This is a genomic window from Pedobacter sp. BS3 (assembly GCF_008274585.1).
Lineage (GTDB): Bacteria > Bacteroidota > Bacteroidia > Sphingobacteriales > Sphingobacteriaceae > Hufsiella_A.
Map to the genome: position 1 here is coordinate 113,845 of NZ_VTRT01000002.1, position 461,373 is coordinate 575,217.

A 461,373-nucleotide genomic window follows, 5' to 3' on the forward strand; every position below is an offset into this window, starting at 1 on the left:
TTTCTCCTCAAAGATTGAAGGAGAGAGCATAGAACTTGACTCTTTTATCAAACATAAGCGGTTTGGTGTAAAGTATCGGCCGGATTATACCCGGAAAATTGACGATCTGTACAATGCCTATGTATTCGCACAGCAAAACAAACTTACACCTGCTACCCTCGCAAAAGCTCATGCCCTGCTTACCCTGCATATTTTACAAAAATCGCAACAGGGAAAATTCAGACAGGGAAATATGTTTGTTGCTACTGACGATGGAAAAATTGAATACATAGCCCCTCCTCCGGAACTGGTAAATACCGAAATGCAAAAACTTTATACAGATATATCTACACTTCTTTTAAACGATTTGACTTTTGAAGAAGTGCTGTTTTTTGCTTCATTACTACATCTGGTATTTGTAAAAATACATCCTTTTGAAGATGGTAACGGCAGAATGGCAAGATTGCTGGAAAAATGGTTTATTACCCAAAAATCAGGTGAAAACGCGTGGTTTATCCAATCCGAAAAATATTATTATGATCAGCATGCCGCTTATTATGCTAATATCCGCCGTCTGGGTATTGAATACAATGAATTAAATTACGGGGAAGCATTACCATTTTTAAACATGCTGCCTGACAGCCTGTTATCAAAATAAAAGCTAAAAATGAAGTCTCAGCTTTCCGCACACAGCAAATTCATTAAAGAAAAAGCCAACGAATTAGGCTTCTTTTTTTGTGGCATTGCCAAGGCTGATTTCCTGGAAACCGAAGCTCCGCGACTTGAGAACTGGCTTAAGAACGACTATCATGGCGAAATGAGCTATATGGAAAACCATTTTGATAAACGCCTTGATCCGCGGAAACTGGTAGAGGGCGCAAAATCGGTTATTTCGCTGGCGCTGAATTATTATCCCGGCGAGCAACAGCTGTCAGATTTGAAAATATCCAAGTACGCCTATGGTGAAGATTATCATTTTGTCATAAAAGATAAATTGTTTCAATTGCTTACCGCGATACAGGAAGAGATCGGCGAAGTGCATGGCCGGGCTTTTGTAGACTCTGCGCCTGTTTTAGACAGGGCCTGGGCGCAAAAGGCCGGTTTTGGCTGGATAGGAAAAAATGCTAACCTGATCAGCAAACAGGCAGGCTCATTTTTTTTCCTGGCCGAACTGATCGTGGATATAGTGCTGGAGTACGATAATCCGACGGTAAAGGATTATTGCGGAAGCTGCACCCGCTGCATGGATGCCTGTCCTACCGATGCCATTGTTGCACCTTATGTTGTCGATGGCAGCCGCTGTATATCCTACCTTACTATCGAACTAAAAAATGAGATCCCTGCGGAGTTCCAGGGAAAAATGGATAACTGGATATTTGGTTGCGATATCTGCCAGGACGTTTGCCCGTGGAACCGTTTTTCGTCTCCCCACCAGGAAGAGCGTTTTTTACCCCATACCGGTATCCTGAACTTAACCGACTGGGAAGAGCTGACGGAAGATACGTTTAAGAAAATCTTTAAAAATTCACCTGTTAAGCGCACAAAATATACAGGCATCAAACGGAATGTAGCGTTTGTAAAAAGAACGGATAGGATCTGACGGCCTAAAAAGATATTACACAATATCTGGATTTATTAATTGCTATTTTTTTGAAAAGCAAGGTTTGGTAACTATCGGCTCCGATAGCCCGGCTTTACGCTTATACGCCTGCAGCCTGCCCCCGATACCTCTTGGGGGCCTAACCGCACAAGGCCGGTGTCCGCTCCAATCCGGTTTAGCTAACCCAAGACAATGCAAAAATATAAGCAAGTTTTTTATACCGGAGTTCCAGTACCTTCTAAATCTTACAGTAACCTTTTTTACTTTTTAATTTTGACTTTTTACTTAACCTACGTTTTCAGCAGCCGCTGTATCTCGTCTAATTTCATCAGCGCTTCCACCGGCGTAAGCGTATTAACATCCAGGTTATTCAACAAATCCCGGATTTTCACCAGAACAGGGTCATCAATAGAGAACATCTGCAACTGGTAAGCCTGCTGCTGCACTTTTTTAATGCTGTCCTTGATATTTTCGCCGCCGGTACGTTCCTGCTCAAGCCGTTTCAATATTTCGGTTGCCCGGTTTATCAGCTTCGGAGGCATTCCGGCCATCTTAGCAACATGGATACCAAAGCTATGCTCGCTGCCTCCCGGAACCAGCTTACGCAGAAAGATAACTTTATTACCAACTTCTTTTACCGATACATTGTAATTTTTAATCCGTGGAAACGATGTTGACAGTTCATTGAGCTCGTGATAATGTGTAGCAAACAAGGTCTTAGCCCGTGCCGATGGTTGATTATGGAGAAATTCTGCAATAGCCCAGGCAATGGAAATACCGTCGTAAGTAGATGTTCCGCGACCAATTTCATCCAGCAAAATGAGACTTTTATCCGAAAGGTTGTTCAGGATGCTGGCAGTCTCGTTCATCTCTACCATGAAGGTAGATTCGCCCGAAGACAGGTTATCCGATGCGCCTACCCGGGTAAATATTTTATCGACCAGCCCAATCTGCGCCTCTTTTGCCGGAACAAAGCATCCCATTTGTGCCATCAGCACAATCAACCCGGTTTGGCGTAACAAAGCCGATTTACCGGCCATATTTGGCCCTGTGATGATGATGATCTGCTGATTTTCGGCATCCAGGTAAACATCGTTGGTAATATAATCTTCACCTACCGGCAGATTTCTTTCAATAACCGGATGCCGGCCACCTTTTATATCCAGCACATTACTATCTTCAATAACCGGCCTTACATAGTAATTTTTCAGGGCAACAACCGCAAAACAAAGCAGCACATCGAGCTGAGCTATTAACTGGGCATTCAGTTGGATAGGCTTAATATATTCAGCCAGATCGGCAATCAATGCGTTGTACAACTGGGTTTCAAGGGCCAGTATTTTTTCTTCGGCACCCAATATCTGCTCCTCGTACTCCTTTAATTCGGGCGTAATGTAACGCTCGGCATTCACTAGTGTTTGCTTCCGTATCCAGTCGGTGGGAACCTTATCCTTGTGTGTATGGGTTACTTCCAGGTAATAACCGAAAACATTATTAAATGCCACCTTTAAGGATGGAATGCCGGTAGCTTCGGCTTCACGCTTCTGTATCTCAACCAGGTAATCTTTCCCGCCAAAGGCGATCTTCCGTAGCCTGTCCAACTCTTCATTTACGCCATCGGCAATAACGCTGCCTTTAGCAAGAAGCGCCGGAGGTTCCGCCTGCAACTCTTTTTCTATCCGGTTACGGATTAACGAGCAGGGATTCAACTGTTCGGCGATAGTGCGCAACGCATCATTGCTGGCCTGCTCACAAAGCTGCTTGATACTCTCAATAGCATGCAATGCACGTTTTAGCTGGCAAACCTCACGGGGATTGGCCCGCTGTAATCCTATTTTTGAGATCAGGCGCTCTAAATCACCAATCTGCCGGATCTCATGCTCCAACTTTTCACGTAGTTCGCTCTCATTTACCAGGAACTCAACCACCTGTAAGCGTGCCTCAATAGGCTTTTTCTCCTTTAACGGCATCACTATCCAACGTCTCAGCAGCCTTGCACCCATGGGCGAGCAGGTTTGATCAAGCACATCAACCAGCGTTTGAGCATTCTCGTTAGGTGAGTGAACCAGCTCCAGGTTGCGGATGGTAAACCGATCAAGCCACATATACCGGTCTTCCTCAATGCGTGAAATAGCCGAAATATGCTGCAAATTGCGATGCTCCGTTTCATTGAGGTAATGCAACGCAACACCGGCCGCCGTTATGGCCGTATTTAACCGCTCGATACCAAAGCCTTTCAGCGATTTAACATCAAAATGTTTCAGCAGCGTTTCGGTAGCGTAATCGCCGCTATAGGGCCATTCATCCAGCGTATAAGTATAGAACCGGTCGCCAAATTGTTCAATAAAATCGCGGTAGCGGCTTTTCTGGAAGATTACTTCTCCGGGCTTAAAGCCCTGCAACAACTTATCAATATAATCGCGGTTTCCCTGCGCTACCAGAAATTCGCCGGTAGAAATATCAAGAAAGGAAATACCAATGGTACTTTTTTCAAAGAACAGTGAAGCCAGGTAATTATTAGACTTCTGCTGAACAATATTATCGCTATAAGCCACACCGGGCGTAACCAGCTCGGTAACACCACGTTTAACAATGGTTTTTACCGTTTTGGGATCTTCCAGCTGATCGCAGATAGCCACCCGCTGCCCTGCCCTGACTAATTTCGGGAGATAAGTTTCCAGTGAATGATGCGGAAATCCGGCCAGCTCAATGTGCGATGCCGAGCCATTAGCCCGCTTGGTTAACACAATACCCAGAATCCCCGCTGCCTTCACGGCATCATCTCCAAATGTTTCATAAAAATCGCCCACGCGGAACAACAGCAAGGCGCCGGGATACTTTGCCTTAATGGTGTTGTACTGCTGCATTAAAGGCGTTTCTTTAGATGCACTTTTAGCCAAAACTATCTTTATTTTAAGCCTGCTAAGTTAATTTTTTAGCGCTCATTAACGGCAACTTGTGGAAAAATGGATGGTTGTTGGTTTTTAGACAGTGGACAATGGATAGTGGATAGTGAATAGTGGATAGTGGATAGTGGATAGTAGCTAACGGCTAACAGCTAACGGCTAACGGCTAATGGCTAACGGCTAACAGCTAATGGCTAACGGCTAATGGCTAATGGCTAACAGCTAATGGCTAACAGCTAACAGCCAGTAGCTAATAACTAACAAACAATCCCAAAAGGATCGGACGGGATTTCACTCGCTCAACAACGAAAGACAAAAGACGAATAACTACAAAAAATAATTCAGATTCTCCCTGACCACAATGTCCAGGGGAAGGTATCTCAATGCCGGAACTTCTTTTTTAAACACCAGGTAATCGGTAAGATAAGAAATGCCCCAATACCCCTGTCCTTTCGGGTTCTGATTGATCAGGAAATTAATTGCTCCTTTATTCAGGTAGTCAATATTTTTCGGCACAAGGTCATAACCGGTTATTTTAATGTGTTTAATATTCCGTTGCTCCAGGTAAGCAGCAATTTCAAAGGCCTTGGAAGTGGTGACATAAATATGCTTCAAATCCGGATTTTTTGCGATAATATCATCGAGCTGCTGGTTAAATGCCTTCAGGTCCGGGCGACTTAACTCAGCCCGCAATATTGTATAGAACAAGTTGTTGTTCTGGAAGTAATCTTTAAAGCCTTGCTCTTTTTTTACCAGGTGGGCCGAATTGCTGAGATCTTCGTCAATGTGCGCAATAAGCACATGACATGGCTCTGGACTACCCTGGTGCACAAGCCTGCCGGCCACCTGTCCGCTCTGATAAGAATCCTGCCCGATGTAACTCAGCGGGTTAAACTCGGTTACCTGCGTATTGAAAATAGCAAAGGGTATCCGCATCTGCTTCCATTTTTCAAAAAATGCCAGCGTCTCCCTGTAAAAGATCGGCGAAAGCAGGATACCATCAGGCTTACCGGCCGTGATCTCAGCAGCTTTTTCCAGAAATATGTTTACATCATGCGGATCAAACCTATATAACCGGACGCTGATGCCATATCCACGCAGGTCTTTTTCAGCGTTTTCAATACCTAAACGGGCATCATCCCAATAGGGGTCTAATGTATAATCGGGTATTAAAGCCGCAATCCGGTAGGTTTTATTGCTTCCCAATGCACGGGCCATCAGGTTCGGCTCATAATTCAGCTCGTTGATGATCTTCAACACTTTTTCTCTCGCTTCCTCCGAAACCCGCCCACGTTTGTGTAACACTCTATCTACCGTTCCTGTTGACACTCCGGCTTTGAGCGCAATATCTTTGATACGTACCGATCTACTCATACTACGCAAATGTATTAATTACTTTAAAAACAGGGGCGATAATCTGTAAGAACAGGAATAAATCAGCATTATATTTTTACCTGCCTGCCAATAAACCTATATTTGGCTCAACATAACCAATCAATTATCCAATGAAGAAATACGTACTCCTTGCCTTTTGCCTGATTGCAGCCAACCAGTTGCTGGCACAAAAAGCGCCCAACATTATTTTAATTATGGCTGATGACTTAGGCTATGGCGATTTAAGCTGCTATGGAGCCACAAAGATCAGCACACCCAATGTGGATAAGCTGGCCAGCCAGGGTATCAGGTTTACCAACGGACATGCCACTTCCGCTACCTGTACCCCATCGCGTTATGCCCTGATGACCGGCAGTTATCCCTGGCGGAAATCCGGTACCGCTATATTACCCGGCGACGCAGCATTGATCATCCCTACAGATAAAACCACACTTCCATCCATGCTGAAAAAAGCAGGATATACCACCGCCATTGTAGGGAAATGGCACTTGGGTCTCGGCTCGCAGGTTGAAAAAGACTGGAACGGAGATATTGCTCCGGGGCCGAATGAAACAGGCTTTGACTATTCGTTCATTTTTCCGGCTACAGCCGACAGGGTGCCAACCGTTTTCCTCGAAAATCACCGAGTGCTGGCAACCGATCCGGCCGATCCCATCCGTGTGGATTATAAACAACCCGTAGGCAATGATCCGACAGGGAAGGAACATCCCGAGCTGTTAAAGATGCATTCATCTCCCGGGCAGGGACATGATCAAACCATTGTGAACGGTATTGGCCGCATTGGTTATATGAGCGGCGGAAAAAAAGCCCGGTGGGTAGATGAAGAAGTATCCAGCACCTTTCTTTCTAAAGCAAAAGGCTTTATCGAAGAGCATAAAGCCAAACCCTTCTTTTTGTGCATGACATTGACCGAGCCGCATGTTCCGCGTATGCCTGCTACCGTTTTTAAAGGGAAAAGCCAGTTAGGTTATCGTGGTGATGCCATTTTACAGCTCGACTGGACGGTGGGGGAAATTATGAAGCAGCTGGAATACCTGGGTATTTCTAAAAATACGCTGGTTGTTTTCAGCAGCGATAACGGCCCCGTATTAGACGATGGCTACCAGGATGGTGCGGTAACCCAGCAAAACGGCCATCAGCCGGCCGGCCCTTTTCGGGGTGGAAAATACAGCGCTTTTGAAGGCGGAACCCGTGTGCCTTTTATCGCAGCGTGGCCCGGCACTATCAAACCGGCAACTTCAGATGCGCTGATCTGCCAGGTAGATCTGCTGGCCTCATTAGCTAAGCTTGTGGGGCAGCCGTTGCCGGCAAACGATGCACCCGATAGCTTTAATATGCTAAATACCTTGCTTGGAAAAACCCAAACCGGCAGAAACGTACTGATTGAACAAGGCGGCGCTTTATGCGTTGTTAAAGGCAACTGGAAATACATTGAGCCGCACAAAGGTCCGGCGGTATTCAAATTGACCAATATTGAATCGGGTAATTCGCCCGAACCGCAACTATATGATCTGAGCAAGGATAAAGGCGAACAGCATAATGTTGCCGGCCAGCATCCGGAAATAGTAAAAGAGCTGGCAGCGCTGTTAGAACAAACAAAAACAGCAGGCAAAAGCCGGCCTTAGCTTACAAAAAAGCTGTTTAAAAAATGGCTTAGCGTTATCCGGCGCCGATCCATTGATAGAAAGCGCCATAAACGTATGCATTTATTACTTTTGCAGGCATGAACACCGACGAACGCTACATGCAACGTTGTATTGAGCTGGCCCGGTTGGGAATGGGCAGCGTCAGTCCTAACCCGATGGTAGGTGCTGTAGTGGTTCACCGGGATCGCATTATCGGCGAGGGCTGGCACCGGCAATTCGGCCAGGCCCATGCCGAGGTAAACGCGATAACCCACGTTTTTGAGCAGCACGATAATGGTGAAGAGCTGCTCCGGGCATCTACCCTGTATGTCTGTCTTGAGCCTTGCGCCCATTTCGGGAAAACGCCTCCCTGTTCCGACCTGATCATCCGGCACAACATTCCAAAGGTGGTGATCGGCTGCCGCGATCCGTTTGATGCAGTAGACGGCAAAGGCATTGAAAAACTGCGAAATGCGGGCGTTGAAGTTGTTCAGGATGTGCTAAAAACCGAATGCGAAGCGCTTAACAAACGCTTTTTTACCCGTATCTGCAAGCAACGGCCGTATATTATTTTAAAATGGGCGCAAACTGCTAACGGGTATTTCGCCCCGGCAGATAAAACGCAGCAATGGATAAGCGGCACCGAAGCAAAAACGCTGGTACACAAATGGCGCAGCGAGGAGGATGCAGTTCTGATCGGGAAAAATACAGCATTAGCCGATAATCCGCAGCTAACCACACGATTGTGGCCAGGCAAAAATCCCATCCGCATTGTGATTGACCGTAACCTGCAATTACCCGCAACACTCCACGTTTTTGACAATTCGGCAGATACCATTGTTTTTAATGCCCTAAAAACGGAACATCAGGATCATCTTCGCTACATTGAGGTAGAAGATTTTAACCATTATCTGCCGCAATATATTGCTTACCAGCTTTACCTCATGGATGTACAGTCTGTGATCATCGAGGGTGGCGCACAAACGCTCAATCTCTTTATAAAAAGCGGTTTGTGGGATGAGGCCAGGATGTTCGTATCGCCTGTAAGCTGGCAATCAGGTATCCCGGCGCCGCAAATTAACGGGCAACTTACCGCACAGGAAACCATCGGTCAGGATCTTTTACAAACGTTTATTCCCCTTGTGCAATGATCTATATCGCGTTAAGCATCTGTTGCAGCATTATTGTTTCGGTTATGCTTAAGCTGGCCAAACGCTATGAGATTGATGTAAACCAGGCCATTACCTGGAACTATTTCATGGCCATTATCCTGGGTCTGATCTTTCTGAAACCTGATTTCAGGAGCTTAAGCCCCGAACCTTTCCCGCTTTATACTGCCCTGGGAATATTACTGCCTGTTATATTCATTGTCATCGCGGCAGCCGTGAGGCAGGCAGGCATTATCCGTACCGATATTGCACAACGCCTGTCCTTATTTCTACCGCTTGGCGCATCATTTTTTCTTTTTAACGAACAGGTTTCCACCTATAAGGTTACCGGGATATTGCTGGGCCTTACGGCGATAGTATGCACCATTCCCCGGCGTACAACTGATCACCCTAACCATAGAAATACCGGCTGGTGGCTGCTATTGCTCACCTTCGCGGGCATGGGTTGTATTGATATCCTGTTTAAGGAAGTGGCGTTATATCGCACAGTGCCCTACACCACATCGCTCTGCGTTATTTACATCCTGGCAGCTATCGTCTCGTCTGCTATTTCCATCGGGCTGATCCTGACGGGAAGATCGCGGCTGTCGTGGATAACCATCGGATGCGGCTGGCTGCTGGGCATCTTCAATTTTGGCAATATTCTGTTCTACCTGAAAGCTCACCAGGCACTGGCACAAAAGCCCTCTGTGGTGTTTACCAGCATGAATATTGGCGTTATTATATTGGGCACACTGGTTGGTTACTTTGTCTTTAAAGAAAAGCTCACCCTCGTTAATAAAATCGGGATTATATTAGCTGTAGCAGCCATTATTATCATAGCCAGCCAGCAATAACCATGTTCGACAATAGTTATAAAACCATAGCGAAACCTTCTGAAGGATTATTTAAGGATAAAGGCAGCAAGTTTATCGCTTATGCGTTCCCGGTAGCTACAGAGCAGGAGGCCCGCCAAAAACTCGATGCCGTAAAAGCCGAACATCCTAAAGCCCGCCATCATTGCTGGGCATACCGTCTTACTCCCGACCGTTCTGTTTTCCGTATAAACGATGACGGCGAACCTTCCGGAACCGCCGGCCGGCCCATATTGAACACGCTGTTATCGGCTGATGTAACGAATATCATGCTGATCGTAGTGCGTTATTTTGGCGGAACCTTGCTGGGCGTTCCCGGGCTGATCAATGCGTATAAAACGGCTGCTGCCGATGCCCTGAAACAGGCTCAGATCATAGAGAAACCGATAACCGATATTTACCGGCTTGAATTTGCTTACCTGTACATGAACGATGTGATGCGCATTGTTAAAGAAGGCAATCTGCCTATTCTCAAACAGCAATTTGATAATACCTGCACTATCGAGCTGGCTGTCCCCAAATTACAGGTTAATGCGGTAGTTGATAAGCTGGAGCATATCGAAAATATTCAGCTGACTTACCTTTATACCAGTTAGGCGTGGTTTAACTGATTTGTTTAACCGTTCATCATGCACAAATACCATTTTTACCAATAGCCGTTCAACCAAATTTACACCGTCTTCACATCTTTCGTGTCAAATTCCTCGATATCGGTAATGTAATTATTACGCACCAGGAACTCAAAAAGCGGCTTAGCCTCGTACGATACGGGCATATTTTGCGTGGTAACGATCTCATTGGTCTTTTTATTGAGATAAGGATACGCATACAGCTTTACGTTACGGCTAAACAGATCGCTGATATAGGATAACAGCTCGTCGGTATAATTTTCGCCAAAGCTTTTAGAATCAAAGATACGTCTCAGGTTGGCAATGTTAGTGGATATGCCCACACTATTCGGCTTGCACCGGGAAAGGTAACGGGCCAGCTTATGGTTACGCGAAAAGTTAGATACAATTACGTAATTACCGGTAGCGCAAAGTTCTTCGGCACGGTCGGCAAATGCCTGCAGATCGTCGTTAACGATCTCTTCTTCGTTAAGCAGGTTGCTCATCAATACTTCAATCAATACCACCAGGTTTTTATCATCTACCTGCTGTGAGCGCTTAAACTGCTCTACTGCCCGGTTAAACAGGTCAAAGTTAGGGGTAGATCTTTGCCGGTATTTGGTGCGCAGTATCATCACATCCTTTTTGTACAGCACGTCTTTAGCCTGCTGAGCATTGGCATTTTTATCAAATATTGCCGCTCCCGAAAATCCTTTGGCTATGAGATACAGGTTTACCAGCCTGTCGTTAACATTTTTAAATAAATCGCCTTGTAAGCTGATCAGATCAATCTCAACCGAACCTTCCGAAAGATTATCCACCAGCGATTCTATCATAGTTTGTGTATCGTTATGGTGATAATAGGCTGCATACACCAGGTTTACGCCTAAAATACCCAGTACATTCTGCTGCAGGCTGGTATCGTTATCAAGCAGCCTGACGTGGAAAATAATTTCATTTTGAGGGCCATTTGGGGTTACCTGGAAATGAATGCCGATCCAGCCGTGAGGGTCGTTGGTTTTATTGAAGTTGAGCGTAGTAACCGTATTGGCAAATGAAAAGAATGTACAGCCACGATACTTTTCGCCAACCAGGCGCTCGGTTAGCAGGTTGTATTCATGGTTCAGCATTTTTTGCAACCGCGATTTGCTGACATATCTTCCTGAGGTTTCTTCGCCATATATGGAATTACTAAAAACCATATCGTATGCCGAAATGGTTTTGGCAACTGTTCCTGAGGCGGCACCAGCAGTAAAAAAGTTGCGGGCAACCTCCTGCCCTGCTCCAATTTCTGCAAAAGTACCGTAGATAGGCTGGTCTAAATTTATTTTTAATGCTTTACGCTTGGTTTCAAGTATCTCTCTGGCCATGCTACTAAAATACGTTTTTGAGATCAATCACAGGAAAATCTAAAAAGAAAAAGGGCCGAATAACAAGTATTCGACCCTACATCTACCTATGAAAAACATGCCCTTTTGGGAGGGCATCACAAATATAAATATAAAATCAATATTCAGCTATTTTTTTAACAAAAAAAATTGTTCAAACTTACATTAGCAAAATCACTTGATACACAATTAGATACACAAAAACAGATCCGTATATTTTTATCCATTTGGTCTGCCGGTTCAAAATATTTGGTTTATTTCTGCTTTTTTTAAAACCAATCCGGAAAAAATCCGTTAAAAAGCTACGATGGTGATTTCCCAAGATATATTGAAAAAGTTCAAAATAGAACCGGAGCTATTAACTAATGGAAAGATTAAGTACAAATTATTTAATCACTATTTTATTGAGGTGCTGGAAAAAAATGGCAGGTATTTGTATGAAGTTTTCTGGGAAAACTGGGGCAGAAAAATTGGCTTTAGTACCGGTGAATTATTAAATGAAAATGATTTTATCTATTTTCTTGAATATACACGTTCCTGCCACAGTTCTCATGAATAAGTTCTCTTAGTTGTTTTTGGGTTATTCTACATTAGAGCTAAGGCCTTGCATCTGCCGTTTCAAAACATGCTTAAGGGCCGGAAAAACATTTCACATCACATTTGCCTGTAGTATTTGCTACAGGCTTTTTTATTCAACAATAAAATAATTCTCCACACCGGTATCAGGCATCACAAAAAATCAGTACTTTTGTATCCCGTACAAAAACAAAGAACACAGGTTGAAAAAACCGTTTTTTGCTTAATCTTTTCAATATATCATGACCAAGTACATTTTTGTTACGGGCGGCGTAACCTCGTCGTTAGGGAAAGGCATAATTTCCGCATCATTAGCCAAATTACTACAAGCCAGGGGTTACCGGGTAACCATTCAGAAGTTCGATCCTTACATTAACATTGATCCGGGTACGTTAAATCCTTACGAGCACGGAGAATGCTATGTTACAGAAGACGGTGCAGAAACCGACCTTGACCTGGGTCATTATGAACGTTTTTTAAATACGCCAACATCCCAGGCCAACAATATTACAACCGGGCGCATCTACCAGAATGTTATCAATAAAGAGCGTGAGGGCGAATACCTGGGTAAAACCGTGCAGGTTGTACCGCACATTACCGATGAAATTAAACGCAACATGCGTATTCTGGGCGAAAGCGGTGAATACGATATTGTGATAACCGAGCTTGGAGGCACGGTAGGCGATATTGAATCATTACCCTATATCGAGGCCGTACGCCAGTTCAGGTGGGAAGCCGGGGCGCATAATTCGCTGGTTATTCATTTAACGCTTATCCCCTACCTGGCCGCTGCCGGCGAACTGAAAACCAAGCCGACACAGCACAGCGTTAAAACTCTGCTGGAATATGGAATCCAGCCCGATATTCTGGTTTGCCGCACAGAACACCACATTTCGACAGAGATCCGCAAGAAAATTGCCTTATTCTGCAACGTAAATATTAATGCGGTCATTGAATCGGTTGATGCTTCTACCATTTATGATGTTCCGCTGCTGATGCTGAAGGAGCAGCTGGACAAAACCGTACTGACCAAATTAAAGCTTCCGAATAAAAACGAACCGGACCTGGAAAGCTGGAAAGATTTTCTGGGCAGACTGAAAAACCCCACAGCCGAAATAAAGATCGGCCTTATTGGTAAGTATGTGGAGCTGCCCGACGCCTATAAATCCATCAACGAAGCATTTATACATGCCGGCGCTAAAAATGAGTGTAAAGTGCGTTTAAAACATATTCATTCGGAAGATATGCTTCCCGAGAATGCCGCCGAAAAGCTGGCCGGATTAGATGGAGTGCTGGTAGCTCCCGGCTTTGGAAGCCGCGGTATTGATGGCAAAATTGAGGCCATCCGTTATGTACGTGAGCATAATATTCCGTTTTTCGGTATTTGCCTCGGTATGCAATGCGCCGTTGTTGAATTTGCCCGCAACGTACTGGGTTGGAAAGACGCCCATAGCACAGAAATGGATCCTGATACGCCGTACCCGGTAATATCGATGATGGAAGAGCAGAAAAAGATAAAAAACAAAGGCGGAACCATGCGCCTGGGTGCCTATCCCTGCGAACTGAAAAAGGGAAGCAAAGCTGCCGCGATATATGGTAAATCGCGTATCTCTGAACGCCACCGTCACCGGTATGAGTTTAATAATCAATACCTTAAAAACTACGAAGATGCCGGTTTGATAGCTTCAGGCATAAATCCCGACAGCAACCTGGTTGAAATTGTAGAGCTGAAAAACCACCCTTTCTTTGTAGGAGCACAGTTTCACCCCGAATTAAAATCAACAGTTGCTAATCCTCACCCACTTTTTGTTAACTTTGTCGCCGCTTCGCTGGCCCATGCCAGAAAAAAATAATAACGACGATAGCACTTTATAATGGATAGAAATACATTCACAGGTCTCTTTTTAATCTTTATCATTCTGGTTGGCTCAACCTATTTTATCAATAAAGATTCGAAAAGCATATTAGACTCTAAAAAAACAACTACAACAAGCGCAAAAAAAGCACCACCTGTTACTAATCAAACAGTAAATGCTCCCTTAAAAATAGATTCTGCGATATTAAGTGGCCCGTTTGGAGCGGCACACAGTGGCAGCAATCAGCCGGTTGTGCTTGAAAATAAACACCTTAAAGTAAACATTAGTCCTAAAGGCGGACGTATCGAGTCGGTTTTGTTAAAAGAATTTAAAACGTACGATCAGAAGCCATTGGTAATGTTTCATGGCGATGACAACAAATTCGGATTACTGTTCAATGCTGCAGGCATTAACATTTCTACCAACGATCTGTACTTTACACCGCTATCTGACGCACCTGTCAGCGTAAGCAACCAGGATTCAGCATCGGTTACCCTGCGGTTAACGTATGCAGAAAATCGCTATATCGACTACATTTATTCCATTAAAGGCGACAGCTACAAGGTTGATCTGACTATTGCTACCAAAGGGATGCAGGATGTTATAGCCCCTGCACAACAACATTTAACCCTGAACTGGGAAGCTGTTTTAGAGCAAAAAGAGAAAGATATCAAAAGCGAGCACCGCTACTCTACTGCTTATTATCACCATAAAGGTGATGAGGTTGACCATCTTGACATCAGTAAAGATGACAAGAAAGAGCTTGGCGAAGATGGCAGCATAAAATGGATATCGTTTAAACAGCACTTTTTTTCTAATGTGCTGATAGCTAAAAGCGGTTTCAGCAAAGGCGTGCTCACCGTGAATACATTGACCCAGCCGGGAAAGGTAAAATCATTTACGGCCAACATGGAACTTCCGTTTAACCGTCAGGATGTAAATACGTACCCGATGGAGTTTTATTTTGGCCCCAACAAATTCAGCGTATTAAAGCAGCAGGGATACGATTTAGAGAAGCAGATCGACATGGGATACTGGCCGTTGAAATATGTTAATCGTTTCATCGTATTGCCAGTTTTCAACCTGCTGGAAACCTTTAACTGGAGCTATGGCCTGATCATCCTGGTACTTACTATCCTGCTTAAGCTGGTATTATCGCCATTAACGTACAAATCGTATCTATCGATGGCCAAAATGCGGGTTTTGAAACCTGAAATGGACGAAATAAAAGCCAAGGTTGGCGAGGATAATCCAACACTTCTACAGCAGGAATACCTCAAACTGTATAAAAAAGCCGGGGTAAATCCGTTAGGCGGTTGTATCCCTATGTTATTGCAGCTACCCATCGTAATGGCTTTCTTCTTCTTCTTCCCTAACCTGTTTGAATTAAGGCAGGAAAGCTTTTTATGGATGAAGGACCTTTCAACTTACGATGCGCTGATCACATTTCCCACCATACCGGTGCTGAATATGAACCATATCAGCCTGATGTGTATCCTGATGACCATTTCAACACTGATATATACCTATTTTAATAACCAGATATCAGGTGCAACCGGACAGATGAAATACATAGGTTATATCTCTCCTATTGTATTCTTCGGAATTCTGAACAGCTATCCTTCCGGTTTGAACTATTATTATTTCCTAGCCAACATGTTAACTTTTGGTCAGCAGTTTCTTATCCGCCAGATGGTGAACGATGAGAAGATACATGCCCGGATACAGGAAAATAAGAAGAAACCGGAAAGCGCTAAAAAGAAATCAGGTTTCCAGAAACGTATGGAAGATTACATGCGCCAGCAGCAGCAGAAAGGCCAGGCAGCCACCAAGCCTGCTACCGGCGGAAAAAAGAAATAACAATCAATAAAATTGTACAACTTAACGCTGACAGGGTTTTGAACCTTGTCAGCGTTTTTTATTTATGTAATTCAATGGCGCTAAGCTCCGGCTTAGTGGTTGTTTCTTCAAAGCCTCCAAGCCAAGCTTCGTGTCTTCACGAAGCTTTTCCCATACCGGTTCGTGAAGACACAAACCGGGGGCATTAGAACATATCCGCTATGGATCTAACGGGTCTATCGGGTTGGCCTGCAATACGGTAACTACAGGATAAAACGCATTCTCAGTGGCCGAAACCTGTTTTAAATCCCGGTAAGGAACATAACCAAGCTCCTTTACACCGCGTTTTGCCATTTTCAGGATATAATTATTTTGTGATACATCGGTCACTGTTAGCACCGGTTTATCGGCAGGAATGCCAAAGCGATAGATCATACGGCCTACGTTACGCATATTGGTGGTGGTATGCCGGGCATGAGGTTCTATAAAAACAGCATCGGCGGGTACGTGCAGTTTATCTACCAGGTATTTTTTCATTTCAACGGCTTCGCAAAATGGTGTTTTGTTGGGATGTACATGCCCGCCCGAAACCACAATAAACGGAGCCAGGCCTTTTTTGTATTGTGCTGCTGCACTATCGCAACGCACAGCGCCTCCCGGATCAAGGCTTACTCCCTGCTCTTCCGGCCCAAGTCCCGGAACCAGGATCAGGCTGTATGGATATTTTTTCCAGTTTGTGCTTTTAAGCTTTTTGCAGGGCTGCTCATTCAACCCCGCGTTAAGCGGTTCATAGCGGGCAGCTTCATCCCTATCGTTTAACCGTAATACCTTTACAGAAAACAACAATGGAACTGTATAAAACGTTCCGGCGCTATTGGCGCTCAATTGCTTTAATGAAGCGGTCAGTTGCTCTCTATACTGCTTATCGCCCGGCGAAAAGCTAATAGAATCAATTTTCGGATAGCGTGGCTTCTTCCCGCTTACATACACATCAAAAAGATTATTTAACCCTTCGGCTGCGTTGTACCAGGCTTTTCTTAAAAAGGCAGTATCGGCAAGCGATGTATAATTATTGTAATATCCGCCTGATCGCAATGTTGATACCAGCGTTTTAAACAACTTTTGCGTTTGATACAATTTAATAAGCTCATCACCTGCCTGTACAATTTCGGGCTGACTAAACTTCACTTTTTCGGTATAACAGGCTGCATCAGGGCAATTTTTTATGGCCTGACGGATACGGTCAAGCTGTTCTGACCTGATGCGCTGAAGAATGGCATCATTGTTAAGTATTTTTCCATATCCACCGGTTTCTAACACATGCAGGATATAAAAATTCTTCTCGATCAGGACTTCGTCCCTTGTGCCGGGCATCTGGGCAGCCCGGCCGGTAAAACCTGCGTTTACAAACAGTAAAAACAGGCATAATCGTAAAAAACGTAAGTTATGTTTCATCCTACCAAGATAGTGGATTATCGCCTATGATGGATTACCAATCGTAAATTTTACAGTTTGAGCCGCGTTCAGGCTTGTTCATCTGATGTGTAAAGTTCAATTTGCTCGGCCCTGGATACAATATCTTTAATAATAGTATCCATTTCCAGCGCTGAGACCAGGATATGTTGCAGCAATTCATCCTGGTTAATATCGGTACCGCGACAATTTTTGAGAATATCGATCAAGCCCATGATCCTGGCCAGCGGCGCCCTGACCACGTGTGATTGTATCCAGCCAATTTCCTGCAACCTGGCATTCTGTTTTTCTATTGCCCGGATATAATTTAACCGTTCTGTAATGTTAGTGGCTAAAACCACACTGGCATTTCTGCCTTTGTATGGCAACGGATTGGTTTGTATATCAACGTGTATCAGCTCTCCACTTTTTTTACGATGCACATAAACGCCATGATAAAAGATACCGGATTGCTGCTTTTTAGAAAGCCCGATGGCATCTAACATCTTCTGCCGCTCTTCGGGAGGCCGGATAGCCAATACATCCATCGATAGAAATTCTTCACGGCTATAGCCATATTGCTTGATGGCTGCCGTGTTAACATCCAGGAACATATACGTATCCAGATCGTAAACCCACATGGGTTGCGGACTTGAGTGAAACAGGTCACTGTATCTTTTTTCAGATTCGGCCAGCTCAAGTACTTTTTTTGCCCGCTCATTTTCAGCTTCTTTTTTATCTGAAATATCCAGGCCAATGCATTGTATCTCAGATGGTTTTCCGTCCGGAGTGGTAAGGCCTATAAAATGCCACAGGGTTGCCCGGATACCATCGTCTTTGATCTTATCCAATTCTACCTCATAAACTGTATTGGGATTGGCAACACAGTTATTTACTGTTTCTATTACCCGTTGATGATGATGAGGCAGAATGGTTAACAACGCGTTTACGCCGGTAAAATCCTCCTTATTGAAAAACCGGCTGAAATCTGCTATGTATTTTTTATTGGCATACGTGTAATTACCGGTCAGATCCATGCGGATAACATAATTGGTTTGGGCGTCTACCAGGTTTCTGAGCCGGGTTTCGCTGGCCAGCAACTTTTCCTGTATCTTTTTACTCTCGGTAATATCCAGGCAGGCGCCGATCATTTTGGCTGGTTTTCCATGTTCATCAAGCAACAACCGCCCCCATGATTTAAGATGCCTGATGCTGCCATCCGGGCGAACAATGCGCTCTTCAAATCCGACATCCCGGTGGTCTTTCAGTATTTTAGTGATATAACCTGACACGCGTTGGCGGTCGTCTGCATGAAGCAGTTCGAGGTAACCCTCATAAGTGGCCTTAAATGTGTTCCGGTCTACACCGTAAATCTCAAAAAGCTCATCAGACCAGGTAACTTCATTGGTTTTTATATCCCAAGCCCAATTTCCGAAATGTGCCAGCTCCTGCCCCTGCTTCATTAAAAACGAAGTTTCTTTCAGCAATTCTGAATTTTGCCTGTTCTCCAGAATGATCTTTAGGATGGCAGCGGTTCTGTCAATGGCTTTTAATTCATCTTCATCCGGTTTTCTTACAGTTTGATAATACATGGCCAGCGTAGCCATTACTTCGCCCTGAGCATTAATAACAGGCGTAGACCAGCAGGCAAGCAGATTATGTTGTAGCGCCAGATGCTTACACTGGGCCCAGCGAATATCTGTGGCAATATCACTTACAATGACTTGCTTTTTAAGAAAGGCGGCCGTTCCACATGAACCTGCATGCTCGCCAATGGGTATATTATCAATACTATTTTCAAAGGCTTTAGGTAATGATACAGAAGCCCAGTTGTTAATATATCCATTGTTTACTTTTAAAACGGAACACTGCATTCCCGGAAAAATGCGTTCAAGCCCTTCAATATAACGGGTTAATACGGTTTTAGAGACATTGTTTTGTGAATTGAGCTCAAGCACAATGCGTTCCAGGTGCTCCAGATCAGTTATACGGGTAAATTTCGTATGTGATACGGTATGGCTTTCACTACAGTCAGCGTTTTGCAGGGTGCATAAAATATACTTAATTGTTTGGTTTTTATTGAGAATGGGAGTGCTAACGAGCTCAAAGCATCGGCTTTCCGTATGCGCAGCCATTTCTTGCAGCCTGGTTTTGGCTGCTGCTTTTTTACGAATTGTTTTTTCAAGCGATTCCCGGATGGCTGCTTCATCACCGGTCACCAGGTCAGAAAATCCGTTCAGGAAACTTTGCTGCAGCAAGTCACCCCGCGGCTTTCCGCATAATGCTGCAAAGGCGCTGTTCGCATCAATGATAGTGAATTGGGGGGAATCTACCTGCACAAGCACCGTGGGTACTGGCGAAACATTGAATACCTCAGAAAAGTAATCATCGATTACCATAATTGCTTAAGCTATTTGTTTACATCTGAAGAGCATTAAAAACGCGTTATATATTATATTCACGCTACTCAAACCGCGGTATTTAGCAACTAAAATACTGATTTGATAACACAATACAAACAATACAAAATACGGTAAATTTGTTTTATTGCCTGATAATCAAATAAATATTGTTTGATACAACGAGCCTGATATTAAGCTAATCATTTATCAATGATTGATGCTTCGCTGTTACCGTTTTACCAAAAAATATACTGGCTTTTTCATTGAAATCGTCCACAGAGCCGGTGGTAAAAAATTCAGTAGTACCGTTTTTACTGCATAAGGCATCTATTTCAGGATGCCGATGCAGATAATTCTTCAGGCTTTTAGCCACAATATCGGCTTGTGATACGATACGGATCTCCGGCGAAACATATTTCCTGATCTTTTCGATCAATAAAGGATAATGCGTACAGCCCAGTATCAGGGTGTCGATATCCGGCGATTGCCGCATCAGCTCATCCAGGTATTTCTTTACAAAGTAATCAGCCCCATCGCTTTCATGCTCATTGCTTTCTACCAACGGAACCCATAAGGGGCAAGCCTGCTGAAAAACGTGTATATCCGGATAAAACTTGTTGATCTCGATCGGGTACGAATGCGATGCAACCGTTCCGTTAGTGGCCAGGATACCAATATTCCGCGTACGGGTAAATTCACCGGCCCGCTCCGTTGTAGGTCGTATTACGCCTAAAACCCGGCGAACATCCTTAAACTCCGGAAGATTTTTTTGCTGTATGGTGCGTAATGCCTTGGCCGAAGCGGTGTTACACGCCAGTATGATCAGGCGGCAGCCTTTATTAAATAAGTGATTTACACATTCCAGCGTGTATTGATATACAGTTTCAAAAGAACGTATCCCGTAAGGAACACGGGCATTATCGCCCAGGTAGATATAATCATATTGGGGTAATTCTTTAATGATCTCCTTAAAAACGGTCAGGCCGCCATAGCCTGAGTCAAAAACCCCGATGGGGCCAGCCTGCTCTGCCATTTAAATATCGGCTAATTTTAACGGATGCACTTCAATGTTATCCCACACCCGCATTAATACATAAGGCTCGGCTTCCAGCCAGTCTCTCAACTCTTCCGGTGTTTCAAACTGTACAATTACCGTCGAACCGATCATCTGCTCGTGATTATCCAACAAGGCGCCGGCAAAAACCAGGTTACCATTGGCTTTCAGCGCTTTAAGCTTATCCATGTGTAACGGACGGGCTTTCAGTCTCCTGTCGGGAGCCTGGGCATCCTTATGATCTAAGGCATAAACAATATATTGATCCATAACTGTTAAATTACTTCTACAAGCAAATAGGCCCAGCCCGCAATGAGCAATATGCCTATAGCAAATTTAATCCATGTTTTTTGTTTTTGCGTTAGAAACTTAAAATAATAACTGCCAACAACACCTATAGCAGCAAAAACAAAGGGTATTAAACGCATGGGGTAAGTAAAAAGTTAAAAGTAAGAAGTTAAAAGTTAAACGCAGTCAAAATTAAAAATATCCAGCGCACATGGAGTTAAGTCAAAAGGCGTTAACTGTTTTTGAATTATTGATGTGTTTTTGTTTTTTATTTTTAAGGCATCAATGAACCCTTCGGGATTTTTAATTTTTTAATTTTAACTTATACACATAATGAAACCAAACTATTTAACAGGAGCATGTACAGCAATTTTGCTTGTTGTAACAGCATGTAGCACTACGAACAAAATAGCCGCATTAAAGCCGGCGCCCAGCTATAATACGGGGCCTGTAGTGTACCAGAAGCAGCTATCGTACATCAATATGCCGGTTGAAGTGGCTATAGCCGATATCCAGGCGCAAACCAATAAATACCTTAACGGATTAATTTACGAGGATAATTCGCTGGATGGCGATAACCTGATGCTAAAGGTATGGAAACAGGCGCCCGCGGTTGTTTACGAGAAAAATGGCCGGCTGGAGATCGAGCTTCCCTTAAAAATATGGACACGAGTGCGATACGGGATAGAAAAATTCGGTTTTTCCGCTTACGATACACGCGATTTAAACCTGAACGGCAGAATAAAACTGAACAGTCTGGTTAGCCTGGATAACTGGAAAGTACAAACCAGCACCCAGATTGAAGATATTCAGTGGACAGAAAGTCCCACGGTTTCCGTAGCCGGAAGAAATATTCCGATAACATACCTGATCAACCCGGCTCTTGTGCTGTTTAAAAGCCAGATGGCCAAAATGATTGACGATGCAATTGCGCAATCGCTGGATATAAAACCTTACGTAACAGATGCACTAAAGCTGCTCAGTGAGCCGGTTGAAGTAGACAGCACGTACCACACCTGGTTCGGTTTACAGCCTGTTGAATTATATGCTACCAAAGCCACTATTGCCAACAAAAAAGTAGTAGTAAACCTGGGGCTGAAAGCCTATATGGAATCTACTGTCGGCGAAAAGCCCACCCTGGCTTTTGATGAAAGTAAGCTTCAACTGGCAGCGGTAGATAGGCTTCCGGATGATTTTAATATCAACCTGGCCGGCGTAATTACCTACGAAAATGCTTCTGCGCTGATACAGAAGAATTTCGCCGGACAAAAATTTGAGTCGGGAAACAGGTATGTAGTTGTAAATAATGTGGCCCTCTGGGGTAAAGATGATAAGATGATCGTTGAACTGGGCATGTCGGGCTCTGTGAACGGCACATTTTATTTATCAGGTATTCCCAGGTACGATGCCGTTAAAAAAGAAATTTATTTAGACAATGTAGATTTCGTGCTTGATTCTAAAAACAAACTGCTTAAAGTTGGCGATTGGCTGGTACATGGCATTATCACCAATAAAATACAACAGAATTGCCGCTTCTCTCTTGCCGGACAGTTGAATGAAGCTCAGAAAACCCTGTCGGGATATTTAACTAACTACCAGCCGGTTGCCGGTGTAAAAATAAACGGGCGCTTAACGCAGCTAAGTCCCGACAAGGTATTTTTGGTTCCTAACGCCATCATTGCTATGGTAGCTGCCAAAGGTAAATTATCGGTATCTGTTGATGGGTTACAGTAATGTGTGCTATTGCATACATGTCTGCATTTTTTTGCTACACCCGGGTTCTCACAAAAATCTATTTATCAATTATTTTGGCGTTTTATTAATAAATTTACATATAACAGACTTATTTATTATCAAACTGTTTTATTTATGCAATTTTGGTTTTAAATTTGCACCGTCAACCGGGAATGTTTTTTCCGTTTCCGGTATTAATAGTAAATAATTTAAAACCCAGGCGTTATGAAGCTAAAAGAAGTACTGCTAAAAGCGTTAAGCTTTAATGAGATCTTGAAACAGTTTTCAATTGATCAGGCTGATTTTACTATCAAGGATGAAGATGTAATTTTATCCGACAAGCGTATCGGGGAATCGGATATTGTTAAAGAACGTATCCAGATAGAAGGAAAAAGCAGCAATGGCCCGATATTTAATTTTTTCGGGACTTTGCACTACAACATTTTAAATCAGTTGGCTGTATTTGAAGTTGATTTTGTTGAAAGCAAACCTCAGCCGGCAGCTTAATAAGTATTAAAGAACTTGTAAGAGGGTGTCTAAAAGCTTCCGTCATCCCGACGATGTCTTTCAGACACCCTCTTTTTTATTTGCATTCCCTCCCCTGAGCTCAGGGGCGCAAAGGTAGTCCCCAACCGTATAGCCTCTCTCCTGCTATCACTTTACTATTCATCAAACTGGCATCATTTTAGCCTGGTATGCGATATGCCATCGTCTGTTGTTGCTGCCGTTAAATACAATCCTGATTTATCTGAATTAACCGTCAGGTATGTTTCGGGAGCGGTATACCAGTACAAAAATGTACCGGAGAAAACGTACAAGGAATTAATGGCTGCCAGCTCTAAGGGACGATACCTGAATTTCTCTATCAAAGGCAAATACGCATTTGAAAAAATCAAATAGTGTCATATTAACTATAAACCGGCCTGAAAATATATTTTTATATATCCCTGATCACAAATGAATTACCGGTTTTTAATTTTAACCCGAACCCCAAATTACCCGGGAGTTTTGCTGCGCTCTCTTAATCTTTCTACCCTACACCTTCGGCCTTCCCTCCTTCAACCTTGCTCAGGGCATCGAGTTCATCAAACCTACACCTCCAGCCAGCATCATAATAATAACCAGGATATAAAATACAACCATTACCAGCGTAAATACGCCCCAGAATTTGAAAAAGGATTTCAGCCTGGAGAATGCTTCGGTTAACTGGTTTTCCGCATTATACGTTATCCCATCTTTAGCTTTAGCGGCAAACTGGTACAGGTAAAGTGTAGGAAAAAAGTAAATAACAGCCATAACCAGGTAAATAACAGTGCCTGCTGCACCTGCCCCCGCCATTCGCGACATTTCGGGATTGATACGGCCAAGAAATGTGAAAATGCTGCCAATACTAAAAGCCAGCAAAACAATAAGGCCTACAAATATAAAACCGAATATCGACAGCATTTTTGCCCATTTAGCAGTTTCAAACAGGTAATACTGGATCTCTTCATTGAATTGCATAACCGGAAAATTTTCCTGCTCGTTTAATTGTTCATTAGTAGTGTCCATAATTGAGGTTTTTAATTGAAATATGAAGTTAACAGAATTTTAGTTATTTTTTATTTTTTTGATCTGCCAATAGTTGCTATTCAAATTTGAGTATACTAACAAAGCAACAGGGCAGCAATTTTGTTTATCTTTGCGCCCGAAAAAGAGGCTGATGGCTGATGGCTGATGGCTGATAGCTAATAGCTAATAGCTGATAGCTGATAGCTAAAATCGTAAATCGTAAATCGTAAATCAAAATATGGGCTTACAATGTGGTATCGTGGGGCTTCCCAATGTCGGCAAATCGACACTGTTTAATTGTTTATCTAACGCCAAGGCGCAGGCGGCTAATTTTCCGTTTTGTACTATTGAGCCTAATGTTGGCGTAATCACCGTTCCCGACGAGCGGCTTACCAAACTTGCCGAACTGGTAAAACCCAACAGGATTGTACCTAACACCATTGAAATTGTTGATATTGCCGGACTTGTAAAGGGAGCCAGCAAAGGCGAAGGTTTAGGGAACCAGTTTCTGGGCAATATCCGCTCTACCAATGCTATTATCCACGTGCTGCGTTGTTTTGACGATGGCAATGTGGTACACGTGGACGGCTCGGTTAACCCGGTACGGGATAAGGAAATTATTGATACCGAATTACAGCTTAAAGACCTCGACACGGTAGATAAGCGTATTCAGAAGGTTGAAAAAATGGCTAAAACCGGTGGCGATAAGGTAGCTAAGCGGACTTTTGATATTTTAAGCGTGGTCAAAACGCATTTAGAAGCCGGGAGATCGGCCCGCACGGCCCCACTCACTGATGAGGATTTTGAATTCATTGCCGATCTGAACCTGCTTACGGTTAAACCGGTGATGTATGTCTGCAACGTTGATGAGGCTGCGGTAAATACCGGCAATGCGTATGTGGAGCAGGTTAAAGAAGCTGTTAAGGACGAAAAAGCCGAGGTATTGGTTATATCGGCTAAAATAGAATCTGAAATTGCCGAGCTGGAAAGCTATGAGGAACGCCAGCTATTCCTGGAAGATATGGGACTGGATGAATCGGGTGTAAATAAATTGATACGGGCTGCTTATCGCCTGCTCGACTTATATACTTATTTCACGGCCGGCGTGCAGGAGGTACGGGCCTGGACCATAACCAAGGGCTTTACTGCCCCGCAGGCGGCAGGTGTTATTCACACCGATTTTGAAAAGGGGTTTATCCGTGCCGAAGTCATTAAATATAACGATTTTATTCAGTACGGCTCGGAGGCAGCCTGTAAAGAAGCCGGCAAACTGAATGTTGAAGGTAAAACCTACGTAGTTGAAGACGGAGATATTATGCACTTCCGCTTTAACGTGTAGCGGCTGGGTATAAGTTCACACTCCGGCAGGTTTAATGAACGGTAAAGATACCGTCCATTAAACTTGTAAAACCTTTAGATCAGGCGTTACCGATCAATGGATCTGTAATGCTATCATAGCCGGTTTCTATACGGCCGGCTAGTTGCTGGCGATACGTTTTATTATCGTCAACCCTGATCTCAAAATCATACCATCCGTGTGTATCGGCTAAGTTCAGGATCACACTTTCTGACGTTTTGGCCGCTATTGTTTTACGCTGCTGTTGCTTTTTGTAATTCACGTTATTCAAGGTAACCGCAAGCGGCGTGTTGCCAGTATTACTCAGGGTTACTTTTGCGTTGCCGGTTGGTTTCTTTGTTAAACGGTTCAATTCGGGCTGTACAGAAACCGATAATAACGGGTCATTTGCCGATCCCATAAACTCACGGTAAAAACCGTTTGGCCCATGCAAACGCAAATGATAACGGCCATCTTTAAATGCATTTACCGGCCAGTTATAGCTGATCTCATCGCCAGCCTTAACCGCGAACGACCAATTACGGCACACATCGGTTTTATCTTGCTCGGTATATTCTACCGGTGCATATACGGTAAACGGCGATCCGGCTGCACGGGAACCGAACACCTCCTTCCCGGCACGCATGGTAATACCGAAATCACGTTTGTTTGCCTGCAAAGATCCGGGCGTATCTAACTGATAAGGCAACGCACACGATTTACGGTTGCCCGGCTCCTGCACCGATTTAAACGCATCTAACTGCCTGCCTGCAATCACCTGCCGGATCTCGGCATCGGATAAGGCTTTAAAATTATTAGGCTCCTGCTTAAATTTTGCGTTATAGATCGTTTCTACCGTTTTATTCCGGTCTAAAAAAGGCAGCGGTTTGTCCTTGGGATCAAACGGTGCAAAGGCAGCGGTCAAATCGCCGCAGATGGTTCTTCGCCATTCGCTGATATTATCTATACGTATGTTCTTCTTATACTTTTTGGTAAGAAACGTTTCCAGGAACTGAAGCGTTGAGGTATGATCAAAAACCTGCGAGCATACCTTTCCTCCCCGGCTCCAGGGCGACGCAATGAGCATCGGAACGCGGAATCCTAAACCTATAGGAGCTTCGCGTGCCTCTTTTTTAGGAACACCGTGCTTGAGCTCATGCTCTAAACGGATATGCTCGATCTCGGTGTCGATACCGGCAGAGCATTTCCCGGTTTCGGGCTTGTTATTATCTGGAATAGAGAATGGCGGTATATGGTCGTAATAACCGTCGTTTTCATCATAAGTTACTATGAAGATGGTCTTTTTCCATACTTCCGGGTTTTTGGTCAAAATATCCAGCACTTCTGATACGTACCAGGCGCCATACCAGGGTGCGCTGGGATGGTCTGAGAAGTTTTGCGGGCCGGCCAGCCATGAAACAGTTGGCAGCTTACCATTATTTACATCCTGCCTGAACTGGTATAGCAAATCGCCTTTAGGGATGGATACTTCGCGTTCTTCACCTTTATCGTTATATTTTAGCTTATCAAGACTCCTGTAATGGGGATCGGCCTGATTGGTTACAAACGCCCGTTGGTACAGGCTTTTATCTTTTGCACTTAGTTTTTCAAAATTAGCTTTATTCCATTGCGCCAGTTCGGCCTGTGCACGGTCAAGAGCAGCCTGTTTATCTCTGATCGCCGCCTGGATACGCCGGGAAGCGGTTTCGCTCGAAGGGCTTGCCTCATTCAATTTATCAATCTCGCCGGGCAGCGTATCTATTTGTTTTTGCAGACTTTCTATATACCGGTCGCGGAATTTAACATTATAAGCAGCAAAGAACTCCAGTACGTTACAACCAAAGTTTCCCAGCCATGAACGTTCTTCGCCTTTAAAACCAGCTCCACAGCTTAATTCATTCTGGTAGAATTTCCAGCCGATATTGTTTTCTTCCAGCAATTCGGGAAATGATCTCCAGGGCTGCTTGGCAAAAGCAAAATCCTGGTTGCGGATATTAGCCTTTGGGATACCGTTAACCGTATCGGTGATCCTTCCGCTCCAGAAGAATGAGCGGTTTGGTGTAGTGCTGGTCATGCCCGAACAAAAGTTCTGATCGCAGATGGTGAAGGCATCGGCCAAAGCATAATTAAATGGAATATCTTCACGGATATAATACCCAAGGGTGAGCGGCATTTGTGCATACTTTTTATTACCGGAGCGTTTGGCTATCAGCCATTTATCGTATTTGCCGGCATTATAAGCGTCTACCTGGCTATGCCGGCTGTGCGGCAATGAGCCCATCCAGGTAACTTTACTGTCTTTAATATTGAGCCGGAATGGTGCATAGGTCTTGCCCAGGGCATCGGTTTGAAACCAAACAGGCTTTTTATCTGGTAAGGTTACAACCCGCGGATCATTAAACCCGCGTACGCCGGACAATGTTCCGAAGGCATGGTCAAATGACCGGTTTTCCTGCATAAGGATCACGATGTGCTCGGCATCTAAGTAAGTGCTGCCCGGTTCAGGGTCAATGGCTAATGCCTTTTGAATGGAAGCAGGCATTACTGTAACAAGGCCTGTTGCTCCCGAAAGCAATATTGACTTTCGTAGAAATTCTCTTCTGGTATCCATGAAAATAGAAATAGTTGGTTATAAATTAATAGCTCCTGTTGCTAAGATAGGAGACTTACGTTAAATTACGATGATGTTATTGTTACGTATTAAGAATTTTACTTTCAATTTACCCGTAAACGGTATAAAATCGAAAAACAACGGAAAGATATATAAGTATTCGAAGTTACAACAAGACCTTATTCCCTATTGCCAGTACCGGTTTTGCCGTATCATCAGGGCCCGGTATTTATTAAAGATGGACGACTTGGATACAAAACCTACGTAGTTATCATCTTCATCTAAAACAGGCAGTATCCAGATATCCTGCTTATCCATTTTCTGCATCACATCCGTCATGGCGTCGTTGGTGTGAATAATGCCGGCAGGCTGTTGCATCAGCTCTTTTACGGTGACTTCCTGGTTATTAACCAGCGCTTCAAACAGAGGCTCGCTGTAAACAATACCCACCAGCTTACCATCCCGGGTAACCGGGAATACATTGCGTTTGGAATGGATAATAGCTGCGCTGTTTTCCTGCGGTGTATCTTCGGGATGAAGCTCTATAAAATTCTTCTCGATAAGGTATTTCAGCTTCATCATCTGGATAACTGTGCGGTCTTTATCTTCGTGCGTCAGCAATTCGCCTTTTTCGGCCAGCACTTTGGTGTAAATACTGTACCGCTGGCTGGCTTTATTAATGAAATATGAAATGGCCGATACCAGCATCAGCGGAACCATAAGCGCATATCCGCCGGTTATCTCCGCAATAAGGAAAACTCCTGTTAAAGGTGCATGCATAATTCCGCTTAAAGCGCCCGCCATACCGGCTACAATAAAGTTGGAAATATTGAGGGTAAACAATCCCGTAAGGTTAATGGCAAATGCAAACACAAAGCCCAACAGGCCACCCATTACCAGGCTGGGAGCAAATATGCCGGCATTACCGCCGGAATACAGCGTGATCATGGCGGCAAGCGATTTGCCAAATAAGGTCAATAATGCTATAAGCAATATTACCCAGTTAAACTGCTGGTAGGTTTCAAAAAGTCCGTTTTGCAGTAATGTCCTGTAATTACCGATCAGCAATTCTTTGATAGTGATATACCCCTCGCCATACAATACCGGGAAGATAAAGATCAACAGGCCTAATCCTAAGCCACTGATGATAACCTTAGAATAGGGATTGCTTATTTTTTCCAGGTTACCTTTGACCAGGTAGGTCAGCTTGGTTACATAGATGGAAAAAAAACCTATGGCAATAGCCATCAGCAGGTAAAAGAACAGCGCCCGTACTTCCCAGCCTTCGGTAACCAGGTAGAATATCTGCTCGGTAAAGATGAGTTTAGATACAATGGAGGCTACTGCAGCTGCAATTAATAGTGGAATAAACGCCGGAATTGAAAATTCGGGCAAAAGTATTTCTACGGCAAATACAATTCCGGCTATCGGGCTGTTAAATACTCCCGAAATGCCGGCTGCCGCTCCGCAGGCCAGCAACATGGTTGTTTCGCGATAGCTTAGCCCGAAGAAACGGCCAATGTTTGAACCTATAGCCGATCCGCTGTACACAATGGGCGATTCCAGCCCTGCTGATCCGCCAAAACCTACTGTTGCCGCTGCCGTAATAATTTGCGAATAGATGTTGTGCAAGGGTATCCGGCTCGATTTCTGTGAAATGGCATATAATATCGGGGTAAGACCGGTTTCAAATTTGTCTTTACGGATAAATCGCCTGACGTATGCTACGGCAAGCAGGATACCGATCATAGGAAAGAACAGGTAAAAAACAAACTTGTATTTCCAATGCAAACCGTCTTGCAGGAACCGGGCAATATGATGTGTCAGCAGTTGCAATACCGATGATGCCACACCACCGACAATTCCAACCAGCAACGCTGCAATGACCAGAAAATGCTTGTTAGAAAGCTTGGTTTTTCGGTAATGATTTATATCATCGATCAGGCGGACAATCTTTACATTCATAATCCATCCAAAAATACGCATCCCGATTGTTAATCGGGCATTTTTTGGAAAGTTATACGGAACGTTTACTGCTTATCGCTTATTTTTTAGTGCCTGCCAATCGTCTGTTGAGTGATGTAACCGGTAAGGAAAATTGTAAGGGAATGTACAGGAATCTCTTTGCAGGGCCTTGCCATAAGTATCTTTCAATGTATAAGTGCTGTCTATTACATTAAATTTAGCGTCGAAGTACTCCGTCAGATCTTCCATAGCTGCACCTGGCGCACAACGGCTGTGCAGAAAGTTATTGAGCCGCTGAAAGGCAAAAAGCTTCCCATCGGTGCCGTAGTAACTTTTATATACAATAAACCAGTCCTGAGTTGCACTAAAAGGCATTTCGCCTACATACAGAATCCGCCCCTGATCATCTTTCAGCACATTATACGTTGTTTCAATATTTGCCGGAAACTTCTTTCCCTCTACCGGTACCAACTTGTCCTGATCTTTCACTTTCACCAATACATTCAATCCTTTTACGTGAATAAGTGAATCTGTAACCTGTTTCCGGGCTTTCAATTCCTGCAATTGACTATTTCCCTGGTTACCGTTACGACAAAAAGTAAACAACATTGCACCAACGCTGAAAACCAGAATATGCTTTTTAATCATCCTATAAATTAATGAAATGTATATGTAACCATAAGCTGCTGTCCGTTCGGCGTAATGACGGGGCTTAGGCTAAGATGGTTATTTTTATTGGTTTTATGAAACTGAGGCACCATAATACCCGATGCAGCGCCAATTGCGTAACCGATAATATTATCGCTCAGGAAATGCATTCCTGCTCTTAACCGTAAATAGCCTACCGTTGCCGGGATAGCGGCTGCCGCCGTCCAGATATATGGTTTCAGCGTAGCCGAGGGATTAAAATCCTGGTATACTTTGGCAGCAAAAAAAGTGGCTGCTGCTGTTGCTGCCGTATGTCCGGCAAAAAACGACCGGCGGGCGCCGTTCTTCGTTTTTTCATCCATCGATATTTTGTTACCGTATACATAAGGTCGCGTACGGTTGACATTGCCGGCCGTCAGTGTATACAATGTACCTGTTACGGCCATAGTTTCTACAAAAAGCGATAATACCTGCCCGGCTTTTTGTCTTTCGGCCTTATTAAACAACGTAACAACCACCGGCATGGCAAACGATGCATAAAACGGGTAATAGCTGTCCCTGTCGGCACGCTTAGAATAATAACCGGCCGAAAACCGGTCAAAACCATTCACACGGCTTTTATTACCCGCAAGCGCCTGTGCCTCTTCAGGCGAAAGTCCCTCTTTATTTTTGATTAATGTTAGTCCCAGGTAGCTTAATCCTATACCTGCCCCTATGGCTATACCATCTGTTTTTAAACTGGTTTTGTAGGGTGATTCCTGCGCCTGTATGCGGAAAACTGTGGAAAGGAAAATACAAATGAGCGGAAAACTTCTTATCATATACTTTAGTTTACCGCAAAAACAGCAAAACCCGTTAATGGTTTTAGGGGAACTATGTTGTTTCCCGGCCTGTCTTCTGACAAGCCAGGATGATAACTAAATATTGTGGGTTGGCCAGAAGATAATCTACTTCGCTTTAACCGTAAACAGATCAGACTTAATATAGCTGCAACTGGCACGGATACTTTCCAGTTCATTAGGTTTGTAGTTGTTTTCCTGCTCCATGTAAAAGTGCTGAACGCCCGATAATTTCTGGTATGCAAAAATCCGTTTAAAATCAATGCTGCCATTGCCAACCTCGGTATTCAGCTCAGGATGCTGCTTATCCATATCCTTCACATGCCACATTACAAACCTGCCCGGATGCTGCTGAAACAGCTTTACAGGATTATACCCTGCCCGTACCACCCAGTACAGATCCAGCTCAAACTTTACCAGATCAGGATCGGTTTCCTTCAGGAAAATATCATAGCCGATGCTGTCTCCGTGCTTCTGAAACTCAAAATTATGATTATGATACGCCAGCTGCAATCCTTCTTTTTTACACCACTCACCGGCCTGATTAAATTTTGCAGCTATCGATTTATAATTGTCAATGGAGGTACGCAGCTTCTCATCCAGCCACGGCACTACAATATACTGATGTCCTAATACGTGAGCAGCGTCAATATACGACTTAAACACCGTGTCATCGCCATTGATATAAGTGGTCATATCGTAATGGGCGCTGGGCGCCTTCAGGTTGTTTTCTTTTAAAAGCTGTGCAAAATCCTTCGCCGGAAGTCCCCAGAAACCATCTTTTACGCTATATCCAAAGGGTTCTACTTCCTCATAACCGGCACCTGCTACTTTGGCGATCACACCGCGTACATCTTTAGGCAGCAGATCGCGTAGGGTGTAAAGTTGTATACCGGCTTTCCTGCTTATACCCACAGTTGTACAGGCCAGTGATGGCACAAACATAACCGCTGCAGCGGCCAGCCCGGTTTGTTTTATAAAATCTCTTCGTGTTGTCATTTCTTAAGTTTGATTTTGGATACGGCCCTATACATCGCAGATGCGTATAGCATCCCTTAAAGAACCGATTTTGTCTTCATGAACGGGAATAAACTCCTGGGCGACATATCCTTTAAAGCCGGTTTCTACAATGGCCTTCATAATGGCCGGATAATACAATTCCTGGCTATCGTCTATTTCATGTCGCCCCGGCACTCCCGCGGTATGGTAATGCGCTATGTATTGATGATGATCGCGGATATTTTGTATCACATTACCTTCGTCTACCTGCATGTGATAGATATCGTACAGCAGCTTAAAGTTTTCGCTGCCCAAGCGTTTACACAGCTCTACTCCCCAGGCGGTATGATCGCACATATAATCCTTGTGGTTCACTTTGCTGTTCAGTAATTCCATGACCAGGACTACATTGTTCTTTTCGGCAAGCGGAAGTATCTTTTTTAGCCCTTCCACGCAGTTCTTCAACCCGGTTTCATCGTCCATGCCCCGGCGGTTGCCGCTAAAACAGATCAGGTTTTTGTAGCCCGCTTTTGCCACCAGCGGAATACCTTCTTCATAATCCTTAATGAGCGATGCATGAAACTCTTTTCCGGCAAAACCATCGGTAAGGCTTACCTTGCCGGGGATGTAACACATGCTGCAAATAAGCCCGTGTTTTTGAAGTGTGGGCCAATCTTTGGGAGCTAACAGATCAATAGCATGAAGCCCCAGTTTCTTTACTTCAACGCATAACTCATCCATAGACAGCTGTTTAAACGTCCACTGGCAAACGCTGTGGTTGATATTTCCTTTTAATTTATACTCCATAGTTTCCGGCAAGGACGTAAACGAGCTTAGCATACCCGATGCGGCAACTACCGCTGTACCCGCCATCATGCTCTTAATAGCGTCCCTTCTGTTTTGTGTGCTCATACCAATGGGTTTAATTTTTCTTCTTCCAGCGGGTTGTCTGCCAGTGGCTGCCGGGAGGCTTTATCATTGAAAAGAAGAATAAACAATAAGAAAACAATTGCGGCTATACCTGCCGGGATAAGCCAGATGGTTTGCCAGTCATGGGCTCCGGCAGTAGCATAGCGGTCAACAATTGGCCCGGAAACCAGCGAGCCGATAAGCATGCCAACACCATAAGTTGCCAATGTGATCATGCCCTGGGCTGCACTTTTAAAGCGCTCCCCGGCAAGATTATCGGTATAGATCTGCCCGGTTACAAAGAAGAAATCGTAGCAAATTCCGTGTAATACAATTCCGACTATCAGCATCCAGTAGTTAGCGTCTACATTGCCGAACGCAAACAGTACATACCGCAGCACCCAGGCAAACATACCCAACGCCAACATTTTCTTTACTCCCAGCCGGATAAAAAACACGGGAATAAGCAGCATAAACAACGTTTCTGATACCTGTCCGAGAGATTGTACACCTGCGGCTGATTTCATTCCTGCCTCGTTTAAAAACAGGTTGGTAAAGTTGTAATAAAATGCCAGCGGTATACAGATCGCAACCGAAGAAAGGAAAAACAAACGGTATGATTTATTACCCAACAGACGTAGCGCTTCTAATCCCAGAATATCTGAAATTGTTGTTTTTTCATTCCGCTTAACCGGAGGCGTTGCCGGAAGGGTAAAGCTCAGCAATCCTAACAAAGCTGATGCACCCGCTGCCGTTTTAAAGGTTAGTTGTAGCTGGTTGCTTTGCTCCCAGCTCAGCCAGCCAATAATCAACCCGGCAACTATCCAGCCGATGGTTCCTAAAACCCTGATGGGTGGAAATTCCTTGCCGGGATCTTTCATTTGCCGAAAGGACACAGAGTTTACCAGGGCCAGGGTTGGCATAAACAGTACCATATAAACCAGTATTTCGGGGAAGAATGCGTCAAAATTTGCCGCAGACGAAGCCAGCCATAACAGCACGGCGCCTACCAGGTGCAGAACGCCCAGAATTTTTTGTGCGGAAAAGAACTTATCGGCTATTAAACCGATGATAAACGGCGCTATAATGGCTCCGATAGATTGTGTAAGATACGCCAGACCTATCTGCGTCCCTGAAGCCGACAGGTTTTTACCAAGGAAGGTACCCAGCGTTACAAACCATGCTCCCCAGATAAAAAACTCCAGGAACATCATGGTTGATAGTTTAATTCGGTTAGTTAGGTTCATTTGGTTTTATTGTTACGGGTTATGAGTTACCTGTTGTAAGTTACAATAACGCGTAACACACAGCAGGTAACTCATAACATATATTCTACAGTTTCTTAATCATGATATTTCGGTACCAAACATCGTTTCCATGATCTTGTAACGCAATTTTACCGGTTTTAAAGGTTCCAAAACCCGGCATGGTGGCAAATTTGCTGCCCGCAACCATCTTTTTCCAGTTATCATCCCACAGGGTTGTAGAAACCACCTTTGTTCCATTCAGGTAGAAGTCCAGTTTACCGCCTTTGCTAATGATCTCGGCCTGGTTCCACTCGCCTACCGGCTTTACTGTTTCTTTGGTACAAGGGATCAGATCATACAGATCACCGGCACGGTGCTTATGAATTTTACCATCCGGGTGACCGTCGTTATCTAACACCTGCATTTCAGGGCCGGTGTTATACGTATGTTTGTATTGGGCAGGGTCTTCATGCACGTAAAAAATAATCCCGCTGTTTCCTTTGGGAGATATTTTCCATTCCAGCTTCAGGTCAAAATCACCAAATTCTTCGTTGGTGACCAGATCACCGCCCTCACCTTTTTTGTTTAACGAAGCATCCAGGTGCAATACCCCATCTTCTACTTTCCATGCGCCTTTGGCAACAGTACTGCCGTACGTGTGCCAGCCATTGGTGGTTTTACCGTCAAACAGCGATACCCATCCGCCTTTAAGGTGATTATTTTTTTCCATTGGTTTTGTTGATGCACAGCTTTGAAGCACCTGGCTACTAACAGTAAGTGCTATTACTGCAGCTGTAATAATATTCTTTGTCATATCTTTTAAAGTTTATATATTAAGTCAAAAGTAAAAATTCAAAAAGCAAAAACAGGTAACACACTTAAAATCAACAGCATAAATAAATCTACGCATTAATTTTATAATTGACCTGACTACAGTGCCAACCCTATTACGAAGGCAACGACCATCCCTGACGGTAATCGCGTTTTACAAACTGGTTCACATCGTCAAAGTTGGTAACTTTCATGGCTGCGTTATCCCATTGGTATTTAATGTACTGTCCGGGATAGTCAAAACCTTTTCCGTTAGCTTTTGGTTTGCGTATCTCATATCCGCGGATAGCAAGGTTTGCCATTAACAGGGCTTCGGTTAACGGCCCCGCAATTTCAAACGGCGAGCTAACTTCATGCTTACCATAACCTGCGATACAGGCTTCCACCCATTGCCCGTAGTGGCCATTGGCTTCGCCGGGAACGCGTTTGAATTTCTGCGGCACATTTACCTCCTGGTTACGGCTTAATGGTAACAACCGCGGATTCGCTCCGTAGGTACTGTTCATCATTTTTCCTTTGGTACCGATAAACAACGTGCCGTTTCCACCATCACCAAATAAATCGTTCGGGCCAAGCTCTTCGGGACGTTCAGGCTGTATGCCGCCATCCATCCAGTGCACAGTAACCGGGCCTTGTGTTTTATCTGTTTTAGGGAATGTAAGCGTTACATGGCTTGACGGCGGGCAACTTTCGGGGAAATATCCGCGTTTAAATTCGTCTACGTATACGGTTCCGACACTTGCTTGTACATCTGTAGCGTATTTCAGGTTCAGCACGCTGAACGGAGTTTCTACCAGGTGGCAACCCATATCGCCCAAAGCGCCGGTACCGTAATCCCACCAGCCACGCCAGTTAAACGGAACCAGCTTTTCTACATAGTCTTTGTACGGCGCTGTTCCCAGCCATAAATCCCAATCCAGCTCTTTCGGAACTTCAGCTTTGGCGGTTGGCCAGGGAATACCTTGCGGCCATACGGGACGGTTTGTCCAGGCATAAACGGTATGCACATCGCCAATCAGACCGGCATCATACCATTCTTTCATAATACGTGGCCCGTCATTGGATGCACCCTGGTTGCCCATCTGGGTTACTACTTTATACCGGCGTGCCAGCTCGGTGAGCTTGCGGGCTTCGTATAAATCGTGTGTTAAGGGCTTTTGAACGTATACGTGCTTACCCAACTGCATGGCAGCCGCAGCAATTACAGCGTGGTTATGGTCGGGTGTAGAAACAGAAACGGCATCGAACTTTTTCGCTTCCTTATCAAATAGCTCCCGCCAGTCTTTATAATATTTAGCTTTAGGGAAAGCATTTACGCTATCGGCAGCACGGCGTGTATCTACATCGCACAAGTAAGCGATATCGGCTTTACCACTTTTGTAAAAGTTGGCAATGTCTGATTTTCCTTTGCCGCCCACACCTACACCGGCAACAACCAAACGGTCGCTGGGGGCAAGAAAGCCTTTTCCGCCCAGCACGTGCCGGGGAACAATCATAAAGCCACCCAATGCCAGGGCGCCACTTTTAACAAAATCCCTCCGGGAAAAGGAATTGTCTGATTTTTTATTTTCCATCATTCAGGTATTGTGCTTAGTTAATTATTTCAAAGATAGAATGTATTTTACCATTTCCTCAGCATCGGCTTTACTTAGTGCAGGATGTGCCGTCATCGGAACTTCTCCCCACACGCCTTTACCGCCGCTGATAATTTTGTCGGCAAGATGCTCCACATTCTCATCGGTAGAAGGATATTTGGCGGCAACATCCTTATAGGCAGGCCCTACCAGCTTGCTGTCTTCTTTATGACATCCAACGCAGTCGGACTGTGAAATTAACATGCTTCCCTTGGTGAAATCGCCCGCCGATTTTGTATCCATAGTATCTGTGGTAGTGCGGTTTCCATTATTTGTAGGGCTTAGAACCGCTGTAGTATCTGTAGTACTGCCAGATTGTTCATTGCTTCCGCAAGATGCCAGTGCCATTAACGTGCATCCTAAAATGATTAGTTTCTTCATTTGGTGATTAATCTATTGTTGTGGTTTACTCTTTCTAATTTAATGGTATTTATTCTTTCTGCGTATATTTTATTCCCGAAAGGTCGGGATTTCGCTACGCTCAACTTTTCACTTTAAACTTTCAACTTAATCCAGTCCCAGTATCTTTTTGTTAAACCCGGCATCGCCACCCGATGCGGCAAAATCGTCAAATGCTTTATCGGTTACCCGGATGATGTGATCTTTAATAAACTCAGCGCCTTCCCTGGCTCCATCTTCCTGGTTTTTGATGCAGCACTCCCACTCCATTACAGCCCAACCGGTATAGTCATATTGTGTCAGCTTGCTGAATATGGTCTTGAAGTCAACCTGTCCATCGCCGGGAGAGCGGTATCGTCCCGCCCGATCGGCCCAGTTCTGGTAACCGCCAAACGTTCCCTGCCTGCCGGTAGGATTAAACTCCGCATCTTTGACATGGAATGCCTTTATACGTTCATGATAAAAATCAATATACTGGATATAATCCAGCTGTTGCAGTACAAAATGCGAGGGATCATATAGCAAACATGCCCGGGGATGCTGATTTACCTTATCCAGGAACAGCTCATAGGTTTGTCCGTCAAATAAATCCTCGCCGGGATGTATCTCATAACACACATCAACCCCACATTCATCAAAGGCATTCAGGATAGGAAGCCAGCGTTTTGCCAGTTCCTGAAAACCGTCTTCAACCAATCCCGGCGGACGCTGCGGCCAGGGATGAAAATATTGCCAGAGCAATGAACCGCTAAAGGTTGCATGTGCATTTAAGCCCAGGTTTTGGGATGCTTTTGCCGCATAGTTTAGTTGCTGAACAGCCCATTCGGTACGTGCTTTAGGATTGCCTCGCATATTTTCGGGAGCAAATGCGTCAAATAAGTCGTCGTATGCGGGATGCACCGCTATCAGTTGTCCCTGCAAATGCGTTGACAATTCGGTAATTGCCAGGCCATGCTCCGCTATTTTTCCTTTAAGCTCGTCGGCATAGGTTTTACTTTCGGCTGCCAGCTGCAAATCGATAAAGCGCTTATCGAGCGTGGGCATCTGAATGCCTATAAACCCAAGATCTGCTGCCCATTTACAAATTCCATCTAACGAATTGAATGGGGCTTCGTCGCTGATGAACTGGGCTAAAAAAACGGCTGGTCCTTTTATGGTTGTCATTTTGTTGTTGAGCCTCTCCCCCAACCCTCCGCCGGCTGGCGGAAGGGGGGTAAGATTATGCTTTTTGTCTTGTTTCTATGTTCTTGTTTCTAACTTAGGTATTGAGCCTTGAACCTTCTACCTTTTGCCTCTCTTGTCTTGACTCTTGTTTCTACTCAAAGCTATACAATAAAATCCGTCCATTTCTGGTCTGACTGGCCGGATGCTACCACATTTTCAATAAAGGCCATTCCACGTACGCCATCTTCTGCAGTTGGAAAATCAAGCATATATTCAGATGGCTGCTGTCCGCTGATTTTTGCGGTGAGTGTCTGGGCGAAATTCCTGTAAATATTGGCAAAGGCTTCCAGGTAACCTTCCGGATGTCCGGCGGGAACCCGTGTGTTATGTTTTGCCGCATCTGACAGATAAGCGCTTCCAGCACGGTAAACCTGTGTTGGCTCATTCAGCCATTTTACCAATAAGGTATTGGGTTCCATCTGGTGCCATTCTAATCCGCCTTTTTCACCGTACACTTTTATTTTTAACGCATTTTCTTCGCCTGCCGCAATCTGTGTAGCTATCAGTACACCGTTTGCGCCATTATCAAATTTGAGCAGCACGTTTCCGTCATCATCAAGCCCGCGACCGGGAACAACAATATTCAGATCGGCACAGATCTTAGTAATCTTCAGACCTGAAATGTATTCGGTAAGCTGAGCGGCATGTGTGCCGATATCGCCCATGCTACCGCTTTTACCGCTCTTTTTGGGGTCTGTACGCCAGGCAGCACCAGCATTGCCTTCCCTTTCGGTCAGCGTGCTTAACCACCCTTGCGGATATTCTACCATCACCTTACGGATAGCGCCGAATTTGCCTTCTTTTACCATCTGGCGTGCCTGCTTTACCATCGGGTAACCGGAATAAGTGTGCGTTAAGCACAGCGTCAGGCCGGTTTCCGCTACTTTCTGCCGAAGCTGTTTGGCTTCTTCGAGCGAAAGCGTGATCGGCTTTTCGATAACCACGTTGAACCCGTGCTCCAAAGCCATCATGGCCGGTGCAAAATGCGCAAAATTGGGAGTTACAATGGTGATAAAATCAATACGTTTTTCGGGAGGAAGCTGACTTTCTTTCGTAATCATTTCCTCATAATTCATGTAAATACGGTCTTCGGGAAGGAATAACATTTTCCCGGATTCAATAGCAATTTCGGGATGTATGCTCAATGCACCGCAGCATAGCTCAATCTGCCCGTCCATATTGGCAGCGATACGGTGTACGGCGCCTATAAAGGCATCTTTGCCGCCACCGATCATACCCATTCTAAGTTTTCTGTTCACTTGTTTGTTGTCCGTTGTTAAGCCTCACTCCAACTCCGCCAGTTGGCGGAAGAGGGAGTTGTTTCTGCTTCTTGTCTTTTCTCTTGTTTCTATGTTCTTGTTTCTCACCTTAAACCTTATGCCCTCTACCTTTTCACCTTCCTTAAATATTCATCTTTTTCAGTTCCTTTACTGCGTAATCGCAGGCACGGGCGGTTAATGCCATATAGGTTAATGATGGATTCTGACAGGCTGTTGATGTCATACAAGAGCCATCGGTAACAAATACGTTCTTTACATCGTGCATTTGGTTCCATTTGTTAAGCACCGAAGTTTTAGGATCGTTACCCATGCGGGCGATACCCATTTCGTGGATAGCCATACCGGGATATGAGCCGTTATCGTAGGTTTTAACATTCTTTACGCCGGCAATTTCCAGCATTTCGGCGGCATCGTTCATCATGTCTATCCGCATTTTTGCTTCGTTCTCTTTAAACTCACAGTCGATAGCCAATACAGGCTGCCCCCATTTATCCTTTTTAGAATGATCAATGTAGACCCGGTTCTCATAGTAAGGCAGTGTTTCGCCGAAACCGCCTAATCCCATTTTCCATGGTCCGGGTTTGGTAACTTCTTCTTTAAAGTCGGCGCCAAAGGCCAGCTCGGCAATATTGCGCTGCCATCCGGAGCGACTTGCTCCGCCCTGGTAACCGAAACCACGTACATAATCGCGTTTATCGTTCCCGAGATTACGGTAACGTGGCACGTATATGCCATTCGCCCGGCGACCGTAATAATATTTATCGTCAAAGCCTTCTACATCGCCGGAAGCGCCGCAACGGAAGTGGTGATCCATCAGGTTATGTCCCAATTGTCCGCTGCTGTTACCCAGTCCGTCAGGGAAAGTATCTGAAGTTGAGTTAAGCAATACAAAGGCTGTTCCCAGCGTTGAGCCATTCACGAAGATAATTTTGGAGTAGAACTCCATATTCTCTTTGGTCTGGGCATCGATAACCAGCACGCCTTTGGCCTTTTTTGTGTCTTTATCGTAGATAATGGAATTCACGATGGAGAATGGCCTTACCGTGAGATTACCAGTTGCCATTGCTGCCGGAAGCGTAGCCGATTGTGTGCTGAAATAGGCCCCAAACGGACAGCCCCGGCTACACAGGTTGCGGTACTGGCAATTTCCACGACCATTATGCGGTACGGTGAGGTTGGCCACCCGGCCTATAGTCATGATACGGGTACGTTTATAATGGTCTTCTATGCGCTTTTTCACCGATTTCTCTACGCAGTTCATTTCCATGGGCGGCAGAAAATGACCATCGGGCAGTTGAGCCCAACCTTCGGCCTGGCCACTGATACCGGCAAATTTTTCTACGTAATCATACCAGGGCGCAATATCCTTGTAACGGATAGGCCAATCTATCCCATGACCATCCTTAGCATTCGCTTCAAAATCAATATCGCCTATGCGATAGCTCTGACGCCCCCACATCAGGGATTTGCTACCGACATGAAATCCACGGTACCAATCGAAGCGCTTTACTTCGGTATAAGGACATTCCAGATCGTTTACCCACCATTTTTCATTGAACTCTGAATACGGGTAATCGCGTATCTGTACGGGATGTGTTTTTATCTGCTCCTGGGTTAAGCGTCCGCGATGCTTGAACTCCCAGGGAGCTTTCATGGCTGTATCATAATCTTTTATGTGCTCAATATTTTCGCCACGCTCCAGCATGAGCACTTTTAAGCCTTTTTCGGTCAGCTCTTTGGCAGCCCATCCGCCGCTGATGCCTGAACCTATTACGATGGCATCGTATGTATGTTGTTCTTGTGCTTTATTATTAATATTCATTATTTAATTCAGGTTAAGAGATATTACATTGCCCAGGCTTTTTGTCCGGGTTTTAAATCAGTACAGCCATCGTAACGGCCAGGTATAGCTACATAAGCTAACGCTTGCTTGGCGCCAATTTCTGATGTAAAATATCCCAGCAGGGTAAGCTCACGTATCAACTGGAAAAAATACACTTTAGCTTCGTACTTGCTTTTATCAGCAGCTTTCTTGCTCTTATCTTTGGTCTCTTTTCCCTTATCATCCTTTTTCTGCTGAATGGTATCATCGGCAAGAGCCTTTAAAACCTGATTTCTTTGCTCAGCACTTAACGCTGTAAATGTTTTGCTAAAGGCTTTTTTAGAACGTGAATCTACATCGTCCAAGCCTTTCAGAAAATCGTTCTGAACGTTTTCGGGATAACATTCTTTAACCATCATGGTTACAAATGAACCTACTCCGGCCGCTTTAGCGCCGGGCGTACTTGTTGTGGGGATAATGGTGTCGGCTATCTCATCAACCAGTTTATTCTGATCTTCTGTAAACAGATCGCCTGTTTTTTTACCTGTTCCGGGCTTACAGCCATCCAGAACAATGCTTAATGTAGTGGCAGAAACGGCACTTCCCAGCAGGAAAGCAACATTTTTTAGTGCCTCTCGTCTTTGCATACTAATTAAATCTCTGTTTGTTGGTTAGAATTACTCATTTTAGTCAGCGTAATATTAGTGACTTTTATCAAGTTTTCAAAAGGTTTCTTCTGCTTTGTTATGTAACAATAAGCACTCGAAAGACCATCAGAAAGCTATTTGCTATACGTATGCTCCGCTGCCTGTAATACAATAACATATTTTAGAAACATAGCCTTCTCAATTCACGAATCGAGAATTAAGGCTTCCCTCTTAAAAAGGGAAGCCGTTAACACATTAATCAACACGGGATTAACCGTTTCGTAAGTAAGTTTCTCCATAAAACTTAGTTCATTTTAAAAATTTCACACTTGATTTTATGATATGGGTTACCAGTGTAGCCACGTAAACACCGTTTGACAGTACAACAGGAATGGTTATTGTATTGTCTCCTTTAGTTATGTTGACCTCCCTCAAGTATAACTTACGCCCTGATATATCGGTAAGCTGAATCGTTGCTTTTTCTGTTGTTTGAGCATGATACAGAATATCTATTTGACTATTATCCGGGGCATATACTTTTAACCTGCCCGGTTGTTCACCAAAGGTTAAGGCTACAATATCCTTTGCCGCTGTAGCCGAGCCATTATCATCTACCTGAACCAGCTTATAATAATTTGTTCCGGCTAAAGGATAAAAGTCCGTTATACTATATGTATTCCGGCTATTGCTTGTCCCATGCCCTATTACTGTTTTGATTTTTGTAAAATCCTGGTTCGCAGAAGCACGAAGTATCTCAAAATGATGATTATTTTGCTCTGACATGGTTTCCCAGCTTAACTGTGCCATATTCCCCTGTTTTAATCCTGAGAATGTAACCAGGGAAACAGGCAATATGGTAATATCACGAAGTAGCTGCGAAGCAAAATCTTCTTCCTAAGCACTTCTGACGGAGATCCCTCTCCCGAGACTTCGGGATCGGGATGACGAGAGCTTTTTAGTCAGCCCATCCTCTTTAAAATCAAAGGGTTTATTCTGCGATAAACTTAGCGGTGTATTTCTCTCCGTTTACGGTTAAGGCAAGTATGTTTACTCCTTTTTGTAACCTTGCCGGCAACTCAAATTTGTTATACCCTTTTTCTACAGTTGGTGTACCGGAAGCTATTTTGCGACCGTTTACATCGGTAATGGTGATTTTTCCGGCCCCGGCATTTTCGGTATAGAACCATACCGCTACCTGCCGTTTAGCGGTTGAGGCGTACACTTTCAGTTCAGATGCTTGTAAATCCATCTTAACGGGGATAATTTCCGAAAGCTCAGACTGGCCATCAACGTCTACCTGGCGTAGCTGGTAATACGATACACCTGCCAAAGGGTGCGTATCGGTATAGCTGTACGTATGCGCCTGATCGCTTGTACCGTTACCCTGCACAGTAGTTATCACCTTAAACCCGCTACCGTCTGAACGCAGTACTTCAAAATGTGAATTATTGGTTTCTGATGCGGTAGCCCAGCTCAACTGTATGTTTTCGCCCTGTTTTTGTGCGGTAAACGAGCTTAACTTAACAGGCAAAACACCCTGGTACTCATAAGCGCCCATATCCACCGTAACATCATTATACACACGCGGACTACCCAAAAGGTCAGTAGTGTAGCCGCTAATGGCATTGTTATCGCCCGCATTAATTGCCTGAGATGTGTTTTGCAAAGTATAATCGCCTGTGGTAACAGGTGCGGTGCTGCTATATGCAGGTAAGCTGGTAAACTTAGGGTCTACGTTGAAATTGCCTGTGCCACTGCTATAATCTACCTCGTTATTTTCTCCTGTATATTGTACATTGCTATAAGTAACGGTGGCAGTAGCCCCTGCGGTGCCATTGTTTGCTATGCCACTGCTGTTGCCATAAATAATGCAATTGGTAACTGTAACGGTAGTACCGCTGTTGCTACCTGTGTTGTATAGGCCACCGCCATTGTTTTTGGCATAATTGGCCGCAATGGTACAGTTGATAAAAGAGGGGGTACTGGAGTTGCCTGTGCCACTATTATTAATATAGCTTGCACCACCTGCATTAGTTGCCATATTACCCGAAAAAAGGCAGTTAACAAACTTAGTTGTAGCAGCAGCATTGGTAAGCAGGATACTGCCACCATTAGCCGCCTTATTACCTATAAACTTACAATAGGTAATAACAGGGCCGGCATCGGTGCTGAATAAACCGCCTCCGCCAGTGGCCACAGCTGTGTTATTTGCTATGTTGCTTGTAAAAGTACAGTTGGTAATAGCGCCATTTGCAGAAGCGGAATTGTATAGACCGCCGCCATTTTGGGTTGCTATATTGCCCGTAAAGGTACAATCGGTAATAGTGGCATTGGCAGAAGGGTTGTTGAATATACCGCCACCATCGGTGGTTGCCGTATTGTCTGTAAAAGTACAGCCCGAAACAGTAATGGTAATATTTTGATAGTTGTACATACCGCCACCCGTGCCTGTGGCTGCATTGCGTGTAAAGGTACAGTTGCTCACGCTAACAGCAGTTGGATTAGCGGCATCCGTATGATAAGTTGATACGGCGGCACCATTTCCGGCATTCGTTTTATTACCCTCAAATACACAGTTAGTAATAGTAGCCGATGAACCTGTTGAGGCCAACAACCCACCACCACCGTTCTTTTGGGCGGTGTTGCCATAAAATTTACAATCAGTAACGGTAATTTGGTTGTTGGTGTTGTATATACTGGCACCACTGCCACTTGAAGTGTTGCCTACAAAAATACAGTTGCTAACGTTAACGTCACTATTACTGTTCCACATACCACCGCCATTGGTAACGGTAGATCCACTGATAGTGGTTTTGTTATTTTTAAAAATACAGTTGGTAACGGTAATGAGGGCGATGTTTTGGTTATACATGCCGCCACCATTGCCTACTCTATTACCGTCTTTGATGGTAAAGCCATCGTAAAGGGTGGTGGTAATGGCTGATGCAGAAGCAGAATAGTTAGTAATAACACTGAAATTATTGCCCACCAAATTGGTGCTATCGGCAGAGGTAGTACCAAATACTCTTTGGTCGGGGGAAGTTTCCGTTCCTGTAAAGCCGCCATAAAATTTAAGACCAACTTTGGCACCAGGACTAATAACAGCCGAACCGCTGTTGGCGGTGTAAGTGCCTTTGGCCACAAAAATCATATCGCCATTGGCAGGGTTGGCGGCAGTAATAGCGCCAGCAATGGTTGCTTTGGCTGTTGCCCAGCTAAGACCATTATTGTTGTTGTCGCCGCCATCGGTAGCTGGTTTAACATAATAGGTAGTGGCTTGCGCCCATGCTTGTGTTACTGTTATCGCAAATAGCACGATAAACAAAAAGTACAACTTTTTCATGGTTTTTTAATTTAATTAAGTGTATAAATAATTGTTATTTAGTTTGTTAGTTGTTTGGTTTGTTGGCATCGGGCATCAAGTATAAATTATGCTGTACGCTGACTATTTTCGCAAACCTAAATTCATCATTCACATCGCGTTAGACTTTTTGCGTCTAGTTTACATTAAACCTTCAACTCGCCACTTTTAACTTACATTTAGCTTCTTGTTTCTATTATTGTGTTGAAAAACTCAACTCCACGCTGACCGGAAAATGGTCTGACGGGAATTTCCCGTTAAACGAGTCTGTTAGTATGGCCCAGCTATTCACTTTAACCGGCGCCGTAGTTGTTACAAAAACATGGTCAATACGGCTGTCGTCTGTGCGTGCGGGGTCGTAGTTGTTAAAAGTCCCCCTGATGCCATTGGTACGGTTGCTTGTTAGCGCATACGTATCTTTCAGGATATTACCGGCGGTTATCTGCGGATAGAACTGCTGATGCTGGCTGAAATTGAAATCGCCCGTAAGCACCGCGGGGTAGCCTTTTGAAATTACCGGGATGGTATCAAGCAGCAAGGCCACGCTTTTTGTCCTTGCCTCAGTTCCGGTAAAATCTAAATGGACGCTGAAAAAATAAAAGCGCTTACCGGTTTGCCTGTCTTTAACAAAGGCCCAGGTGCATATACGCCATTGCCCCGCTCCCCAGGCTATACCCGGAATGGTGGGTGTATCTGAAAACCAGAAAGAATCCCACTTAGCCACTTCTACCCTGCTTTTTTTATAAAAGATATTCACGGTAAGCTGCTTATCAACCGTAGTATTGCCGTAAACACTTTTACCCACATAAGCATAACCGGGCAGCAGGGCTGTCATGTCCTGCAACTGGCTGTAATAAGGTTCCTGTACTCCGGCAATATCAAACACGTATTTATCAAACATACTTTTTACCATACCTTTCCGGTTTACCCAGTAATTGTCTGTTACTTTAGCATCATGGTTATACTCAATGTTATATGAAGCTATTTTCAACGGGCTTAACCAGTTGTTACCCGCTGGTTGCTGCTTATTGACAGGTGAGCCAATTATGCCATCGGACTCCCGCTTTTTGCCACAAGCGCACAGCAGCACAAACAGAACCGGTATAAGGCACTTGTATTTCATATATCAGTTAACATGCAATTGCACCCCAATAAACTAACAGGCACAGGGTTACTAGCCGTTTGCTTTTTACTGCAAGCGGTCAATAACACCATTATTAAACTATAATGGATAAGATAAACCATTTTAGTTTTGATGCTCATAAGCGCCCATATCTATGGTGGTGTTGTTAATTCTCGGATTACCGGCAAGGTCGGTAGTGTAGCCGTTAATGGCGTTGTTGTTGCCCTTATTAATTAGCGTAGAAGTGCCCTGCAAAGTATAATTGCCAGTGGTAACAGGTGCGGTACTGCTATATGCAGGTAAGTTGGTAAACTTAGGGTCAACGTTAAAATTGCCTGTGCCAGTGCTGTAATCTACTTCGTTGGAAGCTCCCATAAACTGTACATTGCTGTAGGTTACCGTAGCGGTAGCCCCGGCGGCGGCACTGTTTGCTATGCCACCGCTGTTGCCATAAACAATACAATTGGTAACCGTAATGGTAGTACCGCCGTTACTACCTGTGTTGTATAGGCCACCGCCGGTATTTTTGGCATAATTGGCCGCAATGGTACAATTGATAAAAGATGGTTCACAGGAACTGCCTGTACCACTATTATTAATGTAGCTGGCGCCACCTGCATTAGTTGCCATATTGCCCGAAAAAAGACAGTTGACAAACTTGGTGGTAGCAGCAGCATTGGTAAGCAGTATACCGCCACCATTGGCCGCCTTATTGCCCATAAACTTACAATAGGTAACCATGGGGCTGGCATTGGTGCTAAATAAACCGCCCCCGCCAGTGGCGGTTGCTGTATTATTTGCTATATTGCTTATAAAAGTACAGTTGGTAATAGCACCATTGGAAGAAGCGGAATTGTATATGCCGCCACCATTTAAGGTTGCGGTATTGCTCGTAAAGGTACTATTGGTAATAGTGGCATTGGCAGAAGGGTTGTTGAATATACCGCCACCATCGGTGGTTGCCGTATTGTCTGAAAACGTACAGCCCGAAACAGTAATGGTAATATTTTGATAGTTGTACATACCGCCACCTGTGCCTGTGGCCGCATTGCGTGTAAAGGTACAGTTGCTCACGCTAACAGTAGTTGGATTAGCGGCATCGATATGATAAGTTGATACACCTGCACCATTCCCGGCACTTGTTTTATTGTCATCAAATACACAATTGGTAATAGTGGCCGATGAACCTGATGAAACTAGCACGCCGCCACCACCGTTGGTGTTGGCCGTGTTGCTGTAAAATTTACAGTTGGTAAGGGTAATTTGGTTATTACCGTTGTACATGCCGCCACCACTGGCACTAGAGGTATTTTCCTTAAAGATACAGTTGGCAACAGTAATGTTAGCATAGGTGTTGTACATCCCTCCGCCAGAGCCGGTTACATTACCTCCCGTAATGGTAAAGCCATCGTAAACAACACCGGTAATAGGTAAAGCACTGCTACCCTGGTTGTATATTACCCTGTTGCCGTCGCCCTGTAATATGGTAGTATTGGCGGTAAGGTTGCGCTGGTTCAGGATGGTTTCGGTACCGGCAAAGCCTCCGTACAGCATGATACCGTTGTTAGCCCCTGTGAGGGTAATAAGGGCGCTACCGCTTGTTGCGGTATAGGTACCTTTGGCCACAAAAATGCTGTCGCCGCTAACCGCTGCGGCAATAGCGGCATCAAGAGTTTTGGCTGTCGCCCAACTTTTTCCATCATTGAGTACGCTGCCATTTGTGGTTACAAAATACTTATTTTCCGCATATTGCAGGTATTTGCAACGTGCCCCCTTCAATACATCGGCCGCGGCCGCGTTGAGCAACCTTATTTGTTTCACACCGTTATTAATAGTAACCAGCCCGGTTAAATTACCGTGGCCTGTTTTAACAGCTACCTTAGCCAGTTCGGCGTCTTTACCTGTTACCAGGGTAATTTCATTACCCGAACAGTCTTGCAGGATAATTTCTTTTTCCGGCTCCGTATCGGGGCCAAAGTTTCCGGTCAGGTTCTCATCGGCTACCTCTACGTCGCTTACGGTTACTACCTGTTGATTGTAGGTAGTATCCAGTTGACCGAGCGTAACCTGGTTTATGGCCATAACCTGCTCCTTCGCCGCAATGGTAACGTATTCTTCCAGTTCGGTTTCGCCAAGCGCTTTAATGCTATCACCATCAGGAAGCCCCAACAGGTAAAAAGAACCTTCACGCTGTACTCTCAATCCATCAACATGTACCAATACCAGTGTACCGGGGGTAAATTCGGTACTTTGGTCTTGTTGTAGTTTTATGGCAACGCCTCCTGTTTCATCTTGCAGCCATAACATAGCCGGGGCATTTTGTGCCCCCCCGCTGGCAGTTACATAAGCCCAAAACACGGGATTTGAGATATTACCGCCGCCGGAAATTACCTTACTAATGGTGGTATTTGCGCCAAAGCGGGAAAAGTTATTGACGATATTACCCTGTATTTCTGCTTTTTTGCAGGAAAACAAGCCTGTTATTATAGTAACGGCAATTAAGCCCTTCCATAAGTTTTTTCTAAATGTGCTTTTTATCTTCATGATAGGGTTTTCTTTATTTTCCATACTCCATTTCTACCAAGGTGAGGTTGATGCGGTTATACCGGCTTAACAACGGCGCTGAGGCATTAGCGATGCGCACCCGGTATGACTGTTTTTTAGCTGAATCTGAATTGACCTTAAAAGTAGCGAAGGTCTCCGCGGCTTTGTCATAACGACCGCGGCTTGTGCCTAAGCTTTCCCAGGTTTTGCCTTTATCCTTAGATACAAATACTTCTACCTGGAAATAGCCGGGGTCTTGCTTAAAGCCGACAAAGCCTACTTTTACTGATTTGAGACCGGGGATATCAAAATCCGTGGTCACGCTTCCGGCAGGCTCTTCAGGGGTAGAAGCGGTCAGTATACGCGGCGCCATTGGCCTGAAATCCAGCGGTTCGCTGGGCGTTACCAGGGCATCGTCAAACGTCCAGGTTCCAAGCGGTGTATTTACTTTACCGATAGGATAAAGCCCTTTTTTGCTAGCCTGCTCAAAGGTTTCGGTAATGGTTTTCTGCGCATAAGCGGTCATGTTAAATATCATCAGGCATAAAAACACAGATACCATTAAGGTTATGCGTAGCGCATTATTAAACATTGTTGGATTATAGTATTTTATATTTTCCTCCTCCTGCACCCTCGAAGAGGTGGATATGCAAGTCGCATAAAGCGCCATGTCTCCTCCGCTGGCGGGAGAATTAAAGGGGACGGTAGGATTAAATTTCTTCATGGTTTTGTTTATAGATATTCTATCATTCTTCATAAATCAATTGTACTTCGGTGATATTGATACGGTTTAAACGGTTGGGTATAGGCTCTGAAGCATTGGCTATTTTTACACGGTAGCTACCTTTTGAGGGATTATCCAACGTAAATTCGGCAATGGTTTCTTCCACTTTGGCGGGGTCGCCGGGCTTGCTGCCTAACGATTTCCAGGTTTTGCCTTTATCGGTAGAAACCAGCACCTCCACAGCGAAAGGCCCATTATCGACTTTGTAACCGATAAAGCCAACACGTATTTTTTGCAGGCCTTTAATATCGTAGTCGGTACTTATAAAGCCGCTTTCACTACTGCCATTGCCCGCAAGCACGCGGGGCGCTTTTGGCCGTATATCCAATTTCTGGCTGGCAGTAACCAGCGCCCCGTTAAATATCCAGTACCCGGTTGGGGTATATACCCTCGCTACAGGATACAGAGGCTTATTTTGTGCATCAAGAAAGGTTTCGAGTATTTTTTTCTGCCCGGGTTTGTTTTGAGCAAACAGCGCAGCCGCATTCATCGTAACGAACAGCAGCAGCAGGTATGTTGTCTTCATTTTCATAATATTCTGCTAATTTGAAAGCGTGAGCAATACGGGATAATGGTCTGAAAGGAAATCGGTATACCAGTTACGCAGCACCTCGCATTTTTTAATATGCGCTTTCAGCGGCTCATTAACCCAGATATAATCTATCCGCATGCGGCTGTCTACACCGGCTGTGGCATAGTAAGGAGTTGGGCAGGTGTATTGGAAATCGGGGTTAAACTGTTTAAGACAGTCGGTGAAACCTGCTTGTAGCATTCGTTCTATTACCGTATAATCAAATTTGCCCTTGCTGTTTACGTTTTTGCTTTTTGCCTTTACCGACCGTTCCTGCGCATCGGGATTGGCATTGTAGGCAAGACTGTCCAAAGGGGAACGTGCATTAAAATCGCCCATTACTATGGTTCTTTCATTGCCGGGCAAGGTTTGAAGCTTTTGTATAATCTTGCCTATTTCATCATAGCGTTTTTCCCAGCTAAATGGCGATAAATGCAGTACTGCTATATTATAATCGAGTATTTTGGCCATCATAAGGCCGTGGTGCAAATCTTCCTTGATACGTTGGATATTGCTGATTGGATATTTTGAGGATATACCAACGGGGAACCCACTTTTAGTATCAAAAAAAGCGGTATAACGATGACCGAATTGCCTGCATAAGTCGCTTAACGTTCCATCGTTAAATTTCGATAGTTCTTCGTAAACGATAATATCGGGCGTATCTTTTGATATCCAGGTAACAAACTTGTCTTTATAGGCCGGTGTACTCTTAAATCCTTTCAGTACATTGTAGGTCATAATTTTAAGCTCATGCCCGGCCTGCGCCCTAACGGCTACCCCGGCAAACAGGAAAACCAGTGTGAGCAGGCATAAGCGGGCGATATATAACATTTGTTTCATTGTTGGTTCGTTTTCAGGCCTCCCCCTCCTAAAGAAGGGAGCTAACCTTTGGTTCTTCGTTTTTTGTCTTTCGTTTTCCCCTACTCCTCCCCTTTGGGGAGGTCGGGAGGGGCTTAATATCCCGGATTTTGTACCAGTGCCGGATTTTTGGCTATTTCCAGGGCCGGTATGGGATAATATAAATTATAGGGCCGCACGTTATTTGCCGCCACCGCATAATCCGGAGCTACCGATTTAATATCCTGGTAAAATGTGCCCCAACGCACAATATCCCACCTGCGGGTAAATTCACCTGCAAGCTCACGGGCACGCTCTTTGTGCAGTTCTTCCCGCATGGTAGCCTGGTCGGTAACGAGTATACCGCCAATACCAGCACGGTTACGCACCAAATCGATATAGTATTTAGCATCATCCAGCTCATCCAGTTCAATCAATGCCTCGCCCATCATTAGCAACACATCCGAATAGCGCATAAAAAGCATGTTTTTTCCACTGGCTATGTTAACAGCGTTAAAATCCCAGAATTTGGGCCCCAGCCAGGGCAGATGTTGATTTTTAGAGCGGTTAAACTCCTGCCCGTTATAGGTATAGCCCAACACGAAGGGTTTACGTTTATCGTTATCGGCATAATAGGATACCAGGCGCCGGGTTGGCTTAATAGTACCGTAGGTAGTGGCTGTACTGCTGCCCATATCCACCCCATCGTAAAAGGTATCGTTTTTAGGAGTGGGCATGCAATAAATAAATATATTGCTGGGCCGTTGCGTGCCTGTTGCCGAATAGGTAAATTGTATTTCAAAAACAGATTCTTTACTGTTTTTTGTATTGCTGGCATCGGCATAATTGTTTAGCAAACTGTATGTATGGCTGTCTATCACCTGCTCTGCCGCCCACCGTGCCTTCTCCCAGTTTTTATTAAACAGGGCAATGCGTGCCATCAGACCATAGGCTGCCCCCTGGGTGGCTCTACCCCTTGCGGTAAGCACCAAATCGGGTGCGTGAGTTTCCAGGTCATCCATCAATACATTACGTATAGAATCAGCACTACTGCGGGGTAATGATAGCGTATGGTTTACGGCTTCTTCAGAGGTCAAACCATAATCCCAGTAGGGTACATCGTTAAACGTGCTGGTAAGAAAATAATAGTACAGGCTCCTGAGAAATACCGCTTCGGCAATTAAGGGCTTTTTCTCTGCATCAGACATTGGACTTTTGTTAATGGCATCGATGGCGTTATTGGCATACATAATGCCTTTGTAGGAACTTTGCCAGATGTTTTGCCCGGCAATAGGTGTAGAGGCCGAATAGCCGAAGGCACCGGTCAGCAGCCGCGAGTCGGGCGTAACCATGAGGTCTGTTGCACCCTCTGCCGATACAAAGAAGTTAATATCGGTGAATATATCGTACAATACGGTATAAATCCCGTTTACCGCTGCCTGGCCTTCTTCTACGGTATTGTAAAAGTTAGAGGGAGTTGCACTGTTTTTAATATTTTCGTCCAAAAAGTTAGAACAGGAACCCAGCATGGCCAAAAGAGCTAAGCATATTGCAGTTTTAAATAACTTTATCATGTTGTTTCTGTATTAAAATCTGGTTTAAAATTTAAGCGACACACTCAAAGCTATCGTCCTGTTTTTAGGATAAGCGCCATCGTCTTTACGGCGTACGGTAGACGAGGAATTAGTGCTTACATCGGGGTCGTAACCATTGTATTTTGTTAGCAGGAACAGGTTGGAACCGGTAAGGTAGCAGCCCAGATTCTGCAATGCCTTAACGGGCATATTCTTTTTGCTGAAATTGTAACCCAGTCGTACAGTTGCCAGCCGTAAGTAGGAGGCATCGTGCACAAAGCGGTCTGTAGCCACAAAATCCTGCGAATTAACCTTCGGGATATCTGAAGTCGGATTGTCCGGCGTCCACCGGTTTACCACATACCTGAATTGGTTAGGCCCGATATAGCCTGTTCCCTGCTTAAATTCCAGGGGATTATACATTTTGGCTCCCCATGAATACTGGAAAAATATATCAAGGTCAAAACCTTTGTATTTAAAGGTGTTACCTAAGCCGCCGTATATTTTCGGGTCGCTTTGCCCCAGGTACACTTCATCGGCCTCACTGAGCACGCCATCGCCGTTGGCATCTATATAACGCTGACGACCGGGCTGATAATACGAGTCTATAGAAACGTATTTGCTGCCGCCCCAATCAGTAATTTCCTGCTGCGATTTCCAGGTTCCGGCATAATTTACGCCGTATAAGCCTGATATGGGCCGGCCTACCTCATAGGCATACATGTAATATTGCGGAGCCGAGTAATTAGGTTCAGTGGTCACCCGCGTTAACGAGCCGAGGCTTAACACCTGGTTTTTATTGGTTGAAAACGTGAAGTAGCTACTCCATTTAAACCCGGATAGCGATTGCAGGTTTACAGAATTGATAAGCAATTCTAAACCTGTATTCTGTGTTTCGCCCAGGTTAACCAAACGCGAGGTATAACCTACCTGCTGTGCCAGCTGCACATTCAGCAGCAAATCTTTGGTGATGGTGTTGTAGGCATCGAGGGTAACGGACAGCTTATTATTAGCCAGTTTAAAATCAATACCGGCATTCCATTGCGATGAGGTTTCCCAGCTTAAATTGGCATTGGGAATATTTTCCGGGTAATAGGCTACCGGTATTGTTCCGTCTAAAATGTACCCGCTGCTGCTGGCCGTTAGTTTTGCCAGTGAGCCGTAAGCCGGTATAGCCTGGTTTCCGGATACCCCGTAGCTTAAACGTACAGATGCTTCGCTAAGCACACGTTTTAAGGGTTGCATCCAGGGCTCTTCCAGCATGGCCCATTTAAAAGCCCCTGATGGAAAAAACGCCCATTTGTGGTTAGCCGAGAAATTGGATGCACCATCGGCACGGCCGGTTAAGGTAACATAATATTTTCTTCCATAATTATAGTTTAAACGTCCAAGTGCGGAAAGCATGGCAGACTGCCACAAATCTGATCTTACAAAAGTTTTGGAGCTTGGCGCACCCTGCATGTTGTTTTCCTCCAGTTCATCGAGCATATAGCCGCTACCACTTTGTGTTTGACTTTCAAATGTTTTTTTCTGTATTGTCCAACCGCCAAGCAGGTTTAAATTGTGGGTACTTCTCCAGCTTTTAGCATAGCTCAGAGTAGTTTCGCTTAATATGCCATTGTACCTGTTAGCATATTTGTAGGCATAACCGCCCTGCTCCAAAAATTCGCGGCGGGGCAGCGTGCTGGGCTGGTACTGATTGACATTCGCGTTGGAAACGGTATTGCTGAAAGCGGTCCTTAATTTAAGATTTTTTAAAAGCTGGTACTCCAGGAACAGGTTTGACCACAATACTTTACGGTATGTGATATTTTTTACGCTTTCTACCAAAGCCAACGGGCTGTTGATTACGCCACCTGCATACCAACCGGGATTCCACGACTCGAAATTGCCACCTGCATCGTAAGCATTCATTACAGGAGGCAGTGCCAGGGTAGAATTCCACCATCCGGCATTTGAACCTATATCCACTTTGTTGTTATCGGTAGCAGTATTGGAATAGTTAATTCTTAATCCACCCTTTAATTTCATCGAAAAGGTTTTATCAAGATTTAATCTGCCCTGGTAGCGTTCAAATCCTGATGCTTTGATAATACCCTGCTGGTTGGCATAGTTACCGGAAAAGTAATAGCGAAGCCCGGTATTTCCGCCCGAAACCGAAAGCGTATGATTTTGATAAGGAGCCCTGCGTGTTATTTCTTTGGTCCAGTTGGTGCCTTCGCCTAACGATGCCGCATCCGGATAAGGCGGATTGGTTCCTGTTGGGTTATTATTGTAATAGTTCTCATTCTGCAGTTCCGCGTATTCGGTAGCGTTCATCATATCCAGGTACCGGGGAAGTTCCGCAAACCCCATATCGGCCCTGTAATTAAATACATCTTTCCCCGGCGAACCTTTTTTCGTCGTAATCAATATTACGCCATTAGCTCCGCGGGAACCATAAATAGCGGTTGACGAAGCGTCTTTCAATACCTGGATTGATTCAATATCCGATGGATTGACATCGCTCAAATCGCCGGCATCAATCATACCGTCAATAACATACAGGGGTTCATTATCGGCATTAATAGAACGGGTTCCCCGAACTCTGACTGTAGTACCGCTTCCGGGGTCACCCCCAGCCGATATTAAATCAACACCGGCAATACGCCCTTCCAGCATCTGGTCTACCCTTACTTCGGGGACCCGTTCTATATCAGCCATTTTTACCGTGGCTACAGCTCCCGTAAGGTCTTTACGCTGTACTTCGCCATAGCCAACCACAACCACTTCATTTAATCCTGTAACCTGCTGCATCAGCTTCACATTGATTACCGAACCGCCGGTAAGCTTGCGCTCCTGGCTGACAAAACCGATGGATGTAAATACCAGTATGGCATCATTACCGGGAACTGTAATCCGGTAATTACCGTCTTTATCTGATACCGCCGAAACCTGTGTACCCTTTACCCGGATGCTGACTCCCGGCAGGGGAATATTCTTATCATCGGTAATTTTACCGGTAACCACAGTGGCTTTTACAGGCGCTTTGTCCTGCTGAGAAGGTTTTGATATAATAATGTTCTTATCAACAATATTATAATTGAGGTTTTGCCCTTTCAGGCATTTCTTCATCACCTCATTGATGTCCAGGTTTTTAACATTTAACGTTACCGGGGAGGTTCCCGCCAGCATTTCAGAGTTGTAAAAAATATTGTAACCACTCTGTTTCCTGATAGCTTTGAAAACATCTTCCAGCGAGGCCTGCTTCTTTACAAGGGTAATTTTTTGCGCATACGTAAACGCACTTACCTGCAGGCATGAAAACAGCACAATAGTAAAAGAGAGCTTCATTATAAATAATAGGTTCAACGGTTTGCGAAGACTAGCTCCTGCAAAAAATCGTCGTAATTTTTTGTACATTTGAATGTTAGGTTTTTATTTATTAGTTGTAAGGCAAATAATGGATAACCTGATGGGCCTAAGGGCTTAAAATCAGGGGCGCTGCAACGCTCCTGATTACTTACGCTTAAGCACTTAAGTACTTATGGCATAACAATTACCCTCCTTTCCAGCGATGCTTTTCCATTGTTCTCCGCCTCATCTTCTACCCGGAAATGGATAGCTCCCGTAAGTTCTATCGCCTTTAATAATTTATCTAAATCCGCGTAACGGGAGATTGTCCCGCCAAAGGTTTTTCCCGACATATCGCCCTGGTATTCTATCCTGATGTTATACCAGCGGGAAATGGTTTTCATTACTGTCCTGATATCTTCATTATTAAATACGAAGTAGCCGTTCTTCCAGGCCATAGCTTCTTCGGTATCTACTTTCCGAACAGAAATTTCAGGCTTTGCACCTGTTACTATTGCCTGTTCTCCCGGCGTTATAATTACCTGTTGTTTATGGTTTGAAACCCTTACCGACCCTTCAAGAAGGGTTGTTTTCGCAAAGGGATCATCGGCATACGCGTTTACATTAAAATGCGTACCCAACACCTCTACTTCCTGGTTGGCCGTAGCTACAATAAATGGCATCCAGGCCTCTCCAAAGGAGAGGGAGTTTGTGTTGCCGGATTTCCCTCCTTTGGGGGGATTAAGGGGGGCTTTTGCTACTTCAAAATATGCCTCGCCCCGCAGCTCCACACGACGCTCCGCATCATTAAAGGCAACCGGGTATGTTAATGATGACGCGGTATTGAGCCATACTTTTGTACCATCGGGAAGGATAAGCTGGTAATAAGCTCCCCGCGGGGTAGTGACGGTGTTTTTCAGATTTTCAGCACTGCTTCTCATTCCCGAATTGATATATACCAACTGACCATTTACCTGGCTTACACTTGAATTACCCTGTATGGCAACTGTTCCGTTTTGCGATTGGTCTAAAACCAGGTTTGTACCGTCCGCTAATGTTAATGTGGCCTGGCCTGCGTGCTGCCGGGACGGTTTGGGCCGGGTTTGTGTACGTGCGACATTACTTTCAGGTGAATTAACAGAAAGCGACCGGTAAAAATACAGACCTGCGCTAATAGCGATAACTATAACAGCCGCTGCCGCGTACCATTTGATATACCGGGATTGCTTTTTAACCGGTTTCAGTACTACATGGTGACTATCGCGGAAGCGGGAATCACTGACGATACGCCGGTATACTTTGTCTTTGGCACTGGTATCAGCTTTTGAACTATCCAGGTCGTTCCAGAACGCTTCCATTATCTCAAATAAAACCGGGTCTGAATCCGCCTGATGGATATAGCTGGTAAGCTCATCAAAATCCTTACGGCTGATGCTGTTTGTAGCATAACGATAAAGCAGATGTCGAAGACGTTTTTCGTTGATATTCATCCCTGGTTAGTACTATTTCTAAAAGCTGTTATAACTGGCTTATATAGGGAATACGGACGAGCCGGCAAATAGGACTAGTCCCGGGAAAACTTTTTTTGCAGTAATAGTAGACAAGTGACAATGGACAAGTGACAAGTGACAATGAACAAGTGACAATGGACAATGGATAGTGGACAAGTGACAATGGAGAGATGATAATGGACAATGGATAATTGAATATTGATTTGAGAACATTAGTTTAACTACAAACGAAGGAAAAAACAGGCTCTGTTATACCGGCCGTGAAGACACGCATCTGGGCGTTGGTTAACCGTTCTCAACAAACTTGGATATTTAAATTTTTGTATTTATGGCAGATTTGGGATTGAGTCTATGACCATTTAGAATCTATCTCCTATTTTCCGATGCAAAAAGTAATTAGTACTTAATATCAGTTACTTATGTTTTTGGGGTACAAATAAGGTACATTACTGCATTACAAAACCCCTTTCGGGGCTAAAATAGTGTTTTGGTTTTGAGGACTTCCAAAACGGGAAGTAAGAAACTTTCCGCCTAACATTTCAACTTATCATTTCATCAGTAGTTCGGTTTCAGAAATACCGCCCCCAGCTTCAATGTCTTTTAGTAGTTTCAAATACCGTTTTGTTGGTTTTCCTTTGTAGTATCTTTTAAAGTATTTACTATACAGTTGGCTTTTGGCTTTATTAGATTTTTGCAGCTTATCAAATTGCCTTATCAAATACTTATCCTTTGTTCCTAAAGTTTGGGTTTGGTAATATCCTTTGTCGTATGCTGTACGGTGCTGAAAATATCCGTTAATCAAATACAGTTTCCTGCACCTTGTGTTTGAGCGTGGGCAACTAAAATACCAAATATTGCCCGTTCCTAAATTCGAGGGTACAAACTCAAAGTAAACACGGTAATTTAATTCTGTACCGCTTATTAAATATTTCAATTCGATAAATGGGTTTTCAATATCGGTACTAACTTTTATTGAAATTTCAAGTATTTCGTAATTATGTGAAGTAAATCGTATTACGCCCTCACTTAGTTGGTTTGGCTTTAAGTAGTTCCATTTTTTTAAGTCTGAAACGCTTAACTGCTTACAGAAATCGTAAAGGGTTGGTATGTCTGAATGTCGCCCCATAAGAGAATAACCTAAATAATTAGGGAATAGTTAATACTTGTTTGAGTTCCTGCAATCTGTTCAGGTAGGGTAAAAAGGTTCGTTTGCCGTTGTTCGCTTTCACGGTGGCAAAGTGGTTTTCAATGAATAGGGAACAATCCGTTATTGTGCTGCACCTGTTCAGCTTTACGGGTTGGGTTGGTAGTTCAATACTTGCAAAGTAGTTTTCAAGTTCTGCAATATCATTGCTCCAGTTTTGGGGCTTTTCCTTTATAGGGTGTTCAATTCGTTCAGTTTTGAATACCTCAACTTTTGGCAATGGTTCAAGCTGCGAAAAAAAAGTTTTTTTTTGGGGCTTCACGTTTTTCACGTTTTTCACGGGTTGAGGTTTCAACTGGTTCAGGTTCGGGCTGTGGTGTTTCTTTTATGTCCTGCTTTCTGAATAGTCGCCAATCCTGTTTTATAAGATAGTCTGCAATGTCTTTGCCTTGCTCTTTGTCCTGCTGTGGTGCTAACTGTTCCAATAAGTCTGAAACGTGAAAGTATGTACCCTGTAAACGCTTTTGTATTTCCGCTGCTTTATTGCTCCATAACTCAAAGGCTTTACCGTCTTTTGATAGGTCGGGAAACAAATAAACATTCCTTCCTTTCAGGGCTTTGCACTTGTTGAGGTTTAAGCTGCTCAAATTGTAAACCGCTAACCAAAGTAAATTTGTAGGCTGTTCAGGGAAACCAAAATACAACGTGCCATAAATAGCCGTTTTAGGGGCTTCAACCAACGCAACGGGGTTGTATGGGTATTTGCTTAAAAGGTGTTCGCCAAACAAACAGGAAACCTTTGTTTCGTTCTTGTTGTAGGCTTCCAACCATTCGGGCAACGGCTTGTTTTTGTATTCGTTGTAAGTTAGTCGGGAATGTAGCCAACTGGTATGGTACTTCTTTGTTTTATCGGTGTGGTTGGTATAGTCAAATATTTTTTCCTGCACGGCATTTACATTGCCTTTACTATCAATATAAGGAAAACATACCGCCCCATTTTCGGGAACAGTCCCCAACCTATACAACGAAACAACCTTTTCAATGTCCTGCACTTCAAAAGGGAAAGGAACACGCTGTAAAAGGTTTTGAATAAAAATATTGTTATTATATCCAGTAAGTGTTTTTTTAAGTTCCTGAATGGGAATAAACGCCCTTTTGGGCTTGTTTACAGGCTTCTTTATTCGTTTTGGTTGCTGTGGCTTCCATTCTGTTTTATTGCCTTGTTCCTGCTCCCAAATAGCTTTTGCGTAACCGTCCAAATAAGGGTTGTTGTATTCCTGCTGTGGGCAATTTATTTCACGGTCGCAACGCCCGTACTGTTCGGGTAAGTATTCGCCTGTTTGGGTATCAATATACCTTACAAAGCGTTTTTTATCACAATTCGGGCAACGGTGTTTTTTACTGCCTTTCTCAAATATGTATCGGTGTTCTGTATTCATATTAGAAAGGTCTTTTGCCGTTTGACAAATACGCTACATTACCCACGTTAAGCCTATCAACCAAAACCCCGAAACCTGAAAGGCGTTTAATGAAATTAGACTTGTTCACGGGTTTAAAACCGTCCTCAATGCAATAGCCCCGGTATTCGGTGTATAGTTCTTTTATTAACCTGTAATCGGTTGGGCTACTTTGGTATTCGTTTTCATCAATGAACATCTTTACACTATCGGACTGGCTTTTGTACTGTTCAACGGCTTGTTTTACCGCTTCACAATCTGTAAACCTCTTTTGCTCCAATAGTCTGTTTAAGCCGTCCAGTACCCAGTTAAAAACGCCTGAAAGTTCATTTTCAATTATTTTGGTGTGTAACTGTTTATCCTGTTCCTGTGGTGGTATGGTAACATCAAAAGGAATGATTAAAAATCGTCTGAAATAGGCGTTTGTGTATTCAACGTCTTTGGGTAATTCATTACAGTTAAATATTAGTTTGGCATATTGTTTCAGCGTGAAAGGTTCGCCATAAGGTAAACGGGCTTCAACGGGTTCGCCTGAAACCAACTGTTTAAATATTGCACTTTCCAGTTTGCCGTTTATCTCACTTGCATAGTTTACCAACTTGTTAGCTAATTTCGCCCTGAAATAGCCGTTATCATTTGTAAGGCTTTGCAATGAATAGTTACTTGTATTTTCTGCACCCAGTAAGGCACTTACTATTTCAAAAAATACGGACTTACCATTTGCTCCAGTACCGTAAAGTATTAACGCCTTTTCTTCTTTTAGTCTATTGCTCCCGTGCTTAATGAAAACAAAGCCCAAGTATTCAGCTAAAACCTTTTGACGTTCAATATCGGGCAATACTTTGTTTAAATACGCTTCAAACAAAGGGGCTTTTGCCTGTGGGTTGTATTCAAATGGTAATTGATAGGTAAGGAAGTCTGAACGGTCAAACGGTCTTAATTGTGTACCCTTTGGGCTTACCTCAAACGTACCGTTTTGTAAGTTGATTAAAACCCTATTTGCCAACGGTGGTTTAGGTTCAAGGTATGCTGTGCCTAAAAACTGTTCGTATAGTTCTTTTCTGAATTTATAGTACCGTGCTGAAAAGGTAGGAACGCCCATTTTTTCGGCTGCCTTACCTAAAAACTTTTGGAATGTTTCTTTATTGAGTTCATCCCAGTAAGTGCCGTTGAATAAGTAAATAAAATCGTGGTTTTTGCATAAGCCCCAACGGTTGTTTTCAGCTATCTGTAAGACGTTTTCAATTGATAAAACAGTATAGTGCTTATTGGTCAATTTGAAGTTTTCGGCATTATGTGGGTTTGCCATTGCTTCAAAGTCCAACGGTTCAAACTGTTCAATTAACTGGCTTAATATTTCAGCGTGTGGGGTTGCTTTGGTTTCCGTTATTTCCTGAACGTGGTTTAAAAGCGTTTCAGGTTGCTGCAAGTCCTCAAACTGTGGGTTTATCTTTATTGCTTTCATATTCAGAAAAGGTTTAATTGGTTATTAAATGGGGCTTGTTCGGGGTTGGTGGTTAAGTACCACGCTTTGAAGCCTGTTTGTTTACATAGCTTCTTTTCAATTTCCCAAAGTCGCCCTGCCTTTTCTAAATCACGTTTGTACCTGCAAATATTCTTTTGAGGTATTCCAGTTGCAGCCGAAACCATTGAAGCTGTGGCAATATGTTCCTGTAAATACTGAAATATGGTTTTCAGTTGGCTTTTAAAGTCCGTATCTTTACCCTGTCTTTTATGTAAAGGGTTGTTGTTATTGGTGCTTTCCATTACTTCAACCCTTTTTTACCGTTAGACAAATACGCTTTTGCTTCTGCTTCAATTTCAGCGTTTGACTTTTTACGCCCCTCTTTGAGGTACTCCATAAGTTCGGTACTGCTGAAATACAACCTTTTTGAACGCTTCATAAAAGGTATTTCATTACGTGAACATTTCGAGTAGATAGTCGGGACGGTCAAACCTAAAAACTCCGCTGCACCTTGAACGGTTAAGAGTTGTTCAGGCTGTTCGGTGGGTGGTTGTTCCTGTTTTTCAATTAACAGGCGTTTTAATTCGCTAACTTCTTTTGTTAGCATTGTTACCGCTTCGGGCAACTTGTCAAATGTTAAATTTTCCATTGCTTAAAGAATTTTGTTTGTAATTCTCTGCAATGGTATAGGGGGCTTTTAGGGGCAACAATAAGGGGGTACGCCCTATTTTAATAGTTCATAGTCTTTTATTACATTTTCTTTGTGTTTGTAGGCTGTATAACGGTCTTTATTTTCGGTGGTATTCTTTAATAATGAACTTATATTGCCTTTTACTGCTCGTCCTTCCTTGTCGCTATCAAACCATTTTGAAACCTCTCTATTTAATTTATACTTGCTATCAAAATGCTTTTTCTCTAAATATGGAATAAACTGTAAGTAATCAAACATTGCAATTGCATAAGGCAAACCGCTTTCAGCTATTTTTTCAATTATTGAAACCTTGCTTTGTTCTGAAAGTGTTTTTACTTTTTCAAGTTCAAAAAAACCGTATTGGCTCAATTGTTCCTTTAATATATCTGCTTTTGTTTTTATCGGTTGAGGTGGTAAGGCTTTTTCAATCTTATTGCTTCGTTCAATGTATTCAAGCTGTTCGGTAATATGCTGTTTTAACTTTCCAAATTCGGGGTGCTGTTGTTTATTGATTATTCTACGTCCTATATTTCGGGAAACCTCAACTAAATTTTGATAGTCATTGCTATTGTAAATGATATTTTCAAGGTGTTCAAGGGTTGTATTTAGGTTGCTTTCGTATTCCTGTTTGATTAACTGCAAAACCTTTTCTAAATAGCATAAACCCAAATACAAATTGAAAAAAGGGTTTTCGGGTACAAAGTCCATTTTGTCTGAAAGTGAATTTTGAACTTTTGCCAAAATATTTGAAATAATGGTTTCAGCTTCGGGGTCTGTTTTTGGGAAGCCTACAAACTCACATTCATTGAAAAGCTGAATAAGTGTATTTGCCTGCTCCATTAAAAGCAAGTCCAACGGGTGTTTATTGTCGCTTTTGGTTCGGTTTTCGAGTTCAGTATTTATTTGCAGTACGGTAGTGTACCAAACTTTTGATGTATTCATTTGTCTTTTATGTTTTAAGTGGTTACATATCCAGTTTAATTTTATTGGCTGCTGTTCGTTTGGCTTCATCAACTATTTTGGCGTAAACCTGCGTTGTTTTCAGGTCTTTATGTCCTAACATTTTTGAAACGGTGTAAATATCCGTACCGTTAAACAGTTGCAAGGTGGCAAACGTATGTCTGAAACAATGAAAGGTAATATCCTTTGTTATTCCTGCTGCTCCAATCCATTGAAACAGGTGTTTGTTATGGTAGGCTGAATATTTAAGCCCCTCAAATACGGGTTTATCCTGTGGCATATCCTTTGGGTTTTCTGTGCCCTCTGTAAAGCTGTACGCCTGTTCTGAAATGGGCAATACCTCAACGCCTTTGGTTTTCTTTTGGTTGAAGTTCAGGAAATACCCTTGCCCGTTTATGTATTCCAGTTCGCCCCAAGTCATTTTTTGAATATCTGAAAACCTCAACCCTGTAAGTGCTGAAAATAGGGCTGCACGTTTCAATAAAACATCATTGCAAGGGGTTTTTACAAGTTTATTTAATTCCTCAATAGTTAAGTATTCCCGTCTTGTTTCGGCTGCCTTAATTGGGCTTATTTTGGCGTTCAGGTCGGTTTGTAGTATGCCGTCTTTATAAGCTTGTTTCAATGCAGCTTTTACCTTATTGAAGTATGAAACGGCTGAATTTTGTGAAAGGGTGGTTTTATTACTCCTATTGCTTTTGGTGGTAAGTAGGTATTCTTTGAAATCCTCTAAAAACTTTTCGTTGAGGTCTGCAAACTTCAATTTACCGTTGGTAAATGCTTCAATGTAATTGAGTGCTGAAACCCAATTATCGTGGTTACTTGCTTTACGTTTATTCGCTAACTTTCTGAAATATTCAACAAAACATTGTTCGCCCAATTCCTTTTTGCGTAACTGTTCTTTTTCGTATTCGCTGTAAATTTCAGGCTTATTTAAAAAGTTTTCCCGTTTTTGGCGTATGCTTTCGCCTATTTTCAGGGTTTCAGTATTGTGCTGTTTGTCAATTGGTGTTTTAGGTTTCTCATAAATGTAAAGCCCTAAAAACTCCCTGCGTGTGGGTTTGCCTGTTTCGGGGTGTGGTATCGGTGGGTAAAAGTCAAGGTACAGGCTTTTACGCCCCTTGCTTATTTTCTTTTGCCTTAAACTTACTTTTGTTGCCATTGTCTTTTATGCTATTTGTGAAAACCGTGAAAAATGTGAACGGCTGAAAAAAACTTTTTTTACGTCAATAGTTCATCAATAATCTGTTTCGGTACATAAGCGTACCAACCTTTCTTTATTTTGGGTATGCTGTTTCTTTTGATTAACTGCTGTACGGTGCTTTCAGAAACCTTGTATTTGTTCTGTACCTCTGTTAATGTGTAACAGTCTTTAATATCAAACGCCCCTGCCTGTTTCCATTCGTTGAGGTCGTTTATTTGTTGTTCAGGTATTTCAGGCTTTCCAGTTTCCTTATTGTTCAATAGCCTGTTAAGGGCTGAACGCTTAATAAGGGTACGGCTTCCAACCTTTATTTTCTTTAGGTCGCCTTGCTCAATCAATCGGTAAACGGTACGCCTACTAATTCCAACCAACTGGCATACCTCATTGATACTTAAAAACTCTTTGGCTTTCAGTTGCTCAATAGGTTGGTTTTTTATTCGTGTGGTTTCAGCGTTTGACTGCTTAACCTTTTCGGCTCTTTTACGGGCTTTGTATGCTGCCTTGCTGCATTTGTCCGAACAGTATTTAGTTACCGTTGTACGGGCTGTAAATTCCTTACTGCAATGCTGACAAATTCGTTTTACTTTAATGTTACTACTCATTTTGTGCCTGTATGTGCCTTAGTGTGTCATTATGTGTCTATGTGTGCCACAATTACCCTAAAAAAACGCTTTGAGGTACAAATAAACCTTTCAAAACGTATCAAGGTACAACAAAGGTACAAATTTGTACCGAATAAACGCATAAAATCACAAAATAAACAATAACTTTGCATCAATAAAAAAGCCCTTAATTCAGGGCTTTAAGTGGGTTTTATATTTGTTTTGTGTTTGGTTGTTTTGTGGTGGTTACTTCCCGATGCAAAACTTCGAAAATATATTATCCAGCAGGTCATCGGTGGTGACTGTGCCGGTAATTTCGCCGAGGTAGTGGAGGGCCTGCTTGATGTCCATAGCCAGGAAATCAGAGGTAACCGGGTTATCGATATTTTGCAACACCCGTTGCAGGGAATTCTCCGTTTGACGTAATGCCTCTACGTGCCGCAGGTTGGTCACCAGCGTCTCGCTGGTATTGATGTGGTGCAGGTTTACGGCATCCAGCAAGCTGCTTTTCAGCTCGTCAATACCTTCTTTCTGCTTTGCCGAAATAAACTGTGCGTTGAGCTTTGCCAGCTCATCACGTTGCTGCGGAGTGAGCAGCTCGGCCTTATTGATGAGCAGCAGGTATGGAATATGCAGTCGGGCCATATCATTTACCTGCTCTTCCATTTCAGCCAGTGTTTGCGTATTATCGGCCATGTAGATGATCAGCCGGGCCTGTTTCATTTTTTCGAGCGTACGCTCTACCCCTTTCGCCTCGATGACATCCACCGTACTGCGAATGCCGGCCGTATCCATAAAGCGGAAAATAATGCCATTGATATTGATCTCATCCTCGATGGTATCGCGTGTAGTACCCGCAATTTCGGACACGATGGCCCGCTCCTCGTTCAGCAGGGCGTTAAGCAGCGTAGACTTGCCCACGTTGGGCTTGCCGGCAATAACCACCGGCACGCCGTTCTTGATCACATTACCCAGCTCAAATGAAGCAATAAGCCGGTGCAGCACCTTCATGATCTGCATCACCAGCTCACGCAGCTGGCCGCGATTGGCAAATTCCACGTCTTCTTCCGAAAAATCAAGCTCCAGCTCGATCATGGAGGCAAAGTGGATCAGCTGCTCACGAAGCTGCTTCAGCTCGCCGGCAAAGCCGCCCCGCATTTGCTGCATAGCCACATCGTGCGAGGCTTTGGAATTGGAGGCGATGAGATCGGCCACAGCCTCGGCCTGGCTCAGGTCAAAAGCGCCGTTCAGGAAAGCCCGAAGGGTAAATTCGCCGGGTTTGGCCGCCCTGGCTCCCTGGCGTATCAGCAGGCTGATGATTTGCTGGATAATATAATTGGAACCGTGGCAACTGATCTCGACCACGTTCTCTTTGGTGTACGATCTCGGCGCTATATACAACCCGGCAACCACCTCGTCAATAATAGCGCCGTCCTCCACAATACGACCGAAGTGCAGCGTATGCGATGCCTGCTCCAGCAGGTTCTTCCCCGAAAAAACCCGGTTGACAACGGCAATAGCGTCCGGCCCGGAGAGGCGTATCACGCCAATTGCCCCGCTGCCCGGCGGGGTTGAAAGTGCTACAATAGTATCTGCAAGCTGCATGTTCTTATACGTTAAAACAAATCGTAAAAGTAGGATTTATACCACACATCCGTTTCATTATTTTATCATAAAATACCAAAAAGTCCCTCATTAAGCCTGTTTTGAGTATATTTAGCCCAATGAGCAAAATTACCGGGTTTAAACTGTTTACGTTACTGTTTTTAACGTGTATGAGCATAAACGCTCTCGCCGCAAAAGCCAGTGTTCAAAAACAACCCGTTTTGCAGAAATCCGGCCCTGTACTTCAGGCCAAGCCCATCATAACCAACGCATTACCTGCGCCCAGCACTTCCGATGAACAGTTAGTGCTGTTATCGCATTTGCGCCAGGCGCATATCCCGGCACATCATCCGTATGCTAATTCCCCCGATTTATGGTGTATTACCGTCAGGCAGCCCGTACCGCTGCCCGGCAAAATCAGTTCCGCCGATACAGCCCTGCATACCACTCCTGCATATAACTACGCTGTTTTATTTCCGGCGCACGAATTCAGCTAAGACAATAGCTTTTACATCAACCTTTGACAGGAAGCGCCAGCGAAAAAAACAGTAACGCACTGGCTGCCTGTTACTTTTAAATAAATAGTATATTGCATTTAATTTATTTTTTTGAAGATACGTTATGATTCATTTGCCCGAACTGATCGTTGACCTCGGACTCATCCTGGCCGCAGCCGGGGTAGTCACCCTGCTGTTTAAAAAAATCAAACAACCCATTGTTTTGGGATATATTATTGCCGGCATCTTTGTTGGCCCGCATTTTACCTTACTGCCCACCGTTGCAGAAGAAAAAAGCATTTCGATATGGGCTGAAATCGGGGTCATTTTCCTGCTTTTCAGCCTGGGACTTGAATTCAGCTTTAAAAAGCTCGCCAAAGTAGGCGGCGCTGCCTCGGTAACCGGTATCACCGAAGCCGTATCCATGCTGCTGCTGGGATATCTTGTCGGCAGCCTGATGGGCTGGTCGACCATGGACAGCATTTTCCTGGGCGGCATTCTCTGCGTTTCGTCCACAACCATTATCATCAAAGCGTTTGACGAGCTGGGCGTGAAGCATAAACGGTTTGCCAAACTCGTCTTCGGCGTGCTTATTGTAGACGACCTGGTAGCTATTTTACTGATGGTACTGCTTTCTACCCTGGCCGTGAGCCAGCAATTTGCAGGCTCCGAAATTATGCTTTCGGTATTAAAATTCGGCTTTTTCCTGGTATTGTGGTTTTTGGGAGGGATTTTCCTGGTTCCTACCTTCCTCAAACGCACCCGCAAGCTGATGAACGATGAAACCATGCTCATTGTATCGTTAGCTTTATGTTTACTCATGGTGATGCTTGCCGTGAAAGTCGGCTTCTCTCCCGCCCTCGGCGCTTTCATTATGGGGTCTATCCTGGCCGAAACCACGCAAGCCGAGCACATCGAGCATCTCACCAAATCGGTAAAGGATCTGTTTGCAGCCGTTTTCTTCGTATCGGTTGGGATGCTGATCGACCCACAGGTGCTGGTTGAGCACGCCGCAACAATTATTATCGTGGTACTGGTTACCATAGCTGGTAAATTCCTGAGCTCTTCCATCGGCGCTTTAGTGGCGGGACAGCCTTTAAAAGTGGCCATACAAGCCGGCCTGAGCCTGGGGCAGATCGGTGAATTTTCATTCATCATTGCCAGCCTCGGCCTTACCCTGCATGTAACCAGCAACTTCCTGTACCCGGTGGCTGTGGCTGTATCGGTAATTACCACCTTTACTACACCTTACCTCATGAAATTCTCGGGGCCATTGGCTGCCGGTATCGAGCGCATGCTTCCACAGAAATGGATAGACGGCCTGAACCGTTACAGCTCAAGCACAGAAGGTATTGCCCAAACCAGCGACTGGAAAATGTTATTGCGGGCTTATCTCATAAATTTTATCACCCACTCGGTTATCCTTACCGGGATATTGTTCCTGGCGAAATATTACCTCTATCCGTTCATTACCACCAATATCGGTGCAGGGCTTAATGGCATCCTCATCGGAATCGTTATTTCCTTCATCCTGATGGCGCCCTTTTTATGGGCATTTGCCTTGCGGCGGATCGAACGCAAAGCCTATTCGCACTTATGGCTCAACAAGCGGTATTCCCGCGGGCCACTGATAGCCATTGAAGTAACCCGTATCCTGCTGGCGATATTATATATTGGTTTCCTGCTTAACATCTTCTTAAATGCTACCTGGGCTATTATCATTGCACTAATGGCCATTATACTGGCCATCATCGTGTTTTCTAAAAAGCTACAGGCATTTTATAACCGGCTGGAAACCCGTTTCCTGCTTAACCTGAACGATCGTGAAAACCAGAGGGAAAAAACGGCCATTATTCCCTGGGAAGCCCACCTGGCCGAGATGCAGGTAGCTCCCGAATCGCCTTTGACAGGGAAAACGTTAGCCGAACTGGCCATTCGCGAGCGTTATGGTGTCAGCATTGCACTGATTGAGCGGGGAAAGATCAGCATTCCAACGCCCAACCGCGATGAGCAGCTATTCCCTTATGATAAGCTGACCGTTATCGGTACCGACGAGCAGCTTGCCCACATTAAGCAGCTTGTTGAAGACCACAGCGTTTACAGCGAAGATACACAAGCGGCCAAAAAAGACCTTGAGCTGCAAAAAATCACCATCACAGCCCATTCGGCCATTTGCGGGCAAAGCATACGCGATTCCGGCATACGCGAACGTACACAAGGCCTGATTGCCGCGATAGAGCGCAATAATGAACGTATTGTCAACCCGGATTCCTCGCTGGTATTCCAGCCGGGAGATACGCTATGGATTGTTGGCAACCGCAAACGGATCATGGAAGCATTGAGTTAAAAGTTGTAAGTTTTACGTTGTAAGTGGCTTATGGCTGATGGTTCATGGCTTATAGTCTGAAAGTTGGGAAAGACCAAAAGCCCGGAAGCGGGAATAAAAGTTTTACGTTATACGTTGTAAGTTGTACGTTTTAAGTGGCTTATAGTCTGAAAGTTGGGAAAGACCAAAAGCCCGGAAGCGGGAATAAAAGTTTTACGTTGTAAGTTTTACGTTGTAAGTGGCTTATAGCCGATGGTTCATGGCTTATAGTCTGAAAGCCGGGAAGCAAAAACGTGTTACGAGTTATGAGGCCCGTAACACGTAACTCAAACCCGCAACAATCAAACAATTTACACCCGCTACCTAATACCACCCGAAAGGCTTCGTAATTAAATAGCTACCTTTACCGCAATGACCATACTTACATTCACCTTACTGATACTGGCCGGTGCTGTTGTAGCAGGCTTTCTGGGTTCGCTGACCGGTCTGGGCGGCGGTGTGGTGATCATTCCGCTGCTTACGCTGATCTTTCATGTGGATATTCGCTACGCCATCGGGGCATCGCTGGTAGCGTCTATAGCCACCTCATCAGGTTCGGCAGCAGCTTATGTAAAAGAAGGAATTACCAATATGCGACTGGGCATGTTCCTGGAAATTGCCACTACAACAGGCGCTATTGCCGGCGCCTTCCTGGCGGCATATACCCCAACCCATGTAGTGGCCATCATATTCGGGCTGGTGCTCATTTTTTCGGCAATCACATCCGTTCAGAAAAAAACCGATCACCTGGAAACGACAAGTAGTCCATTGGCCAGGAAGCTACGCTTAAACAGCACGTATCCTGACGAAGGTAAAACCGTAGCTTACTCGTTAAAAAACGTTCCCGGAGGTTACCTGTTAATGACCGTTGCGGGAATCATATCCGGACTTTTAGGCATCGGCTCCGGAGCCTTAAAAGTGCTGGCGATGGACACGGTGATGCACGTTCCGTTTAAGGTTTCAACCACTACCAGTAATTTTATGATCGGCGTTACAGCGGCAGCCAGCGCTGTGGTGTACCTGCAACGCGGCTATATTGAGCCGGGACTGGCCCTGCCTGTGATAACCGGGGTGCTGGCAGGTTCGGTACTGGGCTCAAAGCTGCTTGTTAAAGCCCATACCAAAAGTTTACGGATTGTATTTTGCACGGTGATCAGCCTGTTGGCGCTGGAAATGATCTATAATGGTTTAACCGGGAAAATTTAAGTATATGCACACACCATCGCGACGTAAAGACAAAGACATTCAACAATTTATTGGTACACTGCTGCGTCTTGGCGTAGTTATTTCGTGCCTGGTTGCTATTGCCGGCGGAATTATCTACCTGTATTTGCATGGCGCCGGGAAGCCTGAATACCATATCTTCAAAGGCGCTGCACAACCCATGCGCTCACTGGATGGCATTATACAAAGCGCCTCACAATATCATGGCCGGGGTATTATCCAGTTGGGAGTTGTTATCCTTATCGCCACCCCTATCTTGCGGGTTTTCTTTTCAGGACTTGCCTTCACGCTCGAAAAAGATTACCTGTATACCTTTATCAGCCTGCTGGTATTGGCTATTATCCTATTCAGCATGTTTGAAAAGCTCGGAGGCTGATATTTCATCCGGCTTTACGCCCGGCCGCCGGCAACAATAAAATCTTTAAATCGTTCAAAACCAGCTCAAAATCAGGCGTTACGGTCCAATCGGTAACCCGGTGCAATTTGCCGTTAAGCGGAGCCCAGCGGCCCGGCTCGCCATCCATACTGATCACGATACTCGGCGTTTCCAGGGCAGCCGCTATATGCGATACGCCCGTGCAATTTGAAATCAGCGCAAAAGCATTTTTGATAAGCACAGCCACAGCGCCCAGGCTGGTTTTGCCGGCGGCAATTAACGGCTTATGCCGCATGTGTCGTTGAACTTCGGCCACAACAGGCAGCTCGCTTTCTGTACCGGTAATTACAACACGCAATCCCTGCCCGATACAGTAATCAGCTAAAGCGGCAAAATAAGCCGGCGGCCATTGTCGCCAGGCTCCCCGCGAACCGGGATGAACACATACATAATTTCCAGGCTGTACCGGGAGATCTAACCGGTAAAAATCCTGGTAATCGTTCTCGGTGAGCGGAAATTCCAACGCTGTATCACACGAAGCTATGCCCAAATGCGCCATCAGGCGGAGATGCCGCTCAATTTCAGATCCGGTATCTGGGTAACGAAGAAACAAACCATTCTGCGGGTAATAATGCTGACCGGTAAAAAAGCCGGCAGTGTACCGGGCGCCAAATAACTCTACCATTGGATTGACTATAGAACCGTTACCCTGCATCTGCAAGGCCAGATCGTATTTATTAGCCTGCACTTCTTGCAGAAACCGGGTAAATGCCTCAGCATCCACCGGCTGTTCCGGTAACCCGGGATAACCGGGAAAATGTATGAAGTTATCAAAATAACCGGCGAACCGTTCGGTTAATGATCTGGCCCAGGGTAATCCGGCAAGGGTGATCTCAGCTTTGGGAAAAGCGCTTCTGAGTACCCGTACTGCCGGGATAGCGCACAGCATATCGCCTAACTGTAATGCCCGGAATATGATGATCTTCCTGATATTTTTTAATGTGCTCATAAGATAATGCTATAATTAGTTAAGCCTGGATTAACTGGTATTAACGATCGCATAGGCGCCAGATCAAGAGTAAATCCTCCCCTGCTCCCCGCCAACTGGCGGGGGGACATGCAAGCGCCCTAACCTGCCTAACTTTTGTAAAATTAGTATCGAACTGTGCCTGTCCTCCGCCAACTGGCGGAGGGCGTGTTGGCAATGTGCATAGGGAGGAGGAGGTACTTTTATTACTACAGAGTACATTTCTTTATTAACTTGATAGAAATGGCTGAATTTCGCTGCATTCAACTTTTAACGTTTCACTTAACAATAGAGATAACTTTTGCAGGTAAAATGTTTGCCAGTAAGCGGCATTTCAGGTGATTATTCCCATTACACGTAAAAATACGTACCCTCCCGCGAGAACTACCTGAATTTAACGCATCCGGGTTTTGCGGTTAACAAAAACCTGCGGGATATGTTTAAGCTATGATCTATTCTAACTCCACCGTAAGCTTGTCACGTTTTATTTTTTATACGCTTAAACTATAACTTTATGGGTTACCACGAAAACAAATCCTGTATTGAGGCCTGTTTGGCATGTGCCGCAGTATGTAATCATTGTGCATCATCCTGCACTCAAGAACAAGACGTAAATATGATGGCCCGTTGTATTGACCTGGACATGCAATGTGCCGCGATATGTTATGCCGCAGCGCAGCTTATGAGCCTGGGAAGCGACAAAGCCCCTGAGATTTGCCGTATCTGTGCCGATATCTGCGAAGCTTGTGCCGAAGAATGCTCAAGACACGATAACGACCATTGCCGCGAATGCGCTAACTTGTGTAAGCAATGTGCTAACGAGTGCCGGAAAATGTAAACAAACAGAATGGCTTGACCTGCATTTTAAGTATTTACCACGTCTAAACAGGTAGTTATTGTACAAACCGGCCTGCTGAATTACTTGTTTTAATGTAAGAGTTGTTCGTTCAGCTCTCACATTAAATCACAACATTAAAAATAACTCTGCTATGGAAACACAAACAATGAATGCACCCGCTGCAACCGATTCAAAACTGAAAGAATTCTTTACCGACCAACTGGCCGATATTTACTGGGCCGAGAAAAAACTGGTTAAAGCCCTGGGCAAGCTCCAGGAAGCCGCTACTTCCAGCGAGCTTAGCAATGCCTTTAGCGATCATTTAGAGCAAACCCGCAACCATGTTACCAGGTTGGAAGATGTATTTAACCTGGTCGGCGAAAAAGCAAAAGCCCAAAAGTGCCCGGCAATGGCCGGCATTATCGATGAAGGTGAAGACATTATTGACGAAACGGAAGAAAATACCGCACAACGTGATGTGGGTCTTATTTTCGCCGGCCAGAAAGCCGAACATTACGAGATTGCTACTTACGGTGGATTGATCACGCTGGCTCAGACATTGGGCTACAGTGACGCCGCCGATGTGTTAAAGCAAACGCTGGCCGAAGAAAAAGAAGCCGATGCCCTGCTGACACAAATTGCCGAGAATAGCGCCAATATCGAAGCCAGCCAGGAGCCTAACGAATAATTGTTTTAACACTCCAATAATCATCCCGGAGCACAGGTTCATCTATCCGCCTAACAGGACCTGGCCCGGGATGATGTGTTTTAGCATCTTATCATTCATTGCTCATTCAATCGCACACATTACTCCCGAACGATTTTCTTCTTAATCATGTCATCGATCAGCGTATTACTTACCTCCGATGCCAGTGTCTGTGCACTTGACGGATCAAACGATTTGGTTTGTGCAGAGTATTCAAGCTTATCCGCCGACAGGTTATAAAAATTAGCCTCAAGCATATAATTGGTAGTTACCGAATAATAACCCGGATTGTACAGGCGGGTATAAACCGTATGATAATAACCCCAGAAGCGGTTATAATACGTATATGGCACATAACTTACCGAGCCGGGTGTATAACGCTTTTCCTTTTCTTTATCCAGCAGGGCGATAGTGAAAGCGCCATCGTACCCATTACGCCTGATACGATTGAGCGCTGCCTGCTCATCCGCCGCTTCAAAAGCCTTAGGGCCGTACTCGGCGTAAGCCGAACCTGCATTTATTCCATGCGACTTCAGGTTGGTTACCATTGCATTTTCCACGCTTTCGCGGATGTCGCGATCTTTTGCTCCCATCAGGGCTATAACCAGGATTTTGTTATAACGTTGCAAGGTACCGTCGGGCGCTTTCCACGAAGATACCAGTTGCGTGCTGCTACATCCCGCACTCAGCACAAAAAACATTCCGATACTATAAATCAGCTTTTTCATAATAGATGGTATTAACTTCATTATTAACAGTTTAAGCGGTTATTGGTGTTAATAAACAGCATTTAATTTTTGCTATCGCAGAACAAAATCTATCTCTTAATTTACTTTGCACGACCGTTACAGCCATGTATTCAGGCAAGCGCTTAACTGGCTGAGATATCCCCTGCCAAATAAATTTACATGTACCAGTAAAGGATATAAATTCCACAATTGGCTTCGCTCCTGCCAGCCCTTTTCAAGCGGGAAAGTTTCCTGGTAAGCCCGGTAAAACGCCGTATCAAAACCACCGAACAACAAGGTCATGGCAATATCCGTCTCCCGGTATCCATAAGCCACCGCCGGGTCAATCAGGAACGGAACACCCGCACGGTTAACCAGGTAATTGCCGCTCCATAGATCGCCATGCACTAATGCCGGCGGCTCTTTAGGGTATAGATTATCCAGTCGCTTGTACAATTCTTCAAACTTCCTGTACATCGCGGCATCCAGTAAATGCTTGTCAAGAGCCAGCTTCACCTGCGGTTCCAGGCGCTGGTGAATAAAGAAATCGCTCCAATTCAAAGCAGGCGTATTTGCCTGCTTCAGCGAACCCATATAATTATCGAAGTCCAGGCCAAAATGAGTGTGGGTACACCGGTGCATCCCGGCCAGTTGCCGGCCCAGTAGTTCAGACGATTTCTTTGTTACCGGTCCACGTTCAATCCATTCCAATAATAAAACCTGCGAAGCCCCTAATGTATCCACATATAGCACTTCCGGAATACGGATAGCTTCTGCAGACCGTATGAGCATCAGCCCTTTCGCTTCGCTGGCGAGCATATCCGGGTAACGATACGCATCATTCAGTTTCAGGAAGAAACCGGCATCGCCATATTGCAAACCGTAACTCTGGTTAATATCGCCGCCGGCTACCCGTTGTATGCCGGTCAGCTTTGTAGATATCAGCCCTTTACGGGATAATATCTCCGTTACAGGGGCGGTTATTTCTTCCGGTAAAAACATCGGATGAAATTAGCGCTAAAAATTTATCTTTGCGCAAAGATGAAGCACATTCGGAATTTTTGCATAATTGCACATATAGACCACGGAAAGAGCACTTTAGCCGACCGTTTATTAGAATATACCAACACCATTACACAACGTGAGGCGCAGGCGCAGCTGCTTGATGATATGGATTTGGAACGTGAGCGTGGAATTACCATTAAAAGTCACGCCATCCAGATGAATTACACGCTTGACGGGGAGGATTATGTGCTGAACCTGATCGACACACCGGGGCACGTGGATTTCTCTTACGAAGTGTCACGCTCTATCGCTGCCTGCGAAGGCGCATTATTGATTGTGGATGCCTCGCAAGGCATACAGGCGCAAACCATTTCCAACCTGTACCTGGCGCTTGAGCACGACCTGGAAATTATCCCCATTCTGAATAAAATGGATCTCCCGGGTGCCATGCCCGAAGAGGTAAAAGACCAGATCATTGACCTGATCGGCTGCAAACGTGAGGAAATTATTCCTGCCTCCGGCAAAACCGGCATGGGTGTTGACAGCATCCTGCGGGCCATTATCGAACGCATCCCCGCTCCTGTTGGTAATCCCAAGGGGGAATTACAGGCGCTGATCTTTGACTCGGTTTTCAATTCTTTCAGGGGTATTATTGCCTATTTCAAGGTTGTTAACGGCGAAATCCGTAAAAACGATAAGGTTAAATTCATCAACACCGGCAAACAGTACCTTGCTGATGAGGTTGGCGTACTCAAACTGAACATGCAACCCCGCGACGTGATCAAAACCGGGGATGTGGGATATATCATTTCGGGCATTAAAGAGGCCCGTGAAGTGAAGGTTGGCGATACCATTACGCAGGTTGAACGACCTGCTAAAGACGCCATACAAGGCTTTGAGGAAGTAAAACCGATGGTGTTTGCCGGTATTTACCCGGTTGATACCGAAGATTACGAGGAGCTCCGCGAAAGCATGCACAAATTGCAGCTTAACGATGCGTCTATTGTTTTTGAGCCCGAAAGTTCGGCGGCGTTAGGATTTGGTTTCCGTTGCGGATTTTTGGGTATGCTGCACATGGAAATTATCCAGGAGCGGCTGGAACGGGAGTTCGACATGACGGTAATTACCACCGTTCCGAACGTATCGTACAAGGCATTTACCACCAAAGGCGATGAAATACAGGTCAACAACCCATCCGATTTGCCTGACCCCAGCAAGCTGGATTACGTGGAAGAGCCTTATATCAAAGCTAACATTATTACAAAATCCGAATTTGTTGGCCCGGTGATGTCGTTGTGTATTCAAAAACGGGGTGTTATTGTTAACCAGTCGTACCTGACGTCTGACCGTGTGGAGCTGGTTTTCGAGATGCCTATGGGCGAAATCGTGTTCGATTTTTACGACCGGCTTAAAACCATTTCAAAAGGTTACGCCTCGTTTGATTATCACCAGATCGGTTACCGGCAATCGGATCTGGTACGGCTGGATATCCGCCTGAACAGCGAACCCGTAGATGCCCTGTCATCGCTGATACACCGCAGCAACTCCTATGAGTTTGGTAAGAAGATTTGCGAGAAGCTCAAAGAGCTGTTGCCCCGTCAGCAGTTTGAAATTATCATCCAGGCATCTATCGGAGCCAAAATTATCGCCCGCGAAACGGTAAAAGCTCTCCGCAAGGATGTGACAGCCAAATGTTACGGCGGTGATATTTCGCGTAAGCGTAAATTATTGGAAAAACAGAAAAAAGGTAAAAAACGCATGCGCCAGGTTGGGAACGTAGAGATCCCGCAATCGGCGTTCATGGCGGTGTTAAAGTTAGATTAAAAACAGATGTGAGATTTTAGATGTGAGATTTTAGAAGCTAATGCCCTTGTCTCATATCTAACGTCTCATATCTCATATCTCATTCTATGGAATTATTAGACGGAAAACTTGTTTCAGAGAAAATCAAATTAGAAATAGCCGAAGAAGCGGCGCAATTTTTGGCCAGCACCGGTCGTAAGCCGCATTTAACAGCCATTTTGGTAGGCAACGATGGAGGCAGCGAAACCTATGTGGCCAGCAAGATGAAAAACTGCGAGAAGGTTGGCTTTCAATCTTCGCTGGTGCGATATGATAATACCGTAACCGAAGCGGAGCTGCTGAACAAAATCCGCGAAATTAATGCCGATACCGGCGTTGACGGGCTGATTGTACAATTACCCTTGCCCAAACACATCGACCCTGAAAAGGTAACCGAAACCATTGATTACCGTAAAGATGTGGATGGCTTCCACCCGATTAACCTGGGCCGTATGGTGCGTAACCTGCCTTGTTTCATTCCCGCTACGCCTTACGGCATTTTGCTGATGTTACAAGCGTATCATATTGATACTACCGGCAAACATTGCGTAGTGGTTGGTCGCAGCAATATTGTGGGCACACCCATGAGCATCCTGATGGCCCGGAACGCTAACCCAGGCAACTGTACGGTTACCCTGACCCACAGTAAAACCAGGGATCTGAAAGAACAGGTTCTGCAAGCTGATATTGTGATTGCCGCCATCGGCAAAAAGAACTTTATTACAGCCGATATGGTAAAACCCGGCGCCATTATTATTGATGTGGGCATTAACCGCGAAACTTCCACGCAAACCAAATCGGGCTATAAGCTGTACGGCGATGTGGACTTTGAGCATGTAGCTCCCAAGGCATCGTACATCACCCCTGTTCCCGGCGGCGTAGGCTTGATGACCATTGTTGGCTTGCTTAAAAATACGCTGGCATCGGCTAAAGGGGAAATTTATTGACAATGGACAGTTGATAGTGGAGAATGGACAATGGACAGATGATAATTGATAATTGATAATGGACAGATGATAATTGATAATTGATAATGGACAATTTGCTTGCGCTCGTTTGCAAAACGAGTGCATAACTATCCGGCGTTTGTAACGCCGTAAAAACGCTACAAGAAATTTCGACTGAAGGCACAAAGCAGAAGACAGACTACATAGTATTTTATTGATTATCAACACTAAATAAATTTAATAAAAATTACGTATATATTTTTTATTCCATACGTAAAGTATTATATTTGTGTAAAGTTAAACACGTATGGATACCAAAGTAACCCTAAGTTTTGATGAAGAGGTTGTCCGCAAAGCGAAAAAATACGCTGCCGATAACAACATCAGCCTGTCAAGGCTAATTGAGTTTCTGCTTACCAAGGTTACCACTAAAGAATATGCAAACCTTGAAGAGTACCCTATTTCAGATTGGGTATACCAGGTTGCCGAAGGTGAGGTAGAATATAAACGGGCACCTAAAAACAATGAAAAGTCTCTCAAACATGAGTTTTTTGAATCTAAAAAATAATAGTTTAGTTCACTACCTTATCGCATGAGGATTTTCCTGGATGCCAACGTTCTTGTATCTGTACTTAACAAAGAATATCCCTTATTCACTTTCTCGTCACGTATTGTAAGCCTTGCATCAAGCCCTGCTTACGAAGTTTATACTTCGCCGATTTGCCTGGCTATCGCCTTTTACTTTGCCGAAAAAAAGCATAAGGCCGTGCTTGCCAAACAGAAAATAGACCTGCTGTGCAATTATCTGAACATTGCACCCAACTCCGCTCCGGGCGTAGGCTACACGCTTCAAAATAAATCCATACATGATTTCGAGGACGGTTTGGAATATTACGCAGCCAAGGAAAATAAATGCCATTGCATCATTACTGAAAATACCGGCGATTTTTACTTTTCTGAACTGGAAGTACTCACCTGCAAAGATTTTTTTGAAAAGTATATGGTGAAGTCATGAGCCTGCTAAAAAAGAATTATATTAGATGCTGCAAATGAAACATAGCCAATCATATCTCCGGATTGCCGCAGTTATGCTGATCACAGCTCTCACCGTGCTGGGATGCAGTAAATCTAAAAACCTGGCTCCGCTCGACCTGGAGAAGGATTACTTTCCATTAACGGTTGGCAGCAACACCGTTTACGCTGTCGATTCTACCGTTTATAACGATTTTAACAATACGGTTACTACCTATACCTTTGAGCTGCGGGATTCTGTAGCCCAGGATATTTCAGAAAACGGATACCAGGAAGTACGGATTGAGCGCTACAAGCGTAAGGACGGTACGGAAGCATGGACGTTCCAGAAAACCATTTCGCGAAAGCTGATTGATGTCCGGGCCGAAGAATTTATTGATAACCAACGGTTTGTACGGTTGGTATTTCCGCCACAGCTTAGCAGGGTTTGGAATGGCAATACCTATAATAATATCGGCGCCCAGGAGTACATTATTACTGCCAGCGGAAGCAGTCAGACCATTAACGGTATCAGTTTCGACCAAACTGTTGATGTCAAGGAAATTGATGAAAACAATCTTGTACGCGAGGATTACGCGGTGGCTACCTACGCCAAAAACGTTGGTCTGATCAGACGTGAAGTAAAGGCTGTTGATAAAAACATCAGCACCGGCCAGATAACCCGCGGATACAGTTATATCCTGCAAATCAAATCTTTTTAAAACCGGCTAAGCTTATCTTTTATTTTAATTAAAGATGCCCAAATTTGTCATCCGATTTGGCATTACCTGTTTTATTTGTTTTTATTTGCAAAAAATCGCTTTTTGAATGGCAAAAAATCTCCTTATAGTTGAATCTCCTGCGAAAGCAAAAACCATAGAAGGTTACCTGGGCAAAGATTTCCTGGTAAAATCCAGTTATGGGCATATCCGTGACCTGGTAAAAACAGACGACGCAATCGATGTTAATAACGGATTCGCTCAGAAATACGAAGTTCCGGCAGATAAAAAAGCTGTAGTTTCGGAGCTTAAAAAGCTGGCTAAAGATGCAGAAACCGTATGGCTTGCATCTGATGAGGACCGCGAGGGGGAAGCCATATCCTGGCATCTGTACGAAACGCTGAATCTCCAGAAAGACCGAACCAAGCGCATTGTTTTTCACGAGATTACCAAGCCGGCTATTCTCCGGGCGATAGAATCGCCACGCAGTATTGATTATAACCTGGTTAATGCACAGCAGGCACGCCGCGTTTTAGACCGTTTAGTGGGTTTTGAGCTATCGCCGGTATTATGGAAAAAGGTAAAACCGGCGCTTTCGGCAGGACGCGTACAGTCGGTCGCTGTTCGCCTGATCGTGGAGCGTGAACGCGAAATAAACCGGTTCAAGGCTGTGGCCACATTCAAAATCACCGCGATCTTTACTACCGGAAAACAAAAAGAGCTGGTGCGTGCCGAACTACCGCAACGGTTTGATACCGAGGCGGAGGCAAAGAAATTCCTGGAAGATTGTATTCCGGCAAATTTCCACATCAGTAACCTGGAAACCAAACCGGCAAAACGCAGTCCGGCGCCGCCGTTTACCACTTCTACGCTGCAACAGGAAGCCAGCAGAAAGCTGGGCTATTCGGTTTCAAGAACCATGAGCATTGCTCAAAAGCTGTATGAATCCGGGAAAATAACCTATATGCGTACCGACTCGGTCAATTTATCCGATACCGCTTTAAATGCTGCCGCTGCCGAAATAAGATCCGCTTACGGCGAAAAATATCACCACCGGCGACAATTCCGCACCAAAACAGCCGGTGCGCAGGAGGCACACGAGGCTATACGTCCTACCTACTTTGAGCAGCATACCATCAATGGCGACAATTCTGAAAAGCGTCTGTATGAGCTTATCTGGAAACGTGCCATTGCATCGCAAATGAGCGAAGCGCTGTTTGAAAAAACGGTTGCCCGCATATCGGTTTCCACCCGCTCTGAAGAATTTACAGCAACCGGCGAAGTGATGAAATTCGACGGTTTCCTGAAAGTTTATATCGAATCGACCGATGAAGACCAGGACACACTGGCCGACGATAACGCGGACAATGCCATTTTACCTCCTCTTGTTCAGGGACAGGAGTTATTTTCACAGGAAATCATTGCTACTGAACGTTATACGCGTCCACCGGCACGATATACGGAAGCCAGCCTGGTAAAAAAGCTCGAAGAGCTGGGCATTGGCAGGCCATCAACCTACGCTCCTACCATTTCAACCATACAAAACCGCGGCTATGTGGTTAAAGAAGACCGGGAAGGTAAGCAACGTTCGTTTACAGTACTTACCCTGAAAGACAAGCATATTTCAAACCGGCAAAAAACAGAAATTACCGGCGCCGAAAAGGCAAAACTGTTCCCTACCGATATTGGCGGTGTTGTCAATGATTTCCTGGTAGACCATTTCAAGGGAATTGTTGACTATAACTTTACGGCTTCGGTAGAAAAGGAATTTGATGAGATTGCACAGGGTCTGAAGGATTGGACCAAGATGCTGCATTCGTTCTATAACCCGTTCCACAGCGAGGTTGAAACTACGCTTCAAACTGCCGAGCGGGCTACCGGAGAACGGCTGTTGGGTGTTGATCCGGCAAGCGGTAAAAATGTGTACACCAAGGTTGGAAAGTTTGGCCCGTTGGTACAGATCGGTGAAAATGATGATGCCGATAAGCCCCGTTATGCCAGCTTACTAAAAACCCAATCTGTTGACACCGTTACCCTGGACGATGCGCTGCAATTATTCAAATTACCTTTCCAACTGGAAGATTACAAAGGTAAGGAGGTATCTGTTGGTGTTGGCCGTTTTGGCCCGTATGTAAAATGGGGTGATACTTTTATCTCCGTTCCCAAAAATGAAGATCCGTTATCCATTAATATGGATCGGGCCATTGCCATTATTGATGAGAAAATTACGGCTGATGCCCCCGTTTCCCAGTACGAAGGCTTACCGGTTACCAAGGGAACAGGCCGGTTTGGCCCATACATTAAGTGGAAGGATCTGTACATCAACGTGCCTAAAAGCTATAATTTCGATAATCTGAGTGCGAATGATATTGCCGAACTGATCAGTAAAAAGCTCGATAAAGAAGCAAACCGGTACATCAGGCAATGGGAAGCTGAAAAAATAGCCATAGAAAATGGTCGCTGGGGGCCGTTCATCCGTTTTGGAAAGCAAATGCTCAAACTGGGTAATAACCCGGCTACCAAACAAAAATATACAGCCGAGGAACTGGCCAATATCAGCCTGGATGAGGTTAAGAAAATTATTACCGCACAGGTTCCTGATGCATTTGAGAACAAGAAAAAGGCTACTGCAAAGAAAAGATAGACAATCACGTATTAAGTATAAAGTAAAAAGTTGAGCGGAGCGAAACTCCCCCGAGTAATTCGGGGTTCGGGATGAAAACCGGTAATACGCTTTACATCTGAAACCAGAGATATAAAGATGGGTTTAGGGGTCAGTTTATAGTTAACTTAATATTAAGACTGCTTCGCTTTGCTCGCAGTGACGCCTATCTCTATTTGCCGTAATTGTAATTCGGTAGTATTTTGGAGGAAGCAATCTATAGATACTCATCATTAAACATATTCAAAAAACATTGCTTTGATCAAGGATTTGCCCGAAAATAATGTAGAAGATGTAGCTATTGCCGTGGTGCTTGAAAGCGAATCGCCGGAAGGCAAGCAATGGAACGTTTATCTTATCAACCTGAAGAATGAACGGATTGAAACCGTGTTGGTAAGCTCAAAGGGTTATGGTTTGAAAGATGGCGAAGATGTTAAAACTTCCATTCTCCGGCATTCTATGGGCGATATTGAGGCTAAAGGCTATGCCCAGATCGAAGCTATTGATGAGCAGATATTCGGCTTAACTAATGAATATTGGCTCAGCTACTACATTAACGGAATAATTTACGATAAGAAATTTATCTTCCTGCCGGAGAGTATTATTGATTCTAACCTTATCCGCGTTCCGGTTATCAATAAACCGGGGGTGATGATCGGATAACGAGGTAAAACCCTATTGACTTGTCAGCTTGCGGATTATCAATTCATTTTAATTTAAATCATTTGGTAAAGCCGGAGGCTTAAACGTAGCCGGAGCTTCGCTCAATCAGATTAACCCATAAAATCGGAAGTGGCATGAAATTCTATTTCCGGAAAGTCCTGTTTAGCTAAATTGATCGCCCAGTCGCTGTCGCCCAGGTAAACCGGGTTTCCGTCTTTATCGTGTGCAATGTGAGATGCCCGCCGTTTGATAATATCCTGGAGTGCATTTTTATCTTTGGAGCTGATCCATTTCGAACGTGAAAATGATAATGTTCTGAATGCGCATTTGGCGCCGTATTCATGTTCCAGCCTGAAGCTGATCACTTCAAATTGCAGGTTCCCCACCGTACCCACAATTTTCCGGTTACCGGGTTGCTGAACAAATAATTGTGCAACACCTTCTTCGGTTAGCTGCTGTAAGCCTTTTTCTAATTGCTTGGTTTTTAGTGGATCACGGTTCTCCACTTCTTTAAATATTTCCGGCGAGAAGCTTGGTATGCCCTTGAATTGCAGGTTCTCTCCTTCTGTAAGCGTATCGCCAATTTTAAAATTACCACTGTCATATAAACCAATCACATCACCGGGCCAGGCTTCTTCTACCAGGCTTTTCTCATTGGCCATAAAATCCATCGGATTGGCAAATTTCAGCTTTTTACCTAAACGGGTATGGTAATAAAACTTATTGCGCTCAAACTTACCGGAGCATATCCGCAGGAAGGCAATCCGGTCGCGATGGTTGGGGTCAAGGTTAGCATGTATCTTAAAAACAAAACCGGTAAAGGCGGGATCTGTCGCTTTAACTTCCCGCTGTTCTGTCTGGCGGCTTGCCGGGCCGGGCGCTATGGATATGAATGTATCCAGCAGCTCGCGGATGCCGAAATTGTTGATCGCACTGCCAAAAAACACGGGGCACAGCAATCCTTCCAGATACATTTCTTTATCCAACCGGCCATATATCCCTTCCACCATTTCCAGCTCGTACTTAAGCTTATCTACCTCTGCCGGTTGCAAATGAGACTTTAACACATCATCATCCAGGTTTTTTGCCTGAATTAACGGTGCAGTAACCTTACTTTTGTTTGCTTCAAAGAGATTAAGCTGGTTTTGATAAATGTTGTAAATGCCTTTAAAGGTATGTCCCTGCCCGATAGGCCATGAAAGCGGGCAAACACTGATGTGCAATGAGTTTTCCAGCTCATCCAGCAGGTCGAAAGCATCTTTACCTTCGCGATCCATTTTGTTGATGAAAATAATAACCGGGGTATTGCGCATCCGGCAAACTTCCATCAGCCGGAGAGTCTGCTCCTCCACTCCTTTTACACTATCAACAACCAGGATAACACTGTCTACCGCCGAAAGTGTACGATAGGTATCTTCAGCAAAATCTTTGTGTCCCGGCGTATCCAGGATATTTATACGTTTACCCTGGTATTCAAACCCCATGACGGAAGTGGCTACGGAAATGCCCCGCTGCCGTTCGATCTCCATGAAATCGGAAGTATTGCTTTGGTTGGCCTTATTACGTTTTACAGCTCCCGCGGTATTTATTGCACCGCCAAAGAGTAAAAATTTCTCGGTTAAGGTTGTTTTGCCGGCATCCGGGTGACTGATAATGGCAAATGTTTTTCTTTTTTCTATTTCGGGATGTGTACTGCTCATCATTTTTACGGCTGCAAAGGTACAGATTTTTAGAGCAAGCCCGGCCGGTTTATGATTTATGATTTTGGAGCTGCGATTTATAGCGGTGATACCATCGTTATAACCCTGAAAAGGGAATATAGTATGTCATTCCTCTTAGGGATTAAAGTAGCTTAACATGATCTCACTGATATGGTTTTAAGAATAGTGGGGCTTAAAATATCGAAGTACCTAATGCAAAATGGCATCTCCTAAAAGTTCCCATTGCCATCTCTCATAATGAATTATAAGAAATGACAATAGGGCTTTTTACTTTGGAATACTCTTTAATTTTTCTTTTCGTCAGCAACCGGTTCTCCGGCATTTTTTTTAGCAATCTTATGCGGTCGTTTTTTACCGAATGAACCGTTCCTGATCTTCCCTCTTTTGGTTTTGATGTCTCCTTTTCCCATGATTTATTAAGTTAAAAGTAATCGCTTAATCAATTGCAACAACACAGAAAAACAGATAAGGTTTATGTAAGTTACTATATATGGAGTCTTTTTATTTTTGAATTTTACTTATTAACCTCAACTATCCGGGATTCCGCTAAAACATCTTCTTTGGCGGCCAGGTAGCGCTCGGCCTCAAGAGCGGCCATGCAGCCGGTTCCTGCTGCCGTAATAGCCTGACGCCATAATTTGTCCTGGGCATCGCCGCAGGCAAAAACACCTTCTATATTGGTTTGTGTACTGTCTGGCTTGGTTATCAGGTAACCGGTTTCATCCATATCCAGCCAGCCTTTAAAAATATCGGTATTGGGCTTGTGGCCAATGGCTACAAAAAAGCCGGTAACCGGAATAACCGTTTCGGCCTGCGTTTGGTTATTCGCCACCTTTACGCCGGTTACATTCTGCCCATCGCCTACTATCTCGCGGGTTTCGGTATTATAATGTATTTCAATGTTCGGTGTATGTAATACCCGGTTCTGCATGGCTTTGGATGCCCTGAACTCGTCCCGGCGAACCAGCATGTGCACCTTATTACACAATTTGGCCAGGTAGGTAGCTTCTTCTGCAGCGGTATCTCCGGCGCCAACAATGGCCACATCCTGCCCCTTAAAGAAAAAGCCATCGCAAACGGCACAGGCCGATACACCAAATCCGTTGTACTTCTGCTCGCTTTCCAATCCCAGCCATTTGGCCGAAGCACCGGTTGCTATAATGACAGTATCGGCAGTTACCGTTTTATGCTCGTCGATCACTACTTTGTGGGGCAATGATGAAAAATCGACCGAAGTAACATAACCAAAGCGAATATCGGTTCCGAAACGTTCGGCCTGCTTCCGGAAATCCTCCATCATTTCGGGGCCCATCACGCCTTCGGGATAACCGGGAAAATTCTCAACATCGGTAGTTTGTGTGAGCTGTCCGCCCGGCACAATACCGGTATAAAGCACCGGCTTCAAATCGGCACGAGCCGCATAAATAGCCGCAGTATAGCCTGCCGGCCCTGAGCCTATAATCAGGCAACTTACGTGTTCGGTTTCTTCTGACATTGACATTTTAATTTTGGCAAATTTAACTTTTTAACCAGGGCATGGCAACAGGTGTTTGTCAACATATTATACTATTAAGCCAAATTCAAAAGGCCAGTGCAAAGGCTAACCAGTTTGTCTGAATAAGCTATCGACAACACCACTATTAAAATTAGACAGGAAAAAAGCTAAGCGAACAAGTTACGTTGTGTGATGCAGTACAAAAACAGGGCATTACCAGTTGGAAACGCTATAAGAGCATTGTCTAAAATGCAGATAAACAGACGATTTTTCGACAGCGAAATGCGGGACATTTATTTTTGTTTGCGAAAATCTTCAACATTATTTCTGGAATGTTAAAAACTTATTGCACTTATTTTCTCCAAAAGCCTTGTATCTATAGCCCAGAGTACTATATTTGGGCTTAAATACTAACTAAAATGGAAAAATTCAATCAAATCAAATCACTGATTTCATCAGCCGAAGCTGATGCTAAGAAATTTTATGAGCAGGGAAATGCTGCTGCAGGAACACGTATTCGTAAAGCATTACAAGAGATCAAATCGCTTTCGCAAGAAGTACGCAACGAAGTTACTGCAATAAAAAACAAAGCTAAGTAGTTACTAATCAAGATACTACTTATGGTATATAAAGGGCCGCCCGTTGTTACAGGCGGCCTTTTATTTTATACCGGTTCTGCTGTGTATCCTGCCTGTTGAAGCGCCTGCTGAACAGCTTCAACAGCTACTTCTGCAGGAACATGCAGCTTTCTTTCGGGGTCTTTTAAATCAACCTGCCAACTGCCTTTACCGGCTACTTCATCCAGGTAAGGTGTTACTTTAGCCACACAGGCATCGCATTTGATATTGGTTTTGAATGTGGTATCTTTCATTTTTATGGATTTAACTTTATGATGATAGCTTAACTGTTCTCAGCAGCAGACTATTGGTAACTACCGAAACCGAGCTTAAGGCCATTGCAGCTCCGGCAATCATGGGGTTTAACAAAAAACCATTCCAGGCATACAGCACCCCGGCCGCCAGCGGTATCCCGATAAGGTTATAAATAAATGCCCAGAATAAATTCTGCCGGATAGTTGCAACTGTTTTTTGCGACAGCTTAAATGCTTTGGGTATAGCCTGCAGATCGGATGTAAGCAGGGTTATTTTGGCAACATCCATAGCTATGTCAGAGCCTTTACCCATGGCAATGCTGATGTCGGCAAGGGCCAAAGCTGTTGAATCGTTTATACCGTCGCCGGCCATAGCCACTGTGTTGCCGGCTTCCTGCTGGCGCTTAATCCATTCCGCTTTTGCCGATGGCAGCAGTCCCGCCTCGAATTCACTGATACCAACTTCGGCAGCTACGGCTCTTGCCGTTTGCTCATTATCGCCGGTTAGCATTACTACCCTGATCCCTTCCTGCTGTAACTGCGCTATCGCTTTACGCGATGTATCTTTTATTTTATCGGCAATTATCAGTATCGCGATAAGCTGCCGGTTACGGGCGAAATACACCAGACTATTGGCCTTATTCTGCCAGGCTGATGCCTCTCCGGCCGTTTCAGCATTGATCTTCACCGCCTGTTCATGCATCAGCTCCAGGTTTCCGGCCGTATACGTATCCCCGTTAAAGGTAGCTTTTACTCCCCTTGCGGTAATATTTTCATAGGTATTAAACGTAACCAACGGTTGGTCTGTGTCTAACGTCCGGCATACCGCTTCGGCCAGCGGATGCGTTGAATGTGCTTCCAGGCTATATAATATGCGTTTAAATTCTTCCTGTTCCGCTTCCGGCACATTCCAGGTTATATGCTGAATGGCGGGTTTTCCCTCGGTAATGGTTCCGGTTTTATCGAGCACCAGCACGTCTACTTTGCGGGCTATTTCCAGGCTTTCGGCATCCTTTATCAGGATATTGTGCTCTGCCCCGATACCAACGCCAACCATAATGGCTGTAGGCGTTGCCAGTCCCAGCGCACACGGACAGGCGATCACCAGCACTGTTACCGAAGTTAACAGCGCATGTGTAAACGCATTTCCCCCCCCGACAAGCATCCAAACCACAAACGTAACGATGGCGATACCTATTACTACCGGAACAAATATGCCTGCGATTTTGTCCACCAATTTCTGCACGGGCGCCTTACTTGCCTGCGCTTCCTGCACCTGCCTGATGATATGCGACAGGAAGGTATCGGCCCCTACCTGCTGCGCCTGCATGCGGAAGCTGCCGTTCTGGTTGATGGTTCCCGCCATTACCTTGCTTTTTTCCTGCTTCGCCACGGCAACAGGTTCGCCGGTAATCATACTTTCGTCTACATAAGAGCTTCCGCTGATCACTTCCCCATCCACCGGTATTTTATCGCCGGGACGCACAATCACGGTATCGCCCACCGCAACCCGGGTTACCGGTATAGCTTGCTCCTCGTTGTTGCGCAGCACCAGCACCGTTTTCGGTTGTAGCCCCATCAGCTTTTTAATAGCTGCAGATGTGTTGAACCGGGCCCGTTCTTCCAGCAGCCGGCCAAGCGATATAAACGTGATAATAACAGCTACCGATTCATAATATACATGCGGCTCCAGGTTCCGGGATAACCAGTATCCGGGATAAACCGTATTGAACACGCTGAACAAAAAAGCAATACCTGTGCTCAAGGCCACCAGGGTATCCATATTGGCCCGGCCGTGTGCAGCCTGTTTCCAGGCATTTACAAAGAACATACGACCAAACCAGGTCAAAACCGGCAAGGTTAACAGCATCGATATCCACGTCCCGTAAGGCATATCCATCAGAAACATGCCTATAATAAATACAGGCAGTGTCAGTATAGCCGATGCGATGGTATATAATTTTGCCTGCCGGTAGTGCTCAGATTGTATCTGCTCCTGCTTTTCGGCGCTGTTATCTTCATCAATAATCAGGTCGTATCCAATAGACTGAACGGCTTTTTGCAAGGCTTCGGTAGTAACGCGATGTTCATCATAAACTACATTAGCAGTCATGTTAGCGTAGTTTACACCGGCTTCCTGGACGCCTTCTACCGACTGCAACATAGATTCTACACTCACGGCACAGGAAGCGCAACTCATACCGGTTACCGGAAATATTTTATGTTGAAGTTCTGACATATCACTTTTTATATTGTTGTACACAAATATCACGCTATAGCGACCATAAGCTGTTATACAATTTTGTTTAATGATTATAACATTAGGTTGCTTTTAAGAAGTAAATTACTAAATATTTTAGTAATTTTGTTTTATGAAAAGCTTATTCTTAATTGCCCTGCTCCCACCAGAGCAGCTCAGCGAACAGATTGACGGCATCCGGAAAGAATGTTCTGAAAAGTATAACGTTTATGCCGCGTTGAAACCGCCCGTCCACCTTACGTTATACCGGACCATACATATTGAACAACACTTAGAGAAACATTTAGAAAAGGTTTTAATGCAGGCGACGCACAGGGATCCGTTTACCGTGACGCTTGAAAATTTTGATTCGTTTAACAATCAGACCTTGTTTATAAACTGTATCAAAAGTCCTCCCCTGGCCGCACTGCAAAAAAGCATATCGGCAATCATCAGCCGTAACCGCTTTGACCCGCGGGAGGTAAAAGGCGGCAATACGCTTTTCAAGCCTCATATTACCATTGCCTACCGGGATGTCAGTCCGGAAATCTTCCCGGTTATGTGGGATGAATACAAATCACGAAAATTTAAACGGGAATTTCCGGTACATGCGTTTACCTTATTAAAGCACAATGGCAAGCAATGGCAGCCTGTTAAACACTACAACCTCGTACCGCAGAATGAATCTTTAACTTTGTTCTAAATTTATTACGATGATAGATAAGCACTTAAAGCCAGATTTTATAAAAAATAGCAGATAGCATTTGCACAATACACCTGATAACTCTATATTTGCACCACTTTAACGGAAACGGTTAAACGTTCTGAAAAAGTGATGATTCCGTAGCTCAGCCGGTAGAGCATAACACTTTTAATGTTGGGGTCCTGGGTTCGAGTCCCAGCGGGATCACTTCTTGGGACAAGTCTAAAAATGATAGACTTGTCCCTTTTTTTTTGCCCTGTAACTTGCTGTTATTCTGATAAATAAGAGCAATCGCAGAATTTAGTCTCGGAGTTCGATGTCTTGTTCCGTCAAATTCCAAAAAATCGGGGAACATCGAACTCACTATAAGCCTTTTTTCCTCAATATCGCCGTTTTCATAGCGTCTATCAATGTTTGCGACCTTTTTTAAGGTAGATGCAACTAAATCCTTAATCTCTGTTCCGACCACCGCCAAGTCATTTAATCTTCGTTCCAAAACCTCAATCTTTCCTTTGGTCAGTTTCTTTACTTCTTGGAAATCATCGTCTGCCATTTCTCCGTCCGCATTCTTTAAAAGTGCATTTTGATAGCGTTTGTTCAACGCATCAATCTCACCAATGATATTTGCCCGTTCGGTATTTTGGGCTTTGGTTTTGTTATTGAAATCTTTAATAAAGGCTTCGATAAAAACATCGATCATGCCCTCTTTTGGCGACATATACCGTAATTGTTTTAAGAAAGCCTCATTAGCGGTTTCAGCTTTGAACCGTACTCCGCAAGCGGAAGTGCAATGATAGTAATTGTAATAAACCCCCATCTTGCCTTTTGAGGCACTTCCGGTCAGCATACGCTCACATTTAGGGCATTTGAGAAACCCTCTAAGTGGCAAATTGTCCATAGCCACGATTTTAGGCTTTACAATCCTCTTTCTCCCATCGAGAATATCCTGCACATCAGCAAAGGTCTTTTCGCTGATTAAAGGCTCGTGTTGTCCTTTGACAAAATATCCCTTTTCCTCTTTGTACGGAGGGATGAATATTTTGCCACAGTACAAAGGGTTACGGACGGCTACCCAAAAATTATTTTTGCTGAACCGACCTTTCCCATCAGCTTTCTCCCGAACCATTTTCCATATCTGTTCCGTATTAAAGTTATTGGAAACGATTTGTTCAAACGCCCATTTTAAAAGCGGTGCTTCAAAATCATGGGGTGCAATGAATTTCTTTTTGCCTTCTGTTATCTTATTGATATACCCCAATGGAGCAGTACCCATATAACGCCCCTCTTTTTTCGCCCTGCGCATTCCGTGAAAAACGTTCAATGCACGCCTGTCGTTCTCAACTTCAGGTGAAGCAAGATAGAACGCAAGCATGATTTTATTTTCGGGAATGGTAAGGTCTAAAGGCTGTTCTATTGCCACAGGTTCAACGCCATGTGTACGTAACTGGTTAATCATTTGGTAGGCATCCCCTGCGTTCCTACTGAACCTATCCCATTTGGTAAATAGTATTATTGACCCCGCTTTGTTGTTCTTTGTTTTACGTAGGTTAGATAAATATTTCTGCCACTCTGGACGTTTGAAAGATTTTGCTGAATGGTCTTCTATGTACACATCTCTTACCGGAATGCCTTTGATTTCACAATATCTTCTTAGCCTGTCTTCTTGGTCACGTTGCGAATACCCTTTGTCCGCTTGCTCGTCTGTCGATACACGTATGTATAAATCTGCCTTTCTCATCACAACAGTTTTCCTTGTTCATTAGATTAAAGTTTTCCTCTTAGATACTGGTTAACTGCAATATGAGCTATCTTCTTAACAAAATCCAAGATGGTTTTTGCTTCCTCTATATCGACCTCTGTTCCTTTCTTTTTCAAGATTTGTATAACTCGTTCAGGAGTTAAATCGTTCGTTGTTTCTTTCTCCATCCTCAACTCATTTTGCATGTTAACCGTTCGGATTAATCCGCATAGACAAACTTATCGAGTTGATGGAAGGAGTATTAGAATATGTCTTCTTACTGGATTACTTGGCTTAGATTGGCTCATAGCATTACAATAGCCTAAGCACATTTACGGCATTCGCTTAGCTACTGACCGCAAAAGAGCTTATGGCTATGATTGGGAACAGGAGATTGAAGATGTCGTTCCACAGATTTGGCTGTTCCACTCCAAACTTCAATCACCTGTAGCTGTACCAACAGATATTAAATTCTTTCTGAACCATTTCCCAAATGCTATCCTCACTACTTCCACGATTGGTTTTACGTAAAAGTCGAGTATGCCTGTTGTTTACGTTTCATGGAGCAAAGGTATGTCCGTGTTCTTAACGTAGTCAAAAGGTCAAGACAAGTTTGGAAAAAAAATCTCCACCTATGGGTAGTATTTTTTTTCCAAAACCTTGTGCCTACTAAACACTAACCTTTTATGCTCCCGAAACGAAACACAGCATACTCCGGCTCTTTACACGAATAAAAAAAATGTCAGGCATGAGGATTAAAAGCATTGAAAATAGTATTGAAACAAAACAACAGCACCTCCTCTCATTGCCGAATAAATCAAAAAAAATAATTCAAAACAGTAAAGAAATGATACAGCAAATAAACACATCGGAAGCAAGCGTATATGTCGGCACATACGGAAAATATAATGACGGTTCAATCTTCGGGGAATGGCTAAAGCTGTCCGACTATGCAGATAAAAAAGAGTTTTACACGGCTTGCAAGGAGTTACACAATGACGAGGCAGACCCCGAATTTATGTTTCAAGATTACGAGAACATCCCGAACGGCTTAATCGGCGAATGTTGGCTAAGCGATAATATTTTTGATGTTTTGGAGGCTTTGGAAGATATGGACGAGAGCCGACAAGAAGCATTCCTATTATGGTGCGACAACAAAAGCCACAAGCTAAGCGAGGACGATATTAACGACCTTATAAGTGATTTTGACGATGATTATATAGGTGAATACAAGGACGAGGAAGATTTTGCCTATGAACAGATAGAGCAAATGGATTTACCCGAATTTGCAAAAAGGTACTTCGATTATGAGGCTTTTGCCCGTGACCTATTTTGCTGTGATTATTGGAGCGATAACGGTCATGTATTTTACAATTCCTAACCCATAGGCGACCATCTGCAAAGGTGGTCGCCTAAAAAATAATTAAAGTTTTAAAAAATGACCTCAAAGCATGATACGGGCATGATTCGGAAAAATGCTTTACTCTAAAATTCGGTCGGGCAAAAAGACAGATCCTTCCCAGGTCGGAACCGTCTTTTTGCAGAAAGCGGAACAACCACTTTGTAAAATGCTCCGTTCCACAATACCAACACATCTGCATTTCCCAAACAGGTTGTGTCGTAGTGGACTACTTTCTTTCATGAGTGAAACGAAAAAGAAAGTAGCAAAGAAACCAATATTTATGATTGACTTTTAAAATATTCCGTCACTATTCCACTAATCCCTACACTGAAATATTTTTTGTTTTCGCTCAATGCTCTAATGGCTGTCACTAATTCTTCGGGATCGGAAAATTTCAAGACATACCCCGATACACCTGCCTTTAGCACATCCCTTACACGCTCGGTGTCGTTTTCCGTACTTGAAATTAGGACTTTTAAATCGGGGTGTTTTTTGAGCAAAACTTTAGCGGTGGCAAAGTCTTCCTCGATGATACAGACATCCGGCCACACGCCATGCTCTTTTAACTTTTGCAGGGCTTCCTGTCCGTTGCCTGTTTGGAACAATACCGTATAGCCCGAATTTTCGAGTTGCTTTACAGACATATCTCGAAGCTGTGCATTATCATCTATGACCGCTACACAAAAATTGTTTTTGTTTTCTTTTCCAGTATTCATAATATCTGTTTTAAAGTAGCGACCTGCAATAAAAAAAGCGCAGGCAACTACACTTACTCGATACTGGGGTACTGGTATACCTTATCTCCAAATAAGCGAGCGCCCACGCCTATAGCGTGAGCGTTCTTACTTATTGTCTCGGAGATATAAAAATTACCAGTTTTCAGTACCAAGACTTAAAGCAAAAACACTTTAAGTATTTTAATATTTTCTATTAGCAAAGATAACGAAGCGGTTTATTATACACAATAATATAATCCTATCCTTTAGGAGTAAAATACACTATATATTAAGCCTAAAAAAATCCCGCCACATCGGGCAGGATTTTTCTGTCTTTAATCACGGCTGTTAAACTGGAAACTTATCTGTTTTTCGTTCCCGAAATTGTCCGAAATCCAAATGTCAAAAGACTGTGATACGGTCGATTGGGAAGTGTAATACAACCTAAACTGTGTCTGTGGCAACACGTACAGGTCATTGGGCATATATGGCGGTTCGCTGTAATACCGCAATGCTCCCTGTCCGTCAAACTGGAAATAGCGGATAAAGTATTTCGCATCACTGAAATTGCCCGACCGTTGAACGGTAATCCTTATTTCAACGGTCTGCCCGTTTGTCACCTCTTTGGGTACAGGCATTACCTGTACCTCAAAAGGATAATTCTGCCTGATGTCGAGTTCGTCTTTTTCGCACGAGGTAAGCACCACGGTGCAGACCAACATCGCCAAGAGCATAAACGTTGCCTGTAAATGAAGCCTGTATTTTCTGATTAATGTTTTCATTGCAAATCATTTTAAAAGTTAAACCTTAGTCCAATCCCTGCCAATGGACGAAACTGTTTCAAATCTGTACCCCAAAGCACTTTTGTTCGCCCTTGCAGGAGCAGGACAAAACGGTCGGACAGGTATGTTTCGAGCGTGAGCCGTCCACCCGTACCATAGACAAAATTGTCTCTGTCGAGGATGGTCGAGCCGTCCGGTAGCACTGCCTCGCTCCGGTTGATGGTTTCGTAACCTACCACGGCTGTAAGCCCTGCATTCAGCGTGACGGTCTTCCGTGCATCGCCCAATAGCTGAAGACTGTAACCCACCTCGCTCGTATAGGTTTCGAGCGGTATCTGTACATCCCTGTAACCGGAAATCTGATGGGCATATTCCGCACCCCATATCCAGTAATTGCCGTTCTTTCCGTTCACGGTAAGGGTCAAATTCAGATAGTAATTGTCGCTTACTTCTTTGGACAGCATACCTGCGTTTACCTCCAATCCCTTTTGTTTGGGGAGCATTCGCTGTGCTTGTACCGCCGTGATGCTCCACATGGCAAGCACCACGGTAAAAATGTATGTTTTCATCTTTATAATTTTCTTTTTAATGGTGATGAAGCTTGCATGGGTTCATATAAAATACTTTAAGGCAACCCATGCAGGTATCATTGTTCTTTCGTTTTGGGTTAATTAATCTTTAGGTGCATATCGTTTATCAACTTGGCATTTACGAGGTCGGAATTTTCCACCTGCAATACCTGTTGTCTGCCACCGTTCTTTTCAAAGACTTCTATCACCAGTACCTTGTCATCCGTGATGGTAAACTGGTCGAGCAGGAACACGTTTTGGTCGGTCGTATTGCCCGTGATTTCACCGAGAGTTTTGTACGTCCGTAGTGGTTGCATTGCCTTTTCCTGTACCACGGTACGCTTGGCTACTTTCTTGTCCATCACCTTGAAATTCACAAAATCAATATTGAACGGCACATTGCTTTTGTTGCGCAGTTCCGTATGGAAATAGAATTTTCCATGATGCACGTAGATACCTTTCAGCAGAAATTGTATGCCGTAGCTTTTCGACCCGATATGCTTTACAATCCGTTTGTTTTTCTTGTAAATCGTTTCCATGAGCAAGCCTGCCAGTGACGGAGAATTGCCCCCTAATTCCTCAAACAGAACATCGTTCCCGTTTTCCCTGTCCGATGCCTTTTGCATCGTCAGCAAATCATAATTCAACGCTAGCGGATAAGCACTGTAAAAGACGTTGAAATTGTAGAAACGTCCATCGTCCGTAATGACGGAAAAATTGGTTTCCTCGTCAAAATCTCTTACGCTTGCCTTAATGCGCAAGACGTTTTCCGCATCTTCGGCTTTGCCTGCGATAAGGTACTCACTGCCCAAATCCACGTAGCGGATAGCGGACGGGAATATCAGATGCGAGGTTTTGCTGTACGTCACCTGCATTTCGTAAGGCTCTACCTTGCCCATGCTCAATTTTGTGGTATTGGATGCAACTTGCTGTGCGTTTGCGCCTGTGATAAATACCGTCAAACAGACCATTGCCAAGAGGCTTTTAAATATTGCGTTCATATCGTTATTATTTTATTTTTAATGGTGATATGGAATGTCCATGCGTGTTGATTTTTTCGGAAACATGGACATTTCATTTTCGTTTTTATTTTAGTTGAACATTAGTTTTTTGAAACAAGGAAAATTTGATGACCGGCTTTGACGGTTACTTTGGGTGTCCTTACTTTCTTGGAGAAGTAACCCGATACACCCTGTACCACACCACGGGAGAGGTCGCCTGCCACCTGTTGACCTGCCGAGCGTGTCATCATAATGGACGTGCCGGAGGTTTGGCTCATGTTGGAAGCTATCTCGCTAAGGGCGTTCATTTCGGGCGAATATGGCACATATAGCCCTTGCTGTCCGTCCAAATCGTACACGGTTATATCGACCGGAATAATGTTGCCCTCATATTCGATGGACGTTACCTTTAACTGCAACCTGCCACCTTGAAACTTGGCATTTGCCGTCAATACCGTTCCTGCCGGAATGGAGCGGACAGGCGTTTGTGCCGTTTCCAACAGGCGCAAACGCACACCACTTTCGCCCGTAACGACCTGTGTTTCCTGTATCACTGCCTTGATGCTGTTTTTGGGCGGTATGACCTGTTCCGAAACACCTGCCGTATAAAAGCCACGGTTTCGGGTTTCGTTCCAGTTTGCCAAAAAAGCACTGTCGGTCGGTTCACGGTACAAGGCGGAAACCGTATTTTTCCTTACGGGTGTGAATGCCACGAAATGTTCTTTTTGCGAGGCACTCTTTGCTGAAACCGTTGTGTCAACATTACCTGTCTGTGCCGGATTTGACGGCAGGTAACGGGATGCCATTTCGTATGACTTTTCCATCAAAGCCAGTTGGTCTTCCACGGTCGTTACAGGCGGTACGTCCTTTTCCGCCAGTTGCTCTTTGAGTTCCTCAACCTGTCTGCGGAGTTCCTGCGTTTCGTAATCGCTGTTGTCGTAGAACGAGGTCAGCGTACTTTGCGCACTTCGGTAACTGTTCAATGCAGGGTTACTGTTCCGGCGTGTACCACCGCCGTAAGCGAAGCCGTCTTCGTAGCCCTCATCCGGTTGCTCCGCTTCCGGATCGGCGGTACTGTCCTCGCTCCAATAGTCGGATAGTGACAGAAGCGCATTGCGCTTTTCCTGCATCTTCTGTTCGAGCATTTCCTGTTCATAAGCCTTCTGCTTATCGGATTGAAGCCCTGTATCGGTCGCCTGGGGTACGGCATCGTTCAGACCAATATCCTCAACCGTTTTCTTATCGGAGGACGGTTTGAAGATGAGGTACATACAGCCGAAGAATACCACGCCCATAAGGGCAAAGATGATAGGCTTCTTTAGCTTTTCGGCTTTGTTCTGCGCACCGTCCTGCGGTGCATCCATTCCGTTTTCCATCTCTTTTTTTGCGAACAGAAAACGGATTTTGTCATTATTACTCTCTTTCATTGTTTTTACGTTTTAAGATTGTGTTAATACTGTCCTTCGGAGAAACCAAGGATTTGTTTTGCCCGTTAATCGGGTTTTCGATATGCTCTATCGTTAGGGTATTATCGGGTTGTGCTACATCATAGCATACTTTTATCAGTACGATAATGGACAATAGCGCATAGCCTGCAAAGAGCAGTAGCGTATAGCGATGCTGTTTTTTGACAGGCATCGCTCGCCACTGTCCATCGAGTTTGTCAAACCAATTATTGATTGTTGTTCTTAGATTTTTCATGCCTTAATCGGTTTTAGAAACTGAACCGTTTCTGTCTGTGAACCATCTTTTGCGCCGGTGCATCGCTGACCATAGCGATTGCTTCCTTTGCTTTGGGAGCGGTCACTACGGACAGGTCGCTCAGCTCCGTTTGTTTCAGCAATTGCCCGAATTGGTCTTTTCTTGCAATCTCCATTCTGCCCAAAAAGAATTTGCCGTTTAGGTATTTCACCCACATACAGCATTCTACATAGGGTTTGTCATCGCCTGCCCATTGTAGAAAGCCCGTCAACAGTAACTGTGACTTTGGTGCGCCCTCCGCACCCTTTCGATAGTTTTCGAGGTATTCGCTGATGCTTTCTTTCAGTTTTCCGGCATACGCACCCTGCGTATGGAAATCGCCGTCATACCCTTTGGCGGTAAGGATTTTGGCGAACGTGTTCAAATCTGATATTGCTTCCATAATCTTGATTTTAGCGGTCTATGACTTCTACGTCTCTGTTTTCCAACACGGCAAACTTTTCGATATTGAAGCCCTGTGGGTTGTTGTCAGACTTGACCGAGTTCAACAATAGGCATGAAGTGACCAAATTCCGCTTGGTCACGTTGCTTGGACGGATGATATACTGTTTGGCATACGTTCTTACGGCATAGGGATAGGTGTCGAAGTTGCAGACCACGCTGTCAACCTCGATACGCTGTTGCACATTGCCCGAAATGATACGGTTGTAATACCCCTTTTCCGAGAGGTCTTTGTAATAATCAAAAGCCGATTTGTCGGCAAGATTAAAAGCCCGTTTCATGTTGCTTTCAATAGCGTTTTTATCCGGTGCGAGCGTAAAGAACAGTTCATGGAAACGCTTAACGTGTTCCCTTGCCTCAACAGGTCTGTTGATGCTTGCATCCTGTGAAAGTGCCAACATCAAGGATTTGCCTTTGTCCAGTACATATATTTTTTGGCGTTGTGCCTCGGCAAACTGGTAGGACTGCCATACGGCATAACCTACCACAGCGATGCAGAGTACGGCAAATACAATGGCGTACAGCCGTATCTGCCTAAAGCTGTTTTCGATATTTCTTAGTGTCTTAAATTCCATTGCTTCTTGATTTTTATTTGTTCATTAACCTGCCACCGATATTGCCTGCCACAGCCCCCGTTCCTGCTCCGGCGATGTTTCCGGTTTTCGATGCCGTAGAGTTTACGTTGCGCATGAAGTTCCCTGCGCCCCCTGCCTGTATTACCCAACCTGCCACCGTTGGAACGGTGAAGTACCCCACGATGCCAATTATCATGAAGATGATATACACGGTGTTGGATGTGTCGGGGATGTAGGTCGGGTCGGCAAGCATATCAATATCCCGTTCGATGATGAGGGATTGTATCTTGGCGAGCATGGAGCTGAACATATCGGCGATGGGCAACCACAGGTACACGCTGATATATCGGGTCAGCCATTGCGTAAGCGTGGATTGAAAACCATCCCATACACTTATCGCAAAGGCTATCGGCCCGAGTATGGACAGCACGATAAGGAAGAACGTCCGTATAGTGTCTATGACCAAAGCGGATGCTTGGAAAAGTATCTCCAATAGATTGCGAAACCATTCCTTTATGGCTTTCTCAATCTTATATGCTTGTCGGTCAAGGTACATTCCCGACATGGTAGCCAAATCGGACGGCGACCATCCCAATTCGTCCAGTTTCTTATCAAATTCCTCATCGCTTACGAGGTAAGCGGTTTCGGGATTGCGGAGCATCGCCTCCCGTTCCAACTGGTCTTTTTGTGCCTGCAATTTGTTGAGGTCAAGCACTTGGTTTTCGAGCATGGCGTGTGTTCCTTTTACCACCGGAGACATTACCGCATTGATAGTTCCCAATACGATGGTGGGGAAGAACATAATGCAAAGCCCAATGGCGAAAGGTCGCAGGAGCGGAAACACGTCTATCGGTTCTGCACGGCTCAATGTCTGCCACACTTTCAGTGCCACGTAGAACAGTGCGCCCAACCCGGCAATGCCCTTAGCCACTGTCGCCATATCGGCGGACAGTGGGAGCATCTCATCGTAAAGCGAGCGCAGGAGTTCGTGAAGATTGTTCCATTCCATAGCTTACCAGTATTTTTGTTCAGCAGTTCCGTACAGTTCAAGCACCCTTTTGGTGTTGTTCTGTTTCTTAGCCCTCAAAATGCTTACGGAGACATTTTTATTGGTGTAATAGCGGACAAGGCTGTGATAATCCTTAACCTCTCTGTAAACCCTGTCGATGATGTCCATACGCTCTTTATCGTTCAGCGAAAGCGAGGTCGAGGTAACAATCTGTTTCAGTTCTTTGAGTAGTTCGGTACTCTCGTTTAGGAGCGTGGAATAACCGTTGGCGATTGCAGTCAGTTCCTGCGGACTGAAATTCGGGTCGTTCATCATTTTGCCGAAATTCTGCACGTACATTTCAGACACATCGCCTACGAGTAGTACCGTTTGTTGCACTTTTCGGGCATCTTTAACCAAGTTGTTTACAGCTTTCAATTTGTCGTAGTATTCCTTGCCCTGTTCATACACTTTCTTTACCTCGTTGAAATTCTTTACCACGTTGGACACAGTGGATGAGGTCTGCACGATTTCATTGGCGGAGTTGATGATACCCGATGCCAAATTTGACGGGTCAACTACCACCCATTGTGCCTTTGCGGACGGTGCAACGGCAAGCATAAATGCCGTACACACCAGTAACATTGTTTTTTTCATTGTCTCTGATTTTTTTAAATGATTAATAATTATTTGCGTTCTCACGTCTCTGCCCAGCAATGCGTTTTATCGCCAGTTCCACATTGCCGTCCAGTTCGGAAGCCAGTTGCATGACTTCCATTTTTTCGGTTTCCTCTGTGGTGTATGCCAAATATTCTTCGAATGAAACCTCTGTGGCATACACGGCGGAATGCGTACCGCCAAGCCCAATCCATACCTCTTTGTAAAGCCTTGACGGGTCATTGTTCTGATTGATGGAAAGGATTTGGGATTTTTCCTTTTCCGTAAGCCCCAACATTTCCTGTATCGCATCGAATTTGTTCATGTACTTGCGTTGGTCTAAGAGGATTTTACAGTCGGAATTGTTAATGATACTTTCCTTGACCACGGGTGACTGGATGATGTCGTCCACTTCCTGCGTGACCACGATAGCTTCACCAAAAAATTTGCGGACGGTCTTAAAAAGGTATTTGATGTACTCCGCCATTCCCTCTTTGGCGATGGCTTTCCACGCTTCCTCAATCAGTATCATTTTGCGCACACCTTTGAGCCTGCGCATCTTGTTGATGAATACTTCCATAATGATGATGGTCACTATGGGAAAGAGGATTTTGTGGTCTTTAATCGCATCAATTTCAAACACGATAAAGCGTTTGGAAAGCAGGTCAAGTTGCTTGTCGGAGTTCAGCAGATAGTCGTACTCTCCGCCCTTGTAATAGGGTTCAAGCACGTTCAGAAAATTTGCGAGGTCAAAGTCTTTTTCCCTTACCTGTTTGTCTTCCAGTACCTTTTTATAGTCGCCCCGTACATACTCGTAAAATCCATTGAAAGATGGGTATTCATTGTTTTGCTTGATACGGTCGATATAACCGCTCACGGCATTGGACAATGCCACTTCCTCTGAACGGGTCGGCGGTTCATCGTCACGCTTCCAAAGCGTAAGGATGAGCGTTTTGATACTTTCCCTTTTCTCAATGTCGAATACGCCATCATCCGTATAAAATGGATTGAATGCTATCGGGTTGTCTTCGGTGTAGGTAAAATACACACCGTCTTTTCCTTTTGTCTTCCCCTTAATCAGTTCGCACAGCCCTTGATAAGAGTTGCCCGTATCGACCAATAGTACATGAGAGCCTTGCTCGTAGTATTGGCGTACCATGTGATTGGTGAAAAAGGATTTTCCCGAACCTGACGGACCAAGTATGAACTTGTTCCGGTTCGTGATAATACCTTTTTTCATAGGCAGGTCGGAAATGTCCAAATGGATAGGCTTGCCCGTGAGCCTGTCCGCCATCTTGATACCAAAAGGTGATGGCGAACTTTGGTAATTGGTTTCCTCGGTGAAGAAGCACAGTGCAGGTTCGATGAACGTATAGAAACTTTCCTCTGCCGGAAAGTCCCCTGCATTGCCTGGTATGCCTGCCCAATACAGTGTGGCAACATCCACCGTGTTATGCCTCGGCTTGCATTCCATCAAAGCAAGCGCACTGCCCGTATCGTTCTTTAGCTGTTTGAGTTCGTTCGGGTTATCCGACCACGCCATCACATTGAAGTGTGCACGGATAGAAGAAAGCCCGAAGCTGTGCGCTTCGTTCAGATACTTTTCAATCCACTCTTTGTTAATCTGATTGGCACGGCTGTACCTTGCCAGTGAGTGCATATTACGGGCTGACTTTTCAAACTTGCGCAGGTTCTCATCGCTGTTATCCAAAAACAGGTATTGGTTATAGATATGGTTACAGCTAAGGAGCAAGCCGACCGGAGAGGCAAAGGACAACAGGCAATCGCTCCTGTCCGTGGACAGCTTTTCATACCTTGTATTTGCCGATACCGTGCCCGGCAAATCGTCCGTATCGGACAGGGTGTGCAGGCACAGCCTTTTGTTGCCGATACGCACATCCTCACTGCCCAAAGCTATATCCTGCATGGGCGTTCCGGCTTCCCTCGACAGGGTAAGGTACTGTTCGAGCAATCCCTGTTGGTCGCCAGTGCCGATGATGTCATCCTCGGTCAGGCGTTCCAATTTCACAAAACCGCTATCGTTGACAATGCGCTCAAACTGTGCCACCGCTTCCATGAACTTTCGGACGGTTTCTTTATCCCTTATTTCTTTCGGGATAAGTACACCTTTGCAGAGCGAACTAAAGTTGCTCTGCATCCGCATCCGTTCTTTGGTGGTCTTGGTTAGGAACAGGTAGCAGTAATGGTTTAAAAAAGGACGTTCGTTGAAATGTTGCTGATAGGATTTCGCAAGGAAGCTTTGGTCTTCCCGTGCAATATCCGGCGCATAACTTTCCTTGATGTACCAGTCCTGTTTGTGGACAATGGTATAGTCCGGCAAGGTCTTGATAGCCTTGTGCCAAGCCGAATGAATGGCATCGTACTCTGCCGATGCCACCGTGAACAGTTCCGGCAGGTGTACCCGAAAGCAAGCCGTGATGTCTGCATCCTTTGAAATGATACAGTTGTGTTCCACCGCCAGTAAAGGGAACTTGCTTTGCAATGTTGTGGCTTTTGCTGTATTTCTCATAGGGTGTTGGATTTAGTGCGGAACTTTAAATAGCGGTGTACGGCTCTGCGACAGATGATGTATTTCGGATGCCTTTTCTTTGCTCCGATTTTCATCAATCCGTATTCGCCGTATTTACCATTCAATGCGAATGTTTGCCAAACGATGAGCGATGCACCGCCTGCCCCGACAAGCAGGCACACATAGGAGTTTACGCCTGCCATGTACATGACCATGACGAGGATAAGCACACCGAGCAGACCACCTGCGAAGATGAACAGGTACTGCGCTTTCAGCCCTTTGAACTCGACCGTTCTGCCGATACCTTTATTGATATTGTAATTGCTCATAGGTCGTCGGCTTAAAGGAAGAATGAACGCAGTATAGTCGCCGCTACGATGAGGAAGATACAAGCCCCAAACCACGACGCCGCAGTCTTGCTTGTATCGGGGTCACCGCTACTAAATTTGTTGTACACCTTTACGCCACCGATTAACCCGACCACAGCCCCAATCGCATAAATTAATTGGGTCGCAGGGTCGAAGTAACTTGTTACCATCTGCGTAGCTTCGGTGATACCTGCCGAGCCGTTGCCCTGTGCGAACACACCGAATGCCGACAGGAACGCAACGCCTGTCAGCAACACTTTTTTGCTTTGTTTTACCATGATTAAACTGAATTAAATTGTTACTACTTGCCCACCTCGTGCGGGCTTTCGCAACAAAAGTCTCATGGAAATCGAAGCGTTATGCGAAACTGGAAATCCGTGGAATTAATTGGCAGGGTATGGCTTTTTATATTATTTTAGCATTGACAACAAGCATCCAAATACTTAATGAAATTATCAGACCTAACAATAGAGAGCATAAAAGAATTTATATCGGGAGATAATCAACTGTCGCCCTATCTTTCAGGCCCTGAAATTCTAAAACTTTTTAACCGTATCGGTTTTAAGGACGTTTATAAACATCAAGATGGAGGAATGCCAAACAGCCTAAGTAGAAATGCTTATGTTTTGGAAAAATTATATGAGATAAATGGCAGTAAGGAAATGGTTCTATTATTGCAAATTGTCTTCGACCCAAGACATTTTGCAAGAGATACGAGTAAGAATATAAAAGAGGCTGTCGAGCAAATAAATCCTCTTTTACAGCAAGATGGTTATAGGCTTGATGAGTTTGAGGGAAGATACAAAATAATAGGCGCAGACTTACCCGACAACATAGAGGTTGAAGTTCATTTTGAGGATATTGAAGCACAAGTTGTCGAACAAATCCGAAACGCAAAATTCTCTATTTGGATAGCTGTGGCGTGGTTCACGAATAAGGTTTTAATGAGGGCAATTTATGATAAAATGCAAGCAGGAATAAATGTTAGATTAATAGTTTTGGATGATGAAATAAACACAAAATATGGCTTCCCGTATGAGAAGTTTTTTGAAACTAAGAGAGTACCCAAAACTGGAAAATATGAAAACATAATGCACCACAAATTCTGTGTGATTGACTTAAAAACAGTTGTTCATGGTTCCTATAACTGGACGACTAAAGCTAATTGGAACAGAGAAACAGTTAGTGTTGAAAATAGCCGAGAATTAGCAGAAAAGTATGCTACTGAATTTATCAGTCTTATTAAGTAATGATTTCTTTTAAAAAATAGAAAAATGGCGAATATCAAACGTCCGATGTTTGAAGCTCATGTACTGGAGGGTTTGTGCAGGGCAATTGGAGATACGGCAGATGGTTTAACAGGTTCCGAAATAGGGCAAATACTTTTAAATTCAAATATTCCAGATGTTGACCCTCAAAACACAAAATGGAGAAGATTGTATTCTGCATTTGCAAGTTGGCAAAATCAACACCAATGCTCAAACCATATATTGAGATTTATCAAAGATGCTTTACAACCAGTGAGGTATATTGGTAAAGAAGAGGTTTTTCATAATCGCAGATTAGAAGTGAATAAACGTTTAGCTTTTATAGGCACTGAATTAACAGAAGAGGGCAACCTTAGATTAGTTGAAAAAGCCAAAACAATTGCAGATGCCGAACAAAGAGCCAGTCGTTTAAAGCATAAATTAGAAAATAGAAATGTTCATTTAGCCGTTTTTGAATATTGTCGAGCTGAATTATTGCTTGAAAATTATTTTCATTCCGTTTTTGAAGCTACTAAAAGTGTCGCAGACCGTTTAAGGAAGATGACGGGATTATATGCGGACGGTAACGCTTTGGTAGAAACTGCATTCTCAACTACTAATCCTTTGATTAAAATCAACAACTTAGTAACAGAAACGGATAGAAGTGAGCATGTAGGGCTATGTAATTTAATCAAAGGTATTTTTGGATTAATAAGAAACCCTACCGCTCATCAACCGAAAATTAAATTTGAAATCAGTGAGGAAGAAGCTCTTGATATTTTGAATACTATATCATACGTACATAAGCGGTTGGATAAGGCGTTATAAAAAACAAAGGGAAGCTGTCTTTTCAGACAAACTCCCCAATGTCGAAATCCTCTAAATCACTTTTCCGCAAGTCGGGAGAACTGAAATCCATTCCGGCGGAGAGGCTCTTGTCCAACAACTCTGCAATCTTCCGTGAAGCCCCATCCATTGAGTTTTCGAGCAGACTTAACAATTCCGTTCCCTGTAATCGCTGAACTATGTCCACCGCTTTCTGTCGCTGGGCAGGTTCAAGTGTATCTTGCTCCAACCATGCCCCCACGGTCGTCAGTTCATCAAAGGTAACCCCTGTGGCAAACTCATTGTCGCTGTCCTCAAACCCGTATTCATCCCATTCGTCTTCCTCATTTTCAAAATCGGACATACTCCCGAAAACTTCATCCGGCTCTCCCTCAATCTGCGGATTTTCCAATCCAACACCTATCCCGTAGGTTTCTGTTCCAAAATTATCCGCTATCCCGTCACGTTCGCCAGATTGTCTCTTTGTGGCATTCGGTGGCAAGGTGTGGCGTTCCACAGGCTTGGGAAGCCCCATAATATTCGGCAGGTCGGGGGTTTTCTTTTCTGGCTTTATTTCCTTGCGGACGTTCTTATAGATGACCACCTTATCTTTCAGCAAAAGGATAATGACGATGATAAGGCATATTACAATCAATGTTTCCATTGCTATAATATTGGCTTTTGGTTTCGGGCATGGATTGTATTTATTTCCTCGCCGAAATCCTCAAAGTGGTGTTTCAATACACTGTGCAGGTAATCGGTAAGCGTAATATCTCCCTCTCCGAGAATACAGACGATACGGGATAATTTCTTGTGGAAGTCGGGGCAGATATATACCGACTTTCCGCACCGTGCGACAACTCCGGTCGGTCTTAAAAAAGCCGACTTATATCGGGCTATTTGCAGTACCTTTTTAGGTTGGTTTTGCTGTTGCTTTTTCATAATCGAATATTTTAAAAAATGGGTTTAAACTTATTGTTGAAATCATCGGTAATGGCTTTCTCGAACTGTTCAAAATGATGTTCGAGAATATTGTCCAAATAGGCGTACAGAGGTATTTTATCCTCGCCGATAACCTGCACGATACGGGAAAGCCGTTCGTGGTATTCCTGCCGGATGTAGATGCTTTTATCGCCACGGCGTGTCATGGTGTGGCTATTGAGGAAACGCTCGCCATAGCCCGTATCGGAAGCCCTCTTTTGTCGGGTACGCTCTTTGGCTACGGGCTTTTCCGTTGCCGTTGGCTCTTGGGGGGCTACCACCTGTTGAGGCTTCTTTGTTTCACCTGCCATAATCGACATGAGATATGCCTCGTCAATCGGCGCATTCGGCTTTTTCTTGTTGTCGTTGTCCATAGCAGTTACAGGTTAATGGTTCTTAAAAATTCACTGATGAACAAATCCAAGCCGGAGGCTTTCAGCAATCTTTTGTCGGGTGGCAATAGCGTGGAGCGGAAGACGGTCTTTGCCGTTGCCTCGCTTTCCTTGCGGAAGCGTTTGCTATCGGCAATGCGTGTTTCCATCGCTTGCAGTCCGACTTCCTTAATGACGTTGCCGTAGATTTCGTACAGTTGGGATTTTTCCCTGCCATCGACCATGTTCCAAAACAGCCGTATGGTTTCGATGGAGGTCTGCCCGTGTTTCATAAGCACATTGGTCAGCACATCGGTAAAGCTCAATGTGCTTTCCATGACCACACGGTCTGCCGTGATGGGCGAAAAGATGTGGTGCATCCCTGCCAGTGTGTTGAGCAAGCCCGTAGTGTTCACCGTTCCGGTCAAGTCAAAGAAAACTATATCCACGGGAACAGCCGAAGCCTGTACGAATGCCTGCGCATCCGTAAGTGCATTGTCAGCCTTGCTTTGTAGTACCGGATAGGCTTTCTTGTTGATGGTGGAGAATTGGCGGTGCGCCAGTTTTTTCAGCACCTCGTTCTGCATGACCGCTTTCAAATCCCGTTCCCTCATTTGGCAGATGCTGTGCTGTGGATAGTCACAGTCAAAGACGGCTACATTATACCCCATTTGGTAATGGAGTATGCTTGCCGTAACTGTCGTAAACGTGCTTTTTCCAACGCCTCCCTTTTGGCTTGAAAAGGCAATGAATTTTGTCCTGTTTGTTGCTTCCATTTCTATTCTATTTTTAAGTTTCTGTTTCCGTGGACTGCCTGCCGTCCTGCATGGAGCAGGGCTGTCATCCCTGCACACTGTCCGGCAGTCTTGGTACAATTCCGTATGTCGGGCTTGCCGTCATCCGTTCAGTCAGCCGTGCCGTCATTCGGGCTTTCATGCAGGCAAGACCGATGGCTTGCCTATCGTCCTGCCCGATGGAATGGCTACGGGATAGCTTTCATGCTGTCCGTTGTTCCTGCCTGCCGTATGGAATGCCGTCATGCGTTCCGGTGTTCCTGCAATCCTGCGCTCCGGCTTTCCTAACTGCCATCGGGAGCGGATGCCTGCAAACAGGCTTGCATGACTGATAGCGCAAAGAAGCAGGTTATTCCGATGCACTCTTTTAATGCGGTAGTTCGGGGCATTTGTTGGCAATGTTTGGTTGTGGGCAACAGGGCAATCGTTCGGAAAAGCTACCCTTACTTTGTAAGGACTTAAATGCAAGGGGTAAATGGAAAAATCATTGGCGTATGGAAGTTGTGGACGGAACGGCGAAAAGCCGTTTTTTTCCGCTTTACCCAATCCGACCCGTAGGGCGGATTTTCTGTTCACCCGAACAGAGCAAGTTATGTTTTGAGGCACTCGAAACCCGTTTCGTGCCTCAAAACCACTTGCCCTTGCAGGGGGCTTGGTAAACACCCTCCGAAGTCGGGGTTTTGTTGGATATTAAAATGGATTTTATAATGAATGGAAAAGAGAAAAAGGAACAGAACAAAGGTGGGCGCAAGCCTAAAGCAAACCCAAGCATCCACCGTTATGTATTTCGTCTTACGGACGAAGAAAATGCCAAATTCCTTACATTGTTTGAGCAATCGGGAATGAAAGTAATGGCACATTTTATTACAGCCTGCATCTTTCAGAAGCCAGTCAAGACCGTAAAAATTGACATGGATGCAGTCGATTTTCATACGAGGCTGACCAATTTTTATAGCCAGTTCAGAGCGGTTGGCGTGAATTACAACCAAATCGTGAAGATACTTTACCGCAATTTCTCGGAAAAAAAGGCATCGGCTTACCTCTTTAAACTGGAAAAGCAGACGGCAGAAATGGCGGACTTGTGCCGGAAAGTGATTGAGCTAACACAGGAATTTGAAAAAGAACACCTGCAAAAACAATAGTAATATGATAGCAAAGATTGGCAAGGGCGAAAATTTGTACGGTGCTATTTCCTATAACCAAAAGAAGATTGACAGCGAAAACGGACAGGTACTGTTGTTGAACAGAATACCCGAAACGTTGGATAATACCTATTCGACCGCTTACCTGCACCAGTGTTTTGAGCCGTATCTGTCCGCAAATATCAAAACGGAAAAGCCTGTGCGCCACATATCGCTGAACCCTGATCCTGCGGATAGGGTCAGCGATGGGCAGTTCGTAAAAATGGCGCAGGAGTATATGGAGCGCATGGGGTATGTCAACCAACCTTATATCGTTTTTAAGCATACCGATATTGAACGTACCCATATCCATATAGTATCTACCTGCGTTGACCGTTACGGCAAAAAGATACCCGATAAATACGAGAAGTTACGCTCAATGGAAATCTGTCGGGATTTGGAGCGAAAATATAATCTGACACCTGCAACGGAAAAACAGCGTACCGGAAACGAGCAGGTATTCCGTCCGGTGGATTACAGAGCCGGAGACGTTAAGAGCCAAATCGCATCGGTGGTGCGACACTTGCCGAAGTATTACAGTTACGCAAGCCTCGGAGCGTACAACGCTTTGCTATCGCTTTTCAATATTACGGCGGAGGAAGTCAAAGGGGAACTGCACGGACAGCCTAAAAACGGTCTTGTTTATTTTGCGCTGAACGAACAGGGAGAAAAAGCGAGCAATCCTTTTAAGGCATCCCTTTTCGGGAAGCAGGCAGGACTGGACGAATTGCAAAACCAATTCGCAAAGGCTAAAGAGAACATGAAAGCCGACCCCGTAAGAGCTGTACTCAAAAGCACCATTGAAGTGGCCATGCACACCGCCACGGATGAAGCAGATTTTAAAAAGCAACTGTTAGAGCAGGCTATCAATACCGTGGTACGGTGCAACGATGAGCGGCGCATCTATGGTATAACTTTTATCGACCACGAAAGCCGTACCGTTTGGAACGGTTCAGCTTTGGGCAAAAACCTATCGGCTAATATCTTTAATGATTGGTGGAACGAGCAGGCGGTCGGGCAACGCCAAGAAGCTGAAAACACAAATATCCTAAATCAGCCACTGACCGCAGGCAACGGCACAGCCGTAGAGAAAGAGGAAGCCCATACACTTTTTAACTTCCTTAATAGAGAACAGCCGACCGATGATTTATGGATAGACGGATTGGGAGGTCTATTGCCGGAAGCACAAGGCGAAGACTACGAAGAACAGGCATTTGCCAACCGCATGAAGAAAAAGAAGAAAAGCAAAAGACCAGGAAGACACCAATAAAATAACTCACTACTTTTCGACAGAGATTAGTAACATCATTGGACGGCGTAATTCGTCTTTCATTTCGGGAATATTTTCCAGCATCGCTTCACTTGGCATAGGTTCTTTAACTTCTGTGATTTTAAAACCCTGCTTTAAAAGTTCATTCAGATATGTACTGACCGTTCTATGATATTTTAATACCTCCTCACCTAAAAACAAAGTGTTCCGTTGACTCTCGTAAAAATACCTGTCAACAGCCCAATGTAATTTATTTCCGGCTCGATCATAAACCCAATCCTGACTGCCCGCAGCTGTAAAGACAGGATGTTCAACAGAAAAGATAAATTTACCTCCGAGTTTAAGCCATTGATAAATTTTACCGATAAGAACATCGTATGATTGTATATAATGAAAAGTTAAGGAACTGATTATAACATCAAACATTTCAGCAGTAAATTGAACATCTTCAAGCGCAATCCGCCTATATATAATACCATCCAATTGATTGATTTCTTTAGCTTTTTGAAGCATTTTTTCCGAAATATCAATGCCGATTACAGACAGTGCCCCATTTTCGATTGCATATCTGCAATGCCAACCGTAGCCACATCCTAAATCAAGCATTTTCTTACCATCAAGATTCGGTAGCATTTCTTTAAGTACATGCCATTCCCCTGCACCGTCAAGTCCTTTCAGGGAGCGGCTCATTTTTCCATATTGCTCGAAAAATGATACTTCATCATATTTATTTTCTTTCATTTGTTATGCACGGTAAATATTCTATACAAAAATAGTTAAAAAAGTTTTTAACGTACCCATTCAGCCAAATAATGCCACCAAAGGCCATCTGAAACCGCTTTCACTACACCGACCTCCTTAGCGGCTACACTTGCACCAAAACAAATTTTTAGATTATGCAAGGAGAAGACGATTTGAGAGGATTAGCCAAAATCATGGCTTTTATGCGTGCCGTAAGTATTCTTTTGGTACTGATGCACTTTTATTGGTTCTGTTATGGGTTCTTTGCCAAACGGGGATGGACACTGGAAATCATCGGTAAGATATTGACCAATTTCAACCGTACCGCAGGGCTTTTTGAACACACGCTTTACACTAAGATTTTTGCACTGGTATTATTGGCGTTAAGCTGTCTCGGTACTAAGGGCGTAAAGAATGAAAAGATAACATGGGGTAAGATTTACACTGCCTTAGCTATTGGCTTTGTACTGTTCTTTCTGAACACGCCATTGTTAAAGCTATCGGCAGGGATTGCCACATTGCTTTATATCCTTACAACGGGCTTGGGATATATAGCCTTGCTGATGGCAGGGGTATGGATGAGCCGACTGCTCCGCAACAATCTGATGGACGATGTTTTCAATAATGAAAACGAGAGTTTCCAACAGGAAACCCGTCTGATAGAAAATGAATATTCGGTCAATCTTCCCACAAGGTTTTTTTACAAAGGCAAGTGGAACAATGGGTGGATTAATATCGTCAACCCTTTTCGAGCTTCGATTGTACTTGGTACTCCCGGCTCCGGAAAATCCTACGCCATCGTAAACAACTACATCAAGCAACACATCGAAAAGGGGTTTGCGATGTACATCTACGATTTTAAGTTTGACGACCTTTCCACGATTGCCTACAACCATTTGCTGAAACACTCCGATAAGTATAAGGTAAAGCCCAAGTTTTATGTTATCAATTTCGATGACCCACGCCGAAGCCACCGTTGCAATCCGCTCAACCCAAAATTTATGACGGATATATCCGATGCCTACGAAGCATCCTATACCATCATGCTTAACCTCAACAGAACGTGGATAAGTAAGCAAGGGGATTTTTTCGTGGAAAGTCCTATTATATTACTTGCTTCAATCATTTGGTATCTGAAAATCTATGAAAACGGGAAGTATTGCACATTTCCCCATGCTATTGAGCTATTGAACAAAAAGTATGCAGACGTTTTTACTATCCTTACTTCATATCCCGAACTGGAAAACTACCTGTCAGCTTTCATGGATGCGTGGCAAGGTGGAGCGCAAGACCAGTTGCAGGGGCAGATCGCATCGGCGAAAATCCCATTGTCACGGATGATTTCGCCACAGCTTTATTGGGTAATGACAGGGGATGATTTTTCACTGGACATCAACAATCCACAAGAGCCGAAAATACTGTGTGTCGGAAATAACCCCGACCGTCAAAACATTTATTCCTCCGCTTTGGGATTATACAATTCGAGGATTGTAAAACTTATCAATAAGAAAGGACAATTAAAGAGTTCTGTTATCATAGACGAGTTGCCTACGATATATTTTCGAGGATTGGACAACCTTATCGCAACCGCACGGAGCAATAAGGTAGCCGTGTGCTTGGGCTTTCAAGACTATTCGCAGTTAACACGGGATTACGGCGACAAGGAAAGCAAGGTCATCCAAAATACCGTTGGTAATATTTTTTCCGGCCAGGTAGTCGGTGAGACAGCTAAAAACCTAAGTGAGCGGTTTGGTAAGGTGTTGCAGAAACGCCAAAGCATGACCATTAACCGCAATGATAAATCCACATCCATATCCACCCAAATGGACAGCCTCATACCTGCCTCCAAAATATCCACCTTGACACAGGGAATGTTCGTTGGTTCTGTTTCAGATAATTTTGATGAGCGTATCGAGCAGAAAATCTTTCACGCTGAAATCGTGGTGGACAACGAAATGGTTTCTGCCGAAACCAAAGCCTACAAAAAGATACCGCAGATATTGTTCTTTACCGATGAAGACGGCAACGATAATATGAAACAGATAGTCGAAGCCAATTACAGGCAGATTAAAGCGGACGTTGTTCAGATTGTGGAAAGCGAAATGGAGCGTATCAAGAATGACCCGAATTTACAGCATTTGATACAGGAGAGCTAAAAAAACATAGAAAATCATTAAAATGAGCGACTATTTTTTTATATTTGCAAAATGAGGCAAAGAGATGAAAACAAGGCAGAACTAATCAAAAAAAAAGCCGTAGAAATGATTGTGAAACAAGGTCTTGAGGGCTTTGGTGTCAATAAACTTGCGAAAGAGGTAGGTTTATCTGTTGGTACAATCTATGTTTATTTCAAGAATAAAGAAGCTATCTTAACTACGTTATGTAATGAGATTAGTGCCAATATATTGGCATCAAGCCTAAAGGGACTCTCAGCTGATATGGAATTTGCCGAAGGGATAAAATTGCAATGGAAAAACCGTTATTACTTTTACAAGTTGTATCCGGAACAAGTGGCTTTTATTGAAAAAGTACGGTATTCGGATATATATTTATCCGTTACAGAGAATCTGAACAAGAGATATGGTACGTTATTGGGTGCATTTATAAACAAAGCCGTTCAAGATGGTCAATTGGCAAAAATGCCTTTTGAAGTATATTGGGCATTAGCATTTGCACCATTATATCAGCTTATTAATTTCGGTATGAATAACACCACTACATCAAGCACATTTCAACTTACAGAAGCAAAACTTGAGTTTACGCTGAAGCAGGTTCTACAAGGATTGAAACCATGATTTTTTTTAACCAATAAATGAGCAATCGCTCATTTAATAATAATAACGATATGATGAAAATAAACACAGAACAGGACGAACAAAAGCATTTGCAGGAGGTGAAAACGGCCATTTCCGACAAAATAAAAAGCATCCGACATCGCCTTCAAAAAAGCTCGGATGAAATGGCGGAATACAAAGAATATTTACGGGAAAATAAAGACGAGAAAGCAATATTGCATCAATCAGTCTCTAATACTGCCATCAGTGGAGAAGCATCCGTGGCATTACTGAAACAGTTAAACCGGCTATACCATAGTCCGTATTTTGGTAGAATTGATTTTCAGCCTATTACCAAAGACAACGAAGAAATTGTATATATCGGCATCTGCAACTTCATAGACGAAGAAAGCAAGATAAATCTGATGTTCGACTGGCGAGCGCCTATCAGCAGTATGTTTTACGATTTTGAAAAAGGGAATGCCCTTTATGAAGCACCATCTGGTACGGTAGCGGGCAATATAAACTTGAAACGCCAATATAAAATCCGAAATGGTGAAATGGAATTTATGTTGGATACTTCCGCACATATTTATGATGAACTGTTACAAAAAGAGCTTAGCTTAAAGGCTGATGAAAAAATGAAAAGCATCATCGCTACTATCCAGAAAGACCAGAATGCAATCATCAGAAATGAAAGCTCAAATACGCTCATCATACAAGGTGTCGCAGGTTCGGGAAAAACATCCATAGCGTTGCACCGTGTAGCTTTTATGCTATATAGGTTTAGGGAGACAATTACATCGGCTAATATTTTAATACTTTCCCCGAATAAAGTTTTTTCTGATTATATATCGAATGTCCTTCCTGAACTCGGAGAGGAAAACATACCGGAGAAAACAATAGTCGAGCTAATAAATGATTTTTTGGAATATCAGTATGTTGTACAAAGTCTATTTGCTCAGGTTTCGTTTTTATTGAACACAGAAAATAAATCTTTTGCGGAAAGGGTAAATTTCAAATCATCGGAAGCTTTCGTAAAAAAACTGGACGAATACATTGCTTATTTAAACAGCAATTATTTCACGGCAAAGGACATTAAAATAGGAAAATATATTATCCCACAGGAGATTGTCGATAAAGAATATAAATCGTTATTCAGACTTTCATTGTTAAAGCGTATCAAGGAACTGGAAAATCGGCTTACCCAACATCTTTTTTACAAACACCGTTATGAGGTTTCGTCCAAAGATAAAGCGGAGCTAAAAAAAGCCATTAATAATATGTCGGGAACCAAAAACATAAAAATCCTTTACAAGAATTTTTATGTCTGGCTTGATAGAAAAGATTTGTTAAAGCCCATTAACAATAAAGACATTGAATATTTAGACGCTTTTGGTTTGGCATACTTAAAGATAAACATTGACAGCTACAATGCCGATAGACAGGTAAAACATTTGGTAATTGACGAAATGCAGGATTATGCACCTATTCAATTTGCGGTTATAAAAAAATTGTTCAATTGTAAAATAACCTTGCTTGGCGACATAAATCAATCGCTTAATCCGCAGAGCCAGACAAATTTGCAAAGCCTTCAAAAATCTTTCCCGCAATCGCAATTAATGACATTGAACAAAAGTTACCGCTCCACTTTTGAAATTATCAATTTTACACAACGGATTGCTTTCAATGAAGACATTATACCAATAGAAAGGCACGGAAAGTCACCTATCGTTTATAATGAAAAAGATATTGCATCTGAAAAAGAGCAGATAATAGCCTTGGCTACTCAATTTTTAAAAGATAAAACATTCCATTCTTTAGCCATTATTTGTAAAACAGAAAAGGAAGCGGAGGATGTGAAATGTACATTGGACGATAAGCAGATAAACGCACAATACCTTTCCTCTGAAAGCACAAGATTTACCGATGGTGTTATTGTAACAAGTGCCCAGCTGGCCAAGGGGCTTGAATTTGATGTAGTAATTGTACCCTTTGTCAACAATGCAAATTATAAAAATGATATAGACCGAAGTATGCTATATATAGCCTGTACACGAGCGATGCAAGAGTTAATATTAACACACAGCAACGAAGTTTCTGATTTTATTAAAGAGACAGCTAAAGAATAATTGACGACTACAGCTAACAAACAACACAGGCCACATTAAGGCTTGAAAACAATCGGATGGATAAATTTTACAATGACACGTTGTATAAACTCGACACTGCAATTAATGAATTGGAGATAGAGGTTGATTGCCCCACACAACGTGTGGAGGCAATAATACATTTGATTGTAAACTGTCTATCTGAAATAAGGGAGTACGTCTTAAAACGTGGCTTTAAGAATGTTAACGAGGAAATCCGCTTTTTCAAACATCAAAAACCAGTAATTTTTTCCAAACTCATATATTACAATTCAATTTATAAAATCGAGACAAAGAAGCCCTATGGGTCAAAACCTATAAGAAAATACCTTAACAGGGAATTGAAAAAACTCAAACGGTATTTTGACAACAATCTCGATTTTTATAAATACTACCGCACCAATAACGCTTCGCTTGATGAGAAACTTTTTGTACGTGGCAATCATGATATAAAGCTGTGTTTGGACACGGGTTACTTTCAGTCCGACCTCACATTTTCCACTTCCCATGATTACAAGGTCGCCAAGATAATAGCCAATGACTTGATACAGGTCTATATCGAAGACCAATTGTACAATAAAGACCAAGAGGGTAAGCCTAAAGCCTCTAAAAAACTCAACTGGACGGGTAGTAAGGTGGCAATAATAGAATTGATTTATTCCCTGCACTATCAAGGTGTCTTTGAAAATGGAAATGCTGATATAAGGTTAATAGCGAAGTATTTTGAAGATGCGTTTAACGTCAATTTGGGCAACTTCTACCAAACGTATTTGGAATTGCGAAATAGGAAGATGAACCAAACAAAATTCCTTGACACACTTCGGGAAACGCTTATCAAGAAAATGGATGAGCAGGACGGAATATAAGATTTGGGCGTGCCACCGTCTGCATTTTGCCACCATGCCAGGCTATCGAAAAAATGCAGACGGGTCGGGCTATCCGTTATATCTTTTGTGGATCTGAAAGGACCACAAAAGGATGTCGCTTCTATCCCTCACGCTGTATGCCGTTCAGAAACATTGGCTTTTATTTCATTTTGGGTTTCCGCTTTTCAAATTCAAAAGAGACTGTGCCTTTATCGTCCATGACAATATAGGCATCAAATTTATTGCCCGACTTACTTTTCATGCCTTTGATAAGATTGGTCTTACCTTTGGTCACGAGGTTTTCTATATCGGCAAGGCTTAACGGCACTCCACACACGGTACGGAATTGAAGCCAACCGCACCCCTCATCGGGGCATTTTACAACCTTATTCCATATCAATAGCTGATGGCTCTTGCATTTGGGGCAGGTTAGTTCGGGTTGCTTTTCTTTGGCAATGGTCATATCCAAAATTTCCCGTGTAATGGAAGTGGTGTAGGCTTCCATATCTCGGTGAAAAGCATCTGCATCTGCCTCGTTGTTCTCGATTTTCTGCAACGCCATTTCCCATTCGGCTGTCATGGCTACATCGGCAATCTTTTTGTCCTTTACAGCCCTGTAAACCTGCAATCCCTTATCGGTAGGGATTAGCGATTTCTTTTCTCGCCGTATATAATCCCTCTTAAAAAGCGTTTCTATAATGGAGGCTCTTGTGGCAGGTGTACCGATACCGATGTCTTTTAAGGCTTTCCGTTCGTCCTCGTTGTCCACTTCCTTTCCGGCATTTTCCATTGCGGACAACAGACCTGCCTCTGTGTAAAGCACGGGTGGTTTGGTTTTCTTTTCCAGTACGGAAGCCTCTTTGATTTTCAGCTCATCACCGACCTTTAATTCCGGCAGTTCCTGCACAGGCTCACTGTCCTCATCTGTAAATTTTTCTTTGATGCCACGCCATCCGGCTTCGATAATTTTATGCCCTTTCAACGTAAAATCGTAATGCAAAGCCTGCAATCCGATGTCGGTTATTTCTTTGGTACAAGCAAGTGAAAGGGCTTCCAGTAATCGGTGCGCAATCATATCGTATATAACGTTTTCATGTGCGGACAATTCGGACGGGATTTTTTCGGTAATCAGCAGACCGTGGTGGTCGGTTACTTTTACATCGTTCACGATGCGTTTATTGAAACGACCCCATTTCACTTTTCCGACCGCTTTTTTACATGAAGCCTTTGCTTCCAAATTCCTGACCAGTGCAGGAATTTCCGACCACATATCTTCGGGGATGTATTTGCTCCCTGTACGTGGATAGGTGATAAATTTCTTTTCGTAGAGGCTTTGGGCAATGTTCAATGTTTCCTCTGCGGTATAGGATGCTCTTTTATTAGCTTCTTTCTGCAAACCCGTTAGGTCGAACAGCAAAGGCGGTTGCTCCGTAACCGTTTTGCTTTCGACTGCCGTAATGGTAGCTGTTCCGTTTCGCTGAATGGATTTCAGCGTGTCGTCAGCGAGTTTCCTCTCATCCCATTTGGTCTTGGAAAGGCTCTTAAAGTCCACAAATTCTTTGCGGTGTTCCAACTGGATTTGGAAATATTTTTTGATGGCAAAATCTCTGTTTTCCAAATACCGCTTGCAGACAAGGGCAAGCGTTGGTGTTTGTACACGTCCGAGCGAGTACACGCCACGACCTACCGAAATGCTCAACGCCTGCGAGCCATTGATACCCACAAGCCAGTCGGCTCTACTTCGCCCTTGTCCGGCTCTGTACAGCCCGTCAAAATCGCTTCCGGCTTTTAGGCTGTCAAAGCCCTGTTTAATCGCCTTTTCAGTTAGCGAGCTTATCCATAGACGTTCAAAGGGTTTACGGCATTTTAGGTACTCGTAAATGTACCTAAAGATGAGTTCGCCCTCACGTCCGGCATCGGTGGCCACGATAATACTTTCGCATCTACCGATGACCTGTTCGATGGTTTTCAACTGTTTCAATGCTCCGCTATCGGCAACATAGCTTTTGTCCTTTTTTATCTTTCGTACCGTCAGTAAAAAAGGGGCGGGCAATATGGGCAGGGCTTCACGTTGGAAGCCCGATACCCCGTAATCTTCGGGCATAGCCAGTCCGACCAAATGACCTAATGCCCACGTAACTTCATAGCCGTTTCCCGTTAGGTAGCCATCCCGTTTTTCGGTCGCTCCCAACAGGGTAGCTATTTCCCTTGCCACACTTGGCTTTTCTGCAATGATTGCTTTCATGATGCTAATGGATTAAGTGTTGGACATTTCTCTTTGAGAAACCCCTCGGTCTCTTTTGAGAGGGGATTTCCAAAGAAAAATGTTTTTTATAGTGTTATCTTCTTACCCCTTTGGATTTAGCCGGAGCGTTGGGGTTGTTCTGCCGTTGCTGTTGGGCTGTGTTTTTCGGCTTTTGTTGCTCCGGTTTCAAAGGCTCTCTGATGTTCTTTGTCGCCTCGTTGGTCTTTCCCTCGGAGTTGACGGCTACCTGTGTTTTGTGTGCTTCGGCAGGCTGTGCCTTGTTTTTCAGCGCATTTGGATTTCTAAAGCTGAAACCATAACCTCCCGTTTCCTTGTTCAGTGTTACATATCCTTTATAGGGGTTTCCCTGTCCGTCTTTGAAATCCGAAACGTAGAGTGTTTTGCCCTCCGTGAGTTGTTTGTACTGTTCATCGGTAAACGTCTTGCCACGGTAGTATTTGGGGTCTTTTTCCTGTGTTTGCTTGGGTGCTTTATCACCGAAAAGGAACTCTGTATATTTTTTGTCGGCGTTGAACTGCACATGGGCATTTTTGTTCGTACTGTTCTTAAAGTCCAACCCCTCTAAATAAATGGCTTTCCCGACTTTCAAATCCTGTTTTTGGTCTTCGGTCAGTTTTACGCCCTTAATCTCATCGGGTACTTTTATCCTGTCCTGCCTAAATGCAATGACCTCGTTTGTTAGGTGGTCGATACTGATAACGGACGGTATCTTTTCGCCCGTTTTGCGGTTGGTCAATTCCACCACACGCCCCATGTTTCCCGTTTTCAGCAGGTTCTCTTTGTCCTCTTTGGTAAACTCGTGACCAAAGAAAGGCGTATGCAGATTTGGCTCATGGCGGACACCGTACATGACAAGTACGGGTTTTCCGTTTTCGCCGTCTTGGAAACCGAGACGTGCCTCCGAACGCATGATGACCGAACCAAAATTGAAACTTGTCGGATAGACTTTATTGGTTTTATAGCCTTTCAATAGTAAATCCAACTGCCCGTCTTTTTCCAGTCGCTCTTTGTTTATCCCGAATTGTTCTAAGTTTTTCCAGTCCACGTCATCCGCTTTGTAGCGGTTGTCGTCTTTTTGCTGTGCTTCCTGCGTTTCGGGTGTCGCCTGTGGTGCTTCCACATCCTTTTTGCTTTCCTGTGTTTGTTCCTTTGGCTCTTTGACCTCATGCTTTGCCAAGACGGCTTCGCCCTCTTTGGTCGGGGTATCGACCTGTTTCTGTATCTGTTTGGCAGTTTCGACCGCTTCATTTGCAGGCACTTTGAAGAATGAAAAATGGGTAGGGTCTTTTAGCTGTCGCCAAAAGTTAGAGAAGAAATTTGTAAACAAATCTCCGGCTCTGTCCACTCTCATGAATTGGCTTTGGTTTTTCTTGTTGGCATCCACGGTTTTCAGATTACCGTTTTCGTCAACACCTGTAACGGCTTGGATTTTCTTTTTCTCCTTGTCCATCACCAACAGCACATCCGAAAGCTGTTCGGGATATTGCTGTGGATTTTCATTTGTCTGTTCACTCATGATATTGATTATTTAAAGTTTACATTGTCCGAAAGTAATCCCCATGGATACCCCATTTAATTATCCATCCTTGGACGGCGGTCTTTGTCCGGGATTGTCTTTAGTACGCCTTATAGGTGCATTAAAACTTTCCCTTATGAACTGGTGTACGTCCGATAATTTGTAATACAGCTTTCCACTAATGGTGTAATACGGCAACTTGCCTGTGGAACGATAGCGTTGCAGGGAACGATGGCTTATTTTGAGCATTTGTAGGATATCCTGATTGTCCAGTAACTCTTCGCCATCTATACTTTGGCGTTCTCTCTTGATGTTGAGGACGTATTCTTTCATTATGTCGAAGCGTTCCATAATACGTTCCATCCATGCGATAAATTCCATTCTGTCGATGTTCATAACAATAACTTTTTAATGATTTATACATCACAAAATTGGAGCGATTGGCGGAGGCTGTCGTCCGATGCGTGTCTATCAAAAAAGTGCTTTTTTCATTTTTTTACAATTCATGTAAAGTGCTTTTTTTAGGGGATTTCGGCACTTTTGGTCAATGGCTCGGTGTGCCATCCGACCAATTTGCCGATAGACACATATCGGCAAATGCACAAAAAAAGGACAGCACCGATTGATACTGTCCTCTTATTGGTAAGAAAAGATGAAAATTACAGGTTGTCTTCCCTGTCCATATATTCTTCTAAACATTGTTTTAGTTGGTCTAAAAACAATGTCCGAGAGCCTGCACGGGTTTTCATTCGGTGGAAGCTGTTATGTATGTCGTTCAGCGAAATACGGAAAAGGATTTGGAATACCATGCTTATTTTTCGGATGCCTATTTTCCCGTGCGAAATGGCATCGCAGGCGTATAATGCGTAAATCAATTCTATAAGGGCATTTTTTGTCTGTGTCCAAAATAAGTCTTTTGTTTCTTCGTGTTGGAGCAGTACATCGGGATTTTGTTCGGGGCTTAGTTTGGTCGTCAGGTAATTGTACACTAATTCGTTGGCTATGATTTTCGCCACTTTATAATCAAAGTATGTCGAAAATTTGGTGTCGATTTCAAACACGAAGCTGTTTAATCCATCATAGCAGTTGATGTTGCCAAGTGTAAAATATTGCTCGTCACGGTCAGTTCTGCCGGAACGGTAGTAGCGGTAAAAATCGGAATTGCAGACATGCTCTTGATACTCTTGTTTTAAGTCACGCAGTTGCAAAGCGAAATAGCTTTGATACAGGTTTCCATTACCCACGGGGCAAGCCGTTTCAATGCGGTACACCTTATTGTAATAGATAAGTTTTCCGAGGATGTTCGGCTTTACCTGTTTAAAAAATTGGATTTCCTCATCCTTACTGGAAAAGCCGTCTTTTATTACGTCATCTTTAACGGTACTTAACAACTCTTGGAGGTACACCGTCATCTTATATGCTTCGTCAATGAAACTGGACGTTTCGGCTGACAGCTTTCTCTCTTGCTTTTGGATTTCAGCCACAATGTTGTTCAAAGGATGTCTCATAGCTAAGATTTTTTAAAACTGAACACTATCACTATCTATGCACAAATATTGTCCTTAGCAATGAGTTTCTTTCATGATACAGGTCGAAGTCGGGAAAGATAATTAAGGGTTAAATAAACATCTCAGTTCTTGTTTACGTTTTGACTGCATCATTTTTATGATATTTTTCTTTATATTGTCAATGTTTTTTTCAACCGTTTTTACTGATTTCTTTTAATCTGCAAAAGCGTTATCAAAACCGTAGGTAACTTTTTAAAACCAACAAATTAAATATGGGAGAATGGTCAAAATCCATAGGAGAAAAGGGCGAATATGTAGTCAAATTTATTTTTGAAAATATTCTGAATTTCAACTCTTTAATAGAAAACCCTTCAATCGATTGTATTAAGGGCTTTAAACATAAAGACAAATATGCAGAATCAAACAAATCGTCTCATGGAATAGACGGATTGATTAGCTATAAAAGTCCATTAGAAGATTATAGCCTTGACATCGGCATTATTTCATCTAAGTATGTAGGAGGTGAATATCCCAAATATCCGTCAACCCTGTTCAAATCCCACATAAAAGATTTAGCTCAGACTTTAGAGTGTTTTTACAACTCTAAATTAAAAAACAATATAAACCAGAATTTTACAGGTGTTAACAAAACAGAAATTTTTGGCATTTTAGTTTGGCTGTCAAATACAAGTGATTTAAATTTTGATTTAGTCTCAAAGGTTGATAACATTCAAATTGATACGGACTTAGTTTTTGATAAAATAATACTACTGGACAATAGCAAAGTCAATTTCTTATATGAAAGTATCTTCAGAACAAAAGAAATATTTGGGGGCGATAATATTGATTTTGTCTACCACAATAGTGGTCTAAACTTCACTTCCATTCAAGAGAACTCTTATGGAAAAATCTTTCCTTTAAACTATTTATACTCAGACATAATTGCACTAAGGACAGCCAAGAATAACAGAATTACATTAAGTATATTCATAAATGATGATTTCGAGGAAGAACAATTTGTACAACTTTTAAATTTTGCAAAATCATTTGATCATCTAAATGCAGTCGATAAAATAATCTTGAGCTATAAGACGTATGATTATTTGACAAATGAAAACATAGTGAAAGAAAAGCTTGTGAAATTTCCAATGTATAAGCTCAATGAAAATTTAGAAATAAAGAAGTTCCCTTCTGATTTTAGAAATTAATGATATGAATAAAGATATTTTACCTCAAGGAGATTATATAAGACAGCTACTTGTAAAATCTAATGTCACAAACGCAAACATAAACTTTCTTCTTAGAGAAAAAGGTGTGTTTCTTGGTCATAACGAGAAGAATAACTCTGTTCCGTTGTTAATGAAAAGTGTTATAAGTCCGAGGGATTATTCTGTTTTATACGACACGCAAAAAACGAAAGAAGAAAGTATAAAGTATAGGACTTCTTCGATCAAATGTAATTCTGACTTTGATTTTACAGATATTTTTGACACTGCAATTGACTTGCATACTCTAATTGTTGAAAAACATACATACAAACCAAATTACAAAATCATTGGTAATCCAACATTCTATTTCGAAGACGAAAACACTGCAATATTTGAATATCAGATAGAACGAGAGAATTTACTTAGTGATTGGACAAATAATAAAACCTATCACAACGGAGCGATAACACTGAAGAAAGTTTCTGAACACGACATACAGATTTCAGTACAACAAAACTCAACATCAAAAGAGACATTTGAAGTCAATAATTTGATTATGAATGTGGTGAAAGAAAAGCTATTTCAAAAATCAATAGTCAGTTCAAATGATGACATTATTACCGTTAAATTTAATCATTTCGACAATTCTTCAAGAATTAAATTTTTCTATTCCTTTGCCAGTGATTTCAATATTTACCTTGAATTCAAATCTATAACTGACATTGATGTCTATTTAGATGAGAATATTGAAAGCCATAACGATGTAAAGATATTTTTAGATGAAATAGATAATTTAAAACTGAATGGAAAAGGGCTACAGAACCACATATTATTAAATAAGGTAGAGTATTTTCCCAAATTAATATTTGGTGCAGTAAAATTTAGATATAAACTGAATTATAGTGGTATTGATGGCTCTGCAATAATTAACCTTGGGTTTCCCGATTATGTGAAATCTAAAGACGAAAATTCAGATTTTCAAATTTCAATCGACTTAGTTCTAAATAAACAGGATAAAAATCAAAAAACAGAGAATGCTATAAGAAAAAAATTACTTGAATTATTTGAAATTAAAAAAGTTGAAAGCTATGAAAAATTCAAAACAACATAGAGATTCACGATGACTGCTTCAATCTCACCTTTTCAATTTTCGTTCTTTTATTGTAGATATAAACTCTTTAGGTTTATTAACCTTTTCCACTAATATATCAGATTGATACGGACTCTCTTTCAGTTGGTTTAATCGTCTTAAATCTTCCAAAAAAGAGTTCGAGTTCTGTACCAGTGGGTTTTCACTGATTGGGACAAGTCAAAATTTAAACGACTTGTCCCATTTTTTTCTATAGATTCCTGTTTATCAGACAAATAAACTCAGCAGCTTCATTGATTATTGCGGTTCGATATGTTCTATCATTTTCTGATTCCGGTTTTCCGGGATCAGGCGTAAAAGTCAAGGAATAAAGATCTGTAGTCAGCCTTGGATTCATCAGAAGCTATCTGGATAAAAGAAAAATCGACGGAGTTGGAAGCAGGTCAATGCTTCCCGTTCTGGTGAGATTACATGAAAAACGGGTTATGATAAACAACATAACCCGTTAAGCCCTGCCGGAAGATTAACTAACGCCCCCGATTCGTGTCTCCACGAATCGGAATAAGAAGGAAGAAGCTTCGTGAAGACACGAAGCTTGGCTAAAGCCTTCCTATTTTTCTTTTTTCACATATATGACATTGCTGTCGCTTGTTGTTTTTCCGTCTTTGTCTATTTGGGTTACCTTGACATAAACATCGCCACTCATAATCTCTTCCAGTGTTAAGTCGTTTTTGTTACAGCCCGCAAAAAACACTCCTGTTAGCAATGCTATGCAGAAGAATAAATGCTTACGATGGTTGAACAACAGGCCGCTAGCTAACATTAAGGCAATGACGACGGGTATGCCCGCTTTCTTTAAGTCACTCATCATAACAGTGTGCTCATACTCCAGCACTTCGCTTGAATTTCCGTTAGCGGCCTTGGTTTTTACAGTACCTACATCTGTCCAGTTTTTACCATCGTTAGACGCATAAATGATAAACTTATCGTTATTATGCTCGCTAACGGTTTTCCATTTAACCAACATCTCTCCGTTGCTTATGCTGGCTGTCAGGTCGGTAAAGGTTACCGGGAGTGGCAGGGAGCCAGCGCAGGTTCCATCATAAGTAACGCCATTAATCGTCCAGCCTTTATCCACGGTTAATTTATCATACGCGGCCTGGTCGCCGAAAGTCAAACCGGCTGGTAGATTGCCAAGCACCAACGTATTTGGTGTTTCCGGATTATTTGCCCAACCTCTTAATGTTAAACTAAAGTTTAAGCAAGTTAAAGCAACTGCTCCATCGAACATACCGTTGACATTGGTAATGTTTTTTAAATTCCACCCAGCTAATGACTGGTTAAATTTCTTTGCCCCTAAAAACATACCGTTTACAGCTGTAACACTTGTTAAATCCCAATTTGTGAAACTAGCTGTACCTACTAAATTATCGCAATATTTAAATAACTGTGCCGTTGTGCCTGATAATTTTGGAGAATCAGCAGCAGTAATGTCCATATTTTGGCATCCGCTAAATGCCTGTTGATTCTTAAAGGTGTAAATATCTCCCCACTGTGTTATATCCATAATTTTAAGACGATCACCGGCCGATTAGTAAGTGTAAGGCTTGGCAGGTGTTGAATTACCAAAACTGAACACAAAATCATTTGATACCGCTGTTATGGTTAATTCATATTCCCCCGCTTCGGCTGTGGTAATAGTGTAGCCATCCGTACTGCCCGCCGCATTCGTAATTGTTACCCTTGTACTCTCATCGGCACCTACTTTTATATAAGAACCCGAAAATGTTCCTCCGGTTACCGGTACCCTAAACTTCATAGTGTTATCACCGGAAGGCGCTGTATTATTGCTTGCTAGGTTAGTCGAAGCATTATTAGTCTTCCACACAGTAATAAAAGGGGTAGCTGCATAACTGAATCCCATGCCACCGGCTAATAATAACATTACCAGCAGCCATCTTTTTGTAATTTTTAATTTTTCCATGACCGTTAAAATTTAGTTCAACTTTAGTTAATTGTTTAAATTCTTAATATTTGTAATCCACGATATAATCAGGGCAATACATTCACCGTCCCTGTTGCTGTTACAGTACCCGAGCAGGGAGTTTGAAACTTTACCTGCATGGTACGTTTATCGTTCAGCATACTGCCCGGGTAACTGTTATAGGGCAGAAAGGCTTCTTTCCCATCCGGATAATGCATATTGTTTAAACCAACAGCGGTTACCGCGTTTATCTGAGCGCCAAAGGGCACTTCATTTTCTGTTTGAAAAGTAATTGTTGAAACTTCTTGTCCTTTAGGGATTTCTTTTTTTACCGTTAAAGGGTTGTATGTTTTATATTTTACCTTCTCCCAGGTATTATCCCTGAAGTAGACATCTTCAAACTTTGTCAGGTCAACAGAGCCGTGTGTATTGTCAACAGATTCGGCTCTTAGCGTAAAAGTTTTTAAGGAAATAAAGGTATTCCCCATCACCAATATCCCCCCAACAGGAGCATTAACTGTATATGGCGCTATTCGTATCCACGAAAACTTAGAGACATCCGCATGCTTCCAGGCATTGGTAAAGTGATTACCTTATCAGAACATAAAAGACGATCCTTCTTCCGGAAAAATGCAATTGAGTAATATGGCAGGAAGTACGTTCACTCCTCCTGTGAGAGTTGATAAGAGCAGCCTTTCGCAGTATTTTTCCGGATAAGACAAACACATCAAAATTTAAGCCACACAGCTTTTCTCAATAACAAAGGCATCAGATACAATTGTATACATGTTACAACATCCCCCGGGATTTTGTAACTTTGTATATATTGGTGTCTATACACCGTTAAGCAACTCCAACTTTATGGTCTTAACAGCAGGGTTAAGATCTAATTTACATCGTTATGGATAAAGAGGTTCTCGAAATATTGAATAAGCATCAGCTGAAAAAAACCAGTCCCCGGTTAAGTGTACTTTCAATTCTAAGGTCTCGCGAAACGGCAATTTCACAACCCGAGCTGGAAACTATTTTAGGCAAAGATGTAGACCGGGTTACGTTATACCGGACGCTTAGTACCTTTGAGGGAAAAGGTATTATCCATAAGGTTCTGGATATGCATGGCACTGCTAATTATGCGCTGTGTGATGCTTCCTGCACTGAGCATAAGCATAACGACGAGCATGTTCATTTTAATTGTACATCCTGTTTAAATGTGTATTGCCTGGAAGCTCTACAAATTCCTCACCTGGTTATGCCGCCTGATTTTATTCCGCATACCATTAATTTTATTGTGTATGGAATTTGTGAGAAGTGCACTAAAAAGGCAGCCGAAGAGCATCAAAAGCTCCATTAATACGAACTGTTACAGTCGCTTTCAGTAAACCTCTTTATTGATTTTACTGTCCAGGCTTTTAATAAATGCCACCAACTCACGCTTTTCTTTCCGGGTTAACCGGAGCGGTTCACTATCCAGCGTCTGGTTGGATATCTTCAAGCCGGCGCCAACTCCTCCCCCTTTATCGTAGAAGTCAACCACTTCTTCCAGCGTTTTAAATACGCCGTTATGCATATAAGGAGCGGTTCGTGCCGCATTGCGTACTGTGGTAGTCTTAAAAGCATGCTCATTGCTCTCAACAGGAATTACCACATAGCTGCCCATATCCGAATCAATGGCTTTGGCATCGCTGGTTAAGGGTACCCCTATTACTTCGGTTTCTATGCGCATATATTTCGGTGGAAGTGCTCCGTTAAATAATGGCATATAATGACAGGTAGCGCACTTTGCCTTACCCATAAACAAATTAAAGCCATTGACTTCTTCCTTGTTCAGGGCGGCTTTATTTCCCCGCATGTATTCATCGAAACGACTGTTCAAAAAGGTAAGGCTACGAACATAGGAGCTGACCGCATTCATGATTTCCATGGTATCTATGGCTTCCCGTTCTTTCTGCGGAAAGGCTTCCGCGAATAAAGCCCGGTAGGTTTTATCATTCCAGAGCCGCTTTGCCGACACCAGCATACTGCCATGCATTTCATCCTTGTTCGCTATCACATCAGCTACCTGGTCTTCCAGGGCAATGGCCCGTAAATCATAAAACTGGGCCGGTTGCAATGCCGCGTTAATTAAGGTTGGCGTATTTCTGCTAATTGTCCCTTTACCTGTAATATCCGCATTTTTTACCAACCCGTCGGTAAATGCTTTTTCCGGCTGGTGGCAGGATGAGCAGCTCCGGGTTTGTGATCCGGATAAAATAGGATCATAAAACAGTTTTTTACCTAAAGCGATTTTCTTAGCCGTAGCGACATGGTCGGGTTCAGGCAAATATGCGTTTGCATTAAAGGCGTTTTCATCAAAAAGCGTTTCCGCATCCTGGTTCAGCAGGCGGTTATATTTTACCAGCGGCATATCACTGTGTCGCTGTATTTGGGCTAGACTTACGGAAAGCGGGTTGGCATAGGTGGTAATGAACAGCGCCCGGTCAAACTTATTAAAATTGGTATGCCTTTGTAAGTACTGCACGGTCTGCTGCAATCGCATTGAAAATCCATAGTCGTCAGGCGCAGTCGTATAATGAGCCATTACAGCCTGCAGGCTTTGCAGGCTAACCGCTGATTCTTCCATACTTTTTTCTGAAAGCGGATCGTCAAAGCCGGTAATACCCAGTGTTATTACCCTGAACACCTGTAACTTTGCAGCATCCATTATCTGCCAGTTATACAGATCTATTGTTTGGAAGTATTCCTTGTACCTGGCGGTATTCTCTGCCAGGCGCTTAAACCGTTCTTCCAGCTCTTTTTTAGGGATTGAATCTGTTGCAGGGAATAAAAGCGCTTCTATCACCTGCAATCCGTCCGGTTCAAAAACGCTCCCGCTCACTTCCACTTCGGGCACAGGCGGGCCATTCACAAAGCGGGTAATGGTAGGCGTATAATATTCTGCAGCCCACTCAAATGCTTTATATGCCAGCCTAATCTGTAGAAACTGCTGCTGTAGCTGCCGGATATTCAGCGGCTGTTTTTCAAGAATTTTTCGGGTTTGCTCAATAAGCCTGCTAAAGTTGCCGACCTGGACAACTAACGTCTGCTGAATGGCCTTTTCGGGTACTTCTTTATCAGGCCGTCCGGAGGATATCGCAACAGCCGCAACTAATGTCAGCAATAGTGATATAATCCGGATTTTCAACGTTAAAAGCTAAATGCATTGCTTAACGGGTTGGCATTTTTATCCCTGTCGTTAAGCGGCTTTAAATTCCACCTCTTCTCGATAAATGACAGGATGCTTACCGTTTCATACTGGGTATGATCTACATAACCTTTTTTGGCAAATGGCGAAATAATAATAGCGGGAATACGTGTTCCCGGCCCCCATTTATCAATTACCGGCGGAGCCACGTGATCCCAGAAACCACCGTTCTCATCATAGGTGAGAATAATTACCGCATCTTTTCCATTCGGCCCATTCAATACGGCATTAATTAATTTTACGGCATGGTTTTCCCCGGTATGAATATCCGAATGCCCGGGATGTTCATTCTCTAGGCCAATGGGCTTTACAAACGCAACAGCAGGCAACGTACCCTTACGGGCAGCCTCAAAGAACTCGGTTTCATCTTTCAGGTGATCTTTCTTTGCCTGCGTTCCATCGGCATAATTGGCAAAGTAAATAAAGGGTTGATGATGGTATGAAAAGGTTGGGTCTGGCTTGCCCGCAATAGCATCATTCCACCCACCGGAATACCATGCCCATGAAACATTTTTTTCTGAAAGGCGGTCGCCAATGGTTGGAGCCGTTTGATTTGGTATCAGTCTTTCGGGATTAGCACCTTTAGGATGGGGCATATTAACGGAATATCCGGTATTAACCACATAACCATCCGGAGTCACCGTACCATCCTTAACCAGGTTGCCAGCCGAATCTAACTGAACTTTCATGCTTTGAGGGGCATTAGGAAAAACCGGGGTTGCAGCCGCGATAAGCCATTGATGATTTAAAAATGAACAACCGAATGCGCTATGAAAAAAGCGATCGCAAAGCGTATACTGCTTGGCAAACGGATACAGGGGCAGCAAACTTGTTTTGTAATAGCCCATAGTTAATCCCTTGGTACGATTATACTGGGCAAAACGGTTCATTTTACCGCCGTTAATTTGCAACTGCTCCTGGTAATAGCGATGCGTTACATCCGGAGTTAGCTGGTCGGCAGGAACGTACTGATCTATATTGAAATAATTATTGGGCAGATTGACAGGAAAAGCGGTACTCCGTGGAATAGGCGGCAGATAAGTATATGGATTGCCATCCTTATCAATCTGCGTAACGCTTTCGGCGCTTGCGTTGGCGTGACCATCCGCTCCTTCAAATTCCCCGTACAGGCAATCAAAGCTGTGGTTTTCCATGTAAATCACCACTACATGTCCTACCTTATTAATTCCTTCGGGCTTGGTTCCGGCATCTTCCTTACGGATATCAAACGCCATTATGGTTAATGACACTAAGATAATTAAACTTAGTCCGGTAATAAATTTTAGTTTAAGAGGCAAAAGAACGGATTTCATACAATTCAATATTACAATAAGACTTCAATATTAGTAATTAAAAGGAATAAATAATTGTAACATTATAATAGATGGCGCTTGAACTCAACTATCAAAGCGTTCCAGTAATTTTAGCAGCGTAGCAAAATCCTTCGGGTAAGGCGCATGAAACGTCATTTCCGTATCAGGGTTAAGCTTCAGGGTAATTTCATGAGCGTGCAATGCAAAGCGTTTCATAATGGACTGCTCTTCCTGGTCTTTACCCAGATGATAGCCACGCTTTATAGCCGACAGAAAAACCGGTTTGCCACCATACATATCATCGCCGACAATGGAGGCCCGTTGTGTAGCCAGGTGAATGCGTATTTGGTGCATGCGTCCCGTTACCGGACGACATTCGACCAATGTATAATGCTTAAAATAAACCAGCGAATTAAAATAAGTTTCGGCCGGCTTACCCTCCTTGCTGATACTGACATTTTTATTGCCCAGGTTCAGGATAGGCAATTCAACCTTTAAATCCTTAAACACATGCGTTCCGTTAATAATGGCATGATAAACCTTTTTTACCTGCCGGTGCTCAAACTGCATGGAAATAAAACGGTAAGCCTCCGGATGTTTGGCAATAACCAGGCAACCGGAAGTTTCGCGGTCAAGCCGGTGACATACCTGGGCATCGGGAGTATAGCTTTTTGCTAAACGCAGGATGTTGATCTCAGAGCCTATAGCCTCGGCTTTACGTGAGCGATCGTCTAAGGAGCTGATGAAAGGCGGTTTATTGATAACAATGATATCGTCGTTCTCAAAAATAATCAGGTCTGCAAATCTTGGAATTTTCATGCAACGCAAAGGTAACAATAGCGAATTAAATACTGAGATGTGTTGCAAATTATCGAATTGCAATTCCGGGGTTATATGCATCGGGATTGCAAATCCCGATGAGCGAAAATCCGTGCGATCTCCTCAATCCGTGGAATCTGTAAAATCTGCGTAATCCTCTCAATCTATGCAATCACCCATCTAAAAACTCCCCATACCATTTACCGGAATCTTTTACAATACGTTGCTGGGTTTCAAAATCAACATATACCAGACCAAACCGGGGATGGTATCCTTCTGCCCATTCAAAATTGTCTGTCAGCGTCCATACAAAATAGCCGTTTACTTTACAGCCATCCTGCTTTGCACGCAATACCTGACCAATATGCTCTTGCAGATATTCGGTACGTTGCCGGTCGTGTACCCCGCCATTTTGCACATGATCTGCGAACGCAGCGCCATTCTCGGTGATGTATATCTTTTTTATCTGTGGATATGCGCTGTATTGTTTCAGCGCCTGGTATATAGCCTGCGGGTAAATCTCCCATCCCATAGCTGTAACCGGCACATTCCGCTTTCCCGCGGGAATCAACCGGGAATGCAGATAGGGTGTAAATAAAGAATAAGCCGCTACTTCACGGGTATAATTTTGCAATCCAATGAAATCAAAGTCGAACTGCATATTACGCTCATCATTGGCCTGCATGTACCGCGAAAGCCTTTGCAGCACCGGCACATCTTGCTGCGGATAACCCAACCCCAATACAGGTTCTATAAATAACCGGTTCAGCAGGGCGTCCGCCCGTTTGGCAGCCCGGACATCCCGCTGCTTTGACGATGCTGGCTCTACCGGTGAACAGGAGAACGTACTGCCTATTTCCGCATCCGAAGGCAATGAAGCACGTAAAGTCCGGCCGCCTTCGGCCATACTTAATATCACATGATGCAAAGCCGGTAGGAAATTTTTCAGTCCACGTCGACCTGGAGCATGCACCCCGAAAAAATAACCGGCGCCGGTAAATACCGCCGGTTCATTCATCACCATCCAATGTTTTACCCTATCGCCAAAATGTTTAGCACACAAAGCCGTATAATCGGCAAACCACGAAACACTGTCACGGTTTGTCCAGCCGCCTTTCTGCTCCAGCGCAGCAGGTAAATCCCAATGATACAGCGTAAGCCAGGGATTGATATTTAATTTAAGACACCGGTCTATAACACGGTTATAATAATCGATGCCTTTCTGATTGACTTGCCCAAAGCCATTCGGCAGCAGTCGCGTCCACGCTATAGAAAACCGGAAATTAGGAATATTTAACTGGCTGATCAGTTTGATATCATCCGTATAGCGGTTATAAAAATCGCAGGCAACGGCCGCATGTTCGTTATTCCTGATCCTGCCTTTTCGGGATGTAAAAACATCCCAGATAGAAAGGCCTTTACCATCAACGTTACAGGAACCTTCTGTCTGAAAGGCAGCAGTAGAAACTCCCCATGCAAAATCTGCTCCAAAAGCCTGACGGTTCAGCACCTCTCTCATTGGTTCAATGCCTCAGAACAATCAGGAAACAGCGATGTAAAATTCTGTTTCAAAAACATGTCCGTGCTCTACCTTTTGTATGGCTTCCTTGTTGCCGATATCGGTGGCTTTATTTACGGTATCGGCGCATCCCAGCCAGGGCTCTATACACACAAATGGCGCACCGGGCTTAGCCCAAATTCCCAGGTAATTGAAATGCGGAAATGATACGGAAAGGCTATGTTCATGCCTATCGCTTTTGATGCTTACTTCCCGCGATTGCAGGTTTTTGAACACCAGTGCATCGTTGGCAAACAGCTCCGCATTGAGCGGCAACTTGTTCCCTTGCAGAACAACAGGTTCAGTTTCGCCGGTAAAAAAGCCTTCCGGCGATAAAATATAGCGTTCTAAGGATTCTCCGTTATTAAACTCCAGGTAATAATCGGCATATTTTTCACCGGTGTAAAACGGAACGGTAAATGCAGGATGCGCTCCTACCGAAAAATAAATATCCTTATCATCGCGGTTAATCACTTTATAGCTTACGCGAAGCTTATTACCAAAAAGATCATACAATACCTGAAATTCAAATTTATAGGGATAAACCTTCAGCGTATCCGGGTTATATGGTAATGAAAACTGTGCGTGAGTATCGGTATGCTCGATTTTCATAAATTGCGAATGCCGGGCAAAGCCGTGCCGCTGCATGGGATAAGCTGTCCCATCTACCCTGATCTCATTATTGATACATCCGCCAACAACCGGGAATAAGTTAGGCGCATGCCAGGGCCATACTTGCGGATCGGCATACCAGATATGTTCTGTTTCGGTTTGTTTATTAATAAGGGACGATAATTCTGCTCCTTTAGATCGTATAACAACTTTTAACAGTTCATTTTCAATTGTAACCATAAGCCAATAACTTTATTTGGGTTTATCTTGTTTCCGGTGTGCCGGCTTTTTTTTATGCCAGTTTTTCTTCTTTTTACGGTTATCTCCGCCCCTCTTCCGTACCGGATTATACTCCGGGCCTGTACCAAGCTCTTCGGGCAGGGCAATTTTAGTGATTTCGCGACCGATAAGCGCTTCTATTGCTGCAAAACGACGCTGATCTCTTTCATTAATAAATGTTATGGCTGTACCGGTGGTTTCGGCCCGTGCCGTACGCCCGATACGGTGAATATAATCTTCGGGATCTGGCGGAACATCGAAATTAACAACCAGGTCAATACCTTCGATGTCTATTCCCCGCGAAAGCACATCGGTTCCGATAATTACCGGCAGGCTCCGGTTTTTAAATTCCAGTAAAATTTCCTGCCGCTCCTGCTGATCAAGGTCTGAGTGAAACGCTTTTGCCTTGATATGCAATTTGCGTAATGTTTTTTCCAGCTCTTTTACTTTATCTTTCCGGGACGCAAAGATAAGGATGCTGGCATAAGACGCTCCTTTTAACAGGTGTTCTATCAATGGGATCTTCTGTTCGTCGAATGTAAGGTAGGCCTGCTGATCAATACCACTGGCAGGCTGCGATATGGCAATATTGATCTCTTCGGGCTGATGCAGTATGCGGTTTGCCAGCGTACGTATTTTGGGCGGCATGGTTGCCGAAAACAGCAATGTCTGACGGCGGGCCGGCAACATGCTGATAACTTTCATAATGTCGTCGTAAAAGCCCATATCGAGCATCCGGTCGGCTTCATCCAGCACCAGGTATTCCAGGTGATTCAACTGAACTGAATCGCTGCTTAAATGAGCAAGCAATCTTCCGGGTGTGGCAATGATAATATCCACCCCATCTATCATCGCTTTGCGCTGCTGCTCAAAAACCATACCGTCACCACCGCCGTACACCGCTATGGAGCTTAGCCCGGTAAAATAAGCAATGCCTTCTGCCAGCTGGTCTATCTGTAAAGCCAGCTCACGGGTTGGCGCTAAAATCAATGCGCTTACATGCTTCCTATCGCTGGTAGCAATATGTTGTAATATGGGCAGCAGATAGGACGCTGTTTTGCCCGTTCCGGTTTGTGCACAGGCAATCAAATCCTTATGATTAAGAATAACCGGAATGGTTTGCTGCTGGATAGGTGTTGGTGTCCGGTATCCCATACTTTGGATACCTTCCATCAATTGTTCGTTGAAATTAAAATCGTAAAAAGTCAAAATCGATAAAAATGAAGTTCAAAAGTAAGTATTCGATTTGGTAATGTGTAGTGCGTAATGAGATATGAGATTGCTAAATTGTTGTATTGTTGTATTGTTACCTGTTATGAAGCCTCATTCCCAACCTTAATAAGCCAGTATCGAGTAGTGGGTAGTCGGTATTGAGTATTGAGTATTGAGTATTGAGATGGCCCACCCCGCCCTCCCAACCGCGTGCCGCCTTAGCTTTAGCAGTGGCGCAAGGGAGGGTGAGTTTCTGCTCCTTGTCTTGTTTCTATGTTTTTGTCCCTCAATCATAACTCTGAATCATACAGACATATCAACTGTCAGTTGTCAACTGTTAATTATTAAAGGTTGTTTGCGGACTTTCCTGACTTTCGGTCTTCCGGACTATAAGCTATGAACCCAAGCCATCAGCCAGCTAATCCCAAACGCAAACGGCGGGAAAACCCGCCGTCTCTGTATTATTAAAATTATTGTAAGCTATCTAACTGCTTTTGTATTTCGGCAACTTTGGCCTGGTTCTTCTTGATCAGATAATAGGTTTTCAGGTTCGATAAGGCCAGTTTATTTTTAGGATCAAGCTCGGCGGCTTTTTGCACATACGGGAAAGCCCGGTCAAAATCGGCGTTAGCCTTTTTCATTTCGGCCTCATATACTTTCTGATCTTTGATCTTATTGGCTTTATTATACCGGTCTATTCCATTATTCATGATCAATCCGCCAAGGTTGATATAGGCATCAGTATACGAAGGATCTATTTCTATGGCTTTCTTGTAGTTTTCTTCAGCCTTAGCCAGATCTTTATTTTTTGCATTGCTGTAAGCGATACCTAAATAATACGGATACAGTTTGTTTTTGGGCTCTTTTGCAGCTTGCTCCTCAATACGGCTTATTACTTCATCCTGTTTTCCGGTCATCAGACTAAGCTCTATTTCGCGTTGTGCTAACGCTGTATTTTTGGGGAAACGCTTCGCTCCTTCGGCTGATACTTCAATAGCTTTTGCTGTATCTTTTTGTGCTGCATACAGTAAGCTCAGGTTATTGTATACGTCTTCCAGGTTAGAATAATTGGTTTTCAGCAACCCACTGAGTTTATCAATGGCTTTGGGATAGTCTTTTGCGGCCATTGCCGATAAACCTGCATAATAGGTAAAGGTAGTATCGTTAGGCATGTAGGTAAGCCCGCTGTTAAACGCAGTATACGCATCGGCATATTTCTGGGCCTTGTATTCTCTTACACCCTGATTTAAGGCTAACTGGGCTAATGTAGTATTTACTTTGGCAATGTTTGCTTTTTGTTCGCCTTTGGTATCCAGCTCTACAGCTTTTTTTAAAGCGGCAGTTGCTTCCTGGGTTGGTGCTGCAGATGTTTTTCCGGTGGTATCGGCAGCTGCAATGCTGGAATAGATCAATGCACGGTAAGCCCATGTTTCGGCCATGGCGCCGGTTTTACTGTCAAGCGCTGCTTTATCTATAGATGCCTTAGCCTCATTCAAAATTGGTTTTGAAATTTTTGGCGACATGCTTTTCAGCCCCTCATACTTTTCGAAGCTGGACTTGGCTTTGTTTAATTCTGCTTTCTGTGCATAGGCAGTTACTGATGTTATACCCACAATAGCTGCTACAACGAAGGGTTTAATATTCATAATAAATTAGTTTAATATAACCTGATTTAACTTACTTTCTATCTGCCGGAGCTTATCTGCATCTCCGGTATTTTTATATAAAATTACTAATGATTTTAATACGTTGACCGAATTGGGATTAATTTCGCTGGCTTCGGTTAAATAATTAGCCGCATTTTCTAACGCTTCTTTACGGCTATTGTTTTTTAAATATGCCTCCAGATTAAGCAGGCCCAAAGCATAATGTGCTTCGTAATTGTATGGCTCTATGGTTAATATCTTTTTGTAATATGTTTCGGCAAGCGAGCTTTTGCCAAGCATTTCGTACGCATAACCGGCCATGTAATACAAATCAATATTATCCGGCTCAAGATTAATGGCATCGTCTATAATCAATACCAAAGCGTTGTAATCCTTGCCCGCACTAAACAGGTTGACCTGCTTAAATAACAGATCTTTATTTTTAGGATATTTCTCAGCGCCTCTTTTAAGTATCTTAACACAGTTATTCAGATCTGATTGCTGTTCATACAGGTTAGCCAACGCCAGGTAATAATCTGCCGGTACATCTTTACCAGAGTTAATATATGCATTATAATAATAGATGGCCTTGCTGGTATATCCTAAGCGCTCGCTCAACACCGCCAGGTTGCTTTTTACATTGATATTGCCTCCGCTCAGTGAGTCTGACCATAAATAATCATCATAAGCCTGACTATACCTGTTATCTGCCAGATCGGTATTGGCTTTTGTGAGCCAGGCATTGGCTAACTGTTTTTTGCAATAGTTGATCTGGTAAATGTGCTGCTGATTGTACTTGGGTATAGTTAATCTGGCTAAAGAGAACATGCCTTCATTCAACGGATCTTTCACGTATTTTAGCTTGCGATCTTTATCGGCATTAGCCAGCGTTGAATAGATCATGCATCGTAACAGGTTTGCCCGGTAATAGTTGCTGTCGCGGGCAGTTTTATAGGCGTCGTCGATGGATTTTTTTGCTTTTTCCAACTGGGCGAAATCCTTGCTTTTGAAGTATAATGCAAAACTGTTCATGGCATCCCGCAGTAGTATCTGCCCATTGGCAAAACTATTACAGCATACCACGAGGATAAGTATTTGCGTTATTTTCTTCATATTCCGGTTAACTGCCTATCCAGTAAAAAATCAAAAATAAAAAGTTGAGCAACACAAAGTCCCGACACTTGGGATAAAAACACCTAATCTGCTCAATACCAACAGTATAATATAAAAATGTTACGTTTCTGTAAGATAAAACGTAACGCTATATTAACGAATTATTCTGCCGGTGTATTATCCGGGGCAGCATCCTCTGCATTCGTATCGTTATTGTTACCTTCTTCGCTGCTTTCTTCGGTCTCCTCTTCGTGCTCTACTTTGGTTACTGATGCTATTTCGTCGTCATCTTTTAATGTTATCAGGCGCACACCTTGTGTTGCCCGACCCATAACACGGAGATCACTAACCCCGATACGTATCACGATACCTGATTTATTGATGATCATCAGGTCGTCGGTATCGGTTACATCCTTGATAGCAACCAGCTCGCCGGTCTTATCGGTAACATTAATGGTTTTTACACCTTTACCGCCACGGTTGGTTACACGATAATCTTCAATATCGGTACGTTTACCATAACCTTTTTCTGATACTACCAGAACGGTGATATCCGGACTGTTTACACTGATCATGCCCACCACTTCATCTTTTTCATGCGCAAGTGTTACACCACGAACACCGGTTGCAGTACGTCCCATCGGCCGTACGGTAGACTCGTTGAAACGGATGGCCCGGCCTGAACGCAAGGCCATTACAATTTCGCTGCTGCCATTGGTTAAGCAGGCTTCAAGCAGCTGATCGCCTTCGTTAATATTGATGGCATTGATCCCGTTGGCACGTGGACGGGAATAGGCTTCGAGCGATGTTTTTTTGATGGTACCTTTTTTGGTACACATAATGATATAGTTGTTTTCCAGGTATTCCTGGTCCTTCAGGTTAACTACCCGGATATAAGCCTTGATCTTTTCTTCCTTAGGAATATTGATGATATTCTGGATAGCCCTTCCCTTGCTGGTTCGTGTGCCTTCGGGAATTTCAAATGCCCGCAGCCAGAAGCATCTTCCGGCCTCGGTAAAGAACAGCATATAATTATGTGCCGAAGCAGTGATAATGTGTTCGATGAAGTCTTCATCGCGTGAGTTTGAGCCCATCGAACCTTTTCCGCCACGACCCTGGCGGCGGTATTCGGTAAGCGGCGTACGCTTGATATAACCTTCGTGCGAAATGGTGATCACCACTTCTTCATCTTCAATGAAGTCTTCCATCCGCATGTCTTCTGCCGAATGGATGATATTGGTTTTTCGCTCGTCGCCGTACTTTTCTTTAATCTCTGCCAATTCATCTTTAATGATCTGCATCCGCAAACCTTCATCAGCCAGTACAGATTTTAAATAATCAATGGTTTTCATCAGCTCGGCATACTCTTCCTTGATCTTGTCGCGTTCAAGTCCGGTTAACCGGCGAAGTGTCATATCCAGAATTGCACGGGCCTGTATATCTGACAAACCGAATTTTTCCATCAAGCCGGTACGGGCATCTTCGGGCGTTTCTGAATTGCGTATCAGCTTAATAACCTCATCCAAATGATCCAGCGCAATCAGCAAGCCTTCCAGGATGTGTGCCCGCTTTTCGGCTTCGGCAAGCTCAAATTTGGTACGGCGTATAACTACCTCATGCCGGTGATCAACAAAGTGCCTGATCAGGTCTTTGAGATTAAGCAGCATGGGTCTGCCATGCACCAGCGCAATGTTATTTACGCTGAACGAGGTTTGTAAAGCAGTATATTTGAACAGGTTATTTAATACGATGGAAGCATTGGCATCGCGTTTAATTTCGTAAACAATACGCATCCCTTCGCGATCGGATTCATCGCGTATCTCTGAAATTCCCTCGATCTTCTTATCGTTGACCAGCTCGGCAGTGCGCTCAATCATGTTCGCCTTGTTTACCTGGAAAGGAATCTCGGTTACAATGATACGCTCCCGGTCGCCTTTATAGGTTTCTATCTCGGCCCTGGCACGCAGCACCACGCGACCGCGTCCTGTTTCAAACGCCTCGCGAACGCCGTTATAACCGTATATGGTTCCTCCCGTAGGAAAATCAGGGGCTTTGATATGCTGCATTAAACCGGCCACATCAATGGTATTATCGTCAATATAGGCAACGGTTGCGTCTACCACCTCGCTCAGGTTATGCGGGGCCATGTTGGTTGCCATACCTACGGCAATTCCTGACGCTCCGTTTACCAGCAGGTTAGGGATCTTGGTGGGTAAAACGGTAGGCTCGTCAATAGATTCGTCAAAATTGGGCTGGTAATCTATCGTATCTTTATTGATATCGGCCAGCATCTCCTCGGCTATTTTCTTTAACCGGGCCTCGGTATAACGCATTGCCGCAGGACTGTCCCCGTCTACCGAACCAAAGTTCCCCTGCCCGTCTACCAGCGGATAACGCAGGCTCCATTCCTGGGCCATACGTACCATGGTATCGTAAACAGAAGCATCGCCATGCGGGTGATACTTACCTAACACGTCGCCCACAATACGGGCAGACTTTTTATACGGTTTGCTGCTGGTTACGCCCAGATCGAGCATACCGTACAGCACCCGGCGATGTACGGGCTTCAAGCCATCGCGAACATCGGGCAGGGCACGTGAAACAATTACCGACATCGAGTAATCGATGTAAGCGGCTTTCATTTCTTCTTCTATGTTTATCGGGATTATCCGGTCGTTTTTTGATTGCAGATCGTCGTTTTCTGTTTCTTCAGCCATCTTTATGATTGGTTGTTATTCTGTTTTGCTATGCGTTCGCATTTTTGCGACCTGCGAAGTTACTAATTTTAGCGGTTTAGACCGAGGCTGTGGAAAAGTTTTGATGGCCCAGTGGCTGATGGCTAATAGCCGTTAGCTAATGGCTAACGAACCACTACCCCACCACACTGATCACATCTTTTATCAACGGATAAGTATTTTGTCTTACCTGATCGAAATCACCGGGAGCTATCCAGCGGGCTTCGGTAATATCTTCTTCTAACTGAGGTACCAGCTTAGCCTGATTTTTTGCCGACATAAAATACCAGGTGGTTTTCTTGATCACGATTTTACTGCCCATTTCATACACATGCCAGGTTTTGCAAATCTTGTCTTTAACCTTATTTACCTTAATACCACATTCCTCCTCGACCTCACGCCTGGCGGCTTCTCTTACTTTTTCGCCATCATCAAGCTTACCTTTGGGCAGATCCCACTTCCCTTTCCTGAAAATAAACAGGTACCGGTTTTCCTCATTGCTAACCAATCCGCCGGCCGCTTCTATCAGCTTCAGGCTATCACGTATGGTTTTAAACAATTTTTTCGCGTTGGATGTATTAATAACATAAGTGCCGTTTAAAGCTCCGGATTTTACCCGGGCATAAAATTCTGAAAAGCTAAATTTCTTAGACTCAATTTGTTGATAACTTTTTGTAACCTTAACGGTAGGTTCTGTGATAATTAGGGATGTTTCGTTGATATAAATTGTATAACTTTGCGCCATGACGAATAAAAGTGAGATCGAACAGAAAATTGCCGAATTCCTCTTACAAATTAAAGCAATAAAATTACAACCTAACAAACCTTTTACCTGGGCATCGGGTTGGAAGTCGCCTATTTATTGCGATAACCGGATAACGCTTTCACATCCGGCAATACGTACTTATATCCGTCAAAAATTATCAACGCTCATCCAGGAAGAATTTGGCTCTGCCAGCGTAATAGCCGGTGTAGCTACTGCCGGTATCCCGCAAGGTGTACTGGTAGCCCAGGATCTGGGACTTCCGTTTGTTTATGTACGCTCTAAACCGAAAGACCACGGAACCGGCAGCCTGATCGAGGGCGAGGTTGTTCCCGGCCAGCGGGTAGTGGTGGTTGAAGATTTAATATCGACCGGCAAAAGCAGTTTACAGGCAGTGGAAGCATTGCGCCAGGCGGGATATGATGTGGCCGGTCTGGTAGCCATTTTCAGCTATGGATTTGATGCCGCTGATGCCAATTTTAAACAGGCAAAATGCAGGTACGCTACCCTTTCCAACTATAACGCATTAATTGAATATGCCTCAGAGCATAGCTTTATTAATAAAGATGACCTGGAGCTGCTTCGCAGATGGCGTGACAATCCGGCCGAGTGGGATAATATCACTTCGGATGTTTCTTAAATTCGCCCTGTTATGAGGAACTTTTATCAGCAGATTGCTTCACTCTGCCCGCAATTTAAATGATTTCCTGAAGTTAGCAATCGGGCGAAGCTCCAGCTTCGGCCGTTTTATACTTAAGCCTCCGGCTCCGGCCAGGTTTCGTGTCTTCACGAAACTTCTCTGAGATGGCGGTGAAGACACCGTCTATGGCTTCAGCCGGGGCTGGTGTCCCCCACCAGCAGCAATAAAACTATTGTTTCATGAAAATTTAAACACGTTCTTTAGCCCCTGCAATTATTTATCAGCTGGCGATAATTACCTTTTCCCGGCATAACCTTCTAACTGTGGCCTGATCTGGGGATAGGTTGAGCCGACACCGTGGTACTTTTTTACAGCAGTAATGGAGTTTACCAAAGCGCCTAAACTGGCTCCGTAAACAATAGAGCCTACCACAAATACGGGCAGCGACAGTTCATTTACCTTGTCTTTATGATGCAATGAGTTGTATAACACAGCTCCCCCGCCCAGGCCTGCTACGGAACCAAGCAACATACTGGTGCTCAGCGCACTGTGACGTTTAATTTTAATGGAGCTGATAGAGTCGGCTGAAAAAAACTGTTGCTGCTTCCTGATAATCAGGGAGATGCCTTTATCGGTTACCGTTTCAATATTGCCTTTATAACGATTATGACCGGAGGTGTAAAGTACCGCGTCGTATTTATAAGGTTTTTCTTTTGCCTTTACAGGCAACTGTTCTGCCAGCAGACAGCATAATAACACACAGGCGGCTATTTTCATGGTTTATTGATTTGCAAGTTCCAGAATACGGTCGAACTCTTCAGGTTTAAGCGACATTACCGATAAACGTCCCTGACGCACAAGGCCTATATCTTTCAGACGGCTATCGCTCTTGATCTGCTCTAAGGTTACGGGTTTCTTCAGCGTTTCAACCGGAGCCAGGTCAACTACTACCCAGTTGGTATCGTCGGTGGTTGGATCCTGGTAAAACTCCTTTACTACTTTGGCTACGCCAACTACTTCTTTGCCTTCATTACTATGATAAAACAGCACTAAATCACCTGCTTTCATTGCTTTCAGGTTGTTACGGGCCTGAAAATTCCTGACTCCGTCCCAAAATGTGCGTTTATCTTCGTTAAATTTCTGCCAGCTGTATTTATGCGGTTCGCTTTTTACAAGCCAATAGTTCATTCCCTTTTCTGTTTAGTATTGATAATTTTTATCGCTACGGTAAGCTCATACAAACATATTGTTTATTATGTAATCTTAGAAACGGTTTTAAAATATTTTGGATAATGGACAGTGGACAGTGGATAATGGATAGTGGATAGTGGATAGTGGATAATTGACAGTGGACAATGGATAGTGGATAATGGATAATGGATAATGGTTAGTTGTTAGTTGTTAATGGCTGATGGCCAATAGCCATTAGTTAACGGCTTGTCGTAACACCTTCTGTCAAAAAACAAGCTTATTATATACGGCTGGTACTTTTTGCACCTGTGCTTTTGAAACCAGGCTATCAATAAAGTGCTGATAACGTTGTTCTGTATAATTATCTGCCACACTGTTTTTTACTTTATCAAAGCTTTGCTTACCGGAGTATATTCCCTTGCTTTTCAGCTGATTAAAATGTGCAGATAGCAGACTGTCGTTAACCTTAATTACGCCGCTATCACGAAACGCTTTCTTTAGCCTTATGATGGCATTGCTGAACTGGTAATCATAGAAATCCTGCTCAGTATAATTAACCGGTCCGTAGATCACTTCATTTTTTTGAACGGCATTGTTCCGGTCGATATTGGTTTTATGCAGTGCTTCCAGCAGCTGATTATAATTTTTATACGGCCAAAGCTTATGTCGGGTTAATAGCTGCTCCTGAACTTTCAGAACAATTAATGCTTTAAGTGCCCGGCTACGTAACGAATCTATGGGTTTTACGCCGTTAAAAGCAGTGTTCCAGAAGTTACCCGCCTCTGATGATTGGTGCGTTTTGGCAAACTGACCGTAGATCTCAGCCCGGTATCGCAACATTTCGCGGCGAAATTCTTTTGCTGCTACCGGCTGCTTATTGATATAAGCTGCAACCTGCAAGGAGTCGGTAACAGCAGCATACGATATGTTCAATATACATAGTATCGCAAAGACAGTAGTCTTTATATATCTGGAAAGTGATGAGCGATGCCCCATGCAGACATGAACTAATGATCAGATTACATTAAAAAAGCATAAATCACCCTGTTCTCTGGGAACTCGTGATGCCACTTTAGAAGATCCCGGATACACTGAATACCCGGGACAGAATGACGGCAGCTTCGTTAAAGGATCAATACCTAAATCTTATACGCCTGCCGGGCGAGCAATTTCCATTCGCCTTTTTGTTTCTGGAAAACCAGCAATATTCCAAGGTTTACTTTTCCGGGTTTACCGCCGTCGTTGGTATCGCCCCATAAACGGTGACGAACCAAAGCTGTTTCGCCAACCACTTTAATAGTTTGTTCTGAAAAATTGAGGGTAACAAAATCAGATTCGCCGGTAACCAGCGTATTTACAAATTCCTGCTTGTTCTGTATCCTGCCGCTGGAATGCCCGTAGCTCAAATCGGCGGCAGCAATATTTTCCAGCCCGGCACGGTTACCATCCAACATGGCTTTACGTAATGTTTCTACAGCTTTAGCTACATCTTTTTCGGCCGAAGTTTGTGCACAGGCGGTCATTATAAAACCCAGGCACAGCATCATAACAGTTAGTTTCTTCATCTTAATTAGATTTAATGATCAATCGCTAAGATAGGAGAAAATATTCAGGCGTCAAGCCTGTTTAACATATCGGTATATGCCCGGAATATCCGGCGCAGCTTATCCACACCCGGAACATTGTTCTCAAAACGAAGCTCTAAAAAGGCTTTCTTCTCATGATGAACATGCTGGTGATTGATCTCTAATATAAAATCATCATATTCCATTAAAACGGCACGTATTTCATCACCAGCCAGCAACTTCTTTACCCGCAAGGCATCATTGGTTTTAATAATGAACTTTTTATCAAATTCCGGGTAACCGATCTCAACATCTTCCATACCGAAAAATTTGCCAATATCATCTATCAGATCATGCTTGTGAATGGCAAAGCGGAAATCAGATCGAGGCTTTATTTGCGATACAAAACGGGTTAATTCATATCCACCTTCAAATCCGCCGCCCGGATCAATATCAACTATAAATTGTATTTCATGATTTTGATGCTTGATCAGCGCCTGGTATTCCAGTAACCCGGCATCAGCATTCCAATCTGCAACGATCTGATCCCATATCTCATCAGCAGTGCTACCAGAAATTATTTTTATATTTTCCATATCAACGGCTTTTCTTGTTAACAGTGCAATTATTCATTTTGTTGGGGTAGTACAAATGCATCTGATAGCCTTGCTAAAGTTAAAACCACTTAGAGAACTCTACAGGAACCCTGCAAACGTTCTGCCAACAAAATGACGATACATTTTTTAATGCATTTACTCTGAACTTACTTTACTGAAACCACTGGTACAGATCAGTATCTCTAAGCTGTTGCTTTTCGGCAGACGGTACATCCCGGATAACGGAGCCATCGTGCATGTGAATAATACGGTTACCATACTGAAAAGCTTCTTTCAGGTTATGGGTAACCAGTAAGGCTGTAAGCTGGTACTCGCGAATCAATTTATCGGCGGTTTGCATGACTACAGCTGCCGACCGCGGATCGAGGGCGGCAGTGGGTTCATCAAGCAGTAAAATCTTCAGATCATCCATGACGCTCATCAGCAGCGTCAGCGCCTGGCGTTGTCCGCCGGAAAGTGTGCCCATTAATTGCCCGGTTTTGTTTTCCAGTCCCATACCAAGCGTGGCTATCTTATCGCGAACCTGCTGCCTGAACTTCTCTGAACTGCCGATAACCAATTTTTTCGACGTGGTTCGCAAGGCAGCCAGCCTGAAATTATCTAAAATGCTCAGATCTGGAGCCGTACCCAGCAACGGATTCTGAAATACCCGTGCCACCCAGCGACTTCGTTTATAATCGGGCATCCGTGTAACATTCACATCATCCATATAAATGGTTCCCTTAGTAGCCAGAATACTGCCCGAAACCAGGTTGAGCAGCGTACTTTTCCCGGAACCATTGGAGCCTACCACCACTAAAAAATCGCCATCGGCAACGGTTAAATCCAACGGCTTTAACGCAACAACTTCGTTCGGTTTTCCTTTATTGAATATTTTTTCTACCTGCCTGAAACTAATCATCGCTTTGCTTAAAAGATAAACGTGGCAAACTCACTATGAGCAACACAAAAACGGCGGTCACCAGCTTCAGCAGTGTGGCATCTATGCCGATGCTCAGGGTAAAGGCCAGAACAAACTGGAAGATAACTGCTCCCGCAAGCACTATCAGCAAATTAATGGGGATAGAACGTATTGCCAATACGGCAGCCAGACTTTCGCCGATAATCACCGAGCCTAACCCGGTAATAACAATACCTATGCCCATATTAATATCCGCGAAGCCCTGTAATTGCACCATCAGGCATCCGCTTAAAGCGGTTAACGCATTTGCCATAGCCAGGCCAATAATTTTCATATATTGGGTATTCACGCCTAATGCCCTAACCATATTTTCGCTGTTACCGGTGGCACGCATAGCGATACCGAAATCGGTACGCAACACATAGCTCATTAACAGCAGCAGCAACAATACCATACCGGCCAGTACATACAAGGTGTTTACATTGCTGTTCGCGGATAAACTGACGGTGTCAAACAATGTTTTGGCATTCAATAAAGGCAGGTTTGAACGACCCAGGATTTTCAGGTTAACGGAATACAGGGCCGTCATTACCAGGATACCGGCCAGTAACGGATTAATTTTCAACCGGGTATGAATTAACGCGGTGGCTGTTCCGGCCAAAGCCCCGGCAAACAATACCAGGATAATGATGAGATACAGCGGAATCTGCTGCGATAGCAGCACGCCGGCCGTTACCGCCCCGAAGGTATAACTGCCATCGGTAGTGATGTCGGGGATATTGAATATCGTCATGGAAAGATAGATTCCCAGGGCAAGCCCCGAAAAACACAATCCCTGTAATAATGCCGCCAGGTAAAAATCCATTACTTAACGGCTGTAAAGTTTGCAGGTATAGCGATGTGATATTTGGCTGCCGCAACAGGGTTATATACGCGTTTACGCACCTTTACCATTTCCGGGCTCAAGCCCTTAGTGCTTTTGGTTTTGAGGTATTGTGCAGCCTGTTTTCCGGCCTGGTAACCCCATTGATAAATATCGGCGCCAAAGGCAGCCACAGCTCCACGTTGTACCAAACCGGCCTCGCTGGTAAAAATGGGTACATTTTTCTGCTCACAGCTTTTCAGGATAGTTTCAAACGATGCAAACACCGTATTATCGGGATTGGCAAAAAAGGCGTCGACAGGTTTTGAAAGCAGGCTCTGCGTAACCATCCGGCTATCCGCGGAAGCATTAACGGGCAACGCTTCTATCATCACATGATATTTTGCAGCCAGCAATTTTATCCTGTTCAGGGCATCTACCGACTGCGGCTCCGACTGGTTATAGATCATACCCACCACCAACTGTTTACCTTTAGGTTTTACTAATTGCGGGATAATCGCAAACGAGGTATCGATATAATTCAAATCCTCGTCTACCCCAAACAGGTTGGCCGGAGCCTTACCCGAAGCATCTTCCACCTTCATCAGGGCCGGTGTAGGTGCTACCATCATAAAAATCGGAATGTCCCTGGTTTTCTGGATAGCGGTTACCGTAGATAAGGTAGTGCAGGTAGCCAGCAAATCCACCTTTTCTGAGATAAAATAATTCACAATCTGCGTCAGGGTGGGTATATCGCCCTGAGCATTCCGGTAATTAATGTCAATATTTTTTTGTTCCTCGCTAAACCCGTTCTTTTTCAGCGCATCGGTAAAGCCTTTCCTGGCCTGCGATATGGTTGCATCTTCAAAAGCATCCACAAACCCGATACGGGGCACGCCACTTTTATTAGAAGTCTGACATGAGGAAAAAAGGACAAGGAAGATAAAAATGATATACGGATGTTTCATTTCCACACAATTAAAAAGACGGCTAAATGTAGTGATTTTGGTTGTAAGTTTTCGTGGCTAACAGCTATTGGCTAATAGCCATTAGCTAAAGCAAAGGCAGCACACGGTTGGAGAGTTGGGGGTGAGGCCTAAAAATCCTTATTTTGCATCATCAATAATTATAACGTTGGCAAATTCATTTATATCCAAGCTTCCACAGGTTAAAACCACTATTTTTACCACAATGTCGCAACTGGCGGCACAACACCAGGCAATCAATCTGTCGCAGGGGTTTCCGGATTACGATTGCGACCCGGAACTTGTCTCGCTGGTAAACCGGTATATGCAGCAGGGGCACAACCAATATGCCCCCATGCCCGGCGTAATGACCTTACGCGAACGCATCTCTGAAAAGATACAGCAACAGCACCAGGCATATTATCATCCCGAATCCGAGATTACCATTACGGCTGGCGGCACACAGGCTTTGTTTACAGCAATGGCGGCAGTAATTAAACCTAACGACGAGGTCATCATTTTTGAGCCTGCTTACGACAGCTACGCTCCTACCATTAAACTGTTTGGCGGCATTGTAAAAGCATTCCAGCTTTCGCCGCCCGATTTTAAGATCGACTGGACAATGGTTAAGAAATTATTTTCGCCGCACACCCGGATGATCATCATTAACTCACCCAACAATCCAACCGGGGCCATTTTAACAGAGGAAGATATCCGTGAATTGATTGCCATGACCAGGAACACCGATATACTTATTTTAAGCGACGAAGTATATGAGCACCTGATTTACGATGGACGGCAGCATTTAAGCATGGCCCGGTATCCCGAATTACGGGAACGTTCTTTTATTACAGCATCGTTTGGTAAATTATTTCATACTACCGGCTGGAAAACGGGTTATGTGTTAGCGCCAAAGGCTTTAACAACCGAATTCAGGAAAGTGCACCAGTTTCTGGTATTCAGCGTAAACACTCCGGTGCAATATGCACTGGCCGATTATATGCGCAATACCAGCCGCTACCACGAGCTGATAGCGTTTTTTCAGCACAAACGCGACTACTTCGCCGGCTTACTTACAAACACCCGGTTTAAATTGTTGAAATCTTATGGATCCTATTTTCAATTAGTTACGTATAAAGGTATCAGTACCGAGTCGGAGATTGAGTTTGCACGCCGGTTAACCATTGAGCACGGAGTGGCGGCAATACCGGTTTCAGCTTTCTATGCTAAAGAAACAAACCATCAATTATTGAGATTTTGTTTCGCTAAAAAGCAAGAAACCCTGGAAAATGCCGTTAAGAAATTAGAAAAGATTTAATTTAGCTTTTTATGGTAGGTTATTCATATTAAGCCGGTTGCAGGTTTTTGATTTTACAAGGTTGTGTGCTACGGCATTTTGACTTTTGATTTTTAACTTTTTGACTTAACACCATGAGTATCTTAAAAATTACCACCTTTCAGGCGTACTTATTCTGGGAAAACATTGATAAAAACCTGCAAAATCTGGCGTTACGACTTTCGTCTATACGTGAAAAAACCGATCTGATCGTTTTGCCCGAAATGTTCAACACCGGGTTTACCATGAACGTATCGCTGGCCGAAGATATGAATGGTAAAACAGTTGAATGGATGCATCAGCAGGCCCAAAGATATCATTGCGTGGTAACCGGAAGCCTGATCATTAAGGATAAAGGCAACTATTACAACCGCCTGGTTTGGATGCGGCCCGACGGAACGCAGGAACATTATGACAAACGTCACCTGTTTGCGATGGGCAAGGAAGATGATTATTTTACTCCGGGACGGCAGAAAACCATTATTGAGCTTAACGGATGGAAAATACGTCCCGCAATTTGTTACGATCTACGTTTCCCGGTATGGTTGCGTAATGACGACGAATACGATATGCTGCTGATAGTAGCCAACTGGCCCGAAAGACGGTCGGCACACTGGCGGACACTTATCCCTGCAAGAGCCATTGAAAATCAGGCTTTTGTAGTAGGCGTTAACCGCGTCGGCCACGATGGCCACGAAGTATACCACTCCGGCGATTCCATGTGCATTGACCCGCTGGGCAATACCGTATATTACAAACCGAATGATGAAGATCTGTACACGTTCTCTATTTCAAGGGAAGAAGTGTACAGAACCCGTCGCCTGTATCCGTTTTTAAAAGATATGGACGCTTTTGAGCTAAAACACATGCAACCGCAGCCTGTATCAAAAATTTAGAGTTATTTTTTGAAAAGCACATCCAGTGATGCATCGGTAAAGATAGTCCCGCCATCCGCTATAGCCCTCATTGCATTCGGGGCTGCCGCTGCTGTCGGGTTTAGCCTGGTCAAGGTAGTGCTGCTATTCGCTTTGTTGAACATGAACACTTTTAACAAGCTGGAAACAATAAGTATTGTAAAAGCGGAAGAGCCAGGCAATTTGAATAGATAATTAATATTATTGTTTCTGATACCAACTTAACCACGCATCATACCATAAAGCCTATATTTGCTGCCACATAACACGGTGTACAAAATCCCGGTTAACAGCAAGCCCACCGAAAAAAGAAGCAGGCACAGGTGGTAATGCATTATCGGCTTGTGCAGTATGTATAACACGGGTTGTACAAATAGCAAACAAAGATAAAGCACTACCAGAACAAGATACATACGGTTCACTACCCTGGTAAACCGGGTATCGGGTAAGAACTTCCGCCGGACAAACTGATCAATAATAAGCGGACTTACGCACCCCAGCGTAACCAGGTGGATATAACCTACAATCAGATCCCTGCTGGCAAACACCCATTCGCTAAGCAAAGGCACACAGATCAGAACCTGGAAAATAACTTTGAGCGATAAGGCAAGCAAGGCCGCCCCTACCATTACCGGTAGCCTGATGCATTGCTTGCTAAGCTGTTTAAGCAATACAAACCAGCTCAGGGCATGCAGCACCGCTGCAAAAAACGCCAGCCAGTAAAGCCATACTATCTGCTTTGACCATAGCGTAAAAATGGCAAACAACGGTATTGCCGATAGTATGAATACATAAAGCCAGAACCGGGTGCTGTTTGCGTTTACCCGTATACCGTTCAGGTAAACCGAAGCCGTTAATCCTAAGGCAGTTAGCTGCATCCAGCCGTTCATCTGGAAATGCAGGTAAAAATAAATGGCATCCCGGCTTAGTATCTCATAATGACCTGACGCCATTAAAGGGCCAAGTAACCATGGCCCCAACGAAGACAAACATAAAAACAACAATCCCCACTTTATCAATAACAAGGCCATATCGCCACTACCCCGGTAAGACAGGAACCTGCGATAAACCACGTACGTAAACCAGTAGGTTATCAGGATAAACAGTGTGGAAAAGAAGATGGATATGGCATGATAACCTTCGGCAAAGAAGCTGATGAGCATGGCAAAAGAGCACACGATAGCAGTGATCAGTATTCTTCTGAAAATTCGCAGGTATTGCTTTTCAGTTACCTGGTGGATAATAAGCAGGCTTAATGAAACAAACATCCATCCCGAAAATGCAAAATGCGAGTGGCCATGCAGGATGTACTCGTATTTAAGTTGTCCTGCCGGGAACAATTGCATATAACGAAGCAACACGCCAGCCGCAGCCAATACCGCCAGGCTGATGAAAGCCCAGCGATGAAATCCCTGCTGTTTGATCCAATTTGTCATTATTGCTATACCCTATCCCCCATAAGAATACCAATGCAATAAAAGACTTTTTTATCTTCTATAGCAAATTTATTAGCAGATAGCACGCATTTTGACAATTCTCTGTTGAAGCCTCACCCCGGCTCCTGTACTCCGCCTTGTTTCCTGTCTCTATGTTCTTACCGCTAAAAATATCCGTTATGAACCATACAGACATTCAACTATCAATTGTCAACTGTCCATTGTCCCTTACTAAAATGTCTGTTATGCAATACAAGCATCATCAACTGTCCATTGTCAACTGTCCATTTTCAATTATTAAAACTGCTTCCTGACTTTCAGGCTAAAAGCTTCTCCTAATATTCCAGCGGTACTACCAGCTCTTTTTTACTGGTTGACAGGATGACCATGGTCTGAAAAGTCTTGATCACGCTTATCTTACTGATCTTTTCCATGATCAGCCGTTCATAATCCTTAATATCCTTTACATACACTTTCAGGATAAAGTCAAACTGCCCCATCACATGATGACATTCTGTAACCTCCTTGATCTGCTTTACCTCATCTACAAAGGTTTGTATGGTATTATTCTTATGAAAATCAAGCTGTATCTGGATAAATGTTTTAATACCAAGACCCAGCATTTCCTCATCAACCAGTGCATGATAACTTTTAATATAACCGGCATTTTCCAGCTTACGCACACGCTCTAAGGTGGGCGCAGGCGATAAGCCTATGATATTGGATAATTGCAGGTTGGTTATCCGTCCGTTCTCTTGCAGATTCTTTAGGATCTGCATATCTGTTTTGTCAAGCTCAAGTGCCATATCACAAAATAAAGTTAGTTTTTAACAGGTATATCCAAATATAATTCTTTTACATCAAATCAATGTAAAATCATGTCAGACATATAAAATACCTATCGCTTTTTCAGCATCCTCTGAATTACAAAAGGCAATTTGATTGTTACCATAGCAGAATGTTAAAAATACCGGAATAAAGATCTATGCTACTATTAAGAAGATTCCGAACCCTCCCGGGATACCTGGAATAGAATGAGGCTAAAAACATATTTCAATTTCATGAAATCATGTTTTTATTGCTGCTGGTGGAGACACCAGCCCCAGCTGAAACCATAGACGGTGTCTCCCACCGTCTATTCATACATAAAATTAAACAGGTTCTCAGATTTTTCGGGCAGCCTGATCATTAGCACCTTAATGCAAGAACAGCCCCACTAATATCCCGGCAAGGATAAGCAACGGAACCCGGATGCGGGTAAAATTCAGCAGCAGGAAAGTAGCCACCACCAGCCCCATATTCATCAGGTTGAACTGTAAAGCATTGAACAAAAACACGAAGGCTGCCACATAAAACCCTACCGAAACGGCGCTTATACCGGTCAATGAGTGTTTAATGCGTGAAATATTTTTCAGATCGTTCCAGAACGGCACAATAAACAGTACCAGTATCAGCCCGGGCAGGTTAATACCCAGCATAGCCACCACGCTACCCAGTATCTGCCCGGACACACCATACCCGTTATTTTTTAACGCCATAGCCCCAACAAATGAGGTAAACGAAAATGTGGGCCCCGGAATAGCCTGCTGGAAGGCATACCCCGATAAAAATTCGGAAGAGGAAAGGTAATGTTTCATCTCCACAAACTCCGTGTACATCAGCGGAACAAGCACCTGTCCACCGCCAAAAATAATAATGCCGTTGCGGTAAAAGTTCTCGAACAAACGTATAGGCAAGCTGAACGGCGACGTTTGATTAATTACCGCACCCAAAACGGCAAATACCAGTAAAATACCGGCAAAGTACAATACCTTATTGCGGTTTACCTTTGAGAACAGGTTGAATTTCAGCTCATTTTCATACGATGGCGTTTCTAATGCCGACGATACAATGCCTCCCAGTAAGATCAGTATCGGGAAAACATAAGCGTTTTTCAGGATGAGCGTAACCACAATGGCAATAACCGCCAGCCATACAGTAGTACGGCTTTTTAATACCGCCCGGGCCATGCTATAGGCAGCATAAGCAACTATACCCACGGCAATAGGCTGTACGTATAGCAGAACCTGGTCAAAAGCCTGTTTAGTGTACCAGCGGCTAAAACTGATGGCAATAAAGCACATTATAGCCGCCGCCGGTACAATCCAGATCAGGAATGTTAGCAGGGCCAGCCATAAACCGCCCACCTTATATGATACGCCTATTAAAGTTTGCGTAGACGAAGGCCCCGGTAAAACCTGGGCCAGGGCATTCAGCTCGATCAGCTCTTCTTCTGTTACATAACGGCGCTTTTTTACAAATTCTCTGAGCATAATGCCCATGTGAGCCTGTGGCCCGCCGAAAGAGGTCAATGTAAACAACGCTGCATCGCGTAAAAAAAGCAGCTTCCTGGCCCGGATCAGGTTACTAATCGTCTTCATAATCTAAGCCCATAGCGGCGTTGTAAACAGACTGCAATTCAGCATAAGCGTGATTATCATGTGCCGCCCGGGCAACCGTCATTCCCTCCCGGTACGTTTTTATCGCATCATCCTTACGGTTAAGCGCTTCGTAAAGTTTGCCCAGGTGGTAATATGTTCCCACGTAATCGTGATGTTTATTTACCAGATCCTCATAATAAGCCAATGCCTGGCCGGTTTCATTTAAACGCAGGTATTCTGTTGCCAGGGCATATTTCAGGAAAGGATCGTCAGGCTCGGACTCCAAAAATTCCAAAAGCTTTTGTAATCGGTTTCTTTGCATTGTAAAAAGTGGCTTTTTTGCCTAAATTTGTAAAAACGAAAGAGTATGAAAGTATTGGAGTGCATCAGCAACGTTCCGGATACCACAACAAAAATAACTTTTACTGCTAATTATTCGCAATTTAATCCAATTGGTTCCCAATACCTCTGTCTTCCATTTAGTTACAATCCGACAAACTATTGCAAACCCCTTCTTTAATACGGGACTTTAAAAATGTACCAAACCAACTAAACCGATATCAGTTTAATAAGAGATTATATTACGATGAGAATTAATATACAGTACGAAAACAGCATTGGTGTTTGATGGAAAAGATGAAGAAAATTAAGTTAGACATTGTGGGCTTATCTTACAGTCAGACACAATCGGGAGCTTATGCGCTGGTTTTAGGCGAAGTTAGCGGCCGTCGCAGGCTACCCATTATTATCGGAGGATTTGAGGCACAGGCTATTGCTATTGAAATAGAAAAAATGACTCCCAGCAGGCCGTTAACCCATGATCTGTTCAAATCCTTTGCTCAATCGTATCATATAGATATACAGGAAGTTATCATATATAACCTGGTTGATGGAATTTTCTACGCCAAATTGCTTTGCAACGATGGCAAAAAAGTCACAGAAATAGATGCCCGTACATCAGACGCCATTGCACTGGCCGTACGGTTCGGATGCCCGATCTATACGTATGAATTTATCCTGGCTTCGGCCGGTATCGTGATCGAGGGTAATGATTTTGTGTTTCTTGAAAATATCGAATCGGGCAAAGATCAGCCTAAGCAGGAAACCTCTGCCGCCAACATTAGCGCATTAAGCGATGATGAACTAAAGGCAAAATTAAAACAGGCGCTTGAGGAAGAAGCATACGAGCGTGCCGCCAAATTCAGGGATGAGCTGGCCCGGAGGAAATCGTCATAAAGGAGAGTTAAGCAGCGGATGTTGTAAGTTATAAATTGCGGTTTTTGGTAGTCCTTACCCCCCCCTTCGGTCACCTGTTTTTATTTCACAATTACACCACTTCTGCAACCACAAAGGTGCTTCCGCCTACAAATACCAGGTCATCCGGGGCTGCATGGGTTTTAGCCGCGGATAGCGCCGCCTTTACCGAGGGATAGGTCTCCCCTTTTAAACCGAACCTTAGCGCTTCATCCCGTAACTCTATGGCTGGTTTTGCCCGCTCCATACCGGGATTACAGAAATAATACGTGGCTTCAACAGGTAAAAGTGACAATACTTTCGCTATATCTTTATCCTTAACCATACCGATTACTATATGCAAATGCCGGTAAGCAGTTGCCCGGATATTTTTAACCACTTCACGGATGCCGTCCTCATTATGCCCTGTATCACAAATTATTAGCGGAGCTTTCGATAAGACCTGCCAGCGCCCCATCAAACCGGTTAACCGCTGCACTTGCTGCAAAGCCTCACGAATATGTTCGTGAGTGATAGCAAAACCCTGCGAATTAAGCTGTTTCACCGAGCTCAACACCGTAACCAGGTTTTTCAGCTGGTAGGTTCCAGTTAAATCAAGCGCTACGGTTAAATTATCCTGTAAGTTATCGGTAACACTTACGTTTAGTTTGCCGTCTTCCACAGACGAGCTTACAACCTGCCATTCGTCGGAAGCGAAAACAAGGGGTGCGTCACAATCTGTCGCCTGGTGTAGAAACACAGGGGCTGTTTCCTCATGTTTTTCTCCAATAACTACCGGAATCCCGGGTTTGATGATGCCTGCTTTTTCGGCAGCAATTTCGGGCAAGGTGTTACCCAGGATATTTACGTGGTCAAGGCCGATATTGGTAATGACCGATAACTCCGGCATGATGATATTGGTTGAATCCAGGCGACCGCCTAAACCTACTTCAATTACAGCGACATCCACCTGGTGCCGCGAAAAATGGTCAAAAGCCATAGCCACGGTCACCTCAAAAAATGAGGGTTCTGTGATTTCTATATCAGGCTGTATGCGTTCTACAAAATCAACTACCTCCGCCTCACTGATCATTTCACCGTTGATACGGATGCGTTCCCTGAAATCACGCAGATGCGGTGAGGTATACAAACCCGTTTTATAACCTGCTGTTTGCAGAATGGCGGACAGCAGGTGCGATGTGGAACCTTTTCCGTTTGTACCGGCTACATGCACCGACCTGAAATTATCCTGCGGGTTACCTAAAACAGCGCACAGCTTACGGGTATTGGTTAAATCTTTTTTGATAGCCGAAGAACCGATCTTCGTAAACATCGGTAAACGGGAATACAAATAATCAAGCGTTTCGGGGTAAGTCATTTGGAGATATTAGATTTGAGACGTGAGATTTGAGATAGTAGCCACACCATTCCAATAACTTCGCACCGGCTTATAACGTATAACTTAAAACGTATAACCTAAAACTCAAAAAGGCTTACTTCACCTTAAAGTTAAACACCACTACCCCGGTTTGGGTTCCGCCCACATCGCCCGGCGACAAAGAGGCATCTAATACCGCCTGGATACATTTATTAACCAGATTAATATCTGTCAAGGTAGAGCCTTTCAATTCCTGCTTAGCGCTGAGGATTTTACCCGAACGGTCAAAGTATATCCGGATAACTATTTTACCGGTTTTCTGACCATCGTCTTTCGGAATTACCAGGTTGGTAAAGTGCCGGTATTCTATCGGTTTATTTCCGAATCCTGAGCCTCCCTCGCCATAATCCGCTGATAACGGGTCGCCGTTTACACTGCCCTGGTTACCGGGTTTGCTACCTGTCCCGTCACCTTTTCCGGTAGCATTATTCTGGCTTCCCTTATACAGCGCATTGGGATTTATAACCGGCTTGCTGTCTTTTTTATCGGGAGTTACAGAAGGCGCATTAGCGGATTTTTTATCTTTGGTAACTACCGACGGAGCTTCTTCATTGTCCTGTGTTACTACTTCTTTATCACTGGTTTCTGCCGACGGCGTGGTCTTAGGGTCAGTATTGGGTACAACTTTATCCGGCGGCGTATTATTGGCATCCGGGTGCTGCGAAGGTTCTTCAATACTCATGTAATCGGTACCAATACCCTCTTCTGCCGTACCGTAATTCACAATTACACCGCCGGTTCCCTCCTGTTCGGGCAAAAAGGGTGTACCTATCACATAAAAGAAAGCAACTACTAAAAAAGCAGCCATAATAGCCAGCGAAATGGCTACTGCTTTTGGATAATTATTTTCTTCACGAGCGTACATCATCACTTCTTCGGTTCTACAGCCAGCACCAGCTTGGCTTTAGCTTTGTTGGCTATATCAATTATTTTTACAGTTGTTTCTGTGGGTATATCTTTATAAACGTACAATACAATGGTTAGTTCCTGGGCCTCTTTCTGATATTCCTGAAGCCTGGCAGGCAAGGCTTCAATGGTAACCGGCTGCTTCTCGATAAAATAATTCCCCTGCTGGTCGATGGAAACGGTTATTGTTTTCTTAGCTACCAGTTGTTCACCCGAAGAAGAACGAGGCAGCAACAGCTTAACTACCTGTGGATTAGCTACAGCAGAAGCCAACAGGAAAAATAACAGCAGGAAGAACATGATATCGTTCAGCGCCGATGTATGTACTTCAACGTGTCCTTTTTGTCGTTTTCTTAAATTCATCGCCCGGGCTCTTCTAACAAATCAATAAACTCAATGGCATCGGTTTCCATTTTCAGGATGATCTTTTCGATCATCATATTTAAAATATGATAACCTACATACGCTACAATACCAATAATCAGACCTGTTGCCGAGGTAATCATCTTGGTATACAATCCCCCGGAAACGGTGCTTATTTCAATAACACCTTTAAGAGATACCTGGTGAAAAATGCTGATCACCCCTACAATGGTTCCTACGAAACCAAGCATCGGTGCAATACCGGCTACAATACCCAGTATGCCTACGTTTTTTTCCAGTTTGGATACTTCTAATTTGCCGATATTTTCTATGGCACCTTCAATATCCTTAATCGGACGGCCTATACGTAACAATCCCTTTTGCAGCATACGGCTTAACGGCGTATTATTGTTGCGGCATACGGCTATAGCCGAATCGAGCTTACCAGCCAGTATGTGGCTTCGTATCTGCTGCATCAGGTTTGACTCATCGCGTGAAGCTTTACGAATGGTTAAATAGCGTTCAATAAAAATCACCAGGCCAATAAATGCAAGTAAGGCCAGCGGAACCATTACCCAACCGCCTTTGATAAGCAGATCGATGAAATGAAGCTCCTGGGCAGGCTGAGCTACCTGTGCCGCTGCCGCCTGGGCCGTATCGGATGTTAATGCCGGGGAATCAATTTGTAATAAAAACATTGTACCAATTCAAAATTAAAAATTAAAAATTAAAAAGTTGAGTCCCGTATCCCGAATCGTTCCTCTCGGGACAGGCAGTACGGGAAAATCCCGACCATTCGGGGTCAAAAATATTACCACACTATTATCTTTTTACCGGAATGGGATATGCATCCGGCTGAACTTTCTTTATACGGGGCAACTCTTTTAATGCCTGCTCCTGCGTATTAAACGTGCCTAAGCTTACTTTCACCCGCCGACCCGGCAAGTTTTTAACCACATGGGCATCAAATCCACGGGCACGCATGCGCTTAATGTAGGCTTCGGCCTCTTTATCATTTATTAACGATGCACCGATAATTTCAATTACTTTTTCAGGAACTGTTGTTGTACCGGTTACTGTCACATCACTGGTATCACGCGGCTTTTCTACCTCAAAACCTTTAGCTTCCAGCGCCTGCTGCAGCACACTGTCGGCTTTAAGCTTAGCCAGCGAATCGGACAATACCGGTGATTGGACCGGTACAGCGACGGGGCTTATAGCCTGTTCTGTTACCGGTTTATCCGGATTTTGCAGCAGCCTGATAATATCTTTATAGTAATAATGTACTGCTGTTGCCAGCACCGCAATTATAGCAATAAACATAAGCACCTCTATCCAGAATTTCCTTTTCTTTCTTTTCCGGTGCTCAGCTTCAAGCTCGGCAACCTTTATAGCATCCCACTCTTCTTCTACCCGCTCGTTAAGCAGTGTTTCGGGTTGCGTAGCCTGTACCGGAAGAACATCTTCAGCAATAGCTGTGACTGTTGCCACCGCCTCCGGTTCTTCCAGGATAGCCTCATTATCTGTTAAAAACGCTGTAGTATCCGTTGGAATCTCTGTAGTTTCCGGAAATATTTCTTCTGTTTCCGGCTCGGGTTGTTCCGGTATATCGGGCGTTACCACGATTTCTTCCTGTTGCGGTTCCAGTACTTCTTCTTCGGGTATAACAGGTATAGAACGGCTGGTTATACGTTCTTTCAACGGCATTAAACCGTACCCGGAAGGTGAAAAATTCAGTACGCCGGGCTCGAAAATAATGGTATCGGGCGTTCCCCTAAAATCGCCTAAGGGCAATTGGGACGATTCTCCTGTTTCGGATAAGGTTTTCTGAATGTCTTTACCAAACTTTTCAGCGAAATAGGCTGCAGAATCTTCGGATATGTTTCGCTTATGGCTGATGTATTCCAGTAAATGGGTGTTCAGGTAAGTATCGGTTTCGCGAAAAGCGATGGTTTCTGACGGCGGATAAAACGTTTCACTGTCTTTATCGTAATACGCCTCAACACGCTTTTTATAAAAGCAACCGAATCCTGGCACACTTACTTCGTTGTGTGTTTTAAGTAAATCGGCTATGTAACGCGTAATATCCATTCCCCGTAAAAATAGTTATAATTTCTAATGGTTAGAATGAATAATTAAACCCACCCATGAAATTTATTCCAAGCTTCGGGTAGTACAGGTATTGCTGGTAGTTGTTGCCAAAAATGTTGTTTACACGCAGGTAAACGCCCAGGTTATCTTTAATGCGATATTCGGCGCCACCGCTTAAATCCACGTAGCTGTCTATGGAAACCGTATGCCTGTCCGGAACCCGTAATAAAGCCGACGTTCCGCCATTCAGCAATACTTCGCCATCAACCGTAAGCTTTTTACCAATAAAAGCCTTTACGTTGGATGAAAGCTGCATATCGGGCTTGAACCAGGCCGCTTCTTCAGTGGCCATTTTATAGTTGTTAATCAGCAATTTACCTGTCCAGGTGATGGTTTCGGTAGCTTGTAAGCTGATCTCGCCCTCAAAACTAAGCACGTGACTGTCTCCCCCATCGTAAATGACATCAAACTTTTGCGGATATTGTTTATTATTGACGAATAAAGGCATATCCTTGATGGTTTTGTAAGCTATAGAAGCCCGATAACCGAAACCTGAACCGGCATTGCCTTTTATTCCACCATAGATATTGGCTTTTTCTACCGCATTTTTCACCAGTATGGTGCTGTAAAAATATGGATTCTGATCAGCCAGGTCTTTCAGCGAGGTTTTCATCACATCGCCGCTATATCCTCCGAACAAAATGGCATATTCTGGCGCTAGGGCAAACTCAGCGCTTACAGCCGGCAGCAGGTTGGTACGTGAATTAGTGCCGAATTCTGAAACGAAATTCAGCCCGATATTCAGCTTATAATTATCTCCCTGAAATTTAATATACGGGTTTATCCGGGCAATATTATTGGTTATACTGCTTATGGAATCTTTTACGCCGGTAAAATCTACCGAACCGTTTACACCGATATTGAACTGGTGCCAGGCTTTATTGACCATGCCCAGCAACGCGAACGAGTTCTCCTTTTGGGCTGTTTTATTATTTAAGATATATCCATCGGCCTTTACCGCGTAATTTAAAGCGTCATCGTTCTGCTGATAGCGTTTAAGCAGCTCGCCTTTAAATCCGAAGGTACTGAAGCGCTGCTTTTCAGGGTCGGGATTGGCTGCCGGGTTGGCCGGGTCATAGCCGTAAAAACCTGTTCCCAATCGGTCGTAAGTAATTTCGCCATCCAGGGTGATTTTATCCTGTATGCTTCGGCCGAAAATACCGGCTTGCTGGTGGGAATATGCCTGCGCATCCAGGTTACCCTTTTGGTTAAGGTGCTTGATGTATGCGCCGGCTTGCAGGGCTTCGTCTTTACCGGTATTGAGGTAAACTTCTGCCAGGCTGCCGTTGAAATTACCGGCGCCTACCTTTACATAATTATTTTTAAGCACAAGCTCCGGCTGCTCGGCCAGGCTTTGTGCCTGTAGCTGACGGATATCGCGATTTTGCTCCAGGCGCTTATCCAAAACCATATAGCTCACCTTGGGCTTAAACTTATCTTTTACATTCAGGTCGGGACTGCGGCGTATCTTCGCGGCATCGGCCAGCACCGGTTTGTAAGGCCGTACCACTTCTATTTCTTCGGTTACTGCACCTTTTTCGGCATCAGCAGGCTGTTGCTGCTGCTTTTTATCGTCCTTTTTATTTTGAGCCATCACACTGCCCGCAGCAAGACTAAACAGGGTAAGGATAAAAAAACGGTTCAATATTAAATATCTTGAGTTCATTTACTTGGCTTTTTGGTTCAGTTGCTCTAATTTTTCCTTTGCTGTCGGCAGGATGTCATCATCGCCTTTGTAGTTGTCAATAATACTTTGCAGCGTACTTTTCGCCTGAAATTCATCTTTCAGGGCTACGTAGTTATCGGCCAGCAGGATAAAGCTCTTAGCTACCCAATAATCATACGACGGCATTTTGTTGATTAGCTCAAAGGCTGTTTTTTGCGATGTTTTGTAATCGCCTTTCTGGTATTGCAGCAAGGCTATATTGTATTTTGCCTCTGCCGCACTAACCGTTTTGGAATTGCCCTCAACCGCTTTGTACAGCTTTAAGGCGCTGTCTGTATCGCCTTTCTGCAAATACGCATTGGCTGCAAACAAGTCTGCCCGGCTCTTATCCTCATCCGACGATTTTTCAAAGTTCTTAATGATATCAGCATATTTCAGCACATCATCGGGCATGCCCATATTGCTGTACGCCAGGATAAGGTTGTTAATGGCATAACCGTAATTGGCCTTATATTCTGAAGTAAGCTCCAGCTTTTTGAGGTAAACTACCGCTTCGTTGTATTTCTTTTGTTTCAGGTACAACTTAGAGATACTGATAAGTGCCCGTTCGGTATATTCACTGGTCCAGTCGTTCAGGATAAAGGTATAATCCGGTATGGCATCATCAGGCCGGTTGAGCTTCACCAGCGATTCTGCCCGTATAAAGCGTGCATGTTTTTCATTTACCGGTCTGGGGAACTTATCAAAATAAGCGTTTACGGCCTCATAAGCTCCCTGGTAATCACCTTTCAGGAACAAGTTATTGGCTGCCTGGAACATGATGTTATCCTGCTCGTATGTAGTGAGGTTGCCAATGCCGGTAGAATTGGCATAGTTCAAGAAACCGCTGGCATCGCCCTTATCCAAGTAAATACTTTTCAACGACTCCAGGGCTTGCTTGGCTTCATCGGTGGTTTCGTATTCTTTAATTACCCGCTGAAATGTTTCCTGCGCCCCGTTGCTATCGCCCTGGTTATATTGTACCAGACCAATGGTTACCAAAGCCCGTGGTACATAACTGCTGTGCGGATATTTCTCTATCATAGCGGTCAGATCGGTTCTGGCACGATCGTAATCGCCTTTTACAAAATAGGTATAAGCCGTTTCAAAGCTGGCATCATCGGCGTAGTTTGAATTGGGATAGGTGGTCAGCAGCGATTGCAGGGTAGCGATTTTAGCATCGTTCTGCGATTGCAGCCCCTGTATCATACCACGTTGAAACAGGGCGTAATCCTGTCCCTGAGCCTTCCAGGCAATAATTTTGTTGTATTGCTGCATCGCTGCATCGTAGCTTTTCAGCACAAAGTACGAATCGGCCAGCCGCAAGGTAGCATCGGTAATGGTATTCTGGTCTTTTTCTTCGCCATTCAGGAAACGTTGAAAATATTTGGCTGCCTTTGCATAATTTTCTCCACGGAAGGCAGAATATCCCAACGCATAGTTGGCATAGTTATACACATCGGTATTTTTCGCTGCCGGTAGTGAAAGAAACTTTTCAAACTGGTCTACCGATTCGCCGTATTTACGTACTTCAAACATCGCTTCGGCTAACCAGTAGGTGGCTAACGCTTCCAGTTCGGAATCAAGCGGATTGTTTACCGAACGCATGAACATGGAAATACTGTTCTCAAAAGCACGTTCGTTATAGAACTCCAAGCCCCGGTAATAGGTTACACGCTGGTAGGTTTCATTGGCTTCGCGGTTCCTGATTTTTATGGTTTCGAGTATGTTTACCGCATCCCTGTAATTTTTTGTGCTTAGTAATACATCCGCCAGCAGAGTTTTAGCCTCGTTAAGCTTAGCAGATTTCGGATAGGTTTTCAAAAACTCCTGCGTAGCATCGAGCGCTACGGCATGAAACTCAAGCTCATAGGACAACTTGGCATAATTCAGCAAGCCTTCTTCCTGCAAGCCTTTATCAAAATTCAATTTATAGGCCCTGAAAAACGCGTTACGTGCGGCTTGCTTGTTATTGGTTTTCAGAAAAGCGTTCCCCAGTGTGATCATACCATACTGGTAATAAACATCGGGCGTATCCATTTTCTCAAGCTCGGTAATGGCTCTTTTATAATCGCCGAGCTTAAACCAGGTATATCCAATCTGGTAGCTGTCCTGGTTATTCTGTGTCTTGCCATTGTCTTTCAGCTGAAATTTCTGGTAATAATCAGCTGCATTTTTATAATCCGCTTTAGCGAAATAGGTAGCGGCAACAATGCGGTACATTTCTGCCTTATACTGCTCATCAATGGTCTGGATGGCCGGAATGGTGTAATTCAGCACATCATTGTAACGCTTATCTAAAAAATACAATGCCGAAATGTAATACGGATAGCTATTCTGGTACTGCTTTGAGTTTTTTAAGCGTTCAAACTCATGTAAAGCTGTTTTGTAGTCGGCATTGACATAATTGATGTAGGCATAATAATAAATAGATGATTCCTGGTAAGGGCCTTTTTCGTCCTTTAATTTACCGAACAACGGCTCGGCATGGTTATAGTCCTTCGCTACAAAATAATCATAGCCCAAACTAAAGCGATATTCCTCGCTTTCCTTAGCTGTTAAGCTGTTGGCATCTATCTTCTCAAACCATTCTAATGACTTGGCATAGTTCTTCTGCTTGAAATAATACCGGCCTACCTGAAAATAAGCGGCTTTAGAATTGGCGCTCGCCGGATACTCACGAATAAACTTCATGAAAAGGCTTTCGGCATCGTCATTTTCCAGCTCAAGAGCACAAACTGCCTGGTAGTATTGCGCATTTTCTTTCAACAGCGATACATTTAATGCATCTGTACTGCGGTCGACAATACCGGTTTTAATTTCCTGCACATGCTTGAACTGTTCGCTGGCAGCAGCAAATTTCCGATGCTCATACAACTCCAAACCACTTTTATAGGCGGCATTCATGGTAAACCATGCGGTAGATTGTGCAAACGAGCTAAGCGTTGAAATAATAAGGACTATGAGGATATATGGAGCTTTTTTGTGCATAAGATTTCCAATCTAATATGGCGAAGTTAACCGTTAAGCATTTATTACGTTTACAATAGTTTTAACAATTGTGGAAAACCGTGAATTTAACGCAGAAGTGCAACAATTGGTATAAATTGTTGAAAAGTCTTTAATTTACCTGTCCGGCAAGCAGGTATAATACAGCCATACGAATGGCTACCCCGTTTTCTACCTGGTCAAGGATAATGGACTGTTTACTGTCGGCTACATCGCTGGTAATTTCCACGCCCCTATTAATCGGGCCGGGGTGCATAATGGTGATTTCTTTATCCAGCGAATCGAGGATTTTCTTGTTAAGTCCATACAGCATGGAATACTCCCGCAGCGACGGAAAATATTTGATATCCTGACGCTCGAGTTGAATACGCAGCATATTGGCTACATCGCACCAGTTAAGCGCTTTAACAAGGTTGTGCTCTACCTTTACGCCTAAGCTGCCGATATATTTTGGTATCAGCGTAGTTGGCCCGCAAACCATTACCTCGGCGCCTAATTTTTGCAGACACAGAATATTAGATAAGGCCACCCGCGAGTGCAGGATATCGCCTATAATGGCAATCTTCTTTCCGGCTACATCACCATATTTTTCACGTATGGAGAAAGCGTCCAGCAAGGCTTGTGTGGGATGCTCATGCGCACCGTCGCCCGCGTTAACAATCTGGGCGTTGATGTGCCGGCTCAGGAAAATTCCCGCTCCCGGATACGGATGACGCATGACCACCATATCCACTTTCATGGAAAGAATGTTATTTACCGTATCAATGAGTGTTTCGCCTTTGCTTACCGATGAGGATGATGCCGCAAAATTAACCACATCGGCCGACAGTCTTTTCTGTGCCAGCTCAAACGAAAGTCGCGTACGGGTAGAATTTTCAAAAAAGATATTGGCGATGGTAATATCCCGCAACGAGGGGACTTTTTTAATGGGGCGGTTTAGTACGTCTTTAAAGGTATCAGCAGTCTCAAATATTAACTCAATATCCTGTACAGAAAGGTCCTTAATGCCGAGCAGATGCCTGGTACTTAGTTTTTGAATGGATGATTGCTGCATAGTTATGCCTATTAATCTTGCTGCTTGTCTGTCTTCTGAAATAATACTACCCGGTCCTCCTCATCGGTTTCCCGCCAGGTTACCACTACTTTCTGCGAATCAATGGAGTCTACCTTTATGCCGATGTAATCAGGCTCTATGGGTAAATGACGTGAAAAACGCCGGTCTACCAATACCAGCAGCTCCACTTTTTCCGGCCGGCCGAATGCCAGCATGGCATCCATCGCAGAGCGGATGGTGCGCCCGGTCCATAACACATCATCTATCAGGATTACTTTTTTTCCCTCAATGATAAAATCAATTTCGGTGCTGCTGGGTACTAAAAGGCCCTCTTTACGCCTGAAATCATCACGAAAAAATGTGATGTCTAAATTGCCTTTTACGATATCAGCCTGGGGAAGTATCTGTTTTAACCCGGAAGCGATACGGTCGGCCAAAACAATGCCCCGCGGCTGAATGCCCAGGATAACAGAATTAGAGAAATCGTCGTGATTTTCAATTAACTGATGGCAAAGGCGTTGTAGGGTTATCTGGAATTTCTGACCGTCTAACAGGGTTAAATTTTGCATCAGTAGCTTGGATTTGGGCAAAGGTATAATTTTTTTTAGACTTTGGAAAGAGGGTAAAGGAGGTTGAAGGCGGGAAGGTGGAAGGTTTTTAGGTTCTAAGTTGTAGGTTATACGTGGTACGTGGCTATAGTTAACAATGAAGAATTGACAGTGGACTGTGTATGACTAATAGCTTGTTTACACACCAGCATGAGTTGATTAAAACCCCAAAAACTAAAAAAAGCCATCTGGATGGCTTTTTTTAGTTTGCTGTTGGCTAACATTATTTTCCGGTATTGATGTAACTGGAAACAGACTCGCTTTCGTACTGATTTGCGGTAAAGTTGAATTTACTGAAATTATATAGCACAGCTGTTGCTTCTGAAATGTTGCACCTGGGCGATGTTGGTTTTATAATATACAGGACATATAAACCGCCACCGGCATTAGGACAGGTGATACATACGGGAAGCGGCTTGCAGGTTTGGTTGGCGATACTTAGCCAACTATCGATATGCGCACTGTAATAGTTATGGATTTCATCCCAACAAAGCTCTGATGGATTTACAGGGTCAACCGGGCCAACAGTTCCTGTTACCGGAACAAAGAGGTTATTTTTGCTCGCCGCTTTTTTAAGATAAACTACATCCTGTTTGCCACTGAAAGCGGCTTCCAGTTCAGTATTTGTTCCTATAATAATCGCGTTTTCAGATTCGCCTTTAGCTGCCATTTGAATAGGCGCCGAAAACTTTTGTTCTTTCTCTTCTGATTGAACATCCTGCTTGTCTTTTTTACAAGCGAATGTGATTGAAAGAATAACGGCTAAAGCCCCGATGATTTTAGTTGAATTTTTCATGACTTGTTTTTTTAAAGGGTAAAAAATTATATCGTTTCCCTTTTATATAAGCTGGTATCAAAAATTGTTACCCCTCCTTATGAAATTGATTCAACCATTCATGGATATCCTCTCGCAGGTGTACATATTGAAAGATTAGTTCCGGCGGTCGATCTACCATACTTCAGTGCAGTTAAACTGCACTGAACTTTTTTATTCACATTTTTGTAAAAATCATATTACAAAAAATAGCCGAATACGCTCGGGTCTGTCGCAGACAGCATCTTAGTTTTAACCTATATGAAACGTACCTTAGACGGATTTTCATCGGACTTTGTTCGGGGTTTTACGAATAAAGTACCTTCTAACCTCGTTTTATCTTAGCAGATATTTCTTTTTAGTTAATAAAATACCTATATTAGCTATCTAACCAATTCTTTCATGTTATGGCTCGTATTACAAACGGTATTTTGGGCGGCTTCTCCGGAAAAGTGGGTTCGGTGGTGGGTTGCCGCTGGAAGAACATTGAGTACACTCGTTCACTGCCTGCTAAACCGTCTGGTCCGCCGTCTGAAAAGCAACTGGCCGCCCGGGCGAAGTTTAGGTTCCTGAACAACTGGCTGAATGATAAGGCTGCTTTTTTTGCTACCAGTTTCATTAATCATACGGTTGATATTACCCCCTCGCTGTCGCACGCCTGTGGCGTGTGCATAAAATGAGTTTACAATTCGTTATCCTTTTCACACGCGGCACGCGTGCGCCAGCATGTGTATGCCTTCGTAGCTGCTTCGCGGTCTTCACACTCTTCTCCATAGGGAGCCCTTCGGACAGAATGACAACGTTCCTTATTTACTCATTAATAAACTTCATACTTTAGCAATCATGAAAGACATCGCTAACATTGCCAAAATGCGGCTGATCAATCAACAAATTGCCGTAAATACATTAAAAACGGCTAAAGCTGTTGTGAGTTGGATGGGCGCCCTGCAAGCCCAGGATTACGCTATGGCCAAATGGGCGCTTGGCATACGGTTAAAGGATTCAACCGAGGCTATGATTAACAAAGCTATTGACCGTGGTGATATTATCCGGACACATATATTGCGCCCTACCTGGCATTTTGTTTCGGCAGATGATATCGGCTGGATGCTTGCCCTGACAGCTCCCCGCATCAGGGCATCGTTAAAGTCGCGATTGAAACAGCTGGAGCTTACGGAAGCTATTCTTGCCAAAAGTAAACACATTATGGAAAAGGCGCTGGCCGGCAACCGTCATCTTACACGTGCAGCGCTTGTTGAGGAACTGAACAAAGCGGGTATTGCTACAAACGAATATCGTTCGGGCCATATCCTGCTCCATGCCGAACTGGAGGGCTTATTGTGCAGTGGCGCACAGAAAGAAAAAGACAGTACTTATGCTTTATTACCGGAGCGGATTGCCCAAATTAAGACTTTACCTAAGGATGAAGCGCTGGCGAAACTGGCACAAATCTATTTCACCAGTCACGGCCCGGCTACATTACAGGATTTTATATGGTGGTCTGGCCTATCGATTACTGAGGCAAAGCATGCGCTGGAAATGATAAAACCGAACTTTTATCCGGAGAAAATTGATGAACAGACTTATTGGATTGCCAACTCCTTTACCGTTCCTAAAAGGTATATGGACTCCGCATATTTATTGCCGGCATTCGATGAGTTTATCATTGGCTATACTGACCGCAGCGCTACACTGCCCTTTGAACATCACCATAAAGCGGTATCCAGCAATGGCTTATTCAGGCCAACTATTGTTATCAACGGACAAACCACAGGTATCTGGAAACGGGCACTAAAGAAAGATAAAGTGCAGATTGAACTGCAATTCTTCCAATCTTCAGGCACCGAAGCTCAGAAATTACTGCATCAAGCGGCTAAACGATATGGTGCGTTCTATAATTTAGAGACAGAGCTAATCTGACATAAACCACAAAGCCCCTCCGGGTAAACCGAAGGGGCTAAAACTTATTTTATCAGAGATATTACTTTTCTTCTTCTGATTTTTTGGCTGCAGCTTTTTTAGCCTTATTTTCAGCGCCTTCCATCTGCTCTTTCAATTGAGCAAGAACGTCAAGGTCGCCTAAGGTTGATTTCTCAACCGACTCTTTTACCTTTTTAACGGCATTCGAGGTGGCTTTATGCTCAGCTTTTTTGCTGTTGCTTTCGGCATGTCTGGCTTCGGCTTTCGCTTCTTCCCAAATGCGTGAGTGTGAAATCACAATACGCTTAGAATCTTTGTTAAATTCTATGATTTTGAAATCGGCAACATCATCCGCTTTCAGCGCTTTACCATCTTCTTTAATGGTATGTTTGCTTGGAGCGAAACCTTCCACACCATAAGGAAGTGCAACGATAGCGCCTTTATCGGTCACTTTCAACACAGTTCCCTGATGAATAGAATCCAGTGTAAAGATGGTTTCGAAAGTTTCCCACGGATTTTCTTCCAGTTGCTTATGACCTAAGCTCAGCTTACGGTTTTCTTCATCCAGTTCTAACACAACTACATCCAGTTCTTCGCCTACTTTGGTAAACTCGTTAGGATGGTTGATCTTCTTAGACCATGATAAATCTGAAATATGGATCAGTCCGTCGATACCTTCTTCAATTTCAACAAATACACCGAAATTGGTCATGTTTTTCACTACCGCTTTGTGCTGGCTTCCAACAGGATAGCGCTCAGCGATGTTTTTCCATGGGTCAGGTGTCAGTTGTTTGATACCCAGGCTCATTTTACGCTCATCGCGATCTAATGTTAGTACCTGAGCTTCAATCTCGTCGCCTACTTTCAGGAATTCCTGAGGGCTGCGCAGGTTTTGAGACCACGACATTTCTGAAACGTGGATCAAACCTTCAACACCCGGGGTGATTTCAAGGAATGCACCGTAATCGGCAACAGTCACGATCTTACCTTTAACCGTAGAACCTACTTCAATAGCAGTGTCTAATGATTCCCAAGGATGAGGAGTTAATTGTTTCAGACCAAGGGCGATACGTTTTTTCTCATCATCAAAGTCAAGAACCACCACATTGATTTTCTGATCAAGTGACAATACTTCTTTCGGATGCTCGATACGTCCCCATGAAATATCTGTAATGTGAAGCAGACCGTCAACACCACCCAAGTCGATAAATACACCGAAATCGGTAATGTTTTTAACAGTTCCTTCCAATACCTGTCCTTTTTCAAGTTTGGCAACGATCTCTGTTTTTTGGTTTTCCAGATCGTCTTCAATCAGTACTTTGTGCGATACCACTACGTTTTTAAATTCGTGGTTGATTTTCACAACCTTGAATTCCATGGTTTTACCCACGTATATATCGTAATCGCGAATAGGTTTAATATCGATCTGCGAGCCGGGCAGGAATGCCTCAACACCCATAATATCAACAATTAAACCACCTTTGGTACGACTTTTAACAAAACCGTTAATAATGGTATCATTATCTAAAGCCTCGTTAATAAGCTCCCATGATTTTTGGGTTTTTGCCCGTTTGCGTGAAAGCACCAATTGTCCGTTGGCATCTTCCTGAGATTCAACAAACACATCAACGCTGTCGCCAACCTTCAGGTCGGGCATATCACGGAATTCAGAAAGCGATACTAAACCATCAGATTTAAAGCCGATGTTTAATACGACATCTTTGTTGTTGATCGATACAACAGTACCCGAAATAATTTCGCCTTTGTTGATCGAATGAAAAGTACCTGCATATTGCTCTTCAAGCTTTGCACGTTCTTCTTTACTGTAGTTACCAAAACCTTTGCTGTCTGCATCCCAGTCGAAATCACCGCTTGGGGTAACAAATGTTTTGGATTTGATTTCATCAATAAAGGATGAATCAGCTTCTGATTCAATCTTTTCTTTTTCTTTAACCGATTTGGTTTCTGTACCGAGTTCCGCTTCCTTAGCTTTTAACTCTTTTTCTGCTTCTTGTTTTTTAGCCATTAATTAATTTGTCTCCTTTTCCCGATTTTAAAATCAGGACTGCAAAGGTAGAAAAATATTCTTATTAAAAAGAATATTAGTTGGTTAGCTGTTTTTGAGTATTAAATAACGGGCAGCCCACCCCCGCCCTCCCAAAGGGAGGGAGTAAGCTTTTGCTATTGTCTTGTTTCTTTGGGCTTATTTCTGCTTCCGGTCTTTCCTGACTTCCCGACTTTCGGACTATAAGCTATCCGCCATTAAACCATGAACCATTAGCTATAAGCCATAAGCACAGCTACTTCACCCGCACAAATGCGTTTTGAGTATCTCCTACCCACTTGTATTTATAGATGGTGCTTTGCTGTTGTCCGTCTTTGGTCTTTTTGTTGTGCGAAATATAGAACAAGCCGTCGCCTAAAGGGCATAGGCCTGTAGCTCCCCATTGGAAATACCATCCCCTGATACCGCTTGCAGTATCTGCCGGGCCAGCTTGCAATAGTGATAAGGTGCTGACAGTTATCTTTTTGTTATCTGATGGAATCTGGCTTTTCACCGGCTTTTTATGGCCATCAATAACAAATAAGTCATAGTTGGGAAACTGCGTTTTTTTACCACGATATGCCGCGGCGAAAAAGTTTCCGGTATAATCATCATAAGCCAGGTTCTGAATACCATAGTTTGTATTACCGGTTTTTACAAAGTATTTTTCCAATGGTTTTTCCGGCCCTGAATGATGCAGGTGCCCTTGTGCCAAAGGCTGCGCATACTTATTCCAGTTGCTTATATCAAATTTTAACAAAACCTGGTAATCATTATCATCCCTGTTGATATCTCCGTATACACCATAGGCTACATATAAGTATTTTTTAGAAGTATTAGAGCTGCCAATTGCCGGTGCAAATGCAACGCCGTCCATGCCGGAACATGCGAAGCGGTGCGGTTTCACTTCATTGCCTACATGAACCTCAGCTTCGTAATCCTTTACCACTTCGGGCATATAAACGGTACGCAACAGGTCTTCTTTTTCGGCACTCATATCCGGACGCACAATGCGGGAACCGTCAAATATGGCGATATAGAAACCGGTTTCACTATTGCCCTGCTCACCCAGCTTTTTCCGGATGCCTTTACCTATGGCATCATTTTTATATTCCAGCGAACCGTATATCTTACCATCTTCTTCATTAAAATCCAGATCGCCAAGATGGCCTACAAAGCCGGTTACACTTCCGATCAGCTTGCCGGAAAGATCCATTTTGATCAGCTTGTCGGTAAACGAGAAATAAACGTATCCGTTCGCTTTGTCCACAGCAACGCCTTGCACATGAAACGGACCTTGTTTCCCGGTATAAATAGAATCCGGCCAGTTGATCGCGTTCTTACCGGTCTGAGCATTCAGAATGAGCACACTAAACAGAAGCGGCAGCAGCAGTAGTTTCTTCATCTTAAGAATCAATAAAATTTAATAAAAACAAATGATTAGTAACACCAAAAGTAATATAAAAAAACTCACAGACAACAAAAAAGAAGTAAAATCATTATTTCCAAGCCACCTTACTCGTACCGCAGCGCATCGATCGGGTCTAAACGGGCGGCCTTTTGAGCCGGGTAATAGCCAAAAAACACTCCTGTAAGAGCACAAACCACAAACGACAAACCAATGGCCGATTCTGAGATCACGGTAGGCCAGTGCAATGCCGATGAAACAATGAGTGATGCCGATATACCAATAATCACCCCGATAATTCCACCGGTGATGCTGATCATGATGGCCTCTATCAGGAACTGTAACAAGATATCGCTGCCCCGTGCACCGATAGACATGCGTAAACCGATTTCGCGGGTGCGTTCAGTAACCGATACATACATGATATTCATGATCCCGATCCCGCCGATGACCAGCGATATGCCGGCAACTGCCGTTAAGAGCGTGGTCATCATGGTACTGGTTGAGCTCATGGTGCTGATCAGCTCTGCCTGGGTACGCACCGTAAAATCATCTTCCTCTGTAGGGCGTAGCCTGTGGTTTTCACGCAGCAGTTGGGTAATCTCTTCGGTTGCAGCATCCGAACGGCTTTCGCTCACAGCCGACGCATATATGGTATGCAGGTAAGTAGTTGCCAGTATCCGCTTCTGAACGGTGGTGTAAGGCGCAATAATAATATCATCCTGATCCTGACCAAATGTATTTTGTCCTTTAGGATTCAGCACCCCGATAACCTGGAAAGGAATTTTCCCGAAACGGATAACCTGCCCTATCGGATTTTCGCCGCCAGGAAATAAGTTGGTTACTACGGTTTGTCCGATCAGGCATACTTTAGCCGATTTTCTCACCTGGTCGTCGGTAAAATTCACGCCATCTTTTAAGCTCAGCTTCCTGATATCGAGGTACGAGGGTGCAACACCCTGCATTTGTGTTGGCCAGTTATTGGCGCCTTTAATAGCCTGTCCGCTGGAAGATACGCCCGGCGAAACGGCGCTCACATCAGCAACATTAGTCCTGATCTTATTAACATCATCCTCCGTTAACGATTGCACGCTGCTGGAGCTCATCCGGGCGCCACCGGGCATGGGCATATTATTATACGGCATAATGGTGATCATGTTAGAGCCCATGCTGGATAACGACGACTGGATGCTTTGCTTCGATCCTTCGCCGATAGACATCATGGTAATTACCGCTCCAACACCAATGATAATACCTAACATGGTTAAAAAAGCACGCAGCTTATTACGTTGCAGGGCTTTCAGGGCTATTCTGATCAGGTTAAACAGTTGCATATTATTTGGGTGTTTGGGAAGCCTCTCCCCCAACCTCTCTCCAACAGAGAGGGGAGTTCTGACAGGGCTTCTTATTAGTTTGTTTCATAAATCTCAATACGCAATACACATATCGCAATACGCTAATAATCATCCGATACGGGAAGTGATTCCAGCGCTTCTTTCGCCGAACGTACGTTTTCATTAGCCGTATCCTTCTGTATTTTTCCATCACGGAGCATAATCGTACGGCTGCTGAACGCGGCAATATCCGGCTCGTGAGTTACAAACACAATGGTTTTCTTTTCCTTCTGATTTAATTCCTGCACCAGCGACATAATTTCATACGAGGTACGGGTGTCCAGGTTTCCGGTTGCCTCATCGGCCAGTATCATTACCGGCTCATTGACCAGGGCCCGTGCTATGGCCACCCGTTGCTGCTGTCCTCCCGAAAGCTGAGCAGGCGTATGGTCAAACCGGTCGGCCAGCTTGACCAGCTCCAGCGCATGCATTGCTTTTTCACGGCGTTCCCTGGTATTTACGTCTGCATTATACAATAATGGAAGCTCTACATTCTCAAGAGCCGAAGTACGTGGCAGCAGATTATATGCCTGGAAAACAAAACCGATCTTACGATTTCTCAACTGGGCCAGCTCATTACGGCTCAGCTCCTTTACATTTACTCCGTCCAGCAGGTAATCGCCTTCAGTAGGCTTATCCAGGCAACCCAGGATATTCAGCATCGTAGATTTTCCGGAACCGCTGCTGCCCATAATGGTTACAAATTCGCCGGGCTGAACAGAAAAAGAAACTCCTTTCAAGGCCCGTACAACTTGCGAACCCACCAGAAACTCACGTTTCAGCTCCCGTACTTCTAAGATGTTTTTCTTCATTTTTTCTTTCTTGAACGGAACTTCGGCATAAACGGACTTGATGAACCTTGTGCAGCCTGAACGGCTTCGCTGCCACCGAGCATGCTGGTAATTACGCGGTCGTTTTCTGTTAACCCATCCAACACCTGTACGTGCATATTGTCGTTCAGACCGGTCACAATCTTTTTGCGGATAAGTTTATTCCGCTCTTTTACCCATACGTAGGCTACTCCTTCATCGTCTTTAGCTGTTACCTGCCGGTTATCCATCTGCAATACGTATTGCTTTTGAAGCGCTGCTGAATCCGGCGTATATTTCAGCGCTTTCACGGAGATCAGCAATGCGTCGGAAGCTTCACGGGTATAAATGGTTATAGTGGCTGTCATACCCGGTTTCAGCTTTAATGAATCATTCCGGGTATTGATAATGGTGGTATACGTTACCACATTTGCCGATGTAGATGGCCGTAGCCTGATCTCTGAAACGGTTCCTTTGAATAAATCATTCAGATAGGCATCAACGGTGAACGTAACCCGCTCGCCGGCTTTAATGTTGCCGATATCAGCCTCATCTACTTTGGCCAGCACCTGCATGTTGGTAATATCCTTAGCAAGGGAAAACAGGGTCGGCGTATTGAAGCTTGCCGCCACGGTTTGTCCTACACTTACGCTACGGCTTAACACTACGCCATCTATGGGCGAGTAAATTTTAGTAAGCGAAAGATTTTTCTCTGCCGATGTAAGCTGTGCCTGAATGCTGCTGATATTGGCTTTGGCAGTAACGTAAGTATTTAATGCGTTATCATAAGCGGCCTTGCTGATAGCGCCTACATCATATAACTGCTTCTGCCGGGCGTAATTGGCTTCCTGGTATGCAAAGTTGCTTTTTGCCTGTGCCAGGTTTGCCTTTATCTGGTCAACATTAGCCTGCATCAGCACCGGGTCAAGCTCTGCCAGCAATTGTCCTTTCTTTACAGTGGAATTGTAATCGGCGTAAATTTTACTGATCGTTCCGGATACCTGCGTACCTACAGCTACCGTATCCACAGGCTGAATGGTTCCGGTTGCGGTAACTGTTTCGGCAATGTGACCTTTTACCGGCTTTTCGGTTTCAAATGCTACAGGCTGCTCCCGCTTACGGAAAAATAACAGGTAAGCAACAACGGCTACCGCTAATACAACCAGGCTGATAATGATTATTTTTTTGTGTTTCATTTTAAGTCAAAAAAAAAGTAAAAAGTAAAAACCGGCATTAGTTTCATCACTACGGAAATAATAACCTGTTATATTAAACATAAAACAATACTATTTGAGGGTTAATGGTTCGCCTTTATAGAACTCATAAATTTTTAACGATAACAAAGCGTTGTATTTTGCCTGTGTGTAGGCTTGCAAAGCCTGTATATACAGGTTTTTCTGCTGCACATATTCTACCGTGTTCGATGCTCCCACTCTAAGCTCCTCGCCTGCTATCCGGTATGCTTCCTGAGTATATTTAAGCTGTTCCAGCGATGCGGTGTACTGGTTCCCGGCATTTTGAGCATTAATAAAGGCCTGCTCAACTTCCTGCGAAAGTACGGTCTTGGTATTCTGGTAGTCCAGCTCAGCCTGCGACACATTGATCCTTGCCTTAGCTTCGTTGGTTTTATTCTGCTTCCGGGTAAAAATGGGAATAGAGGCTGTTATGCCGATCTGCTGATAAAAATTATCGTTAAGCTGGTTAAAAGCGTTGTACGAACTGTTATTACCGTAACTTGTACCAATACCTCCGCCAAGGCTGATGGTTGGTTTATACCCGGCCCGTGCTTTAGCCAGATCAAGCTGGGCTATATCGACGCCGAGCTTGCTGTTCTGCATTTCGGGCCGCGTATTCAGGGCCAAGGTCAATACTTCGTTCAGCGAGGGAATTGCCGCCAATGCTATGGCAGAATCTGGTTTTACAATATCAAACGACTGTCCGGTTGGTAATTGCAGCAGTTGCTTTAAGTTCAGCTTATCCTGCCGTTCGGCATTTTGCGCCGTAGTGAGTGTATACTGATCATTTGCCAGCTGTGCCGATAATTGTACCAGGTCTTTTTTAGCTACGGCGCCCACATTATACTGCTGCTGCATCTGGCTGACCTGCGTTTTAGACGTAGCCACTAAATCCTCGGCATACAGAATGGTTTCTTTATCCAGTAAAATGTTAAGATACGCCTGCACAATTTGCACCGAAATACTGTTCCCGGCTTCCAGCACACTTAAATTGGAGGATTGTACCGACAGATCTTTTTGCCTGATATCATTGCGCAGATAGCCGCCGTTGTATAGTGTCCATGATGTGCTGATCCCGGCCGAACCATTCACATTAGCCGATGAAGTCCCCACCTCGTTCCGGTTATTGTGTGATAAATTCTGTGAAACCGAACCATATAAATCGGGTAAAACTGCCGCTTTTGAGGCAATAAGATCCTGCCGGCTGGCTTCCTTGTTCAACCGTAACGAATTGATGCTGATATTGTGCTGTTTGGCATAATCCAGGCATTGCTGTAATGTCCATACAGCCGGCAAAGCTGTTTTTACTGTATCTTGCTCCTGCCGGGCAAATACAGTCAGCCCCGGCAGAAACAGTAAGATGATCAAATAATATTTCAATGGTTTGTAGTGCATATTAGTGAGTTAACCTGATACAAATTGAACCATATTTGGGTGGACGATAAAACAGTTTCGACAGAGAACAGAAGATCATCGATAGAAAGGTAGTTTTCATCCGTAAAACCGCTTATTAAAGACTTTTCTGTCATAAAAATGGGTTCTTCGATAAGAATTATCTGTTTAACCTAAAAAAGCAGGATTGTATCGATTTGTTTTTGTTACCAGTAATATTCGTTATAATCTTGCAATGACAAATTCAAAAGTTGAGTGAAACGAAATCCCGGCTGTCCGGGGTCAAAAGTTAAAAGGCCACGCATCAGCCAGCCATCAGCCGTATCACCTAATTATAGTAGATAAATACATTAATAATTACTCATATCATGCCATCAGGAAGGTCAAGGTTCATCATTACAATAAGTGTCCATGTGCTGGCCTGGGCGCTTTTGGGTTTTGCGCTGATGTTTTACCATCCGCTTACCTGGAGCGTAAAGCTACCTTCGGTATTCTGGATCAATCAGCTGTTCCGCCTGTTCATCCTGGTGATATTATTTTATGCCAATGCCTCAGTTTTTGTACCATCGCTGGTACTTAAAAACCGTTTCTTTTACTTCGCACTTTGGGTACTGCTGGCCATTGCAGTCACCGTTTACCTCAGTAATCTTACCGAAAACCTGCTACAGGTACGCCACCAGATAGAGCAACTCAACAAATTACCTCCGCGTGGCGGAAAAAGCGGCTACGATATTTTCATCATGATGGCCTCGCTGCTTGTTCTGGGCATCAGCACCAGCATTACGGTTGTACAACGCTGGCAAAAGGACGCCCGTATCCGCGAAGCGATGGAGAAGCAACAAATCAGCTCTGAGCTGTCATTTTTAAAGGCGCAGATCAATCCGCATTTTTTCTTCAACACGCTTAATAACATCTATGCGCTATCGTTTACCGATATGCCCTTGTCAAGGGATGCCCTGCATAAGCTTTCGCGGATGATGCGCTACCTGCTGTACGAAACACAGCATGACACCACACTGCTTAAACAGGAAATTTCCTTTGTGAAGGATTACATTGCCCTGATGAAGCTGCGGCTTAACCCAACGGCTATTGTTACCTTCAGCGAACCGCAACTAAGCCGCGATCATTCCATTGCGCCCATGCTACTGCTGCCATTTGTAGAAAATGCCTTTAAACATGGCGTGAGCGCTACCGAACAAACCAGGATCGAGATATCCATTGCAGTGGATGACGATATACTACATTTAATTGTTGAAAACACTATTTACGATAATAATGCGCTGATCATAGAAAACGGCGGCATCGGCCTGGCCAACACACAACGGCGCCTGGATCTGTTATATCCCGGCAGGCATACGCTGCTTATCCGTAAAGATGATGACGAAAACCGCTATATTGTTGAACTGAAAATCAGGTTATCATGAAGTTAAACTGCATTACCGTAGATGATGAACCGCTGGCTTTAGGATTAATAACCTCATTTGTACAGCAAACGCCTTTCCTGGAGCTCAGGGGGAGTTTCGGTAACGCAGTTGATGCACTAAAAGCCTTACACGAAGACAACATCCAGGTGGTATTTTTAGATATCCAGATGCCTGGCCTGAACGGCATGGAACTGGCCCGGGTTTTACAATCGCAGGCTGATAAACAAACAAGAATTATTTTCACTACCGCATACAACCAATTTGCCATTGAGGGATATAAGGTTGATGCGCTGGACTACCTGCTGAAGCCGTTCAACTACGAGGAGTTTCTGCGGGCGGCCACCAAAGCGCTGAATTATTTTGAGCGTACCGGAGAACACAATACAATCTCTGCTCCTAACAATCAATACCTGTTTGTAAAATCGGATTATAAGCTTGTCCGCGTTAACCTGGACGATATCCTGTATATTGAATCGCTGAAAGATTATATCAAAATACACCTTACAACTGCCACAACGCCCATTACTGCCCTAAGCAGTCTGAAGGCCATCGAAGAAAAATTGCCCCCGTCGCGGTTTATCCGCCTTCACCGCTCGTTCATTGTGGCTATTGATAAAATTGATTCTATCAGCAAAAACGCGGTACATATCGCATCGCTTGATATTACCGTTGGCGATCAATATAAAGATGCGTTTAAAGAGCTGTTGTCTAACTGGGGGTGAGATGATTTATTCCTGAAAACTGGGTAACAAATCAACTCATGGTTTGATATACTGAAAAACACAAAATCATGAGAAAATTTGACCTGACTACCATACTTACGCTGGTTGCATTGCTATTAGCCCTGAGCGCTATTATTCAAGCGTATAATCTTGTTAGTTGTTAGTCTTTAGTTGTTAGTTGTTAGTTGTTCGAATGTCTATGCCTTCAACCTTTTACCTTCTACCTTCTACCTTCTACCTTCCACCTTCCAGCCCTCAACCTTTCTCGCTGCTCTTGTTTCTCTTTCCGGCTATGGGTATAAAATTATTGGTTAAACTTCTGCTTTAACAGTTCCAGCATATCATCGGTAACCGGTTTGGCCTTTTCCGGTTTTTTATATTGCTGCGGCTGTTGGCTATTGGGTTTCTGCTCGCGGTTTTGAGCGGCCTGCTGCTGCTTGGCAGCTTGCTTTTTGCTATTCCAGCGGATCCAGATACGTTCCAGGCATTTTTTGGTGTATAACGGAAAATCGCCCTGCTGCATCCAGGCGTAATAACTCGGTTCCAGGTTAAATATTTCTTCCACCGGCTTACCTTTATGCTTACCGAAATTGAATACTTCTATACCATCCTCGTTGAACACCAATCTGCCGGCATAATCTACCGGTTTATTGAGGTTGGTAAACAAGTGTAACGCCTCTATATCATTTTTAACCGGTTTTGAGACATGACCTTTTTTATCTTCAAAATCAGCCCCGGCGTAACGCTCTATCTGGGCAAGCAGCACTTCGTAAGTGGCTTTAATATCGGCTTCGGCAGAGTGCGCATTTTCTATGCACTTACCGCAATAAAACTGGTAAGCTGCTTTTAGCGTGCGCTGCTCCATCTGGTGAAAAATATTTTGAACATCCACAAACAGGCGGTTTTCAATATCAAACTCGATACCGGCACGCAAAAACTCCTCCATCAGTACAGGAATATCAAAACGGTTTGAATTGTACCCGGCAAGATCGCTGTTTTCCAGGAAAGCGGCCAGTTCAGGACCCACCATTTTAAACGTCGGCCGATCGGCTACATCCTCATCATAAATACCATGTATCAACGATGACTCCAGCGGAATGGGCCTTTCGGGATTGATACGCATGGTTTTAATCTCTTCGGTACCATCAGGCATGGCTTTGAGAATAGATATTTCCACAATCCGGTCGGTAGTAATATTGGTTCCGGTAGTTTCCAGATCGAAGAAAGCCAGCGGACGCTTAAGATTTAATTTCATCATGAGAAGGATAATTTACCCGAAAATAAGAAAACCAATAACGATAATGAGGATCATTACCAGGTACAGCATAATTTCTGTTTTGGCAAAACGCCGGTACTTCATCCAGAAATTATCGTTTTGGGTATTGTGGGCCATAAGTTAATGTATATTTAAACGTCACAAAAATAACTAAATTTCTTCAGGATAAACGCCTCTGATCAGGATGAGTTGTTCAACAAAATCCGTTACTGCCCGCCAAGCGAGCCTTTGCGAGCCAAAAGCGTTCACGCAAAGGGCACCGGGACGCTTCGCTTTAGCGCAGAAAGTCCAAAGAATCTTTGCGAGCTTTGCGTAAATGACTTGGGGTTCTTTGCGTAATAAATAAGGGATTCATGATGCCCCATTACGATGAGGCCATATACGGGCTTGAAGAGCTGGCATCAACAGGCTCTACATTGCTTAACGGCAGAAAACTGGTTTCTGTGCTTACGGCCATATCGTATTCAAACGTAGCCGGATAGGGCGATTGCAACAAGCTGCCGACCGGTATATAAGGGTAAATTTCGGCATACGTTTTAACCAGTCCCGGCCCTACACGCCTGTAAATAAAGTGGCGTTTCAGGTCATCCAAGCTTCTGATACCCGCAGCGCCCATCAGTTGAACGGCGCTGTTAACCGTTTCCCGGTGAAAATTGGCTACCCGCACTTTTTTATCGGCAACCACCAGCCCCTTGGTTAACGATGGATTTTGCGTGGCAACGCCTGTCGGACAGGTATTCCGGTTACATTCCAGCGCCTGGATACATCCCAGGGCAAACATCATTCCACGGGCCGAATTACACATATCAGCGCCAAGCGCAATGTTTTTAACCAGGTCAAAACCGGTTACTACCTTGCCGGATGCAATAACGCGGATGTGCTTTTTCAAATCGAAACCCAGCAGGGTATCCGATACGAACGACAGCGCTTCCCGCAAAGGCATGCCTACCGCATTCGAAAACTCCATCGGTGCAGCGCCTGTGCCACCCTCACCGCCATCCACAGTAATAAAATCGGCATAAATACCGGTTTTTACCATAGCCTTGCAGATAGCAATAAACTCGCTTTTGTTGCCAATGCATAATTTAAAGCCAATGGGCTTACCGCCCGATAAACGGCGCAGCTTATCTATAAACTGAACCATTTCAAGCGGCGTTGAAAAAGCGGAATGAGCCGGTGGCGATACAACGTCCGCTCCGGTATGAACCAAACGGATACGGGCAATCTCTTCGGTAACCTTTGCAGCCGGTAAAATACCACCATGACCGGGTTTGGCTCCTTGCGACAGCTTAATCTCAATCATTTTTACCTGCGGATAGGCTGCACGTTCTTTAAAAGCCTCTTCGTTGAATGTTCCGTCCAGGTTGCGACACCCGAAATATCCGGTACCAATCTGCCAGAAAATATCGCCGCCAGGCTGTAAATGATAATCGCTTAAACCACCCTCACCGGTATTGTGCGCAAAGTTACCGATCTTCGCACCCGAATTAAGCGCCAGGATGGCATTTTTGCTTAACGAACCAAAGCTCATGGCCGAGATATTAAGAACACTCGCTTTATAAGGTTGCATACATTGAGGGCCACCAACCAACACCCGCGGATCTTCATCCAACTGCTTATGGTCAATGGCCGCGATACTATGGTTTAGCCATTCGTAACCGTTAGCATAAACATCCAGCTCGGTACCGAAAGGTTTGGTATCATCCACCTTTTTCGCCCGCTGGTACATTACATCCCGCTGAATGCGGTTAAAAGGCATTCCGTCGGTATCGCTTTCTACAAAATACTGATATAATTTAGGTCTGAGGTCTTCCATAAGGTACCGCAGATGCCCAACCAGCGGAAAATTGCGCAAAATAGAATGCTTTTTCTGTACCAGATCGTAAATCCCGACAGCAAGCACCGGAATAATAATGATAAACGACCACAAAATATGACGCCATGTAAGGCTCCACACAAACACGGCAAGAATCAATACAACAAATGTTACTAAAAATGTTCTCCTCATACCTGCAATTCAAAAGTTAAAAATCAAAAGTCAAAATTAAAAAGTCAAAAATTTGAACAACTTCCATATTTTTGCGCTGATAGCACCGGGCAACCGGCCAATGCTACAAGATATAAAATTATACGGATGAAACGCACAAAAATTAAGGATCTGCTGAACGCAACAAGTTTTGGTACTGAAGTACGGATTATGGGCTGGGTAAAAACATTCAGAAATAACCAGTTTATAGCCATTAACGACGGTTCGTCTTTACAAAATATACAAGCGGTGGTAGACTTTAATCATTTTGACGAGGCGTTGCTGAAAAGACTGACTACCGGCGCTTCGGTGGATATACAGGGACAGCTGGTAGAATCGTTAGGTAAAGGTCAGCGGGTAGAGGCAAAAGTAAACACCCTGAAAATTCTGGGCGACAGCGATGCCGAGAAGTTCCCCCTGCAACCCAAAAAGCACAGCCTTGAATTTCTACGCGAAATTGCCCACCTGCGTTTCCGTACCAACACCTTTAACGCTGTTTTTAAGGTACGGCATGCGCTGGCTTACGCGATACACCAGTTTTTTAACAGCAAGGGCTTTACCTACATTCATACGCCTATTATTACCGGTTCTGATGCCGAAGGCGCCGGAGAAATGTTTCGCGTAACTACCCTTGATTTCGACAATGTTCCCCGTACAGAGAGCGGCGAAGTGAATTTCAAGGAAGATTTCTTTGGAAAACCAACCAACCTGACCGTTTCCGGGCAACTGGAAGGTGAGCTTGCCGCCATGGCTTTAGGCGATATCTACACGTTCGGGCCAACATTCAGGGCCGAAAACTCCAATACCACCCGTCACCTGGCGGAGTTTTGGATGATTGAGCCTGAAATGGCTTTTTACGACCTGAACGATAACATGGATCTGGCTGAAGATCTGCTGAAATATGTTATTAAATACGCGTTGGATAACTGCAGCGATGAACTGGAGTTTTTAAAAAACCGCCTGCTGGATGAGGAAAAGCAAAAGCCGCAAAATGAGCGTTCTGAGCTGGATTTGATTAGCAAGCTCAATTTCTGCCTGGACAACGCCTTTGAACGCTTAACCTATACCGAGGCCATTGACATCCTGAAAAGCTCCAAGCCTAACCAGAAAAAGCAGTTTAAATATCTCATTGAAGGCTGGGGCGCCGATCTTCAATCGGAGCATGAGCGTTACCTGGTTGAAAAGCACTTTAAAAAACCGGTAATTTTAACCAATTACCCGGCAGATATTAAGGCTTTCTATATGCGCCAGAACGAGCCTGACGCCGAAGGCAGGAGAACTGTACGGGCTATGGATATTTTATTTCCCGGAATTGGTGAGATCGTTGGCGGCTCACAGCGGGAAGAGCGGCTGGAAAAACTGTTACAACGGATGGAAGAAATGCATGTGCCAGCCCAGGAGCTGAATTGGTACCTGGATACCCGCCGGTTTGGCTCCGCTCCGCACGCCGGGTTTGGCTTAGGCTTTGAGCGTTTGGTATTATTCGTAACCGGCATGACCAACATTCGCGATGTCATTCCGTTTCCGCGTACGCCTAAAAATGCTGAGTTTTAATCAACTATGCATTCCAGGATTATTATCTTCCTGTTATTCATTACTGTACGAATCAATGCACAAACGTACAGTAATGAATTTACGCTAACATCCGATAACGATTTTTATACATCGGGTTATAAGTATGACCGGTACTATACCAATGGTCTTATGCTGCGTTACCGGCACGCACTAAAACCGGCTGCCGATAGTACCAAACGCATTTTAGGGTTTGAATTCGGCCAAATGCTGTTTAACCCCTACTCTACCAAAGTTCCAAACGCCGCTGACCAGGACAGACCTTTTACCGCGTATTTATTTGCCGGCGTGACCCTACACAGGTTCTATAAAAATGAAAATAACTTGCTGCTGTCTGCACAGCTTGGCACCATTGGTCCGATGGCTGCCGGCCGCGAAGTGCAGGTAACCTATCACAAATTATTCGGACTTTATCCTGTACAGGGATGGAAATACCAGCTAAACAACGAGCCCGGCATTAACCTGGCTGCAACCTATAACAACTTGTTCTTCAGAAACAGCAAACAAAACCTGGATATCAGCGGTACTTACTCGGCTAAATTAGGCAATACGTTTTCCGGTGCATCAGCAGGTTTCAGGGTTCGCCTGGGCAGAATGAATGCCTTTAACCAGTCTGCAGCTTTTAATAGTCGTGTTAACAGTCGCTTACCGGCAGGTAAATCTCCGCAAAGGGAGCTCTTTGTCTACACCGTTCCGCTTATTAATTATGTGGTATACGATGCAACCATCCAGGGCGGACTTTTCAGGGAAAACAAGGGCCCTGTAACTTTTGGTATCCATCACTGGGTTTATGCCCAGCAACTGGGCGTTCAATATGCTAAGAATCATTGGGGCGTAAACGCAGCTATTATTGCCAAAACCCGCGAAGTAAAGAGCACTGCAACGGGATATCAATATGGTTCGATAACTATCAGCTACAGGTTTGAATAGTATTGAGATTTGAGATATAAGATATTAGATGTGAGACTTTAAATAAAAAAGTTGTTTAAACTTTAAAATTCAGCTTTATAACCACATTTTGCCTGTGTTTCGACAAGCTCAACATGACTAATGTGGTCAGCCTGAGCTCAGTCGAAGGCTATTTAAGGACAAAACGTTAAACAACTTCATTAAATACCGTTATATGAATAAAATTCAGTCAGGCTTAATAACTTTTCAACAGCAAATCAGCTTATCTGTACGGCCAATCCTTCCGGCAATGAAATACGTATTGCTATTGTTTAGTCTGCTGACCATTCAAACCGGCAAAGCACAGGAGATCAATACCACCCTTTATTACGGTTCCTTTTTAGTGAATACGCCGCAGGACGGTACTTTTAAAAATTACCTTTATGGCGCCGATGTAAACTGGAACCACAACATCAGCAACCGTGCCGACAACTGGATAAGAACATCCGGCGCCCAAAGCTATGGCCTGGGCTTCATGTTCCGCCAGCTCAACAATTTTAACGGGTATGCCGATACCTCAGCCAATGCATTCGGACAAGCCTATGGCTTAGCCGGGAATATTAAATTCCAACTGTTTAAGCTGGGAAAAACGGGCGTTTACATCAATCCGGCCTTTGGCATATCTTATCTTACCAAAACCTACTTTACTAATCATACCAACCGTTTCATCGGCAGTCATTTAAACATGACCCTGAAAGGGGATCTGGGTGTTTCTGTGCCATTAAATACTAACCTGAGCTTTTCCGCCGGGCTTGGCATGCTCCACTACTCTAACGGAGCTTACGTTATTCCTAACGGTGGTTTAAATACAACTCACGTTTTCGCAGGATTAACCTTCCAAAACCATAACACCGAAACTGAACATACAAAGGCAAGTCCGTTTCTACCGTTACAGCGCAACAGTGTTGAACTGGGTCTTGGTATTGGCCGGCGTGGCATCCCTGAAACACATAGCGGTAAATGGAAAAGCGGATTATATGCCGGTTATAATTACCGCGTTAATGATTTCATCCGCCTCAAGGCGGGATTAGATGCCATCTATTATTATAAGTTTTACGATCCCGACCAGACCGAGGGAAAATACAAATATTACGGCGCTTCGTATAAAGACTGGCGTTTAGGCCTGAGCGCCGGCGCCGATCTGAACATGTGGCGAATCACCATCACCGGACAGGCTGGCAAGTACCTGTATTTCGACAAATACTATAAAAACGTTACGTGGTACTGGCTGTTCGGACCAACTTATTACATCACACCTCATATCGGCATACAGGCCAAAACCTATATGCACATGGCCCAGGCCGATTATATCAATTATGGTTTGGTGTTTCAGCTTTAACCTGTAATCTTATCTGCTCTTCAAAACAGGTTTATACTATTAACAAACCTCGTAAAGAGTAATTTTATTAAAAACTAAAACTTTATACATCTTTATCAGTTAAAATATTGTCATTTAATATTTTAAATATAACGCGTCATGAAATTAAAACTAATTGTGCCCATGCTGTTTATAGTTGCAGCAATAGGGCAAAGCTGTGTAAGTACTAAAAAATATAAAGAGTTACAAAGTAACTACAATCAGTTGGACAGTGCTAATCGTAATATGAAACGTAAGTACTTAACTTCTGAACGTAACCTGGCGGTAGTTAATAACCGTGTACAAAGCCTGGAAGAACAAATAGCGTCTGAAAGAGCCAGCGCAAAATCATTGCAGGATGCGCTTGACAAATGTTTAAACTCCAGCAACCAGGGCAATGTAAACATCTCCAAGCTGGTTGATGAAATTAACCGTTCTAACAAATACATTCAACAACTGGTCAATGCCAAGAATAAAAGCGATTCATTAAATATGGTATTAACCAACAATTTAACCCGTTCGCTAAGCCAGCAGGAAATGCGGGATGTTGATGTGAAGGTACTCAAAGGCGTGGTTTATATCTCGCTTTCAGACAACATGCTTTACAAATCAGGAAGCTACGAGATTTCAGACCGGGCCAATGAAACGTTAAGCAAAATCGCTAAGATCATTATGGATTACAACAACTACGACGTATTGATTGAAGGTAATACCGATAATGTACCTATTTCGCAAAAGAACATTCGTAACAACTGGGATCTAAGTGCGCTAAGAGCATCGTCGGTAGTGCAAGCCCTGCAAAACAATTTTAATGTTGATCCTAAACGTCTAACAGCAGGCGGTCGCGGCGAATACAATCCGGTGGCTGATAACAGTACCGATGCCGGCCGGGCTAAAAACAGGCGTACCGAGATCATCATTACTCCTAAGCTGGATCAGTTTATGGACTTAATCGGAAAAGCGCCGGAAGAAAAGCAATAGCTGCCTTTTTAGTCCGAAAGCCGGGAAAGTTGAGCGCAGCGAAATCCCGATTATTCGGGGTCAGAAAAGACCGGGGCCAATGTTATTACATAAACCTTACAGGTTTGCGCCGAAGCCCTTGCGCTGGCAAAACCTGTGAGGCTTTTTTAAAGCTTCCTGTATATTGCCCGTTGGCGTGCTGTTTCCGAAGGGCTCTACAGATTAACCTACACTGTCCGTAGAGACGCTGATGCTTAACTCTACGGATTAACATATAGAGAAGAGTCTACAGACTCTTGTAAAATAAATATAAAGGCCTTACCATTAAAATGAGTTAAAAAACTCCAACTTATGTATTAATCCTTAGTCAGTAATAATAAAGTCCGGAGGCTTTTAAGTAACAGCACTAAGCCGGAACTTAGCGCTATCGGGTTGAGGTTACAGACATCCCGTAAAATATAACGAACGATTACAAAACCGGCCATTATGCCAATCCGGAGTGACGCTTTCGCTGAACACTCCGGACAGTTGAGGGTTTTGTTCAATCGTAAATCGTAAATCTAAAACCGTAAATCTAAAATCGTATCCTGCACTATTCGCTACAATCATTATCTTGCGGCATGAAACCTGTTATTACTATTGAATATTGCCCCAAATGCGGCTGGATGTTACGTGCGGCCTATATGGCACAGGAATTGTTAAGCACTTTCTCTGACGATGTTCACGGCGTGCTGCTACAGCCCAGCGAAGTAAGCGGACGTTATGAAATACGCATAAATGACAACAGCGTATTCGACCGTAAACGGATGGGCCGGTTTCCCGAAATTAAAGAGCTGAAACAACTGGTTCGCGATGTGGTAAATCCGGCAAAGGATTTAGGCCATGCTGATAAAAAGCCAGCGTAAAATTTAAACTTTCAGGCACCTGGTAGCGTGCGGGCCATCTCTAATTGGAATATTTGAGCTAAATTTGCCCCCATGTCTGATTATAAGTATAACCAACGCGGAGTTTCTGCCGGCAAAGAAGATGTTCATAACGCCATAAAAAATATCGATAAAGGAATATATCCCAAAGCGTTCTGCAAGATCATTCCCGATATTTTAGGTGGAGACCCGGCATGGTGTAACATTATGCATGCAGACGGAGCCGGCACTAAATCGTCGCTGGCGTATGTGTACTGGAAAGAAACCGGCGACCTTTCCGTATGGCGGGGCATTGCCCGGGATGCCATCATCATGAATATTGACGACCTGCTTTGCGTAGGCGCTACCGATAATATTTTATTATCATCTACCATTGGCCGCAATAAAAACCTGATCCCGGGCGAAGTAATTGCCGAAATTATTAACGGAACCGAGGATGTCCTGGCCGATCTCCGTTCGGGCGGCATCAGCATTTACCCGACGGGTGGCGAAACTGCCGATGTCGGCGATTTGGTTCGCACCATTATTGTTGACTCTACGGTTACCTGCCGCATGCATCGCAGCGATGTGATCTCAAACCATACCATACAAGCAGGAGATGTGATCGTTGGGCTGGCTTCGTACGGACAGGCCAGCTATGAGCAGGAATATAATGGCGGCATGGGCTCAAACGGGCTTACTTCTGCCCGGCACGATGTTTTCCATAAATACGTAGCCGAAAAATATCCCGAAAGTTATGATCCGGCAGTACCGTACGAACTGGTATTTGCAGGTAATAAAAAGCTAACCGATACCATTGACCTGGGCAACGGCGAAACCATAACCGCCGGAAAGCTCGTCCTCTCGCCCACACGCACCTACGCTCCCGTCATAAAAAAAATACTGGAAGGCTACCGCGAGCAAATTCATGGTATGGTGCATTGCAGCGGCGGCGCTCAAACCAAGGTATTGCATTTTATCGATAACCTGCACATTATCAAAGACAATATCTTCCCTGTTCCACCGCTATTCCGGTTGATCCAGGAACAATCCCATACCAACTGGCAGGAAATGTACAAGGTATTTAATATGGGACACCGGATGGAGCTCTATGTACCACGGGAAATAGCGCAGGAGTTGATCGCCATCTCCGAAAGTTTCGGCATTGAAGCCCGTATTGTGGGGCGTGTAGAAGAAAGCGGTAAAAAACAGGTAACCATCCGTTCAGAGTTCGGTGAGTTTGTGTATAATTAAGGCTATATTTTGAAAAGCAGGTTCCGGCAACTATCGGTCGCGTTAGCCCGGCTTTACGCTCATACGCCTGCAAGGCATTACGCACAAGGCCGGTATCCGCTCAATCCGGTTTATTGATCAATGGCATTGCATCATATAAACGCTGTTACATATTTGCAAGCGTAAAATCATTTCCTTTAATTTACCGCTTTGAAAACCAAACCAATATGAATAACCGTAGAAATTTTATTAAAACCGCCGCTCTTGGCGTAATAGGCTCAAGCCTTATTCCCGAAATTGTTGCAGCTGCAATGCCCGAAACCAGCAAAGCTGCCGGGAAGATCAGAATCCCCGATAATGCAACCATCCTTTTCCAGGGCGATTCCATCACTGATGCCCACCGCGACCGTAAACAAACATCAGAAAACAATGCCATGGGATTGGGTACAGGTTATGCCCTGGGAGCAGCCTCCACCCTGCTGCTGGACAACCCGTCAAAGAACCTGAAAATATATAACCGGGGCATCAGTGGTAATAAAGTATACCAACTGGCCGACCGCTGGGAAGAAGACTGCCTGGCTATTAAACCCGATATACTGAGTATACTGGTCGGCGTAAACGATTACTGGCATACCCTTAGCGGCAAATACAAGGGCACTATTAAAACCTATCGAGATGACTTCAAAGCCCTGCTGGATAGAACAAAAAATCGCTTACCCGATGTAAAGCTTATTATTGGCGAGCCTTATGCCGTAAACGGTGTAAAAGCGGTTACCGATGCATGGTTCCCTGCATTTTATGAATATCAAAAAGCCGCCCGCGAGTTGGCCGAAAGTTTCGGTGCGGTATTTATCCCTTACCAAAAGGTGTATGATACCGCCCAGAAAATGGCTCCCGGATCTTACTGGACACCCGATGGCGTACACCCCAGTGTGGCCGGCGCCCGCCTGATGGCCGAAGCCTGGCTAAAAGCGGTAAAAGGGTAAGTTAACAGGATAAAGGGGATGTCTAAAAATTTGCTATGGTCATCGTAAGCTTGTCGAAGGATTGGTTTATTGTGGCTACAGACACTTCCCCGAGTCTTCGGGGTCAGCGTGACTGCGCTAATTGATGGTTCTGTTGACTTTTTAGACATCCTCCATTTTCATTACAATAATATAAACGGCCAAAGCATCTACAAGGACTTATTTACGTTTAACCCCTACCCAGAATCCGGTACAGAATATTACCGCAGACTTCTCTCAGGTAACCTTTCCATGCTGCTAAGGCGTCAGCTGAAGGGATCAGCACATCATCAGGAAAGAAACTATTGCTGGGTTTTGCAGTAAAGGCGGCAGGAAAAGGCTTAACATCCAACCCGGCTTTCCGGAACGTACGCAAAGCCCGCGGTATATGCAAAGCGGAGGTTATTAAAAGATATGGAGGCTGTAAGTGTAATGAATCGATTAATTTCTTAGTATTTACAGCATTTTCTACCGTATTCCGGGAATCCCGGTCAGCTAAAATATCAGCAGCAGGGATGCACAAATTCTGTAATTGCTCAGTAACAAAATCCGCTTCCCTGAACGCTTTATCCAGGAAAACATTCCCGTTTCCCGAAGCCACAATGATCTTGCGGATATGCCCTGTCCGGTACAATTCAGCGGCCTGTATAAACCTGTCGGCAGCAGCATTGAAATACACTTCGCCATCACCTTCATTAAATCCTGAGAAGCCCCCCAACAATATCCCGGCGCTGTAAACCTCGTTTTTTGCAGGCGTATATTTCTTTTCCTGGTAAGCAACCGTAAGCCGGTCAATAATAAACGGGTTGGAAAAGAATAACAACATGAGAATACCCGCAGTATAACAGTTCTTCTTCCGGCGTGCAGGTTTGGTAAACAGCCCGTACAGCAAAACTGCCACGATCCATAAAACCGGGTTTAGAAAAATAAGGAACAGTTTTCCGAGTGCAAACATCTGGAGCTAAACCTAAACAGTTGAAAGTTGAAAGTTAAAAGTTGAAAGCGCCCACAAAATCAGCTCCCCAAGCCAAGCTTTGTGTCTTCACGAAGCTTCATTTATGCTGGCTCGTGAAAACACGAATCAGGGCGTTGCAATTATTATTCGAACTCAAGTTACAAAACCAGATCCTTAGCCTTGCGTAACGCATTATCCAGTCCGCTGATGTCCTTACCACCGGCCGTAGCATAAAAAGGCTGACCGCCGCCCCCGCCCTGTATTTCTTTAGCCAGCTCACGCACTATAGCTCCGGCATTCAGGTTACGTTCCTTAATCACATTTTCAGAGATCATCACCGTGATGTTCGGCTTCCCGTCAATATCAGCAGCTAAAACCAGGAACAGGTTTGGTACAATATCCTTTAAAGCATAGGTCAGGTTTTTAACAGCTTCTGCGTTAGGCAACGATACCCGTTCAGTGATTACATTCAGACCATTTATTGCCTGTGCTTTTGCGGCCAGCTCATGTTTTAAACCGGCAGCTTTCTCCTGTATGCTTTTTTCAATTTCCTTCTTGAGGCGATTGTTTTCTTCCAGCAAGCTTTCAACGGATTTAGCCAGGCTTTTAGGATTTTTAAGCAACTGCTTTAGCGTATCCACCAGTTTGGCCTGCTCAGCGACATACTGCTCGGCGGCAACGCCGGTTATAGCTTCAATACGCCTGACACCAGCTGCGACAGCGCTTTCTGAAATAATTTTGAAAAAACCGATCTGCCCGGTAGCTTTTACATGTGTACCGCCGCAAAGCTCTTTCGAAAAATTATCATCAAAGGTAATCACCCGCACCAGATCGCCGTATTTTTCACCGAATAAAGCTGTAACTCCCGATTCAATTGCTTCCTGGTAAGGAACATTTCGTTGCTCTTTCAGCCTGATATTTTCGCGAATGCGTTTGTTAACAATAGCTTCTATTTGTTCCAGATCTTCATCGGTAAGCTTCGCGAAATGCGAAAAGTCAAACCGCAGATAATCAGCATTAACCAGCGAACCTTTTTGATTAACATGATTGCCCAAAACCTGCTTTAAAGCCGCATGCAGCAAATGCGTTGCCGAGTGATTGTTCTCGGTCGCGGTACGGTTAACCGCATTCACCACGGCCCGGAAGCTGCCCTGCAATTCATCAGGTAAAATATCGGTATAATGAATAATTAACCCATTTTCCTTTTTAGTATCGGTAATCTCTACCGAAAACAGGCGACTCTGGTCTTCCAGGATGCCGGTATCACCTACCTGCCCGCCGCTTTCCGCGTAAAAAGGAGTCCGGTCAAGCACCAGCTGAAACTGGTCTTTACCTTTAGCCACCACTTTACGGTACTTCAAAATCCGGCACTCACTTTCCAATAGATCATACCCTACAAACTCCGTTTCATCGCCGGGGTTCACGATAACCCAGTCGCCGGTATCAATGGCTGTAGCCGCCCGCGAACGGTCTTTTTGCTGCTGCAATGCCAGCCCAAAACCTTCCATATCCACCTGCAAACCTTTTTCGCGGGCCATCAGCTCGGTTAAATCAATCGGGAAACCGAACGTATCGTAAAGTTCAAAGGCAAAGTCGCCGTTAATAACCTGCTGACCGGCGCTGTATTTCTCAAAACGCTGGATGCCGGTATCAAGCGTACGCAAAAACGAGATCTCCTCTTCCAGGATCACCTTCTGAACAAAATCTTTCTGTGCATCCAGCTCATCAAATACGCCCTTGAACTCAGCCGCCAGCACCGGAACCAGTTGGTTCAGGAAAGGCTCTTTAAAGCCCAAAAACGTATAGGCGTAACGTACAGCACGACGCAAAATACGGCGTATCACGTAACCCGCCTTGTTGTTTGACGGTAATTGCCCATCGGCAATAGCAAAGGCAATGGCCCGTATATGATCGGCCATTACACGCATAGCAACCGCATCCTGCCAGCCTTTATCACCAGGTTGAGCATCGCCCGCATACAGTTTTCCACATGCCGATGCAATAAAGCTGATCAACGGCTGGAAAACATCCGTATCGTAATTGGACGTTTTACCTTGCAGCACACGCACCAAACGCTCCAAACCCATGCCGGTATCCACATGCTTCGCCGGCAGCGGCTGCAACGACCCATCTTTAAGCCGGTTAAACTGGATGAACACGTTATTCCAGATCTCAATAACCTGCGGGTCATCTTTATTCACTAACAATGCGCCGTCTACCTTAGCACGCTCTTCATCGCTCCGGTTATCGTAATGTATCTCCGAACAGGGGCCACACGGCCCTGTCTCACCCATCTCCCAGAAATTATCTTTTTTATTACCCAGCAGAATATGACTTTCGGGCACAAACTGTTTCCATAAATCGAATGCCTCCTGGTCTTTAGGAAGGCCCTCGGCGGCATCGCCCTCAAACACGGTCACATACAGCCTGTTTTTGTTGATTTTATACACCTCTGTAAGCAATTCCCAGCTCCAGGCAATAGCCTCTTTCTTAAAATAATCGCCAAAGCTCCAGTTGCCCAGCATCTCGAACATGGTATGGTGGTACGTATCAATACCCACTTCCTCCAGGTCGTTATGCTTACCCGAAACCCGCAAACAACGCTGTGTATCGGCCACGCGGGAGTATTTTACAGGTGCTTCACCCAAAAACAGGTCTTTAAACTGGTTCATCCCCGCATTGGTGAACATCAATGTCGGGTCATTCTTCACTACAATAGGCGCAGACGGAACAATCTGGTGCCCTTTTCCCTTAAAAAAATCTAAAAATGCCTGTCGTATCTCTTTGGTGGTCATCCTGTAAAATTTGTGCAAATTTAGTTTTTTGAGCGGTATTTATTCCATTTAGAATATTTATTGGGGAATAACCTGCCAGGGCATAGAATTTTCATGTATTTTTCATTTGAAAAGCAGGGGCGGTATCGTTTGGGCACAGATAGTCCCGTGTTACGCTCATACGGCACAACCGCCCCCAATACCTTCCCCCGGGGCATTAACCACAAGGCCGGTATACGCTCCACCCGGGTTTAGTTTGCAATACCCATGCAACTAACTAACAACTAACCAACTAACTAACTAACTAACTAAATCGCCAGGATCGTATTAATGGTAAATATTTCGTCTTCAGAGAAATACAGGTTGTGCAAACAATGTACAGCATCGGTAACCTGCTCTGCTTTGCTGGCCCCTATCAGTACCGACGTTATTACCGGACTTTTAAGTATCCAGGCCAGGGCCATCTGGGCAAGTGTTTGACCGCGGTTAATGGCTATCTGGTTAAGGTGCTCAATCTGTTCCAGCTTCTGCGGGGTTATATGGCTTGGTCGCAAAAAGCCATGAGCCTTAGAAGCTCTTGAGCCTACAGGTACGCCATGCAAATATTTATCCGTTAATAAACCCTGAGCCAGCGGCGAGAACGGAATACATCCAACACCCTGCTTCGCCAGCAGATCCAGCAAACCATTCTCCACCCAACGATCAAACATGGAGTACCGCGGCTGATGAATTAAACAAGGCGTACCCATTTGCTTTAGCATGCGGATAGCCTTTTCAGCTTCGGGAACATCATAATTTGATATGCCAACGTACAAGGCCTTACCCTGCTTAACAATATGGTTTAACGCGGTCATGGTTTCTTCCAGCGGTGTTTCCGGGTCCGGACGGTGATGGTAAAAAACATCCACATAATCCAGGCCCATACGTTTCAGGCTCTGATCCAGGCTGGAAATCAAATACTTGCGTGAACCCCAATCGCCATAAGGGCCCTCCCACATGGTGTAACCCGCTTTGGTAGAAATGATCAGCTCATCGCGATACGCTTTAAAATCAGATGCCAGTATCTTTCCAAAATTCTCTTCGGCCGAGCCCGGGGGCGGGCCATAATTATTGGCCAGGTCAAAATGCGTTATCCCCTGGTCAAAGGCAACATGAAGTATTTCGCGGTATTGGTCATAATCATCAACACCGCCGAAATTATGCCATAAACCTAACGATATAGCCGGCAATTTCAGGCCGCTTTTTCCGCAGCGGCGGTATTGCATCATAGCGTAACGTGAAGAACTTGGTGTATACATGGTTAATTCAAAAGTTAAAAGTCAAAAGTTAAAAGTCAAAAGTTAAAAGTCAAAAGTTAAAAGTCAAAAGTTAAAAGTCAAAAGTTAAAAGTCAAAAGTTAAAAGTCAAAAGTTAAAAGTCAAAAGTTAAAAGTCAAAAGTTAAAAGTTAAAAGTTAAAAGTTAAAAGTCAAAAGTTAAAAGTCAAAAGTTGAACGTAGTACCCCCTCCCGGGTAATTCGGGGTTCGGGGTTAAAAATTAAAATTATTAAAGAGCCCTGTATAAAAATAAAGCTCACCAAAGCACAAATCAAATATGAAAAAAATGGATGAAATTTAGCTAAGCGATTATTTAAAATCGGGCAAACACATTTCTATGTCTGTATACCCCGAAAACTATCCTTAACCGGGTAGCTTTTCTGCTCAAATAATACCGTATAATGAGCCGCCCTTTTCGCCCAAACGGTCTACCCTTTTCTCTACAGCCTCATCTTTAATCAACGGCGGAGCGTGATGCGGCTTGCTACGGGCATCAATGATGAGCGGGCCTTTACAGCCCCAGTGCTTATGCTCAATAAAGCTGTTCATGCCATGTACATCATGCGATGGATTACTGCGGGTAAACGTTACCCACACAAAATTGCTGATATTCTCGGCTGTAAAACCGGCATCATCGCATAGCACCAATAAAGGTAATCCCGGTAAACTTTCTATACCAGGCGCTTTATTCAGAATTTCAAGCTCAGCTTTTAACTGGTTTTCATGCGTGTATGCCGGCGATTCTACGGCTAAAACACCTGGCATCACCAGCTTAAAACGGTCAAACGGGCGTGGCAATGTAAAACCGGCGGGTAATTCATGCAACAGTTCACGCTTCTTTTCTCCGGCGGCGGCAATAACCAGTTTCGATCCCGAATTAATGTCCGTACCGCTGTAATCCAGCGTATCGATAGTGGTTCGGGTATAGAAATGAAGATCGCGGGACAGATCTATCCGTTCAAGCACATGGATCAGAAAATCACGGATATGATGAATATCCAGTTTGGGATCATCCTCCTTCGAGGCAATAAAAAGATATTTGGCCAGGCTGAGCTGGTTTTTGCCTAAAATATGATTAGCAATGGTCAGTAGTTCCTGCGGCTGCCTGGTGGTAAGATACGGCGTATAGCGTTCACTGCCAATAGCAAACAGCAACGGGTGCACGCCGGCCGCATCAACGGCGTGCACAGCATGCAGCCCGGGAATTTCCTGTGGAATGGCTGCGCCGGTTATCTGGTGAATTAAAGCGCCAAAGCTGGTATCTTCCTGTGGCGGACGGCCCACAACCGTGAATGCCCATACAGCATCCTTACGATGGTAAACCCGCCGCACTTTCATCAGCGGGAACGGATGCTTTAAGCTATAATAACCCAAATGATCGCCAAAAGGGCCTTCGGGTTTATTTTCGTGAGGTTCAACCGTACCGGTAATTACAAAATCGGCATCGGCAGAGATACAGAAACCGTCTTCATCATAAAAATACCGGAAACGCCTGTTACCCAGCGCTCCGGCAAAGGTCATCTCAGACAGGCCCTCTGGCAGCGGCATAACCGCCGCAAGCGTATGCGACGGTGGCCCGCCAACAAATATGCTCACTTTAAGCGGCTGGTTGCGGGCATTGGCTTTGGCCTGATGCACGCCGATTCCACGATGTAGCTGGTAATGTAATCCTATTTCTTTATCCCGGATATACTCATTTCCGGCAAGCTGTATGCGGTACATGCCCAGGTTGGCCTGCATAATGCCGGGCTTGTCGGCATCTTCGGTATAAACCTGCGGCAAGGTAACGAACGGGCCGCCGTCCATAGGCCAGTTTACAATTTGCGGCAGTTGGCTGACCTGGGTCTGTCCGTATAATATGGGCGCATTGGCCCGTTGCTTAAGCGGCAAAGCAGACCACGCAGTAAATGCCGTATTCAGGTATCTGAATGGCGATTTGACAGCTTTAAGCGGATCGGATTTTAAATCGACCAGGGTTTTGATCTTTTCAAGGGTGTCCCGGAACATGAACGAGGCACGCTCTACCGTTCCAAACAGGTTTGACACGGCCGGGAACCGGCTTCCTTTTACGTTTTCGAACAAAATGGCCGGGCCCTGATGCTCAAATACCCGTAAATGAATAGCGGCCATTTCCAGGTAAGGATCAATCTCTTCGCGGATACGTATCAAATGGCCGTGACGTTCTAAATCGCTGATGCACTCTTTTAAGCTGCTGTAACCCATAACGCAGCTAAGTTAGAGAATTTTGTTTGAGCAGAAGATTGAAATTTAACCCTATGGATCATGCCTGTACCAGGAACACCGGAAATGTCATGTTAAAATATCCCATACTAAAAACGCCGCACTCCTGGCGTGAAACCTAATGCCCATACCCAGGCACAGTGGTATCACACCAGGAGTGTTATAAAATATTCAGCTTATGCTGGGGCTAACCAAAAAGCTCTCGTCCCGAGACATAATCGAGGGGATCTCCGTCAGAAGTACTTAGGAAAGAGATTTTACTTTGCAGCTACTTCCTGGTCTCCTCTCCCGATCCCGTACGTACGGGAGGGATCGAAAGGACGGTGCTTTTTGACTTTTTGGCCAGTCCCATGTTCTTATATTTCTGGTTTTTAGCATGTTAGTAATTTTCAATTATTGATATGTTTTTTAATTACTTTACAAGGTGTCAATGAGCCCGCCAGTTGGCGGGGTTTTGATTTTTCAATTTTGACTTAGAACAGGTATTTAATGCCCACGCCGGCATAACCGTTACGCTTAGGCGATGGGTTGAAATAGGCGGGCTGTGCTCCACCATAGCCAACGGCATTAAGCGAAACAATAGAGCTGTAAGCCCGGTTCAGGATGTTGTCTATACCTCCGTACAGGTTCAGCTCAAATGCCTTTCCCAATTGCTTTTTATAACCCAGCTTAGCGTTCAGCACGTGGTACTCAGGGTTAAAAGCAGTGTTGGCATCGTTCAGCGGCAAGCGGCTGTTGTATAAATATGTTCCATACAGGTACAATCCCGGGTGGGTCTCAACATCTATTCCGGCGCTAAGCACCCACGGCGATATGCCGGTAAGCTTGTTACCCCCGTAGCTGGCCGTTACATTATTTTGTGCATCCAGTATTTTGTAATCGGTAAAACGAAAATCAGAATAAGTAACTGCCGCATAAGGCCGTAAGATGGTTACAAAAAGGTGCTCATCCGGTTTGATCGCCTGGTATGACAAGGCCAGCTCAACACCATCATGCCGGGTTTTACCGGCATTATTGTAAATGGTAATGCTTTGCTGTACCGATTGCGCAATCAGCTCGCCCTTCATATCCAGCCTGAACAAGGCCAGGTCATAGCTTAAGCGGGAGTTAAACAGGTTTCCTTTAGCATCCAGCTCATAATTGATCCCTTTTTCCGGCTGTATCGCGGGATTAATCAAGCCATCCACATTTTTAATTTCTGAGCTGGAAGGAGGAGAAAACCCGGAGCTTACGCTGGCATGCAGGCTCAGGAAGCTCCCAAAATCATGGCTCAGCGCAATTCGCGGCGAAGCCTGCGGCTTAAATTTCTTTATACCGCTCTGTTCCCTGTTTAGATAATTATCCACATCGTATTTCAGGCCGCTGTAGCTCACCCCTACTGTTAGCACAGTACGGGCATCCAGGTTGGTTTCCGACTGGTAAAATATCGCGTAAGCGGTATTATCATAATCTACAATGGCATTCGGGGCGCCTTCTGTACCATGATTATTTACGTATTGTGTGCCTTTGGTAAGCCCGTTATTAAACTCGGCGCCGATAGTAAAGCGTGTAGGCAAATGGCTGAAACCCGGGTTATACATAAACCGGGTACGACCACCGTAGCTCTGGTAATAATTATGCAGATAAGCATACGGCAAGGGATGGTTCAGATCATAAAAATAGGTAAACACGCTGGTGCTGTTACTGAATTTACTGTTAAACTGGTATTGCTGTCCGATGCCAATGCGTGTCCAGGTTTGATAACGCCCTGCGGCTTTATCCAAGTTACTGGCATTGGCCTGTAAAGGATCTTCTGCCACCTGTGCGGCTGTGAGCGAGCCGGGGATCTGCGAATACTGGGTAGTGCGGTTCAGCAATAAGGTAATCTGCTGTTTTTCAGAAGGGAATAGCTGGAAGTTGCCGGTAATAAAGCGCCGCATATCGTTGCTATGTTCGCGGTAGCCGTTGTATTCCTGCCAGCCATACGACACATAGCTATTCATTTTATCACCACCGCTGCGGAAGGTTGTTGCCAGCCGGTGCAAGCCATAGGCGCCCACCAGTCCCGAAGCTTCCAGGCTTTTTTCCTGGTACGGCGAACGTTGTAACTGGAAATTGATCACCCCGCCGGTTCCTGCGCCATAGATGCTGGAGGCAGGGCCTTTGATAATCTCGGCACGACCGATACTGTTCACATCGAGCGCTTCAATACGGGTAGTTCCATCTGCTTCGGTAACCGGGATATCGTTCACATAAATTTTAATGTTGCGGATGCCATACGAGGCCCGTACGCCGTTGCCACGGATAGAAATGCGTGCTTCGGATAAGGTGCTCTGATCCATGCGCACCCCGGGAACAGCATTCAGCGCCGATTGCAGGGAGAGGGTACTTCCTTTAGACAGATCTTGTAATGTAAGTAAAGCTACCGAACCGGCGGTCTCTTTCCGGGTTTTATTGCCATCAAAACCGGTAACCCGAACCTCGTTCAGGTTTACGGCATCGGCCTGTAACTGTATGTTTAATGTATTGGTCTCGGGCCCAAGCGTTACCGATTGGGTTTTATAGCCAATTAGCACCGCCTTGACCGTATTTGCAGGCGGTATAACCGTTGTTTTAAAATACCCGGATCTATCCGATTGGGTAAGTGCCACATTATCCTGGGTTTTAATGGTTACTCCCGGCAGCGGCAAACCGGTTTGTGAATCGTAAATGTATCCGCTAACGGACTGGCTTTGTGCAAACAAAGCGTTTGAAAACAGGCATAAAGCCATGTATATTATAAGAGTTCTGAACGTGATCATCATTGAAAAGGATTTAACAGCATACGGTGCATGGCATCTGCCCGGGGCGATACCGTTAAACAATAGCTGTTGGAAACAACATAAATTACCGGACTACCGGCATACAAGGTTGCAGGTTACCGGATCAGGGATAATAAAATAATGATGATCACGCCTTTGGCGGATGAAATATTACTGCGGGACGTTGTGGAAAGTTAAGAGATAGTTCCGGCAAGGCCTTTTCGCCAATTGTTTTTACTGCCGGATCCAGCGTGATAGCCTGCTCAACAATGAAGACATCCTGGAAAGCTGTTTTCTGTACATTTTTATCAGCCTTTTTTTCTTTTTCGTCTTCCTGGTGCAGGTGCTTGGTCAGATAACATTTACCGTTACATTGCAGCTGTGGTTTATCCCGATTGATACAAAGCGATGTAGCGATGTACTTTTTATTTAATTCAAAGCCGGCATACACAAACAGCCGCGAGAAACTCGCCGATAAAACAGCAAGTATCAAAAATGCAGCCGTAATTTGCCTGAACATACCGGTACAAAGGTAATGATCTGTTATAATTGTAGCAAGATTGTGACTGATTTAATTGTTTAATTGCTTTAACGGTTATGAGCCGTGGTTAGTTGTTAGTAGTTAGTAATTAGTGGTTGGTTAGTGATTACCATTTTTATTTGTCTAATGTTTCTCCTTTTTTCTTCTTGAACTTAACTTCTACATTCGGGTTTAAGGTAGTTATGTCGTTAATAAATTCCATTTTTAGTTTTGGTGATATTATTACTGAGTCAAATTTTCCGTATGATATTTCTAATCTGTCAATAGAAGTGGCTGGCGAACTCAAGGGATTATTGGTCTCTGTAATTTTCTTAATTGTTTTAATGTCAACTGTTTTATTGGGCAAAAAGCCGCATTTAATTGTCAGCTCGTCATCCTTGATAGTATAATTTGTTGTCAAAAACACATGAACAATAAAAATAATTACCGGTAAAAGGATTGCAGGTCCTATCCAATGTGGCTTTTCGCTTGCAGTCAAAAGCAAAATTGTCCCTAAAATAAGAATTAAGAGGTATTACCAATTCAAGTCCGATTTTTGAGTTATATACTTTCTTCATTTGAAAATTGTGCTTTTTGTTCTACGGTGCATCGTTCTACACTTGCCACTAACGGCGGCGTATTGGCGATGGACGGAAAATAGCGAACCCAAAGTTCAGCCCTTCCACATCAGTAAGCCGCAGCCGTTTTTATTAGCTAATTTACGTTTTTCTGCCAAGAAAAACGGCGAAGGCGATGATAGTAGCACAAAAGATGAGGTTAATTTCCAGCCCACCTATTGCCAATACGATGTTGTGTGCCGGTTTTATTTTATCGCAATCTATATTTCTTATAAATCGCATCTACTCTTTCTTTTTCCGCTTTTGCTAGAAGTTTTAAAATCCCAAACCTTTCTCTGTCGAAAGTAGGTGATCTTAAAAATAAGTCTGTGTCGTATATGTCACTATAAAGGCTTTTCAATATTTGAGCTGCAATATCTAGTAACTTTTTTATGTCTTTAAACGTAATATCAATCGTACTAAAGTCCGTTAGGGAATTGTCTGTATGAGCATATAATTTCGTTCTTAATGTAAGTATGCTTTGAATTGTTCTTTCATTTTCTTTTAATAAACCGTTCCAATTATTTATATGCTCTTCTGGAACTCCAATTTTTCTAAAATGCCCTGATTTTGATAAAGAGTTAATTAATTTTTGAAGTTGAAATTTATCGTTTCCTGAGTTGCTAAAGAGTTTAGAGATTTCAATAACAAGAGTTCTGAACATTAAATGCATCATCATTGATAATGATTTTTTATGTGCTGATTTTGTTATTAGTTCTAATTCTTCGACAGTGTCAGGATTGTGAAAATATTCAGTGTATAAAAATGAGTCTTGAGCAAAGACATAAATGTGAAGAGTTTTCTCAAGTTTGATTTTTAATTCATCCTTTAAATTTCCCATAAGTGGATGTTCTGTCAGGTAATGGCACACAACACCCAAATATACGCAACTTATTCACGCTTAAACAGATAAGTAAGAACCATAAAAAGCAGCGCTGCTCCGCGTAAACTAAACCGAATGGAAGCGGATACCGGCCTCGTGCGTAATGCTTGCAGGCGTATGAGCGTACAGCCGGGCTATCGGAACCAAAGCCGTACAAGCATCGCTTTTCTAAAAATCAACCAACCTTTAAGACATTCAACTGAACCCACACCGCAACTTTTAACTTTCCACTCTCCACTCAACCGGCCTATCCAAACAGGTTATTGGTGAATTTTACTTTGATGCCGCCTTGAAAATTTTCGATGGTTTTGAATATCTCTTTCAGCGTGACCTGCTCAATGCGGGTAAGGTTCTTAACGTGGATGTAGTTATCAGGTGTCACTTTATCCTGCGAAATCTGCATGGCCTGATGTTTGAGCCGCATGCCCATCAGGTAATAATAGGATTGCATCAGCTCGTGAAATTCGGTTTCTGAAATAACACCTTTCTCTTGTAACGCCTTTAAGCGTTTACCGGTATTCTGCTCAAAAATGCGATGCTTCAGGGCGTACACACGCACCAGGTCAACAATCGGGGTCATTGCTTTTTTAATGTCAAATACCTCCTGGCTGTCGATGGTGGTGGTACGTATATTTCTGAAAAATGTGAGCGGCGGTTCATATTGCAGTGCATTTTTAGCCATATAGAAAAACAATTTCTCCATTGGCTTTTGCAGTTCTTCGTCTAAAAAGTTGTTCAGGTCGTCTACGATGGTTTTATCGCCGTAAAGGCAACGGCAATCAAAAAAGGTCGAGAAATTAATCACGGTTTCGGGCAGCGATTCTTCCATCCAACGCCGGTAATTGCGTTTCCAGTGCGACAGCGAGTGTGTCCATTTGGGATTTTTTGCCATATAGCCGCCTGTACAGTAGCTAAACCCGATAAAATCGAGCCGTTTGGAAACCAGCGCCGAAAACTTCAGGAAATACTTCCGTACCTTTTCACGCTGCTCGTTGGCTTTGTCCTCGTAAATAATGGCATTATCCTGGTCGGTTTTAAGGGTTTGCTCTTTACGGCCTTCGCTGCCTAAAACCACAAATGCAAATTTCGAGGGCGGCGTACCCATTTCGGCAATGGCGCCTTCAATAACTTTCAGGGCAATGGTATCGGCAATGGTGGTAATTACCTCGTTCACAATTTCAGCATGTACTCCCCTGCTCAATAGCTGGTTAACAAACCCGGGAACCTGCTCCCACTTCCGCCTCAGCTCATCGGCCGAGAGCGCCAGCTTTACCGACTGTATAAATACCAGCGGCGATTGCGCCTGCTCGCTCAACAGCTTATTACGACTGATAAAACCGAGATACTGATTGTTTTTACGGATAAGGAGATACCTGGTTTTGGTTTGAAACATCATTAATAAAGCCTCGTAGATGTAGGCATCGGCATCGATAGCTACAATGGGATTATCCATCACATCTTTTGCCGGAACATCCGGGCTAAACCGGCGGGCAATTACATTATCCCGTAAGGTAATATCGGTAATATAGCCGGTTATGTTATTCGCCCCGTCTTTTACGAAGATACAGCTTACCCTGGCTGCGGCCATTTTCTGAGCGGCCTCATAAACCGGCGTATCCTCGCCGCACCACACAATATCACGATGTTCTATAGCATCCAGGCGGCGGGAATACAATTGTTCTGACGCAATATAGCTTTCCTGGAACGCATTGGGACGTTTAAAAAAATGGGCAAATTCGTCATCCTGCATCCGGGCGGCAAAACCGGACATGAAATACCGGAAAAACTCATCGTAGGCCTTGCACAGGTTCCTGAAATCTTTACGAGGCAATGTGTAGACCAATGTACCTTTCCGGGCTATTACGGTACGCAATGAGCGTTTCCGGTTCAATAAAATAGAAATCCCTCCGTAACATTGACCGGACACATACTGCTCCTGCATCCGTTTATGGTGCGTACTGTCGTAATAAAAAGCCTCATACCCGCCTTCGGCAATAATATCCACGCCCTTCATTTTGGTAAGCTCCTGTTGGTATATTACCGTATCTTTTTTATACCGGGTTTCCTGCAGGCTTTCGGCAACGCCCTGCAAAACTTCCCCGGGTAAACTATCAAAAGGCTTTACTGTTTTTAAAAGCTCCGCTTTACTACCCATATCCAGGCAATAATTAAAATAATAAGTACAATCAGTAGAATGAGCTGCAGTGTCCGGCTGCGATTATCAGTTACCTCGTACCCTTCTATCGTTATACGGCTTTGCTTCTCTAATTGTTCTTCGTTTATGTCATTTCGCCTGATGAGCAGGAAGAAACACTCGGCTGTTGCCTGCGCATCGGCTAAGGCATTATGTTGAAAATGAAATTTCTTACCAAAAAGCATGGTATACAATTCATTGAGCCGCAGGTAATTGACAGCAGGATTACGCACCAGGTGCCGCGTGGCAAGCATGGTGCAGAACACGGGGAAATTTTTAAGCGGGTTATCTTTACCGATGCGGGAAAAATCGGCCCCGATAACATGATAGTCCAGCTCCATAAAATGCCCGGCCACAATGGGCTGGTATTGGTTAAGGTCTTCTTCCAGTTTTGACAGTACCTCCACACGGGGTACGCCATTGTCATTTAAAAATTTACGGGTTATGCCGTGCACCTTTACGGCCGAAGGCTCTATATTGAAATCACAATCGCTGATGTAATGATTTTCCTGTTTAACCATATCGCCATTCCTGGTATAAACCACCCAGGCCATCTGCACCGCATGGGGCCAGTTTTTATCCTTGGAATATGGCACATTCCACTTGCGTGGTAGCCCTGAGGTTTCGGTATCAATAAATAGCAGATAATCTCTCACAGAATCAATATAAATGAATACCCGGGCTTAGGATTAGATGTTAACTCATTTCGTATCAGCTACAAATATACAAGTACAGTATAAAATAATTTGCAAAATATACGTTATATGCACATGCGTTAATATCTATTGCTTGACATTTCTGTCCGGATTTTATATATTAGGAGCAAAAGGGGATTTTTAATTGTGATTAAAATGATGAGAAAGCATACCGTGTTAGCTGTACTTTTTGGATGTGTGCTGATTTTGGGTAGACCGTTAACAAGCAGTGCTTCAACGCCGGAGAAATATATGGCCGGCGACCCGGCATATTACAAAATATCGCTCGAAGCCTTGCAAAACGTGGTTCCGCTCACCTATAACCCATCTGTACGAAACATGATAGACAGCTACCTGGCCAATCAACGAGGTCGCTTTGCCCGTGTTGTCGGGTTATCCAAATATTACTTCCCGATTTATGAGAAAGTGTTAAAAGAGAACAATGTACCCGAAGAACTGAAATATCTTTCCATTGTCGAGTCATCACTTAACCCCTATGCACTTTCATCGGCCGGAGCTGCCGGCCCCTGGCAATTTTTATACGAAATGGGCAAATTATACGGGTTAACCGTTAATGACACCATCGACGAGCGCCGCGACCCGGCCATTGCCTGTAAAGCGGCAGCCCGCTACCTGCTGGATTCGTACAATATGTACGGCGACTGGCTGCTGGCTATTGCCTCGTACAATTGCGGTCGCAATAACATCAAATGGGCTATGGAAGAAGCCCCCGGGGCAAAAGATTATTGGTCGCTCAGGCCTTACCTGCCCGTAGAAACGCAAAATTATGTACCAGCCTATATCGCTACCGTTTACATCATGAACAACTACCAGCGGCACGGCATTTACCCCATTGAGCCGGATTTCACCACCGAAACACAAACGGTAACCGTTAAGCAGCCCGTCGCATTAGACGTACTTGCAAAAACGGCCAATACCAGCCTGAATACCATTTGCCTGTTAAACCCGGCGTATAAAACGTTAACCGTTAAAGCTTCGGAAACCAGGCCCGTAAACCTGGTGCTGCCTGTTATGCCTGGCTACCAGTATAACGCTGTTTGCGCATTATTAGGCTTGCCCATTCCCAAACCGGATGCTCCTGCGCAACCGGCAGTGGCAAAAACCCGTTACGTAATTATGTACACCGTGCAGCATGGCGATACGCTGGAATCTATTTCCAGCAAATTCAAAGACACCAGCGAAGACGAGATCAAGTCGGTTAACAACCTTACTGACACCAATCCGTTGAAAGAAGGCATGGTTATTAAAATACGGCAAGGGTAGTTTTTGGACAGAAACAAGAACATAGAATCAAGAGACAAGACATAGAGAGGCAAAAGGTAGAAGGTTTAGGGTGTAAGGCTCAATACGCAATACTCATTACTCAATACCAGTTCTAGGGTTGGGGTAAGGCCAAGCAACTAATTTTCCAGAAAAGCATAACCCGCGTATTATCGGTTGCGGTAGTCCGGCTTTACGCTCATACGCCTCCGATACCTCGTGGGGCCTAACCGCACAAGGCCGGTGTCCGCTCAATCCGGTTTAGTTAACTTCAGGCAATGCAAGAAACTAATAACCACTGCAATGATCCGTTAAGAACATTTTAAATTTCATAAAATAATGTTTTATTAGGGCTGACCAAAAGCTCCCGTCATCCCGATCCCGAAGTTTCGCATAGGCGTCAGGTTAATTTTAGGAATCCACTATCAATCTATTGATTTCTAGACAGTTATTAGTGAAAAGCAGTAAGTGAAGTGGCAGCACAGACAGAAGTACTTAGGAAGAAAATTTTGCTTCGCAGCTACTTCGTGGTCTCCTCTCCCGGTCCCGTACGTACGGGAGGGATCGAAATGACGCTGCTTTTTGACTTTTTGGTCAGCCCCGGCTGAAGCTATGATGTCTTCACTGTCCATCCATAATTACCATATCTATGAGTTTTAAACATCTTCTAATATTTTTCGTACACCATCGCCTCTATGAAACCCTTAAAGAACACATCGCGACTTACTTGCCGGTAGGAATATTTCTCAAAAAATTGTTTCATCCCGGGCAATTTACAGGCTTGTACCCTACACAACAACCTGAACAACGCATACATCATCCGCAGCAGTACCCGTTGCCAGAAACTGTTACCAACAATCTGAAAATCTGTATAAAACCATTTACCATGATGCTTTAAACAGGCGTTCAACCTGTTAAATACCTGCTCAGCATAAAATAATGAGAAATTATCGAACAGGAAGTTAGTGATTATTACGTCAACCTTTTCTTCAGGTATATAGGTATCAACCGGCTGATTAACAAAAACAATCCGGTTGGCGCCAGTCTGCCTTTTCCGGGCATGAGCAATCATTTTGGCAGATAGCTCAACGTAAATAATGGTTAACCCCGATGGATGTATAAGAGCAATATCTTCCAGGACGCGTCCTGTACCACCACCGGCAATCAGTACGGTAGCGCCAGCCGGGATATAAGATAATGCATAACGTTCGGCCATCCGCAATGCCTTGCCAAATACCAATGCAGAAAGCCGGTCATAAAACCAGGCGGCATTATCGTAATTGTTATACTCTCCTTTCATGATGTTGCCTTACAATATTGCACAATTGATTACTTTTGAACAAATTCCCCCAACAGAACGTGATCGTATCGTTGAGCATTATCCGTTATAAAAAAAGATTCATTCCCTTTGCCCTGCTGGCAATGGCTGTTCATCGTTTGCCGTTACTTATAACAAAAGGCTGCACATTCCGGAAACTATTGGGAAGCGGGAAAAACGGAGAGTTTACACTTCAGCCCGATTTACAGCAGTGGGCATTGTTAACTGTCTGGAAAACACAAGATGATTGCGACCGGTTTTACCGGACATCGTTCATAGCCAGATGGTGGCATTTTTTTGGCTGCGAATTATGGACTATTACCTGCGAGCCCTTATCCAGTCACGGACAATGGAACGGTAAAAATCCTTTTGCCACAGATAAGCAGAAAAGCAGCTATGAGGGCCCGGTTGTTGTGCTCACACGGGCAACTATTCGCCTTTCTAAGGTAAAAAGCTTCTGGAAACACGTAGCTGATGTTGCCAAAATGATGGCTGAGGCTCCCGGTTACATTACTTCGTTTAGCATCGGCGAAGCCCCACTCTTTTTACAGGCCACATTCTCTATATGGCAGGATGCGGATAGCATGAAAACTTTCGCTTATCAATCGCAACAGCATAGCCAGGTTATCCGCAAAACCCGTGAAGAGAACTGGTACAGCGAAGAGCTGTTCGCCCGCTTTATACCCATTAAAACCGACGGAACCATTAAAGGAAAAGACCCACTAAAGAGTAGAAAGTTAAAAGTAGAAAGTTAAAAGTAGAAAGTTAAAAGTAGAAAGTTAAAAGTAGAAAGTTAAAAGTAGAAAGTTAAAAGTAGAAAGTTAAAAGTAGAAAGTTAAAAGTAGAAAGTTAAAAGTAGAAAGTTAAAACCCAAGGCTAAAAGCCAAAAGCTAATGGCTAAAAGCCAAAAGTTAAAAGCCAATTAAAAGTTACATTATGAGAGTTGTTGCAGAATTACCACGTCCCGATTGTAAGATCACCATATTTTTCATGAACGGAAAGTTCATCATTAAGATTGAAAAAGGCTCGTTAGAACAAACCTATAAGCTGGCAGAGATGGATCTGATCAACGGTTTAGACGACGTATTTAAGTTGCTGGATGAGGAATTTATACAAAGCGTTATAGAGCGTTTCAAATTGATGTCGGCAGATTTCAGGGCGGCGTACTCCCGTAGCCAGTAAACAATGGACAGTGGATAATGGACAGTGGATAGTTGACAATGGACAATGGACAATGGATAATGGATAATGGATAGTTGACAATGGACAGTGGACGATTGACAGATGATGGACAGGGAACGTACGTCATGGTGGATGGTATAGCCGGGAAGCAAGAGAGAGGCAAAAACATGGATTCAAGAAACAAGACAGAAAGATAAAGTAGAAAACAGTAAGGTTGAGCGAAGAGAAGTTCCGGCGATTCGTAAAAGTGAAGCATAAGGCAGCGAAAGGGTGAATAACAATTGAGTAATACAACAATTAGGCTTCTCAATATCAAACGCCACAAATACTTCAATAAAATATATTCACACATCTGCAAATCAATATATTATATATTAAAACAAAATATTATTTTGAAAAAAGGATACAAGAAAGCAAAATCCAAAGCAAATAAATAGCATAACTTAAATATAATCTACAGAACTGTAATATTAATTATTTGATTTACAAATTTTTATAAAATTTACAAAATTAAATTTTGAAGCCATTTTTCGCCAAATTTTATTTTGAAATCTCAAAAAAGCACTTGTTCTAAGGCGAGATAGCTGAGTAAATCAACCTCATCATACAGGCTTCTTTTAACATTCCATTTCCCGGTTTCCTGCATACTTCCCCCTACCCTATTTTTACCGAAACCAGTTTTTTATATCATCATATTGACTGTGATTAAAAATATTTTTTGCTAATTTTGACCTTATGATTCGTCACGAAAACATTCAACGTATTTTGGTATTGGTAGCTTTCGTAGTGTTTGCTGCAGGTACCAGGGCCATGCCCTTATTTATTCCTCATATCTGGAACTTCACCGCGGTTGGTGCATTGGCGGTATTTGCCGGAGCACAGTTTAAAGATAAACGACTGGCACTAATTGTTCCCCTGGTTGCCATGGCTTTGTCTGACCTCTTTTTAGGTAATGGCTTTAACATGGTAGTGTACGCCGGTTTTATTGCGATGGTAATCTGCGGAATGGTAATTGCAAAAAACATTTCCGTGTTTAATGTAGGCTGTGCGTCTATAGCGGGAGCTGTTATATTTTTCCTGATCACTAATTTAGCGGTGGTATATTCAGATTATTCATTGTATCCGCACAATATCAATGGCATCATTCAATCGTACATTATGGGGCTTCCATTCTTGCGGAATATGATTATCGGCGATGCTATCTACGGCATTATTCTATTTGGCGGATTTTACCTGCTGGAGAAACGCTATCCAAAGCTGTCTTTAAATTACAGCAAATCCTAAGAAATAAACATACATTTTCCGGTACTGTCCGGATACCTCGAAGCAAGCCCGCAATTCATTTCGCGGGCTTGTTTGTTTTAACCTGCTATCAATGGCAAAAAATTTTTCGTATCCGCTGTAGCGGAATCCTAAATCATCTCGTTTCATCAATAGTAAATACGGTTAATCATCTTTAATTATTGAAAACTATGAAACGTTTAAAGCAAATCCAGAAAGTAATATTAGCAGGGTTAGTCATACTAACTGCTGCAAGTTGTATGAAACATCATGACGAGCCGGTTCCGGCCATTTCAGGATTGGCCCTTGTCCATGCTTCGCCGGATGCGCCGGCTGTTAATCTGTTCATAGGCCAGAACATGGTGAATAACGACATTTTCTCTTACGGCGATAACATTGATTATGTTAATGCCTATTCGGGAGCCAGGGACGTATATGCCTATGTGGGAAGTGATAAAAAAGTGTCAGGTAAAGTTACTCTTGAACAGGGAAAAATGTACTCGTTGTTTCTGGCCGGTAAATGGGCCAATGCCGAATTCGTTTTGCTGGAAGACAGCTTATTCCAGCCCGATCCCGGCAAGGCAAGTATCCGGTTCCTGAATATGAGCCCCGACGCACCCGCTCTTGATCTGGGGTTGAATGACGGAAGTACCCTTATCAGCAACAAAGAATATAAGCAAAACAGTGGTTTTACAGCCGTTAATGGTAACGTACAATATAACTTTGTTATCCGCGAACATGGCTCAACAGCAGATAAGATAAGCCTGCCGGCCGTTACGCTTGCAAGCGGTCATATTTATACCATTTGGGCAAAGGGAATTTATACGGAAACCGGCACTAAGGGCCCTGACGGGGAAATTATCAGAAATTATTAGTTTAGTTGATTCTGATATTCCTCAGCCATGAAAAGATTTATATTGCTGTTAGTGCTACCGGTATTGATAGGTATGACCGGATGCGACGACAAGCCGGTAATACCAACGCCGGTCAGCTTAACGCAAATTTCAAAAGGTAATTTATACGGAAACGGGCAAGAGCAAATTCCTGAAGAAAAATGTGTTATCAGATCTACCGGGGATTGGAATCAACTGATAGAACGGATAGACCAGGTAAATAATGTATCGCAGGATTTTTCTGAAACGGATATCGACTTCGATCAGTACATGGTTATTGCTATTTTTGATAAGCTACAAATGAATGGCGGCCATGCTATTGATATTACAAACATTGTAGATAACGACGATAGTATATGGGTGAAAGTGAAGTATACAGGCCCCGACGGAGCTGCTCCTTCGGTTATCACCCAGCCTTATTGTATCGCCAAAATACCCCGTTCAGATAAACCTGTGATATTTCTAAACTAAAGGTAAATATCCCATTGTAGCTCAAGAATATGTAATTTTACCATAAAGCCGGCAGATTCAGAACCATTGCTATTGTACACAGCAATGGTTTTTAACTAATACCATGTGGGAAACAAAGTACCAACGTTAAAAGAACTTATTGCAGGATGCACCCGGAAGGAGTTCAAGTACGAAGAGCTGCTGTATAAGTCGTTCTACGGCTATATCTATGGGGTAACCTTACGATACATTAAAGATCAGGACATGGTAATGGAGCTGGTAAACGATGCTTTTCTCAGGATATTTAAAAACATTAACGACTTTACTTTCGATGGCCCGTCCGAGGCCTTACATAAAGCCTTTAAAGGATGGATCAGTCGCATAACTGCCAACCTGGCTATTGACAGGCTCAGGTCGAGAAAAACAATAGTATATGTTGAGGAAATTACAGATAAAGATATGATGGAGATCGCCATTGAATCGCCGGATAAACTGTCGTTTAAAGATATAATGGCATTGCTCGACCGTTTGCCCCCTGTTCAGCAACTGATCTTTAACATGCATGAAATTGAAGGATTTTCGCACGAAGAAATTGCTTTGAAACTCCGGATCCCGGCAAGCACCAGCCGGGTATACCTTACACGGGCGAGGACACAACTGGCACAGCGCTATCAAAAAATTATGGGTATGTATTATGAAAAATGAGCAAGAGTGGTTTAAGCAGATAGAAGACGTTCTTCATGCTCATGAAGAAGCGTACAAGCCCGGAGCGTGGGAAGAATTCCTGAAACGGAAAAAACGCCGGCACCGGATAATACTGTTCCGGGTAACAGGCACTGCCGCTGCCCTTTTATTGTTTTCATACCTGGGTATCCGCTTCTTTACCGTTGAGCCACCGGCTACAACTGTGCAGCAGGCAAAATCCGATAGTTCTGTCCAGGATACCGTTGCAGTAGCCGGTAATGTTCAGCCTGCAGAAGCTAAACCGGGCAAGACTGTTCAGCTATACCCTACAGCTAAATTAGCCGAACCCGTTAAACCGGCAAAAACAAATACCAGCGAACCTAAGCTATCGCTTATAAATAAAGCCGATCAGCATTTACCGGGTAACGGGATAACAGAAACAGCTGATAACAAGCCGGGTAACCCGGATTATGAGCCGTCGGTTCCCGAAGCTGATCTTCCGCATCCAACTCCGTCACCACATCCCAATGGATCAATTTTAAACACAGAACCGAAAACGGCGAAGGCTACCGGTACAGCGTATGATAGCCTGACCAATGCACCTAAAACGGCTCAGGCTAAAAAAGAACGGAAAAACCTGGTATATTCTGTGGTAGTCTCCCCTTCTGTAGGCAATCAGAAACTGAATTTTGGCACAGGGCTGGAAATTGCCTATAGAATTAACGATAAGTTATTCCTGAACAGTGGTATCGGCTACTCATCCATGCATGCCAGCACAGATGGTAATGATAACGGAACTCCCGGCCGGGAAGTACAGGGCTTTAACCTTGAATTGGCTGGTTTAGAAGTGCCGCTTGGCTTGCAATATAAAACCCATAGCGGCTTTTATGCTACCGCGGGAGTTTTGGCCATGACCGTTATCCGCGATCGCATGGAATACCATTACCGAACCGAAAAAACCGTGGCTATGCCTACATTAAGCTCAAGCGGAAAAACCCAGCAGGCATTACGTCTTGTATCGGAGAACAAAACCGAGGAAAGTCCCGAAAAGCTGAACCGCTACCTGGGCTTTTATACCTTCTCTGCCGGTAAAAAAACCAGCCTGGGCAATCATAACCAGCTCAATATCGGGCCGTTTGTAAAAGTTCCGTTTGGCACGGTTTCTTCAGAAAATATCCGGCTGATGCAGGGCGGTTTGCGTATCAGTATCGAGTTTTAGATAGCAGCCACTGTTTCGCCCGTATAAGTTTTTGCAACCATTGCGTAAAACAGGTAACGTTAGTGCGGTCAGTATACGGCCGTTACGCAAATTTCCCGGGCTGAATAAAAGTTACATCAGATAGCTTGGCTCCATTTAGATCCGCTGTGCAGCAGATTTAGCCGCTATTACCGCACCTTCCATATACCCGGCAAATTCAGCAGCCGTTTCCGTTCCGGTAAAAAACAATTTTCCGTTCATATAACCTTGCTGTAACAGCGGATGCCCGTTGTTTTGATGCGGTCGTTGAATAACCTGAGCCCCAGCCGATATAAATTCATCTGTCCAAATTTTATCAAAATAAGCAACAGGTGTTAATGCCTGCTCTCCCAGTAATTCGGCCAACTGGCGTAAAACAAACTCTCTCCGCACCTCTTGCGGATATGTTGCAGCACCGCTGTTCAGGAAGCCCGTAAAGCCAAACTTATTTTCTTCAAAATTGGTGTGATCATACATCTCCGTAATAATGCCTGCATGACTGTATAGCATTCCGGAATAACCTTCATTTCGCCAGAAAGCACTCTCGTATTCCAAAACAAATTTAAGAGCGCCGGCCATCCATGTTTGCACAGCCGGTAAAACGGCGTATAGCGCTTCCGGCAACTCGGGAGAAAATCTTATTTGTGTGGCTGTCAATTGAGGCGGAATGCAAATAATTACCTTATCTGCCTGCAATTTCTCCTTGCCCGAAGTCTCTAATAACAACCCATTCGCTGTTTCCTGGATGGCTGCCACTTTTGTGTTCAAACAGATGTTCTTATCCGGCAGATTTTGTGCTAATGCATCAATCAGCAGTTGAGTTCCGCCGGCAAGCCTGTAAGACGGATTTTCCGCTTCGGGAATAAAAAACTTCTGAGGCTGCTCAAATGATTTGGTTTGAAACAGCGATATCCCTTTCGAAAATTGCGGATATTTCTGCAATCCCAGTTCATCAATTAAGGAAAGTAAGTTTGGATGCATATCCGAAAACCAGGTGGCGCCCAATTCCAACGGCGTTTCCAGTGCTCCTTTTATGGTTTGTATTCTTCCGCCTAATCGCGACGAGGCTTCCAGCACAATGGCACTACTGTTTCTTTTCGATAATAAATAAGCTAACGTAAGTCCGCTTAAACCGCCGCCTATGATAATAATTCTTTCTTCTGATTTCATCCGTGCAATGTTGCTCTTAACCTTCTTTTCAGGATGCGAAGTTCTTTTTTCACACCAGTTCTTTTAGTGGAAACTTGAGAAATTATATGGTACTTATCAGCAACGCCGGCAAATTATCGTTCAGTAAACAGCATCCCATGAGATGATTTTTTAAATTAGCCGACGGATGAAACAGGATAGAAAATATCCCGATTCCCGATAAGCTATGGCTCAAGAAAACGGCAGCGTGATTAACGAATATCATCTCAACAGGCATCAGCCTGATAAGCCGCAGATTGCTATTCATGATTTAAACGCCTATATCAAACAACATCAGCACGAAACAACCAGGCCGCACATACACAGCTTCTACCAGGTGCTATGGTTTAAACAGGGAAAAGGAACGCATTTCGTTGATTTCAAAGCCTACAATGTTTTTGACAATACCATCTTTTCCGTAGCAAAAAACCAGGTTCATTACTTCGACGGAAATACCGCGTATGAGGGTATTCTTATTCATTTTAACGAAGCCTTTCTGGTTCAGAAAGAAAGTGAGACCGATCTTTTTCTGAAATGTAACCTGTTCAATAATCCTTACCAGCAGCCCGTTTGTCCGGTTGGAAAAGATACCGCAGGCATTTTGAACGAATACATCTCACTGATAAAGCAGGAGTTGGACAACAACGATAACTTTGGCAAGGAAGAACTGTTAAGAAATTACCTCAAATCTTTTCTTATCCAGGTACAGCGCAGAAAAAATGAGTCTGACAAAGCTCAAAGCAATATTCCGTTTGTATTGGACGAAAAACGGGTTCAACTGCTTAAGTTTATAAATCTGATAGACGAAAACTACCATAAAGGGTTCACCGTAACCGAATATGCCCGTTTACTCTTTGTATCATCCAGAACCTTGTCAGACCTTACCCACCAGTTGTTGAACAAAACGCCGTCGCAAATGATTCAGGAACGCATTATCCTGGAAGCACAGCGTTTACTGCTGTATTCCAACCTGAACGTAAACCAGATCGGCTACCGCTTAGGTTTTGACGATCCGTCTTATTTCGTAAAATATTTTAAAAAACAGGTAACCATCTCTCCATCCGGGTTCAGGAAATCGATTTCCTGAAATTACCATTTGTTTTCCTTTCTGCCCATCTACCGATAATAGGCTATCAAAGAACTTTGCTTCATAAACAACATTCAATTATTATGGCAAAGGCATATTTAGAGATTACATTAAAAATTAACGAAGCAGACAGACCAGGTGCTGCCGGTGTTTACAACAGCTATAAAGCACCATTTTTAGAGACCATTAAAGGAGCTTTGTCCAAAGAGCTACTGGTACATACTGAAGATGTTCAGGTTTTACACGGATTCGACAGTGCTGAAAGTGCACAGAAATATTTATTGAGCAACCTTTTCAACAATGATGTGGTAATCGCGTTAAAACCTTATCTGAAAGGCGAGCCGAATATCAAAATTTATAACGTAGCTTAATTGGCTCCCAAGCCGTAAGACTTTGAACTTTGACAACTTTCTAAAAGTTGCCAAAGTTACTGGCTGCGGTACACCAACGTTTACAGCACTACCCCATCCTATCTAAACCGGATGGAAGCGGATACCGGCCTTGTGCGTAATGCCTCGCAGGCGTATGAGCGAACAGCCGGGCTACCAGAACCCAGGAACCGCCGGCCCTGCTTTTCAAAATAAAATGAATCAGTTGTGCAGATCAATTTTCAATAATATTCGTTGATCAAAACAAAATGAATCTGATTTGTTTTGTATTTTGCGGCCGTATAAAAAGCGACCATAAACCATAATTATTATATTATCATGCAGGAATTAGACCCATCTGTTCAACAAAAGATCAACCAGTGGCTACAGGGAAATTACGATGCTGAAACCAAAGCGCAAATTCAAAACCTGTTAAATACGCAACAATTTACAGAATTAACCGATTCTTTTTACCGCGACCTGGAATTTGGTACGGGCGGTCTTCGCGGTATTATGGGGCCGGGATCAAACCGTGTAAATAAGTACACCATAGGAACCGCAACGCAGGGTTTGAGCAATTACCTGCTGAAAACCTATCCTGACGAAAAAATAAAGGTTGCCGTTGCACACGATAGCCGCAACAATTCGGATTACTTTGCTAAAATTACTGCCGATGTTTTCTCGGCCAATGGCATACAGGTTTATTTCTTTAAGGAGCTACGTCCTACGCCTGAACTATCATTCGCCATCAGGCAGTTAGGCTGCAAAAGCGGCGTAATGATCACGGCATCGCACAACCCCAAGGAATACAACGGCTATAAGGCTTACGGCGCCGACGGCGGGCAGTTTGTAGCGCCTCATGATAAGGCCGTATTGCAGGAAGTAGCCAAAATTACCAGCATTGACGAGGTTAAATTTGACCGCGTAGACAGCAATATTGAATACATCGGCGAAGACCTGGATAATTTATATTTAGAAAAAGCTGCAGCGCTTTCGGTTTCGCCGGATGCTATTAAACGCCAAAAAGACCTTAAAATAGTATACTCTCCTATTCACGGGACAGGCATTACACTGGTTCCCAGGATATTGGCCAAGCTGGGCTTTGAAAATGTAAACCTGGTAGAAGAGCAGGTTAAACCCGATGGCAATTTCCCAACGGTGGTTTATCCTAACCCTGAAGAAAAGGAAGCGCTGACGTTAGCCCTGAAGAAAGCGCAGGAGATTGATGCCGACCTGGTGCTGGCTACCGATCCGGATGCCGACCGTGTAGGGATTGCTATTAAAGACGACAAGGGTGAATTTATCCTGCTTAACGGGAACCAAACCGGCAGCTTGCTGATCAATTACATGCTTACCGCCTGGCAGCAAAACAATAAGCTTGATGGCAACCAGTACATTGTTAAAACTATTGTAACCAGCTACCTGATCGATAAAATTGCTGCAAGCAAGGGCGTTGAATGTTATAATACCCTTACGGGATTTAAGTACATCGGCGAGCTGATGACCAAATTTGAAGGGCAGAAAACCTTTATTGTGGGTGGCGAAGAAAGCTATGGCTATCTTATCGGCGATCTGGTAAGGGACAAAGACGCTATTATTTCAAGCGCTTTTATTGCCGAAATGACAGCTTTTTACAAGGATAAAGGCAGCAGCCTGTACGAAGCGCTGGTTGACATGTACGTACAATACGGACTATACCAGGAAAAACTCATCTCTATTACCAAGAAAGGTAAAGCAGGCGCTGAAGAAATTGTGGCGATGATTGAGAAATTCCGTAACAATCCGCCTGCGACCCTCGGCGGCTCTAAGGTAATTGCAATCAAAGATTACGAAAAGCGTACAGAGACAAACCTGGTTACCGGAGCTACTACCCCGCTCGAATTGCCAAAATCGGATGTGCTGCAGTTTGTAACCGAAGATGGCAGCATTGTTTCGGCAAGGCCGTCGGGAACAGAGCCTAAGATCAAGTTTTATTGCAGCGTGAACACGCCGCTGGCCGATAAATCGCAGTATCGGGAAACCGATAAGAAACTGAATGATAAAATTGACCAGATCATGAGAGATCTGGGTGTGTGATTTATCGCTTGTAAAAAGAGGAGTATAAAAGCTCCCGTCATCCCGATCCCGAGGGGCAATCCCGAAGTCCCCGGGGAATTAATATGTAATGGTGTTACAAAGAAAAGATTGCTTCGTCGTTCCACCTCGCAATGACGCTCCTATTTTCGTCATCGCGATCCGGCCAGTTGGCGGAGAAGCAATCTCATAACTGAGATGTTTACACTTAGCCATTAATAATTTCTCCGCCGTTGGGATGTAATACCTGGCCGGTCATATAAGACGAATCTTCTGAGGCCAGGAAAACATAACAGGGAGCTACTTCTTCGGGTTGTCCCGGGCGTTTTAACGGTACATCAGAGCCGAACCCGGCAACGTGGTCGGCATCAAAGCTGGAAGGTATTAGCGGGGTCCATATCGGGCCGGGCGCTACACCGTTTACACGGATACCTCGCTGAGCCACCGTTGATGACAGCGAACGCACAAAGCTGACGATGGCTCCTTTTGTGGCAGCGTAATCTATTAAATGACTGCTGCCGCGATAAGCGGTTACCGATGTGGTACAAATCACCGTTCCGCCTTTCGGCAGATGCGGTAAAGCAGCTTTGGTTAAATAAAAATGCGGAAATATGTTGGTACGAAAGGTTTTTTCAAGCTGCTCAGAGCTGATGTCTTCTAAATTTTCCTGTGGGTATTGCACCGCGGCATTATTAACTACAATATCAATTCGTTTAAACTGCTGCAACGTTTCTTCTACAATGACTTTGCAATGTTGTTCTGAGCTGATATCGCCGGCAATGAGATGACATTTCTGCCCATATTGCTCCACCTGCCAGCGGGTTTCTTTGGCATCTTCATGTTCGTCCAGGTAAGCGATAACTACATTGGCGCCTTCACGGGCAAAGGCTACAGCCACCGCCCTGCCAATACCACTGTCGCCACCGGTTATGATAGCAACCTTACCGGCCAGTTTTGAAAATACGTCCTGCCGCTCGCCTTCATAAGCCGGACGCGGTGTCATTTCTGATTCAACACCCGGCTGCTTCTCCTGGTGCTGCTTCGGATTAATCTCCTTGATTTCTGCTGCTGATTGCATAATATGATCTTCATAGGGTTATGCTTTTTTTAACAACAAAAAACTGCCGGTGTTTTAAAACCTTCTTATCAATTGCATACAGCTTTTAGTAAAAAGAAAAAACATAGTGCCTGCAAAGCAAACCCTATGTTTCTATACTACCAGGTATGCAATGACCTTTTAAATAAGCCGAAGCAACCCCAGATCTTAAAAATAATCAGCTACCAACTAAACCACCAACCAACCAACTAACTAACTAACTAACTAACTAACCAACCAACCTAAATCCCAAAATTCAAATACAGCAATGCCGCCAGTGCAGCTCCGGTTATCGGTGCAATTACCGGGATCCAGAAATAGCTCCAGTTAAAACTTTCCTTTTCGGGGATAGGCAGCAAGGCATGCATGATCCGTGGGCCAAGATCCCTGGCCGGGTTAATGGCATAGCCGGTTGTTCCGCCTAACGATAAACCGATTACCCATACCAAAAAGGTTACCGGTATTGCACCAAGCGAACCCAGGCCAATAGGCGTTTTATCCGGGCCCAACTGTGCTTCGGTAAAATGAAAGATCACAAAGATCAGCACAAAGGTTCCAATAAGCTCGCTGATGAAATTAGACAGCGTATCTTTTATGGCGGGGGCAGTGCTGAACGCGGCGCTCTTTAATGCCGGATCGGCCTTTTGGGCAAAATGATCCCGGTACATCAGCCATACTAAAAATGCTCCGGCCATAGCGCCAAGAAATTGTCCGGCAACATAAACAGGGACTTTAGCCCAGCTAAATTTCCCGGCAATAGCCAGCGCTATGCTCACCGCCGGGTTGAGGTGCGCCCCGCTGTAAGGGCCGGCAATAACTACACCGGCAAATACGGCCAATGCCCAGGCCGTGGTAATCACGATCCAGCCGCCGCCGTTACCCTTTGTGCCCGGCAAAACCACATTGGCTACCACGCCATTGCCTAAAAGTATCATGAACATGGTTCCTACCAGTTCTGCTGTAAAATCACTCATATATTACAAAGTCAAAAGTCAAAAGTCAAAAGTCAAAAGTTAAAAGTTAAAAGTCAAAAAGTCCCTCTCGAGACAGGCAGTACGGCCCCCCCCGGTAATTCGGGTTCAGGGTTAAAACAACACTAAACACCTGCCCGGGCTGCTTTTACCGCTTTACCCCATCCGGCAATCAGCTGATCGGCATCAATAGAGTGGTCATCGTTAAACTCACGATCTACCTTCCATTGCGCCCTGATCTCATCAATGCTACGCCAAAAACCGGTTGCCAGGCCGGCAAGGTAAGCCGAACCCATCGCGGTAACTTCGGTAATTTGCGGGCGCACCACCTTGGTATGCAGAATATTGGCCTGGAATTGCATCAGCAGGTTATTGGCTGTCGCACCACCATCCACACGCAACTCATTGATCGGCAAACCGGAGTCAGCTTCCATTGCCTTGAGCACATCCATGGTTTGATAAGCAATGCTTTCCAGTGCCGCACGGGCAAAATGAGCAGCGTTCGTTCCGCGGGTAATACCAGTGATAGTTCCACGTACATGCTGATCCCAGTAAGGCGCACCCAATCCTGCAAAAGCCGGAACAATATAAACACCGCCTGTATCCGGGACCTTTGATGCCAGCGCCTCAACATCGGCGGAAGAAGAGATCAGGCCCAGCTCATCACGCAGCCACTGCACTACAGCGCCGCCAATAAAAATACTGCCTTCCAGCGCATAAGCAACCTGACCTTTAACCTGCCAGGCAATAGTAGTTACCAGGTTATTTTTAGATACGATAGGCTTATCGCCGATGTTCATCAGCATAAAACAGCCCGTACCGTAGGTATTTTTCACCATGCCGTTTTCGGTACACATCTGCCCGAACAGGGCCGCCTGCTGGTCGCCGGCAATACCGGCAATAGGTATCTGAGCGGCTAATAACGACGATGCCGTATGCCCGTACACCTCGCTGGACGATCTCACCTCGGGCAACATGCTTTCAGGAACGCCAAACAAATCCAGCAGCTCCTTATCCCACTGCAACGTATGAATATTATAAAGCATGGTACGCGATGCATTGGTGACATCGGTAATGTGCGTTTTCCCGTTGGTCAGCTTCCATACCAGCCACGAATCGATAGTCCCGAAAGCCAGCTTGCCGGCTTCCGCTTTTTCACGGGCTCCGGCAACATTATCCAGCATCCACTTTACTTTGGTTGCCGAAAAATAAGCATCAATGATCAGCCCGGTTTTTTGCTGGATCTTGTCGGCCCAGCCTTCGGCTTTCAGGCTATCGCAATAAGCGGATGTGCGACGATCCTGCCAGACAATGGCGTTTGCAACCGGTTCGCCGGTTTCCCTGTCCCAAACTACCGTGGTTTCACGCTGGTTAGTAATCCCGATAGCGGCTATCTGGTGCGCCGATAAGCCGGCTTTTGAAATAGCTTCCGTTGCCACCGACACTTGTGTTGACCATATCTCTGAAGCATTGTGCTCCACCCACCCCGGCTTAGGATAGATCTGCTTAAATTCCTTCTGTGCAATAGCTACAATATCGCCCTGTTTGTTGATAATAATAGCCCGGGAGCTGGTTGTGCCCTGGTCAAAAGACAAGATGTATTTTTCCATTCGGTTTAATTAGGTTAACGCGTTATCAAGGTTAAGCAATTCACCCCGAAGAATGCGTGGTTATCATCATTTTTACAATTTCGATAGCTGATTCGAAACCAAAAACAATAATAGAAAATCAGTTGAAATTAACAAAAACAATTCATAATAATTTGGCACAACGAGCGAACAGATGCCACCCTGAGTTCGATGGTTATTGGTTTGATCATTAACAGATTATTCATTAGTTTCTGTGTTTTTCAATGGTATTCATGAGCTCACTGCGTTCGGTTGCCTCACTCTATTGCTCAATTCCAACGCTTTCCCGAAGTCTCGCATAGGCGTTAACTTTATTTTCTACAGAAGTTTCGTGAAGACATGAAACCTGGCCGGATCCGGAGGCTTAAATGTAAAACGGACGAAGCTGGAGCTTCGCCCGATCATCTCATGAAATTTAAACAGGTACTTAGCCTATTTCCAAACAGGTGTTGCAACCATCCCCTTAAAACGGTTCCTGTCAAGCAACCGCTCCATTTGACTGTGGTCTTCGGCCGACAACCTCGCCTTACCTTCTGACGAAACGGAATTATTTACTTTTTTTGTTGCACTGAAAACACCGTTTTTAGTATAACCTAAAGCATAAGCCAGCAATGCCTCAGTCGAATCGCCCCAGGCTTTATCCAGATCCTCGTAACCCGATCTATCAACGGTCAGGCCGGAATAATAACCACCCGTTCCAACCTGGTTTTTAGTCTCAAATTCAGGGATATACATATCAAAATCATCAATATGTATCGGGAAAAACCCAACAGGTTTGCCATAAGTAGTCTCGCCTATGAGCTTAACATCCATAACCGGTTTAAGACTATTTATTGTGAGCTCGCTGGCCGAAGCCGTAGAGCCGGTAACAATAAAATAAACCCGGCTGGGTGCTAAAGAACCTGACGTTGAAAAGCGCTCAATATTATCAGATGAAGTTGAGCTATAATTCAGGTCGGCGTATGTAACATATTTACCATTTGCTCCTCCTGTATAATTCTGAAGGTGGCCATTTTCATCCGGCAAAGGCTGATTAACCAGAATACTGGCTTTACGTTTGGCAAGAGTTGTCAAACTTTGCAAATTATTGTTATAATACGTGGTAAACATCACGTTATTATTCTGCGAAACAGGCGCTATCAGGTTAATTAAATCTATAGCTGTATTCACATAACCGCCACCATTATAACGCAGGTCAACAACCAGCTCAGTAACGCCTTTGGATTGAAAATCAGAGAAAATACTTTTTAAACGGGAAGTAACATTGTTTGTAAAGCTGTTAAATACCAGGTAGCCCACTTTTTTATCGCCGATGGTATAGGTGGTAGTGTATAATATCGGATCAAGAGTATAGGTGCTACGGGAAATGACCACGCTTTTTGTCTGGCCACTCAGGTTGATATAAGTAATACTGATCGTGGCGTTGGTACCAAATATGGCCGACTCTACAAAACTGAGATTGGTTCCGGATCCATAAGGGCTGGCATCGTAAGAAATAGAGCTTCCGGAACGCCCGTTAATAGCTGTGATACGACAACCTCTTGTTAAACCTTGTAATGCGGCCGGCGAACCGGGATAAACATAGGTTACACGTAAGTCTGTCAATGTGTTATACATCACGGCAAAACCATAATCGGTGGCTGTTTCATTCAAATCCGCTTTCAGGGCCGAAACTGCTCCGGATGATTCCTCGGTATAAAAAAATGAGTATTTCGGGTAAGTTTCACCTGCTACATACTCATAGGGTTTCCCGGTAGCGGGATTATTTGAATATTGAGTAAGAGCGTAAAGCTCAGCATCATTAGAGCTAAAGTTACGCGGCTTAAAGGTTGCGTAATCCGGTAATGAGGCATACCAGTAATATGCCTCTTTGGCATATAAAAAGATAGAATCTTTCGTCAGCTGGTCTCGTGTGCCCGTTCCCGGGATATTGGTATTATCGGTATTATCACCATCCGAAGTTGAAAGTTTGCTCTTTTTACAACCTCCTGCCACAATGAGATTTAAAACCAGTACAGGTATCAGCAATCTCAGTATATTTTTTTTCATATAATAAACAAAGTCACCATAAAGTTATATATAACAAAGGAACAAAAAGCCCGTAGCATTAACAAAGTTTAACATTGTTAATTATCATAAAATGAGACCAATAGCAGTATAATCACGACCTTGTGTTAACGAAAATCTGCTACATCCACATAATCTACCCCTGCAGCTTCCGCAAACTCCTCGTCAATGGCAGAATTGCCTATCAGCAGGATATCTTTTCGCAACAGCTGATGTGCTGTTAATACATATTCCAGCACATCTGTCTCAGGTTTAGGCTTTATCTCTTCGGCAAAATATACCCGCAAATATTTTTCAAGACCATTCCAGTCGGTTTGCCTGATCTTATTTAACTGCTGTGCCGGGTTTCCGTTAGTAATAATGTACAACTGCTTGCGGTCTACCACAATTTCCTGCAACAGGGATAACATTTCAGGATATAAAACAAGCGGCAGCGGAAGCTTTGCAGTTACATGTAAACGAAAGAAATTCTCGCGATATTTGGGATCGATACCAAAGGCGCTCCGGGCCCGCTCAAATAACCCGTCGCTGCCATGATGCTCATAAGCCTTTTTCAGAAAGGCCGTCAGATCGGCAGCCAGAGGAACAGCTTCTACATATTCCAGGAAATTGGCAAACAGGTAATAGATCTGCAGCAAATAATCCTTTTCGGGATACAGCACGTTATCCAGCTCAAAAATAAAGGCGCTTTTTTTAGGGTCGATATCAGCGTAGGTCAGCATGAGCAGGGACAGCAAAAATAGTTAGCAGGCAAGCATCGGCTACAGAAAATATCCCGTTACCGTTAAAGGATATATGGTTGTATTTGATTGCATTAGATGTTGTGACAGTACCGTTTTCAACAATAACAATATCGCCTGCGGCACTGGTTTTATATTCTTTTAACCGCCGGCTATCCGGTGTAAAAACAGTTATTCCAAACTCAGCGAACAATAACGCCGATTCTGCCAGCGGAGCCAGCTCTTCTTCCCGTAAGGGATATACCTTAGTAATTTCCAGGTCAAGGCATAAGGTAAGCAGGCGGTGTGCAAAAGATTCAGAGCTTCCCTTAGGCAATGAAATAAACCGGGCGTCGGCGGGCGATATCCCGGGAAGGGTATAACAATCGCCCAGGAACACGTTGCCAACGGGGTTCAGAAGCTTTTTTATTTTGTACGCCCAGGCGGTTGAGGCTGCCGTAATTAAGCAATTCATCACTTAAAGGCGATTAATTTTTAATGATCAGGCCATCTTTCATTTCAACACGCCTGTCGGCAATTTCGGCCAGATGCTCATTATGAGTTACAATAACAAAGGTTTGGTTCATGGTATTACGCAGTTCTACAAACAGTTCATGCAGCGCCCGTGCACCTGCCGAATCCAGGTTTCCTGACGGTTCATCGGCCAGAATTACCGATGGATTATTGATCAGGGCCCTGGCAACGGCAACCCGCTGCTGCTCACCGCCCGACAATTCGCCGGGTTTATGGTCAGCCCGGTGCTCTAAACCCAAAATTGCCAGCAGCTCTTTGGCCCGCTTAATAACCGCTTTATCATTTATGCCGGCAATATATCCGGGGATACAAATATTCTCCAGCGCCGTAAACTCGGGCAGCAGGTGATGGAACTGGAAGATAAAGCCGATATGCTGATTTCTGAAAGCGCTTAATTTTTTGGATGACAGCTTGTTAACTTCAATATTATTGATCAGTATTTTACCTGCATCGGGTTTATCTAACGTACCTATAATATGTAGCAATGTACTTTTTCCCGCTCCCGAAGCGCCGATAATGGTAACTATTTCGCCCGGCTGAACGGTAAGGTCTACCCCTTTTAAAATATGCAGGTTGCCATACTTTTTATAAATGCCGCTTGCTTGTAACATCGTGCAAACTTAGATAAAATTCTTTTAGATATGGTAAGTGTCCGAAGCTGGTTCAGGGCAGATACGACTCAATAACCCAAAGTGTATTTTGTACACTTTGGAAAATTACTATCTTAGCGGCTCATATTTTAAACAGAATGACTAACCAGCAATTACAGGAAAAATTTCAGCAACAATTCGGACAAACAGCCCAACATACATTTTTTGGCCCGGGCCGCGTTAACCTGATCGGAGAACATATTGATTATAATGGCGGACTGGTAATGCCCTGCGCCATTACCTTTGGCACATATCTGCTGACTGCTCCAAATGCAGAAGGTAAATTCAGGCTCCGTAGCCTGAATTTTAAAGAAGAGCTGACCGTACCCGTTCAGGATCATTACCAGAAAACAGGTGATTCGTGGTTCAATTACCCGTTAGGCGTTATTGACTATTTTGCACAGGCAGGCAAAGAATTACAAGGCTTGGATATGCTGTTTTACGGCGATATTCCCATTGGTTCGGGCTTATCTTCTTCGGCCTCTATTGAAGTGGTTACGGCTTTTGCCCTGAATACCTTGTTTAACGGAAACTTCTCCCGCCTGGATCTGGTTAAAATAGCCAAACAGGTTGAAAACCAGTTTATCGGTGTTAACTGCGGCATTATGGATCAGTTTGCCGTAGGCTTTGGCGAAAAGGACAAGGCGCTGAAATTAGATTGCGAAACCGTAGAATACGAAGCTGTAGATTGCAACCTCGGCGATTATGTATTGGCTATTATCAACACCAATAAACCGCGAAAACTGGCCGAATCAAAATATAATGAGCGTGTTAACGAATGCCAGGAAGCGTTGAAAGCGCTCCGGCACGAAATAGCGATCAACTATTTATGCGACCTGGAGCCGGAAGTATTACAAAAACATCTTCACCTGATACAAGATCCGGTAGTAAAAAACCGGGCGCAGCATGTGGTCGAAGAAAATCACCGGGTAAAACAGGCCGCCGGGGCTTTGGCCGCCAACCGTATCGATGAGTTTGGTAAGCTGATGTATGCCTCGCACCAGTCGCTGAAAGATCTGTACGAGGTATCGGGAAAAGAGCTGGATACTATTGTAGAGTTTGCGTTAACACGCGATGATGTGGCCGGTGCACGTATGACCGGCGCCGGTTTCGGTGGTTGTGCTATCGCATTGGTAAAAGGCGATTCTTTTGATGATTTCAGCGAAAAAATAACCGCTTACTATACCGAAAAGATCGGCTATGCTCCTTCGGTTTACAATTCGCTGATCGGCGATGGCGTGAAAGAATTATAAATGCGCAAGCTAAAGCTGGAAGAATTAGGGCGGGTAAGTATCCCCGCATTTCGTGAGCAGGAAAAACTGCCTGTTGTTATTGTGCTCGATAACATCCGGAGCATGCACAACGTAGGTTCGGTGTTCCGTACGGCCGATGGTTTTGCCGTTGAAGCCATTGTGCTTTGCGGCATTACCGGGCAGCCCCCGCATCGTGAAATTGAAAAAACAGCTTTAGGCGCTACGCATTCTGTTGCCTGGACATACGAAGAGGATACTGTAACAGCAGTAAATCGTTTGCGGAAAGCCGGTTACCAGCTAATTGCTATAGAACAGGCCGAAAACAGTACGATGCTCAACCATTTTCAGCCTGATATGGATCAAAAATATGCCCTGATATTCGGCAACGAGGTAAACGGCGTTTCCGACGAGGTGATGAAGCTCATTGATACCTGCCTGGAAATTCCACAGTTTGGCACCAAACATTCGTTCAATATCGTGATATCGGCAGGTATTGTGCTGTGGGATGTTTTTTCAAAGCTGAATATAAAGAAGGACTAAAAAATCAGCAGAATTGAGCTTGTTACGATAGCGGGTGCGTCCAAGGCAAACGCATCTGAATCAGTATTGCTATTCCCTTCTTTATTCTCAGCTTCGGCATTTCTCCGTCAAAACAATGTAGATTATTTATTTCAGATCGGGGTTTCCGCTATAAAAAGAGCAATTTTACAGCATGTTACTTAAAGAGGATATTGCCAACGCTTACCGCACCATACAGGACGAGATATGCAAAGGGCTTGAAACCGCAGATGGCAAGGGCCATTTCGTAGAAGAACTTTGGAACCGTGAAGGCGGTGGTGGCGGTCGTACACGCATTATTCAGCATGGTAATATTATTGAGAAAGGCGGCGTTAACTTTTCGGCTGTCTACGGAAAATTACCCGCAACCATCAAAAAAGCGTTACAGGTAGACCAGGATGATTTCTTTGCAACCGGTGTTTCCATTGTTATTCACCCCAATCATCCCATGGTTCCGATCATTCACATGAATATCCGGTATTTTGAATTGTCGGATCAGGTGCGGTGGTTTGGCGGCGGCATAGACCTCACGCCTCATTATATCATTGATGAAGATGCCCGTTTCTTTCACCGGCATCTCAAATCTGTTTGCGACCGTTACAATCCATCATTTTATTCTGAATTTAAAACCTGGGCGGATAACTATTTCTTTATCAGGCATCGTAATGAAACCCGCGGCATTGGCGGTATATTCTATGACCGGCTCAATCCCGAAAAATCGGGATTGAACTGGACACAATTGTTTGAATTCTCAAAAGCCGTTGGACGGTCTTTTGTGCCTGTATATTCCGAATTAATAAACAGGAATCGTTATAAGGCTGTTACCGAAGCGCAAAAGCAATGGCAATACCAGCGCCGCAGCCGGTATGTGGAATTTAACCTGGTATATGACGCCGGCACTAAATTCGGCCTGGAAACCAACGGACGCATTGAATCTATTCTGATGAGCCTTCCTCCGCAGGCTAACTGGGTTTACGATTTTCAACCTGAAAAAGGAAGCGAGGAAGAGCGTACGCTAAACCTGCTTAAAAAGGGGATCGATTGGTTATAGGGTTGGATGATTGGTTTTTTGGGTTTTTGGTTGGTTAGTTGGTTGGTTTGACCCTGATGTTAATAACCAGCGAACACAAGTGAATATAATATGCAAATAATCCCGCTTAGCAGGTTTTTTAATTTTTGCTTTTGAATTTTGACTTAATTTCAGAACTGCCTTTGCGGACAGGTTACCCGGTAACGGTTATTGAGCAGTAAACCGAGTACAATTTCATGCGTTCCGTTGCTTACTGTATTTAGCTGAGACGTTGTAAAATCATACGAATAGCTAAGGTTGAACAGGTAGCTGACATTAAATCCGGCCATTGCCGAAAATGAATCCTTGTTCCGGTAGCCTCCTCCAAGCCAGAATTTATCCTGAAAAGCCAGCTTTAAATTCATATCTACCGATGTTGGCGCCGGGGAAATGTATTTGAACATAACGGATGGCGTTGCCGTTATATTTTCACCTAAAAAGAACTTATACCCCGCCGTGGCAAAAACGTGCATAACCTGTTTGCCTTCATCGTATTTATTATCGTTAGTAAAGCTGATCTGCCTGCCCAGTAATTGCTGTGCCGAAACTCCGGCAAAAAATGCAGGGCCATACAACCATAAACCGGCGCTTAAATTGGGTTGCAGGTCATTGTCTTGCCCCGAAACAATGGCCGGATCCGACTTATTTTCCAGGCTTACCTTTGAAATATCCAGGCTCACTCGCGACACACCAGCAGCAATACCGGCTGCCAGATTAACACGACTACTAAGCCCGAGATGATACGCGTATGTAAGGTTAACATCTGTACGTTGCAAGGGCCCGGCTTTATCTACTACCGCATTTATACCAATACCGTGATGAGGTTCGGCAGCCATGTAGTCACGCACAAAGCTCCGGTTATTCGGGTTATCGCCTTTTTCAGGGAAACCGTTGGCATCGCCACCGGTAAAATTTTTGCCAATGGGCATATTTAACGATATGTAGCTGGTTTCGGGCGCACCCTCCAACCCCTGCCATTGCTTGCGGTAGCCCAGTTTCACATCGATATAATTTTCAATACCCGACAATGCGGGATTTAGTAAATAATTATTGAATATGTACTGGGTGTATTGCGGTAACTGCTGGGCATAGCTCTGCGTGATGCACACACTTAACATCCAGAACAAAAAAACCTTTTTCACGCTATATTTTAATGAGCAATTGCAACCTGTAAAATTGGTTATCTTTTTGTCTGAAAATTAGCAATAAGTTTTCACCTGTCAACTAATTTAACATTATTTTACAATCGGGAGCGAGCTACCACGCCGGATATCAATTACCTTCTACCTCAACCCAGGTAAATTTATCGGTCATGACGCCTCGCGGATGCTCACGACCAATACGGAAGGCCATCCAGTTTTTAGGAGCTATTACCTTGTTGTTTTTTTCGGAAAGATAAGCTGCCCACCAGGCAAACGAACTGTTTGAGATAATGGCGATATCGGCATTCTGAATGATCTGGAAATCGGTTATTTCATCGTTCACTGAAAAAATATAATTGGGTTTATTTTCAAACGAAGCCTTCACAAATTCAATATCATCGCTTACAAACAGCACTTTATAGCTATCCAGATTCTCAACCTCGGCCAGGCGTTTTTGAAAATAACCAATAGGTAATGAGATATCGCGTTTACCATACGTCATATAATCGGTACGCCTGATGTGTACCACAATGGTTTTGTTCTGGGCAAATAATTCTCCAAATTCCTGGTTAAAACGGTCGATATATTTCTGTTTAATTTTAATTGTATAATTCCCTGGCGTATGCTTTAAATACCAGTCGGTCTGAAAATATCCATTGTAAATGGTAAAATTTTCCGGCTTTATTTCGCGGGGAGCCACAAAATTCTGAATATATACCTCTTTAAACGGTAAAACTATGGGTAAATAACGGGTAAATACAGAATATAACTTAGAGCCAAGCACCAGATTACGGTATGTGCCCAAATCAAAATATTTGGTTAAATAAGCATGGTGCGGGTTTACAAAAAAGATGAATTTCCGGGGATTATTCCGCCTCAGATATATTAAAAAATACAGTTGAAATAACTGGTTACCCAGCCTTCCTTTAAACGTAACTCCTGTCATGTGGTGTGTGATGTATTAGCTTTCCTGATGTACTTTCGATACATTTCAGGATAAAACATGTAAGCATAAATAAACGTATGGAGCACATTCACTCCTAATGCTTTATGAAGAATGTATTGCCCGATGGCAAAGCCGATAATGTTGGAACATAAGGTAGCATACGCGGCACCGATTACGCCCATATTCCTGATAAAGAAATAGTTAAGTACAATATTAGTTGTAGCCGTAAATAATACAATAAAGAACGTTGTGCGGGTTCGGCCGATGGAATCAAGTATGGTTCCAAACTGGCGTCCGTACGGAATAAGCAGGCAATACAGCAGGGTGATCCGCAAAAGCGGGATTGAATCGTTGTATTTAGCTCCCGCGATAAAATGTATCACCAGGTCGGTAAACGGATACAGGATGACCAGACCAGGGATCAGTATGGCTAATATAGCGCCCACCGATTTTTCGTACAGGTACTTTACAGCTTCCGTGCCTTCTGTTTCAATACGTTTGGCACTTTGCGGAAAAACAATGTTCGCCATAGCGCTGGTGGGTATATCGATGAGGTTGGTTATGCGTACCGCGATATTAAATGCCCCGGATGCCGCCGGCGATAGCAATGCGCCCAGCATCATTTGGTCTATGGTTCCAGATAAGATGGCGCTTACAGACGTACCAAACGCATATTTCCCATAGTTGAACAGCTTTTTTATCCAGTCGCGATGAATTTTTAGCGAAATAGCCAGGTAAGGCTTTGCATACACATAACCCACCAGTGTGCTTATCAGTACGCTGAATATCTGTACATGTACCAGGTAGATCAGTTTGGTTTGCCAGCCCGCAATCCAGCATATCAATATGTAAGAAAAGAAAACGGCCTGCCGGATAGTAGCTGTAACCACAATGCCCTTGAATTTAAAGTTGGCCTGTTCTATACAATTAAACTGCATTAATATACCCAACAGCAGAAAAACAATAGTATACAGGTAGAACATGGGAACAAGCTCTGGCGATTTCCACAGGTTTGCCAAAAAGCCTGCAAAACAGAAAGTGGCTATGATGCACACCACCGTTAATACCGATGTAATGGTAGCCGATGCCGACAAAATTTTGCTTCGGTCTTCTTTTCCAGCTGCCGAGTAGAATTTAACCAAAGCATTCTGTATCAATCCGTTACGGGTAATCTCCATAATGGTTATGGTCGACATGAATAGTGTCCATGCACCATAATCGTGTTTATTGAGGAGTCTTACCAGGATATAAAAACTGCCAAAACCAAACAGCACGCCAGACATATTCTGCAGCACATTCAGTATGCCTGATTTCAGCCAGTAATGGTCTTTTTGTTTTTGTTCTTCCATGCAGGTTTAATTCAAAAGGCAAAAGTTGAGCGCAGCGAAATTCCGACTGTTCGGGATGAAAACTCAAAAGGGCTCATTGTAAATTCTCTCCTTTTACATAATACGTTTCAATGTACTGCTTCACTTCATCATCGGTTTTGGCATGCAATATCTTTGCTCCCGATAGCTTCGGAAACAACTTCTGGAAACAACCGAAATGATGCTCCGGACCTTTCTTTGATAATATCAGGTTAATGCCTTTAAAGTAGCTTGCCAATGCTGCCGTGCCGCCATGTATGGATATGAAATGATCGGCATTGGCATAAACCATTAATTGCAGATGATTGAAATTACGGGCATTACTTTTATTTTCTTTATACAGATCTTCCATCAATATCACCTCCGGATGCGTTTTTTCAAGCCAGTCAAATTCGTCCAGATCATAAATATCGCTGGTGTCCATCGTAATATTTTGCGGACGCGGACGATTATAAATAATCGTGAATTTGTTTTTCAGCCTGCTGATCATAAAATCCAGCAATTCAATACTGTAAAAACTTACAGGTGGCCCGTTCCATTCCATATTGTACCGGTTGGCAATAATCAGGATAGGCTTGTCGAAACGGTAAATATCATTCCGGTAAGTTTCTTTGAGCGGAACCATTGCCCACTTTTTCATATTGTAATTGTGACTGTACAATATGCGTGGCATCTCGTAATTATAGTTGCCCTCGTTGGTGCGTACATCGTATACTTCTTCATGATCCGGCGAAAAGAAATACATTTCTTTGGTGTATTTGGCTCCCCGGGTGCTTTTCAGCGTGCCGTTTTTATAATGCCAGTAGGCAAAAGGCAGCACAAATTCCAGTTCGGGAGCAAATTCGCCGTCGAACGAAATTTCTTTATACTTCTTGCGGAATACATAATCTCTTAAAATGTATTTAAGCTGCACAAACTGGCAGTAATAGGTGTCGCGGTAATAATATCGCACCCCCCAGTGTAATTTGCCAAACCGCAGCCGTACATACAGGCTGATCAGTTTGGTGATGATGTTATCGGGTATTTTTCCTGCTTCCAAAACTATTATTTTCCGTTAACATACTCCGACAAACGCCGGGTATGCAATTTAAACCTGTTTATAAATGATTTCACCAAACCGCCTTCGGCTTTTAACCTCCGTGAAGATGTAAATACGCGGGCTTTGTAATTGGTTACTAATTTCAGCCGGCCTTTCTTTTTCAGGTTGATGGCCATGCGCCCGTCTTCGGCCTCATCCACAAAATAATCGCTGCCCAGGGCATTATCAAATTTCCGCACATCGGTTACCTCAAAACCGCCGGTGGTACGTCCCACCTCGGTTACAAAACCCATATTAAAACCTAATACGTTGATGTATTCGCGATTTATTTTTCTTAAGCGGATAAGCAGGCCGGTGACCTTTTCGTAAAAGAAATATAAAAAACGTCCTTCGCCGGGCTGCGGCAAAAAGAAATACCGCCCGTAAACGCCTGTTATCGATGGATCTTTTTCCATCGGTTTAACCATTAATTCGATCCATTTGGGTGGATAAAATGTATCTGAATCGGCACACAAGTGATATTTTCCCCGTGCTTTAAATAAGCCCATCTGCCGGGCATGCGGCGTTCCCTGTATGGGTTGCAGGTAATTTCGTACGCCCAATTCATCCAACACCTGCTGTGTGCCATCGGTTGAGTTATTGTTTATCACCACAATTTCAACACGATAGCGGCACGTATTGGCAGCCAGCGAAGACAGCGTACGAAAAATGTTATCCTGCTCGTTCCAGGCCGGAATTACTACCGAAACTTCGGGCTGCTCATCGCGAAAGCGGCTTAACCGCTCTTTCAAATCGCTGAGCTCTGCAACGGTAAGGTCGGCAAACTTTTTGCCGGGAAACAAATGCGGTTGCAACCATTCTGGCAGGTGAGCTGATGTATCGTGTTGAGCCATATCAGGTTAATAAATCCCAGTTAAATTTCAGATAGCGATACCCATGCCTGACTAAAGTAACGAACGGGTTGTTAGAATTACGCCAGTAATTACGTTTTACCATGCTTGGCTCTGCCTGCGAGTTCACCTGGTCAAATAAACCGGTATAATCATCGTAATACAGGGCTTTACCCTTGTGCTTCAAAAACGACATCATCATACGATATTCCGTGACATCAGGCTTGGTGTTTTCCGCATACCGCCCGAACTTCTCAAAAAAGCTGCTTCGTCGTAAATGCGGATGGTCGCTGTAATAATAGAACTTTTTGTATCCTTTATTCCATATATTGAATATCATTTCTGAAAAACCATTTTTATAGGGTTTTAAATAGGGATATTTAAAATAAGCGTAAAACCGGACAACGTCTATATCGGGACGCTCGTTCATAAACGCTACTGCATCGGCAAGCTTTTCTTTGAACAGCGGCCTGGGCACAAAATCTTCCTGTACATATAACGTCAGCGGGGTTTTTACCAGGTCTTGCCCTTTATTGATATTGTTACCCAGCCCCTTATTAACCGGTGTTTCTGATAGTTGAAAGTCGTATTCAGCCTGCAGGCGTTTCAGTTCATCGATATGAAATACCTTACTCCCATCGTCCGAAACTACAATATCATCGAACCGGTAACCGTTATCGCGAAAGGTTTTCAACAACCGCTCCAACGAGCTGCTCCGGTTATAATGCGTAATTAACAGGGTTACGCCGGTATATTGATGTGGAGCGTTATTCATTGGTGATTTTCGGATAAAACAGGTAATCCCAGCTAAATTTCAGGAATTTGTATTGCAGGTATACTTTGCGGAGTATGCGTACAAAGATGTTTTTACGTTGTGTCCACGATGACCGAAAATCGGCCGTGCTGGGCTCGCTGGATGTATTTTTTTGGTCGAACAGCGTTGTGAAAAGATGATAGAATATTCCCTTACCGCCATTTTTCAGAAACGAAAGACACATATTATATTCGGTTTTATCGCCGTTCACCCCTTCCAAATAGCGGCCAAACTTTTGAAAAAAGGTGCTTCTTCGCAGGTGCGGATGATCGCTGTAGCTGTAAAATTTCATATATCCCGGGTACCAGAATTTGAACTTCATCCTGTCAAATCCTTTGGCAAAAGATTCCAGGTAGGGATATTTAAAATAGGCATAGAAGCGGGCAATGTCCAGCTCGGGATTTTCGTCCATCAGTTGAAGCGCATCGGTAAAATGTTCGGGGAAAGCATCTTTAGGGATAAAATCTTCCTGTACATATAAGGTATAGGGTGTTTTAACAGCGTCCTGACCTTTATTGATGTTATTGCCCAAACCTTTATTATGATGGGTAATAAGCAGGTTAAACCCGTATTCGTCCTGAAGCTCCTGGATACGCTTAAAATGGTCGGCCTTGCTGGCATCATCAGACACAATAATTTCAGCAAATGTACAATTGAGCCTGTTGAAAGCATTAAGCAGGCGTTCAAGCGACGCACTGCGATTGTAATGCGTAATTAATAAGGTTACATCGTTGAAGGTGTATAAACCATTACCCATACCGAGGCCCAAGTAAAAAGTTGAAAGTTAAAAGTTAAAAGTCAAAAATTAAAACACACTACGTTTTTAATCTCTCAAAAATATTGAGATCCTTGCCATTTTTTCCCAGGTGCATTTCAAATTATCGCATTCCGTTACTTTTTGTGGGCGGTGTCTCCACCGCCCACGGCGGATTGTCCCGGCTGGTGTCTTCACCAGCCGGCGATAATTTGAAATGCACCATTTTCTCTCACACTGACCGGTATTAGTTTGAATCAGCATATTGTTCTAAATCCGTATAACGGCCTTAAATATATTTGTACAGCTATTTTCATCATACTGGTAAGTAAACTCAAACGTGTGTTTGGCAATAATGAGCAGGCCATAATGTTCCAGTAAATCCTGCGGGTCATAGCTTTCGGGCTCATCGTGCTCAATGTATTTAAAAACCAGCTCGTTCATGCTAACCGGAGCTGCCAGCAATGTGGATAACATATCTTTACGGATAATTACCGGCTCTGCTGTATATGGCAGTGTAAGCGGAAAACTTAAAACCATGTTACTGCAAATCAAACTAAATGGTAATCCGCTATCTGCTTTGCTGATCTTTATAAAGAGATGATCGGTTTCGATCATAAAAATGCTTTGCCGGCAATTGCTGTGCTTAATAGCATTGGTACATAGCTCAATAATTACCTGCTTAACCGCACTGCTGTTAGGTTCGTATTTTTCGGGGTGTACATTTTCCCTGATAATATCAATTACAGTGTTAACAAAGGAGTAAATGTTATCTGTAGAGTGCTCAAACAGCACTTCTTTTTTTATATAATCCATTCGGCAAATTATGCGGGTTGTTGCGGTGGCAGGGTTTGATGTATTTTAAATACTTTATCCATCCTGATCAATGAAAAAAGGTTTAAGATATCTTTATTCAGATACGCAACGGCAATATCCGCGTGTTTGGATATGGCATATTTAAGCGATGACACCAACGCACCTAAAAATGAACTGTCTACATAATCTACATTTTTAAAGCTGATGATGTAGGGTTTGCTTTCACGGTCAATCAGCTTAACCATCTCCTGCTTAAAGGTATCGGCATAAGCCAGGTTAGCTTCTTTAACAAGCAGCTCTACCAGGATATAATCTTCATGAGGTTGTACTTGAAATATCATCTGATTTTTCTTTTTCTATTATAATTATACTGCAATCGTCTATTTGTTCCCTGTTGTTTTGTTTTGAAAATAATGCGCCCTTGATATACTGCAATGCGTTTTTATTGCTGATAAACGATTTTATCCGGTTAACAAACAAATCGTAGTCGGTTTTCTTGCCTTCATCATCCTTGTAGTCAATCATTCCGTCTGAAATAACCAGCAATTTATCGCCCGCGTTCAAAACAATTTCCTGTTCGGTATAATCACCGTTAGCCAATAAGCCCAGTAATAAACCGGTGGAAGCAATACTGCTTACCCCCCGCTGGTATTTATAATGAATAAGCGGTAAGTCGCCGGCACCGGAATAATATAATCTGCCGGTTTGATGCTCGATCATAATCAAGGTCAGGGTAGACATCACATCCTGCAAAACAGGATCGCCGTAAACCACATCGTTAATTTTTTTCAGGATAACGGCTGTTGAGATATTACCATCGTACACACACAGGCGTACGGCCGAGCGTATATAACTTAAAAAGTTAAACGAAAAGCACCAGGCTCCCCACTGCTTACCCATCACATCGCCCAGCACCACATACGTATATTTATCGCTGATGGAGATAAAATCGATAAAATCGCCACCGGGATAGTTCTGAAATGTTTTATGCCAGAAAGAAATATCAAATCCCCTAATTCGGGGTGCGCTTTGCGGCGTTGACCGTAAATTCAGCGTTTCGGCGGTTTTACGTAATTCTGCCAGCGATTTTTCGTGTTGCTCTCTAACCGTAGACAGCAGATTATTGAGTTTGGATATGATTACCGGCAGCGCCGTGTCTTTAGCAATGTAATCAACCGCCTGCAGATCAAGCCCCTGCAATATCATATCATTCTGGGTAAACGCTGTTAAAAATACAAAGGGGATGTTTTTAAGCCGGTCGTTTGCCAGCAATTTTTTCCTGAACGCAAATCCGTCGTCGCCGGGCATACTGTAATCCGACAGGATGATGTCGGGATTGATATCGTTGAGCAATTCCATTGCTTCTGCCGCAGACGTTGCCCTGTGACAGATAAATCCATCACGCTCAAGCGTTTTGGCAATGAGCTCCAGTATAAACGGCTCATCGTCTACCAGCAGAATTGTTTTCGTTCCGGTTGCCATCAGGAAGCCCGCAGGGCACGAATTTTAATTAAAGCGTTAATTGTTAAATATACGCCGCAAAATACAATAATTAAAGAAATTAAATCCATTAAAGTAAAACCATCGTCGGTAGTGAAATAAATAATGGTGAACATTTCAAAGTAAGGCGGCGCCGGTAAAAATATCATCGATAGTCCCAGGGTGATCATGGCCAGTCCCATACATAATTGAAAAATATACTTCATGCGGGACAAATGCAGGTATTTACGCGATAGCTTACTGTCTAAGGGATGCTGCGACAGTAATAATTCCAGATTATCCAGCATTTCCTCACGTGATGTTGCCTCCTTATCCATCTCCCGGTAGGCCTGTATGTTTTTTGAGGAAGAAAGCATATCGGCAATCGCTTTATCAAACTGCTGCCTGATGTGTTCCTTGTCCTGATGGTTCAGGCTGCTGGATTGCAGCAGTACAATCAGCTCATTCAGCTTATGGGTAACATGCGCCTTCTGCTCCGTTGTGCTTAATCCAAAAAGCGTAGTTGTCTGTTTCGTTTCTTCCATCAGGATTTTTTCTTTCTATTTCTTTTTAGAAATAATTATAACTTAATGCCGGAATGAAAAAAATTTCTGTCATTACCGTTAATTATAACCAGCCGCAAGTTACCGAAGAGTTGCTTTCGTCCATTTTTTCTGTAAACACCTATCCTGCTATCGAAATTATTGTAGCAGATAACGGCAGTGATCCCGATATTACTCCTGCATGGCGCAATCAATATCCTTCGGTGCATTTTATACGGCTAAACACCAATCTGGGTTTTGCCGGCGGAAACAATGCTGCTATCCAACACGCTACAGGCGATTATATTTTCATGGTCAATAACGATACCGAGTTTACTCCCGGTCTTATTGAAACACTTATCGCCCCCCTCGAAAACAACTCAAAAATTGCTGTAATATCGCCAAAAATACGGTATTATCAACAACCAAATACCATTCAATATATAGGCTTTACGCCGATGAACTATTATACCATCGCTAACAACGCTCCCGGACAGTTTGAGATCGATACCGGGCAATACGATAACATTTGTGCACCAACAGGTTATGCTCACGGCGCAGCCATGATGATACGTGCCAGCGCAATGCATGAAGTTGGCCTTATGGCTGAAAACTTTTTCCTGTACTATGAAGAAATGGACTGGTGCGACCGGTTTAAACGTGCCGGATATGAAATTTGGGTAAACACCAATGCCCTGATCTATCATAAGGAATCGGTTTCGGTAGGAGCCCGTAGTGCATTGAAAGAATATTTTATGAACCGTAACCGGATATTATTCGCCCGGCGAAACGCTCCGTTGTTTAAGCAATTGTTTTTCTTTTTTTACTTTCTGCTGCTGGTAACTCCCCGGAATATTATCCGTTATTGCAAAGAAAAAAATTACAACTTTATCGGCGTATTGTTCCGGGCTATCTGGTGGAATGTATCACACAGTAAAAATAGTATGGAGCTGGGTTATAAAGTGAAAAGCTGAGAGTGAAAAGTGAAAAGTAGAAAACTAAAAGGGAACCCAAAATATGTTACAGGCTACGAGGCTCACAACACATAACCCATAACAATGATACACACACAATGAAAATTATCTTCTGGTTAAGCATCATCATCATTGTTTATACCTTTATAGGATACGGTTTTGTGCTGTACCTGTTCATGAAGATCAGGCAGTTATTCAAAGGAAAACGTCCTGTTCCTCATGCCGATCACAACCTGCTGCCAGGCTGTACGCTGGTTGTGGCTGCCTATAATGAGCAGGATTTTATCACCGAAAAAATTGCCAATACCCTGGCGCTGAACTACCCAAAAGACAAACTGCAACTGCTTTTTATTACCGATGGATCTACCGATAAAACCCCTGAAATTATTGCACAATACCCGCAAATAACCCTGATGCATAGTCCCGAACGTAAAGGTAAAATTGCCGCGGTGCACCGGGCTGTTGAACAGGTAACTACCGAGGTCGTTGTGTTTACCGATGCCAATACGTTTCTGAATACCGATGCTCTTATTCATATTTGCCGGCATTACCAGGATAAGCAGGTAGGCGCTGTTGCAGGCGAGAAGCGCATATTTTCGGGCGAAGAAGCCGACGCCAGCTCGGCAGGCGAAGGCTTTTACTGGAAATATGAATCGAAGCTGAAGCAATGGGATTCTGAATTATACTCGGTAGTTGGCGCTGCCGGTGAGTTATTCAGCGTACGAACTGAATTATATCAACCAGTATCGGCCGCAGCTATTATTGACGATTTTATGATCTCGATGCTCATCGCCCAAAAAGGTTATCGCATTGTGTATGAACCCGACGCTTACGCCATTGAAACAGCATCGGAAAATATACCGGAAGAACTGAAACGTAAGATCCGCATTGCCGCCGGCGGCATGCAATCCATTATCTGGCTTAAAAGCCTGCTTAATATTTTCAAATACGGAATGTTAAGTTTTCAGTACATCAGCCATCGCGTTTTACGCTGGACCATTACACCTTTCCTGCTCATCCTGGCTTTTCTGCTCAACCTGTTCATTGTATTAAGTTTTCCCGAACCGGTTTACAATATACTATTTGCGGGCCAGGTATTATTTTACCTGCTGGCTGTTTTAGGCTATTTATTAGAAAGCAGGCATTTACGTATAAAAATCCTGTTTATACCCTATTATTTCTGCATGATGAATTACGCTGTGCTGGCCGGTATATTCCGCTATTTCAACAAGCAGCAAAGCGCCGCCTGGGAAAAATCAAAGCGGAAAATGTAGCAGTCAACTTTTTACTTTTAACTATTTGCTTCGTATAGCTTCTACCGGGTCGAGCCGAGAAGCTCTGTATGCGGGAATAATACCGGAGATGAGCCCGATCACCGTTGATAAAACAAACATCAGGAGCACTTTACCGAAGTCAACAACAATAATAAGATCAAAAAATATTTTGGATATAAAGGCCAGAAGATAGACAACAGATAAACCGATCACCCCGCCCATGAGGCATAAAATCACCGATTCTATTAAAAACTGCAGCAGAATAAAGTAATTTTTTGCGCCCAGCGATTTCTGTATTCCGATAATATGTGTACGTTCTCTAACCGAAACAAACATGATATTGGCAATACCGAAGCCGCCAACCAGGATAGAAAATCCACCGATAAACGCACCGGCAAAGTTTACAATGGCAAACATCTGGTCTAAACCGGCGGTAAGTATGGTCGATTTGTTCAGCGCAAAATTGTCTTCCTGTCCCGGGCTTAACCGGCGCACCGAACGCATAATGCCCTGCAATTCGCTCTCCAACTCATCCAACGATACCCCTTCCCTGCCTTTAACCGTAATGTGCGGGCCGTAACGCTCAGCTTCCACATCAATTACGTTACGGGCAAAATTCAATGGCAGCAAAATAGTTTTATCAGAAGATACGCCCAGCATGTCCTCACCTTCTTTCTTAAAAACACCGATAACGGTTACTTTCCTGCCAAGCACAGAAATTACCTTGCCGATGGGTGTCTGGTTGGGAAACAAACCTTCCGCAATATCCGACCCGATAATGGCAATGGCGCTGCCCGCCCTTGATTCGGCCTCCGTAAAATAGCGTCCCTGATCAAAATCAAATACACGGGTTTTATAATAATCGTGTGATGCTGCCGCCAGCTGAGCCCCCTCTACGCTGTTGCTCTGATATTTTATCAGCCGGTTGCCAATACCTATTTCGTATGCTATGCCATTGGCGGCGCTTATGCGATTTTGCAGCTTGTTAAAATCTCGGATACTTGGCTGTGGCCGGTTCATATATTTCCACCAGGGGTAATTTCCGCCGAACTGCCAGGGCCACTTCTGGATATAAATGGTGTTGCTTCCCAGTCTATCTACGCTTTCCTGCAATTTCCCCCTGAAGGTATCCACAGCCGAAAAAACAACCAGGATGGTCATAATACCAATAGTTACACCTAACAGTGATAAAAATGTGCGCAGCTTATTTTCCCGCAAAGCAGAAAAGGCAAACACAAAACTTTCGGCAAACAGCTTAAAAAATATCATACCTTGTTTAGACCAAAAATAATCAAAATAGTTACAGAGCGGCTATTGAGTAAATTGCTTTTAATTGTTGAATTGCTAAATGGTTATATTGCTGCCTGTTATGAGTTACGGTTATGAGCCTTGTTACTTTCGGTAGCTGTTAGCTAATGGCCAATAGCTATCGGCCATTAGCCAAATAAAAACAAAAAACATAGTACTTTTTTTATGGTTATAGCTATTGCAGTTAATATTTTTTATCTTTGCGCCCTGAAATTTAGTTAAGCCAACTTATGAAATTATCCCAGTTTAAGTTTAATCTGCCAGAATCTTTAATAGCCCACACCCCTGCCGAAAACCGTGACGAAGCCAGGTTAATGGTTCTTGACCGCAAAACCGGGGCTATTGAGCACAAAATATTCAAAGATATTTTAGGATATTTTGAGGAGCATGACGTGATGATTTTAAACAACACTAAGGTGTTTCCGGCACGCATGTATGGTAATAAAGAGAAAACTGGTGCAACCATCGAAGTATTTTTGCTTCGCGAACTGAATAATGAGCTTAGGTTATGGGACGTCTTGGTAGATCCCGCCCGCAAAATACGGGTTGGCAACAAACTTTATTTTGGCGACGATGATCTGCTGGTTGCCGAAGTGGTTGATAACACTACCTCGAGAGGCCGCACTATACGCTTTTTATTTGATGGAACCGACGAAGAATTCAGACGGAATATAGAAATACTGGGCGAAACGCCGCTTCCGAAATACATTAAACGTAAAGCTACTCCCGAAGATAAAGAACGTTATCAGACCATTTATGCTAAAAAAGAAGGTGCAGTAGCAGCTCCTACAGCCGGTCTGCACTTTAGCCGCGAACTGATGAAGCGCCTGGAGCTCAAAGGAATTGAATTCGCAGAAGTTACCCTTCACGTAGGCTTGGGCACGTTCCGTCCGGTAGAGGTTGAAGATCTGACCAAGCACAAAATGGACTCAGAGCAATTTATTATTGAGCAGAAAGCTGCCGATATTGTAAATAGAGGCATTGAGAACAAGCGGCGTATCTGTGCGGTAGGCACAACCAGCATGCGGGCTATTGAATCGGCGGTTTCAGCAAATCATACCCTGAAAGCAACTTCCGACTGGACCAGCAAGTTTATCTTCCCTCCTTACGATTTCAGTATTGCAAATAGCATGGTTACGAACTTTCATACACCTGAATCAACATTATTAATGATGATTGCCGCTTTTGGCGGATATGAAAACGTAATGAATGCCTACGAAGTAGCCGTAAAAGAAAAATATCGCTTTTACAGCTATGGCGATGCCATGCTGATCATCTGATCGGATAAGCCTTCGATTGGTTGTGGATATTTGGCTTTCAGCTCCTGCTTTTTCTAACTTAGTCCCTTAGTTATTTATCAGGATGACTTATTACGCTATTATTGTTGCAGGCGGTTCGGGCAGCCGGATGCAGTCGGAAATTCCCAAGCAGTTTATACCCATTGCCGGGAAACCGGTTTTAATGCATACAATCGCCGCTTTCAATGCCAATGCGTACCAGCCGGCAATTATTGTTGTGCTGCCGGAAGCATATCATGCTTATTGGAAAGAGTTATGCCGGCAATATCACTTTGATATTAAGCACCAGGTTATACCAGGAGGATCAACACGCTTTGAGTCAGTTAAAAATGGCTTGCAATGTATATCAGAACCCGCAGTTATAGCCGTACATGACGCCGTAAGACCGTTAGTCAGCGCTGATATCATTAGCAACGCTTTTAAAACTGCCGAAGAACACGGCAGCGCTGTAACCGCCATAGTAAGCAGAGATTCCGTCCGGCAGGGAACGTATTCAGCATCCGGATCCGTAAACCGCGACGAGATATTCCTGGTACAAACCCCGCAAACCTTTTGGTCAGAAATGTTAAAGAAAGCCTACCAGGCAGACTATCAACCGTCATTTACCGACGATGCATCGGTAGTAGAACAAGCCGGCTTTCCCATTCAGATGATACCGGGCGATATCAGCAATATTAAAATAACTTACCCGTCCGATTTGGCCTTTGCCGAATATTATCTCAGCCATCAAAAAGCCTGAAATCAGGAGTTTCAGCCTGATAATAATTCAACAAAAAAGAGGTCGCTTTTTTGTAAACAACCTCTTATCTGAATCAAACCGCTTTATGCTGCGCTCCGAATAACACGAAGCAATATGGCGATTATTGCTATTACCAACAAGATATGTATCAGTCCACCTGATACATGATACGCGAAAAAGCTCACAGCCCAGATAATTACAAGGATAACTGCGATTAAATAAAGTAGATTGCCCATAATTTTTAATTTTTGGTTATATCTATAATATGCCAAAAACCATGCAATTGTTTTAACTATCATGAGCTTTTTAGTATCCTACCCGGCTAATGGGCCTCCCGGCAATAAAAAAAGCCCTTTGTCAGGGCTTTTTAATATTCATCTTCGTTGAAGAAAAAATCATCTTTTGTAGGGTAATCAGGCCATATTTCCTCTATATTTTCATACGGTTCCCCGTCATCTTCTAAAGCCTGTAAATTTTCTATTACCTCTACTGGAGCACCAGACCTGATTGCATAATCAATCAACTCATCTTTAGTTGCCGGCCATGGCGCATCTTCTAAATGCGATGCTAATTCTAAGGTCCAATACATAACGTTCTAATTTGAGTTCTAAAATTTCGGCAAAAGTATAATAAAAAAAATAAGAAAATAAAATATTTTTATTCAAAGTGTTTACAGACGTGGCAACCAGGTATTTTCTACAATTCCATGATCAAAACACAATTTACGGGCAAGTACAAATAAATAATCGCTCAGACGATTAAGATAAATTATAACCTGCTGATCCACAAACGATTCTTCTGCCAGATGGACAACCAAACGCTCAGCCCTTCTGCATACGCAACGTGCTATGTGGCAATGCGAAACGATCACGCTGCCTCCCGGTAATATAAAATGACGGAGTTCCGGCAATACGGCGTTCATATTATCAATTTCGGTTTCCAGCAATGCAATATCCTCGTTATTCAGATCAGGAACTTTCATCTTTGATCTTTCAGGATCAGAGGCCAGCAATGAGCCAATAACAAACAACCTGTCCTGAACCTGCCTTAAAACAGCATCCTGATCAGCCTCTACGCCCAGGTCACGGATCAACCCGATGCACGAATTCAGCTCATCTACCGTGCCGTAACATTCAATACGCAAATGATACTTCGGAACCCGGACGCCCCCTATTAACGAAGTTTCGCCTTTATCGCCGGTTTTGGTGTAGATCTTCATGCTACAAAAGTATCAGGTTGAACGGCAAGAACAAAGAGTAGCTTATGGCTCATGGTTCATGGCTGAAGAACGAAAGTCAGAAAAGCCCCGGGGAAGCAACCAAAATACAAGGTTACAAATCAGGTTACAGTATAAAATAAAAATGCCGGGCTTTGCCCGGCACCTATTCAAAGCTAAAAATTAAGCTTAGAGTCTGTTTAAAAATGAAGATTTAAGGTATACGAAAGGGCTGACCAAAAAGCAGCGCCAGGCAGGAAGCCATGGACGGTGTCTTCACCGTCCATTAATTAAAGCCTGTAAAATCTTTATCTGAAATTTAAGCAGGCTCTTAGTTCTCACCACAGAATGCCCGAAGCATCCAGGTATTCTTCTCTTTAAATTGCATGAACTTGTTGATCATATCGTTGGTTCCGTCATCGCCAACTTCAGCGGTAGTATCCATAATTTCACGTTCTATCTCAATCAGTTTGCTGAAATCGTCCAGGATAAATTTCACCAGCTCAATATCCTTAACCCCGATGGTATTCACTTCTTTGATAACCGAATTGGCAATATAATCGGCAAATGTACTGTGAGGTGGTTTTCCCAGCGTTAAAATACGTTCGGCCAATTCATCTATGGTTTGCTGGGCATTGGTATACAGCTCTTCAAATTTAATATGTAAGGTAAAAAAATGACTACCTTTCACATTCCAGTGACATCCCCTGAGTTTTTGATAATGGATGTGATAGTTAGCCAATAAATCATTTAATTGATCTACTACGGGTTTAATTTTCTTTTCTTCTAACCCTATTTTATTTGCGTTCATAATTACATTTATTTTTCTTTAAAGAAACGAATAATAATACAAATTGTTTAAGGTATCCGTTTTTTTATCAGTTTTATCAAGCAACGTAACAAACTAACCAACCAACTAATTTTTTTCTCTACCAGCAGATGTAAAATTTTTCCCGTCCGTATTAGCTGTAAAATTCATTTTGAAAAAACAGGATCAAATACGGGAAATTCTCACCAGGTATATTAACAACCAGTGCTCGCCGCAGGAGGTAAAGTGGCTGCTGGGTCAATTCGGGGCAGCACAGAATGAAGGTCTGTTACGGGAATTAATACAGGAAAAATTACAGGAACCTGCGAATATGAGCCCGGCGGAACAGGCCGATGCAGGGGAAATGTTTGACCGGGTGTACAATCGGGTAACCTCACAGATACAGGCAGAAGATGCCCGGATTATACCACTGCGGAAGCAGATCATTAAACGCATAGCCGCTGCGGCTGCTATTGTGATAATGCTGGGAGCCGGATTATACCTGTACCGGAATTCCGGCAAACCGGTTGCTACCGTTGCAAAAGCTGTAAAAAAATACAGTAACGATATAGCGCCCGGCGGTAATAAGGCAACGCTTACCCTGGCAGATGGCAGCACCATTGTACTGAATAATACCGGAACGGGGGTTTTAGCAAGCCAGGGAAATAGTGTTATCCGCAAAACCCGCGAAGGTCAGCTGGTATATAATTTAACCGGAGCTGCTGCCAAAGCCGGTGGTAACGCAATAAATACTATCACCACGCCCCGTGGCGGACAATACCAGCTGATCTTGCCCGATGGTACAAACGTATGGCTAAATGCCGCTTCATCCCTAAAATTCCCTGCCGCTTTTACCGGGAGCGAACGTCGCGTTCAATTAACCGGGGAGGCTTATTTTGAGGTTGCACACAATGAGCGTATGCCGTTTTATGTCGAAACAAATCATACGGAAGTACGGGTATTTGGTACACATTTCAATATAATGGCTTATCCCGACGAGCAAATGCAGGAAACCACCTTGTTGCAAGGATCGGTAAAGGTCAGCATGCGTACGGCAGGTTCAGAAATCTCTAAAATGCTTGTTCCGGGTCAGCAGGCACGTACCAGTAAGAACGCTTCGCGGATAGACATTATTCCCCATGCCGATACCGAATCTATCATAGCCTGGAAATCGGGTGTGTTCTTATTTGATAATACGCCCATTGACAAGGTAATGCAGCAGGTTAAACGGTGGTATGATGCAGATGTAATTTACCAGGGCGATAAACCCGACGTTACATTTACAGGTATGGTGCCCCGCAGCAATTACGTTTCAGAATTGCTAAACCTGCTCGAATCGGCCGGAGGAGCAAACTTTGATATAAAAGGCAATAAGATTATTGTAAAAAAGAAATAAACCAAAACACGACAGCCATGAAACCAGACACTTGACCATCTAAACAAACAGGCTGAAAAGCACCTCCCCGGATTGCGGCCGGGAAGGTGTATTGTTCGGGCCGTATCTTATCTGCCGGTTTATCACCGGCAAAACACAAACGTTAACCATTAACCCAAACAAACAAATGTATGAAACAACTGATACATTGTAAAGTCCGTATGCTGTTTAGTCATGCGGGCTGCTTACCTGAAACGATAGAAAGAAATCCTGCAAAAAAAGCCTTATTAATTATGAAATTAACGGGTATTATGCTGCTAACCCTTACCCTGCACGTTAGTGCCACTTCTTTTGCACAACGGGTAACTATTTCAAAGCAAAACAGCAGCTTAAAGGAGGTTTTTAAAGACCTGCACCAGCAAACAGGCTACTATTTTATTTACAATAATGAAGTGATCAAAAATGCCAGGCCGGTAACGGTTAATCTGGTCAATGAAAATTTTGACGAAGCGCTCCGAACGATATTTAAAGACCAGAACCTGGTGTACACCCTGCGAAATAATACCCTGGTGATCAGGGTTAAAAAAGAAAAAACGGCAGATGGGATACAACTGCCACCCGTTAATGTAAAAGGCAAAGTTACCGATAGTAAAGGCGAACCCCTGCCGGGCGCAACTATCCGTATAAAAGGCGATATAAAAGTGGCTATAGCCGATGCGAACGGTAATTTCAGCTTACCGGATGTAGACAACAATGCCGTGCTGGTAATTTCTTATACCGGTTTTGTAAGCCAGGAGATCCCTGTTAAAGGTCAGACCGGCCCATTGAGCATTACCCTGAAGGAAGACACCCAGGGACTTAGCGAAGTCGTGGTGGTAGGTTACGGAACGCAGAAACGTATCAATTTAACAGGTGCCGTGGCGCAGATTGATTCGAAGGACCTGGAGTCGCGGCCATCGCCAAATATTACAACATCATTGCAAGGGCTTCTTCCCGGCTTAAACATCCAGTCAAATAATGGAAACCCCAGCGATGCACCCGATATCAACGTCCGTGGCTTCAATTCCATAAACGGCGGATCGCCGCTCATCCTGATTGATGGAATACAGGGCAGCATTGACCGTGTAAATCCGCTCGATGTGGAAAGCGTAACCGTATTGAAAGATGCCGCTTCCTCTGCCATTTATGGTGCACGCGGCGCCTTTGGCGTGATCCTCATCACAACTAAAAAAGGTAAGGCTGGCAAAATGACGGTGGATTATACCAACAGCTTCGGGCAAACCACCACCACTACCCGCACAGATTATATATCAGATCCCTACGTTTACGGAAAAACCGTAGATGCGGCCCTGTTTGGTTATAACGGCACAACCTACACCGGTTATAATGATGCTGACTGGGAAAAAATCAAACAGGTAGCCAGCGGCGAACTCGCTCCCTTTAACGAGCAGCAGCCGGATGGCAGCTATAAATTCTTCGGAAATACCAACTGGTACAGCTACCTGTTCCGCAAGTGGCAGCCCATGCAAAACCATAACATTTCCCTTTCGGGAGGAAATGAGAAAGTGCAGGCGTACCTTTCGGGAAGGTACTATCGCAGTGCCACCATCCAGAATATCGTAGACCCGCATCTTACCAAATATAACCTGAAGGGAAACGTTAACTTTAAAGCGAATAGCTGGCTCGAAATAGCTGATAATATCCAATTCAGTACAGACAATCATATCGATTATGGCGGTGCCAGAAACGGTTACGGCGGTATATGGAGCACCACTACCTGGTATTACCTGTTCCCGTTCTTACCAAAAGAGTTAAACGGTATGCCGTTTGATTATTACAATAGCGGAGCCCAGGGCGCCCTGGAAAAAGGCAGCAACTACCAGCGCTTTTATTCCGAACAGTTCATCAATACATTGAGCGGGAAAGTAACACCCTTTAAGGGGATGGTATTAAACCTGGACTACAGCAATACCATTAATCATATTGCCAATAGCGTCCGTTTGAATAAATACGATGTGCTTACCGGGGCCAAGGCCACGCCTACGGTCGGAGGGGTGAACAAGCTGACCGAAGACCGTGACCGCAATTATTATAATGCACTGAACATATATGGCACTTATTCGCGTGATATAGCCAAAGATCATCATTTTAAGCTCTTATTAGGATATAACCAGGAGCACTACCAGTCAGATGACATTACAGCCGCTCAAGGCGATCTGCTGATTGAAGACCTGGCAAATCTGAACCTGGGAACAAACCTATTACAGGCCGATGGTTCTGCCAGTGTGTGGGCTGTTCAAGGCTATTTCGGCCGGTTTAATTACGATTTCAGGAACAAATACCTGCTGGAAATCAATGCCCGTTATGACGGGTCTTCCCGTTTCCCGTCCGAAAGCCGCTGGGGTTTATTCCCATCCATTTCAGGAGGGTGGTATATCAGCCGGGAAAATTTCTGGAAACCGCTTGAAAAAGTAGCCAGCTCGTTAAAGCTGCGGGCCTCGTACGGTAAATTGGGCAACCAGAATGTTGATCTGTACACCTTTACCCAGATCATGGGATTAGGGCAAACCAACTGGCTTTATAATAATGCCAAATTAAACTATGTCGGTATTCCTGCGCCGCTGCCCAGTGTAGTCAGTTGGGAAAGCTCAAAAACCGTTGATTTTGGAGCCGATTTAGGTTTCCTCAAAGATAAGCTCACCGTTTCATTCGATTGGTATGAGAAAAATATATCAGGCATGTATCTGCCCGGCGAACCTTTACCCGCTGTATTTGGCGCATCCGAACCCAAAGAAAACATTGCCAGTCTGCGTAACCGCGGGTTTGAGCTGGGAGTTACCTATAACGACCAGTTTATGGTTGCAGGTGCACCACTTCATTTCAGGGCTTATGCCAGCGTGTACAATTTCAATGGCGTGATCACCAAATATCCTAATCCCAATGGCCTGATGAGCTCATTCTGGGAAGGGCAAAAGCTGGGTGAGATCTATGGTTATCACATCGCCGGACAATTCCAGTCGGATGAGGAAGCGCTGGCTTATCAGAACAGCTTTAATAACCCCTCAACCAGCTTAGGACAGGTATATAAGTTTGAGCTTAACACCGCTACCAATGCGGATTGGAAAAAACTGCGTGCCGGCGATATTAAATACGTGGATGTAAACGGTGATGGCGCCATTAATAAGGGCGATAACACCCTGGCCAACCATGGCGATCTGCAATCTATCGGTAATGCCATGCCACGATTCCCGTTTGGGTTCAGCTTCGGCGCCGACTGGAAAGCATTTGATATTTCAATAGCCGGTACAGGTGTTGCCCACCAGGACTGGTATCCTACAGGTGATATTTTCTGGGGAACCTATGAGCGTCCTTATCTTTCGTTCATCCGTAAAGATCTAATATCCAACGCCTGGACACCGGAACATCCCGAAAAAACGTATCCACAAATTTACCGTGGATATGTTTCGCTGGGAGCGCAGCGTTCTTTAGGCGAGGTGAACGATTACTATCTCACCAATGTAGGCTACCTGCGGGTAAAAAATCTTACCGTGGGCTATACGCTGCCTCAGAAATTAACGCAAAAGGTTAACATACAGAAATTACGTATCTACTTCAGCGGAGAAAACATCCTCACCTGGCGGTTTGGTAACCTCACCAAATATATTGATCCTGAGCAGGCAGGTTCCGGTATCTCTTATTCCGATCCGAATAAAGCCACATCCATAGACCGGGTAGAGAATTATCCCATGGGTAAAACCTTTTCGCTGGGTGTTAACCTCACATTATAACAGGCCGTTAACCACTAACTATAAAGAAGATGAATACGATATATAAAACTGTTTTTTTTATCCTGATAGCCATGCTGGCCGGTGGTTGTAAAGACTATCTGGATACCAAACCTAAAGACAGACTGGCTGCCGAAGAGTTTTTTAACACGGCAACCGATCTGGAAGTGTATACCAATAAATTTTACGATTTTCTGCCTACAACGCAACCGTATGATGCTTCCTATGGGGAGTCGTCGGACGATGTGCTGCCGCTTATTGTACCCGACAGGATCAAAGGCTCACGGCTGGTTCCGGTAAAGCGTGGAGATGGCGGTTGGGACTGGGCCAACCTGCGATCTATTAATTTCTTTTTGCAGAACTATCAGAAATGTCCCGATGCACAGGCCAAGCTGAAATATGGCGGAATTGCCCGCTTTTTCAGGGCCTATTTTTATTACGATAAGGTAAAAACCTTTGGCGATGTGCCCTGGTACGGAAAAGTGCTTGAAGCCGGAGATCCGGATCTGTATAAAGCCCGCGATTCGCGTAAGCTGGTGATGGATTCGGTGCTGGCCGATATTAATTATGCCGTAGCTAATATCCCTAAAGAAGTGCAGCTTAACCGCATAACCAAATATACCGCTTTGGCACTCAAAGCCCGCATCTGCCTGTTTGAGGGCACATTCAGAAAATATCATGGCTTAGGCGATTATGAGGCGTTTTTGAATGAAGCGGTAGCTGCTGCCGATGAATTAATTGGTTACAATACCTATAAGATATTTACCACAGGCGGTGCGAACAGCGCATACCGGGAACTGTTTGCCCGTAATAACCAGGATGCAACAGAAACCATACTGGCCGGTGATTATAATCCCGATTTTCGCCGGCATCCGTTAAGCTATTACATGACATCGCCTACACAGGGCTCGTGGGGTATGACCAAAGACCTGGTTAACAGTTACCTGATGAAAGATGGCAGCCGGTTTACCGATATTGCGGGTTACCAGACCAAAGGCTTTTACGATGAGATGCAGAACCGCGATCCGCGTTTAACCCAATCTACGGCCGGGCCTGATTTTGTGGTATATGGCGAAACGGCCCGCGAGCCGGTGAACCTGAACATTACCACTACCGGTTATCGCGTTATTAAAGCATTGGCAAGCCGCACACAATGGGGAAGCAGCAGCTCGTATAATGATATTATCCTGTACAGATATGCCGAAACCTTGTTAATTTATGCCGAGGCAAAAGCGGAGCTGGGAACCCTTACCCAGGCCGACCTGGATAAATCGGTTAACAAGCTGCGTGACCGTGTGGGTATGCCACACCTGAATTTAATAGCAGCCAATGCCAATCCCGATCCGTACCTGGCAGCCATGTATCCTAATGTCAATCCGGGAGCCAATAAAGGCGTTATTTTAGAGATCAGGCGTGAACGCCGTATTGAATTGTTCAATGAAGGCTTCCGTTGGGACGACCTGATGCGGTGGAAGGAAGGTAAAAAGCTCGAAAAACCGATGTTGGGTATTTATTTCCCGAGCCTGGGAGCATTTGATTTCAATAACGATGGTACGCCGGATGTATACCTGTACAGCGGAAGCGATGCCGGAGCGCCTCCGGGGGTAACCTCTAAGATCAATATTGCGCAACGGCCGTTAACTAACGGAACGTCGGGTAACTTGAATCCGTTCAGGGTGCAGGTAACTTTTGATGAGAGCAAGGATTACTTATACCCGATTCCGCAGGAAGACATAACCCTGAATCCTAACCTGAAACAAAACCCGAACTGGGGCGAGTAGCTATCTACTATTTCACGATATAGTAACTGATCAGGGTTGAACGTTACAGGAAAAGATTGCTTCGTCGTTCCTCCTCGCAATGACGTTTCTATTTTCGTCATTGCGATCCGCCAGTTGGCGGAGAAACAATCTTATAAAACTGTGTAATAAACTTTATACAAGCGATTATACAATCTCACAAATAAATACATTTGGCACATGATACTTATAAAAATAGCCAGAATATCTTGTTTAGCAGCCGGTATGGCTGCACTTTCAGTGGGCGGTTTTGCCAAACCGAAGGCACCAAAACCCTTACGCGTAGGTTATTCCATCGCCATTACCAGCATCACCCCCGAAAAAATGAAATATGCCAAATCGGTAGGGGTTGATTGCATAGAAATAGGCCCCGGAGCGTTGATCGACAAAAAGACCGGCGGCCTGGCAAAAAGTGATGAAGCCTGCATGCAGCTTGTGGCAAAAGCTAAAAAGGCAGCCGATGATGCCGGTATAGAGATATGGTCGGTGCACATGCCTTTCGGCGAAAAAATAGATATTTCGCTGGGCGACGAAGCCGAACGGCAGCGGGTGGTGGCCCTGCACAAGAAGCTGCTTGGATTTTACCGCGTACTGAAACCCAAAATCGTGCTGTTCCATCCAAGCTGGTTTTTAGGACTTAACGAGCGGGAGCTTCGCAAAAGCCAGATGATCAGATCAGCGCTTGAATTGAATCAGGTTGTTAAACGTATGAAAGCTAAAATGGTCATTGAGAATATGCTCGGCCCAACCCTGCTTCGCGATGCAACTCACGAGCGTCCGCTATGCCGTACCGTGGAAGAGACCGTTGAGATCATGAACAAGCTTCCTTCGGATATCTATTCAGCGGTGGATATGAACCATATTAAAAATCCTGAAAAGCTGATAGCGGCTATGGGCGAGCGGTTGAAAACGGTGCACGTTTCGGACGGTAACGGCGAGGCTGAATGTCATTACCTGCCATGCTCCGGTAAAGGTAAAAACGATTGGAATGCCATTCTTTCAGCATTACAGGAGGCTCATTATACCGGCCCGTTTTTATATGAAAGTGCCTATAAGGATGTAAAAGAGCTGCCGGATTGCTATCGTACCTTATATCATAATTTCATTGCTGCAAAATATCCTGAAGCTAAATAGCGATTGGGCGAAGCTCCGGCTTCGTTCGGCTACTTTTAAGCCTCCGGCTGACACATAGCAAGGCAATAATTAAGGAAATCACCCAGCAGCAAATAGAACTTTACGGACAGCTGAGATCATTTACCAAGTGCTTTCGAGATAGCCTGCTGCAGATCCGTTATCAGGTCGTTAGCATGTTCAATGCCGACTGATAATCGTAGCAGGTTATCCCGGATGCCTAAATGAGATCGTTGAGTGCCGGTCAATCCTTTGTGCGAGGTTGCGGCAGGTGAGCAGATCAGGCTTTCAACACCTCCCAGGCTTAATGCCGGCTGAATAACGGAAAGGCTTTTCAGGAAAACGATAATATCTTCGGGCGATGCGTCCAGTTCAAAAGACAGTACACCTCCAAATCCTTTCATTTGCTCTGACGCCAGGACATGCTCCGGGTGCGATGCCAGTCCCGGGTAATAAACCCGGTTAATTGCAGAATGTTGGGCAAGATAACCGGCAATCGCTAAGGCGTTTTTGTTCTGTTGTTGTATCCTGATAGCCAATGTTTTTAGGCTATGTTCAACCAGGTAGCACTGATAGGGAGCGAGAGAGCCGCCATACATTTTAGCCGTTGACAGTATCTGCTCCTTATGCTGCTGATGGTTTGAAACCAGCGCCCCGAACGGCAGATCATTATGTCCTCCCAGGTATTTAGTGCCGCTGTGCACCACCATATCAATTCCGTGCAAAATTGGCTGCTGGTTAATGGGCGATGCAAAAGTATTGTCCACAACGGTAATAATGCCGTGCTTTTTTGCCAACCCGGCAATTTGTTTCAGCGGCACGATATTGAGCAGCGGGTTGGCCGGAGTTTCGATATAGATCAGCCTGGTACGGTCTGTCAGCACCGACTGAAAGCTATCCAGCGTATTTTCGGCATAGCTGAACTTGATATTTCTTTTGACAAGCTCCTGCTCTGCGAATTTCCATGTACCGCCATACAGATCCCTTGAAAAAATAATATGATCATTATGCTGAACAAAGGAGAGTATGGCTGTACTGATAGCAGCCATACCCGAGCTAAAGACCATGCCCCATACACCGTTTTCCAGCTCAGCGATAATCCTGCCCAGGCGCTTTTGATTATAGTTGGAGTAAAATCCGGGATATTGAAGCTCATCAGAGTCCAGGTAATTGTATGCTACCGAAGGAAAAATTGGAGAGGTTACCGAATCTGCAAACTCTTTTTCTTTGCCCAACGGATGTACACACAATGTTTCAAAATTGGCCATATATCTCTTTTATTTAACGTATACTATCGGCTTTTAGAAAGCGCAATTCCCGTTGCTTTAAATGATCTTCCGGCTTATTTATTTGGCTGGGGCGTGTATCTCAGGTAAGGTTTAACTTCCCTGTAACCTTTAGGGAATTTTGAAGGGATATCGGTATTGCGTATGGCTGTAGAGATCACCACATCCTGTCCGTCTTCCCAGTCTACAGGAGTGCCTACGCTGTATTCGGCGGTTAATTGCAGCGAATCCAGCACCCGGAGTATCTCGGTAAAGTTTCTTCCGGTTGATGCCGGATAGGTAATGGTTGCCTTTATTTTTTTATCCGGGCCGATGAAATATACAGAACGTACAGTGGCCGAAGTAGATGCATTTTCATGGATCATCTGGTATGCCTTTGATATTGCCTTGTCGGGATCGGCAATAATAGGGAACTCAACGGTGGTGTTCTGGGTTTCGTTGATGTCTTTTACCCAGCCGTGATGTGATTCAATGTCATCAACACTAACGGCTAAAACTTTGGTATTTCTTTTGGCAAATTCATCTTTCAGCTGTGCTGTACGCCCCAGCTCTGTGGTACAAATAGGAGTATAGTCTGCCGGATGGGAATACAGGATCGCCCAGTTATCGCCCAGCCATTCGTAAAAGTTGATGTTACCCTCGGTGGTTTGTGCACTGAAATCAGGAGCAGTGTCTCCAATCTTTAGACTCATTTTTTTATATATTTAAGTTAAACAATGCGTTTGGAATGGGAATCTATCTTGATCTCTTCCCTTAAGAATTTAATAAAGTAATCAAAGTAAACAGGATATTTCCTGTCTCTTATCCTGGCAATATATTGCTGCCTGAAAAAGCCTTCCGGTGTTATTTTAACAGCTTTAATATCATCATTCAGGTAAGGTTGCAAGGCCCAGTTTGCCAATACAATAACGCCCATGTTGGCTTTTACAAGCTCAATAGACGCCTCCGTAAGCGGTAGTATGATCAGCTTTTTAGGGTTTATTCCCTTGGGGGTTAGCTGGGTTCTGAAAATAGACACCGTATCCAGCGGCAATGAGTGGATAATAAGCGCTGCATCCTGAAAATCTTCGGCGGTAACAAACTCCCGGCTTGCCCAGGGATGCTGGTTTGACACCACAGCCAACATCTCATCCGAGAAAAGCCGGATAAACTCTATCTGGTCAGCATGCTCGGGGTTACTGGTTATGGCAAGGTCTAATTCGCCCTCCAGTAACTTCTCTATAGGCTTGTGTGTGGCTTCAAAAACAATTTCTATATCAACATTCGGAAACTCGCTTTTAAATTTCTTTAAAACGGCCGGCAGCCAGTGATAGCTGGTATAACACTCGGTACTTATGCGAATAACACCGGTCTCGCCGTTCATCATTTTTTTGATCTCATCCTCGGCGGCATCTAATTCGCGAAGCACTTTATTTGCCGTGGCATAGAGCTTTTTTCCTACGGGCGTCAGGATCAGCTTTTTATTTCTGCGGAAAAACAGCGGCGTACCTACCTGCAATTCCGCCTCTTTCAGCTGATAGCTCAAAGCGCTTTGCGATAAATAAAGCACATCCATGGCCCTGGTAATGCTTCCTTCCTCTACAATTGCCTTTATTAACCGGAGATATCTGACTTCCATCGTATTCTTATTGACCAAAATTACGGAAGTACTTCATACTATGCGGGAATTTTAGATGAAAAGGTTTGATACTTACTATTTAATCCGTCGATTGAGTGTGCTGCTCCGTTTGTAGCTCATGCTTTCTTTCATCTTCCCACGCCTTTTGAATACGTTCATTTTCTGCATTTCCTTCAAAATCATGCGGAAGATTAGATTCCATGGTTTGTGAGAAAGGTACGGTTTGCGGTATAAAATCTTCGTAATGGCCGGGTTTGCTATAGTCATAAGGCCAGCGGTAAACTGTAGGGATCTCGCCGGGCCAGTTACCGTGAATATGTTCAACCGGTGTTGTCCACTCTAAAGTATTTGACTGCCAGGGGTTTCGGCTGCTCTTTTTGCCATAAAAAACAGACGCAAAGAAGTTCCACAGAAATAAAAGCTGCGAAAGTCCGCCGGCAATAGCAGCCCAGGTAATGAACCGGTTTACAGAAAGCCAAGGCTTCATAAACTCAAATTCGGTAAAGGCATAATACCTTCGCGGAACACCGTCAAGACCCATGAAGTGCATGGGGAAGAAAACCAGGTAGGCGCAAATAAAGGTAAGCCAGAAATGAAGATAACCCAGCTTCTCGTCCATGAGTCTGCCAAAAAATTTCGGGAACCAGTGATAAGTTCCGGCCAGCATACCAAAAATCGAGGCGCATCCCATAACCAGGTGAAAGTGGGCAACCACAAAATAAGTGTCATGCAGGTTAATATCCAGGGCGGCGTTGCCCAGGAAAATGCCGGTGAGACCGCCGGAGATGAGGAATGACACAAACCCGATGGCAAACAGCAGCGCAGGGGTGAAGCGGATATTCCCCCGCCAGAGGGTTGCCAGGTAATTAAATGTTTTTACTGCCGATGGCACGGCAATGATCAGGGTGGTTAGCATGAAAACGCTGCCCAGGAACGGGTTCATCCCGGATATGAACATGTGGTGGCCCCAAACCAGGAATGACAGCAGCACAATGGCTATTAAGGAATACACCATGGCGTGGTAGCCAAATATCGGTTTGCGGGAATTGGTTGATATGACCTCAGATACAATACCAAATGCCGGTAGTATGGCAATATACACTTCCGGGTGTCCCAGGAACCAGAACAGGTGCTCCCATAAAACCGGGCTTCCGCCCTGGTTGGGCAATACCTGCCCCTGCAGCACAATGTCGGACAGGTAAAAGCTTGTGCCGAAGCTGCGGTCAAAAATGAGCAATACAAGGCCTGCAACCAGCACAGGGAAAGACAAAACGCCCACAATGGCAGTCAGGAATAATCCCCAGGTGGTCAAAGGCATTTTCCACATATCCATTCCCTTGGTACGCAGGTTAAGCACGGTGCTTATATAATTGAGCGAGCCCATTAATGAGGAAGCCACAAATAATATAATGCTGATCAGCCACAGCGTCATTCCCGTACCGGAGCCCGGAATAGCTTTAGGCAGGGCCGATAATGGCGGATAAACGGTCCAGCCGGCGCTGGCCGGGCCGCTCTGTACAAAAAAGGAAGCGATCAAAACCAGGCACGATACCAGGAAGAACCAGTAAGATAACATGTTCACAAAAGGCGATGCCATATCCCTGGCACCGATCTGCAAGGGAATTAACAGGTTGCTGAATGTGCCGCTTAGCCCGGCCGTAAGCACAAAAAACACCATGATAGTACCGTGAATGGTAACCAATGCCAGGTAAAAATCAGGCTTAATGCGGCCCCCCTCTGCCCATTTGCCTAACAAAGTTTCCAGGAGCGGAAAAGATCTGTCTGGCCATGCCAGCTGAATACGGAAAAGAATGGATAAGGATAAACCTAAAAATGCCATTAAGATGGCGGTAATTAAAAATTGCTTGGCAATCATTTTATGATCCTGGCTAAAAACATATTTGGTCAGGAAATTTTGTTTGTGGTGATGGGATAGATGAGCAGTAGAACTGACCGGCTCGGCAGAAATAGAAGTTGCCATAATCATTTGTTTATAGAAATTACTGAATATTAACAGTCCGGGCGAAGAGTCCGGGGTGAAGCATTTATTGCCTGCGCAATAAACAATTGTTGACCCTGCCAAGTTAAAACCCGATACGGTAAAGCAGGACAGAATTTCTATGAAACTATTTTATGATATCTATCTAATTTATCAATAACGGCTGATCTTATAGCTGCTAATACCGGACGCTGAACCGGCATTACCGCCCGCGAAGTGAGCTTTTTACCATCCAAGATCATTCACGCAAAGGACGCCAGGACGCTTCGCTTTAGTGCAGAGAGCCCAAAGGATCTTTGCGAGCTTTGCGCTTATCTTTTTCTACTCCATGCCAAGCGACCGCCTGATACCCAGTTCAAGTCCACGCAGCTCGGCAAGCCCTTTCATCCGGCCAATGACTGAATAACCCGGGTAGGTGTTCCGTTTAAAATCGTCCAGCAGCTTATGCCCGTGATCCGGGCGCATGGGCATGGCAACATCACTTCTCCCCGCCTGCTCACGTTTTTGCTGTTCCCTGATAATAGCCTGCATTATGGCAAACATATCCGAACTGCCGTTCAGATGCTCAGCCTCGTGAAAGCTGCCGCCGGCTTCACGCTGTACATTACGCAGGTGAATGAAATGAATATGCTCACCCAGGCGCTCAACAATTCCGGGCAGATCATTGGCAGCATTAGCGCCTAATGAGCCGGTACAGAAAGTAATACCGTTACTGGCCAACGGGGCAAAACCAACAATATCTCTCAGATCTGCCTCGGTAGATACTACACGGGGAAGCCCGAGGATGGGGAATGGCGGGTCATCCGGGTGAATGCACATCTTTACGCCCATACGCTCCGCTTCGGGGATAATGGCCTGTAAAAAGTAAGCAAGATTTGTTTTAAGCACTTCCTGGTTTACGTGCATGTAGCTTTGCAGATGCTGCCTGAACTCCTCGATGGTAAACACCTCATCGGTGCCGGGCAATCCGGCCATAATGGTATTGGTCAGCGTAGTCACTTCATCTGCGGTCAACTTATCCAGGTAATGTTTGGCTTCAGCCTGCCTTTCCGGGGCATGTTCTTTAAAAGCGCCTTCACGCTCCAGGATATACAGATCGAATGCTGCTAATGCAATGGCATCGTAACGCAGTGCACTCGCCTGGTTAGGTAAGCGGAAATCCAGGTGCGTACGTGTCCAGTCGAGCACCGGCATGAAATTGTAACACACTATTTTTAACCCGCATTCCGATAGGTTTTTCAGGGAACGGATGTAAGCGGCAATATATTTATCCCGTTCAGGACTGCCTGTTTTTATACTTTCGTGGATATTGACACTCTCTACTACCGACCAGGTCAGACCGGCATCTTCAATGGTCTCTTTTCGCTGGTTAATTTCGGCGACAGACCATTCATCACCACAGGGAATATGATGTAAGGCGGTTACAATGCCGGTTGCCCCGGTTTGGCGGATATCGGCCAGGCTCACCTCATCCTGCGGGCCAAACCACCTGAAAGTTTGTTCTAAATACTTCATGTATATCTCGGTTTGTAGCTATATTTTATCAGGCCGCAAGATAATATGTTTAAAGCGATTCCGGCAGGATAAATGGTTCAGATGTACAGGACAATGGTAGCGTTTTGAGATAGAGGACGGATGTAAACCCGCACAACGGATCACGTCCACACTTATCTCCCAACTACCTGACCGGGAAAAAATCCCCCCTACCCTTGCAAAATTTATTTTTTATTATTTACTTTGAATTTCAAAGTTCTTTTAAATGAAAGAAAACGAAGTTTATGCAGAGCTCAGTTCCATCCGCAGCCTGATGGAACGGTCGGCTAAGTTTATCTCACTCAGCGGACTATCCGGCATTATGGCCGGAATATATGCTTTGGGTGGGGCCTGGGCAGGTTACCGGTTAGTATATGACAATTCTGGCAGTCTGCAATACAGAAGCCAGTATGTTAACAACCCGAACGTACTATGGCAATTATTCTTTATTGCGGTAGTAGTGCTGCTACTCTCAATCGTCACCTGCATCTGGCTTACTGTCCGGCAGGCACGTAAAAAAGGTGAAAACGTGTGGAACCCGGTCAGCAAACGTTTGCTGACAAACCTGTGCATACCGTTGGTTACCGGCGGCTTGTTTATCTTCATAGCCATTCTCCATCAAAACTACGGCATCATTTCTTCGGCCTGCCTGATCTTCTACGGCCTGGCGCTCATTTCGGGCAGCCATTATACTTTTTCGGATATTAAATGGCTCGGCTTGTGCGAAGTTGCTTTGGGTTTGCTGGCTGCCCTCCTGCCCGGCTATGGCATTGTATTCTGGGTAGCCGGCTTTGGCATTCTGCACATCGTATATGGTTTGGTGATGCATTTTAAATACAAGCAGTGAACATATCGTTAGAACAATTTGATAAAGCCTTTGAAAATCGACTACGCCTGCAGATTATGAGCGTACTGGTTGCTAATGAGCGTTATGATTTTAATTCGCTCAAAGAGTTATTGCAAGTAACCGACGGCAACCTGGCCTCCCATTTAAAAGCATTGGAGAAAGAAGAATACATTACCATACATAAAAGCTTTGTAGGCCGTAAACCCAACACGCAATATGCAGCTTCGGCGAAAGGTCGCGATGCCTTCAGGAAACACCTGGAAGCGCTTGAAAATTTAATTAAACAACAAAAACAGTAATATTTTTTTAACCTTATACTTTGAATTTCAAAGTACTTTTTAAAAATAAAAAATCATGAAAACACAAAATCAAACATTCACCGATTGGTTCAATCAATCCTTACTTCTTAAAGCAGGCCTTATCGGGATGCTAACCTTGCTCCTGCTCATTCCCTCTAACTGGATACAAAGCCTGATCCTGGAGCGACAGAGCCGGCAAGATGAGGTTGTTAAAGAAATTTCAGACAAATGGTCTGGCACCCAGTTACTCCAGGGGCCTGTTATGGTGCTTCCCTACAAAACAACCATTAGCTGGAAAGATGCTACAGGCAAGCTGAATGTCAGGGAAGCAGTTACATCCATTTATCTCCTACCCGAAACCCTGAATATTACAAGCAAAACCAGTCCGGAAATTCTGCATCGCGGAATATTTGATGCTGTAGTGTATAATACCAAGCTCAGCGCAACAGGAAAATTCAGTGCGCTTGAATTGAAAAAATCGGGTATTAACCCCGGTATGATCCAATGGGATAAAGCCCGGATAGCTATTGGCCTGAGTGATTTAAAGGGACTTAAAAATAATCCGAGTATAAAAATCGGGACTATTGTAAGCCAGGTTGAGCCGGATTTCACACTGCCCTTATTCCGCAATAGTCTTACCATCCAGCCGGATTTAAGTGCTGCAAAAAACACCACATTGGATTTTAACTTCGACCTGGATTTTCGTGGCAGCAGTGAATTAAATTTTCTGCACACCGGTAAAAACACAACAGTAACGATGGAAGGCTCGTGGAATAATCCAAGCTTTACCGGGCGTTACCTGCCGGAAGACCGCAACATTTCGACCACCGGATTCACAGCGACTTGGAAGCTGTCGTACTTCAACCGTCCCTTTCCGCAACAATGGATAGAAAAAGAGGTAGCAGATACCACAAACATCTTTAATAAAGAAACCCGTAACGCTTCTTTCGGCGTGAAGTTCCTGTTACCGGTTGACCAGTATCAGAAAACCATGCGCTCTGCAAAATATGCCATACTGATTATCCTGCTAACGTTTGTGTCGTTATTCTTTACTGAATTTATCAACAAGAGGAAGGTACATTTACTACAATATGTGCTGGTTGGAGCCGCTATGATTATTTATTATACGCTACTGCTTGCCTTCAGTGAACAGGTTGGTTTTAACAAGGCTTACCTGATTGCTTCAACCGCTACCGCAGCGCTAATCACCGCATTTATCTTCATGTTGCTAAAAAGCTGGAAACCGGCACTGGTATTTGGCAGCATCCTTACCATTTTTTATGGCTTTATATTCGTCATTATCCAATTACAGGATTTAGCCCTGCTTGTAGGAAGTATAGGATTATTTATCGTTGTAGCCATACTGATGTATTTATCGGCCAAGATGGACTGGAATAGAAAAGAAATAACAGAACTCATTAATTAATTTTTTAAAGGTTGTCCTAAAATTCCTATTTAGAACTTACATTGATATTGAAGTATCTATATGTCTTTGGGACAACCTTACCCTTATATCATGATGCTCCGTCTCCACAAAACCTATCTCGCTCTAACCATAGTATTATTTATTACCGAAGTATTTATCGCTCTGTTTGTTCACGATAGCATCATCCGGCCGTATGGCGGCGATTTCCTCGTGGTTATCCTGCTCTATTGCCTGGTTAAAAGCTGTATGAATGTTTCTGTCCGGCATGCAGCCCTTGGCGTACTGCTTTTTGCATACCTGGTTGAAGCCTTACAATATGTGCACGTTATCCGGATATTAGGTTTGGAACAATATCTATTGGCCCGTATTATAATAGGCACCAGTTTTGCATGGACAGATATAGCAGCCTATACGCTGGGAATTTTATTCGTTATTACGGTAGAACGCTTTATATAAAACACTCTGAAATAGAGGCTGGCCAGTGCGTGCAGGCTTTTGAATTTTTAATTTTGAATTAATAACCATGGAATATTTTGTAAGCAGCCATTCAATTGTTAGAAAAATATGGGGCCGGGCCGATACCGTGCTGCTCATCTTTGCCGGGGCATCGGCAGAATTTGCTTTAAACAAAGCGGTAGACTGGCTTTATTTTACCGGCAAACTACCCGCCGATCCGATCGGTCGATTGTTTTCTACCGTAACGTATGCCCGGAAGATCATCTTCCGCGAAAAACAAGCCGCCTTACAGGCTATTGACCAGATAAGCACCATCCATAAAGGTGTAGAACAAAGTCGCGGCGCTAACATACCCGATTGGGCTTACCGCGATGTACTGTTTATGCTTATCGATTACACCATCCGCTCGTTCGAATTGCTGCACCGTAAACTTACCGGTAATGAAAAAGCCGAAATATTCGATGTATTTTACCGGTTTGGCGAGCGCATGCACATCCCAGGTCTACCGGAAAACTTCTCGCAATGGGAAACAATGCGTCAGGAGCATTTGAGCGCTAATTTGTCTGCAAGTAAATTCACTGTCGATCTGTACAGGCAATATAAAAAGAACCTGGGTACGCTGCGGTTTTATCTGTTAAAGCAAGTGCAAATACTACTTGTACCGCGACGGGTTAACCGGCTTCTGGCGCTCGGCTCATGGTCATTGCTCGCTCCGGCCATACCGCTATACAAATTAGCCCGCCGGCTACAACTGGATAAATTCGTGCAAGACATCCTTTTTCCCCACCAGTACAAACAACAGATCCGGGAGCTGGATAACCCGCAAATTTGATGCTTATTCCCCAAATGCTTTTACCTTAGCCGCCATCCCGGTAACCAGCAACCCGAAACAACCGATAATACCATACGAATACCGCAGGTTAAACAACGCCGAAACATATCCGATCAAAGGAGGCCCCATCAGGAACCCCAGGTAGCTCACACTCGAAACCATAGCCAGCGCCATCCCGGCCGAAACCTTTTTGTTCCTCCCGGCCGAGCTGTAAACCGTAGGCACAATGCTCGAAACGCCCAGCCCCACCAGCATAAACCCAATAGTTGCCGAAATGATGTATGGAAAAAGCACTGCCGTAAACATACCCGTAAAGATCACCAGTCCGCTGAATTGCATGGTACGTTTACGGCCCAGTTTCTGGATAAGCGAATCGCCTGCGAAACGCCCCGTAGCCATCATGACCATGAACGAGGCATAACCCAGCACAACCAACGACGAAGGCGCCTGTACGATCTCTTTAAAATAAACCCCACTCCAGTCAAACATTGCCCCTTCCGATGCCATGCTGCAAAAACCGATAATACCCAGCTGCAACAGCGCCCCTTCCGGTTTCACAAACAACTTTGAACGACCAACCGTATGCTCACCCTTGCCCGGAACCAGGTACCGGTAATTCAGCAGCACATTTACCCAAACCAACGCCACAATGCATAAAAAGTGAAAGAACGGCAAAACATGCAGGTTCATCATCAGCAATCCGATCAAAGCGCCCGAAAAGCCCGCAATGCTCCACGCACCATGAAACGACGTCATGATTGGCCGGCTATACAACTTTTCGGCCTCCACTCCCTGCGTATTCACCGCAATGTTGCACATATTGCCCACAACACCAAACACAAATAAAAGCAAAGCCAGGTTCCACGCAGCCGTTGCCAACCCAAGGCTGCTCAACGCTACAACGTACAGCGGCGCTACCACCGTTAACACAGCACGGCTCCCGAAACGCGTAACCAACCGGCCCGAAAGCGGCATGGTGCACAGTTGTCCCAGGGGTAAAGCCAGCAAAATGCTGCCCAGCATTGCATCAGAGAGATGCAAATGCGATTTAATATCGGGTATGCGGCTTGCCCACGAAGCAAAGCTAATTCCCTGACCAAAATAAAATAAAGAAACCGCTAACCGGATGCGGGCAAGATTAACCCCGGTAACCGGCGCTTGTGTTACAGATACTTCCAACGCTTATTTAACTAATACAGCGCAAAATTCCGCAAATAAATTCACCCGGATATGCTCAAAAATGCTTTTTTACCCGCGTATGTTATTTGATATTTTTTTGAAAAGCAAGTTCCGGCAACTATCGGTCGCGGTAGCCCGGCTTTAATACGCCTGCAAGCCTGCCCCGGTACCTCGCGGGGCCTAACCGCACAGGACCGGTATCCGCTCAATCCGGTTTAGTTAACCCGGGGCAATGCAAAAATTTAACAAATCTGCGTGAAGGTGTCTAAAAAGTCAATTATGGTCATCCTGAGCTTGTCGAAGGATTGGTTCATCATGGCTGCAGACGCGTCCCCCGAGTCTTCGGGGTCAGCGTGACTGTAAATTGATGGCTTTGTTGACTTTAGACACCTTCATCGTTATCCGGCGTTTACAACGCCTCAGATCTGGCAAGAAATTTCCCGGAGGTTTGAAGTAACAACGCACAAACAGCTTAGGATGGTCGGGGCTTACAAAAAAAGCCTGCAAGACATCCGTTTTGCAGGCTTTTAAAACGAGGAAAAAAAGTTTATGAAAAATGGCTGATAATTAAATTCGCCAGCTCCACACCGATACGTTCCTGGGCTTCGTTAGTGGCCGCACCGATATGCGGAGTTAATGAAATTTTAGGATGCGTTAATATTTCCTTCCGTGGTGTAGGTTCATTATCGAATACATCCAGTCCGGCAAAAGCCACTTTACCAGAATCCAGCGCCTCAATTAATGCCAGTTCATCAATAACACCGCCACGGGCACAGTTTACAAGGGCTACGCCCTTTTTCATTTTGGCAAACTCTTCCTTACCAATGGCCGGCTTATCTAAAAACGGTACGTGCAGACTGATGAAATCAGACTGGGCCAGCAATTCATCTAATGATGCTTTGGTTACCGGAACTTTCACCTTAACGCCATGCGCCAGGTTTAATTCAAGCTCAGTCGGAATGTCAAACAGATCGTATGCTAACACTTCCATACCTAAGCCTAAGGCAATTTTAGCCGTTTCGCGACCGATACGGCCAAAGCCGATAATACCTATCTTCTTACCGCTCAGCTCAACACCTTTGGCATACGCCTTCTTCAACTCGTTGAATTTAGTGTCGCCTTCTACCGGCATTTTCCGGTTAGAATCGTACAGGAAACGGATACCGTTAAACAAATGCGCAAACACCAGCTCACCAACAGACAAGGATGACGCTGCCGGCGTATTCACCACGGCAATGCCCTTGCTCTTGGCATAATCTACATCGATGTTATCCAAACCTACGCCACCACGGCCAATCAGTTTCAAATTGGGAACAGCGTCAATAAGCTCTTTGCGCACTTTGGTAGCGCTGCGTACGGTTATAGCATCATATTCGTTCAAACGGTCTTTCAGTTGATCCTGGGGAATATTGGTGGTATCTACCTGGAAACCCGCTTTTTCAAGCATCTCTTTTCCTACCGGATCAATACCATCGTTAGCTAATATTTTAATCATGATTATTAAAAATTCAAAAGTAAAAATTCAAAAGTAAAAACCGGTCGCTGCTATAATTAACAACGACAGTCACAAAAACTTTATAGCTGCTTGTTATCCGTGCTTTTCGGCAAATTCCTGCATCACATCAATCAGTGCGTGCACACTGGTTATTGATAAAGCATTATACAACGAGGCCCGGAAACCACCTACGCTGCGGTGACCTTTAATACCTATAATATCACGCTCGGTAGCAAATGCCAGGAATGGTTTTTCCAGCTCAGGATTCTCCATTACGAAGCAAACATTCATACGGGAGCGGTCTTCCACCTTACAGGTTCCTTTAAATAACGGATTGCGGTCGATCTCAGCATATAAGGCTTTCGCTTTCGCGATATTTTCCTTCTCAATTTCAGCTACACCGCCTTTGGCCTTTAACCAGCGCAGGTTAAGCATTGAAACATAAATAGAAAATACCGGAGGCGTGTTATACATTGAACCGCCATCAGTTTGTACCTTATAATCGAGCATTGACGGAAGCTTGCGGTCAACTTTACCCAGCAGTTCGTCTTTAATAATAACCAGGGTAGCTCCTGCGGGACCGATATTTTTTTGTGCCCCGGCATAGATCAGCCCGAAATCGGCCACATTGATCTGGCGGCTGAAGATATCGGATGACATATCGCTTACCAATGGCACAGAAGTTTTAGGAAAATCAAAAATTTCTGTCCCGAAGATGGTATTGTTGGAAGTAACATGCAGGTAAGCCGAGTCTTCCGGAACAGTAAAATCTTTCGGGATAAACGTATAATTCGACTCTTTTGATGAGGCAACTACATTTACATTACCAAAAAGCTTTGCTTCTTTTATTGCCTTGCTGGCCCACGAACCGGTATCAAGATATGCTGCTGTTTTATCTGATGCAAGCAGGTTCATGGGAACCATAGAAAACTGGAGACTGGCCCCGCCTTGTAAAAAGATCACCGAATAACCTTCGGGAACATTTAATAATTCTTTTACTAAACGTACAGACTCATCAACTACAGCCTGAAACTCAGGGGTACGGTGCGAAATTTCCAGTATTGATAAACCTGTATCATTAAAATTAAGTACAGCTTGAGAGGCCTGCTTAAAAACCTCCTGGGGTAAGATACACGGCCCTGCGCCGAAATTGTGCTTCATAATTAAATCTAATTGGTGATTCAAAATTAACAGAATTCTATCAATTCAATCATTTATTTTTAATTTTTGCAATAATTTTAAAATTTAGCTGACGAGATGTCAAATAATTGGGTATTGCGTACCGATTATTTGCGACATCCTTAATCCACAGGTATGAAATGGTATTATCAATGTTGAGCAAGTTAAACACTTCTGCATAAAAAACCAACGAATGGAAGTTGTCAAACAGGAAACCGGAGGTCGGTTTATGCTTACGTTCCATAATATCTTTTGAGAAACCGATATCCACCCGTTTGTATGCCGGGATTTTAAATGCGTCGCGATAAGCAGGCGAATTATACGGCCCAACCGGTAAGGCAGAACCGTACAACAGGTTAAGATGCACCTTATAGGTTGGACTGTTAAACAACCTGTCCTGGAAGAATATGGAAAAATTAACACGCTGATCTGTAGGCCGTTTCACATAACCTGCCCCCCCATCAAAAGCAGAATCATCAACCTTCTCGCCCGTTTTCATAAACGATAACCTGAACGATGATTCCAGTCCTTCAACAAACTCTCCGCTCAGGCTGAAATCGGCTCCGGCGGCATATCCTTTAGCGGTTTGGTCGGCGTAATAACGTATACGCAGATTATCGATCTGATAAGGCGTTAACCTGCTAAGATACTTATAGTATAGCTCTGAGGTTAGTTTCAGACGGGTTCCAAGGGCTTCAAAAAAATAATCGTTGGCGGCAAGCACATGCCATGAGCGCTGCGATTGGGCATTTTTATTCAGCGTACCGTCAAAGTTTCGCAGCTCCCGGTAAAACGGCGGCTGGTCATAAGCGCCGAGCGCAAAACGCCAGGTTACCCGGCCGTCTTCATACGGACGGTAGCTTAATCCCAAACGGGGACTTACCAAGAATTCCTCTGTAAACGAATTATAATTGGTACGCAGCCCTCCTACCAGCATGGTTTTATCGCTGATACGATAGGTATTTTGCAGGTAGGTCATCACCCGCGAGGTAGATACCCGGTTATCGGCATCCACCACATTATTCAATAACAGCGGTCCATCGTTATTGGGCAGCGAGTAACCCGCCGAATCCAGGTAGGAAAACTCATGCAGGTGGTCGGAGATACGGTCATACTGAAATTTCAGGCCGCCCTCCCAAAATGAACGGTCTTTATGATAGTAGCCTTTTATTTCCGAGCTGTAAATACGGGAGGTCAGCTCGTTCCGGTTATGGTCAAGATAGGTTCCTATCCCCCGGTTATTGTGTACCGGCGATTGGCTTCCCGGAACATCGGGTTCAACCTCATCAAAAATATATGAGCCTTCTATATCGGCATTTTCCTGCTCTGTGATATTAAAAGCAGCATTTATCCATTTGAAGCTTAATGCATCGCTTGGCTTATAGCTTAAAGAAGATGAAGCCATCCAGGTTTCGTAACGATCGGCTTCCTGACCGAGGTAATCCACATGCAGCCGGTACACTTCAGATTGTGTGCCGAACTCAGTTTCACGGCTTTGCGGTATCAGGTTAAAGCGGCTTAAATTATAATCGCCCATCAGGCTGAGCTTCCATTTCGGGTTAAAATCGGTGCCCAGCACCAGTTGCGCATCGTAAAAATCGGGACGGTAACTCCCTACAACCGGCTGGTTGTTCAGTATATTCTGATTGGTCTTCTTGCGCAAACCTATCATCATATAGCTTTTATCGTTCTTTGACAGTCCTTTGTACGTGGCCGACAGACCCAGCAACCCGGCGGTAAGTATGGTTATTTCACTATCCGGACGGGCGTACTGCACATCCAGCACCGACGACATTTTATCGCCATAACGTGCTTCAAAACCTCCGGCAGAAAAATTTACCGCTCCTGCCAGTTCGGGATTAATGAAACTTAATCCTTCCTGCTGACCGCTTCGCACCAAAAAGGGACGGTATATTTCCACATCGTTCACATACACCAGGTTTTCATCAAAATTGCCGCCGCGAACAGAGTATTGCGAGCTTAATTCGTTATTGGTTGAAACTCCCGGAAGGGTTTTTAATATGGATTCAAAATTACCGGACACGGAAGGAAGATTTTGCAATAACGAGGCGTTAACGGGCGAGGTATTTAAACCCTTTGCACGGCCCGATTTCACGGTTACCGTATTAAGATTCTGCACAGCAGGCTCCAGCACAACATCCACTACAGCCGGTTTTTGTGCCGGCACCAGAACCGTTTTGGTATGATATCCCGTAAGGGAAAAAACCATTTCGGTAGTTTTATGACCTACAATGATCTGGTATTCACCACTTTTACTGCTCACAGATGATTTTTGCGGATTACTGATGCGTACCGTTACGCCCTGTAAAGGCTCACCCTGCGGGTTGGTGATACGCCCTGTAATTCTCATGCTGATCTGCGCCTGCGATACCGTAGCGACAAACAGCATCAGTATACTTAAAAGCCTTACCATCCCCGATTAAGCGTGTTGAATTTGAGGTGACACGTTTTTTAAACCGGCTATCACTTCGGTGGGATCTGCTGCCGCGAAAACAGCGTTGCCGGCTACCAGTACATCGGCACCGGCCTGAACCAAGGCTGCCGCATTTGCCGGCCCTACACCGCCATCAACTTCAATCAGCAGACTGTCGTTACGTCCGGCAGCCAGGTTGCGGAGCGCCCGGATCTTATCGTACGTACGCTCTATGAATTTTTGTCCGCCAAAGCCGGGGTTTACCGACATGATGAGCACCAGATCCAGATCCTGGATAATATCCTGCAAAAGGGCAACCGGCGTATGCGGGTTTAACGAAACTCCGGCCTTACAGCCCAGATCCTTGATAGCCTGAACCGTACGGTGCAGGTGCGTACAGGCTTCATAATGCACGGTTATAACCGAAGCGCCGACTTTCTGGCATTGCGCCAGGTACCTGTCGGGATCAACGATCATTAAATGTACATCCAATGGCTTGGCAGCATGCTTTCTGATGGCTTCTATTACCGGGAACCCGAACGAAATATTGGGCACAAAAACGCCGTCCATCACATCAATATGGAACCAGTCGGCCTGGCTTTGGTTAACCATTTCAATATCCCGTTGCAGGTTGGCAAAATCGGCGGCTAAAACCGAGGGAGCGATAAGGTGCTTCATGGGTTCAAATATATTGTTTTTGCCGGGGATAGAAAAACGGGCCGAGTGTTCAGCAAAAACCCGTTACTGCTCATCAAACGAACCTTTACGATCTAAAAGAATTTACGCCAGGAACGCTAAAATGCTTCGGCTATTCTTTTATTGTACAAATCTCAATACCCCAAACCCGCCCAATAAAAAAGCGCCCGGAAAGCCTGTGCTACATCGCCGGATGATTCATCCTGATGTATTTGGCTTTCCGGGCGCCCGCTGTTTAGCTATCTCAATCTACAGGCGTAATTTTCCTGACTTTATTATTCGACAAATCTGCCACATAAATGCTTCCATCCGCAGCAATGGCCAGATCAGTTGGCTGGTTAAGCTGTGCCACATTACCGGCACCGGAAGTGCTTCCGGCTGTGCCGGTTCCGGCAACGGTTATTACAATGCCTGATGTTAACACGCACCTGATCTTATGATTATTCAAATCGGCAACATACACATTTCCATGAGCATCTACAGCTACACCGTACGGGTTATTGAAGCGGGCGGTTGCAGCCGAGCCATCGTTAGAGCCTGCTGTACCGGCCCCTGCTAACGTGCTTACCATACCATCCGGAGTTATTTTACGAATGCGATGATTGGCACGATCGGCAACGTATACATTCCCCTGTGCATCTGCCGCCACCCCCGAAGGTTGCTTGAACTGGGCTTCGTACCACACGCCGTCAGCAAATCCGGAACCATTACCGGCAAACGTACTTACCACACGGTCTGGTGCTACCCGGCGTATCAGGTGATTGGCATTTTCTCCAACCAGAATATTGCCTGTAATTTTATCAAAAGCAATAGCCAGCGGATTGTTTAACTGGGCAATATCGCCAGCGCCATTAACCAAACCTGCTATGCCACTGCCTGCGTATGTAGTTACTACTCCGGCCGGGGTAATTTTACGAACCCGCTGGTTATTCTGGTCTGCAACATACACATTTCCCTGTGTATCAGTTGTTAAATCCCAGGGGCCATTAAAGGATGCGGCCAAACCGGTACCATCAGCAAAGGCGGCTGTACCGCTTCCTGCCAAGGTGGTTACTTTACCATCGGGAGCAATTTTACGGATGCGGTTATTGCCTCTGTCGGCAACGTACAGGTTACCTTGTGGATCAAACTCTATTCCTTCGGGACTTTTAAACTTCGCAGTGGTCAGCGTGCCATCGGCATATCCGGATGTAGTTCCGGCGAAATCACTTACCACATACTGGGGCACAGCAACAGCGTCCTGCTGGTTACGCATCCATAATTGTACCCCGGAGGTATTCATCAGGGCAATGCCCGTGAATATAGCGTATTCGGGAATCTTCTCATTTGCAAAAACGGCACTTGGTTCGGTATGTAAGGTAACCAGGTAAGCGCCATCGTTCATTTGCTTATCTCCGCTGTACGTTTCGTTGGGCGCAGGCACGGGATCAATATTCACGTTAACAGCCTGCACTAACGTACTTTCGTAATCAGAAAAGGCTGAAATAAGTGTAGTAAATGCTACCTGACGGCTGGATATCACATTATTTGACGACACGACGGTAATATCGCCGGCTGTTACACCTGTAAGCTGCATGGCGCCATTAACGCGAACCAGGCGTTTGCCTACTACGCTAATTATGACTGAATCGCCCAGGGCAACCGGCACGGTAGCCGTTCCTAATGGAATAGTTATACCGCGGGTAGCTCCCCTGGCAGTGTTTTGCACAACAATATTGCCCGACGGTATATTGCCTGATGCAGCATCAGAAATTACGATACCGGAAATGCGATACGCACCATTCATGGCATCCTGGCTTAAGGTAATATCACTGTCTTTATACAGGTTTCTGAGTGTTTCCAGGGAAATGGTGGGTCCCGGCGTACCCTTGGCAAACTCCGGATTATCTTTACAGGACGTCCAGGTAATAACCACCAGGACGGGTAAGATCATGTTCAATATTTTTTTCATTGCTGTTTACATTAACTTTTAACAGATTGATAACTATTTATTCCACCAGACTTTGGTTTTCATATCATCAGAACCGCCCATAGCAGCAACCGCAGCCCGGTAATTGGCCTGATTCAATGATTGTACGTATACCGGATAGGTAAACCGTGTAGGTAAAATACCGTCGTTCTGTAAAGCGTCGCCTTTGGGAAGTGCCGGATACCCTGTACGACGATATTCATACCACTGCTGAAAATCGGTAAAGAAGAACGTAAAATATTTCTGGGTGATAATTTTCTCCAGGTTAGCCTCGGGTGTTGCTAACGGACTGTAAATAATTGTTGCACTGGATAAATATCCTGTCGGAAGGGCTATGCCCCACATGGTGATGGCATTCTCTACTCCGGCATCATAATACGTTTTGGGATTGCCGGCAATGTAGCCTTTCAGGGCAGCCTCTGCTAAAATAAACTGCACTTCGGCGTAGTTTATAATATTGCCTAAAAGCGGTTCGGTTTTTAATGAAGACGGATACCGGGAACGCGGCGCCGGAACCTGCCCGATTGGAAAACCACTGGGAACGCCGATGTATTCGCCGCCATATTTGGTAGCCCATACGGCACGCCGCGGGTCATTCCAATTATTCAGTGTATTGATAAAAAATTCAGACAGGGAGTTGCCGGTGCTGAAATCCAGATCGCGATAGGTGGCAAAAGGCGACATTAACGGATCGTTAGCCGTATATTTTAAAATGGCAGCGTCGGCATTGCTGGTAAAAATCGGGTAATTAGCCGGATTAACATCAATCATTTCCCTGATCTTGTCTACTGCACCTGATTCGGCTACGCCGGAAGCACGCATTAGCAAACGCAGGTACAAGGAATTGCCAAACTTGCGCCATTTTGAAATATCGCCATTGTACAAAGGGTCGGATGATTTCTGGCTATCGTCAATAGCCTGGTTTGCAGCCAGCAGCGTATTTGCTTCTTCCAGCTTGGCGTACATATCTGCATAGATATCTTTTTGTGCGTCAAACTTTGGCTTATAAATATTCTCACGACCCAGATTTGCATCAAAATAGGGTACATCGCCAAACATATCGGTTATCAGCGATGATACCCATACCTGGCAAATAAGCGAAATGGCCATGTATGATTTATGGTTAATGCGCTCGGCCCCGGCATACATATCCTTAAAATTGGTTAACTGCAAATACCAGTTATTCCACATATAATCTGATTCTGTAGGCCGGATAATATACCGGTGTATCTGGTCACCATCTGATAAGGGAACATGTACCTGCATCAGCTCGTTGGTTATGCGCAAGGCACGTGTATTGTTTCGCGAAACTACATCGTATATAGCCGGAGCCAGCAGGTTATGCGGTAAAGCTGCGGCGGCACGGTTAGGATCTGTATTAAATTCGCTAAAATCTTTGGTGCACGACGGCATAAGACCCGTTGCCAGAATGAGAAATGTGCCTATAACTAATTTTATTCTTTTCATACTCAATAAATTAATGCTAAAACCCAACTTTTAAATTCACGCCAAATGTGCGGGTTGATGGAAACTGCCCGGTTTCAAACCCACGGGTAATGTCGCCGTTATTCAGCGTACCAAACTCGGGATCAAAGGCCGGCCATTTGCTAAACACAAATAAATCACGGCCAAATACACCTATGGCCGCATTTTGCAGCTTTAACCGTTTATTAAATTTTACCGGAAGCGTATAATCCAGGCGGGCTTCACGAAGCTTTACAAAGGAGGTGCTGAACAGGTTTGATTCCACATTATCAGCTACATAGTGGGCTGCATAATAAGCCTGTATATTGGTAGCTACGATATCATTTTTACGATATGAGCCATCCGGGTTCTGAACAACGCCCTCGCCAATAATACCATTGTAGCGTCCGGGAAGGGTTTCCTTTAACTTTCCGCTAAGCGCCAAACGTACATGGGTGAGTGAATATGCCATTCCGCCAAACTGCCCGTCGAACAATACGCTTAACCGGAATTGCTTATAGGAAAAGTCGTTTTTAATACTCGCCATCCAATCGGGATTACTGTTACCCCGCAATTTGGAATTCTGGTCTAATATGGGATATCCCTGGTTATCATACACAATCTGTCCATCCGGAGAACGCAGGTAACCTTGCCCGTAAATATCGCCTAAGCTTCCGCCCACACGGGCCTCCATTGTGCCCCGTGGCCCGGTATACATTACAATGGTGCTATCCGGTAAAGACAATATTTTATTGTGGTTAACGCTATATGTTCCTGTTATTGTCCAGCTAAACCCGTTTTTCTTTTTAAATGGAGAACCATTAGCCTCTATTTCGAGTCCTTTGTTTTGCACCAGGCCACCGTTTAAAATAACGCCGGAATAACCTGATGCTCTATCAAGCTGAGCTGTGATAATTTGCCTGTTGGTTCTCTTACGATACACTGCAACATCCACACCCAACCTGTTCTTAAAGAAACGCAGGTCTGTTCCCAACTCTATGGTAGTGGATAAAAATGGTTTCAGGTTCTCGTTAGCAATTGCGGTCGGGTTCTTTAAACCGGCAGGAAAACCGGTTGCCTGGTTATACGCGTAGCTGGTTAAATAAGGGTTAGTGCCTCCACCGCCTACCTTCGACCATGACGCCCGCAGTTTGGCAAAAGAAAATTCCCGGGGAAGTTTTACCATATCTGACAGGATAGCGCTCAGGTTTACCGAAGGGTAAAATAAGGATACATTCTCCGTTGAGTTAACTGTTGCCAGCGTACTGGTCCAGTCGTTACGCCCTGTTGCATCCAGGAACAGGTAATCGTTATAGCTGAACTGAACCAAACCATATAAGCTGTTTACCGTATAACGGCTTTGATATGGATAAGCAACCGGAACAACCAGGCTATTTGCAAAATTATAGATGCCCGGATAGTTCAGCTGGTCTGCCCTCAGCTCATCCCGGTTATAACGGTTGCTCATGTGACTACCTCCCAGCGAGTAATTGGTTTTCACTTTTGAACCGAATGAATGACTGTAACGCAGCAAGAAGTCGCTATTAAGCTCCTGGGCTACAATATTTTGCGTACGGTACATTCCCTGCTTGAACCGTTGTGTATCCTTAGGCCGTTGCTGTGAACGAGCTTCGCTGTACAGATCGGTTGAGGTTCTTGCCATCAGGCTAAGGTTTTTGGAAAAATTATAGGTAGCCATAATGTTACCCACAATACCGTTCCGGTTTGACTTATTCAACATCTCATAAGCCTGTAAATACGGGTTATCAAATACACTGCTGAAAGGTTTATTCTGGGTAATACCTTCCTGCCCGTGCACCCAGTAATCTTTAAACCAGTTAATATCCATACTTGGATCCAGGCCAATCATGAAGTAGTTAATGGTATTATTGTTATAACCGGTTGACGGCAGGTTATCGCTGTACGTATTGGTATAATTGATTTGTGAGGTTATCTGGAACTTATCGGTAAGTTTCTGATTAACTGATAAAGCAATGGAATTCCGGGTATAACCGGTATTAGGAACAATCCACTCGTTTTCCAGATTAGTGAACGATAAGCGTGCCGTAGTTTTTGCATTGCCGCCCGATATGCTCAAGCTGTTGGTGAATGTTTTCGAAGTATTAAAAAAGTCCTTATGGTTGTTTGGATAAGGAACCCAGGGTGTACGCTCAGTTCCGCCTTTCTGCGTTACCGGGTCATACTGGAAATAACTTTGTCCATCGAACTTAGCACCCCAGGCATCGCCGGTGCTGCGGGTGCTGGCACCGTCTGCAGTTGCGCCCCATGAATAATAACGATCCTGTCCCGAAGCGCCCTGACCATATTCATACTGGTAATCCGGCCAGCGGTTAATGGTACCGAACGTAGCATTGGAATTAAAGGATATCCCGATACTTTTCGGCGTTGCCTTACCGGATTTGGTAGTAATAATAATAGCTCCGTTTGCTCCCCTTGAACCGTACAGGGCCGATGCACCTGCACCTTTCAATACGGTTACACTTTCAATGTCTTCGGGGTTAATGTTGCTTAAGCCGGAGCCATAATCTACCGGCGATTCCTGGGAATCCAGGTAAGCACTGCCCGACTGCCCGGTTATCTTGCTGTTCACAATAACGCCGTCTACCACAATTAGCGCATCGTTATCGCCATTCAAAGCGCCTTCGCCCCGTAATATCACCCTGTTGGATCCGGCAGGGCCATCGCCCGATTTGATCAGGTTCAAACCGGCCACTTTACCGGTCAAGGCATCCGTCCAGTTGTTCGAAACAGCATCCATCAGTTCATCGCCTTTTATCGTGGTAACGGCATATCCTAATGCTTTTTCTTCGCGTTTTATACCTAAAGCCGTTACAACCACCTGGTTCAGTTCCTGCGAAGAAGGCTGCAATGTAATGTTCAGGGTAGTTGTTGCTTTGGCATTTACCTGTACACCCTTAAAGCTTTTAAGCTGGTACGAAATATAACGGGCCTCTACGGTATAGGTACCGGGATTTAATACAATGGAAAAATTACCCTCCACATTCGATGTAACGGTTTTATTAATCTCAACCACTTTTACACTGGCGCCCGGTAATGGGATGCCTTTTTCGTCAACAATTTTACCGGCAATCTTTCCAGGGTCGGCATTTGCTGTTTTAGCTTGCTGGCTGATGATGATACTGCCGTCGCTTTCGGTAAAAACAAGATTATTTTGTGGCAGTATGCTGTTCAATACTTTAGCTACCGGCTGCCTGTTAAATTCATGTGCTGTAATGTGATATTTCTTTAACACATCAGCATCGTAATAAAAGCTTAGGTTAGTGGCAGAACGAAGCTGTTCGACAGCTTTATCAAGAGTTCCGGCATTGATTTTAACAGAGATCTCTGTTTTCAGCGCACTTTGTCCCGAGGCTGGACTGGCACTGATTAAACCTGTTACACACACTACAATAGCGCACGACAATAAGGAAATTTTCATGATTTTTATCCAATAAATCGGATTATTTTTTATCATATTTGAATAGTTTTTAGTGATTAAATCTGAAAACACCGGTGCCAACTTGACAGGGAGGACGCCGGTTTACCAATCTTTCTGTCTGCCTGGCCGGGCAGACAGAATTCTTTTCTCCAGGAAATGAACGGGGTTTCTGAGTAGCGTTAATACATATAAACCTCCTTTCCGGCTATGGAAAATTGATTTCCGTGGATAGCGCATAATTTTTTCAGGATACCGGGCAGAGGTTCGCCAAAGCGTATATCACCGGTAAACTTATACGTTTCTATAAGCTTGTTTTTTGCGATGAGTGTATAACCGAATGCATTTTCTATGCGCAAGGCAAGCTCGTTAAACGAGCAATTATTCAGCATGCTGCTCTGCGCCTCGGGATTAAATGCCGATATTTTGCCTTCTCCCCTTTCAGCCACATGGGTAAGCAGGTTATAATTTACCTCCTGCCCCTGGGTTAATACACTTATCTGCTGCTGATCTTTTAATACGGATACTTTGCCCCGGTTAACACTTACGTGGATCTTTTTAAGCGAAGGATAGGCTGTTACTGTAAACTGTGTTCCCAAAACGTAGGTCTTCAGGCCTCCGCTATGTACAATAAAAGGATGTTTTTTATCATGAACCACATCAAACCGGGCTTCGCCGAATAGCAGCTCAACCTCACGCTTTTCTGTACCGTAAGCAGACGAATAGCGGATACTTGAACCGGCATTCAGGTACACTTCCGAACCATCGGTGAGCATAACCCGTTTAATAGCCTGCTGCGGAACAGAGATGGTATCCCAGGTAACAGCCCTGGCAAATAAGCTGCTGCCGGCATACTTCGTTTTAGCAACCATGAATATACCGATGCCTATAACCAGCATTGCTGCTGTTTTACCAATAAGCGGCCACAGGCGGCTGATACGATGATTTGATTTTTCAATATGTAACGATTGCCATATCGTATGCTCCAGTTTTTTCGCTTCGTCTTCTGATGTAAATACCTGCTCATTCCGGGTCATCCGATCCATGTTGGAAAGCCAGTTTTCCAGTAACTGAACTTCTTCAGGATCACATTGTCCCTTACTGTATTTATCTAATAATTCTTCAAGTTTTCTCCTATCCATGAACTACACTTTTAACTAAGACAATTCTCATGATGCAAATAACCATAGGATAGAAATTTTTTTTTGTAAACTTTGAATCGAGAGGAATTTCGCTTCTGAGTTGTAACAGAGCGCTTGCAAAAAAACCTTGAAAGCAAGGTTCGTACCTCCGAATGATTCTTTTTAATTTCTCATTATGAATGCGATGACCGTTGCCACGCCCCGTTCTCCTTCATGATCAAATTTTTTATTATCGCTGGGATAGTTTACCACTCCATGGTTTTTAACCCAGGCGGTTGAAGACCCTCCGCCATCGAAATTCATGGCACTTTGGCAACCCAGTGCTTTCATTACCTCAGCCAGTTCAGGAGTTGTCATACCGGATGCCTCATCGGCTCTTCCATCAACCACTACTGCGATCAGATGGTTGCTTTTTGTCACGCCAACTCCTGCCCGCGGATTCCGCTCTGTATTAAATGATTGACTAACCTGGGCAATTATTTTGTCATTAAGCACCAATAATGGCCCCGAGACCAGCAAGGTACTTGAAGAAACAGTAGTCCACCCGGCAGCCGGCTTGGCAATAACAGATACCGTCCTGCTATTATCAATGGTCATGCCCGCATTTTCACGGTAAGAAGTAAAACCACTTTTTGTGGGCGTTATAACCTGGCCATCTTTTTTGAAAAAAACCGTAGAACCGCCGGTGCTGGTATTAAAATAACCACCATTAATGGCAGCTGCAGCACTTACGATGGTTGCCCCCTCGCTTGTTTTTAAAAAGCCGGAGCTTACATAAGGGATATCCAGGGTTAAATTTTTATTATTCAGATCGATATCAAGAACCGTAACACTCTGTTTTGCAGAAAAGAGATCGGTAAAATGATAGTATTTCCATACGATGGCATCAGACACCTGCGTAGTCTGCCATTGGGCTGCTGTAATTTTTTTCTCTGCTTCGGTCTGTTCTCCTGCCGGTTGTTCAACAACAGGCGGTTTGTCGATCTTCGGATTGTCGCTTTTACCACAGCCTGCATAGATTACAGAAGCTAACAGAAAGGGAATTAAAAGTAGTTTTCTTTTCATTTGCTTTAGGTCTTTTCTTGAATTGCATTTATATCCAGGACAATTCTCAGGACGCAAACAACCATAGGAAGGAAAAAAATTATTTCGCAATTCTTAAAAACAACCCATAACAAGCTATTTATCAATGAAATAACAAAGCCAAAACGAAGGTTTGGGAGATAAACCTTAACAGAATCTTAAATACCTGTACATATTCTGTTTACATGCTACTATTATCTTCACCACAAAATGTACTGCTATGACTACATCAAGCGTTGAAATTACAGACAAAGAATACCTTATCCGGCTTTGCCGTAATGATTTTGATTTAGGATTTATTAACTGCCTGATTAAGCGCATACAGGCCGAACGACAATTTTTCAGGTTTGAAAGTATCTCCTCTTACGAGGAAGATATCATCAGCCGGCGTGTAAATAACGAGGTAAACGAGTTCGACAAGCTGGAAGATAAATGAGAGTATTGGGTAATGAGTATTGGGTATTGCGATAAGCCAACCCCGACTCTTCTCCTTTGGAGAGAGATTTTGGAAGTGTTATTCTGTTATACTTGTGCAGCGCTTTTCGCTTTACGCCTTCTGCCTTTTCAGCTATGAACCATGAACTATAAGCCATAAGCTATAAAAGCTATAACCTACAACTTCTACCGGTATCCGCCCTTAATAATGGTTTTATCCATCTGAACCATTTGTCCCTGCATCATTTTAATCTGCTCGGCTAACAATTTATTTTTATCGGCCTTTTTAGCTTCCTGCAGGTACATGGTCGCTTCTCGTTTATTGCGTTTTGCCATGGCTATTCCGGCCAGACTCAGTTTAGCCAATGCCACGTTGTGGTCCATGGTCATACCTAATGAAAGGGCACGTTTAAAATATTTTTCGGACTGCATTGGCGCTTTCCGCGATTCAATTAAACCGATAAGCAGGTTGTAATAACCGTGCTGAGCCCTCAGCAATTGTTTTTCGTAGTTGGTAATACGGTTCAACCATTCCTGGGCTTTATCCATATTTTCTTTACGGAGATAATATTGTGCAATGAGCATATTCTCATTGAAAAAGAACGTTACAAACACAATAAGGGCAAGCAGAATGGCCGGTATGCCCCATCCCCAGTGACCAAATACAAACAAGGAAACCGCAGCACCTAACAAAGCGAAAGAAATAATTAATCTGATATAATTTGGCATCGTATTTACAATCTAATTCTGTTATTTTTAGAACCGCAAATATCTGCTTATTTAATGGTTTAACAAAATCCTGTTCGAATTATGGCAATACAATTAGAAGACAGTTGGAAAGAGCTTTTAGCGGAAGAATTTGATAAACAATACATGAAAGACCTGAAAGCTTTTTTACAACAGGAAAAAGCCGAAGGCCGGGTGATTTACCCGCCAAGCTCACTGATATTCAACGCATTTAATCACACGCCGGTTGATAAAACGAAAGCTGTCATCATCGGGCAGGATCCTTATCACGGTAAAGGGCAGGCGCACGGACTGTGCTTTTCGGTGCAAAAAGGTGTTGCCATCCCTCCTTCTTTACGGAGCATTTACAAGGAATTACAGGATGATATTCCCGGATTCCGTTATCCATCGCATGGCGACCTGACCCAATGGACAGAACAGGGTGTGCTGATGCTGAACGCTACTCTTACCGTACGGGCCGGCGAACCGGGCTCACATCAGCATAAGGGCTGGGAAGAATTTACCGATACGGCCATCCATAAGCTTTCTGAAAAACGCTCTGGCATTGTCTTCTTACTTTGGGGAAAATTCGCCCAATCCAAAGAGGTTCTTATTGACACTAAAAAGCATTATATCCTGAAAGCGGCACACCCGTCGCCGTATTCTGCAGACCACGGCTTTTTCGGCTGCCGGCATTTCTCAAAAACCAACGCTATTCTACAGGAAAACGGCCAGGAGCCTATTGACTGGCAGATTACGTGATGAGGCGGGAGGTAGAAGGTTTAAGGATAATGTGTTATGAGTTATGTGTTGCGGGTTGCGAGCCTTATAACACATAACTGGTAACACATAACCCGTAACTCATAACACGCAACAGCTACAAATCCTTTCGCTTAAATATCCGTAATGCCAGCCACAGGGGTACAATAATCCAGATTAGCTGCATCAGCAATGAAAAGACCATGCCGTAACCGCTGCCAAAAAAGCTCTGGTACAATGCGCCGGTATATCCCATTAAGGCAGAAATATCCAGCTGTAAAAGAATGAGTATCCGAGCCAGGTCAATGGGATTCAGGGCGGTAAGAACAATAAGCGCTTTTTCGAGCGGATAATCGCTAAACGAAAACAGAAACAGCAGCACAATGCCATCAAAAATAATGGAGCAGTAAAACCAGATCATCAGCGACAGGCCGATGCCTTTAGCTTTATCACGTGTAACAGTAGATGCCAGAAAGGCCAGCGAAATAAAGCTCAGCGTTAGCAGGCTGCCCGTAACCATCAGCATTAATCCCGTAACCGAAAAGGCAAACAGCACTACCGGAAAACCAACGCCTATCACAAAAGCCGCTAAAATGGCTGTACCGATGCCTATAAACTTTCCGGCTAATATATCCGTCCGGCTAACGGGCTGCGAAACCAGCAATTCCGTAAACTCATACGTATTGAAATAATAGGTAGTAGCGTACACAATACTTACCAGCGGAACAATGATCATTACCACTGTTGTAATACTGACAAGTCCTTTGGTTACATCGGCATCGGCCATAAGAATACTCAGGCAAATAATGGACAGCAACACGGTATACGCTATCAGCACTTTGCTCCTGATGATATCCAGGATAATATATTTGGCAATTTTCAGCATGTTATTTCAGGATCTTAGTTAAGGCTTTACCCAATTTTTCTTCGCCGGTTTCGGCTTTCAGGACGCTAAGAGGCTTATAAAATTTGATCTGTCCTTCGAACAGGTACAGCACTGTATCGGCTATTTCATCCACCTCGCTCATAATGTGCGAAGTGACCAGGATAAGCTTACCACGCGATTTTTCTTCCCGGATCTTTTCCTTGAGCTGCTCGGCCGCTACGGGGTCAAGCCCGGCTGTCGGCTCATCCAGGATGAGCACATCCGGGTTAAACATAAATGCCAGCGCAGCGCTCACTTTCTGCCGCGTACCACCGGACAGCACGCCCATACGTTTCTGATACATGGCTTCCAGGCCAAACAGCTTGATTAAACCGGTGTCTAAATCCGGATATGGCCTCCGGATGTCCTGCATCATGTTAAACAGCTGTCCGATTTTGATATTATCCGGATAACAGCCGGTTTGCGGCATATAGCCGATATGCTTTTTATAAGCGAAGGTGTTGATAACCGGTTGCCCGCGAAACAGAATTTCGCCGCTATCAGGAATAACCATCCCCAGAATGGATTTGATCAGCGTGGTTTTCCCCGATGCGTTAGGCCCCAGAATGGAAACAATACAGCCTTGTTCAAAGCTGCAGCTTATACGCTTTAACACGGCCAGCTTGCCAAAAGATTTTTCGAGGTTCGAGATTTCAATGAGTGCCATAACAAGGATATGATGTTTAATAATTGGGCTTCATGCGGGGCTTTTCATCTTTTACCGATTCTGGCGTAACCGACGGGATGGAACGCTCCACTTTATCCAGCAGGTTAACAATAAAGCTGCGCATCAGCATAACACTTTGCGGAATTTGCTCAATTACCTGTGCATACAGGCTTACAGGATGATACGGAATATCGCCAATACCGTCTTTATTCAAATCATAACCTTCGTATTTATCCCAGTAATTATCCGCAAAATGGTTCAGGTTTATCGAGCCGTTAGTGGTTACATCAAAGGAATTGGCCATAAAGTTATTCTTCATGAACCGATTACCGTTACAGTTAGCCAGCACCCGGATTGCCCAGCCGTTTCGTATGAAATTATTCCCGGTTACAACAATACGGTCAGAGCCTTCCATATACACTGCCGTGGTATTACCCACAAAACGGTTGTTCATTATCCGGCTATCGGAAATGTCTTTCAGCAGCAGACCATATACCGAGCTTCCCCAATTTTCTATAAACAGGTTATTGAACATGGTGATGTGTTTGGTGTACATCACTGCCACACCCGAACCGTTATTCTTAAAAGTGTTATGCCGGTAAATGTCGTTATCCGAAAACATGAAATGCAGGCCATAGCGCAGGTTTTTCTCGCTATAATTGTGTTCTATGAGACTGTGCCGGGCAAACTCAAAGTAAATTCCGTCGCGATGTTCAGACACCCGGTTATCGCGAATCAAGATACTATCGCATTGCCATAAATGAATGCCGTTGCCCGAATTTTGCCGGTTATTTGTACCGATAATGTCATTATTGGTAACCGTACAATTTTTAGAGTTGGCCAGGTAAATGCCAAAAAAGTTATTGACCAGCCTGTTATGACTAATGGTTACATGCCGCACATTGAATAACCGGATAGCGGCATAATCACGCATCGAGCCCGTTTTTGAGTTTTTAACTATAAACCCTCTAAAGGTTACCTGATTTGCGAGTATGGTGACAGCTTCATCGGCAAAACGGGCATCAAGCACGGGGAAATTTTCGCCGGTAATCACCAGCGATTTATCGATAATGGTATTTACAGAACTGTAGGTTCCTTTTTTAACCAGGATAGAATCGCCATTATGGGCCAGCTTTACAGCCTGCCGCAAATTGGACAATGCCGTATTGGGCGCAACAACCCATGTTTTCGCAAAAGGCTCTTTTGTAAAAAGCATGCATAATAATAGAATGGGTAGTTTTTTCATAAGCCTCTCCCCAGCCCTCTCCTTTGGAGAGGGAGTTGTTTCTGCACTTTGTCTTAGCCTCTCCCCAACCCTCTCCAAAGGAGAGGGAGTTGGTTTGTGCTCATTGTCTTGGTTCTTGTGTCTATGTTCTTGTTTGGCCCACCCCAACCCTCCCAAAGGGAGAGAGCCTGGTAGTGGCATTTTGTTATACCCGTGCTTTTCGCTTTAGGCTTTCTGCTTTTAGCTATCCTCCGCCTTCCAGCCTTCTGCCTACATTGCCTTCAGCAACTCATCCCAGCTATAAAATTTTACCCCGGAGCCGGTTCTGCTGCGTTGTGCCAGCAGCCGGGTTCTGAAAGCGGCCAGGTTACCTCCCATTGGCGATTGCAGGGTTTCATCGTGTACATAAATTGCCTGCCGGGCATCGATGAAGCTACCGGGTTGCAGCATATCGGTTACAAACACCTGGTTACCGGCATCGAGATATACACTTGGGGCATCCTTTATAAAATCAAGCATACATTCTATGGAATCGAATTTAAACACCTTGCCTTTTGACGTGACCAGCTCAGTGCCGAACTTGTCATCCATAATGGTCATTTTACAATGGGCACAGGCATCACTACCATAATGTATGGGTTCGGGGCCATTCGTGGTACAGGCCTGCAAAAAAATCAGCGCAGGCAGGCATACATATTTCACCAGGGTATTCATCATTGTTTGGTTTGTTTGGTTCTTCCGCGATGTTTATAGAACAGCACAGCTACAGCTATTACCCCACCCGTACCGGCCAGGATACCACCAATATCGGGAAATGAGCCGGCCAGGAAATTAAGCAATTGCTTATACCCGAATAAGGGCGGCTGGTAGGTCATTCCGGGCACTTTAATAGCGGCTCTCGGGTCGAGATTGTGGCCATAAGCATATTCCCACAAATAGAAATCGGTTAACCCGACAATGGCAAAAAGCACCAGGCATATTACCCATATCCACAACAGCTTTGTACTATTAAAGTAAGCCGTTATAAAACCCAACAACACAATCACTCCATAGATATAAGGCATCAGCTTAAATTCCCAAAAATCGGCCTCAACTATAAATTTCATACCAATATAGTGATTTAGGCCATTGATCTGCGCTATATTCCCCGATAAACCCGTCAGCCAGATCTTTAGCTCTAAACCTTCGGGATATTGGGGCGCTTCAAGCAGTATCCGCCAAAGGGGCAGAAAATAAGCGCCTGATAACAAGATTGCACTTATAGCAATAAATATACGGGATGATTGTGTTGTTGTAGTTTTCATTGTTTTATTGTTCTTTAACAGGATTTTCGCCCAACCGGAATACTAACGGAACGGAAGATCCGGCAGCAGACACCCTGAAATATCCTGACATTTCCTGGTGCAGCGCAGAGCAAAAGTCGGTACAATAGAATGGGGTTATACCGATCCTGTCGGGCGTCCATTTCAGGGTAACTGTTTCACCAGGCATCACTAAAAGTTCCGCGTTATTTGAACCTTTAATGGCGAAACCGTGCGGTACATCCCAATCCTGTTCCAGGTTGGTCACATGCACGTATACCTCATCCCCTATTTTTATGCCTTCAATGTTATCCGGGGCCAGGTGAGAACGGATAGCCGTCATGTACACATCCACACGATTACCTTTACGTACTACCCGTGCATCCTTTTCCGCTTTGGTAGCATACGGGTGATGATTTTCTTCCAGCTTGTAAAACTTCACCTGCTGTTTCACAATCTTGTCTGCCGGGATGATTTGTGCATAATGCGGTTCGCCAATAGTCGGAAAATCAAGCAGGAGCTTCATTTTATTACCGGTAATGTCAATAAGTTGGGCGGATTGTGCCAGCTCAGGCCCGGTTGGCAGGTAACGGTCTTTGGTAATTTTGTTTAAAGCCACTACGTATTTCCCGTAAGGTTTTTTAGAATCACCACCCGGAATAGACAAGTGACCGATAGAGTAATACGTAGGTATGCGGTCGATAATTTCGCGGGTAGACACTTTCCATTTTACAATTTCTGACGATACAAACATGGAGGTGTAGGCGTAACCCTGGTCGTCAAACTCGGTATGCAGCGGACCTAAACCCGGCTTCTGTACTTCACCAGCAAGTACGGCTTCGTATTTCAGAACCGGTGTTCCATCTATGTTGCCATCATATTGCTTTTTATCAATGGCATCCAGCATCTTTTTAAACGAGAACACCGGGATAACGGCTGCCAGTTTACCGCTGGCTGCGATGTACTCGCCGGTTGGATCAACATCTGCCCCGTGCGGCGATTTAGGACAAGGCATGTAATATACCAATCCCGGGAAATCTTTGATATCCAGCGTTACCGTTCCGGTTTCTATGGTTGATGTTGCCGAATGTGTTTTATCATTCCATTTATTATGCGCATATTTTGCCGGTATCTTTTTGCCTTTGCCCTGTGCAATAAGCTCTTCGGCCTTTTTCCAGTTAACGGCCATAATAAAATCCTTGTCACGCTGGCTGGCATTAACCTCTAATAAAGAATAAGCCTGCTCGGTGTTATACGATGAGAAAAACACCCAATCGTGCGAGGGGCCTTTGCCGGCATGGGCCAGGTCGTAGTTAAAGCCAGGCACGATCAGTTGGAACGCCAGGTTCATGTTGCCGCTGTTTTTGTCGACCTTAATAAAAGATACAGCGCCTTTAAATGTTTTCTTATAGCTGTCAATAGGAACATCGGGCTCATCGTCTAACGGAACACTGAAACGGGTATTTCCAACCACGTATTCGGTATTTTCGGTGCAAAACGGCGAAGCGTGGTTACCGCCAACATTAGGCAGCTCAATAATTTCTTCGGTTTTAAACGTCGACAGGCTGATACGGGCAATACGCGGGGTATTGTTACCGTTAATAAACAGCCAGCGCCCATCGTCTTCGCCATTGGTTTTAGATAATTCGGGGTGGTGCGAATCGTCCCACGGAACAAAACCATGCGAAGTGTTCAGCATCGGTTTGGTTTCCTCAGAATACCCGTAGCCGTTTTCAGGATTTTGCGAAAACACAGGTATAACCTTCAGCAAACGCCCTGACGGGATGCCGTAAGCCGCCACCTGTCCGCTAAATCCTCCCGATGCGAACATATAAAGCTCATCGTACTTACCCGGGGCAACATATACCCGCTGTGCAGCATCGCCCGAAAGGGCATTGTTTACCTTGCCCGGCTTACATGCTACTGTGAACATACTCATGGCTCCTGCCATAAGTAGTAATTGGTGTGAAAGGTGTTTCATAACACATATAATAAAGGATGTTTTTGTCTTTTTTATAAGTAAAAAAAGGGTTAATCCGCATCGTTCTTCCGTAAAAACTCCAGTATCTGCCGGGCTTCATCGTCAGACACATTCTGAAAGGTCATCTGCACCAGGTGTTTTTCAAACAGAGCCTTGGCCCAGGGATCTTTTTTGGTCATTTCTTCCGGGTTGGTGATCATGTTCATGATCCATTCCGGCGTACGCAGCTTGGTTACACCTTTTAAGCCGGGGCCCACTATTTTTTCGTCGGTTGCCCGGTGGCAGGCCATACATTTAGAAGTAAACACTTCTTTACCCTTGGCAGCCATAGCATTATCAATAGGCCCTACCGGTACAGAAGTAAACCGGCCAACACCCTTACTATCGCTTTTAGAATCAGGGTCTACCGATTCTACTGCAGCAGGAGGCGTTGTTGTGTTCACTTCAGATTGCTCATCTGTTGACGAGGTTTGCTGCTCACCTCCTCCACAAGCATACATTAATGCCATACTGCCGGTTAATACCAGTCCAATAAATTTTGCTTTAACTTTCATATTGTTGTGTTTAAATTTTTTATTCAAAATTAGGCGCAGATATTGCGCCAGACATGATACGACTCATCATAAAAAATGATCTCCGTCATATTATACTTCGGCGTGATCTTAAATCGCTCTATATTAATATAATAGCCATTTAGCCCCGATTGGGCTGTTTGTCATCACAAGGTTAAAATAAAAGCATTTAAGTACTTTTATACTTTATAAATAAAATATCCCCTACCTTTACCTGAAAAATAAACACCTAATAAGTTATGGAAACATTAGAAGACATTGTAATTAATGTACCCGAAATTGAACCTCGTGAGAAACATCCTACTATTTTTCGCGGCTTTGACGGACTTGCAGAAGGCAGCAGCCTGATCATTCTGAACGACCATGATCCCAGACCGGTTTATTACCAGCTGCTGGGAGAACGGGGCAATGTATTTACCTGGGAGTACCTGGAACAGGGCCCTATTTGGTGGAAAGTACGTATTACCAAACGCATAACCGGTAAAGGCGATGAAACATTGGGAGAAATTGCAGCTAAAGATCTGCGCAAAGCCGAAATATTTAAAAAATATGGACTTGATTTCTGCTGTGGCGGAAAGAAAACCATTAAAGAGGCTTGTGCAGAAAAAGGATTAGACGTAACCGAAGTGGAAAACGCCTTGCAGGAAGCTGATAAAGCGCAGGCAACTGTTTTGCGGCCGTTACCGTATAACGACTGGGGCCTCGATTTCCTGGCAGATTATATTGTTAACATGCACCACTCTTATGTTAAAAAATATTTGCCCGAGATACAGGGTTATGCCACCAAGGTAGCCAGCGTACACGGATCCCAGCACGAAGAGCTGTTTGAAATTAAACAACTGGTTGATGTGCTTAGCGAAGAGTTAGCCGACCATTTGCTTAAAGAGGAAACTATTGTATTTCCGTTTATTAAAAAGCTGGTCAATGCCGATAGCGTACACGGTGCTCCAACCCTGAGAAGCATCACAGAAAAAACAGAATCAGAGCATATAAACGTGGGGCATATTTTAAGCGAGATACGCAGGCTAAGCAATAACTTTGCCGTACCTGCCGATGGCTGTGCCAGCTATAACCAGCTTTACAAGCTGCTGGAAGAGTTTGAAGCCGACCTGCTGACACACATTCACCTGGAAAATAATATCCTGTTTAAAAAGGCTTTGATCCTGGAGAAAAAGCTGAGCCAGTAAAATATGAAATACAGACAAGTATGAGGCTGTCTAAAAAGCGCTCGTCATCCCTCTCCCTCCCGTACATACGGGATCGGGAGAGGGGTCTCCGCCAGAAGTACTTAGGAAGGAGATTTTGCTTCGCAGCTACTTCGTGGTCTCCTCTCCCGGGACTTCGGGATCGTCGAAACGATGGCTTTTGACTTTTTAGACAGCCTCACTAAATCTTTTGAATTTTTAATTTTGAATTAACAACAGCATGCTCATTAACAGTAACACCAAAATAGCTGCTATCTTAAAACACAATCCGCAAGCTATAGATGCTATTATCGGCATCAGTCCGAAATTTGAAAAATTGCGTAACCCTTTGCTGCGCAAGCTTATTGCGGGAAGAACCAGCATAGCCATGGCTGCAAAAATAGGCGGCTGCACGGTAAACGATTTTTTTACCGGACTACAGGCTTTGGGCTTTGATATCGATGCTACGGCTCCTGTACTCGCCGAAGATGCCGGCGACAAGCCTGCATTTATGGCATCGCTTACACCAGAGCAGCTTGTGGTGCTGGATGTACGCCCCATGCTTGCCCAGGGTAATGACCCGTTACAAGCTATCTTAAGCCAGGTTAAAGCATTGCCGGCCGGCCGGATCTTAAAAATTATCAACACCTTTGAGCCAACGCCCTTAATTGCCATGCTGGAGAAAAAAGGCTTTACCACTTACGTGGATACTATGGATAGTAACCTGGTTGAAACGTATTTTTATAAGCAGCAGGAAACAGCCGGTAATGAGCAACCGGTAATTAAAAAGGCAGACTGGGATGATATGGTACAGAAATTTACCGGCAAACTGCAAACTGTTGATGTACGGACGCTTGAGATGCCCCTGCCCATGCATACCATTCTGGAGGCACTGGACAGCTTGCCGGAAGATAAAGCGCTCTACGTTTATCACAAACGAATACCGGTTTTCCTGCTGCCTGAGCTTACCGACCGCGGGTTTGATTACCGCATTAAAGAGGTAAGCGATGGCGAAGTGCATCTTTTAATTTTTAAAAACTGATATGATCGTTCCATCAGGCTCCGGCAATCTTATCCGTAACACCACCTACAAGGTAGTATTGCCGTTTTATTTGTATGCCGGCATAGCTTATCTTGCAGCTACCGTTGTACTGCTTTTTTCTACACCGGTTTTTACGGGGCATTATTTTCATCCGCAGATAGCCGCCATTACACACATTATGGCATTAGGCTGGGGTACGATGATCATACTGGGTGCCGGCCATCAGTTGGTACCTGTTTTAATAGAAGGCAAGCTGTTTAGCAATACGCTGGCTTATCTTTCTTTTGTTACGGCTGGTGCAGGCATCCCATTGCTGGTTTACTCCTTTTACATTTTCAATATGGGCTGGCTGGCGCAAACCGGCGCTATACTCATTAACGCAGCAGTGCTTTCATTCCTGGTAAACATCTGGGTAAGCACGGCCAGAAGTAAAGCCGACAGCGTACATGCCGTTTTTGTTTTTACTGCTACGCTGTGGCTGTTTATTACCACCCTGATCGGTGTATTTCTGGTATACAATTTCACCCGGAATATTCTGCCCGAAAACTCGTTGTATTATCTTTCATTGCATGCGCATATCGGTATAGTAGGTTGGTTTCTGCTGCTGGTTATCGGTGTAGCATCGCGTTTGATCCCCATGTTCCTGATCTCAAAATACAGCCATCCTAAAACGTTGTGGATCATTTACTACCTGATCAATGCCGGCTTACTGGCATTCATTATCATCTTTTTTTACGGCTTCTCTCCTGCCCTTTACCTGATGCCGGTTGCTGCTATCGCCGCAGCGCTGGTATTATTTGCACGATATTGCTACCGGGCCTACAAGCAGCGCATCCGCAAGCAAACCGATGAGCAGGTTAAGATCTCCTTATTAGCTGTTTTAATGATGCTGCTCCCCATATTGTTCCTGGTTGTTGTAATTACGCTTTTATTAGTTGCCACCAACACCAGGCTGGTGCTGGCTTACGGGTTCTCGGTATTTTTCGGCTGGCTAACCGCTATTGTTCTGGGTATGACGTTTAAAACATTACCATTTATTGTATGGAACAAAGTTTATCATGACAAGGCTGGCCTGGGTAAAACTCCTAACCCGAAAGACTTGTTCAGCAGCAGGCTGTTTACCGTAATGGGCATAACTTACCTGGCCGGATTCGGCTTGTTTATTGCCGGTATCCTGCTGGCCAATGCGCTGTTATTAAGAACGGCCGCATTGCTTTTATTATTAACTGCCATATTTTACAATAAAAACGTAATTAAAGTATTAACGCATAAACCGCAGCCATTATGAATCTGATCACTAACGATCCGGAAAAGGTAGCTACCGCACTGGCAGCCCTGAAAAATGTATATGATCCGGAAATAGGATTAAATGTAGTAGATCTGGGTCTGATCTATGAGATCGATTTTTTTGACAATAGGAACGAATTATTTGTGAGCATGACCTTAACTACGCAATTTTGCCCTATGGGCGAAAGTATCCGGGATAATGTTATACAAACCCTGAAGCAGACCTTCCCGGGATATAGCGTTGAGGTAGATGTTACATTTTACCCGCCATGGAGCCAGGAGAATATCTCTGAAGAAGGTTTAAAGTTTTTAAACGGATAATATATGTTAAGCTATACCTGCAAAACTGCTATTAAAGCAGTAATTTACCTGGCTACCAAATCTTCTTCCGAAGGAAAATCGGCTATTAAAGAGATAGCGGAATATATCCAGGCAAGCGAGCATACTGTTGGCAAAATTCTGCAAACACTGGTAAAGCAAGGTGTGATCAATAGCCTGAAAGGGCCCACCGGCGGCTTTTTCATGTCTGAAAAACAAAGGCAACAACCCATTATGACCATTATAGAGGCCATTGATGGACGGCAGGTATTCCAGGAATGTGGACTTGGCCTGCATGAGTGCTCTTCTGTACGTCCATGTCCTATCCATTATGAATACAAAGAGGCCCGCGACCGGATCGAGACCCTGTTTAAAACCAAACATATTGCCGATCTGTGCGAACCGGTAAATAACGGACTGGCTTATTTGTACACCTGACGGTTGATGCTTGCTTCGTAAAAAAATCGATCTGCTATTTTTTGTAAATAGCTTTCCCTCCCTACTCTTTCCACAAAAACGGGAATAACAGCAGCGATACCGTTACAACCATCGCATTGATGAGCAGCAGCACCGTTATCTCATCCAGGCTAACTGAACGGTCAAGGCCATCCATAGCATTCTTAGATAGCTTTATCAGCAGCATCAGCAACGGAATAATCACAGGAAAGCTCAATATAGCCATCAGGGTTCCGTTATTTCCGGCCCGTGAAGCAATGGCCGAGATCATGGTAAACACGGTAGAAAAGCTGAGGCTTCCTAATAGTACAGCCAGCATGTAATAAAGCGGATCGCCCAAGGGATTTCTGAACACAATGCGGTAAACGCCGATAGCGATAGCCGATAACACCAGCATCAGCACAACGTTATACACTATCTTGGCTACAATAATGGCCTGCGGACTGGCAATGGTGTAATAATAAAGCTGCCGGCCACGGCTTTCCTGCACAAAGCTTTTTGAAATAGCGTTAATAGAGGCAAAAAGCATAATGATCCAGAACAGGGCATTCCAGGTAAGCGGGTCAATTTGCCGGAAAGACAGGTAGCATACAAAAATAGTGGAAACCACGTATAACAAAATGCCGTTCAGCGCATATTTTGATCGCCATTCTATCATCACCTCCTTGCGGATAAGCATTTTTACCTGGTTAAACATATCCATGCCCCCAAAGATACGTATTCAAACCTGTAAGCTGCGCTTCCCATTTAAACAAGTTTATTGTACCTTGCAGGTATGTACTACAGTTACCTGCCTTCGCCCGTAGGATTAATTACCTTGATTGCTGATGAAGATGCTGTACATACCATCACATTTGAAGAACAGCAACCCACGGAAGAGCCGGCCAATGCATTAAGCGAGGAAGCTAAAAAACAATTAAGCGAATATTTTGAGGGCAAACGGCTGGAATTTGATTTCCCCTACCGGCAAAACGGAACACCATTTCAGCAGATGGTTTGGGATGAGCTGGTCAAAATAAAGATCGGTTACCCGATAAGTTATACGCAGCTATCCCGGCAACTGAACAACCCGCTGGCTATACGTGCCATTGCGTCAGCCAATGGTAAAAACAACCTGGCTATTGTTGTGCCTTGCCATCGTGTAATTGGCCACAACGGCGATCTGGTTGGCTATGCCGGTGGCCTATGGCGCAAACAATGGCTGCTTGAGCACGAAGCCCGCATAACAGGTATCGGGCAGACAACCTTAATTTTCTGAGAAGCTGTTTAAAATGAAAAAGATAAGTTATACCGCGGGGCTGGTGGTGGCACCAGCCCCGGCTGAGACCAGAGGCTGTCTCAAAGGTCAGTAAAACCATCTATTTGCAGTCACGCTGACCCCGAATTCTCGGGGGGAAGCGTCTGTAGCCATAATGAGCTAATCCTTCGACAAGCTCAGGATAACTATAGGGACTTTTTAGACAGTTTTAAAAAAAATCCGTTATGCTTTAAGAACGCATAACACCAATTTTGCTTCCATCCCAGTCAGGGAACAGCACTTTATCGTTACTGAGCTTCAGGTGCTTATCGGCTACTTCACTAAATACGCTGCGAAAATCTGTTGTTACAGCCAAATCGCGGCCATCTTCAAGGTTTTCTACCGATAAGGGTTGAATATTACCATGAACCAGACCGCCATTGACATCATTACCTAAGATAAAGTTACACGATGCCCGTCCGTGGTCGGTACCGCCGGTACCGTTCTGCCGCACGGTACGGCCAAACTCGGTCATGGTCATTACGGTAATATCATCCTGGTAGGCTTCCATATCATTCCAGAAAGCCATTATACTGCTGCTCAGGTCGTTTACATTGCGGGCAAAAATACCGGTTTCGGCACCCTGGTTAAAGTGCGTATCCCATCCGCCGGATTCAGCGAAAGCTACTTCCACACCCACATCCATCTTAATTAACTGGGCAATTTGTTTCAATGAGTTGCCCAAAGCCGAAGATGGATAAACCACATCATTTGCAGGCTTATAACGCTTAACATCAGCCTTTTGAAGCATTTTAATAGCATCAAAGCTTTCTTTACCGGTTTGCTTTAACAGATCAGACGAGGTTTGGTCGTACAAATCTTCAAAGCTTCTGGCAGCCATGTTTGCTCCCTTCGGATTACCCCGCATCTGGATAGCAAAATCCTGCAAATTACTGATTGCTACAGCCGGGTTATCGCCATAAAATGAACGCGGCATAGAGGAGGTCAGGCTTACGGCCTGGAACGGCGTTGCACCATCGTGCCCCATCAAACCTACGGCCCGGTTGAGCCATCCGCTGGACGTACCTTTGTTAAAGGGTGTGCCCGACTCCATGTAGTCCTGCGCATCAAAGTGCGAGCGTGTTTTATTCGGCGAACCGATACCATGTACAATGGCCAGGCGTTTTTCGCGGAACATGGGCTCAAAGGCCGACATTGCCGGGTGCAGCCCAAAACGGCCATCCAGATCAATTAGCGGCGTTCCTTTACCCGCTTTTGCTGCCGAAATGAACAGGTTCGGCCTTGCCGCCCGTAAATAATTATCGGTAAATGGTGTAACAGCCATCAGCCCATCCATTGCACCACGCTGAAAGATGCAAACCAGAATTTTCTTCTTTTTATATGGACTGATTATTTTATCGCTTTCGGCTGCACGGGCCAAAAATGTAGGAAACCCACCAACGCCTATTCCAAAAAGCGCCAGCCCGCCGGCTTTTAAAAATCCTCTTCGTGATGTCATGATCTATCGTTGTTAGTTGTTAGTTGTTCGTTTTTTGTTGTTGCGTGTTATGAGTTACCCGTTATGGGATCTTATAACACATAACTCGCAACCCGTAACACATATACCTTCTGCCTTCCCCTATCTCCGTTGAAATTCCGGCGACCCTACAATAATGCCTACAACCTGTGCCAGCATCTGGTTATTATTTTTATTCGTATTGACTGATGCTTTTTTAGCAGGTTTCTCATCGTTCATACTGGCCAATACGTCATCCTTATTACCGGTCATGGTCATTGTGTTATTTGCATTGGCCTTGCTTGCAGCTTTGGCCACTTTCTGCCCAAGATCGGGAGTATTCAGCAAAGGTGTCAGGTGTTTAACGGTTTCGTCAAGGTTACGCTCGGGCATGATCAGCTTGCTGTAAACCAGCAATGCCTGCTCAGTGCTTTCCGGTTCGCGATGGTTATTCAAAGCGGCTAAATCTACTTTTACTCCCGGCACACGTTGCGAAGCAAGCGCCAGCCCGAAATTCATGCGGCTTAACAATGAACCGGTATTGATCCAGTATTGTCCCCTATCCGGGAAACCGGTTGGAGCCTGGTAATAATACATGCGCTGACCCATTTTATTGATCCAGGAATACAGCTGGTAAGGCTCCTGTATATCGGCATGCAGCGTACGTACGGCGCTCATGGCCAGCTCAAACGGCGATTTTGTTTTTTCGCGTAAGGCATCCTTGCTCCAGAATTCGGGCGAAGTCACCATCGTGATCAGCACTTTGGCAATGTCGCCATCCTGTGTGCTGAATGTTTGAGCCATTTTATCGATCAGGCTTTGAGGCGGATTATCGTTTACAAAACGTACGGCAATTTTGCGGGAAATGAATTTTGCGGTCGAAGGATGATGTGCCAGCATTGATAACAGCGTTACTCCTTCTTCATAGCCACCGTTTGCCGGAAATTTTTTGCCCAGCACTACCTTTTCGCCATTATCATGACGGTTGGCTGCAAACAGGAAGTCGCCATCATGCACATAGCCCTGCTTTTCCATCCGTTCTTCTCCCAACTTTTCCAGGGCCTTTTTGCGGGCATTGGTATAACCAACATCAGACAAGGGATAAACCGTCCAGCCGGTAAGCACACGTGCGGCCTGGGTTACATCGTTCTGGGTATATCCTCCGTCAACTCCCATTGTATGCAGTTCCATAACTTCACGGGCATAATTCTCATTTAAGCCCTGCCGGGGTTTTTGAGGCTGATTTTTAGCATCGGCCTGCTGCATAGCCTCCATATCACTCATCATGATATCGGCACCCGGCTGTGCAGTATTTTTCGCGGCAGCATAAGTTTTACGTGATTTGCCCGGTTTGGGGTCGTTTGACTTGGTACTGCTGAAATTATCCAGATACATCAGCATGGCCGGAGATTTAGCCGTAGCCAGTAATAAAGTTTCAAATTTTCCGGTTACGTTTGGCCGTATCACATCGCGTTCATAAGCGGGAATGAACTGGGCACAATCGTTTTTAACAAATGCCACATTAAAATGGTTGAACCAGAAGTCGGTAAGCACCTCGTGCAACTGGTTATTTGAATAGGCTGCCCGTAATATTTTCTGGCTGATAAACTGCCGGTACAGGTCACGCTCCGGCTTAAAGCCCATTTTATTCATATAGGCTTCCAGCTTATCGCGATACATTTTTTTATCGGTCTGCTTATTTACCGAATCCTTATCAATATAACCATCTTTTATAGCCATGCGTAATATGATCGGTGGACGCGGATAAGTATCCAGAACCTGCTTATTGGTCAGGTTCAGGGCATCGTATCCGGCTAACCGGCCATTTAACGAATCGTCGGGCAGCTTACCATCCAATTGTTGCTGGAACCATTTTTCAAGGCCCATTTTAACCACTTCGTCAATTTGTCCGGGCGTAGCGCCATACGTAAAACGGTTCAGCAGATGGGCCGCAGCCTGACGCTCGGTCAGTCCCGCCTGTTTGTATGGAAATTTGAACCGTGGCTTAGCATTCTTCCCGCTAAAAAACGAGGGCAGCGTAATGAAGCATATAACAGCTAATGCAAGTGTGGCATAAAATTTAAAACCGGTTTTCATATCAGGTTTGCTTTATATGTTAGTTTATTTGGTCTGACAGCGCAGCCTGTAAAAAGTTTAATGCCCGGCCTGTAAAATTTCAATACTTATTCACAACCGCTCAGACTTAAAGCATGTTTAAATTTTATATGGTAATTCAGAATGGCTGACCAAAAAGTCAAAAAGCAGTGTCATTTCGATCCCTCCCGTACGTACGGGATCGGGAGAGGAGACCACAAAGTAGCTGCGAAGCAAAATCTTCTTCCCAAGCACTTCTGGCGAAGATCCCTCAGCTACGTTTCGGGATGATGAGAACTTTTTGGTTAGCCATGGCCTCGGCCGCTGCCGGTGTCTCCACCGGCAGCAATAAAAAGCATTTACCAATGAAATTTAAACAGGCTCTTAAAGGTAAAATATAAAACTATATCGGTTTTATGCTGGTTATTAACAAATTGAGGTTAAGGTTAAGGCTAAGGTTGAGGTTAAGATTGAATAAAGCTTAAATTTTAAAACAGCATGCTATGAGGTCAATCTGGAAAGGTTCCATTGGTTTTGGATTGGTTAACATCCCTATAAAATTGTATTCGGCTGTGCAAAACAGTACGCTTGAATTGGACATGCTCGACAGCCGCGACCATGAGCGCATACGGTACCAGCGGGTAAATGAGCGAACTCATAAGGAAGTTCCGTATGATAAAATTGTGAAAGGTTATATGCTGAATGACGAGTATGTTATTCTTGAAGAGGAGGATTTTGAGGATGCCGCTCCCGAAAAAACCAAAATGATAGAACTGGAGAATTTTGTGGAACTGGACGAAATTAACCCGATCTATTTCGAGACATCGTATTATTCTGAGCCGGAAACACAGGGCAGAAAAGCGTACGCCCTGCTGCTCAAAGCATTGCAGAAATCAAAAAAAGCCGGACTGGCCCGCTTTGTTCTGCGCAACACCGAAAACCTGTGCATCATTCATCCGCTGAATAACGTGATAACCGTTACCAAAATACGTTTTGCCGAAGAGATACGCTCTACCGAAGATATACTAACGCCCGATAATATTAATGTAACCAGAAAAGAGCTGGATGTTGGCATGGCGCTGATTGACCAGTACAGCGCTAAGTTTGACATTCATAGGTTTAAGGACGAATACCATGACGAACTGCTGAAAATTATCAAAGCGAAGGCTAAAGGCAAACGTCCGACCATCAAAAAGCTGAAACCGAAAAAAACAACGGGAGACAACCTGTACGAACAACTGATGCAAAGTCTGAACAAAAAAGGCGCTTAACGCGATGTACTTATCATGAGCCTGAAAAAATACATCGAAAAACGGAACTTTGAGCGAACCTCCGAACCAAAATCAGGCAGGAAAACCACGAAAGGCCAACTGCGATTTGTGGTACAGCGTCATCACGCCTCACATTTACACTACGATTTCAGGCTGGAGATGGATGGCGTGCTGAAAAGCTGGGCTGTGCCCAAAGGGCCTTCACTTAACCCTAAAGATAAACGGCTGGCCATGATGGTTGAAGATCACCCCTACAGCTACCGTACCTTTGAGGGCATTATCCCCGAAGGGAACTACGGCGCCGGCGTGGTAAGCATCTTTGACGAAGGCACGTATGAGCCCCTGGACAAAAAGGCGGGCGAGAAAGAATTACGCAGGGAGTTATACAGCGGTAACCTGAAGTTCAGGCTGCACGGTCATATTTTAAAAGGCGAATTTGCATTGGTCAAGCTCAAATCGGCCGAAGATAACGCCTGGCTGCTGATCAAGCACAATGATGAGTATGCCGTAAACGGGAACTTTAACAGCGAAGACCTGGTTCCGGAATCGGTAAAGAAAAAAGGCATTGAACGTAAAAAAGCATCTGCAACCAAAAGTCGCAGGCTTTCTGAGGCAGTAGCCGAATTGCCTGAAAAAGAGCCACCAAACGAAGATTTCAGTCCGATGCTGGCTAAATTATCAGACCACGTTTTTGACGATGCCAACTGGATATACGAACGCAAATTAGACGGTTACCGGGTATTGCTTTACAGCGGAACAAATCCGCGAATTATTTCCCGCAAGGGAATTGATTATTCAAAAAAATATAAGCCCGTTATGCAGGCGCTTGAGCAGATACAGGAAGAAGCGGTGATTGACGGCGAAGTGGTGGCCGAAGACCGGCAGCAAAAAAGCTATTTCCAGAACCTGCAGAATTATGAGCAGAATAAAAAAGCCTTCACACTGAAATGCTACGCGTTTGACCTGCTGGCGCTTAATGGCCACGATCTACGCGATATGCCGCTTATACAACGCAAAGAGCTGCTAAAAACCCTGCTTTCAGGATATGCTGATCCGGCCATCGTGTATCTCGATCATGTAAAGGAAAAGGGTAAAAAACTTTTTGCCGATGCATCCAGCAAGGGTTGGGAAGGCATTATCGCCAAAAATGCCCAAAGTATCTACCTCAGCGGCAAGCGGTCTGACAACTGGCAGAAATTCAAGCTTCAAAATTCGCAGGAAGCCATCATTATCGGCTATACCAAGCCCGAAGGCAGCCGTCATTATTTCGGATCGCTGGTGCTGGGTATGTATGACAAAAACGAGCTGGTTTACATTGGCAATTGCGGCACAGGCTTTGATTCAACGTCGTTAAAGGATGTGTATGCCCGCATGCAGAAGCTGCGAAGTAACCACAAACCGGTTAGCCAAAAGGTACATCGCGAAAAAGATGCAACCTGGCTTAAGCCTGAGCTGGTTTGCGAGGTAATGTATTCGGAATGGACCGCAGATAAGCACCTCCGGCACCCGGTATTTAAAGGTTTACGTAACGATAAATCCCGCGAGGAAGTGGTGCAGGAGCTACCGGCAGATAATTCAAAAAATCATATCATGGAAGACACCAGGGAAGAAAAAATTGGCAATAAAAAGCTAAAGCTAACGCATCTGAATAAACTGTATTGGGAAAAAGAACACATCAGCAAAGGGCAGCTTATTGACTATTACCGCAACATATCGGCTTATATTCTGCCTTGGCTCAAAGACCGCCCTTTATCATTAAACAGGCATCCTAACGGGATAAACGGCCCGTCGTTCTTTCAAAAAGACCTGGATACCGACCAGGTTCCCGGTTGGATAAAATCGGTTCCTATTTATTCGGAAAGCAATGATAAGGATATCGATTACCTGATATGCAATGACCTGGCAACCCTGCTGTGGATGGTAAACCTGGGCTGTATTGAGATCAATCCCTGGCTAAGCACCTATAAAAAGCCGGAGAACCCGGTATTTGCCGTTATGGATCTCGACCCTAATAATGTGCCCGATTTTACCCAGGTGATTGACGTGGCGCTGGCTATTAAGGACATTCTCACCGGTATGGGCATAAAACCCTATATTAAAACGTCCGGGTCGCGGGGACTGCATATTTTTATTCATGTAGGCGCCCGCTATGATTACGATACGACCAAATCCTTTATCCAATATATCGGACAGCTGGTACACGATCAATTTCCCGATATTACCAGCCTTGAACGCAGTCCGTCAAAACGAAAAAACAAGATCTATCTCGATTTCCTGCAAAATCGTCGCGGACAAACCATTGCTGCCCCCTATTCGGTGCGGCCCAAGCCCGGCGCAACGGTTTCAGCACCGTTAAGCTGGGATGAAGTAAACCACGATCTCAAGATCAGCGATTACACGTTGTTCAATATCGCCGACAGGCTGAAAGAAAAAGGGGAACTCTGGACATCGATATTCGATGAAAAAGCGGATCTGAAACAAGCCCTTAAGCGAAGCCGGGAGCTGAAAGCTGAAAAGTGAACGAAACAAAACCCTGACCATCTGAATTACATTTTCAAGGCACTTACACTTTCCCTATCTATGCTTTAAACCTTAAACTTTCTACTTTAAGCCTCAAGCTGCCTAACATTCGCTCAGGCTAACCGGAATGTTTACGGCCAGACCGCCCTCGGCGGTTTCCTTGTATCGTGAATCCATGTCCCTGGCGGTCTCCCACATTGTTTTTACCACATCATCCAGCGAAACTTTTGCAGCGCCCGGATCTCCTGTCAGGGCCAGTTGAGCAGCCGCAATAGCCTTTATGGCTCCCATGGTGTTACGCTCGATGCAGGGCACCTGCACCAGGCCGGCAACCGGGTCACAGGTCATTCCCAGGTGATGCTCCATCGCTATTTCGGCAGCCATTAAACATTGTTGGGGTGTTCCTCCAAGCACAGCAGTAAGCCCGGCTGCCGCCATAGCCGAAGAAACGCCGATCTCAGCCTGGCAGCCTCCCTGTGCTGCCGATATGGTTGCACCTTTTTTAAAGATACTGCCAATTTCGCCCGCAGTAAGCAAAAAGCGGATAATTTTTTCGGGATAATTGTCATCACAAAATACCACAAAATAATGCAATACGGCAGGTATCACACCTGCCGAGCCATTGGTGGGAGCTGTAACAACCCTTCCCAGCGAGGCATTTTCTTCGTTAACGGCCAATGCAAAGCAGCTTACCCACTCCAGGATATAGGCAAACTCCTTCCCTCCGTTTCGGATAGCCTGAAACCAACTGTCGTAATCTGTATATTCTTTGCCGGCAATAAGCCTTTGATTCATATCATACGCCCGGCGTTTTACATGCAGTCCGCCCGGTAATATCCCCGGCGTATGGCAGCCCCGGTATATGCAATCCTGCATTACCCGGTAAATGGCCAGCAGCTTACGTTCCACATCTTCCAGGCTATTCCGGCTGTTTTCATTTTCTAAAACCACCTGCCAGATATGCTCCTGCCTGGCAGTGCACCAACGCAACAAATCTGCAGCATTATTTATAGGGCAGGGTGCTTTTTCACCGTGCTCCTCTGCTAATTGCCCGCCTTCACGGACGATAAAACCACCGCCCACCGAATACCAGGTTTCGCTATACTGGCCTTGTTCGGCCATATCAGCAATAAACGTCAGGGCATTGGGATGATAAGGCAATGCTTCCCGGCAATTAAACCGGATATCATGCGCCATATCAAAACCGATATAGCCCTTATCATTCAGCTTCAGCTGCTGGTTTGTTTGTACCTTATCAATGATCGCGGGTATCAACGCAGTATCAATGTGTACAGGATCGTATCCCGACAGGCCCAGCACAACGGCCCAGTCTGTAGCATGCCCCCGGCCGGTTTTTGCCAATGATCCGTAAAGCTGCACCAATACAGACTTAACATCCTGAAGCAAGCCTTTTTGCTCCAGATTGCCGGCAAACTGCCTCGCTGCATTCCATGGCCCGAGCGTATGCGAACTGGATGGCCCTACGCCTATCTTAAACATATCAAATACCGACAAATATTCGCTTTGCATAACTCCTGTTATTAATTTATCATAGTTAGAAGTTTCAGTCATATCCGCAGCAATAACAGCCTGCGTTCCATAGCGCTCCCTCAATGCAGCAGTTTACTTTAACAATCGGATAAAATATCATATAAAGGTCGTTATTATTAGATTATTAATCCATATAGTTAAACATATTTGGAAAATTATATCAATATACTATTAAATTATAGTACGTTTATTCTTCAATAACTGTAGAATTGTTTTAATACAAGAAAATTTTTCCCTTATGGCGCTTAAATTAGATGCAACCGATATCCGTATTCTTAACCTGCTGCAAAATGATGCCCGGTTAACCAATAAAGAAATAGCCGGCATATTGAACAAATCTATTACACCGGTATTTGAACGGATCAAACGCCTGCAAAAGCACGGCTACATTAAACGCTATGTAGCCATACTTGACCCGCGGAAGATAAACAGGAAACTGATTGCCTATACACATGTACAGCTAAAGGTACAATCGCAGGCTATCCTCAAGGCATTTGAAACCGAGGTCATCAAATTTGATGAGGTAATGGAATGTTATCACATGACCGGGGCTTTCGACTTTATCCTCCGTATTGCCATCAGGGATATGGAGGCCTATCATGAATTCCTGATGAATAAGCTGTCTTGCCTTCCCGATATCGGGACTCTCCAGAGTTTTTTTGTGATGTCGGAAGCAAAGCACGAAACGGCTTATGCATTAGACCCGGAGGCTGATTACAGCCAGGATTGAAAAGTAATTTTCATAGCAAGGGCACAGCAGCAGGAAGCCATAATATCGCCCCGATACAATCCGCCTGCATTTTTGCACGATATTACCGCCCTTTTCTGTAAGCGGTCTGCTAATTTAGCAGTTTATAAAAGCCAATTATCCGCCACAAAATGACGAATAGTATTTCTTCTGTGTACCGTTTAACCTGTTGTATTTCCCTACTGTTCGCTTTACCAGGCTACGCCGCTAATTATTATATTAACAGCCGTACCGGTAATGATAATAATCCCGGAAACACCGGGGAGCTTGCCTGGAAAAGTTTGGTCAATCTTGAAAAAAATACGTTTATGCCCGGCGACAGTATTTTGTTTGCCCGGGGAACCAGTTATACAGGCGGATTTGTTTTCAACAGTTCAGGCAGCCCGGAGAAACCTATTGTTTTTTCCAGCTACAGTCTGGGCGCAGATGTGGTATTAAAAACACCCCGCACTGAACTCACACCATTGTTCCTGAAATATGGCGCCGGCCCTGCCCCATCGTTCACCAATCCCGACTGGAATGTTTTAAACGGCAATATTTTCCGTATACAGGGCAATTATATTGTTATCGACGGATTGTATTTTCACGATAACACCAATCCTCCCGGATCGGATAAGACAACCAAAAACGTGCAGAAAATGGGAGCTATCTACCTGGCAACAGGCACACATCACCACGTGGTAAAGAACTGCGAGTTTTTTCATACACCGGTGGGCATCAAGGTAAAGAGCACGCACAGCCTGATCACCCGGAATTACCTGCACGATGCCAGTGTTATGATGGCCTATTCCTGGGGCCCGATAGCCATTATGGTGGTAAGAGGGAACAACGAGATATGCTTTAACCGGGTAGAAAATTACGGCGCTTACGGCGGCCCTTATGGTTCAGACGGCGGCGTTATCGAATTAGATGGTGTTGACGATGATTTTAAAGCCAGCAATGTGAATATACACCATAATACCTCTGTTAATAATCACGGTTTTCTGGAAATTGCCGCCCGCAATGTCGATAGCATTACAGTAGCCTATAATTTAAGCGACGACCGCAACCAGTTTATTGGCGGCGGCTCTATGAAAGTGAACATTTATAACAATACCGTTATCCGTACACGGGAACCGAATGTTGATCGCTATATTTTCTGGACATTTAACCACGATGCCACCCGATTTACCGTACGGAACAACATTTTTGTTTTCACGAAGGATATCCATGTATTCGGCCCATACGTTAAACCCGAAGGGCATAAGCGTACTTATGTGGGCGAACAGGTTCATGACCACAATCTTTATTTTTCGCCTGGCAATCCCGATCCTATTGGTATCCCGCCCGGTAAAAACGACCGGATAGCCGACCCGCAGTTTGTGGATGCAGCCAACCGGAATTTCCATATCAAAAAAAGCAGTCCGGCGGCCGGTAACGGCGTAGCTTTAGATTATGCCTTCGATTTAGACCAACGGGCAATAAATAAACCGTCGAAACCCTCAATTGGCGCTTTTGAGTATTAATCATCAAACGATACGATCATGAGACAAGTCAGATTTTTAACGCAGTGTATTTTCCTTTCCTTAATAATAGCTGTTGCGGCATGCGGCAAAAAAAGCTCGCCCGGAGAAACGCAACCACCGCCAACCAAGCCCGAAGATCCACCGGTAGCAGACGGCGGAGCCAATTCCAACCTGGGCAATATAGCCGTTACGGTAGATTGCAACCAATCGCAGGGAACGCTTTACCGCTTTGAGCAAGCCAACACCACCTCTACAACAAGTCCTTTACCAGGTACCAAAGCGCAAACGTTATTGCAAGGGCTTCACCACAAGGTAGTACGCGTGTGGATACAGCTACGGTATGTATATAATAAAGGTTATAATTATAAATACGATGGCAGCGGTGTTGCGGTTGAAGACGCACTTTCATTTTATTCATCGGTATCAGATTCACTGCTGGTCTGCATGAGCGCATACAACGGAACCGCATCCAGCCCGATGCCGGCAGCCGGAACCGCCTACCAGAATTTTGTTAAAAACACCGTTGTTTATTATAAAACGAAGTTCCCGAAAATCAAATACATCCAGGTTGGCAATGAGCCCGATTATAACGGAGATGCTATTGACACCTATTACACCGTATACAAGGATTATTACAAAGGCATCGCAGCAGCCAATGCAGCACTTAACCTGACAGGAAATAACCGCATACTGGTAAGTAACGGGCCGTTTACCAGTACCACCACATTCAGTGCCATGCTGCCGTATACCAGCCAGTTCCTGGCCAGGTATGCCGCAGATACTGATCCGGATAAACACCTGGACTTCTTCTGTTTTCACTGTTATACTGAGAACGATAATCCGAAATCCATTGCGAATGATAAGACCCAGATCGAGAACCTGATGACCAGCTACGGCGTGCCCAAAGTTCCCATTTTCGTTACCGAGCTGGGCATTTACGGCGGTTCTTACATTCCATCTGCATGGACAGAGGCCGATGCCGTTACCGCACAGCCTGCAGGTCAGTTTGCCAAGCTGTACAATTTGTACGATAGCGGCATAAGCCGTGTATTTAACTGGGCCGTTTATCATGGCGATATTAAACGCAAAAGCGAATTTGCCGACCTCACCAACGCCTATACTTATCCTTATGGCAATGCCCTGATATGCAGCAGTGAGCTTTCGGTACGCGGCAACCGCATACAGGCCACACTTACCAGGGCGTTAGATAGTAAAGGATTAGGTATTAATGCGATGGCTGCTATAGGAAATAACAAGGGGATCGCCGTTTTAGTATGGAATTACAACTTCACCAATGCAGTGGCAGATCAAAGCGGCAATATCATGATCAAAAATATCCCGCAGTCCATGTTCACCGGCAAAATACGGCGTACGGTTTACCTTATCGATTCTAAAAACAACAATTACTTTAACAATTCCACCCAAAAGAACCTGACCGCTTTAAGCGATGAAGCATTTGATTATAGTGCCTCGGTTGGTGTACCTTTAACGCTGGAACGGAATTCGGTAGCATTGGTTACACTGACTCCGCAATAAGTTATAAGATATGAATAACAAGGTATCGCGTAAAAGTTTCATTAAAAGATGTTCGGCAGCCATGGGGCTGATAGCTGTGGATTTGCCGCAGTTTTTTGCCGGTACACAAGCTGAACCCTCGTCATTTTACACGGCAAATTCCGAAAACTACCAGGAAAACGCATCCACCTTACGCGGTTCCTGGGTGCGGTATGGCCAAGCGGAAGCAGGCGATATCCCGTTACAGGGATGCGAAATCATTGTTGCCGATGAAGAAAATACCGCGGTAAAACAAGCGGCAAAATTCCTGGCTGCCGATATAGAAAACATCAGCGGTTACCGTCCTCCAATTAACCGGCAGGCTGCTCAGGGGAAGACCTGTATCAGGCTGATAACCATAGGAAACGGGGAACTTCCCGCCACTGTGCCAACCGGTGACCTGACCGGCAAATGGGAAGCCTTCCGTGTGATAACGAATGACAATACCGTTTACCTGATCGGTTCTGATTTCCGGGGAACAGCCTACGCTGCCTACACGTTAAGCGAACGCCTGGGTATTGATCCGCTGTACCTCTGGACAGGATTCCGGCCGCGGCACAATGAAAACCTGGTATTAAAGAAAACGGATTTCTATGCCCCGCCGCCAACCATTAAATACCGCGGCTTCTTTCACGATGATGAAGATGTGCTGCCCCGCCCGTTCGACCGCTATGGTTATCCGTTACGCATTGGCGATGTGCCGTTGGAATGGTATCAGCGTTTTTTTGAAACGGCATTGCGTTTGCGCATGAATATGGTTGCACCTTACGTGCGGGTACACCGGCGTTACGAAGTGCAAAAATGCGCCAGCGACTGGGGATTATTCTACACCTCGCACCATTACGACATCCTGCTATCCAACCCGTTCGGCATTGAGCGCTTTTTCCTGGCCAAGCGCCGGGGCGTAAGCACCGACTGGGACTGGTTTAAGAGTAAGGGAAACATGATCAAATACTGGCGTGGCGGCGTAGAGGAAAATAAAGATATTCAGGCCATCTGGCCGGTAGGCTTACGCGGAACAGATGACCACGCGTACGAATTTCCAAAAGGTACATCCGAAAAAGAACAGGCCAAAGTGTTCAGGGAGGCTATTGACGCCCAGGTAAAAACGGTAAAAGATGTGGCATCGTCAATCCAGGCACCGGTATTTCATTTTACGTTGTATACCGAAATGCTGGATAAGTTCAGGAACCACCCCGAAGATTTCGATATTCCCGAAGATGTTATCCTGGTTTGGCCCGATGATAACGACGGAATTATGCGGGGTTTGCCCGACAATCCCGGCAAGTGGAAGCACGGTGTATATTATCACCTGGCCTACTTCGGCGGAAAGCCAACCAAACAAGGCCCGCATGTTATCTCGCCCTATCGCGTTGCCGGACAGTTTAAAGACATCATCCATGCCGGTGCTACAGAATTTTTGCTGGTCAATGTCTCCGAGCTTCGCGAGCATGTGATGGAGGCCCGTATGATAGCAAATATTGCATCAAATGCTAACGAGGCGCTCCAACCGGACAACCCGGCAGAAGCTTATATACGCTGGTGGGCCAATGAATATTTTGGCCCGGCGGTACAGGAAGTTGTCCTGGCCTACCGCAATTACTATGACCTGATCAGCCGGTCTGAGCAGGTGTATTATGGTTCGGTGATGGTTGAATCGGTATTGGAAAAGCTCTATAAAAAGTTGAACGGCCAGTCCTATACCCGGCCGGAACCGGAAAATATCGCTATGCTGAAAACACGGGAAGCCAAATACCGGAAGACCTTTGAGCTGATCGACAGCATTTACAGGAAACTGAACCTGCAACAAAAACAGTTCTTCTTTGAGCATGTAGCCTTTGGTTTATTAGTGGATTACCGGCCAACCCAGGCGGCACAGGTGCTTATACAGGCGCTTTTGGCTCCTGATAAAAAAAGCACCTGGGATTTTATTATGGCTGCCATGCCACCGCTTGAGCAACTGGAAACAGAGATATTGAGGGCAGAACGGCCGCCCTTCGAACAATGGTACCGGGAAACATGGATAAAATCATCCGGTTCTCCATTCAACCTTCACCGGCCGTACAACCAGTTAAGAAGGTTCATTACATCCGGTGGTACGGAATCGCCCATCATAGCACGGCCGCGTATCGGTCATAATATTGAAGGCGCTAAATTGTGGACTACCTACCTGGAAGAATCGGAACGGATAAAAGCAACCTATTGACAGGAGTTGAAAGTTAAAAGCTAAAGGCATAATATGACACGAATAGGAGCTTTGTTCATTGCCTGGCTATTACTTTTGGCGAATAAATATTACACACATGGATTACCGTCAATATGCTGAGCAGTATGCTTTAAATTATCCCGAATATCGTGCATCAATTGATAATTTCTTATCGCAGAACAGCGACAACTTTACCGAACAGGAAAAGCAGTATTTACCTTATTATAAAATGAATGTTATCCGGATGAACCGGCTCGATAAAACGGTAGTATTACAGGATGACCTGCTTTCGGCTTTAGCGGGTTTAAGCTCGAATTATACAGCATTGGTTATTACCGAGGGCTGGTGCGGCGATGCAGCGCAAAATGTTCCGGTGATGAACGCTATGGCTAAGGCTTCGGCTGGTAAAATCAATTTACGCTGTATACCGCGTGATAAATACCCGGAGCTGATAGCGCAATATCTTACCAATGGCAGCAAAGCAATTCCTAAATTGCTGTTTATAAACAACGACTGGCAGGTAGCGGCAACCTGGGGCCCACGCCCGGCAGTATTGCAGGATCTATACCTGAACCACTGGAAACAGGACAAAAATCTCACGATTGAAAAAGCCGTGGAGTTGCTGCAAGGCTGGTATGCTAAAGATAAAACCTTACACATCCAGCAGGAGCTGGCCGGTATTATCAGAAGTTTGAAATAGTTAATCTTTATCTGAACGTATTGGGATACAGACAGGATTACAAATCCTTATTTATTAGCGACGGGATTGCAAATCCCGTCGAGCTTAAGGGGAGCAGGGTCGTGCTATTTGTCTTGTCTCTTGCTTCTATGTTCTTGCTTAGCCTCTCCCCAACTCCGCCAGCTGGCGGAAGAGGGAGTTTAATAGTGCTATTTTGTTATACCCGTGCTTTTCGCTTTAAGCTTTCTGCCTTTAAGCTTTCTGCCTTTAGCCTTAAACCTTCTACCTTCCTGCCCTCTACCCTTTCTGCCTCTCTTAGTACGTGAATACAATTCCTCCGCCAAGCCCCATATCGCTGTCGTAATGCGCTCCCAGCGACCAATACTTGGCTAACACATATTTAGAGCCCAGCATATATTCCTTATCTGTATTGACCATAAAATCCAGTCGCAAGCGTGGTGTTAACGGGATATCTTCCCGGCCTAACTGGAAACGGACTTTCCCGTTACCATCCACCCGTGCATCGGCGACTACCAGCCAGGGCAACGTGTAGGCAAAACCGGCGATGACCGTTTTCCGGCTGCTGCGGTTACTGGTTTGCCCGAACATATTCCTTTCTTCGCTGCCAAAAATATTGTCCCCCGTGTTTCCCGCTTTTTTGTAATGGTAATCAAAGCCTATATATGGCATCAGCCATTGCATTTTACCGAGGTAACGGCCAACGGTAGTTTCGCTTTCGTAGCCATGCCTGGCATTAAGTCCCAGGTGCCATAGCTGTGCAAATTGCCAGCGGGTGTTTGAGTACATCAATTGCCCGTCGCTGCCGTTGGATTGCAAACCGGCTTCGCCCATTAAATGAAACATCCGGTCATCCATCTTCAGCATCTTATAGGCCATAGCCGGATGATGAATTTCAGGGTTGGCCGGACTATTCTCGTAACTGAATACGCGACCCATACCACTCATCATGTGATACAGAATATGGCAGTGAAAAAACCAGTCGCCGCTTTCAGAAGCCGCAAATTCCAGCGTATCGGTTTCCATTGGCATAATATCCACTACATTTTTCAAGGGTGAATAATCGCCATATTTGTTTAACAGCCTGAAATCATGTCCATGTAAATGCATGGGATGCCGCATCATGGAATTGTTGTACAGGATAATGCGGATATTCTCGCCTTGTTTAATCAGTATTTTATCTGATTCTGAAACCGTTTTATTATCCAGTGTCCATACATATCGGTTCATGTTTCCGGTCAGCTCAAATTTCAGTTCTTTCCAGTTGCCCTGAGGCAGTGTGGTTTTATCCACAGATTTCAGCATGGTGTAGTTCAGGGTCATCATATCCTTCGCGGATTTCCCATCCATTTCAGGATACATCACTGTATTCATATCCATTTTCTGCAACGACATCTTATGGCCCATCGGCTTCATATCGCCGTTTAGCTTCATCATGTCGTTCATCATCTGCATCCCCTCAAAATAATTAAGGCGGGGCAGCTTCATGGCGGGAACTTCTTCCCCATCTCCTAACCATAAGGACGCATAACCGGTGCGGTCTTCGGCGGTAGCCAGGAACTCATATTTTTTATCCTGCGGAAGCCGAACCACTACATCGTACGTTTCTGAGGGAGCAATCAGCAAGCGGTCGACATCAACGGGCGCTACATCATTGCCATCGTTGGCAATGACCGTTATCTTCCCGTCGGAATACGTTAACCAGAAATAGGTGGATGCACCGCCATTCACCAGCCGCAGGCGCACTTTTTCTCCCGCCTTAAAGCCGGCAACATCTGTTCGAGGAAGCCCGTTGAGCAGGAAGCGCTCATAGTACACATCGCTTACGTCCATAGCCGTCATACGCTTCCATTCGTTGGTTAACTTTACACCTAACCGGCCGGCTTTTATCGCTTCTGAATAGCTTTGCGTAGCCTTTTTCCGGATAGCGAACCAATCGGTCGCCGCATGCAAGCTGCGGTCGATTTCTTTGGGCTTCATATCGCTCCAGTCGCTTAGCACCACCGGGATTGTGGGAATATCCGGCTCTGTCCGTTTATTAAAAATCAGGGCGCCATACAAACCGATCTGTTCCTGCAGGGAGAAATGACTGTGATACCAATACGTACCATCCTGTACCACAGGGAATTTATACACGTACGTGGTATGCGGCGCTATGGGCATTTGGGTAAGATAAGGCACGCCATCCATCCGGTTAGACAGAAACACGCCATGCCAGTGTACCGCAGTGGGTTCATCGGCGTTGTTATGCACGTATATCAAAGCGGTATCACCTACCGTAAACACCAGCGTTGGCGCCGGAATGCTGCCGTTTACCGCGATACCCTTGCGTTTTTTGCCGGTATAGTTCACCGTTGAATCGGTAACATATAAATCATAGCGTACAGTTTTAGCGCCAATGGTTCCCTTAGGGAAATGTATTCCGGCACGGGCAGCTTCTACGGGCTTATTTTGAATATCCGCTTCGGAATTAGAAACAGTTACCGGTACCGGGGCATCCGCCGGCGTTGGTTTAGCAACCGGTACGGCAAAGTTGCTGAACGGTTTATACGTTTGGTTATTTCCCCTGTCAAATACCGCTGCCGGAAGATGCTGATGCTCTTCCTCGTGATGTCCGGCATGTACTGTCTTTTCCAGCTTCATACCGCACTTGGGGCATTTTCCGGGTTTATCCGAGGTTACTTCCGGGTGCATCGGGCAGGTATATAGCGACTGGCCGTTCGTGTGATGCTGGGCCTTGACCTGGTTATACCCTATCAGGAAAGCCAGGAATACGATGATATGACCTATCCGGCCTGATAAAATCTTGTACATTATTTTTCCGGTTAATTACTTAACGGGTACAAAATTACCGGGAATGCCCACGGAAGTATTACATTTTTATGGGCAAGGTTTGTAAGATTCTGGCATCACCAGATACACTAAAAGCATTCATGCAAAGAACGCTAAGGTACTTCACTTTAGCACAAAGAATCATACATTGCGGGCTCCGCGTGATAAAATGGAAATTTATCCTGCGGCCATCACTACCAGGCAAATGAAAGCGCACCTTGTCTGACCATTGACGGATAGATAGACTTAGCGGTTCATTCTTCTTTAGTTGCCGGTTTATAGTAAAGTATTATCGCACCTCCACTAAATGTTTTAGTCTTTATAAGCTTAAGAACAATTCTGTCGCTGATGTTTTTAAATAACGGCAAACCGCTTCCTGCTATAACAGGATGAACGCAAAGCTGGTATTCGTCAATTAAATTAAGCTTCGTTAACGCTACAATCAAGCCCGGGCTGCCAACAAAAATGTCTTTACTCCCACCATCTGGGGACTGTTTGAGCGCTAAAACCTCTTCTTCAAGGCTCCTGTTTGATAATCTTGCACTCTTCCAATCTACATTTTTCAGCGTATGGGAGAAAACAATTTTTGGAATTTTGTCAATTGCCATAGCAAAGTCGTTCATTGATTTTTCTTCCGAAGGATTTTCTAAAAACGTTCGCCAAAACTCCATCAGTTGATACGTTGTTCTACCATATAAAATAGCGTCTCCCTGACCCAATAATTCTGTATAATGCTGATGTATTTCTTCATCAGGCACCCCTGCTGTATGGTCGCAAATCCCGTCAACCGTCATGTTGATTGCTGCAATTAGCTTTTTCATGTTTTTATCTCTCTTTGGTTTACCTGTGGAACATCCTCACTATGACCGCGAACATACGCATATAATTGTTAACTGGCTATATAAAATTAACCTGACGTGTATACATACGGACGATACCAAGCATAAATTTTTGTTGTTTATTTTTACAGCGCATGCAACATTTTACGATATACAGCCCGGTAGAGGAAATCTACGATGAGCTATTTGCCCGGAAGAGCATCCGCCTGTTTATTAAACGTGACGACTGTATTCATCCGTTCATCTCGGGAAACAAGTGGCGTAAACTGAAACACCTGTTGCAAAAGGCTGAAAATCAGCAAAAAAATCACCTCGTGACTTTTGGTGGTGCATGGTCTAACCACTTACTGGCCACGGCTTGTGCGGGAGCTACATTCAAGTTCAAAACAACTGCCTTTGTCCGCGGTGAAACGGTGACCAATCCCGTATTGGATTTGTGCCGTTTATTCGGCATGGAGCTGCGTTTCACCAGTCGCGAGAGCTACCGCGATAAGCCGAGCCTGTTTCAAACGTATTTCGCTGATAATACTTCCGCTTTTTTTATTGATGAAGGCGGCGCTTCCGCGGAAGCGGTACAGGGATGCGCTGAAATTATTGATGAACTGCAGCAACCGTTCAGCCACCTGTTCTGTGCAGCCGGAACAGGAACAACCGCCGCGGGATTGAGCAATGGCTTAACAGCCCGTCAGGCAAATACGCAATTACATATTGTGCCTGTGCTTAAAGGCGCCGGCTTCCTGAAAAGCGCTATGAACAGCTATATTAACCGGCCCGACAATTTCCTGTTCCACGAAAATTATCACTTTGGCGGCTATGCTAAAACCACCCCGGAGCTAATGGATTTTATCAGGCGCTTTACATCCCAAACCGGCATTTTGATCGACCCCATTTATACCGGTAAAATGCTTTACGCGATATATGACCTCGCACAAAAAGATTACTTCAAACCCGGTGAAACGATATTGGCTCTGCATACCGGCGGCATCTTCGGTTTGCTGGGAAAGCTGGATAAGGCCGTATAGTCTGTGGTTTCATAATTCATGGCTTATGGTTCATAGTCGGGAAGACCGGAAGTTAAATAAGCAAGGATTGTTGAATTGTTAAATTGCTATTCTGTAGGCTTTGTGTAAAAATCTTTATGACCCCGCCTGAAAAATCCTACATTACAATAGCACTATCAAACGTTTAGTGATGATGGTTATTTCAATAGCTACTCCAAAGCTCAGCAATGTACCAACTAACACATACTCGGTAAGTTTCAAGTCGTTAGCTTCCTTTAGTTCGCCGAACCTGAAAATGGACTTTGCCGCCAGTAAAAAGCCGATACCTTCCCAATTGTTGGTATAAATAAAAGCAAAAATCAGTAAGCGCTCAGCTATACCAATGTATTTGCCCGCATTTTTCAGCGAGCTGATCTGCGGTGTCCACCTGGCAACGGCAATTTTTATGGCCGTGCCGGCAGGTATGGTTAGCAAGATGAGCGCCAACAGCAGCAGCCAAAACTTAGGTGCAACCCAGAAAGAAAAATCCAGGGATGGCCTTAACGACAAATACCATACTAAAACAATTACCAATAAGTGCACCGCCTGGTCAATAAAAAACCATGCCCGCTTGGTGTGCGGCTTCTGGAAAACAAGTTTCATACTGTCGGTTACCAGGTGCAGGCCGCTTATAATGAGTATTTGCCAGCCCCAGTGCTGGTTCCATAAAAGCAGCAGCATAGTAAGGGCATGCACAGCGATATGCTTATACAGCTTTACTGAGCGCAGTTTTTTGGTTTCCTTTTCTATCACCCAGCTATCGGGCTGTAACAGGAAATCGCCGATAAAATGTGCGGTTAATAACTTCAGTAAAATAACATCCATACTGTTAAGTTGAAAGTTTAAAGCCAAAATGCCGAAAACAGGGATACTCGCTCCCTTAATTTTCACTTACTATCCAGTTGCATCACCTTTTTGCGGTAAAGCGCATCCAGTTCCTTAACTTCTGCAAAGTGGGCACGTTTCAGGGCTTCACTAACAGACGATTGCGTTTTACCAATCTTTGCGGCCAGTTCCTGCTGCGATAAGCTGGAGTTTTCTAAGGCAGCCTTTACAATACCGGCTGTAACCACGCTCCAGCCGTCCATAAACGTTAATGCCAGCCGGATAGCCACATTTATTTCTTCGTTAAAGTCAGCTGACGGCGACTGAATGGCCAGGTTTACTTTTTCTTTTTTTAACATTTCGAGGGTATCGCCCGAAAATATAAATGCCTCGCCATTGGAATAGCTTACCTTTTCGGCCTCGTACTCTTGCTTGCCTATCCCGATAGCAATGCGTATATCCAGATCTTTAATGGTTTTAATGCAGGTTTTAATGTAAATAGCCTGCATTAAGGCATCCTCCACACGGGTTTTTAACTGAAAGCTGTCGCCACGATATATTTCCCAGTTGTTTTTATCAATAATGTTCAGGGCAGATTTTAAAACGGACAACCATTTCTTAGTGTCAGCAACCTGTCTTGAATTAACGATATCGCCTGTTATAATTGCTATCATTGAGTAAATTAAAAGATAATGGCCACGTTATTGGTTAAATATCGGCAAAAAAACCAATAAAACAATATTATCGGCTAAAAAGCCGATAACTGACTATTATCGGCTTTTTAGCCGATAATTATATATAATAATACTTGCCATCTGTTTTGATCTTACCGGCGTCCAGCAGGTTGCGGATAACATCCAATTTCTCTTTTTCGGTTCCCATTTCTGTCTGGGCGATCAGGTCATCAAGCAATAAATGGTTGCCCGATAACAATTGCAATACCTGGTTCAGAATGGTATCGATCCGGTCTGCTGCATCGTTTTTATATTTCTCGGCCAGGCAAACATCACAAATCCCACACTTCGGGGCATCAGGCTCATCAAAATACGCCAGCAATAACCGGCTGCGACAGCTATTACTTTCGGCATATTTTATGGCAGCATCTATTTGCTGTTTCATCACCTGCCTGCGCTCCTCAATATACTGCCGGTCAATATACAAACTGGTAATATCGGTACGGGGCCTGATAAATTGCAGCTGCGGCTTATCTGTTTGCGCCTTGTAGCTTAGCAATTCCAGTTGCTCCAGGCGTTTCAGCGCTTCTGCCACCTGTATCATATTCTGCCCTGTACGCCGGGCAATATCGCTTTCGCGGATGGGTACAAACTGATCAAACATACCACCATAAGAACGCAGCAGGACTTTTATAAATTGATCAAAGCCCTGGTTCTCAATCTGGAACCGGTATAAATCCTCGGCAGAAACCGTAATCATGACCCGCGACGGCAGGTAAACGCTTTCGCTGATGCTAATATATTCATCGTGCTCCAGGAATTTCAGGGCATTAAGCGTTTTTATGGCATCCAGCTTAAAGCGGTTACAAAATTCCGCAATGTCAAAATCAAGCGTAAGCCCCTCACCCGCCCCATAAGCCAGCTGAAAATAGTTACCCAGCTGCTGGTAAACATTCTTAATCTCATCTATTGACGGAAAGCTCAGCTCAAATTTTTTCTGCAGCTGCAATTTATCAGACCGGTTATACAGCAGCACGGCAAAGGCCTTCTTTTCATCACGCCCAGCCCTACCGGCTTCCTGGTAATAGGCTTCCAGGCTCTCGGGTAAATCCAGGTGTACCACGAAACGCACATCGGGCTTATCAATGCCCATACCAAACGCATTAGTGGCAACCATCACCTGGATAGCATTCAACTTCCAGCTCTCCTGCCGGGCGCTGCGAAGGGTGTTCTCCAACCCGGCATGGTAAAAGTCGGCACGAATGCCTTCGCGGTTCAGCAAACGGGCTACTTCCTGCGTTTCGCGACGGTTACGTACATACACAATTCCGCTGCCTTTATTCTTTTTTGCTATCGCGATAAGCTTCTTAAACTTATCTTCCTCGTTAACAACCATATATGCCAGGTTATCCCGTGCAAAACTTTTACGAAAAACCCTGGATTCCCGAAAAGCCAGCTTCTGCTGAATATCTTCCACCACACGCTGCGTTGCCGTGGCTGTTAACGCCAGCACGGGCACTTCGGGGTGCAGCTGCCGCAAATCGGCCAGGTGCAGGTAAGGCGGACGAAAATCATATCCCCATTGCGATATGCAATGCGCCTCGTCAACCGCAATGAGATTTACATTCATGTGCCTGATCCGTGTCTGCACCAATTCAGAGAGCAGCCTCTCGGGCGATAAATACAGGAATTTTACCGGGCCGTAAATGCAATTGTCCAGGGCAATATCCACTTCCCGTTTTCCCATGCCCGAAACAATCGCCAGGGCATTAATTCCCCGCGAACGCAGGTTCTCTACCTGGTCTTTCATCAGGGCAATAAGCGGCGACACCACCAAACAGATACCCGGCTTTGCCATTGCAGGAACCTGGAAGCACAGCGACTTTCCCCCGCCGGTCGGCATCAGCGCAAGCGTATCGTGACCAGCCAGAACAGACTCTATCACATCTTCCTGCAATGGCCTGAACGCGGCATGCTTCCAGTAATGTTGTAATATCTGATGGATAGTCACAGGGCAAAAAATTAAAAGTTAAAAAATGGAAATCGAATGCTAATCTAAAGAATTCGTGTAATCCCCCCAATCTGTGTAATCCTATCAATCTGTGTAATCCTCTATTAATCCTCAAAAATAGTATTCTTGACAATATGCCGTTATATTTGCAAGTTTTAAGCTATGTTTACCCTGCATATCATGAAAAAAACACTTGCTTCAGTCCTTTTTGCCACACTCTTCACCAGCCTATACGCACAAAATAAATGGAATGTTGAGAAACCGTCGGGTTCGTTAAAAACGGTTTCCATTACCACCAACGAAGGAACCTGGATGAACCTGGATGTAAGTCCTGACGGCAAGGAGTTGGTTTTTGACCTGTTGGGCGATATCTACAAAATGCCCGTTAGCGGCGGTAAAGCTACTATCCTGGCAGGAGGTATGGCCTGTGAAGTTCAACCGCGATTCAGCCCCGACGGCAAGCACATCTCCTATACCAGCGATAAAGACGGCGCCAATAACATCTGGGTGATGAATGCTGATGGCAGCGATAAACATGCCGTAACATCAGAAAACTATAGCTTGCAGCAGAACGCGGTATGGGCAACCGACAACCAGTACCTGGTGGCCTGTAAAAATTTTACCAATATGCAGCCTTTGGGTGCAGGAGAAATATGGATGTACCATATTTCGGGCGACGGAGCCGGCATACAACTCATTAAACGAAAAAACGACCAACAGGGCGCCGGTGAGCCGGCCGTATCGCCCAAGGGAAAGTATATCTATTTCAGCGAAAATACAAGCACCAATTCAACGTATAATAAAGACCCCAATGGGGAGCTTTATGTTATCAAACGTCTGAACCGCGAAACCGGGGAGATCATAACCGTTGCCGGAGGACAAGGCGGCGCCTCCCGTCCGCAGCCCTCGCCGGATGGCAAATACCTGGCTTTCGTAAAACGTGTCAGGCTCAAGTCAGTGCTTTATTTACAGAATTTAAAAACCGGCGAAGAATGGTCTGTGTACGACGATCTGTCGCATGACCTGCAGGAATCTGCGGCTACATTTGGTGTGTATCCTAATTTTGGATGGACGCCTGATGCCCAATATATTATTTTCTATGCCAAAGGTAAGATCCGCAAGCTGGATATTACAACCCTCGAAAGTACTGTCATTCCGTTCGAGGTAAACTCACAACAAACTTTGGCCGAGTCGCTGCATTTCGATCAAAAAGCCTTCCAGGATGAATTCGAGGTGAAAATGATACGGCAGCTAACCACCTCGCCCGATGGTAAAAAAGTGGCTTTTAATGCTGCGGGACACATTTATATAAAAGATCTGCCGAACGGAAAACCGCAGCGCATCACTACATCTGCAGATTTGGAATATGATCCTGCTTTCAGCCCCGACGGCGCTTCGCTGGTCTACGTAAGCTGGAACGATGAAACTAAGGGAAGCATCAACAGAATAGATTTAAAAACCGGAACAAGCAGCATTCTTACTTCCGACAGAGGTTTTTATTATTCGCCTTCTTTCTCCAATAAGGGTGATAAAATTGTTTACCGCAAAGGTACGGGCAATATTACCCTGGGGTTTGCCTTCGGAAAGAATCCGGGAATTTACCTGATACCGGCAACCGGCGGCACACCGGTTAAGCTAACTGAGGACGGGCAATACCCGGTATTTTCAAGCAACGACAGTCGCATATTCTTCCAGACCACCGAAGGGAAGAAAAAGGTTTTTAAAAGCATGGATCTGAATGGCGGCTCAATACGCACCCACTATTCATCCGAGTATGCTACTCGTTTTGTGCCCAGCCCGGATCAGAAATGGATCGCATTTAATGAGCTATTCAATGTTTACATCACACCGATGGTTACCATCGGCAAACCACAGGAACTATCGTCGTCTAACAAATCATTGCCATTAAGCCGCGTGAGCCGCGATGCCGGTTCCTGCCTGCACTGGAGCAAAGACAGCAAAAAATTAATGTGGGTGCTGGGTTCGCAATATTTTTCACGTGAGATCAAGAACTCCTTTGCTTTTGCCGAGGGAGCTCCCGATAAGCTCCCGCCACAGGAAACAGATGGTATCGACATCGGCTTGAAATTGCCTGCCGATAATCCCGAAGGCAAAATTGCATTCACCAACGCCCGGATCATTACCATGAAAGGCGATGAAGTGATCCAGGACGGCAGCATCGTGATAGAACGTAACCGGATCATTGCCGTGGGGCCATCAAAGCAGGTAACCATCCCCGAAGATGCTAAAGTGGTGGATGTCCGTGGCAAAACCATTATGCCGGGCATTGTAGATGTGCATGCAAACCTACAGGCCAATACCGGCGGTATTTCGCCACAGCAGGATTGGAATTATTTGGCCAACCTGGCCTTTGGAGTAACTACCTCACAGGATTTTTCGGGCAACGCAGAAATGAGCATCAGCCAGGCAGAAATGATTAGAGCGGGAATAGTGAGAGGGCCGAGAGTGTATGCCGCAGGAACAATTCTGGACGAGCCGGACGCTGACCCTCAAGCGGGGATCAACAGCCTCGACGATGCCCGGTCGCAGCTACGCCGGTTAAAAGCCCTTGGCATTTTTTCTGTAACATCAGCCAGCCAGCCCCGCCGCGATCAACGTCAACAGCTTATCCAGGCTGCACGTGAGTTTAAAATGAATGTGATGCCCGAAGGCGGTTCATCCTTTTTCGCCGATATGAGCATGATACTTGACGGCAATACCGGTATTGAACGTAACACCCCGGTTGTACCGGTTTATAAGGATGTACAATCATTATGGAACGAAAGCAAGGTGGGCTATACGCCTATGCTCATTGTAAGTAAGGGAGCGCAGCATGGAGAAAACTTTTGGTACGACAGAACCAACGTTTGGGAAAACGACCATCTGCTGAATTTTACTCCCCGTCAGGTGATAGACGCCCGTTCACGCAGAAGAACAACGTCTGAATACGGTGATTACGGCCATATTGATGTATCGCGGGCAGTGAAGCAAATAGCCGGTGGCGGCACAAAAGTAAACCTGGGTTCGCATGGGCAATTGCAGGGCCTGGGCGCACATTGGGAACTCTGGATGCTGGTTCAGGGCGGTATGTCGCCGTTGCAGGCTATACGCTGCGCCACACTGAACGGGGCGCAATACCTGGGTATGGGCAAAGAGCTCGGCTCATTAGAGCCGGGTAAGCTGGCCGATCTGGTTGTACTAAAAGCAAACCCGTTATCCGACATCCGCAACAGCGAAAAAATTGAATATGTCATGGCTAACGGCCGATTGTACGATGCTGAAACCATGAACGAAACCGGCAATACTGAAAAAGCCCGCGGCCGGTTCTGGTGGGAAATTCCACATGGCAGCACCATTAACAATTTACTGCCGGATACAGAGCTGGTGATTCCCGAGTAGAAAGGCGGAGGATTTAACGGTGGAAGGCGTAAGGCAATATACAAGATAGAGGCAAAAGGTGGAAGGTTTAGGGCGTAAGGCTCAATACACAATACCCATTACCCATTACTCAATACTCAATACTCAATACTCAATACCAGTTTCAGATATTGGGGTGAGTACTCTAACAACTAAAGACGAATAACTAACCAACTAACAACCAATCACTAATGAACACAATTAACTGGGGCATTATTGGCTGCGGCGATGTAACTGAGAAAAAAAGCGGACCGGCATTTAACAAGGTTCCAAACTCTAAATTGGTTGCCGTGATGCGGCGTGATGCTGAAAAAGCCCGCGATTATGCTCAGCGACACGGTGTTGGTAAATATTATACCGATGCACTGCAACTGATCAACGACCCTGATGTTAATGCCATTTATGTGGCTACGCCGCCCTTAAATCACGAAGAGCTCACTATTGCTGCACTCCAGGCAAACAAACCGGTATATGTTGAAAAACCGATGGCGCTTAACAGCGTAGCATGCAGGCGCATGGTTGAAGCGTCAGAACGATATAATACCAAGCTTACCGTGGCACATTACCGGCGGGCGCTGCCCATGTTTATCAAAATAAAGGAACTGCTGCAACAAATCGGGCGGATTCTTTTTGTGAATATTGACTTTATACAACCAGCGCAATCTGAGCTGATGGCTAATTCTGGGACTAACTGGCGTGTTGATCCGGCAGTTTCTGGCGGAGGCTTGTTTCACGATATGGCGCCCCACCATATCGACATTTTGTTATACCTGTTCGGCGATCCGGTTTATGCTGCCGGCTACCCGGCAAACCAGGGCAAGCTATACCAGGCAGACGATGTGGTTTCGGGAATTGTCGCGTTTAATAACCAGATTGTATGTAAAGGACTGTGGCATTTTAATTCGCCCGAAGGAATAAGCAAAGATGAATGCGAAATAACCGGCACATCAGGTAAAATCAAATTCTCGTTTCACAGCTTCAGCTGCACACTAACCCAGGGAGAAAAAGAAGAAACATTTCACTTCCCTTCTCCCGAACATATCCAGCAACCCATGATCGACCTGGTTGTACAATACTTTAACGGTAGCAGCACAATCAATCCCTGTCCCGGCGAAGAAGGTATAAAAGTGATGGAAGTAATGGATAGTTTTACAAGAAATAATCAATAAGAATTTTTATTTCATCGGCCCAGTGCTGGTGCGAGCCTCGTAACCCGTAAGCAGGAGCCTATTTTGCTCTCATGTAATCTAAAATACCTTATACAGGCAGAGCAACTAAAATTTTATTTTTTGAAAAGCACGGCCAATCGCATCATCGGCAAAGATAGCCCCGCCATCCGCTATAGCCCTCATTGCATTCGGGGCTGCCGCTCCTGTCGGAGTTTAGTTTGGTTAAGGCAGTGCTGCTATTAACTTTGTTGAACGTTGACAACTTTTAAAAAGTTGTCAACGTTAGCCCAGACAAGCGTTTGAAACGCAAGCGACGAAGAACGTAATGGTATAATTTTGGATTAGTATAAAATAGCTCAGTTTGTAAACAAGCCTATAACCTTCTTCTCAAAGAAAATATCACAAGGGGTATGAAACCAACAGGGCTTCAAAAACCTTATGTTTTAATCGCTTTTCTTACTCCTCGGCTTTTTACGCAGCACCGGGAAGGCTATGGGGCTTTGCTGAGGTTTATCATCTCCCAACAGTACGCCCCATTGCTTCATATCATCGGTACGGTCAAAGATAATTTTAAGAACAGCAATAACCGGCAGCGACAGGAACATCCCGGATACACCGGCTAACGCTCCGCCAATAAATACGCCAACCAGTGTCCCCATCGCGTTAATCTTAACCTTAGAGCCTACAATACGGGGCATCAGGATGTTATTATCCAGAAACTGCACAAAAGCTATCACGCCCAGCACAATAAACACCGGTAACAGCTCCTGCGAAGAGCTTAGCGTGAGCAATACGCCTATAATATTACCAATTAAAGCCCCGATATAAGGTATCAGGTTGAGGATGGCAAATATCACACCGATAAGCAAAGCGTGTTCAATACCACATAGTAACAAAATGCCGCCCAGCAGTATGGTCATGTAAGTTACCTGTATCAGCAAGCCAATCAGGTAGCTTTTAACGATAGATTCAATCTCACGCATAGATTCCTCTACCTTTTTGTGATCATGTTCCTCAAACCACATAAAAACAAAGCGGAGCAGCAGGTTTTTATAAAATAAAAACAGGAAAATGTAAATGGGCAATAAACCCACAAATACAAATACCGATGATAAGGATACGGCAAATCCGCTGAGCATGCTTCCGGCATAGCCCATCAGTTTATCGCTCTGATCGTTCAGCAGTTTAGCCTGCTTTTCTGTTGAGAAGCTGCTCACCCGCCCTATCCAGGCACTCAGGTTACTCAAATGCTGCTTAACGTTAGCCTGTATTTGCGGAAAATCCTCTATCAGTCGTCCTACCTGGCCTGAAAAAAACCAGACAATCAAACCCACAAAAATGGCAAGCACCAAAATGGATAATACGATGGACAATACTTCGGGAACACGTTTTTTACGGAGATAGCGGGATACCGGCAACAATACCAGGCTCATGAAAAAGGCCATCAATAAAGGCATAATTACGCCCCGGCCAATAAAAATTAACATTCCAACAAGGCACAGCCCCAATAATTCAATAGAACGTCGTACGGTAACCGGTAATTCTTTCATAAAGGCGGATTAAAGTCTGGGAAAGTTAACAAAAAAATTCCTGAATCGTTTTTTGACCTTACGATGTTTCTTTATACGTTACATTTGAAACATTTCAATCCCTCCCACTATGAACATAGAAACTATAGCTATTCATGCCGGCAATATCGCCGACCATTCTACACATGCCGTTGTTCAGCCGATCACCCTATCCACCACATTTTTACGCGATGAAACAGGCAGCTATCCGGGCGGATACATGTACACCAGGATAGACAACCCGAACCGTAAAGCGCTTGAGCAGGTGCTCACCCAACTGGAAGGCGGGACTGATACCTGCTGTTTCGCATCGGGAAATGCAGCCGGTAATGCGTTGTTCCAGGCGCTTAGTCCCGGCGACCATATTATTGCGCCTGCCGACATGTATCACGGTATGCGTAACCTGCTTAAAGAAGTTTATACCAACAGCCTGCAGGTAGATTTTGCCGATTTATCGGATGTGAATAACCTGCTGCCCCTTATCAGGAAAGAAACAAAACTAATATGGATTGAAACGCCGTCTAACCCGCTACTGCAAATAACGCCCATCCGTGAGATAACCGCCATAGCGCAGCAACATAACATCAAAGTATGCTGCGATAATACTTTTGCCACACCCGTTTTACAAAATCCACTGGCATTGGGCGCCGATATCGTAATGCACTCCACTACCAAATATCTCAGCGGTCACAGCGATGTGCTCGGAGGCTGTCTGACCACTAAAAACAATGACCAGCTCTGGCAAAAAATCAGGCGTATACAGGAGCTTTCGGGTTCAGTTCCTTCGCCATTCGATTGTTACATGACGGTTCGTGGTATTAAAACCCTGCCTTACCGGATGCGTGGCCATGTAGCCAATGCCAGGGCTTTGGCCGATTTCCTGTACCAACATCCAAAAGTAGAAGATGTATTCTACCCGGGATTACCTTCGCACCCGGGTCATGCTATAGCAGCTGCGCAGATGCAGGATTTTGGCGGTATGTTATCCTTTACCATAAAAGGTACGGCAGCCGATGCCGCCCGTGTAGCCAGCTCCACCAAATTGTTTGCACAGGCAACCAGCTTAGGCGGTGTAGAGAGCCTGATAGAACATCGGGCATCTATCGAAGGCCCTGATACTAAAACCCCGAAAACACTGTTGCGGGTTTCGGTTGGGTTAGAAAACATTAACGATTTAATTAACGATATTTCACTGGCAATCAATTAATTAATCACATATCCGAATTTTATTTGGAATTTACTTCGCAAACGTCTTATCTTTGAGCCATCATCCGGCAGATATGCCGGAAAATATCAAATACCCCGCAAAGGTTTTGATTTATAAAGAAGTGGCGAGAGACAGGCTCAGCGACCCACTGGCAACCCTGAAAATCAGAAGGTGCCAAATCCTGTCCCGGTAGTTCCGGGAAACTATAAATTGTTTAAACCATGAAAAGAACAAACAAAATCATCACCTCAGTGTATCCCTTTACGGGAAGTCAATCTATTTCCAAATCGTTTAATGTAGTTTGCTGTATGTGTTGCTGCTGTTGCTAAATGCAGGCACTACGGTTCCTTTTATTTAAGGTTTTCCACAGTGTTCCTACGGCAGGAAACGCAAAAGCTACGTTTCTTATCCTCCGAAATTTATCACAAACACATTAAAATCAATTAAAATGTCAGCTAATAATCTAAAATTCGAAACTTTACAAGTACATGCCGGCCAGGAAGCCGACCCAACCACAGGCTCACGTGCTGTACCTATCTATCAAACCACTTCATTTGTATTCAACAGCTCAGAACATGGTGCTAACCTGTTTGCACTGAAAGAATTTGGCAACATTTACACCCGTATTATGAACCCCACAACCGATGTTTTTGAAAAACGGGTTGCGGCGCTCGAAGGCGGGGTTGCCGGTTTAGCAACAGCTTCAGGTCAGGCTGCACAGTTCCTGGCAATTACCAACATTATCAATTCCGGCGAGAACTTTGTTACTTCATCCAATTTATACGGCGGTTCATATAATCAGTTTAAAGTTTCGTTCAAACGCCTCGGTATAGAAGCCCGTTTTGCCAATGTTGATGAGCCTGAAAGCTTTGAACGGCTTATCGACGAAAACACCAAAGCATTATACCTTGAAACTATCGGTAACCCCGGATTTAATATTCCCGATTTTGAAAAATTTGCCGCACTGGCACAGAAATATGACCTGCCGCTTATTGTAGATAATACATTTGCTGCCGGCGGTTACCTGTTCAGACCACTGGAACATGGCGCTCATATTGTGGTTCAGGCTGCTACCAAATGGATTGGAGGACACGGAAACAGTATCGGCGGTATTATTGTCGACGGTGGAAACTACAACTGGGGCAACGGTAAATTCAAACAGTTCAGCGAGCCATCAGAAGGTTATCACGGACTGGTGTTTAACGATGTATTCGGCCCTAACGGACCTTTCGGAAATATCCAGTTCATCATCCGTGCCCGTGTAGAAGGCTTACGCGATTTTGGTCCTGCCCTGTCTCCGTTCAACTCATTCCTGTTATTGCAAGGGCTTGAAACACTGTCATTGCGTATGCAGCGTCACGTGGATAATACCCTGGAACTGGCGCAATGGCTGGAACAACATCCGAAGGTTGAAAGTGTCAATTATCCCGGATTGGCAAGCAACAAATATCATCAGCTTGCTAAAAAATACCTTAAAAATGGTTTCGGCTCGGTGTTATCTTTCGAAATAAAGGGCGGCAAAGAAAAAGCAACCCAATTTGTAGATAGCCTGAAATTAACAAGCCACTTAGCCAACGTAGGCGATACCAAAACGCTGATTATTCAGCCCTCTGCCACCACGCATCAGCAATTGAGCGATGCAGAGCAGGCAGCAGCAGGTGTAACACCGGCAGGTTTACGCGTTGCTGTGGGTATTGAGCATATTGATGATATTAAAGCTGACTTTGAACAGGCCTTCGCCAGCATTTAGCGGCTTTATTTCAGTCTGAATTTTATACATGAGCACACTTCAAAGCTATACCTGTAAAAAACGGTTCAAGTTAGAGAACGGCAAATCCATATCCAACCTGGAAATTGGCTACCATACCTATGGCAAGCTGAACAGCAAAAAGGATAACGTGATATGGGTTTGCCATGCCTTAACGGCAAATTCGGATGTACTGGACTGGTGGAAGGGCCTGTTTGGCAGCAATGACCTGTTTAATCCGCAGGATTATTACATTGTTTGCGCCAATGTGCTGGGCTCTCCTTACGGGACAACTAATCCGTTATCGGTTAACCCGGAAACAGGACAACCTTATTACTTATCCTTTCCGCAAATCTCTGTACGGGATATGGTTGCCGCACATGAGCTGTTAGCTGAACACTTGGGCATCAGCAAAATCAGTGTGCTGATTGGCGGCTCGCTGGGCGGTCAGCAGGCATTGGAGTGGGCTATTAAACAACCGGAAAAAATTGACCGGCTGATTGTGCTGGCAACCAACGCGTATCATTCGCCCTGGGGAATTGCCTTTAATGAAAGTCAGCGTTTAGCCATTAGCGCCGACCCGACCTTTGACAGTCAGCAATCGCCGGATGGCGGAGCGAAAGGCTTAAAGGCTGCCCGCAGCATCGCCCTGCTATCATACCGCACGTATGAAACGTACGGTATTTCGCAGCAGGAAGTAACAGCCGACAAAACGGACAATTACAAGGCATCGTCGTACCAGAATTACCAGGGCGATAAGCTGGTAAATCGCTTTAACGCATATAGCTACTGGTATTTAAGCAAGGCAATGGACAGTCATCATGTCGGCCGCAACCGTAAATCGGTAGAAGATGCGCTGAAACAAATACAAGCGCAAACCCTGGTTATCGGTATAAAAACCGACCTGCTTTTTCCGCCGGATGAACAAAAATTCATTGCAAATCATGTACGCAACGGTCGTTATATCGAAATTGATTCGCTATACGGCCACGACGGCTTCCTGGTTGAGACCAAACTGCTTTCAAAAGAAATCGGCAATTTCTTAAAAACTGCCCCCAACAATAAAGACATCGTTCACCTGCATAAAATAGCATAAATGAGTAAAAAGCTGACATTAGGAATATTCGGTTTTGGCGTTGTAGGCCAGGGTCTGCACGATATTCTCAAAACTAAAGACCTGAATATTGAGCTGAAAAAAATAGCCATTAAAAACCCGGAAAAAGAGCGGTCATTACCGGGAGAGTTATTTACAACCCGTGCAGAGGTTTTACTGAACGACCCGGAAATTAATACCATTGTTGAACTGATTAACGATGCCGATGCAGCCTTCGATATTGTTTCAACAGCCCTCGCTAACGGCAAGAACGTAGTTTCGGCCAATAAAAAAATGGTTGCCGATAACCTGGAAACGTTAATTGATTTGCAAACCAAACACGGCACATCCTTATTATACGAGGGCGCCGTTTGCGGAAGTATTCCGATTATCCGGAACCTGGAAGAGTATTACGATAACGAATTATTGCACTCTATCCGCGGAATTTTTAACGGTTCGTCTAATTACATCCTGTCAAAGATATTTAACGAACATACTGATTATGACGCGGCGCTGAAACAGGCTCAGTACCTGGGTTTTGCAGAAACCGACCCCATTCTGGATGTTGGTGGATTTGACGCCAAATACAAGCTGGTCATTGCAGCGGCTCATGCTTATGGCATATTAACACGCCCCGAAGATGTGCTGAATATCGGCATACAATATTTATCGGATAAAGACATACAATATGCACGGGAAAAGAATTATAAGATTAAACTTATTCCCACAGCCCGCAAAGTCAACGACAACCAGGTGGTATTGTATGTATTACCTAAGCTCATTCACAACGATGATTTCCTGTACAATGTAGAAAACGAGTACAATGGCGTTATTGTACAGGCCGCATTTGCCGACCAACAGTTCTTTTTTGGTAAAGGCGCCGGCGGTCACCCTACCGGCTCGGCGGTATTGTCGGATATTACGGCATTGCGCTATGACTATCACTACGAGTTTAAGAAATATCATCAACCGAATCCGCCCCAGCTAACTAACGACTTTCTGCTGCACGTGTACCTGCGGTACAGCGATGAAAATATTCTGGGCGAGCTTGGCTTTGAAGAAATCAATGAACGATTATACACTTCCGGCTTTAATTATGTTACCGGGAATATTAAGCTGTCCAACCTGATTAAACATAAGGAGTTGCTGGATAACCCCGACATTTTTATTGCCGAAATAGGTAATAAAAACATCCCGGTTGCTTTAGAAAAAACGTTTTCGGCCATTGAGGCAAGCCTGTAAGGTAATTTTATTTACAAACCAGCGTACAGTTTAAGCGTTGTATATACATGCAACGTTTAAACTATCTGGCTTTAGCCATCGTATTTTATATAACCTCATGCAATCAGAATACGCCTCATTCTGGTAAGCAAACCGATGAACAACATCAGCAAACTGCTGTTACAGATTCGGACAAACTGATTATCCCGGGCAAAAAAATCGGAAAAATAACTCTGGGGATGGATGCCTCGGGACTTGAAAAATTATTGGGTAAACCCGATTTATCTGACGCTGCTATGGGTAAAGCATGGCTAACCTGGCTTAGCGATTCTTCTGCCCGCAACCCGAATGAGCTAAATATCTATACCACATATAGCGATTCAACCATGAGCAATAAAGTGGTAAAGCAAATCCGTATCACCTCACATGACTTTACAACCCCAACCGGCATTCATACAGGTGTGCAGTATAAACTACTTACCACCTACTCCTTACAAAAACTCGCCACTTATCAGGATATAGCTGTTTACGATGACATTAAGGAAGGGATTGCTTTTGAAACCGGGCAGGACAGCATCGTTCATTCTATCATTATTCATCAACCCGGCACAAAAGTTACCGACGTATACAGTTATCTGCACCCGGAAATGAAAATTGTAAAATAAAAAAGCACTGTTTTAGGGGCTATCGGCAAGATTGAAATTAACAAGACCAGATTATTATCAATTCATCTGGAATCAGTCAATATTTCTACAGTCAATATCTGTTTTGATAGCGGATCCAATTATTCAAAATATTAAAATATTATTTAATAATTCGTAGCAGACTAAGAGATGAAAAAAATACTATCTTACCTTCACACATAGGCAATCATTACAAATGACAGATGAGGAAAAACAGGCAGAGATAGAGAAACATCGGATACTCTTATTTGCGATACTTGATTATCATCTTGAATATTACACCGGTAGTATGGTCTTTGACCAGTGGGATCCTGCTGCCGATTTTTACTTGCAAGAAAAACAGCGAACGGAAAAAGACTGTCAGGAATTTAGGATAGACATACTTCAGCAGCGTCTTGACAGATTTGTAAAACGTTTGCGAGATCGAGTGGATTTAAACTTTGGAAACTATATCAAAGAACGGACCGGTTATGAGATAGATATTTTTGCAGATTTGCGTCACGAGGTTGCTACCATTGCTTCAAAGGGAAAAATAGAAAATGATGAAGAGTTAAAAAGTGTCGATATAATGCTTCAGGTTTATCGCGGTATGTCTGCAGACAAAGAACAGATTGACATATTGGTAAACCTAATAGATGAACGCAAGAAGCCCTACGAAGTAATCAGCAAAACAGAGTTTCCAGAAGTAAAACATGTCATAGTACAAGTTGCAATACCTCCGCCAGACAGTAATTACCCTGTGATGGCCGACACAGTTGGTACAAGCAAAGAGCTTAGTGAAGCAGAGTTTGCAGAATTACAACGCAAAAATGGTTTACTATCTGAAGCCCGGTCACCCGATAACAGGCGACAAATTATGACACGAACAAATGGTTCCACACAAAATGCACTTACAGAAGTGAGCATTCTTCTCAAAGGGGGCTCTGGTTGCATATATTGTGCAAAGGGAACCAGCCTGCCGATCAAAGCATACTGGAAAGACAATAATACTGTTGTTATTGAAACTAGGAAAGAATATATAGTCGATATAAGGCATGAAAAAGTACGCAGCTTTGAAGACGTAGTTAAGATTGAATACATTGAGAGTTAAACTCAGGTTCAGTTTTTCATAAAAAAACCGTAAGCCAAACATACGTTCAACTTACGGTGATTTTGTACGCCCATCAGGATTCGAACCTGAGACCGACGGTTTAGAAAACCGTTGCTCTATCCAGCTGAGCTATGGGCGCAACCTTTTTTATGCGAGGCGAAGTTAAATAAATTCCGGTTGATATTAAAATATAAAACTTACACTATGCTATACTCAGCTTACTATTTAAGCTGATAGGCCATCACACTTTTTTTCCAGAACGTAGGCACATAAATAATCTTACGAACCGGATCGTAAGCAATATCAGCTGTATTCTTTTTCTCCAGGTGCGTATCCAACAATAAATCATAATGGCCGTCAGCATAGACATAATACAGATAGCCAGCCCAGGCCGACCATAAAAAATCACCATTGCCTACCGGCTCCAGGCCGTCGCCGCCTTGCGGTAATTCGGCCAGTTGAGTAAGCTCCCTGTTCTTATCAGCCTTTTTCAGGTACTTTCCGGCAGCTATATATAAATCGCTTCCGATGGACTTAAGACCATTGACTCCGGCTATATTTTCCAGATAAGTAGAAACCATACCATTCTCTATCCGGTGAATCTTTTTAGTTCTGCTGTCAGATACATATACAATGCCTTTATCATCTATCGTAATATCATTCAGAAATTTAGCCCCCTCTACAGGTATTTTCTTTATTACTTTACCCCGTTCAATATCAATCGCAACCACTTCATCCAGGTCGGCAGCATATAACGTATTCCCAAAACGGCCCAAGCCTTTTGGGGCGTTCAATCCTGTAATCCAATCGGCGTTCAGCATTTTCCCGGTTAAGCTGATCTTTGCTATTCCGCCAATGCCATCTTTATCATTCGGGTTATTCCCCATTTGCGATGCAAACAGATAACCTTCTTTGGCCGGAAGCACCGATTCCGGCAGATTAACAACACTATCGGTTTCCCATAATTTCACTATCGTGTGATGCTGGGCGTGACAAGCCGAAACTGCCGCTACCAAAAGTAAACCGGCTGATACACATTGTTTGATCATAGCTGTGAGGTTTATAATGAATAATTAAGCGAATATAACTATTGAAGATAGAATTCCTTAAAAGCACCTTGTATATTCTGACTACGCTAAAGCAACCCGCAATCAGAATGTGGATAAATTTTATCCGATTTTTTGATTTTTGCAGTAGTCATTTTTGTAAAAAATATATAACATTGTGTAATATCCATTTTATTAACAGCGTCTGCTGCTATTTAAGCTTAAAATAAATAAGTGTTTAACGCGTTAAAGGTGGATTGAATTATATTGATTGTTGATGAAAGTTATAGCACCTTTATTTGCTCTGTTAACCTTCTTTGGAATAGCAGAAGCCCAGCAAAAAGAATCAGAGAATCCGTATGTACAGTTAGGTAAAAAAGCGCTTCTGGATGGCGATTTTAAGCTGGCCGTATCAAACCTCGAAAAAGCGCTTCCTGCCGATAGCAACAATGCCAATGTATTGTATATATTGGGATATTCCTATTACCATTCAGGCAATTATCCGAAAGCAGTAAGCTCATTCAGCAAGGTTGTATCGCTCAGACCGCAGGAAGTATCCGCCTATTATTACCGTGGCAAAGCACGTAACATTATGGCAACCGGTGTAAATAACACCTTATCATTAACCGAAAAGGAGAAATTACTGCAAGCCAGCATCCGCGATTTTACAAAAGCCATAGAACTGAATGTGAGCGATATGAAATTTTACCAGAACCGGGCTATTGCTTACCGCGATTATGGTATATTAAAAAGTCAGAAAATTGCCGGATTCTATGATAAAACGGCGGCAGCCAATGCTTATAAATCCTGCATGACCGATCTGCAAAAGGTATTGGATAATAATCCCAACCGTACAGACATACAAACCGAGCTGAAAAAAGCACGTGTTTACCTGGAAAACCTGGATAATAAATAATTCCCTTTCTGAAATTCTTATAGGAAATCTGTTGTAACTGTTTCTGTTTTTGAAACAACTGCAACAGATTTTTTAGTGAACAAGGTTTTACGGCACCGGGTCATGACCATGTCCGCCCCAGGGATGACATCGTGATAAACGTTTCAGCGTAAGCCAGCCTCCTTTAAAAGGGCCATATTTTTTAATGGCTTCTACACCATATTGCGAACAGGTAGGCGTATACCGGCACGATGCTCCTAATAAGGGGGAAATAAAATATTGGTAAAACCGGATAAGTAGCAAAAAAAACGCACTGAATACAGGCTTTATCAGTTTATTCCATAGTATGTTCAGTACACGCATAAACCAGTTTATCTAATGCCAGGCGCATTTTTTTTGCTATAAAATCAAACCCTTCAACCTCTTTACCAATATATGAAATAGCCAAAAGTAACTGCTTATCACCTAATTTACTGTAAAGATCTTCATGTTTATACAAACGATACGCTTCGCGAATACGGCGTTTTAACAGGTTACGGTCTACCGCCCGTTTATACCGGCGCTTGGGCACACTGATAATTACCTGTACGGGATATTTTGATGGGATGTTATAAGGCAGCCAGGTAATTTTGTATGGATATAAAATAAAAGAAGAGCCGCTATCAAAAAGTTGTTCTAACAACTTCTCACTGCATAGCCGCTCTTCTTTTTTAAATGTGTACATATTAATCGCTGGTTGTTCCGTTAAACGGATATATACTGCTCTGGCAGCAGATCAGACAGCGATCAATTTATGCTTTATGACGACGCTCGTCAGATACCGTTAATTTTTTTCTGCCTTTAGCTCTTCTTGAAGCCAGTACTCTTCTGCCATTAGCAGTGCTCATACGCTCCCTGAAACCGTGTTTATTTCTTCTTTTTCTTTGCGAAGGCTGAAATGTTCTTTTCATGATAATTTAAACTTGTAATAGTGCTCTCAAAAACAAGAGCGCAAATATAGGTTGATTTTTTATCAAAATCAACCTATAAATAAAAATGTGCGTATTTTTTATTTATTCTTTAACAGATCGCGGATCTCTGTTAACAGCATTTCCTCTTTTGTAGGTGCCGGCGGAGCTGCCGGTGCAGCCTCATGTTTACGTTTTAACGAATTAATTCCTTTTACCATCAGGAATATTACCAACGCCAGTAACAGGAAATTAATGGCTACCGTGATAAAATTACCATACGCAAAAATAACCGAGCCTTCAACCTTACGGGCATCAACCAATGCCGCTCCGGCAGGAACATTGCCTTTCAGTACAAGATACAGGTTACTAAAATCGGGCGTGCCGATAATAGCAGAGACCAACGGCATAACCAGATCATTAACCACACTGTCAATGATCTTACCAAAAGCGCCCCCTATAATTACGCCGACCGCAAGGTCCATTACATTGCCTTTAATGGCAAACTCCTTAAATTCTTTTACAAATCCCATAGATGTTTATTTTTTGGTTAGGTAAAAGTAATTGTTTCCACCAAATAAACAAATTATTGTATTAAGCCAAAATAAACATTAAGCAATAAAGCTTGTTTGTTGAGCAAACATATTTGCTTTATTCTTATTTTTGCAACCTATATCATCCATTATATGTTAAAACAAAACCTCCAGCAAAAGTTATTACAGAAGTTATCGCCGCAACAAATACAGTTTATTAAACTATTACAAATTCCTACCGTTGCGCTTGATACCCGTATTAAGGAAGAGCTGGAAGAAAATCCCGCACTGGAAGATATAAGCCTGACCAACCTGAACGATCCGGTTGAAGAATATCCTGATAAAGACCCTGAAGACAATTTTGACCAGGAAAATACTGCCGAAGATTTTGATGAGTTCAATGTAGATGATTATTTACAGGACGACAGTGTGAACGATTATGGCTCAAAATACGATCAGAACGGCGACGATGAAGAAGACCGCAAGGAAATCCCCATAGCCGTACAAAGTTCTTTTTTCGAGAATTTAATGCAGCAACTGGATCTGGTTTCATTACCGGATAAAGAATTCCGCATTGCATCGCAGATCATCGGTAGTCTCGATGATGACGGTTACCTGCGAAGGCCCATAGCTTCGCTGGTAGATGATCTGGCCTTTTCGCAGAATGTTTTTGCCACCGAAGATGAGATTGAGGAAATCCTGAAACTTATCCAGAGCTTTGATCCTCCCGGTATCGGCGCCCGCGATCTGCAGGAATGCCTGCTGATACAATTACGGAAAAAAGATACCGGCAATCCCATTATCCGCAAGGCAATTGTTATTGTTGAAGAATACCTGGACGAATTTACCCGGAAGCATTACGATAAGCTCGAAAAAGCGCTAAACATGAATGCCGATGAGCTAAAGGAAGTGATTAACGAAATATTAAAGTTAAATCCCAAGCCAGGCGATTCGAACGAAGTAAGTACCAAGCAGCTACAGGTAATCCCCGATTTCCACATTACCAATAACGATGGCGTGCTGGTGCTTACCCTGAATGCCAAAAATGCACCCGAATTACGGGTAAGCCGCTCATACCAGGATATGTTTGAGCATTATGATAAGGCTTCGCAAAAAGACAAAAAGCTCAAAGAAGCCGTTCAGTTTGTTAAGCAAAAGCTTGATTCGGCAAAATGGTTTATCGACGCTATTAAGCAACGGCAGCAAACCCTGCTCAAAACCATGAACGCCATTATGAACTACCAGTATACGTTTTTCCTTACCGGTAATGAGCGGGATCTGAAACCAATGATCTTAAAAGATATCGCCGATCAGATCGATATGGATATTTCAACCGTGTCACGGGTAGCTAATTCCAAGTATGTGCAAACCGAGTTTGGCACTTTCCTGTTAAAATCGTTCTTCTCAGAAGCCATCCAGTTAGAAAGCGGCGAGGAAGTATCAAACAAAGAAGTTAAAAAGATACTGGAAGAATGCATCCAGAACGAAAATAAGCGCAAGCCTCTTGCCGACGAAAAACTGACCGATATCCTCAAGGAAAAGGGATACAATATTGCCCGCCGGACCGTAGCCAAATACCGCGAAGCAATGAATATACCTGTAGCCCGGCTCAGGAAAGAACTTTAGGAAAAGTTACGGGTTGTGGGTTACAGGTATCATAACTCATAACCGTAGCTCACAACTCAATTGTAAAAATCTTATCTTCGTTGCCATGTCGCTTTTTGAAGTAAAAGAACGTATGGATGCGCTGGTGAAGGAACTGAACCAGCATAATTATAACTATTACGTACTGGCCCAGCCAACCATATCCGATTATGATTTCGACCAAAAGCTCAAAGAGCTGGAAGAGCTTGAAAAGCAATATCCCGAATACCAGGATGCCGACTCCCCTACCCAAAAAATAGGCGGAGAAATAACCAAGGAGTTCCAGACCGTCCGGCATAAATGGCCCATGCTTTCGCTGGGCAATACCTATAATGAGCAGGACTTACGTGACTTTGACACCCGCATCCGCAAAGCCATTGGCGATAATTTCGAATATGTATGCGAGCTAAAATTCGACGGGCTTTCCATGAGCCTTACTTACCGTGATGGCAAACTGTATCGTGCGGTTACACGTGGCGACGGAACCAAGGGTGATGACGTAACCAGCAACGTTAAAACCATTAATAAAATACCCAAAAAGCTTACGGGAAGCGGTTATCCCGATGAATTTGAAATTCGCGGTGAGATTTTCATGCACCGGGCTGCCTTTGAGCGCCTGAACCAGGCCCGTATCGATAACGATGAAGTTCCGTACGCCAATCCCCGCAATTTTGCCGCCGGAACCATCAAGCTCCAGGATTCTGCGGAAGTGGCACGACGTCCGCTGGATTGCTTTTTGTATTTCCTCTATGCCGATAAAAACCCCTTTAAAACCCATTGGGATAGCATCCACGCAGTTAAAAGCTGGGGATTTCATATCTGTGAGCATACCCGTTTATGCAAAAACCTCGACGAAGTGTTCGATTTTATCCATTACTGGGATGAGCATCGCGAAAAGCTAAGCTATGATATCGACGGTATCGTGCTCAAAGTGAACAGCTACGCCCAGCAGGCAGAACTGGGATTCACCGCCAAATCGCCCCGGTGGGCCATTGCCTATAAATACAAAGCCGAAGAAGCGGAAACTATTTTAGAAAGCGTAAGCTACCAGGTAGGGCGCACAGGCGCTGTAACCCCGGTTGCCAATTTAAAGCCTGTTTTGCTGGCCGGCACAACCGTTAAGCGGGCTACATTGCACAATGCCAATGAAATTGAACGTCTCGACCTGTACGAAAAAGATACGGTAACCGTTGAAAAAGGCGGCGAGATCATCCCGAAAATCACCGGTGTAAACACATTAAAACGCGTAGCCGGAGCAAAGAAGATCATTTACCCCGATACCTGTCCCGAGTGTGGCAGCAACCTTATCCGTAAAGAAGGCGAAGCGGCCTATTACTGTCCCAATGATGAAGGTTGCCCACCGCAGATCGTAGGTAAAATTCAGCATTTCATCAGCCGCAAGGCAATGAATATTGACGGACTGGGCGACGAAACCATCGAAACTTTTTACCGCAACGGTTATATTGAGCATATCAGCGATTTGTATACTCTGTATGAAAAACAGGATGAATTACGTTCGCTGAACCGTTTTGGTGATAAATCGATAAAAAACATGCTCGATGGCATTGAAAAATCCAAGCAAATGCCGTTTGATAAAGTATTATTCGGTTTGGGCATACGGTACGTAGGCGAAACAGTCGCTAAAAAAATTACCGCATATTTTAAAAATATCGACAGCCTGATGAACGCCAGCTTTGAAGAGCTCACATCGGTGGATGAAATTGGCGATCGTATTGCCGAAAGCCTGCTGGAATATTTCAAAGACCAGCGCCATATCGACCAAATCAATCAATTACGGCAGGCGGGATTACAGTTTGAAGTAAGCGAGACAGAAACTGTCCTGGTAAGCGATAAGCTCAGCGGAAAAACCTTCCTGATTTCGGGCGTTTTTGAACGCTACAGCCGCGATGAGCTAACCGCCCTGATTGAAGCCAACGGCGGCAAAATGTTAAGCGGTATATCCGCAAAGCTCAATTACCTGGTTGCCGGCGATAACATGGGGCCATCCAAACTTGAAAAAGCCAGAAAATTAAATATTCCCATGATATCAGATGATGATCTTTTATCCATGATTAACCAAAATTAGTCCTAAATTAGCGGACTGTTTAGTCAGCCGTATTACCGGCTTATAACAGCTTATTATCGTACATATAGAAATGAACAAATTTTACGGAACCGGGGTTGCCATGATAACCCCGTTCAATGCTGACGGATCCATAGACTTTACAAGTCTGAAAAAACTGATTGACTTCCTGATTGAGGGTGGTGTGAACTATTTAGTGTCATTAGGCACAACCGGCGAATCGGCCACACTCAGCAAGGAAGAAAAGAAGGAAGTGTTCCGCTTTACAGCAGAAACTGTTGCAAACAGGGTTCCGTTGGTGGCCGGTATTGGCGGCAACCAAACCAGCGAGGTGGTTAACGCGGTTAAAAATTTCGATACACAAGGATACGATGCTGTATTATCTGTAAGCCCGTATTATAACAAACCAACCCAGGAAGGTATTTACCAGCACTACAAAGCCGTGGCCGAAGCCTCTGTCTTGCCCATTATATTGTACAATGTTCCCGGACGTACAGGAAGCAATATCAGCGCCGAAACCACGTTACGATTGGCTTTTGATAGTGATAACATTATCGCTGTTAAAGAAGCATCAGGTAATTTCGACCAGATCAGCCAGATCCTTCGCGATAAGCCCCAGGATTTCCTGGTAATTTCCGGTGACGATGGCGTTGCCCTGCCCATGATCGCCATGGGTGCAGCCGGTGTTATTTCGGTTGTTGGAAACGCCCTGCCGGGCCTGCTTTCAAAAATGGTAGATCTATCGCTTCAGGGGAATTTTACCGAAGCAAAAACCTTACATTACCAGTTGCTTGAAATTACGCGGCTTTGCTTTGTCGAAGGAAATCCGGCCGGCGTAAAAAATGTGTTAAAACACCTCAATATCTGTCCGGACAACTTGCGGCTGCCTTTAGTAAGCGTCAGCGAAAACACATCCAAAAAAATCGGCGAAGAGCTGATGAAAATCTCATTTTAAGGTACATTCGTGCTAAATAGGATGTCCAAAAAGTCAACTATGGTCATCCTGAGCCTGTCGAAGGATTAGTTCATTGTGGCTACAGGCGCTTCCCCCGAGAATTCAGGGTCAGCGTGACTGTAATTTGATGGTTTTGTTGACTTTTTAGACACCCTATTGACTTCAAACTTCCGCTGCTTGTTACGCCATAAAATGTTTTTGAAAAGCACTTGCAGTAGTGCATCGGCAAAGATAGTCCCGCCATCCGCTATAGCCCTCATTACATTCCTACGGTGTACCCACATAAGCTGATTAACCCTTACAGCCTTTATCTGCACTACACGCTGCCTGGGCATTGACTTTGTTAATCACTATCCCCCTCATTTCGAGGGGGTGGGGGGAGGAAAAGAGATTTGTAATATTGGGGAGAACACCACAAAAAGATTTACAGGCGATGGGCTTTGGGGTTTACGCTTTGATGATGAGGTACCACATGGCATGAGAAATTATTTGTCAATTTCATAGATATTTGAAAATCAGATAAATAAGAGGGCCTCCCCCTGCCCCATTCCGCCAACTGGCGGAGGGACACTATGCTACCACGGTATTGCTACAAAACAAACCCAGTGCAAGTAATAACTGGAAGTGCTGATACATAATTAACTATAATAATTGTGGGTACACCGTAGATTGCATTCGGGGCTGCCGCTGCTGTCGGGTTTAGCTTGGTCAGGGCAGTGCTACTATTCTGAGACTCTGACAACTTTTAAAAAGTTGTCAAAGTTACTGTTTGCGGTAAAACCAAAGTTTACAGCACTGCCCACCCTATCTAAACCGGATGGCAGCGGATACCGGCCTATGAATAAGGCCTTGCAGGCGTATGAGCGCACAGCCGGACTACCGGAACCGATCATCACAGAACCCTGCTTTTCTAAAACATTCTAAACTTAATCTATAATCAGGTCTAACCGGGCAGAGATCAAGCTATAAACAATATTCATCCCACTCAATTTTTATTGTTGATCTGGTCTGTTCTCCCCCAACAGAACAATAATATTCCGGTTTACCGGGGGACAAGCCGGAGCACAAACATAAACCAGCCATGTTATTCACGGCTATTCGCCACATTTTAGTAATTTCGTACCGATAAGTTAAAACCGTTTTCTCATGTCCTCCATACTCATTAAAGCTGCCACCATTGTAAACGAAGAAACCATAACACAAGGCGACATTTATATCAAGAACGGTTTTATTGAGAAAATCGGCACCGGCTTATCGGCCGTTGCCGATATGGAGATCAATGCCGAAGGCAAATACCTGTTACCGGGCTGTATTGACGACCAGGTACACTTTCGTGAGCCCGGATTAACTCACAAAGCCGACATCTTTACCGAGAGCAGGGCTGCAGTAGCAGGCGGCATTACCTCGTTTATGGAAATGCCCAATACCGTTCCCAACACCCTTACACAAGAGCTGCTGGAGCAGAAATACCAGTTGGCATCCGGAAAATCGTTAGCCAACTATTCATTTTATATGGGTGCCGCTAATGATAACCTGGATGAAGTTTTAAAAACCGACACGCGGAACGTTTGCGGCATCAAGGTATTTATGGGTTCATCAACAGGCAACATGCTGGTAGACAATGCCAGCACGCTGGAAGCTATCTTCGCGAACTCGCCTATGCTGATTGCTACCCATTGCGAAGACGAAGAAACTATTAAAAAGAACCTCGAAGAGTATAAAGCCCGCTACGGCGATGCCATTACACCCGACATGCACCCGCTGATACGCAGCGCCGAAGCATGTTATAAATCATCTTCATTTGCTGTAGCGCTGGCAAAAAAGCACGGCACACGACTGCACATTTTACATATTTCAACAGCCAGGGAAACGGAATTATTTGCCAATAACGTTCCGCTCACAGAGAAAAGGATCACAGCCGAAGCCTGTATTCATCACCTCTGGTTTTCTGACGAAGATTACGCCACCAAAGGCAACTGGATAAAATGGAACCCGGCCGTTAAAACAGCCGCCGACCGCGACGCCATCTTACAAGCCGTGCTTGATAACCGCATTGATGTTATTGCTACAGATCATGCTCCGCATACCATAGCCGAAAAGGAGAAACCTTACCTGCAAGCTCCTTCCGGCGGCCCATTGGTGCAACATGCCTTGCAAGCCATGCTTGACCTGTACCATCAGCAGAAAATATCTTTAGAGCAGATTGTACGCAAAATGGCTCACAACCCGGCAATCTTATTCCAGGTAGAAAAACGTGGCTTTATCCGTGAGGGTTACTGGGCCGACCTTGTACTGGTTGACCTGGATAAAAAAGAAACGGTAACCCGTGAGCATGTGTTGTCTAAATGCGGATGGAGCCCGTTTGAAGGGCACACATTTCAATCATCTGTTAGTCATACCATTGTTTCAGGCAGCCTGGCTTATGCCAATGGAAAACTTATCGAAGGCCAAATGGGTAAACGCCTGACGTTTGAGCGGTAATGTTTTACTTTTAAGATAGGCCATAAAGGCACCCTTGATCTGGCTTAAGTTTCAGCGAAAGGTTGAGCGACCGAGCATAGCTTAAGCCTCAAAAACGGAAAGTCTCTGAACTTTCGCTGATGCAGTTTACAATTATTGGATAAAAGCCGAAGGCTTTAAAGTAACCGGACGAAGCCGGAGCTTCGCCCTATCGGTACTTAAGCCTCAAATAACGGAAAGTCTCTGAACTTTTGCTGATGCAGTTTACAATTATTGGGTAAAAGCCGGAGGCTTTAAAGTAGCCGGACGAAGCCGGAGCTTCGCCCTATCGGTCTTCGTGTCCTGTAGCAAAGCATTACAACAGCTCGGTAGCAAGATTGGCCAGCTCGCTTCGTTCGCCGCGTTGCAGGGTAATATGCGCATATCGCGGATGCGATTTTGCTTTATCGATCAGGTAGGATAACCCGTTACTTTCCGCATCCAGGTATGGCGTATCTATCTGGTAAATGTCTCCTGTAAAGATGATCTTGGTATTCTCACCGGCACGGGATATGATGGTTTTCACCTCGTGCGGCGTAAGGTTCTGTGCCTCATCTACAATAAAAAATATCTTGGTCAGGGTTCGTCCGCGGATAAATGCCAATGGCGTTATGGCAATTTTATCGGTATTGACCAGCTCATCTATTTTATTCTGCATCTTTTTATCGGCAAACTGCTCCTGTATAAAACGCAGGTTATCCCATATCGGGGCCATATACGGGTCTATTTTTGACTTGACATCGCCCGGCAGGTACCCGATATCTTTATTACTTAACGGAACAATAGGCCGCGTAACATAGATCTGCCGGTAATCTTTACGCTGCTCCAGGGCGCTTGCCAACGCCAGCAGGGTTTTTCCGGTTCCGGCATTCCCCTGAATAGTAACCAGCGAAATTTCGGGGTTCATCAAGGCATCTAATGCACATGCCTGTTCCGCATTGCGTGGACTGATGTTGAAAACGCTCTGGTTTTCAATCAAACGAAGCGCTTTTGTTTGAACGCTGTAGAAACCGTACGAAGCTTGCTTTTTACTGTTTAAAATATAAAAATGATTACCCGGCGGTAGTGTTTGCTGCTTTAATATATCAACCGGCACGGTTCTTTGCCGGTTAAATTTTGTCAGCAGGCTATCGGACACATGCAACATGGTTTTGCCAGTGTACAACTTTTCAAGATCCTTGATCTTGCCGGTTTCATAATCTTCGGCGTGCAGGTTGAGCGCTTTCGCCTTTAAGCGCAGGCAAATATCCTTGGACACCAGCACTACCTTACTACCGGGATTTTCAAGCTGAAGGCTCAATGCCGCATTGAGTATGCGATGATCGAATTTACCGCTGCCAAAAATTGTTTCGGCGTTATTTTCAGGCGGCTTATGATCCAGGATCACCTTAAACCGGCCCTGCGACCTTCCGTTAACAGGCAGCCAATCGGTTAACAGGTGCTGCCTCGAAATCTCCTCGATCAGCCGAATAAAATTGCGGGCCTCGAAATTGCGGGTATCGTTACCGGTTTTAAAGTTATCCAGCTCTTCAAGCACCTGGATAGGTATCGTTACATCGTGCTCCTGGAAATTCCGGAAGGCATTATGGTCGTACAATATTACCGAGGTATCTAAAACAAATATCTTTTTGCCGGCAGGTGCCTGAATATTTTTGGTCGTGTTGTTTCGCATAATGTCTGTAAAGAAAATCAGAAATACCAATAATGCATCATTATTCTAAAATATCTTACCAGGATTCAGGATATTATTCTTATCGAACACCTGTTTAATTCCCCGCATCAGATTCAGGTGAACTTCACTGTATTTTACCGGCATAAATTCACGTTGTACCAGGCCGATGCCGTGTTCGCCAGACAGGGTTCCTCCTGCTTTAACCGTCCATTCAAATATTTCACGGATACCATCTTTAAGCCGGGTATTCCAATCCGCATCGCTCATTCCGGCTTTGATGATGTTTACATGCAGATTGCCATCCCCGGCATGACCGTAACAAACCGACTGAAAGCCGTATTTCTGCCCGGTTTCTTTTATAACACGTATCAGTTGCGGTAGTTTTGCACGGGGCACTACGGTATCTTCTTCCTTGTAAACAGAATTGGCTTTAACCGATACGGGCATAATACGCCGTATTTTCCATAATTTATCCTTTTCAGCTTCCGTTTGGGCCCGCAGGATATCGGCACAGGCGTTTTGCTTCAATACATTCCGGATAATTCCCGCATCTTCGGCTAATACTTCCTGCCGGTTTCCGTCGAGCTCAATAAGCAGAAATGCTTCAATACCGGACTTAAGATCAAACTCAACACAGTCAAATTCCATCACCCATTCTACCCCTTTGCGCTCCATGTACTCTACCGCCGAAGGCGTTACACCCGCCCTGAAAATAGCCGACACGGCTGCACAGGCTTGCTCATTGCTGTAAAACGATGCCAGCATGACCAGGTTTTGCGTGGGTTTGGCAATCAGCTTAACTACAATCTTTGTAATGATGCCTAAAGTTCCTTCTGCACCGATCATGAGCTGGGTCAGATCGTAGCCCGAAGCATATTTTAAGGTATTGGCTCCTGTCCAGATAATATCGCCGGAAGGCAGCACAACTTCCAGGTTCAGGATATAATTCCTGATAGTGCCGTATTTTACTACCCGCGGCCCGCCGGCTCCATGCGCCACATTACCTCCGATCAGGCAGGTACTTTTGCTGCCCGGATCTACGGGAAACAACAATCCCATACCGACGGCAGCGGTTCGCAGATCTTCGGTAATTACACCTGCCTCTATGGTTGCCTGCAAATTTTGCGCATCAATTTCAATGATGTTATTCATCAGCTCCATAGATACCAGCACCCCGCCATAAACCGGTAATGCCGAACCACTAAGCCCTGTGCCGGCGCCCCGTGGCGTTACCGGGATATGATGTTTATTACACAACCTGAGCAAAGCCGCTATTTGCTGCGTGGTTTGGGGTTTTACTACCAGCTCGGGATAATATTTCAGGTCTTCGGTTTCATCATGCGCATAGGATTCCATAGCTCCATTATCGCCGATGGTAAACTCAGGGCCAATAATCTCACTGATCTTGCCGGCTATGTCCGGTGTTATCCTGTTATAATCAACGCTCATAGACTAACTCTATTAACGCATTTTTCAGCTCGGCTGCTACCGGTAAGTTGGATTTCCGGATGCGTACCTTTATATAATCTACCGCCATAAATTCTGTTTTAATATCCTCTAAAATAGCATGCGCTACGGTTTCAAGCAGCTTTACGGTTTGCTTCATGCGTGTTGTAGCTATCTCAAGCAGACGTTCATAATTAACGGTTTGGGCCAGATCGTCTGTAGCTGCACTGAATACCGGCTGCACCACTTCAATATCCACCAGGAATTCATTTCCCGTTAGCTGCTCTTCCGGGTAATAGCCATGATATGCAAAAAAACGAATGGCCTCTAATGCAACTTTACAGCGTAGTGTACCCATTGAAAGTCAAAAGTCAAAAGTCAAAAGTCAAAAGTCAAAAGTCAAAAGTCAAAAGTCAAAAGTCAAAAGTCAAAAGTCAAAAGTCAAAAGTCAAAAGTCAAAAGTCAAAAGTCAAAAGTCAAAAGTGTAAAGTTAAAAGGATAAAGTTAAATGCCGGTATCAAATAACATAGTCATCAACCTTTTCGGGATGATATTGTTATCAATAGAAAACTTTATAGCATGGAAAAATTATATACAGCTGTGGTTACAGCTACCGGCGGACGTGACGGGCACATCCAATCTGCCGATGGAACGTTAGACCTTGATATCCGCAAACCCAGGGAAATGGGCGGTGATGGCAAAGGCACCAATCCTGAACAATTATTTGCGGCCGCATGGGGCCCCTGCTTTCTGGGCGCTTTGGGTGTAGTTGCCCAGCAGGCTAATGTTGATGTAAGCGATGCCAGTATGGATGTAAAGGTTTCGTTTAACAAAGATGGCGGCGCATTTTTGCTTTCGGCCGAACTCGAAGTTCATATTCCGGGTATGAGCGCTGATGAGGCCCAGCAACTGGTTGACAAAGCACACCGGGTTTGTCCGTATTCTAAGGCTACACGAGGTAATATTGATGTAAAGGTAACTGCTATTTAGGTTGTAGGTTATAAGTTGTAGGTTATAAGCCTGCAGAATAAACAGATGCCGGATTTTGCCCGGCATCTGTTTAAACGGGAGCTAAGAGCCTGTTTAAATTTCAGATAAAGATTTCACAGGCTTAATTAATGGGGCTGTCTAAAAAGCTTGGTTCGCCGTCATTCTGAACTTGATTCATCCCGAAACCTCGCATAGGCGTCAAGTTAATTTTATGAAATGCTAATAATTTGGCTGTAAATCAATCAATTGTTCAAAAAGCACAGATAGAGCTAATACGATCCCGTATGTACGGGAGGGATCGGGAAGACGAGAGCTTTTTGATCAGCCCCGGCTTCCTGCCGCTGCTGGTGTCCCCACCAGCCCTCCGTATAACTTAAATTTTCATTTTTAACAGGCTCTAACTTTATTTCTCACCACAGAATGCCGCAGCATCCAGGTATTCTTTCCCTTGCATTGCATAAACGTGTTGATCATATCGTTGGTTCTGTCATGGCCCGCTTCAGCGATGGTGTTCATACTTTCACGCTTTATTTCAATAAGCTTGCTGAAATCATCCAGGGCAAATTTCAGCAGATCAGCAGCCCGAATATAATTTTTGAATTTCCATTCTTCTTTTTACCTTTGAATCATCAGATGATATGATGAATGAAAACTTAACTATAACCCGCCGTTCGCTGGCCGATGAGGTTGCCGCCAAGCTGCAGCAGCAGATCTCGCTGGGGAAATACAAGGTTAACGATAAGCTGCCTATCGAGCCCGAGCTGATGAAAACCTACGGTGTGGGCCGTTCTACCATCCGCGAAGCGATAAAGATCTTAACCAATTCCGGCCTGCTGCGTGTACAGCAGGGCGTAGGCACTTTTGTTGAAAGCACTTCGGGCAACCAGGAACCGCTTATCCAGCGGCTTAAACGGGCAGATAAACCGGACCTGGATGAAGTGCGGCAAATACTGGAAATGAAAATTGCCGAAAAAGCGGCATTAAACCGTACCGAAGCAGATATTGAAAAAATTAAAAGCCTGCTGGAACAGCGTAAACAATCGGCAAAAGCAGGCTCGCTGGAAGCATGTATTGATGCCGATATCCGTTTTCACACTGCTATCGCCGAGGCTTCGGGCAATGATATCCTGGCCGATCTGTACCGTTCGGTCGCCATTCATTTGCGCAACTGGTTTATATCCATTTATAAGGATACCCAGGCTTTTAGCGAAACTGAAAAACTACATGAGCAGTTACTGAAAAGTATCATTGAAGGTAATGCCGCAAAAGCATGGCAAAATGCCTCTAAAATTATCGGACACCGGCCTGGATAAAAATTTTTCCTACAATTCATCAGATGATCTGACTAATAACATTTAAGAGCAGCAAGTCAATTATAAACTGACACACAAATTCATCCTTATATTATTGACCACAAAGCTATTACGTGTTTTTAATTTTGACTTTTTATTTTGACTTAGCACTATTTATGCAACCCCTACAAAACGCAACTACCACAGCCGAGGCCAAAAAAATCGCACAGAAAACGGTTTACTCCATCCTGTTTGCCATTAGCTTTACCCATTTACTTAACGACATGATGCAGTCGGTTATTCCGGCCATGTACCCCATGATCAAACAGAATTTTCACCTGAGCTTTACCCAGGTCGGATTAATAACGTTTACCTTTCAACTAACGGCATCGCTGCTGCAACCTTTTGTCGGCTCGTATACCGACAAGACACCACGCCCCTATTCATTAGCTATTGGCATGAGCTTTACCTTATTGGGGTTAATCTCCCTGGCTTTTGCAACCAGCTTTGCAGCCATCCTTATCGCGGTAAGTTTAATTGGAATGGGCTCATCGGTGTTTCACCCGGAATCATCACGGGTAGCTCACCTGGCCTCCGGTGGTAAAAAAGGGCTTGCCCAATCGATCTTCCAATTAGGCGGAAATGCCGGAAGCGCCATCGGGCCGTTGTTAGCTGCGCTTATCGTGGTTCCTTACGGGCAATTTTATATTATCTGGTTTGCCCTGGCAGCTATTTTAGCCATTATTGTATTACTCAGAATTGCAACCTGGTACAGAGGTCAGCTGGTATTCAGAGCTGCCAATAAAAAACAGGCATCAGATGAAGTCCATCCGCAGCTATCACGCTCTCGGGTTATTTTTTCGCTGTTCATCCTGCTGGCGCTGATTTTTTCAAAATACTTCTACATGGCCAGCATGAGCAGCTATTTCACCTTTTATCTTATCGATAAATTCCACGTATCGGTGCAACAATCTCAACTCTACCTGTTTGCCTTTCTGGCCGCCGTAGCCACCGGAACATTGCTTGGCGGGCCGCTTGGCGACCGTTTTGGCCGGAAATACATTATCTGGATCTCTATTTTGGGCGCCGCTCCGTTTACGCTGCTGCTACCTTATACCAATTTATTCTGGACAGGCATTTTGTCTGTTATTATCGGGGTAATTATTGCATCGGCCTTTTCGGCGATATTGGTATACGCCACCGAACTGGTTCCCGGTAAAGTAGGCATGATAGCCGGTTTATTCTTTGGTTTTGCTTTCGGTATGGGTGGTTTAGGCTCGGCCGTATTAGGTAAGTTAGCCGACCAGACCAGCATTGAATACGTGTTTAAGGTATGCGCCTATCTGCCGTTAATTGGTATTATTACCGGATTTTTACCCAACATCGGCCAGCACAGGAAATAATGTACCCATCCTGGCAGGTATTTTACCTGATATCTATCGCTATGCCAAACTGATCAGAAAAACAGAAGGCCAATGAAATTCTATAACCTTCGGTATTTTAACGTGAGTCCGGGTTAAGGCGCAGGCTCGTCCCGATTTGCAACCGGAATGCCATAAAACGGCATTTGCAACGCCGCAATGTTGCTTAAGACAATCAAAGACAGCTATTACCGGCGTTACAAACGCCTGAGATTTATGCGCTCGTTTTGCAAACGAGCGCAAACAGGGGCTACACTCACTGAGGTTGCAGTGTACACTTTCAGTCCTGGTAGTCAAATACTGCCACCTCATCGGCTACAGGAGTTTCTTCAGGTTTGCGGAACTCCTTTTCCCATTTGGCAATAACTACCGTGGCCAGGCAATTCCCAATCACGTTAACCGAGGTGCGGGCCATATCCATCAGCTCGTCTATTCCTAAAATAATGAATATGGGCCAAACCGGCATTCCGAACGATGCTGCTGTACCTAACAAAATCACCAACGATGCTCTTGGAACACCTGCAATACCTTTGCTCGTGAGCATTAAGGTAAATACAATAAGCAATTGGTGTCCGAAAGTTAAATGCATGCCGGCTGCCTGGGCCACAAATACAGCTGCTATCGACAGGTAAAGCGTAGTACCATCCAGGTTGAAACTGTATCCGGTAGGCATTACAAAGGCCACGATCTTTTTAGGTACGCCCAGTTTGTTCATTTCTTCCATCGCCCGTGGCAGTGCCGCCTCTGAGCTGGTTGTTGCAAAAGCGATAGAAACGGGTTCGGCAATAGCCTTAACAAACGCTTTTACCGGCACGCCTACAATGAGCGCTATGGGTAATAATACCACTAACAGGAAAACAATAAGCCCCAGATAAAGCGTTATAAGCAACTGTAAGAGATAAAATAATATGCCCAGTCCCATGTGCCCTACGGTGTAAGCTATTGCTGCACCAACACCCACCGGCGCAAAGTACATCACAATATTGGTAAACTTGAACATTACTTCCGAGAGGCTGTCTACCGCTTTCAGCATAGGTTCGCGTTTGGCCGGCTTTACCAGGGCCAGGGCTATACCGAAAAGAATACTGAACACTACTATTTGTAATATTTGTCCTTCGGCTATGGATTTGGCTATATTTTCGGGGAAAATGTGCAGGATGATATCGTCTACAGACTGAGTAGGCACTTGGGGCAGCTGTTCTGTTAATTCTTTCGGTTTAACAATGCCGACACCTGCCTTTGAAATATTGATCACAGCCAACCCTATAAATAAGGCTATGGTGGTAACTGCTTCAAAGTATACCAACGACTTCCACCCCATTCGTCCCACCTGCTTTAAATCCGAATGCCCGGCAATACCATAAACCAGTGTTCCAAACAACAGTGGTGCTACAACCGCCTTTATCAGCTTAAGAAATACTTTACTTAAAACCTGCAAATGGATAGCTACTTGCGGAAAGTCATGACCTATTTCGGCCCCGATAACCATAAAGATGAATATCCAGGCCGTTAGTGTCCGTTTCTGGAAACCCCATGCAATAAGTGTCAGAATGGTTATCCACCTGGAGATGAAAAGTACATCGGGAGGTATAATAAGCCATTGATAATAATTAAGGGTAGCCAGTATAGCCGAAATTGTAATACATACTAAAGAGATGAGACCTGTTTTCTTTAACTTCATACTGTATAAGACGGCTAATATCTGCCGCATGGTTAAGGTGAACTATAAAAATATCATATTATTAAACAGCAGACAAACTGCTGAGAAATTTAGCAACAAAAACAGTTCGGAGAAAACTGCGACAACGTCCGTCTGCAGTCTCTCCGTCACTGTCTCACCATTAATCAGATCTGACTTACCTGATTTTTTTCTATTACTGTCAAGCCAATTGTAAACCGCCGTGTTGATTTATTTTCATGCTATGCTTTTAAACACGTTGACTGTTTTGACTTTTAGCTTTTGACTTTTAACTTCATTACCATCCTGCAGTGGTATCATCTCCACGAGGATCCGCACCACCCTGATAGCCTTGTGCTGTTTTCAATATGGCATCTACTCTTCCTATAGATGATCTTTCTACAAACTTATATCCTTTTTCTTTCAGTGTTTTTTCTGTAGCAGCATTAAAAGTACCTTTTTCAATGTAAACCTCATCAGGCAACCATTGATGGTGGAAACGTGACGAAGAGACCGCCTGCTGCATATCCTGTCCAAACTCCAGTACATTTAATATGGTTTGAAAAACCGAGGTAATGATGGTTGATCCACCGGGAGTTCCTACAACCATGTATAATTTACCATCTTTTTCTATAATGGTTGGTGTCATGGAGCTTAACATTCGTTTTCCAGGAGCAATGGCATTGGCTGCACCTCCGGTAACACCAAATAAATTAGGGGTTCCGGGTTTGGCAGAAAAATCGTCCATTTCATTGTTTAACAGGAAACCGGCGCCTTTTACTACCACTCTTGAACCATAAGTGCCGTTTAACGTGGTGGTTACCGATACTGCATTTCCCTGCTTATCTACAATGGAATAGTGTGTAGTTTCTTCGCTTTCTTTACCCATAAGTTTGCCGGGTTTTATTTCCGAGCTTGGCGTTGCTTTATCCCAGCTAAAATTGTTCATCCTGCTACGGATATAGTTTGTATCCAGTAACTGCTTTTGGGGTACTTTATAGAAATCCGGATCGCCTAAATATTCTGAACGGTCGGCATATACCCTTCTTTCGGCTTCTACAATAAGCTGTACGGTTGAATCCTGGTTATGTCCCCACCTGCTTAGCGGATAAGGTTCTACAGCATGCAGTAATTGCATTAAAGCGATCCCCCCGCTGGATGGCGGCGGCATCGATATTACCTTATAGCCTTTATACATACCGGTTACCGGCGTACGCCAAACCGAATGGTAATCAGCCAGGTCTTTTTTGCTGATCAGGCCTGCCCCGCGGTTCATTTCTGCAACCAGCAGATCGGCTGTTTTACCGTCATAGAAACCGGCCCGGCCGTTATCACGGATGCGTTTAAGTGTTTCTACCAGCTCTTTTTGTATCAATACGTCGCCCATTTTCCATACCTCTTCTTTTACAAAGGCAGTACCTTCGGGATTATATTTTATCAAGGATTGCTTTACGCTGTTTAAGCTCCTGGCATCTTTGGCGGTAATATGAAATCCTTTCTCTGCCAGTTCAACAGCAGGCTGAACAACTTCTTTCCAGCTCAGCTTTCCGTATTTTTCATGTACCTTGACCATGCCATCCACGGTTCCGGGTACACCTGGCGCTAAATGCCCGTACAAACTTTTTCCCGGTACGACATTTCCGTCTGCACCTAAATACATATCGCGGCCGGCTGTTAATGGAGCCTTTTCGCGATAATCGAGCGAATTGATATTTCCTCTGGCATCGCGGTATACCAGGAAACCGCCTCCCCCGATATTGCCGGCCGTTGGGAAAACTACGGCTAAGGCAAATTGTACGGCAACAGCGGCATCTACGGCATTACCACCCTTTTTTAATATTTCAAGTCCAACACGGGAGGCTTCCGGATGCGCTGATACCACTACACCGTTCTTATAATACACCGGTTTACCGGCCTGCTGGGCAACGGTTACCAGGATGAATAAAAAAGTGAGAGCGAAACTTATTGAAAAATATTTCATCGATTAATTTATCTTTTATGCTTATTTTTTAATTAATGGCTTACGTGGCAGTTTTTGATCGCGTTGTGCTGTGTTATACACAAATGATGCAACAATTGTAGCGGCTTGTTTTAAATCGTCTGCAACCAACCGGTCATACGTATCCTGGTTGCTGTGATGCGTACGGCTAAAATATTCTACCCGGTCTTGTATAAACTGGAAACCCGGAATACCGATGTCATCAAATGAAATATGGTCTGTGCTACCTGTATTGCGCAGCGTAGTGGTAGTGGCTCCCAGATCATGAAATGGTTTGAGCCATTCATCAAAAATTGGTCTTACAGCCACGTTCTGCTGTGCAAATATGCCGCGTAGCCGCCCGGTACCATTATCCAGGTTATAATAGGCTGAAATGTTAGCTTGCTCCGGTTTTAACTTCATCGTGGTAACATCTCCGAAATGATTGGCAACATATCCTTTTGATCCCCAAAGGCCTTCTTCTTCAGACGACCATAAGGCGATGCGGATGGTGCGCCGGGGCTTTAGATCCAATGTCTTGATAATACGTACAACCTCCATCATCACGGCACAACCGGCAGCATTATCGGTAGCGCCGGTAGCAGCATGCCATGAATCCAGGTGAGCTCCAAGCATTACTACTTCTTTTTTCAGCTTAGGATCTGTTCCCGGAATTTCGGCGATCACATTATATCCTTTGGGATCATCGGTTATAAATTTTGTTCTAACATCGGCCTCCAGCTCTACCTTCCTTCCTGATTTAATCAGCCGGACGATACGCAGGTAATGCTCTGATGAAACTTCAAGCTCCGCCGGCATCGGGCCATCGTCAAGACCGAAAGCTCTTGGACTGCTTGTAAATACCGTACCATCATCTCCTCTGGCCAGATCTAATACCAATGCCACCTTTTGCTCGTAAAGTAATTGAGTGAGCCGTTTTTGCGTGGCCCTGATACGGGCAATATATTCGGCACTTGATTTTTTAAGCGGAGGCAATGAATCAAGGCGCTTTAATTCCTGGTCTGTAAAACGTGTGGCATCGGGAGTGTAATTGGGCTCTAACTGTGTTTTGGTATCAAATATTACTATTTTACCGGCCAGTTTACTGCCCATTTGCTTAATAACCGTTGTATCGGCTTTAATTAATACTACTTCTGCCTTTATTTCACCATTAGTGCTACCTGACCAGGCCTTGGGTGTTGCTATCAAAGCCTGGTAGTATGGTGATTTCATGGCGACGTAACAACGCTCAATTTCCCATCCCCGGCCAAACTCGCCCCAGGGTTCTAAGTGAGCATTTTGCAATCCCATAGTTTTCAACGTGTTTACAGCCCACTCTTCGGCTCGTTTTAATCCCGGCGAATTGGCGAGTCTCGGGCCATTAACATCGGTAAGCCAGAAGGCATGTTCCATAACTTTTGAATGTTCCAGGCCTTCCCTACGGATCTGCTGTATCACATTAGCGTCCGGGGTTTCCTGGGCAATAACCGGGTTCAACGATCCGGTTATTAGTAAGGCAAGCAATAGTTTTTTATACATAATTTATGGTGATTTATAGCATTTTCTCTTTAAGCAGCAGTTCCATCATTGTTTCTGCAGCTACACGGCCCTTTTGTTTTAGTGCAGATCTTGGTGTATTATCTCCTACCTCATAAGTTAGCGCTTCTGCTTTTAAAACCCGTCCCATCCAGCTTTTAGATACGTTGCCCCCGTTACCTGAAGGGCGTACATTTGCTTTAAAGCCAGGTATAGCAGCCTCAAATGCCTCAAGCCATCTGCGGGTAAATCCCGGAAGATTTGTTGGCTCATTGTTTTTATCTTCATTGATATAAAATACATCCTGATAAGTTGAATGAAAATCGATGCCGAAATAGGCCTTTGCCTGCTGTTTGGCTATTACATTTAGTAAATAATCTTTTACAGCCCTGGTTTCCGGTTGCTTAAAATCTGTCCAGTCGCGGTTCAGATCAACACCTGCAGTACTATGCCTCCAGTTACCCTCATCTACACCATCAGGATTGATCAATGGTACCATGATCACCTCGTACGATTTCCTGAAATGTTCTGCCAGCGGTGTTGCCGCTAATACTGTTTTAACAAATTCCTGCATGGCCATAAAACCGGTCACTTCGGGCGGATGCTGACGACTTAGTACAACTACCAGCTTTTTCCCCGGGCTTTCTGTTGTATGAAGTGCAATAATAGGTTTACCCAATATGCTTTGACCGATTACTTGTTTCTTTATAAAAGGCTTTTGGGCCACGCTGTCTATCCAGCGGTATGCAGTTGATGAATCTATGATCTCTTGCGCCGCTATGATCAGGGTATCCGCACCTGCTTCTACCTTAAAGCTGGCATCGTTCCCTGCCGAATTAAGTTTAACGCCCGAGACCGGAGTCCAGGATTTGCCGCTGTAGCTTACTTTGGGATCATAACGGTGCCGGCTGTCAGGATAGGTTAAATGGATATAAATATTCTTTTTATGAGATGCCCACAGTTTAAAAGCATACCAGGGGCTTGCATTAATGGGCGAATTTTCCGGCAATACGACAACAGCAAATGTACTATCATTCAGCTGCTTAACATTATTTAGCCTGGCAGATGCAAAACGGTTGCTAAAGGTAACCGTATGATCGTTAAAACCATACTCACGCTTATCCTGGAAGTTAATTGTTGCTGCTGCCGGATGGGATGTTGTTGAAACAGATGACCGGGGAACGGAACATGCATAACACACACAAACCAATAGTGACAACAACCATTTACTTAACCTGTAATATGCTATGGCTGTAACACGTTGCTTTCTCACTTCATTTAATTTAGAGACAGAAGAATACCATATAGTCTCTTTAATCAGTCACAAGGACCATATAAATTTTAACAAACTTTACTATACAGCTATAAATCAATGCCTTAAATTCATTGTGTTTTTGCCAGATCCATATTGTAATGTACTTTCATATAGCTGATCACCGCGTTGGCTATGCGCCCACCGGATATTTGCCTGATGGAAGAAGTGTTTCTGTTGGTTCCGGGCGTTTCTAATTGTATAGCCGAAATTGTTCCGCCTGATTTGGAGCCATAAGTAAGTGTGCAATATCCGCCATTAAAATAACTGTCTGTATTAGGTTTGGGGTCTTGCTTGCTGGGCACTGCCGGGCAATTATTGTTGGCTAAAAGCGTGCCTAAGGCATTATCACCTCTTATTAGTTGCGAAAATGACGCTGATGAAGATTTTGCAATAGCATAAATACTTGATTCTGAGGCCATCGAATTAATGTCGGCATCTGTTGAGTTAAGCTCATTTTTTGATAACAGGTAGCCAACCTCAATACGGGCTTTATCATGGCCATGACCATGCATATCCAGGTACAGTCCATTACCTATATGTTCTATTACGATCTGCCGGGCAATTGTAATGAAGTTCTGATAATCCTTCCAGGCTTGTATAGCATCATTATGGGTTAGATACGCATCTTCTAACGATCTATTGGGATCCATTTTTTTACGGCTAAGCATATTGATGATAATATGCGGGCGTAAGCCTGTTTTTTTCTCCAACGAATCCGCTATCCGGAAAGTCAGGTCTGTTGCATAAATATCTCTAACCGTTTCAGCGTTCGGATTTGTACGGTCCGGGATATTATCGGGCTCCATTGTCCCATCATGCGGTGATGACAGAATGATGGGAGAATCCATACTTCCTACAATAATGCGGGTATACTTGTTTGAGCCGTAAATGACCGCACCGGTAACATATTGCGTCTTATCGTACAGATCTGTACCTGTAGTAGTATCATCGGATAAAGCTTTGCTGCTTTTTTTGCATGATACTACTGCAAAAAAAGCCACCGCGTAGAGCAGCACGATCGTATACTTTGCTTTCATTGGTTTTATAATTTGTTATTCTATATCTTAATGAGGCCCATTTTATTCCACCGTTCAAGTATATTGCCTACAATATTACCTACACCATAAGCCGGATCTTCTTCGGGACTATGGCCCCATTTATACACCTGAGCCACGTTACTATCATGCCTGTACCCTCTGATATGGGTAAACTCATGTGCAATATGCCGGGCGTACCGGTAAGCCAGTGGCTGATTGGCATATATCCAATAATCGTTAGAGGTGATCTTATAAACACAGGCACTTGAAAACCCCTGCGTACTTGTGGAACCTTCGGTTTGCTGTATTAACAGATTCAGATTGATCTTAGCTGATGCCAATAAGTTTTCATACACTACACGCCCGTCTATCCGGTGCAATTGTTCATTAATTTCACGCTTAAAGCAGGTTGATCTGGTAGCACTGTAAGCCGAATCATTATAGGTATGACTATATAATGAATCTTTAAATTCCTGCGAAGAGTAAACTTTGTTTAAAAAGCCTGTAACTTTAGTCAGCGTATCGCTAAAATGCTCAGGCAGGCTAACATCTCCTTTAGTTGATAACGTGAAAGTGAATTCAACTGTGGTTATGGGATTTCCCGGCTCTTCTGCCTTCTCCCTGGTATTCTTTTTACATGACAGTAATGCCGAATACATAACCATTATAAAAACAATACCTCTTTTCATGGTATCATAATTTTATTATTCCTGCCTTATTCCAGCGTTCCAGGATATTACCTACAATACGCCCAACTCCGTAGGCCGGATCTTCGCCCGGGTTTCTACCCCATTTATACGCAGTGGCTACTTTATTATCATGCCGGTAACCCCGGATATGAGTAAATTCATGGGCAATGTGCCGGACATATCTAAACGCTAACAACTGATCGGGTTTCATCCAGAAATCATTGGACGTTATCTTATAAATACAGGCATTGGAAAAACCTTGTGTACGTGTTTTACCTTCGGTTCTCCTGATGGCGAGCTCAATATTTATTACTGAATCGGCAGTTAAATTGCCGTAAACGGCACTCCCATCAACCCGATGAGTCTGCTCATTGATAACACGTATAAAACAATTGGCTTTTGATTTTGAATACGATGAATCATTAAATGTATGGCTGTAAAGCGAATCTTTGAACTCTGCAGATGAGAAGACCTTATTAAGCAGTATATTGATTTTGGCCAGGGTATCCGTAAAGTTTTTGGGTAATATTGCCTGTTTATCAATACTGGTTTTAAATTCAAACCTGATATGCAGGCTATCTGCTTCAGGTATGTTCCTTTTAGCTTGCACATTAAGGGATAACGTTACGCAAAAAACACACAACAATCTGTAAAACAAATACTTACCCATATAAAATAACATTATTTTATACAACAATTAAGACAATAAATCCCCCGGCACGGTCATAAAACCGATATTTATATTGTTATGATATTATTAAATACTACGGGTTTTGCTCCATAGGGTTAACCTCTATTTCCCGGCGTGGTATGAGAAATTGCCAGCGAACATCTTCCTGAGGTACCGTCAGCACATTAGCTAATGTCGACGTAGCGCCGGTTCCTGTACGGTTCAAATCAGAATTTGTACGTTTCAGGTCAAGAAACCTGAAACCTTCTCCCCAAAGTTCAACCCTGCGCTGTACTAATATATCGCCAAGCAACTTGCTTATGGTGTAGCTGCTGCTTTGTGTTGGTTTTACATAATTTGGATCGCGGTTTACAGCCAATGGATAGAGCGCTGTTGCTGCACCGTCAAAATCGTTTTGCATGGCTTTTGCCTCCGCCTCTATCAGGTACATTTCAGCGGCACGCATAAACGGAATGTCGCCGGCACTCACGGCCGGGTCTTTTACCAGAAACTTACGGTGCATATACAGCTTTCGTACCTGAGTTGGTTCTGATTTCCCGGTTGATGCGTTAATTACACCAGGAAAATTAACATAATCGTCAACGTTTGTACACCATAGTTTTTTACGGATATCTGTAGATGATATAAGCGCAAATAATTTGGTGTTTATTAATTTAGGATTAGGCCGTGTATGCGCTGAATTAAAATTAGCCGACATGTATGCATAGAACGAACCGTAAGCGGGTAACTGATCGGCCAGTTGATTTGCGCCCCACATCCATTCTGAATTGGATAAATTGGTAAACCCGCCAAGATATTCTGAATTAGACATTAAACTATAACCTTCCCGGGCTTCGGCAGCATATTGGGCAGCTATATCCCAGTGTTGCATCACTAAGGCTACACGGGCTTTGAAGCCTTTGGCGACACTCAGGTCAATGTGGGTTTTATAAGCACGTGCCTCTGCTTGTGAAAGATTAATAATAGCAGAATCAAGATCAGTATTGATACGCTCATATACTTCTTCAACTGTTGCTCTTGGCAGCGGATCAAGCGAATACCTGGTTACAATAGGTACACCGGGTTGTATATTAATTATACTGGCATCATAACGTTTGGCAAAAATCTGCACCAATTGAAAATGAGCCCAGGCACGCAGGGCAAGACACTCTCCCCTAACGGTTGCTTTCTCTGTTTCAGAGCCGTCAACTACGTCTAAGGCCGGTAATATTTTATTGGCGCCTGCTATGATGCGGTAATAGAACCGGAAGGCGAAATAATTAAGATCGCTGGATACGTTACGATGGTTTATCCATTTATATGAGTTTCTGAAATAACTGGTTCCTGCAGCAGAATGAACAATATCTTCGCCCATAAAGTCCAGGGTGATCATCATAGCGGCCTGCCCGTCCTGTTCCTGGCCATCATATTGCATGTACAAAGCCCGGTATAAGCCGTTTAAAGCAACCCGGATATTGGTCATTGAGCTTAATATTTCCTGTTCCGCCACCTGGTCGGAAGGCTTTGTGTCCAAATAATCTTTATTACATGATGAAAGTGTTACTAACAGAGCAAGAACACAATAGATGATATATTTAAAATAGCGCATCTTCTTAATCATTTTAAAGTGTAACATTTAACCCAAAACTTATGATACGCGACGGAGCGTACGTATATGATGGCGAACCGGTATAGGTTTGAGTTGGATCCATACCTTTGCGGGCCGATGTAATAAACAAATTCTCACCGCTTACATAGGCTCTGGCACTTTGTATACCATAGCGTGATATAAACTTCTTGGGCAACGAATAGGTTACCGCAGCAGTACGAAGATTGAGATACGAAGCATCGGTTAGCCAGCGGTCGCTATCATACATGGATGTTCCGGTTGTACGTTTGGGTACGCTTGTTACATCGCCAGGATTTCGCCAGCGTTTCAGCGCATCCACGTGTAACGCTCTTCCGGCAGAGCCGCGATACATAAGCGATTCATAATCGTTATCAAACGCATAACCACCCACCTGGTAAAGGAACATCAATTGCAATGAGAAGTTCTTATATGTGAATGTATTGTTAATACTTCCATAGAAATCAGGAATAGCGCTGCCTGTATAATGATACTGGGCATCTGCTACTGTTGTAGTAACGGTATCTCCTGTCCAGTATAGATCTGCTCCTGTTTCGGGATCTACGCCGTACCAGTCTCTCAGCCAAAATTCGTACATAGACTCACCGGTAGCATATTTCTTTGTGCCACTAATTTTGTTTTCGTACTCCTGGGGCAGGGAGATAATTTTATTTTTAAAGGTAGTCCAGTTAATGCCCATATTCCACTTGAAATTCTTCTTCCTGATAATATCACCGTTGAGGTTAATTTCTAAACCCTGGTTACGCATGCTGCCAAAATTGGCATTTTGTGTTAATACGCCTGATAGCAATGTAGTTGATACCGGAAACAACAGGTTATGCGACTGGCGGTGAAAGACTTCGAAGCTTCCGTTAAGCCTGTTTTTAAATAACCCAAATTCAAGCGCTATATCTGCATTGGCATTTGATTCCCATACCAAGCTATCGGCAGCCGCTTTAGTGTATAAAGCTCCGGGTTCTGACCCATTGTTATAGTTAAGATCATATAACGCCTGATAAGCGAAATATCCACTGATATTATCGTTACCAACCTCGCCGTATGAGGCTCTCAGTTTAAGCAGATCAACCCAATCGGCTTTAAAGAAGTCCTCTCTGTCTATATTCCAACCGGCACTTACCGACCAGAAGTTACCCCATTTTCTATCCGGATGGAATTTCGAAGAGCCATCGCGGCGGTAAGAGGCCGAGGCCAGATATCTGCCATCGTAGCTGTAATCTAACCTTGAAATATAACCTTCGGTTTTGTACAGCCTGTCATACGAGCTCAGATTTGTAGTTGTAGTAAAATTATCCAGAACAGAGGATCCTTCTACGGCCTGGTTTCTTCTTGAACCGGTTATATAATCGTAATAGCTCAGGTAGTTTTCATGACCAAGCAGTACCTTAACTTTATGAACGCCAAACTTTTTTTCATAATTAAGTAATTGATTAAAGTTAAGATAAGCCGTCATACTATTGGTACGTGTGGCACGGCCTACCCCTACGGCATCACCAATAGTAGCATTATCATAAACGTTCGATCTGTAATTACCTAAATTGGCGCTAAATGTGGTGCTGAATTTAAAATCCTTCAGAAATGTTATTTCGGCATTGGTATTGGCAATAATAGAATTACGCCTGATTTGATTAATATTATACAGCGTTTCTGCAATAATATTACGTCCTGTCATTAACGGGCGGTAATCTGCCGGATCATATTGCTGGTTACCATTCTCATCAAGGATATAGGCGCCCGTTACAGGATTATGGATATGTACCGGGTAAATAGGCGCCAATAACAGGTCTACATAAAAAGGATTTTCATTAATACCGCTGCTTTCGTTGGCCTGATCTGATTTGGTGTAGTTACCGTAAAGGTTTAAGCCTACAGATAACCATTTTACGGGCTGTGAGTTAACCCGTACACGGCCTGAGTAGCGTTTAAAATCCGATCCGATTACGTAACCATTCTGATCAAGGTAGTCTAACGATACATAATAGTCGCTTTTGGCAGACCCGCCCATCAAACTTAGTAGCAGATCTGTACGCAGGCCTGTACGTTGTATAGCATCTTTAAAGCTCAGATCTTCAGGATAAAGTAACCTGGCCTGCGGATTAATGGTTCCGCTGGGTAACACTACCTCGTCATCAGCAACGTTGAACGGATTCCATCCCAAATAGGTTTTAATATCTTTACTTGCCTGTTCTGGCGAACCTGAAGTGCCATTCTTCAAGCTCTCCCATATCAATTCATAATATTGATAGGCATCTACTTTCTCGTAATCGGGCAAACCTCTTTCTGATATGGCATGGGTTAGCTTTATATTAATGTTATTGCGGTTGCGCTTACCTTTTTTGGTAGTGATCAATATAATGCCGTTAGCTGCCCGTGCTCCATATAAAGCAGTTGCCGAAGCATCCTTTAGTAAGGATATACTTTCTATATCATCGGGGTTAATATTATTGATCACTCCTTCGTAAGGAGCACCGTCAAGCACATATAAAGGGCCATTGCTGTTGGTTATTGAGCTAAATCCCCTTATACGGATATCTGGGCCTTCGCCTGGCTGTCCGCTGCCGGCATTGGTTTGCACACCAGGTGCGGCGCCCGCTATAGCATCATTCAGGTTAGCAATTGGCCTTAGTTCAATATCTTTGGCGGTAATTTGTGTAACAGAATTGGTCAACTCCCTTTGGGTTGACGTTCCAAAGGCAATAGCAACTTCATTTAATTGTTTTGCCTCTAAGCTCATACTAATATTGTATTTGTTAGCGGCAGTTAGTGTTACTTCTTTAGTTGCATAACCAATATAGGTTAGCTGCAAAATCTTGTCAGAAGATTTTACAACCATTGAGAAATTTCCATCTGCATCAGATATGGTTCCGGTTGTCGTTCCCTTAATCCGGATAGATACTCCGGCCAGAGGACTACCATCATCATTATCTGTAATCTGTCCGGTTATAGTACGAGTTTGTACTTCTGCCGAACTGATCACTGGCTTATTTAAAGCATTTACAATTATGATCTTGTCTTCTATTTTATACGATAAGCCCTGGCCATCAAGCAATTGGTCAAGAGCCTCATTAATGCTTACATTTTGTACATGTATGCTTACAGGCCTGGTGCCGGATAAGGCATCGTTATTGTAAATAAAATAATAACCGGTTTTAGCCCTTAATTCTTTAAAGGCGTCTTTTAAACTGATGTTATTTTCTGACATGCTGATTTGCTGACCATAGGTTAAAGCGCTGACATGCAGATTAAATACCAAGAGTAGAATAGCTGTTAACTTCATTGTCAAAAAAACTTTTCTGGCTATCCGATAATTTTGTATTTTAAATAATTGCAATACGTTTGGTATTACACAATGTATTTTATCTTTCATACATTTGTATATAAGGTTTTGAACACTGAGTTTATTAATTCGTTCCGGACCTTGTAAATCTCTCTTTCCCGGCCGCAACCCGGGAAAGTTCTTTATAAAGTCACTATTTTTTCTAACCTGGAATTTTTTGTAGCACTATTAATCTATTTTTTTGAGCATGTTACCATATTACCTTTTATTTCAAATTTCACATTGCCGGCAGATTCCAGCACTGTTAATACCTTTGATAAATTAGCGCTTCTGGGTATAACACCTGTATAGGATATATCAGGTTTATCGTTATTATAAACAACATCTACATTATACCAGCGCTGTATACTTTTCATAATGTCATCTATACGGGTATCGTTAAAAACAAACAAACCGTTTTTCCAGGCCATTGCCGCTTCCATATCGGCTTTATATATGGTAAATCCTTGTTTATCTACTGTATATTGCACCTGTTGTCCCGGTGCAATAACCCGGTTCTGATTATTCCGGCTGAAGTTTATAGAACCTTCCAAAAGGGTGGTTTTCAGCACCTTTTCATCCTGATAAGCCATAATATTAAAGTGAGTTCCAAGCACCTTGACCTGTGCATCTCCAACCTCTACAATAAATGGCATTTCTTTATTTTTAGCAACCTCAAAATATCCTTCTCCTGTTAAAATAACCTTACGTTGAGGGCCGCTAAAATGTGCAGGGAATGTTAAAGACGATTCTGCATTGAGCCACACTTTACTCCCGTCTGATAATACAACATGATACTTACCACCTCTGGGCGTAGTTAAGGTATTGAACATTACGTCCTGGGCAGTAACATCTGTATTTTCAGGAACATAAGTAATTGCGCCGCTAACCTGGTTTATCCGGGTTACCCCCTGCTCCGCCAGTTCGCCTTTTTTGTTTTCATTCAATTCCAGTCGTGAACCGTCTGACAAGGTCAGCGTTGCCTTATCGCTGCCTGGCGCTACATCTGTTACAGCTACCTGGTTTTCTGTTCCCTTTACTGAGTTCCTGATATAGAATTTATGAATGCTATAGCTTATAATAATTAATGTAACTGCCGCTGCCAGGTACCTTAACGGCCGCCAGAAACTGTTTTTACCGTGCCCATTTTCATGGGCAATTTGCCGGTACATATTATCCCAGTCAATATCGTGCACATCGGCATCGGGATTCAGGGTTCTATACCGCTGATCCATTATTTCGAAGATAGCCTTTTTATATTCCTTGTTACCGATGTATTCAAACAGCTCCAGGTATTCTTCATAAGAGATACTTTTATCTCTGTACTTTTCTAAGAGCTGTTCTATTCTTTTATATTGATCTGACGGCATAAGTTTCTGTTTTTGAAAGTTAAAAATACAACGTGCTATCCTGAATCTCAACATTTCTGTGTAGGTGTGTTGTCTTTAACTTTTGTATCTATAGACTTTTGAGTTGTATAATAGGACCGAAAATATTTTTATTTTATTAAATAAAGTCTCAGCAATATGATTTTCAGCCTATAAGAAACAGTTAAATAGCAAAACCAGACAAATAAAATTTAAAGGATAACCTGTTTTATATTTTTTACGGTTAGAACGGTCCTAAAGCGATTGATTTCAGTCAATATAATAGTAATCAACAACTTAAAGGACATAAACATGAAACAGGTTTATTTAATTCGTATTATTTGTTTTGTTATAGCTATATCAGCTATTAACATAACCAGGGCCACCGTTAGATACGTTACTCCAACCGGAGCAGGCGATAAAAGTGGCACATCATGGGACAAGGCCTCAGATGATATTCAGGCTATGATCAATGCTTCGTCTTCGGGCGACCAGATCTGGCTTGCCGCAGGCACTTACTTGCCTACTGTTATAGCTTATAACGGCACTACCAGCAGAGACAAAGCCTTTGTTTTGAAAAGTGGCGTAGCAATTTATGGAGGATTTGCAGGTGGCGAAACCCTTTTGTCGGCACGCAATTATACCACAAACGTTTGTATTCTAAGCGGAGATTTAGACGGATCTACGGGAACTGACGATACCTACCATGTGGTTATCGGCGCTTCCTTAAATACCTCAACTATACTGGATGGCGTAACTATTAGCGGCGGCAGGGCTAATGGATCCAGCTCTGCATTTATATCAACAGGTACATTTGAGTTTTACAAAGACAGAGCTGCCGGTATATACTTACGCTCCAGCAAACCCCAGCTTAGTAATATTATTATAAAGGACAATATTTCTTCAGGCGGTGGCGCTGGCGGATATTTTTATACCAGTTCACCTACAGTTACTAATGCAACCATTGTCAATAATACTGCTGGCGGAAATGGTGGAGGTTTATTCTTTTATGGAACTTCCAGCGTGCCTACCTCACCTGAATTCTCAAATTCAGCGTTTTCTAACAATACGGCCGTTTCTGGTGGTGCTATCTATATCTCAAGCAACTCATCACCTACCTTTACTGCTGTATCATTTACAGGAAATACTGCCTCTACGTCATACGGAGGCGCTATATATAATACATCCGGCCTAACTATTGATGGATCAACATTTGACCAAAATAGCTCCTACAGCCGCGGCGGAGCTATTTATGATTCAGGCAGTGCAACCACTATAACCAATACCCTGTTTTCATCTAATAGTACCAATACAGGTTCCGGAGGAGCAGTATATATTTCCTCTAATAGTCCCGTACTTAGCAATATTAAGTTTTATAATAACAACACCCCGTTAAAAGGAGGAGCGATATTTATGTACGGAACAAGCAACGCTCAGGCAAACACGGCACTTACGAACTGCCTGTTCTATAATAATCAGCAAACCAACGCTGACACAGATAATGGCGGAGGCGCTATTTACGCTTCTTCAAATACCAATACAACCATAACCAATAATACGTTTTATGGTAACAGCGCCATTAATGATGGCGGGGCTATTAATCTGGGATATAGTAGTTCTGTTATTAATCTATATAATACTATTCTGTACAATAATAGCGCTACCGGCTCCGGAGCCGATATTCACAATAGCGGCAGTGATAATATTACTGTTGCAAATTCATTAACACAAGCGTTTGGAACCGATGGCACAGACGGCAACATCGTAGGATCAGATCCCCTGTTTGCCAGTGTAACCGCACCAGATGCTGATTTTTTACAGCTTACATCCACCAGCCCGGTAATAAACAAAGGTGATAATTCCAAAATTTCCGGAACTTCACTTGATCTGGCCGGCTCTGCCCGCATAACTCATACGATAGTTGATATGGGCGCTTATGAATACCAGGGTACATTACCGGTTACCTTATTTAACTATAGCGTAAAGAAGCAAAATAACAAGGCGCTGATTAGCTGGCAAACCGCCGCAGAGGACAATAATGATTATTTTCTGTTAGAGCGCAGCACTGATGGTAAAACCTTTAACATGTTTGCAAAGATATACGCTAAAGGCGCCGGTCAATATTCATATACAGATAATCAGCCAATATATGGAATTAATTATTACCGCCTGACCCAGGTCGATGCAGACGGAAAATCTACTGACTACGGTATACGTACACTAAAATTTGACCTGATTGCTTCTGAAATCAACTTATACCCTAATCCTTCGCCCGACAAAGTAACCATAGTTCTCAATGGAGCTGTTAATAAAGCGGAGTTGCTGGATATTAACGGAAAAATATTGGAGAGCAAAACTGTACTGGCCGGTCAGCAAGCATTAACGTTTAGTATGACCAGTTATCCTAAAGGCATGTATATGGTAAGTCTTTGGGGAGTATCCGGTAGGGTAAATAAAAAGCTTATTAAGCTTTAACCATATCACAACTACTTCCGGAGTTTAATTGACTGAAAGCAGCAATAAGGCTCCGGAAGTTTATCCATGTTCCATGAAAACCTAATCTCTTATTCGATCTGCTTCTCTCGTTTCTTTGCCAGTATTCCTAATACATAACAAAAACATATATGCCATTTAGTTCTGACTTATAAACGAGATAGCTAAATCGAACGCATTCCGATATTATAGCAAACATAACATCGATAAAAGCGCATCTGCACTGATAACGTGCCTGAATGGGACGAACAGAAATATTATAATATCGGTTAAAAGAGGAGTTGCTTCACTACCAGGACAAATGCTATGATAAACGCACTCTTGCTAAGCCGGTATTTTAAATGCTTTAATACCTCAACAATAATATTTTTCACCCTGCTTTTAGAAAGCCCCATAACCCGGGCTATCTCGTCATGGTTCATATTTTCAGAGCGACTCATGTTGAAAACAGCTTGTTTCTGTTCAGAAAGCTCAGTTAATGCTTTTTCTATAATACGTTTACTTTCGGATAGATTGATCTTATCGTCAATATCATTATAACTAACGGATAGATTGATCCACGTTTGGTTCAACATCTTTTCATTACGGGCAGTTTTGGTAAGATAATCGTAGGTTTTATTGCGGGCTATGGTATAAATGTAATTACGCGGATGTTCTATAGCAAGCAGGTTACGGCGGTTTTGCCAAAGTATCAGAAAGGTCTCCTGAACTATTTCTTCGGCATCGGCCTTTGAATGGATGTAATTATCTACAAAAGTAAATATGCGGTTTTTATACTCGTTAAACATTTGCCTGAATGCTAGTTCATCCCCTTCGTAAATTTTTTGGAGTAAAAGCTTTTCGGCGAATAAATTGTACAAAGTTGCCATGCAGAGTTAATTGAGAAACATTATATTAATATTCTGCTACCATCATTGAGCGTTCTGGCAACAGCCCTTGCCCTTTTCTTTTATAAACATACAGTTTTTTCAGATAAATCGAAATTTTTTTTGAAAAAATCAAACAAAGCCATTTGTTAATAACACTAAATCAAAAATAATCTAAAAATAAAATAATTTATTCAAAGAAATACACAATTTATTGCAAAATAGACAATATACACACATCAAAAAGTAAACAAAATACAAAATCGGGGAAAATAAATCCTCCCCGATTGCTGATTACCCGACACTTGCTTAGATTATTGCTTATTTAAAATATTAATACGTAAGCCTAATTCTATATCTCCGTTAGTTTGTACAGTTAAATTATTATTGACAGGTAAAGTATAAGCTAATAAAAATTGCAATTGCTTTTTATGCGAGTATCCGAATCCAAGAGTTGCGTTATTTGAACTATGATACATAGCCAGCAAATTAAACTTATCTTCAAAAAATGTGGCGTTTAATCCGGCATCAACTATATTATCATAATTACGTACTCCCCGGTACACTACCTTAGGCTCAAGCTTTATAGCGCTAAAGGCATATTTATAGCTTATGGCAGTATAAAAGGTGGTTGGTGTGTAAATGGCATTTTCTGTGTCATAAAATACATTACGCAGGTTAGTAACCGCCGCCTGCACAGTAATAGTTGGTGTAGTATAGGCTAAGCCGAAATCGGCATCAGCATAAGGTTTTATATTATTATACTGCTCTATCAGCATATCATCAGAATCGCCTACTATGCCGGACTCATCGATACGCTCTGTTGCAATTCCTGCCGAAATACCAAAATTAAGCATACTGTTGCCGGTTAATTGTAAATGATAGGCATAGCTTAAGGCATAGCGGTTGGCTCGCACTAACCCGTCTTTGTCGGTATTTAATTGTAGGCCCAGTCCCATTTTACCGTTTAGCTGATATTCTGCAGTAAGTATATCAGCTAAATTAGTACTGTTATTCTTTATAAACCCCTGTTTATAGGCGGCGTTCAATACCACACCTTTTTCTAAGCCAGCCATTGCCGGGTTAGCTAAATATTGGTTCTGGTAATAAAGGCCTATTACAGGATTAATCTGGGCTTTGGTATTGTTAAAGGTAATTATCAAACCTAATGTCAGTGCAAACAGGCAATAATTTTTTTTACGTATCATTTTTTGGTAATAGTTTAGTTCACAGCTATATAAAATACAACGCTTACAATTTTAGTATGCTTGGCTTACTTATCTCTGAGAATGGTAAGCGAACCTTTAATTGGTTTCAAGCCTCCACCGTATTTGATTTCGTAGTAATAAGTGCCTGATCGTAACAGTTCTCCGTTATATGTACCGGTCCAGTTCTGCTGGTAATTTTTTTCAAGAAGAACTGTTTTTCCAAGCTTATCATATACGTGTACTTCGTTATCCGGGTAAACTTCAAGGTTCTCAATTACCCAGGTATCATTTTTACCATCGTTATTGGGAGTTAATATATTATGGGGTTTTATCTCCCAACCTGGTGTAACGGTTTGCATGGTCAATACTCCACTTGGCGATAGTTCAGTTCCGTTTACCGAAGCAATAAAGTAAAAAGTATGTGTGGCTGATGTGAGCGGGGTGCTAAATTTATAAGACCAGTTACCTTGTGCATCAATTGTAATGGCAGTATCAAGAGGAACATCATCCACATATAAGGTTACATATACGGGCAGTGTAGTTAATAAACCTGTTTCGCCACTAATTAACGGTAGAAGTGATGCAACTTGTCCGTTCGATCCGCCATAAATTACCGGTGCCGGAATGCTTTTTAGCACATTGATAGTTATGGTTTGCGATTGCGATACCAAGGTTAAATCATCACCATTTTTCACGGTTAAGCTCAGAGTGTATGTTGGCTTATTGAAATAATCGAACGTGGCGCCAGCTGCTACCGTAATAGTGCCTGTTTGAGCATCGATAACAAAATTATTACCCTCGTTACCACCGGTTATCTCCCAATCTGTAATGCTTCCGCGTCCTTGCAGGGTAGCTTTAACCACGCCTACCGTTATGCCGGGCTCTGCATTGGCGGTTATATAAAAGCTCTGACCGGCTGTTATAACCGGAGCTATCTTTCCAACGGTATAAACTTCACCAGTTGTGAAGGCAAAACCATCAAGAATTACATTAACACCATCTGTAATACCTGTTCCCGAAGCCTTTTTGTCCAGTCGCAGTGTTCCCTGTCCATCCACATTGGTTACCGTTACCTGGTATAACTTACCGGAACCACTTATCGAAGCAATTGTGCCGGTAGCTGTACCAGTGGCAGTAAGATTAAAATCGGTCATATCTACACCGGTAACATTCTTTGAGAAATACACATTATAGACTACGGTAACTGCACCAAAATCTGCTGAAGTGGTTATACTGTCTATTACAGGGGCATTGCGTAAATAACTAATGAAAGCTTTATTATCAGGTTCTTCTCCTATACCATAGGCCGGCGTAGCAGTGGATGAAGCTATCAGGTTATTAGTTCCGTTAAAATCGGCCAGGCTGCGTGTTGCATTTAAAGCGTATAAAAAGCCGTTAGAAGGCACAATAGTATTTCCGGCCATTTTGCGGCTGCTGGCAGTGGTACCATCGGGCCCGGTAAGGGCATTGTACGCATTAGTTATATTGGTAGTAAGTACGGGTAAAAAAGCGTGTACCAGGTAATCAAAGCCATCGGCAGCGCCGTTCAATGCACCATCGGCATTGGCAGCCTTAAGTACTACAATATCATAGCTTCCTAAGGCAAATGTACCCGTAGAGCCCGAGGATGATGCTACTGCGGTAAAGTACTGTGTATTGTTAATGGTTATATCAAGCGTATAATCGGATGCGTCAGTGTCTTCCACATAATCCGTTGCCGTTGGCGATCTTCTGATAACGATGGTTGTTCCTGACCTAAGACTCGACCAAAAATCGCTGTTATTAAACATAAATTTACCACCGGCATCTCCAAAGGTTGAGCTTGTTGCCGATGCGCTGGTAACATCTTTAATATACATACCACGCATATCGGTCTTATCTTTAATTACCAAAAGTTCAACAACATCGTTTGCACCTAAAGGTGATGAAGCTGATGAATTATATACCTTATTAATAACAACGTCTTGTGCCTTTACGGCAATAGCAAATAATAACCCTGTAAGTAATAGTAGTTTTCTTTTCATATTCAACCTGTAATAGAATTAGTTAAGCTCCCATCCGCTTTTCTGACACTTTTGTATCCTGATTTGAAAGTATAGACTATTAAGAAATGATTAAGGACCGATTTTTTTATACTTTTTTATATTTATATGTTCACGTAAAGTAAACTACAAATTCACATTGATGTATTGTAGTGTTAGCCTGATTGGCAACCATTATTAAAAAAAACGGTACCAGTCCCCGGCTTTTTAGTCTATATCTAAAAACACGCATGAAAACATTACATCTTTTAATCGCCTTACTTTTCACGGGCTTTATTACTTTGGCGCAGGAGCTACAGCCGGCCAACGTACATTTCGATAAAAATCACTGGATTGAGTACATTGAGGGTAATATGCCCCTGGTAATTAGCGTGCCACACGGCGGTACTACACTGGTAGAAGGCGTTCCGCTACGGTCATGTAAAGGAGCGGTAACCGTTACTGATACCCGCACCATTGAGCTGGCCAGGGAAATTGAGAAGGCTTTTATTAAAAAGTACAATTTAAGGCCTCATATTATTATATGTAATATATCGCGTAAAAATGTTGATCAGAACCGTGATGTTGACGAGGCTACCTGTGGCAATGAGTTAATGAAAAAGCCCTGGGAACAGTTTCATCATTATATCGACAGTGCTATATCACTGGCTACTGCACAATATGGCAAAACATTGTATATAGACCTGCATGGGCACGGACATAAAAAGCAACGCCTTGAATTGGGTTACCTGCTAAGGGCTAATGAGCTTAAAGACCTGAATAAATCGAACGAGGCTGAGGCCACTAAAAAGTCATCGTTATCTAACCTGCTTGCCGACAACAGCAAGCTTAGTCTTACCGATCTGCTGACAAGCAATATTGCATTTGGCACCATGATTGCCAACAGCGGTTTCCCGGCCGTGCCTTCTAAACAGGATAAAGCGCCTGAAGACGGTGATAAATACTTTAACGGCGGATATAATACTGCCCGCTATTGCAAATATCCTAATGTGCACGGCTGGCAGATAGAAAGCAATTACAAAGGTGTCCGGGATCCGGAAGGCCGTCCCCTGTTTGCCGATGCCTTTGCCCAGGTAATTATGAAGTTTATTGACAAAAACACCTCGCTGAAAATTAAAAAATAGAAACAGACCTGCTGATGCCCTGACAGGCCGGAATATTTCAGCCTGTCAGGGGACAGGCCAAGGCAGCAAAGTATAGTACTATTTATTCTTCAAACAGCTGTAACACCGTAAAACCGGCGGCTTCCAGTACGCTTATTACTTTTAACGCATCAATTCCAACTCCTTTTACTGTTAACAGATGGTACAGCGAATCAACATCTACCGTCCATTCCGCTACTCCTTCTAATTTATCAACCACCAGGGCCGCTTTTGCCAGCTTTTCTTCTGAATTTATATTAGTTTGAAATTTGAGTGTATCCATAAATAATTAACAATTTATAGGCTAACAACTGATCCATTCTCATAATCCGGAAATGCGATCTATATCCCGGCAATATGATCCTCTATCATTTAAAATAGATACATACAGCGGACTGTTTTAACCAAACGCAAAAAATAAAGATACTACAATTATATTTTATAGGTAGTCTGAGCTCTCTTTTAATAGGGTTATCTTTCAGATTTTTTACAAACGTGAACGGAGCTCCGGGCTTTTTAGATCTCCGGTTACTGCTCTTCCCGGAAGTAAACCTTATAGTAATTCAAAGATTTTTCCTCATCAAATCCCTTTTCGATCATATCCTTATTGCCATGAATATAGATATGAAAATTCTTGTCCAGCTTCAGCACGCTTTTATACACCCGCGACTGCTTTTTTACCGCTGGCCCTGATATTTCAAAACTATCGGCAATGCCGGTTTCAAACTCATTCTCATAGTTTTTCTTGAAGCTCAGAAATGATGCAATACCCTGTTCATTACCAATAACTTCCTGCGAAAATTCTTTCAGCTCAAACTGCTCCTTTTCCTTAAAGTACTTCATGGAGCGGTTCAGCAGGTCAATTTTATCGGCTTTGGATATTTCAAACTCTTCATCGAGCTTGGTGGTTACAAAATCCTTGTAAACTCCCAGTATCGCATTGGTCTGGCTATAATTATCATTCCTGATCTTGAGCTTCAGAAACTCATCTTTCCAGTATACGGCCTCCTGGTTACGGTTTGTTTGGTCAATAACCACTACTTTATACCCTTCCTCCTTTTCTGTGTTGAAGATCAGACAACCTTTATCTAATTTATGGATATTGATGCCTTCATTCTCATAGCTGAGGTTAAACCCGTTCTGTTCCGGAAATACTTTGAGGTAAGTTTCTTTGGTTTCTGATTTGAATATACCTACGGCCTGATGCAATTCGCCTTCTATCTGCACATTATCAAACAAAGCCACATACAGCTCGCCCGGTTTAATTTTGGGATGTGTAGACAGATCATATAAATATTTGGCCAGCAGCTCTGTATTTTCATGAAAAGTACCGGGTGCATTAAATAATGCCGATGCATAATGATATACTTCGTTCAGATCAAGATCATCGCCCGAATGATAAAAACGATATACTTCGTTTGTTTTTTCAAATGGCCCCAGGAAATACTGCATCAGCAGCTTGTTCAGCTCCTCATCGTTCAGGCTCACGGGTTTTTCAGACAGCACATAAAATTCATCCTGCGCCTTATTGCCTGTTTTATGGATGGAAAGCTGTGTGAGCGATGCTTCAAAAAAGGATACCATAAAAGTCTCTAACGATTGGTTTTAGGTTGGTTAAACAATAAGCTGAAAAAACAGATCCGCAGCTGTAGAAACAATAAATGCCGGATCTTGCAAACCCGGCATCTGTTATCTGGAAAACGTTTTTAACTGCTATTTCCTGTTATTAATATCTACAAACTCTCTTACGGTATGGCCTACATATATTTGTCGCGGGCGCCCGATCGGTTCTTTATTTTCACGCATTTCTTTCCATTGCGCAATCCATCCCGGTAAACGGCCTAAGGCAAATAATACGGTAAACATTTCTGTTGGGAAACCTAATGCCCGGTAAATAATTCCCGAATAGAAATCTACGTTCGGGTATAGCTTTCTGTCAATAAAATACTGATCGCTTAAAGCTACTTCTTCTAATTTTTTAGCGATATCCAGTACCGGATCATTAACGCCTAATTTAGCCAGAATGTCATCACAGGCTTTTTTAATGATCTTTGCCCGTGGATCAAAGTTTTTATATACGCGATGACCAAATCCCATCAAACGGAACGGATCGTTTTTGTCTTTTGCTTTAGCTATCCATTTTTCGGTATCGCCGCCATCGTTTTTGATCTGCTCCAGCATTTCAATAACCGCCTGGTTTGCACCGCCGTGCAGAGGTCCCCAAAGTGCGGAAATACCGGCAGAAATAGAAGCGTACAGGTTACTTTCTGAAGAACCTACAATGCGAACGGTTGATGTAGAGCAGTTCTGCTCATGATCGGCATGCAGGATAAGCAGCTTATTCATGGCGCTGACCACAACCGGGTCTATCTCTATATGCTCGGTACGCTGACCAAATGTCATGTACAAATAGTTGGTAACATATTCCAGGTTATTCTGCGGGTAAATAACCGGGTGTCCAAGCGATTTTTTATATATCCACGATACCACTGTAGGCATTTTTGCCAGCAGTTTAATAATAGTCAGATTTACGTCTTCTTTTGATGGATTGGTATCTAAGCTTTCGGGGTAAAATGCAGATAATGAGCATATCAGCGAACACAACTGGCCCATTGGATGAGATTTTGACGGAAAGCCGTCAAAGAATTTCTTCATATCCTCATGTACCAGCGTATGCCGGGTAATCTGAAATTGAAAATCGTCTAACTGAGCCTGTGTCGGCAAATCACCATAAATTAAGAGGTATGCTACTTCTAAAAACGATGATTTTTCGGCAAGGTCTTCAATGCGATACCCCCTGTATTTCAAAATTCCTTTCTCGCCATCAAGAAAAGTAATAGCACTTTTGGTAGCCCCGGTGTTTTTATAACCATTATCAAGGGTTATATAGCCGCTGGAATCTCTTAATTTAGAAATATCTATTGCCTTTTCGTTTTCTGTACCGGTAATTACAGGTAGGTCGTACGTCTTTTCTCCTAATTTTAATGAAGCTGTATCTGACATAATTAATGGTTGTGTGGCAAAAATAAATAAATCAACCTTTTATAAAAGGTTTTTTTATAACTGAATTGCAATTTTTACTTAAATTTTTTTGTTACATTCCCTATTAACAGGCGATTTATTAAATTACTGTTAAGTTAATTATAAACTATCGCGTTAATTTGATTTTATTTATTGATTTTAAACGTGTTAACTATTTTTAAATTGGACTGTCTACTTTTGAATTAGCGTTACCTGATTTTTTCCTTTACGGAGCCGCAGGTTAACATCTCATTTCCGTAATAAGGATTACGAATTTCTTTGCTTGACGACAGCCAGTAAGCACCGTTTCCATTATCAGCCATCGGGCAATATTGAACGTATATACTGCCTGCTGTTAACTTAGCATGCCTGAATATCGGCATCAAATCGTTATTTAACAGTACAAATAAATCCCGTTGGATTTTCAGATCGGTTACCGTACCGATTTTTTCTGTAATACCTACCGAAGTATCACAACCGTCTATCTGCTTTAATATCTGTGCCAGCGTATCGGCAGCATGCTCTGCCTGTATTGAATCGGCTTTTACCAGGTCATTTTTCAGTGCGGTATACCAGGTATATACTTGAGCAAGCGTATCATTTTTAAATGATACCGTCTCCAGACTATCTTTCTGACCGGCATCTTGTGCTGTATGCGTTGAACGTACACATGCGCCAAGGCTAATAAACAGCATTAAAATGAAAATACCTGTAAAAATTTTTGTCATAACCAAAACGTATTAAATCCCTTTCTTTCCTGACTAAAAATACCTGGAGTATACTATTAGAAACAAATAAGCAGCATTCTAAAAGTTGTATGCTGCAAAAACAAAAAAGCCCCGCTAATGCGAGGCTTCAAATATAGTAATTTATAAAATTAATGTATTGCTGTTATTTACTTAAGTTAAATCCGTAAGCAATACGTAAAGCTACCTGACCTACATTATCGGTATTATTGGTCACATCATTCTTAATAGCCAAGCCTTCATAACGTAAGCCCAAATCGAGACCGTTGTTAAACGCGACACCAATACCCGGCGCATACAGGAAACCTGTTTTAGAGTTTTCAGGTAATCCAAAGCCGGCACCAAGCTCGCCAACAACGTAGAAACGTTGCACAGGGAAAACTTTAACACCTGCTTTTAAAGGAATAAAATCGTACGATTGCTTACCCGGTCCGTCATATTTATCTTTAATTACAAAACAGGTATAGCCTGTGGTAAGAATAGCCGAAACATTAGATGTAAAATCCTTTTGTAAGCGAAGGTCACCACCTGGTACAAAACCATAAGGGTCATCTGTAGCTATACCGGCATTAAAACCAATTCCCAGCCTCCAGGCTTTAGAATCAGTTTGGGCAAAAGTGTTAGTTGAAATTAATAAAGCTACCGCAGCTACTGCGTAAGCTATTGGTTTAAAAGATAGTTTCATTTCAGTTACTAATTAATTTGTCATTAATTATATTTCGGCATACGGTTATCAATATCAATGCCAATTAGCAACAACAATAATTATCTGTATACAAGTTATTGACATTCAGATACTACAACAATTAATCAGAAAACAAGCCCGAAAGATTATCTCACAGCTTTAGCGTACAAAACTGTATTTTTTGTATGTTAAACGCTACAATATTGAAATAGCTGCAATAATTAAGTGAAATAATTATAAAAAGTTGTTTTTAGATAATAAATTTGGTGTATTAACAACCGGAACAACGTAACAGAACTGCATGAAAAAACAAATACTTGTTGTAGATGATGAACTGAGCATACTGAAGCTGCTTAATTTTGTGCTTAATGAAGATTATGATTTGGTGATAAAGAAAAGCGGTTATGACGCCATTAGCTGGCTGGAGGAGGGTAATGATCCGGATTTAATTATCTCTGATTTGAACATGCCTTATTTTAATGGCAGCTCTTTTATACGAAGTTTAAAAATAAGTGGTTTATATCGCGATACCCCGGTTATTATTTTATCGGGAGCAGAAGACCTGGAGAATATTGTAACACAAATGCCTTTTAAGGCCGATTCGGTTATGCAGAAACCCTTTAATCCTGCCGAATTAAAATCACGTATTTTTAAAGCCATGAATGAACATGTTACAACCAGCCATTAATTCTACATCAGAAAAAATGGTTGACCACGGGATAAAAGTAACATATACGGGCAACCTGCTTCCTGAAATCTCCAATCGCCTGTCGGCCGAATTCCATTTAAACCACTGTGCTGATCTTGATCATTTAGAGCAATACTTAAATGAACAATCCCTGTTGAGCTTACCCGATTGTATCATCATTGAGGTAGACGCTTCAGAGCTGGCTTTTTCTTACACCGAAAAGCTGAAAAGCAACCCGTTGTTCCAGGGCATTATCCTTATCCTGGTCGCACCGCAAAAAAACGATGCCTGGCGGACACGGGCCATCAGGCTTAAAGTTCACGATTATTATACCTGGCCGTTCCCGGTTGAAGATTTGTGCGAGCGCATACATTTCCTGGTTAAATTTAAGCTCATTGTACCCAACCTCTCAGAACTGTCGGCGCATGTGGATGTTACCTATAAAGTGCCCATCAGCAAACGCTTGTTCGATGTTATTTCTTCTGGCGCTGCATTGCTGGTGCTAAGTCCGCTGTTGCTCATCGTTGCGCTGATCATACGTTTAGAGTCCAAAGGGCCTGTGATCTATAAAAGTAAGCGGGTAGGTACAGGATATAAGATATTTGATTTTTATAAGTTCCGTTCCATGCGGTCTGATGCCGATAAAATGCTGAGCCAGCTATCAAACCTGAACCAGTATACCGATACCGAGGCCACTAACGGGAAATCAGCTTTTGTTAAAATTAAAAACGATCCGCGTATTACCCGTTTCGGGCATTTTATACGTAAAACCAGTATTGACGAATTACCACAGTTGTTCAATGTGCTTATTGGCGACATGTCGTTAGTAGGAAACCGTCCCCTGCCTTTGTACGAGGCAGAAATGCTGACCTCGAACGAATGGTCTCAGCGCTTTTTAGGGCCGGCCGGGCTGACAGGCCTCTGGCAGATCAGCAAACGCGGTAAAGAAGAAATGTCTGAGCGTGAACGTAAAAAACTGGACAATTTTTATGCAAGCAACTATTCATTCTGGCTTGACATGAAAATCATTGCCGGCACTATTCCTGCGCTGCTGCAAAAAGAAAAAGTATAATTATTAAAGCCAAAGTTCTTCGGGATCGCAAAGATAATTGACTCGATATTTTTTTGAAAAGCAGTGCCGGTATCACTTCGGCAGTGGTAGTCCCGCTTTCATTCATACGCCTGCGAGCCTGCCCCCTATACCTCGCGGGGCATTACACACAAGGCCGGTATCCATTCAATCGGGTTTAGTTTGGTTAGGGCAGTGCTACTCTGACTTTGAACTTTGACAACTTTCTAAAAGTTGTCAAAGTTAACAGCACTATCGGGTCTGATTTTTATCGTTGCTTTTGTACCCTTTTTTGAATAATGTTTGGGTTTCGTTTGGTATGTAAAACCCCTATAATTATAATTTGCTTTTTATCTTCTTCGATAAAGTAAAATATCCCGTAAGGAAAACGGGTAACATAAGATACTCTGATTTCTTTATATTTGGTTTGGTAATGAAGAGGATATGTGCCAATACGATCAATTTCCTTGTTTACTTCCTGCTTAAATTCTTCCCCTAATTCTGCACGTTGCTCATTGTACCATTTCTTTGCTTTTTGCAAGTCGACACGGGTTATAGGCAGTAATTTAACTTTGTACATTACCAATCCTTTTTGACTGATTCCCAATCAAGTAAATCATTAGGATTTTTATGGTAACTTGCCAACCTGTCGTCTAATTCCTGCCTGATTTCGTCAGAAAGTTCCTGTGATTCTTCTTTCTTCTGCTTTAACACTTTTTCCAAAGCATCAAGAATACTTTCTTTATCAATATCGATAAGCTCTTGTATAAAGTTATATTTCCTTGTTGCTAAATCCATTATTCTGTTTCTTGATATCGTAAAGATACAAAAAATACAGATTGAGTACCAAAGATGATGTATAAAATAACCACTACAAACAAATTTGAAAAGCAAGTCAATATTTGTATAAAAAAGAGAAAAGTATAATTTTAACAAGCTTATTTAACTATTAAACTCTTCGCGGTTAATTTCACTGCTTATTTTTTTGGTCACCGCATCCAGTTCTTCGGCACAGTTCAATAGCAGCAATTGCATTTCGCGGATCTCATTCATCTTGTTTGTTTCTTTGCAAAGGTTGATCAATCCCATAATAGAAGCAACAGGTTTACGTATAGCATGTGAATTTGTCCAGGCAAGTTTCCGCAATGTTTTATTCTGCTCTTTTATTTTCTGTTCCCTCAACTTTCGTTCGGTAATATCGCTTTGAATAGATATGTATCGCTCAACCTCATTGTGCTCATTAAAAATTGGCGATATATTCAGTTGCACCCAATATGCCCGACCATCTTTTGTATAATTCAACACCTCAAAATCTACAAATTGATTCCGCCGTACAGCTTCTACGATACGCTGCTGAATCTCTGCATCTGTATCCGGCCCATGTAAAATATCAGGAGTTTTGCCAACAACTTCCTCAAATGTGTACCCGGTAAAATTTGTAAACGCCTGGTTTACCCAGGTAATTACGCCATGCTTATCTGTTATGAGCACAATATTATTGATCCGGTCTACAATATCAGCCAATTGCTTTTTCTCTTCCAGCGATTGTTTGATCAGGGTAATGTTCTTCTGCAAAGCCTCTCTCAACTGCCGTTCTGTTTCATAAGCTTGCTGTAACTGCTCTTCCTGTTTCAATTTATCTGTAACATCAACGGGCATAACCATAACACAATCCTGATTATTAAACTTTATCTTATGTGACCGGATGGAAACCAGGATAACTTCACCATTTTTTTTGATATGCCGCCAATAGTCGGTAACACGATATCCCACTGAATGCATACTGGCTACAGATTCTAACAACTTCTGTTGATCTTCACGCGGACGTATGTCCTGAATGGTCATTTGCCTGAATTCACGCCGGCTATAGCCATATTTATTGATCGCCGCCTGGTTTACTTCAATAAAACGCAAGGTTTTAATATCATATATCCAAAGTGGATCCGGGTTATTATAAAAAAGACTTTTATATTGTTTTTCTGATATTATAAGGCCGGATTCTTGCTTTTTAATAAAAAAGAAAAGCAGTATTGCCGTAATCAGAACAAAAAAAAGTCCTTTCCCCGTTTGCAGAAGTTCTCTATCTAACCCTGTTGTTACAGACATTTGCTGTATCAGGCCATCGCTCGCAACAATCCATACTACACTTACCAGTAAATAAAAAAGCGTTATTATAAATGGCCCTTTAGGTATTGATCTGAACATGGTATTTTAGCCACGACATTAGTTGAGCTGCCTGCGTTATAGATAAAAGTAAGTAATTTAAACTATAAATTATAAAAAGAAATTACCTAAAGGCAATTGAAATTATAACTATAGTCCTTTGATATCCACGAAATTAGCCTGTAAATTTTAAAATAATGGAGAACGATATACTACACCTGCGTATTGAAAAGATCATTCCCGAAACAGCAGATACCAAAAGCTATATTCTGGCTCCGCTAAACAAACGCGACATTGTTTTTTTGCCGGGACAGTTTCTTACCATCATTTTCCGGTTTGAGCACGAAACCGTCCGCCGCTCATACTCTATTGTTTCGTTACCCGGCGAACCTCTGAAAATCACGGTAAAGCGGGTAGAGAACGGCGCCGTATCACGCTTTGTGTTGATCAACTGGAAGGTTGGCGATACTGTTGAAAGCCTCGCTCCTGCCGGGCGGTTTCACCTGGCCCCCCAGACTTCATTTCCCCGCGACTTATTTTTCTTCGCAGCCGGCAGCGGGATTGCTCCTATCATTCCCCAGGTACGATACCTGCTGCAAGCAGAAAAGCAAAGTAATTTATACCTGTTTTACAGCAGCCGGTCAGAAGCAGATACCATCTTTTTTAACGAGGTTCAGCAATTGGCAAAAACACATCCCCGGCTCAGGGTACGTTATTTTTTTAGCGATCCGCAACAACACTGGGAAAAGCGCATCCGGCTCAATAACGGCCTGCTCGAAGAGATCATGACCGGCCTGATTCAGCACCGGCCGGCCGATGCCGTGTTTATGATATGCGGCCCGTTTACCTACATGCGTATGATCAAGCTGACGCTTGGTTTTATGAAATTTCACAGCAAGCAAATACGCACGGAACAGTATCTGCCGGCAATTTTACGCAGCCAGGCGCCAAAGATCTTTCACTTTCCGGATACAACTATCCGGTTAACGATAAAAGGGAAAACATACGTATTACCTGTAAAATCGAACGAAACTATACTTCGTGCAGCATTGCGCAACGGTATTGCCCTGCCTTATAGCTGCGAAGGCGGAATATGCTCTACCTGTGCTGCTAAATGCACCCACGGCAAAGTGGAAATGAGTATTAACGAAGTGCTATCGGATGCTGAATTAAGCCAGGGTTGGATATTAACCTGCACCGGCTACCCGGCAGATCACCAGACAATCATTACATTTGAATAATTTCAATCCGGAAAAACTTTATGGTAATAACAAAACTTAATATGAATTATGATGCGCAGGCATTTTTACTTTTGAATTTTGAATTTTAACTTAATCATGCTGATTAAAATATATCCCGAAAATCCAAATCCGAAGGCTATAGAACAGGTAGTTTCTATATTGCGGAAGGGCGGACTGATCATTTACCCAACCGATACCGTTTATGGCCTGGGTTGCGATATTACTAATCAGAAAGCGATAGAGAGAGTATGCCGTCTTCGCGGGATCAAACCCGAAAAAGCTAATTTCTCTTTCATCTGTCACGATCTGAGCCATATTTCAGATTACATTAAACCTATCGACACCACCGTTTTCAGGCTGATAAAGAAAGCGCTTCCGGGCCCGTTTACATTCATCTTTAATGCAAACAACAATGTACCGAAGCTGTTGAGCAGCAACAAAAAAACGGTAGGAATACGTGTTCCAGATAATAATATTGCCCGCTGTATTGTCAAGGAGTTAGGCAATCCCATCATCTCCACTTCTATTCACGATGACGATGAGATCATTGAATACACCACAGACCCTGAGCTTATCTATGAAAAATTTAAGGATACGGTAGATGCTGTCATCGACGGTGGCTATGGTGATAATATACCGTCAACTGTGGTTGATTGCACTTCCGGCGAATTTGAGGTTATCCGTCAGGGCAAAGGCCTGATCGAGGATTATGTATAGAAACTTACTTTTGGTATTGGGTTATTCGTCTTCGTTGTTTGTTGGACAAAACGAAAAACCGACCCTTTGAAATTGTCCGCCTTACAGACATTGTCAATTGTCATCTGTCAATTATCAACTGTTACCTGTTAAAGCTCCCCGAACCATCCGCTATAACTTATAAACCCATTATAAACAAGCATAGCACTAAGGCAACATCCTGTATCAAAAACAGGTATTCGCGTACAGAGCGTGAACCTTTTACAATATGATCGTTAACTGTAGAAGTTGATATCCCCAATTGCCGGCTCACTTCTTCGTAGCTTTTACCTTCAAGCTTGCAGAGTGTATAAATGTGCTTACGCTGCGGCGGAAGCTGATCTACCGCTTCGTTAATAAGCGCCAGGCTTTCTTTATTGCTGATCATTTCATCAATATGCGAGTAAAACTCGGTAGCTACAGCCATTAAATGAGCTTCGAGCTTTTTATCACAGGCTGCTTTTCTGAAAAGATCATACACCAGATTTTCGGCTATTTTAAACAGGTAAGAGCGGAAAGATCTTTGCGGATCGATGGTTTCGCGTTTGCACCATACCTTGATAAATACTTCCTGCAACAGTTCTTCGGCCAGGTCTTCTGATTTGGTCAGCTTGACCAGGTTTCCGTAGATTCTGACCTTATACCGATGATATAATTCCTCAAACGACTTTTTATCGCCACTCTGAAGCAACACCAGTAATTGTTCTTCGTCAAATTCCGGGTATAATGCCATCGGTTATTTAAAATACCTGCATATAAATATATGCAATTATTCTAAACGATATAAGAAAGTTTGATTAAAACTTATTGACAAAATCCGGCCGCAAGTATTGTGTAGTGCGTATGGAGTAGTGCGATGGCCTCACTCTAATCCTCTCCTCATTCTCTAAAGGAGTGCACGGACAAAAGAAAAAGAAACCGGGCTATGCTTCTCATCTTGTCTTTTGCTGCTATGCTCTTGTTTCTCTTTTGATAGTTCTGCCTGCAAATTATGATCTATCAGCCATTTTCCACCTTTTTACCGGAAGCTCTGCATTGAAACAACTGAACTTTATTTGCCAGATTTTCTGAAATTGATTTCACAGGGCTCACAAGCAGCGGGAAGACGCCTCCCCATTCCTTTAGCTCCTGTCAGGTCATCACCCAGATCTGCACGGTACCGGTTAGCCAGTGCATTAAGCTGCTTTACAATATCAGGATGCTGCGCCTTTACATCGATGGTCTCACCGGGATCGATCGCTAAATTATAGAGCGCCTCTGGTTGTTTTACAGCGGCAGTAAGGCCCCGTTCCCCATCATTACCCGGAGGATATACCTTGTAGCTTTTAAATTCATGCGGAAAAACCAGCTTCCACTCATCTTTCCGGATAGCCTGCAGGTTATTACGCCTGTAATAATAAGCAAACTCGGTGCGGGGATCAGCACCGGGCTTATTCAGCAATAAGGGTAAGATATCTACTCCATCGATCTTACGTTCCGGCAGTTTTGCATTACAAATTTTTGCAATGGTTGGCAGCAGATCAATGGCGGCGGCTATCTTATTGCAAACGGTACCGACCGGTATATGTCCCGGCCATTCCATAACGCATGGTACTCGTTGCCCGCCTTCAAACGAGGTTATTTTACCTTCACGCAAACCTCCGGTATTGCCCGCCCAATTGCCGTAATTTAACCAGGGACCATTATCGCTGGTAAAAATGATCAGGGTATTTTTATCTACTCCGGCTTCCTTTAAGGCCTGCTTTATCTGCCCGACAGACCAATCAACTTCCTGCATTACATCGCCAAAAAGACCAGCTTTACTTTTTCCCCGAAAGGCCGGCGAGCAGGCTATAGGTACGTGCACCATAGCATGTGCCAGGTACAGGAAAAACGGACGGTCTCTATTATCTTTTATGAATTTGCAGGCGTATTTTGTGTAGTCTTGTGTCAGCTCACCCTGATCCTGCATGGTATTGATATGCTTCACTACGTTGTTTCCTTCGTATAACGGCAGCAAAGGATAACGATACAGCTTATCAGCAGTATCTGTGATCAGCTTTCCGTTGCGGTCTACCGGCCACATATCGTTAGAATAAGGAACGCCGTAATATTTATCAAAACCATAGCTGAGCGGAAGATACGGTGGTAATCCGCCAAGCCCCCATTTCCCAACCATACAGGTTTGATAACCGTTTTTTTTCAAAAGCGATGCAATAGTTTCTTCCCGGGGATTCAGCGCATCTTTTGTCCAGGGACCAAATGCGCCATACATCCCTATCCTGTTAGGATAACAGCCCGTTAATATTCCGGCACGTGATGCAGTGCAAACCGGCTGAGCGGCATAGAAATTGGTAAAACGCATACCATTGGCCGCTATCTGATCCATATTGGGAGTTGAATATCCGATACCACTGGCAAAAGCGGGATCCCCATAGCCCATATCGTCCATCAGAATAAGAATAACGTTAGGCTGCTCTTTAGCATTAGCCGACAGATGAACCGTCAGTATGACAATCACTATTCCGAGGATGAGTTTGATGGGCTTTCGCATGGATTTATAAATCGGTATGGTGTTAAACAGTTATACAAAGTAGCGTAAAGCCACATTAAATAACAACTATTTGTTAAGTTAAAAGTTGAATCCCGTATCCCGAATCATTCCTCTCGGGACAGACAGTACGGAAAAATCCTGATTATTCGGGGTTAAAAGTTAAGCCAAATGAAATGCCGCTTCAGCGCAGAAAATGTAAAGAATCATGCTTTAATCGTTCCGGTCGAGCAATTCACGCACTATTGCCGGAACGCCTGTCACGGCCGGTTGCTGTATCACCCGGAGTTCAGGGATGTGATCAATGCCTGGAACTACCGGATCAATCAGTATTTTTTCGGCCCGAACAGGTACCACGTCTGTTAATCCCGCGGCAGGATATACTTGCAAGGATGTACCGATCACCATAAAAATATCGGCCTCTGCCGCTATGCGTGCGGCTGTTTCAATCATCGGCACAGCTTCGCCGAACCACACTACATGCGGCCGCAGCTGCGAACCGAGCTCGCATAACTCGCCCATTTTAAGCTCCCAGCCGTCTATCGGATAAGTTAGCCGGGGATCTTTTGATGATTGCGATCGTGTAATGATACCATGCAGATGAACAGTATGCGACGAGCCGGCCCGTTCATGCAGATCATCAATATTTTGTGTGATAACGGTTACGTCATAACCGGCTTCCAGCCCGGCCAGGGCAATATGTGCCGCATTGGGTTTTGCCTCCAGCACCGCCTTGCGCCGCTGGTTGTAAAACTCCTGAACCATTTCCGGGTTACGCTGCCAGGCTTCGGGCGTAGCCACATCGTACACATTATAACCTTCCCACAAACCTCCGGCATCCCTGAACGTTTGTAAGCCGCTCCCGGCAGAGATGCCGGCGCCAGTTAATACCACGACCTTTTTCATGACGGACATAATATACGAACAAAAATAGCGATGGAAATGCCTTATTGCTATTTTTTTATGAAACTAAAATGATCTTAGTGGAGAGTGGACAATGGAGAATGGACAGTGGAGAGTGGACAATGGAGAATGGACAATGGACAATGGACAGTGGACAGTGGACTGGTGTAAGGCACAATACGCAGGTGAGAAACAAGACTATAGATGCAAGAACCAGGACGGGGGTACAACGAAGCTCCATATTCCGCCAGTCGACGGAAGTGGGGTGAGGCTTCTAATTCACCACCGGGCATTTTTGGGTTACAAACGTGTAGGTAATACCTATTACGGTAAAAAAATAGGTATCGCGTTTCCGGAAATCGCCACGCTGGGTAAGCGGAGCTCCGATATGATTTACTGATGGATCCGACAGTTTTTTTCTGATTGCGGTTAGCTGTGGCGCTGTACTTAATAGATCCGCAGTCGGGTATCTTCCGCTTACATCATCCAAATAGTCTGTATATGCTGTACGATAACCGATCTCGCCGGAGAGCGACCATTTACCGGCTATGTTATATTTTATACCTAACCCATAAGGTACGGTCAGCGTATAGTTGCGGTAAGGATTTTCTACAGATTGTCCCTCGGTTCCGAGATATCTCAATTCATATTCCCTGCCATCCATTCTGGTTTTAGGATTAAAAAATACCCCTCCTACTCCTACAAACAGGTACGGTGTATATATTTTCCGGCTCATGGAGGGCACATATTCAAAAAAATTGAATACCAGTTGAAGGCTTGCCTCTGTAATTGGCGAATAAAAGCTGAGGTTACGCTGGCGATACTGGGCGTTATCAGAAAGTGAATCGGCAGCTTGTATTTTACCGTGGGTAATGCCCAATTTCAAACCCCATATCGCGTTAAAGTTATATTGGATCATGCCACCAAAAGCCAGGTTATTCAGTTTATACGGTTTTACCGGATTAAGATCGCCCATGTACCCTGCGCCGCCGCCAAACACACCAAGCTCCCAGGTTTGAGCAGAGCAATACAGGCAGCAACATAGCAGGATTCCGGTAAGCAGCGGACTTTTAACACGCATCAGCTTTATCTAATAATTGCGGGTATCAATGCCCCAAAGCAATTTGTTTCTTAACGTAGATAAATAACTTTCATTATTTAAGCGTACTAAATTAATTGTAAAACCGGCTCGCTGCACGGTTATTTTAGCGGTATTGTTAATAATTTCGGTACGCGAATCGCATGACAGCAGGTATTTGGAACTGCGGCCTTCTATCTCAAAAGTAAGCACATTTGAGCCGGATAAAACCAATGGACGTACGTTAAGATTGTGCGGCGAAATTGGCGTAATAATGATATTATCTGACTGCGGCAGCACAATGGGGCCGCCGCAGCTTAACGAGTAAGCCGTTGACCCGGTTGGTGTGGCTACAATCAGTCCATCGGCCCAGTATGAATTTAAGAATTCATTATTAAGGTAAGCGTGAATGATCATCATGGCCGAATTATCACGCCGGTGTATGGTAATATCGTTTAACGCGAAATTGGCATCGCCAAATAAACGGGGCGATGATTCTACGGATAGCAGAGCCCGCTTATCTATAGAAAACTGGTTATTTACCAGCATTTTTACGGCTTCGGCAATATCTTCCTTTTTAACGCTGGCCAGAAATCCCAGACGGCCAAGATTAATTCCCATGACGGGGATACCCGAATCACGCACCAGCGCAACGGTATCCAGCATAGTACCATCGCCGCCAAGGCTCAAAAGTACATCAACATGCCCTTTAATATCCTGGTAGCTTTTAAACACATTTACCTTACCGGGAAAAAATATCTTACCGGATATAAACTGGTTAAAATCGTGATAAACGGTTACTTCTGCCTGATGCTTTGCCAGCGAATCAAATACATGCTGCACAAACGGAAGCACGCTTTTATTAAATTCCCTGCCATATAATGCAATCTTCATTTCAGATACGTGTTGCGGATTCATCCGGTGACTAAAAACTCAGGTAATTCATCAGCTGGTCGTAACGGTCGGAACTTCCATCATCAGTCCGGATATTGTTATAGGTGGCTACAACCGTATAGTCATAACGCAAAAATGTAGCGATAATGGGCGATAAATCGGTGCGGTTAACTTTTAGCGTTACCTCAAGACGTGTAGAGTCGGGAAACGACTGGATATACGAGCTTAGTATCTGTGCATTGTTTGATTCTACCACCTGGGCTATATGCGCCAGCGAATTGCTGCGGTTACCGATCTCAAGCACGATAATACCTCCCGGCTCTTTGACCGACGTTATGGTAGCAATGTGCTCCATCATGGTGTTAATGGAAATAAGTCCCAGGTAGGTATTGGAGGAATCGGTTACAGGAACAACGGTTAGCCGAAGCTCATAAAACAGCCTGATAACATCATACACATGCTGGTTCTGGTAAACAAATGCGTTATGTAATGAAAGGCTGAGATTTCCAATAGGTTCGGTATAGTCTGCTACTTCAATTAAATCGTTATCCGATACCAATCCCAGCAATTGCTCACCGTTAACAATAGGCAAATGGGCCACCCTGAACTCGGCCATACGGTCAAGTACCTTCTGAATAGTGTCAGAAGTTCTTAATGGCGGTATAGCGTCGCTTATCAGGTTACCTGCTGTCATTTTAATAATACCCGGTCTAAAAACTTGTGTAAATATTCATTAAATTCCTTCGGATGCTCCATCATGGGTGCATGTCCGCATTCGTCGATCCAGTTCAATTCGGAGTTTGGCAGCAGCTCATGAAACTCCTTAGCCACTTCCGGCGGCGTAACCTTATCGTTTTTTCCCCATATCAGGCATACCGGAATGGTAATTTTATGTAATTCCTTAGCCATATTATGCCTGATGGCCGATTTTGCCATAGCGAGGATACGTATCACCCGGTTACGGTCGTTAACGGTTTCAAACACTTCATCAACCAGCTCTTTAGTAGCAATAGCCGGATCGTAGAACGTGTATTCTACCTTCTCCTTTATGAAATCATAGCTCTCCCTGCGGGGAAATGAACCACCAAACGAATTTTCATACAACCCTGAGCTACCGGTAAGAACCATTGTTTTTACATCCTGCGGGTAGGTAATAGCCAGGATCAGGGCTACATGCCCTCCTAGCGAATTGCCCAGCAGGTTTACCTGCTCTAATTTTTTATACTTAATGAACTTGTGCACATGCTTGGCCAGACTTTTCACGCCTGTTGTCAGCAAAGGCAGCTCATAAATAGGTAACATGGGGATAATTACCCGGTAATTTGCTTTAAACTCATCAATAACATCATGCCAATTGCTCAGGGCGCCCATCAGGCCGTGAAGCAATAGCAAAACCTGTCCTTCACCTTCTTCTATATACTTAAAACCATTTTCTTCTTTAATGCTATACTCCATATTGCTGGTGAATTCTATAATATTTTACCGGCATTTTACCTGCCGGATAAAATTAGTTTTTTATGTTGGATTGAAAAGAATTGCCGGCAATAAATATCAGCTTAATAATTCTTTTACAACTTCGGATATGGTTCTGCCATCGGCCCTGCCGGCAAAGGCTTTATTGGCCATTCCCATAACCTTACCCATATCTTTTATACCCGCCGCCCCGGTTTGACTGATGATCTGTTTTACCTGCTCCGCTATTTCTTCGCGACTTAACTGTTTGGGCAGGTAACTTTCTATAACAGCCATTTCTTCGGTTTCTATTTTATAGAGATCTTCGCGATTTTGCGCCTTGTAAATATCCGCCGATTCACGACGCTGCTTTACCAGCTTCTGTAATACTTTGATCTCTGTTTCTTCGGTAATATTCTCTGAAACGCCTTTTTCTGTTTTTGCCAGTAATAAGGCTGCTTTTATGGCACGCAGGCTACGTAGCTTAACATCGTCTTTAGCCAGCATGGCGGCCTTAATATCGGTATCTATTTTTTGTTGTAACATTGTTTGGTTTGTTAAATTGTTATGTGTTGCGAGTTACGTGTTATGGGCTAAGATCCTCGTAACTGGTAACTAATAACACGTAACTCGTATCTATTTCTTATTCCAGTTTGTTGCGTTGGCCTGTGCTGTGGGCATGATCAGCATATCGTTAATATTTACATGCGGTGGACGCGAAACGGCGTACCAGATGGCATCGGCAATATCGGCCGCGACCAATGGCTCATAACCTTTGTAAACGGCCTTTGCCCGTTCTTTGTCGCCTTTAAAACGCACCTCCGAGAACTCTGTTTCTACCGCCCCGGGATGAATGGCGGTTACCCTGATCCCGTAAGGCAACAGATCGATGCGCATAGCCTGGCTCAGCGCATCTACAGCGTGCTTGGTAGCGCAATATACATTTCCTTTGGGATAAACTTCCTTGCCCGCAATAGAACCGATGTTTACAATATGTCCCTTTTTCCGCCCGGTCATCCAACCTGAAACTATTTTGGTTACATACAGCAAGCCTTTTACATTGGTGTCTATCATGGTGTCCCAATCGGTCACATCGCCTTCATGTACCGGGTCTAACCCCTGACTTAAACCGGCGTTATTGATCAGCACGTCAATATTTCGCCATTCGGGTGGCAAATTATTCAGGTTATCATGAACGGCATTACGATTGCGTACATCGAAAGCGGCTTCGGCTATTTCAACGTTATACGTTTTGTTTAATTTTTCCGCCAGGCTTTTCAACCGGTCTTTTCTCCGGCCAGTTAAAATCAGGTTATATCCGTTAGCGGCGAAGAGCTCTGCACACGCTTCGCCAATGCCAGATGTAGCGCCGGTGATCAATGCTATTTTAGACATAAGCAGCAATTTTAATCGAAATTACGATAAAGCTGTAAGTTTTTATACCCTTTTTTGTTTTAGTTTATTCAAAAAAGAGGCTGAATTGAATGTTGCGGAGAAACAGCTTATCCAGCGGTTTGGAAAAAGGCTGGTCTTCGGGCTTTAATACACTGTTTATCGATTGCGAAAATTTGAGCTCGGGCGTCATTTTAAAAAATTCAAAATACAAGTCGAAGCCTACACCTACTTCATACGACAATATGTGTCGTTGATTTTTAACATATTTTTCTAACCAATCGTTACCACTATCATCCAGCTTTTTCTTTGAAACAATATCAGTTGAGTACTTGATTCCGGTTAAAAAATACGCCCTGAAATTCATCAAACGGTTCGATTTTATTTTTAGCCCTAAAGGGAAATCAACCATGGTAGATGGTACTTTTTTAGTAAGAGGATTCTCTTCAAGGCTTACATAAGTGTTAGGTTCCGGTACCCCTGGATCTGTGTGAGGCCCTCCACTATTGGGATACTCATAATACAACATCCTGTCGGCAAATGACAAACCCGGTGTAAAACGGATATCGGCATTTTCACCCAGACGAAAATTAACCACAAAACCCAGCCCAAAGCCTGTCGCACTTTTGGAATAAATACTGTTCAGCGAATCGGTAATATATTTTCCTGGGATATCCGGGTTCGGATACGGATTTCTCCAATCTGTTTTCTTCAGTATTTTGTATTCTGATGAGATATACTGAAACATAAAGCCAAAGTGCAGGGCCTCGTCATCCACTCCCCCGGCCCAGTTCTGGGCGTTTGCGGCAAAGCCGGATAATAACAAGGCATAAACTGCAATGAGACGTTTCGTCATTTAATACCGGTATAAATCGAACAAATTCCAAACGCTAAAGGTCTGGATTTGGTATCGCGATACCCTATTTTATTCATTAAAGCCGTAAAATTTTTGCCATCGGGAAATGCCTGCACTGATTCAGGCAGATAGCTGTAGGCGTTGCTGTCTTTAGAAAACAGCTTGCCGATGGCGGGCGTAATGTAATGGAAATAGAAATTATACAACTGTTTTACCGGGAACACTTTAGGCTTTGAAAACTCTAAAATCACCGCTTTTCCGCCGGGTTTTAATACCCGGAGCATATCGGCGAGGCCTTTTTCCAGGTTCTCGAAATTGCGGACGCCATACGCAACCGTAACTGCATCAAATGTATCGCTGTCAAACAGCAGCTTTTCGGAATCGCCTAAGCGAACTTCAAATTTATCTGCCAGATTGCGTTGTTTAATTTTCCGGGCTGCAATGTCCAGCATTCCCTGCGATATATCCACCCCGGTAATTTTTTCGGGTTTCAATATCTTCAGTGCTTCAAAAGCGAAGTCGCCGGTGCCGGTTGCCACATCCAGTATGTGCTGTGGCTTATTCTTTTTCAACTCGCCGATAGCCTTTTTACGCCAGATGATATCAATACCCAGCGACATAAAATGGTTCAGGAAATCGTATGTTTTAGAAATGCTGTTAAACATGCTGGCTACCTGCTCTTTTTTGGTAGCCTGCTGGTTTTTGTAGGGAGTTACCGGTGTTGACATTGGCACAAAGATAGCTATCGGGTATCAGATTACAGTAAAAATGATAACCTTTGCGGTTGAAACATTGTTCGCGTTAACGTATGAGCCGGCAAAAACACCACATCAATAAAGTATCCGAGTTACTCATGCTGATGCGTAAATCGGTGACCGAATTGCAAAAAAACGATCCGTTGCGCATGGCCGGCGCCACCGCCTTTTTTGCCACGTTTGCCCTGCCTCCTATGCTGATCATCCTGATACGCCTGTTTGGCCTTTTTATCAACAGGCGGGTTTTCGTGAGTGGTTTATTTGCCCGGTTACCTTCTTTGTTAGATAACTCGAGCGTGTTACAGGTAAGGGAGACCCTGCGTAATATTCGCTCCATCAATCAGCAATGGTATTTGGCATTAATCGGGTTTATATTCTTCCTGTTTGTAGCCAGCACACTGTTTAATATCATTAAAAATTCACTGGAACAGATCTGGAAAATCGCGTTACGAGGCAAAAAAAGTTTCGCGTACACGCTGAAATCACGGGCAACGTCTATTGTTATTCTTATTCTTGCCGGATTTTTATTTGTTATTACCCTGCTTACCGAAAGCATACGCACTTTATTTGGAAATTACGTGGAGCAACTGTGGCCGGTGGCCGGCAAACTGCTGAATGGCATTGCTAACGAAATACTTTTCCTGGCAACCGTTTTGATCTGGTTTACGGTCTTGTTCCGCATGCTCACTAACGGACGTCCGCAATGGAAAATATGCTTTGCAGGCGGCGCTTTAACGGCTTTCCTGTTCACGATAGGCAAATATATTGTTCGGTATTTACTGGCACTCAGCAATATCGGCACTATTTACGGCACATCGGGCTCTGTAGTATTGATTATGCTGTTCGTGTTCTATTCATCCATTATTTTTTATTACGGAGCGTGCTTCGTTAAAGTACTTAGCGATCATAAGGCTTCGCCAATAGTGCCGGTTGAGGGTGCTTTTAATTACGAGATCCAGGAAGTGAACGCGGACTGATTGCAAAATCAAAAGTCAAAAGCTAAAAGTTAAAAGTCAAAAGTCAAAAACAACAACTAACTATAATATGAAACCACACATTTTTTACTTCTGAATTTTTACTTTTGAATTTGAGATATGATTATTAAATCCGCCGAATTTGTTTGCAGTAATACCCGAACCGATAAATTACCCAACCCGGATTTGCCTGAATATGCGTTTATCGGTCGTTCCAACGTAGGTAAATCATCCCTGATTAATATGCTTACGCAACGCCGCGGACTGGCAAAGACCTCGCAACAACCCGGAAAAACGCAATTGATCAATCATTTTATCATCAATAAAAACTGGTACCTGGTAGACCTTCCAGGATATGGTTATGCCAAAACATCTAAAAGTAACCGCGAAGAATGGGAACGTTTCATCCGTTATTACCTCAAAAACCGGCAAAATTTGCAATGCGTTTTCGTACTGATAGACAGCCGCGTTGAACCTCAGAAGCTTGACCTTGATTTTTGTGCCTGGCTGGGCGAGCACGGTATTCCTTTCGTTATTATCTATACCAAAGCCGATAAACAATCGGTGGTAAAAACTGACCAAAACGCTGCAAAATTTCGCAAAGCGATACTAAAGCAGTTTGAGGAAATGCCACCGGAATTTATCAGTTCATCCGAAACCAAACGGGGCCGCGAGGAAATTTTAGGGTTTATTGAAGAGGTGAATACGAGGTTTGGCGGATAGCTAATGGTTCAGATTCTTTACTTTTAACGCTATCTATTCACATCTTTTCCATATAAGATTCGATTTCTGCTTTTAACACAGGAAGATGATTAACCACTACATTCCATATAATAACATCGTTTACATTATCATACGCATGAATAACTTTATTTCGTAAATCAACTATCTGCCTCGCATAGGAAATCAGGATATCTGAATTTAACTTCAGTAGCTTATTACTGCCTCTCCAATAATTTCCAGTTCCCTTTCAACAGATCTTCGTTTGGTTTTATTATTTTTATACTCTTCATAAATCCGACGACCCTCTAAATGTTCATCTATAGAAATAATGCACTGCAAAACATCTGTAAATAGTTTTTTCTCCTCAATTGTCATAATACCGGAATCTTACTACGATTTATACTTTCAATAAAATACGGATTAGTAATAGTTTCCTCTGCTACCAGCTCTACTTCTCTTTTTAACAAATCCTGTAAGGAATAAAGCAAACTAAAATAGTTATTACTATAGGTGGTAAAATCTATATCATCGGTAAACCGGATGATAAAATCCACATCGCTATCGGGCTGCATCGTACCATTTGCTGCACTTCCAAATAAATACGCCTTTTTCACATTATGCTGCTGCATAAGATCGCGAATTTGGGAAAGATTACTCTGAATGATTTTTTGCATACTAAGCTTACAGTCTTTAGCAAATTTACTGAATCATTTTGATATTGGCTGATAATTCAGCCGGGTGCAATTCAAATTGTCGCCGGTTGGTGGGGACACCAACCGGGGCGGAAACCGTGGGCGGTGTCCCCACCGCCCACACGAAGCAAGTAATGCGACAATTTGAAATGCACCCATTCAGCCCCCATAATGAAATAGATTTTCTGCTCTAATGTCTAAAATCTGACATCTCAAATCTAACAAATACGCTACCTTTGCACTGCAAAACAAGCGTTTCATGAAGAAATATTTTTCCTTGATATTATTTGCGCATACCATCTTTGCCATGCCGTTTGCGTTTATTGGTTTTTTTTTGGCAGTTACCACCACCGAATACACCTTTAACTGGATGAAGCTGGTATTTATGATCTTATGTATGGTATTTGCCCGTAATTCGGCGATGGCGTTTAACCGCTACCTCGACCGCGATTTCGATGCAAAAAATCCACGTACGGCCAAGCGGGATATTCCGGCCGGGAAAATATCCGCGAAAAACGCCTTATTTTTTACGTTAACCAATTGTGTGTTATTTATTTTAACCACCTGGTTCATCAATCCGCTGTGCTTTTACCTCTCTCCGGTTGCCCTCGCGGTGGTTTTAGGATACAGCTATACCAAACGTTTTACACCATTATGCCACCTGATATTAGGCATTGGTTTAGGATTAGCTCCGCTGGGCGCTTACCTCACAGTAACCGGTCAGTTTGCATGGCCGCCGGTTCTTTTTTCGCTGGCAGTAATTTGCTGGGTCAGCGGCTTTGACATTATTTATGCTTTACAGGATGATGAATTTGACAAAGCCCATTCACTCTATTCCATTCCGGCCTGGCTGGGACGGAAAAGAGCCCTGCAAGTATCCGTACTGTTACACGTATTATGCGTAATATTCGTTACCATACCTGTATTCCTGGTTCACTTGGGAGGCTTCTATATTGCAGGTATCCTGTTCTTTATCGGTCTGCTGATTTACCAGCATCGTTTGGTTAAACCGGATGATTTGAGTCGAGTGGGACTTGCTTTCGGTACCACCAACGGCATTGCCTCGGTAATTTTTGCTGTATTCTTCCTGCTCGACCGGCTGGTGCAATAACGAATTATGAAACTGTTGAATAGCTAAATTGTTGATTGTTCTATTGTTAAATAATCAGAACTAAACAACCAACCATCGAACCAACTAACAACCCAAAACATGATTATCCAAAAGAAACAACGTACATATATTCCTGAAAAGCTTGAAGTTAAATGGGAAACCTTAGAACCTTTATTTCTTGAACTAAAAAACCGCGATATAAACTCGGTTACTGAATTGGAGCAATGGTTACGCGACCGCAGCGAACTGGAAGCCGCACTGGAAGAAGATTTTGCATGGCGATACATCCGCATGACCTGCGATACCGCTAACGAGAAATTAGTGCAGGATTTCCAGTATTTCGCTACCGAAATTGAGCCCAAAATTGCCCCTATAAATAATGAGCTGAATAAAAAATTTGTCGATTCTCCTTTTACGGATGAGCTTGACCAGGATAAATACTTTATCTACATCCGCAGCATCAAAAAAGCGCTCGAATTATTCAGGGAAGAGAACATACCGCTGCAAACGGAAATTCAGGTAGAGCAGCAAAAATATCAGGCGATAGCCGGGGCGATGTCTGTAACCCTTAACGGGAAGGAATATACACTCGAACAGGCATCCGTTTTTCTGAAAGATACCGACCGTAGCATACGTCAGCAGGCATGGGAAGCCATTACGCAACGCCGCCTGCAGGATAAAGACAAGCTGGACACGTTATTTAACCTGCTTCGCGAACTGAGGCATAAAGTGGCGCTTAATGCTGGCTTTGAAAACTTCCGCGATTATATGTTCCAGGCGCTTGGCCGGTTCGACTATACACCGCATGATTGCTATAAATTCCACGAAGCCATAGAGCGTGAAATTGTGCCCGTTTTACAGGAACAGGCCGAAAAGCGTAAAGAAGCCCTAGCTTTAGACACGCTGCGACCCTGGGATATGGATGTGGATATATCCGGTAAACCGGCACTGAAGCCATTTTCCGGCGGACAGGAACTTATCGATAAAAGTATTACCTGTTTCAATAAGCTGCATCCTTACCTCGGCGAACGCCTGCAGATTATGAAAGATAACCAGCTTTTTGATGTGGAAAGTCGTAAGGGAAAAGCGCCCGGCGGTTATAATTATCCGCTTGCCGAGACGGGAGCTCCGTTTATTTTCATGAATTCGGCCAATACCTTCAGAGACCTCACAACCATGGTTCATGAAGGCGGTCACGCAGTTCATACGTTCATTTCCTCACATCTGGAATTAAACGATTTTAAACATCTGCCATCAGAAGTGGCCGAACTGGCATCCATGAGTATGGAGCTTATCTCCATGGATAATTGGGATGTTTTCTTCGAGAATAAGGAAGACCTCATCCGTGCCAAACGCGACCAATTGGTCGATGTACTGAAAACACTTCCCTGGGTGGCCGTTGTCGACCAGTTCCAGCACTGGATCTATACCAATCCGGATCATAACAATGAGCAACGCCGCGAAGCATGGCAGCAGATTTTCGCCCGTTTCGGGCACAATTTTGCCGATTGGTCTGGCCTGGAAGATGCCCGCGATAACCTGTGGCAAAAGCAATTGCACATTTTCGAGGTTCCGTTTTACTATATTGAATATGGTATGGCCCAGTTAGGCGCTATCGCGATATGGAAAAACTATAAGAACAATCCGGCCGAAGGACTCGACAACTATCTTAATGCCTTAAAACTGGGATATACCAAAACCATTAAGGAAATTTATGAAACCGCAGGTATCGAGTTTAATTTCAGCGTGGAATATGTACGCGAATTAGCCTCTTTTGTTAAAGAGGAACTGGCTAAGCTGGAAGAATAATTGTATGGCAATATGAAACCTATAAGGTTTTGAAAACCTTATAGGTCTTATATAAAAACAGATTTGTAATCTGAAAGAGCTGCCTCAAGCACCTTGATTTCAAACATTTCCCTCGCTTTAGAGTTGTAATCCTATGAAAAAGATCATCGTATTAACCGCTCTAACCTGTGTTATTTCCTTAACTACTTTCGCACAAAAATGGAAACGAGTTCATTTAGATTCCATTGTTTCAGTAGAATTACCTGCCGGATATACCAAGACCGACACCATCAATCAAACCATTTATTCGGCAATCAGCCAGTTTGGTAACATCATTATTGTAAAAACGCCCGATGTTCCGGCAAAAATGCCCGATATCGAAAAGAAAAAGCACCTCCAAAACTACTACGACAACTACCTCAATAAAATCAAAACCAGCACTAAAGGTATGATTTCGCAAGAACGGGATACCATGCTTGGTGATTTGCATGTAAAAGATTTTACATTGGAAGTAGATAGTGGCCGCGGGAAACAATACCGCAATTTCAGGATACTTCATGAAAACTGCGCTACCTACACGTTTGAATTTCTATACGAGGATGTCCACAAAGATTTGGGTAAAGAAGATAATGAGCATTTTTTTAATTCCATTAAATTCGCGTTTAACCCGACCGTTCAAAGTCAGTTTACAGCCCAAAGTAACGTCCAAAAACCAGAGACCAATAACACGGTTTGGATTGCAGCCGTTGCTATCCTGATTGTTATTATCATACTGATTATTATCTGGCTATCCCGCCGCAATAAGCGAAATAAAGCAACATAAGTTTTTTGCACAGCCAAAGCAGACTGCTAACTTTGAGTGTTATGACAAAACAGTTACTGGCAGCGGCCTTGTGTATTTTCAGTATTTCAGGCATCCAGGCCCAAACTGTTCTTAGCGGACTTACCGGCGTACGCGATACTTCGTATTCTAATCACTCCGCTTATAAAAAAGTGGTAAAACGTTATCCGGATATTAAACTGGTAGCTGAAGCAGCTTCTCCTGTAGTCGGCGAACAAAGAAATATCCCCTATTGCACTATCGGTAACAGAACGCTGTATCTCGATGCTTTTTATCCGCAAAGGAAGACGAAACAACGGTATCCCGGGATTTTGATCATTCACGGCGGCGGCTGGCGCAGCGGCAACCGAAGCCAGCATATTCCATTAGCACAACACCTGGCGAAACAGGGGTTTGCTTGCTATACTGTCGAATACCGGCTTTCTACCGAGGCACTCTATCCCGCAGCCATTTATGATTTAAAGGCCGCATTACGATGGATAAAAGCCCATGCCTCCCAATTTCATACCGATACATCCAAACTTGTAGCACTCGGTTTTTCAGCCGGCGGCGAACTGGCTGCATTTGTTGGCGTAACCAATAACAACCCTGATTTTGAGCAAAAAGATTGCAACAAGGAATATTCCAGTCAGGTTCAGGCTATTGTCGATATTGACGGCACATTGTCGTTTGTTCATCCTGAATCTGGTGAAGGAAATGACAGTAAGTCCATTTCGGCAGCAACCTACTGGTTCGGGTACCCCAAAAAGGATAACCCGGAACTCTGGGAACAGGCTTCGCCACTAACATACGCCGATAAAAATACGCCTCCGGTATTATTCCTGAACAGTTCTGTTGAACGGATGCATGCCGGCCGGGATGATTTCCGGGCCATCCTGAATAAAAACGGTATTTATTCTGAAGTGCACACTTTTCCCAACTCGCCGCATGATTTCTGCTTATTTGAACCCTGGTTCACACCTACCGTCGGGTATATTACCGCTTTTTTGAAGAAGGTATTTTCAAACAGCCACTGAAAATCTGTATGTTTGATATAAAGCACAGCCAATGGCGAAGAATTTACTGCGGAAAAAATCCATAGATTCAATTATTGCAGATGCCGAAACCGGCGATAGCGAAGCAACCGGCTCTACAGGCAATCTCAACCGCGTTTTACGGGTTAAAGACCTCACCTTTATGGGCATTGCCGCCGTAGTGGGCGCCGGAATTTTCTCTACTATTGGCGAGGCGGCCTATAACGGCGGCCCGGGTGTTAGCATCCTGTTTGTTATAACAGCTATAACCTGCGGATTTTCGGCCTTATGCTACGCCGAATTCGCATCGCGGGTTCCGGTGTCGGGAAGCGCCTATACATACGCTTATGCTTCGTTTGGCGAGCTGATAGCATGGATCATCGGCTGGGATCTGCTGATGGAATACGCCATCGGCAACATCGCGGTAGCCATTTCCTGGAGCGAATATTTCACCAACCTGCTCGAAGGCTTTAACATCCATATTCCCCCCTATCTCACCATGGATTACCTGTCTGCATCACGGGGTTTTGAGCATGCCCGCGAACTAACACAATCCGGAAAGCTGACGGAGATCACCGAACAATTAAAGATACAGGCCGTGGCCTGGAACACGGCGCCGCAAATTGGGGGATTACGGTTTATCGCCGATATCCCGGCCCTGCTTATCGTTATCCTGATAACTTACCTGGTTTATATTGGCATCCGGGAAACCAAACGGGCCACTAACGCTATGGTATTGCTCAAAATAGGCGTTGTTATTGCCGTTATTGTTTTGGGTGCTTTTTATGTAAGCCCGGTAAACTGGTCACCTTTTCTGCCGAACGGACTTGCCGGTGTTATGAAAGGAGTTTCGGGCGTATTTTTTGCCTACATAGGTTTTGACGCTATATCAACCACGGCCGAAGAATGCGAAAACCCGCAACGCGACCTGCCCAAAGGCATGATCTATTCGCTGATCATCTGTACCGTTTTATACATATTAATTGCATTGGTGCTCACCGGTATGGTGAATTATAAAGAGCTGCAGGTTGGCGATCCGCTGGCTTTTGTGTTCCACCGTATCGGGTTGAACCACATCAGCTACATTATTTCCATTAGCGCCGTTATTGCCACAGCCAGTGTATTGCTTATCTTCCAGTTAGGACAGCCCCGCATCTGGATGAGCATGAGCCGCGATGGCTTATTACCGAAAGCATTTTCGTATGTTCATCCGAAATACAAAACACCTACGTTCTCTACCATTATTACCGGCATTGTGGTTGCCGTTCCTGCCTTATTCATGAACCTCACCGAGGTAACCGATTTAACCAGCATCGGTACCTTGTTCGCTTTCGTACTGGTTTGTGGTGGCGTGCTCTTATTGCCTAAAGATGAGAATACACAAGGCCGTTTCCGCATCCCTTACGTTAATTCCAGGTACATTATTCCCGCTCTTTTTATTATCGGACTGGCGGTATTTCATCAGGCTATTATCAATTTATTCCATTACTCCGGCGACTGGCATACGTATAAAGATAAGCTGCCTTATTTTTTGTTTATCCTGCTTTCTGCCGCTATCGCATACTTATCATTCGTCAAAAGCCTGTCGCTTATTCCCGTTTTAGGCTTGCTAAGCTGTTTTTACCTGATGACCGAGCTGGGTTACACCAACTGGCTCCGTTTCCTGATATGGCTGGCTATTGGCCTGGTGGTTTATTTTACTTATAGTTATCGCAACAGCAAGCTGAATAAAAGACCGGAATAGAAGCAGTAGCAAGAGGCAGACAGCATACAGCCCGGATCTTCCTCAATCGGCAAATACCGGGAGCCAGATTTCACAATATGCACTACTCAATACTCATCTGTCAGATCACCGGGTGCCGCTTAAATTCAAGATCCCTGTTAAACAAATACCGGTACGTATGATGGGTTTTATAGATCCGGCCGCCAATAAACTCTACCACACGCATCATTCTCGGGTTAAAATCACCGATCCAGTTCATTTGCAAATGCCGGTAAGGCATTAATCGCCCGTTTTGTACCACGCGGGAAGCAGCTCCGATCATAGCCAGCTCGACACCTTTACGCTGAAATTCGGGCACAACGCCAAAAACGATGCCGTAAGCCGTATCGCATTTTTTCAGGTATTTACGCCAAAACAGTTTTAGCTTACCGATAAGATCAAGCTTTCCGTTTACATACTTCACAAAAAGCTGGTTCAATTCGGGTATACTGATAAAAAAGCCAACCGGCTCCTTTTTATAATAGGCAAACCAGATAAGCTTCTCGTCGATAACAGTTTTCATTCCGTTAACCAACGCCTGGGCCTGGTCTGAAGACATGGCTTTTACCCCATTATGGTGTACCCATGCCTTATTATAGATCTGCCTGAAATCTTCAGCGTATTTTGGTAATTGGTTTAAGCGAAGATGGCCGAAGTGGTAATCGCCGCTTGCCATGATACGTTCGGCCCGGTTATACAATGCTTCGGGTAAAGGCTTCATCGGATCCATATAATACGTGTATTGCTTAAAATACACTTCAAATCCATAGCTTTCAAAAAGCTCGCGATAATACGGAGGATTATAGTTGCAACAATAACAGGGCTCAGTAAACCCGTCCACCAGCAGCCCCCACCATTTATCCCGGTCGCCAAAGTTTATGGGGCCATCCATAGCCTCCATCTTCTTATTCAACAGCCATGCTTTAGCCGCATCAAACAGCATAAAGGCAGCTTCCCGGTTATTGATACATTCAAAAAAACCTGCTCCGCCGGTAGGCTGTTCAAAAGACATGGCCGTTTCGTAATGTACAAAAGCGGCAATACGCCCGATGGTTTGCCCGGCATCATCCCTTAATATCCAGCGTATACAATCGCCGTCCAGGTACCGTTTATTTCTAAGCGGATCAAATACAGATTCAACATCATCATCCAGCGGCCGGATATAATTAGGGTCATCTTTATATAAGGGCACTGGCATCGTTAAAAAATCCCTGGCCAGTGCGGGTGTAGTTACCTCTATTAATCTCATGAACGTATTTCCGGGCAAAATTAATCTTCAAAAGTACCCTTACTTAGCCACAAATTACATCAACAATGCAACGCGTATTTATAATATGGCTAAGTATAATCCGGTTAAATTCAGCGGCACAAGTCCTTACCGATTCTGCGTACATAGCTGCTCATTATACAAAGATCGAGCGATACATACCTATGCGTAACGGTGTGAAGTTATTTACTTCTATCTATATTCCCAAAGATAAAAATCAAAATACCCCATATTATTGAGCCGGATGCCTTACAACGTGTCTCCGTACAGCGATAATCATTACAAAAACTTATCAGGGCCGTCTACGCTTTTTACCCGTGAGGGATATATTTCCGTTTACCGGGATGTACGTGGCCGCTGGATGAATGAAGGCGACAACCTGAACCAATTGTTATTTTGCTGACCATCAGCAGATTGCTTCTCCATAGGATAAACATAAAAGCTAACGAATAACCAAGCAAAGCGAGCTCATGAATACCATTGAAAAACATAAAAAACAATGAATAACCTTTTGTTAAACCCTGTTTTGAGCAGGATTATTAATCGAACCCGGGTTATTAGCAAGAACAGACTTACGAAGCGTATTCACAAAACGATATTCTACTTTGTAAGTCAGCTAAACATTCTGACAAAGATCAGTAAAGAGCCATTACAACACTGCTTTTTTCTGTTCGGCATATTGTTTACGCAGGCTTTCGAGCACGGTTTTATAGGCCGGGTTATTCGCCAGGTTGGTGGTTTCGTGCGGATCTTTCTTTATGCTGTATAATTCCTCGTAACCGTGCTCAATATAGTTGATATACTTAAAGTCTTTGGTTACTATGCCCTCGCTTTGCGGGATCTTGGGACTTTTCTGATAGGTATGCTCATAAAAGAAATAGTGCCGTTCGGGTACTTTACCGGCTACAATGTCCAGTAAATTTTCACCCTGCATCACAGACGGCACTTTTACCCCGGCCATGTTTAAAATGGTGGGAGCAACATCAATGTTCAGCACCATTTGTTCAGCCTGTATGCCTCTTGATCTTGCAGGCAGGCGGGGATCATAAATAAACAGTGGCACCCGGATAGATTCCTCATAGGCATACCATTTACCTTCCAGCCCATGCTCGCCCAGGAAAAAGCCGTTATCGCCCATAAAAATGATGATGGTATTTTTATCCAGTCCCATTGTTTTGAGCTTTTTCACCATATCGCCTACCACATCATCCACACCGGTTATTAAACGGTAATAGTTTTTAACCGTTTGCTGATATAATTCCGGTGTCGAAAACAGGGGCTTCCAGCGTACCCGTGCAATGTTTTGGCCGGTACGGAAAAAATCAGGAAAATTGTTCCAATATTTCGGATCGGCAGTTTCAGGCTCAGGGATAGTTACATTTTTATACAGATCCTTATACCGGGACTGTATGATATATTCCGGCGGATTACCATCCTGCTCGTGTGGCGCCTTAAAGCTTACCGAGAGGCAGAACGGCCCTTTTTTACCAAACTTATCCAGAAACTCCCGGATATCGTTACCACATTTATCCGTGTTATGGATAAAATTTCCGTTCGCGTCGGTCATTTTGTAATCCGGCTGACTCTTGGTTGTACACGTCCAGTAATCAAAATAGGCCTTGGGCTGATCTTTTTTGCCTACCCCGAATTTGTTGATGAAACCGATATGGTATCCCGCATTTTTAAGCAAAATAGGATACGTTTTCTCAACAGCCTCTTTGGTAAAATCTGTACCAAAATCATCGATCTTATGCCGCGATTCATACTGCCCGGTTAAAATGCTGGCCCGGCTTACACAGCAAATACTGGTTGTTACATACGCATTCTTGAACAGGATGCCGGCATTGGCCAGCTTATCCAGGTTAGGCGTTTGGATGATCCGGTTACCCATAGCGCCCAGCGCATCCCAGCGATGATCATCCGTAAGCAGGAAAATAATATTAGGCTTAGCAGGCCGGATATTTTCACGGCTTACAGCCAATGCCTGTGCCCCCGAAACGCAAATTAACAGGATACCGGCAAGCGTTTTATGAATCTGATAAAAACTTACAAAGCTTTTGAAGCTTCGTAAGTTTTTTATACATTTTTTAACAATGATCAGGTACATGCAATTGTTGTTTATGAGATCATACCACTTTTACCGGACCGATCAGACCTGCTGAATACAGCGGCTGCTTTTTCGTCCACTGCTGTGCAACCCGGTTATCTTTCAGCGATTTGGCATAATTGCCCAAAACCGTAGTGACCTTGATCTTAAGCACATTCTCACCGGATTTTAAAGCGCCTGCCAGATCGTAAAGATGCTTTCCATACCATTTAAAGCCCAGCGACCTCCCATTAAGCATTACTTCGGATATGCCGCCAACTTTACCCAGGTCAAGATAATGATAATTTGCCGGATCAGCCGCATTAAACCGCTTTTCGTAATAAGCAACACCTCCAAAAGATCGGAGCTCCTTATCATCCTTGAAATCGACAAGCTGATCCATCTCTATTTTACGTGGCTTTTCGTACACTTTTTCAAGGGTTACCTGCCAGGGGCCGGCTATAGCCTGGGGTGAAGGATTGGCGGCTTTCTTAACCGGGTACAATTCGCCTTTTACATCTTCTGCAAAAACAATTAATACCGATTCTGCCGGGTCAAGACTGATAACGAGCTTATTTTTAGCACCGGCGGTTGGGTACCTGTACCGCTTCCCGGTTTCAGGATTCCACAACCAGGCTGTTCTGTTATGGATATTAAAGGTAGCCGTAAACTGATGCGATTTCTCCAGGTGGTAATTGCTGATAAAAAATACATCGGCCTGCGGCGTTTTGTAATGCACCTGGTTTACATGGGTAACCGGCTTATCAAACGTAACAAACGATGGCAGCTTCAGCCTGGATTGCAGCCCGGCATACCAGTCTATCATATTACCCTGCGGTTCAGGGCAAAGTATCACATTGTTGGGATAAGCCTTCCGGAGTGCGTCGATAGCAGAACGCACCTGATTGTCTTTAGCTTTATGATCCAGCATTCCCGGCGACTTGACAGGAGCTTTGCCAATAAACAGGAGCTTTCCACCCGCCGCAGCAAACTGCCTGAGCGCATTTACGGTATCCGGGGCTATCGATTCTACTTCGGGCATCATAAGCACCTGATAACCCCGGGAACCATACTGTAGCTTTCCGCCCGAAAACTTACTTTGCTTTAAAATGTACTCATTGATATAATCGCATCCCCCGCCGTTCTGATGCACAGCTTCCCAGATATTATTGGCATATTCCGGATAAACGATCTGGGGATATTGCTGGTATTGTAACCCGACTTTAGACCACATATCGGCCATAGGGAATAATACCGCCACATTGGCCTGCAGCTCTGCTGCCTGGAAAACGGCCGAAAGCCGGGCTTTGTAATCGATCCATGTTCTCAGGTAAGGCCACCAGGTATTCCGCTCATTGAACAGTGTTCCATAGCGTACCCATCCCGGGAAAGGAACATCCTTGGGGCTATAATTAAAGCCATGCAGGATAGAATGGGTAACACCCGAGAGGTTGCTCTGGTCGCCGGTGATCTTGATCCGTTCCAGGGTAGCGTTAAATACCATCGAGGTATTGGTGATCTCTTCGCAGCTAATGATCTTTTTACCGGTAAGCCGGGCCGCGGATGACACAAATTTATTGACCGGACGGTAAGCCCGGCCTGTTTTAAACGTTCTTTCCTCAAAGTCTGTACCCACATCCGGCCGAAGCCAGGTCTCACATTCGGGTATATCCAGCACCATAGCCGATTCCAGGGGATAATATTCCCTGCCGTAAGCCTGTACCCGGGATTTAACACCGTTTTTACGACACCAGTCTACAAAGGTTTGCAGGAAACGTTCATGGAACAGCTCCAGGCGGGTGATCTCAAAATCATAACGCACCCGCTCAATTTCATCCTGTACTGCCGGCGACAGGCTGATACTATTCTCGCCAAGCAATTGTCCGCCGTTATAGGTACTTTTCTTGTTGAGCTTGAATAAAACAAATGGCAGGTAAGGCTCAAGCGCATACCCCCTGCGTTGCTTAAACTGCTGCTGTATGTCATTGCACCAGTTAGAGCCCCGCAGCTCCAGGCTATCCACAAATACCGACCGGAAATAATCGCCCATACGGCCAACTTTAGCTGTTATGGCATCCGACATGCGGTTCAGGTATTTCTGTACCGCGGCCTTGTTGTAATGGTTCAACACCGGTCCGGCGGCTCCGGGCGCACCATGAGTTACTGCCGTATAGCCGGTTAATTTTACCAGGTAATGCAACACGTGCTTGCCCTGGGGCACGTCTATGGTGATGGTCTCATCATTGATCTTATCGTTCAGATCAATACCGGGTTGGAATGTATCGAGATGATCGGGAACCAACCGCAGTCCGAACAATGCTATCGAACCGCTTTTATAGGTTCTCAGGGCTTCCATATCGGCCAGTAATTCGCTTCTTTTGAACTGGTGTTGCTGTCCGCCTGCCAGCTCTTTTGTACCGAGGGCCAGCAACTGGATCTGCTCATCTTTCTGAAGAAATTCACCGCCAAACGGCCAGCCGGAACCCACAATGATATCACAGGTGATACCGCGTTCCCTGGCTCCCTCTACCGTGGTTTTCAGCAAGCGCAACCATTCATCGCTCAGCCAGTCTACAGGCTTATATCCCATAGCATCATTCCCTTCCGGAAAAGCAATGGGGTTTATCTCCACGCCCGAAATGCCCTTTTCTTTAAGCATATCCAGCTCCCGCAGCAATTCTGCCTGCTCTACGCGAAGACCGTTCCACCACCAGCGTACAAAGGGCCGGGCGGCATTGGGCGGATTCTGAAATATCGAATACAGGGCTGTTGCCTGCACCGTTTCTTTCTCACCAGCTAATAAACGCTTAAACGGAAAGGCATACATTAATGGTGCAAGGGAGCCCATCCTGACAAATTCTCTTCTTGATATATCCATAGATTACGATATGTTTTAACATGTCGCTGCAAACGACTATTACAATTGGTTTTTGTTGGCTTCAGCTACTATGATAACTGAATCACCGGCAAGTTAAAACAGATCATTGATACAGCTATCCTGCTCTGTCCTGCAAGGAAGCATACCGGCTTTTCAGCATATCCATCATGTATTTATTGATCTCCCACTGATCGGCGACCGGCTTATTGCTGTAACACTGGTAAGCCATATAGGGATACGGGCCAAACTCAGGTGTGATTGTGCACTCGTCAACCTGCTTTTCTATCTGCCGTTCAATCCACCGGTCCCACCAGCTGAGATGATGAGAAAGCGCTTCAGCATTTTCGGGAGCCCGTGGATCGGTAACCTGTGGCCCTTCGATATGCCCGACACGGGCATGCAGGTGCACGGCGTGATCAATGGCCAGCTCGATTGCTTCCTGCTGATCTTCGAGATAGCTTTCTGAAACGCACACCCAATGCGACAGGTCTAAAGCAAGCTCCAATGCAGGAAACTTTTGCAGGTAAGCTTTTACCACATGCGCCGCATACGACCATTTGTTGCGATGTGTTTCCTGGATGATCTTAATGCCCGTTTTCCTGCTGATCCTGTCGCATACGTCGAAACATGCGGCTGCCTGACCGGGAGTATAATATTCGCGGCCGGTTTGCGAGGTGATGAACCGTGGCCGGATAGTGTTGGTCTGGTATTCGGCCAGTTGATATAAATTCCGTTCCAGTGCAGCCAGGTACTTGTTTATATCGTAACCTTCTTTCATTTCAGCATGCAGCAAGCTGAACTCCAGGCCGGCATCTTCCAGTTGCCGGAGCATGATGTCCTTATCTTCGGGAGTTTGCAGCGGATACACTTCAACCCCGTTGTACCCGGCGGCTTTTACATTTTTCACAAAATCAGGCCAGGGAATATGTTCTGATCCCCACCGGGGGCAATAGAATTTTATGGATAACATTTGTTAGACTTTAGTATTGAGATGTGAAATATAAGACTTTAAAGCTACTTATGTTTTGATATAAGAAAAGAGGGTGTCTAAAAAGCCAAAAAGCCAATAAATGAGCAGTCACGCTAACCCCGAATTCTCGGGGTCAGCATCTGTAGCAACAATGAACCAATCCTTCGACAAGCTCAGGATGACCGTCGCAGACCTTTTAGACACCCTCCTGGCCTTAGACTCCGGATTACCCGGGAGGATTTTCCCGTACTGCCTGTCCCGAGAGGAATGATTCGGGATCCGGCATTCAACTTTTAACCCCGAACAGTCAGGGTTTCGCTGTGCTCAACTTTTGCCTTCTCACCGCTTATAAATAAGCGGGTTCTGGGCATCGTCATTCAGTAAATCTCCGGGTTTAATGTGTTGAAGGTAGCTATCCGGCAGAATATTAGGCTGACCGTTGTACACATTACCGTCGGGCATGTAAGCACAGGTCATTGCCCGGCGGAAACCCGGGGTCATGTTGGCATGTGCACCGTGAATGGTAAGTCCGTTATGAAAAGAGCAGCTTCCGGCTTTCATGGGTGCCGCTACCGATTTTGAATGCCTGAACTGCGGATAGAAATCGAATATCTCACCCATGTTCTTACCAATACCCGGATTTTCGAAGGTAGTTTTGTGGTATGAACCTGGGATAAAAAAGAGACAGCCGTTCTCTAAGGTGGCATCGTCAAGGGCTACCCATATTGACAGTGCCCGGCGGTCTGAAAACGACCAGAATGGCGTATCCAGGTGCCACGAGGTTGGGTTGGCCCAGGGGCGCTTGATCAGTGCCTGGTCATGCCAGATACGAATGCCGTCTACCCCGGCCAGGTCAGCAGCCATTTTACCGATGCGCTCATCCAGCATCAGCTCCTTTACCTTGTCATTGGTTTGCCAGAGATTCAGCAGCTGGTCAAATACATTATTAAAATAATCGGCATCTTTGTTGATACCATCGTCTTCGCCTACTTTAACGGCTTTGCCGGGCATCTTTTGCCCGTTACGCTCTTCTACAGCTTCTGTTACAGCCGCACGCCAGTGCTCCAGCTCGTCGGGAGTTAAAAAATCATCAATTACAACAAAGCCATTCTCCTGGTAGGCCGAAATTTGTTCGGGGGTTAATTCAAAATTCATAAGATCAATTCGTTTAATTGGAATGGCTAAAATTAGCACTAACACCGCTTGTATACTATGGACAAATTGACTTATTTTATGCACTTTTTGACATTTATATAGCGCATTACTTTGTTTACTTATCGTTAAGATATGGACAAAAACTACAGCAAGTACCTCACTATAACCGAATTGGAAAAACAATGGGGGTTTTACGTATTAACGGCAGGGCATTCCAGAATTGACACGAATCAGGTTTACCCCGACAACCGGATCCACCCGGACGACCATTCGTTTACCTGGAACAAAGGGCGTATGCTTCATGGCTATTACCTGGTATTTATCACACAGGGTGAGGGTATTTTTGATTCGGAATTAACCGGAACCCGGAACATATCGGCAGGCACCTGTTTCCTGCTGTTTCCGGGTGTATGGCATCGTTATAAACCGAATACCCGTTCGGGCTGGGAAGAATACTGGGTGGGATTTAAAGGCAGCTATCCCGATGACATGATGAATCGGTTTTTCACTCCAGAACAACCTTTTATCCGGACGGGCCCAAATGAAATGCTGCTGGGGCTTTTCCAAAAGCTTATTCAAATCATACAGGCAGCTCCTGCCGGATATCACCAGATCATTTCGGGCATTACCTTGCAGATACTGGGGCTGGTACAAGCCGTTGCATCGCATGAAAAATTAAGCTTTGACCCTACCGAGCAGCTCATTAACAAGGCGAAATTCCTGTTGCAGGAATCGCTGGAGAGCTGGGTCAATGTTGAACAACTGGCACAGCAGCTGCCAATGGGGTATTCCAGATTCAGAAAGGCTTTTAAAGCTATTACCGGACAATCGCCCAACCAGTACCATCTCAACCTGAAATTAAACAAGGCCAAAGATCTGTTGCTTTCTACCGCGTTATCTGTAAACGAAATCGCTTATCAAACCGGCTTTGAATCGGCTTTTTATTTCTCCAGGGCCTTCAGGAAGAAAAACGGCGTTTCGCCGAAAGTGTTCCGGCAAAAAGCTGAACATTAAGTAGGCAATAGAGACATCACCTGCTCAAATCTAACGTAAAGTTTTACGCCTGTTATTTATACAGGTCTTCGTTATCCGGATTTTTACCGCCAGTATCTGATTCTAAACCGGCATCCTGCTCGGCACTGTTTTTACCGGCACTTTCTATGTCCTGGTATTGCGATTCCTCTTCAATATCATCCGGATCTGCTTCATGCACCCGTTCCAGATAGCTATCAGTATCCAATTGCTCCGGGCTGGTGTCAGGCTCACCGTTATTATTCTTTTGATTGTCTTCATCCGGGTTCCGTGGGCCATTGCCCGGCGTGTTGGGCTGCTGATTTGGCACTGCTGCTCTCTGAGTACCAGTGCTGCTAAAGTTGTTTTCCATAGGTAGATGTTTGCAGGTAGATGATTATTGGAATAACACCAATCGCGTAAGAGGGTTTATGATTAAAGGCAAAACAGGTACTTTCTGAAACCATGCAGGTATTAATACGGTGTTTACCTGGATTATGCGGCAGGCAACTTCGTTTCTTCACGAAGTCCCGTCCCCGGGTACTGCACCTGGATGAACCTGACGCTTATCGCGACAGCGGTATGATTCAAGCGCATGATAGCCCATTGTGGCAAACGTAGCAAACACGAGGTGAGCCATTACCAGATGGCCGTAATAACGATTAAAATGTATAGCCGGTGGATTAGGATGCATCCTGAAGACTGATTTCCAGACGCCTACAGCCAATACACCATTGACAGCGCCCAGCAGCAACGCATTTTTTAAGCCGGGCCGCACGTTTTTGTTTTCCCACAAATAACTGTATGCGCCCGTAAACGCAATGCCTGCGCCGTAATGCATCGCCCAGCCGGCAGTGTGGCAATATTCATTACGTAATGCCGGCATTAATTTTTTGGTTAACTGCGAAAGCACCAGCGGCTCTTTAAAATTTTTATGCTTATGTGCCGAAACCAGGTAGGAGAACAGGGTCATTGCCGTTGTGCCAACTACTCCTCCGGAAATAATATTTGCTGTTTTCATAACAGATTGATTAACAGATACCCTGTTAAACTAACCGGGGATACCGTCAAAAGTTTGCTCAACATGGCGCTTAAACAATTATCCTGTATAACATGTTAAACAGGTTACTCATCTGCCCCACCTATGAAAGAAAAAACAACAACCTCCGGAAGGAAGAACCTTCCCCGCGACAGTTCAAACCCCAGTCCCTGGCAAAAAGGGCCGTTTGATAACCCCAAAGCACAAGCCATCCATAACCCTGAAGCTATTTATGATGTACTGGTTATCGGTGGCGGCATCACCGGTGTTACTACGGCCTTGCTATTGCAGCAACGCGGTAAAAAGGTAATCCTGGCCGAAGCGCATATCCCAGGGTTCGGCACTACCGGCGGTACCAGCGCTCACTTAAATACTTTTTTCGACGCTACTTATCCCGAAATTGAAAGCGATTTTGGCGAAGGTGCCGCTAAGCTGGTTGCTAAAGCCGGTAAAGAAGCTTTCAAAATCATCACCAGCCTGATTGAAAAATACAATATTGATTGTGATCTGGAATATAAAGACGCGTTCCTGTTTTCGCAGGATGAAAAGGAAGATAAAGAACTGGCCTCCATACGCGACGCGTCGGCAAAGGCCGGTATCCGCGTAAAGCAGACTGCCGAAAACGGCGTACCTGTTCCATTCACCAAAGCGCTCCTTTTTCCCGGACAGGGACAGTTTCACCCGCTAAAATACCTGTACCGGCTGGCCGGGGAATTTGTAAAGCTGGGCGGAGTGCTACTGGAACATACGCCTGTAAGCGAACATAAGCTGGAAAACGGCATCCATATCGCAGGCAACAGCACCGTTCAAATACAGGCAAAGAACCTGGTATTCGCCACGCATCTTCCGCCAGGTATCAACATCATGGACTTAACCTGTGCGCCATACCGCAGCTATGTTTTAGGCATCCGGTTAAAGGATGACAATTACCCTTCCTGCCTGGCCTATGATATGAAAGAGCCTTATCATTATTTCAGAACGCATGAAATAGACGGGCAGAAATACCTGCTGCTTGGCGGCGAAGACCATAAAACCGGTCACGGCGATCCTGAAAAAGCGTTTGAACAATTAGAAGCTTATGCCCGCCAGTATTATCATGTGGCCTCGGTGGCCTACAAATGGTCGTCACAATACTATGTTCCTGCCGATGGCCTCCCATATATCGGTCAGTTGCCCGGCGGTGAGGATAATACCTATATCGCTACCGGCTATAACGGAAATGGTATAACGTTCGGCACGCTGGCGGCCAGGATACTGGCGGATACGCTTTGCGGGAAGAAGAATCCGTATGCGGAGCTGCTCAAGCCTTCACGGATCAAACCACTGGCTTCTTTCGAGGCGTTTGTTAAGGAGAATGCGGATGTGGCGTATCATTTCCTTGCCGATCGCCTTTCGCCCGATGCGTTGGAATCACTGAAATCGCTTCCTAAAGAAGAGGGAACAATCGTCAAGTACCAGGGCGAACAACTGGCGATTTATAAGGATAAACAGGGAAAGATCAGTGCCTTAAACCCGGTTTGTACCCATGCCCGCTGCATAGTGCATTTTAACCCGGCAGAAAAAAGCTGGGACTGCCCCTGCCATGGCGGCCGGTTCGACCTGAACGGTCATGTGCTGACCGGCCCACCACGCCGGGATCTGGAGAAGGTGATTTAAGTGAGGGTGAGGATAAGGTTGAGAAGATCATAGGATAGCTACAACCCATAACCATAACCCTAGCCCTAATCGAACATAACCACGATGTGCTTCTGCTTTTCCGGGTTTCCGTTCAATGTACCGTACACCTGATCTGAGCAGCGGGTCAACCCTGCCTGGTGAAAGCGGATATAATTCTCAATGCGTGAACCGGAATCGCAATGCAGCACGGTTTCTGTGATAGTTTCACGGACACGTGACAGCTCTTCCAGGAATTCCTGCTGAAAAACCCACTGACTTTATTGACTAGGAATGTTTGGATATAGGGTTACTCCTCTTTTGGTTTCACATTCCATATTAGCAGACACAAAATAACAGACAATAACGCTGCTCCTATCCAGAAAAACAGTACTGGTGCAAAATTATAGTTTACTACATTTCCCTGAACTGTTTTGCCTGATTCTATTAACATGCCGCTCACAATATCCTGTAGTCCTGCCCCTATATAGCTGGCAACACCAACTACGCCTATGGCTGCTCCGCTAACGCGTTTGGGTACGATATCTACTGCCATTAAACCTGCCAGGTAACAAATAAGAACGCCGATAGAGAATCCAAAAACTACCATTGCTATATATTCTACCCATTCATATCCAATTGGAATAAGTAAAAACAGGGCAATTGAAAGGGTATTTAATACTCCAAAAATAAATGCCGGGATATTTCGCGAACTGTTGAAGAATTTATCGCTTACCCAGCCTGAAAATATATTGCCGAATATCCCGCTGATAGAACTTATGGATATAATAAAGCTGGCATGTACAGCACCATAACCTCTATGTTCCTGCAGAAATAACATCCCCCAGCTTGTAATGGCATAACGGCTTACGTACATCAGCGAGCTTGAAATGGCCAGAATCCAAATAGCCGGAGTTTTTAATACTTCTAACTGGAGCTTACCGATATCTTTTTTGGTGGCTGAAACCATTACAGGTGGCAGGCCTTTGGCCTCAGGAGAATCGTGAAGCCACAAAAGTACGATAATCACACCTAAAATACCGGCTATAAATGCCCCGACAAATCCCCATTGCCACCCGGCATAGGATACCAGCAATGCGGTAAAGATATAGGTAAAGGCTTCACCTATATTATGGCTGGCGCTAAAAAAGCCGTAATAGGTTCCGCGTTCTTTATTATTGAACCAACGTGACATGGACACGATGGCAGGTGGTGCGCCCATACTCTGGAACCATCCGTTAACGCCCCAAAGCACTACAAATAGTACAAAAGAATCGATAAATCCCATGCTAAGGTTGATAATGGCTGAAACGAACAGGCCTAATGCCATAAACCTCCTGATGTTACTCCTGTCTACCAGGAATCCGTTTACAAATTTGCCAACTGCATACGAGAAAAACAGGGCTGAGCCAACAATGCCCAGTTGGGTTTCGGTAAGTATGTGATGGTCTATCAGCGGTTTTTTGATAACGTTAAGGCTTAACCGGCATACATAGTAGAAACCGTACCCAAATGTTGCGGATAAGAAAACCTGCAAACGCAACATTTTCATCCGTACCTGCCTGTGTTCGGGTAATTCCTGTTCATCTAATGCACGAGGCGGTTCAGGCGCAAAAAACGATATGATTTGTTTAATACTCATTTTTTACTGCCCAAAGAATGCTTCCCCGTTTTCTCTAAATAACTGATGAGGTTTCTCGGCCGGTCGGTTTGTATGATGTTAGCACCCTGTTTTACCAGCCAGCCCCATGTTTCATCAGGTTGGTTTTTCTCTACCGCTTTATCGTCGTCGTGGCCGCCGTTATGATCGGGCCACAGAGCGTTCATCCAAACGCTGTTGGTTTTCCTGATTTCGGGTATTGTTTGTACTATGCCCAGTGTATCTTGCTTAAAAATAGTCTGAATAATGCTGTTGGGACGGTTTTTGTAGCTCTCAATCACTTCTTTTGCATTGGGCTTTTCCATATTGACCACCACAACCAGAAACATTTCAGATGGAATATTTGGATTTGCAGCCAATATATCTTGTAAGGGTGTATTATCTTCCACATTATAAAGCACCTGGTGGGTCATATTTCGTTTTTGCAGCATAGGTAATACCTTCTGGAAGTATGGGTAGCCTTTGTCTATATCTATCAGTATCCTGTTTTTTGCGCTGTCGAGTATTTGATCGAGTGTAGGTATTTTGTGCAGCGTTTTATGCCCCTGCCCTGCCTTCAGGAACATGGCCTTTAGCTCCTTTAGGGTATAATCTTCGGGTTTGCCCTTGCCGGTCATGGTACGATCAATGGTCTTATCGTGCATCAGCACTATTCTGCCGTCTTTGGTTTCAGCCAGATCGCACTCAAAAACATCAACTCCTATTTTAATACTGTTGAGCAATGCCTGTAAGGAATTTTCGGGGGCTTCACGCCAATCACCACGATGTGCAGTAACCAATACGTAGCTCCGGGAGTTTTTTTTCAATGCTGCAAGCGCCGTTTCAAAACGCTGGCTGCTCTGGGCGCATATATCGCCCGAAAGGGCTACAAAGCCCAGGAATAAGCTGATTTTGATTAATTTATTTATCATTGTTTTTTTATTATTCGTTTTTTGGTTGGTTAGTTGTTTAGACTTTTAACGCTCAACTTTTCACTTTTACTATTATTGTACACCATCATACCGCCATATATTGGCCCGGCAATAATTATCAGAAACGCCTGGTTTGCTGCGTGAAGCAAAGGCGATATACAGCTTGTCGTCTTTTACTTTGATGCCTTCGGGCTCCATATACCCCGAGCTTGTTATGCCGGCAGCATTAAGCGTAGCAATATTGGCAATGGCCATTACTTTGGCCCGGGGCCGTATTAATTTCCCCTGAAGATTAAAAACGGTTACATACGTATTGGATGGGCCGTTATCAATATTATTGCTGTTACCAACGCCCTCAAGGAAGTAAATATAATCGCCATCGATATCGAAGCCCTGAAAGCTGTATGAGTTTACATCAGCAGCCAAACTGCTTCCCTTAGGTACAAAAAATGAACCCACCGGCTTTGCCTTTGACAGGTTCCTGCCCTGTATGCTCCTATTCACCGTTTGCTCGCTAATCCCGGCTTCTTCACCGCCAATTTTTACCGAAACATTAAATGTTTCTAAAGGAAGCTTCTTTACATCATCGAGGTTGTAGGTATAGAAATAACGTGCGCCGCCGCTTTGAGTGGCATTAACACACAACAATTTATTCTTTGCATCAATGGCAGGGTTAAAATTGAACAGATCTGCCTTATCCAGAAAATAGGTATCTCCGCCATAACCGTCTCCATATACTTTCCCGGCCTCGTATTTTATCCGCGATATCGTCCTTGAATAATTATATTCAAATCCGGTTACCAACGCATTTTTTGTAGCGTTACTGTTGATCCATACGTATTGCTGGCCATTGTCTTCTTCCATTACCATGCCGCCACCATGCCCGAAATATTTTAGGGTCATATAATCATTGCCCGTTGCTGTGTTCGGCTGGCCTTTGATCACATACAGCTCATGCACTTTGGTTCTACCTACCTCATAGCTATTGGGCTGCCCGAGCTGTGAATAGTAAATATTCCCCTGTCTATCCAAATCAAAACATTGCATTACGCTGGTAGTGGCTTTCAATAACACATTGGCACTATAAACCAGTGCACCGGAGTATGGCTGACCTAATGGACTCAGTGACAAGGGATCATTACCGACGATAACGCTTACCTTACAGGTAGACGACGATTGTCCGGCGGTTACCTTAATATCTGCTGTACCTGTTTTTTGTGCGTTTACCAAACCTGTGCTGCTTACGGTGACCACGGTAGGGTCTGACGAGCTCCAGCTTACCTGTCCCGTACCTGCATCGAGCTGCTTTTCCTGGCCTACAGTCAGTGTAATTTCGTGCGGCAGGCTTAACGAAACAGATGACGATTCCTTTTTTTTGCAGGCCGGCAGTATTGCCGCTAATAATAAGCTTATACCGCAAAGTTTTCTTATGTAAATCATGATGTTTTAAACTAACATTATTAAGTAAGCGCTAGGGTAGATACGAGAGTGTCTGAGAAGTCGACAAAGCCATCAATTTACAGCCCAGCTGACCCGAAGTCTCGAGAAAGGCGTCTGTAGCCACTATGAACCAATGCTTCGACAGGCTCTCCAAAGGAGCCCTATGGACAGGATGATTATACCAGACTTTTCAGACACCCATCTTAATTATCTATCAGATTGCTTACCTGCTGAACTTGACTGTATAATGTCCTGCTTCGGTATTTAACGACAGCACATATATCCCTTTTTGTAAGGATATGGGCAAATTCAGGCTATTACCGTCTATTAATACGGTTTGCTTAAACAGTTTGCGACCAAGCACATCGGCTATTTCAACACTTCCCTTTGTATCGGCTATGTCTTTATAAAATACAGTGACGTTTTGGTCACTACTATTTACTACAATAGCATTACTACTCAAACCGGTTTTAACGGCCACAATTTTTTCGTATTCGGCAGATTTCCCGTCGGCATCTACCTGCACCAGCTTATAATAATTGGTGCCAGCCAACGGATTACGATCGGTAAAACTATAGCTTGTTTCTACATTGGTTGTTCCGCTGCCGGTTTTATTACCAATTAATTTAAAATCTTTATTAGCCGATGCCCGGTAAATATCAAAACGGGCATTATTATGTTCAGAAGCGGTTTTCCATTCTAACTGAATTTCACCGGTTTGCTTTTGATAAGCAGCTGTAAAGGACGAGATAGTTACAGGTAATGTAACATTCTGTTCTATATCCGCCAATACCCCCCAGTTCCCATTATTGTATAGATCTATCAGCTTTAATGTCCTTGGGCTAGTCCATGTATTTGCTGAAGGATCATACTCGCCTTCGAGCTTAAAAAATATGCCATTATCGACACCATTAACAGTAGGCGTCATACCGGTTGGATTAAAAAAGAATGTATTTGCTCCCTGACCATAATACTGATCGGTTGTACCATCGTAATAATCATTTTTTACGGGAAGCCTGTAACCGGCAAAGTTGCCACTAACGGTTCTTGCAGCAGCAGAGCCGATTTTACTGCCATAGAAAACCACGTCTATTGGCACTGTGGTTGCTGTTACCGTTGCTCCGGCAAAAACGGCTATACCATCGGCATTATCATTATTGCTGCTTGTACCGGTTGTCCAGCCCTGTATCATATCGCCTGTTGACGCTATTGTATTGCCCACTACATCGCCTGCCTGGGCAACATAATCGTGAACGCTTATCCATTTTGCCCGGTTGGCCTGTATAGGGGCAGTTTCGCTGATATCTGTACTTTTAACCGTATTGCCACTTACGGTAACAGCCCCAGCGATTATCTTCTCGGTTCCGCCGATATAAAAGTACTCGCCTTTTTGTACGGTACCCGAGGTAAGGGCGAAGGAATGTACCTGATCGGCCCTTGCCCAGCCTTCAGCTTGCACACCACCGTTTCTACAGATCACCACGGTATAGCTGTTTGCTCCTGTGCCAAAAGTAATATCCTGCGTGGCCATGAGCTGTATGTATTCATAATTTCGCTCTAAATTTGCGCTTGTTCTTTTAGGGCTTGGCATAAACCCGGTAATAATAATCTGGCTATGTGCGTTTAGAACAAAAATGCTCAATGCTAGAATAGTAATTAACTTTTTCATAATTTTTGCTTTTAGATTACACGTTAATTTTTATTAGTTGATATTGTACTTTTTCAAAATTTTGGTTAGCTCTCCATTAAGAAATGTGGCCATGCGGTAATACCCGAGGTCATTCGGGTGTGTGCCGTCTATAGAGCCCTCATGATCATCGCCAATAAACTTTTCTGATGTAATGAAATAAACATCCTTCATGCCTTTATTGGTAAGGCTCATTGTTTCCCTATCTATCATCGTATTTTGATCCCTAACATATTTTGCAACCCGCTGATTAACGTAACTACTTTCCCTGATAACACTTTGCATCACTATTATCGGTGCCTTAGGGTGTTTTTCCCGGATGGTTTGAAGCAGGTATTTTGTCCGCTCCTTAATTTCTGATGGGGCAGAATTGGGCACACAATCCAGAATATAGGCATCGGCATCTACAGAAGCTACAATATCGGCCACTTCCTTTTCCATTTTAGCCATACCGCTCAATCCAAAATTGATAAAATTCAGTCCGGTTTGCCGGGATAATTGCGCCGGATAGGCCATACCCGGTCTACTTGTTCCTGCTCCCTGCACAATACTGGAACCATAAATCAACACCCGTTTCTTAAAGGGTTCTGGTATGGGTTCTATGATAGCCCCTGGCTTTACGCCAATTTCCAGACTTCGGATTTCATCATAAACAGGCAAGTACATGATAAACTCCTTTTCACCTTCCTCCATATTCTCTACAAGGGTCTTGGTTGAGCAAATGCCGGTTGGTGCTGCCACGCCAGCAAATTGCCATTTACCCTGTTTTTTTACATAGATATCGAAGCCTTTATTTGCAATCGGGGTTAAATACGGCAATGGCCTTGCCGCTGTTACACACCATTTCGCGGAAATAGCGGTACTGTTAGTCTTAAATGCAATGTACATCCCGGTACCGTGAGTAAACAATTGTTTCATTCTTGCCGGAAGATCAGGATGATCAACAGTATCTACTCTGTGAAAAGGATTTTGAGTAGGCATCATTTTCCCTCCGAGGGTTAATTCGGTTGCCGGTTTATAAATAAACTGTGCCATTGCTCCATGGGCAAAAAGAAGCCCGAGCATAGCGATGATGAGTCTATAAGTGTTTTTGTTCATAGCTTGTTAGTCATTAGTTGTTAGTCGTTAGCTGTTAGCTGTCAATCTCAATTTCTCAGTATCAATACTTGCGGATAATGGTCGGATATGCGGTTTGTCGCCGTATCTTTAATCATATAGGCATCCAGACACCGCTTTTGCATCTCTTTATTTACCAGTATGTAATCAATACGGGTAAAGTTATTGTGGCTTTTAACCTGGCTTGGGGCGCTTTTTTCGTAAGTGTTATGAAATATACGCCACGTATCAACGAAATCCTGACTTAATATCTTTTGCATGGGTACATAGTCTATATGGCCATCTCTTAAATTCCGGATGCGTTCAACCTTTTTTTCGGTATCTTCCATCATCCGTATCTTTTCCGGCCCGTATACCGTACTGTCTGCCGGCGACATATTATTAAAATCGCCCATGACCAGCACCTGCTCTTTCTTAAATTTATGCAAGTAATTAATCAGGCTGTCCATTTCCCTGTTGCGCTGCTGCCACGTAAACGGAGCCAGGTGCACCACTACCATACGGTAGTTTAGTATTTTGGCCGACATATAACCGTGCTGCATTCCTTTGGTTATTTTTTGCACTTCGGTAATTGGAAACCTGGACATAAAAGCAACGGAATGGCCTTTCTCTCGCTGTAAGGCACTGTATGGGAAGCCCAATTGTGTTGCAAAGGCGTTAAAACTATCTTCGGTGTAGTTTTTAATCTCCTGAAACGCAATTACATCAGGCTTTTGCTGTCCTGTCCAATCGGCAAACAATGCTTTTATCTGCTCGCTGCCCTGAAAGCAATCGTAAACATTATACGATATGATTTTCAGCGTTTTGGGCTGCTGTGCATAAGCCTGGTTTGCACCAACAACTAATAGAAGTCCAATAATTATCAGTGCAACACTGTTTTTAAGACTTATCAAGGTTTCAAACCTTCGTAAGTCTATCATCGCGGTTATTTTACGCCACATCATTCTTCCAGCGTTGTAATTTTACCCGTTTCAATATCACTTAGCGTAGAGTTCAGCCCTAACAGCACGAAGGTTTGAACCCGGGCCTTAGTCCACCTGCCTAAAACAGGATTGTACGTACCACCCAGCATATTAAAGGCGCCAACGCCTGCAGTAGGATTATAAGGAAAGCTTTGTGTATTAGAGCCGGATCTAAAAAATGGCTGTTCGGCTAATGTGATAGGATCTACCTCGTCGTAATAATCGGTATTGGCAATACGGTAGCCCTTAACCGGCGGGCCTGCTGTGTATATATTACCAGCGCTTCCTACCCAAACTACATCCATAGGTTTGGAGGCTGCCGTTACGTTAGTACCCTCAAACACCGCTATACCGAAAGCTGCACCGCCATTTGACATTACGTTGGTTGTTTTGGTTCCAAACCCATCGCCATTAGTGGTACTGTAATCAAATGACCTTATCCAATTGGCGCTGGTCATACTTGGGTCTGAACCGCGGCCATTGATGAGTTTAGACGAGCCACCCACATAAAAGAACGTACCTTTTGCGGCAAAGCCTGAGGTAAGGTTAAATTTAAACGACCTCTTATCGCCCGTTGCCCAGCCGTTTGCCGGGTAACCTGTTGGCGTTGATGCTGTGGCATTATTATTAATTACCAGCGAGAACGGCGTTTGAGAGAAATTAATGTCCCGTGTGGCCATGAGCTGTACGTATTCATAGTTGGCATCGGTAACATGCACGGCATTCGAGGCATCGCTCATAAAACCAGTAATAATCACCGGACAGGATTTTATATCCGAGCTTAATGTAACCAGGTCATCTTTCGTCCGTAACCGGTGCTGCGGAACTAGTTGACCATTATCATCATACGCATTAAAGATGATGCCATAGAAATTGGCTAATCCCGGCAACGGATCATTGGCAAAGGTTGCACCGGCTTCGGTATGCAGCGTGATTTTTCCAAACCCGTCGTTCAAGGTTTTGTTACCGGCAAATACATCGGTAGATATGGGTAACGGATCGAAACCTCCCTTTACAATGGCGACCAGAGTACTTTCATAATTATCGGGCTTGGCAATAATAAGATTACTGTTAACCCGGTTAACCGGGATAGCATTATAGGAAGAAACTTTAGTGATGGCTGCTGCCGGAATACCGGTAATCTCCAAAATGCCATCCACACGTTTCAGAACGCCGCCGCTAATATCAACTATAACAGAATCGCCCGGCTTGTAATTACCGGCATCCGATCCTATCGCTATGGAGATACCTCTTAATTGCGATAAACGCCGCCTGTCTTGCATAACCAGCAAACCTGCCGGAAGGTTACCTCCCGAATGGTCGGAAACAACAATGCCGGTAATTTTATCAGAGCCGTACATATTATCGGCTGTAAGCTTAACATCCTGCCCTTTGTATATATTTCTCAAATCATATATGGCGATATATGGGCTAACGGACGCACCCGGAAAACTACCTTTTTTACATCCTGACCATAATGCGGCTACCGAAACAGCCAGTACCATGTAAAATATAATCTTTTTCATTTTAATGAGATTATTAATTGACTTTTATAAGAATTATGGTTTCTGCCACCATACCTGGGTAGAAATTGCATCGGGTCCCTGAGATGCAATGGCTAACTTATAATTGGCCGGATTGGTCGATTGCACATAAACCGGATACCTTAACCGGGCTGGCATTATCCCGTTATTTTTCAGTCCGCTGCCTTTGGGTAAAACAGGATGCCCCGTACGACGATATTCAAACCATTGCTGTAAATCTGTAAGGAACAGACTGTAATATTTCTGAAGATGAATTTTTTCCATCTTTTCATCCAGGCTCTCGGTATCTACCCATTGTATATCGGCATTGGCAAGATACGTTGCAACATCAACAGACCACGAGGGCAACCATAAGGTAATGCTACTTTTTGTACCGTTATTATAATACGTTTCTGGTGAACCGCTGATCCAGCCTTTTGCTGCCGCCTCTGCCAATATAAACTGCAATTCGGCATAATTCATGATCATACCGGTCATGGGCTCTGACTGTAGATTGATTGCTGGCGGTGTTATGCCTGATACGGTTTGATCCAGTGAATAAAAATAAGACTTCTTGGCATCTCCCTGGCCTTGTGCATAGCCACTGGGAACTCCTAAAAACTCACCGCTGTATGGCGCTATTCCCCAACGGTTAACCCCACCGGTTCCATAAGTAATATTAATACGCGGATCCTGCCAACGCACCAGGTTATCAATAAAGAAACTGCATATTGCAGGCGCCCTGAAATCTGCTGCCCTGATGGTATAATAAGGCGATATGTAAGGGGCTATACCGGTCCATCTTAAAATAGCAGAATCATCATTGCCTGCCATTACCGGATAGGCGGGCGCATCGGTATTGACAATTTGCTTAATCTTCGCGATACAGTCACCAGCTACTTCTGCCTTACCCGACAAGCGAAGCAATAACCGTAAGTATAACGAATTGCCAAATTTCCGCCAGCGGCTGATATTACCGCTAAAAACAGGATCGCTGCCGGCTGTAATAGCGGTATTGGCTGCCAGTAAGGTGTTGGCTTCTTCCAACTTACTAAAAATGTCCAGGTAGATATCTTTCTGCTTATCAAAAGCCGGCTCATATACCTTGTCTGTCCGTGCCTTATTGGAGTCAAAATAAGGCACATCGCCAAAGGTATCTGTTAACAGGGAATATATCCATGATTGGCAAATGAGCGATATACCCATATAAGATTTGTTATAATTAGGATCTGTGCTCGAAAGCCTATAAATATCCTTGAAGTTCGTTAGCTGCGAGAACCAGCCATCCCAAAGGTAAGGTCCCAGGTTATCGCGTATATCATATCTGAATACCAATCCTTCCGCATCGCTGATGTTAACCGTTACCTGCATCAGCTCATTGTTGAGATTTCGGTTCCGTATCATATTATATTTCAAGGTATTGATCAACGCTGGCGCCAGAAGTTGTCGGGGAAGTGCATTGGGCGTATTATTGGAGTCTGTATTCATCTCCTCAAAATTTGTTGTGCAACCCGCTTGCACCAGGATAAATATCCCGGTTAACAACATAAGTATGTATGTCTTTCTCATTGTATAAAATTTAAATTCCAATAACCAGGTTAACACCAAAGTTCCGCGTAGAAGGAAACTGACCAATTTCAAAACCCTGCGTAATATCCGTTCCGCTCAGCGTACCAAATTCAGGGTCGTACATTGGCCATTTAGACCAGATGTATAAATCACGGCCATATATCCCGATGGTAGCTTTTTGCAAACGCAATTTTTTGACCAGTTTGGCTGAAAATGTATAATTCAGGCTGGCTTCACGGAATTTGACAAAATCGGTTGAATAGGTACTGCCCTCGGCATTATCTACGCCATACATCGACTGATAGAACGCATCAACATCATAAGCTATAACATCGTTTTTCCGATAGGTGCCGTCCCCATTGTCGATTACACCGTTACCAACAATACCATTGTACCTTCCGGGCAGAGTATTGGTTGTTTTCCCGGCCCTGGATAATACAGCATAGCTCATGGAATGGGCTACCCCACCAAATTGTGCATCAAACAACACATTTAGCCGGAATTGCTTATACCTGAACTGATTGTTCCATCCGGCTTTCCAGCGGGGTATGGTATTTCCTAAATACTGTACATCAGAGCTGATCAAGGCATTACCGGTAGTAGCATTATACACTATCTGTCCATCCGGCGACCTTACAAAACCCCGGCCATATAAGGCATCCATACTGCCGCCAACCATAGCCACAATCTGCCCTCCGCCGGCAATGCCGGTTTGCAACACAACAGAGCTATCCGGTAGGTCCGCCACCCTGTTTTTATTGGCAGAAAACGTCATGTTAGAGGCCCAGCTAAAGTTTTTGGTTATTACCGGTTTGCTGCTTAGCGCTATTTCTATGCCTCTGTTGGTTATCTTTCCGGCATTAATAAGCAGCTTGGCATATCCCGACGAGCGATCGGCTACCCGTTGTAAGATCTGGTCTTTGGTGTTACCGGAATAAAGCGCCACATCAACGCCTATCCGGCTTTTTAATAACCTGATGTCAGCTCCAACCTCGTATGTTGTTGTTTTCAGGGGCTTCAGATCAGGGTTAGCTAGCAACGAAGGATTCTGTAAGGCTCCGCTATACACGCTTCCCGGCGAAACATAATTAAAGGCCGTAAGATATGGGCTTGTCCCCCCACTTCCTACTACTGACGCGGAAGCCCGGAACTTCGCAAAGCTGATATAGTCCGGCAAACGAAAACGCTCTGATGCTACAAAGCTCAGACTGGCCGAAGGATAAAAGAAACCGGAATTGGCCGTGCGGTTTGCTGTTGCCAGCACACTGTTCCAGTCCTGACGGGCAGTCAAATCCAGATACAAATATCTTCTGTATTCCAAAGAGGCTAAACCATAGAAGCTGTTAATAGCATATTTGCTTCTATACGGCCTTGTATCTAAGGGCCCTGCTGCATTAGCCATGGTATAAACGCCGGGATATATTAGAGAATCGGCCCGTACTTCGTCTTTATTATAATTGTTTCTCAGCATACTGCCACCGGCCGATATAGACAAATCAAACTCCCGGCTTATCTTTTTGGCATATTTCAAAAGAAAATCACTGCTTTGTTCCATCGAAAAAATAGACTGGGTACGGTAGCTGCCTTTCTGATAATAGGTACCGGCATCGTAAGGTCTTTTCTGAGCCCGCTGCTCCTCGACAAAATCAATGGATGTTCTTAGCTGCAAGCTCAGCTCTTTGGTGAAGTTATAAGTAGCCTGTACATTCCCGGTAAGTCCGTAACGGTTAGAACTGTTTAAATATTCATAAGCAATGGCATATGGATTTTGCGGCTGCGTGCTAAACGGGTATTGTATAGCCACACCCTCCTGACCATATTCCCAATAATTTTTTAACCAGTTTATGTCTGCACTGGGTAGCCATGCCAAAGTCCAGTACATAATACCCTGATTACCATAACCAACCGAGGGAAGATTATCGCTCCATTTGTTGGTATAATTAATTTTAGAAGTAATGGTCAGTTTATCGCTCACTTTTGAATTTACAGCCAGAGCAACACTATTGCGCTTATAACCCGTATTGGGAATAATCCATTTGTTATTTGCATTAGTAACAGAAAACCTGGCTGTAGTTTTGTCTGTTCCGCCATCAATACTTACCGAATTAGTAAAGGTTTGCCCTGTATTAAAATAGTCGCGTATCTGGTTGGTATAAGGAACCCAGGGTGTTCTTTCTGTTCCCTGCGCTCTTGTTACCGGATCATACTGATAAAATAGCTGACCTTCAAACCGTGGTCCATAAGCAGAACTTGTACTACTGGTGTTAGCTCCATCTTCCGAAGCTTTATACGAGTAATAGGAAGCTCCACCTAATCCCTGCCCGTACTCATATTGAAAGTCGGGCCACCTGTTCACTTCCTCCATAGACGAATTCGAACTGAACGTTATTCCAAGACCTTTCCTTTTGGGATTTCCTGACTTGGTAGTAATAATAATGGCGCCATTAGCACCCCGCTGGCCGTACAGTGCTGATGCGCCCGGCCCCTTTAAAACACTTACGCTTTCAATATCTTCGGGATTAATATCATCCAGCCCGCTTCCGTAATCGGCCGGCATATTTGCGCCATCAGTTCCGTTAATCGATTCGCCGCTAATAGCCGTACGGCGACCGCTCCCCTGGTTAATTACTACGCCATCTACCACAACAAGCGCCTCATTATCTCCGGTAAGATTATTCTCGCCCCTCAAAATAATTTTAATCGACCCCGTTGGCCCGCCGTTGGAGCGCACTAAATTTAGTCCTGCAACTTTTCCGGATAAGGCATCAGTCCAGTTATTCGATAGCGCCTCTGTCAGATCTTCTCCCTTTATAGTAGAAACAGCATAACCCAGGGCTTTTTCTTCACGCTTAATACCCAACGCGGTTACTATCACGTTATCTAATACCTGTGAGTTCACTTTAAGGATTACAGATACATTACTTCGCCCTTTTACACTAATTTCCTGTGTAACATACCCGATATAAGATACTACCAGTATGGAATTTTCATTTGCTACCGTTATGGTAAATTCGCCTTTTGAGTTAGTAAGGGCTGCTTTACTTGAGGTCCCTTTCACCATAATGGAGGCTCCTATCAACGGTTCACCTTTTTCATCCATAACTTTACCGCTTATGGGTACAGCCGCAGGTACTGCGGCCTTACTGCCCCGGCGAATGGTTACCGTTTTATACTCATCATTAAATAATATTTCTACTCGTTGCCCTTCAAAACATTTGTGTAACACCTCATCCAGTGCCACATTATCCATTTTTAAATTAAGCGGCCTGATACTTTTTATAAGCTCTGCATCAGTAATAAAGGTATAGCCGGTACGCTCAGTTAATCGCTGAAAAACCTGCTTAATAGATGCATTCTTTACACTGATACTTACCTGCTGGGCAAGGCCGGTTGCGCTAACCTGCAAAAAGGCAACCATCAGTACAATAAAACTCAGTTTCATAATAATGAGGAATTTTAAGGAGCAACAGGAATTCTTCCCGCATCGTAATGCCGTAAACTTTTTATACATTTGGTTAGGATTAAATTTTATTGGTTGTCGTAATCAATTTTAATATTATCCTCCAGCAGCCTGCTGCTGGTAAACCGGGGGTGCGCCAACACTCCTGGTTTTACTGATAATTATTTTTGGTCGTGTTAATTATTAGCTATAACAGTTATCCTCCTTTCGCCCTTTTCAATGCCTCCCGGCGTAGTTTTAAAATGAATTTTATTGGTTAATTCCATGGTCTTTAACAGGTTATCCAGGTTCCTTGACCGCAGATAATTTCCCTGGAAAGCAATATCCGACATATCCCCCTGATACGCTACATCAAAATTGTACCAGCGTGACAGTTTCTTCATAATATCACGGATATTTTCATTATTGAAGATAAAATAACCGTTTTTCCAGGCAATGATATCATCCGCGTCATCCGGAGTTGTTATTTCTACTCCCGGCTTACGTAAGCTGGTAACGGCGGCCTGTCCGGGCTTTAAGATGATATCTCTAAAGCCGCTGTTTGTTGAAGATACACGTACCTTCCCTTCCAGTAAGGTTGTTTGGGTCGTCTCATCATCATGGTAAGCGCTAATGTTAAAATGTGTACCCAAAACCTCCACTTCTTGTGTGGCTGTAACCACGATAAACGGTATCCACGCCTCTTCCCGACCCTCTCCTGAGGAAAGGGAGTTGGAACTGTGGGATTTCCCCCCTTTGGGGGGATTAAGGGGGGCTTTTGCCACCTCAAAGTAAGCCTCTCCACTTAATTCCACCCGGCGCTCACCACCGCTGAATTTGGACGGATAGCGCAATGACGAAGCGGAATTCAACCAAACCTTGGTGCCATCCGGTAGCTGAAGCTGGTATTGCCCGCCACGGGGAACGGTTAGCGTGTTGTGTATTGTAGCCTCTCCCCCCGCCCTCTCCAAAGGAGAGGGAGCCGTTTTATAAGATAACTGCCCGTCGGCCTCCTTGGTGATTTTTGTACCGGACTGTTCGGCCAACTCGCCATTCGTGGCATCGGTCAGGTTGATTTTACTGCCATCGCCTAAGGTCAGGATGGCTTTATTACTGCCGGGCAGAATGGCAGCAGCAATTTTAGCCGGGGCCTTAACCGGTTTTTGACTTGACGTATGATCATTCGTATAAAAATATAACCCAATGGCAACAAACAATAAAATAGCTGCTGCAGAAGCAATACGGGGCCAGTAATTTATTCTGCGAATGTTTCTAGGCAATGGAAGCCGGCTGTAGATAATTTTTTGTACCTGTTCATAATCCGGCTCATCAGGCATTGGTTCATGACTGTCCACAGCCTGATTATACCAGCTCTCAACAAGCCGCTTCTCCTCTGGTGAGCACTTATTTTCCAGGTACTTATTTAGCAATTCCTGCGCCTTTTCTTTCGTCATAATTGGCCGGCATTAATGCCTGTTTATAGCTAAGACAATTTGATGCGGTAATGGTAGACATCGGAATTAATTTTTTTTTAATGACAGTTGATACAGTGGATAGTAGACAATGGACAGTTGACAATGGCTAATGGCTAGGTGGAAGGTTTAAGGCGTAAGGCAAAAAACGAACAACGAGAAACGAATGACAAAAAACGAACAACAATGCAACCAGTCAAAACAATAACGTAAAAAAGGATGATATTTGAGCCTTGAGTACCTTTAACGCCCTGTTAATGGTTTTTTTAACTGTATGGTCGGTGATGCTCAGTTCTTCGGCAATGGCTTTATGCGAGAGGCCTGACTTTCGGCTCATTTCAAATATTTCACGCATTTTGGGTGGCAAATTGGCTATTTCCTGTTCAATGCGCTCCAGCAGGTCATGATATACTACCTGCTCGTCGGTGTTGTATTCGCCTTGTTCGGCAAACCTGGCTAACGACAACAGGTAAGTATCCTTCAACCGGCTGCGGTTGATTTGATTTAACGTCTGATTCCTTACTGCCGTATACAGGTATGATTTTATCGAGGTTGTTAGTATAAGCCCGCCCGATTTTTTCCAAAGCGTAGTAAAAATATCCTGCACTACATCCATAGCCTCATCGTCATCGCGAAGCATTTTGCGGGCATGCGCATACAATACAGCCCAATACCGGTTGTAAATAGCGGTAAAAGCAGCCTCATTGCCTTCGCACAAAAAAGCAACCAGTTCCTGATCGGTGAGAGCACTGTATGCTGACATGAAGGTTAGTTATAACCACGAAGTTATAAATAAATATAAGATTACAAAAGATACTGGTTTTTAAAAAGCAAACAGTCTATAAAGTCCTTAGACTATTCTGACCACCCCAAGGGATGCCCCATCGTAGCTAACAGACGCTTCGAAAGAGTTCTGCCTGACTGCAAATGGTTTTACAATCTCATCGGTAATAATAAACTAAGGGATGTAAACGATTTTCTTCACTTACATATTGCGATAAAAATCGCAGAACTCATACATCCGCGTTACAAACTATCATGTATCACAATTAATTTGTCTTTTCCTCCCCCTACCCCCTCCAGCGGCTATCGTGTGTACACAAATATTATTTCGCTCTATGCCGCGGGGCATCCTACTTTTGAGGCATCAAAAGTAGGCAAAAATGCTTGTCAATCCCACCAGGAGCCTTTATCCACATAGCCTGCGCTCATCAAAAAAACAGCGGCGCTTCGTTTTGTTCGTCAATACAGAACGAACGTTTTATGCAAACTTGTTCACAAAACCACTACATTTAAGGCTTGGCTGTGCCAAAGATACTACTCTGCAACTGTTTTTTTAATTTATCCGGCTCTTGGGGATTGACGACGTACTTCGGAAAATCTCCTACTTTTATCAAAGTAACCTGACGATTTGCTTAGTGGGCATACCGCATATATAACCACTGGCTTCATGGCTAAGAGTGATAGGATGTGTATACATAATAGCTACCTCGCTGGCGCATCGCGTGTCGCGTGTGCCTTTCTTGTATGTTCTTCAGTCCGGCTCATGGCCCGCCGGCTGGCTGATTCTTTGATGAGCCAAAAACCACCCCCTTGTGATTATTCCAAACACCCAACTTTGTCGGAATAACAGGCTTGAGAGTGAGGATGGCTAAAAATTCTCGCCATCCCACTCACAGAATCTTTAGACAAAGTGTAACCCAGAGATCTCTACCAGAAGAACTTAGGAAAGAGATTTTACTTCGCGTTTGCTTTGCGATATCTTCCTATGATCGTCTTAATAATGGTACTTTCTGACTTTTTAGACACATCTACAACTAAAGCATAAGGCTATCCAGATATGCAGTTTTTATGCACTATATCGAAGTGGCGTTATTTAACTATCACCACTTTTGTTTTATCATGAGTTTTGTCAGCAGATTCAATTAATAAAATATAAGTGCCCGCATTGACCGCCCTTACGTCAAGATCAAAGCCCTGTTCGGCATTTGTTTTTGTAATCTGCTTTGTTAGTAATGCATTACCTTCCAATGAAATTAAACGAACCCGGGCTATATCAGACCGGATAGTTCCCATTTTTATCTTTAGCACGTCCTTCGCCGGATTTGGATAGACCTGAATGCCGGCTGCAGATAAATCGAATTTTATTACTCTTATTCCTAAAACTTCTGAAGTTCCATCCTTGTCCCTTTGTAAAAGCCTGTAATAGTTATCCCCGTTTAACGGAGTACTATCCACACAGCTATAAGACACAGACTGAGTAGTGTTGCCTTTGGATTGCACCGTGGCAATTGGATTAAAATCCTGCCTATTATTGCTGCGTTCAATCACAAATTTTTCATTATTTGATTCTGAAGCCACAATCCAGTTCAGTTCAGCACCATTACCTGTCTTTTTAACAGAGAATGATAGCAGTTCTACCGGTAAAGTTCCCTGATATTCATAAGCACCTAAATCTACATTAGTATGTGTTTTTCGAGGATTTCCTGCTAAATCAGTTGTCAAACCATAGGTGGTTATATAGCTATTGTCACCTTTTTCGGTTGCTGCACCCTCTACCAATTGAAGGAAATTGGCGCTGCTGATATCTGTGCTTGAAAACAGGTTTGCAGGAGTTTCATCTATTATATTTTTAAATTCTGTGCTCTCAAAACCATCCGGAGGTGTTACTTGAAACAAGTTTGAGCGTAAATCCAAAACTGCGCCGGTAATATTTCTAATGTCGGCTGAAGTTTGATTTGATGATGACTTAGTATTTTTATTAAATATAGAATTGTAAAGGTTTAAAGTTGTATTTGCACCGTTAAAAGATAGTGCGCCATTAGTATTTGAATTATTATAAAAAGTACAATTTACTATTGTGCTTTTAGTATAACCCGCGAGATAAATTGCTCCCCCTCCCGGAGTGTTTGAAGCCCTGTTCTCAGAAAATATCGTATTAAAGATATTTAGTTGGGGGATATTCTCATCCGAGCCAAGCACATAAAACCCTGCACCACTGTTACCCCCGCTTCTAAAGACTTTTGAGTTTTTAACAGTTACTTTTGGTGAGCCCGAGACCGATACAAAATACATTGCGCCTCCACTGGCCGAAGTAACTTTATTCGAATCAAAAACCACATTTTCAAAGGTACAGTTTGAAGTGCCGGAAAGTGCCAGGTAAGCCCCTCCACCACTATTACCAGAACTCTGATTATCTTTAATAATCAAATTACTGAATGTAACAGAAGTGGCTTCGTTGGTAATATTAATACCGGCCCCCTGATTTCTGGCAACTCCTGCCAGTTCTGTGGCAACATTTGCAAAGCCATGCTGAATGGTAAAACCGTCTAAAACCGCACCGTTTGAATTTCCGGCAGATACTACTACGTGATACGCGTCACCATCATTTGCACTATTGCTGTTGTTCAAATCGCCACTTAATATAGTTACATTGGCTGTAACATTTCTTTCAGACAAAGATGTTTCGTTATTGCCAACAAAACCACCATAAATTTTAACGCCTGCCCTTAGAATAAACGTTTTGTCCCTGTTATCTCCGGCTACATCTAATTTTTCGGTAGGTTTATACGTTCCGGCAGCTACCCAGACTTCATCGTTTATGGCAGAAGCATTAATCATTGCCTGTAAATCTCCGGCATCATTCCAACTTGTTCCGCTACCGGAAGCACCTGGTTTTACATAACGGACATTCTGTGCCATAACATTGGCTGACAACACAACCAAAAATGCTGCGCAAATCAGGTTTAAATAGATTTTTTTCATAATTTTTATTTTTAAAGTTTATAAAATAGGTATCCCTTATCTTCCGGTATATGAACGGAAAATCCATTTGAATACATTAAAAAGCCAATAAACGGCTTGCCCGCTTTAAAGGCTTACCGCTCTACCAGTTCTTTTACTGTATCTCCATAATAATCAACTTTTTCTGCTTTGATATTTAATAGTTTATACCATCTTTTGAAAGTGTTTACAAATACAATCAGCATCAGAAGCATTGCCAGTATTGCCAGAAACGCCAGCAGATACTGTTCTTTGGGCAGATAGATATTCTTAACCTGCTCATAACCTGCCCAGAAAGTTATCAATGCCATAAATACTCCCGGTATGGCTGCACATAAGGCATACTTTTTTCTGTTCATCCGGATAAGCATGGTGGTACATACAATCAATCCACAGGCTGCCAGTAACTGGTTACTGATACCAAATAACGGCCAGATGCTGCTTACGTTACCCGTATAAACCAGGTATCCCCACGAAAAAGTGAAAATCAAGCTGCTGATAATGATACCGGGAATCCAGTTTTTATCGTTAAATTTTGGGATTGCATTACCCAGCATCTCCTGCAGGAAAAACCGGCCTACCCGCGTACCGGCATCAATGGCGGTTAAAATAAAGACGGCTTCGAACATAATAGCGAAATTGTACCAATAGGCCATTACATCGTTCATAAAGGGGATTTTATTGAAGATATGTGCCATACCGACCGCCAGCGATACGGCTCCTCCTGTTCGTCCGTGTAAATCTACTCCAATGCGCTCGCTAAAATAATTCAGGTCAACGGTATGCAGCTGAGGATGCTGGGCAAGAAAGCCATCGTATAATTCTTTAGGTGTATTGATAGCAAAATAATCACCAGGCACTAACGTACAAGCCGCAATAAGCGCCATTAAAGCCACAAAACCTTCTACCAGCATGGCACCATAGCCTACAAAAAGAATCTCTTTCTCGTTGGTAAGCATTTTTGGTGTCGTTCCGGTAGCAATTATCGCATGAAAGCCCGAAATAGCGCCACAAGCGATTACAATAAAGATGAAAGGCAATACCGGGCCACCAATTATAGGACCGCCACCGTGTATAAACCGTGTAATTGCCGGCATTTGCAACGTAGGATGAATAAAAATTACGCCTACCGCCAGCATCAGGATAGTTCCAATTTTCAAATAGGTCGACAAATAATCCCGGGGAACTAAAAGTAACCAGACCGGCAAAACCGATGCTAAAAAACCATATACGGCAATAGCAATTGAAATGGTATTGATATTCCAGTAAAACAAATTACTGATTTCTTTCACCTGCATTAATTCATGCCCGCCAATAATTGCGGCAATCAGTAAAACACCGCCAATAATACTGGCTAATGTTACACTGTTTTTCCGGTAGCGCATAATCAATCCCATGATAATAGCGATAGGCATTGTCGCAAGCACGATAAACAGTGACCAGGATGCTTCGTGCATAGCGCTGATACAGGCCAACGAAAGGCCGGCAAGTGTCAGAATCAGGATAAAAAGAATGGCAAATCCCGCTATTAAGCCGGTACCTTTTCCTATTTCCCTGCCGGCTATGGTTGCCAGGCTTTCTCCTTTATGCCTTACGGATGCAAAAAGAACTACCATATCATGCACACCGCCTGCCAGCACACACCCTATCAGAATCCACAACGCACCCGGCAAATAGCCGAACTGGGCCGCCAGTACCGGCCCTACCAATGGGCCTGCCGCAGCTATTGCCGCAAAATGATGCCCGAAAAGCACATTTTTATTGGTTGCTACATAATCTTTGCCATCAGCAAATTCTATGGCAGGCGTAACCCGGTTGGCATTTAACCGCAGTACTTTATTCGCCATAAAAAGACCATAGTACCTGTAAGCAATAGCAAATACCAGCAACGCTACAAAAATCAGGGTGAGGGCATTAACGCCATTTAAAAATTCCATACGTTTTAAACTATTAATCTTTAGGGACTAACAATATGGCATTGGCTGCAACTGTTCTATGGGCATAGCTTGCTACTATTTTTACATAAGGACCTGCTGCAAAATCAAAATTAAAGTCACCAATTTCTACCCATGTGCTGGTAGTTTGTCCCACTATTTTTACATCTTTCAGATTCAGAGACAACATCCGGGTCGATTTCCCATCAAACAATTCAAGATTTGCCGTTTCGGCTTTCGAACGCAGGGCCGGTAAATAATAATAAGCGGTGTATCTACCCGGCGAAGCCAGCGAACCTAAATTAAACTTTACATATTCATTGCTGTTGCCGGAACTGTTCTCCAGGTGATACTTGCCATAACCTTTTAGCGAAACCTTTTTCCAATCACCTTTTACTTCAACAGCTGCCGTGTCCGATACCTGAACCAGCACATCGGGTTTCCTAAAATCGGCCTTGGGATTTGCCTTAAGGATAGCCTTAACTTCGTCGACATTGACATCCTGTACCGCTATATGTTTGTCGAGCGCTAAACAGGCTGCAACGGCTGCCGACTGTGCCAATACCATAAATACAGGTTCCATACGGATGGAACCATAAGCAATATGCGATGCCGACAGGCAAACCGGGACTAACAGATTGTTTATCTCTGTTCGCTTTGGTACGATAGACCGGTAGGAAATCGGGAAAGGCGGAAACCCTCCCACTTCCACATTGCCTTCGTTTTTAACCATTCCGTTTACCACCAAACGGTCGCAGTTGTGCGAATCCATAGTATAAGCCGCATAAGCGATATCATCTGTCACTACTTCCCTGCCCTGGCAATGGTGCTGTGTCATCACCACGTCACTTACCATCCTCCGGGCCTCACGAATGTATAATTGCGGGGTCCAATGATTGTTATTCAGGTATTCATCTTTAGGGTATCCCCACTTCTGCATTTCTTTTCGGATAAATTCCGGTACAGCAGGGTCATTACCTACAAAATATAACAGGCCTTTGGTGTAATCCTCGTGTTCCCTGATAATCTTTTTCCTTTTACGATAGTCTGCCTCCGGGTATTCCCAGTTCGCTCCGATCATATCGGTTGACATGCCGTTGCGGTTATTGATGTCGGTTTTGTTATTAGGCATCAGGCTCCAGATAAAAACATCGCTCAATCCCTTCCATGGCTGTATTTCTTTTTGTCGAACCAATAGTTCATATCTTTTTGGATCATAATTATCGGGTTTGGTAATAGGAATTCTGTTTGCAGGATCATTCGTAAGGGCTATACGAAAATTGTATGCCTGTACTTTTTTATCTCCTGTTCCGTTAGGTTTTAATGTTTCGTTGCTGATTCCCCAAAGCAAACCACTAGAGGGATCTCCTTTTACTTTGTAAGGATCCACACCATCGGGAAGCTGATGTCCTTTAAGTAATTGAACACCGTTTAAAGTTTCGTTATAGACTTTGTTATCCTCGCGTCCTACATGATAGCTCACTCCTGCCATAGCAAACAAATCGCCTTCGTAAGTACAGTCTAAAAACATCTTCGCCTTTATTTTCAGCCTGTCGCCGTTTTTCTCGTCTAAATTGGTAACGGTAATTTCTTTTATGTTACGTTTTTCTTTTTTTACATCAATTAACTGCCGGTTGTATACCACATTGATGTTTGCTTTTTTGATATAATCATTGAATATCCCCAAAGCTACTTTAGGCTCGAAAACCCAGTTTTCAAGGTTTCCGTAATGTGCGCCCAATTTGCGGTAGAAATCCAATGCCAGACCGGTAACCACATATTTATTACCGATATCGGTCATTCCCAATCCTCCGGAACTCAATCCTCCCAATCTTGCGCCGGGTTCTATGATGATTACTTTTTTACCTGCTTTGGCTGCTGTATAGGCAGATATCACTCCTGCGGAAGTACCGCCGTAGATACAAATATCAACGGAAATTTCCTTTTCAGCTTTTCCTAACACAAATGTGGGTATCGTCAATATCAGAAGAAATAATGCGAGGGTATTTTTCATTTTTATACTATTTATCTTTCTCTTAACTGCTTTTATTAATACTTATAAAACTTCAAAAGTTGCTTCCGATCCGTTTTCACTGTTAGTTCCAACCATTACTTTAAATTTGCCCGGCTCTACTGTTTTTTCCATTACGCTATTCCAAAAAGCCAATTCAGAAACGGGAAGATTAAAATGAACGGTCTTTATTTCTCCCGCGTTCAGTGCTACCCGTTCAAACCCTTTTAGCTCTTTAACCGGTCGGGTGACAGAACCTACCTGATCTGTGATATACAGCTGTGCGATTTCTGTTCCTGTATACTGCCCTGTATTCTTAATAACCACACTTACCGACAGCGTATCGTTTTTCTTCAACCTGGTATTTGCAATTTTCAAATCCGCATATTCAAATGAGGTATAGGACAACCCATAACCAAAGGGATATAAAGGCTTGGAACCGATATCCAAATAGTAGGAAGAATGCCCCAACACAGACTGTTGAGCGTTTAACGGTATTTCATCCAGTGATTTTTCGTTTCCTCTGGCCGGACGACCGGTATTTGTGTGGTTGTAATAAATCGGTATCTGTCCAACTTCTTTTGGAAATGTTACCGGTAATTTACCTGCCGGGATAGCTTTTCCGAACAGGATATCGGCTATTGCAGGACCGCCCATTGTTCCCGGATGCCAGGCATACAATACAGCATCCGACTGTTCAACCTCTTTGCCTATAGTCAAAGGCCTGCCTGCCAGAACTACTGTTACCAATGGTTTGCCTGTAGCGCTCAGTTGCTTAATTAACTCTGATTGCGCTCCCTGTAAATTCAATGCTGCCAGGCTGTGCGCTTCTCCGGTTAAAATAGCCTCTTCACCTACAAAGGCTACAATGGCATCTACCGACCGGGCCATACGCAACACTTCATCAAACGTTGATTGGTTCTTATCCCTGCTGTAGGTAAGTCCCGGAACCACATGTACTTTTACTTTGTTTCCATATAGGTTGGCAATGGCTTTCGCCGGAGTTTGTGTTTTACCGGGTTCGCCGTCCATGGTCCAGGTACCTAACTGGTCGTGAGGCGCATCTGCCAATGGCCCGGTTATCAAAATGCTTTTAATGTTTGCGGATAAGGGCAACGTTTTGTTCTCGTTCTTTAACAAAACAACTGACTCTTCGGCTAACTTTTTTGCTACTGCGAGATGTTTCGCGGAATAAGTTTCTTTAGGTTTATGGATGTCGGTATAAGGCCGTTCAAAAAGCCCTAAACGATATTTTAATCTTAAAATATTCCTTACAGCATCGTCCAGCGCAGTTTCCTGAACCTTGCCTTCTGCGATCAGTTTTTCGAGATTCTGGATATAAGACTTTGATGACATTTCCACATCCAGTCCCGCATTCATGGCTATTTCCGCAGCCTGTTTCCTGTCTTCGGCAAAACCATGTCTGATCATTTCAGTTACCGATCCCCAATCTGACAATGTTACACCGTCAAACCCCCATTCCTTACGGAGAATATTTCTCAAAAGATATTTGTTTCCTGTAGACGGGATACCGTTATTATCGTTAAACGATACCATGATACTGGCAGCCCCTGCTTCAATGCCCTGTTTAAACGGCGGAAGATACACCTGGCGAAGCTGTCTTTCGGGTATATAGGTTGAATTGTAATCACGTCCTCCTTCGGCAGCGCCGTAACCGACAAAATGTTTCAGACAGGCTGCCATAGATTGAGGATTAGCAAGATCTTCACCCTGGAAACCTTTTACTACAGCTACTGCCATCTGTCCGGTAAGGTAGGTATCTTCGCCAAAGCTTTCGGCTATACGTCCCCAACGGGCATCCCGCGAAATATCTATCATGGGAGCAAAAGACCAACGAATACCGTGTTCGGTGGCCTCAACAGCAGTTATTCTTGCCCCTTCTTTTACCAGGTCAGGATCAAAGGTAGCTGCCTGACCTAAGGGAATGGGAAGCATAGTTTTAAAACCATGTACCACATCCCGTGTAAAAATCAATGGAATTTTTGTATGGGATTCTTTGCATGCTGCTTCCTGTAGCTGATTGACGATTTTGGGATCGGTAATGTTCATTAATGACCCCACCTCTCCTCTACGTACCAGTTCCTTTAATTGTTCTATGGTTCCATGTATGCCTCTGCCATCTAATTGGTTTAACTGCCCTACTTTTTCACGCACAGTCATTTTTGACAGAACAGCTTCGATTTTCTGTTCTATATTTTGCCGCGACTGACCGTAAGCCGGCAAGAATGCCGATAACAGAAATAGTATATATAGATGCTTCTTCATTTTAATCTTCTTAAATAGCGCTCGTTTGCAACGAGTGCTTATTGGTGTGTCGATTGAATCGACTTACCATTTTAAGCCCTCGTTGCAAACGAGGACAATTGAACCGATCTTTCATCTTAACAGGCTGCTAATTATCCACCGTAACCTTTTGAAAAATCTGGTCTTTAGTTACAGAACTGCCCCCTGCCATCAACGTAAAGCTCCCGGGCTCGAAAACATATTTCCCTCTGCTATCATAATAGCCAAACGCTTCTTTCTCTAAAGAGAAACTTACCGTTTTCTTTTCTCCTTTTTGAAGATGAACCCGCTGAAATCCAACCAATAACTTCACAGGCCGGGTTGTTGAACTAAAATCATCCCTCAGGTATAGCTGTACGACTTCCTCTCCTGCCATTTGTCCGGTATTTTCAACGGCAACAGTTACTTTCAGAGGCTCGCCGTATTTGCTGTTTCCGGGACAGTTTAAGGCTGAATACTTAAAGCTGGTATAACTTAATCCATAACCGAAATTATACAGAGCGTCTTTGGCGCCGTCGATGAACGGATGAGAATACTGCGACGGTTTTTGATAATAGTAGATAGGAATTTGCCCGACATGTCTTGGAATGGTTATGGGCAATTTGCCACTTGGATTTACTTTGCCATATAATATTTCGGCAACTGCCTGTCCGCCAAAGGAACCCGGTTCCCATGCCTCTAAAATGGCGTCTGCGTTTTCTTCTATCCAGGGCGTTGCCAGCGGCCGGCCGTTTATCAGAACCACAATAACCGGTTTCCCCGATTTTTTCAATTCTTCTACCAGGTATTGCTGTTTACCCCAAAGCGTAATATCCATTCTGTCCCGGTTTTCTCCCGCCGTCTTTTCTTTCCAATGCTGTCTGAATGAATCTTCACCTAATGCAAGGATGATTAAATCCATATTCTTAGCCATTTTAACAGCTTTTGCAATAGAATCGGTATTCAACGTCTGCAGGTTCCAGCCTACATCTACATAATTAACCTTACTTCCTGCCGACTGGCTTTTAATACCGTCTAAAACAGTTCTATAATTTTCACGAGGCTGCTCAAACACCCAATCGCCCATGATGGATTGATTATCTGCATTTGGACCTGCCACAAGGATATTTTTATATTTTCCGGCCGTAAGCGGAAGAATCTGATCCTTATTTTTCAGCAAAACGATGCCTTTCCTGGCAATATCCAGCGCCGTTTGCTGATGTTCTTTAGCAAATACAATTTTGGCCTGATCGCTTTTGCTGGTGTACCGGTTTTCAAAAAGCCCTAACATAAATTTAGCTTCGAGGATCTTTTCGCAAGCCTCGTTGATCCTTTCTTCCGAAAGTTTCTTTTCTGCAACCAGTTCTTTAATGCTTTCTAAAAATCCGGGCCCATGCATGTGCATATCCACACCGGCATCTACAGAAATCCGGAACGCTTCTTTTGGTGTAGGAGCAATTTTATGCTTCTGGCTCAGAGCTTCCATATCCATCCAATCGCTCACTATAAAGCCTTTAAAACCGTATTCGTTTCTGGCTATATCTGTCATCAGCCATTTGTTACCATGCCCCGGCACACCGTTTATTTCATTATGGGCAGGCATTAAGGTAAAAGGCCTGGCCTGTTCTATAACAGCTTTAAAAGGGGCCAATATCACATTGCGCAATTCGCCTTCGCCAATCTCAACCGGCGATGCGTTTGTTCCATTATTTCCGATACCGCCGCCTGCCAGGTGTTTAATACAGGCTAATACACTTTTGTCTTTATCAAATTTATCCATCTGCAAGCCACGTACCGCAGCAATACCCATCTGCGTAACCACATACGGATCTTCGCCAAACGTTTCTCCAACCCGTCCCCATCTGGGATCTCGTGCTATTTCAATATTGGGAGCAAATGCCCAATGCATACCGCTTGCACGCATCTCTAACGCGGTTTGACGAAATGATTTTTCTACCATACCGGGTGCGAAAGCAGATGCCATGGTAATTGGCGAGGGATAAATAGTTGAACCAGACATTAATCCGTTACCGTGTATAGCATCAATACCTATCAGTAACGGAATCTTTAACGGACTTTGCTCTGCCAGTTCTTGTAAATGGTTAGCCTCTTCAACAGTTAATACATGTAAAAAAGAACCGATTAACCCCTGTTGCACCATCCGTTCCACTCCTGAAGAATGTAAGCCTTTATAGAACCCCCGGGCATGGCCATTCAATAATTCGTCTTCGGTTATATTTTTTTCCGCATCTCTCATGTGGGCTAATCCCACGTACTGGCACATCTGAGCTATCTTCATATCCAGGCTCATTCTGCCCATTAAATCTTTTACCCGTTCTTTTACAGGTTGGCCGGGGTCAAGATATTTAGGGGTTTGCTGCGCATCAACCGGCGAAAAAAAACATAAAAAGAGTACCAGCAGGCCTAATTTTTCAAGCCCGCTTATATATTGTCTGCTTGTCATGCTTACTTCTGAACTTTTATATCTACCGTTAAATAGCCTGTATTCGCATTGGCAGATCTGGATTTCACGTACAGTACTCCATACTTGCCTGATGCCGTTTTAAATACGATAACATTGTTATTGGCTAAACCTCCGGAAGTTTCACTTTCCGCGACACCGGAACCGGTGTACAAAGCTTGTATTGCCGCTGAAGAAGCTAACAAATCGAACTCTTCGCGTGTTAAGGTTATTTTCTTAATTAAGGTCTGGTTTTTCACAGACCAATTAGCCATTCCATCTTCTCCATAGGTAGCAACAGTATAAACATTGTTTGCTACCGTAGCCAAAGTTGGGGAAGTTATATTATAAGCATAGGTTGATCCACTATAAAAATTAATTAAATCTATTCCCGCCGATTTTGCCGCGGCCCCTGTTGTTATATAGACCTCGCCATTAGACGCATTGAAAAATGGCCCAAATGCTGTTGAACGCTGCGCTCCTAAATTAACATCGGTATAGAAATTAAAATCTGCCTCCTGGGAGCGGATAATATTCAATGAGTACGTTTGTTTAACGATATTACCCAGCACATCCATTACTTCAATTGTAAAAGAAAGTGTTTTATCCGCATCTGCCACGGTTGGCTGATAGGTGAAATGATAAGTATCTTCTTTAGGGCTTGCAAAAGTTTCTTTGGTTAAAGATGTTATTTCTGTCTGATCAAGAAATGTTTTGATGTATTTAATGTCATTCTCTGACACAACAGCGATATCAAAATTCGCAGACTCGTTATCTTTAATTTCCGTAGGAGCTTCGCCAGGAATAGCGATATTAATATCGGCCGGTGCTGACTGTATGTATACCGTCAGATCTTTATCTACAGAATTACCTTGTTCATCTGAAACCGTCAGTCTGAATATCAGGCTCTTTCCTATATCTGTGCCCGTTACCTCATACGTATATTGCAAAGTAACCTGATTAGCGTCAGATACCGTAGCAGTGTGTAAATCATTACCATCCAGACTTAAAACAGCATCTTTAATTTTATTTGCTGAATTAGAGGTAATGGTTAAATCAAATACGATATCATCTTTTGAGGTTACCACATAAGGCAAAGCCATATTTTGTGTAACCTTTACAGAAAAGGCATTTGCCAATTGTGTATTTTCATCATCTTTTTTACAGGCTCCCAGAGCCAGCAGGAGGATGAACATAAAAGTCTTTACTGATATATTTTTCATCTGTTTACTTTATAATTTAATGATCTGATGGAGTCTTTGATGATTAAAATAGTTATTTGCTGTGTTTCAATCATACCGGGTTCATAACCAATCTAATTGACATAAAATGGAATTACCGCACTCGCTACTTTCTTATTAGCATCATCATTCACAAAAACAATTAACCGGTATGCGCCTGTCTCTGATGGCGCCTTAAAAGAAATATTGGATAGCGTATTATCGGTGATTAAACCAGCAATGCCATCAGGCAGACTGCCATCTGCACTGGCAGTTTTCTCTTTCATAATCATCCATGAATAGGTCAGCGGGTCACCATCAGGATCAGTTGCTACCACAGAAGCGGTATTCGTCGAACTCTTATCAACCTTGATGTTATCTTCTGCTTTTTTTCCATTCATTAATACCGCATTCCTGTCCTGGATTACCGGCGCCCTGTTGGCTGGGTATGAGCCTGTCCAGGCATATTGCATTGCATCCGCTGCAGGGAAAGTATAACCTTTCTTATCTAAAAGTCCAAACCAGGTCAACACATCCCCATGGGTTTGATACCCCCATTGAAACACAAATGATCCAATACATCCATTTGCTTTATTAGCGAAGATATGATTTTGATATATCTGTAAATAATCAGCTGCTTTTTCAGTACTCGTCTGCTCTACCAGGCCGCCCCAACTTAATACCCTTGTAGGTTCCGGGCTCATCTGCCAGGTTCCTCTTGGACCAAACTCGGTAATCATGTAAGGTTTTTGCCAACCCGCTGTATTAAGATTGTCCCGTACTGAAGGCACATTGGGCGCATAGGAATTTATAGATAAAAAATCTATCTCCGGAGCCATGCTGGCTATCAATTGAACTTTAGTTACATCTGAATTAGCAAGCGCAACAGTAGTGGGATGGTTAGGATCAACCTGGTGTATATATTTTGCCACATCGTTTATTGCTGACCACAGCTTAGTATTTGTATAACTCGATTCTGCCTCATTACCTATTGACCAACATAGTAGAGCCGGATGATCTTTAAAACGAACTACATCCTGTTTCATTTGTTCAAGCTGCTGTTGTACTGCAGCTTCATTATTGTAGTCGAAGCCATCAGTTTCCCGCTTCATGTACAAACCAAAGTTTACATACAAGCCCGCAGCATAAGCCTCATCTAAAATTTTACGGGAATTATCGGCTACGCCGTACGTTCTTATAGTATTAGCTCCAAAATCGGCAGCCTTGCTATAGAAATTATTCGCGGCAACACCTTTCACGTAAAATTCGCTGCCTTTGATAAACATTTGCCACGATCCGCCCGACTTAGATAATGTAACTTTGACAGCCGGCGGCAGGTTGGTTTCCACAAAAGAGTTTTCAGGTATGGGGTAATCGTACCTGTCATTACAACTGCATAACATTATGATCAATAAAGAACAGAATGCTGTATTTGTAATTCTCGTTTTTAAATTTTTCATTCCTAATTAGATTTAATTTTAGCTGGTTCGATTATCTGTTTAAGGTCAAGCAATTTTTTGGCTAAATGATCATAAGCTATATCCTGAACGGGTGTGTTTTCATCAATAGCCATAGAAGCCGCTACTGCTGCCGATTGTCCCAATACCATATAGACCGGTTCCATCCTTATGGAGCTATATGCTACATGCGATGCGGAAAGGCAGACAGGCACCAACAGGTTACTGCATTCTTTTTTCTTTGGCGTGAGCGAATAATAACTTATCGGGTAGGGAACAGTTGGTTTAAATATCGTCCCTTCAAATCGCAACTTCCCGTTCTTATCCATAACTTTAGATACATAATGGCAGTCTAAAGCATAAGTACCTACCCCTACAGCGTGTTGCGCATTTTCCCGGTTTTGTTTTATTATATTCTTCTCAACCATCACGTATTCGCCAACCATTCTTCTTGCCTCTCTCACGTAAATCTGACCAGGGAAATTCGCTGTATCTTCAAATTCATCTTTTGCCAAACCCCAATCGCTCATCTCCTTCCTGATATGTTCCGGAATACGGGGATCATGTTCTAATAGCCATAGCATTCCGAGTGCATAGTCCCGATGAAGTTGCTCAATCTCTTTTCTTTTTTGATAATCAGCCTCGGCATAATCATAGCTGGCACCGAAGAAATCCAAATGGTTGGTATCTGTTTTCCGGTTAGGCATTGGTGTTAACGTGATAATTTTTTGAAGTGTTAATTCAGGGTTTAACTGAATGCGCCTTACCAATACTTCATACCATAACGGATTATAATTTGCAGGTTTTTGTACCTTGACTCTATTATCCGGGTCGTCGGTAAGCGTTAACCTGTAGCAATAAGCCTGAACCTTTTTATCTTTTGCGCCTTGTTCAGCCGCCGGTTTTTTATCGATGTATGGAAGCAGTCCTGATTTTTTATTTCCTGCCTCTGTATACGGGTCAATAGCGGTCAAATCTGCTCCCTGGCTGTAATTAATTCTATAACCGTTCAAAGTTTCATTGTAAGCAGCATTCGATTCGCGGCCAACGGTGTAAGAAATACCGGCTTGCGCCATTAAATCTCCTTCGTAGGTAGCATCTATAAATACTTTTGCCTTTACGGTTTTACCGCTTTCCATGGTTATCGCCACAATTTGTTTTCCGGCCTTTTTAACACCGTTCTTTAATCGCAAACGTTCATTAGTCCAAAGTTTTACGCCTGCTTCCTTTAGCATATCCAGCATAATTTTTTCGGCAACTTTCGATTCATAAACCCATTGCATTTGGCGCTCATCATTCTTTCCTTTATACGTTCTTTTTAAGGATTTTATAAAGAATTCATCACGGGTTTGGTTCTTCCAGACAGCAGGGTTTAAGTAATAGGTATATATTCGCTGATAAAATTCCCTGGTAAGCCCTCCTACCATATCGTTGCGATTCATATCTGTAGCCGTGAGTCCGGATGTAACTAAACCACCCACATGCTGATTTTTAGAAACTAATACTACGCGTTTACCTAAACGGGCACTTTGAATGGCAGCTATTACCCCTGATGCGGATTCGCCATACACACAGATGTCAAAAGTTTGCATAACCTGCTGCGCATGCCCTCCGTTTACGATTACGAGAATAAAAAAGAGAACTATATATGATAATTTTTTCATAATAAATTTTCGACTATTGCGATAATATTGGGGGATTATAAATTAAAGTACCCTAAAGGGAAGACAAGCGCTCGCGATATGATTATGGTTATCTTTCACGAAACCATAGAGCCGATAATTGCCAGCCGTTGATGGTGCCGTAACCGTTACTGTAGCAGCAGACGGGTTATAAGTTACGGCATTTGCAATACCCGGATAGGTACCTGGTATAGAAAAGTTTTGGCTGATGGGTGTACCTTCTGCTACCACAGTCCATTCATATGTCAGTGGATCGCCTTCAGGATCTGTTGCAGCTAAACTTCCCGTATAACTATTCCCTGCTGTTAAAGTAACATTATCATCTTCGGTTTGCCCTCCCAGAATAATATGATTACGGCTTCCGGCAATTTGCGGTGCCCGGTTAGACGGAAACGCCCCTGTCCACTGGTATTGCAGCCCTTCCAAAGCTCCAAATGCCCTGTTCATTCTGGAACGCATACCATACCACATAGGTACTGCTCCATGTTTTTGATAGCCCATAACAAAAGCATAACCTCCTAAACAGGCATGTCCTTCGTTAGGTTTAATATAAGCGCCCCACTTGCTCTTGTACTCATTGGCTTTTGAAGTACTGCTTAGCTCGTGAAGTGTTCCAAAAGAAGTGGTATCTGTAGATTCCCAGGTTCCCTGAGGCCCAAATTCACCGATATAATAAGGTTTATTAATATTTGAGCTAAGAACTTTATTATGAACCAGGTTCAACGCACCATAAGCGTTTATTCCAACACAATCCAAATCAGGTGCTCTGGCAGCCACTGCATTTAACACCGTAGTACTTGAGCCTGCAAGTATGGTACTTGTGGGATGGTTTGGGTCTTCGGTGTGTATCATTTCAGATATATCATTCACCGCATTCCAGCACTTTAAATTAGAATAACCGCTGTTTAGTTCATTTCCGATAGCCCACATTAGTAAAGCCGGGTGGTTACGGTACTTTTGCACCCAATATTTAAAGTCCTGTAATTGCTGATTTACGGCAACCGTATCATTGTAATTAAATCCATCGGCTTCATGTTTGGCATACAAACATAACACTACCGTTATCCCTCTTAATTGAGCAGAATCTAATAAGCTTTGCGTATCATCATCTACACTATATTCTCTGATAGAATTTCCACCATAATTAGAAATCGGGAACCAGTATTTATTGGGTAATTTATTACTTGCAGCAAGCCCCTTAATAAAATAGGAAGATCCATCGACCAACATTTTCCATGTTCCACTTTGGTTTACTATTTGAACCTGACGTGGGGGATCAGTTAACGTTTGTGCGTTTTTGGTTTTAGTGTTTGTGATGTTCGTCTCAGAGTCTACCATGATGGTTGGCTCTTTACAAGCATAAAAGGCAATGGGGATCAGCACGGCAAGGCTTAAAAAATTTCTTATTTTCATGAGGAGTAATTTTTAGCTGAATTAGTCAATAATCATTAGCTTGAATATTCATTATTAAAACCCTTTAGATATCTCACTTAATTATATCCCGGATTCTGCGGGAAATTTTCCGCACCCATATTGATAATCTCGGTCTCTGGAATGGGCCATCTTACAAATTGCGGGTTGGCTGGTAAGTTAGTCCGACCTGGTATAGAGCTGCTTATTTCAGGGTCTCCGGCATAGTTTGCCACCTGAGGTATTAATATTCCCAGTCTTTTTAAGAAATACCACCGGTCTCCTTCAAAAGCAAGTTCCCTGGCCTGCTCGTCAATAATATCCTTAATGGTTAAGGTACCGGTAAATTTGTCGTTACCAGCCCTTTCCCAGGTTTTGTTATAATATTGCCTGGCTAATGCCTGATCGCCTTTCATTAAAGCGGCTTCTGCTCCAATAATGTAGGTTTCTGCCAAACGGTAAAGAATCACATCTTTATAACTTCTTGTTTCTGAAGCGCTGCGGGTCCATATATCGCCATATTTTGTACATCCCGGATAAACCAGCTTGTTCTTGGTCCCGCTTTTATATAAAGGAAAATATTCACCTGGCTGAACGGTAACTGACCCATACGATTTGGGATCCGGGGTGGTATTTTTGTACCTATGTATGTAATAAGCATCATATCTTTTATCCTTACTGGTATCATACAAAGAGAACAGGTACGGGCTTGGCAGACATCTTCCATACGTGTATCCCCAGTTTTCATAACTGCAAGCGTATTCTGCCGTTCCTCCAATCTCCTGCCTGTAAGAGGCTATAAAATAGGCGGCAAAATAATTTCCTAGGGGCGTGCCTGTTGAAAGGTTCCCTCCCGGATTTTTACTCCACTGTTGAACCATCAAGGCTTCTTTATGATTTAGATCTCCCGCATTAAAAATACTGTCTAATGCAACTAAACCATAATAACCCGAATGGTCTATTTCATATACCTGCTCTAATGCTTCGTCCCAGTCTTTTATCCATAATGCGGCTTTGGCTTTAATATGCCGGGCTGCTGCCTTATTAAACCTGCCGGGTTCGGCAGATTGCCATTGAAGATTTTCAATGGCATAATCCAAATCCTGATAAAGCAGGTTAAATACTTCTGCGGTTGTTGCTGCCTTATATGTTTTTGGCTCATCTACATTTTGCCAGGTAGTAGGCTCTGTATTCAGCCAGATCCTGTCGTAGGTTCTATATAACAGGAAGTATGCCTGTGCCCTGAAACATTTGGCCTCGGCAATAGTTTCTTTCAGGGCTGTCGTTTCCGGCAGCTTTTCGCCGGCACTGATTATTTCGTTTGCTTTTCCGATTATCTCGTACATGGTTTGCCACATGTGGGCAACCTGAGCCGAAGACGGCTTAAGGTAATTTGGATCATAAGTACCAAAATAATTGCCGGTTCCGCCATTAGTTACTGCCAGATCCGTTGCTCTCTCTAACGCAAAAATAGTAGCATTCTCTGTATCACTGGCATAGTTGCGTAACAGCGTATAAACAGCATTTACGGCTAACTTTAAACCACCTTCTGTACTGTAAATATAGTCGGCAGAGTACTTGGTTTTATTTTCTTCTTCCAGCATTTTGGTACAGGAAGCAAACACTAGTGTTAATGATAAAATATAGAATATATTCCTTCTCATAATGCTTTAGGTTAGAATGAAAAATTTAATCCGAATAACAATGTTCTGGGCTCGGGATATGCTCCCGGATTTTGTTCAGGGCCATAACCCTGCACATCCGTCAATGTCCACACATTGCTTAGAGTAGAAAATAATTTCAGATTGTCTACCCTCAGCTTCTTTACAATTTTTTCCGGCATTTTATAAGAGAGCGAAACATTCCTTAATTTTAAATAATCGGCTTTTTCGTAAGCTAGTGAGGTTATATATGCAGGCTGTTGTACAAAGTTTGGAGCCGGGGCTTCATTGGACGGATTATTGATTGTCCAGTAATTTCTGCGAATACCATTTCTTTTACCGGTTAAATCACCGCCGGTATCGAAAGTGGACAGATAGGAATTATAAAGATAGCCCCCGGTTAGATAGTAAATATCCACTGACAGATTAAAGTTCCTGTAATCAAAACTGGTAATGAAAGAAGTGATGAATTTAGGGTCTCGCTGAATAACAACCCTGTCAGCGGCTGAAATTACATGGTCACCATTAACATCCTTAACCCGAATACTTCCAGGAGTAGCTGTTGGCATTGCCGAATTGGCAATATCATCTGTTAACTGCCAGATACCATCAAACTGATAATCATAATAAACATTCATTGATTGGCCTATAAACCAATTATTATTCAAATCATTGGCCGGCTTTCCATTGGCATCGAGTGAGCCATCGATTTTCTTAATCTTATTTCTGTTGGCCGTGAAGTTAATTCCTACATTCCATTTAAAATCCTTTCTATTAATGGCTATTGCATTTAAAGCAAGTTCAATACCTTTGTTCTGCACATGTCCCAGATTAACCAATTGGCTTGAATAACCTGTTGTTGTAGGCAGCGACCTTTCTACCAAAAGGTCTGTGGTTTGAGTATCGTATAACTCAAGCGAACCGCTTATTCTCCCGTTAAAAAAGCCATAATCTAAGCCTAAATTTGCCGATGTTGAAGTCTCCCATTTCAGGTTTGGATTAGTTAATTCTGAATTTGGCAGGTAACCAACCTCTGTTACGTTCCCGAACTCTGTCAAATATTTATCGGCTAAACCCAACGTGGTATACGGACTAATAGCCTGGTTACCAACCTGTCCGTAGCTTAACCTGACTTTCAGCTCAGACAGAAAATCTACATTTTTAAGAAATTCTTCCTGTTTTGCCCGCCATGCCAATGCTATTGAAGGGAAGTAACCATATTTATTATTAGCGCCGAAAACGGATGAGCCATCTACACGAACTGCCGCCGTAACCAGATACCTGCTGTCGTAATTATACCTTGCCCTGGCCAGGTAGGATAATAATTTTCTGTCTGAATATTCATACGTAGGAACCGCCTGGCTTGTGGCGGAGCCTATAGCATGGTAAGAAAGGTCGTCGTTAGGAAAACCAAACCCTGTATTGCTAATCCGTTTCCATTGAATACCGTTCAGGCTCGCCATTGCCGTTGCATCAAAATGGTGCTTACCAAAATCTTTCGTATAATTCAGGATATTTTCTACCAGATAATCATTGTAAGTACTTTCTGCCACAATAGCCCTGCCACCGTTATTTCTGCCGGTAGTATGATTAATACCCAGGTAGGAATTCTCCTGCACTTTCCGGTTATTCAGGCTGGTATTGAGCCGATAAGATAAATTCTTTGTTATTTTCCAGTCGGCAAAAAGGTTTACGTTCAACCGGTCTGTAATATTCAGATTTTCTGAATTACTGATGTTCCACAATGGGTTATAATGCGATTCTCCCGCTTCGGTAACATCTTCTTTCAATGAGCCATCGCTATTATAAACTTCTGCCAGCGGGGGCATGGTGATAAAGGAGTTAAAGCTTCCGTCGGCAATGTTTCTGTAAGATTTGGTATAAGCTATGTTAGAACCTACGGAAACTTTATTGGAAAGCGTCTGGTCTATATTCAACCGCCCGGTAAATCTTTTGAAATCTGATGACGGAACCATCCCATCCTGGTAAAATTGCCCAAGGGACAACGCGTATTTTGTTTTGTCGTTACCTGATTGAATCAATACGTCATTTTTATTTTGCCATGCGGTTTTCAGCATAACATCTTCCCAATCCACATATTTTTTTGAGTGGTAAACGTCCTGCATAATACCTTTGAAAACTTCACCTTCATCGTAATACCCATAAGCATTGTAGAACGCCTCTTTACGGTAAGCGGCCCATTGCTCTCCGTCATAAAATTCAAAGTTTCTATAGAGATTTTGCATACCTGCATAGGAATTTACGTTTACTTTCGTTTTGCCCGCGACACCCCGCTTAGTTGTCACCAGGATAACACCATTAGCTGCCCTGGCTCCATAAATTGATTGTGCCGAGGCATCTTTCAAAATCTCAACAGAAGCTATCTCACTGGCATTTATATCATCTATACTGGCTATAGGTACACCATCAACAATATAAAGTGGATCATTGCCTGCCGATAGTGACCTTCGGCCCCTTATCAAAATACTGGAACTTCCGCCCGGTGCCGCACTTCCCATCGTCACTTGTACTCCCGGCGCTGCTCCTCTAAGCATTTCGCTCACACTGGTCGTAGGCATTTTGTTAACCTGTTCTGCCGTAACCGAAGATATGGCTCCCGTAACATCACTTCGTTTTTGTACACCATATCCTACAACTACAATTTCGTCCAGCTTAGAAACTTCCTGAATAAGTTTAACGTTAATGGTACTGCTATTTCCAACATACTTTTCCTGTGTGGCAAAACCTATGTATGTAAACACCAATACACTATTTTCAGAAGGGACGGTAATTTTATAATTCCCATCCGCATCAGATACTGTCCCGGCAGGAGTTCCCTTAACTTTAATACTTACCCCTGCCAACGGTTCGCCTTTTTCATCAGTCACCTTACCAGTTACGGAAACAGTCTGATCCGGCTTATCTTTATTCTCTGCCTTCCTACGACTGATAACAATGGTCTTTTTATTAATGACATATTCTAAAGGCTGGTCTATAAAGCATTTATCTAAAGCTTCTTTTAAGCTGCTGTTCTTTAAATTAATATTTACCGGGTTAGCTTGCCTGAGCAGGTCTGAGCTGATAATGAAGCTATACCCGGTTTGCCGCTGAATATCATTGATGACCTCTTTTAAAGAAGCATTTTCTTTTTTTAGACTTACAACCTGTGCGTAACCAGCAGCCGAAACCTGTATAATGGCTGCAAGCATCAAAACAGCAATCAATTTCATTCGTAAAAAGAGTCTGGTTAGCCAACAGGAATTTCTCCTACGGGGAAATACCGTATAAAATTTATACATTTGAATATTGGTTTTATAATGGTTTAACAAGGATCATTCATAGTTACCAATACCGGCTCCCGGTGTTGCAAGCGCCCGGAGCCATTTTTTATTCAGGTAACCATTATATTGTAAAGTACATTTATTATGGCATAACAATTACCCTCCTTCCCTTGCCGAAAGCATTACCGGCCTCAATTTTAAAGTGTACAACACCCGTTATTTCCATATTTTTCAGCAGTTCAGTAATATCTTCTGAGCGTGATATCTTGGCATAAAAGGCCTTATTGCTTACATCACCCTGGTAAACCACATCCACATTATACCAGCGACTAATTTGTTCCATAATGCTTTTGATATCTTCATCATGAAAAACAAAGTAGCCGTTTTTCCAGGCAACAGCGGCTTCTATATCGGCAGGTTCGGCTTTAAAATTTCCTTCAGGTTGTCTGATACCCGACTGTCCGGGTTTCAACATAAGCTCGTAGCCTGCACTTTTCAATTTTACCGATCCTTCAAGCAGCGTAGTGGTTACCCTGCTGTTGTAAGCGTTCACGTTAAAATGCGTACCTAAAACCTCTATTTCCTGGTTGGCTGTAGTTACAATAAATGGAATCCGGGCCTCTCCCCGACCCTCTCCTAAGGAAAGGGAGTGTTTCCCCCTTTGGGGGATTAAGGGGGCCTTGGCTACTTCAAAGTAAGCTTCGCCCGTTAGCTCTACCCTGCGTTCTTTACCCGTAAATTTGGCTGGAAAACGGAGCGACGATGCTGAGTTCAACCAGACCTTTGTACCATCTGATAACACCAGTTGATATTCGCCGCCGCGGGGAACGGTGAGGGTATTGCGAGCCACTCCCCCCGCCCTCTCCGAGGGAGAGGGAGCCTGGGTTCCCGTTACATAAGCCAGTTGTCCACTTGCCTGCTTGCTGATTTTGGCGCCAGCCTGTTCTGCCAATATACCGTTAGCGGCATCGGTCAGGCTGATCTTTCTGCCATCGCCAAGCGTAAGCACTGCCTTGCTGCTACCCGGAACAATGGCAGCTGTTTGTTGTAGCTTCGTTACCGGGACTGGAACATCGTGAAAATGGAAATACAAGCCAAAGCAAAGTGCAATGAGTATCACTGCTGCCGCAAGCGGTAATTTATACCATAACCAAATAGTATCGGGACGTTTTTTGATACGGTTCATTAAGCGGGTATATATCCGGTTAATAACAACCTGCTCATCACCAAGCTGATCCGTATCCCAATCCGCCTTATCTAAAGAAAAATCGTCCCGGTACTCTTCGAGCAATCTTCTTTCCTGTTCCGTACAGTCACCGGCAGCACATTTTTCGTACAATAAAACGTATTCTTCTCGCGTCATGATATAATTGGTTATGTGTATAGTACCTGTTTCCGGGAGGCACACACATACTTTTAAAAATATTTTTGATTATTTTTTTTAAGCCCCTAAAAGCTGTACCTTAGTCTTATACCAATTAAGGCTCCACTTCAAATGGTTAGCGATATAGAACTCTGGGAATCTGTCAGGATAGACAATGAGAAGGCTTTTTCACTGCTTTTTCACCGGTATGCTTCCGGCATATACAGTAAAGCCTATTCGTATATCCGGGACCGGGAAGTCAGCGAGCAAATAGTGCACGATATTTTTTTAACCATCTGGAATAACCGCAAAACATTACAAATTCAATCGTTTAAGGGCTATCTCACTTCAGCGGCCCGGTACCGGGTATATAAACACCTGACGGCACGAAAAGCCAACCTGTTGGACTATAAAGAGGAATTACCTGAACCGGGCTATGCGGTTCAAAACACAGGCTATACCAATCTGACCGGTAAAGACCTGGAAAACGAGCTATACAGTTACCTGGAAAATCTGCCCAAGCGCTGCCGTGAAATATTCCTGATGAGCCGCATTCAGCTATTGAGTAACGATGAAATTGCCAAAAAACTGGGTATATCCAAACGCTCCGTCGAAAACCAGATCACGTACGCTCTTAAGTATCTTCGTATTTCTTTAAAGGATGCATCGGTTATACTTATCCTGGCCGAAGGTATACACACACTGATCCGTTAAATGAATAACAGATAATTGTTATTCAGCCTTATCCCAACCCTCTCCAAGATAGAGCTTGGAAATGTTATTTGTTATATCAATTCTTTTAGCTTTAAGCTTTCTGCTTTTAGCTACCTTTCGCCTTTAACCTTACAACATTATCGTTTCCCGCCCAGAACCTGTTTAATAGGTTCGCCTATAATATGGGGACTTGGAAATTTCAGACCGAGAAAAGAGGCTATCGTTTGGGCATATTGATTTTGCCATAACTGTCCAGGTGCAGAAATTTCACCCAGCGGCTTGGTTTGTGGCCCCATAACGGCAAACCATATTTCATCGGAATGTGGCACTTTGCGTCCGTGACTGCGCCACAGATCATCATCACCCCGGCCATGGTCTCCTACAATCATCAACGTGGTTTGATCTTTATAATATGGATCACTTTGCAGGTAATCCCAAAGTTTGCGCAGCATTTCGTCATTGCCATGAGCCGCATCAAGGTAATAGTCGTATTTGCCCTGGTGTCCAAACGAATCAGTTTCTATAAAAGCCAGGTACAATACGTTGGGATGATTTTGTTTCAGGTAATCTGTTGCCAGACCGTAAGTAATGGCATCATAGCGTTCACTATCTCCGAATATTTTCGGGAGATCATGCTGTGCCTTGTTCAGGGCCTGCTGTGCCGGTGTAAGCGATGGGATGTCCAGATCGCTATATCCCGAATTAATGAGCAATCCGCTACGTTCCTTGTTCAGGATGCGGTAATAAGCATCCCACGACGTAAACACGGCAACTTTACCCTGATATCCAGGCTGCTTGTTAATATATTCCAGCACATTGACATTAGGATTTGGCGGAAAATCATTAGAATTAACCAGCGTATCGGGATAACCGGTAAAGATCTCATTATATCCCGGATAGGAAAACCAATACGGGTTCTTTACATTCACGAAATTTCCCAGATCGCGGTTGCCGTATATCTGTCCGTTCTTAGCAAAATATCCCCAGAAAAAAGGCATTAATTTTTCCCTGCGCTCTTTTGACGTTGCCGCCCAATACTTCTCCGCCCTTACCGGCTGCTTTTGAGTATTATACTGCTTATTATTAAACAGTCCTGAATCTGCACCGCGAAAAACATCTTTCCAGCGGTATCCATCAAATGATACAATAACCAGCTTGTTTGCTTTGGTTTTCTGCGCCCATGCAGAAGTACTGAAGCACCATGCGGCTAAAAGAAAAATCAATGCCTTTTTCATAGACCTTATTGTTTTACTGAAAACAAATATACAGAACTGGTATGATATACCTGTCGGGGACTTAACACGGTTGAAGGAAATGATGGCTGGTTGGGTGAATCGGGAAAATGCTGGGTTTCTAACGCCAAAGCAGTTCTGAAATCATCTTTTGAGCCATTTTTAAAGGTATTTTTGCTTTGCATAAAGTTACCGCTGTAAAATTGCAGGCCGGGCTCTTCGGTATAAATATCCATTACAATGCCCGATTTTTCACCGGTTACTTTAGCGGCGTGACGCATACCGCTGCCGTCCAGCACAAAGTTATGGTCATAGCCCTTGCCATTCTTCAGCTGCTCATTATCATCATTAATACGTTTGCCAATGGTTTCAGGAGAAGTAAAATCAAACGGTGTACCCGCAACGGATTCCAGCTTCCCGGTAGGGATCAAAGTTGAATCAACCGGTGTATATTTTGAAGCATTGATCTGCATGATATGATTCAGAATAGTACCACTTCCCTCGCCATTCAGGTTAAAGAAAGCATGATTGGTGAGGTTAACTACGGTTTTCTTATCTGTTTTAGCTACATAATCCATCTTGAGCTGGTTGCTGTCTGTGAGGCTATACGTTACCTGCACATCCAGGTTACCGGGATAGCCTTCTTCCATATCTTTTGAAAGGTAGTGCAATACCAGTGTATGGTCATCCGGCTGACTGGCATCCCAAACCACATCCTGGAATCCCTTTTTGCCGCCATGCAGGGTATTTACGCCGTTGTTGGTAAACAAGGTGTATTGCTTGCCATCCAGTGTAAATTTACCCTTCGCAATGCGATTACCATAACGGCCAATGGTTGCTCCAAAATAAGGCTCAGTAGAATTTTTATAGGCCTGTACGCTGGGAAACCCGACAACCACATCGGTTAACTTACCGTTTTTATCAGGCACCAGCAAACTCACCAGCCGGCCCCCATAATTGGTAAAGGCCGCCTGCATGTTATTTTTATTTTTCAGGATGTACAAGTCCGTTTTTTTACCATCGATAGTAGCTTCAAAGGCCGATCTATCAGGTAAGGTTGCTGTTTTAGCAGTATCATTTTGTACACTGTCGGCAGCGCTGTGCTGATTTGAAGAACTGTTACATGACACCATAGCCATTACACAAAACGGCAGTACGGGTATAGCAAATTTTAATTTCATGGTTTATTGGTTTTATAGTTAAGTCAAAATTAAAAAGTCAAAATTAAAAACAGTTAAAATATTAAAATTCAACAAATAAAATGTATGAACAAGACAGTTTACAATTAACTTACATTAGAATTATTTTCCGTTTAGTTTTTTAATGAGTTCTACCTCGTCCTGGCGATAGGGCGTACCCTCCGCTTTAAAGATATCGTGGAACCACTCTACGGGTTGTCCGCCGTCGGCTATCGGTGTGTCCCAGGCGTAAATAGTATTGGTCTTACCCGATACAAATCCCCAGTTTATAGCACCTACATTCTCCTTTTTGAGCAAAGGCATAATATTGGAAAAACGACTATTACGGGTGCGAGCCATGTATTCGGTGCAAATCAATGGTCTGTTGTGCGTTTTCAGCATCTGGATAACCCGTAAATGCCATTGCGGCTCTTCATAGTCATGATAGGTAATAATATCCGAGTTCATGATCTGAAAAGCATTCAGCTCCTCCAGATCCCATTTCCAGATACCCGCACTGATGGGTTGATCGGGGTTAACGTCACGGGCCCATTTAAACACCTGCTGCAACAAGGGCATGGATTTATTACCCTTATCCGAGTTACCAGGTTCATTGTACAAATCCCACAGTAAAATGCGCTCATCATGTGCGAAACGGGTCATTACATCTTTTACATATTTTTCAAGCTCGGGGAACAATGCCTGGTTTTCTGATGCCGGCTGACCGGGATCCTGTACCCATCCGGAATTGTGGATACCGGTTTTTGGTGCAGGCTGCTTACCTGCCACTGGCACTTTATTCCAGCAATCGTCAAAAAACACGAACATGGTTTGAATGTGATGTTTTGCGGCGATGCCCAGATACTGGTCTACCCGCTTTTTAAATCCTTCGGGATCCTGTTTCCAGGCCACGCTGTGCAGAAATACCCGCATGGTGTTAAAACCAATGCTTTCGGCCCAGCCCAGCTCCTTATCAATGGTTTGCGGATCAAACGTATCAGCCTGCCACATTTCAAGCTGGTTAATAGCCGTTGCGGGGATGTAATCGGCGCCGGTTATCCATTTGTGCTTTTTATACCAGTTATCAGCTTTTTCAACCGACCACCGGGAACCAGCCGGAGCAGTTTGCTTTTTTTGCGCCTGTACCGAAAAAGCAACGCTTGCTACCAATAAAAAGAGGATTATTTTTTTACCAAAGTTCATGTTAGTTTAGTTTAATATAAACAGACGATTTACAATTTTTGAATTACGGTTTATAATTTTTGAATGCTCGATTGTTATGTGTTGTGGGTTACGTGTTATGGGACTCATAACCCGCAACAGATAACTCGTAGCTCATTTTGCTTCCAACTTATATCAGTTATTCCTGCTTCTCTCCCGAAGGTAACGGTATAGGTATTCCTGCCGGAACTGGTGTTCCAAATACCGGGTTACCGTCTTTATCCCAGGTAAACTTTTGTAATCTCAGGTTACGTGCCCAGCCCGGCTTGGTTGTTTTTTTGGCGTGGTAAAATATCCACCACTCCTTACCGTCGGGCGAGGTAGTAAAGCTGGCATGACCGGGGCCAAGCACTTCTTTGGTTCCGCGGAATACCGGCCCTTTTTTTATCCAGTTCGTTGCATCCATCGGGGACTTTTTATCGTCTTTCAGCATCAGCATGCCCAGACGATATTGCGGTGTCCACGATTCGCGGGTAGAATAAATAATAAATACCTTGCCATCATGCTTTAAAAATTCAGGCCCTTCGTTCAGATCCAAGGGGCCACCGGTTTCCCAGGGCTGATCCGGGCTGGAAATTTTCACCCGTTCTGAGCTGATGGTCCAAGGGTTGCTCATGCGGGCCATGTATAAATGCTGCGATGTTTTATCGGTTGACGCGTTCTGCTCCCATCCCGACCAAACGGCATACAATTTTCCGCGGATAGAGGTAACGGTAAGATCGATCGCCCAGATTGTACCGGTAGGGTCATTGGGATCTGCACCTGTTTTCAGCATTCCTTTATCAATATATTCACCTTGCGGATCATCGGTAACCGACTCCAGCACACCAGAGCGCTGATATTTATACGGTGGCCCGGATTGACCGGCGGCATAATAAATATACCATTTTTTACCGATACGGTGCAGCTCCGGGGCCCATACGCAATGACTGTTCCAGCCGCTCGCCGGTGCAGTCCACACGATTTTACGTGGCCCTATTTTAGTAAGCGAGGTGGATTTACTTACAGTGATATGTGATACGCCGTTATTACCTGCACTCAAACATACGTAATAATATCCGCC

401 protein-coding genes, 2 tRNA genes, 1 pseudogene and 1 riboswitch (2 of these 405 cut by a window edge) are annotated in these 461,373 nt (G+C 44.0%); of the genes and pseudogenes, 137 read left to right on the top strand and 267 right to left on the bottom strand.

What is annotated here, in order from left to right; translation table 11 throughout:
- Positions 1-637, top strand: partial view of a Fic family protein gene (locus tag FW774_RS06120; protein WP_149347295.1) — the 3' portion only. It extends 152 nt beyond the left edge of the window; 637 of the gene's 789 nt are visible here — the last part of the coding sequence; its start codon lies off the left edge, out of view; it ends in the stop codon at positions 635-637.
- A gap of 9 nt (positions 638-646) precedes the next feature.
- Positions 647-1,579, top strand: a complete 933-nt coding sequence (gene queG, locus FW774_RS06125) for a tRNA epoxyqueuosine(34) reductase QueG (protein ID WP_149347296.1) — start codon at positions 647-649, stop codon at positions 1,577-1,579.
- A gap of 290 nt (positions 1,580-1,869) precedes the next feature.
- Here queG and mutS read toward each other — a convergent pair whose 3' ends face one another.
- Both mutS and FW774_RS06135 read right to left on the bottom strand, forming a co-directional pair.
- A complete protein-coding gene (gene mutS, locus FW774_RS06130) occupies positions 1,870-4,479 on the bottom strand; it encodes a DNA mismatch repair protein MutS (RefSeq protein ID WP_149347297.1) in 2,610 nt (869 codons plus the stop codon).
- 333 nt (positions 4,480-4,812) lie between these two features.
- Positions 4,813-5,859, bottom strand: coding sequence for a LacI family DNA-binding transcriptional regulator (locus tag FW774_RS06135; RefSeq protein ID WP_149347298.1), 1,047 nt, complete (start codon positions 5,857-5,859; stop codon positions 4,813-4,815).
- A 131-nt stretch (positions 5,860-5,990) separates the two neighbouring features.
- On the opposite strand from FW774_RS06135, the gene FW774_RS06140 reads away from it, so the two are divergent.
- The 4 genes from FW774_RS06140 to FW774_RS06155 all read left to right on the top strand — a co-directional run bounded on the left by FW774_RS06140 (position 5,991) and on the right by FW774_RS06155 (position 10,124).
- Complete coding sequence (locus FW774_RS06140; RefSeq protein ID WP_149347299.1) at positions 5,991-7,505, top strand: sulfatase-like hydrolase/transferase; 1,515 nt, start codon at positions 5,991-5,993, stop codon at positions 7,503-7,505.
- A gap of 98 nt (positions 7,506-7,603) precedes the next feature.
- Positions 7,604-8,656: a bifunctional diaminohydroxyphosphoribosylaminopyrimidine deaminase/5-amino-6-(5-phosphoribosylamino)uracil reductase RibD gene (gene ribD / locus FW774_RS06145; RefSeq protein WP_149347300.1), complete on the top strand. Its 1,053-nt coding sequence runs from the start codon at positions 7,604-7,606 to the stop codon at positions 8,654-8,656.
- Entirely contained in the window at positions 8,653-9,510 is an 858-nt protein-coding gene (locus tag FW774_RS06150; protein ID WP_149347301.1) for an EamA/RhaT family transporter, read from the top strand. The genes ribD and FW774_RS06150 overlap by 4 nt, the downstream gene beginning before the upstream one ends.
- A gap of 2 nt (positions 9,511-9,512) precedes the next feature.
- Positions 9,513-10,124 carry an IMPACT family protein gene (locus FW774_RS06155; RefSeq protein WP_187774830.1) on the top strand — a complete coding sequence of 204 codons (612 nt, stop codon included), beginning with the start codon at positions 9,513-9,515 and terminating at the stop codon, positions 10,122-10,124.
- A 74-nt stretch (positions 10,125-10,198) separates the two neighbouring features.
- Here the strand turns inward: FW774_RS06155 and FW774_RS06160 are convergent, their stop codons facing one another.
- Positions 10,199-11,506 carry a nicotinamide mononucleotide adenylyltransferase gene (locus FW774_RS06160; RefSeq protein WP_149347303.1) on the bottom strand — a complete coding sequence of 436 codons (1,308 nt, stop codon included), beginning with the start codon at positions 11,504-11,506 and terminating at the stop codon, positions 10,199-10,201.
- 346 nt (positions 11,507-11,852) lie between these two features.
- On the opposite strand from FW774_RS06160, the gene FW774_RS06165 reads away from it, so the two are divergent.
- The 3 genes from FW774_RS06165 to yidC all read left to right on the top strand — a co-directional run bounded on the left by FW774_RS06165 (position 11,853) and on the right by yidC (position 15,816).
- Positions 11,853-12,083, top strand: a complete 231-nt coding sequence (locus tag FW774_RS06165) for a hypothetical protein (RefSeq protein WP_187774831.1) — start codon at positions 11,853-11,855, stop codon at positions 12,081-12,083.
- Positions 12,084-12,342: 259 nt separating this feature from the next.
- Positions 12,343-13,953 carry a CTP synthase gene (locus FW774_RS06170; RefSeq protein ID WP_149347305.1) on the top strand — a complete coding sequence of 537 codons (1,611 nt, stop codon included), beginning with the start codon at positions 12,343-12,345 and terminating at the stop codon, positions 13,951-13,953.
- A gap of 21 nt (positions 13,954-13,974) precedes the next feature.
- Positions 13,975-15,816 (top strand): membrane protein insertase YidC, encoded by a 1,842-nt coding sequence (yidC, locus tag FW774_RS06175; RefSeq protein WP_149347306.1) that lies wholly within the window; start codon positions 13,975-13,977, stop codon positions 15,814-15,816.
- Positions 15,817-16,014: 198 nt separating this feature from the next.
- Here the strand turns inward: yidC and FW774_RS06180 are convergent, their stop codons facing one another.
- From FW774_RS06180 to FW774_RS06195, 4 genes are all read right to left on the bottom strand, one after another.
- Complete coding sequence (locus tag FW774_RS06180; RefSeq protein ID WP_149347307.1) at positions 16,015-17,250, bottom strand: YdcF family protein; 1,236 nt, start codon at positions 17,248-17,250, stop codon at positions 16,015-16,017.
- Positions 17,251-17,318: 68 nt separating this feature from the next.
- The gene (locus FW774_RS06185) at positions 17,319-19,646 is read right to left on the bottom strand and encodes a PAS domain S-box protein (protein ID WP_149347308.1); all 2,328 of its coding nucleotides are present in this window, start codon (positions 19,644-19,646) and stop codon (positions 17,319-17,321) included.
- Positions 19,647-19,845: 199 nt separating this feature from the next.
- Positions 19,846-20,682 carry a glutamate racemase gene (gene murI / locus FW774_RS06190; RefSeq protein WP_149347309.1) on the bottom strand — a complete coding sequence of 279 codons (837 nt, stop codon included), beginning with the start codon at positions 20,680-20,682 and terminating at the stop codon, positions 19,846-19,848.
- A complete protein-coding gene (locus FW774_RS06195) occupies positions 20,683-20,973 on the bottom strand; it encodes a YciI family protein (protein ID WP_149347310.1) in 291 nt (96 codons plus the stop codon).
- Positions 20,974-21,324: 351 nt separating this feature from the next.
- Here FW774_RS06195 and FW774_RS06200 point away from each other — a divergent pair, with 351 nt between their 5' ends.
- From FW774_RS06200 to FW774_RS06210, 3 genes are all read left to right on the top strand, one after another.
- Positions 21,325-22,725: a DUF4403 family protein gene (locus FW774_RS06200; protein WP_149347311.1), complete on the top strand. Its 1,401-nt coding sequence runs from the start codon at positions 21,325-21,327 to the stop codon at positions 22,723-22,725.
- A gap of 225 nt (positions 22,726-22,950) precedes the next feature.
- A complete protein-coding gene (locus FW774_RS06205; protein ID WP_149347312.1) occupies positions 22,951-23,232 on the top strand; it encodes a hypothetical protein in 282 nt (93 codons plus the stop codon).
- Between the two features lie 195 nt (positions 23,233-23,427).
- On the top strand, positions 23,428-23,625 hold the full coding sequence (locus FW774_RS06210) for a KTSC domain-containing protein (RefSeq protein ID WP_149347313.1): 198 nt from the start codon (positions 23,428-23,430) through the stop codon (positions 23,623-23,625).
- 168 nt (positions 23,626-23,793) lie between these two features.
- On the opposite strand, the gene FW774_RS06215 is transcribed toward FW774_RS06210, so the two are convergent.
- A complete protein-coding gene (locus FW774_RS06215; RefSeq protein WP_149347314.1) occupies positions 23,794-24,276 on the bottom strand; it encodes a DUF5362 family protein in 483 nt (160 codons plus the stop codon).
- 238 nt (positions 24,277-24,514) lie between these two features.
- Between FW774_RS06215 and ychF the strand changes: the two genes are divergently transcribed.
- Positions 24,515-25,615, top strand: coding sequence for a redox-regulated ATPase YchF (gene ychF / locus FW774_RS06220; protein WP_149347315.1), 1,101 nt, complete (start codon positions 24,515-24,517; stop codon positions 25,613-25,615).
- Between the two features lie 79 nt (positions 25,616-25,694).
- On the opposite strand, the gene FW774_RS06225 is transcribed toward ychF, so the two are convergent.
- The 34 genes from FW774_RS06225 to mnmE all read right to left on the bottom strand — a co-directional run bounded on the left by FW774_RS06225 (position 25,695) and on the right by mnmE (position 67,436).
- Complete coding sequence (locus tag FW774_RS06225) at positions 25,695-28,223, bottom strand: phosphocholine-specific phospholipase C (RefSeq protein ID WP_149347316.1); 2,529 nt, start codon at positions 28,221-28,223, stop codon at positions 25,695-25,697.
- 186 nt (positions 28,224-28,409) lie between these two features.
- Positions 28,410-30,188, bottom strand: coding sequence for a chloride channel protein (locus tag FW774_RS06230; RefSeq protein WP_149347317.1), 1,779 nt, complete (start codon positions 30,186-30,188; stop codon positions 28,410-28,412).
- Between the two features lie 72 nt (positions 30,189-30,260).
- On the bottom strand, positions 30,261-30,836 hold the full coding sequence (locus FW774_RS06235) for a hypothetical protein (protein WP_149347318.1): 576 nt from the start codon (positions 30,834-30,836) through the stop codon (positions 30,261-30,263).
- A gap of 8 nt (positions 30,837-30,844) precedes the next feature.
- Complete coding sequence (locus FW774_RS06240) at positions 30,845-31,657, bottom strand: phosphatase PAP2 family protein (RefSeq protein WP_149347319.1); 813 nt, start codon at positions 31,655-31,657, stop codon at positions 30,845-30,847.
- A gap of 126 nt (positions 31,658-31,783) precedes the next feature.
- Positions 31,784-32,674 (bottom strand): sugar phosphate isomerase/epimerase family protein, encoded by an 891-nt coding sequence (locus FW774_RS06245; protein ID WP_149347320.1) that lies wholly within the window; start codon positions 32,672-32,674, stop codon positions 31,784-31,786.
- Positions 32,675-32,701: 27 nt separating this feature from the next.
- The gene (locus tag FW774_RS06250) at positions 32,702-33,586 is read right to left on the bottom strand and encodes a hydroxypyruvate isomerase family protein (RefSeq protein ID WP_149347321.1); all 885 of its coding nucleotides are present in this window, start codon (positions 33,584-33,586) and stop codon (positions 32,702-32,704) included.
- Positions 33,583-34,830 carry a nucleoside permease gene (locus FW774_RS06255; RefSeq protein WP_149347322.1) on the bottom strand — a complete coding sequence of 416 codons (1,248 nt, stop codon included), beginning with the start codon at positions 34,828-34,830 and terminating at the stop codon, positions 33,583-33,585. The genes FW774_RS06250 and FW774_RS06255 overlap by 4 nt, the downstream gene beginning before the upstream one ends.
- A gap of 85 nt (positions 34,831-34,915) precedes the next feature.
- Entirely contained in the window at positions 34,916-35,644 is a 729-nt protein-coding gene (locus FW774_RS06260) for a DUF1080 domain-containing protein (RefSeq protein ID WP_149347323.1), read from the bottom strand.
- A 133-nt stretch (positions 35,645-35,777) separates the two neighbouring features.
- Positions 35,778-37,238, bottom strand: coding sequence for a Gfo/Idh/MocA family protein (locus FW774_RS06265; protein ID WP_149347324.1), 1,461 nt, complete (start codon positions 37,236-37,238; stop codon positions 35,778-35,780).
- Between the two features lie 21 nt (positions 37,239-37,259).
- The gene (locus FW774_RS06270) at positions 37,260-37,676 is read right to left on the bottom strand and encodes a c-type cytochrome (RefSeq protein WP_149347325.1); all 417 of its coding nucleotides are present in this window, start codon (positions 37,674-37,676) and stop codon (positions 37,260-37,262) included.
- Positions 37,677-37,802: 126 nt separating this feature from the next.
- A complete protein-coding gene (locus FW774_RS06275; protein ID WP_149347326.1) occupies positions 37,803-38,858 on the bottom strand; it encodes a sugar phosphate isomerase/epimerase family protein in 1,056 nt (351 codons plus the stop codon).
- A 161-nt stretch (positions 38,859-39,019) separates the two neighbouring features.
- Positions 39,020-40,177, bottom strand: a complete 1,158-nt coding sequence (locus FW774_RS06280; protein ID WP_242457752.1) for a Gfo/Idh/MocA family protein — start codon at positions 40,175-40,177, stop codon at positions 39,020-39,022.
- 142 nt (positions 40,178-40,319) lie between these two features.
- Complete coding sequence (locus FW774_RS06285; RefSeq protein ID WP_187774832.1) at positions 40,320-42,020, bottom strand: GMC oxidoreductase; 1,701 nt, start codon at positions 42,018-42,020, stop codon at positions 40,320-40,322.
- A gap of 23 nt (positions 42,021-42,043) precedes the next feature.
- A complete protein-coding gene (locus tag FW774_RS06290; RefSeq protein WP_149347328.1) occupies positions 42,044-42,667 on the bottom strand; it encodes a gluconate 2-dehydrogenase subunit 3 family protein in 624 nt (207 codons plus the stop codon).
- 309 nt (positions 42,668-42,976) lie between these two features.
- Positions 42,977-43,474: a T9SS type A sorting domain-containing protein gene (locus tag FW774_RS06295; RefSeq protein ID WP_149347329.1), complete on the bottom strand. Its 498-nt coding sequence runs from the start codon at positions 43,472-43,474 to the stop codon at positions 42,977-42,979.
- 181 nt (positions 43,475-43,655) lie between these two features.
- Positions 43,656-46,010 (bottom strand): right-handed parallel beta-helix repeat-containing protein, encoded by a 2,355-nt coding sequence (locus tag FW774_RS06300; protein WP_149347330.1) that lies wholly within the window; start codon positions 46,008-46,010, stop codon positions 43,656-43,658.
- 214 nt (positions 46,011-46,224) lie between these two features.
- Positions 46,225-47,151, bottom strand: a complete 927-nt coding sequence (locus FW774_RS06305; RefSeq protein WP_149347331.1) for an endonuclease/exonuclease/phosphatase family protein — start codon at positions 47,149-47,151, stop codon at positions 46,225-46,227.
- Between the two features lie 123 nt (positions 47,152-47,274).
- Positions 47,275-49,719 carry a DUF5689 domain-containing protein gene (locus tag FW774_RS06310; RefSeq protein ID WP_149347332.1) on the bottom strand — a complete coding sequence of 815 codons (2,445 nt, stop codon included), beginning with the start codon at positions 49,717-49,719 and terminating at the stop codon, positions 47,275-47,277.
- Positions 49,709-50,419 carry a hypothetical protein gene (locus tag FW774_RS06315; protein WP_149347333.1) on the bottom strand — a complete coding sequence of 237 codons (711 nt, stop codon included), beginning with the start codon at positions 50,417-50,419 and terminating at the stop codon, positions 49,709-49,711. Before FW774_RS06315 ends, FW774_RS06310 begins: the two co-directional genes overlap by 11 nt.
- Before the next feature lie 22 nt (positions 50,420-50,441).
- Entirely contained in the window at positions 50,442-51,011 is a 570-nt protein-coding gene (locus tag FW774_RS06320; RefSeq protein ID WP_149347334.1) for a hypothetical protein, read from the bottom strand.
- Between the two features lie 9 nt (positions 51,012-51,020).
- On the bottom strand, positions 51,021-51,893 hold the full coding sequence (locus tag FW774_RS06325) for an endonuclease/exonuclease/phosphatase family protein (protein ID WP_149347335.1): 873 nt from the start codon (positions 51,891-51,893) through the stop codon (positions 51,021-51,023).
- Between the two features lie 113 nt (positions 51,894-52,006).
- Entirely contained in the window at positions 52,007-53,464 is a 1,458-nt protein-coding gene (locus FW774_RS06330) for a RagB/SusD family nutrient uptake outer membrane protein (RefSeq protein WP_149347336.1), read from the bottom strand.
- A gap of 24 nt (positions 53,465-53,488) precedes the next feature.
- Entirely contained in the window at positions 53,489-56,797 is a 3,309-nt protein-coding gene (locus tag FW774_RS06335; RefSeq protein ID WP_187774833.1) for a TonB-dependent receptor, read from the bottom strand.
- Positions 56,798-56,988: 191 nt separating this feature from the next.
- Positions 56,989-58,287 (bottom strand): FecR family protein, encoded by a 1,299-nt coding sequence (locus tag FW774_RS06340; RefSeq protein ID WP_149347338.1) that lies wholly within the window; start codon positions 58,285-58,287, stop codon positions 56,989-56,991.
- Between the two features lie 568 nt (positions 58,288-58,855).
- Complete coding sequence (locus FW774_RS06345; protein ID WP_149347339.1) at positions 58,856-59,434, bottom strand: hypothetical protein; 579 nt, start codon at positions 59,432-59,434, stop codon at positions 58,856-58,858.
- Between the two features lie 19 nt (positions 59,435-59,453).
- Entirely contained in the window at positions 59,454-59,792 is a 339-nt protein-coding gene (locus FW774_RS20860; RefSeq protein WP_410522728.1) for a DUF6965 family protein, read from the bottom strand.
- On the bottom strand, positions 59,737-60,891 hold the full coding sequence (locus FW774_RS06350) for a DUF6371 domain-containing protein (protein ID WP_187774834.1): 1,155 nt from the start codon (positions 60,889-60,891) through the stop codon (positions 59,737-59,739). Before FW774_RS06350 ends, FW774_RS20860 begins: the two co-directional genes overlap by 56 nt.
- 1 nt (position 60,892) lies before the next feature.
- On the bottom strand, positions 60,893-62,374 hold the full coding sequence (locus FW774_RS06355) for a phage/plasmid primase, P4 family (protein ID WP_149347340.1): 1,482 nt from the start codon (positions 62,372-62,374) through the stop codon (positions 60,893-60,895).
- Positions 62,375-62,376: 2 nt separating this feature from the next.
- Positions 62,377-62,676: a hypothetical protein gene (locus tag FW774_RS06360; protein ID WP_149347341.1), complete on the bottom strand. Its 300-nt coding sequence runs from the start codon at positions 62,674-62,676 to the stop codon at positions 62,377-62,379.
- Positions 62,676-63,023, bottom strand: a complete 348-nt coding sequence (locus FW774_RS06365) for a helix-turn-helix domain-containing protein (protein ID WP_149347342.1) — start codon at positions 63,021-63,023, stop codon at positions 62,676-62,678. The genes FW774_RS06360 and FW774_RS06365 overlap by 1 nt, the downstream gene beginning before the upstream one ends.
- A gap of 75 nt (positions 63,024-63,098) precedes the next feature.
- Positions 63,099-64,007: a hypothetical protein gene (locus FW774_RS06370; RefSeq protein ID WP_149347343.1), complete on the bottom strand. Its 909-nt coding sequence runs from the start codon at positions 64,005-64,007 to the stop codon at positions 63,099-63,101.
- 22 nt (positions 64,008-64,029) lie between these two features.
- Positions 64,030-65,187 carry a site-specific integrase gene (locus tag FW774_RS06375; RefSeq protein WP_149347344.1) on the bottom strand — a complete coding sequence of 386 codons (1,158 nt, stop codon included), beginning with the start codon at positions 65,185-65,187 and terminating at the stop codon, positions 64,030-64,032.
- Between the two features lie 59 nt (positions 65,188-65,246).
- Positions 65,247-65,831, bottom strand: a complete 585-nt coding sequence (locus tag FW774_RS06380) for a helix-turn-helix domain-containing protein (protein WP_149347345.1) — start codon at positions 65,829-65,831, stop codon at positions 65,247-65,249.
- A 246-nt stretch (positions 65,832-66,077) separates the two neighbouring features.
- On the bottom strand, positions 66,078-67,436 hold the full coding sequence (gene mnmE / locus FW774_RS06385) for a tRNA uridine-5-carboxymethylaminomethyl(34) synthesis GTPase MnmE (RefSeq protein WP_149347346.1): 1,359 nt from the start codon (positions 67,434-67,436) through the stop codon (positions 66,078-66,080).
- 170 nt (positions 67,437-67,606) lie between these two features.
- Between mnmE and FW774_RS06390 the strand changes: the two genes are divergently transcribed.
- The 4 genes from FW774_RS06390 to FW774_RS06405 all read left to right on the top strand — a co-directional run bounded on the left by FW774_RS06390 (position 67,607) and on the right by FW774_RS06405 (position 71,898).
- On the top strand, positions 67,607-67,933 hold the full coding sequence (locus tag FW774_RS06390; protein ID WP_149347347.1) for a hypothetical protein: 327 nt from the start codon (positions 67,607-67,609) through the stop codon (positions 67,931-67,933).
- 124 nt (positions 67,934-68,057) lie between these two features.
- Positions 68,058-70,280, top strand: a complete 2,223-nt coding sequence (locus FW774_RS06395; RefSeq protein WP_149347348.1) for a cation:proton antiporter — start codon at positions 68,058-68,060, stop codon at positions 70,278-70,280.
- Between the two features lie 390 nt (positions 70,281-70,670).
- Complete coding sequence (locus FW774_RS06400; RefSeq protein ID WP_149347349.1) at positions 70,671-71,504, top strand: sulfite exporter TauE/SafE family protein; 834 nt, start codon at positions 70,671-70,673, stop codon at positions 71,502-71,504.
- Between the two features lie 4 nt (positions 71,505-71,508).
- A complete protein-coding gene (locus FW774_RS06405) occupies positions 71,509-71,898 on the top strand; it encodes a DUF1634 domain-containing protein (protein WP_149347350.1) in 390 nt (129 codons plus the stop codon).
- Positions 71,899-71,902: 4 nt separating this feature from the next.
- Here the strand turns inward: FW774_RS06405 and FW774_RS06410 are convergent, their stop codons facing one another.
- Positions 71,903-72,907 carry a glycosyltransferase family 9 protein gene (locus FW774_RS06410; RefSeq protein WP_149347351.1) on the bottom strand — a complete coding sequence of 335 codons (1,005 nt, stop codon included), beginning with the start codon at positions 72,905-72,907 and terminating at the stop codon, positions 71,903-71,905.
- 532 nt (positions 72,908-73,439) lie between these two features.
- Between FW774_RS06410 and FW774_RS06415 the strand changes: the two genes are divergently transcribed.
- Both FW774_RS06415 and FW774_RS06420 read left to right on the top strand, forming a co-directional pair.
- Entirely contained in the window at positions 73,440-73,763 is a 324-nt protein-coding gene (locus tag FW774_RS06415; RefSeq protein ID WP_149347352.1) for a four-helix bundle copper-binding protein, read from the top strand.
- A gap of 151 nt (positions 73,764-73,914) precedes the next feature.
- Complete coding sequence (locus FW774_RS06420; RefSeq protein ID WP_149347353.1) at positions 73,915-74,451, top strand: ferritin-like domain-containing protein; 537 nt, start codon at positions 73,915-73,917, stop codon at positions 74,449-74,451.
- A gap of 119 nt (positions 74,452-74,570) precedes the next feature.
- Here FW774_RS06420 and FW774_RS06425 read toward each other — a convergent pair whose 3' ends face one another.
- Both FW774_RS06425 and FW774_RS06430 read right to left on the bottom strand, forming a co-directional pair.
- Complete coding sequence (locus FW774_RS06425; protein ID WP_187774835.1) at positions 74,571-75,197, bottom strand: hypothetical protein; 627 nt, start codon at positions 75,195-75,197, stop codon at positions 74,571-74,573.
- A 117-nt stretch (positions 75,198-75,314) separates the two neighbouring features.
- Complete coding sequence (locus FW774_RS06430; protein WP_149347355.1) at positions 75,315-76,199, bottom strand: fructosamine kinase family protein; 885 nt, start codon at positions 76,197-76,199, stop codon at positions 75,315-75,317.
- A 39-nt stretch (positions 76,200-76,238) separates the two neighbouring features.
- Between FW774_RS06430 and lepA the strand changes: the two genes are divergently transcribed.
- The 7 genes from lepA (at position 76,239) to FW774_RS06470 (ending at position 84,046) form a co-directional block, all read left to right on the top strand.
- Positions 76,239-78,026, top strand: coding sequence for a translation elongation factor 4 (gene lepA, locus FW774_RS06435; RefSeq protein ID WP_149347356.1), 1,788 nt, complete (start codon positions 76,239-76,241; stop codon positions 78,024-78,026).
- Between the two features lie 86 nt (positions 78,027-78,112).
- Positions 78,113-78,991 (top strand): bifunctional 5,10-methylenetetrahydrofolate dehydrogenase/5,10-methenyltetrahydrofolate cyclohydrolase, encoded by an 879-nt coding sequence (locus FW774_RS06440; RefSeq protein WP_149347357.1) that lies wholly within the window; start codon positions 78,113-78,115, stop codon positions 78,989-78,991.
- A gap of 307 nt (positions 78,992-79,298) precedes the next feature.
- Complete coding sequence (locus FW774_RS06450) at positions 79,299-79,559, top strand: DUF6364 family protein (RefSeq protein WP_149347359.1); 261 nt, start codon at positions 79,299-79,301, stop codon at positions 79,557-79,559.
- Between the two features lie 24 nt (positions 79,560-79,583).
- The gene (locus tag FW774_RS06455; RefSeq protein ID WP_149347360.1) at positions 79,584-80,006 is read left to right on the top strand and encodes a type II toxin-antitoxin system VapC family toxin; all 423 of its coding nucleotides are present in this window, start codon (positions 79,584-79,586) and stop codon (positions 80,004-80,006) included.
- 34 nt (positions 80,007-80,040) lie between these two features.
- Positions 80,041-80,724 (top strand): hypothetical protein, encoded by a 684-nt coding sequence (locus FW774_RS06460; RefSeq protein WP_149347361.1) that lies wholly within the window; start codon positions 80,041-80,043, stop codon positions 80,722-80,724.
- Positions 80,725-80,830: 106 nt separating this feature from the next.
- Positions 80,831-83,365 carry a type I DNA topoisomerase gene (gene topA / locus FW774_RS06465; protein WP_149347362.1) on the top strand — a complete coding sequence of 845 codons (2,535 nt, stop codon included), beginning with the start codon at positions 80,831-80,833 and terminating at the stop codon, positions 83,363-83,365.
- A 276-nt stretch (positions 83,366-83,641) separates the two neighbouring features.
- Positions 83,642-84,046 carry a hypothetical protein gene (locus FW774_RS06470; RefSeq protein ID WP_149347363.1) on the top strand — a complete coding sequence of 135 codons (405 nt, stop codon included), beginning with the start codon at positions 83,642-83,644 and terminating at the stop codon, positions 84,044-84,046.
- A gap of 110 nt (positions 84,047-84,156) precedes the next feature.
- On the opposite strand, the gene FW774_RS06475 is transcribed toward FW774_RS06470, so the two are convergent.
- The 3 genes from FW774_RS06475 to trxB all read right to left on the bottom strand — a co-directional run bounded on the left by FW774_RS06475 (position 84,157) and on the right by trxB (position 87,262).
- The gene (locus FW774_RS06475; RefSeq protein WP_149347777.1) at positions 84,157-85,746 is read right to left on the bottom strand and encodes a peptide chain release factor 3; all 1,590 of its coding nucleotides are present in this window, start codon (positions 85,744-85,746) and stop codon (positions 84,157-84,159) included.
- 305 nt (positions 85,747-86,051) lie between these two features.
- On the bottom strand, positions 86,052-86,177 hold the full coding sequence (locus FW774_RS06480; protein ID WP_149347364.1) for a 30S ribosomal protein THX: 126 nt from the start codon (positions 86,175-86,177) through the stop codon (positions 86,052-86,054).
- A 104-nt stretch (positions 86,178-86,281) separates the two neighbouring features.
- Positions 86,282-87,262, bottom strand: coding sequence for a thioredoxin-disulfide reductase (gene trxB, locus FW774_RS06485; RefSeq protein ID WP_149347365.1), 981 nt, complete (start codon positions 87,260-87,262; stop codon positions 86,282-86,284).
- Between the two features lie 419 nt (positions 87,263-87,681).
- Between trxB and FW774_RS06490 the strand changes: the two genes are divergently transcribed.
- The gene (locus tag FW774_RS06490) at positions 87,682-87,861 is read left to right on the top strand and encodes a histone H1 (protein WP_149347366.1); all 180 of its coding nucleotides are present in this window, start codon (positions 87,682-87,684) and stop codon (positions 87,859-87,861) included.
- Positions 87,862-87,926: 65 nt separating this feature from the next.
- Here FW774_RS06490 and FW774_RS06495 read toward each other — a convergent pair whose 3' ends face one another.
- Together FW774_RS06495 and FW774_RS06500 are read right to left on the bottom strand one after the other, a co-directional pair.
- The gene (locus FW774_RS06495) at positions 87,927-88,133 is read right to left on the bottom strand and encodes a heavy-metal-associated domain-containing protein (RefSeq protein ID WP_149347367.1); all 207 of its coding nucleotides are present in this window, start codon (positions 88,131-88,133) and stop codon (positions 87,927-87,929) included.
- A gap of 16 nt (positions 88,134-88,149) precedes the next feature.
- Entirely contained in the window at positions 88,150-90,372 is a 2,223-nt protein-coding gene (locus FW774_RS06500) for a heavy metal translocating P-type ATPase (protein ID WP_149347368.1), read from the bottom strand.
- 133 nt (positions 90,373-90,505) lie between these two features.
- Between FW774_RS06500 and FW774_RS06505 the strand changes: the two genes are divergently transcribed.
- The gene (locus FW774_RS06505) at positions 90,506-91,075 is read left to right on the top strand and encodes a 2'-5' RNA ligase family protein (RefSeq protein WP_149347369.1); all 570 of its coding nucleotides are present in this window, start codon (positions 90,506-90,508) and stop codon (positions 91,073-91,075) included.
- A 134-nt stretch (positions 91,076-91,209) separates the two neighbouring features.
- Positions 91,210-91,282: transfer RNA gene (locus tag FW774_RS06510), tRNA-Lys, on the top strand.
- 733 nt (positions 91,283-92,015) lie between these two features.
- Here the strand turns inward: FW774_RS06510 and FW774_RS20640 are convergent.
- Positions 92,016-92,813, bottom strand: a pseudogene (locus FW774_RS20640) (recombinase family protein); the annotation flags it as partial.
- Positions 92,814-92,839: 26 nt separating this feature from the next.
- A complete protein-coding gene (locus FW774_RS06520; protein WP_187774836.1) occupies positions 92,840-93,001 on the bottom strand; it encodes a hypothetical protein in 162 nt (53 codons plus the stop codon).
- 659 nt (positions 93,002-93,660) lie between these two features.
- Between FW774_RS06520 and FW774_RS06525 the strand changes: the two genes are divergently transcribed.
- Entirely contained in the window at positions 93,661-94,194 is a 534-nt protein-coding gene (locus tag FW774_RS06525) for an antirestriction protein ArdA (protein WP_149347371.1), read from the top strand.
- A 299-nt stretch (positions 94,195-94,493) separates the two neighbouring features.
- Here the strand turns inward: FW774_RS06525 and FW774_RS06530 are convergent, their stop codons facing one another.
- From FW774_RS06530 to FW774_RS06590, 13 genes are all read right to left on the bottom strand, one after another.
- The gene (locus FW774_RS06530) at positions 94,494-94,931 is read right to left on the bottom strand and encodes a response regulator transcription factor (RefSeq protein ID WP_149347372.1); all 438 of its coding nucleotides are present in this window, start codon (positions 94,929-94,931) and stop codon (positions 94,494-94,496) included.
- A 335-nt stretch (positions 94,932-95,266) separates the two neighbouring features.
- A complete protein-coding gene (locus FW774_RS06535) occupies positions 95,267-95,665 on the bottom strand; it encodes a DUF3872 domain-containing protein (RefSeq protein WP_410522730.1) in 399 nt (132 codons plus the stop codon).
- Positions 95,666-95,724: 59 nt separating this feature from the next.
- Entirely contained in the window at positions 95,725-96,282 is a 558-nt protein-coding gene (locus FW774_RS06540) for a conjugal transfer protein TraO (protein WP_149347374.1), read from the bottom strand.
- 98 nt (positions 96,283-96,380) lie between these two features.
- Positions 96,381-97,283 carry a conjugative transposon protein TraN gene (gene traN, locus FW774_RS06545; protein WP_187774837.1) on the bottom strand — a complete coding sequence of 301 codons (903 nt, stop codon included), beginning with the start codon at positions 97,281-97,283 and terminating at the stop codon, positions 96,381-96,383.
- A gap of 101 nt (positions 97,284-97,384) precedes the next feature.
- On the bottom strand, positions 97,385-98,710 hold the full coding sequence (gene traM / locus FW774_RS06550) for a conjugative transposon protein TraM (RefSeq protein ID WP_149347375.1): 1,326 nt from the start codon (positions 98,708-98,710) through the stop codon (positions 97,385-97,387).
- A complete protein-coding gene (locus FW774_RS06555) occupies positions 98,697-98,984 on the bottom strand; it encodes a nitrogen regulatory IIA protein (RefSeq protein ID WP_149347376.1) in 288 nt (95 codons plus the stop codon). The genes traM and FW774_RS06555 overlap by 14 nt, the downstream gene beginning before the upstream one ends.
- Positions 98,985-98,997: 13 nt before the next feature.
- The gene (locus FW774_RS06560) at positions 98,998-99,426 is read right to left on the bottom strand and encodes a hypothetical protein (protein WP_149347377.1); all 429 of its coding nucleotides are present in this window, start codon (positions 99,424-99,426) and stop codon (positions 98,998-99,000) included.
- A gap of 10 nt (positions 99,427-99,436) precedes the next feature.
- The gene (gene traK / locus FW774_RS06565) at positions 99,437-100,060 is read right to left on the bottom strand and encodes a conjugative transposon protein TraK (RefSeq protein WP_149347378.1); all 624 of its coding nucleotides are present in this window, start codon (positions 100,058-100,060) and stop codon (positions 99,437-99,439) included.
- Between the two features lie 13 nt (positions 100,061-100,073).
- On the bottom strand, positions 100,074-101,069 hold the full coding sequence (gene traJ / locus FW774_RS06570) for a conjugative transposon protein TraJ (protein WP_149347379.1): 996 nt from the start codon (positions 101,067-101,069) through the stop codon (positions 100,074-100,076).
- Between the two features lie 3 nt (positions 101,070-101,072).
- On the bottom strand, positions 101,073-101,705 hold the full coding sequence (locus FW774_RS06575) for a DUF4141 domain-containing protein (protein WP_149347380.1): 633 nt from the start codon (positions 101,703-101,705) through the stop codon (positions 101,073-101,075).
- Between the two features lie 22 nt (positions 101,706-101,727).
- The gene (locus FW774_RS06580; RefSeq protein WP_149347381.1) at positions 101,728-104,235 is read right to left on the bottom strand and encodes a TraG family conjugative transposon ATPase; all 2,508 of its coding nucleotides are present in this window, start codon (positions 104,233-104,235) and stop codon (positions 101,728-101,730) included.
- A complete protein-coding gene (locus FW774_RS06585; protein WP_149347382.1) occupies positions 104,232-104,564 on the bottom strand; it encodes a DUF4133 domain-containing protein in 333 nt (110 codons plus the stop codon). Before FW774_RS06585 ends, FW774_RS06580 begins: the two co-directional genes overlap by 4 nt.
- An 11-nt stretch (positions 104,565-104,575) precedes the next feature.
- Positions 104,576-104,881, bottom strand: a complete 306-nt coding sequence (locus tag FW774_RS06590) for a DUF4134 domain-containing protein (protein WP_045756338.1) — start codon at positions 104,879-104,881, stop codon at positions 104,576-104,578.
- Between the two features lie 168 nt (positions 104,882-105,049).
- Between FW774_RS06590 and FW774_RS06595 the strand changes: the two genes are divergently transcribed.
- Together FW774_RS06595 and FW774_RS06600 are read left to right on the top strand one after the other, a co-directional pair.
- Complete coding sequence (locus FW774_RS06595; protein WP_149347383.1) at positions 105,050-105,853, top strand: phospholipase D-like domain-containing protein; 804 nt, start codon at positions 105,050-105,052, stop codon at positions 105,851-105,853.
- A gap of 24 nt (positions 105,854-105,877) precedes the next feature.
- Complete coding sequence (locus FW774_RS06600; RefSeq protein ID WP_149347384.1) at positions 105,878-106,678, top strand: TIGR02391 family protein; 801 nt, start codon at positions 105,878-105,880, stop codon at positions 106,676-106,678.
- Positions 106,679-106,700: 22 nt separating this feature from the next.
- On the opposite strand, the gene FW774_RS06605 is transcribed toward FW774_RS06600, so the two are convergent.
- The 5 genes from FW774_RS06605 to FW774_RS06625 form a co-directional block, all read right to left on the bottom strand.
- On the bottom strand, positions 106,701-107,339 hold the full coding sequence (locus tag FW774_RS06605) for a conjugal transfer protein TraD (RefSeq protein WP_149347385.1): 639 nt from the start codon (positions 107,337-107,339) through the stop codon (positions 106,701-106,703).
- A gap of 2 nt (positions 107,340-107,341) precedes the next feature.
- A complete protein-coding gene (locus FW774_RS06610) occupies positions 107,342-107,617 on the bottom strand; it encodes a DUF3408 domain-containing protein (protein ID WP_149347386.1) in 276 nt (91 codons plus the stop codon).
- An 11-nt stretch (positions 107,618-107,628) separates the two neighbouring features.
- A complete protein-coding gene (locus FW774_RS06615; protein WP_149347387.1) occupies positions 107,629-108,030 on the bottom strand; it encodes a DUF3408 domain-containing protein in 402 nt (133 codons plus the stop codon).
- Positions 108,031-108,035: 5 nt separating this feature from the next.
- Positions 108,036-108,803, bottom strand: a complete 768-nt coding sequence (locus FW774_RS06620; RefSeq protein WP_149347388.1) for a ParA family protein — start codon at positions 108,801-108,803, stop codon at positions 108,036-108,038.
- A 156-nt stretch (positions 108,804-108,959) separates the two neighbouring features.
- Complete coding sequence (locus FW774_RS06625; RefSeq protein ID WP_187774838.1) at positions 108,960-109,397, bottom strand: hypothetical protein; 438 nt, start codon at positions 109,395-109,397, stop codon at positions 108,960-108,962.
- Between the two features lie 131 nt (positions 109,398-109,528).
- Between FW774_RS06625 and mobA the strand changes: the two genes are divergently transcribed.
- Both mobA and mobB read left to right on the top strand, forming a co-directional pair.
- Entirely contained in the window at positions 109,529-109,963 is a 435-nt protein-coding gene (mobA, locus tag FW774_RS06630) for a conjugal transfer protein MobA (RefSeq protein WP_149347390.1), read from the top strand.
- A 4-nt stretch (positions 109,964-109,967) separates the two neighbouring features.
- On the top strand, positions 109,968-111,272 hold the full coding sequence (gene mobB, locus FW774_RS06635) for a conjugal transfer protein MobB (RefSeq protein ID WP_149347391.1): 1,305 nt from the start codon (positions 109,968-109,970) through the stop codon (positions 111,270-111,272).
- 9 nt (positions 111,273-111,281) lie between these two features.
- Here mobB and FW774_RS06640 read toward each other — a convergent pair whose 3' ends face one another.
- Positions 111,282-112,013, bottom strand: a complete 732-nt coding sequence (locus FW774_RS06640; RefSeq protein ID WP_149347392.1) for a class I SAM-dependent methyltransferase — start codon at positions 112,011-112,013, stop codon at positions 111,282-111,284.
- A 152-nt stretch (positions 112,014-112,165) separates the two neighbouring features.
- Here FW774_RS06640 and mobC point away from each other — a divergent pair, with 152 nt between their 5' ends.
- The 4 genes from mobC to FW774_RS06660 are packed head-to-tail and all read left to right on the top strand — an operon-like array spanning position 112,166 to position 117,803.
- Complete coding sequence (mobC, locus tag FW774_RS06645; protein WP_197739821.1) at positions 112,166-114,169, top strand: conjugal transfer protein MobC; 2,004 nt, start codon at positions 112,166-112,168, stop codon at positions 114,167-114,169.
- Between the two features lie 51 nt (positions 114,170-114,220).
- On the top strand, positions 114,221-114,808 hold the full coding sequence (locus tag FW774_RS06650; protein ID WP_149347394.1) for a TetR/AcrR family transcriptional regulator: 588 nt from the start codon (positions 114,221-114,223) through the stop codon (positions 114,806-114,808).
- A 50-nt stretch (positions 114,809-114,858) separates the two neighbouring features.
- Entirely contained in the window at positions 114,859-116,919 is a 2,061-nt protein-coding gene (locus FW774_RS06655; RefSeq protein ID WP_187774839.1) for a HelD family protein, read from the top strand.
- 56 nt (positions 116,920-116,975) lie between these two features.
- On the top strand, positions 116,976-117,803 hold the full coding sequence (locus tag FW774_RS06660) for an RteC domain-containing protein (RefSeq protein ID WP_149347396.1): 828 nt from the start codon (positions 116,976-116,978) through the stop codon (positions 117,801-117,803).
- A gap of 160 nt (positions 117,804-117,963) precedes the next feature.
- Here the strand turns inward: FW774_RS06660 and FW774_RS06665 are convergent, their stop codons facing one another.
- The 4 genes from FW774_RS06665 to FW774_RS06680 form a co-directional block, all read right to left on the bottom strand.
- The gene (locus tag FW774_RS06665; RefSeq protein WP_149347397.1) at positions 117,964-120,048 is read right to left on the bottom strand and encodes a type IA DNA topoisomerase; all 2,085 of its coding nucleotides are present in this window, start codon (positions 120,046-120,048) and stop codon (positions 117,964-117,966) included.
- Positions 120,049-120,142: 94 nt separating this feature from the next.
- Entirely contained in the window at positions 120,143-121,585 is a 1,443-nt protein-coding gene (locus FW774_RS06670) for a DUF4099 domain-containing protein (protein ID WP_149347398.1), read from the bottom strand.
- Between the two features lie 60 nt (positions 121,586-121,645).
- On the bottom strand, positions 121,646-121,981 hold the full coding sequence (locus FW774_RS06675) for a helix-turn-helix domain-containing protein (protein WP_149347399.1): 336 nt from the start codon (positions 121,979-121,981) through the stop codon (positions 121,646-121,648).
- A gap of 263 nt (positions 121,982-122,244) precedes the next feature.
- A complete protein-coding gene (locus FW774_RS06680; protein WP_149347400.1) occupies positions 122,245-123,093 on the bottom strand; it encodes an RteC domain-containing protein in 849 nt (282 codons plus the stop codon).
- A gap of 272 nt (positions 123,094-123,365) precedes the next feature.
- On the opposite strand from FW774_RS06680, the gene FW774_RS06685 reads away from it, so the two are divergent.
- Together FW774_RS06685 and FW774_RS06690 are read left to right on the top strand one after the other, a co-directional pair.
- Entirely contained in the window at positions 123,366-124,301 is a 936-nt protein-coding gene (locus tag FW774_RS06685; protein WP_149347401.1) for a hypothetical protein, read from the top strand.
- Between the two features lie 4 nt (positions 124,302-124,305).
- Positions 124,306-125,412 (top strand): hypothetical protein, encoded by a 1,107-nt coding sequence (locus tag FW774_RS06690; RefSeq protein ID WP_149347402.1) that lies wholly within the window; start codon positions 124,306-124,308, stop codon positions 125,410-125,412.
- A gap of 589 nt (positions 125,413-126,001) precedes the next feature.
- On the opposite strand, the gene FW774_RS06695 is transcribed toward FW774_RS06690, so the two are convergent.
- The 3 genes from FW774_RS06695 to FW774_RS06705 form a co-directional block, all read right to left on the bottom strand.
- Positions 126,002-126,958, bottom strand: a complete 957-nt coding sequence (locus tag FW774_RS06695; RefSeq protein ID WP_149347403.1) for a BspA family leucine-rich repeat surface protein — start codon at positions 126,956-126,958, stop codon at positions 126,002-126,004.
- Positions 126,959-126,982: 24 nt separating this feature from the next.
- On the bottom strand, positions 126,983-127,375 hold the full coding sequence (locus FW774_RS06700; RefSeq protein ID WP_149347404.1) for a hypothetical protein: 393 nt from the start codon (positions 127,373-127,375) through the stop codon (positions 126,983-126,985).
- A gap of 68 nt (positions 127,376-127,443) precedes the next feature.
- Positions 127,444-127,863 carry a hypothetical protein gene (locus FW774_RS06705; RefSeq protein ID WP_149347405.1) on the bottom strand — a complete coding sequence of 140 codons (420 nt, stop codon included), beginning with the start codon at positions 127,861-127,863 and terminating at the stop codon, positions 127,444-127,446.
- A gap of 413 nt (positions 127,864-128,276) precedes the next feature.
- Here FW774_RS06705 and FW774_RS06710 point away from each other — a divergent pair, with 413 nt between their 5' ends.
- A complete protein-coding gene (locus tag FW774_RS06710) occupies positions 128,277-128,726 on the top strand; it encodes a Fur family transcriptional regulator (protein WP_149347406.1) in 450 nt (149 codons plus the stop codon).
- A gap of 21 nt (positions 128,727-128,747) precedes the next feature.
- Here the strand turns inward: FW774_RS06710 and FW774_RS06715 are convergent, their stop codons facing one another.
- The 10 genes from FW774_RS06715 to FW774_RS06760 all read right to left on the bottom strand — a co-directional run bounded on the left by FW774_RS06715 (position 128,748) and on the right by FW774_RS06760 (position 142,648).
- Complete coding sequence (locus tag FW774_RS06715) at positions 128,748-130,556, bottom strand: cytochrome-c peroxidase (RefSeq protein WP_149347407.1); 1,809 nt, start codon at positions 130,554-130,556, stop codon at positions 128,748-128,750.
- Positions 130,557-130,558: 2 nt separating this feature from the next.
- The gene (locus FW774_RS06720; RefSeq protein ID WP_242457753.1) at positions 130,559-131,866 is read right to left on the bottom strand and encodes an alkaline phosphatase family protein; all 1,308 of its coding nucleotides are present in this window, start codon (positions 131,864-131,866) and stop codon (positions 130,559-130,561) included.
- A 147-nt stretch (positions 131,867-132,013) separates the two neighbouring features.
- Positions 132,014-132,748, bottom strand: coding sequence for an RluA family pseudouridine synthase (locus FW774_RS06725; RefSeq protein ID WP_149347408.1), 735 nt, complete (start codon positions 132,746-132,748; stop codon positions 132,014-132,016).
- A 172-nt stretch (positions 132,749-132,920) separates the two neighbouring features.
- The gene (locus tag FW774_RS06730; RefSeq protein WP_149347409.1) at positions 132,921-134,267 is read right to left on the bottom strand and encodes a GH1 family beta-glucosidase; all 1,347 of its coding nucleotides are present in this window, start codon (positions 134,265-134,267) and stop codon (positions 132,921-132,923) included.
- A gap of 21 nt (positions 134,268-134,288) precedes the next feature.
- On the bottom strand, positions 134,289-135,158 hold the full coding sequence (locus FW774_RS06735; protein ID WP_149347410.1) for an aldose 1-epimerase family protein: 870 nt from the start codon (positions 135,156-135,158) through the stop codon (positions 134,289-134,291).
- 12 nt (positions 135,159-135,170) lie between these two features.
- The gene (locus FW774_RS06740) at positions 135,171-136,406 is read right to left on the bottom strand and encodes a DEAD/DEAH box helicase (protein WP_187774840.1); all 1,236 of its coding nucleotides are present in this window, start codon (positions 136,404-136,406) and stop codon (positions 135,171-135,173) included.
- 473 nt (positions 136,407-136,879) lie between these two features.
- Complete coding sequence (locus FW774_RS06745) at positions 136,880-138,055, bottom strand: tetratricopeptide repeat protein (RefSeq protein ID WP_149347411.1); 1,176 nt, start codon at positions 138,053-138,055, stop codon at positions 136,880-136,882.
- A 6-nt stretch (positions 138,056-138,061) separates the two neighbouring features.
- Positions 138,062-139,168, bottom strand: coding sequence for a tetratricopeptide repeat protein (locus FW774_RS06750; protein WP_149347412.1), 1,107 nt, complete (start codon positions 139,166-139,168; stop codon positions 138,062-138,064).
- A gap of 161 nt (positions 139,169-139,329) precedes the next feature.
- Positions 139,330-141,885, bottom strand: a complete 2,556-nt coding sequence (gyrA, locus tag FW774_RS06755; protein WP_149347413.1) for a DNA gyrase subunit A — start codon at positions 141,883-141,885, stop codon at positions 139,330-139,332.
- Between the two features lie 154 nt (positions 141,886-142,039).
- On the bottom strand, positions 142,040-142,648 hold the full coding sequence (locus tag FW774_RS06760) for an NUDIX domain-containing protein (protein ID WP_149347414.1): 609 nt from the start codon (positions 142,646-142,648) through the stop codon (positions 142,040-142,042).
- Between FW774_RS06760 and pyrE the strand changes: the two genes are divergently transcribed.
- Positions 142,647-143,306, top strand: a complete 660-nt coding sequence (pyrE, locus tag FW774_RS06765; RefSeq protein ID WP_149347415.1) for an orotate phosphoribosyltransferase — start codon at positions 142,647-142,649, stop codon at positions 143,304-143,306. The two genes, FW774_RS06760 and pyrE, sit on opposite strands and share 2 nt — an antisense overlap.
- Before the next feature lie 294 nt (positions 143,307-143,600).
- Here pyrE and FW774_RS06770 read toward each other — a convergent pair whose 3' ends face one another.
- The 8 genes from FW774_RS06770 to FW774_RS06805 all read right to left on the bottom strand — a co-directional run bounded on the left by FW774_RS06770 (position 143,601) and on the right by FW774_RS06805 (position 149,410).
- Positions 143,601-144,083 (bottom strand): hypothetical protein, encoded by a 483-nt coding sequence (locus FW774_RS06770; protein WP_149347416.1) that lies wholly within the window; start codon positions 144,081-144,083, stop codon positions 143,601-143,603.
- 3 nt (positions 144,084-144,086) lie between these two features.
- Positions 144,087-144,494: an EVE domain-containing protein gene (locus FW774_RS06775; RefSeq protein WP_149347417.1), complete on the bottom strand. Its 408-nt coding sequence runs from the start codon at positions 144,492-144,494 to the stop codon at positions 144,087-144,089.
- 267 nt (positions 144,495-144,761) lie between these two features.
- Positions 144,762-145,430, bottom strand: a complete 669-nt coding sequence (locus FW774_RS06780) for a hypothetical protein (protein ID WP_149347418.1) — start codon at positions 145,428-145,430, stop codon at positions 144,762-144,764.
- Between the two features lie 206 nt (positions 145,431-145,636).
- On the bottom strand, positions 145,637-146,062 hold the full coding sequence (locus FW774_RS06785) for a nuclear transport factor 2 family protein (RefSeq protein WP_149347419.1): 426 nt from the start codon (positions 146,060-146,062) through the stop codon (positions 145,637-145,639).
- Positions 146,063-146,106: 44 nt separating this feature from the next.
- Positions 146,107-146,658, bottom strand: a complete 552-nt coding sequence (locus FW774_RS06790) for a hypothetical protein (RefSeq protein WP_149347420.1) — start codon at positions 146,656-146,658, stop codon at positions 146,107-146,109.
- Between the two features lie 172 nt (positions 146,659-146,830).
- The gene (locus FW774_RS06795) at positions 146,831-147,580 is read right to left on the bottom strand and encodes an ABC transporter ATP-binding protein (RefSeq protein WP_149347421.1); all 750 of its coding nucleotides are present in this window, start codon (positions 147,578-147,580) and stop codon (positions 146,831-146,833) included.
- A complete protein-coding gene (locus FW774_RS06800) occupies positions 147,573-148,445 on the bottom strand; it encodes an ABC transporter permease (protein ID WP_149347422.1) in 873 nt (290 codons plus the stop codon). Before FW774_RS06800 ends, FW774_RS06795 begins: the two co-directional genes overlap by 8 nt.
- Positions 148,445-149,410 (bottom strand): ABC transporter substrate-binding protein, encoded by a 966-nt coding sequence (locus FW774_RS06805; RefSeq protein WP_149347423.1) that lies wholly within the window; start codon positions 149,408-149,410, stop codon positions 148,445-148,447. The genes FW774_RS06800 and FW774_RS06805 overlap by 1 nt, the downstream gene beginning before the upstream one ends.
- A 166-nt stretch (positions 149,411-149,576) precedes the next feature.
- On the opposite strand from FW774_RS06805, the gene FW774_RS06810 reads away from it, so the two are divergent.
- The 3 genes from FW774_RS06810 (at position 149,577) to FW774_RS06820 (ending at position 151,852) form a co-directional block, all read left to right on the top strand.
- Positions 149,577-150,725: a methionine aminotransferase gene (locus FW774_RS06810; protein ID WP_149347424.1), complete on the top strand. Its 1,149-nt coding sequence runs from the start codon at positions 149,577-149,579 to the stop codon at positions 150,723-150,725.
- Between the two features lie 113 nt (positions 150,726-150,838).
- On the top strand, positions 150,839-151,639 hold the full coding sequence (locus tag FW774_RS06815; protein ID WP_149347425.1) for an amidohydrolase: 801 nt from the start codon (positions 150,839-150,841) through the stop codon (positions 151,637-151,639).
- 9 nt (positions 151,640-151,648) lie between these two features.
- Positions 151,649-151,852, top strand: coding sequence for a hypothetical protein (locus FW774_RS06820; protein WP_149347426.1), 204 nt, complete (start codon positions 151,649-151,651; stop codon positions 151,850-151,852).
- Between the two features lie 26 nt (positions 151,853-151,878).
- On the opposite strand, the gene FW774_RS06825 is transcribed toward FW774_RS06820, so the two are convergent.
- The 4 genes from FW774_RS06825 to FW774_RS06840 form a co-directional block, all read right to left on the bottom strand.
- On the bottom strand, positions 151,879-153,093 hold the full coding sequence (locus FW774_RS06825) for a hypothetical protein (RefSeq protein WP_149347427.1): 1,215 nt from the start codon (positions 153,091-153,093) through the stop codon (positions 151,879-151,881).
- 335 nt (positions 153,094-153,428) lie between these two features.
- The gene (locus FW774_RS06830; protein ID WP_149347428.1) at positions 153,429-153,899 is read right to left on the bottom strand and encodes an Lrp/AsnC family transcriptional regulator; all 471 of its coding nucleotides are present in this window, start codon (positions 153,897-153,899) and stop codon (positions 153,429-153,431) included.
- A gap of 390 nt (positions 153,900-154,289) precedes the next feature.
- A complete protein-coding gene (gene chrA / locus FW774_RS06835) occupies positions 154,290-155,513 on the bottom strand; it encodes a chromate efflux transporter (protein WP_149347429.1) in 1,224 nt (407 codons plus the stop codon).
- Positions 155,500-155,835, bottom strand: a complete 336-nt coding sequence (locus tag FW774_RS06840; RefSeq protein ID WP_149347430.1) for a tetratricopeptide repeat protein — start codon at positions 155,833-155,835, stop codon at positions 155,500-155,502. Before FW774_RS06840 ends, chrA begins: the two co-directional genes overlap by 14 nt.
- Before the next feature lie 314 nt (positions 155,836-156,149).
- Between FW774_RS06840 and FW774_RS06845 the strand changes: the two genes are divergently transcribed.
- On the top strand, positions 156,150-156,749 hold the full coding sequence (locus tag FW774_RS06845) for a bifunctional nuclease family protein (RefSeq protein WP_149347431.1): 600 nt from the start codon (positions 156,150-156,152) through the stop codon (positions 156,747-156,749).
- Positions 156,750-156,840: 91 nt separating this feature from the next.
- On the opposite strand, the gene FW774_RS06850 is transcribed toward FW774_RS06845, so the two are convergent.
- From FW774_RS06850 to FW774_RS06895, 10 genes are all read right to left on the bottom strand, one after another.
- The gene (locus tag FW774_RS06850; RefSeq protein ID WP_149347432.1) at positions 156,841-158,124 is read right to left on the bottom strand and encodes a bifunctional folylpolyglutamate synthase/dihydrofolate synthase; all 1,284 of its coding nucleotides are present in this window, start codon (positions 158,122-158,124) and stop codon (positions 156,841-156,843) included.
- 115 nt (positions 158,125-158,239) lie between these two features.
- On the bottom strand, positions 158,240-159,052 hold the full coding sequence (locus FW774_RS06855; RefSeq protein WP_149347433.1) for an energy transducer TonB: 813 nt from the start codon (positions 159,050-159,052) through the stop codon (positions 158,240-158,242).
- Positions 159,052-159,453, bottom strand: coding sequence for an ExbD/TolR family protein (locus FW774_RS06860; RefSeq protein WP_149347434.1), 402 nt, complete (start codon positions 159,451-159,453; stop codon positions 159,052-159,054). Before FW774_RS06860 ends, FW774_RS06855 begins: the two co-directional genes overlap by 1 nt.
- On the bottom strand, positions 159,450-160,151 hold the full coding sequence (locus FW774_RS06865) for a MotA/TolQ/ExbB proton channel family protein (protein WP_149347435.1): 702 nt from the start codon (positions 160,149-160,151) through the stop codon (positions 159,450-159,452). The genes FW774_RS06860 and FW774_RS06865 overlap by 4 nt, the downstream gene beginning before the upstream one ends.
- A gap of 124 nt (positions 160,152-160,275) precedes the next feature.
- Entirely contained in the window at positions 160,276-161,544 is a 1,269-nt protein-coding gene (locus FW774_RS06870) for an SPOR domain-containing protein (protein ID WP_149347436.1), read from the bottom strand.
- A 31-nt stretch (positions 161,545-161,575) separates the two neighbouring features.
- Positions 161,576-163,270 carry a TonB-dependent receptor gene (locus FW774_RS06875; protein WP_149347437.1) on the bottom strand — a complete coding sequence of 565 codons (1,695 nt, stop codon included), beginning with the start codon at positions 163,268-163,270 and terminating at the stop codon, positions 161,576-161,578.
- The gene (locus FW774_RS06880; protein WP_149347438.1) at positions 163,271-166,300 is read right to left on the bottom strand and encodes a tetratricopeptide repeat protein; all 3,030 of its coding nucleotides are present in this window, start codon (positions 166,298-166,300) and stop codon (positions 163,271-163,273) included. It abuts the gene before it with no gap.
- Positions 166,301-166,430: 130 nt separating this feature from the next.
- Positions 166,431-167,372: an aspartate carbamoyltransferase catalytic subunit gene (locus FW774_RS06885; RefSeq protein WP_149347439.1), complete on the bottom strand. Its 942-nt coding sequence runs from the start codon at positions 167,370-167,372 to the stop codon at positions 166,431-166,433.
- Positions 167,373-167,383: 11 nt separating this feature from the next.
- Positions 167,384-167,941, bottom strand: a complete 558-nt coding sequence (pyrR, locus tag FW774_RS06890; RefSeq protein WP_149347440.1) for a bifunctional pyr operon transcriptional regulator/uracil phosphoribosyltransferase PyrR — start codon at positions 167,939-167,941, stop codon at positions 167,384-167,386.
- Positions 167,942-168,203: 262 nt separating this feature from the next.
- Positions 168,204-168,776, bottom strand: a complete 573-nt coding sequence (locus FW774_RS06895) for a hypothetical protein (protein WP_149347441.1) — start codon at positions 168,774-168,776, stop codon at positions 168,204-168,206.
- Positions 168,777-169,201: 425 nt separating this feature from the next.
- Here FW774_RS06895 and FW774_RS06900 point away from each other — a divergent pair, with 425 nt between their 5' ends.
- On the top strand, positions 169,202-169,474 hold the full coding sequence (locus FW774_RS06900; RefSeq protein WP_149347442.1) for a DUF6266 family protein: 273 nt from the start codon (positions 169,202-169,204) through the stop codon (positions 169,472-169,474).
- A 163-nt stretch (positions 169,475-169,637) separates the two neighbouring features.
- The gene (locus FW774_RS06905; protein ID WP_149347443.1) at positions 169,638-170,714 is read left to right on the top strand and encodes a winged helix DNA-binding domain-containing protein; all 1,077 of its coding nucleotides are present in this window, start codon (positions 169,638-169,640) and stop codon (positions 170,712-170,714) included.
- A 61-nt stretch (positions 170,715-170,775) separates the two neighbouring features.
- Here FW774_RS06905 and rpsA read toward each other — a convergent pair whose 3' ends face one another.
- From rpsA to FW774_RS06935, 6 genes are all read right to left on the bottom strand, one after another.
- Positions 170,776-172,740, bottom strand: coding sequence for a 30S ribosomal protein S1 (gene rpsA / locus FW774_RS06910; RefSeq protein ID WP_149347444.1), 1,965 nt, complete (start codon positions 172,738-172,740; stop codon positions 170,776-170,778).
- Between the two features lie 274 nt (positions 172,741-173,014).
- Positions 173,015-174,163: a hypothetical protein gene (locus FW774_RS06915; protein WP_149347445.1), complete on the bottom strand. Its 1,149-nt coding sequence runs from the start codon at positions 174,161-174,163 to the stop codon at positions 173,015-173,017.
- Positions 174,164-174,273: 110 nt separating this feature from the next.
- Positions 174,274-175,500 carry an ABC transporter permease gene (locus FW774_RS06920; RefSeq protein WP_149347446.1) on the bottom strand — a complete coding sequence of 409 codons (1,227 nt, stop codon included), beginning with the start codon at positions 175,498-175,500 and terminating at the stop codon, positions 174,274-174,276.
- A 122-nt stretch (positions 175,501-175,622) separates the two neighbouring features.
- The gene (locus tag FW774_RS06925) at positions 175,623-176,372 is read right to left on the bottom strand and encodes an ABC transporter ATP-binding protein (protein ID WP_149347447.1); all 750 of its coding nucleotides are present in this window, start codon (positions 176,370-176,372) and stop codon (positions 175,623-175,625) included.
- On the bottom strand, positions 176,369-177,565 hold the full coding sequence (locus FW774_RS06930; protein ID WP_149347448.1) for an efflux RND transporter periplasmic adaptor subunit: 1,197 nt from the start codon (positions 177,563-177,565) through the stop codon (positions 176,369-176,371). Before FW774_RS06930 ends, FW774_RS06925 begins: the two co-directional genes overlap by 4 nt.
- 90 nt (positions 177,566-177,655) lie before the next feature.
- On the bottom strand, positions 177,656-178,999 hold the full coding sequence (locus tag FW774_RS06935) for a TolC family protein (protein WP_149347449.1): 1,344 nt from the start codon (positions 178,997-178,999) through the stop codon (positions 177,656-177,658).
- A 365-nt stretch (positions 179,000-179,364) separates the two neighbouring features.
- On the opposite strand from FW774_RS06935, the gene FW774_RS06940 reads away from it, so the two are divergent.
- Positions 179,365-180,420 carry a sensor histidine kinase gene (locus FW774_RS06940; RefSeq protein WP_149347450.1) on the top strand — a complete coding sequence of 352 codons (1,056 nt, stop codon included), beginning with the start codon at positions 179,365-179,367 and terminating at the stop codon, positions 180,418-180,420.
- A complete protein-coding gene (locus FW774_RS06945; protein WP_149347451.1) occupies positions 180,417-181,142 on the top strand; it encodes a LytR/AlgR family response regulator transcription factor in 726 nt (241 codons plus the stop codon). Before FW774_RS06940 ends, FW774_RS06945 begins: the two co-directional genes overlap by 4 nt.
- Before the next feature lie 304 nt (positions 181,143-181,446).
- Here the strand turns inward: FW774_RS06945 and FW774_RS06950 are convergent, their stop codons facing one another.
- The 3 genes from FW774_RS06950 to FW774_RS06955 all read right to left on the bottom strand — a co-directional run bounded on the left by FW774_RS06950 (position 181,447) and on the right by FW774_RS06955 (position 184,426).
- Positions 181,447-182,397, bottom strand: a complete 951-nt coding sequence (locus FW774_RS06950) for a 3'-5' exonuclease (RefSeq protein WP_149347781.1) — start codon at positions 182,395-182,397, stop codon at positions 181,447-181,449.
- 15 nt (positions 182,398-182,412) lie between these two features.
- Positions 182,413-182,535 carry a hypothetical protein gene (locus FW774_RS20710; protein WP_262714432.1) on the bottom strand — a complete coding sequence of 41 codons (123 nt, stop codon included), beginning with the start codon at positions 182,533-182,535 and terminating at the stop codon, positions 182,413-182,415.
- Positions 182,536-182,782: 247 nt separating this feature from the next.
- Complete coding sequence (locus FW774_RS06955) at positions 182,783-184,426, bottom strand: FMN-binding glutamate synthase family protein (RefSeq protein ID WP_149347452.1); 1,644 nt, start codon at positions 184,424-184,426, stop codon at positions 182,783-182,785.
- Between the two features lie 126 nt (positions 184,427-184,552).
- Here FW774_RS06955 and asnS point away from each other — a divergent pair, with 126 nt between their 5' ends.
- The 7 genes from asnS to FW774_RS06990 all read left to right on the top strand — a co-directional run bounded on the left by asnS (position 184,553) and on the right by FW774_RS06990 (position 192,402).
- A complete protein-coding gene (gene asnS / locus FW774_RS06960) occupies positions 184,553-185,998 on the top strand; it encodes an asparagine--tRNA ligase (RefSeq protein ID WP_149347453.1) in 1,446 nt (481 codons plus the stop codon).
- 6 nt (positions 185,999-186,004) lie between these two features.
- A complete protein-coding gene (locus FW774_RS06965; protein WP_149347454.1) occupies positions 186,005-186,946 on the top strand; it encodes a lipid A deacylase LpxR family protein in 942 nt (313 codons plus the stop codon).
- A gap of 268 nt (positions 186,947-187,214) precedes the next feature.
- Entirely contained in the window at positions 187,215-188,303 is a 1,089-nt protein-coding gene (locus FW774_RS06970; protein WP_187774841.1) for an acyloxyacyl hydrolase, read from the top strand.
- Between the two features lie 138 nt (positions 188,304-188,441).
- Positions 188,442-189,302, top strand: a complete 861-nt coding sequence (locus FW774_RS06975; protein WP_149347456.1) for a flagellar motor protein MotB — start codon at positions 188,442-188,444, stop codon at positions 189,300-189,302.
- A gap of 599 nt (positions 189,303-189,901) precedes the next feature.
- Positions 189,902-190,186: a SelT/SelW/SelH family protein gene (locus FW774_RS06980; protein WP_149347457.1), complete on the top strand. Its 285-nt coding sequence runs from the start codon at positions 189,902-189,904 to the stop codon at positions 190,184-190,186.
- A gap of 72 nt (positions 190,187-190,258) precedes the next feature.
- The gene (locus FW774_RS06985) at positions 190,259-191,437 is read left to right on the top strand and encodes an AIR synthase related protein (protein ID WP_149347458.1); all 1,179 of its coding nucleotides are present in this window, start codon (positions 190,259-190,261) and stop codon (positions 191,435-191,437) included.
- 206 nt (positions 191,438-191,643) lie between these two features.
- Positions 191,644-192,402, top strand: coding sequence for an SGNH/GDSL hydrolase family protein (locus tag FW774_RS06990; protein WP_149347459.1), 759 nt, complete (start codon positions 191,644-191,646; stop codon positions 192,400-192,402).
- Positions 192,403-192,610: 208 nt separating this feature from the next.
- On the opposite strand, the gene FW774_RS06995 is transcribed toward FW774_RS06990, so the two are convergent.
- Entirely contained in the window at positions 192,611-193,375 is a 765-nt protein-coding gene (locus FW774_RS06995) for a YdcF family protein (protein WP_149347460.1), read from the bottom strand.
- A gap of 158 nt (positions 193,376-193,533) precedes the next feature.
- Positions 193,534-196,170 carry an alanine--tRNA ligase gene (gene alaS / locus FW774_RS07000; protein WP_149347461.1) on the bottom strand — a complete coding sequence of 879 codons (2,637 nt, stop codon included), beginning with the start codon at positions 196,168-196,170 and terminating at the stop codon, positions 193,534-193,536.
- A gap of 93 nt (positions 196,171-196,263) precedes the next feature.
- Here alaS and FW774_RS20375 point away from each other — a divergent pair, with 93 nt between their 5' ends.
- Complete coding sequence (locus tag FW774_RS20375; protein WP_187774842.1) at positions 196,264-196,404, top strand: hypothetical protein; 141 nt, start codon at positions 196,264-196,266, stop codon at positions 196,402-196,404.
- 53 nt (positions 196,405-196,457) lie between these two features.
- Here the strand turns inward: FW774_RS20375 and mgrA are convergent, their stop codons facing one another.
- The 3 genes from mgrA to FW774_RS07015 form a co-directional block, all read right to left on the bottom strand.
- The gene (gene mgrA / locus FW774_RS07005) at positions 196,458-197,447 is read right to left on the bottom strand and encodes an L-glyceraldehyde 3-phosphate reductase (protein WP_149347462.1); all 990 of its coding nucleotides are present in this window, start codon (positions 197,445-197,447) and stop codon (positions 196,458-196,460) included.
- A 401-nt stretch (positions 197,448-197,848) separates the two neighbouring features.
- Entirely contained in the window at positions 197,849-199,687 is a 1,839-nt protein-coding gene (locus FW774_RS07010) for a UbiD family decarboxylase (RefSeq protein WP_149347463.1), read from the bottom strand.
- Positions 199,688-200,178: 491 nt separating this feature from the next.
- Positions 200,179-202,455 (bottom strand): TonB-dependent receptor, encoded by a 2,277-nt coding sequence (locus FW774_RS07015; RefSeq protein WP_187774843.1) that lies wholly within the window; start codon positions 202,453-202,455, stop codon positions 200,179-200,181.
- Between FW774_RS07015 and FW774_RS20380 the strand changes: the two genes are divergently transcribed.
- Entirely contained in the window at positions 202,454-202,627 is a 174-nt protein-coding gene (locus tag FW774_RS20380) for a hypothetical protein (protein ID WP_187774844.1), read from the top strand. The genes FW774_RS07015 and FW774_RS20380 overlap by 2 nt on opposite strands.
- 6 nt (positions 202,628-202,633) lie before the next feature.
- Here FW774_RS20380 and FW774_RS07020 read toward each other — a convergent pair whose 3' ends face one another.
- The 5 genes from FW774_RS07020 to FW774_RS07040 form a co-directional block, all read right to left on the bottom strand.
- On the bottom strand, positions 202,634-203,005 hold the full coding sequence (locus FW774_RS07020; RefSeq protein ID WP_149347465.1) for a hypothetical protein: 372 nt from the start codon (positions 203,003-203,005) through the stop codon (positions 202,634-202,636).
- Positions 203,006-203,141: 136 nt separating this feature from the next.
- Positions 203,142-203,504, bottom strand: coding sequence for a PH domain-containing protein (locus FW774_RS07025; protein ID WP_197739813.1), 363 nt, complete (start codon positions 203,502-203,504; stop codon positions 203,142-203,144).
- 329 nt (positions 203,505-203,833) lie between these two features.
- Positions 203,834-204,463, bottom strand: coding sequence for a hypothetical protein (locus FW774_RS07030; protein ID WP_149347466.1), 630 nt, complete (start codon positions 204,461-204,463; stop codon positions 203,834-203,836).
- A 289-nt stretch (positions 204,464-204,752) separates the two neighbouring features.
- On the bottom strand, positions 204,753-206,660 hold the full coding sequence (locus FW774_RS07035) for a DUF294 nucleotidyltransferase-like domain-containing protein (protein ID WP_149347467.1): 1,908 nt from the start codon (positions 206,658-206,660) through the stop codon (positions 204,753-204,755).
- Complete coding sequence (locus FW774_RS07040; RefSeq protein WP_187774845.1) at positions 206,636-207,355, bottom strand: 3'-5' exonuclease; 720 nt, start codon at positions 207,353-207,355, stop codon at positions 206,636-206,638. Before FW774_RS07040 ends, FW774_RS07035 begins: the two co-directional genes overlap by 25 nt.
- 195 nt (positions 207,356-207,550) lie before the next feature.
- Here FW774_RS07040 and FW774_RS07045 point away from each other — a divergent pair, with 195 nt between their 5' ends.
- Positions 207,551-208,678 carry a lytic transglycosylase domain-containing protein gene (locus FW774_RS07045; protein WP_149347469.1) on the top strand — a complete coding sequence of 376 codons (1,128 nt, stop codon included), beginning with the start codon at positions 207,551-207,553 and terminating at the stop codon, positions 208,676-208,678.
- A 664-nt stretch (positions 208,679-209,342) separates the two neighbouring features.
- Here FW774_RS07045 and FW774_RS07050 read toward each other — a convergent pair.
- A complete protein-coding gene (locus FW774_RS07050; protein WP_149347470.1) occupies positions 209,343-209,975 on the bottom strand; it encodes a class I SAM-dependent methyltransferase in 633 nt (210 codons plus the stop codon).
- 35 nt (positions 209,976-210,010) lie between these two features.
- Between FW774_RS07050 and FW774_RS07055 the strand changes: the two genes are divergently transcribed.
- The 7 genes from FW774_RS07055 to FW774_RS07085 all read left to right on the top strand — a co-directional run bounded on the left by FW774_RS07055 (position 210,011) and on the right by FW774_RS07085 (position 215,702).
- On the top strand, positions 210,011-210,748 hold the full coding sequence (locus tag FW774_RS07055; RefSeq protein WP_242457755.1) for a DUF3291 domain-containing protein: 738 nt from the start codon (positions 210,011-210,013) through the stop codon (positions 210,746-210,748).
- Positions 210,749-210,929: 181 nt separating this feature from the next.
- The gene (locus tag FW774_RS07060; protein WP_149347471.1) at positions 210,930-211,175 is read left to right on the top strand and encodes a hypothetical protein; all 246 of its coding nucleotides are present in this window, start codon (positions 210,930-210,932) and stop codon (positions 211,173-211,175) included.
- A gap of 735 nt (positions 211,176-211,910) precedes the next feature.
- On the top strand, positions 211,911-212,459 hold the full coding sequence (locus tag FW774_RS07065) for a DUF6580 family putative transport protein (RefSeq protein ID WP_149347472.1): 549 nt from the start codon (positions 211,911-211,913) through the stop codon (positions 212,457-212,459).
- Between the two features lie 188 nt (positions 212,460-212,647).
- Positions 212,648-213,331, top strand: a complete 684-nt coding sequence (locus FW774_RS07070) for a DUF4397 domain-containing protein (RefSeq protein ID WP_149347473.1) — start codon at positions 212,648-212,650, stop codon at positions 213,329-213,331.
- Between the two features lie 27 nt (positions 213,332-213,358).
- Positions 213,359-213,820, top strand: a complete 462-nt coding sequence (locus tag FW774_RS07075; RefSeq protein ID WP_149347474.1) for a protease complex subunit PrcB family protein — start codon at positions 213,359-213,361, stop codon at positions 213,818-213,820.
- A gap of 105 nt (positions 213,821-213,925) precedes the next feature.
- Positions 213,926-214,504 carry an RNA polymerase sigma factor gene (locus FW774_RS07080; RefSeq protein ID WP_149347475.1) on the top strand — a complete coding sequence of 193 codons (579 nt, stop codon included), beginning with the start codon at positions 213,926-213,928 and terminating at the stop codon, positions 214,502-214,504.
- Positions 214,494-215,702 (top strand): outer membrane beta-barrel protein, encoded by a 1,209-nt coding sequence (locus tag FW774_RS07085; protein WP_149347476.1) that lies wholly within the window; start codon positions 214,494-214,496, stop codon positions 215,700-215,702. Before FW774_RS07080 ends, FW774_RS07085 begins: the two co-directional genes overlap by 11 nt.
- Positions 215,703-215,837: 135 nt before the next feature.
- Here FW774_RS07085 and FW774_RS07090 read toward each other — a convergent pair whose 3' ends face one another.
- Positions 215,838-216,890 (bottom strand): flavin monoamine oxidase family protein, encoded by a 1,053-nt coding sequence (locus tag FW774_RS07090; protein ID WP_149347477.1) that lies wholly within the window; start codon positions 216,888-216,890, stop codon positions 215,838-215,840.
- A gap of 205 nt (positions 216,891-217,095) precedes the next feature.
- Here FW774_RS07090 and FW774_RS07095 point away from each other — a divergent pair, with 205 nt between their 5' ends.
- The 3 genes from FW774_RS07095 to FW774_RS07105 all read left to right on the top strand — a co-directional run bounded on the left by FW774_RS07095 (position 217,096) and on the right by FW774_RS07105 (position 220,439).
- The gene (locus FW774_RS07095) at positions 217,096-217,995 is read left to right on the top strand and encodes an AraC family transcriptional regulator (protein ID WP_149347478.1); all 900 of its coding nucleotides are present in this window, start codon (positions 217,096-217,098) and stop codon (positions 217,993-217,995) included.
- A gap of 83 nt (positions 217,996-218,078) precedes the next feature.
- Complete coding sequence (locus FW774_RS07100) at positions 218,079-218,366, top strand: hypothetical protein (RefSeq protein WP_149347479.1); 288 nt, start codon at positions 218,079-218,081, stop codon at positions 218,364-218,366.
- A 336-nt stretch (positions 218,367-218,702) separates the two neighbouring features.
- Positions 218,703-220,439: a phospho-sugar mutase gene (locus FW774_RS07105; RefSeq protein ID WP_149347480.1), complete on the top strand. Its 1,737-nt coding sequence runs from the start codon at positions 218,703-218,705 to the stop codon at positions 220,437-220,439.
- 205 nt (positions 220,440-220,644) lie between these two features.
- Here FW774_RS07105 and FW774_RS07110 read toward each other — a convergent pair whose 3' ends face one another.
- From FW774_RS07110 to FW774_RS07140, 7 genes are all read right to left on the bottom strand, one after another.
- Complete coding sequence (locus FW774_RS07110; protein ID WP_149347481.1) at positions 220,645-221,514, bottom strand: SDR family oxidoreductase; 870 nt, start codon at positions 221,512-221,514, stop codon at positions 220,645-220,647.
- Positions 221,515-221,774: 260 nt separating this feature from the next.
- On the bottom strand, positions 221,775-222,506 hold the full coding sequence (locus tag FW774_RS07115) for an MIP/aquaporin family protein (RefSeq protein WP_149347482.1): 732 nt from the start codon (positions 222,504-222,506) through the stop codon (positions 221,775-221,777).
- A 122-nt stretch (positions 222,507-222,628) separates the two neighbouring features.
- On the bottom strand, positions 222,629-224,113 hold the full coding sequence (gene glpK / locus FW774_RS07120) for a glycerol kinase GlpK (RefSeq protein ID WP_149347483.1): 1,485 nt from the start codon (positions 224,111-224,113) through the stop codon (positions 222,629-222,631).
- A 450-nt stretch (positions 224,114-224,563) separates the two neighbouring features.
- Entirely contained in the window at positions 224,564-226,180 is a 1,617-nt protein-coding gene (locus FW774_RS07125) for a S41 family peptidase (protein ID WP_149347484.1), read from the bottom strand.
- A gap of 125 nt (positions 226,181-226,305) precedes the next feature.
- Positions 226,306-226,920 (bottom strand): HAD family hydrolase, encoded by a 615-nt coding sequence (locus tag FW774_RS07130; protein WP_149347485.1) that lies wholly within the window; start codon positions 226,918-226,920, stop codon positions 226,306-226,308.
- On the bottom strand, positions 226,904-227,392 hold the full coding sequence (locus tag FW774_RS07135) for a hypothetical protein (protein ID WP_149347486.1): 489 nt from the start codon (positions 227,390-227,392) through the stop codon (positions 226,904-226,906). Before FW774_RS07135 ends, FW774_RS07130 begins: the two co-directional genes overlap by 17 nt.
- Before the next feature lie 13 nt (positions 227,393-227,405).
- Positions 227,406-228,062 (bottom strand): ABC transporter ATP-binding protein, encoded by a 657-nt coding sequence (locus FW774_RS07140; RefSeq protein ID WP_149347487.1) that lies wholly within the window; start codon positions 228,060-228,062, stop codon positions 227,406-227,408.
- 137 nt (positions 228,063-228,199) lie between these two features.
- On the opposite strand from FW774_RS07140, the gene FW774_RS07145 reads away from it, so the two are divergent.
- The 3 genes from FW774_RS07145 to hemF all read left to right on the top strand — a co-directional run bounded on the left by FW774_RS07145 (position 228,200) and on the right by hemF (position 230,963).
- The gene (locus FW774_RS07145; RefSeq protein ID WP_149347488.1) at positions 228,200-229,354 is read left to right on the top strand and encodes a galactokinase; all 1,155 of its coding nucleotides are present in this window, start codon (positions 228,200-228,202) and stop codon (positions 229,352-229,354) included.
- Positions 229,355-229,894, top strand: coding sequence for an RNA methyltransferase (locus FW774_RS07150; protein WP_149347489.1), 540 nt, complete (start codon positions 229,355-229,357; stop codon positions 229,892-229,894).
- Between the two features lie 172 nt (positions 229,895-230,066).
- Positions 230,067-230,963, top strand: coding sequence for an oxygen-dependent coproporphyrinogen oxidase (gene hemF / locus FW774_RS07155; RefSeq protein WP_149347490.1), 897 nt, complete (start codon positions 230,067-230,069; stop codon positions 230,961-230,963).
- A 149-nt stretch (positions 230,964-231,112) separates the two neighbouring features.
- Here hemF and FW774_RS07160 read toward each other — a convergent pair whose 3' ends face one another.
- The 11 genes from FW774_RS07160 to FW774_RS07210 all read right to left on the bottom strand — a co-directional run bounded on the left by FW774_RS07160 (position 231,113) and on the right by FW774_RS07210 (position 240,773).
- Positions 231,113-232,123 (bottom strand): type IX secretion system membrane protein PorP/SprF, encoded by a 1,011-nt coding sequence (locus tag FW774_RS07160; protein WP_149347491.1) that lies wholly within the window; start codon positions 232,121-232,123, stop codon positions 231,113-231,115.
- A gap of 130 nt (positions 232,124-232,253) precedes the next feature.
- Entirely contained in the window at positions 232,254-233,069 is an 816-nt protein-coding gene (locus tag FW774_RS07165) for an alpha-1,2-fucosyltransferase (protein WP_149347492.1), read from the bottom strand.
- Positions 233,066-234,418, bottom strand: coding sequence for a flippase (locus FW774_RS07170; protein WP_149347493.1), 1,353 nt, complete (start codon positions 234,416-234,418; stop codon positions 233,066-233,068). The genes FW774_RS07165 and FW774_RS07170 overlap by 4 nt, the downstream gene beginning before the upstream one ends.
- A 73-nt stretch (positions 234,419-234,491) precedes the next feature.
- Positions 234,492-235,475 carry a hypothetical protein gene (locus FW774_RS07175; protein WP_197739814.1) on the bottom strand — a complete coding sequence of 328 codons (984 nt, stop codon included), beginning with the start codon at positions 235,473-235,475 and terminating at the stop codon, positions 234,492-234,494.
- Between the two features lie 5 nt (positions 235,476-235,480).
- On the bottom strand, positions 235,481-236,368 hold the full coding sequence (locus tag FW774_RS07180) for a glycosyltransferase family 2 protein (protein ID WP_149347494.1): 888 nt from the start codon (positions 236,366-236,368) through the stop codon (positions 235,481-235,483).
- A gap of 1 nt (position 236,369) precedes the next feature.
- On the bottom strand, positions 236,370-237,140 hold the full coding sequence (locus FW774_RS07185) for a glycosyltransferase (RefSeq protein WP_149347495.1): 771 nt from the start codon (positions 237,138-237,140) through the stop codon (positions 236,370-236,372).
- Positions 237,133-237,936: a glycosyltransferase gene (locus tag FW774_RS07190; RefSeq protein WP_149347496.1), complete on the bottom strand. Its 804-nt coding sequence runs from the start codon at positions 237,934-237,936 to the stop codon at positions 237,133-237,135. Before FW774_RS07190 ends, FW774_RS07185 begins: the two co-directional genes overlap by 8 nt.
- 267 nt (positions 237,937-238,203) lie before the next feature.
- Positions 238,204-238,749, bottom strand: coding sequence for a hypothetical protein (locus FW774_RS07195; protein ID WP_149347497.1), 546 nt, complete (start codon positions 238,747-238,749; stop codon positions 238,204-238,206).
- 8 nt (positions 238,750-238,757) lie between these two features.
- On the bottom strand, positions 238,758-239,090 hold the full coding sequence (locus FW774_RS07200; RefSeq protein WP_149347498.1) for an STAS domain-containing protein: 333 nt from the start codon (positions 239,088-239,090) through the stop codon (positions 238,758-238,760).
- A complete protein-coding gene (locus tag FW774_RS07205; protein ID WP_149347499.1) occupies positions 239,065-240,231 on the bottom strand; it encodes a PP2C family protein-serine/threonine phosphatase in 1,167 nt (388 codons plus the stop codon). Before FW774_RS07205 ends, FW774_RS07200 begins: the two co-directional genes overlap by 26 nt.
- Positions 240,231-240,773, bottom strand: a complete 543-nt coding sequence (locus tag FW774_RS07210; RefSeq protein ID WP_149347500.1) for a hypothetical protein — start codon at positions 240,771-240,773, stop codon at positions 240,231-240,233. The genes FW774_RS07205 and FW774_RS07210 overlap by 1 nt, the downstream gene beginning before the upstream one ends.
- 53 nt (positions 240,774-240,826) lie before the next feature.
- Here FW774_RS07210 and FW774_RS07215 point away from each other — a divergent pair, with 53 nt between their 5' ends.
- Complete coding sequence (locus FW774_RS07215; protein WP_149347501.1) at positions 240,827-241,744, top strand: glycosyltransferase family 2 protein; 918 nt, start codon at positions 240,827-240,829, stop codon at positions 241,742-241,744.
- Positions 241,745-241,842: 98 nt separating this feature from the next.
- Positions 241,843-243,018 (top strand): glycosyltransferase family 2 protein, encoded by a 1,176-nt coding sequence (locus FW774_RS07220; protein ID WP_149347502.1) that lies wholly within the window; start codon positions 241,843-241,845, stop codon positions 243,016-243,018.
- A 21-nt stretch (positions 243,019-243,039) separates the two neighbouring features.
- On the opposite strand, the gene FW774_RS07225 is transcribed toward FW774_RS07220, so the two are convergent.
- The gene (locus FW774_RS07225) at positions 243,040-244,287 is read right to left on the bottom strand and encodes an ABC transporter permease (protein ID WP_149347503.1); all 1,248 of its coding nucleotides are present in this window, start codon (positions 244,285-244,287) and stop codon (positions 243,040-243,042) included.
- Positions 244,288-244,556: 269 nt separating this feature from the next.
- Here FW774_RS07225 and queA point away from each other — a divergent pair, with 269 nt between their 5' ends.
- Both queA and FW774_RS07235 read left to right on the top strand, forming a co-directional pair.
- The gene (queA, locus tag FW774_RS07230; protein WP_149347504.1) at positions 244,557-245,606 is read left to right on the top strand and encodes a tRNA preQ1(34) S-adenosylmethionine ribosyltransferase-isomerase QueA; all 1,050 of its coding nucleotides are present in this window, start codon (positions 244,557-244,559) and stop codon (positions 245,604-245,606) included.
- 82 nt (positions 245,607-245,688) lie between these two features.
- Complete coding sequence (locus FW774_RS07235) at positions 245,689-246,363, top strand: 2-C-methyl-D-erythritol 4-phosphate cytidylyltransferase (protein ID WP_149347505.1); 675 nt, start codon at positions 245,689-245,691, stop codon at positions 246,361-246,363.
- An 83-nt stretch (positions 246,364-246,446) separates the two neighbouring features.
- On the opposite strand, the gene FW774_RS07240 is transcribed toward FW774_RS07235, so the two are convergent.
- From FW774_RS07240 to FW774_RS07255, 4 genes are all read right to left on the bottom strand, one after another.
- The gene (locus FW774_RS07240; RefSeq protein WP_149347506.1) at positions 246,447-246,599 is read right to left on the bottom strand and encodes a lmo0937 family membrane protein; all 153 of its coding nucleotides are present in this window, start codon (positions 246,597-246,599) and stop codon (positions 246,447-246,449) included.
- 131 nt (positions 246,600-246,730) lie between these two features.
- Positions 246,731-246,952, bottom strand: coding sequence for a DUF2795 domain-containing protein (locus FW774_RS07245; protein WP_002996718.1), 222 nt, complete (start codon positions 246,950-246,952; stop codon positions 246,731-246,733).
- A gap of 81 nt (positions 246,953-247,033) precedes the next feature.
- Entirely contained in the window at positions 247,034-247,582 is a 549-nt protein-coding gene (locus FW774_RS07250) for a cob(I)yrinic acid a,c-diamide adenosyltransferase (protein WP_149347507.1), read from the bottom strand.
- A 328-nt stretch (positions 247,583-247,910) separates the two neighbouring features.
- Complete coding sequence (locus FW774_RS07255) at positions 247,911-248,390, bottom strand: Dps family protein (RefSeq protein WP_149347508.1); 480 nt, start codon at positions 248,388-248,390, stop codon at positions 247,911-247,913.
- Between the two features lie 169 nt (positions 248,391-248,559).
- On the opposite strand from FW774_RS07255, the gene FW774_RS07260 reads away from it, so the two are divergent.
- From FW774_RS07260 to FW774_RS07275, 4 genes are all read left to right on the top strand, one after another.
- The gene (locus tag FW774_RS07260; RefSeq protein ID WP_149347509.1) at positions 248,560-249,783 is read left to right on the top strand and encodes a FecR family protein; all 1,224 of its coding nucleotides are present in this window, start codon (positions 248,560-248,562) and stop codon (positions 249,781-249,783) included.
- A gap of 170 nt (positions 249,784-249,953) precedes the next feature.
- Positions 249,954-253,550: a TonB-dependent receptor gene (locus FW774_RS07265; protein ID WP_242457756.1), complete on the top strand. Its 3,597-nt coding sequence runs from the start codon at positions 249,954-249,956 to the stop codon at positions 253,548-253,550.
- A gap of 29 nt (positions 253,551-253,579) precedes the next feature.
- Complete coding sequence (locus FW774_RS07270) at positions 253,580-255,328, top strand: RagB/SusD family nutrient uptake outer membrane protein (protein WP_149347510.1); 1,749 nt, start codon at positions 253,580-253,582, stop codon at positions 255,326-255,328.
- Between the two features lie 198 nt (positions 255,329-255,526).
- Positions 255,527-256,480, top strand: a complete 954-nt coding sequence (locus tag FW774_RS07275; protein ID WP_149347511.1) for a sugar phosphate isomerase/epimerase family protein — start codon at positions 255,527-255,529, stop codon at positions 256,478-256,480.
- Between the two features lie 116 nt (positions 256,481-256,596).
- Here FW774_RS07275 and FW774_RS07280 read toward each other — a convergent pair whose 3' ends face one another.
- The 5 genes from FW774_RS07280 to uxuA all read right to left on the bottom strand — a co-directional run bounded on the left by FW774_RS07280 (position 256,597) and on the right by uxuA (position 262,895).
- A complete protein-coding gene (locus FW774_RS07280; protein ID WP_149347512.1) occupies positions 256,597-257,745 on the bottom strand; it encodes a trans-sulfuration enzyme family protein in 1,149 nt (382 codons plus the stop codon).
- 74 nt (positions 257,746-257,819) lie between these two features.
- The gene (locus FW774_RS07285) at positions 257,820-258,455 is read right to left on the bottom strand and encodes a peroxiredoxin (protein ID WP_149347513.1); all 636 of its coding nucleotides are present in this window, start codon (positions 258,453-258,455) and stop codon (positions 257,820-257,822) included.
- Between the two features lie 17 nt (positions 258,456-258,472).
- Entirely contained in the window at positions 258,473-259,381 is a 909-nt protein-coding gene (locus tag FW774_RS07290; protein WP_149347514.1) for a LysR family transcriptional regulator, read from the bottom strand.
- 79 nt (positions 259,382-259,460) lie between these two features.
- Complete coding sequence (locus tag FW774_RS07295) at positions 259,461-261,362, bottom strand: cbb3-type cytochrome c oxidase subunit I (protein ID WP_187774846.1); 1,902 nt, start codon at positions 261,360-261,362, stop codon at positions 259,461-259,463.
- A 339-nt stretch (positions 261,363-261,701) separates the two neighbouring features.
- A complete protein-coding gene (gene uxuA, locus FW774_RS07300; RefSeq protein ID WP_149347515.1) occupies positions 261,702-262,895 on the bottom strand; it encodes a mannonate dehydratase in 1,194 nt (397 codons plus the stop codon).
- A 244-nt stretch (positions 262,896-263,139) separates the two neighbouring features.
- Here uxuA and FW774_RS07305 point away from each other — a divergent pair, with 244 nt between their 5' ends.
- From FW774_RS07305 to FW774_RS07325, 5 genes are all read left to right on the top strand, one after another.
- Complete coding sequence (locus FW774_RS07305; protein WP_149347516.1) at positions 263,140-263,760, top strand: hypothetical protein; 621 nt, start codon at positions 263,140-263,142, stop codon at positions 263,758-263,760.
- On the top strand, positions 263,757-264,059 hold the full coding sequence (locus tag FW774_RS07310; RefSeq protein WP_149347517.1) for a winged helix-turn-helix domain-containing protein: 303 nt from the start codon (positions 263,757-263,759) through the stop codon (positions 264,057-264,059). Before FW774_RS07305 ends, FW774_RS07310 begins: the two co-directional genes overlap by 4 nt.
- A gap of 55 nt (positions 264,060-264,114) precedes the next feature.
- Positions 264,115-265,485, top strand: a complete 1,371-nt coding sequence (gene creD / locus FW774_RS07315; protein WP_149347518.1) for a cell envelope integrity protein CreD — start codon at positions 264,115-264,117, stop codon at positions 265,483-265,485.
- A gap of 90 nt (positions 265,486-265,575) precedes the next feature.
- The gene (locus tag FW774_RS07320) at positions 265,576-265,941 is read left to right on the top strand and encodes a DUF2809 domain-containing protein (protein ID WP_242457757.1); all 366 of its coding nucleotides are present in this window, start codon (positions 265,576-265,578) and stop codon (positions 265,939-265,941) included.
- Between the two features lie 67 nt (positions 265,942-266,008).
- Positions 266,009-266,773 (top strand): oxygenase MpaB family protein, encoded by a 765-nt coding sequence (locus FW774_RS07325; RefSeq protein WP_149347519.1) that lies wholly within the window; start codon positions 266,009-266,011, stop codon positions 266,771-266,773.
- 3 nt (positions 266,774-266,776) lie between these two features.
- Here FW774_RS07325 and FW774_RS07330 read toward each other — a convergent pair whose 3' ends face one another.
- The 10 genes from FW774_RS07330 to FW774_RS07375 form a co-directional block, all read right to left on the bottom strand.
- Positions 266,777-267,952 (bottom strand): MFS transporter, encoded by a 1,176-nt coding sequence (locus FW774_RS07330; protein WP_149347520.1) that lies wholly within the window; start codon positions 267,950-267,952, stop codon positions 266,777-266,779.
- 547 nt (positions 267,953-268,499) lie between these two features.
- Positions 268,500-269,447, bottom strand: a complete 948-nt coding sequence (locus FW774_RS07335) for a D-2-hydroxyacid dehydrogenase (RefSeq protein ID WP_187774847.1) — start codon at positions 269,445-269,447, stop codon at positions 268,500-268,502.
- A gap of 93 nt (positions 269,448-269,540) precedes the next feature.
- Positions 269,541-270,608, bottom strand: coding sequence for a 3-phosphoserine/phosphohydroxythreonine transaminase (serC, locus tag FW774_RS07340; RefSeq protein ID WP_149347521.1), 1,068 nt, complete (start codon positions 270,606-270,608; stop codon positions 269,541-269,543).
- Between the two features lie 49 nt (positions 270,609-270,657).
- The gene (locus FW774_RS07345; RefSeq protein WP_149347522.1) at positions 270,658-273,060 is read right to left on the bottom strand and encodes a TonB-dependent receptor; all 2,403 of its coding nucleotides are present in this window, start codon (positions 273,058-273,060) and stop codon (positions 270,658-270,660) included.
- Between the two features lie 6 nt (positions 273,061-273,066).
- Positions 273,067-273,738 carry a ribulose-phosphate 3-epimerase gene (gene rpe, locus FW774_RS07350; protein WP_149347523.1) on the bottom strand — a complete coding sequence of 224 codons (672 nt, stop codon included), beginning with the start codon at positions 273,736-273,738 and terminating at the stop codon, positions 273,067-273,069.
- 262 nt (positions 273,739-274,000) lie between these two features.
- On the bottom strand, positions 274,001-275,707 hold the full coding sequence (locus FW774_RS07355) for a DUF5689 domain-containing protein (RefSeq protein ID WP_149347524.1): 1,707 nt from the start codon (positions 275,705-275,707) through the stop codon (positions 274,001-274,003).
- A 33-nt stretch (positions 275,708-275,740) separates the two neighbouring features.
- Positions 275,741-277,192 (bottom strand): SusD/RagB family nutrient-binding outer membrane lipoprotein, encoded by a 1,452-nt coding sequence (locus tag FW774_RS07360; protein ID WP_149347525.1) that lies wholly within the window; start codon positions 277,190-277,192, stop codon positions 275,741-275,743.
- Between the two features lie 16 nt (positions 277,193-277,208).
- The gene (locus FW774_RS07365) at positions 277,209-280,649 is read right to left on the bottom strand and encodes a SusC/RagA family TonB-linked outer membrane protein (RefSeq protein ID WP_149347526.1); all 3,441 of its coding nucleotides are present in this window, start codon (positions 280,647-280,649) and stop codon (positions 277,209-277,211) included.
- Positions 280,650-280,828: 179 nt separating this feature from the next.
- Positions 280,829-281,788 (bottom strand): FecR family protein, encoded by a 960-nt coding sequence (locus FW774_RS07370; RefSeq protein WP_149347527.1) that lies wholly within the window; start codon positions 281,786-281,788, stop codon positions 280,829-280,831.
- A gap of 162 nt (positions 281,789-281,950) precedes the next feature.
- Positions 281,951-282,853: a phosphodiester glycosidase family protein gene (locus FW774_RS07375; protein ID WP_149347528.1), complete on the bottom strand. Its 903-nt coding sequence runs from the start codon at positions 282,851-282,853 to the stop codon at positions 281,951-281,953.
- A 238-nt stretch (positions 282,854-283,091) separates the two neighbouring features.
- Here FW774_RS07375 and FW774_RS07380 point away from each other — a divergent pair, with 238 nt between their 5' ends.
- The gene (locus FW774_RS07380; RefSeq protein WP_149347529.1) at positions 283,092-283,307 is read left to right on the top strand and encodes a hypothetical protein; all 216 of its coding nucleotides are present in this window, start codon (positions 283,092-283,094) and stop codon (positions 283,305-283,307) included.
- Between the two features lie 185 nt (positions 283,308-283,492).
- Here FW774_RS07380 and FW774_RS07385 read toward each other — a convergent pair whose 3' ends face one another.
- Positions 283,493-284,035 carry a DUF2892 domain-containing protein gene (locus tag FW774_RS07385; protein ID WP_149347530.1) on the bottom strand — a complete coding sequence of 181 codons (543 nt, stop codon included), beginning with the start codon at positions 284,033-284,035 and terminating at the stop codon, positions 283,493-283,495.
- A gap of 81 nt (positions 284,036-284,116) precedes the next feature.
- On the opposite strand from FW774_RS07385, the gene ung reads away from it, so the two are divergent.
- Entirely contained in the window at positions 284,117-284,794 is a 678-nt protein-coding gene (gene ung / locus FW774_RS07390) for a uracil-DNA glycosylase (RefSeq protein WP_149347531.1), read from the top strand.
- A gap of 115 nt (positions 284,795-284,909) precedes the next feature.
- Here the strand turns inward: ung and FW774_RS07395 are convergent, their stop codons facing one another.
- From FW774_RS07395 to FW774_RS07425, 7 genes are all read right to left on the bottom strand, one after another.
- Positions 284,910-285,677: an ABC transporter permease subunit gene (locus FW774_RS07395; protein WP_149347532.1), complete on the bottom strand. Its 768-nt coding sequence runs from the start codon at positions 285,675-285,677 to the stop codon at positions 284,910-284,912.
- 1 nt (position 285,678) lies between these two features.
- Positions 285,679-286,383, bottom strand: a complete 705-nt coding sequence (locus tag FW774_RS07400; protein WP_149347533.1) for an ABC transporter ATP-binding protein — start codon at positions 286,381-286,383, stop codon at positions 285,679-285,681.
- 16 nt (positions 286,384-286,399) lie between these two features.
- A complete protein-coding gene (locus FW774_RS07405) occupies positions 286,400-287,599 on the bottom strand; it encodes a nitrous oxide reductase family maturation protein NosD (RefSeq protein WP_242457758.1) in 1,200 nt (399 codons plus the stop codon).
- Between the two features lie 279 nt (positions 287,600-287,878).
- Positions 287,879-288,325, bottom strand: coding sequence for a nitrous oxide reductase accessory protein NosL (locus FW774_RS07410; RefSeq protein WP_149347535.1), 447 nt, complete (start codon positions 288,323-288,325; stop codon positions 287,879-287,881).
- Complete coding sequence (locus FW774_RS07415; protein ID WP_149347536.1) at positions 288,322-288,912, bottom strand: hypothetical protein; 591 nt, start codon at positions 288,910-288,912, stop codon at positions 288,322-288,324. The genes FW774_RS07410 and FW774_RS07415 overlap by 4 nt, the downstream gene beginning before the upstream one ends.
- A 4-nt stretch (positions 288,913-288,916) precedes the next feature.
- Positions 288,917-290,890: a Sec-dependent nitrous-oxide reductase gene (gene nosZ / locus FW774_RS07420; RefSeq protein ID WP_149347537.1), complete on the bottom strand. Its 1,974-nt coding sequence runs from the start codon at positions 290,888-290,890 to the stop codon at positions 288,917-288,919.
- A gap of 50 nt (positions 290,891-290,940) precedes the next feature.
- Positions 290,941-291,444 (bottom strand): c-type cytochrome, encoded by a 504-nt coding sequence (locus tag FW774_RS07425; RefSeq protein WP_149347538.1) that lies wholly within the window; start codon positions 291,442-291,444, stop codon positions 290,941-290,943.
- A 257-nt stretch (positions 291,445-291,701) separates the two neighbouring features.
- Between FW774_RS07425 and ric the strand changes: the two genes are divergently transcribed.
- From ric to FW774_RS07450, 5 genes are all read left to right on the top strand, one after another.
- Entirely contained in the window at positions 291,702-292,649 is a 948-nt protein-coding gene (gene ric, locus FW774_RS07430; RefSeq protein WP_149347539.1) for an iron-sulfur cluster repair di-iron protein, read from the top strand.
- 238 nt (positions 292,650-292,887) lie between these two features.
- Complete coding sequence (locus FW774_RS07435; protein ID WP_149347540.1) at positions 292,888-293,688, top strand: DUF2249 domain-containing protein; 801 nt, start codon at positions 292,888-292,890, stop codon at positions 293,686-293,688.
- Between the two features lies 1 nt (position 293,689).
- On the top strand, positions 293,690-294,976 hold the full coding sequence (locus FW774_RS07440) for a cytochrome C oxidase subunit I (protein WP_242457759.1): 1,287 nt from the start codon (positions 293,690-293,692) through the stop codon (positions 294,974-294,976).
- Entirely contained in the window at positions 294,973-295,296 is a 324-nt protein-coding gene (locus FW774_RS07445) for a metal-sulfur cluster assembly factor (RefSeq protein WP_149347541.1), read from the top strand. The genes FW774_RS07440 and FW774_RS07445 overlap by 4 nt, the downstream gene beginning before the upstream one ends.
- Before the next feature lie 3 nt (positions 295,297-295,299).
- Positions 295,300-295,731: an RrF2 family transcriptional regulator gene (locus FW774_RS07450; RefSeq protein ID WP_149347542.1), complete on the top strand. Its 432-nt coding sequence runs from the start codon at positions 295,300-295,302 to the stop codon at positions 295,729-295,731.
- Positions 295,732-295,792: 61 nt separating this feature from the next.
- Here the strand turns inward: FW774_RS07450 and FW774_RS07455 are convergent, their stop codons facing one another.
- Complete coding sequence (locus tag FW774_RS07455) at positions 295,793-296,452, bottom strand: heme exporter protein CcmB (RefSeq protein WP_149347543.1); 660 nt, start codon at positions 296,450-296,452, stop codon at positions 295,793-295,795.
- A 72-nt stretch (positions 296,453-296,524) separates the two neighbouring features.
- On the opposite strand from FW774_RS07455, the gene FW774_RS07460 reads away from it, so the two are divergent.
- Positions 296,525-297,007 (top strand): methylated-DNA--[protein]-cysteine S-methyltransferase, encoded by a 483-nt coding sequence (locus tag FW774_RS07460; protein WP_149347544.1) that lies wholly within the window; start codon positions 296,525-296,527, stop codon positions 297,005-297,007.
- A 229-nt stretch (positions 297,008-297,236) separates the two neighbouring features.
- Here the strand turns inward: FW774_RS07460 and FW774_RS07465 are convergent, their stop codons facing one another.
- A complete protein-coding gene (locus FW774_RS07465; protein ID WP_149347545.1) occupies positions 297,237-298,505 on the bottom strand; it encodes a DUF1501 domain-containing protein in 1,269 nt (422 codons plus the stop codon).
- A 120-nt stretch (positions 298,506-298,625) separates the two neighbouring features.
- Positions 298,626-300,599 carry a DUF1800 domain-containing protein gene (locus FW774_RS07470; protein WP_149347546.1) on the bottom strand — a complete coding sequence of 658 codons (1,974 nt, stop codon included), beginning with the start codon at positions 300,597-300,599 and terminating at the stop codon, positions 298,626-298,628.
- Between the two features lie 500 nt (positions 300,600-301,099).
- On the opposite strand from FW774_RS07470, the gene FW774_RS07475 reads away from it, so the two are divergent.
- Together FW774_RS07475 and ligD are read left to right on the top strand one after the other, a co-directional pair.
- Entirely contained in the window at positions 301,100-301,867 is a 768-nt protein-coding gene (locus FW774_RS07475) for a Ku protein (RefSeq protein WP_149347547.1), read from the top strand.
- Between the two features lie 15 nt (positions 301,868-301,882).
- Entirely contained in the window at positions 301,883-304,387 is a 2,505-nt protein-coding gene (ligD, locus tag FW774_RS07480) for a DNA ligase D (RefSeq protein WP_149347548.1), read from the top strand.
- Positions 304,388-304,489: 102 nt separating this feature from the next.
- Here ligD and FW774_RS07485 read toward each other — a convergent pair whose 3' ends face one another.
- A complete protein-coding gene (locus tag FW774_RS07485; protein ID WP_149347549.1) occupies positions 304,490-305,917 on the bottom strand; it encodes an L-serine ammonia-lyase in 1,428 nt (475 codons plus the stop codon).
- Between the two features lie 259 nt (positions 305,918-306,176).
- Here FW774_RS07485 and FW774_RS07490 point away from each other — a divergent pair, with 259 nt between their 5' ends.
- From FW774_RS07490 to FW774_RS07510, 5 genes are all read left to right on the top strand, one after another.
- On the top strand, positions 306,177-306,668 hold the full coding sequence (locus tag FW774_RS07490; protein WP_149347550.1) for an Lrp/AsnC family transcriptional regulator: 492 nt from the start codon (positions 306,177-306,179) through the stop codon (positions 306,666-306,668).
- A 149-nt stretch (positions 306,669-306,817) separates the two neighbouring features.
- Entirely contained in the window at positions 306,818-308,191 is a 1,374-nt protein-coding gene (locus tag FW774_RS07495; protein WP_149347551.1) for a hypothetical protein, read from the top strand.
- A gap of 18 nt (positions 308,192-308,209) precedes the next feature.
- Positions 308,210-309,727: a glycosyl hydrolase gene (locus tag FW774_RS07500; protein WP_149347552.1), complete on the top strand. Its 1,518-nt coding sequence runs from the start codon at positions 308,210-308,212 to the stop codon at positions 309,725-309,727.
- A 10-nt stretch (positions 309,728-309,737) separates the two neighbouring features.
- On the top strand, positions 309,738-311,951 hold the full coding sequence (locus FW774_RS07505; protein WP_149347553.1) for a glycosyl hydrolase 115 family protein: 2,214 nt from the start codon (positions 309,738-309,740) through the stop codon (positions 311,949-311,951).
- Between the two features lie 97 nt (positions 311,952-312,048).
- Positions 312,049-312,651 carry a thioredoxin family protein gene (locus FW774_RS07510; protein WP_149347554.1) on the top strand — a complete coding sequence of 201 codons (603 nt, stop codon included), beginning with the start codon at positions 312,049-312,051 and terminating at the stop codon, positions 312,649-312,651.
- A 294-nt stretch (positions 312,652-312,945) separates the two neighbouring features.
- Here FW774_RS07510 and FW774_RS07515 read toward each other — a convergent pair whose 3' ends face one another.
- Positions 312,946-315,462 carry a multicopper oxidase domain-containing protein gene (locus FW774_RS07515; RefSeq protein ID WP_242457760.1) on the bottom strand — a complete coding sequence of 839 codons (2,517 nt, stop codon included), beginning with the start codon at positions 315,460-315,462 and terminating at the stop codon, positions 312,946-312,948.
- 272 nt (positions 315,463-315,734) lie between these two features.
- Positions 315,735-316,301 carry a dihydrofolate reductase family protein gene (locus FW774_RS07520; RefSeq protein WP_149347555.1) on the bottom strand — a complete coding sequence of 189 codons (567 nt, stop codon included), beginning with the start codon at positions 316,299-316,301 and terminating at the stop codon, positions 315,735-315,737.
- 152 nt (positions 316,302-316,453) lie between these two features.
- Here FW774_RS07520 and FW774_RS07525 point away from each other — a divergent pair, with 152 nt between their 5' ends.
- The gene (locus FW774_RS07525) at positions 316,454-317,341 is read left to right on the top strand and encodes a 1-aminocyclopropane-1-carboxylate deaminase/D-cysteine desulfhydrase (protein ID WP_149347556.1); all 888 of its coding nucleotides are present in this window, start codon (positions 316,454-316,456) and stop codon (positions 317,339-317,341) included.
- Between the two features lie 141 nt (positions 317,342-317,482).
- Here the strand turns inward: FW774_RS07525 and FW774_RS07530 are convergent, their stop codons facing one another.
- The 3 genes from FW774_RS07530 to FW774_RS07540 all read right to left on the bottom strand — a co-directional run bounded on the left by FW774_RS07530 (position 317,483) and on the right by FW774_RS07540 (position 320,869).
- Entirely contained in the window at positions 317,483-318,184 is a 702-nt protein-coding gene (locus tag FW774_RS07530) for a DUF3307 domain-containing protein (RefSeq protein ID WP_149347557.1), read from the bottom strand.
- Between the two features lie 62 nt (positions 318,185-318,246).
- Positions 318,247-318,858 (bottom strand): SatD family protein, encoded by a 612-nt coding sequence (locus FW774_RS07535; protein WP_149347558.1) that lies wholly within the window; start codon positions 318,856-318,858, stop codon positions 318,247-318,249.
- Between the two features lie 118 nt (positions 318,859-318,976).
- On the bottom strand, positions 318,977-320,869 hold the full coding sequence (locus tag FW774_RS07540; RefSeq protein ID WP_149347559.1) for an ATP-dependent DNA helicase RecQ: 1,893 nt from the start codon (positions 320,867-320,869) through the stop codon (positions 318,977-318,979).
- 180 nt (positions 320,870-321,049) lie between these two features.
- On the opposite strand from FW774_RS07540, the gene FW774_RS07545 reads away from it, so the two are divergent.
- Positions 321,050-324,268, top strand: coding sequence for an amidohydrolase family protein (locus tag FW774_RS07545; protein ID WP_149347560.1), 3,219 nt, complete (start codon positions 321,050-321,052; stop codon positions 324,266-324,268).
- Between the two features lie 209 nt (positions 324,269-324,477).
- On the top strand, positions 324,478-325,455 hold the full coding sequence (locus tag FW774_RS07550; RefSeq protein WP_149347561.1) for a Gfo/Idh/MocA family protein: 978 nt from the start codon (positions 324,478-324,480) through the stop codon (positions 325,453-325,455).
- A 443-nt stretch (positions 325,456-325,898) separates the two neighbouring features.
- Here FW774_RS07550 and FW774_RS07555 read toward each other — a convergent pair whose 3' ends face one another.
- Positions 325,899-327,005 (bottom strand): AI-2E family transporter, encoded by a 1,107-nt coding sequence (locus tag FW774_RS07555; RefSeq protein ID WP_149347562.1) that lies wholly within the window; start codon positions 327,003-327,005, stop codon positions 325,899-325,901.
- A gap of 109 nt (positions 327,006-327,114) precedes the next feature.
- Here FW774_RS07555 and FW774_RS07560 point away from each other — a divergent pair, with 109 nt between their 5' ends.
- The 6 genes from FW774_RS07560 to FW774_RS07585 all read left to right on the top strand — a co-directional run bounded on the left by FW774_RS07560 (position 327,115) and on the right by FW774_RS07585 (position 334,064).
- Entirely contained in the window at positions 327,115-328,230 is a 1,116-nt protein-coding gene (locus tag FW774_RS07560; protein WP_149347563.1) for a trans-sulfuration enzyme family protein, read from the top strand.
- A 108-nt stretch (positions 328,231-328,338) separates the two neighbouring features.
- Positions 328,339-328,442: riboswitch (SAM riboswitch) on the top strand.
- 236 nt (positions 328,443-328,678) lie between these two features.
- Positions 328,679-329,980, top strand: coding sequence for an O-acetylhomoserine aminocarboxypropyltransferase/cysteine synthase family protein (locus FW774_RS07565; RefSeq protein ID WP_149347564.1), 1,302 nt, complete (start codon positions 328,679-328,681; stop codon positions 329,978-329,980).
- A 28-nt stretch (positions 329,981-330,008) separates the two neighbouring features.
- Entirely contained in the window at positions 330,009-331,073 is a 1,065-nt protein-coding gene (gene metX, locus FW774_RS07570) for a homoserine O-acetyltransferase family protein (RefSeq protein WP_149347565.1), read from the top strand.
- Positions 331,074-332,312 carry a homoserine dehydrogenase gene (locus FW774_RS07575; RefSeq protein ID WP_149347566.1) on the top strand — a complete coding sequence of 413 codons (1,239 nt, stop codon included), beginning with the start codon at positions 331,074-331,076 and terminating at the stop codon, positions 332,310-332,312.
- A gap of 47 nt (positions 332,313-332,359) precedes the next feature.
- The gene (locus FW774_RS07580; RefSeq protein WP_149347567.1) at positions 332,360-332,956 is read left to right on the top strand and encodes a hypothetical protein; all 597 of its coding nucleotides are present in this window, start codon (positions 332,360-332,362) and stop codon (positions 332,954-332,956) included.
- 214 nt (positions 332,957-333,170) lie between these two features.
- Positions 333,171-334,064, top strand: coding sequence for a hypothetical protein (locus FW774_RS07585; RefSeq protein ID WP_149347568.1), 894 nt, complete (start codon positions 333,171-333,173; stop codon positions 334,062-334,064).
- Between the two features lie 65 nt (positions 334,065-334,129).
- On the opposite strand, the gene FW774_RS07590 is transcribed toward FW774_RS07585, so the two are convergent.
- Positions 334,130-334,203: transfer RNA gene (locus FW774_RS07590), tRNA-Arg, on the bottom strand.
- An 82-nt stretch (positions 334,204-334,285) separates the two neighbouring features.
- Positions 334,286-335,113, bottom strand: coding sequence for an ATP-binding protein (locus tag FW774_RS07595; protein WP_242457761.1), 828 nt, complete (start codon positions 335,111-335,113; stop codon positions 334,286-334,288).
- Positions 335,114-335,387: 274 nt separating this feature from the next.
- Here FW774_RS07595 and FW774_RS07600 point away from each other — a divergent pair, with 274 nt between their 5' ends.
- On the top strand, positions 335,388-336,026 hold the full coding sequence (locus tag FW774_RS07600) for a tetratricopeptide repeat protein (protein WP_149347569.1): 639 nt from the start codon (positions 335,388-335,390) through the stop codon (positions 336,024-336,026).
- Positions 336,027-336,113: 87 nt separating this feature from the next.
- Here FW774_RS07600 and yidD read toward each other — a convergent pair whose 3' ends face one another.
- From yidD to mscL, 4 genes are all read right to left on the bottom strand, one after another.
- Positions 336,114-336,368 (bottom strand): membrane protein insertion efficiency factor YidD, encoded by a 255-nt coding sequence (gene yidD, locus FW774_RS07605; protein ID WP_149347570.1) that lies wholly within the window; start codon positions 336,366-336,368, stop codon positions 336,114-336,116.
- Positions 336,340-336,729, bottom strand: coding sequence for a ribonuclease P protein component (locus FW774_RS07610; RefSeq protein WP_187774848.1), 390 nt, complete (start codon positions 336,727-336,729; stop codon positions 336,340-336,342). The genes yidD and FW774_RS07610 overlap by 29 nt, the downstream gene beginning before the upstream one ends.
- Positions 336,730-336,796: 67 nt before the next feature.
- The gene (gene rpmH / locus FW774_RS07615; RefSeq protein WP_149347572.1) at positions 336,797-336,955 is read right to left on the bottom strand and encodes a 50S ribosomal protein L34; all 159 of its coding nucleotides are present in this window, start codon (positions 336,953-336,955) and stop codon (positions 336,797-336,799) included.
- Positions 336,956-337,053: 98 nt separating this feature from the next.
- A complete protein-coding gene (mscL, locus tag FW774_RS07620; protein ID WP_149347573.1) occupies positions 337,054-337,485 on the bottom strand; it encodes a large conductance mechanosensitive channel protein MscL in 432 nt (143 codons plus the stop codon).
- Between the two features lie 153 nt (positions 337,486-337,638).
- Here mscL and rpoN point away from each other — a divergent pair, with 153 nt between their 5' ends.
- The 3 genes from rpoN to dapA all read left to right on the top strand — a co-directional run bounded on the left by rpoN (position 337,639) and on the right by dapA (position 342,167).
- The gene (gene rpoN / locus FW774_RS07625) at positions 337,639-339,111 is read left to right on the top strand and encodes an RNA polymerase factor sigma-54 (RefSeq protein ID WP_149347574.1); all 1,473 of its coding nucleotides are present in this window, start codon (positions 337,639-337,641) and stop codon (positions 339,109-339,111) included.
- An 85-nt stretch (positions 339,112-339,196) separates the two neighbouring features.
- Entirely contained in the window at positions 339,197-341,215 is a 2,019-nt protein-coding gene (gene ligA, locus FW774_RS07630) for an NAD-dependent DNA ligase LigA (RefSeq protein ID WP_149347575.1), read from the top strand.
- Between the two features lie 70 nt (positions 341,216-341,285).
- On the top strand, positions 341,286-342,167 hold the full coding sequence (gene dapA / locus FW774_RS07635; RefSeq protein ID WP_149347576.1) for a 4-hydroxy-tetrahydrodipicolinate synthase: 882 nt from the start codon (positions 341,286-341,288) through the stop codon (positions 342,165-342,167).
- A gap of 65 nt (positions 342,168-342,232) precedes the next feature.
- On the opposite strand, the gene FW774_RS07640 is transcribed toward dapA, so the two are convergent.
- Positions 342,233-342,502 carry a hypothetical protein gene (locus FW774_RS07640; protein WP_149347577.1) on the bottom strand — a complete coding sequence of 90 codons (270 nt, stop codon included), beginning with the start codon at positions 342,500-342,502 and terminating at the stop codon, positions 342,233-342,235.
- 418 nt (positions 342,503-342,920) lie between these two features.
- Between FW774_RS07640 and FW774_RS20385 the strand changes: the two genes are divergently transcribed.
- Positions 342,921-343,091, top strand: coding sequence for a hypothetical protein (locus tag FW774_RS20385; RefSeq protein ID WP_187774849.1), 171 nt, complete (start codon positions 342,921-342,923; stop codon positions 343,089-343,091).
- Between the two features lie 222 nt (positions 343,092-343,313).
- Positions 343,314-344,648: a dihydroorotase gene (locus FW774_RS07645; RefSeq protein WP_149347578.1), complete on the top strand. Its 1,335-nt coding sequence runs from the start codon at positions 343,314-343,316 to the stop codon at positions 344,646-344,648.
- A 334-nt stretch (positions 344,649-344,982) separates the two neighbouring features.
- Here the strand turns inward: FW774_RS07645 and FW774_RS07650 are convergent, their stop codons facing one another.
- The 3 genes from FW774_RS07650 to folB are packed head-to-tail and all read right to left on the bottom strand — an operon-like array spanning position 344,983 to position 348,142.
- Positions 344,983-346,338 carry a PhoH family protein gene (locus FW774_RS07650; protein WP_149347579.1) on the bottom strand — a complete coding sequence of 452 codons (1,356 nt, stop codon included), beginning with the start codon at positions 346,336-346,338 and terminating at the stop codon, positions 344,983-344,985.
- A gap of 45 nt (positions 346,339-346,383) precedes the next feature.
- Positions 346,384-347,787 carry an FAD-binding oxidoreductase gene (locus FW774_RS07655; protein WP_149347580.1) on the bottom strand — a complete coding sequence of 468 codons (1,404 nt, stop codon included), beginning with the start codon at positions 347,785-347,787 and terminating at the stop codon, positions 346,384-346,386.
- The gene (gene folB / locus FW774_RS07660) at positions 347,777-348,142 is read right to left on the bottom strand and encodes a dihydroneopterin aldolase (protein ID WP_149347581.1); all 366 of its coding nucleotides are present in this window, start codon (positions 348,140-348,142) and stop codon (positions 347,777-347,779) included. Before folB ends, FW774_RS07655 begins: the two co-directional genes overlap by 11 nt.
- Before the next feature lie 221 nt (positions 348,143-348,363).
- Here folB and FW774_RS07665 point away from each other — a divergent pair, with 221 nt between their 5' ends.
- The 4 genes from FW774_RS07665 (at position 348,364) to FW774_RS07680 (ending at position 351,469) form a co-directional block, all read left to right on the top strand.
- A complete protein-coding gene (locus FW774_RS07665) occupies positions 348,364-348,774 on the top strand; it encodes an organic hydroperoxide resistance protein (RefSeq protein ID WP_149347582.1) in 411 nt (136 codons plus the stop codon).
- 420 nt (positions 348,775-349,194) lie between these two features.
- The gene (locus FW774_RS07670; protein WP_149347583.1) at positions 349,195-349,416 is read left to right on the top strand and encodes a hypothetical protein; all 222 of its coding nucleotides are present in this window, start codon (positions 349,195-349,197) and stop codon (positions 349,414-349,416) included.
- Positions 349,413-350,087: a FadR/GntR family transcriptional regulator gene (locus FW774_RS07675; RefSeq protein ID WP_149347584.1), complete on the top strand. Its 675-nt coding sequence runs from the start codon at positions 349,413-349,415 to the stop codon at positions 350,085-350,087. The genes FW774_RS07670 and FW774_RS07675 overlap by 4 nt, the downstream gene beginning before the upstream one ends.
- A 155-nt stretch (positions 350,088-350,242) precedes the next feature.
- Positions 350,243-351,469 carry an MFS transporter gene (locus FW774_RS07680; RefSeq protein ID WP_149347585.1) on the top strand — a complete coding sequence of 409 codons (1,227 nt, stop codon included), beginning with the start codon at positions 350,243-350,245 and terminating at the stop codon, positions 351,467-351,469.
- Positions 351,470-351,767: 298 nt separating this feature from the next.
- Here FW774_RS07680 and FW774_RS07685 read toward each other — a convergent pair whose 3' ends face one another.
- The 10 genes from FW774_RS07685 to FW774_RS07730 form a co-directional block, all read right to left on the bottom strand.
- Positions 351,768-353,168: a dicarboxylate/amino acid:cation symporter gene (locus tag FW774_RS07685; RefSeq protein WP_149347586.1), complete on the bottom strand. Its 1,401-nt coding sequence runs from the start codon at positions 353,166-353,168 to the stop codon at positions 351,768-351,770.
- Positions 353,169-353,463: 295 nt separating this feature from the next.
- The gene (gene ggt / locus FW774_RS07690) at positions 353,464-355,146 is read right to left on the bottom strand and encodes a gamma-glutamyltransferase (protein ID WP_149347587.1); all 1,683 of its coding nucleotides are present in this window, start codon (positions 355,144-355,146) and stop codon (positions 353,464-353,466) included.
- Positions 355,147-355,167: 21 nt separating this feature from the next.
- Positions 355,168-356,682: a M28 family metallopeptidase gene (locus FW774_RS07695; protein WP_149347588.1), complete on the bottom strand. Its 1,515-nt coding sequence runs from the start codon at positions 356,680-356,682 to the stop codon at positions 355,168-355,170.
- Between the two features lie 13 nt (positions 356,683-356,695).
- Positions 356,696-357,952: a M14 family metallopeptidase gene (locus tag FW774_RS07700; protein ID WP_187774850.1), complete on the bottom strand. Its 1,257-nt coding sequence runs from the start codon at positions 357,950-357,952 to the stop codon at positions 356,696-356,698.
- 110 nt (positions 357,953-358,062) lie between these two features.
- Complete coding sequence (locus FW774_RS07705; protein WP_149347590.1) at positions 358,063-359,031, bottom strand: hypothetical protein; 969 nt, start codon at positions 359,029-359,031, stop codon at positions 358,063-358,065.
- A 20-nt stretch (positions 359,032-359,051) separates the two neighbouring features.
- Complete coding sequence (locus FW774_RS07710; protein WP_149347591.1) at positions 359,052-359,720, bottom strand: hypothetical protein; 669 nt, start codon at positions 359,718-359,720, stop codon at positions 359,052-359,054.
- A 4-nt stretch (positions 359,721-359,724) separates the two neighbouring features.
- A complete protein-coding gene (locus FW774_RS07715) occupies positions 359,725-360,330 on the bottom strand; it encodes a hypothetical protein (RefSeq protein ID WP_149347592.1) in 606 nt (201 codons plus the stop codon).
- Positions 360,331-360,484: 154 nt separating this feature from the next.
- Complete coding sequence (locus FW774_RS07720; protein WP_187774851.1) at positions 360,485-361,924, bottom strand: RagB/SusD family nutrient uptake outer membrane protein; 1,440 nt, start codon at positions 361,922-361,924, stop codon at positions 360,485-360,487.
- Positions 361,925-362,012: 88 nt separating this feature from the next.
- Positions 362,013-365,312 (bottom strand): TonB-dependent receptor, encoded by a 3,300-nt coding sequence (locus FW774_RS07725; RefSeq protein WP_187774852.1) that lies wholly within the window; start codon positions 365,310-365,312, stop codon positions 362,013-362,015.
- 233 nt (positions 365,313-365,545) lie between these two features.
- Positions 365,546-366,721: a FecR domain-containing protein gene (locus FW774_RS07730; RefSeq protein WP_187774853.1), complete on the bottom strand. Its 1,176-nt coding sequence runs from the start codon at positions 366,719-366,721 to the stop codon at positions 365,546-365,548.
- 309 nt (positions 366,722-367,030) lie between these two features.
- Between FW774_RS07730 and FW774_RS07735 the strand changes: the two genes are divergently transcribed.
- Positions 367,031-369,193 carry a T9SS type A sorting domain-containing protein gene (locus FW774_RS07735; RefSeq protein WP_149347596.1) on the top strand — a complete coding sequence of 721 codons (2,163 nt, stop codon included), beginning with the start codon at positions 367,031-367,033 and terminating at the stop codon, positions 369,191-369,193.
- Between the two features lie 287 nt (positions 369,194-369,480).
- Here the strand turns inward: FW774_RS07735 and FW774_RS07740 are convergent, their stop codons facing one another.
- The 3 genes from FW774_RS07740 to FW774_RS07750 form a co-directional block, all read right to left on the bottom strand.
- A complete protein-coding gene (locus tag FW774_RS07740; RefSeq protein WP_242457762.1) occupies positions 369,481-369,999 on the bottom strand; it encodes an RNA polymerase sigma factor in 519 nt (172 codons plus the stop codon).
- 392 nt (positions 370,000-370,391) lie between these two features.
- On the bottom strand, positions 370,392-371,285 hold the full coding sequence (locus FW774_RS07745) for a PorP/SprF family type IX secretion system membrane protein (protein ID WP_149347598.1): 894 nt from the start codon (positions 371,283-371,285) through the stop codon (positions 370,392-370,394).
- 65 nt (positions 371,286-371,350) lie between these two features.
- Positions 371,351-373,309 carry a gliding motility-associated C-terminal domain-containing protein gene (locus FW774_RS07750; protein WP_149347599.1) on the bottom strand — a complete coding sequence of 653 codons (1,959 nt, stop codon included), beginning with the start codon at positions 373,307-373,309 and terminating at the stop codon, positions 371,351-371,353.
- A gap of 248 nt (positions 373,310-373,557) precedes the next feature.
- Here FW774_RS07750 and FW774_RS07755 point away from each other — a divergent pair, with 248 nt between their 5' ends.
- Positions 373,558-374,451 carry a hypothetical protein gene (locus tag FW774_RS07755; RefSeq protein ID WP_149347600.1) on the top strand — a complete coding sequence of 298 codons (894 nt, stop codon included), beginning with the start codon at positions 373,558-373,560 and terminating at the stop codon, positions 374,449-374,451.
- An 82-nt stretch (positions 374,452-374,533) separates the two neighbouring features.
- Here FW774_RS07755 and FW774_RS07760 read toward each other — a convergent pair whose 3' ends face one another.
- The 5 genes from FW774_RS07760 to FW774_RS07780 form a co-directional block, all read right to left on the bottom strand.
- On the bottom strand, positions 374,534-374,752 hold the full coding sequence (locus tag FW774_RS07760; protein ID WP_149347601.1) for a hypothetical protein: 219 nt from the start codon (positions 374,750-374,752) through the stop codon (positions 374,534-374,536).
- A 245-nt stretch (positions 374,753-374,997) separates the two neighbouring features.
- Positions 374,998-376,053: a nucleoid-associated protein gene (locus FW774_RS07765; protein ID WP_149347602.1), complete on the bottom strand. Its 1,056-nt coding sequence runs from the start codon at positions 376,051-376,053 to the stop codon at positions 374,998-375,000.
- Positions 376,054-376,182: 129 nt separating this feature from the next.
- The gene (locus tag FW774_RS07770) at positions 376,183-377,472 is read right to left on the bottom strand and encodes a citrate synthase (RefSeq protein WP_149347603.1); all 1,290 of its coding nucleotides are present in this window, start codon (positions 377,470-377,472) and stop codon (positions 376,183-376,185) included.
- 227 nt (positions 377,473-377,699) lie between these two features.
- Positions 377,700-378,218, bottom strand: a complete 519-nt coding sequence (locus FW774_RS07775) for a DUF3347 domain-containing protein (RefSeq protein WP_149347604.1) — start codon at positions 378,216-378,218, stop codon at positions 377,700-377,702.
- A 163-nt stretch (positions 378,219-378,381) separates the two neighbouring features.
- The gene (locus tag FW774_RS07780; protein WP_149347605.1) at positions 378,382-378,921 is read right to left on the bottom strand and encodes an outer membrane beta-barrel protein; all 540 of its coding nucleotides are present in this window, start codon (positions 378,919-378,921) and stop codon (positions 378,382-378,384) included.
- A 301-nt stretch (positions 378,922-379,222) separates the two neighbouring features.
- Here FW774_RS07780 and FW774_RS07785 point away from each other — a divergent pair, with 301 nt between their 5' ends.
- Both FW774_RS07785 and FW774_RS07790 read left to right on the top strand, forming a co-directional pair.
- The gene (locus FW774_RS07785; protein ID WP_149347606.1) at positions 379,223-379,609 is read left to right on the top strand and encodes a PleD family two-component system response regulator; all 387 of its coding nucleotides are present in this window, start codon (positions 379,223-379,225) and stop codon (positions 379,607-379,609) included.
- The gene (locus FW774_RS07790) at positions 379,584-380,681 is read left to right on the top strand and encodes a sugar transferase (RefSeq protein ID WP_242457763.1); all 1,098 of its coding nucleotides are present in this window, start codon (positions 379,584-379,586) and stop codon (positions 380,679-380,681) included. The genes FW774_RS07785 and FW774_RS07790 overlap by 26 nt, the downstream gene beginning before the upstream one ends.
- A 265-nt stretch (positions 380,682-380,946) precedes the next feature.
- On the opposite strand, the gene FW774_RS07795 is transcribed toward FW774_RS07790, so the two are convergent.
- From FW774_RS07795 to FW774_RS07805, 3 genes are all read right to left on the bottom strand, one after another.
- Positions 380,947-381,258: a type II toxin-antitoxin system RelE/ParE family toxin gene (locus FW774_RS07795; RefSeq protein WP_149347607.1), complete on the bottom strand. Its 312-nt coding sequence runs from the start codon at positions 381,256-381,258 to the stop codon at positions 380,947-380,949.
- Positions 381,258-381,476, bottom strand: coding sequence for an addiction module protein (locus FW774_RS07800; protein ID WP_149347608.1), 219 nt, complete (start codon positions 381,474-381,476; stop codon positions 381,258-381,260). The genes FW774_RS07795 and FW774_RS07800 overlap by 1 nt, the downstream gene beginning before the upstream one ends.
- 144 nt (positions 381,477-381,620) lie before the next feature.
- Positions 381,621-382,883, bottom strand: a complete 1,263-nt coding sequence (locus FW774_RS07805) for a PAS domain-containing protein (RefSeq protein WP_149347609.1) — start codon at positions 382,881-382,883, stop codon at positions 381,621-381,623.
- Positions 382,884-383,038: 155 nt separating this feature from the next.
- On the opposite strand from FW774_RS07805, the gene FW774_RS07810 reads away from it, so the two are divergent.
- Positions 383,039-384,082, top strand: a complete 1,044-nt coding sequence (locus FW774_RS07810) for a flavin reductase family protein (protein ID WP_149347610.1) — start codon at positions 383,039-383,041, stop codon at positions 384,080-384,082.
- A 96-nt stretch (positions 384,083-384,178) separates the two neighbouring features.
- Positions 384,179-384,799, top strand: a complete 621-nt coding sequence (locus FW774_RS07815; RefSeq protein ID WP_149347611.1) for an L-threonylcarbamoyladenylate synthase — start codon at positions 384,179-384,181, stop codon at positions 384,797-384,799.
- 157 nt (positions 384,800-384,956) lie between these two features.
- On the opposite strand, the gene FW774_RS07820 is transcribed toward FW774_RS07815, so the two are convergent.
- The 11 genes from FW774_RS07820 to ubiE all read right to left on the bottom strand — a co-directional run bounded on the left by FW774_RS07820 (position 384,957) and on the right by ubiE (position 394,650).
- Positions 384,957-385,550 carry an RNA polymerase sigma factor gene (locus tag FW774_RS07820; protein ID WP_149347612.1) on the bottom strand — a complete coding sequence of 198 codons (594 nt, stop codon included), beginning with the start codon at positions 385,548-385,550 and terminating at the stop codon, positions 384,957-384,959.
- A gap of 318 nt (positions 385,551-385,868) precedes the next feature.
- Positions 385,869-387,350 (bottom strand): sulfatase, encoded by a 1,482-nt coding sequence (locus FW774_RS07825; RefSeq protein WP_149347613.1) that lies wholly within the window; start codon positions 387,348-387,350, stop codon positions 385,869-385,871.
- Positions 387,351-387,560: 210 nt separating this feature from the next.
- On the bottom strand, positions 387,561-388,253 hold the full coding sequence (locus tag FW774_RS07830) for an SIR2 family NAD-dependent protein deacylase (protein WP_149347614.1): 693 nt from the start codon (positions 388,251-388,253) through the stop codon (positions 387,561-387,563).
- Positions 388,254-388,524: 271 nt separating this feature from the next.
- Positions 388,525-389,331, bottom strand: a complete 807-nt coding sequence (locus FW774_RS07840; protein ID WP_149347616.1) for a DUF6089 family protein — start codon at positions 389,329-389,331, stop codon at positions 388,525-388,527.
- A gap of 9 nt (positions 389,332-389,340) precedes the next feature.
- Positions 389,341-390,222 carry an NAD kinase gene (locus tag FW774_RS07845; protein WP_149347617.1) on the bottom strand — a complete coding sequence of 294 codons (882 nt, stop codon included), beginning with the start codon at positions 390,220-390,222 and terminating at the stop codon, positions 389,341-389,343.
- Between the two features lie 31 nt (positions 390,223-390,253).
- On the bottom strand, positions 390,254-390,916 hold the full coding sequence (locus FW774_RS07850; protein ID WP_149347618.1) for a CBS domain-containing protein: 663 nt from the start codon (positions 390,914-390,916) through the stop codon (positions 390,254-390,256).
- On the bottom strand, positions 390,913-391,677 hold the full coding sequence (locus FW774_RS07855) for an alpha/beta fold hydrolase (RefSeq protein WP_149347619.1): 765 nt from the start codon (positions 391,675-391,677) through the stop codon (positions 390,913-390,915). Before FW774_RS07855 ends, FW774_RS07850 begins: the two co-directional genes overlap by 4 nt.
- A gap of 96 nt (positions 391,678-391,773) precedes the next feature.
- Positions 391,774-392,220 (bottom strand): GatB/YqeY domain-containing protein, encoded by a 447-nt coding sequence (locus tag FW774_RS07860; RefSeq protein ID WP_149347620.1) that lies wholly within the window; start codon positions 392,218-392,220, stop codon positions 391,774-391,776.
- A 90-nt stretch (positions 392,221-392,310) separates the two neighbouring features.
- Positions 392,311-393,069, bottom strand: a complete 759-nt coding sequence (locus FW774_RS07865) for an SDR family oxidoreductase (protein ID WP_149347621.1) — start codon at positions 393,067-393,069, stop codon at positions 392,311-392,313.
- A gap of 64 nt (positions 393,070-393,133) precedes the next feature.
- Entirely contained in the window at positions 393,134-393,922 is a 789-nt protein-coding gene (locus FW774_RS07870) for an outer membrane beta-barrel protein (RefSeq protein WP_149347622.1), read from the bottom strand.
- Complete coding sequence (gene ubiE / locus FW774_RS07875; RefSeq protein WP_149347623.1) at positions 393,919-394,650, bottom strand: bifunctional demethylmenaquinone methyltransferase/2-methoxy-6-polyprenyl-1,4-benzoquinol methylase UbiE; 732 nt, start codon at positions 394,648-394,650, stop codon at positions 393,919-393,921. Before ubiE ends, FW774_RS07870 begins: the two co-directional genes overlap by 4 nt.
- An 80-nt stretch (positions 394,651-394,730) precedes the next feature.
- Between ubiE and FW774_RS07880 the strand changes: the two genes are divergently transcribed.
- Positions 394,731-395,654, top strand: a complete 924-nt coding sequence (locus FW774_RS07880) for a YihY/virulence factor BrkB family protein (RefSeq protein WP_242457764.1) — start codon at positions 394,731-394,733, stop codon at positions 395,652-395,654.
- Positions 395,655-395,771: 117 nt separating this feature from the next.
- Positions 395,772-396,374, top strand: coding sequence for a ribosome biogenesis GTP-binding protein YihA/YsxC (gene yihA / locus FW774_RS07885; protein WP_149347624.1), 603 nt, complete (start codon positions 395,772-395,774; stop codon positions 396,372-396,374).
- Positions 396,375-396,411: 37 nt separating this feature from the next.
- Here yihA and FW774_RS20865 read toward each other — a convergent pair whose 3' ends face one another.
- Genes FW774_RS20865 through FW774_RS07895 form a run of 3 tightly spaced genes read right to left on the bottom strand, consistent with a single transcriptional unit; the run spans position 396,412 to position 397,048 of the window.
- Positions 396,412-396,582 carry a DUF86 domain-containing protein gene (locus FW774_RS20865; protein ID WP_410522731.1) on the bottom strand — a complete coding sequence of 57 codons (171 nt, stop codon included), beginning with the start codon at positions 396,580-396,582 and terminating at the stop codon, positions 396,412-396,414.
- Complete coding sequence (locus tag FW774_RS20645) at positions 396,579-396,749, bottom strand: DUF86 domain-containing protein (protein ID WP_242457765.1); 171 nt, start codon at positions 396,747-396,749, stop codon at positions 396,579-396,581. The genes FW774_RS20865 and FW774_RS20645 overlap by 4 nt, the downstream gene beginning before the upstream one ends.
- Positions 396,746-397,048 carry a nucleotidyltransferase family protein gene (locus FW774_RS07895; protein WP_149347625.1) on the bottom strand — a complete coding sequence of 101 codons (303 nt, stop codon included), beginning with the start codon at positions 397,046-397,048 and terminating at the stop codon, positions 396,746-396,748. Before FW774_RS07895 ends, FW774_RS20645 begins: the two co-directional genes overlap by 4 nt.
- A gap of 277 nt (positions 397,049-397,325) precedes the next feature.
- On the opposite strand from FW774_RS07895, the gene FW774_RS07900 reads away from it, so the two are divergent.
- The 5 genes from FW774_RS07900 to FW774_RS07920 all read left to right on the top strand — a co-directional run bounded on the left by FW774_RS07900 (position 397,326) and on the right by FW774_RS07920 (position 403,563).
- Positions 397,326-398,177 carry a UbiA-like polyprenyltransferase gene (locus tag FW774_RS07900; RefSeq protein ID WP_149347626.1) on the top strand — a complete coding sequence of 284 codons (852 nt, stop codon included), beginning with the start codon at positions 397,326-397,328 and terminating at the stop codon, positions 398,175-398,177.
- A 99-nt stretch (positions 398,178-398,276) separates the two neighbouring features.
- Positions 398,277-399,986 carry a M3 family oligoendopeptidase gene (locus tag FW774_RS07905; protein ID WP_149347627.1) on the top strand — a complete coding sequence of 570 codons (1,710 nt, stop codon included), beginning with the start codon at positions 398,277-398,279 and terminating at the stop codon, positions 399,984-399,986.
- A 133-nt stretch (positions 399,987-400,119) separates the two neighbouring features.
- On the top strand, positions 400,120-400,788 hold the full coding sequence (locus FW774_RS07910; RefSeq protein WP_149347628.1) for a hypothetical protein: 669 nt from the start codon (positions 400,120-400,122) through the stop codon (positions 400,786-400,788).
- 41 nt (positions 400,789-400,829) lie between these two features.
- Positions 400,830-401,822 (top strand): alpha/beta hydrolase, encoded by a 993-nt coding sequence (locus tag FW774_RS07915; protein ID WP_149347629.1) that lies wholly within the window; start codon positions 400,830-400,832, stop codon positions 401,820-401,822.
- A 31-nt stretch (positions 401,823-401,853) separates the two neighbouring features.
- Positions 401,854-403,563, top strand: a complete 1,710-nt coding sequence (locus FW774_RS07920) for an amino acid permease (RefSeq protein ID WP_149347630.1) — start codon at positions 401,854-401,856, stop codon at positions 403,561-403,563.
- A 100-nt stretch (positions 403,564-403,663) separates the two neighbouring features.
- Here FW774_RS07920 and FW774_RS07925 read toward each other — a convergent pair whose 3' ends face one another.
- Positions 403,664-404,830, bottom strand: coding sequence for a hypothetical protein (locus FW774_RS07925; protein WP_149347631.1), 1,167 nt, complete (start codon positions 404,828-404,830; stop codon positions 403,664-403,666).
- 262 nt (positions 404,831-405,092) lie between these two features.
- Here FW774_RS07925 and FW774_RS20650 point away from each other — a divergent pair, with 262 nt between their 5' ends.
- A complete protein-coding gene (locus FW774_RS20650) occupies positions 405,093-405,251 on the top strand; it encodes a CocE/NonD family hydrolase (protein ID WP_242457766.1) in 159 nt (52 codons plus the stop codon).
- A gap of 246 nt (positions 405,252-405,497) precedes the next feature.
- Here FW774_RS20650 and FW774_RS07935 read toward each other — a convergent pair whose 3' ends face one another.
- From FW774_RS07935 to FW774_RS07950, 4 genes are all read right to left on the bottom strand, one after another.
- Entirely contained in the window at positions 405,498-406,955 is a 1,458-nt protein-coding gene (locus tag FW774_RS07935) for a sulfatase (protein WP_149347632.1), read from the bottom strand.
- Between the two features lie 19 nt (positions 406,956-406,974).
- Complete coding sequence (locus tag FW774_RS07940) at positions 406,975-409,812, bottom strand: glycosyl hydrolase (RefSeq protein WP_149347633.1); 2,838 nt, start codon at positions 409,810-409,812, stop codon at positions 406,975-406,977.
- Between the two features lie 115 nt (positions 409,813-409,927).
- Positions 409,928-410,782 carry a sugar phosphate isomerase/epimerase family protein gene (locus FW774_RS07945; protein WP_197739815.1) on the bottom strand — a complete coding sequence of 285 codons (855 nt, stop codon included), beginning with the start codon at positions 410,780-410,782 and terminating at the stop codon, positions 409,928-409,930.
- Positions 410,783-411,121: 339 nt separating this feature from the next.
- On the bottom strand, positions 411,122-411,937 hold the full coding sequence (locus FW774_RS07950) for a phytanoyl-CoA dioxygenase family protein (RefSeq protein WP_149347634.1): 816 nt from the start codon (positions 411,935-411,937) through the stop codon (positions 411,122-411,124).
- Between the two features lie 132 nt (positions 411,938-412,069).
- On the opposite strand from FW774_RS07950, the gene FW774_RS07955 reads away from it, so the two are divergent.
- On the top strand, positions 412,070-412,951 hold the full coding sequence (locus FW774_RS07955; RefSeq protein WP_149347635.1) for a helix-turn-helix domain-containing protein: 882 nt from the start codon (positions 412,070-412,072) through the stop codon (positions 412,949-412,951).
- Positions 412,952-413,003: 52 nt separating this feature from the next.
- Here FW774_RS07955 and FW774_RS07960 read toward each other — a convergent pair whose 3' ends face one another.
- Entirely contained in the window at positions 413,004-413,321 is a 318-nt protein-coding gene (locus FW774_RS07960) for a hypothetical protein (RefSeq protein WP_149347636.1), read from the bottom strand.
- 147 nt (positions 413,322-413,468) lie between these two features.
- Entirely contained in the window at positions 413,469-413,969 is a 501-nt protein-coding gene (locus tag FW774_RS07965) for a hypothetical protein (RefSeq protein WP_149347637.1), read from the bottom strand.
- A gap of 123 nt (positions 413,970-414,092) precedes the next feature.
- Here FW774_RS07965 and FW774_RS07970 point away from each other — a divergent pair, with 123 nt between their 5' ends.
- Entirely contained in the window at positions 414,093-415,643 is a 1,551-nt protein-coding gene (locus tag FW774_RS07970) for an FAD-dependent oxidoreductase (RefSeq protein WP_149347638.1), read from the top strand.
- A gap of 65 nt (positions 415,644-415,708) precedes the next feature.
- Here FW774_RS07970 and FW774_RS20390 read toward each other — a convergent pair whose 3' ends face one another.
- The 24 genes from FW774_RS20390 to FW774_RS08085 all read right to left on the bottom strand — a co-directional run bounded on the left by FW774_RS20390 (position 415,709) and on the right by FW774_RS08085 (position 455,965).
- Complete coding sequence (locus tag FW774_RS20390; RefSeq protein WP_187774854.1) at positions 415,709-415,852, bottom strand: hypothetical protein; 144 nt, start codon at positions 415,850-415,852, stop codon at positions 415,709-415,711.
- A 98-nt stretch (positions 415,853-415,950) separates the two neighbouring features.
- Complete coding sequence (locus FW774_RS07975) at positions 415,951-417,282, bottom strand: MFS transporter (RefSeq protein ID WP_149347639.1); 1,332 nt, start codon at positions 417,280-417,282, stop codon at positions 415,951-415,953.
- Complete coding sequence (locus FW774_RS07980; protein WP_149347640.1) at positions 417,279-418,211, bottom strand: glycerophosphodiester phosphodiesterase family protein; 933 nt, start codon at positions 418,209-418,211, stop codon at positions 417,279-417,281. Before FW774_RS07980 ends, FW774_RS07975 begins: the two co-directional genes overlap by 4 nt.
- Before the next feature lie 72 nt (positions 418,212-418,283).
- On the bottom strand, positions 418,284-419,651 hold the full coding sequence (locus tag FW774_RS07985) for an Ig-like domain-containing protein (RefSeq protein WP_149347641.1): 1,368 nt from the start codon (positions 419,649-419,651) through the stop codon (positions 418,284-418,286).
- A 223-nt stretch (positions 419,652-419,874) separates the two neighbouring features.
- Positions 419,875-421,320: a T9SS type A sorting domain-containing protein gene (locus tag FW774_RS07990; RefSeq protein ID WP_149347642.1), complete on the bottom strand. Its 1,446-nt coding sequence runs from the start codon at positions 421,318-421,320 to the stop codon at positions 419,875-419,877.
- Between the two features lie 33 nt (positions 421,321-421,353).
- Complete coding sequence (locus FW774_RS07995) at positions 421,354-422,436, bottom strand: SGNH/GDSL hydrolase family protein (protein ID WP_197739816.1); 1,083 nt, start codon at positions 422,434-422,436, stop codon at positions 421,354-421,356.
- Positions 422,437-422,483: 47 nt separating this feature from the next.
- Positions 422,484-423,398 carry an endonuclease/exonuclease/phosphatase family protein gene (locus FW774_RS08000; RefSeq protein ID WP_149347643.1) on the bottom strand — a complete coding sequence of 305 codons (915 nt, stop codon included), beginning with the start codon at positions 423,396-423,398 and terminating at the stop codon, positions 422,484-422,486.
- Positions 423,395-424,942 carry a DUF5689 domain-containing protein gene (locus tag FW774_RS08005; protein WP_149347644.1) on the bottom strand — a complete coding sequence of 516 codons (1,548 nt, stop codon included), beginning with the start codon at positions 424,940-424,942 and terminating at the stop codon, positions 423,395-423,397. The genes FW774_RS08000 and FW774_RS08005 overlap by 4 nt, the downstream gene beginning before the upstream one ends.
- 33 nt (positions 424,943-424,975) lie before the next feature.
- Positions 424,976-426,508 (bottom strand): SusD/RagB family nutrient-binding outer membrane lipoprotein, encoded by a 1,533-nt coding sequence (locus FW774_RS08010; protein ID WP_149347645.1) that lies wholly within the window; start codon positions 426,506-426,508, stop codon positions 424,976-424,978.
- Between the two features lie 10 nt (positions 426,509-426,518).
- On the bottom strand, positions 426,519-429,950 hold the full coding sequence (locus FW774_RS08015) for a SusC/RagA family TonB-linked outer membrane protein (RefSeq protein ID WP_187774855.1): 3,432 nt from the start codon (positions 429,948-429,950) through the stop codon (positions 426,519-426,521).
- 194 nt (positions 429,951-430,144) lie between these two features.
- Positions 430,145-431,401, bottom strand: a complete 1,257-nt coding sequence (locus FW774_RS08020) for a FecR family protein (RefSeq protein WP_149347646.1) — start codon at positions 431,399-431,401, stop codon at positions 430,145-430,147.
- A 214-nt stretch (positions 431,402-431,615) separates the two neighbouring features.
- Positions 431,616-432,182 (bottom strand): RNA polymerase sigma factor, encoded by a 567-nt coding sequence (locus FW774_RS08025; protein ID WP_149347647.1) that lies wholly within the window; start codon positions 432,180-432,182, stop codon positions 431,616-431,618.
- 1,109 nt (positions 432,183-433,291) lie between these two features.
- On the bottom strand, positions 433,292-435,184 hold the full coding sequence (locus FW774_RS08030) for a T9SS type A sorting domain-containing protein (RefSeq protein WP_149347648.1): 1,893 nt from the start codon (positions 435,182-435,184) through the stop codon (positions 433,292-433,294).
- Between the two features lie 113 nt (positions 435,185-435,297).
- The gene (locus FW774_RS08035) at positions 435,298-437,139 is read right to left on the bottom strand and encodes a carbon starvation protein A (RefSeq protein ID WP_149347649.1); all 1,842 of its coding nucleotides are present in this window, start codon (positions 437,137-437,139) and stop codon (positions 435,298-435,300) included.
- Between the two features lie 13 nt (positions 437,140-437,152).
- Positions 437,153-439,150, bottom strand: a complete 1,998-nt coding sequence (locus FW774_RS08040) for an FAD-dependent oxidoreductase (protein WP_149347650.1) — start codon at positions 439,148-439,150, stop codon at positions 437,153-437,155.
- Positions 439,151-439,192: 42 nt separating this feature from the next.
- A complete protein-coding gene (bglX, locus tag FW774_RS08045) occupies positions 439,193-441,433 on the bottom strand; it encodes a beta-glucosidase BglX (protein WP_149347651.1) in 2,241 nt (746 codons plus the stop codon).
- A gap of 127 nt (positions 441,434-441,560) precedes the next feature.
- The gene (locus FW774_RS08050) at positions 441,561-443,894 is read right to left on the bottom strand and encodes a glycoside hydrolase family 3 N-terminal domain-containing protein (protein WP_149347652.1); all 2,334 of its coding nucleotides are present in this window, start codon (positions 443,892-443,894) and stop codon (positions 441,561-441,563) included.
- 2 nt (positions 443,895-443,896) lie between these two features.
- On the bottom strand, positions 443,897-445,114 hold the full coding sequence (locus FW774_RS08055) for a hypothetical protein (protein ID WP_149347653.1): 1,218 nt from the start codon (positions 445,112-445,114) through the stop codon (positions 443,897-443,899).
- 92 nt (positions 445,115-445,206) lie between these two features.
- A complete protein-coding gene (locus FW774_RS08060) occupies positions 445,207-446,571 on the bottom strand; it encodes a glycoside hydrolase family 2 TIM barrel-domain containing protein (RefSeq protein WP_197739817.1) in 1,365 nt (454 codons plus the stop codon).
- Between the two features lie 2 nt (positions 446,572-446,573).
- Positions 446,574-448,160 (bottom strand): FAD-dependent oxidoreductase, encoded by a 1,587-nt coding sequence (locus FW774_RS08065; RefSeq protein ID WP_149347654.1) that lies wholly within the window; start codon positions 448,158-448,160, stop codon positions 446,574-446,576.
- A 114-nt stretch (positions 448,161-448,274) separates the two neighbouring features.
- Entirely contained in the window at positions 448,275-449,663 is a 1,389-nt protein-coding gene (locus tag FW774_RS08070) for a glycoside hydrolase family 2 TIM barrel-domain containing protein (RefSeq protein ID WP_149347655.1), read from the bottom strand.
- A gap of 77 nt (positions 449,664-449,740) precedes the next feature.
- On the bottom strand, positions 449,741-451,324 hold the full coding sequence (locus FW774_RS08075) for a RagB/SusD family nutrient uptake outer membrane protein (protein ID WP_149347656.1): 1,584 nt from the start codon (positions 451,322-451,324) through the stop codon (positions 449,741-449,743).
- 11 nt (positions 451,325-451,335) lie between these two features.
- Complete coding sequence (locus FW774_RS08080) at positions 451,336-454,551, bottom strand: TonB-dependent receptor (protein WP_149347657.1); 3,216 nt, start codon at positions 454,549-454,551, stop codon at positions 451,336-451,338.
- A gap of 193 nt (positions 454,552-454,744) precedes the next feature.
- Positions 454,745-455,965, bottom strand: a complete 1,221-nt coding sequence (locus tag FW774_RS08085; RefSeq protein WP_149347658.1) for a FecR family protein — start codon at positions 455,963-455,965, stop codon at positions 454,745-454,747.
- A 132-nt stretch (positions 455,966-456,097) separates the two neighbouring features.
- Here FW774_RS08085 and FW774_RS08090 point away from each other — a divergent pair, with 132 nt between their 5' ends.
- Positions 456,098-456,679: an RNA polymerase sigma-70 factor gene (locus FW774_RS08090; protein ID WP_149347659.1), complete on the top strand. Its 582-nt coding sequence runs from the start codon at positions 456,098-456,100 to the stop codon at positions 456,677-456,679.
- Positions 456,680-456,816: 137 nt separating this feature from the next.
- Here FW774_RS08090 and FW774_RS08095 read toward each other — a convergent pair whose 3' ends face one another.
- The 4 genes from FW774_RS08095 to FW774_RS08110 form a co-directional block, all read right to left on the bottom strand.
- Entirely contained in the window at positions 456,817-457,914 is a 1,098-nt protein-coding gene (locus tag FW774_RS08095; protein ID WP_149347660.1) for an alkaline phosphatase family protein, read from the bottom strand.
- Positions 457,915-457,919: 5 nt separating this feature from the next.
- Complete coding sequence (locus FW774_RS08100) at positions 457,920-459,092, bottom strand: aldose epimerase family protein (protein ID WP_149347661.1); 1,173 nt, start codon at positions 459,090-459,092, stop codon at positions 457,920-457,922.
- A 120-nt stretch (positions 459,093-459,212) separates the two neighbouring features.
- On the bottom strand, positions 459,213-460,292 hold the full coding sequence (locus FW774_RS08105; protein ID WP_149347662.1) for a glycoside hydrolase family 2 TIM barrel-domain containing protein: 1,080 nt from the start codon (positions 460,290-460,292) through the stop codon (positions 459,213-459,215).
- Between the two features lie 157 nt (positions 460,293-460,449).
- Positions 460,450-461,373 carry the 3' portion of a family 43 glycosylhydrolase gene (locus FW774_RS08110; protein ID WP_242457767.1) on the bottom strand. Its footprint extends 156 nt past the window's final position, so 924 of the gene's 1,080 nt are visible here — the last part of the coding sequence; its start codon lies beyond the right edge, outside the window; the stop codon is at positions 460,450-460,452.

Bases quoted from the DNA above. Each gene is read 5' to 3' on its own strand.
- FW774_RS07045 (WP_149347469.1), top strand. From the start codon at position 207,551: ATGATGAGAAAGCATACCGTGTTAGCTGTACTTTTTGGATGTGTGCTG.
- glpK (WP_149347483.1), bottom strand. From the start codon at position 224,113: ATGGAAAAATACATCTTGTCTTTTGACCAGGGCACAACCAGCTCCCGG.
- FW774_RS07150 (WP_149347489.1), top strand. From the start codon at position 229,355: ATGCGCAAGCTAAAGCTGGAAGAATTAGGGCGGGTAAGTATCCCCGCA.
- FW774_RS07980 (WP_149347640.1), bottom strand. From the start codon at position 418,211: ATGATAAATAAATTAATCAAAATCAGCTTATTCCTGGGCTTTGTAGCC.
- FW774_RS06490 (WP_149347366.1), top strand. From the start codon at position 87,682: ATGGAAAAATTCAATCAAATCAAATCACTGATTTCATCAGCCGAAGCT.
- FW774_RS07145 (WP_149347488.1), top strand. From the start codon at position 228,200: ATGACTAACCAGCAATTACAGGAAAAATTTCAGCAACAATTCGGACAA.
- FW774_RS06135 (WP_149347298.1), bottom strand. From the start codon at position 5,859: ATGAGTAGATCGGTACGTATCAAAGATATTGCGCTCAAAGCCGGAGTG.
- FW774_RS07970 (WP_149347638.1), top strand. From the start codon at position 414,093: ATGAAAGAAAAAACAACAACCTCCGGAAGGAAGAACCTTCCCCGCGAC.
- FW774_RS07015 (WP_187774843.1), bottom strand. From the start codon at position 202,455: ATGGCTTTATGCCTGTTTTCAAACGCTTTGTTTGCACAAAGCCAGTCC.
- lepA (WP_149347356.1), top strand. From the start codon at position 76,239: ATGAAGCACATTCGGAATTTTTGCATAATTGCACATATAGACCACGGA.
- FW774_RS07070 (WP_149347473.1), top strand. From the start codon at position 212,648: ATGAAACGTTTAAAGCAAATCCAGAAAGTAATATTAGCAGGGTTAGTC.
- FW774_RS07375 (WP_149347528.1), bottom strand. From the start codon at position 282,853: ATGAAAAGAAAACTACTTTTAATTCCCTTTCTGTTAGCTTCTGTAATC.
- FW774_RS07110 (WP_149347481.1), bottom strand. From the start codon at position 221,514: ATGCAATCAGCAGCAGAAATCAAGGAGATTAATCCGAAGCAGCACCAG.
- FW774_RS06350 (WP_187774834.1), bottom strand. From the start codon at position 60,891: ATGAATACAGAACACCGATACATATTTGAGAAAGGCAGTAAAAAACAC.
- FW774_RS07060 (WP_149347471.1), top strand. From the start codon at position 210,930: ATGAGAGTTGTTGCAGAATTACCACGTCCCGATTGTAAGATCACCATA.
- FW774_RS07655 (WP_149347580.1), bottom strand. From the start codon at position 347,787: ATGAGCGTTGATTATAACAGGATAACACCGGACATAGCCGGCAAGATC.
- yidD (WP_149347570.1), bottom strand. From the start codon at position 336,368: ATGCGTGTACTGAACATACTATGGAATAAACTGATAAAGCCTGTATTC.
- FW774_RS08065 (WP_149347654.1), bottom strand. From the start codon at position 448,160: ATGCAAACTTTTGACATCTGTGTGTATGGCGAATCCGCATCAGGGGTA.
- FW774_RS07575 (WP_149347566.1), top strand. From the start codon at position 331,074: ATGAGTAAAAAGCTGACATTAGGAATATTCGGTTTTGGCGTTGTAGGC.
- FW774_RS20645 (WP_242457765.1), bottom strand. From the start codon at position 396,749: ATGACAATTGAGGAGAAAAAACTATTTACAGATGTTTTGCAGTGCATT.
- FW774_RS06295 (WP_149347329.1), bottom strand. From the start codon at position 43,474: ATGGCACAGTTAAGCTGGGAAACCATGTCAGAGCAAAATAATCATCAT.
- FW774_RS06710 (WP_149347406.1), top strand. From the start codon at position 128,277: ATGGATAAAGAGGTTCTCGAAATATTGAATAAGCATCAGCTGAAAAAA.
- alaS (WP_149347461.1), bottom strand. From the start codon at position 196,170: ATGACCACCAAAGAGATACGACAGGCATTTTTAGATTTTTTTAAGGGA.
- FW774_RS20710 (WP_262714432.1), bottom strand. From the start codon at position 182,535: ATGGCCCACAATACCCAAAACGATAATTTCTGGATGAAGTACCGGCGT.
- FW774_RS06950 (WP_149347781.1), bottom strand. From the start codon at position 182,397: ATGAAATTAAATCTTAAGCGTCCGCTGGCTTTCTTCGATCTGGAAACT.
- FW774_RS07125 (WP_149347484.1), bottom strand. From the start codon at position 226,180: ATGAAAAAAAATATACTGAGATTGCTGATACCTGTACTGGTTTTAAAT.
- FW774_RS07770 (WP_149347603.1), bottom strand. From the start codon at position 377,472: ATGTCAGATACAGCTTCATTAAAATTAGGAGAAAAGACGTACGACCTA.
- FW774_RS06590 (WP_045756338.1), bottom strand. From the start codon at position 104,881: ATGGTAAAACAAAGCAAAAAAGTGTTGCTGACAGGCGTTGCGTTCCTG.
- FW774_RS07990 (WP_149347642.1), bottom strand. From the start codon at position 421,320: ATGAAAAAGTTAATTACTATTCTAGCATTGAGCATTTTTGTTCTAAAC.
- metX (WP_149347565.1), top strand. From the start codon at position 330,009: ATGAGCACACTTCAAAGCTATACCTGTAAAAAACGGTTCAAGTTAGAG.
- murI (WP_149347309.1), bottom strand. From the start codon at position 20,682: ATGGCAGAGCAGGCTGGCCCCATCGGGGTTTTTGACTCAGGCTATGGC.
- FW774_RS06320 (WP_149347334.1), bottom strand. From the start codon at position 51,011: ATGAAAATGAAGACAACATACCTGCTGCTGCTGTTCGTTACGATGAAT.
- chrA (WP_149347429.1), bottom strand. From the start codon at position 155,513: ATGAAGACGATTAGTAACCTGATCCGGGCCAGGAAGCTGCTTTTTTTA.
- FW774_RS08070 (WP_149347655.1), bottom strand. From the start codon at position 449,663: ATGAAAATAAGAAATTTTTTAAGCCTTGCCGTGCTGATCCCCATTGCC.
- FW774_RS06940 (WP_149347450.1), top strand. From the start codon at position 179,365: ATGCCATCAGGAAGGTCAAGGTTCATCATTACAATAAGTGTCCATGTG.
- FW774_RS07280 (WP_149347512.1), bottom strand. From the start codon at position 257,745: ATGGCCAATTTTGAAACATTGTGTGTACATCCGTTGGGCAAAGAAAAA.
- FW774_RS07265 (WP_242457756.1), top strand. From the start codon at position 249,954: ATGAAACAACTGATACATTGTAAAGTCCGTATGCTGTTTAGTCATGCG.
- pyrE (WP_149347415.1), top strand. From the start codon at position 142,647: ATGACGAATAAAAGTGAGATCGAACAGAAAATTGCCGAATTCCTCTTA.
- FW774_RS07580 (WP_149347567.1), top strand. From the start codon at position 332,360: ATGCAACGTTTAAACTATCTGGCTTTAGCCATCGTATTTTATATAACC.
- FW774_RS06990 (WP_149347459.1), top strand. From the start codon at position 191,644: ATGAATAACCGTAGAAATTTTATTAAAACCGCCGCTCTTGGCGTAATA.
- FW774_RS07205 (WP_149347499.1), bottom strand. From the start codon at position 240,231: ATGGCAACCGGAACGAAAACAATTCTGCTGGTAGACGATGAGCCGTTT.
- FW774_RS06205 (WP_149347312.1), top strand. From the start codon at position 22,951: ATGAAGCTAAAAGAAGTACTGCTAAAAGCGTTAAGCTTTAATGAGATC.
- FW774_RS07130 (WP_149347485.1), bottom strand. From the start codon at position 226,920: ATGCTGACCTACGCTGATATCGACCCTAAAAAAAGCGCCTTTATTTTT.
- FW774_RS07035 (WP_149347467.1), bottom strand. From the start codon at position 206,660: ATGGGTAGTAAAGCGGAGCTTTTAAAAACAGTAAAGCCTTTTGATAGT.
- FW774_RS07275 (WP_149347511.1), top strand. From the start codon at position 255,527: ATGATACTTATAAAAATAGCCAGAATATCTTGTTTAGCAGCCGGTATG.
- FW774_RS06785 (WP_149347419.1), bottom strand. From the start codon at position 146,062: ATGAAGAAACTAACTGTTATGATGCTGTGCCTGGGTTTTATAATGACC.
- FW774_RS07435 (WP_149347540.1), top strand. From the start codon at position 292,888: ATGCTCATTAACAGTAACACCAAAATAGCTGCTATCTTAAAACACAAT.
- FW774_RS07950 (WP_149347634.1), bottom strand. From the start codon at position 411,937: ATGAATTTTGAATTAACCCCCGAACAAATTTCGGCCTACCAGGAGAAT.
- FW774_RS06415 (WP_149347352.1), top strand. From the start codon at position 73,440: ATGGGTTACCACGAAAACAAATCCTGTATTGAGGCCTGTTTGGCATGT.
- FW774_RS06275 (WP_149347326.1), bottom strand. From the start codon at position 38,858: ATGACAACCATAAAAGGACCAGCCGTTTTTTTAGCCCAGTTCATCAGC.
- FW774_RS06405 (WP_149347350.1), top strand. From the start codon at position 71,509: ATGCACACACCATCGCGACGTAAAGACAAAGACATTCAACAATTTATT.
- FW774_RS07470 (WP_149347546.1), bottom strand. From the start codon at position 300,599: ATGAAAACCGGTTTTAAATTTTATGCCACACTTGCATTAGCTGTTATA.
- FW774_RS07865 (WP_149347621.1), bottom strand. From the start codon at position 393,069: ATGTCTAAAATAGCATTGATCACCGGCGCTACATCTGGCATTGGCGAA.
- FW774_RS06505 (WP_149347369.1), top strand. From the start codon at position 90,506: ATGAAAAGCTTATTCTTAATTGCCCTGCTCCCACCAGAGCAGCTCAGC.
- FW774_RS07880 (WP_242457764.1), top strand. From the start codon at position 394,731: ATGAGCCGGCAAAAACACCACATCAATAAAGTATCCGAGTTACTCATG.
- mobB (WP_149347391.1), top strand. From the start codon at position 109,968: ATGATAGCAAAGATTGGCAAGGGCGAAAATTTGTACGGTGCTATTTCC.
- FW774_RS06250 (WP_149347321.1), bottom strand. From the start codon at position 33,586: ATGAGCACACAAAACAGAAGGGACGCTATTAAGAGCATGATGGCGGGT.
- FW774_RS06375 (WP_149347344.1), bottom strand. From the start codon at position 65,187: ATGGCAACAAAAGTAAGTTTAAGGCAAAAGAAAATAAGCAAGGGGCGT.
- FW774_RS06240 (WP_149347319.1), bottom strand. From the start codon at position 31,657: ATGATAAGAAGTTTTCCGCTCATTTGTATTTTCCTTTCCACAGTTTTC.
- FW774_RS06815 (WP_149347425.1), top strand. From the start codon at position 150,839: ATGAGTATCTTAAAAATTACCACCTTTCAGGCGTACTTATTCTGGGAA.
- FW774_RS06180 (WP_149347307.1), bottom strand. From the start codon at position 17,250: ATGAAACATAACTTACGTTTTTTACGATTATGCCTGTTTTTACTGTTT.
- FW774_RS06620 (WP_149347388.1), bottom strand. From the start codon at position 108,803: ATGGAAGCAACAAACAGGACAAAATTCATTGCCTTTTCAAGCCAAAAG.
- FW774_RS06290 (WP_149347328.1), bottom strand. From the start codon at position 42,667: ATGCAAAGACGAGAGGCACTAAAAAATGTTGCTTTCCTGCTGGGAAGT.
- FW774_RS06660 (WP_149347396.1), top strand. From the start codon at position 116,976: ATGGATAAATTTTACAATGACACGTTGTATAAACTCGACACTGCAATT.
- FW774_RS07790 (WP_242457763.1), top strand. From the start codon at position 379,584: ATGAACATGTTACAACCAGCCATTAATTCTACATCAGAAAAAATGGTT.
- gyrA (WP_149347413.1), bottom strand. From the start codon at position 141,885: ATGGCTGAAGAAACAGAAAACGACGATCTGCAATCAAAAAACGACCGG.
- FW774_RS06655 (WP_187774839.1), top strand. From the start codon at position 114,859: ATGATGAAAATAAACACAGAACAGGACGAACAAAAGCATTTGCAGGAG.
- FW774_RS07235 (WP_149347505.1), top strand. From the start codon at position 245,689: ATGACTTATTACGCTATTATTGTTGCAGGCGGTTCGGGCAGCCGGATG.
- creD (WP_149347518.1), top strand. From the start codon at position 264,115: ATGAAAACACAAAATCAAACATTCACCGATTGGTTCAATCAATCCTTA.
- FW774_RS06430 (WP_149347355.1), bottom strand. From the start codon at position 76,199: ATGTTTTTACCGGAAGAAATAACCGCCCCTGTAACGGAGATATTATCC.
- FW774_RS07065 (WP_149347472.1), top strand. From the start codon at position 211,911: ATGATTCGTCACGAAAACATTCAACGTATTTTGGTATTGGTAGCTTTC.
- FW774_RS06370 (WP_149347343.1), bottom strand. From the start codon at position 64,007: ATGAATACATCAAAAGTTTGGTACACTACCGTACTGCAAATAAATACT.
- FW774_RS07295 (WP_187774846.1), bottom strand. From the start codon at position 261,362: ATGGCAACTTCTATTTCTGCCGAGCCGGTCAGTTCTACTGCTCATCTA.
- FW774_RS06395 (WP_149347348.1), top strand. From the start codon at position 68,058: ATGATTCATTTGCCCGAACTGATCGTTGACCTCGGACTCATCCTGGCC.
- FW774_RS06985 (WP_149347458.1), top strand. From the start codon at position 190,259: ATGTCTGATTATAAGTATAACCAACGCGGAGTTTCTGCCGGCAAAGAA.
- traN (WP_187774837.1), bottom strand. From the start codon at position 97,283: ATGAACGCAATATTTAAAAGCCTCTTGGCAATGGTCTGTTTGACGGTA.
- FW774_RS07850 (WP_149347618.1), bottom strand. From the start codon at position 390,916: ATGACAGCAGGTAACCTGATAAGCGACGCTATACCGCCATTAAGAACT.
- FW774_RS06905 (WP_149347443.1), top strand. From the start codon at position 169,638: ATGAAAGACATCGCTAACATTGCCAAAATGCGGCTGATCAATCAACAA.
- FW774_RS07500 (WP_149347552.1), top strand. From the start codon at position 308,210: ATGAGACAAGTCAGATTTTTAACGCAGTGTATTTTCCTTTCCTTAATA.
- FW774_RS07755 (WP_149347600.1), top strand. From the start codon at position 373,558: ATGAAAACATTACATCTTTTAATCGCCTTACTTTTCACGGGCTTTATT.
- FW774_RS06580 (WP_149347381.1), bottom strand. From the start codon at position 104,235: ATGAGAAATACAGCAAAAGCCACAACATTGCAAAGCAAGTTCCCTTTA.
- FW774_RS07115 (WP_149347482.1), bottom strand. From the start codon at position 222,506: ATGAGTGATTTTACAGCAGAACTGGTAGGAACCATGTTCATGATACTT.
- FW774_RS20375 (WP_187774842.1), top strand. From the start codon at position 196,264: ATGTATTTTTCATTTGAAAAGCAGGGGCGGTATCGTTTGGGCACAGAT.
- FW774_RS07220 (WP_149347502.1), top strand. From the start codon at position 241,843: ATGAAAATTATCTTCTGGTTAAGCATCATCATCATTGTTTATACCTTT.
- FW774_RS20650 (WP_242457766.1), top strand. From the start codon at position 405,093: ATGCCTTACAACGTGTCTCCGTACAGCGATAATCATTACAAAAACTTA.
- FW774_RS07225 (WP_149347503.1), bottom strand. From the start codon at position 244,287: ATGATATTTTTTAAGCTGTTTGCCGAAAGTTTTGTGTTTGCCTTTTCT.
- FW774_RS07050 (WP_149347470.1), bottom strand. From the start codon at position 209,975: ATGAAAGGAGAGTATAACAATTACGATAATGCCGCCTGGTTTTATGAC.
- FW774_RS07960 (WP_149347636.1), bottom strand. From the start codon at position 413,321: ATGGAAAACAACTTTAGCAGCACTGGTACTCAGAGAGCAGCAGTGCCA.
- FW774_RS08025 (WP_149347647.1), bottom strand. From the start codon at position 432,182: ATGTCAGCATACAGTGCTCTCACCGATCAGGAACTGGTTGCTTTTTTG.
- ric (WP_149347539.1), top strand. From the start codon at position 291,702: ATGGAAACATTAGAAGACATTGTAATTAATGTACCCGAAATTGAACCT.
- FW774_RS06770 (WP_149347416.1), bottom strand. From the start codon at position 144,083: ATGAAAATAGCCGCCTGTGTGTTATTATGCTGTCTGCTGGCAGAACAG.
- FW774_RS07685 (WP_149347586.1), bottom strand. From the start codon at position 353,168: ATGAAGTTAAAGAAAACAGGTCTCATCTCTTTAGTATGTATTACAATT.
- FW774_RS06800 (WP_149347422.1), bottom strand. From the start codon at position 148,445: ATGGATTTTTACCTGGCGGCATTATTACAGGGATTGTGTTTTTCGGGG.
- FW774_RS08035 (WP_149347649.1), bottom strand. From the start codon at position 437,139: ATGGAATTTTTAAATGGCGTTAATGCCCTCACCCTGATTTTTGTAGCG.
- FW774_RS08090 (WP_149347659.1), top strand. From the start codon at position 456,098: ATGGTTAGCGATATAGAACTCTGGGAATCTGTCAGGATAGACAATGAG.
- FW774_RS07610 (WP_187774848.1), bottom strand. From the start codon at position 336,729: ATGTACACATTTAAAAAAGAAGAGCGGCTATGCAGTGAGAAGTTGTTA.
- FW774_RS07985 (WP_149347641.1), bottom strand. From the start codon at position 419,651: ATGATTTACATAAGAAAACTTTGCGGTATAAGCTTATTATTAGCGGCA.
- FW774_RS07905 (WP_149347627.1), top strand. From the start codon at position 398,277: ATGATTATCCAAAAGAAACAACGTACATATATTCCTGAAAAGCTTGAA.
- FW774_RS07030 (WP_149347466.1), bottom strand. From the start codon at position 204,463: ATGGGAAATTTAAAGGATGAATTAAAAATCAAACTTGAGAAAACTCTT.
- FW774_RS08015 (WP_187774855.1), bottom strand. From the start codon at position 429,950: ATGAAACTGAGTTTTATTGTACTGATGGTTGCCTTTTTGCAGGTTAGC.
- FW774_RS07105 (WP_149347480.1), top strand. From the start codon at position 218,703: ATGCAGGAATTAGACCCATCTGTTCAACAAAAGATCAACCAGTGGCTA.
- FW774_RS06170 (WP_149347305.1), top strand. From the start codon at position 12,343: ATGACCAAGTACATTTTTGTTACGGGCGGCGTAACCTCGTCGTTAGGG.
- FW774_RS07820 (WP_149347612.1), bottom strand. From the start codon at position 385,550: ATGGCATTATACCCGGAATTTGACGAAGAACAATTACTGGTGTTGCTT.
- FW774_RS06980 (WP_149347457.1), top strand. From the start codon at position 189,902: ATGAAACCTGTTATTACTATTGAATATTGCCCCAAATGCGGCTGGATG.
- FW774_RS06255 (WP_149347322.1), bottom strand. From the start codon at position 34,830: ATGAACCTAACTAACCGAATTAAACTATCAACCATGATGTTCCTGGAG.
- FW774_RS07830 (WP_149347614.1), bottom strand. From the start codon at position 388,253: ATGAAAAAGGTCGTGGTATTAACTGGCGCCGGCATCTCTGCCGGGAGC.
- FW774_RS07825 (WP_149347613.1), bottom strand. From the start codon at position 387,350: ATGCGAAAGCCCATCAAACTCATCCTCGGAATAGTGATTGTCATACTG.
- FW774_RS06475 (WP_149347777.1), bottom strand. From the start codon at position 85,746: ATGAGCAGTACACATCCCGAAATAGAAAAAAGAAAAACATTTGCCATT.
- FW774_RS07740 (WP_242457762.1), bottom strand. From the start codon at position 369,999: ATGTTTAACGAGTATAAAAACCGCATATTTACTTTTGTAGATAATTAC.
- rpoN (WP_149347574.1), top strand. From the start codon at position 337,639: ATGTTAAAACAAAACCTCCAGCAAAAGTTATTACAGAAGTTATCGCCG.
- FW774_RS07140 (WP_149347487.1), bottom strand. From the start codon at position 228,062: ATGTTACAAGCAAGCGGCATTTATAAAAAGTATGGCAACCTGCATATT.
- FW774_RS07270 (WP_149347510.1), top strand. From the start codon at position 253,580: ATGAATACGATATATAAAACTGTTTTTTTTATCCTGATAGCCATGCTG.
- ychF (WP_149347315.1), top strand. From the start codon at position 24,515: ATGGGCTTACAATGTGGTATCGTGGGGCTTCCCAATGTCGGCAAATCG.
- FW774_RS06930 (WP_149347448.1), bottom strand. From the start codon at position 177,565: ATGAAACACAAAAAAATAATCATTATCAGCCTGGTTGTATTAGCGGTA.
- FW774_RS07595 (WP_242457761.1), bottom strand. From the start codon at position 335,113: ATGATCAAACAATGTGTATCAGCCGGTTTACTTTTGGTAGCGGCAGTT.
- rpsA (WP_149347444.1), bottom strand. From the start codon at position 172,740: ATGGCTAAAAAACAAGAAGCAGAAAAAGAGTTAAAAGCTAAGGAAGCG.
- traJ (WP_149347379.1), bottom strand. From the start codon at position 101,069: ATGGAATGGAACAATCTTCACGAACTCCTGCGCTCGCTTTACGATGAG.
- FW774_RS06140 (WP_149347299.1), top strand. From the start codon at position 5,991: ATGAAGAAATACGTACTCCTTGCCTTTTGCCTGATTGCAGCCAACCAG.
- FW774_RS07545 (WP_149347560.1), top strand. From the start codon at position 321,050: ATGAAAAAAACACTTGCTTCAGTCCTTTTTGCCACACTCTTCACCAGC.
- FW774_RS06945 (WP_149347451.1), top strand. From the start codon at position 180,417: ATGAAGTTAAACTGCATTACCGTAGATGATGAACCGCTGGCTTTAGGA.
- FW774_RS06525 (WP_149347371.1), top strand. From the start codon at position 93,661: ATGATACAGCAAATAAACACATCGGAAGCAAGCGTATATGTCGGCACA.
- FW774_RS06685 (WP_149347401.1), top strand. From the start codon at position 123,366: ATGGGAGAATGGTCAAAATCCATAGGAGAAAAGGGCGAATATGTAGTC.
- FW774_RS07190 (WP_149347496.1), bottom strand. From the start codon at position 237,936: ATGGGTAATGGTTTATACACCTTCAACGATGTAACCTTATTAATTACG.
- FW774_RS07245 (WP_002996718.1), bottom strand. From the start codon at position 246,952: ATGTATTGGACCTTAGAATTAGCATCGCATTTAGAAGATGCGCCATGG.
- nosZ (WP_149347537.1), bottom strand. From the start codon at position 290,890: ATGAAACACCTTTCACACCAATTACTACTTATGGCAGGAGCCATGAGT.
- FW774_RS07760 (WP_149347601.1), bottom strand. From the start codon at position 374,752: ATGGATACACTCAAATTTCAAACTAATATAAATTCAGAAGAAAAGCTG.
- FW774_RS06215 (WP_149347314.1), bottom strand. From the start codon at position 24,276: ATGGACACTACTAATGAACAATTAAACGAGCAGGAAAATTTTCCGGTT.
- FW774_RS07945 (WP_197739815.1), bottom strand. From the start codon at position 410,782: ATGTTATCCATAAAATTCTATTGCCCCCGGTGGGGATCAGAACATATT.
- FW774_RS07810 (WP_149347610.1), top strand. From the start codon at position 383,039: ATGGAGAACGATATACTACACCTGCGTATTGAAAAGATCATTCCCGAA.
- FW774_RS06265 (WP_149347324.1), bottom strand. From the start codon at position 37,238: ATGATGGAAAATAAAAAATCAGACAATTCCTTTTCCCGGAGGGATTTT.
- FW774_RS06185 (WP_149347308.1), bottom strand. From the start codon at position 19,646: ATGGTAATCGATGATTACTTTTCTGAGGTATTCAATGTTTCGCCAGTA.
- FW774_RS06760 (WP_149347414.1), bottom strand. From the start codon at position 142,648: ATGGCGCAAAGTTATACAATTTATATCAACGAAACATCCCTAATTATC.
- FW774_RS06735 (WP_149347410.1), bottom strand. From the start codon at position 135,158: ATGGTTACAATTGAAAATGAACTGTTAAAAGTTGTTATACGATCTAAA.
- FW774_RS06920 (WP_149347446.1), bottom strand. From the start codon at position 175,500: ATGCAACTGTTTAACCTGATCAGAATAGCCCTGAAAGCCCTGCAACGT.
- FW774_RS06705 (WP_149347405.1), bottom strand. From the start codon at position 127,863: ATGGGGAATACCTTTATTTCCTTAAAAACTTTTACGCTAAGAGCCGAA.
- FW774_RS06410 (WP_149347351.1), bottom strand. From the start codon at position 72,907: ATGAGCACATTAAAAAATATCAGGAAGATCATCATATTCCGGGCATTA.
- trxB (WP_149347365.1), bottom strand. From the start codon at position 87,262: ATGTCAGAAGAAACCGAACACGTAAGTTGCCTGATTATAGGCTCAGGG.
- FW774_RS06530 (WP_149347372.1), bottom strand. From the start codon at position 94,931: ATGAATACTGGAAAAGAAAACAAAAACAATTTTTGTGTAGCGGTCATA.
- FW774_RS07550 (WP_149347561.1), top strand. From the start codon at position 324,478: ATGAACACAATTAACTGGGGCATTATTGGCTGCGGCGATGTAACTGAG.
- FW774_RS07560 (WP_149347563.1), top strand. From the start codon at position 327,115: ATGAACATAGAAACTATAGCTATTCATGCCGGCAATATCGCCGACCAT.
- FW774_RS06340 (WP_149347338.1), bottom strand. From the start codon at position 58,287: ATGAATATCAACGAAAAACGTCTTCGACATCTGCTTTATCGTTATGCT.
- FW774_RS07240 (WP_149347506.1), bottom strand. From the start codon at position 246,599: ATGGGCAATCTACTTTATTTAATCGCAGTTATCCTTGTAATTATCTGG.
- FW774_RS07735 (WP_149347596.1), top strand. From the start codon at position 367,031: ATGAAACAGGTTTATTTAATTCGTATTATTTGTTTTGTTATAGCTATA.
- FW774_RS06155 (WP_187774830.1), top strand. From the start codon at position 9,513: ATGTTCGACAATAGTTATAAAACCATAGCGAAACCTTCTGAAGGATTA.
- ung (WP_149347531.1), top strand. From the start codon at position 284,117: ATGGCAATACAATTAGAAGACAGTTGGAAAGAGCTTTTAGCGGAAGAA.
- FW774_RS06865 (WP_149347435.1), bottom strand. From the start codon at position 160,151: ATGTTTTTATTACAAATTGATTCCCCGGCATTAACATCCGATACGGCC.
- FW774_RS07465 (WP_149347545.1), bottom strand. From the start codon at position 298,505: ATGACATCACGAAGAGGATTTTTAAAAGCCGGCGGGCTGGCGCTTTTT.
- ligA (WP_149347575.1), top strand. From the start codon at position 339,197: ATGTCGCTTTTTGAAGTAAAAGAACGTATGGATGCGCTGGTGAAGGAA.
- FW774_RS06300 (WP_149347330.1), bottom strand. From the start codon at position 46,010: ATGAAAAAGTTGTACTTTTTGTTTATCGTGCTATTTGCGATAACAGTA.
- FW774_RS07460 (WP_149347544.1), top strand. From the start codon at position 296,525: ATGTACTACAGTTACCTGCCTTCGCCCGTAGGATTAATTACCTTGATT.
- FW774_RS07165 (WP_149347492.1), bottom strand. From the start codon at position 233,069: ATGACAGGAGTTACGTTTAAAGGAAGGCTGGGTAACCAGTTATTTCAA.
- serC (WP_149347521.1), bottom strand. From the start codon at position 270,608: ATGAAGCACAATTTCGGCGCAGGGCCGTGTATCTTACCCCAGGAGGTT.
- FW774_RS06285 (WP_187774832.1), bottom strand. From the start codon at position 42,020: ATGAATATTAATAATAAAGCACAAGAACAACATACATACGATGCCATC.
- FW774_RS07255 (WP_149347508.1), bottom strand. From the start codon at position 248,390: ATGAACGCAAATAAAATAGGGTTAGAAGAAAAGAAAATTAAACCCGTA.
- FW774_RS07285 (WP_149347513.1), bottom strand. From the start codon at position 258,455: ATGAGTCTAAAGATTGGAGACACTGCTCCTGATTTCAGTGCACAAACC.
- FW774_RS07780 (WP_149347605.1), bottom strand. From the start codon at position 378,921: ATGAAACTATCTTTTAAACCAATAGCTTACGCAGTAGCTGCGGTAGCT.
- FW774_RS06460 (WP_149347361.1), top strand. From the start codon at position 80,041: ATGAAACATAGCCAATCATATCTCCGGATTGCCGCAGTTATGCTGATC.
- FW774_RS06925 (WP_149347447.1), bottom strand. From the start codon at position 176,372: ATGAAGAAAAACATCTTAGAAGTACGGGAGCTGAAACGTGAGTTTCTG.
- FW774_RS06585 (WP_149347382.1), bottom strand. From the start codon at position 104,564: ATGAGCAATTACAATATCAATAAAGGTATCGGCAGAACGGTCGAGTTC.
- FW774_RS06610 (WP_149347386.1), bottom strand. From the start codon at position 107,617: ATGAAAAAGCAACAGCAAAACCAACCTAAAAAGGTACTGCAAATAGCC.
- FW774_RS07730 (WP_187774853.1), bottom strand. From the start codon at position 366,721: ATGCCGTCAGATCAATATAAAAGAATAGAACAGCTCTTAGAAAAGTAC.
- FW774_RS06210 (WP_149347313.1), top strand. From the start codon at position 23,428: ATGCCATCGTCTGTTGTTGCTGCCGTTAAATACAATCCTGATTTATCT.
- FW774_RS06200 (WP_149347311.1), top strand. From the start codon at position 21,325: ATGAAACCAAACTATTTAACAGGAGCATGTACAGCAATTTTGCTTGTT.
- ggt (WP_149347587.1), bottom strand. From the start codon at position 355,146: ATGAAATATTTTTCAATAAGTTTCGCTCTCACTTTTTTATTCATCCTG.
- FW774_RS07695 (WP_149347588.1), bottom strand. From the start codon at position 356,682: ATGTATAAAAAACTATTGCTTGCCTTACTAATAACCGGATCGTTGAAC.
- FW774_RS07410 (WP_149347535.1), bottom strand. From the start codon at position 288,325: ATGATGAATACCCTGGTGAAATATGTATGCCTGCCTGCGCTGATTTTT.
- FW774_RS06495 (WP_149347367.1), bottom strand. From the start codon at position 88,133: ATGAAAGATACCACATTCAAAACCAATATCAAATGCGATGCCTGTGTG.
- folB (WP_149347581.1), bottom strand. From the start codon at position 348,142: ATGGGTACACTACGCTGTAAAGTTGCATTAGAGGCCATTCGTTTTTTT.
- FW774_RS06750 (WP_149347412.1), bottom strand. From the start codon at position 139,168: ATGAAGAAAATAACGCAAATACTTATCCTCGTGGTATGCTGTAATAGT.
- FW774_RS08020 (WP_149347646.1), bottom strand. From the start codon at position 431,401: ATGACGAAAGAAAAGGCGCAGGAATTGCTAAATAAGTACCTGGAAAAT.
- FW774_RS07415 (WP_149347536.1), bottom strand. From the start codon at position 288,912: ATGAAAACTACAACAACACAATCATCCCGTATATTTATTGCTATAAGT.
- FW774_RS07395 (WP_149347532.1), bottom strand. From the start codon at position 285,677: ATGCTGAAAATTGCCAAATATATTATCCTGGATATCATCAGGAGCAAA.
- FW774_RS07090 (WP_149347477.1), bottom strand. From the start codon at position 216,890: ATGAAATCAGAAGAAAGAATTATTATCATAGGCGGCGGTTTAAGCGGA.
- FW774_RS06540 (WP_149347374.1), bottom strand. From the start codon at position 96,282: ATGAAAACATACATTTTTACCGTGGTGCTTGCCATGTGGAGCATCACG.
- FW774_RS06390 (WP_149347347.1), top strand. From the start codon at position 67,607: ATGAGCATAAACGCTCTCGCCGCAAAAGCCAGTGTTCAAAAACAACCC.
- FW774_RS06725 (WP_149347408.1), bottom strand. From the start codon at position 132,748: ATGAAAATTCCAAGATTTGCAGACCTGATTATTTTTGAGAACGACGAT.
- FW774_RS06775 (WP_149347417.1), bottom strand. From the start codon at position 144,494: ATGAACTATTGGCTTGTAAAAAGCGAACCGCATAAATACAGCTGGCAG.
- FW774_RS06855 (WP_149347433.1), bottom strand. From the start codon at position 159,052: ATGATGTACGCTCGTGAAGAAAATAATTATCCAAAAGCAGTAGCCATT.
- FW774_RS07515 (WP_242457760.1), bottom strand. From the start codon at position 315,462: ATGTACAAGATTTTATCAGGCCGGATAGGTCATATCATCGTATTCCTG.
- FW774_RS07185 (WP_149347495.1), bottom strand. From the start codon at position 237,140: ATGAATAACGCTCCACATCAATATACCGGCGTAACCCTGTTAATTACG.
- FW774_RS07665 (WP_149347582.1), top strand. From the start codon at position 348,364: ATGGAAAAATTATATACAGCTGTGGTTACAGCTACCGGCGGACGTGAC.
- FW774_RS06795 (WP_149347421.1), bottom strand. From the start codon at position 147,580: ATGATTAGTTTCAGGCAGGTAGAAAAAATATTCAATAAAGGAAAACCG.
- FW774_RS06160 (WP_149347303.1), bottom strand. From the start codon at position 11,506: ATGGCCAGAGAGATACTTGAAACCAAGCGTAAAGCATTAAAAATAAAT.
- FW774_RS07965 (WP_149347637.1), bottom strand. From the start codon at position 413,969: ATGAAAACAGCAAATATTATTTCCGGAGGAGTAGTTGGCACAACGGCA.
- FW774_RS06595 (WP_149347383.1), top strand. From the start codon at position 105,050: ATGAAATTATCAGACCTAACAATAGAGAGCATAAAAGAATTTATATCG.
- FW774_RS07640 (WP_149347577.1), bottom strand. From the start codon at position 342,502: ATGCCCAGGCAGCGTGTAGTGCAGATAAAGGCTGTAAGGGTTAATCAG.
- FW774_RS07650 (WP_149347579.1), bottom strand. From the start codon at position 346,338: ATGCGAAACAACACGACCAAAAATATTCAGGCACCTGCCGGCAAAAAG.
- FW774_RS07600 (WP_149347569.1), top strand. From the start codon at position 335,388: ATGAAAGTTATAGCACCTTTATTTGCTCTGTTAACCTTCTTTGGAATA.
- pyrR (WP_149347440.1), bottom strand. From the start codon at position 167,941: ATGCAAAATTTAACCCTGTTAGACGGTCAGAAATTCCAGATAACCCTA.
- FW774_RS07795 (WP_149347607.1), bottom strand. From the start codon at position 381,258: ATGTACAAAGTTAAATTACTGCCTATAACCCGTGTCGACTTGCAAAAA.
- FW774_RS07670 (WP_149347583.1), top strand. From the start codon at position 349,195: ATGCCGCAGCATCCAGGTATTCTTTCCCTTGCATTGCATAAACGTGTT.
- FW774_RS07900 (WP_149347626.1), top strand. From the start codon at position 397,326: ATGAAGAAATATTTTTCCTTGATATTATTTGCGCATACCATCTTTGCC.
- FW774_RS06575 (WP_149347380.1), bottom strand. From the start codon at position 101,705: ATGAAAAAAACAATGTTACTGGTGTGTACGGCATTTATGCTTGCCGTT.
- FW774_RS06600 (WP_149347384.1), top strand. From the start codon at position 105,878: ATGGCGAATATCAAACGTCCGATGTTTGAAGCTCATGTACTGGAGGGT.
- FW774_RS07705 (WP_149347590.1), bottom strand. From the start codon at position 359,031: ATGAAAGCAAAGTATACGATCGTGCTGCTCTACGCGGTGGCTTTTTTT.
- FW774_RS06840 (WP_149347430.1), bottom strand. From the start codon at position 155,835: ATGCAAAGAAACCGATTACAAAAGCTTTTGGAATTTTTGGAGTCCGAG.
- FW774_RS07555 (WP_149347562.1), bottom strand. From the start codon at position 327,005: ATGAAAGAATTACCGGTTACCGTACGACGTTCTATTGAATTATTGGGG.
- FW774_RS06235 (WP_149347318.1), bottom strand. From the start codon at position 30,836: ATGATTAAAAAGCATATTCTGGTTTTCAGCGTTGGTGCAATGTTGTTT.
- queA (WP_149347504.1), top strand. From the start codon at position 244,557: ATGAAATTATCCCAGTTTAAGTTTAATCTGCCAGAATCTTTAATAGCC.
- ribD (WP_149347300.1), top strand. From the start codon at position 7,604: ATGAACACCGACGAACGCTACATGCAACGTTGTATTGAGCTGGCCCGG.
- FW774_RS07325 (WP_149347519.1), top strand. From the start codon at position 266,009: ATGGAATATTTTGTAAGCAGCCATTCAATTGTTAGAAAAATATGGGGC.
- FW774_RS06605 (WP_149347385.1), bottom strand. From the start codon at position 107,339: ATGGAAACATTGATTGTAATATGCCTTATCATCGTCATTATCCTTTTG.
- FW774_RS07975 (WP_149347639.1), bottom strand. From the start codon at position 417,282: ATGAGTATTAAACAAATCATATCGTTTTTTGCGCCTGAACCGCCTCGT.
- mscL (WP_149347573.1), bottom strand. From the start codon at position 337,485: ATGGGATTTGTAAAAGAATTTAAGGAGTTTGCCATTAAAGGCAATGTA.
- FW774_RS06650 (WP_149347394.1), top strand. From the start codon at position 114,221: ATGAGGCAAAGAGATGAAAACAAGGCAGAACTAATCAAAAAAAAAGCC.
- FW774_RS06355 (WP_149347340.1), bottom strand. From the start codon at position 62,374: ATGAAAGCAATAAAGATAAACCCACAGTTTGAGGACTTGCAGCAACCT.
- FW774_RS06365 (WP_149347342.1), bottom strand. From the start codon at position 63,023: ATGGAAAATTTAACATTTGACAAGTTGCCCGAAGCGGTAACAATGCTA.
- FW774_RS07195 (WP_149347497.1), bottom strand. From the start codon at position 238,749: ATGGATTATATAAAAAAAGAAGTGCTGTTTGAGCACTCTACAGATAAC.
- FW774_RS06270 (WP_149347325.1), bottom strand. From the start codon at position 37,676: ATGAAGAAACTAATCATTTTAGGATGCACGTTAATGGCACTGGCATCT.
- mnmE (WP_149347346.1), bottom strand. From the start codon at position 67,436: ATGCAGCTTGCAGATACTATTGTAGCACTTTCAACCCCGCCGGGCAGC.
- FW774_RS07775 (WP_149347604.1), bottom strand. From the start codon at position 378,218: ATGACAAAAATTTTTACAGGTATTTTCATTTTAATGCTGTTTATTAGC.
- uxuA (WP_149347515.1), bottom strand. From the start codon at position 262,895: ATGAAGTATTTAGAACAAACTTTCAGGTGGTTTGGCCCGCAGGATGAG.
- mgrA (WP_149347462.1), bottom strand. From the start codon at position 197,447: ATGTATACACCAAGTTCTTCACGTTACGCTATGATGCAATACCGCCGC.
- FW774_RS07785 (WP_149347606.1), top strand. From the start codon at position 379,223: ATGAAAAAACAAATACTTGTTGTAGATGATGAACTGAGCATACTGAAG.
- FW774_RS06955 (WP_149347452.1), bottom strand. From the start codon at position 184,426: ATGAGGAGAACATTTTTAGTAACATTTGTTGTATTGATTCTTGCCGTG.
- asnS (WP_149347453.1), top strand. From the start codon at position 184,553: ATGAAACGCACAAAAATTAAGGATCTGCTGAACGCAACAAGTTTTGGT.
- FW774_RS07855 (WP_149347619.1), bottom strand. From the start codon at position 391,677: ATGGAGTATAGCATTAAAGAAGAAAATGGTTTTAAGTATATAGAAGAA.
- FW774_RS06915 (WP_149347445.1), bottom strand. From the start codon at position 174,163: ATGAAGAAACTACTGCTGCTGCCGCTTCTGTTTAGTGTGCTCATTCTG.
- FW774_RS06900 (WP_149347442.1), top strand. From the start codon at position 169,202: ATGGCTCGTATTACAAACGGTATTTTGGGCGGCTTCTCCGGAAAAGTG.
- FW774_RS06995 (WP_149347460.1), bottom strand. From the start codon at position 193,375: ATGTTTGCACTCGGAAAACTGTTCCTTATTTTTCTAAACCCGGTTTTA.
- FW774_RS07585 (WP_149347568.1), top strand. From the start codon at position 333,171: ATGACAGATGAGGAAAAACAGGCAGAGATAGAGAAACATCGGATACTC.
- FW774_RS06325 (WP_149347335.1), bottom strand. From the start codon at position 51,893: ATGAAACAAATGTTATATATCGCCCGCTTATGCCTGCTCACACTGGTT.
- FW774_RS07305 (WP_149347516.1), top strand. From the start codon at position 263,140: ATGAAAGAAAACGAAGTTTATGCAGAGCTCAGTTCCATCCGCAGCCTG.
- FW774_RS07215 (WP_149347501.1), top strand. From the start codon at position 240,827: ATGAAAAAAATTTCTGTCATTACCGTTAATTATAACCAGCCGCAAGTT.
- FW774_RS06555 (WP_149347376.1), bottom strand. From the start codon at position 98,984: ATGAAAAATCTAAGAACAACAATCAATAATTGGTTTGACAAACTCGAT.
- FW774_RS06345 (WP_149347339.1), bottom strand. From the start codon at position 59,434: ATGGGGCGACATTCAGACATACCAACCCTTTACGATTTCTGTAAGCAG.
- FW774_RS07840 (WP_149347616.1), bottom strand. From the start codon at position 389,331: ATGCGTGTTAAAAGTCCGCTGCTTACCGGAATCCTGCTATGTTGCTGC.
- FW774_RS07860 (WP_149347620.1), bottom strand. From the start codon at position 392,220: ATGTTACAACAAAAAATAGATACCGATATTAAGGCCGCCATGCTGGCT.
- FW774_RS07095 (WP_149347478.1), top strand. From the start codon at position 217,096: ATGGCTCAAGAAAACGGCAGCGTGATTAACGAATATCATCTCAACAGG.
- FW774_RS07645 (WP_149347578.1), top strand. From the start codon at position 343,314: ATGTCCTCCATACTCATTAAAGCTGCCACCATTGTAAACGAAGAAACC.
- FW774_RS07895 (WP_149347625.1), bottom strand. From the start codon at position 397,048: ATGCAAAAAATCATTCAGAGTAATCTTTCCCAAATTCGCGATCTTATG.
- FW774_RS08005 (WP_149347644.1), bottom strand. From the start codon at position 424,942: ATGAAAAAGATTATATTTTACATGGTACTGGCTGTTTCGGTAGCCGCA.
- FW774_RS07805 (WP_149347609.1), bottom strand. From the start codon at position 382,883: ATGTTCAGATCAATACCTAAAGGGCCATTTATAATAACGCTTTTTTAT.
- FW774_RS07935 (WP_149347632.1), bottom strand. From the start codon at position 406,955: ATGTACCTGATCATTGTTAAAAAATGTATAAAAAACTTACGAAGCTTC.
- FW774_RS06330 (WP_149347336.1), bottom strand. From the start codon at position 53,464: ATGATAAAGTTATTTAAAACTGCAATATGCTTAGCTCTTTTGGCCATG.
- FW774_RS08060 (WP_197739817.1), bottom strand. From the start codon at position 446,571: ATGAAAAATTTAAAAACGAGAATTACAAATACAGCATTCTGTTCTTTA.
- FW774_RS06335 (WP_187774833.1), bottom strand. From the start codon at position 56,797: ATGAAGCTCTCTTTTACTATTGTGCTGTTTTCATGCCTGCAGGTAAGT.
- FW774_RS07385 (WP_149347530.1), bottom strand. From the start codon at position 284,035: ATGCCAAATTATATCAGATTAATTATTTCTTTCGCTTTGTTAGGTGCT.
- FW774_RS07815 (WP_149347611.1), top strand. From the start codon at position 384,179: ATGCTGATTAAAATATATCCCGAAAATCCAAATCCGAAGGCTATAGAA.
- FW774_RS06440 (WP_149347357.1), top strand. From the start codon at position 78,113: ATGGAATTATTAGACGGAAAACTTGTTTCAGAGAAAATCAAATTAGAA.
- FW774_RS07565 (WP_149347564.1), top strand. From the start codon at position 328,679: ATGTCAGCTAATAATCTAAAATTCGAAACTTTACAAGTACATGCCGGC.
- queG (WP_149347296.1), top strand. From the start codon at position 647: ATGAAGTCTCAGCTTTCCGCACACAGCAAATTCATTAAAGAAAAAGCC.
- FW774_RS06745 (WP_149347411.1), bottom strand. From the start codon at position 138,055: ATGAATATTAAACCCTTCGTTGTAGCAGCTATTGTGGGTATAACATCA.
- FW774_RS08050 (WP_149347652.1), bottom strand. From the start codon at position 443,894: ATGACAAGCAGACAATATATAAGCGGGCTTGAAAAATTAGGCCTGCTG.
- FW774_RS06875 (WP_149347437.1), bottom strand. From the start codon at position 163,270: ATGAACTCAAGATATTTAATATTGAACCGTTTTTTTATCCTTACCCTG.
- FW774_RS07180 (WP_149347494.1), bottom strand. From the start codon at position 236,368: ATGGCTCAACACGATACATCAGCTCACCTGCCAGAATGGTTGCAACCG.
- FW774_RS07010 (WP_149347463.1), bottom strand. From the start codon at position 199,687: ATGGGTTACAGCAGCTTAAAAGAGTGCATCAGCGATTTAGAACGTCAC.
- FW774_RS07360 (WP_149347525.1), bottom strand. From the start codon at position 277,192: ATGAAAAGAATAAAATTAGTTATAGGCACATTTCTCATTCTGGCAACG.
- FW774_RS06360 (WP_149347341.1), bottom strand. From the start codon at position 62,676: ATGGAAAGCACCAATAACAACAACCCTTTACATAAAAGACAGGGTAAA.
- FW774_RS06675 (WP_149347399.1), bottom strand. From the start codon at position 121,981: ATGAACATCGACAGAATGGAATTTATCGCATGGATGGAACGTATTATG.
- FW774_RS06680 (WP_149347400.1), bottom strand. From the start codon at position 123,093: ATGAGACATCCTTTGAACAACATTGTGGCTGAAATCCAAAAGCAAGAG.
- FW774_RS06380 (WP_149347345.1), bottom strand. From the start codon at position 65,831: ATGAGTAGTAACATTAAAGTAAAACGAATTTGTCAGCATTGCAGTAAG.
- FW774_RS08075 (WP_149347656.1), bottom strand. From the start codon at position 451,324: ATGAGAAGGAATATATTCTATATTTTATCATTAACACTAGTGTTTGCT.
- FW774_RS06730 (WP_149347409.1), bottom strand. From the start codon at position 134,267: ATGAGAGAGGTGCTGAACCGTCAGGCTTTTGGAGCAGATTTTGCATGG.
- FW774_RS07490 (WP_149347550.1), top strand. From the start codon at position 306,177: ATGGCGCTTAAATTAGATGCAACCGATATCCGTATTCTTAACCTGCTG.
- FW774_RS07910 (WP_149347628.1), top strand. From the start codon at position 400,120: ATGAAAAAGATCATCGTATTAACCGCTCTAACCTGTGTTATTTCCTTA.
- FW774_RS07400 (WP_149347533.1), bottom strand. From the start codon at position 286,383: ATGGCACTCATTGAAATCTCGAACCTCGAAAAATCTTTTGGCAAGCTG.
- FW774_RS07750 (WP_149347599.1), bottom strand. From the start codon at position 373,309: ATGAAAAGAAAACTACTATTACTTACAGGGTTATTATTTGCTATTGCC.
- yidC (WP_149347306.1), top strand. From the start codon at position 13,975: ATGGATAGAAATACATTCACAGGTCTCTTTTTAATCTTTATCATTCTG.
- FW774_RS07250 (WP_149347507.1), bottom strand. From the start codon at position 247,582: ATGAAGATCTACACCAAAACCGGCGATAAAGGCGAAACTTCGTTAATA.
- FW774_RS06455 (WP_149347360.1), top strand. From the start codon at position 79,584: ATGAGGATTTTCCTGGATGCCAACGTTCTTGTATCTGTACTTAACAAA.
- FW774_RS07495 (WP_149347551.1), top strand. From the start codon at position 306,818: ATGACGAATAGTATTTCTTCTGTGTACCGTTTAACCTGTTGTATTTCC.
- yihA (WP_149347624.1), top strand. From the start codon at position 395,772: ATGATTATTAAATCCGCCGAATTTGTTTGCAGTAATACCCGAACCGAT.
- rpe (WP_149347523.1), bottom strand. From the start codon at position 273,738: ATGAAGCACCTTATCGCTCCCTCGGTTTTAGCCGCCGATTTTGCCAAC.
- FW774_RS07290 (WP_149347514.1), bottom strand. From the start codon at position 259,381: ATGGAAGTCAGATATCTCCGGTTAATAAAGGCAATTGTAGAGGAAGGA.
- FW774_RS07510 (WP_149347554.1), top strand. From the start codon at position 312,049: ATGGATTACCGTCAATATGCTGAGCAGTATGCTTTAAATTATCCCGAA.
- FW774_RS07475 (WP_149347547.1), top strand. From the start codon at position 301,100: ATGAGGTCAATCTGGAAAGGTTCCATTGGTTTTGGATTGGTTAACATC.
- FW774_RS07745 (WP_149347598.1), bottom strand. From the start codon at position 371,285: ATGATACGTAAAAAAAATTATTGCCTGTTTGCACTGACATTAGGTTTG.
- FW774_RS07710 (WP_149347591.1), bottom strand. From the start codon at position 359,720: ATGAAAAGAGGTATTGTTTTTATAATGGTTATGTATTCGGCATTACTG.
- FW774_RS06425 (WP_187774835.1), bottom strand. From the start codon at position 75,197: ATGAAAAAGCTGATTTATAGTATCGGAATGTTTTTTGTGCTGAGTGCG.
- FW774_RS07020 (WP_149347465.1), bottom strand. From the start codon at position 203,005: ATGTTCAGGCAAATTACGGCTGCATTTTTGATACTTGCTGTTTTATCG.
- FW774_RS06895 (WP_149347441.1), bottom strand. From the start codon at position 168,776: ATGAAAAATTCAACTAAAATCATCGGGGCTTTAGCCGTTATTCTTTCA.
- FW774_RS06665 (WP_149347397.1), bottom strand. From the start codon at position 120,048: ATGAAAGCAATCATTGCAGAAAAGCCAAGTGTGGCAAGGGAAATAGCT.
- FW774_RS08080 (WP_149347657.1), bottom strand. From the start codon at position 454,551: ATGAAATTGATTGCTGTTTTGATGCTTGCAGCCATTATACAGGTTTCG.
- FW774_RS06420 (WP_149347353.1), top strand. From the start codon at position 73,915: ATGGAAACACAAACAATGAATGCACCCGCTGCAACCGATTCAAAACTG.
- FW774_RS07485 (WP_149347549.1), bottom strand. From the start codon at position 305,917: ATGCAAAGCGAATATTTGTCGGTATTTGATATGTTTAAGATAGGCGTA.
- FW774_RS08095 (WP_149347660.1), bottom strand. From the start codon at position 457,914: ATGAAAAAGGCATTGATTTTTCTTTTAGCCGCATGGTGCTTCAGTACT.
- FW774_RS07170 (WP_149347493.1), bottom strand. From the start codon at position 234,418: ATGGAAGAACAAAAACAAAAAGACCATTACTGGCTGAAATCAGGCATA.
- FW774_RS06150 (WP_149347301.1), top strand. From the start codon at position 8,653: ATGATCTATATCGCGTTAAGCATCTGTTGCAGCATTATTGTTTCGGTT.
- ligD (WP_149347548.1), top strand. From the start codon at position 301,883: ATGAGCCTGAAAAAATACATCGAAAAACGGAACTTTGAGCGAACCTCC.
- FW774_RS06315 (WP_149347333.1), bottom strand. From the start codon at position 50,419: ATGAAGAAATTTAATCCTACCGTCCCCTTTAATTCTCCCGCCAGCGGA.
- FW774_RS06225 (WP_149347316.1), bottom strand. From the start codon at position 28,223: ATGGATACCAGAAGAGAATTTCTACGAAAGTCAATATTGCTTTCGGGA.
- FW774_RS06560 (WP_149347377.1), bottom strand. From the start codon at position 99,426: ATGGAAGCAATATCAGATTTGAACACGTTCGCCAAAATCCTTACCGCC.
- FW774_RS07915 (WP_149347629.1), top strand. From the start codon at position 400,830: ATGACAAAACAGTTACTGGCAGCGGCCTTGTGTATTTTCAGTATTTCA.
- FW774_RS07800 (WP_149347608.1), bottom strand. From the start codon at position 381,476: ATGGATTTAGCAACAAGGAAATATAACTTTATACAAGAGCTTATCGAT.
- FW774_RS07955 (WP_149347635.1), top strand. From the start codon at position 412,070: ATGGACAAAAACTACAGCAAGTACCTCACTATAACCGAATTGGAAAAA.
- traK (WP_149347378.1), bottom strand. From the start codon at position 100,060: ATGGAATTTAAGACACTAAGAAATATCGAAAACAGCTTTAGGCAGATA.
- FW774_RS06695 (WP_149347403.1), bottom strand. From the start codon at position 126,958: ATGGATATAACACAGTGGGGAGATATTTACACCTTTAAGAATCAACAG.
- FW774_RS06615 (WP_149347387.1), bottom strand. From the start codon at position 108,030: ATGGACAACGACAACAAGAAAAAGCCGAATGCGCCGATTGACGAGGCA.
- FW774_RS06400 (WP_149347349.1), top strand. From the start codon at position 70,671: ATGACCATACTTACATTCACCTTACTGATACTGGCCGGTGCTGTTGTA.
- FW774_RS06520 (WP_187774836.1), bottom strand. From the start codon at position 93,001: ATGGAGAAAGAAACAACGAACGATTTAACTCCTGAACGAGTTATACAA.
- FW774_RS07505 (WP_149347553.1), top strand. From the start codon at position 309,738: ATGAATAACAAGGTATCGCGTAAAAGTTTCATTAAAAGATGTTCGGCA.
- FW774_RS06500 (WP_149347368.1), bottom strand. From the start codon at position 90,372: ATGTCAGAACTTCAACATAAAATATTTCCGGTAACCGGTATGAGTTGC.
- FW774_RS06830 (WP_149347428.1), bottom strand. From the start codon at position 153,899: ATGGCACTTGAGCTTGACAAAACAGATATGCAGATCCTAAAGAATCTG.
- FW774_RS07920 (WP_149347630.1), top strand. From the start codon at position 401,854: ATGGCGAAGAATTTACTGCGGAAAAAATCCATAGATTCAATTATTGCA.
- FW774_RS06305 (WP_149347331.1), bottom strand. From the start codon at position 47,151: ATGAAATACAAGTGCCTTATACCGGTTCTGTTTGTGCTGCTGTGCGCT.
- FW774_RS07455 (WP_149347543.1), bottom strand. From the start codon at position 296,452: ATGGATATGTTTAACCAGGTAAAAATGCTTATCCGCAAGGAGGTGATG.
- FW774_RS06935 (WP_149347449.1), bottom strand. From the start codon at position 178,999: ATGCACTACAAACCATTGAAATATTATTTGATCATCTTACTGTTTCTG.
- FW774_RS06640 (WP_149347392.1), bottom strand. From the start codon at position 112,013: ATGAAAGAAAATAAATATGATGAAGTATCATTTTTCGAGCAATATGGA.
- dapA (WP_149347576.1), top strand. From the start codon at position 341,286: ATGAACAAATTTTACGGAACCGGGGTTGCCATGATAACCCCGTTCAAT.
- FW774_RS08000 (WP_149347643.1), bottom strand. From the start codon at position 423,398: ATGATGTGGCGTAAAATAACCGCGATGATAGACTTACGAAGGTTTGAA.
- ubiE (WP_149347623.1), bottom strand. From the start codon at position 394,650: ATGTCAACACCGGTAACTCCCTACAAAAACCAGCAGGCTACCAAAAAA.
- FW774_RS06700 (WP_149347404.1), bottom strand. From the start codon at position 127,375: ATGGAAAAATTAAAAATTACAAAAAGATGGCTGCTGGTAATGTTATTA.
- FW774_RS07675 (WP_149347584.1), top strand. From the start codon at position 349,413: ATGATGAATGAAAACTTAACTATAACCCGCCGTTCGCTGGCCGATGAG.
- FW774_RS06535 (WP_410522730.1), bottom strand. From the start codon at position 95,665: ATGCTCTTGGCGATGTTGGTCTGCACCGTGGTGCTTACCTCGTGCGAA.
- FW774_RS07440 (WP_242457759.1), top strand. From the start codon at position 293,690: ATGATCGTTCCATCAGGCTCCGGCAATCTTATCCGTAACACCACCTAC.
- FW774_RS08085 (WP_149347658.1), bottom strand. From the start codon at position 455,965: ATGACGCGAGAAGAATACGTTTTATTGTACGAAAAATGTGCTGCCGGT.
- FW774_RS07085 (WP_149347476.1), top strand. From the start codon at position 214,494: ATGAAAAATGAGCAAGAGTGGTTTAAGCAGATAGAAGACGTTCTTCAT.
- FW774_RS06260 (WP_149347323.1), bottom strand. From the start codon at position 35,644: ATGACAAAGAATATTATTACAGCTGCAGTAATAGCACTTACTGTTAGT.
- FW774_RS07725 (WP_187774852.1), bottom strand. From the start codon at position 365,312: ATGAAGTTAACAGCTATTCTACTCTTGGTATTTAATCTGCATGTCAGC.
- FW774_RS07335 (WP_187774847.1), bottom strand. From the start codon at position 269,447: ATGATTAAAATATTAGCTAACGATGGTATTGATCCGGTAGGAAAAGAG.
- FW774_RS07365 (WP_149347526.1), bottom strand. From the start codon at position 280,649: ATGAAAATTTCCTTATTGTCGTGCGCTATTGTAGTGTGTGTAACAGGT.
- FW774_RS08105 (WP_149347662.1), bottom strand. From the start codon at position 460,292: ATGAACTTTGGTAAAAAAATAATCCTCTTTTTATTGGTAGCAAGCGTT.
- FW774_RS07370 (WP_149347527.1), bottom strand. From the start codon at position 281,788: ATGGATAGGAGAAAACTTGAAGAATTATTAGATAAATACAGTAAGGGA.
- rpmH (WP_149347572.1), bottom strand. From the start codon at position 336,955: ATGAAAAGAACATTTCAGCCTTCGCAAAGAAAAAGAAGAAATAAACAC.
- FW774_RS07995 (WP_197739816.1), bottom strand. From the start codon at position 422,436: ATGAACAAAAACACTTATAGACTCATCATCGCTATGCTCGGGCTTCTT.
- FW774_RS06850 (WP_149347432.1), bottom strand. From the start codon at position 158,124: ATGACTTACCCCGAAACGCTTGATTATTTGTATTCCCGTTTACCGATG.
- FW774_RS07525 (WP_149347556.1), top strand. From the start codon at position 316,454: ATGCAACATTTTACGATATACAGCCCGGTAGAGGAAATCTACGATGAG.
- FW774_RS07940 (WP_149347633.1), bottom strand. From the start codon at position 409,812: ATGGATATATCAAGAAGAGAATTTGTCAGGATGGGCTCCCTTGCACCA.
- mobA (WP_149347390.1), top strand. From the start codon at position 109,529: ATGAATGGAAAAGAGAAAAAGGAACAGAACAAAGGTGGGCGCAAGCCT.
- FW774_RS08055 (WP_149347653.1), bottom strand. From the start codon at position 445,114: ATGAAAAATATATCAGTAAAGACTTTTATGTTCATCCTCCTGCTGGCT.
- FW774_RS07870 (WP_149347622.1), bottom strand. From the start codon at position 393,922: ATGACGAAACGTCTCATTGCAGTTTATGCCTTGTTATTATCCGGCTTT.
- FW774_RS08100 (WP_149347661.1), bottom strand. From the start codon at position 459,092: ATGAAATTAAAATTTGCTATACCCGTACTGCCGTTTTGTGTAATGGCT.
- FW774_RS06845 (WP_149347431.1), top strand. From the start codon at position 156,150: ATGAAGAAAATTAAGTTAGACATTGTGGGCTTATCTTACAGTCAGACA.
- FW774_RS06825 (WP_149347427.1), bottom strand. From the start codon at position 153,093: ATGACAAATTGGATCAAACAGCAGGGATTTCATCGCTGGGCTTTCATC.
- FW774_RS07200 (WP_149347498.1), bottom strand. From the start codon at position 239,090: ATGATATTTCAAGTACAACCTCATGAAGATTATATCCTGGTAGAGCTG.
- FW774_RS06965 (WP_149347454.1), top strand. From the start codon at position 186,005: ATGCATTCCAGGATTATTATCTTCCTGTTATTCATTACTGTACGAATC.
- FW774_RS07925 (WP_149347631.1), bottom strand. From the start codon at position 404,830: ATGAGATTAATAGAGGTAACTACACCCGCACTGGCCAGGGATTTTTTA.
- FW774_RS07380 (WP_149347529.1), top strand. From the start codon at position 283,092: ATGACTACATCAAGCGTTGAAATTACAGACAAAGAATACCTTATCCGG.
- FW774_RS07405 (WP_242457758.1), bottom strand. From the start codon at position 287,599: ATGCTTTTTACAAAAGAGCCTTTTGCGAAAACATGGGTTGTTGCGCCC.
- FW774_RS07210 (WP_149347500.1), bottom strand. From the start codon at position 240,773: ATGGAAGAAACGAAACAGACAACTACGCTTTTTGGATTAAGCACAACG.
- FW774_RS20380 (WP_187774844.1), top strand. From the start codon at position 202,454: ATGTATATTATAAGAGTTCTGAACGTGATCATCATTGAAAAGGATTTA.
- FW774_RS06885 (WP_149347439.1), bottom strand. From the start codon at position 167,372: ATGCAGCAATCATCCATTCAAAAACTAAGTACCAGGCATCTGCTCGGC.
- topA (WP_149347362.1), top strand. From the start codon at position 80,831: ATGGCAAAAAATCTCCTTATAGTTGAATCTCCTGCGAAAGCAAAAACC.
- FW774_RS07345 (WP_149347522.1), bottom strand. From the start codon at position 273,060: ATGGTAAGGCTTTTAAGTATACTGATGCTGTTTGTCGCTACGGTATCG.
- FW774_RS07445 (WP_149347541.1), top strand. From the start codon at position 294,973: ATGAATCTGATCACTAACGATCCGGAAAAGGTAGCTACCGCACTGGCA.
- FW774_RS07765 (WP_149347602.1), bottom strand. From the start codon at position 376,053: ATGGTATCCTTTTTTGAAGCATCGCTCACACAGCTTTCCATCCATAAA.
- FW774_RS06480 (WP_149347364.1), bottom strand. From the start codon at position 86,177: ATGGGAAAAGGAGACATCAAAACCAAAAGAGGGAAGATCAGGAACGGT.
- FW774_RS08030 (WP_149347648.1), bottom strand. From the start codon at position 435,184: ATGAAAAAAATCTATTTAAACCTGATTTGCGCAGCATTTTTGGTTGTG.
- bglX (WP_149347651.1), bottom strand. From the start codon at position 441,433: ATGAAGAAGCATCTATATATACTATTTCTGTTATCGGCATTCTTGCCG.
- FW774_RS06860 (WP_149347434.1), bottom strand. From the start codon at position 159,453: ATGAATTTAAGAAAACGACAAAAAGGACACGTTGAAGTACATACATCG.
- FW774_RS07680 (WP_149347585.1), top strand. From the start codon at position 350,243: ATGCAACCCCTACAAAACGCAACTACCACAGCCGAGGCCAAAAAAATC.
- FW774_RS06790 (WP_149347420.1), bottom strand. From the start codon at position 146,658: ATGGAAAATATAAAAATAATTTCTGGTAGCACTGCTGATGAGATATGG.
- FW774_RS07355 (WP_149347524.1), bottom strand. From the start codon at position 275,707: ATGAAAAAAATATTGAACATGATCTTACCCGTCCTGGTGGTTATTACC.
- FW774_RS07100 (WP_149347479.1), top strand. From the start codon at position 218,079: ATGGCAAAGGCATATTTAGAGATTACATTAAAAATTAACGAAGCAGAC.
- FW774_RS07425 (WP_149347538.1), bottom strand. From the start codon at position 291,444: ATGAAAGTTAAAGCAAAATTTATTGGACTGGTATTAACCGGCAGTATG.
- FW774_RS06245 (WP_149347320.1), bottom strand. From the start codon at position 32,674: ATGACAACACGAAGAGATTTTATAAAACAAACCGGGCTGGCCGCTGCA.
- FW774_RS06975 (WP_149347456.1), top strand. From the start codon at position 188,442: ATGAAATTAAAACTAATTGTGCCCATGCTGTTTATAGTTGCAGCAATA.
- FW774_RS06690 (WP_149347402.1), top strand. From the start codon at position 124,306: ATGAATAAAGATATTTTACCTCAAGGAGATTATATAAGACAGCTACTT.
- FW774_RS06195 (WP_149347310.1), bottom strand. From the start codon at position 20,973: ATGGATCAATATATTGTTTATGCCTTAGATCATAAGGATGCCCAGGCT.
- FW774_RS07320 (WP_242457757.1), top strand. From the start codon at position 265,576: ATGATGCTCCGTCTCCACAAAACCTATCTCGCTCTAACCATAGTATTA.
- FW774_RS06870 (WP_149347436.1), bottom strand. From the start codon at position 161,544: ATGGATATTACGCGTTACATAGCCGATTTACTTAAAACACACAACGAA.
- FW774_RS06670 (WP_149347398.1), bottom strand. From the start codon at position 121,585: ATGAGTGAACAGACAAATGAAAATCCACAGCAATATCCCGAACAGCTT.
- FW774_RS06450 (WP_149347359.1), top strand. From the start codon at position 79,299: ATGGATACCAAAGTAACCCTAAGTTTTGATGAAGAGGTTGTCCGCAAA.
- FW774_RS07135 (WP_149347486.1), bottom strand. From the start codon at position 227,392: ATGAATTGCTTAATTACGGCAGCCTCAACCGCCTGGGCGTACAAAATA.
- FW774_RS07075 (WP_149347474.1), top strand. From the start codon at position 213,359: ATGAAAAGATTTATATTGCTGTTAGTGCTACCGGTATTGATAGGTATG.
- FW774_RS06310 (WP_149347332.1), bottom strand. From the start codon at position 49,719: ATGGAAAATAAAGAAAACCCTATCATGAAGATAAAAAGCACATTTAGA.
- FW774_RS07450 (WP_149347542.1), top strand. From the start codon at position 295,300: ATGTTAAGCTATACCTGCAAAACTGCTATTAAAGCAGTAATTTACCTG.
- traM (WP_149347375.1), bottom strand. From the start codon at position 98,710: ATGAAAGAGAGTAATAATGACAAAATCCGTTTTCTGTTCGCAAAAAAA.
- FW774_RS07520 (WP_149347555.1), bottom strand. From the start codon at position 316,301: ATGAAAAAGCTAATTGCAGCAATCAACATGACGGTTGACGGGATTTGC.
- FW774_RS06230 (WP_149347317.1), bottom strand. From the start codon at position 30,188: ATGAATGTAAAGATTGTCCGCCTGATCGATGATATAAATCATTACCGA.
- FW774_RS07530 (WP_149347557.1), bottom strand. From the start codon at position 318,184: ATGGATGTTATTTTACTGAAGTTATTAACCGCACATTTTATCGGCGAT.
- FW774_RS08010 (WP_149347645.1), bottom strand. From the start codon at position 426,508: ATGAGAAAGACATACATACTTATGTTGTTAACCGGGATATTTATCCTG.
- FW774_RS07535 (WP_149347558.1), bottom strand. From the start codon at position 318,858: ATGATAGCAATTATAACAGGCGATATCGTTAATTCAAGACAGGTTGCT.
- hemF (WP_149347490.1), top strand. From the start codon at position 230,067: ATGTTACTTAAAGAGGATATTGCCAACGCTTACCGCACCATACAGGAC.
- FW774_RS08040 (WP_149347650.1), bottom strand. From the start codon at position 439,150: ATGAAAAATACCCTCGCATTATTTCTTCTGATATTGACGATACCCACA.
- FW774_RS07845 (WP_149347617.1), bottom strand. From the start codon at position 390,222: ATGAAGATTGCATTATATGGCAGGGAATTTAATAAAAGCGTGCTTCCG.
- FW774_RS06880 (WP_149347438.1), bottom strand. From the start codon at position 166,300: ATGCACAAAAAAGCTCCATATATCCTCATAGTCCTTATTATTTCAACG.
- FW774_RS06805 (WP_149347423.1), bottom strand. From the start codon at position 149,410: ATGAAACATCCGTATATCATTTTTATCTTCCTTGTCCTTTTTTCCTCA.
- FW774_RS06970 (WP_187774841.1), top strand. From the start codon at position 187,215: ATGAAATACGTATTGCTATTGTTTAGTCTGCTGACCATTCAAACCGGC.